Below are 369,926 nucleotides of genomic sequence, written 5' to 3'. Positions count from 1 at the left end.
AGACCAGAACGTTGATAGGCTGGGTGTGGAAGTGCAGTAATGCACGTAGCTAACCAGTACTAATTGCCCGTGCGGCTTGATCCTATAACCTTGCAGGTTAGCGTGATCAAGTGTCGTTCAAAACTCATTAAGCTTTACGTTAACATCTGACCCGTAGTGTGCGATGAACCTTCCCTAGGCTTGGCCCAGCGAAGCGTTCCCTACTACCCATGTGCTTTTATTCCGATTCGCCCGCTTGAGGCCCAAAGCCGCAAGCAGGCAAACAGTTACGCTTGACGACCATAGCAAGGTGGACCCACTCCTTCCCATCCCGAACAGGACAGTGAAACGCCTTTGCGCCGATGATAGTGCACGTCCGTGTGTGAAAGTAGGTCATCGTCAGGCTCTTATACCGAAAACCCCCATCAGCTCAAACGCTGGTGGGGGTTTTTCTATGCCCGAATGAAAGATAAAAGAAAGATAAAAAGATAAAGACCGGGATAAAGGCGCAGATCCCACTCCCGGTAATATGATCCGTAGTTACAAACTGATGGTTAGCTCTCCCAGCTTTTTCACTAACTTCATGTTTTGGCTGTAATCCACAGGGCAAGCAATGATGGACACTCCCGGTTCAGCCAATGCCGTTTGCAAAGAGGGGAGCAGATCTTTCGCCTGGCTTATCTGATAGCCTTTAGCCCCAAGGCTTTCGGCGTACTTAACAAAATCAGGATTGCCAAAGTCCACGGAGTCGTGGGCACCTTCTTCTATATCCATTTTCCACTTGATCAGACCATAGCTGCCATCCACCCAAACAAAAACCTTCAGATCGATTTTTTCTCGTACAGCCGTCTCGATTTCTTGTGAGTTCATCAGGAAGCTGCCATCGCCCATGACAGCCAGCACCTTGCGCTCAGGCTTTGCCAGAGCCGCTCCCAGTGCTCCGGGGAGTGCAAAGGACATGGTGGACAGACCGTTTGAAATCAGGCAGGTTAAAGGCTCATAGGTGGGATAAAGGCGTGCCATCCACATTTTGATGGCACCGGTGTCCGCCAGCACTATGTCTTTTTCTCCCATTGCGTCGCGGATGGCAGTGACCAAGCGTTGTGGAGTCGGTGGGAAAGAGCCGTCCTGCCTACCTTTGTCCAATTCCTCTTCAAGCAATGCTCGGATTTTGATGCTGTCACGCAAGCCCGATAGCGTTTGCTCGCCGAGCTCGGCGCTTAAGTCCTGCAATGCATAGCCAATATCTGAAACCACATTCAAGCTGACGTTGTAATGTGCGTCTACATCGGTATCGAATGTGTTGACATGAATGATTTTCTTGTCACCCTCGGGATTAACGCGGGAGGGAGCAAACTCTTGTAACTCGTAGCCTACTGACAATATCAAGTCTGCTTCATCGAAGGCGAAGTTTTCATAGTCATGGCGCATAAAACCAATGACGCCCATAGAGAGCGGACTCTTATCACTGATTGCACCTTTGGCCATGAAGCTGGTTGCGACAGGAATCTGGTGACGTTCGGCAAATTGACGCAGCACAGCCGAATGTTCGCCTCGAACCACACCGTGGCCTACCAACAGCACAGGGCACTTTGCGGCACGCAACAATTTGGCGGCCTCTTGAATACTGCTTTTTTCGGGGCGGCTTTTTGCCTGTTTAGGAATAGCCAAGGGCTTCAGGCCGGCAGGCATGATGCTGCCCTCAATGTCTTGCGGAATTGCCAAGTAGCTTGCACCAGGCCTTTCGGTTTGGGCAAAATGAAAAGCTTTGCGCACCATTTCAGGGATGGCTTGAGTGGTTGAAATGGTATCGGCCCATTTGGTTACAGGCTTGAACATGGCCACTAAATCGACAATCTGATGCGATTCTTTGTAAATTCTATCCATGCCTACCTGTGCGCTTATCGCAACCAAAGGGCTGGAGTCTGTTTGGGCATCTGCGGTGCCTAGCAAAAGGTTGATCGCCCCTGGCCCTAAGGTTGCTGTGCAGACTCCGGCTTTGCCAGTTAGGCGACCGTATATGTCCGCCATGAAGGAAGCCCCTTGTTCATGGCGCGCCAGGATAAAACGAATTTTCTTGGAGGCATGGACGGCACGGATCAGCTTGATGTTCTCCTCGCCAGGAATGCCAAACACATATTCAACATCCTCGGCTTCAAGGCATGACACAATAAATTCAGCAGCCGTCATCGGTGCAGTCCTCATGGTTAACTCCTTTCCCTGAAAAGCGGATAGCCGCGACATGCGTTAGTGTAGGTAATCTAAGGGGGGGTAATCCCCCCATTTTTAACGGTCGTTAAACGTAGAGGCTAAGCGGCCAAGGCCATTTTTTGAATTGGCGTAATGCCGCCCAAGGCCATATTTGGCCGTTCGTGATTGTAAGATTGGACGGTGTCAGGGGTAGTGAGGAACAGGCTAAAGCACAGCAGCAGGAGCTGCAGCAGGCGCGTGAGACACTCACTTTAGCCGAGTCCAGATACCGCGCAGGCGCTGAGAATCAGTTGGTGCTGCTGGATGCACAACGGGCGCTTTATGCCGCCCAGGATGCTGCCGTCCAGCGACAGGCCGGGCGATTGATTGCAGCGATAGACTTATATCGCGCACTGGGCGGAGGATGGAGCATTGCAATGCTCGAGTGACCGCAAAACCTATTTTTGCAGAAGCGCGCGAGGTGAAGGGCCGCGCGCTTAAGGACATTGCCGGGTATTAATGCGCCAACAGCACCGGCACCGTCATGGTGGAAAGCAAGGTTCTGGAGGCACCGCCCATTACCCATTCACGCATGCGGCTGTGGCCGTATGCGCCCATGACGATAAGATCGCTGCCGGTGTCGGTGGCGGCGTTCAGAATGACATTGCCCACACCGTGTTCCGCGCTGGTTTTTTCCAGGCGCTTAGGGGTGGGGTAGCCCAGGCTGGTGCAGTAGCGGCTGATGTCATCCGGGTGGATGTCGCTTTCGCCCAGGCGTTTGTGGTCGCGGTCTATTTCGAGAATGACAAGCTCTTCGCAGGCCCTTAGGAACGGGGCGGCGTCGGCAAAGGCGCGGGCGGCCTCGCGGCGTTGATCCCAACAAAACAGGATACGTCGGCCTATGGGACTGATCGTGCCGTAATTGGGCAGCATCAGTACGGGGCGACCTGCTGCCATGACGACGGCTTCGGGCAAATTGGCAATCAGCGAAGACGCGCTCACGCTGCGCTCGGCTTTGCTCATGATGAGGACGTCGCAATAGCGGGCGTGCAGGGCCAGAACGTCTTCGGGGTTGCCTTGCGGTACACGCCACTCGGCCTTGACGCCTATGACTTTGGCTGCTTCGCGCAGTTGGTTGTGAACGTCTTGACGTATGACCCCGTGTTCGTGTTGCAGGCCGCCGGAGCCATATACCGGGTAAATGCCCACGACTTCGGCCTCGTGTTTCTTTGCCAGTTGCAGGCCAATTTCAATGCGACGCTTGCCAGCGTCGTCATTGCTCAGGTGAATCCCGATTCTTTTTAACATGCTTCCCCCTTGTGGTTGATCGAACCGTACTTGATACGGCGATATTCTCGCTCACACCTTATCACGCGCGCGAGGCGGAAACCTTGATTTTTGGCAAGGAGTCGGCAAGCCTGAAAGGCTACTGAGCAGAGGGCTCTGGGGCATCGGCCAGTGCATCTCCACCCAGAGCCTGGTAAAGGGTGACTTGGTTCAGATAGCGGTTGTAGCGATTCTGGCTGACACTGATTTCGGCTTGGCGGCGTCGTTCTTGGGCATCCAGCCAAGTACGCAGGGCCACAGCCCCGGCGCGATAGCGTGCCTCGTAGATTTGCTCGGCGCGTTGGGCCGAAACCAGCGAGGCCTGCAGTTCGGTACCCTGAACGGCTAGCGAGCCACGCGCGGCCAGAGCGTTTTCGACTTCAGCCATAGCCTGATAAAGCGCCTGCCGGAAGTTGACCACGGCTTCTTCGTATTGGTTGCGAGAGATGGCGGAATCCAGACGCATCTGATTCCATTGCAAGAAAGGCAGGATCAGCCCAGCCCCCAGCGTGCCTACGGGGTTTTGCAGTACGTTGGCCAATGCCGAACTGGCACTGCCCAAAGAGCCGGTAAGCGATAAGCGTGGGTAGTAGTTGGCGCGTGTGGCGTCGCCGCTGGCAAGCGTGCTGCGCAAGCGTAATTCGGCGGCTCGTAGGTCGGGGCGACGACCTAGCAGTTCGGCGGGGACACCGGCTTGTACGCTGGGCGGTGCGGCGTCGGGCAGGCTTTCGGGAATGCTGACGTCTTGGCTGGGTGGCGTATCGGTCAGAATGGACAGCGCGGTCAAGGTTTCACTGCGTTGCCTTTGTAGGTCTGCCAGGCTGGCGCGTTGGCTGGCCAGGGTGGATTCGGCTTCGGCGACCTCCAGGCCCGAGACTGCGCCGCTGCGGTACTGGCCTTGCACGAGTTCCAGCGTGCGTTCGGCGACTTCCAGGCTGAAACGGGCAGTGGCAATGCGTTCGTTAAGCAAAGCCGCTTGCCAATACAGCTGCAAAGTGGTGCCGATAAGCGTTAGGCGCGTGGCTTGCCTGTCTTGCTCGGTCGCCAAAGCTGTCCATTCGGCGGCGTCGCTCAGGCTTTCCAGCCTGCCCCAAAGGTCGACTTCCCAACTGATGCTGGTCGAGACACTGTAAGACTCGGAGCGCGTGCCATCGCCTCGCAGATTGCGTTGGGTATTGCTACTGCCGCTGGCGCTAACGGTGGGATACAGATTGGTGTCTGCCATGCCCGCTTGGAGTTGCGCGCGCCTGACCCGCAAAGTGGCTGCAGCCAGATCGTTATTGGTTTGCAGTACGCGCTCCATCAAGCTGTTTAACGAGGTGTCGTTGAAGTTACGCCACCATTCGCCGCCGTCGTCTTGAGTTGCGGCAGGCTCGGTCGAGGCGTTTTGCCAATGCGCGGGTGTTTGAGTGTCGGGCCGTGTATAGGGCGTTTGTACAAGCGCGCCACAACCGGCCAAGAGCAGCGAGGTGCTCAGCGTGGTGAGCAGGGGCAGGGAGCGAAAGGAAGGAAAACACGTCATGACTATCAATCTCGGGCCAAGGCATCGACGGGGTCGAGCCGAGCGGCGTTGCGTGCGGGCAAGAAACCAAACACGATGCCGATTAAGGTAGAGCAAACAAAGGCCAGCACCATGGAGCTTGTGGAATACACCATCTGAAAGCCGTCAGCCCCCCCGAAGCGGGTGATCAGTTCACCTAGCGCCAGGGCCACCAAGATGCCCAGCACGCCGCCTATCAGGCAGACCAATACGGCTTCAATAAGAAACTGCGTCATGATGTCGCTTTGACGAGCTCCCACAGCCATGCGCACGCCTATCTCTCGTGTGCGTTCGGTGACCGAAACCAGCATGATGTTCATGACGCCGATGCCGCCCACCACCAGTGAAATCAAAGCAATGGCCGAGACCAGCAAGGTCATGGTGGCGGTCGTGCTTTCTACCGTCTGGCGTATGGTGTCGGTATTGATGACGAAGAAGTCTTGAATGCCGTGACGGCGAGTCAAGAGTTCAGTGACATGGGCCTCGGCCTCGGTAGTGGGCACGTCGTCGGCTACGCGAACCGTAATGCTGCGCAGAAATGATTGGCCGACAATGCGGTACATCACGGTGCTGTAGGGCAACCATACATTCAAGGAATCACTGTTGCCGAAAGCGCTTTGTACCGGTTCGGTGACACCGATAACACGGGCCGGAAAAGTGCCCAGAAAAATAACCTTGCCTATGGGATCTTCATCCTGCCCGAAAAGGGTGTCGCGCGTATTGGGATCTATGACCACATCTTGGGCCTGGCGGTCTACGGCCTCTTGGTTGAAAGCCTGGCCTTGAGCAATCTTGTAGCCGCGCACCCGGAAAAACTGGGCACCCACACCGTTGATGTTGCCGTTGGCCGATACATTGCGATAACGCAGGCTGGCACTGGTGTTGACGGTGGGGGTGACGCTGTCGACGTAGGATTGTTGCGCCAAGGCTTCGGCATCCTGGGGAATCAAGGTTTGCACGCGGCCCGAGCGCTCGTCGCCAAAGCCCCGACCCGACATAATGTCTAGCGTGTTGGTGCCCATGGAACTGATGCGTTGCAAGATTTGCTGCTGCGAACCGGTACCCAGCGCCACTACCGAGACCACTGAGGCAATGCCGATGATGATGCCCAGCATGGTCAGAAAGGTGCGCAGTCGGTGGGCGGCCATAGCCAGCAAGGCCATACGAAAGGCCTCGCTGGCCCGCCCGGCCACGGCTGCCAGCTTATTACCTTTAGGTGCGTGTAGCACCGATGCTTTTTGAGCGGGCTCTGGAGCCGACTCCTCGCGGGAGTCTTTAATGATGACGCCATCGCTGATTTCTATGATGCGATGCGCATTCTGGGCCACCGACATATCGTGCGTGACGATGATGATGGTGTGGCCTTCGGCATGCAGCTCTTTCAGAATGCTCATGACTTCCTGGCCGCTTTGCGTATCCAGGGCGCCAGTAGGCTCGTCAGCCAAAATCACGTCGCCGCCGTTCATCAGGGCGCGGGCGATACTGACGCGCTGCTGTTGGCCGCCAGACAATTGGCCCGGTCTGTAGGCCACGCGTTCTGACAGCCCCAAGCGCGTCAGCAACTGCTGGGCGCGCTCGCGCCTTGCGGCGGCGGGCGTACCGGCATATACGGCGGGTACTTCGACGTTGCCGGTGGCGTTAAGGTCGGACAGCAGGTGGTAGCGCTGAAAGATGAAGCCGAAGTGCTCGCGGCGCAGCTGGGCCAGTTCGTCGGGCTCCAAGCGGCCGGTTTCACGGCCTGCGACGCGGTAAACGCCTTTGCTTGGGCGGTCGAGGCAGCCCAGGATATTCATCAACGTGGATTTCCCCGAGCCCGATGCGCCGACTATAGCCACCATCTCGCCGGCGTTGATGGTGAGGTTGACGTCCTTCAGGACGGCGACGGTTTGCTCGCCTGCCGGGAACTCCCGATAGACACCGCGTAATTCCAACAAGGGTTCGCTCATGACGGCTTACCTCATGCGCATCATGCTGGGGCCGCTGGGCGTGCGCGGGCGGTTGGCCTGCCCTGGCGCGCCGGACGGCCCTGCGCCGGAACCGGTAACGACGCGCTCACCGGCCTCCAGGCCGGACACAATCTGGGCCATGATGTTGTTGTCTATGCCGACTTGCACGCGACGAGGCTCTATTTGTCCGTCGGCTTTCATGACGCGAACGGTGCCGTTTTTGCCGCCAGGCGCAAGACGAACAGCGGTGGAGGGCACCAGTACGGCCTCTTTGGCACTGTCGAGCACGATGTGCACTTGGGCAGTCATGGAAATACGCAGGGTGCCGTCGGGGTTGTCGACGTCAAAGCGCCCGTTGTAATAGACCGCCGAGCTGCTGCTGGTGCCGGAAGCACTGTTGGCAGAACTTTCGCTTTGGATGGATTCGGGGGCGGGTTCGACCGAGCGCAGGGTGGCGTAGTAGCGCTTGTCGGGTTCACCCAAAATGGTGAAGTACACCTGCTGGCCCGGCTTGACGCGAACAACGTCGCCTTCAGAAATCTGCGCTTTGACCGTGAGCTTGTCGAGTTGCGCCAGTTTTAGAATGGTGGGCGCCGTTTGGTTGGCGTTCAGGGTTTGGCCTTCTTGGGCGATCAAGGCTACGACAGTGCCGTCCATGGGGGCTTGAATCTGTGTGTAACCCAGGTTGACGCGTGCGGTGTCCACAGCGATCTTGGATTGTGCAATACCCGCGTCTGAGGCCTCCATCTGAGCGCGGATGGTGGCCAGCGAGGCCTCGGCTGCCTCGAAATCCTGGCGCGAGGTGGCGTCTATGGCGAGCAATTCTTTTTGGCGCTGGTAGGTCAGTTGAGCTTGTTTCAGGGCGGCGGCCTGAGCTTGGCGCTGCGCTTGGGCGGTCAGCAACTGGGCTTCCGCGTTGCGTATGGTGTTTTGCTGGGTGGTTGAATCGATTTCGGCCAACAGATCGTCTTGTTTGACGACGTCACCAAGATCTACTTTCAAGGTTTTGAGCTGGCCTGAAACCTGAGCCCCCACACTGACCAAGCGATAGGCTTCCAGCGTACCTGTGGCCAGTACCGTGCTTTCTATGTCGCCCCGCATGGCTTCGGTGGTGACCGGTGCCGGAGCCGCTTCGCTAGCGAAGAACAGCGTTTTGACGGCGAAAGCAGCACCGATGATGACTATGGCTGTCAGCAGATAGCGTAGGACACGTTTTCTTGTGGGTTTCATGCTCGGACTAGGGGCAAGGGGTAGGATGAAGCGAAAAGGAGATGCCGCCTTGCGCGAGGAAGCGCGCGGCAGGCGGCATTTTGGCAGATTCACGCCCGGCTTTGGGCCGGCGTTTCAAGGCCATAAGGCTTTAGGAGCCTTTTTTGGCGGGCTGGGCATCGGCGGGGGCTGGCTTGGGTGCGCGACGCTCTTGCAGTTTTTGACGTTGTTCAGGGGTCAAGACGGCGTGAATCTGGTTTTCTGTTTTGGCGCGCAGCAGCGTAGCTTTGGCGATGGCAGCGCCTTCGCGCTCAGCGGCAGCCTTGGCCTTGCCTTCGTCGAATTTTTCGGCGCGGCTCAGTTCACGCAGCGCTTGGCGGGCCTCGAAAACGTCTTTCATGGCTTGGCGCTGCTCAGGGGCGGCTGCGTGCCGGATTTCAAAGATTTTGTCGCGTTGAGCCGAGCTGAGGTCGAGGCCGCGCATACGCTCTATGCCGGCACCTTGCCCACGATGGCCCATGCGCTGGCCATCGTGCTTGTGTTGGCCATGAGCGCCGGGGCGACCTTGTTGAGGACCTTCGGGTTGAGCGAAGGCGGGGGCGCTGATGGCGCCGGTCGCGGCGATGATCATTGCAAGGCGGGCCAGGTGTTGGTGTGATTTTTTCATGATCGGACTCCAGTAGATTTGAGGATCACGGCCTTTATTGTTTGGGCCGATACATGCAGATTACGCTTGGAAATTGCAGTGAATGCGGCGCAATTGCGTAGAAATTATGAAGATGGCGTTATGGCTTATAGGTCCAGGCGATAACCCACACCGTAGATGGAGCGTATGGTTTCGCCTTCGCGCACCGCCTCAAGCTTGCGACGCAGATTCTTGATGTGACTATCTACCGTACGGTCGGTGACTACACGGTGGTCATCGTAAAGATGGTCCAGCAGCTGGTCGCGCGAGAAAATACGTCCGGGTGCGGCAGCCAGTGTGCGCAACAGGCGAAACTCCACCGGCGTAAGGTCAAGCTCATGGTCATCCAGCCAGGCGCGATGGGCCTCTGGGTCTATCTTCAGCGTATCTTCTTCAGTGGCGTCGGCCTGTTCGGGTTGTACTCGACGCAGAACGGCCTTGACGCGGGCAATGACCTCTCTTGGACTGAAGGGCTTGCAAATATAGTCATCGGCACCCAGCTCCAAGCCTAGTAGGCGGTCTATTTCTTCGATGCGTGCGGTAAGCATGATGATGGGGAGCCGGCTTTTCTGACGCAGCTCGCGACAGATTTCGAGGCCATCTTTGCCGGGCAACATGATGTCGAGCAAGACCAGGTCGGGCTGATAGTCGTGAATGGCGGAAACCGCGGCGGCGCCGTCATGGATGACCAGGCTTTCATAGCCGGAAGCGTGCAGATAATCGTTAAGCAAGGCAGCGATTTTGGGCTCGTCCTCGACGATGCAGATTTTGGACATGGGGGCTCCGGGAAAAGCAAAGGCGGGTTTCAGGCGGCCAGAAGAGGAAAGTGCATGAGTATGCGCACGCCACCCAAGGGCGAAGCCAGGGCCTGGATGTTTCCGCCATGAGCTTCGACTATGCGTGCGGCCAAAGCCAGGCCCAAGCCCGAGCCGCCGCTTTCACGACTGCGAGAAGGGTCGACGCGGAACATGCGCTCGAACAGTCGCGGCAACAACTCGTTCGGTACGCCGGGGGCAGAGTCTTCCACCACGATTTCGAGCTCGTTACCTTGTACGTGCAGGCGCACCCAGGTTTGTCCTTGCGGGTCGGTATAGCGCAGCGAGTTTTCCAGCAAGTTGTTGAATAGCTGGGTAAGGCGCTGCGGATCGCCGTGTATAGGCGGCGTGTGCGGACTGATCTGGGTGTGCAGAGTCAGGCCGCCAGCCGCCATGCGTTCGCGGTAGCTGGCGCACACGGCTTCAAGCAGCGTGCCGGCATCGACGCTGGTCATGCGATAGTGCATGGCGCCTACATCGGCCAGCGATAGCTCGTAAAGGTCGTCTATGAGCTTCTTTAAGGTGGCCACTTCGGTTTGCAAAGAAGAGAGTGACGCGGGGGTCAAGGCGCGTACGCCGTCTTGCATGGCTTCAAGTTCGCCCTGAAGTATGGCCAGGGGCGTGCGCAACTCGTGGGAGATGTCGGCCACCATATCGCGTCGCATGCGCTCGTTGCTTTCAAGCGTGAGCGCCAAGTGATTGAAGTCGCGTGCCAGTTGGCCCAGCTCGTCGCGTGAATTAGCGGCGACTCGGGTGGCGTAGTCGCCGCCAGCCAATCGGTGTGTGGCGCGCCCCAGACGGCGCAGCGGCGCGATAAGGCTACGGGCCAGCAGTACGCTGACGATGGCGGCAATCACAACGGAGAGGGCGCTGATCAGCCAGGTGGCCTTGAGTTGCTGAGCAGCAAAGCGCTCGTCTATGACTGAAATAGCCGATGGCCGGGGGGGGACGGCCAGCCATCCGACGACGCTACCGTCTACTTCTATGGCGTGGCGTTGGCTGCCGCGCGGAACTGAGCCCGGGCCGGGCCCCGCGTTGACAATCGTGTTGCCACGGGCGTCCAGCAAGGCATAAGAAGGCGGCACGACAGGCATGGGGTTGGGCGGGCGCTCGCCCTGGTGAGCGCCGGTGTCAGGGATGGAGCGCAGCAAGCGCCACCAACGTCTGGTCTGGTGACGTAGCTCATCCCAGTCTCCGGCCTCGCGATAGTAGTCGGCCAAAATAGCGGTGATGGCTTCGGCTCGGCGAGTTTCGCGTTCGTCCGTATAGTGCCGAAAGCCTCGTTCAAAGCTGAAACGTACCGCCATGCCCATCGCGATGGTCACGATGATGCAGGTAGCCAGAATGGCAAGAAATAGCTTGGAGGTAACGCCGAAGCGGGGTGATTCCATGAAAATGCTGGCCCGAAAATGGGGGAACGGCAAAGCGAGGCCGCAATAGCTGAAGGCTGGCGGGCAAGCCCAAGTATTTCATGTCGTCCCGATCCACGGCAATCTAATGCGCCCAAACTTCACAAAGTCTCCAAAATTGGTGTGGGACTGAACAGCAAGCGCAGCAGTGGGTTAAGGGTGTTGCATCTGGGCTGCGGCATACCAGTGCGTTAGTTGCTATTGCACGCTAAGCGCGAAGTTTTTGCTTAAAGTCAAAAAACCATTTGCAAAGTAGGGGCATCCTGAATACGTAGTGAGCAACAAGGTTTCATTCAGGAGTCATTCATGCGTATCTGTGCCGTCAAACCCCTTGCCGCCGCCGTACTGGGCGTCGGTCTTTTCGCCGCGCCATTGGCGCAAGCCCACGAGGCTGGCGATGTGCTGCTCAAAGTGGGCGTCACGCATGTAAAGCCAAAATCCAACAATGGCACGGTGGCTAACGGTACCGTCAACCTGGATGTCGGCAGCAGCACGCGCCCCAGCTTTTCCCTGACCTATATGGCCACCAAGAACGTAGGCATAGAGCTGTTGGGGGCCTTCCCGTTTCAACACAATATCGACAGCAACCTGGGACGCATCGGTAAAACCAAGCAACTGCCGCCTACCCTTAGCGTGCAATGGCATTTTCTGCCCGATGCCAAAGTTCAGCCTTACGTGGGTGTGGGTGTGAATTACACGCGCTTCTTCAGCACCAAGACGCAAGGGGCGCTGGCCGGGCAAGACTTGAAGCTGAGTGATTCCTGGGGATTGGCGGCGCAGGTGGGTGTTGATGTGCCGTTGAATAAAAACTGGCTCGTGAGCGCTGACGTGCGCTATATCAACATCGAATCCGATGTGAAGTTGAACGGTTCAAAAATCGGCAAAACCAAGATTAATCCTTGGGTGGCAACCGTGGCGGTAGGCTACCGCTTCTGATCCTGGCCGCTGGTGTTCTGGCAGGCACCAGCGACGGCTCTGGCTTCCTGTGCATGTGCTCTTCGGGGCCTTGCACAGGTTTTTTTTGTCGCCGGGCCGCTCCCAAGTCAAAAAGCGTCCCCTTGGGGGACAGCAAGCCGAAGGCGCAGCGAGGGGTTTTCTTGTGCTAGGGCTCGAAGAACCCTAGCTTGGGCGCTTACTTAACCAGTGCCCACTCACCGTCTTTAACTGTGATCAGCTCACGACCGCGCTCGTCGAAACCGCTGTGATCTTCGGGCGTCATGTTGTACACGCCTTGAGTTGCGACGAGTTCCTTGGTTTGCTCGAGCGCGTCGCGCAGGGCGGCGCGGAACTCGGGCGTACCAGGCTTGTGGCCCGATTTGGCAGCCAGGGGGATGGCTTGTTCAAGCAGCAGGCCGGCGTCGTAGACGTTGGCGCCGAAGGTGGCGGGCTTCTCGCCGTGCATTTTCTCGTAGCGCTGGATGTAGTCGGCGGCAACCTTCTTGGAAGGATGGCTGTCGTCTACTTGGTCTAGCACCAGCATCAAGCTGGCGGCGGTAATGGTGTTTTCGACTTCTTTACCACCCAGTTTCAGGAAGGCGGGCAGCGCGGCGCCGTGTGTTTGGTAAACCCTGCCCTTGTAGCCTTGCTTGACCAGCGTGGATTGCGGCAGCACGGCGGCGGCGCCCGTACCGGCAACCAGAACGGCGTCGGGTTTGGCGGCGAACACCTTGAGTGCCTGGCCGGTAACGGAGTTGTCGTTGCGCGCATAACGCTCGACGATGACGAGGTCGATACCCTTGGCTTTGGCCAGATCGCCGAAGACCTTGAGCCAGTCTTCGCCGAAAGCGTCGTTCATGCCGATGAAACCGGCGGTTTTAACGCCATTGGCCACCATGTCGTCGACCAGAGCGCTGGCGATAATGTCGGTGTTTTGCGTGGTTTTGAACACCCATTTTTTGTTGTCATCCATGGGCAAGACCACGGAAGCCGTACCCACCGGCGCCAACATGGGCGTACCGGATTCGGCCGCAAATTGAATGACGCCCATGGCGTTGGGCGAACCCGACGGGCCGATCAGCGCGTCGACTTTTTCTTCGGTAATCAGTTTCTTGAAGGTGGTGACAGACTGGCTGAGGTCGCTGGCGTCGTCGAGCGCAATGTATTGGATGTCGAGGTCGCCGGCTTTGGCGGGCAACAGCGGCACAGTGTTACGCTGGGAAATGCCGATAAGGGCGGTAGGGCCAGTGGAGGACGTCACTACCCCTACTTTGACCTGTGCAAAGGAGGGGGCGGAACCCATAGCGGCCAGCAAGGCCACAGCAAGCGAAAGTTTTTTCAAGGACATTTTTTGCTCCGATGGGTGGGAGAATAAGGGTTGCGTCAGCAATACCTTATAAGCTTAAAGCTTATGTTTCCAGCTGTATACAAGGGTAAGCCAGCATGCCTAGATGGTGATAGAACCCACGCTGGCGCCACCGCACACGAACAGATTCTGGCCGGTAACGAAGCCATTGTCGGGGTCGGCAAAAAACATGACGGCACGGGCCACGTCGTCGGCACGACCCAGGCGCTGTACAGGAATGCCCTTGGCGATATTGCGCTCGCGTTCGCTGCCGGCTTCGACCACGTCGTAGAACATATCGGTTTGAATAGGGCCAGGCGAAACGACGTTGGAGGTAATGCCTTGGGCCGCCAATTCCAGCGCCCAGGTTCGGGCCATGCCCAGCATGCCGGCCTTGGTGGCGGCATAAGCGGTGCGGGTAGGCAAGCCCAGTGCGCCTCGCGAAGACATCAACACAATACGGCCGAATTGCTTGGCTTGCATGGTGGGCAAGGCCGCTTGCACCAGGGTAATGGCTGCGCCCAAATGCAGTTGCGTCAGGCCTTGAAGGTCGGCCTGGGTGACTTCGGGCAATAGCTTGGGCCAGATCACGCCGGCGTTATGAATGACGTGGGTAATCTCGAAGCGTTTGGCGGCTTCGGCAGCGGCTTGCTCGGTGGCTTTGGCGTCCAGTAAGTCCACCTGAATATTGTGCAGGCGCTCGTGCTTCAGTTCGGGGGCGCGACGTGCCATGTTGATGACCTGATAACCAGCGTCCAGCAGGTGCTCAGCGATGGACAGGCCGATGCCGGCGCTGCCGCCGGTAACGATGGCGGTGCAAGAGGCGGGGGTAATCTGAGACATCTTCGACGGCTCCGGTCAGGGTTGGGAAGGGGTCAGCGCCAGCACACGCAGGGGGCTGCCCGAGCCACTGCGTATTTTCAATGGCGCGGAAAAAATCAGTGCGCCCTGGGCAGGCAACTGGTCAAGATTGGTCAGGCATTGCAAGCCATAGCGGTTATTGCCGTGCATGTAGTAATGGCAGGGGTAGGGTGGGTCTAGATGCTGGGCTTGGCCGGCGTCTGTACCTACCGATTCGGTCCCGAAACCATGCACATCTCGCTCTTTGATCAGCCAGGGCACCACTTCGGAATCAGGGCCGGGCGAATGAGCGCCGTCGTCTTCCATATTGAGGTAGTCAGTGGGTTTTTCACGCTTGGACCAATCGGTGCGCATCAATACCCACGAGCGTGGCGGAATGCGGCCATGCTTGGCTTCCCAAGCTTGCACAAAAGGAATAGTCAGCAAGAAATCGGGGTTGTCACGCGACTCGGCTGAGCAGTCGATAACGCAGGCCTGTGCAATGAAGGCCTCGACAGGAATGGTATCTACCGTATTGTTAGGCTGGTCTTTGCCGCTGACCCAATGTATGGGGGCGTCAAAGTGCGTGCCGGTGTGCTCGGAACACGAAAAATTGTTCCAGTACCAAGCCGGGCCGCGTTCGTCGTAGCGCGAGATTTCCTCTATACGAAAAGGCCAGGCTTGCCCAAACTCGGGGGGCAAAACAATGGTGGGAAACTCGGGAGTCAGGGTTTCGGTCAGGTCGACGATGCGAATGCGGCCTGTCAGCAGCTCGCCCATGAACTGCCCGAGGATTTGCGTGGATGTGCTCATGTGTTCTCCGGCCTAGCCTTATTGGCCCAGGGTACGTTCAAGACCTTTGGGGTTGTCGCGCAAACGTTCCATGAACTCTTTGGCAACGTCGCCCACGTAAACATCTTCGGTGCCGGCTTGCAAGGCGGCTACGACGGCCCCCGCCAGGTTTGAGGGTGTTACACGGGGTGGGGGCGTGAGCTGTTCCCACTCTTGTTCGATGGGGCCGCTGAATACATGAACCACGCGTATGCCCGAAGCCAAAAACTCGCTGCGCAGGCATTGGCTGGTAGACAGCGTGGCGGCTTGAGCAGCCGACCAGAGGCCTTGCTGCGGAAAGTTCATATGCGCGTAAATAGACAGCAGGTTGACCCAGGCCACCGCGCTGTTGACGCCGTCGGCAGTGCGGCCCGCCATGCCCGGCCCAAAATGCTGGGCCAGGCGCATCAGGCCCAGACAATGCGTTTGCAAGGCGTCCATGGCTTTGATGAGGTCGCGGTTGTACAACACGCCGCCTTCACGTTGTAAGTCGGTGGTATTGATCAGTATGTCGACTTTGCCGCCTATGGAGCGGGACAAGCGTTGCACCGAGTCGGTATCCGTGACGTCCAGCGGATGCGCCGACACGCGCTCGTCTTCGCACAGTTTGTCGAAATCCGCCTGCTTGCGCCACACGTCGGGGTCGCCCACGAAAACCATGCTGGCGCCCGCCTTGAGCAGCGCGCGTGTCATGGCCATGCCCACGGCGGTTTTGCCGTTGGTGACCAGCACGCGTCGAAACTTGGGATCGCAAGAGGTGGATCTGAGTGTCTGGTCGTCTTGCATATTCGGCGTCGGTTGGGAGGGAAGAGCGATCAGCACGGCCTGACCACTGCGATCCAGTTTCAGGGTGAGCTTGACCCGGTCTCCTTCAGCACAGTCTTCGTGCAGATGAGCCACCACGCTGGGGCCGGCGTCCATGTGCACCGTGCCGACGCGCCAAGGCAGGCGCTCGCGGAAATACAGGTCGTTGCTATGGCGCAAGGTAGTGGTGGCCAACAACTTGCCCTGCGGGTTAACGCGCTGCCACAGCAGCTTCTCGGATAGGCAGTTGCGGCAGACCTCGCGGGGGGGGTACTGAACGGCCTGGCACGACTGACAAGTCTGCAGGCGGAACTCGCCTTCGGCTGCAGCAGCCGTCAGGCCTAAAGCCTTATGGCTGCGTGCGCCGGGCGGTAAGGTGGGCCGGGTAGTGCGCGCAACAGGATTCTTGCGCTTGGGGCGGGCGAGAGGTTCGGTCATGCGTCGCTCCGGGCCAATAGGGTAGCTGCCGTGCACAAGCCACGGTCGTAGTTGATTATGCCGAAGCCACTGACCAGACCGATATTGGCATCGGCCACCTGGGTGCGTTCGGCGGTGTCGGTGAGTTGGCGCAAGGCTTCTACCAAACCTTGATGGCCGCCCGCTGCACCAGCCTGGCCGACCGACAATTGGCCGCCATTGGTATTGAAAGGTAGGGTGCCGTCTACGGTGAAGGTGTTCTCCCGCACGAAAGAAGGGCCTTCGCCCTTGGCGCACAGGCCCAAGTCTTCAAGCTGCAGCATATTGATGACGGGGTAGTCATCGTAAGCCTGCATGAAATCGACGTCTTTGGGCTCGACTCCGGCTTGGCCATAGAAGCCGTCCAGATCCATGGTCCAACCCCCTCGTACTTGTATGGGGTCTTCGCTCCAGGCGTTGTGACGTTCGATGGTGGAAAGCACGCGCGCCCAGGGCAAGCCCAGTTCGCGGGCGCGAGCTTCGCTCATGACGAGGAAGGCGTCTGCGCCTGCGCAAGGCATGACGCAGTCGAATAGATGGATGGGGTCGGTGATGACGCGCGCATCCATGTACTGTTGCAAGGAAAGCGGTTTTTTCATCAGCGCATTGGGGTTGCGCAGCGCATTGTCGCGTTGGGCGACGCACAATTTGCCAAAGTCTTCACGCGTTGCACCGGTTTGGTTCATGTAGTGGCGCGTCAACAAGGCAAAGCTGGCATTTGGGCCGCCGGCCCCGTAAGGGTAGGTGCCGTCTTGGGCGAAGCGCGAAAACTGGCTGACGGTATGGCGGAACGAGTCAACATGGTTGGTATCGCCGCCTATGCAGGCCACGATACTGGCGTCGCCCGCTTGTACCGCACGGGCGGCGCGGCGCATGGCGATGACGGCGCTGGCGCCACCCATGGGGATATGGTCCAGCCAGCGTGGGTGCACGTCCAGATGTTGTGTCAGGCCGACCGCCGTATCGGGCGCCAGCGTGAAGCTGGAAATGCACAAGCCGTCGACGTCATGTTTGTCTATGCCGGCTTGTTGGATAAGCATGGCCAGGGCACGGCCCAACCACCAATGCGCGCTGTGTATGGAGTAGCGAACATACGGCACGGTGACCGGAACGGCCACCGCTACACCCGAATAGTCGGCTCTCATACAGGGATATCCTGGCGTTTTTTCATGGAGCGGGTGTCGAAGCAGTGCTCGCTTGCCAGCAGCTGGGGCACCAGTTTCTTGAGCTCGCCGCGCTGTATTTTGTTGGTGGCAGTCAGGGGCAGGGAATCGACGAACACCACATAGCCGGGCACCTTGTAATAGGCCAGGCGTTGCAGGCCGTGCTGCACGATGTCTTGTGCCAGCGCTTGCATGTCTTGTGGCGAGGGTGGCTGTGCGCACACGATGACAGCCAAGACTTCGTCTCCGCGCACATCGTCTGGCGCCGCAGCGGCAGCCGCCGCCTTGATGGCAGGGTGTTGCAACAATACGGCTTCGACTTCGACGGCGGCGATGTTCTCGCCACTGCGACGAATGACGTTCTTCTTGCGATCAATGAATTGCAGATAGCCTTGTTCGTTGCGGCGTACGACGTCACCGGTGTGGAACCAGCCGCCTGCCCAGGCTTCATCGGTTGCAACTGGGTCTTTAAGATAGCCGGCAAAAAAGCCAAACCGAGGTTCATCGCCTTTGCGTCGTACCAGCAGTTCACCTTCTTGGCCGGGCGCGACCTCGTTATCGGCATCATCAACAATACGCACTTCGACTTCGGGCGGTTCTTTGCCAAAGCAGGCTGTGCCCACGAAACGAGGCTCTTCGTAAGCCTGAATGACCCCGCCGGAGCCGGTTTCCGTCATGGCCCAACCTTCGAGCAGCGGGAAACCAAAACGTGCTTCGAAGGTCTCGTGCAAGGTGCGGTCTATGCCGGCGCCAAAGCCGAAACGCACCTGATGGCGGGTGTCGTCGGGGCTGGCATCGGCCTTCATCAGAATAGCGGGCATGACGCCCAGGTAATGCACCACGGTAGCACGTGAGTCACGCACCGAGTCCCACCAGCTGCGGGGGTGGAAGCGGTCGAGCACTATCAGGCAGCCGCCAGTTTGGACCATGCCCATGGTGGAGCAGGCCATGGCGTTCATGTGTACCAACGGTAGGGGCGTAAGCATGCGCTCTACGCCTTCTTGCAGCTTGATGTAGCCGCCACGCGTAGCGTACCAAATGCCGCAGTACAGGAAGTATTCGTTGGGCAAGATGCAGCCCTTGGGGCGGCCCGTGGTGCCCGAGGTATACAACAAAGCGCATTCGGTATGGGTGTCGGGTTGCCGGTCAGCCAGGGGAGCCGGGCGTGCGGGCGCGGGCGGCGTGTCGCCATCGGCCATGACGGCCAAGGGGCTGTCTACCACCTTGGCAGCTTCCAGCAACATGGTGTGACGCTCGGGCAGCGCAATGGCAAGCAACATCTCGGAGTGGCCGATCAGGTATTCCAGTTCAGCGGCACGCAAATCGGCGTTGATAGGGACGACCGAGACGCCCAGTGCGTTCAATGCAAACCAATGCAAGAAGAATGCAGGACGGTTTTCCAGCAACAAACCGACGCGATGGCCGTGGCCATAGCCCGCCTGACGGTATTGCTCTACCAGCCTCTGGATGCGCTGTAAGGCATCGCCGTAAACCAGTTCACCCGCCTTGATGCCGTAAAGCTCGGCAGTTTCGGGCAAGACGCACATAAAAGGGTTATTCGGCCACTTGGTGGCCGTTTGGGAAAAGCGCTGGTAGACCGTTTGCGGTGTCATACGGGTTCCTTACATGAACAACTGGATATTGCGATGGGCAGCATCGCAGTTAAGAAGATCGACGCGTTTTTGTTTGATGCGTAGCGTACCGTCGAGCGCTTGCAACTGCAAGGTTGCCCAGCCCGCGTACAGATTCTGCTCGTCTTCGCGCGCTTCGGCGTAATGAAAGGCGGCGCGTACGACATACTGCCCATTTTGCGGCTGATGCCAAGGGTGGTCGACCTCGATCTGAGGTTGAGCCAGCAAATGATGGCTGCGGCTGCGGGGCTGCTGCGAAAAAGTGCGCTGACCCGCCAAGCGCTCTACGCGCACGCGAAGCAGAAGCTTGTCTTCGTACATGAGCGAGCCTTGCAAAATGGGGTCGGTTTGGTCGTGGGACAAAGGCATCCAATAATAGCCATCATCGCAAAACAATTCCAGCCATTGTTCAAAGCGTTGCTCGTCAAGCAGGCGTGCCTCGGCATAGACGAAATCCACCAGTTGCTGATCGGTGAAGTGGCTCATGCGAACTCCTTGTCCTGCTTTTGGGGGGTGGTCATGCTGGCAGTCAGATAGCGGCTCCAGGCGCGGTACTGGTTGCGCATCTGCCACTCGTTGGTGCCATTGGTGATTTCGTTCTTGCGCTCTTCCTCGCCAGGTTCGTACAGGCGCGCCACGTTGACCCACTCGCGACCACGCGACATCAGGCCTTGTTGGGCACGTTCATACATTTCGCAGTCGTCATGGCCGACGACGGAAGTCGGGGCGTTGATAAGGCGGTTGTACATAAGGGTGCGTTCAAGCAAGCGGTCTGGGGCGCCCACCAGGCGGAAAGTCCAGGATTCAACCAGCGTCTTGTTGGCGGCCAGCGGTTTGAAGATACGCAGCGTTTGTATGGGGCCTTTGACCATAATGTGGGGGAAGTACGTGGTGTTGTGACGCACGTCGCCCAGAATCTCTTTGGCACGCTCTTCGCCGTAAGCCTGCACCATTTGTTCCCAGTAGCCGGGTACGTCGGAATACGCCGCGTGAATGGAGTTGCTGACGCCTGTGTGACCGTGGCCGTTTTCCCACACGCGTATGCCCATGCCTTCGAAGAATTCGTAGGCCGATATAAAGGGCGCGAATTGTTCGACGGCCATGGGTTTTGGGGTGCCGGGGGGGGCTTCTTCCCAAACCTTGACTGCTGTGCCGGCCGAGGATTCGTGCGCGATCATGGGGTGGCAGGTATCGGACTGGTTGTCGACCAGCATTTTCCAGTTGCAGTTGTGCATGTAGCGCAACACGCCGCCTGTGACTTCAAGCTTGCCTTCGGGCGAGCGGTCCACCATGTTGTCCAGGGTAGAAAGCGACTCGCCGAAAAACTCTTCGAAGCTGACCCCTTGTGGATTCAGGCGAACGAAAACGAAGTCACGATAGTTCTTGACGTTTTCGACCGGCGCCATGCCGTGGCTGGCTTCGTCTGCAGCGAAGCGTTCGGGGTCGTAGCCGCGTTTAAGTGGCAAGGCCAGCAAAGAACCGTCTAGTTTGAAGTTCCAGGCGTGGTAAGGGCAGCGCAAAAAGCGTCCGGCATTGCCGCTGGCGCCGTGCACCACCATGACCCCTTTATGCGGGCAACGGTTATGAAGTACTTTGACCTCGCCGTCGGCCTGACGAATCATGAGCACCGGTTGATCGCCCACCGTGGTGGTGAAGAAGTCTCCGGTGTTGGGTACTTGGCTCGCATGGCCCACATAAACCCAGGTGTTGGCGAAAAGATGCTCCATCTCCAGTTGGAACACTTCTTCGTTGATGAAGAGGTCGCGATGGACTTCTGTAGCGCGCACCAGGTCTGCGATGGCTTGGGGGTTGTCTCGGTAGCTCATTGGCTTCCTCCGTGGTCTGGATAGTGGCGGTTCTGCGCCTGTCTAGGCCGCCGTGCGAGCACGGCGACCTAGAGACTTCAGGCCAGAGCCAGCCTGTCTTGTTGCAGCATGGCGTCTAACTGCTTGCCCTCGGCGTCGGCCAGGGCGGCGTCGCGTAATTGCCTGAGCTTTTGTGCGGCTTCGGGTTTGCCGGAAAGGTGTTGCGCCGCATCCAGGAGTTTCAGGTATTTGCTGGAACCCCTGACGTGCGTGTCGCTGTAGCCCTTGACGAGTCGGCGGCACTCAACGATTTCCACCGCCAGGTCGTGGTCTATGGGCAGGGTCTTGCGGACGAGATCCAGCCAGGCGTCCAGGCTTTTGCGTTCTATCTGATGGCGCAGCGTGCTGCGACGAAAGCGACGCATGCCCGACAAGCTGTACAGCAGCAAAAAGCCCGACAGCGTGCCGGTTTGCATGAAGCGGCCTTTGCGGCAGAACGGTTCGATCACGCGGCGCATGCCGGCCGAGTTCAATATCCATTTGCCCAGGGGTGCGGGCATGGTGCCACAGACCTCGTCGAGCTGGGGATGCATGTATTCGGTGGTGTAGATCAACTGGCCTTCTTTGACGCCGATTTCTTTTTGCACGCGGGCAAAACGTTCGCCGCGGGTTTTGAGGTCGGCCACGCGGATGACGTCGTCATAAGCCATGGCCACCGCGACATAACGGGCTGCCGCTACAGTGAGCGACCACTGTTTGTCGGCGCCGCCGTGCTGGGCTTCAAGTTGGTTCAACTCTTTCAGGGTTGCCAGGTATTGGCGTCCATAGGCGACGTCCTGAAAATCTATGGTGCGACGCAAGCCGGCAACCAGCATGGGCTGAGCAACTTCGGGGAAGTCCTGGCGTATGCTGTCCAGCAGTTTGTTGATGCTGGCATGCTTGGCCGATGTCGGGACTTCAGGCATGGGGCGGGTCAGGTCGAGCAACTCAGCCTGTTCGGGAGCGTTGTGAGCCGCTTCAAAGCCGTTGGCGAAAGCTTTCAGGCTGTTTTCTACACCCAGACCGCCACGGCGTATGGTTTCTTCGAAGTCTTCGCGCGTGAAAGGCAGCGCGCCGCTACCGGCGATGGCGCCGAACAAACTGGCGCTGATCACGCTGCCGGCTTTGTCGGCCAAAGCTTGCAGGTCGAAGCACATAAAGCGCTTGGCGCATTCGCGACCGGCTTCAATGACTTTGTTGGGGTCGCTGATGCCGTTGCCGGGAGCCGATTTTTCGCCCACGGCGTAGCTGCGGTGCGACGAGGTAATGAACACGGTGCGCTCAGGCGAAACCAGTTCGCGCTGCATGGCGCGGCCGGCTTCCATCAGCTCGGCAGAGACCACCAAGTCTACGTCGCCGGGGGTAGGCATCAAAGCCAGTGCGGGCTGGCGACCTGCGGCGGCTACGTCGGATTCGGGAAGAAGTTCGACGTAATAAATAGTGGCGCCGGTGCGCTGCGCCACGCCCGGTACGGATGTGGTTTGGGCCCACCAGTGGGCGTGCTCGGCCATATCGACCAGCCAGTCGGCCAGAACGCCGCCGCCTTGGCCGCCCATGGCGAGAATGGCGATCTTGATGGGGGTGCCAGGATGTAATTGGGTACGTTCGCTCATTGTGACGTCTCTTAGAATGCGTATTGCTTCAGGCGGCGGGTGCGGCGGGCTTGAAGGAAGTCGATAACGCGCTTGCGCACGCGTGCCTTGAACTGATCCCACTGGGTGGGGTTATGAATGACGTCGGCACGATAGAACGAAGGGCACAGCACAGCTGCGTGCGAAACTTCGCCGCAGTTACCGCAGCCCACGCAGGTGTTGTCGATGTAGGCCACGGGGTCTACCTTGAGCGGATCGCCGCTGTCGCGCACGGACAAAGAGGGGCAACCAGAGAGACGGATACAGGCGTGATCACCGGTGCAGACGTCAGCGTCAACACCAAAACGTTCTTTCACGACGCGCTTGCCGGCTTTTACGGCTTTGTTGAACTGCGGCTTGATACGACGCTGCTTGTTCAGCATGCACTCTGACTGAGCGATGATGATCTTGGGGCCTTTTTCCTTGGTGGTCAGGGCCTCTTCCAGCGTGGCCTTCATTTTGGCGACGTCGTAGGTGCGGTCCAGGGTGCGTACCCATTTTGCCCCCACACCGCGTACGGCCTTCTCGATAGGGTGTTTAGTAGAACGGAACAGGTTCTCGGCACGCGAAGACAGTACGTCTTGGCCACCGGTAGCAGCGGCGTAGTAGTTGTCGATGATGAGGATGACGCCGTCGTACTTATTGAAGACTGCGTTACCGACGCCCGAGGTCAGGCCGTTATGCCAGAAACCACCGTCGCCCATCATGGCGATAGGACGCTTGCCGGCTTCGACGTTGAAGGCGGCAGCACTGGCGCCGCCCAGGCCATAGCCCATGGTGGTGGCACCCAGGTTGAACGGCGGCAGAATCGAGAACAGGTGGCAGCCGATGTCGCACGAAATATGGTGGTCGCCCATGTCTTGCTGAACCAGCGACAGCGCGGCAAAGATGGGGCGCTCGGGACAGCCGGTACAGAAACCGGCGGGCCTGGGCGGCACGACTTTGGCCATATCGGCGGCATGGCGCTGAATCATGATGGGCTTTTCGACGACAGCCGGTGCAGGTTTCGGGCGGGAAACCTGTTCGACGTGCATGGCGGCAGTGGCGTCTACAGGAGTGGCATCAGCGATGTGTGGCAGCGCTTCGGGGCTGTGCTTTTCGAGGAAAGCCTGCAGGCCGTCGCGCGCCACGACGGTAGAGTATTCGCCGGCCAAGGGCAGCATACCTTTGCCTTCAAGAACGGTGGTGACACCGGCTTGACGCAAAATGGTATGGATGTTTTGTTCGATGTAGTTGGGCTGGCCTTCTTCCAGCATCAACACGGCTTTCTTGCCTTCGCAGAAACCTACCACCTCGGTGTCGATCACTGGATAGGTCACGTTCATGACGTACAGCGGGATGCGGCTGTTGCCGAAGTTATCGGCCAGACCCAGCAGCTGCAAGGCACGGATGACGTTGTTGTAGATGCCGCCTTGCAAAATGATGCCCAATTCTTGCAGGTCGCCCTCGAAGAACTCGTTGAGTTTCTTTTCGGTGATGAACTTGACTGCGGCGGGCCAGCGTTGCTTGACCTTCTCGTGCTCGTGCACGTAGGCGGCGGGCGGCAGAACGATACGGCTGAGGTCGCGTTTGGGGTTCTCTAGGGCCTGGGCCAGCGTGAACTCGGGGCGTTTGTTGTCTTTGGCGATGAAACGCCCGTGTACGTGACAGCCACGGATGCGCATTTGCAGAAATACAGGCGTGTTGCTGGCTTCAGAAAGCTGGAAACCGTTTTCGACGGCCTGGGTCATGCTTTCCAGGTTGGGGCGAGGGTCCAGCATCCACATTTGCGATTTCATGGCAAAGGCATGGGTACGCTCTTGCATGATGGACGAACCTTCGCCGTAGTCTTCGCCCACAATGACCAAGGCACCCCCGGTGACGCCGCCCGAGGCAAGGTTGGAAAGGGCGTCGGACGCCACGTTGGTGCCCACCGTGGATTTCCAGGTGACGGCACCGCGAATGGGGTACATGACCGATGCCGATAAGGTGGCGGCAGCAGTGGCTTCAGAGGCGCTGGCTTCGAAATGTACGCCCAGCTCTTCGAGGATTTCTTGGGCGTCGGCCAAGACGTCCATAAGGTGGGAAATAGGCGAGCCCTGATAGCCGCCGACGTAACCGACGCCGGACTGCAGGAGGGCCTTGGTGACTGCCAGGATACCTTCGCCGCGGAATTCTTCTCCTGCGCCGATGCGTAACTGCTGGACTTCTTTCTTAAAGGAACGTTCTGCCATGGTGGATCCTGAAGGGCTGTGGGCGATATAGCCAGTGTACGCCCCGGAGGGGAAAAAGAAGCGCTGCCGAACCCGAATGAGAAGGCTGCCGGTAAAATATGAAAATTCATATATTATCGAAATTCTATTGCCAGGGCCAGAGCTTGGATATCCGTGCAAACCATTACCCGGTCTGTTTATGGGTATTTGCCCCAGGTGCCCCAAGCGCATCTGCCCTTTGGCTTATCATCTAGATGCGCCGCGTATTTGGACGGCGCGATGCCCGTTTTTTGCCTGGGATTTTTCATGCAGATCGAAGAAGCGCAGCCCCGATTCGTACACCGTTACCTCGCCTCATTGCTGGCGATGGCCAGCCATCGTGTGTCCGACGAATTCCACAAAGAAGTGCGCAAGGCGGGGCTTACCGTTACCGAGTGGCGCGTTTTGGGTAGTTTGATCGAGGGGGAAGGCGAAATCGTGGGCGAGGTGGCGCGCTTGGCCGTTACCAAACAGCCTACCCTAAGCAAAGTGCTGCCCCGGCTAGAGCAAGAGGGCTTGGTCACCTTGACCACCGCCCGTACCGATAGGCGTCAGACTGTCGTGCAGATTACGCCCAAAGGCACTCGTTTAATCAGCAGCCTGTGCGATCGCGCCTTGGTGCATCAACAGCGTTTGCTGGAAAAACTCGACCCCGAGCATTCCACTCGGTTGATCGAAACGCTAAGGGCCATTATTCGCGCCTAAGGGGCAGGCGTGGGTGTTAATACACGTCGCGTCGGTAGCCGCCGCGCTTGAGCAAATCTTCGTAGCCATGTGCGCCCAGAATGTCTCTGAGCGCTTGGTCAACATCTTGGGCCATGCCTTCGCGGCTGCCGCATACGTAAAGCACTGCGCCGCGGGCGACCCAGTCTTTTAGCTGCGCAGTGGCTTCGCGCAAGGCGTGATGCACGTAGCGCTTTTCGGCTTGATCGCGAGAGAAAGCCAAATCCAGCTTTTCCAGTGTTCCTTGCGCCAGCCATTGCGTCAGGATGTCTTGCCAGAAGAAGTCGCAGGCGCGCTGGCGTTCACCGAACAATAGCCAATTCGCTTTTTGACCACGCTCATGACGGGTCTGAATCAAGGCGCGCAGCCCGGCCAAGCCGGTTCCGTTGCCAATGAAAATGGCTGGCCTGTCGTCGGTGCTGAGATGAAATTGGGCGTTACGGCGTAGATGCAACTGGAGCTCGCCGCCTAGGGCCAAGCTTTGCGTCAGCCAGTAGCTGCCCAGCCCTGGCGAGCCGTCTGCTTGCTGCTGCTGGCGTACCAGCAAGCGTAAGCGGCCTTCCGATGGGGTAGAGGCAATCGAGTAATCGCGCTGTTGCCCGCTATCGCCTATGGCAATCTGGGCAATATCTCCGGCTTCCCAAGAGGCAGACTCAGGCGCTTGGCATTCCAGCAGAAGCTCGTAGCATGGCGCGCCTTGACTGCCTGGATTAAGTTGCGAACGCTGCACCAAGCGCCATGGTGTCGCCGGAATGTCTTGCCAAGACTGGGCCTGGAAGTGCTGATTAAGATGGGTTTGCCACTGTTGTAGTGCGGCTTCGTCCAGCCGGTCGACCTGTACGGTTTCGAACAGGGGCTGGGCACCCTGGCTGCTAAGCCATTCTTGCATCTGGCGACCAAAGCCGCAGAATTGCTGATAGCTGCTGTCCCCTAAAGCCAGCATGCCGAAACGCAATGAGGTCAAGCCAGCGGTGGTTTGCCATTGCAGCGCCTGGCGATAAAAACCTTGCGCCATATCGGGAGGGTCGCCCTCACCATAAGTGCTGACCACAAATAATGCCGTGCCGAAGCGGGCCAGCGAAGCCGGCTCTAGCTCGTTGAGGGGAATGACAAGGGCTCTGGCTCCCAGCGAGGCGGCAGTACGTTCGGCCAACTCAGTGGCGGTGCCGCCCTGGCTGGCATAAATCACGGCGATGCGCTCTGGTGTTAAAGCTGCTTCACGCTCACGGCGTTGCTCGTGCCGCAGACGGGCGGGGCGCCAAACGGTAAACCAAACCAAAACAAGCCAGGCGGCGATCAGTAGCCCAGTGGTCAGCAGCGGTGTGTTCATGGAGCAAATACAAAAAAAGTAGGCGGAGCGGAATCAAGCGGGATGGGCAAGTCGCTGGAAGGAGGGTGTCCATTCCACAGCGATGTCCTCTCCGTGGCGAACCATGAATAAGGCTGCCAGGTGCTGCTTGCTTGCGTAGGCCATGCCGTTCTCCAGCCCCATGCAGAGCAGGGCAGTCGACAAGGCGTCGGCCATCATGCACTGCGAGTGCACGACGCTGACGCAAGCTAAGTTATTTTGCAAGGCCCTGCCGGTACGCGGGTCTAGCGTATGAGCATAACGCTGACCTTCTACTATGAAGAACCTGCGGTAATCGCCAGAGGTGGCAATGGAAAGGCCATCCAAGGCAATTGGCAGGCCTGCTTGTTCATGATGGGCGCCGGGGGCCTCGACCTGCAGGCGCCAGGGTTGCCCACTGGGGTTACGACCCTTTGCGCGCAACTCACCGCCAAGCTCCACCATATAGTTAGTAAGGCCGTAATCTTCCAGGGCCAGTGCCATGGCATCTACCCCATAGCCTTTGGCAATGGAAGAAAAATCCAGGCTCATGCCGCCGGGCTGCCAGACGCCACGATGCTCGGCGTTCAGGTGCAGCTGCTGCCAACCTGATCGCTGGCGGGCGTCTTCAAGTTGGCTGTCGCAAGGTAGCTGACCTGGCTGGCCATGAGGGCCAAACCCCCAAAGCGCCACCAGCTCACCTACGGTTGGGTCATAAGCGCCCTGGGTCGCTTGCGCGACCTGCTGAGCACAGGAAACAACGGTGAAGAACTCTTCGGGCACCTGATACCAGCCAGTAGGTGCTTTGTTAATGCGGCTGATCAGGCTATCGGCTTCCCAGTGGCTCATCTGGTCGATGATGTCGTCCAGCTTGGCTTGCAGTGCTTGCGTCAGCTCGGTGCTTGCCTGTCCTGGCAAGGGCTGGCCGGCCTGGGCGAGGCGGGCGTCTTGCCATGGGCCAGCCACCTGGACGGACCAGGTGGTACCCATGCTGTGCCCGGAAAGCGATAGGCCGGTCAAGTCTCTGCCTTATGAAGCTTACTGAGGCAGAACTTCGAAGGTGCCGATGTACGAAATATTGCGGCGCTTGGCTGCGGGCACCGTGGTTTTCTCGTCGCTGGTGTCGGTATGCACCCAGAACAGGCCGGCGCGCGGCCACTTGATAGAGAACTGGCCTTTTTCGTCGGTCTTGGTCGTGAATTCTTCGGCAGCGTCGCGGTAACGGATGCCGTCGGCAGCGACTTCGATTTCCAGACCAGCGGCGGGTTTGCCGTCCATTAGCAAGGTGAAGTTGGTGGTTTCACCGGCGTACAAGTCGTTGGGGTGCGGGTCGGCGAACAGTTCCAGGCCTTTACCGGTGGCTTCGACCTTGGTGGGCTTGCCCTTGGTGACGAAGGTTTCGATACGGCTGACGCTTTCGCTGACGTTCAAATCATCGGCTTTTGCGGGCACGTTTTTGGTCAAATCGGCGGCAGAGCCCATCCAGCGTTTGTTTTCGCCGTTTTCTTTCCAGCGGGCGAATACGCCGTCACGCACTAGGGCCACGCGGTAGGTGCCGTCAGCCTTCAGACGCAGGTCGAAGCTGCTGCGCAGGTCGCCACTATGCTGGTTAAGCGCTTCCACAGGCTTGCCGTCAGGGCCGGTGATGACCAGGGCGTTCAAGGGGAGTGGGCGGTGGTTGTACTGAAACTTGTCGTTGCCGGCGGCGGCATCAAAGGTGACACGGGCTTCTTCGCCGGACAGCACGGTGGCCGAAGGCTCGATCCACTGATCATGGGCTTGGGCGGCACCCGCGAAGAGGCCGGCGGCCAGCAGGGTAGGGACGAGATAGCGCTTCATCTTTGGAGCTCCTGTCTATGAAAGAGGGGTTCTGAATGATAAAAAGGGGCAATCAGGGAGCAACGATCAGTTCGATCTCGCCCAGTTCGGTCTTGCCAGTGTCTTTTGCGGTGGCTGCCTTGGCAGGCGGCCATTCCAGGGGCAGGCGTATCAGTTCACGCCCGCCTTTTTCTCGGGAGGCTTCAACAGCCAGTTCGTACTTGCCGGCAGGCAAATTGGCCAGGCGCGCATCGTCGGCGGCAATCGTCAGGGTGTGACTACCCGGCGCGCGCGTGGCGCCGGTGACGCCTTCTGCCAATTCTTCTTGGTTGCGACCGCTGACCCGCCACCATTGGCGCATGTCTTTCAGCCATTTTTTGCCTTCTGCCTTGGGCATGGCGTGGTCGTACCAGACGGCCAAGTCGCGAACCACGCTGCGATCAGCGTTTTCCAGCCAGATGGCGACATAGGGGCGGTGGTATTCGGCCACTTCCAGTCGGGGGACGCCGACTTTTACCGAAACCGATTCCGCCTGAGCGAGGGGGGCGCAGAACAGGCCGGCGAGGGTGCAGCTGAGCGAAGTGCGTAGCAAGGTCTTCTTCATGGTCAGTGTATGAACAGAATCATCAGAATAAGAGGGGCGATAAGGCCCAGACTGGCAAGCGGCCAGGTGTTCTGCCTTTGGCGCGCATGAAAAGCCAATAAAGTCAGGCCTGTCAGCGCAAAGATCAGACAGGCGATGGCAAAAACGTCTATGAACCAGCTCCAGGCCGTACCCGTGTGGCGACCTTTGTGCAGGTCGTTGAAATAAGCCACCCAGCCACGGTCGCTGCGCTCATATTCGATATCGCCGCTGGCAAGATCGATGGAGAGCCAGGCGTCGGCACCGGGCTGGGGTAGCGGCAAGTAAATTTCGTCACTGGAAAACTCGGCGTCGCGCCCACCTATGCTGATGTCCAATTCGTTTTCCAGCCATTGCCTTACTTCAAGGGGTAATTGTGCCTGTGCACTTCGGCCAGAAGGCGCTTGGGACAAAGACTCAAGCAGCGGCTCGGGCAGGTGGGCCTGACGATTCTCGATGGCCGGCGAGGCTTCTACCCAAGACGCGTTGTTAAGCGTCAGGCCCGTAATGGCGAACAGCACCATGCCCGCCAAACTTAGGGCGGCGCTGATCCAGTGCCACTGATGCAGGGTTTTGAGCCAGAGCGAGCGCCGGGCTGCGGACGACGAATTCATGCGTAAGAAACAAGGTTTGGGAAAGCTGAAACATTCTAACCTAAATGAAAATGATTGCTATGTACCGTTTAGTGGGAACGCGGCTTGCTCTGTAATAGGTGTTTCGATGGATTTCCTGCTGCCATACTGTCGAGGTAGGTATTTAGCATTGGGCCGAGATGGCACTTGAACCTTCCTCTTTTCCTTCGCAAGGAGCCCCTATGAGCGTTTCGCGAGATTTTTTGGATCGCTTGGATTTGCGCCACCCTATCGTGCAGGCGCCCATGGCGGGCACAGCCACACCGCAGTTGGCTGCTGCAGTGAGCAATGCGGGAGGGCTAGGCTCGCTGGGTTTGGGAGCCAGCACGGCGGCTCAAGCGCGTCAATTAATAGAGCAGACTCGCGCACTTACCACGGGCGCCTTTAACGTCAATGTCTTTTGCCATGCGCCAGCGCAGCGCGACCCTAGGCTCGAGGCGGCGTGGTTGGGGTACTTAGCACCCCTGTTTGCCGAAGTTGACGCCCTCCCGCCTACGGCTCTTACCGAAATCTACCCCTCTTTTCTGCAAAATGAAGAAATGTTCGAGTTGCTGCTAGAACTGCGGCCGCCGGTGGTGAGCTTTCATTTTGGCTTACCGCCCAAGACCCATATTCAGGCTTTGCGTCAAGCGGGTATTTACACCTTTGCTACGGCGACCAATGTGCAAGAGGCCTTTCGTATTGAGCAGGCCGGCGTAGATGCCATCGTGGCTCAAGGCATAGAAGCGGGTGGGCATCGCGGCGTTTTTGATCCCAAAGCGGAAGATCAACGTTTGAGTACGGCGTTGTTGTTGCGTATGTTGGCGCCCCGTAGTGGATTGCCGCTCATTGCAGCGGGCGGAATTATGGATGGCCAAACGATCCGCGCCATGCAGCATTTGGGCGCAAGCGCCGCGCAGTTGGGCACGGCCTTCGTGTTGTGCCCCGAGTCGGCGGCCGATGCCGGGTATCGAACTCATCTTAAGGGCGCAGGCGCGAGCCAAACTTGTCTTACATCGGTGTTGTCGGGCCGCCCGGCCCGTGGTCTGTTTAATCGCTATATCACTTTCTGCGAGGCGCCGGGTAGCCCCATGCCTGCCGCCTATCCCATCGCTTTCGACGCTACCAAGCAGTTGAATGCGGCCGCTGCTGCATTGGGGCGCTACGAGTTTTCCGCCCATTGGGCGGGGCAGGGCGCGCCACTGGCACGAGAAATGCCCGCGGAACAATTAATGGCTGTGCTGGTCGAAGAAATGGAAAAATAAGGACGCGTTTGCGGCAAAGGCACAGGTCTTTTCCGAGTTAAAAAATCCGCTTCTCAGGTGAACTTTTCACATTGTGGGATGTCTTACCTGGAGTGTATTAGCACTCCATCCCAGAGAGTGCTAAGATCAGGAGATCGAATATCACATTAACGACCATCACTCACAGGGCTACTGAGATGACTCCTTCTACGCAGTCGTTGGCTCTGTCCAGCCAATCGCTGGTCGCAGCCATTTCCAACCCCGGTTCGCTGGGTACTATCGAATCTTATATAGGCACGGTCAATCGTCTGCCTATGCTGACGCAGCAGCAAGAAACCGAACTCGGTGAGCGCCTGCGCGACAATGACGACCTTGAAGCCGCCCGCCAACTGGTGCTGTCGCACCTGCGTTTGGTCGTATCCGTTTCGCGTCAGTACTTGGGCTATGGCCTACCTCATGCCGACCTTATTCAAGAAGGCAACATCGGCCTCATGAAGGCGGTTAAGCGCTTTGACCCGGCGCGCGGCGTGCGTTTGGTGTCTTTCGCAGTGCACTGGATCAAGGCCGAAATTCACGAGTACGTGGTGCGCAACTGGCGCATGGTCAAGGTCGCCACTACCAAAGCGCAGCGCAAGCTGTTCTTCAACCTGCGCCGTATGCGTCCCGACGGCCAAACGCTAGACCCCGAGCAAATCGCGCATATTGCCCGCGAGCTCAACGTCAAGCCCGAAGAAGTCAGCGAAATGGAAGTCCGGCTTTCCGGACAAGAGATGGCCTTGGATCAACCCCACGATGATGCTGACACCTATGCGCCCATTCAGTATCTGGCCGACGACGGCAGCGAGCCCACCCAGGTACTAGAGCGCCGCGCTCACGATGCGCTGCAAGGCGAAGGTTTGGCCGAGGCCATAGAACAACTCGACCCACGTTCGCGGCGCATCGTTGAAGCGCGCTGGCTGCAAGACGAGGGCGGTGCCACCTTGCACGAACTGGCTGCCGAATTCGGCGTGTCAGCCGAACGCGTGCGCCAAATCGAGGCAGCCGCTTTCAAGAAAATGCGGGCTGTGCTGGCGTAAAGTTTCCAAGCAGGTGGTTGTTGCAATTATTTACACATTGGTGGCCTGGTCGTAGAACTTTCCGGCGCTGGCGCTGACTAACCTAATGAGCAACGTTGATGATATCTCTGGATGTTCATCAGTTCCATCCGCTTCTGCTTCTCCTCAATCCCCTCCCTATCGAAGCGGATGTTTTAAATGGCACCTTCAAAGGTGCCTTTTTTTTGGCTGTACTTCCCACCGCCCTTCTTGCCGCCAGGCTGCTTTCCTATCCGTATTCTCTGTTCGTGAGCAAAGTTTGATCAAAGTCAAACACTGAGCGCGGACAAATGTGGTGTGCGTCTTTTATTGCACTATTATGCATTTGTAGGTTTTTCAAATGTATTTTAATGCATGATCCAGGCGAGTGACGCCTGAGCACCCCAGTAAAGGAGAGGTCATCATGAGCGAAAACGAAGCAATCCGTGGCAACGCATTCGTCGAGGTGAACTACGACGACAAAATCCCCAATAACGTAGATCTGAACAGCGACAAGCAATTGCAGCGCGCGCTGGAAGGCTGGCAGCCGCAGTATCTTGAATGGTGGCAAGAGGCCGGCCCCGACTGTTTCCAGGATGCCGACGTGTATTTGCGTACGGCGGTAGGTGTAGACCCCAAAGGTTGGGCTGTGTTTGATCACGTCAAAATGCCCGATTACCGTTGGGGCATCTTGCTGGCGCCTAAAGAAGAAGGCCGCACCATTCCTTTTGGTCGGCATAAGGGTGAGCCCGCTTGGCAAGAAGTACCGGGCGAATACCGCTCGACCTTGCGACGCCTTCTTGTGGTGCAAGGGGATACTGAGCCCGCATCGGTCGAGCAGCAGCGCTACCTGGGTAAGACTGCGCCGTCGCTTTACGACTTGCGTAACCTTTTCCAAGTTAACGTAGAAGAGGGCCGCCATTTGTGGGCCATGGTGTATCTGCTGGTCAAATACTTTGGTCGCGATGGCCGTGACGAAGCGCAGGCTTTGCTCGAGCGTCGTTCCGCCGACCAAGACAACCCGCGTATTTTGGGGGCCTTCAACGAGCGCACGCCCGATTGGCTGTCCTTCTTCATGTTCACCTACTTCACTGATCGCGACGGCAAAATGCAACTGGCCGCCTTGGCGCAATCCGGTTTCGATCCACTTTCACGCACCTGCCGCTTCATGCTGACCGAAGAGGCGCACCATATGTTTGTGGGTGAAACCGGTGTGGGTCGTACCATTGAAGCGACGGTCAAAGCTATGAATGCTGCCGGCATCAAAGACCCCTACGATGTGCAAGCCATACGCAAGCTGGGCGTGATCGACCTGCCCACGCTGCAACGCAAGGCCAACTTCCACATGTCGGTCACGCGTGACCTGTTTGGTGCCGAGATATCCAGCAATGGTGCCGAGTTGTTCAGTGCTGGTCTGAAAGGTCGTTTCGAAGAAACGCGTATCGACGACGATCACGTACTGACGGACGACAGCTATCCCGTGACAAGTGTCAAGAATGGCGAGCTCGTAACAGAGGACGTGCCGGCCTTGTCAGCCATCAACAGCCGCTTGCTTGATGACTACATCAAGGACTGCCAGGGCGGCATCGACCGTTGGAATCGCATCATTGCTAATGCCGGTATCGATTTTGAAATCAAGCAGCCGCATAAAGGCTTCAACCGCAAGATAGGCGAGTTCGCCGGCCATCACATTACGCCCGAAGGCGAGTTGATCAGTGCTGAAGAGTTTGCCGCTCGCAAGGACGAATGGCTGTGTACCGAAGCTGACCACGACTTCATCAACTCGTTGATGAAGGCTTGCTACGAACCGGGGCAGTATGCCAGCTGGATTGCGCCGCCTCGGGTAGGTGTCAACAACAAGCCGGGCGACTTCGAATACGTGAAGATCTACGAAAGCGACGTGTCGGTCGCGTAAGAGCTGCTGGGTGTGCAAACAGGTGCTCTGATTGACCTGCCGTTGGGTTGGGAAGCCCGACGGTAGGCCAGTCCTTGGCAGGGAGGGGAGATCCTCCCTGCTTTTTTCACGATGCACTTGAGCGTGCACCTAGGGGGCTTTACATGGCCATCATCAGGCCAAGCAAGGCTTCTGTAGGAAGCGGCTGGCCGTTAACAATGATGCTGCTGCCATCGTATTGAACTTGGCTGCTAACCGTATCGCCTTCTGCTTTCAGCAAGCCAAACATCCCCATGCCTGCCAGGATCTCATCCACCTGCTGCTCAGCCAAGGCTTGTGCTTCCGGGGCCTCCATGTCTTCTGAGCCTTGCAGGTACTTGGCCAGCAAGTCTACAGCCATGGGTTTGTTAAGGTTGAGGTCGATATTGATCTGCTTCACGGCTTGGCTTGCCAGCACGGCGACAGGCATTTGCAGACTTGCAGGGGCCTGCCATTCGGAATGAACGGCGAGCGTGCTGCGGCCTTGGGGGGTCGTCCAGCTGAAATCGTCCAGTGCCAGCGTGGGGTTGGCAGCCAGCAAGTTCATGCCGGCCTGCATCAACGCATCGCTTCCAGCAAAAGCGTCATCCTCTTCGCTTTGGGCCATCAGTTGGCTGTACAGGTCGGAAAACTGCTTCATCGCCTTGCCGTCGATTTTGTCCATCTTAATGGTCAACGCTTGGCTGCCGAAATCCTGGCCGTTCAGGCTTACGCTACCGGTATTCAAATAGGCTTTGCCTTGCATGAACTGAGCATCTTCGGTGCTGCTCCCACCGTAAGCCAGTTTGTCAACGACCAGATCGAAACCCTCTTCCTCAGACACGCTAAGCTGGGCAATGCGCAACTCGGCGTCGCCGGTTTGAATGCCGAAAGCGTTTTTGGGGGAGTCAAAATCAAGCTGGCTATCTTTCAGTGAAAACTTGACCAGGCCTGAAGAGTTCGTGCGCGTAATCATGTTCAGCTCAGGCGCCCGGAAAACACCTTGGGCATGTTCTTTGTCAGCCTTGAAGGTGCCGTTCAGGTCTGCGCCTGCAAACATGAAAGACAGTTCTTCCGACGCCATTTCCAGCGGGGCAAAGCGCACATCAAACTTGGCGTTGCCACCGTAAGACAGCAGAACTTCACTGAGTAAAGGCGCTTTACCTTTGGCGAGCTCAAACCATGCTTGGCCGTCGGCGGTGTTGGCCAACTCGCTACGCACAAAAGCCAGCTGCGGTAAGAGCTGACCTTGTTTCAAGGCGGAGGCGGGGAAGGGGCCATGTTCGTAGACGTTATCGAACTCCAGACGAAGATCGGGTTCAGCCCCTTTGTCGGCAACTGTCAGGGCATATCTTGCATGGCTGCTGAAGAATCCACGCTCAAAAGAAACCTGGCTTAGGACCAGATCGCTTTCAGGGTCTAATTGAGCGAGTTGTGCGTTGGCCAGCGCAATGCGCTCAGCCGATTCAGATTCCAGTTTTGTTCCGGTGTACCAAGTGGTACCCAGCCAAACACCGGCGACAAGGACGATAGCAACCGTACCAACCACGCTTTTTTTCATAAAATTTTCCTAGGCGTAGATCAAATGAGGCGACTCGGCTGACACCAGAGTCTTCCCACACGAAAGGCGCAAAGTATAGCGTGCTTGTGTCAAAAACCAGGGGTTTTCCCTGACCATGGAGCGAATTGGTGACGCATGGTAGCCGCTGCTTACCGCAGGTCGTTCAGATCAGACTGATCCAATGGTCAATCAGCAAAGCTGCAAAAAGCAAGCCTAGGTACACGATGGAGAAGAAAAACAGCTTGCGCGCCAGAGCGTCGCTGTACTCGCGGTAGAGTTGCCAGGCCAACCATAAAAAGCGACCGCTAAGCAGGCAGGCGGCAATCAGGTAAGGAATGCCGTTCATGCGAATGACGAACGGCAGCAGGCTGGAGGCGAACAGCGCAAAGCTGTAAAGCAAAATATGCAGTCGGGTAAAAGGGCCGCCATGGGTAATGGGCAGCATGGGCAAGCCCGACTTTGCGTAATCGGTATTACGGTACAAGGCCAGTGCCCAGAAATGCGGAGGCGTCCAGATGAAGATGATCAGCACCAATAGCCAGGCTTCCGCTGGTACGGCATCGGCCACCGCCGCCCAGCCCAGCGCCGGTGGCATGGCCCCTGACAGCCCACCTATGACAATATTCTGTGGGGTGCGTGGCTTGAGCAGCACCGTGTAAATGACGGCGTAGCCCACAAAGGTGGCAAAAGTCAGCCACATGGTCAGGGGGTTGACCCAGTGGTACAGAATCAGCATGCCCAAGCCACCCAGCAGGCCCGAACCCGCCAACACCTGGGTATTGGAAATCGTGCCTTGTGCGGTGGCGCGGCGGGCGGTGCGCGCCATCTTGGCGTCGACTTCTTGTTCTATCAGGCAGTTAATGGCGAAGGCAGCCGCAGCCATCAACCAGATGCCCACCGTGGCGGCAACAACCAAGCCTAGGTCTGGCAAGCCGGGGCTGGCCAGAAACATGCCGATGACGGCACAGAACACGGCCAGCTGCGTGACGCGCGGCTTGGTCAGCACCATGTATTGGCGCCAAAGCGAAACGGAGGGGGTGGCGGAAAGACTGCTCATAGACCTATTTTAGCTTGGCCGCTACGATGCAGGCGCACCAGCAGCGTGACGCAAAATAGCGTCAGACCCGCAGCACCGCCATTATGCAAAACGGCGATCAGCAGCGGCCATTGGAAAAAGATGGTGGTGAGGCCGGTCAGAAGTTGAGCCAGCAACAGGAGCAACAACAGCGTAGCGGGGGTGCGCACGCCTTCATAGGCTCGCAGTTTCCAGCCCAACACCCCCAGATAGGCAAATATCAGGAAGGCAAAGTTGCGGTGTACCCAATGGATGGCAACCAGCGCATGCTGCGAGATAGCCTCGCCTGAGGGTAATTCCCCCAGCCCGCGGATCAGCGAAAAACCGCCGTGCATGTCCATGGTGGGCACCCACTGCCCTTGGCAGGTGGGGAAATCCATACAGGCCAAGGCGGCGTAGTTGGTGCTGACCCAACCGCCCAATGCGATTTGGACGAACAGCAAGGCCAAACCCACAGCGACCCAAGGTTGCCAACGCTTTGCCTCAGCCGGGATAGGCGCGTGCGATTTCTCGCGTGCGGCCAGCCAGGTCATCAGTGCCAGCAAGCCCATGCCGCCCAAGAGGTGTGAGGTCACGATAATAGGCATCAGCTGCATGGTGACTGTCCAGGCGCCAAAAGCACCTTGCAGGCATACGGCAAACAGCGTAAAGATGGCCAGCTTGGGGCTATGGCTCAACACCTTGCGGTGGCGCCAGGCCATGATGACGATAAAGATGATCAGCAGACCCAGCAAAGAGCCCACATAACGGTGAATCATCTCTATCCAGGCCTTGGGGAAACTGACCGGCCCAAAAGGCATGGTCTCGTAGGCCTCGCGAATATGGTGCGCCGCCCCGATGGGCGACAGCTTGCCGTAGCAACCGGGCCAATCCGGGCAGCCCAAGCCCGAGTCCGTCAGGCGCACGAAAGCGCCAAACATGATCAGGTCCAGCGTCAGGAACCAGGTAAAGAAAACCAGCTTGCGATAGCGCGCGCGTATGCGTTCCAACATAAATGGCCTAACCGATACGAGAATTGAACAGGAGCTTGCTGATGTCTTTACGCACGCGCATAGGGTCGGAGTCGGTGGAATAAGACATCATCAGATTGCCCAGGGGATCGATAATCCACATGGGCTCGCGCAAAGCTTGCTGTAAATCGGCAGGCGAGGCGTCGGGGGCGACGAAAGCCGCCAGTTTGCTCGGGTCAACTCTTACCATGACGGCGCCCTGATAGGCCTCCAAGACCTTCTCGGGGACGGGCCCATCGTCGAGCACGAACCAGACGCGACGCAGGCGGTCTACGTTTTTGCCCTGCGTGGCGTGAGAGTTACGCAAGATGAAAAGTTTGGTGGCACAGGATTCGGGGCATTCGGCTACGTCCGCAGTGGCCAACACCCATTTGCCTGCCAGGCTCTTCAAATCGAAGGGCTCGCCGTCCAGGGTTGCCAGACCCAAGGCCTCGGCAGCGGGCACGGGCCGCTGGGGTTCGATAAGTGTGCCGTAGTTGCTCGAACCTTCCGGCCTGAAAAAAGTGTCTGGCAGAAAATAAGCCAGAAACGCCAGTAGCAAAGGGGCCAAACACACGACCAGCACGCCCACCACAGGTAGAAGAGAGCGTTTGCGTGCGGGTGCTGCGGAATGAGAGGGACTTGCCACGGTGGGTCCTTGAAACGAGGTCTCTATGCAAGAGGTAAGTATGCGGGGCTTGCGGTGGATGCCGTTGGGGCATGCCGCCTGTCGTCAACTTGGCTTGGCGGCGCGGCGTGGCCTGAACCATCGCCATAACAACAGTAGGGCAGCGACGCCTGCAATAACGGCGAAACCAAACCACTGAAGGGCATAGCCGCGATTCTTGTCCGCATCCAGTGAAGGAGTCGGCCATTCGCGCTTAAGCGTATCGCCGGGCGGTGCACCGCCTGTCTGCTCTAACACGATCGGGAGCAATTTTAAGCCAGTTGCGCGTTCTAAGCGCGCGAGATCCAGATTCTGTACCAAGGGGGGCTGGGCTGCTCCCCATTCCAGTGGCAAGGCGCTGCTGTCTTGCCCGCTGCGCTGCCAGATTTCGTACAGCTGCGGTACGTGCGCACGTAGCTGCCCCGACACTTCTTGTCGTGCCGTTGAGGCCTCAGGCAAACCCGGTGTTTCCTGGCCCATGGGGCGAACCAGCCAGCCGCGCAATACCAGCACGGCTTGATCCGAACCGTCGTCCAGGCGCAGCGGCGTAGCCAACCACATGCCGGGTCGCCCGTCTTGGTTGCGATTGTCCAGCAAGACGGAATACTCATTCAGCCAATGTCCCTCGGCTATGGCGGGCCGCCATTCGCGCAGTTCATCAGTCGAGACTGCGGCTGACAGTCGCACAGGCGGCCCATGGCGCTCTGCCGCTATGGCACGCGCAATACCCTCGCGCTCTGCGGCGCGGTCCAGTTGCCAGCGCCCTAATGAAACGCACAGCACGATAAGGGCAAGCAGCAGTAGCAGCGCCAGCAGGTTACGCAGATTCAGCGACGGTGAAGCCATGTCTGCGATAATGGAAAGCGTTGTTGTCGCGAGCCCAACGGTAAGCTCTCGGCTAGGCAAAAGTGAATTTTTTTAGGGGTGTTCATGGGCTACGTGGTAATGCTGGCAATGCTGGGTATCCTGGGCAGTCTGGCTTGCGCCCTGGTGTTCCTGATGCGCGATAAGGGCAAGACCAATCGTACCGCGAATGCCTTGACCTGGCGCGTAGGGCTGTCTATAGCGCTGTTTCTATTGGTGTTGCTGGCGCACAGCCTGGGTTGGATAGAAGCCTCGGGCATACGCCCGCGCTGATATTGGCTGCATCGTTAACAAAAAGGCCGGCTGCATGAGCAGTCGGCCTTTGTTTGTGGTGCTGAGTGCGGTTTAGAACCAGTACACGAACAGGTACAAGCCCAGCCACACCACGTCTACAAAGTGCCAATACCAGGCGGCACCCTCAAAACCGAAATGATGATCGGCTGTGAAGTGGCCGCGAATCATGCGGAACATGATCACCGTGAGCATGGAGGCACCAAGAATCACGTGGAAACCGTGGAAGCCCGTGAGCATGTAGAACAGCGAGCCGAAGGCGCCGGAGTCAAAGCGCAGGTTCAGGTCGGTGTAGGCATGGTAGTACTCGTAGGCCTGACAGAACACGAACACAAAACCCAGAATAACCGTGGCCAGCAACCAGAAGATGGCCTTGTTGCGATGCGCTGCGCGCAGCGCATGGTGGGCAATGGTCAGCGTCAGGCCCGAGGTAAGCAGCAGGGCCGTGTTGATCGTGGGCAACCAGAAGGGGCCCATGGCCTCGAAGGGTTCGACTATGTTGGCAGGGCCAAAGTTGGGCCAGCTACCGGTGAACGAAGGCCACAACAGCGCCTGGTGCTCCATATTGGAAAGCAGCGGGGTAGAGATGGTGCGGATGTACCACAATGCGCCGAAGAAGGCCGCAAAGAACATGACCTCGGAGAAAATGAACCAAGCCATGCTCCAGCGATAGGCGTTGTCCACGCGTTTGCTGTTCAGGCCGCTTTCCGATTCTCGAATGGCATCGCCGAACCACCTGTACAACACGACAAACAAAGCCGCGATGCCTACCAGGAAGGCCCAGAAGCCCGCTTGATAGCCATTGAGCCAGAATGCGGCGCCCAGCAATACGGCCAGCAGAGAGACGCTGGCGCGAACAGGGTGCGCGGAATCGTGGGGCACGTAATAGTACGGTGCTTCGTTGCCGTGAGCCGAATGACTTGCGCTCATGGTGCTCTCCTACAGATGTCTTTGTTATAGATGCCGGCCGGGCCGGGCGTATTAGAAACAGCGGGACTACGAAAACCTGAATCAGCTTACCGCTTGCCCTACGAACCATTGGGCAATCAGAACCAGGCCGACAACAAACAGTACAGTGGCAAGAATAGCGGCAATGATCAGGTGCACTGGATTCAGTTGGCTGATGTCTTGCTGGTAGCCTTTGCCCTTGCGCACGCCGAAGAACCCCCACAAGACGGCTTTGAGCGTCTGGAAGAAATTCAGCTTGCGTTGAGCGAGTTCGCGGATATCGTCGGACATGGCGTAATTCTTTAGTTCAGCAATTCGCTGCCGCGCACGAATATCCAGACATAGATGGCCACTACTACGATGGCCAAAATAATGCCCATAAGACGGTTGCGGCGGCGTTGCTGAGGGGTGGTCATGGATTGGCGTTCCCGTTTATTTAACGACTGGTGGCTCTTCGAAGGTGTGGAACGGAGCGGGCGATGGCACCGTCCATTCCAGGCCTTCAGCGCCTTCCCAGGGCTTGGCGGGGGCGGGTTCGCCACGGCCCGAGTAAGCCTTGAGCACGACATACAGGAAGATCAGTTGCGACAGACCGAACCAGAATGCGCCAATCGTGGCGATTTGGTGGAAGTCGGTGAACTGCAGGGCGTAATCGGCATAACGACGCGGCATGCCGGCCAAGCCCAGGAAGTGCATGGGGAAGAACGTGATGTTGAACGAGATCAGGCTGGACCAGAAGTGGAGTTTGCCCAGGCGTTCGTCGTACATCCGGCCTGTCCATTTGGGTAGCCAGTAGTAGGCCCCGCCAAACAGCGCGAACAGCGAGCCGGCCACCAGCACGTAATGGAAGTGGGCCACTACGTAGTAGGTGTCGTGAACGGCGATGTCGATGGGGGCAACAGCCAGGATCAGGCCGGTGAAGCCGCCCACGGTGAACACGAAGATAAAGCCGATCGCGAACAGCATGGGGGTTTCAAAACTAAGCGAACCACGCCACATGGTGGCCACCCAGTTGAATATTTTCACACCGGTGGGTATGGAAATAAGCATGGTGGCGTACATGAAGTACAGCTGGCCGGTGACCGGCATGCCGGTGGCGAACATGTGGTGCGCCCACACCAGGAAGGAAAGAATGGCGATGGCGGCTGTGGCGTACACCATGGATGCGTAGCCAAACAGCGGCTTGCGCGAGAACGCAGGCACGATGGCGGACACGATGCCGAAGGCCGGCAGAATCATGATGTAGACCTCGGGGTGACCGAAGAACCAGAACACGTGCTGGTACAGGACCGGGTCGCCGCCTGCGGCTGCGTTGAAGAACGCGGTACCGAAGTGACGGTCGGTGAGCAGCATGGTAACGGCGGCGGCCAGCACGGGCATGACGGCAATCAGCAGGTAGGCGGTAATCAGCCACGTCCAGCAGAACAGCGGCATCTTCATCAGCGTCATGCCGGGGGCGCGCATGCCCAGGACGGTGACAACGATGTTGATGGCCCCCATGATGGACGACGCGCCCAGGATGTGGATGGCCAGGATGGCAAAATCCATGCCGGGACCCATTTGCTGCGACAGCGGTGCGTACAGTGTCCAGCCCGCTGCGGTGGCGCCGCCTGGCATGAAGAACGACGTTGTCAGCAGGATGGCGCCCACAGGCAGCAGCCAGAAGCTGAAGTTGTTCATGCGCGCGAACGCCATGTCGGATGCGCCGATTTGCAGCGGAATCATCCAGTTGGCGAAGCCCACGAAGGCCGGCATGATCGCACCGAACACCATGATGATGCCGTGCATGGTGGTGAACTGGTTAAACAGGTCGGGCTGGAAAAACTGCAGACCGGGCTCGAACAGCTCGGTACGCAGCAGCAGCGCCAGAGTGCCGCCTTCCAGCAGCATCATGAACGAGAAGATGAGATACATCGTCCCGATGTCTTTGTGGTTGGTGGCGAACAGCCAACGGCGCCAGCCTTTTTGTGGGCCGTGGGCGTGATCGTCGTGGCCGTGCTGGGCGGGGACGTGATCGGCAGCAATACTGCTCATGTCGGACTCCTTCCTACTGTATCGCGCCGCCGCTTCGGGCGGCTGCGATGAAAACGGTGGTATGCGTGATGGTCATGCGGTCGTTCAACGCTTGGCGCTGACGTCGGAGGGCTGTACGACGGGGTCGCTACCCTTGCCGGCGTTACTCCAGGCATTACGCGTGTAGGTGATGACAGCTGCGATCTCGGTATCGCTCATGCGATCGCGGAAAGGAGCCATGGCCGTACCCGCCACACCGTCGAGCACGATGTCGATTTGGGGATCTTTGGGGCCAAGCACGATTTTTTCGTCACCATCAAGCGCAGGGAATGTGGGCGGCATGCCCTTGCCCGAAGCCTGGTGGCAGGCCACGCAGTTGGCCGCGTAGACTTTTTCGCCACGGGCGATGAGCTCTTCGGCTGTCCATTCCTTGTTGGGGTCGTCGGCGGCGGCAGCCATGGCTTGGCGCTGCTCGGCGGCCCAGGCGTCGTAGTCTTCCTGGCTGAGAACCTCGACGACAATAGGCATGAAGGCGTGGTCTTTGCCGCAAAGCTCGGCGCACTGACCACGGTAGGTGCCGACCTTTTGAGCGCGGAACCAGATGTCGCGCAGGAAGCCGGGGATGGCGTCTTGTTTGACGCCCAGGTCGGGCACCATCCAGGAGTGGATGACGTCGGCGGAAGTGACGACGACACGGACTTTTTTGTCGACGGGGACAACCAGGGGGTTGTCGACTTCCATCAGGTAAAGGTCGGTGCGCGGTTCAGTGCCCATGATCTGGCTGTGGGGCGTAGACAGCGTAGACAAGAACTTGACGTCTTTGGCGGCACCATCAAGATATTCGTAGCCCCATTTCCATTGGTAACCCACAGCCTTGACGGTAAGGTCGGAATTGGACGTGTCTTTCATGGCCACCACCGTGCGCGTGGCGGGTAAGGCCATACCGATGACGATAAGGAAAGGAATCACTGTCCAGGCGACTTCGACGCCTAGGTGCTCATGGAACTGCGAAGCCTTGTAACCACGGGACTTGCGGTGCCGAATGATGGAATAGAACATGACGCCGAAGACGCCAACGAAAATGATGGTACAGATGATGAGCATCATCCAATGCAACCAAGCGATGTCTTGTGCGATGACAGACACCCCTTCCGGCAGGTTGAGCTGATTGACGCGTGGGCCGCCGGGCATGTTACCCACCTGTGCGGCGGCTGCGCCAGTCAGCAGCAGCGTGCTTGCTCCTAGTACCCCTCTCACCTTCTTCATGCTGACCTCGAAATACGATGCAAACCTGACTACGCTTGCAGGCTAGGTCGAGCCAAGCCGGAAAAGCGTGTGTACGACTTGCTGTGATTGGACGGCAGGCTTGGGTTGGCGGTGCGAGGACACCTCAGCCGTTGCCTGCTCATGGTTGTTTCTTCCAAATTAACTCGCGAATTATAGCCAACCTGATCTAGGCATGGTTCCTGAGCCAGGTTGATGCCTAGTGTGCCTATATGCGGCTCGTTTTACAATGCGCACATGAAACTGGAATTGGCTCATTCGCTCCGAGCGGATCTCGAAATCCGCAAAGCTCGTCTTATTCCCCGCATTCAGCAATTGCCGCCTGCGCGTGCGCGCCCGCTGGTCATTCAAGGGCGGGTCGCGGGCTGGGTGATGCCGCGTGCCGCGCAAGCCATGGCGGGTTTGGCGGGCGTTTCCATCCATTACGAATCGGTCACCTTGGCGCCGCAGGCTAAAGGCGGCGGGGTCGACGCCATGCTGGCTCAAGTTGCGCAAACGCTCCAAGACGCAGGTTGTCTGCGCAGTTGGCGCGACGAACTACTCGATGTGGTGGGCGAAGGTAGCCATCTTGGTTGCATGGAACGCGGGGCCTTCAGGCCGCTGGGTCTATTGACCCGTGCGGTACACCTGAATGCCTGGACGCCCAAGGGCGAGTTGTGGATAGCACTGCGCGCCTCGACCAAGTCCACTGACCCAGGCATGTGGGACACCCTGGCTGGGGGGCTTGCCGCCGCCGGTGAAACGCTGGAAGACTCCTTGCTGCGCGAAAGCCACGAAGAAGCAGGGCTGGAAGCCGATTTGCTGCTGCCGCGTACGCCGCTGCGCCTGGTTTCACGTTTGCATAAACGTTTACCCGAGGGTTATCAGGTAGAAGATGCTTTGGTCAGCGATTGCGTGCTGCCCGAAGGGGTAACGCCTCGTAACCTCGATGGCGAGGTAGACGCTTTCCAAACCGCCGATATGGACACTCTGTGGGAGCTCCTGAAAACCGACGCTTTCACGGTAGAGGCCGAATGGGTGATTCTAGACAGTTTGTTGCGCTAAATATAAAGGGGCGGGTCTAGTCGACACCGCAGGCGAGTATAGTATTGTTCGAAGTCTCTTCCGGCTAATTCGCTACTGATACAAGGAGCCTCCATGAATACACAGCACGGCAATCCATTTGTACTGCCCGGCTTTGGTCACGGGGTCACCGACCAGAACCCTTTGCTGGCCAGCATGGAAATGATGCGGCAAGCTTGGCAAAACGTCAGCGCGGGTGGTGGCTTATTTCAGCAGCCGATGGCAGCCAGCCCCATGACGACCGAAGAGCTCGACCGCCGCATTGCCGATATGCGGGCTGTCGAAAGCTGGCTCAGGTTGAACCTGTCCATGCTCTCCAGTTCCATTCAAGCCCTAGAAGTGCAGCGCGCTACGCTTAGCACGCTCAAGTCTTATATGGGTTTTTCCCCCGAAAGCGCCAGTGCGCCTTCGCCGCTAGACGTCGCGCTGGGCATCAAGCCCTCGGGGCAGGCCAAGATCAAGCCGGCTCGGGGTAACGACACAGCAGGCAGCGCCCCCGAAGACACCTCAAAAGACGCTGCCGCCCAAGCAGCCGAGCCTTTAACCGAGGCTGCCCAAGCTTGGTGGAACATGTTGCAGCAGCAGTTCGAGAGCCTGGCTACGGCCACAGCGGCCAGCATGCCGCCCCAGGCCAGCCCCGGTCACGACGATAAGCCAAAGGCTAAACCCGCGGCTAAGTCGACCGCCAAAAAAGCGCCGCGCAAACGCGCCGCGCCCACTAAAACGCGCTCGTCTTAGCATCGCTAACTATATGTAAGGTGGGCGGGTGCCCCGCAGGCATGGCCCTTTTCTAATTACTTTTCCGTTTTCTCTATGCTTAATATTGTTGTGTTGGCGGCCGGACAAGGCAAACGCATGCAGTCCGACCTGCCCAAGGTCTTACATCCCCTGGCGGGTAAATCCATGTTGGCTCATGTACTAGACAACGCTCGGCGTCTCTCGCCCAGCCGTATTGTTGTGGTCGTGGGCCATGGTGGCGATCAAGTGCGTCAGGCTTTTGCCGCCGAGACCGATCTTGTTTTTGTTGAGCAGGCTCAGCAGTTGGGCACCGGCCATGCCGTCGCTCAGGCTGTACCCCAGTTGCAGTCTGGCGCCGATGGCGCGGGTACTACGCTGGTGTTGTATGGCGACGTTCCCCTGGTTCAAACCGCTTCGCTGCAAAATCTGCTTCAGGCGCGTGAAAACGGTGTCAGCCTGCTAACGGAAAACCTTGCCGACCCCACAGGTTATGGTCGCATTGTGCGCGATGAGCAAGGGCGAGTGCTGCGCATCGTCGAACACAAAGATGCCTCCGAGCAAGAGCGAGCCATCCAAGAGGTCAACACCGGTATTTTGGCAGCACCCACCGCTAAGCTTATCGATTGGCTGTCCCGTCTTAGCAACGACAACGCGCAAGGCGAGTACTACCTCACCGACATCATCGGCATGGCCGTGGCCGATCAAGTCCCGGTTCAGGCTGCCCATGCTCAGGCTGCTTGGGAAACCCTGGGCGTCAACAGCCGTTTGCAGCAGGCCCAGCTTGAGCGCATCTGGCAGGGCGAGCAAGCCCGCCGCTTGCTCGAGCAAGGGGTTACCTTGGCTGACCCGGCTCGTTTTGATTTGCGCGGCACCTTGCAATGCGGGCGCGACGTTTTCATCGACGTCGGCTGCGTATTCGAGGGCGATGTCGTGCTGGCTGACGGCGTCAGCATAGGCGCGCATTGTGTCGTGCGCCAGGCCAGCATAGGCGCGGGTACGCGTATCGAGGCTTTCAGTCATGTGCAGCAGGCTGTTGTGGGGGCCGAAGCCCGCATCGGGCCGTATGCACGTCTGCGTCCAGGGGCCGATATCGGTGATAGCGCACACGTGGGTAATTTTGTCGAAATCAAACAAAGCCGCCTGGGGACAGGCAGCAAGGCCAATCACTTGGCGTATATCGGCGATGCCCAGATCGGCCAACGGGTCAATATTGGCGCGGGCACCATTACGTGCAATTACGATGGCGTCAATAAACATCGCACCGTCATCGAGGACGACGCCTTCATTGGTTCCGACACCCAATTGGTGGCTCCGGTTACCGTGGGAGAAGGTGCCACTATCGGCGCCGGCACCACGCTCACCAAAGACGCCCCCGCCGGGCAGCTTTCTTTGTCACGCGCTAAGCAAGACGTAGTCCCTGGCTGGAAGCGTCCCGTCAAAAAAGGCTAGGCATGACCCAACCGGCAGACGGCCTGCCGCTGCCGCGCCGCCATTGGGCAATGGCAGTCATGTATTTAGGCATGATTGTCGCCGTGCTCGATGGCAGCATGACCAGCGTGGCCCTGCCCACTATCGCTCACGATCTGGGAATCAGCTCAGGCAGAGTGGTGTGGGTAACAGTGGCGTATAGCCTAACCATCGTCATGACCTTGCTGCCGCTCACGGCAGCCTTAGAGCGTGTGGGTTACCAGAACATGTTTCGTGGCGGCATGGTCATCTGCATTGCTGCGGGCGTGGCATGCGCTTTGTCGTCTACGTTCCCGACGCTTATCGCCTCGCGTGTCGCACTGGGCATAGGGACTTCCATGCTCATGTGCCTGGTGGGCGGCTTACTGCGTAATATTTTCCCTACGCGCATGTTGGGCATGGGCATCAGCTTGAACGCGGTTGTGGTGGGTAGTGTTGCGGTGCTGGGACCCGTTATAGGGGCTTTCATCCTGCAAGCCGTCTCCTGGCGATGGCTGTTTATTTTGCAGGTGCCGCTCAGTGCGGTTTGCTTGTTGGGGGCTCATTATTTACCCGATGGTACGCGTGTGCGCAGGCCCTTCGATTGGTGGGCCTGCCTGCTCAGCATGGCCATGTTCGGCCTAGTCGTGTTGGGTATGGATATCGTCGCCTCTATGTTCTGGGTGGGCTTGGCATGTTTGGCGGTCGGTGCCTTGGCCGCTGTGGTATTGCTGCGCTGGTCGCGTGGGCAGGCCGCGCCACTGGTGCCGGTAGATCTACTGGCGGTCCCTTCCGTAGCGTTTGCTGTCGCAGCCTCGGCGCTTTCTTTTGCCACCCTTACCGGCGCCTTTGTCGCCATGCCTTTTTATTTTCTTGAGGTGCGTCAGTACACCTATGGGCAAGTGGGCGTGTTGATGGGCTTGTGGGCGCTGGGTACGATGTCCATGGCGCCGTTGGCGGGGTATTTGTCAGACCGGCATGGCGTAGAACTGCTTTGCGCCGTGGGCGGCGGCACCATGACCTTGGGCCTGATACTGGCCATCGTTGTGGGTGACAATGGCGGGCTTTGGCCTTACGCCTTCATCATGCTGCTGGGGGGCGCGGGTTTTGGTTTCTTTCAAACCCCCAATAATCGGGCGCTGCTGATAGGGGCGCCGCGCCAGCGCAGCGGGGCGGCAGGGGGCTTGCAAGCCGTTACCCGGGTTTTCGGGCAAAGCTTCGGCATGGCCTTGGTGGGCATCGCACTGAGTTTAAGCGATTCCAACGGCCCGGAGTGGGGCATGGCGGCTGCCATTTGTTGTGGCGCGGGTGCTTTAACCGTTAACCTCGTGCGCCTGCGCCGTTAACGGCTGCCGCGCTCGGCCTCGTTTGCGACATGCTGCTCGAAGGCTGCCAAGTGCTCAGCCCCTTGGCGCTCAAGAGAGACTTCTATGATGAGCGATGGCGAGAACCCAGTATGGTTGATGACGTTGGTTCTTCATGCAGCAAATAATGAAAAATTGTAATGATGCCAATTGATGAATCAGACTGTAAGGCGCTGAGCCGTATCAAGCTGAACGTATAGCCTTCGTCATTTGGATTTACATTTTTTTGCGTTGAGCAAATGTTTTAGGTGTTAAGGTTCTGGTGGAAAAGGCGGCGCCCCAGGCGTCGTTGCATGTAGAAACCTCCAGCACGTGATCGGCCTCATGCGGCATCAAGGCCCTTCACTACCTATATTGAACCCAAGCAACCTGAGCTTTCGGGAGCGTTCTCCTGCGCGTGCGGGTAATTGGGATACAAGGCCGATGATTGCCAAGAAGAATTTATTGCGGCGCCTTGAGCCGCTTCATCAACTGATCTGGAACCGAACCGCTGTATTGCCTGCCGCGCTTTGTCTTGCCGGCAGCCTGCTTGTTCTACCCAATGCCTGGGCCGGCGAGCCCGCACGCGACTTGGCTTCCCTGGCGTCCAGCCAGCTTGCCGTGCTCGAACCCAGCCCTCACTTGCTGGGCCTGGTGCGTCCGGCGTCGATACGGCTGACGCCCGAGCGCAAAGAGCCAGCGGTGGAAATCGACCTGGAGCACATACAAGACCTGGACTCCATTATCGATGACGCCCGCAAGCAGGCGCAGGTGGAATACCTTGCCGAGAAACTGCGCAAGTCTCCCCAGGCCGTAAAGCAGTACGTGCACTTGGCCTGGGCCGAGGCCAGCCGGCGCGACGGGTTCAGTCCGGAGCTTCTGATCGCCATCATGTACCGGGAAAGCACCTTCCAGCCCAAGGTGCAAAGCCGCTACGGCGCGCAAGGGTTGATGCAGGTGGTTCGGCGCTGGCATCGCGAAAAATTGCGAGCGTCTGAGTCGTTGTTCGATCCGGTCGTCAATGTTCGCGTGGGCGCCGACATTCTGGAAGAATATCTGGAAGCGGCGAAGGGCGACTTGACCAAGGCTTTGGCCAAATACTCGGGCAGCTCTCGCGGCTACGCAAAGAGGGTGCTCAGCGAATCGCGCCGCCTGGCTCAAATCGCCGACACGGCAGCCGCTGACGTGGTGTTGACGTCATGGCCGCTCGATGAGCCCTCGGTGGGGTTTCCCGGATAAGGTTTGCGGCAATGGCGCCCTAACCGTTAATCTCGTGCGCATGCGCCGTTAACGACTGCCGCGCTCGGGTTCGGGCAGCGGCAGCCGTGTCTCGAACTTGCTGCGGTAAACCGTAAAAAAGCTGCGTACATTGCGTACATTGCGTTGTGCGGTAAGCGCTCTATGCGCCAGTGCATGGTAGGCGGGCATGTCGGTGACCGAAGCAATCAGCACAAAATCGGGGCCACTTGAAACCCGGTAGCACTGGGTAATTTCGGTTTCTTGCGCAACATGCTGTTCGAAAGCCGCCAAGTGTTCAGCCCCTTGGCGCTCAAGAGTGACTTCTATGATGGCAGTCAGGCAGCTTCCCAGCTTTTGAGGGTCTAGGATGGCCACTTCTTTTTGAATAAAGCCTTGCTCGCGCAGCCGCTGTACGCGCCTAAGGCAGGTGGGGGCAGAGGCATGCACCCGTTCGGCCAACTGCAGATTGCTGAGACTGCTATCGGCCTGCAACTGGGCAAGTATGCGTACGTCCAACTCATCTAGGGCGGGGTGAGACATGTTGCGTGTTTTAAAAACAAAAGATAATTAAATATGAATTTAAATTTCATGTCAATGTAACAATGAAATTTAAATTCAATTGATGCGGAAAAATAAAATTTAATTTTTCTTGGTTTTGCGCACAATGAGCACATCTGGTCATTAGCTGGCCTTGTTAGATGGAGTTCATCGTATGTGTGGAATTGTCGGCGCCGTCGCGCAACGTAACATCACCCCTATTTTGCTCGAAGGCCTCAAGCGCCTGGAATACCGTGGTTATGATTCCTGCGGCGTAGCCGTGCATGCCGATGGGCGTGTGCAGCGCTCGCGCAGCACACAGCGTGTTGCCGAACTCGAACGTGAAATCCAGCAATCTGGCCTTCAAGGCTTCACGGGTATTGCTCACACGCGTTGGGCCACTCATGGGGCCCCAGCCACCCATAATGCACATCCGCATTTCTCCGGTAAAAACCCCCAAGACCCGCGTATTGCTTTGGTGCATAACGGCATTATCGAAAACCACGACGAACTGCGCGCCGAGCTGCAGCAGGCCGGTTATGTCTTCGAAAGCCAAACCGATACCGAAGTCATCGCTCACTTGGTAGATCACCTTTACGAAGACGACCTCTTCGACGCCGTGCGTCGTGCGGTGCGCCGCCTGGAAGGCGCCTACGCCATTGCCGTGTTCTGCCGCGACGAACCCCACCGTGTGGTGGGCGCACGTCACGGTTCGCCGCTGGTGGTGGGCTTGGGCGACAACGAAAACTTCCTGGCCTCCGATGCCCTGGCCTTGGCAGGCACCACCGACCAAATCATCTACCTTGAAGATGGTGACGTTGCCGATCTTCAATTGTCTCGTGTGTGGTTGGTAGACGCCCAAGGCGCACCGGTAGAGCGTGAAGTGCATACCGTGCACCTGCATAGCGCCGCCGCCGATCTGGGCCCCTACCGCCATTACATGCAAAAGGAAATCTTCGAGCAGCCTCGCGCAGTGGGCGATACCCTGCAAGACATCGAAAGCATTTCCCCCGAGCTGTTTGGCGACCAAGCCTACAAAATCTTCAACGAAATCGACCGCGTGCTGATCCTGGCTTGCGGCACCAGCTACTATGCCGGCCTTACCGCCCGCTATTGGATAGAAGCCGTCGCTCGTGTGCCCGTTAATGTAGAAATCGCCAGCGAGTACCGCTACCGCGAAAGCGTCTCCGACCCGCGCACCCTGATCGTTACGATTTCGCAGTCTGGCGAAACCGCCGATACCCTGGCCGCGCTTAAGCATGCGCGTGGCCTGGGCATGCCTCACACCCTAACCATCTGCAACGTCGCCACCAGCGCCATGGTGCGCGAATGCAAGCTGGCCTACATTACGCGTGCGGGTGTTGAAATCGGCGTGGCTTCGACCAAGGCCTTCACCACGCAATTGACGGCATTGTTCTTGCTTACCTTGGCTTTGGCCCAGGTTAAAGGCCACCTTAGCGAAGAAAAAGAAGCCGAATACCTGAAAGCCCTGCGCCACCTGCCGGTAGCCATAGGCGCAGTCTTGGCGTTGGAACCGCAAATCATGGCCTGGGCTGACCGCTTTGCCTCGAAAGAGAACGCCCTGTTCCTGGGCCGTGGCATGCATTACCCCATTGCCCTCGAAGGCGCCCTCAAGCTTAAAGAAATCAGCTATATCCACGCCGAAGCCTACCCGGCCGGCGAACTCAAGCATGGCCCGCTGGCACTGGTGACCGAACACATGCCCGTGGTGACCATCGCGCCGCGTGACGAACTGCTGGAAAAGCTGAAGTCTAATATGCAGGAAGTGCGCGCACGTGGCGGCGAGCTGTATGTGTTTGCCGACGCCGACACCCGCATCAACGGCAGCGAAGGCATGCACGTGATCCGCATGCCCGAGTACTACGGCATTCTGTCACCTATTCTGCATACGATTCCGCTGCAGTTACTGGCCTACCACACTGCTTGCGCCAGGGGTACGGATGTTGATAAGCCGCGTAACTTGGCTAAGAGTGTGACGGTAGAGTAGGGGTGTGGGGGGCCACTTTGTTTTGACGTCACTCCTCAATATTGTCATCGCCAAAGAAGAGCGTTTGCACCTCGTTTTCAATGGCGTCTAATACGGAAGAAGGAACGCGGTAAAGATACTGCTTGCGCCTGTTTAGTGAGAGTTTTCCGTCGTGGCTATGTGCCATACGGATCAGCGCGCTGAGATCTTTTCCCTGAACGTCATACCGCGCATTAATTCGGTCATATACGGCATCAAAGCGCTTTAAATAATCGGCCTCTTTAATCAAGGACGTGTCCAACGCGTAGTGTGTCATGCGCACGCCAAACTCTATTGCCTCGGTAGCGTCCCAATAACAATACGGATTGGCGCTGCCGATGAATGTGGCATCGATATGATCATCATCGAGTACAGTCACATCCCAAAGCTCCCTGATCGCCTTGGAGACGCTTTGAAGTGCAGTCAAATAGTCTGACTCATGATGTGACATGGCCACGGAGATCGGCAGAATCAAGCCCTGCTCAAGTTTGCCGGATCGACACAGGCTATGGTGAACCAGAAACCGAGATATGCGGCCATTACCGTCCATGAACGGATGGATATAAACAAAAGCGAAAGAAACCAGAAACGCTTTCACCAACGGGGCAATGGAGTCGCCTGCATTGGCAAAATCCATCAAGGCTTCCATCATCACCCGGGCTTGATCAGGCGGTGGCGGCAAATACGTTACAGAGGACGCTCGCAACCGACCGCCTTGCTGTAACCAATTCTGCTCATGACGAAAAGTGAATGCCTCTAAATAGGGATTCGTTATGGTACTTCGCTGCAACTCGGCCAGATATTCTTCAGTCAACGCGCGACCCTCATGTGCAGCATGCAATATCTGCACAAAGCGCCTGGCCTTATCTTCCGAAGGTGCCTCGTGCTCGATAGCAAACGAGCCACGCGTTTCGTCGAGATATGCCCAGCCAAGCGCGCGGTCCAAGTGTTGGATACCCCCAATGGATTGGACAAATGCATCCAGATCGGCAAACACATCTCGGGAAAGCAGTTTCTCTAGTGTGGGAGTACGACGTATAACAGGGGAAAGAACAGCGTTTCCAATGTCATTCATATTGACCCGGAACTTACTTTGTCGATTTACTGCGCCACAAATATAAGCGTCGGGATCAAAGAGATTGACGTAAGGCGCGGTAAGCGCTTTAGCACGCAGTTCCTTCCCAGTGAAACGCTCGTACAGTGTTGCGAGGACGCGTATGTATCTTCCGTTGGGTGAGGCGTCTAGACGCGCTTGAACGAGTTCTGGCGTCAATTGTCCGCATGCTGCGCCTATCACCTCAAGTTCGACCCCCTGATATTTCAGGGCGAATTCCAGATGAGTGACCGGATCCTCACTTGAAGGGGCGACCCCGGTGGGAACATGCAATACATTGCCGTGCGCACTACGTAGCCATAGCCGATTTCTTTGTTGGCCATAATAGGGGCACCCCGCATAGAAAAAATTAACGGTTACAAGATTTTATTAATTATTCGGCAAAATTCCAAGATTTTGTTAACGAGTGGGGGCTCTATCGCTGGTTTAACCCACGGTGCTGGGTGGAGTAGACGAAGCGTTAGCCCGCCCCGTGGATGTTCGCGCCACCAAATACGTAGGCAACATGAGCGGTGTGGGCATCGGACCTTTGGTATTAAGCGTGTCCAGCATCGTTTGTGCATCGCGGGTGCGGATGTCTAACGAGGGGAAATAAAATGGGTGGGGCAATTCGGGTTCAAACCTAGCACAAGCACCCGCATTAACTTGGGCTTTGGCCGCTTGAATCCGTCACCGCCCTAAATGGGGGGGTTACCCTCTGACGGAACCATAAACAAAGGCCCTATCCAGGCGGCGACCAGATCAGGCGCTAGCTCGTGTAAGCCAAAATCAGAGTGGATTGCTCTTCGAGGCTAATACCCAAGCCGCGAGAAAAATAGTTCGAGATGCTCTCGTAAGTGCGCATTAGCGAAGCGAGGCCGGCTTCTAGATATTCTGGGTGTGCCCGTATCAGACTTTCCACAACTGCCCGATCGCCGCCTGCCGCAACAAACGCTTCTATGGTTGAGGAATAACCTTGAAGCAGTTGCTCGTTGCTCGCCAGGTAATCTGCCAAAACGTCCTCATGGCTAACCCCAAGCAATAGCAGCAGCATCGCCGCTGCCCAACCGGTTCGGTCTTTGCCGGCAGTGCAGTGGAAGACACGCGGTGTGCCAGAGTCTTGCAGCAAAGAGGAGAAGAATGCGCCGTAAGCCTTACATGCGCCAGGAAGGCTTACCAAATTCTCGTAAACGGTCCCGTATAGCGCTTCCACCTTTTCTGGCGTCAGATCTTGGCTTAACTTGCGAGGCTCTTGTAGCAACTGCTGCATCATCGCTGCCAGCGAACCTGGGTCATTACTTAGCACATCAAGCCATACATTCTGCACGCCTGGCATAGGGACGTCGGGGTATTGCTCCCGCTCTGCTGCCGTACGAAAGTCGTAAATGAACCGTATGCCTAGCTCCTCAAGCCCTCGGACCATGCCCTCTGGCATCCCTGACAGCTGGCTCGACCGAAAGATACGACCTGGGGTTACTGCGGTTCCGTTGGCAGTGGGATGTCCGCCAAGATCTCTAAAGTTCGGTGGAAGCTTGTGTGTGATCATGTGTCCTACCAAGGGTGAGAGCGGTTCTACCACAGCCGCTAGATGCTTCAGGAAGGGCTCATTCTGCCGGAGAGGAAATTGGTTGCTGCGCCGAATAGGGTACGGAGGTACAGTACAGCCATGTCTGTGACGAACTGCGGGTTGGTGGGGGATTACCGATAGACTTACCGCCTTGACTTCTAAGATGTACCAGTGGTTCGGCATTGCTTGGCTCATCAGATACTACCAGCCCACGGAAGCAGCACCGAAGCTTAAGTTTGAACCGGCCGAACTTATCTACACGACGACACCTGATGGAATGGTGTTGACGCGCTGGCGTGACATCTGATCTTGACGCGAATAACGCGGGTAATGCGTGTCAGACCGAGTTTGGTTACTCAGCAATACATCGCATCCCGACAGACTTCAGTTCGAATTTTCTAATTTTTTCTTCCGTGAAAAAAACGACAGACTTTATTTCTTCATTTCAAAGTGAAGAGGAGAAATAAAGTCTGTCGCCTTGACGTGGTAGCGGCGCAAGCTCGTTTTAGTTGTTACCGCTCAATGTATGCCGTAACTGGTCATAGAGCGCACCTTCGGGAAGAAGCGTGAAAACAGTCTCCCCGTCATGACCTTCTATAGTCGAATCAGCCCCTTCAGTCCACAGTGTATAAATCGCGTCCGGTCCGGTCTCAGGATATGGTGCGTGTGCCATCATCGGTGTGTGGCCTTGATGATCTAGGGCGTTGATATCAGCGCCGACCGACACCAGCTTGCGGATCGCGTCAGGGTCACCAGTCAAGTGTAGAAGTGTTTCTCCCCTGGCATTGCGTACATTCGGGTTTGCACCATGCTCGATCATCAGGTCGATGATCTCGGCTTTCGGGTAAACAGACTGGAGAAGAAACACGGGCCAGTCATCCGGCAGGACAGCAACTGCTAGTCTGGGATCGCGCAGAAGCAAAGCACGCGCAGCAGAGACATCTGCATTCTCCAAAGCCGAGCAAAACTGATCAAGATCAGTCTCGTGAGTCATGGTGAGGTCATCTTTTTGGGGCGTGAGCGTTGTGTACCTATGGTACGCGCATCGAAGAAAACCCTAATTTTTCTTCTGTTTCATAACGCTGTTCCAGAGGAAATACATCAGGATTATGAAAATTAAGACTGCAAAGCCATTGGAAAGATAGACAAACACTATGGCATCACCAATCCGCTCACTAGCTATTAGCCAGCTGGCGACGGATAGTCCGCAAGAGAGGCCAAAAACCCAAATGAGGAAGCTTTTAAATACTTTCATGCCGAGAAAACCATTAACTAGTTGAGTGAATCGCCCACGAAATCGAGGAGGCGGCTTGGTTAAGGTAAAGCATTCATCGAGGTAGCATCAGAATGATTGCGCTGATAAATTTCGTCAGCCCGTTCTGGCGCAAACTTACTACATTACGCCATGTTGCACGATTTCCAGGACACCGTTGATGACGAGTTGCACGCCCATACACACTAGTAGAAAACCCATGATGCGCGAAATTGCGTCAATGCCATCGTGGCCCAGAAAGCGAACAAGCCGGCCGGCTGATCGTAGGCAGACATAGAACAAAGCGCCAAACAGCGCGGCAATGATGATGGGCGCTACGATCAACACCCAGTCGGCCGGATGTGGGTTCAGGCTGGATACTTTGGGCGAGGCGCTAATGATCATGGCGATCGTGCCGGGGCCAGCGGTGCCGGGTAGTGCTAGTGGAACGAACGCAATACTTGGCACCCTCTGGGACGAAGACGGTGGGGGCGCGTCGCTGGTAGTAGGCGGGTTGTTGGCGGCCGTGCTGCTGGGAAACAGCATGTTGAAGCCGATAAAGGCAACGATCATTCCGCCTGCGATACCGATGCCGGGCAGTGAAATGCCCAGTGCGTGAATAAGCCATGTGCCCAAAAAATACGTGACAAGCATGATGAGTGCGACGTAGAACGCACCTTGCCGAACTTGGCGATGCAGCTCGGGCCGAGGTATGTTTTCGCCCAGCGATAGCAGCATGGTCATGGATGTCAGTGGGTTGGCTAATGGCAGCAGCATGGCCACACCTAGGCTGATGATGTGCACTAATTGGGTGATTTGTTCGGTCATTGTTTGCTTTTCTCTATAGTAAATCCATCATTGCACAATGCTATTTCATTGCTGAGGCAAGTGGGGGCTGATCAAGGACTAGAGTTCTGGGTCGGTAGACTTTACGAACTCATAGTCTCGAGCAGCTTCAAGTATGCCCGCCTCTCATCATGCATCGGCATATCCAGAAAAGCGTTGAAAGCAGTTTGCCGTAGCCAAGTGTGGCCGGGCTCGCAACAAAATTCTCCGGCGATCACCTGAAGCGAGGTACGGAAGTGCTGGAGCGCTGCAACGACAAGTAAGCAAAGGAGCGGCTACTTATATCCTGACAAAGGTAGTTCACTAGGTAAGAACTCAAAGAATAAATTGACAGGCTGTATTTCCATACATCAAAGCCCCCTTTATTTACCCTCAAGATCCTGCACATCCCCCGCATCCTTAGGCACCACAGCCTGCTCGTCTTTAGGCACCACAGCCGGCGTCAGCACTGACGCCGTGGCGGTTTCAGAAGAATGCGTCAAGAAAGCCAGGTGGGTTTCGTAGCGTTCCAGCACGTCATCAATCACTTGTTGGCGGGTCAGGCCCATCAGGTCGTAGCCGCCCGAGCCGGTTTGGGTAAACACTTCAAGCCGGTAGTACACGTCGATTTCGCGTGACATACGGCCACTGAACATAGGCACCGGTGCTTCAACAATAGCCACTTGGTAATGAAAGGCCCGGAAACTTTCCATGGTCACACGCAGCACGGGTTCTTCAACTCCGTAATCGTCGACCATGGTGGTTTGCTCGACGTCGTAGCCTTGTTTGCGAAACTCGGCGGCCAGGTCGTTCAGCGCGGGGCGCACGGTGCGATCCAGAAACTGTGTTACCTGCCGCAGAGTGGGGAATGAGCGCAGTTGCTCAAGCCGTTGTTTCCAAGAGCGTTCTGGCACGTGACCGCCTATGGGGGCAACCGTGGGCCGACGTAAGACGCGGCCTTCTCGCTCGGCGCGTTCCATACGCAGCACCTTATAAAAAGACGCCATGATCAGATAGGCGATGATGGTGACCGGCAGGGCAAAGATAAGCGTTGCGTATTCCATAGTGGTAACGCCGCCGGCTAGCAGCATGGCTACCGTCAGTACCGCAGTTAACACCGCCCAGAATATGCGCAGCCATTTAGGCCCGTCTTGTGACGGGTCGGGTATGGAAGCCGAGAAATTGGACATCACCATGGCGCCCGAGTTGGCACTGGTCAGGTAGAACAGCAAGCCCGACAAGGTGGCCAAACCTATCAAGAACATGGCTCCCGGGAACATTTCCAGCAAGGCGTACCAGCCCCTTTCGGGGCTTTGAATAGCCAGTTCGGCAAACGTTAAATTGCCTTGCAGTACGTGAAAAAGCGCAGAGTTTCCGAACAAAGAAACGATGAAAAAATCGCACAGCACGGGGGCGGTGATGGCGGCAATGACGAACTCGCGCAGTGTGCGACCCCGCGAAATACGGGCCAGGAATACCCCTACGAATGGGCCCCAGGCCAGCCAGAACGCCCAGAAGAACAGCGTCCATCCGGCCATCCACTCGGAACCATCCGGCTCATAAGCAAAGGTCTGCAAGGTGCGGGCGGGGAAGGTGACAATGAAGCGCCCAATGTTCTCTACCAGCGCGTTCAGCAGAAAAGCGGTCTCCCCGAAAAACAGGATATAGACCATCATCGCGACCGCGCTCCACAGGTTCAGCTCAGAGATCCAGCGTATGCCGCGGTCCACGCCAGAGGTCGTGGCGCCTATGGTTAGCACTACCGCACCGATCACCAACGCTATCTGCAAAGCCAGGCCGTCTTCCAGGCCAAAGATCAACGAGAAGCCCACGCTAAGCAGCACCACCCCGCAACGCCATAGTGGAACATGGTCCAGACCACGGCATCTTGCCTGGCGTCGTAAGAGCCGCCTACCCCTGAAGGGGGATACAAATACTGCACGACAGGCCCGGTCACCGAATAGAACAGCATGTCTATGCCCACACCGGCGGCGAACAACATAGCCACCCAGGTCACCAACTTGTATTGCGGCCGAGAGTGGTCGGGGCCCAGTCGTACATCGCCTTCTTTGGAAAGCGCTACCCACACCACGAACCCTATCACCAGGGTCATGGTGACGACGTAATACCAGCCCAGATTAGAAGCGATCCAATCCACCGTGGATTTCATCGAGACACGTGCGTCCTCCGGTAAAAAAATTGCCCAGACGGAAAATAGGAGGATCACGATTGAAGAGACAATCAACACGCTCCAGCTGATGTGGGCGGTACGGTATTCAAGTAGTTCTTGCGGCCCCTTACTCAGGTCGCTGCGCGAGACCGGCGTGTTGTCTTCTTCTGGGTATTCGTGCCGCAGTGCAGTGCCGCTAAAGCGACTGCGTTCTAACGGTGAGTTCAGTCTGGCTGCTTCCGCCCCGCTATGGCTACGTTTATCAGCGTCTGGTGGTTCGTTTGTTGGGGGCTGGATAGGCACGGCAGGACTCCTTGATCAGAGCGCAGCACGCCCCGTTTTTGAAGAGGGTGTATGCGATTCTACGCTGCTGTTACAAGCGGGGATAGGCAAACTCTTACAATGTGGGCCTATCCCCAAGCCGCTTCGCGCCTAGTGTTTCAGGTGTTGTCGCCCTATGCGGGGTTAGTCGGAATTCTCTTAAGGTGCTTTTACACGTGGGTAGTTTTTTTGCAGCTAGCTCAGCTCTTGCTGTTCAGCAGATAGGCTTGAATGCGGCGGTGGGTGGGATTTATTTAATTGTTTATCTCATAACCGGTCTGGCCATACTTTTAGGCGTTTGGCTTGCGTTATGGGGAGGATGGCGATGCTTTAAAGCTAAGCAAGGCAAGCCACGTCCGCCCTTACGCCCTATAACAAGCGTGCTCGTTTTTATCGTTTTTGCCTACGTGTCTTTTGTGGCCTTAATCTACCTGCAAATCTATTACGTAGATTACAAAACCGATAAGCTGCGCCACGAAGAAACGGTACGCCGCTACACCACGCTTGCTCACAGCGCACGCTTCGGAGAGCTGGAAATCCCCGCCGGCAGCTTGATCAACCGAGGCGATCCCGAAAATTATGTGGACTTGCCACATAACGATCCCCTAATGGGTTTGACCGCCGTTCGCTTTTCGCAAGTGACCGAGGTAGCGGGCGTGCCGGCCTATGCCATGTCCGTAGAGGGAACCGGCCTGAGCCTGGAGCTGGTGCAGCCCTATCAACTGGAAAGCGATGAAGGCAGCATGTTGTGCCCCGCGGGCTATGTGCTGTTTATGCAGTATCCCGATAAGTGGATCGCTGATGAATATCGCCTAGAGCCCCCTTATGCATGGTTCAAGCCCAGCGAGTGGCAGCCGGCGTCGTGTTTTGAATCAACAACGGGCGTCATGGTGTTGCATGTGAACAAAGAGGGGATTTATTTTCCCGAAAATGGAAAGGTTTTTGAGGCCAAGAAGTAAGTGAATTTTTCTTCAAATCACCACTTCTAGCGATTCTCCTGCGCACCGGCTTAATTTCTAATGATGATTCGTGGTGGCCGCGCAAAAGCTCAGGCTGAACTCGGGCTTATCCGCGCCACATACTCTGGTAGAGAATCATCATGCGTCAACTCAAAGCACAAGCAATAGATCAAGATCTAGCCCCCTCTTTAACGAAGCGTCGGCTTCTGAAAATGGGTTTGCTGACACCCGCTCTCATGGCCTTGTCGGCCTGCGGAGGGGATGGCGACAGTGATAGCAATAGCGCTAGAGGCTCAGAGCCGCAGGCAGGTCCGTGGACGCTGGAAGGCGAGGAGTCATTGGCCGCTGACGTGAGCGATACCCCGTTTGGAGACGCCTACGACTTGAGCCTGGATCCCTTGGCGCTGGTCAATGCTCAGATTCTGGGGCTGGTTGAGTACGAAGGGTCTTATCCTATTGCGGTTGCAGCCTATACCCACGATGGCGTGCTGATAGGTCAGACGATGACGGATGCGCGGGGTTATTACACGATTTCAGGTCAGGCGCGCTCGGGTATGCGCATCGTCGCAAAAACCAGCAATGGCGATTTGTCGGCCTACGAAATCGGGCGCGAGTTCGTGGATGACGAACCGATTTATGTCAATGCCCTTACTACCTTGGTAGATCGTTTGCGCTTGGCCACCGGTTGGCGCTACTCGCAGGCCGAGGACAGATTGCAAGACTTTCTGGGGCTGGAGCGAAATACGCCCATACAAATGCCTTTAGCTGGGCACAGCGATTTCGCGCTGGATGTTTTCCATGCAAGCAGGCAACAGGCAGGCATGAGCCTGGATGCTTATATTGACGATCTGGTTGCTCAGGCATACGCCGAGCCCATGTTGTCACAAGCGGTGTCTTTTGCCTCTCCCTTGCAGTCAGGCGGCTTGGCTCTGGATCCCATGGGGGTCGTCAGTTTTTTCGGGAAAAAACTGCTCGACTTTATTAACGGCTCACTGAGTGATGAAGAGAAAGAGGAGTTCTTTGGTGGCTGGTTGGTGAAGTTTGGTGTTTTTACCACCACAGACCCTATGGAAAAGGCGATTGCTGAGCTTTCTGCACAAGTGGCCATTGTGGTTAGCGATGTGAATGCACTGCTCAAAAAACTGGATGACAAAGACTTGAATGACACGGTCGGCCCGGTTAACGACCTGATTCGCGAGTGCTATAACATCAGCAACGATATGCGGGCTTTGCAAAAGTACGAAAACTTAAAAGACTACCAATTGCGTGCAGCTCAAATTCGCGAAGCTATCGATAAAAACCTGGGTAAAACGCCCTACAACATCGCTCAACTGTTTATTGGGTTTCCGGGGCAGTTGGGTAAAGGCAATACCGTAATAGATGCCTTGAACCGGTCCATACAACGCAGTAACGCTGTGCATTTTTACGGCAAAGCATCAGAGAACTTGTTCAAGCGTTATGTCGCGTCATTACGCATGTTCCAGATGTACATCATCACTTTGAAAGTGATGCGCCTCTTGTCTTTGAAATATCTTGAAGGGCAAGCCATAGATGAAACCTATCTTCAAGAACTGTGCCAGGCCGCTATTCAGTACGACAAAGTGTTTGCTCAGATAGACGTTAAGCCCTTGCCGGATGAAATGGTGTATATAGACTTGCGCACCGACTATGCATGGTGGGCACACCCGTCGCTTGCTGATTATTATGGTACATGGCGCGGTGACGACATGCTCATGAATTCGCCTGACAAGTTTCCCGCTGCTATCAAAGCTATGGGTGATCAAGCCTGGGAAGTGCCTTTACGCGTTGATGTGGAAGAACCCTTCTTTAAAGAGTCCAAGGCGCGGGGCTTGTCATTCAAAAGCTATATCACCAGCTTCGGTGGGCCAGCCCAAGGTTTTTACGATGTGTCGGGACTGAAGAACGCACCTAAGTTCAACTTCTGGCTTGCAAATACTGTGCAAACCTACGAACCCTACATCGACACACGCCCTCCCATAATTTTTTATTACTCGCAGCGCAATTATGCGCGTCCCGCTTCTAAAGAGCGTGATTTCCGTATATCGAAGTCCAGCTACTGTGATGACAATACGAGGGAGCGACGATGCACCACTGAAGATTTTGGCAATTACGGGGGTTACAAAAATTACTTCTACCCAGTGAACAAGCATGTGATCAAGCCCGAGCAATATTATCCGTGGGTGGTTTTTGCAGAGATTAGGGAGAAGTACAAAAACTTCGATCATGACACCATCATGAAGCAGAAATAAGGCGGTGGTGCCGGGCTAGCGTTAGGGATTGGTGTCTAATCGGGACTACTATAGCTGTCTCATGGCACAGAATTGATAGGCGGGCTCTTTCTACAAAGGAGCCTGCCATTGTCTGGCCGCCATTCCATTCCCTCAACCAGCCCCAAGCCTAAATTGACCACCACATTGTTTTCCTCATTGGCCCTCTCGCCCGCTTTGCTAAGCAACCTGCAAAGTCTAGGCTTTGAGCACATGACACCCATTCAAGCGCAAAGCCTGCCGCTTATTTTGGAAGGTCGCGACTTGATTGCCCAAGCCCAAACGGGCAGCGGCAAGACAGCAGCTTTTGGCTTGGGTGTATTGCAAAAGCTGGATGTTCAGCGCGTGGCGCCGCAAGCGTTGGTCATTTGCCCCACACGAGAGCTGGCCGACCAAGTTGCGCAAGAGCTGCGTCGCCTGGCTCGCCAGATTCCCAATGTAAAAGTGCTGACCTTGTGTGGCGGGGTGGCTATTCGGCCGCAGGCAGAGTCCCTGGCCTATGGCGCCCATGTGGTTGTGGGCACGCCGGGTCGCATTCAAGACCACTTGGGCCGCGGTAGTCTGAACCTGTCGCGTCTTAACATGCTGGTGCTGGACGAGGCCGATCGCATGATAGATATGGGCTTTAACGACGACATCGTTGCTATTGCCTCGCGCTGCCCCAGTAAGCGCCAGACGCTACTGTTCTCGGCCACTTATCCTGAAAACATTCGTAAGCTCAGCGCGCGCTTTCTGCGTAGTCCTGTCGAGGTCAAGGTAGAGGCGGGTGCAGACAGCAGCCGCATCGAACAGATTTTCTACGAGATCAAGGAAGCCGAAAGGTTGGAAGCCGTTGCAAGCCTGCTTGCACATTTTCGCCCGACTTCCACGCTGGCTTTTTGCAATACCAAAAGCCGCAGTCACGATTTGGTCGAGCACTTACGAGCGCTGGGCATTAGTGCCCATGCGTTGAATGGTGACCTTGAGCAACGCGAGCGCGACGAAATACTGATTCAGTTTGCCAACCGAAGCTGCGCGGTCTTGGTTGCCACCGATGTGGCCGCCCGAGGCTTGGATATTCAAAGTCTGGATGTCGTGATCAATGTGGACGTGACCAAAGACACCGAGGTACACGTGCACCGCATAGGCCGTAGCGGGCGTGGCGAGCAAAAAGGTTTGGCTCTGAATTTGTGTTCGCCTGAAGAAATGCGTTGGGCCACCCTGGTGGAGCAATACATGGGGGCGCCCTTGAAATGGGCCGATCTTAAGGCTTTGCGCCCCAAAACCGACCGCCCCTTGCGTGCACCCATGATTACCTTGTGTATTCAGGGTGGCAAAAAAGAAAAACTGCGCCCCGGCGATATTCTGGGTGCGCTTACGGGCGATGGCGGCCTGACCTTCGAGCAAGTCGGCAAAATCAACATCACCGAGTTCAACTCTTACGTAGCGATAGACCGCCAGATCGCCAAGCAAGTTTTCTCGCGAATCTCTAATAGCAATATCAAAGGTCGCAAGTTTCGCATGCGGTATATGGAGGAGTTTTAAGCGGTAAAGTTTTGAAGCGTTTTAAGACCCCAACGCTTGCAAGGTTGCACGTCTAGACACCAGTAACCCGGTACTAGAATGGAAGTCTTTTCAATGTCCTCATACGGAGAAGAAACCATGGCTATCAAAGTAGGCGATACCTTGCCGGAAGGCACCTTGACCGAGTTTCTGGAAGTCGAACAGCAAGGCTGCAGCTTGGGCCCTAATGCGTTCAAAGTTTCCGATCTGGTCAAAGGTAAAAAGATTGCGATTTTTGCGGTGCCAGGGGCGTTTACGCCTACCTGCTCCGAACAGCATCTACCGGGTTACTTGGCGCAGCACGACGCCCTGAAAGCCAAAGGCATAGACGAAATCTGGTGCGTGGCTGTCAACGACGCCTTTGTGATGGGGGCTTGGGGGCGCGAGCTGAAAGTCAATGGTCGTGTTCGCATGATGGCGGATGGCAGTGCATTGTGGACGCGCGCCTTGGGCTTGGAATTGGACTTGGTCGAGCGCGGCTTGGGTGTGCGCTCGCAGCGTTATTCCATGGTGGTCGATAACGGCGTAGTGACGCAGCTGTATCTGGAAAACGGCGGCGGTTATTCTGTTAGTGATGCAGACACCATGCTGAAGCAGCTGTAAAGCGTTGGGGGCTGGAAGCTTAGGCCCCCACTTTCTTCAAGCCATCCACCTTGCTCTCATCGAGAGCTTGAGCGATGGCTTTAAAGGTGTCTTGCGTTATAGCTTTGCCTTTCATCACTATTGCGGCTGTGCGAACACCTGTTCCAGCGTGGCGGCATTCAGTAGGTTCAGCGACCAGACTTCCAGTTGCTGCGTCGAGGCCTGTGCCAGACGCTGCTGCACGGCGGGTGTCAGTGTGCCGAATTTGTGCTGCAGTTGGCGGGAGAGCAATGTCGCCTGGCCTTGTTGTTCACCTTTCTGGCGTTCTTGATAGAACCAAGAGCGCGGGTCTTCCTGAACTATCATCTTCACCTCCGTCAGAGTTTTTACGCGTCGTAGCTTCTTGCCCGGCATCGAGCGCGGTAGCAGCACGCGCCGCACCCAGGTCAGAATGGCGCGTTGCACGTCTAGATACTCATCGCCTTGCAGTATGCTCGCCAGGCGTTGTGTGAGTTGGGCCACGTCGTCCGGCCCCTGATTGTGTTCCAACCTGAATAGTAGCCGTGCCAGACTGTCCTGCGCCAATGCCTCATTATGCGCTTGGCGCCGCACGTCGATCAACAGATAACGCTGGCGAGCTTGGTACGGTTGTAAGGCTTGTGGTACAGGCTCGATCAGGTCGGCTATGTCCAGCGCCGCCGTCCAGGGCGGCAGGCCGGTGTACACGACGATAGGCACAACTGCCGGGAAGCGCTCGCCGCCGGCCAGTTCCCCGCTCATGCGTAGTCCTTCGTACAGCAAGCAGCGGTAGGTCAGCAGACGCAGGCCCATGTCCCAGTCTGCCTGGCTTTGGAACTCGAGAATCAACTGTAAGTATTGCGTAGACCCGTCATGACGACGTACGCGCCAGATGGAGTCGCTGCTGCGCAGTTGCAATTTAGGGGTGACGAATTCGGTTTTGACTGGGGCTAGGGTAGAGAGGTCCAGGCCGTCCACCCAGTGTCCGTTCAGAGCGCGCACCACGTCGCGTAGCAGACTACGAACAATATCGGGATTGCTGAACAGCAGCTTGTAGCCGCGGTCTGTGTTGGGCATGTAGGCATCCCATGCAACAAATGGAGGAGATGCCTACCTTATGCCTCATCGATAAAAATTACATCAGTGAGTGAATGTTTTCGTCCACCTATGGTTTTTTGCCTGCCATTACTTTTAACTATACGAGGCAATACCTTCATTTAGAATGGCTGCGTGAGGACACAACTACAGGTGCCGTGTGAGCATAGAGACCAGAGATCGTTTGATTCAGGCGGCCACCGAATTGTTTTGCCGCAAGGGCTATGCCAACACCTCTATTCGAGAAATTGCCCAGGCTGCGCAGGCCAATTCCGCACTGATCAAGTATTACTTCAGGGATAAGGAAGGCTTGTTCAAGCACGTCTTCAAAGAGGTCACCGCCCCATTGAATCAGGCGCGTCAAGAGCGTTTTGCCTTATTAAAAGAAGAGGGTGGCTTTAGCGCCGAAAGCGTGGTGCGCGCGTGGATAGAGCCCATGTTCGGAAGCGATGCGTTGGCCCCATGTACAGCAGCGTCCTCTTTGTCTTTGGGGCTGACTGCTCAGTACGGCCAATTGTCAGACCAGCTGATTACGCAAGTCTACGACGAGATTAACGAGCAGTTTCTTGGCCTGTTGCAACAGTGTTTGCCAACGGTTAGCCGAGAGGCGCTGGTATGGCGATTGTATTTTCTGGTGGGGGCGGTGCTGACCGCAACGCGCTCGCGCTCAAGCAGCATGCTGCGTCTTTCGGGCGGCAGACTGGATGGCACGGATTATCAGCAGTTGGTGGAAGAGCTGGTGGCCTTTGCCTCGGCGGGGTTTGCGGCCGAGGCTCGCTGAAAGTTGGCTGTATTTATGGCTGCACGCGACCCTTATGGTCTTTGATGGCCACATACAAGGTGGCAAACATCACGAGGGTGACCACGATAAAACCCACGACGACGGCCAGTGTCCACGAATGCGTGGCGCTGAGGGCGGTAAACATGGCTGCGGTAATAACGGCAATGCCTATCGAGCTTCCTATGCGTTGGCCGGTCTGCATGATGGCCCCCGAACTGCCGGCATAGGCCAGCGGCACGTCCATCAAAGTCAGGGTCTGGTTGGGGCTGATGACCAGGCCTTGCGCCACGCCTATGAAAGACAGGGTCAGCAACAGCCACCAAACGCTGGCGAGCCCTTGCTCGTAAAGCAGGGCAACCGCAATGCTCAAGCCCAGCCCGAGTATGGCCAGCAGCAAACCCCCAATGACGATGCGGCGACCATACTGCAGGACGCGTCGACCGGCCCAGTTGGCCGCATAGGCGGAAAGCAAAGCGGCAGGAATACCAAATAGCCCTGCTTGAAAAGCACTGCGGCCAGTGCCCATTTGTACGTATAAGGCTATCAATACCCAGACGCTGGTCATGCCAAGAAAGTACATGGTCATGATGAGCGTTCCGTTGGTAAAGCTGCGAATAGAGAAAATGCTTAAGTCCACCATGGGGCTGCCGCCTAGGCGGGCATGGCGGCGTTCCCATTTGACCCACACGTAAGCCAGTGCCAGGCCAGTCGGCAACAGTACCCAGGTAAGGGGTGTGGTGCGGGACTCCATAAAGGGAAAGAGTACAGCCAGCACGGCCAGGCCCAGTAGCAAGGCACCTACCGGGTCTAGGGAAGCCAGCAGGCCCTGATGCTTGGATGCGCCGGCTGGGTTGCGCTTTTTAGGCCAGGTGATAAGCGGTCGTGGAAACCAGAGCCAGCCTAGAACAATGGTGGCCAAGCCTACCGGTACGTTGATCAGGAAAGTAAGGCGCCAGCCCATATCGGGCCCGCCCAGTTGGATGAGCAGACCACCCAAGGCCGGCCCCACAGCAACTGAAAAGCCCACGGCTGTGCCCAAATAACCAAAAGCCCGACCGCGTTCGGCGCCTCGGAAATACTGCTGAATCATTCCTATGCCTTGCGGGCTGAGCAGGCCAGAACCTAGGCCTTGTAAAAAGCGCGCGACATTCAGCCAAGGGGCGCTGGGTGCTAGACCTGCGCCTATGGAGGCGGCGGTAAAAACGACGACGCCGGCCAGGAACAAGCCGCCGCGTCCCATGATGTCGCCTGCGCGCCCCGCACTGACGAGAATGACACCGAACGTCAAGGCATAGCCTGACAGCACCCATTGAATATTCGACTGGCTGGCGTTCAGGCCCTGCTGGATAGCGGGGAGCGCGACGTTGACAATGCTGACGCTAACCAAAGACATGAACAGTGCGGTGAGCAGTACCGTCAAGATGCGCCAGCGCGTTGGATCCGGCCAGTCGTCGGGAGCGGTTTTTTGGTTAGTGGGCAATGGCTCTACATCTGGGTTCATCGACTAGGTTCCAGCTTATGGTTTGAGCAGGCGATTTATATGGGTTGATAGCCCGATAGACCAAGCAACTGGCTCGAACGGTGGACATCTATTGTGACAGATCAGCCTGGCATACCCCCTTTCTGACCTGATGTGCGCCATAGACACCATGGTAACTTTGTCTAGGCATGTTCTAAGGGCGGCAACTAGTTTGGGTAACTCGTATTCAAGAGGCTAGACGCAAGTGGATAACGCAGTGGCAACGGTGGTGGGTGCCCACCTGAAGCAAACAGCTCGCTTGATTGTCAAGCATGGCCCGGTTCTGCTTACCGTGCTGCTTGGGGCTAAGTTGCTGGAAGACTTGCTGATGAATCTGGCCGTTGAGCTGGGCATGATTCAGCGTTTTGCGGGGCTGGTGGCCGTGATCATGCTTATCTTATTGCAACTGATCGTGTTCGTCGGCATGTTCGTTATCTTGCGTGGTCAACCCCTGCAATTTAGGCGTAAGCCTTCAGTTCCAAGTGCAGCCTCGCCGCCCGAAGGTGACACGCCTTTATTTGCCGGGGCCGTGTTGGCCGTGCTTATCCCTTTCTATGGCTACTACGCGGGCTGGGGGTTTCTTGGCAATACCTTGCGTGATTACTCTCGGGCTTTCTTGTCCGAGCAGTGGAACCGCATTGATTTTCTGAACCCGCAAGACATGGGGCCCACTGCGTTGGAAGTCGACGGCACGCTTTGGCTGTTGTTGCCCGTTGCCATCATTTGGTGGGTGCGTCGTATGGCCAAAGCTAGGTATGCTCAAACCGGCCATCAGGCTTGGCCGCTGGTGGTGGTGGCTTGCGAGGCGACGTGGGTCATCATTGCGCTGTATGTACTAAGCGGCTGGAAGCAGCAATTCGTTGCCTGGCTCGCCAGTTTGCCGTCTCCCACTAGTCTGCTCGACTGGTTCTTGCCGTCGGCTGAAGCTGCGCTTGTACAGGCCGACGTACGGCCCGTTGACTGGCCGCAGTGGCAGCTTTCGTCGTGGTTGAGCGAGCTCTTTCGCTATGCCTTGTTACCCCTGATTTGGTTCAATCTTGGCGCCATCGTATATGGGCACAACCTGAATGTGATGGCCCCACCGACAGAGCGTGTGGCGGGTCGCGTGACCCAGCGCTGGGCGGCTTTACCCAAACCCCTCACGGATTTCTTTGGGCACTTCTGGGCAGGCGTAATCAAGCGCTGGCACGCGGTGGCCAATGGCGTTCTGCTCGCTGCTTCTGCCGGGGTGTGGCTGACCGTGTCGATACTGGTTTTGTGGCGACTGGCGGATTGGGCGGGGCGGTGGCTGTGGTTAGGTATGGCTCACCTGATAGGCCCGCAAGATTTGCAGGTCTGGAACTTAGTTGTGGTCCCGCTCAACCTTTTATTCGGAATGCCGGGACAGCCACAGACGGGCGTGCTGGTGGTGATGGTTCAGTTTTGTGTGTTGGCCGCAGGCCTTAACCTCGCACTGGCCTCTCAGCGTGCCGCTAAGGTAAGCGCCTGATAGATGGCGTCAGTGGGATGGAAATCGCCTCGGGACGTGTGCCTAGGCCAGACACATGCACATGCAGCGTGTCCAGTGCTTCCACCGGTACCAAAAATAACTGATCGGCGCCTCGTGTTTCGGCTTCCTTTTGCTCAGTATGGCTATGCATATTGCATAGCCCCAAATTTTTGCCGTCGCGGGCAAGCATCTTCACAACGCCGTATACATCGCCCGTGGTCACCGGCCTCCAGATTTGGCCGTCCTCACCATGCAAAGATACGCGACAATCTTGCCAGGCTTGACTGGCGTTGGGGGCCAAGTTCAGCTGCAAACGCACGAATAGCGCAGCATAGTTAGGGCGCTGCGTGGTAATAGCGGCAGTCTGCTGCTGCACGGAAACCTGCACACCCTTCAATGCTGTGCCGTCTGGGCCGGCCGGTATGGCCTGCCATTCGCGGTTGCTAGCCAGCTCAGTGAAGCTGAACCAACCCTTAAGGGCCACGGCAGCGGCAAATAGTACGCCGGCGCAGGCCAGCCAGTAGCGTCGTTTCATGGGTTCAAGCTTTGCTCCAATGCATGTTGTTTGGGGTGGCCGTTAGGGGGCAGCAGCGCCAATTCGGTGTCCAGTACATTCAAGCCTTTGCGCGACACGAGTAAGGTGCCCCCTGCAATTTCGTCTGGCGGTAGTTCGAAAATGGCGCGCCCCTTCGTTTCTATCCCTGGATGAAACTGGCGGCTCTTGAGAGCAGAGGGCGCATCTTCCAATCTTGCTGTTTGCGCGTATCGCCTTCCACTTGGGCCTTGCCAGGCTGCGCTCAGAGACACCGACTCACGAACGTCAGAGACCTGGAAGTCGGCGAGCAGAAAAACACCCTGGGTATCCTTGGTGGTGGGCTTGCCGTAAAGCTGGTAGGCAAGCCGCTCAGCTGTCATCCAGTCTACAAAACGCACGCTAAACAGCCGGCCGTGCGCGCTTTCTCCATGCTGCACAGTCTGACGAAGCGGTTTGAACGCATCATCATAGCCCGGCGTAGAGGCCATCAAGGCAGCCAACACCACGACGCCTAAGCACAGAGGAATTAAAAGACGAATGAACCTCATGGGGCGGGTTCCGGTGTGGTCGTGAGATGTGCTAAAGCCGAATAGCCCAGCCAGTTCGAACGTCCATAAAGGTTGTCCTTGAGCTTGAACTGTTGGTGAAAGAAGGTCAGTTGCAGCGGCTCCGGGCTCGCACGAGCAGGTAGCTGCCAAATGATTTCCACCTCTTCGGGCATCCTGGGTTGCAATTGCAGCAACGGTTCATGGTCACGCAGCAGTTGTACCTGCGGTGCCTCCAGGGTGACGCCGGCATGGTTCGCCGTCACCAAGCGCGGAGGGTAGCCGAATGGAGCGGACTGGGTTTCACCCGTCATATTCAACACCTGAGCGGATAACACCAACTGAAGCCCCGTCGTGTTTTGGGAGTCGAGCGCAGGGCGCAGTTGCAGGCGGGTGGGGGTTAGTTCTACACGACCCAGGGCTAATGGGGTTCCCATACTCGTTGCCGGCAAAGTACCGGGCTCACGAGCCGCTTCAATAATTTGCCACCAGCTATACAGCACGGCAATAGTGACCCCCGACGCGGCCAAGGCGCGTCGAGCGGCTCTTCTCAATAAAGAGCGAGTCTGCTTAGCCATGCCTGAATGTCACTGCAGTTTTCATACAGGGCTTTTTAACCCCAGTCGGAAAAAAGATAATGTCCAGATGTTGCCTAGGATTTCCAAAGCGCAGACAGGTTGAAGGCAAGTGGCGTAGCATGACGCTCTTCGATGTGCCGCCCTCACGAGGCTTACCTATGACTCAACATTCCTCCAAGACTGAAGCTCAGTCCTTTGACCCTGCTACGCATTTAATCGAAACACCCATCAAATCCGAGGTGGTGTACCAAGGGAATTTTTTATCTCTTAACCGAGACGTAGCTCGGCAAGCGGATGGTCGTGAAGTCAGCTACGAGTATGTGCGACATCCTGGTGCGGTAGTGGTCATTCCGATGCTGGACGACGGCAGGGTGATAGTCGAGCGTCAGTTCCGTTATGCGGTGGGCCGAGTGATGACCGAGTTTCCCGCAGGGAAAATGAATCCCGAAGAAGAGCCTTTAGTCTGCGGTCGCCGCGAACTGTGGGAAGAAACCGGTTACACCGCCACCGAATGGGCCAAGGCGGGTGCTCTGCATCTGGCCATAGGCTATTCCAACGAAATCATTCATATCTATTTCGCCCGTGGCTTGCAAGCCGGAGAGCGCGCTTTGGACGCCGGCGAACAGTTGGACGTTCACGCGGTGGCGGTAGACGACCTTTTGCGTGCGAGCCAGGAAGGTGAACTAACCGACGCCAAAACACTGACTTGCCTGTTGTGGTTGCAGAATGTACGGCAGGGTGTGTGGAAGCTGGATTGGCAGCGGTGCTGATGCCGCATAGCATACTCAGGTCAGTCCGACGTCTTTAAAAAGGGCTAAGCCTAGTGTGGGTTTATGGCCCGCTTGCACGCGTTCGTACACCACGCGACACTTGCCACGCCAGCACCATGGTTCCCACCGCGCAAACCCAGAACATTGCACCCAGCGTGAAGCGGCCGATATTCATCGCCACCAGTGAGACACCGAGCGACTGTCCCAAGAACAGTATGCAGGCAAACAGGGTAACAGCGGTGCCGCGCCAGGCGGGAGCCATCTGGGTAGCTTGGGTCTGCAAAGTGTTGTGGAGCATGTAAAAGCCCAGGCCCCCCATCAAGCAGGCGGTGGCACCCACCCAGGGGGTGCTTGTCCAGCCCAGTAGCAAAAGGGCCAGGGTAATCAAGCTGCCGCCGGTAAGCGCCAGCCCGCGCTCGCCCAGCAAGGCTAACCAGCGCCGCGCAAAGGGACTGTATATCAAGCCGCCTACGCCATACAGCACCATGGTGGCGCCGGCGGCCGACACCGACATACCGAATTTGTCTACCAGCAGACTGGGTGTGAACGAAAACGCACCGTATACCAAGGCTCCCTCGGCCAGGGTAACGGCCAGCACCCAGCGAACTCGGGGAATACGCAGTAGTTCGGCCAGGGTCTTGACGTACTGGGTGAAGCCCGCTGCCTTAGTAGCGGGCGGTGGCGTCATGAAGGAACGGGCATTTAAGCAAAGAAAGAGCGAGCCCAATAAAAATGCGGCGCACAGGACATAGAATGCCATGCGCCAGCTCAATATTTCGGCGGCGAACCCGCCAAACCATTGGCCCAGCATCATGCCAAAGACAGAGGTGCTCAAGAGTTTGGCGAGCGCCTCTTGGCGGTGCTCGTAGGGAACATGGTCGCCTATCCAGGCCATGGACAAGGGGATGATGCCGGCTGCCGCTGCCCCCATGAGGGTGCGGGCCAGGACGAGTGTCCAGTAGGTGGGGGCTAAGGCTGTCAGTAGGGAGAGTGAGGCACACACTACTCCTGCGCCGGCCACCACGCGCAATTTGCCGGCGCGGTCGCCCAAGGGGCCGTAAAGTAGCTGGAAAACCCCGTAGGCAACGGCATACCAAGAGACCACCCTTGCGGCTTGTGCGAGGTCCACGCCGAAGGCCTGCGCCAAATTGACCAGCATGGGGTCGCAGATGCGTGTGGCAGCCATGCTGGCAAATGCCAACATGCCAATCACGGGGATCAAGCGCTTGATTTGGGTGTCCATGCTTATGAGTCAGGGGCTAAGTCGAGTCTGTTGCGGGGGCGTCGCATAAGTCCATGACTTTTTGGCGCGCAAGAAATATAACCCGAGGGCTATAGTCTGACCCTGGCAAGGCCTGCATGCAGGCCTTATGATTCCGCATGATACGTCTTTTCAAGCCAGTGCCATGACCAAGCTGTTCCTTCATAAAATCGATCTGCGACGCCTGATCTTGGTGCTGACCATCGTCAGTGCCTTAGTGTCGTTGGCCAATACTATGCAAGCCAGCTACCTGGTGCAAAGCCGTCAGCTTATCGACAGCGCTTTGGAAAGCAATGCGGCTTATGCCGCTAAATTGGCTAATAGCACCAATGATTTTATCGAGCAGGCTCAGCAACAACTGGCCTACAGTGCCGCACTATTAGGCAAGAATTTCGGTGATGAGGCAGCCTATGCCGCCGAGGTAGATCGCTTACGCCTACAGACCGACAGCTTTAATTCCGTGATGTTACTGGACAGCCGTGGAGAGGTGCTGGCCACTTCTCCCGAAAATCAAAGCATCATGGGCATGACTTTGCAAACCCCCGGCGTGCGGGCGGCAATGGAAGAAAAAAAGCCGGCAATCAGCACCCCTTACATCTCGGCTGCGGGAAATTTCATTGTTTTTATTTCCAGCCCGGTTTGGAGTCCAACGGGTAAGTATCTGGGTTTGATCGGCGGCAGTATTTACCTGCGCCAGCCCAGCATTCTGAACCGCCTATTGGCTAGCCACTATCACAAGGATGGCTCCTATGTGTACGTGGTAAGTCACGACCATCAACTTATTTATCACCCGCAGTCGGATCGCGTTGGCGATTACGTACAGGGCAATACGGTGATAGACAAGATCGCCAAGGGTCTAAACGGTAGTGAGGAAACCGTTAACAGCCGTCAAGTGCCCGTGCTGGCCGGGTATGCGGTGGTGCAAAGCACAGGTTGGGGGGTGGTGGCCCAGCGGCCTAAAGCGCAAACGCTGGCGCCGATAGAGTCTTTGATGCAGCGAGTCATTTTCAAGACCCTGCCGATCACCCTGATTTCGCTGCTGGTGATATGGTGGTGCGCCAGGCAGATCTCACGCCCCTTGCGGCTTTTGGCCAACAGCGCGCAAAGTATGGATGACACGACAACGGAAGATCGCATCCAGACCGTGAACTCCTGGTATTTTGAGGCCCAGGAACTCAAACGCATTATGTTGTTGGGGATAGGCCTGCTTAAGAATAATATTCGCAGGCTGCACGCAGACGTGCATACCGACCCGCTTACCGGCTTGGGTAATCGCCGCAGCCTAGATGCGGCGCTGACGGAATTCCAGACGGCAAATCTGCCTTTCGCTGCGGTCTCGGTAGACATTGATTTCTTCAAGAAAATCAACGATACCTACGGCCACGATGTAGGCGATCAGGTGCTGCAATCCCTCGCCAACTGCTTGAAAGAGGTCTGCCGCGCCGGCGATGTGCCGTGTCGAGTGGGTGGGGAAGAGTTCTTGATTCTGTTACCCGGCACGGATAAACACGCTGCTGCCCAGATGGCCGAACGCCTGCGCCGCCAGGTTGAAGCGGCCGATATGCCCATGGTGGGCAACATTACCGTGTCGCTGGGCGTGGCCCATTGGCCGGATGATGCCAAATCCATTGCTGCGGTTCTAAAGCTTGCCGATGACATGCTCTACCAAGCCAAACGAGGTGGCCGGAACCGCGTAGCCGTCTTTGAGTAAGCCTGCGCGTCAGTGGCTGGTGCCCGATTCCGCCTCGTGCTCAGGGTGTTTGGCCCAGCGCTGCGCTAGTACAGAGCTAACGATCAACTGCATTTGGTGAAAAATCATCAAGGGTACAACCATGGCGCCCACGGTGGATGCAGAGAACAGAATATGGGCGATAGGTACGCCGCTGGCCAGGCTTTTTTGCGAGCCACAGAAGGTCAGCGTGACGCGGTCGGCTATGCTGAAGCCCATGATGCGGCCCAGCGCAAAGATGATTCCCAGCATGATTGCCAACAATAGGGCGCAGATCAGCACCAAGCCAGCCAGATCTTTACCTGAAATGTGTTGCCATAGGCCAGCCAGTGAGGCAGCACTGAAGGCGGTATAAACCACCAGCAAGATAGAGCCTCTGTCGACAAACATGACGAGCTTGCGGTGTTTGAGGGTTGGGCCTAAACGTGTGCGCAATACATGACCAAGGATGAAGGGCAGCATCAGCTGCAACATGATGCGCCCCACGGCTTCAAGCGATGCACCGGCACCACCTGTGGGCACCACAAACCAGTTAACGAGAAATGGCGTCAGTACCACGCCCAGCAAGGTAGATGCCGATGCGCTGCATAAGGCTGCCGGCACATTGCCTTTGGCGATGGAGGTCAGGGCGATGGAAGACTGCACGGTGGCCGGCAACATGCACAGAAACAGTATGCCTACGTACAGATAGTCGGACACCAGGGGCGTCAGGGCTGGGCGGGCCACCAAACCCAGAATGGGGAAAATGACGAAGGTGCAGCTGAAAATACACAGGTGTAGGCGCCAATGCGTCAAGCCGGCAATAATGGCTTCGCGCGGCAAGCGCGCACCGTGCAGGAAAAACAGCAAAGTGATGGCAGCGGTGGTTAACCAGCCCAGGCCGGTGGCAATGACGCCGGAAGCTGGCAGTATGCTGCCAAGCACCAAGGCGCCCAGTAGGGCGAGGGTGTAATTGTCGGGGAGGTAATAAGACCGTTTCATAAGGCAGGTATTGAACGCGAGTTCGCTTCAAAATAGAAATGGATTTATTGCATAGATATATAATTTTTCCGCATTAATCAGAGCGCAGGAATTTTCATGGAATCAATTAGTCAGCAGCTTTCTTCGGGTTTGACGCTGGATGGTCGGCAAATGGTTGCCGTCATGGCCGATGGCGTCAAGATCCCCGTCCGTGTTTTCGGCCCCGAAGATGCAAAGATACGTGTGGTATGCAGCCATGGCAACGGCATGGCGGTGGATGGTTATGCTGACTTCTGGTCGCGCCTGACTGATGTCTTTCAGGTAGCGGTATTCGATTTGCGCGGCCATGGTCGCAGCGACGCAGGCCCGTACGAGCATCACAACTGGGAGTGGTTTCGACGTGACATGGGTGACGTACTGCGCGCTATTAACCGCGTGCTGGGGCGACGCACCACTGTGGGCGCTTTTCACTCTTTGTCCTCTATCGTGTCGGTCGCCTATTTGCGCGAGCGCGGTGCCGACCTAGATGCGCTGGTGCTGTACGACCCGCCTTTCATGCCGCCCGAGGGTAACCCCTATAGGCACGCACACATGGCCGAGATGTACGGTTTGGCGGCGCGTGTTGTCACTCGCCGCAGCCGCTTCAACGACCCTTCGGAGCTGGCTGCCCAGTTTGCCAAACAGTCGCATTTGTCTCGCTGGTTGCCTCAGGCCTACCAAGACATGGCACAGGCGGTTATGCGTCCTGATACCGATGGGCAGGGGTGGCGGCTTTCTTGCGCGCCTGATCGCGAGGGGCATGTCTTTGCCGCCAACGACGACTCGGCGCTGTTCGAACATGTGGGCCGAATCAGCATACCGCTGCAGCTTGTGGCGTGTGATCCTGCTGTCGAGGGCGTGCAGGTCTCGGGTGAGGCGTGTCGCTGGATGGCCGAGAACTACGGCTTACGCTATGTGTCCGTGCCAGACACCACGCATTTTCTGCAAGTCGAGAAACCTGACGTTTGCGCGCAGGTGCTGCGCGACTTCGTGAGCGACTGCGTGTGAATGTCAGCTTCCGTCAGATACGTGTGTTTCTGGCGGTAGCCCAGGAGCGCAACTTCAGTCGGGCTGGCTCCCGCATTGGCTTGTCGCAGCCGGCGGTCAGCCGGGCCGTGCACGAACTCGAAGACGAGCTGGGCATACGCCTGTTTGACCGTACCACCCGCGAGGTCGTGCTGACCGAAGCTGGGGCCATGCTGGCGCAGCGGCTGCCCCAATGGGTGGACGAGCTCGACAATATGCTGATGGAGTTGCGCAATTGGGCCGGTACGCGACGTGGCAAGGTACGGGTTGCCAGCAGTCCCACTTTGTCAGCCATGCTGATGCCGCTGTGCTTGGCCGAGTGTGCAGAACGTGAGCCCGGCATGGAGATACTGCTGCTGGACCGGGTGCAGTCCGATGTGTTGGCCAGTGTGTTGTCGGGCGAAGTGGATTTTGGCGTGGTGGTCGAACCCTGTGCTGACCGTCTTCGCGATTTGGACGGGGAAACCATACTGACGGACCCTTTCGTGGTCGTGGCCCCGCCGGCCAGCGAGGTCTTGCGTGAAGAGCGCGAGTTGCCCTGGGAGGCGCTTTCGGGGCAGGCGCTGGTCTTGCTGGATCAGGCCTCGGGTAGCCGACGCCTGATAGACGAAGCCTTGCGCCGACACGGAATAGCGCATCGGGTAGTGCAGCAGGTGGGGCATGCAACGGCAGCCTTTGAGATGATAAGAGCAGGTCTGGGTACGAGCATCATGCCAGGCTTGTCGATTCCCGAAACCGGTTTGCCGGGTCTGGAAGTTCGGCGTCTCTCACCCCCGCTGACGCGGCGCATTATGTTGGTGCACCGCAAAAATCGTGCCCCTGCGCCCCTCGCTCACTATCTGTGGGAAATCATCAAACGCTGTGCAGTCGGTATGATGGCTCGGCGTGATACCTTCTGGCGCTAAGCGGGGCGAGAAGGGGGAGGCTGGCGCAGCGCCGCCTCAGAGGCTTGTTTTTTACTAGGAGTTGTAATGTCGGTGCAGGGTGGGCAGGAAGGAACGACGGCGTCTTGGTCTGAGTTGCTATGGGGGCGCAATGGCCTACGTACTCTGGCGCTGGCAGGCGGGGTAGCTCTGCATGCAGTCAATATGTTCATTGTCGCGACCATTTTGCCTTCGGTCGTGCAAGACATAGGCGGGCTTGCTTACTACTCGTGGAATATGACCTTGTTCGTCATGGCTTCCATTTTAAGCTCGGCCCTCTCGCCCCATCTGCAGACTGCGGCTGGCCCACGCAAGGCATTTTTGCTGGCTATCGTTGTCTTTACGGTAGGCACCGTCTTGTGTGCCATGGCACCCGATATTGCCTGGATGTTGGTGGGGCGTACTTTGCAAGGGTTGGGGGGCGGCGCCTTGCTGGGCCTTAGCTATTCAAGTGTGCGCATTGTGTTTCCAGAGCGCTTATGGCCAAAAACTATGGCCTTGCTGTCTAGCATGTGGGGGGTGGCTACCCTGTTGGGGCCTGCCATTGGCGGCATATTCGCCGAGGCAGGGCTGTGGCGCTGGGCCTTCTGGTCGGTGATCCTGGTGGCGGCTGGGTTGGCTGTCGTGGTGCAAACTCAGTTAAAGCGGCAAAGCGCCTTGTCGCGACAAGCGCAGGGTGTGCCTTTTGTGCAGCTCGGCTTAATGGTGCTGGCCGTATTGGCGGTGTCCGTTGCCAGCCTTAGCCCTGTAGCGTGGAAGAATCTGTTGGGCGTTGTGGCTGGCTGCATCTTGACACTGCTTATCGCTTTTGCAGACCTGCGTGGTCGAACCCGCTTGATGCCGGAAGGGGCCTATGATCTCGCCAAAATGGGGGCGGTGTATGCCTGCATCGCACTGCTGAGCATCGTCATTACCAGCGAAGTTTTCGTTCCGTATTTTCTGCAGGTGCTGCATGGTCATGGGCCGCTGGCAGCCGGCTATCTGGCTTCGCTGATCTCGATAGGCTGGACGATAGGCACCGTCAGTAGCGCCGGCCAGACCGGGGCTGTCATTCCTATCGTGCTGCGTTTAGGCCCTGCCGTGACGGCAGTATCCATTGCTGCATTGGGGCTGTTGCTGACTGTGGATTTTCCCGGGCCTGGGGTATCGGCGACGGTGTTGGCCTTGCCTTTGTTGGGGATAGGCTTGGGCATAGGCATGTGTTGGCCTCACATGCTGACGCACATCTACAAAGTGGCGCCGGCAGGTCAAGAAAACATGGCTTCTTCGGCCATCATTACCGTGCAGCTTTACGCAGTGGCGTTTGGGTCGGCATTGGGTGGCATGATTGCCAACGCGGCGGGCTTTAGCGACCCCGGCGGTGTAGAGGGTGCAGGCCGTGCGGCGTGGGTGTTGTTGGTCTCTTTCGGTTTGCCGCCTGCGCTGGCCGCGTATTACGTCTTGTGGGTGGTCAAGGCCCGTGCCGCTACGGCGCGAGCCTGACCGAAGCCGGCAGAGGGCGGCTTAGCTGGTTTTGGGCAAGCGGAAACGCTCGGGGTCGGGGCCCCGGCGGGCCTCGCCGTCGTGCAGCGTGGCAATGTTGGCCATGTCGTCGTTATCGAGCATGAAGTCGAAGACGGCGAAGTTCTCGCGTATGCGGTGTGGGTTGACCGATTTACTGATCACCATATTGTTCAGCTGCAAGTGCCAGCGCAGAATAATCTGAGCAATGGTGCGCTGATGCTTGACCGCAATGGCTTGCAAAATGGGGTTTTCCCAAAGCTGGTCGTGGTCGGCCTGGCCATGGCCCAGGGGGCTCCACGATTCCGTGATTATCCCTTTTTCGGCGTGATATTCGCGTAATTCGGGTTGCTGGAAGCGCGGGTTCAGCTCTATCTGGTTAAGCACAGGCAGCACGCCGGTTTCGTCCAGCAAGCGCTGAATATGAGAAGTATTGAAGTTGGAGACGCCTATGGATCTGATACGGCCTTCGTCTCTAAGCTGTATCATGGCCTTCCAGGTTTCATGGTACAGCCCGATTTTTGGGGCAGGCCAATGAATCAGGTACAGATCTATGTATTCCAGCTGCAACTTGGCCATGCTGTCTTCAAACGCCTTCATGGTGGCGTCGTAGCCATGGCTGTCGTTCCACACTTTGGTGGTAACAAACAGGTCTTTGCGGTCGATGCCGCTGTCGCGCAGGCCTTGGCCTACTCCCTCTTCGTTGCCGTATATGGCAGCCGTATCGATCAGGCGATAGCCTGTTTCGATGGCGGTGCGCACAACATCGGCGACAATATCATTTTCGATCTGCCACACACCGAATCCCAGACGGGGGACGGAATGGCCATCGTGCAGTTTGAAGGTATTCATAATGTTGGACATGTTGCTCTCCGGTAAGTGTGGGCACTGTGCCATACAAAGGTGCCGGGCACCTAGGATTTTGCAAGGAGCAGACCGTGAGTATACATACTGAAGTTAAGCGTTTGACTATCCCTCAGCTGATGGCCTACAAAGGCCAGAAAAAGATCGCTTCGCTCACTTCGTATAGTGCGCCTTTTGCGCGGCTGCTTGATACCCACCTCGATATGATACTGATAGGGGATTCGACGGCAATGGTGGGCTACGCCCTACCAGATACCCTGTCTTTTACGACTGATCAGATTGCCGCCCACGTGGCAGCAGTGGTTCGCTCTACGCGGCGTGCCTGCATTCTGGCAGACATGCCTTTCGGCAGCTATCAAGGCTCGCTCGAACAGGCGTTTACCAATGCAGCCAAAATGTTGTCGGCGGGTGCGGCGGGCGTCAAGCTCGAAGGCGGGGCCGCGCTGGCACCGGTTACACAGTATCTGGTTGAACGGGGTGTTCCCGTCATGGCGCACGTCGGTTTGATGCCTCAGTACGTGAATGTGATGGGCGGCTTCAAGGCCCAAGGCATGAGCGAAGAAGCAGCCGAGCGTGTGTTTCAGGATGCCTTGGCACACGAGCGTGCGGGCGCTTTTGGTTTATTGCTGGAAGGCACGGCTGAAGGCCTCGCCCGGCGTATTACCGAAGCCGTTTCCATCCCCACCATTGGTATCGGGGCTTCTCCGCATTGTGACGGCCAAGTGCTGGTTACCGAAGACATCCTGGGCTTGTCGGGTGGCGGCATTCCGCGTTTTGCCAAGCAGTTTGGCGATGTGGCGGCGGTCATTGATCAGGCTGTGGCTGACTACGCCCGTAGTGTGCGCGACGGTAGCTTCCCCACTTTGGACCATTGCTTTGGTGTTAAGAAGTAACGGTTCCACATGACAGAAGTCGCGGTAAACGCCTTGCCAAGCTGGTTGATCGCCCTGCTGCTTGTAGCAGCGGGGCTGCTGGTGGGCTATTTGGGCAAGGCTTGGTTGGCGCGGGGGCGTTTGCAGTCCGAACGCGAGCAGCGTGACGAATCAGAACGCGAGCTGGCTCGCAGCCAGTTCGAATCGCAAGGTCTGCGCGAGCGCCTGGAAGAGGCTCGCGATGCGCTGCAGTCCCGAGAGCTTGCCTTGCAGTCGCTTAGCCAGCGTTTCAGCGCACTCGAAAAAGACCATGCTGCGCTGACGGCAACTCATACCGAAAAAATGGCGGGGCAGGCCGCCTTGCAACAGGCTTTGGAGCAAACCGGTGTACGCCTGCGTGCCGAGTTCCAGAATCTGGCCAATCAAATTCTGGAAGAAAAAGGCCGTAGCCTGGCGCAGAGCAGCCACGTGGCGCTTGACGCCATGCTGCAGCCTTTCCGCGAGCAGATTCAAGGCTTTCAGCAACGCGTTAACGAAGTGCATGCCGAATCCCTCAAGGGGCATGCCACCTTGGGGGCCGAAATCCGGCAAGTGCTAGAGATCGGTCTGAAAATGAGTGCTGAAGCCAACACACTGGCCGGCGCGCTAAAGGGTGAAAAGAAAACCCTGGGCAACTGGGGTGAGATTCAACTCGAACAAACCTTGCAGGCTGCGGGCTTGATGCCTGGCGACCATTACCAAACCCAGGTGCGGCTACGCGACGAAGCGGGGGCGGTGTTCTTGCCCGATTTCATCGTCAAGTTGCCGGACGGCAAGCATCTGGTGTTGGATAGCAAGGTGTCTTTGGTGGATTACGAGCGTGCTGTGGCTGCTTCCACCCCAGAGGCGCGGCAGGCGGCGCTGGATGCCCACGTCAAGGCCATACGCAACCATATGGTTGATCTGAGCCGTAAAGATTACACCCAGCTTATCGGGCTGAAGTCGCCGGATTTCGTGCTGATGTTTTTGCCCATAGAAGCGGCCTATATGGCGGCCTTGCAGCATCAGCCCGATCTGTTCAACCATGGTTACCAGCGTCATGTGGTCTTGGTGTCGCATACGACGCTGATGCCCATACTGAAAACCGTCGCTAATTTGTGGCGCATGGCACGTAGCAACGAACAAGCCCACAAGCTTGGCGAGCTGGCGGGCGATGTCTACAACCAGGTGGTTGTGGTGGCCGAGCATCTAAAGAAACTGGGCGACACCCTGGGAGCGGCGAGTAACCATTACAACCGTACCGTGACGGCTTTGGCGGGCAGGCAAGGCTTATATGGCAAGGCGCAGCGTTTTACGGAACTGTCTGTCAAAGCCAGCAAGAACATGCCTGAAATGACGCCGCTGGAAGTGGATTTGCACCAAGAGCGCCTTGAAGTCATACGTGACGATGCGCTCGGGCTGGATGCGCAAGCAGAGCATGAGCAAACCGCTTTCAACCCTAGCCAGCGGCCCTAAGCCATGAGTCGTCGTAGGCCGCCTTGCCCCTTACCCATGCGCGGTGGCGTGTCGGCCAGCCGGGTCTTCATGCCTCCCGGCCCTTGGCGCACGCTGTTCGAGTTTCTACGTGAACGCTTTCCACACGTGCCTGAGCATATTCTGGAAGCGCGCCTGGCACGCGGCGACATCGTGGACGGCGCAGGGATGGCGCAACGGGCGGACAAACCCTACCAAGCGCAGGGCTGGCTGTGGTATTACCGTGAAGTGCCTGACGAGGCCGCGGTTCCCTTTGAGCTCAAGGTGCTATACCGCGATGACGCCTTGATTGCGGTCGATAAGCCGCATTTTCTGGCCAGTACGCCGGGTGGGCAATACTTGCGCGAAACAGCGTTGACCCGCTTGCGAGAGCAGCTGTCTATGCCGGAAATCTCGCCCATGCATAGGCTGGATCGCGAGACCGCCGGTGTGCTGCTTTTTTGCGCAGACCCCGATAAGCGCGGCGCTTATCAAAGCTTATTTCAGTCACGCCAAGTGCAAAAAGAGTACGAGGCTTGGGCGCCGTGGCGCGCAGATCTGGCCTTACCTTTGTGTCGTCGCAGCCATCTGCTGGCGGTGCCGGGGCGATTCGTGATGCAAGAAGCGCCGGGTGAGCCCAACAGCGAAACCCACATCGAAGTGCAGGCTCGTCAGGGCGAGTGGGCGCATTACCGGCTTCGCCCCACGACGGGGCGTAAACACCAGTTGCGAGTGCATATGAATGCCTTGGGCATCACGATTTGCAATGACCGTTACTATCCTATTGATCAAGCCATGGATCTTGACGACGACTTAAGCCGTCCTTTGCAATTGTTGGCCCGCGCCATTGCGTTTCCCGATCCCTTCAGCGGCCAGATTCGACGCTTCGAAAGCGAGCTGGAGTTGCAGGGGCCGACCACCGTGTCAGCGTCTCGTTAAACGCCTTATCTCACCCAGGAGAAATCGTTGACTACTTTGTCTGAGCGTTTGGAAAGCATTAGGGCACGCATGGCCCAGGCCTGCGCCCGTGCCGGGCGCCCGGCCAGCGAAGTGAATCTGCTGCCAGTCAGTAAAACCTTTCCGGAACCCGTGTTGCGCGAAGCGGCTGCCTTGGGCTTGCATCGCTTTGCCGAGAATCGTCCGCAAGAGCTGCGCGATAAGTCGGCCTTGATGGCTGATCTGCCGTTGCAATGGGTGCTCATAGGTCAGCTGCAGACCAATAAGGTCAAAGACGTCGTGCGTCATGCTTGTGAAGTGCAGTCGCTTGACCGTCTGGCGCTGGCGCAGGCGCTGGATGCGCGCCTGCAAAAAGAAGGCTTATCCATGAGCGTGCTGATACAGGTGAAAACCTCGGACGAGCCTAGCAAAGCCGGCTTGCTGCCTGAAGACCTGCCGGACTTTATGCGGGCCTTGCAAGGCATGAGCAGCCTGCAGGTAAAGGGCTTGATGACGCTGGCAGTTCTTTCCGATGATGAGCAGGCGGTACGGGCTTGCTTTCGCAAGCTGCGCGAATGCCGGGATCGTTTGCAGCAGTCGGGTTTTGAGACGGTTTCGCGCCTATCTATGGGGATGTCCGGCGATTTCGAGATTGCCATCGAAGAGGGCGCCACCGAGGTGCGGGTGGGGTCAGCCTTGTTTGGTGGTCGGTAAGCAGGGGTAGGGAAACACATGGCTTTGAAATTTCAGTGTAGGCAAAAGCTACGGTCGCTGTTGGGCGCGTGCCTAGCCCTGGGAGCTTGGTGCGCCGGCACACCTGCGGCGACAGCCTCTACCTTGGATATCGTGCGTGAACGAGGTTATGTGCAATGCGGCGTGACCACCGGCTTTGCGGGGTTTTCCGCGCCCGATGCCCAAGGGCGATGGCAGGGTTTGGATATAGATTTTTGCCGTGCGGTGGCAGCGGCTGTGCTGGGGGATGCCGAACGCATACGGCCGGTGCCGCTTAGCTCGCAGCAGCGCTTTACCGCTTTACAGTCCGGCGAAATCGATGTGTTGGCGCGCAACACCACTGTTACGTTGACACGCGAAACCGCAACAGGGGCGCTGTACATAGGCATCATTTTTTACGACGGCCAAGGTTTCCTGACGCATAAAGAGGACGGCGTGCGCAAGGCCGAAGACCTGGATGGGGCGACCATCTGCATGCAGACCGGTACTTCAAATGAAAATACCTTGGCCGACTGGGCCCGGGCAAAAGGCATACGCTACAGGCCTGTCGTGATCGAACAGTTTGGCGAAGTGGTCAAAGCGTTTGCCGCTGGTCGTTGCGATGTGTTTTCTACCGATGCCTCGGGGTTGGCCTCCATACGCGCCTCACGCATGCAAGACCCCGACGCCTACGTGCTGTTGCCCGAGCAGATATCGCGCGAGCCTTTAGGGCCGTTCGTCAGGCAGGGGGATGATGCCTGGTTCAACGTGGTCAAATGGACGTTCCAGGCCATGCTGAACGCTGAGGATTTAGGGCTGGGGCAAGCCAATGTGCAGGCCCACCTAGACAATCCCGACCCCAATGTGCAGCGTTTTCTAGGCAAGATACCGGGTCTGGGCCGTAGCTTAGGGCTGAGCGACGACTGGGCCTATCAAATTGTGCGCCAAGTGGGTAATTACGGCGAAAGCTTCGAGCGCAATCTGGGTAAAGGCAGCCCTTTGGGCATAGAACGAGGTCTTAACGCACTCTGGCGTGATGGCGGCTTGATGTATCCCTTGCCTATGCGCTAAAGCCTTAGCTAGACAAAACACTGCGTTGCCACCTGCCGTCGGCAAGGCGTTCTATGCACCCGTCTAACTCCAATAGCGTCAGAGCGGCGTTCAGTTCGTCTGCTTCCAGCTTGCAACGGCCCAGCAAAGTGTCGATATCGACAGGGTCATACCCTAGCGCTTGCAGAATAGGGTCTTCTTCATGTTTGGGTTTTGCTTGAGTCGTTGGGATGGGTGCCTTGACGATTTTGGGTGCACCCATTTCCTCGTCGATATCTTGACCTGACTCGACCAGTTTGGCCCCTTGGCGGATTAAGGCGTGGCAGCCGCGGGACAAGGGCGAATGTATGGAGCCGGGAATGGCGAATACCTCGCGACCGATTTCGCTTGCCAATCGAGCGGTAATCAGCGAGCCGCTTTGACGCGCCGCCTCGACCACCAATACGCCCTGCGTGAGGCCGGCCACAATTCGGTTGCGCTGAGGAAACTGATAGGGCAAAGAGGGCGTGCCCAGCGGGTATTCGGTAATCAGCGCACCGTTTTCAACGATGCGGTGTGCCAGTTTCAGGTTGGCACCGGGATAAACGATGTCTATGCCGGTGGCCATGACGGCGATGGTGCCCCCGCCCGACGCCCCGGCTTGCAGGGCCCCTTCGTGAGCCGCCGCATCTATGCCGTGCGCCAAACCACTGACGACGCACCAGCCGCGTTCGGCTAAGTGGCGCGAGAAAGCACGTGCATTTTGTAGGCCGCCCGGGGTGGCATTGCGAGCGCCGACAACGGCCAAGGCCGGTTGCCGCAGACAACTTAGCTTGCCGTTCACGTACAGCAGCAGGGGTGGGTCGTGCAAAGCCAGTAAAGCCGCCGGGTAGTGCGGGTCAGCCAGCGTTAAAACATGATGGTCGGGCTTCTCCAGCCATGTCAGTGTGGCTTTGATGCGTTCCGAAACTTCGGGCGTTACGGGCTGATGCAAGGAGATGGCCGTTGTCATGGGCAGATACTTGGCCAGTGTGGCCAGCGACGATTCATAGATCAGCTGCGGCAAACCCAGGGCCGCAAGCAGCATACGCGCCTGTGCCGGGCCCAGGTCGGGCTCGAGCGTGAGCCTTAGCCAGGCGATCAGTTCGTCTTCGGAAGCGCGCAGATTATTCTCCATGGCGGCAAGTGTCGCATAGCCGGCTGCCCTTGTGTGTGGCAAGCGCGCCAGGCCTGTCACACCGGCGGTGGGGGCTTGCATTTTTCACCATTTGGCTATAATTCCTCTATGGCACTTCTTCCTATTCTTCGCTATCCCGATCCTCGCTTGTTCAAAACGGCCAAGCCCGTTCAGGTCGTGGATGACCGCATTCGTCAGTTGGTTCGTGACATGGCCGAAACCATGTACGACGCACCTGGAGTAGGGTTGGCTGCCACCCAGGTCGATGTTCACGAGCGCGTGGTGGTGATGGATATTTCTGAAGACTCCAATGAGCTTCGGGTGCTCATCAATCCAGAAATCATCTGGCGCAGCGACGAACAACAGGTTTATCAAGAAGGCTGCCTATCGGTGCCTGGCATCTACGAAGAGGTCAAGCGCGCTGATCAAGTCCGTGTGCGTGCTCTCAACGAAAACGGCGAAGCCTACGAATTCGAGGCCGATGGCCTGCTGGCCGTTTGCGTTCAGCACGAACTCGACCATCTCAACGGCAAGGTATTTGTCGAGTATCTCTCGCCGCTCAAGCAGGGCCGCATCAAGACCAAGCTGCGCAAACAAGAGCGCGAAGAGCTCAAGGTCTAAAAGCAGAACGCCTGCTTATTCGGCGGCATCAAAGGGTATCCATGAAAATCGTTTTTGCCGGCACGCCCGAGTTTGCGCGCTTGGCCATGTCGGCTATTCTCGAGGCGGGGCACGAGGTGCCTCTCGTCATGACGCAACCCGACCGCCCCTCGGGTCGAGGCTTGAAACTGACGTCCAGTGCCGTCAAGCAGGGTGCGCTTGAGGCCGGTATTCCGGTTATACAGCCCCGAGGCCTGCGCCTAGATGGCAAGTACGCCGAGGAAGCGGCTCAAGTTCGCGATGCGCTACTGGCGGTTCAGCCCGACCTGATGGTGGTTGCCGCCTATGGCTTGATTCTGCCTAAGTGGGTGTTAGAACTGCCACGTCATGGCTGCTTCAATATCCATGCCAGTTTGCTACCCCGTTGGCGGGGGGCCGCGCCTATTCAGCGCGCCATCGAAGCGGGTGATCTACAGACCGGCATATGCATCATGCAAATGGACGAAGGCCTGGATACTGGCGATGTCTTATTGCGCAGGGCCTTGCCTATTACCCCAGCGCATACGGCCGCCGGCTTGCACGATGAACTGGCGGTTTTGGGGGGGCGAGCGATCGTGCAGGCCATTGCCGAACTAGAGGCGGGCGCGCTGAAGCCTGAGCCTCAACCGGCAGAGGGTGTGACTTACGCGGCCAAGCTTGAGAAAGCCGAAGGTTTGCTGGATGTTTCCCAGCCTGCGGCGGTGTTGGCACGGCGCATACGGGCTTTTAATCCGGTGCCAGGTGCTGCTGTAACGCTGCCAGGCCTGGATCAGCCCGTTAAGGTGTGGCAAGCCGAGCAACTGCCCCGAGATGCAAGAACCGGTGCACCGGGCCAGGTGTTGTCAGTCTCGCCAGAGGGTGTGGATATTGCCACGGGAGAGGGGGTGCTGCGCCTGCTGAACCTGCAAAAAGCGGGTGGCAAGCGCTTACCCGTGGCCGACTTCGTACGCGGTTGGGATTACAAAAACAGCTTGTAAGCTGGGTTTGTCGTTTCGTTCCAGTAGGGATAGCCCAAGCCTTCAAGGAATTCCTTGAAGGCTTTTTTGTCGGTGCCGGTCGGCAACTGTATGCCCACCAGAATACGACCGTAGTCGTCGCCCTGATTGCGATAGTGAAACAGGCTGATGTTCCAGTCGGGGTTCATGGCACGTAAAAAGCGTGTCAGCGCCCCTGGACGCTCGGGAAACTCAAAGCGCAGCAGAATTTCGTCTTTAGCCAACGCAGAACGGCCCCCCACCATATAGCGCAGGTGGGTCTTGGCCATTTCGTTATCGGTCAGATCCAGGGTGTCGAACCCTTTTTTACGGAACTGGTTGGCCAGTTTCTCGGGCTCTTCGGGCGAGTTGATCTGTAGGCCCACGAACACATGGGCTTGGGCAGAATCTGAAATGCGGTAGTTAAACTCCGTGACGGCACGTTTACCGAGCGCATCGCACAGCTTAAGAAAACTGCCGCGTTGTTCGGGGATGGTCAGGGCAAACAAGGCTTCACGTGCCTCACCCACGTCGGCGCGCTCGGCTACGAATCGTAGCCTGTCGAAGTTCATATTCGCGCCGCTGGTGATGGCCACCAGGTTTTTATTCTTCCAGCTCTGCAGGGCGGCATAGCGTTTTGCGCCAGCCACTGCCAACGCGCCAGCGGGTTCTAGTACGCTGCGGGTGTCTTGGAAGACGTCTTTGATGGCGGCGCAGATGGCGTCGGTATTCACGGTGACGAAATCGTCTACGTACTGACGCACCAGTTTGAAGGTTTCAGAACCCACCAGCTTGACCGCCGTGCCGTCGGAGAACAGGCCTACATCGCTGAGTTCAAGGCGGCGCCCGGCCTTGACGCTACGCATCATGGCGTTGGAGTCTTCGGTTTGTACTCCGATGATGCGCACATCAGGCCGCAACTGCTTGACGTAGGCGGCCACGCCGGCGATCAGCCCGCCGCCGCCGATGGGCACGAAGATGGCATCGATGGTGGCGGTGTGCTGACGCAGAATCTCCATACCCACAGTGCCCTGACCGGCAATAACGTCGGGGTCATCAAAAGGGTGCACGAACGTAAGCTTTTCTTTCTTTTCGAGCATCATGGCGTGCTCGTAGGCGTCTGAATAGCTATCGCCCATGAGCACAGCTTCGCCGCCCAAGGCCTTGACCGCCTCTACCTTGACCGCAGGCGTGGTGGTGGGCATGACAATGACTGCGCGACAGCCCAGTCGTTTTGCCGCTAGCGCGACGCCCTGTGCATGGTTGCCGGCCGAGGCAGCAATGACGCCGCGTTTAAGCTCGGTAGGCGTCAGGTTGGCCATCTTGTTGTAAGCGCCCCGCAGCTTGAAGCTGAAAACTTGTTGGTAGTCTTCACGCTTGAGCAGCACAGTATTGTGAATTCGGGCTGAGAGCCGGGGAGCGGCTTCGATAGGGGTTTCGATGGCGACGTCGTAGACGCGGGAGGTGAGGATGCGTTTGAGGTAATCGGTAGCCATGGTGCGCTGAAACTGCCGGCCGGCAGGCGCGGTAGTGCGTAAAGAAAGAAACAAAGAATATCATACGGCCCGGCGTGCATATCGAGCATATGTCCGTTGTATGGAGGTGAAAAGTAATACACTTGCCGCCTATGGAAGCCTGGTTGATGTCGTCTATTAATTGGTTGCTGGTGACCTTGGCTTTGCCCAAGGTGGGCCTGAGCGCGATCTTTGTGGTCAGTCTGGTCTCCGCTACCATCTTGCCTTTGGGTTCCGAGCCGGCGGTTTTTGGCTACCTTACCCTTGCGCCGCATATGTTCTGGCCCGCAGTGCTGGTGGCAACCCTGGGCAACACCTTGGGCGGGGTCATCAGTTATTTCACGGGCATGGCCGCCGAAAAAGGCTACGAGCGCTGGCTCGAAAACCATGAGCACACCTCTATTGAAGATCGCCGTCGAAAATCGGCGGGGCGCTGGCATGGGCAAATCAGCGCGTGGTTGCGTCGCTTGGGCGCGCCGGCCTTGCTTCTTTCTTGGCTACCGGTTGTCGGCGACCCGCTGTGCGTAGTCGCGGGCTGGCTGCGTTTACCCTTCTGGCCCTCGGTTTTCTTCATGGCTGTAGGCAAGTTCCTGCGCTATGCGCTCATGACCGCTGCCTTGCTTTGGCTTTTCCCCGATGTGGCTATTAGCGGCGCCGGCGGTGCAATGCAGTAAACTTGGGGTTGTGCTTTCGGCATCCTTATCCCTGCAAAATTCATGAACGCCCCTTTATCACACCAGTTGCTGGCTGCTAAAGCAGCCGATGCGGCGGCGACGCCCCGTTTGCGCGAGATCCCATACAACTACACCTCCTTGTCCGACCGCGAGATCATCGTGCGTCTGTTGGGCGAGCAAGCGTGGCAATGGGTCTCCGAGCTGCGCGGCGAGCGCCGCACCGGGCGTTCCGCGCGCATGCTGTTCGAGGTAATGGGCGATATTTGGGTGGTGCGTCGCAATCCCTATTTGCAAGACGACCTCTTGGCCAACCCCAAGCGCTTGCAGGCCTTGGTGCAAGCCATGAGCCAGCGCTTGCGCGACATCGATCAGCGTCGCGATAGCGGCGTTGCCGAACGCGATGCCAAAGTGGCTCAGCTTTTGCAGGCAGCTCGTGGGGCGGTGGTCGATTTTGAAGCATCCTTTGCCCAAATGGGGGCGCTGCGCAAACAGGTTCAGCGCCGCCTCAATAAGGTAACTGCCGCCGACAACATCAAGTTCGATGGTCTGTCGCGCGTCTCCCATGTCACCGATGCCACTGACTGGCGGGTGGAGTACCCCTTTGTTGTGCTGACGCCCGACAACGAAGCCGAAATGGCACCGCTGGTGCGCGCCTGTATCGAGCTGGGTCTGACCATCATCCCGCGTGGGGGTGGTACGGGGTATACCGGCGGCGCTATTCCGCTGACGGCCAAGTCCGTGGTCATCAACACCGAAAAACTCGATGCCCTGGGTGTGGTTGAGCAAACTCAGTTGCCTGGCGTAGAACAGCCTGTCAGTACCGTGCTCTCCGGGGCCGGGGTCGTCACCAAGCGCGTCGCCGAGGCTGCCGAGGCTGCCGGTCGAGTGTTCGCTGTAGACCCTACCTCTGCCGAGGCTTCCTGTGTGGGGGGCAACGTCGCCATGAATGCCGGCGGCAAGAAGGCTGTTTTGTGGGGCACCGCGCTAGACAATCTGGCGTGGTGGCGCATGGTCGACCCGCAAGGAAACTGGCTGGAAGTCACCCGTATCGGCCATAACCTGGGCAAAATCCACGACGTCGAGCAGGCCGAGTTCCGCCTGGATTGGTACGACGGCGAGCAAGCTCCGGGCACAAAGCTGCTGCGCAGCGAAACGCTCACCATTGCGGGGCGGGTATTTCGCAAAGAAGGGCTGGGCAAAGACGTTACCGATAAATTCCTGGCCGGTTTGCCCGGTGTGCAAAAAGAAGGCTGCGACGGCTTGATTACCTCGGCGCGTTGGGTGCTGCATCGCATGCCGGCCCACACTCGCACCGTCTGTCTTGAATTCTTCGGCCAAGCGCGCAACGCCATTCCCTCTATTGTCGAAATCAAGCAATACCTGGATGGCCCAGGCCAAGTCCTGGGGGCTATTTTGGCGGGCCTTGAACACTTGGATGAACGCTATTTGCGCGCCGTAGGCTATAGCACCAAGAGCAAGCGCGGCGGCCTGCCCAAGATGGTGCTCATAGGCGACATCGTGGGCGATGACGATGATGCGGTGGCAAAGGCCGCCAGCGAAGTCGTGCGTCTGGCCAATACCCGTCATGGCGAAGGTTTTGTCGCCGTCAGCGCCGAGGCGCGCAAGCGTTTCTGGCTAGACCGTTCGCGCACCGCCGCCATTGCCCGCCACACCAACGCCTTCAAAATCAACGAAGACGTGGTGATTCCCTTGCCTCGCATGGGCGAATACACCGATGCTATCGAACGCATCAATATAGAACTCTCTACGCGCAACAAGCTGCGTTTGTTAGACGAGTTGGAAGCCTTCTTGAACGGCCCCACTTTGCCTTTGGGTAAAGCGGAGGACCCCGACGAAGACGGGCAACAAGCAAGCGAACAAGCTTTGCGGGCCCGCACCCTTGATGCCCTGGAAGTCCTGCTAGGTGCACGTGAGCGTTGGCAGTGGTTGCTTGGCAACCTTGATTTGCCTTTGGCCGATGCCATGACGCACTGGTCTAGCTTGGGCATGCCGGCTCTTGTTCCTGCACTGCAAGAACGCTTGGCCTCCCAGCCTCAGGCACGCGTCTTCGACGTGGTGCAAGACCACACGATTCGCGTTTCCTGGAAGGTCGAAGTCAAGGCCGAGATGGAACGCTGCTTCGGCGGTGCGGAAGGTGCGGCCATTCTTGCCGAAATCCAGGCCATACACGACAAAATCCTGCGTAGCCGGGTTTTTGTCGCGCTACACATGCACGCCGGTGACGGCAACGTGCATACCAATATTCCGGTCAACTCCGACGACTACGAGATGCTGCGCGAGGCCAACGAGGCAGTCGCCCGCATCATGCAAATTGCTCGCAACCTTGATGGCGTCATTTCGGGCGAGCACGGCATTGGTCTGACGAAATACGAGTTTCTGACCCAAGATGAGCTGCAACCCTTCCAGGATTACAAGCGGCGCGTTGACCCAGAAGGGCGCTTCAATGCCGGTAAGTTGATGCCCGGGGCCGACTTGCGCAACGCCTGGACGCCAAGCTTCAATTTGCTGGGCCATGAGTCGCTGATCATGCAGCAAAGCGAGATAGGCGCCATTTCGTCGGCCATCAAAGACTGCTTGCGCTGCGGTAAATGCAAGCCTGTCTGTGCCACGCACGTGCCGCGTGCCAACCTGCTGTATTCGCCGCGCAACAAGATACTGGCCACCTCTTTGCTGGTAGAGGCTTTTCTCTACGAAGAGCAAACACGTCGTGGCATCAGCCTGCATCATTGGTCTGAATTCGAGGACGTAGCCGACCACTGCACGGTCTGTCACAAGTGCTACAACCCCTGTCCGGTAGATATCGATTTTGGCGATGTCTCTATGGAAATGCGCGCCTTGCTGCGGCGCATGGGCAAGAAGTCATTCAACGCCGGCACGACTGCGGCCATGTTCTTCCTGAACGCCAAGGATCCGCGTGTCATTCAAGCCACGCGCAAAGCCATTGTGGACGTGGGTTACAAGGCACAGCGCCTGGCTCACGACTTGTTGGCAGCACCCGCACGCAAACAGACGGCACAACCCCCCGCTTCGGTGGGCAAGCCTGCGCTTCGCGAGCAGGTCGTGCATTTCGTAAACAAGAAAATGCCCGGCGGCCTACCCAAGCAAACCGCGCGTAAGCTGCTGGACATCGAAGACAATCAATACGTACCCATTATTCGTAACCCACGGGCCACCAGCACCGATACCGAGGCTGTGTTCTATTTCCCTGGCTGTGGTTCCGAACGTTTGTTCTCACAGGTGGGCTTGGCCACCCAGGCCATGCTGTGGCATGCCGGCGTGCAAACGGTACTGCCGCCCGGCTACCTGTGCTGCGGCTACCCCCAGCGCGGCAACGGCATGAATGACAAGGCCGAGCAGATCATCACGGATAACCGCGTGTTGTTCCATCGCATGGCCACCACGCTGAACTACCTCGATATCAAAACTGTCGTGGTCAGCTGCGGTACTTGTTACGACCAATTGGCCGGTTACGAGTTCGACAAGATCTTCCCGGGTTGCCGCTTGATCGACATCCACGAGTATTTGCTGGAAAAAGACATCACGCTGGGCGAGGTGCAAGGTACGCGCTACATGTACCACGACCCCTGTCATACGCCGATGAAGCTGCAGGACCCGATGAAAACCGTGAAGGCCCTGGTCGGCGACGGCGCCATCAAGACGGATCGCTGCTGTGGCGAATCCGGCACGCTGGCAGCATCGCGCCCGGATATTTCCACGCAGATCCGTTTCCGCAAGCAAGAGGAATTGCTGAAAAACCGCAGCCAGCTTCAGGGGGGTGGCGAGAACGGCGAGACCAAGATCCTCACCTCCTGTCCGTCCTGTCTGCAAGGGCTGTCGCGCTACGAGGGCGACACGGGCTTACAGGCCGACTACATCGTCGTCGAAATGGCCCGCCATGTGCTGGGCGAAAGCTGGATGCAGGATTACGTGAAGCAGGCCAACGATGGCGGGATAGAACGAGTGCTGGTCTAAAGGGCGCTGACTGCCGCTTTGGGCGGATCCGCTCAGACCACTTAAGGTGGGCGCTTGTGTAAGCAGCGCCCACCTTTTACCTTAAGGCTGCCGCTGCATCTTTAGGCAGGCGCCTGAACGAGAAGTACGCTAAAGCCGACATCAGGCCGGCTACCAGAAAGGCTATTTGCACATCGATACCGGCCAGTTGAGTGCCGCCGCGCCATTGCATGCTGAGCTTAAGCGTTAATGCCGCCAGGCCTACCCCAAGGCTGATGGCAAGTTGTTGGGCCATGGCTGAAAAACTGCTGGCTTGGCTCATCTGGCGATTGTCCATGTCGGCATAGGCCAAAGTGTTGATGGCGGTGAACTGCAACGAGCGCGAGATGCCGCCTATAGTCAGAGTGCCTATCATCACCCAGATAGGCGTGTGTATTTGAAAGAAGCCGCACACGGCTACCAGCGCGGCTGACAACACGGCATTCCATGCCAGTACTTGGCGGAAACCGAATCGCTTGATGATGGGCGAGGCGACGAATTTCATCAGTAAGGCCCCCACGGCGCTAGAGAACGTGATCAGGCCGGCCATGAATGGCGACATGCCGAACCCTACTTGCAGCAAGAGGGCTAGCAAGAAGGGGGATGCACCAACGGTGAAGCGACATAGGTTGCCGCCCAATACCGCTACGGCAAAGGTGGGGATGCGCAAGAGAGACAGGTCGATGATGGGGTAGGGGGTACGGCGCGCATGCCATACGTAGAGAAAGCCGCACAGCAGGCCGGTGCCCATCAGGCCCAGCACTGCGTACAGGGACATTTCGCTTTCACCCAGCGATTCGAAGCCATAAACCAGCGTTGCCAAACACACCGAGCTAAGCAAAAAACCCAGCCAATCCAGTGGATTCGAGGCTTGCGGCACGTCGACTTCCACATAACGCAGGATTGCCGCGATACCCACCACACCTACCGGCACGTTGATGAGGAAGATCCAGTGCCACGAGGCATAGGTGACGAGAAAGCCGCCCAAGGGCGGCCCAACGATAGGGCCTATGAGTGCCGGCATGGAAAGAAACGTCATGGCGCGCAACAGCTGAGGCTTAGGCGTAATACGCAGCAAAATGACGCGACCCACGGGCACCATCATGGCACCGGCCACGCCTTGCAATGTTCGAGCCGTCACCAACTGCATCAGGGTTTGAGCCAGTGCGCACAACACCGAGCTGAATGAAAACAGGGCGATAGCGGTCAGGAAAACACGTCGCGCACCGAAACGATCCGAGGCCCATCCGCTGATGGGCACGAACACCGCCAGCGCCAGCAAATAACTGGTAATGGTGATGTTCATCTGGATGGGCGTGGTTTCCAATGAGCGGGCCATTTGCGGCAACGCGGTGGCCACCACTGTGGCATCCAGCATCTGCATGAAAAGCGCGCATCCAACGATGAAGGGAATTGCTCTTATCGCCGTTTGTTGGCGCTCGGAAAGCGTGGGCGAAGCTGGGGGTGCCGTCATATCTGAATTCTAAGTTTTCTGCGGTGCTGTAAACTTGCGTCTGACTGTACACTTTTCGCCGCCTCGCCGCAGCGCGACCTGCCTGCCAAGAGCTCAGGCGATATTTTTTATGGCGTACCACCATGGCCAAGCATTACGAATCAGACGTCACCCAGTTTATCAAGCAGTTCAAACAGCAGCATCCTGATGTCGAGCAACGCCAGCGCGAAGGTCGTGCCAAGCTGTGGGACAAGCATATTGATCCCGAACTGCAAGAGCAGTTCCGCGGCGCGCGTCTTAGCCAGCGGCCTTACGTATATCAGAACGATTAAGTTGCACGCATGGCAGGGCAAGCCGTGCCGCCCGACGCCCTTCAGGCGTTAGTGCAGCCCTCGGTAGATAGTACGCCGGACGTCATTGATTCCGTGGCGCTTGCGCGTCTATACGGCGAGCCGCTGTTTGCACTGCCACAAGATCTCTACATTCCTCCCGATGCGCTTGAAGTCTTCCTGGAGACTTTCGAGGGTCCGCTGGATCTTCTGCTTTACTTGATCCGTAAGCAGAACTTCAATGTGCTCGACATCCCCATGGCCGAGGTTACGCAGCAATACCTCACCTACGTCGACCAAATACGTAATCAGAATTTAGAGTTGGCGGGCGAGTATCTGCTGATGGCCGCCATGCTGATCGAGATCAAATCGCGCATGTTGCTGCCGGTCAAAAAGACCGACACAGGTGAAGAACCTGATGATCCGCGAGCCGAGCTTGTGCGTCGTCTGCTGGAATACGAGCAAATGAAGCTGGCTGCGCAGAAGCTTAATAAGCTGCCCCAGTTGGGTCGTGATTTTCAGCGCAGTCATGCCTTTGCCGACCTTACGGTTGAGCGTATGCTGCCCGAGGTGAGCGCCGATGATCTGCGCCAAGCCTGGGCGGACATCCTCAAGCGCGCTCGCCTGAATGCCCATCATCGCATCACTCGCGAGCAGCTCTCGGTGCGTGATCACATGAGCCAAATCTTGCGCCGCTTGTCCGACGTGCGTTTCATGGAGTTCACCGAGCTATTCATGGAGCGCGTCAGCGAAGGAGAGGCCGTAGCGGTTGTGGTGGTGCATTTTCTGGCCATGCTGGAACTGGCGCGCGAATCCTTGCTTGAAATTACCCAGGCCGAACCTTACGCGCCTATCTATGTGCGCCTGTCTTATACTGCGGCAGCCTAAAATTATCCGGCAAACCCCAGGCCTTAATTCCGTACGGAGACATACGTGAAAGTCGTACACACCATCGAAGAACTGCGTGATCAACTGCGAGGCCAATTGCACGTCTCCTTTGTGCCAACCATGGGCAACTTGCATGAAGGTCACCTGTCTTTGATGAAGATGGCGCGCCAGCACGGCAGCCCCGTCGTAGCCAGTATTTTCGTTAACCGCCTTCAGTTTGGCCCCAACGAAGATTTCGACCAGTATCCGCGTACTTTGGAAGCCGACATCGAAAAGCTGGAAAAAGAGCGTGATGTCTACGTGCTGTTTGCACCTAACGAGCGCGAAATGTATCCCGAGCCGCAAAGCTTCCAGATTCAGCCGCCTGCTGATCTGGGCAGCATTCTTGAGGGGGAGTTCCGTCCCGGTTTCTTCAAGGGCGTGGCCACGGTGGTGCTCAAGCTGTTTTCCTGTGTGCAACCCCGAGTGGCCGTGTTCGGCAAAAAAGATTATCAGCAGTTGATGGTGGTGCGCAGCATGTGCCGGCAATTCCAGTTGCCTGTCAATATTCTGGCCCATGAAACGGTGCGTGACGAAGACGGCCTGGCCCTTTCTTCACGCAATCGCTATTTGTCTGCCCAAGAGCGCATAGAGGCGGCGCGGCTGCATCAGCAATTGCAAGGCCTGCGTGAGGCGGTGTTGGCGGGAGACAAGCAGATTGGGCGGCTGGAGCAACAAGCCGTGGCCGAATTGCAAAAAAACCATTGGCAGGTGGATTACCTGACTGTACGTCGCCAACGCGACTTGCTTGCGCCCGAACCCTATGAACTAGAGGCCGGAGAGCCCTTGGTGGTGTTGGCCGCCGCGCGACTGGGCAGCACCCGTCTGATAGACAATCTGGAAATCTGAGCGTTTCCGTGGACCTAGGGTTTATACCCACGGAAAAGTCATACTAGCAGCGAAGTTACTCTTTATGACAAAATAGTTCATCTCATTACAGAGGAACCGCTCATGGTTGTCGATACGTCCACTCCAGCTCAATCGTTTTCAAAACTGACGCCTCGCGAGCGCGATGTCATGCATTACGTCGCTTTGGGTAAGCCCAATAAACTGATTGCTGCCGAACTCGGGGTTTCCCAACGTACGGTCGAAGCGCATCGAGCCAGGGTGTTTCAAAAACTAAGCGTACGTAATGCGGTTGAGCTGGTGAGAACCGTCATGCAAAGCGGCGAAGCCCCGCCGCTATCGCAGCAGTATCAAGATACCGAACAGTCAGGTGCGCGTTGATCGTCCAGCTCGGCAATGGCATCGATGTCGGGCTGACGCGTAAGCTGATAGTTCAGTGTGGGGGTACGGTCTTTGAAGGTCAGCAGGCGCAAAACATTGTCATTCACGAAAACCATGCTGGCCAATGAACCTTCTTGCCCTGGCGTGCGCAAAACAATACGCCAAGGTTGGCTACCTGCTGGGTACCAGCAACCGTTATTGGCGGTCACGCCCGAGCTGCCTTGTGCATCTAAGGGCTGATAGCGGGCGCGCCAGTGCCCGTTGGGCGCCAGGGTCAACGTTACGCGCACGGCCGAACAACCAGGGCCTTCCAGGCAAGGTACGGTGCCCAGAAAAGTCTTGGGCTCACGCAAGGGGCGTATGGTTTCCGAAACCGGTGCTTCTTGCTCTGGCTTGGCGTTCATGGGGCCGAGCGGGCGGTTTTGCCCAAAACCCAGTTGTACTTGCGACGAAGCATGGCGTTGCCCTTGAGGGCCTTGCGCTTTGCCCACGGCATCGCCTAGCGTGCTTTCGCGAGGGACGCCCGATTGCGCAATGTCGCTGGGCGAAGCGCAGCCGGTGGCGATGATCGCGCCTGCAAGCAGGGCAGCAAGGCGAGTGAAAGTTCGGATGGCTGAGGTCTGCATGAGGGCGCTCCGAAAGCAGTAATTTGAAAGTGACTGGAATGTTAACAGGGCGCCGTGGGTTTGCGCGGCCAAGCTGTCTATACTGTGGCGATGAAAATGCTGGGTTGTCATGACCTGGGTGTTGCGCACATCAATTCTTACCATTACTACCATGTTGAAAATCGGACTCACCGGGGGCATAGGCTCAGGTAAAACCAAGGTCGCGGATATGCTGGCCGATTGGGGTGTTCCCATCATCGATACCGATGTCATCGCGCATCAGCTGACGGCGCCAGCCGGGGCGGCGATGCCGGCCATTCAACAGGCGTTCGGGGCTGGAGTGGTGACTGCCGACGGTGCCCTGGATCGAGCAGCCATGCGGTCTTTGGCGTTTCAAGACCCTCAGGCGCGTACTCGCCTCGAAGGTATTTTGCATCCCTTGATTGGCCAGGAAGCTATTCAGCAGGCGGCACAAACCACTGCGCCCTATGTCGTGTTTGTGGTGCCCTTGTTGGTCGAGTCCGGGCCGCGTTGGCTCGATCGAGTCGACCGAGTCTGCGTCGTGGATTGCAGCCCCGACACCCAAGTGGCCCGGGTTCAGGCCAGAAGCGGGCTGACGCTAGAGGTGATTGAGCGTATCATGTCAGTACAGGCATCCAGGCAGGCTCGGCTTGCGGCAGCAGACGATATCGTAGATAACGATGGGCATGTCGCGCTGGATACCCTGCGTGCCCAGACCCTCGCCCTTCACGAAAAGTGGCTGCGTCTGGCAGATGCCAAAACGCCCTAAGTGTCTGTTTGAATCCAGGAAAGGTTACTGGCCGCGTGATTCTCTATGAATATCCATGCAATGAGCGCGTAAGAGCCCTATTGCGGGTCGAACATCTGTTCAGCCGCATCTTCTTCTTCGTCGAAGGCGGGCAGGTTCAGCATCACCAGATTGCCGTGTCTACGCTCTTCGAGTTATTCGAAATCTGTGAACGCAGCGACCTCCGTGGCGCGGTCTTGCAAGATCTTGAACGTCAGCGCACTGCCCTGAGTGCGTTGCGGCGTATCGAAGGTGTAGACGCTTCGGCGCTAGAGGCCACCCTGGACGACATTCAACGTACCTCTAGCGCGCTTAGCGGCCAAGGTCGTATCGGCCAAGTGCTCCGCGACAGCGAATGGCTCTCAAGTTTGCGAGGGCGTTTGGCTGTTCCTGGTGGATCTTCGCCCGCCGACATGCCCTCGTATTACGCTTGGCAGATCAAGCCCAGCGAAGCTCGCTGCGACGACATCAAAACCTGGCTGGGTTCTTTCTTGCCTTTGTACGACGGCTTGGCACTCATTTTGCGTTTGTTGCGCGAATCTGCGCATGTCACCGATGTTCAAGCCGTTCAGGGCGCTTATCAAGAAATGCTGGCAGGTAAAACCTTTCAGCTGCTTCGGGTATGGGTGGCGCGTGATGCAGGGGTCTTCCCCGAAATTAGCGCAAACAAGTACGTCATTTGGGTGCGTTTCTCTCAACAAGACAACGAACTACGCCCTTTGCCGGTTGCCCGCGATATTCCCTTTCGCCTGGCGCGCTGCAATCTCTAGTTCACCTTCCTGTCATTTGCTTGAGTCGCTTGAGGCCTAAGCTGTGGCTGCCCCACTGCTTAGTGGAAAGCCGCCGGAAAATTGTTGTTGCTTCGCATTTCAGCCCCTGCTTTTGTTTGGCTCTGACGCCGGCAATCGGTGAAAATAACGGCTCTTTCGTCAGGAGCCGTCTCCATGTCCGATTTTCCTTCCTCGACTCAGCCCAGGCGTGCACCTCGGTGGCTAGGGTGGGGGCTGGTCTTGCTGGTGGTGCTTGTTGCCGCCTTTTATTTTTGGCCTTCCAGTAAGGCGCCGTCAGGCCCGTTTGGCGCTCCGGGCTTTGGCGGACCCATGGCGGTACCGGTGCGCGTGGCGCCTGTTGAAGCCGGCACGGTAGACGTGGTGTTCAAGGCCGTCGGTACGGTCGCGGCATATAACACGGTGGTGGTTCGCCCTCGGGTAGACGGGCAACTGATCGCCGTGCGCTTTCAAGATGGCCAAAAAGTCGAGCAAGACGATGTGCTGGCGGTCATAGACCCGCGCCCTTTTCAGGCGCAGTTGGACGAAGCGCTAGGTCAACAGCTTCAGAATCGTGCGCAGCTGGAAAATGCCCGCAGCGACTTGAAGCGCTACGAATTGCTTTTCAAACAAAACTCTCTGGCCAAGCAGCAGTTGGATGCACAGGTGGCTTTGCTGCGGCAATACGAGGGTAGGCAAAAAAGCGACCAGGCAGCGGTAGACCAAGCCAAATTGCAGCTGCAGTACACCGAAGTACGTGCGCCGCTAAGTGGCCGCGTGGGCTTGCGTCGGGTAGACCAAGGTAATCTGGTTAATTCTTCGAATGAGGAAGGTCTAGTCGTCATTACCCAAAATCAGCCCATCTCTGCCACCTTTTCCCTGCCTCAAAGTCAAGTATCGGTTGTGTTGTCCGAGATGCGAAACGGGCGGGAGCTCGCCGTGCATTTATATGGTGCCGACGATAGGCAGCCTCTGGCGGAAGGGGTGTTGGAGTCTGCGGATAATCAGATTGATGTCGCCACCGGTACCTTGCGCTTCAAGGCGCGTTTCAAGAACGAAGACGAAAGCCTGTTGCCCAATCAGTTTGTCAATGTTCGCTTGCTGGCCAGGCAGGGCATCGAGGCCTTGACCATTCCTGCCATCGCCATGCAGCAGGGTTCGCGTGGCAGCTTCGTGTATTTGGTCGAAGAAGGCAAGGTCAAGGTTCAGGTGGTGACACCAGGTATTAGCGACGGTGATCGCATCGCCATCGAGCAAGGTTTGCAGCCCGGGCAAAGCGTAGTGGTAGAAGGCGTGGATCGCTTGCGTGAAGGGGCCAGTGTGCAAGTGGTGTCTGAGGGCCAAGAAGCGGCTGCGCCACAAGGCCCCGCACGCCGATGAACATTTCCCGCCTGTTCATTCTGCGGCCGGTGGCCACTACGTTGGCCATGTTGGCCCTGCTGGTTTCGGGGTTCCTGGCTTACCGGATGTTGCCGGTTTCCTCCCTGCCCGAAGTGGACTTCCCGGTTATTCAGGTTACGACTCAGTATCCGGGTGCCAGCCCCGATGTCATGGCGGCATTGGTAACCTCGCCGCTGGAGCGGCAGTTTGGCCAGATGCCCGGGCTGGTGCAAATGACCTCGTCGAGTTCGGGCGGCGCGTCGCAAATTACCCTGCAGTTTGATTTGGAATTGGCCATGGACGTGGCCGAGCAAGAAGTGCAGGCGGCTATCAATGCGGCTTCGTCGCTCTTGCCCAACGATTTGCCGAGTCCGCCCCTGTACAACAAAGTCAATCCCGCCGATACGCCGGTGATCAGCTTGGCTGTCACCTCGCCGACTTTGCCTTTGCATCAGGTGCGCGATCTTATCGATGTGCGGGTGGCGCAACGGCTGTCCCAAGTAACGGGCGTGGGCTTGGTGAGTATTGCCGGTGGTCAACGCCCGGCTGTTCGCATTCAGGCCAACCCGCTGGCGCTGGCTGCTCATGGCCTGAGCATGGCCGATGTGCGCACAGCCATCAATAATGCCAACGTCAATCAGCCCAAAGGCACGCTGGACGGCACAGAAAGATCCATCACTATCGATGCGAATGACCAGCTGCAGTCGGTGCAAGATTATGAAAACATCATCCTGGCTCAGGAAAACGGGGCCATCCTGAGGCTGGGGGATGTTGCCAGTGTAGCGAGGGACGCCGAGAACGCTCGCCAGGCGGCGTGGTTAGGCCCGGAACCCGCCATTTTGCTGAATATTCAGCGCCAGCCGGGTGCCAACGTTATTGCCGTGGTAGACCGTATCAAGGCTCAGCTGCCTGCTTTGCGCCAAGCCTTACCTATAGGCGTAGACGTGGTGGTTGCAAGCGACCGTACGCAAACCATACGAGAATCGGTACGGCATGTGCAAACCGAGATGTTGCTGGCCATCTTTCTGGTCGTCTGCGTCACCTTCGTGTTTTTGCGTAGTTGGACTGCCACCTTCATCCCCAGCATAGTGGTGCCTTTGTCCCTGGTCGGCAGCTTCGGCATCATGTATTTGGCGGGTTTCAGCGTCAATAATTTGACGCTGATGGCGCTGACTATCGCCACCGGCTTCGTGGTGGACGACGCCATCGTCATGATAGAGAACATTGCGCGCCACATCGAGGAAGGCAAAACGCCTATGCGCGCTGCCTTGGATGGGGCCAAGCAGATAGGCTTTACCTTGGTGTCTTTGACCGTGTCGCTGGTTGCCGTGCTGATCCCGCTGCTGTTCATGCAGGACGTTATCGGCAGGCTCTTTAGCGAGTTCGCCATCACGTTGGCGGTGGCCATACTGTTGTCGCTGGTCATTTCCTTAACTCTCACGCCCATGATGTGCGCACGCATGTTGCGCCCCGAGGCAGAACAGAAACAGGGGCGCATGCAGCAGCGCCTGGAGAACGCAACCGAGGCGGTTCTACGTGTTTACGATCGAGGCCTGGGTTTTGTGTTGGGGCATCAGCGCCTGACGCTATGGGTGGCCGTGGCCACACTGGCACTCACCGGCCTCTTGTACCTGGCGGTGCCTAAAGGATTTTTTCCAGCGCAAGATACCGGCCTCATCCAGGCCATTAGCCAAGCGACACCCACTGTGTCGTTTCAGGCCATGGCACAGCGGCAGCAGCAAGCGGTCGAGCGTATTTTGCAAGATCCAGATGTGGATTCGGTAAGCTCCTTCATAGGGATAGATGGCACTAACGCCACCATGAACACCGGGCGTATGCAGATAGCCTTGAAGGGGCTCGGTGATCGCAGCGACAACGTGCAAACCATTATCGAACGCCTGGGGGAGGCGCTGTCTGATCTGCCTGATATACAGGTGTATATGCAGCCCGTGCAGGAACTCAGCATCGATGATCGCATCAGCCGTGCCCAGTACCAGATGACGCTGTCCGATCCCGACAGGGATGTGCTGTTGGAGTGGGTGCCGCGCTTGGTTGACGTGCTGGGCAACTTGCCGCAGCTCAGCGATGTTTCCAGCGATCAGCAGGATGGGGGCTTGCAGGCAGTCTTGGATGTAGACCGGGAGACAGCCGCCCGCCTGGGTGTCACGATGTCGGCCATAGATGACGCTCTGTATGATGCGTTTGGCCAGCGTCTGATCTCCACCATCTTCACGCAGTCCACCCAATACCGTGTGGTGCTCGAAGTGGCTCCGGATTTTCGCCGTGATCCGCAGGCATTGACTCAGGTGTATGTCAGAACGGCAGAAGGCGCGCCTGTTCCGTTGAGCAACCTGGCCACTGTTCAGGTGGGTAATACCTTGTTGTCCATAGAGCGGTTGGGGCAGTTTCCGTCTACGACGATGTCATTCAATCTGGCGCCAGGCGTAGCGCTTTCTGATGCAACGGACGCCATACGCGCCGCTTACGCAGAAATGGGGGTGCCTGGGTCGGTGGACATACGCTTTCAGGGGGCGGCGCGGGCCTTCGAGGCCTCGCTAGAGAGCACGTTGCTACTGCTGCTGGCAGCTATCGTTACCATGTACATCGTATTAGGTGTGCTGTACGAAAGCTATATTCATCCCATCACGATTCTTTCCACCTTGCCTTCGGCTGCCATAGGTGCTTTGTTGGCGTTACTGCTAACTGGCACCGCGTTAGACATGATAGGCATCATCGGCATCATCTTGCTGATAGGCATAGTCAAGAAAAACGCCATCATGATGATCGACTTTGCCCTGGAAGCCGAAAGACACCGTGGCTTGCCGCCTTTGCAGGCCATACGCGAAGCGGCTTTGCTGCGCTTTAGGCCCATCGTCATGACGACTTTCGCAGCCCTGTTCGGCGCCATTCCGCTGATGCTATCCACCGGTGCCGGCTCCGAGCTGCGCCAGCCACTGGGGTTGGTGATGGTGGGCGGTCTGCTGTTCAGTCAACTGCTCACCTTGTTCACCACGCCTGTCATCTATCTGATGTTCGACCGCCTGGCGCGCCGCTTCGCGCCATTGAAGCGGACTGATAAGGGCGCGTCATGAGGTGGTTGGGCTTGTTCATCATGCGGCCGGTAGCGACCACGCTACTGTGCCTGGCATTCGTGCTTGCCGGCTTATTGGCTTATCGCCAGTTGCCGGTGTCACCCTTGCCGCAGGTGGACTTCCCCATGATTTCCGTATCGGCCAGCATGCCGGGCGCTAGCCCGGAAACCATGGCCAGCAGCGTGGCCATGCCTTTGGAGCAGTCGCTGGGGGGAATCGCCGGCCTGGAAGAAATGTCGTCGCGTAGCACCGAAGGCAGCACGCGTGTGCAGCTGGTGTTCGAAATGGGGCGCGATATTAATGGTGCGGCACGCGATGTGCAGGCGGCCATCAACGCGGCGCGGCCTATGCTGCCTTCCAGCTTGCGAGGTACGCCCACCTACCAGAAAGTGAACCCGTCGTCTGCGCCCATCATGACTTTGGCGTTGACCTCCGAGGTTGCAACCCAGAGCATGCTGTACGACTTGGCCGACACGGTGTTGGCGCAAAAATTGGCGCAAGTGCCCGGCGTTGGCGAAGTACAGGTGGGAGGGAGTTCGCTACCTGCTGTGCGCGTCAATTTGAACCCGCATGCGCTGACCAGTGCCGGTGTGGCGCTGGATGATGTGCGCCAAGCACTGGCCAGTGCCAATACGCTCAAACCCAATGGCCTGGTAGAAAATGCCAACTATCAGTGGCAGCTGAGTGCGGGTAGCCAGTTGATGCGCGCCGAGCAGTATCGGCCCTTGATCGTCGCCTGGCGCGACGGAGCGCCCATACGCTTGCAAGACGTCGCTACGGTGGAAGACTCGGTGGAAGAGCGCTACACCATGGGTTTCTATAATCGTAAAGCTGCGGTGCTGCTAACGGTGCGCAGACAGCCTGATGCCAACATCATTGCCACTGTCGATGCCATTCGTACTCAGCTGGAATCATTCCGGGCCTTGTTGCCCGAGCATGTGGACCTATCCGTGGCGCAAGACCGTACGCCCAGCATACGTGCCACCTTGCTTGAGGCCGAGAGCACCTTGGTGATTGCAGTGCTTCTGGTCGTGGGTGTGGTGCTCTGCTTTCTGCGAAATTGGCGAGCTGCGGTGGTGGCTTGCGCTGTGGTGCCGGCTTCGCTGATCACCACTTTTGGCGTGATGTGGTGGCTGGGGTACAGCTTGAATACCCTGTCGCTGATGGCCTTGATTATTGCTACAGGCTTCGTGGTTGATGACGCCATCGTCGTGCTGGAAAACATCATGCGTCATATGGAGCGCGGTATGCCGGCGCGCCGGGCGGCATGGCGCGGGGTGCGCGAAGTGGGCTTTACGGTACTGGCCATGAGCTTATCCCTGGTAGCCGTGTTCATACCGATTATGTTCCTGGGCGACATGATAGGGCGCCTGTTCCGCGAGTTCGCCATGACCCTTTCCGCGGCCATACTGGTTTCGCTGATGTGGTCGTTGACGCTTACCCCCATGATGTGTGCGTACGTGCTTAAGCCTAGAGGCCAGGCTCGGCCACCTTCCGCATTGGAAAAACGCTTGCTGAGCTGGGGTGGCGCCATACAGCGTGGCTATGCAGTCAGTCTGGATTGGGCGCTGCGACATGGCCGGCTGATGATGCTAGCCCTTTTGCTGACGATAGGCTGCAATGTCTATCTGTATTCCGTCGTGCCCAAAGGCCTGGTCCCGCAGCAGGATACCGGCCAGTTGATCGGTTTTTTTCGTGTCGATGAGGGGGCTTCCTTCCAGAACATGTTGCCCAAGCTGGAATACTTTCGCGAGATTCTGCTGCGCGACCCGGCCGTGAGCAGTGTGGCGGGTTTCATAGGGGGGCGAAGCGGCAGCAGTTCGACGTTCATGATGATCCAGCTTAAGCCTTTCGATCAGCGAGACGTGACGGCGCAAGAGGTTGTCAATCGCTTGCGTGGGCGTTTGCAGGCCGAACCGGGCGCACGCTTAACCTTGATTCCCAGCCAAGACTTGATGACAGGGCCCATGCGTGGCTCATCTGCCTACGATTACACACTGATGAGCAGCGATATTCTTCTGCTTAAACAGTGGTTGCCACGCGTACGGCAGGCCTTGGCGGCCTTGCCCGAGTTGACGGATGTCGAGTCTGACGAAGAGTTCGGTGCACAGCAGGTGATGATGAGCGTAGACCGTGACGAGGCTGCGCGCTTGGGCGTGGACATGGCCTTGATTGCTTCGACGCTGAATAGCGCCTTTGGTCAGCGCGAGGTCTCCATCATGTATGGGCCTCTGAACCAATACCGGGTCATCATGGCGGTAGAGCCTCGTTTTGCGCGAGATGTGGCGGCATTAAAGCAAATGTATGTGGTGACGGCACAGGGCGCGCGCGTGCCATTATCTGCGTTTACCCGCTTTGAGCCTTCCGAGGCGCCGGCCAGTGTGCGGCACGAGGGCTTATTCGCCGCTGAAAACACCTCGTTCAGCCTGGCGCCTGGTGTGACCTTGGATCAGGCCATGCAAGCCATCGATGAGGCCGTTGCACGTATCAGCCTGCCCACCGACCGTATTCAGGCCGGCTTTTTGGGGGATGCGCGAAGCATGCAAAAGGCGTTGGCGCAGCAGCCTTGGTTGATACTGGGGGCGCTGGTGGCCATGTACATCGTGTTGGGCATGCTCTACGAGAGTTTCGTGCATCCCATCACCATCTTATCTACGCTGCCCTCCGCGGGTATCGGTGCAGTGTTGGCGTTGATGATGTTCAAGTACGAATTTACCTTCATTGCGCTTATCGGAGTGTTTCTGCTTATAGGTATCGTCAAGAAAAACGCCATCATGATGGTGGATTTTGCCTTGCAAGCCGAGCGGGAACGCGGGCTGAGTTCGGCCCAAGCCATTCGGCAGGCTTGCCTGGTGCGGTTGCGGCCCATTCTGATGACCACGCTGTCAGCCATATTTGGGGCCTTGCCTTTGGTGCTGGCAACGGGTGCCGGAGTCGAGCTCAGACGACCGCTGGGTATCGCCATCGTTGGCGGCCTGTTGCTCAGTCAAGTACTGACGCTGTACACCACACCGGTGCTGTACTTGTATTTGGATAGATGGCGCAAGCGCTGGTTGGCTAGACACGCGCAGCAAGACGGGCCCGTTAAGCCAGCCGAGGGTGAAGCATGAGTAAGCGAGGAATGCGCAATATGACACAAGTAAGGCTGCTTGGCCTTTTGGCTTGTCTGGTCTTGGCGGGGTGCGCGGTTGGCCCTGATTATCAACGCCCAGAGGTGGAGGTCGGCGCATCCTACCGACAGGTAGAAGGCTGGGTGCCTGCAAACAGCGTACCCACGCAGGTGCCGCAAGACTGGTGGCAATTGTTCGATGATCAGACGCTTACCGAATTGATGGGGCGGCTTGATCTAGCCAATCAAGACATTCAACGTGCTCAGGCCCAATATCGTCAGGCCTTAGCCTTGGTTTCCGGTGCTCAGGCCGAGTTCTTCCCCACCGTAGATGCCAACGCCGGTACCACCCGTTCGGGGGCGGGCGGGGCGTCTAGCAACAGTGGTGCGGCAAGCCAACACACCCTGGGTGCAAGCGTCAGTTGGGAAGTCGATGTCTGGGGGCGGGTCAGGCGTTCAGTGGAGTCGAGCGATGCGGATGCGCAAGCCAGTGCTGCGGATCTGGCTGCGGTACGGCTGAGCTTGCAGTCCACATTGGCCCAGTCTTATTTCCTCTTGCGCGCCGCAGACGCTGAGCGGCGCCTCTTGGCGCAAACGGTTGAAGCCTACGAGCGCACCTTGCAAATCACGCGTTATCGCATGGATGCGGGCTTGGTGTCATCTGCCGAGGTGGCATCAGCGCTGGCCCAGCTTGAAAATGCGCGCGTGCAATGGTTGGCGGTGGCACGCCAGCGCGCCCAGTACGAGCATGCAATCGCCGCTTTGCTGGGCCAGCCGCCGTCAGCCTTTCAGTTGCCCGAGGCTTCTACCTCCATTGCTGTGCCGAATGTGCCTGTGGCGCTGCCCTCTACACTGCTGCTGCGCCGCCCTGATGTCGTGGCGGCAGAGCGCCGTGCCGCCGCTGCCAATGCGCAAATCGGCGTGGCTCAGGCTGCTTGGTTCCCTAGCCTGACACTGAGTGCGCAAGGCGGCTATCGCAGCGGAGACTGGGCGAACTGGCTTAGCGCGCCTTTCAGCTATTGGTCGTTAGGGCCTATGTTGGCACAAGCTATCTTTGATGGCGGTGCTCGCCAAGCCAGAGTAGAGCAATCTCGTGCGGCGTTCGATGCGCAGGCAGCGGCTTATCGCCAGGCTGTGCTGAATGCCTTGCGCGAGGTCGAAGACTACTTGGTGCAAGCGCGCGGGCTAAGCGATGAGAAAGAAGTGCAGGCGCGTGCTGTGCAGGCTGCGCGAGAATCGCTGCAGCTTTTTACCAATCAGTACGAGGCCGGCATGATTGATTACCTGAGCCTGGCGCAGGTCGAGACCAATACCTTGGCAGCCGAACGTTCGGCTTTGACGTTGGCGCGGGAGCGCTTGGTCGCCAGCGTACAGCTGATCGCCGCTTTAGGTGGGGGCTGGGAAGGGCTGCCTGAGGCAGACAGCCCTGAACCTTAAAGCTGACGTATGCCGGCTATGCCATGCGCGCCATGGCTTTGCGCTGTCGCAAATGTTGCGTCGCTCTGTCCGCCTATGGCGTAAACGGGGCAGCCGGCTGTTTCAGCCAGCTGACTGAAGGCCTCCCACCCTAAAGGAGGCTTACCGGGGTGCGAAGGCGTTTCCAGTACGTGGCCTAGTACCATGAAGTCGGGCTCCAGCGATTGCGCGGCACGAAGTTGCCCGCTGTTGTGCACTGAAACCCCTAATAAACCTGGCGACTGTGCCCAGGTATGCGCCGCAGGCACGTCTGTGGAGCGTAAATGCAAGCCATCGGCCTGCTGCGCCCATTCTATGGGGTGGCGGCTGTTGACCAGGCAGCAAGCCTGATAACGACGGCACAAAGCCAGTACTTGGCAAAAGGCTTCGTACAGGCTGTCGGCAGATGGGCCCTCGGGCCAGTCGCGCTCACGGAACTGAACCATGCGCACGCCGGACGCCAAGCGCTGCTCGAGCTGAGCCAGCCCAGAGGCCAATTGTTCGGGAGAGCGCAGTTGAGTAAGCAGATAGTGGTCGGGAAGGCGCAGCCAGCGCAGCGGCGGCTCGGTTGCGGGTAACACGGGCCCCACTGTCAGGTCTTGAGTAGGGTCTACCCAGGCCAGTGCTTGGTTCTCTCGACCATGGGGTTCGCCTTCCCAAGCCGTGACTCGGCAGAAGTTAAGCTCGACGATGGTTTTTGGGTATTCGTGGATATAGGTGACCCAGCGCGTGGAGTGAGTGACTGCTATACCCAGTTCTTCGTGCAATTCGCGCGCTAAGGCTTGTAAGACGGTTTCATCCGCCTCTATCTTGCCCCCGGGAAGCTCCCACCAGCCTTCCCAAGGTTTGCCCACAGGCCTTTGGCCCAGCAAAAGCTGGCCGTCGGCCTTTAAGATAAGGCCGGCAGCGACACGTATGTACGGCTTGGCGTGCGTTGAGCCTTCAGACATGACGGGCGGCCCAGTCGCGAGCAAACTGGCGAGCTACGCGCCCGGAACGGGAGCCGCGTTCCAGCGCCCATTGCAAGGATTCGCGCCGTGACTCGGCTATGCTTTCCGGCGAGCAACCGTGCACGGTGAGCCAGTAGCGAACGATGTCCAGGTAGTCGTCTTGCTTGAACGGGTGGAAGGACAGCCAAAGACCAAAGCGCTCGGAGAGCGATATTTTTTCCTCTACCGTCTCTCCGGGGTGAATTTCGCCGTCGGGCTGATGCTTGGCAGCCAGGTTCTCGCTCATGTACTCGGGCATCAGGTGGCGGCGGTTGGATGTCGCATAAATCAGCACGTTGTCACCGCTGGTGCTGACGGACCCGTCCAGTACCGATTTGAGGGCTTTGTAGCCGGCCTCGCCTTCTTCGAAGGAAAGATCGTCGCAGAAGATGATGAAGCGTTCGCTACGGCCTTCAAGCTGCTCCACGATGTCGGCCAAGTCGGCCAGATCATCTTTGTCGACCTCTATCAGGCGTAGGCCTTGGTCGGCGTAGGCACTGAGCATGGCTTTCACAAGCGAGCTCTTACCGGTACCGCGGGCGCCGGTCATCAGGACATTATTGGCCGGCTTGCCTTCGACGAAGTGGCGTGTATTGCGGTCGAGCAAGCCTTTTTGGCGCTCGACGTGCTGCAAGTCGTCTGTCTGGATAAGCGTCGGGCGCTGAATGGCTTGCAGCCAGCCGCGCGAGGTACCCCTTTTGCGCCAACGAAATGCTTGGGCCTGCCAATCGGTAGGGGGCGGGGCGGGGGGCAGCCAGGCTTCCAGCTGCGCCAGTACGCGTTCGGCACGGACAACCAGTGTCGACAGGTCGGGATTGCTCAACATCTTCTCCGATACGTCTAAGGAAAACCACCATTATCGCTAATTTCACGCCCGATACCGGGCAGCCGGGCATGGCGATATAGGTATAATCAAGCGATTTTGCCCCGCTTGTGGAAACCAGGGGCGTAAAAAACGGATGTTCCCTTGACTCTCTCTCACCTGCTTGCCCCGATTGCGGATGACATGCGCGCCGTGGATGCCGTCATCCGAGACCGCTTGGATTCCGATGTCGTCCTTATTCGCACGATAGGCGAGCATATCGTCCAGTCAGGCGGTAAACGTATGCGTCCCGCCTTGCTGCTGCTGGTGGCGCGTGCATTGGGATACCAAGGCAACTTGCACCACTTGCTGGCTGCGGTAGTCGAATTTATCCATACCTCTACTTTGCTGCACGACGATGTAGTTGACGAGTCTGACATGCGACGTGGGCGCAGCACGGCTAACGCCTTGTTTGGCAATGCGGCCAGTGTGCTGGTGGGCGATTATCTGTATTCGCGCTCCTTCGAGATGATGGTCGAAGCCGACTCCATGCGCGTCATGCAGGTGTTGTCGCAGGCCACTACCGTTATCGCCGAGGGCGAAGTTCTGCAATTGCTTAACGTACATGACCCAGACGTTTCGCTTGAGCGCTATTTGCAGGTCGTGCGCTACAAAACCGCCAAATTGTTCGAGGCCGCCGCTCAGGTAGGTGCCATCGTGGCCGGCGCCAGCGCTGTCCACGAAGAAGCCGCCGCAGCCTACGGTCGTCACATAGGCACTGCCTTCCAGCTTATCGACGATGTGCTGGACTACAGTGGCGACGCCCAGGCCTTAGGCAAAAACGTAGGCGACGACTTGCGCGAAGGCAAGCCCACCTTGCCGCTTATTCGCGTCATGGAAGTCGGCACGCCCGAGCAGCGCGACTTGATACGCCGTGCCATAGAAACCGGCGAAGCCGATTTTGCCGCCGTGGCCCAAGCTATACAAGAAACGCAGGCTTTGGCCTACACCCGAGACGTCGCCACAAGCGAAGCCGAGCTCGCCCGCGAGGCTGCGCGCCAGCTTCCGGCCTCCGAAACCGCCGAAATTTTGCTACAATTTTGCTCTTTCGCCGTAGAGCGCGACCGCTAAAACGACGAAAAAATCAGGGCAACACGGGGTGTAGCTCAGCCTGGTAGAGTACTACGTTCGGGACGTAGGAGTCGGAGGTTCGAATCCTCTCACCCCGACCAGGATTAAAAGGGGTACATACTTGAGACATACAGTATGTACCGGTCACATGGTTAACACCTTGGGACCAAACGGATTGGGCCGGTTTCTACCCGGCAACGCTCCAAATCAAAATACCCCCAGGTCATAGTTCATAACGCCAGCACGAACTAAAAACCTTGCAAATTGAGGGCGTCCATGTATGTGGCAGGGGGGCGGTTCACAAGAACTGCCCCCTACCGATTTGGAAACTGTAATGGGCAGATTGGCCCATTGAGTTTGCGCCCGGGTCGCCCGGCTGCAAGAGGCGGTGATCTGTTCTGGCCCTGCCATGCCATGCCGATTTTTCCCAGTTTCCAGTGTAATAAGCGCCTTCCCACGTGTTTGTGGCAGCGAGCTAACGTCCTGTTTTTCTCCTATTTGGCTTGGTATGCTGAGCGCTCACCGCTATAAGCAATGAATGGGTCAGTCTCAATGAGGCACCAGATTAGAAGGCGGGCCGCTCAAGTCCGCCCGTTTCCTGTCGTATACCCGCTCACGCGCTGAGGCGTGCTCTGCGCGGGCCTCAATTGATGTCGATGGTTTTTGCAACGGTGGTGGGTATTTTCTATGCGTTTTCGCTTGTGGTGTACGGTAGGTTTAGGTCTGGCGATATTCTTGGCGGGTTGCGGCGGTAAAGGCGTGGATAAAAAGCTGGTAACCGACAGCGAGGCCGATGCGTATATCGCCCGGCACACCAGCCGAATCGCTTCTACCACGGCCGAACTGGCCCAGAATGCAGAGCGCCTGGCCAATGATGAACTTCAAATAAAAATTGCCACCGAAGAACTCGCCAAGATTACTTTCGAGCCCATTGGTTTAAAAAGAGACGACTTCTTCAGGCGCTCCGAACTTGAGTACACCGTACACAACGGCAGCAAGTATGATATTTCGTCGTTAGGCTTTGACGCCTGGCTTTTTGTCGACGACGAAGAGCGTTCTGGGCGCAAATGCCGATTTTCGGGCTATTACCAGTATCACAACGGGCTGCCTCAAGGAAAAACCCTCAAGAATATGTCTACGTCGTCGGGCTTTGATTGCCGAACCTGGGACACCCTTGAAGTAAAAAACGCCAAGAAGTTGTTCTTCAGGATCGATCTTGACCCTCAAAGCGTCAAGGATTTCGCTGAAAAAACCATCATGCCTACGCTTTCAATCCCCACGCGCAGCTCTTACGAGCAGTCTATAAAAAGATCGGAAGAGGCGATTGCGAAGGCGATGGCGGCGAAGGCGTCGCTTGTGATGGAGTGAATCGGCTTCGCTGGTGGGCGACGGCATCAATGTGCTGCACCAGATTCTCGGGCAGGCTGATATTCAGGCGTACTGCGTGGGAACGGACTTTGGATGGATCAAAAGAAGGCCAAATCTATGCGTCAATGCGTTGGTCTGGCTTTTTTGATTTTGCCTGCTGTCCTGGAAGAAACAGTTGAACGCGCCAACGTTATACTGCCTCGTCGCTAAGACCATTTGGCTTCTGAGTTAGGGTTGGCGACGAGCGTGTTCATCAAGCGAGGTAGGCTTTCTGAGCTGCCTATACGGCAGTGAAGTAATCAACAAAGCTTAATGATGGCTGCTGCTTGGCGCATGGCTTTTGAGTGATGCCACCATACGAGTTTGCCATCCTGGGCCGGTGCTCTTCCAGCGGTCCAGCACGTCGGGAGGGATACGCAGACTCACGGAAACGCTAGGCGCTGCTGACTTAGGGGCCCGCGTCGAACCAGTTTTTCGCCATGATATAGATCGGCTTCCGCAATCCAGTCTTCAGTGATTTCTGGGGCGTCGTCAGGGTCGTTCCAAGTAGGGCGAGAGCGCTTTGATTTCGCGTCCATTTGCTTTCCTCATTGAGATTAGGCACTAAGGCCCTGGCTAGATATCAAGCTGAGCCGTAGATATCCCGAGCGCCGTTGCGATTCGTTCAGCGCCTGATTTCCTTGAGCAATTCGGGGTGAGCATCCAGCAGCTTGAATAGATTGACCACGGCGGGCATCGGCCTTGCTTCGCCGCGTTCGTAGCGTCCAAACGCGTTATGCCCGCCACCAGTCAACATTGCTGCCTGGTGCTGGGTTAGTTTGAGTTTTTTACGTATCCGGGTCAGTTCCTTTTGTTCGGCCTCGCGCTGCGCAAGAACGAGCGCGTTGCTGGCTTCGGTATACCTGTCTTGGCTATCCACATCGAGGTACATTTCCCCGCATTTGTCGCAGCGCATGCCGGACAGATTGGATACAGGAGTCTCATTGTCGATGAACAGGGTTTCACCGGAAAAGGCGCTGAAGTGGTTGCTACCGCACACGCCGCAAATATGTTTCTTGGTCATGATTCACTTTTCCTTGAACTGAATGACGATACGCTCGGCAACTTCGGTAAGTTTGATATAGGCGATACGACCATTGGGGCATGTGGCGTGATACACGTCTTGCCACACCCTATGATCGTTATGCGTGGTCATGGATTTGTAGAAATCCTTCCTACCCAGACTAGCTATGACGGCCAGCATATCGCTGTCGGTTAGCCCCATTGCCCGACCGCCATTGATGGCGGTCAGCGTAAAGGCGTGGCGTCCGACTGCTGCAATTGCTGTCTGCATGACCGCGAGCGAGTAGTGGGGTTTGTTCTTTTCTATAGAGGCAATTTTAACCCTTAAAGGGTTATTTAACAACCTGCTGTATTCGGCTGTATGGCAGAAAAGCATCAGAAGGGATACGGCTTCTGTCGGGTGAGTTTGATCTTCGCGGCGGCTGTCGGCGCAGGTAAAGAAAAGGGAAAAGGGCGTGCGAACAGATGATGAGCTTGACGGCATCGACGGCGGCCCGCACAACTTTCTGAGCTGCCTATACGGCAGTGAAGACTTCAAGGCCGCATCGCGGAAAGTGCTTCCATTTCTGAGCTGCCTATACGGCAGTGAAGTTCCCACGATGTAGGTGGGCGCCAATCTTCCGTTTCTGAGCTGCCTATACGGCAGTGAAGTGAAGAGAAGCGTAATGAGCGCGCCGCATGGCTTTCTGAGCTGCCTATACGGCAGTGAAGCATCTTGCTTGCGTCGCGCATCCTCACCTTCATTTCTGAGCTGCCTATACGGCAGTGAAGAGGGTGATTACGTCATGACCTCGTTTTTCCAGTTTCTGAGCTGCCTATACGGCAGTGAAGTTTGACATGGTGCCAAACAGGTTAACCAAGTCTTTCTGAGCTGCCTATACGGCAGTGAAGGCGAGGCTCGCCGTTCTTTGTGTCGTCAAGCATTTCTGAGCTGCCTATACGGCAGTGAAGACGACCAAGGCCAAGTTATTAGCGGAGCCGCTTTTCTGAGCTGCCTATACGGCAGTGAAGGATAACCCCAATACTGCACCAACCCTTGATCCTTTCTGAGCTGCCTATACGGCAGTGAAGCTTATGAGTATTACGACCAAGAATTGCCAGCGGTTTCTGAGCTGCCTATACGGCAGTGAAGCGCCCCCGTCCTCGTCCGGTTGGCTTAGGGTTTTTCTGAGCTGCCTATACGGCAGTGAAGAATGCGTTCTGGCTTTTGCACACTGAGCGGCATTTCTGAGCTGCCTATACGGCAGTGAAGCAGGTGGCGCGGCTATTGAAACAACCGCAGCATTTCTGAGCTGCCTATACGGCAGTGAAGCCTGGGCCTGCGCGGTTACTCGTGGGATACCGTTTCTGAGCTGCCTATACGGCAGTGAAGTTTGACATCACCTAACTCCCTAGCGATTTCGTTTTCTGAGCTGCCTATACGGCAGTGAAGCAGGATCGTGCCAGCAGGCCAGCTTGGGTTGCTTTCTGAGCTGCCTATACGGCAGTGAAGGCCATTACTTGCGGGGCCGTTGCAGCGACGGCTTTCTGAGCTGCCTATACGGCAGTGAAGGATTCGCTCCCACACGGCGTCTTTTTCTTCGTTTTCTGAGCTGCCTATACGGCAGTGAAGTGACCTGGCCAGACATGTCAATCGCTCTTTTTTTTCTGAGCTGCCTATACGGCAGTGAAGTGTCAAAACCCCATGCCCGCCAGAAAGACGAATTTCTGAGCTGCCTATACGGCAGTGAAGGCTGGTCAGGGGCGATGACAAGCCCCCGCCAATTTCTGAGCTGCCTATACGGCAGTGAAGCTTAAATGTTCCTTCTGTCGCGAATACCACCGTTTCTGAGCTGCCTATACGGCAGTGAAGCGGCTGCCCGTTTACGCGTATCTCTAGCGACCTTTCTGAGCTGCCTATACGGCAGTGAAGGAAACAAACGAACTGATAATGTAATTTGCAGATTTCTGAGCTGCCTATACGGCAGTGAAGCGGCATCGACTCCGTGCCTAAAACAGGCACCTTTTCTGAGCTGCCTATACGGCAGTGAAGTGCGCTGGACGTTATTGATAACGGTACATGGGTTTCTGAGCTGCCTATACGGCAGTGAAGACGGAAGCCGAGTAGTCGGTTCCGGCGATATTTTTCTGAGCTGCCTATACGGCAGTGAAGTAGAAGCGGTAGGCGCTGGTGGGGTCACGCAATTTCTGAGCTGCCTATACGGCAGTGAAGCACTTCGTTTGATCTGGATTGGTGGGCGGATATTTCTGAGCTGCCTATACGGCAGTGAAGTCCTGCCACCTTTAGTTGATGCAGACGGACATTTTCTGAGCTGCCTATACGGCAGTGAAGTTTCGAGGTGGCGCTCGATATGGTCGGGCTTCTTTCTGAGCTGCCTATACGGCAGTGAAGGCGCGCAATCGATGGCGAAGCGGTGGGCGACTTTTCTGAGCTGCCTATACGGCAGTGAAGGTAGTCATCGACCAGCGTCTTGAACTCCCACATTTCTGAGCTGCCTATACGGCAGTGAAGAGGTTAGAAATCGCCTAGAGTCACGAGCTCTATTTCTGAGCTGCCTATACGGCAGTGAAGGGAGCAAACCCATTTCCAGAGGCCAGCCAAGGTTTCTGAGCTGCCTATACGGCAGTGAAGCATGATGGCCGCCGGTGGTTACCGTTCGGAGTTTTCTGAGCTGCCTATACGGCAGTGAAGTTAGGGTGATCACCGCAACAATCGCAAGAGCGTTTCTGAGCTGCCTATACGGCAGTGAAGAAATCGCGGCGCGTCTCCAGCCCGATGCCGGCTTTCTGAGCTGCCTATACGGCAGTGAAGGCGACCCAACACCAGAGTATGCGGACTTGTCTTTTCTGAGCTGCCTATACGGCAGTGAAGGCGCTGCCCCAATGGTTAAATTTTGCCGGAAGTTTCTGAGCTGCCTATACGGCAGTGAAGGCCGGGATCCCCGGATAACTCGACCTTTTCGATTTCTGAGCTGCCTATACGGCAGTGAAGGCGCATTCGATGCAGCGGCGAATTGGGCAACGTTTCTGAGCTGCCTATACGGCAGTGAAGGGTGGACGGCGTGACGGTCTTCAGTCGGGCCTTTTCTGAGCTGCCTATACGGCAGTGAAGCTCAGCCAGCCGCCAGCCTGCTTCATGAATGGTTTCTGAGCTGCCTATACGGCAGTGAAGCTACCGCTACGCCACGCCCTCGTATCACAAGTTTTCTGAGCTGCCTATACGGCAGTGAAGCGCCAACCTGGGCGTTGGTCAATCCTGATGCTTTTCTGAGCTGCCTATACGGCAGTGAAGCGAGTGCGTGCGCTAAACGCCGACTTGGCCAATTTCTGAGCTGCCTATACGGCAGTGAAGGCGATGCTCATCCAGATCCAACCAGCGAATACTTTCTGAGCTGCCTATACGGCAGTGAAGGTGCCGGCCTTGCCCACGCCAGCAAAGTTTCTTTTCTGAGCTGCCTATACGGCAGTGAAGGCTTAGTGGTATGCTCATTGCACTGCCGCATATTTCTGAGCTGCCTATACGGCAGTGAAGCAGACGACCCTTTCGGTGACGACTTCGGCGACTTTCTGAGCTGCCTATACGGCAGTGAAGTTCTCAACGAAAGCCGAGGCGGTGCGCTGGGCTTTCTGAGCTGCCTATACGGCAGTGAAGACGATGATTGGCGCTCATCACTAACTTGCGAGTTTCTGAGCTGCCTATACGGCAGTGAAGGCGGGGATCTAGCCGCCAATACGCACACCCCTTTTCTGAGCTGCCTATACGGCAGTGAAGCGAGCGCATCGCTTGCCATCCGTTGCTCAGCATTTCTGAGCTGCCTATACGGCAGTGAAGCAGGGCACTGCTCATTTTATTGATGTTCGTCTTTTCTGAGCTGCCTATACGGCAGTGAAGATCTCGCATGACCTATCCAGAGGTAATGCGCTGTTTCTGAGCTGCCTATACGGCAGTGAAGCGGCTTTTTGCGAAGGGCTCATACCCCCTAAATTTCTGAGCTGCCTATACGGCAGTGAAGCTTTCCTCCCATCCAGTGACCTAGTTGCTGGTTTTCTGAGCTGCCTATACGGCAGTGAAGTACCTGGCGCCCAGCTCTATGATCGCCTGTTCTTTCTGAGCTGCCTATACGGCAGTGAAGGATAAGAAAAAGAAACAGACGCTTGATGAGGGTTTCTGAGCTGCCTATACGGCAGTGAAGTCACCCAGATCGGGCGCAAGAAAGTTGCCTGATTTCTGAGCTGCCTATACGGCAGTGAAGTGCAAAAATACGCCGGAAAACGCTTTTAATACAAAGCGCTCCGGCAAAAGATGCAAAAAAACCGTTTTTTATGCTTCCATTTTAATCTATTGATTTTTAATGATTTTTTAAAAGCCCATAAAAAAGGGTCAAAACCAGGGTACGGTGGCTGTAGTGCTTAGTCCATAAGCGTTGAATCGTCCTGCTATGGCTTCTGGTTGACACGGTAAGTGTTCGACGAAGAGGCGGAAGTTTTGTCCAGTGCTAAGGCTGCGTAAAGTCAACCAAGGAAGTTTCAGGCGTTGTTCTACTGTGTCAGGGATCCGTGCGCGCGCCTCGTCTTCCGTCCAGTTATGGCGCTTGATCTGACGCCTCCTGATTCGATCGGCACTGCTTTGTGCTTGCACACGCCTTACGGTTCGATGCAGAGTGCCGTGAGGCACGATTAGTATGTCCGTTGCTTCGACATGGTCAGCCATGCCTGTTAGCCAGTTCGCCGCCATTAACTGATGCAGACGGGTGTGGCTGCCGTGTAGTCTCAGTGTATGGCCTAACCCAATTCCCTGAGGTTTGTGATGGGGAAAGCTGATGCCTACGTCACTTGCTCCCAAAGTAACCAGGGCACGGTGTAGTTTTGCGGCCAACGCATTCATTAAGACCGGTGTAGAGAACTCAGGATCAGGTCGGATACGTAAATCGATATGGTGATCCATGTCAATTTGCCTCGCCGAAGACTCCGCCACGGATCAGAACGGCCATGACGAAGTGTTTATCGTCTGGGTTAGTCGGGGCTTTGCCCTTCAGGACCCAATTATCGAGCAAAGTATAAAAATCGACTTTATCTTTGGGTTGCCGCCATGCTTTACCCTGAGTCGTTACCGAACCGTAGGGTTCCACTGCAATGGGACCTTGAGTTTCTCCCTCGGGAAACCAAGTATCAATCGTGCGCAAGGCATTACCCACTTTCTGGGAGTGCATGCCTGCTACGGTATTGACAGCGTAAAGCGTCTTGCTCTTGTCGCCCCGGCTGCGGTCAAGTATTAGTTCTTGGGAGGGGAATACTTCCTGACCTGCACCTATGCGAGCAAAGGCCGTCACCTCTAGCAAGACGTGGTCATTACCAGCTAAGCCGCTAGCGATAACTGCCCCTAACTCTTCAAGAGCAGAGTTTGGTTTTTGGAAACCGCGTAGCGATAATTGCAGTGCATCAAAGGTCCATTGTTGAACTGCTTCTCCTTCTTGCAAGCGGCTGATGTGAACCTCTATTTGTTCGGCGCCAATGCGGTTACGCCATAGAAAGCGGCCGTTGGCAAGGTTGGTGGCATAGCGTAGTGCCAACTCACCGAAGCCATATTCTTGTACGTAGCCATTTACCGTATTTTGAAGGGCTTCTTGATAGTCCGCATCATTGCATGCTGATGGCTTTCCTGTGCCTGCTAGCACGCGCAGTGTAAAGCGGACGCGCAAAGTATCGGCGTTGGAGGGCAGCGCTGCGACATCTACTGTTTGTAGGTTGGGGTTCTGAATGGCGGCATCCAGTTTGGCCGGGTCCTGATCCTTGGTTTTAAGGCGGTTGGAAATAGTGCCGCGTACGGATTTTGGGGTGATGCCAATGGCCTGCCATCCCGCGCTGTCGTTACGCTCATTCCAAGAACCACCATGGAAAAGTGCGTCTGATGGATCGAGTTTGCGTTCGAAGGCTAGTACGGAGGCAGTCTTAAGTTTGATGTTAGCTGTCATGATCAAATTCCTTTAGAAATCGTCGTTCAGTCGAAGTCGTACTGCAAATCCAATAAATCAGATAAGGGGTGGTAGTCGTTTCTGCAGCGATATAAACCTGTATCGGGATTGGAGTCGGCATACCACAGCATTTCTCGAGGGTCGTCTAGGCGATGTGGGCTAAGCCATTGACCAATCGAATACAAGCTTTCTACGAAACGAAAGGGGGTCTCCATATCGCGAGCATTATTAACGCTGCCAGCAGCGTAGAGTTCTCCGAGTGCGCCATAACCCACGGGTATCGGTACTATCCAGCCTTGGCCAGCACGGTTGTGTATCCATTCACCTTTTTCTGCTTTTGCGCTGTCGATGCCGTCAGTCTCTGAGCTAGACTTAACCTCGTAACGCCAATTAATTCGTGCGAAAGAAAGCCAGGCGTCCAGCATGGTTGTCGAGGCATCGCTTGCTTGCAGTTCTGCGAAGCGTGACTTGAGAAGGTCGTCGCGGGCGACCAATGCATAGCCTGGCAGAAGACCCATGCGCGCATGCAGGAACTGATGTTTGCGTTCGTCATCGTTGCCAGACTGATCAACGACATAAGCCGCATGGCGTCTTTTTTGGGCCTCTGTCGAAGCTAAGATGGAACCGCCCGCTATTCTCATGTTGCTTAAGATCTGTGCAATCCGAGGGACATCTTTTGCTTTTGCATCGGGCTCTGACTCCCAGTGGGGGCAATCCACGGCAAGAATTAAGCTGAGATCCATGTGAATCCGCCCCTCTTCAACAATGGCGGCGGTGCTGCCATCTTTATCGACGGGGTTACGTGTTAAGCAAAAGCTACCGACGAATCCAGAATGGGTGCTTTGCTCTTGATGGTCGTGGCACACCACGCCAACGGCTTTGAAAGATAAGTTCAAGCCTTGGGTACGGCAGCTCCGCTCCAAGGCCCACATCAGGCCCAAAAAAGCGGTAACGGACGGAAAACCATGTGTCAAAGGGCTTGAGACCGCATTAGCATTTTGAATGCGCAGATGGGGCAGAACAACCAAGAAATTGTGAGATGGGCAGCGGCTCATTCGATTTCTCCTAATCTGCGTTGTATGGGGACAGGCCAGGCTGCCTCGACGATGGCCTGCCGTGCCCAGTGTTTTGCCTCACTTTCTCCGACGGTAGTCAAACCAGATGCATATAGCTGGGCATTAAGCCAGTTGGCAAAACGCGCTGCAATTTGATCAGGCCAGACACCCCTTGCGTATTCTGCATTGAAGGCCACATCCGATTGGTTTCCTTCGGGCTCTGTGCGAGGCTTCAGTTGCGTGCGTCCAGGATCCAGCCAAAGCTGCTCATTTAAATCTAATTCGCACCCTTCTCGCGTCCATCCCGACCCCATTTGCATTTGGACAGATTCAGCGAAGACGGGCAGCTGCGCTCCTAGAGCTTGTTCCATGCCTTCGCGCTTTAACCTTGTTTCCATGGTGGGAGGGGGATCTGAAAGTAGAAAATTCGCGAGCTGCCGGATAATTGCGCGAACCTGCTTAATGCCCTTAAGTGCATCCAAAGCAGACTCGCGGTTATGCAAGTTGATCGATTGGCGGCTCTGCCAGCGAGGAGGCGGGAGGGAAGCGAGTAGATAGTTCATGCCGCCGCGCTCGCTATTGAGCTGAGAAATGTTTTGCGGCTTAGTGCCTCCAAGCTTGCGAACAATCAAATTTCGATAGTCACGATAAGCCGTGTCGTGAGCGTCGCCGTTTCGTCTGGCTTGGCGTGCCAGCTTGTTTTGCTCGCCGAAGCGCGCGTCTTGAATCTCGTCGTGAACCGCATGCGCCAAGCTGCTTGAAAATAAAGGCTGTAGTAGGTGATAGTGGTCGTTGTCTTCGGGCTTATCGCCTACCAACCAATAAATTTGTTTGGCTCTTGAGTGCGAAGCAAGCTTGGTTTCGACCCGGACTAGTCCGCAAAAGGCGGTAAGCCATTCATGAGCGATGTCAGGATCCGGGTTGAGCGCGGTCAGCAGGTCTGGGTCAGCTTGTTGCATCCAGTGCAGCAGCATGCGTCCTTCTACTTCCAGTTTTAAAAATTTGAATACATCCAGGGCAGCTGCGTTGCCGACGACATCCTCAGAGAATTTCTCGCCCAGAGAATGGCTGCCAACTTCAGCATGCAGTGGAAGCATGGTAGGAGGCACATGCAGACTGCTGCCGCGAGCATCAGGGTGCGTGGCCTTTAGCACATGAGTGACGGCCTGTATTTGGCTGACTCGGCGTGCAGCATCGGACAGCCATGCCGTGTAGTCATATTTACCCGTAATGCTGGTGTCGTCCTCCTTGCCTTTCAGCTTGGCATCGCGTCGTGCTTCTATAAAGGCTGTGATGCTGGCGCGGAAGTGCTCGGAACGTGGTGTCTCTTTATGGGGTTTACTCATGCGTTCCCTCCTTGAACTTAGGCTCATGCTTTGATGATTCGATGGACGAAAGAATTAAGGACGCTAACCAAGCGAATGGGAAGTGAATTGGCAGCGCCACAACGACATATATTTGTCCATAGTGTTGGTTGTTTTTCGATTTTTCATGTGATTTGATTGCTGCTGTAAAGCCGCTCAGTAAACGGGATTGATGGCCTAGGTCGGATAGCTGTCATTTACTGCCACGTAGCAGAATCCTTTGCATTTCCGATTTAACGTATATACAATATTTATGCGTATCACCTATGACTCAGCCAAGCGTGTCAAGACTCTTGAGGAGCGAGGGCTTGATATGCGATTGGCTGGGCAGGTATTTGTCGGTAAGCACTTTACAGCCCAGGACACCAGGTTGAACTACGGCGAACCACGCTACATTTCTATTGGTGAAGTGAGTGAGAGAGTGGTCGTGTTGGTCTGGACTCCCAGAGGTAGGGCGCGCCGCATCATCAGTATGAGGAAAGCAAATGTCCGAGAGCAAACGAAGTATGCAGAGTACCTGGACGGACTCAGATGATGCCCCCGAATTGGGGGACGAGTTTTTCCAGAGAGCAGATTTTCTGGATGGCGATAAGGTAGTACGTCGTGGCCGCCCTAAGTCGGCGGCCCCCAATGTGCTTGTGAGCCTACGCATTCCTCCCGATGTGCTCGCACGTTGGAAGGAAACCGGCCCGGGATGGCAAACTCGTATGGTGGCTTCACTCAAGAACCATGCGCCGTCGTAGTGGTGCGGGGGAGTTTGCTTGTCTTCGTTCACATTCGCCTCTGCGGTTACTTACGTTAAATACACTAAGCCTGCTACCGTTTGCTAGCTAACCCCATCCAAGGGTGATAGCGCCACCCTTGGATACTTTGGGGCACCTCTACGGTTGCGAATCGTTTGGCGCAGTCTTCTAAAGACAGCCCCAAGTGTTCCGCCTGCTCTTCTAATAAGTCCATTAAGTCAAACTTGCCCCAGGGGCTTATGGCTGGGCCGCACAGCAGTGGTAATGTATGCAGACGGTGATGGTCGCTGATGTAAATATCTTTTCCGCGCCTGCTTTTATCCGGCTCTATTCGATGCACTCGTAATTCGCCGCTGTCTTCGTCAGGCAAGAAGACTAAGGACTCTGTTTTCATTGAGTTTGCGCGAAACGGTTGCTGCTGTGGTAGTACTCCGCTTAGCGCTGCTTGTGGGTACAACCAAGCGCTCGCGGCATTCAAGTTTCGGCCTGCTTTGACCAGCTCTCGGGGCAACATGGCATCCTGCATGCGGGCATGTTCCAGGTCTGAGAGGTAACGTTGAGACTGCAGTGTGTTTTCCGCAGTCTGGATACGGGGCAGGGAGCTTATGTTGTCGTGTTCAGTGGGCCGCATCAGCTTTCCGAGACGATGCGTTAGCAAGCGGAACGGACAAGTCAACGGTGCGCCTTCTTTCTCGAACCCTGGTCGAACGAAACATGCCGGAGTTTTATCCGGGCTTCCCTTAAATGGGCGGAAGTGTTTAAGGTTGGTATCAAAGATTAAGACGTTGGGATTTTCGCTTTGTTTGGAGCGATGGCGTTGAACACGACCGGCCAATTGGATGAGGGCACGCATAGATGAGGGCTCGGCAACTGCCCAGTCGGCATCCCAGTCACGACCTACTTCGCAAACAGGGCTGGCCAACACAATGAAAATGTGGTTTTTTTCTGCATGGGAGTCTATGTGAGCGCGGATGTCAGGTAGATAAAAAACTGCCTGTGGATCTCGTCGATTTAGGGCTGTGTCGAGTTGGTGTTCGATGGCTGATCGGTACAGCATGGGAAAACGTGCGTGATACACGCATAGATGTATGCGTGTCTGCTCACTTACATCGCTTGGTATCCCTTTCTGAAACAAGCTAAGGGCTACGTCGAAGAGGGGGTCGACGTTTGCCATACGAACCAAGCCGAAACTAATGCGCTTGCCACTGATGGGGTCAGGTTCTGAGTGGTGCTCGTGTAGCCGCAAGCAGGCTTCGCGGACATGATCTGAAAAGCACGCATGTAAAATGGCTGGGTCCAGGTTTTTGCCCAGGGGCAGTGTAAGCAACTCGCCTTTACGTAGCGGTGCGGCTTTCAGCAAGTGTTTGGCCCGCTTTTCGACAAATGCTAGATGTTTACCCCGGAATGCGTTCTCATCGTTGCAGTCACTTGTATGCACCCCGTATTCATCAGCCCAGAGGCAAGGGATGGCGAGAGAGGACTGCGCCTCAGTGCATACGCGGCCACGATTTAATTGATACTGACGACGACCGGCTTGATAGGCTAAAAACATGCCTTCTACTAGAGCTGGGGGCAGGGTGGCTGACGAAAGTATCACCCGAGTACCTAACATGCCAGCCCAGTGCACCAATCGGGTTAGGGCAGGAAGGTCTTCTAACGAGTAATCATCCAGTTCGTCAAGAACCAAGTCGCTACTCATGAGCCTTAGCATGGGGGCAATCTGGCGTCCTGCTCGGAGGGACTCAGTTGCAGGCGTCAGGTGATCTACAGTGCAGACCAATATGGGCGCTGAAATGAGGCGCCGAATGTCTGGGTCATGCAGGGCGCGTGCCAGTAAAGGGTGATCGGCAGTACTGCCTTCATAGAGCACATGGCTATCTTCCTCTATCAGAGCCTGTATCGAAGCCGACCCTTGGCGCTCTGCCTGTTGCTCATAAAACTCGAATAGTGCTCGGTTGGCAGAGCCACCTACCAAGATGGCGAGCTCGTCATTGCTTAGGTGTAAGTCGTTGCGATAGCTGCGCCCTGTTTGCAGTGTTAGGGTGCGCAGCCCTAAGGCATAACTTGCCCGAAGGCCCTGCTGAGGATCGGCCAAGGCATACAGGATGCGAGCATTAGCCAGCGTTTTCCCGCACCCTGTTGAAGCCATGTTGATAATGAATGCGCCACGCTCTTGGGCTGCATGACGTAACGCTACAGCGGCATCAGCCGCTTTATCTTGCCATGAAAACCGGGGGTGACCGCTGCGCTTTCGTAAGCCACGATGGCGAGCCAAGCGCGGAAGATAGCGCTCGAAGCCTGGTAAGGCATGAGCGATGAGACTGGCGTCCCGCGCGACACCTAGTAGGTGTTCGTCTAAGCCCTGTTTAAGTTTACCGTCACGGTCTGTATTGGCAAAAAGCTGGGGCGAGGCTTCTCCTTTTACGCGCTCCGCAGCTTTGCTGGGTAAGCTGGAGTAATAATGGTCGGCCAGCATCAAGCATAGGCGTGAAAGATGCATGGCATATGGATTGCTAAGCCATGCTCTAGGATGTTCGCTTGTGCGCTCCAGCAAACGTTTGGCTAGTCGTGCTGCTTGCGCTCGCCACTTTGGTGTCGAGACAGGCAAAGCGCCCGCAGGATCCCAGTATGCTGCGATTTGTTGGGGCTCCGCTTCCTGGCGGATTTCGTTTGAGTCGTGCATCATCTGCAGCAGTGGCGCCTCAAGCCATGCTGTAACCGAGCTGCCGTAATGCTTGCCCAGCCATTCTTGGAGCCCATCTTCATTAAAGACGGGGATAACGGGTAGGCGGTGGTGACTGACGACCAACCACGCAATAGCAGATGCCACAGGCGGCAAGCCGCGAAATGGCCTGTTGTTCGACGCGTCTATACCATCTCGCTGGTAACGACCTTTTCCCAACCACAGAGCCTCATCATATGCATCAGGGTTAGACAGTCGCTTCAACCATCCCAGATCGTCATCCTGACCTACAAAAGCTAGGAATAAACGTAAGGAGACCCACTCGTGTCGATAAAGGTTACGCTCAGTGAGCTTGCCTTTTAATCGTTCCTGAAAGGCGATGCTGGCCTTACCTAGGTCGTGCATCAGCGCGGCAATAGAGGCAAGTAGTCGAATATCTTCGCCACTATGCCAGTCGTTCTCATCTTGAGAGCGCAGGATGTCGCGTGATGTGGTGTTGGTTGGTACGGCCCCCAGAGCGTTGAATTGACTGGCGTTACCGACGACCCAAAGCAGCTCACTATGGTCCAGCCCTCTTATCCAATGGCATGCCACGGCCGTATTTTTTCGAGCCGTCTTGCGCAAAAGAGTTCGAACAGTGTCGAGTCCGGCCTGGGTGATAGGGGTTTGCCAAGTGCGATCACCGCGACGTTCAGCAAACTGATCCAAAATGCGGCGCGTTTCGCTCAACGCCCTTTTGCTGCATTGGGAAACAAACATGACGTTCATGGTGCCTCCCGCCCCAGCCTATCGGCAATCATTTTGAGCGAGTCGATCATGAAGTCTAAAGACTCGCTGCGTGCTAGGTTTTCTATGCAAGCTTGGCGGAACTGCTGTTCATCGTCGCCGCGTACTGCGCTAATGAATGCTTGAGGAAGTATGGTGGCGTCTTTGACTAAGTCTGCAGCATCGAATACCAAGCCACCGCGTCTGGTTTTGCCATGCAAGACGGCAAGGCCATGAGGTAGTCCCAAAACCCAGGTAGCGGTGGCTCCTAAGCCATAGGCCAGATAGTTACCGTGATCCAGAAACCGGTTGGCTGGATCCCCGGCCTCGTTTCGCTGGCTGCGTACAAAGTCGCCATAGCCGGTGGCGCGAGCAGCAAACTTGAAAAGTTGTTTGGTAAGCCGTGCCTCCTCAGTCAGCAGATAAGTGACATCAGGAGCGTTTTCCACTCCGCGTTGGCAGGTTTCAAGTGCTTTAGTTAATAAGGAGGGATCAAAGTCAAAGCCGGATTCACGCAAAAGACGATTGTCTATCCACCTGTCTTTTATGCGGTTAAGACGGAGGCGTTGGATTTGTTTCGCGGCTTCAAGGCGTCGCGTGTCGTCGAACCAAAGTTTGACCCAGCGCTGTAGATATTCGGTTGGGCGGTACTCACTTTGGGGAGAGAACCAGGCTGCGCTGACTTCTGCTTCGTTGGCAGAGAATAAAGGGGTGCCGCCGCCCCCACAAAAGCCTACCAATACACCTGCTTTTGCGAGTTCGCGCATGGCGGCTTGAGTAATGGAGGTGCCTGTGCCCAGCAACACAGACGTAGTGTTAGCAATGGGAATATTCCAATACAGAGAGCGTTTCCCTTCATCGGTGACATATTCGACGCGACCTCCGTTGACCAACACTCGGCAATGCTCCAAGTAATACAAGTTGGCCCGTTTGGAGTGAAGGATGGTTTTTAAAGAGGAGGGACTGATGTCATCCATAGCGCACCGCTGTCCATATCAATAATGACGAAGAGTAACTTAATGTGTTTATTTTGCAATAGGAGCTTTGCCTTAAGTCAGCACATTCTTTGGCGGTGTGGAGCGCCAGGGTGGCATGGCCCACGTTTCTCTGAGGTGGCAGCAGACCCCTTTAGATAAACCACGAAGAAATAGAAGTTATGCTTGCAGGCTCGTAAGTAAGCGAAGCCATGTACAAGCTGCTTGCACACATCCACTGTCACCCATCATGACTCTCCCCAACGATTCACTCCGGCCTCTGCCCCCCACCGGCCGCTTTCGCGCCTTGGATGCCGACAAACTGCGAGGTGGCTACTACACGCCTGAAGTTTTGGCAGAATGGCTCTGTGCCTGGGCTATCCGATCTCCAAGTGAGCGGGTGTTGGAACCGAGTTGCGGTGATGGCGCTTTTTTGGCGGCTGCAGCACGGCGTCTGACCGCGTTAGGTGCACGACCAGGTGCCAAAACCCAATTGCAGGGGGTGGAGATCGTGCCGGATCAGGCTGCTTTGGCAAGCGAGCGTTTGGCGCGGGAAGGGGCAGGTTTGGGGCGCGTTCACGTGGGCGATTTCTTCGCTTGGTGGACACAAACACAGTCAGAGCAGGTCGACACGGTAGTCGGTAATCCTCCTTTTATCCGTCATCAAAGCTTTCCTGAGCCCGCGCGTGAATTCGCCATGGCGGCCATGGCCACGCTGGGTTTGAAACCCAGCCGCATGGCGAATATTTGGGTGCCTTTTGTGGCGGCATGTGTGGCCAGGTTGGCACCGGGTGGCAGGTTGGCCATGGTCTTGCCTGCCGAGCTGTTGCAGGTGGCTTATGCTGCACAACTACGCGGTTTTCTGGCCCAGAGTTTCCACCGTATCGACTTGGTGGCTTGCACCGAATTATTTTTCGAGAATGTTCAGCAAGAGGTCGTGCTGTTGCTGGCAGAGGGCAAGTCCTTGTCACCCGTGCAGGAATGCCAGGTGCGTATGCACGAAGTGCAGACCGCTGCCGAGTTGGTCGGGAAGAGGCCCGAAGCGTTAATGTTGGCTCAAGCCCCCAAACTCGTGCAGCACGATAGCGAAAAATGGCTGAAGTACTTCCTGAGCAACGCAGAAATGGGCCTGATGCGAGCGCTGCGCGAGGCCGGGGGCGTGGCTCCCTTGTCTGCCCATGCCTCGGTAGACGTTGGTGTTGTCACGGGGTTTAACGATTTCTTTGTGTTGGATAACACGGCGGTACAGGCTCATGATTTATCTGCCTGGGCCGAGCCGGTGGTATCGCGCGCGGCTCAGTTGAAGGGCGCTGTTTTTACCTCGCAAGACTGGCAAGAACTCTCTAACAAGCCGGCTCAGCGCGTGCATTTATTGCGTCTTCAGCCCGACACGCTGGTGCCTTCAGGTTCGGGTTTGCAGGCCTATTTGCAGGGGGGCGAAGTGGCAGGCATACACCGTGGGCACAAATGTTCTATCCGCAAACCTTGGTATGCCGTTCCCTATGTGTGGGCGCCCGACGTTTTTCTTTTTAGGCAGATTTACGCTTTTCCAGCTGCGGTGCTTAACGCGGCGAATGCAGCGGTGACGGATACTTTGCACAGGCTGCGTGTGCATACTGCTAAGCCCGAACAGTTGCTGCCCAGTTTCTATACCTATTTAACTGCTGCCTCGGCTGAAATAGAGGGCCGAAGTTATGGCGGCGGCGTGCTGGAGCTGGGGCCCACCGAGGCTGAACGGTTATTGATGCCGGCCAGCTTGCAAAGCGGGTTGCCTTTGAGCGAGATCGACGCCATGATCCGCAAGGGCAAACTGGACGAGATTTTGGCGGAAAACAGCCAACTTATTCTACAGGCGGGCCTGGGCTTAAGCACTGCGGAATGCCGCATGTTGCGCGGTATATGGGAGCGCATGCGCGACCGACGTATGGCGCGCCGCAAGCAGCGGCGCTCGTCTTTGTCGGGCGCTACCGCATAAGCTTGTAAGCGCCCGGAGTTAGGTCGCACAGCTTCTAATAAAGCCTGAGCTCATCCAGGTCTAAGCGGCGAACCATATCTTGCGCCAAACCGTCTGAGATTTTTCGTTGGCGCGCTAAATCGAAAAGGGCGTCGCGTGCGGCTTGCGCGGCGAGTTGCCTCAAGTGGCGTTCTTGTGCGTGTCGGCGCATGGCATCTGCTTCGGATTCCGTGTCGCTGGGGGCTTCACCCAGCGCCTCGTCCAGGCTGGTTAGAATGCGCTCGCTGAGGGCGGCATAAATCTCGCTATCCAATGCGGCACTGCCTTCGGAGAGGGTTTTTGTTTCTTTGTCCAAGATGGTTCTGGCCGCGTCGCGGGCGCTGCGCCACGCCAAATCGTGTTGTAAATGGTGCTGGGTGTTGGACGCTTTAGGTGCCCCTCGTAACAGCAGTGGCAGGCTGATGGTAGCGACTAGCAGCGACACAATAATGGTCGTTGCCGCTAGCAAGATAGCCAGCTCACGACCGGGAAAGGGCTCACCCGATGAGAGAGTGAGTGGCAGAGTCATGACGCCTGCCAGCGTGATGGCGCCGCGAACACCACCAGCCGAGAGGATAAGCAACGACCGCATGTAGGTGTTCTGGTTGGATGCGGGTTTCCGGCGGAACAACTGAGTGACCCACATGGCGGCATAGGCCCAGACAAAGCGAAACAAAGCCAGTGTCAGACAAATGACCAAAGCATAAATCGGTATCCACCAGGGGCTGTGGTGCCCAGTCTGTTCGATAATGCTGACGGCGTCCCGGAAGATATCGGGCAACTGCTCACCCAGCAGCACAAAAATAATGCCGTTAAGCGTGAATTGCAGCATTTCCCAAACGGTATGGCGGCGTACACGGGTTGTGGCGTCCTGGCGGGTAGAGAGGTCGGTGTAACCCATCACCAAGCCGGCAACCACCGCCGCCAAGATGCCTGAAGCATCCAACCATTCTGCAATGAAATAGGCGGCAAAAGGCGTGAGCAAGCTAAGCAACACTTCGGAGCCAGGCTCGTCCCCGAACCGGCGCGTAAAGGCATCGCGCAGCATAACGATGGCCAGCGCTGTGACTGCTCCTGAAGCCAAGCCGACGCTGGCCACCCAGAAAAACGACGAGACGGCTTTCGAGACGGCGAAACTGCCCGTCACGGTGGCCAAGACGGCGGCTTGAAACGCCACCAGGCCACTGGCATCGTTAAACAGCGCCTCACCTTCCAGGACGGACGCCACGCGCTCAGGGATGGGTAGTCTGCGTGCAATGCCCGAGAGCGCCACGGAGTCGGTAGGTGACACGATGGCGGCTAAAGCGAATGCAACGGGCAAGGGCATGACAGGAATCATCCAATGGATGACGTAGCCCAAGCCCAGCACAGTAATGAAAACCAAGCCGAATGCCAGTAGCACAATGGGAAGCCAGTCGCGCCGCAATGCGTCTTTGGGGAGACGCCAGCCATCCAGAAACAGCAGTGGGGGTAAAAAAAGCAGAAAAAATACTTCTGGATCCAGAGTGACGCCTTCCTGGAAAACACCGGCAATCAGGATGCCCAGGAAAATCTGCACCAAGGGCAAGGGCAGGGGTAATGGAATAAGCCGGATGAAAAAACTGCTGGCCAGAACTGCGGCCAGCATGGCTAGTGCGATGGCGACGCTTTGCACTGGTGTTCCCTTGAGTGTTGGTCGCGCCTCAAGCTGAAAAAAGCGCGAAAGTCATAAGAAATTAGCACGTATTATGTATGATGAGCTGCCTCGACGCTGCCTGCTAGGGAGTGTCCCGATCCGGTTTTTCCCTCACGAGAGGATCTGTCCCTATGCCGGCTGCCTTGTCTCATATCGAACTGGGTTCGCTGCTTGATTCATTTATCAGCCTGACAGCGGCTTTTTTATTAGGCGGCCTCATAGGGCTTGAGCGCCAGTTTCGTCTGCGTACGGCGGGTTTACGTACCAATGTGCTGGTAGCGGTGGGAGCGGCATTGTTTGTAGACACCGCCACGCGATTTCATCTGTTGCATGGCGGCTCACCCAACGCGCTTCAGGTATTGGCTTACGTTGTCTCTGGGGTGGGTTTTCTGGGCGCCGGGGTCATCATGCGCGAAGAAGGCAACGTGCGTGGCATCAACACCGCCGCCACACTGTGGGGTTCGGCTGCGGTGGGCGGAGCCGCCGGGCTGGACCTTCTGGCCGAGGCCATCATGGGCACATTGTTTGTGCTGTCGGCCAATATTTTGCTCCGGCCTGTGGTCGATCACATCAATAGACGGCCCATGAACCCGGAAGAGGTCGAAGCCACCTATACCGTACACGTGATTGCAGATGAGCAAGACAGCGCTCACGTGTTGACGCAGTTCGAAGAGGCGCTCAAAGCCTGCAAACTACCTACACGCGACAAAGAGTTGCGCGCCTTCGGTGAGGAAAAAGTAGAAATCGAGGTGCGTTTGCTGCCGGTTTCTTTGTTAAACAGCGAACTTGATGCCTTGATAGGCCGGCTACGCAGGGTGGCGGGCGTGCAGCAGGTGTTCTGGCGGGCCAGCACGTCTATTTAAGGTGTTGTTGCAAGGGTGTTCTGGCTTCAGGGAGCCTAGGCGTGGAGTATGATTGAAGATTACTTCCCCTCATAGTCTCGAAGAGGTCGCAAATGCCGCATTATCGTTCACGCACGTCCACCCATGGTCGTAACATGGCTGGGGCCCGCGCGCTTTGGCGCGCCACGGGCATGAAAGACGGGGACTTCGGCAAACCGATCATTGCGGTAGTCAACTCTTTCACCCAATTCGTACCTGGGCACGTCCATCTTAAAGATTTAGGCCAGCTGGTTGCGCGCGAAATCGAAGCCGCCGGCGGTGTCGCCAAAGAGTTCAACACCATTGCCGTGGATGATGGCATTGCCATGGGCCACGGGGGCATGCTGTATTCCTTGCCCTCGCGTGAACTCATCGCCGACTCGGTAGAGTACATGGTCAATGCGCACTGTGCCGACGCCATGGTGTGTATCTCCAACTGCGACAAAATCACCCCGGGCATGCTCATGGCTGCCATGCGGCTCAATATTCCCGCCGTTTTTGTATCGGGCGGCCCTATGGAGGCCGGCAAGGTTCTCGAGCCGGGCACGCAAAAAGTCATCAAACTGGATTTGGTCGATGCCATGATCAAGGCGGGCGACCCTACCGTTTCCGACGCCGAATCCGACGAAGTCGAGCGTAGTGCCTGTCCTACCTGTGGTTCGTGCTCAGGGATGTTCACCGCCAATTCCATGAACTGCCTTACCGAGGCGCTGGGCTTGGCCTTGCCGGGTAACGGTTCTTTGGTGGCCACGCATGCCAAACGTAAAGGCCTGTTCCAGCGCGCCGGGCGTTTGGTGGTTGATATCTGCCGTCGTTACTACGAGCAAGAAGACGCTTCGGTGCTGCCCCGTAATATCGCGACGTTCGAAGCTTTCGAAAATGCCATGACGCTCGACGTGGCTATGGGCGGCTCCACCAATACGGTTCTGCACTTGCTGGCAGCTGCGCAAGAAGCCGGTGTTGACTTCACCATGTCCGATATCGACCGCATCTCGCGCGGTGTGCCTTGCGTGTGCAAGGTAGCGCCTGCTACGCAGGACTACCATATGGAAGACGTCCACCGCGCCGGCGGCATCATGGGCATTTTGGGCGAGCTGGGTCGCGCAGGCCTGCTTAACCTGGATGTCAACAACGTACATAGCGGTACTTTAGGTAAGGCTATCGAGGCTTGGGACATCAATAGCGGCAATGCCAGCGAAGAGGTTCAAGAGTTTTATCGCGCTTCTCCAGGCGGTATTCCTACCCAAACAGCCTTCAGCCAAGATCGCCAGTACCCCTCGCTTGATATCGATCGTAAGAATGGCTGCGTGCGCTCCCGCGAACATGCTTATTCTCAAGACGGTGGTTTGGCTGTGCTGTACGGCAATCTGGCACCCAAGGGTTGCATCGTTAAAACGGCGGGTGTCGACGACAGCATTCTTACCTTTACGGGCAAGGCCAAGGTCTACGAAAGCCAGGAAGACGCCGTTGCCGGTATTTTGGGCGACGAAGTCAAAGCCGGCGACGTGGTCATCATTCGCTACGAAGGCCCCAAAGGCGGCCCGGGCATGCAAGAAATGCTGTATCCCACCTCTTATCTCAAGTCCAAAGGCTTGGGGGCTCACGCTGCCTTGCTCACCGATGGACGTTTTTCGGGTGGGTCGTCGGGTCTGGTGATTGGCCATGCTTCCCCCGAAGCCGCCGAGGGCGGCAATATTGCCTTGGTCGAAGAGGGCGACACCATCGAGATCGATATCCCCAATCGTCGTATCAACTTGGCGATCACCGACGAGCAGCTGCAAGCGCGTCGTGAGGCCATGCAGGCCAAGGGCGACAAAGCCTGGAAACCTGTAGACCGCGAGCGTGTCGTGTCGCAAGCCCTGCAGGCCTATGCCGCTATGGCTACTTCGGCCGACCGTGGCGCTGTGCGTGATATCAGCCAATTGACATCGCGCTGATCACCTATGCTTGTAGCTAAGGCAAAGCAGGGCTGGGGCGGCTTCGCCCTGCTCGTGCTCACGGTGGCATTCTGCTTTGCCGTTAGCTCGGTGCCTACGCCGTTGTATCCGCTGTATATACAGGCTTGGCAAGCACCGCCCAGCGCCATAGGCGATGTTTTTGCCATTTACATGGTGGCGGTGCTGCTGACGCTATTGTGTCTGGGGCGGGTTTCCGACACCTATGGCCGCTTGCGCGTGGTGTTGGTGGCTTTATGCTGCGTGCTTACCGGCATCGCTTTGTCGGCTTTCTCCATTAACGTCACCATGTTGCTGGTGGCGCGGGCTATTACCGGGCTGGGTAATGGCTTGCTGACGACGGCTGCCACGATTGCCCTGATTGATGCCCACCCCACAGGGGATAAACGCATCGCCTCAATCGCCATGGCCTCTGGTATTGCGGTGGGCTTTGGCTTGGGCCCCTTGCTGGGCGGGCTGGTGGCTCAAGCGGGTTTCTATCCCCTGATTACCGCTTACGTACCGGTGTTTTTGGTGATTGCCGCCTGCGCTTTTGGCGTGTGGCGTTACAGTAAAACCGTCAGGCCGGACTCAGGGTTCGTGCGGCGTCCTCTGTCCATGAGGCCCGAGCTTTCCCTGGCTGGGGGCGCGAACCGCAAGCCTTTCGTGCTGGCCTGCTTGGGTGGTTTCGCCAACTATGCAACGGGCTGTTGCTATTTTTCTTTATTGCCAGCCCTGATGTTCGGTGCATTGCCGTGGAAAGGGCCTTTGGTAATGGGGCTGGCTTTTCTACCCATGGCTTTCCTGACGCTAGCGATCCAGATATCGCAGCGCAACGTCGAGCCTTTCAAAGGCCTGGGTATAGGCTTGCTCTCGCATGTCATGGCGGCACTTTGCATGCTGATAGGCGTCTTGCCCTTTGGCACGCCACTGGCGCTTTTTGTCGGTATCGTGTTCCTTAGCATGGGGCAAAGCTATAGCTTTATGTGTAGTGCCACGATAGCCAACCTGGCATCCGACCCGGCTCGTCGCGCGGCCAATATGTCTACCTACTTCCTGAGTGCTTATTTAGGTGCCAGCGTGCCGCCTATGGTGGTTGGGCGTATGGCTGATGGCCTTGGCCTGGTTCGTGCCCTGACTTTGTATGGCAGCCTTCTTGCCATAACGGTGGCCATACTGACGTATCTGTCGTTCAGTTGGTCCAAGCGCAGGTGGCTCACCTGATCGCTGGTTCCCAGGCAAGCTTGCTTCCTCCGTATTGGTATTAACCCTCGTTTTTATGTATTGGGGGCATTATTTCCCCGGCTGTCTCAAAAATAATATTAATATCGAAAAATATACTCATCGGGAGGGGTAGAACGATGAGTTGGTAACCGGTTATACGGCAAGCTGAAACAATCCAAACAACGTACTAGGGAGCATCACCGTGCAAGCGCAAACCAATCCGCCCTCAGGGGCAAGTGGGTCTCAGGAAGTCAGTAAATATGGGTGGAAAGCCCTGGCCGGGTCAGCAGTCGGTTATGCCATGGACGGCTTCGATCTGCTTATTCTTGGCTTCATGTTGGCCGCCATTTCGGCGGATTTGGCCCTGACCAAAGGGCAGGCGGGCTCGTTAGTCACCTGGACGCTGATAGGCGCAGTGGCCGGCGGCATCATCTTTGGTTCGCTTAGCGACTACTACGGTCGCATTCGAGTGCTTACCTGGACTATTGTCCTGTTTGCTGTTTTCACCGGTCTGTGTGCATTCGCGCAAGGGTACTGGGATCTGCTGATCTATCGCACGATTGCCGGTATAGGCTTGGGCGGGGAGTTCGGCATAGGTATGGCGCTGGCTGCCGAAGCTTGGCCGGCAAAATACCGTGCTCGGGTGTCTTCGTATGTGGCGCTGGGTTGGCAAATGGGTGTGTTGGGTGCGGCATTGCTGACGCCCCTGCTCTTGCCGCACATCGGTTGGCGCGGCATGTTCTTGGTGGGCGTGATCCCGGCCTTTGTTGCTTGGTATATCCGTAACAAGCTGCACGAGCCAGAAGTCTTTGTACGCAAAGCCATGCAAAAAGGGGATAAGCTCAAATCCTTCAAGTTGCTGGTTAAGGATGCGGCTACCACCCGGGTCAGTTTGGGTATCGTGATTCTGACAGGGGTACAAAACTTCGGTTACTACGGCATCATGATCTGGATGCCCAGCTTCTTGGCCAACCAACACGGTTTCTCGCTGACCAAGTCGGCCATGTGGACGTCCGTCACCATCGTGGGCATGATGGTAGGCATATGGGTGTTCGGCCAGCTGGCCGACCGCATCGGTCGTAAGCCGTCTTTCCTGTTGTTTCAAGCGGGCGCCGTGGTCATGGTGCTCTACTACGCACAGCTGTCCGACCCTACCACCATGCTTTGGGCGGGAGCGGTCATGGGTATGTTCGTTAACGGCATGATGGGTGGCTACGGCGCCTTGATGTCCGAGGCGTATCCCACTGAAGCCCGGGCTACCGCACAGAATGTGCTGTTCAATATCGGGCGAGCCATTGGAGGCTTTGGGCCGGTGGTGGTCGGTGCCTTGGCCATGACATACTCCTTCAATACGGCCATTGCGCTGCTTGCCGCTATCTATGTGCTGGACATGCTGGCCACCTTGTTCCTGATCCCTGAACTCAAGGGTGTGGAGCTCGAGTAATGGTAAACGAAGGCTTTCAGCGTAATGCGGCTCACGTTGCTTCGCATCTTTGCGAGGTGGTCGAGCATCGTTGGGTCAATGCACGCTATAAGTATCTTCGCCTCAGCGCCCAAGTGGATCTGGTCGGGGCGACACGCCCTGGCCAGTTCTACCAGCTGCATTGCCCAGTCGATTCGGCGCACCAGCCCTTTTTGTTGCGTCCCATGAGCGTCTACGGCACGGGGCCTGCGCCTGGAACCATAGAGTTTCTTTACAACGTCACCGGCCTGGGCACGCATGCCTTGGCTCAGTTGCGCGAAGGCGCCACCATGGAGATCGTCGGGCCGCTAGGCAATACTTTCACGCTCAAGCCAGAGTTTCGCCGCATTATGGTGCTGGCGCGAGGCGTGGGTCTGGCCACCATGGCACCCCTGGTGCGTTACGCTGCCTCGCGTGGCGTGACTGTCACGGCTGTCATGTCAGCGCGCACGCCGGAGGACCTCATGCGTGACGAGTTTTTGCGCGGCGTGCCGGCGCAAGTGCACAGCGTGTACGACAGTGATGGCAGTTCGTCGGTAGAGGCGGTAGAGTCGCTGCTGCGCGCTTTGTTGGCGCAAGCGCCGCACGATGCCGTCTATACCTGTGGTTCCCATCGTTTACTGATGCTGTTGCAGCGTGTGTTGGCAGATTACCCCGAAGTCATGGGGGAAGTCGCCATGGAGCAACGCATGGCCTGTGGTATGGGCGTATGCCTGTCTTGTGTCCGCTTGTTCGACACGGCTGATCATGGCAAACAGTTCTTAAGAGTCTGTCGCGAAGGCCCTGTATTCCCTATTCGCGAAGTCGTCGGGGAGGTCGAGTTTGGCTGATCTTCAAGTCAAAGTGGGGCAACTGTCCCTACGGAATCCGGTCATGCCGGCATCGGGTTGTTTTGCCATAGAGTATGCCGAGGCGCTCGATCTTAATCAGTTGGGTGCTTTGGTCATCAAAAGCGTGTCGCCCAAATCGCGTGCAGGTAATCCCACCCCCAGAGTCGCCGAGACCTATAGCGGGATGCTCAATTCCATAGGCATCCCAAGCAAAGGGCTTGAGTATTTTCGCGAGCACGTGCTGCCTCCGTACACGCGTTTCGATACGCCTGTTGTGGTATCCATTTCGGCAGACACCGTAGACGAATTTGCCAAGGCTGTCGCGCAGATGTCTTTGCCCGACGTGGCGGTGCTTGAGGTCAATATCTCTTGTCCCAACCTGGAAGCTGACGGCATGGCTTTCGCCATGGACCCGGACACGACGTATCGCGCCATCAGTGCCGTACGCCGCGAAACCCAACATCCAGTGTGGGCAAAGCTGACTCCCAATGCGGGCAATGTGGCAAGTATTGCCAAAGCGGCCGAAGAAGCCGGGGCCGATGCGCTCGTCATGGGCAACACTATTTTGGGCATGTCCATAGACGTGCATACCCGTAAACCTAAGCTGGGTAACCTGATGGGGGGCTTGTCGGGCCCGGCGATTAAGCCGATTGCCTTGCGTATGGTGTATCAGTGTCATCGCAGCGTCGCAATACCCATTATTGGCTGCGGCGGCATCAGTAGTGCCGAAGACGTGGTGGAGTTCATGCTGGCAGGGGCCAGTGCGGTGCAGGTAGGCACGGCCTCCTTCATCGACCCCGGTGTCATGCAGAAAATCATTGCGGGTCTGGCGGTCTATTGCGAGCAGCATGGCATAGATAAAGTGGCCGACCTCACCGGCCAAGTGCTGTTAGACCCCGACCTTGCGGCGCGCTGGCAGCACTTTGCGCAGCAGGCATCCTAAGGGGGCGTACGTGAATCTCGCGTCACTTAGGCCTTTGGCCGAGAAAATCTTCGAAGACGTCCGGGCGCTTACCCACGACGGCGTGGGTGTGACCCGCGCCAGCTATGGTGAGGGTGAAAGCGCCGCTGGCGACTACCTGACCGAACTGGCACGCGCTGAGGGGCTGGAAGTCAGCGTGGACGCTGCGGCCAATCTGGTCTTTAGCCCCCCTGGTCTGGCCGAGGGCGCGCCGGTGGCCTGGGTAGGGTCGCATATCGACTCCGTGCCCCAGGGCGGTAACTTTGACGGCCTGGCAGGCGTCGTGGCCGGTTTACTGTGTTTGATTGCGCGCCAGCGGGAGGGTGTTTCCGATGCCTTGCCTACGCAAGTGTTGGCCTTCAGAGGCGAGGAAAGCGCCTGGTTTGGTAAGGCTTATATGGGTTCCGGCGCGCTTCTGGGCAAGTTGTCGGCAGCCGACCTTGATCTGCCTCACCGCGAAACGGGAAAACCACTGCGCGAATACATGACTGCAGTCGGCGCCGATGTGCAGGCCATTGCCCAGCAGCAAGTGTTATGTGATTTGTCGCGGGTCAGGGCATATTTAGAGCTGCATATCGAGCAAGGGCCGGTCATGGTGGCGCGTCAGCTGCCAGTAGCCGTGGTTTCGGGCATACGCGGCAATATCCGGCATAACCGTATTGTCTGCCTCGGGGACGCTCAGCATTCCGGCGTGGTTCCACGTTGGCTGCGGCATGACGCCATGTTTGCCGTGGCAGATCTCATCATGCGCCTAGACGAACACTGGCGGGTGTTGCTTGAGCGCGGCACCGATTTGGTCGTCACCACTGGTATCGTCCAGACTGACGCCGCCGAGCATTCCATCACCCGCATCCCTGGGCACGTGAATTTCAGCTTCGAGGCGCGTAGTAAAAGCACAGACACTCTGGAGGCTTTCTACCAATTGATGCGGGCCGAATGTAGTGCCATAGCCCGCGAGCGTGGCGTGAAATTCGAATTTGACCGGCGTTTGCTCAGTGATCCGGCCACCATGGATCCCGGCATTTGCGAGCGCTTATCCGACGCTTGCCGGCTCCAAGGAGTATCATTCGAGGTCATTCCCAGTGGCGCCGGGCACGATGCCTCTTTGTTTGCCAACGCGGGCATCCCAAGCGGGATGCTGTTCGTGCGTAACCAGCATGGTTCGCATAATCCGCATGAGGCCATGGAAATCGATGATTTCATGACAGGCGTGCAAGTTCTGAGTGACACGCTGGGAAGGCTATCATGAGGAATAAATGGAAAATAATTACCGTATAGAATCCGACTTGCTCGGAGACAGGAAAGTGCCTGTCGAAGCTTACTATGGCGTGCATACGCTACGCGCCATGGAAAATTTCCGCATTACCGGCACCACGATCGCCTCGCATCCCGAGCTGATCAAGGCCATGGCGGCGGTCAAGCAAGCAGCGGCTCGCGCCAACGCGCAACTGGGTCTGTTGCCGCAAGAAAAGTGCGACGCCATTGTTGCTGCTTGTGAAGAAATCCGCGCCGGGGCCTTGCACGATCAATTCGTGCTTGATGTGTTGCAGGGCGGGGCTGGCACCTCGACCAATATGAATGCAAACGAGGTCATCTGCAACCGCGCGCTCGAACTCATGGGCCATCAGCGCGGTGAATACCAGTATTTGCATCCCAATGAAGATGTCAACATGGCGCAAAGCACCAATGACGTCTATCCCACGGCTTTGCACGTGGCGGTCTTGATGGCGCTGGAAAACCTGATTGACGGCATGGAGCACCTGCGTGTTGCTTTCCAGGCCAAGGCGGAAGAGTTCGCCGATGTGCTCAAGATAGGTCGCACGCAATTGCAAGACGCTGTGCCCATGACCTTGGGCCAAGAGTTCGCCACATTCGCCCGTATGCTCCAAGAGGTCGTTGTACACCTGCGTACACAGCCTTTGTTGCTTACCGAAATCAACCTGGGCGGAACGGCGATAGGCACGGGCATTACCGCCCACCCCGATTACGCGGCTTTGTCCTGCGCTGCGCTGGCCGAAGTTACCGGCATGCAGCTGCACACCGCCCCCGATCTGATCGAAGCCACCCAAGACTGCGATGGTTTCGTCCAAGTGTCCGGTCTGCTGCGCCGCAGCGCAGTCAAGCTCTCCAAGATTTGCAACGATCTGCGTTTGCTTTCCAGTGGGCCGCGTGCGGGTATGGGCGAAATCAATCTGCCGCCCATGCAGGCAGGTTCTTCCATCATGCCCGGCAAGGTCAACCCCGTCATTCCCGAGGTGGTGAATCAGATCGCTTTCGAGGTCATAGGCAATGACCTGACCGTTACCTTGGCAGCCGAAGCCGGGCAGTTGCAGCTGAACGCCTTCGAGCCTGTGATGGCCGACTCGCTGTTCCGCAGCATTCGCCATCTGGCCAACGGCTGCCGCACGCTGGCCGATCTGTGTGTCAAAGGCATCACCGCCAACCACGATGTCCTGCATCGCAATGTCGAGCAATCGATTTCCTTGGCTACTGCCTTGAACCCGCTCATCGGCTACAAGGCAGCCACTGCTGTGGCGGCGGAAGCCTATGCGCGCGGCGAAACCGTGCGGGAAGTGGTATTGCGGCATGGCTTGATGAGCGAGACCGAGCTTGACGATGCCTTGCGTTATGACGCTTTGACGCAGCCGCGTATTTATGCCAAACACCATGCGCTAGCGCCTGAAGCTTGAGACCCGAAGGAGCCCCCACGTGACCCGTTCATCCATTGATCAAGCAACCGCCCGCAGCATCGCTACGGCACTGCTGGATGCGGGTTGCGTGTCCGCTCGCCGAGACGAACCCTTTCGTTTGCCCTCAGGGTGGGCCAGTCCGGTTTATATAGACTGCCGGCGTATTATTTCCTTCCCCAAGCTGCGCCGCCAAGTGGTAGATCAGGGCTTGGCGCACTTGCGTGCCGTGGGCGCGCTTGAAGGCGTTGAGGCCATTGTCGGAGGTGAAGCCAGCGGCATTGCGTTGGCTGCCTGGATGGCTGACGCGCTGGACCTGCCTTTGCATTACGTGCGCAAGAAAGCGGCGGGACAAAGCCAAATAGAAGGGGTGATGCACGCCGGCGACCGCGTGCTGCTCGTCGACGACATGATGGCAGGCGGGCAAAGCAAGCAGCGTTTTTGCCAAGCGCTAGGGGCAGCGGGTGCGCAAGTGCGTGATCTGTTCATTGTGTTCGACTACGGCACCTTCCCTACGCAGGCGCTGTTAGCGCCTTTGGGGATCAGGGTACATGCCTTGGCCAGTTGGCGTGATGTGCTTGAAGTGGCGCGCGAACGCGGCGATTTTGCCCCGGCTATTCTGAGCGAACTGGAAGTTTTCTTGAGCGACCCTGCTGCCTGGTCCCAGGCGCATGGGGGGCGGGCCCATTACGCTGCAGCGGGTTAAGTATGGCCACGGGTGGGCAAAAGTTCAAATCCTCCATCGATTATGCTGCTTTAGGTAATCGTTTGCGTGCCTACCGCGTGGGCGCAGCATTGCAAGCCGAAGAGATCGCAGCTGAACTTGGCGTTTCGCGTGCCGTGGTCTACCGCATGGAAAAGGGCGAGATCGTCAAAATAGAAACGCTGGAGCGCTTGGCCAAGTTGCTGGGCACTTCGTTGGCTTCCATACTGGGCGTCGAAGTCGAATACTATCCGAACGTATTGGGGTTATTCGAACGCATGCGCCAGCTAGAGCAGACCTCGGAGCGTATCTTTGCCCACTTCGAGCCCATTTCGCAGTTGCTGACTTCCGACGCTTATCTGCAGTCCCTGCATACCATGTTGCTTGAGGCAGTGCCGCGTCAAACCGGCGGTGTTTTCAAGCAGAAAGAAGTCGATGAGCTGATGCGCATCATTGTCGAGCGCAGAGCGTGGTTCGAAAGCAAAAGGCCGCACCTCGTCGCCTTGATAGGCTTGCAGGAACTACAGCGTTTCGTGCAGTTGGGCGTGGTGGGGCGCTTGGAGCTGCCTGATGAGATCAGGCGCGAGCGCCAGCAGTTGGCCGTACTCGAGGTAGAACGCATGGCTGACTTGATGGAAAACGAGCCGCTGAATGTTCAGATCGGCTTGATTGATGATGTCATGCCTTCGTCGACCTTCCAGTTGTTTACCAGTGGGCGGCGCAAGTTCGTTGCCGTCAGCCCGTTTCGCTTGGGAGAAATTCCCAACGTGCGTACAGGGATTGCGACGGTGACCGCTGCGCCGGAGGCATTGAAAATGTACGAGAATATGATTGCCCGCTTATGGCGCCATGCCCATAAGGGAAAAGCAGGTGCCCAGCTGTTACGTGAAATGCTCAAGCGTCACGCGGCGCCTTAACATGACCTGCTGTGCAGGCAGGGTACGATTGAAAATATGGCCGGCGTTCGGCCAGCCAGGTAGCATCGGAGTCTTCAGACCATGACGTTCAAAGCCATTACCCAACGATTTGCCCAGTCCGAATCAGGTAGCGATTCCTTCAAGCAGTTTTACAAGGAAGCCTTCGACTTGATGAAGGCGGATCCCGACAATGCGGGCCTGTATTTCGTGGTGGGCATTGCCGCTCAAACCTACGTGATCAAGTACGAAGACCAGGCTGTAGACCCTGCGTTTGCGGATAAGGCCAAAGCTGCCCTGGAAGACCTTAATAATCGCTTATTACAAGCGCTTGAACAGGGAGCAGACCAACGCTTGCGCGTATTGGGTGAAGTCGCTGTCGAATATCAGTGGCACATCGACGCTTTTTAAGCCCCCGGCCTGCCTGCGTTATCAAGCGTTAGGCAGGCGCGTAAGCGCGTAGGTGCTCGTCTCGAAACGAGTCACGCCCTGTTCAAGGAATTTAGGTTCCTTGGCCAAAATGTCGCGCTTTTCCAGCTGCTGCACCTGCATCCACGAAGGGTCGAACAGCGTGTTAACTTCGTCGCCAGATACGGCAAAAGGCGGGCCTGCGCGCTCGTGCTGTGGATAATCCACCGTAATCAACAGGCTTTTGCTGGCTGCGGGCAAAGGCCCATAGACGGCCTTGGCGTAGCGGCTGCGCATAGGCTCGGGCAGGGCGACCAAGGCGGCGCGGTCGTAACACGCGCTGCAAGAGGCAATAAGAGTGGCAGGCACCTGAAAAATGTCGGCGCAAAGTATGGATATCTGGCCGTGGCGCCACCATACCCCGTAATCGGTGAGTTCTTGGGTGGCCTGCATGCCTTGCTCGGCGAAGAACTGTTGTGCCGCCAGTGGCGAGAGTTCTACGCCCATCACTTGCAGGCCTTGTTCTGCCAACCAAATCAGGTCTAGGGCTTTGCCGCAGAGCGGCACGAGAACGGTGCTGCCAGGCGCAACACCCAGTGTAGGCCAGTGCCTGGCCAACATGGGCTCGATGCGATCTTGGTGAAAGCCGGTACGGCCCTGCTGCCAACGTTGCAGCCAGAAGTCAGCATCCATGCTGTGGGCCTATTAACGGGCTTCTTCGTTGTGGCTGACGCCGCGACGCACGACTATGGGTACGCCGCCCATTTTTTTCTTGGAAACCCACTGCGCCAACGAAGCATCCAGGTAGTCGGTGTGGCTGGGAAACCAGCGCGACAATTCGATAGCCAAACGACGTGCCTCGTTAGGATCGCCGGCCTGATCGTTCAGGTAGGCGAGAACCTCGCGCATGGAAGTCAGTACCGCTGCGTGCTCGTTGATGTGGCATTCGCGGGCGGGGAACTCGGTCTCTTCCATCCAGCGGTTTTCTTGGGAGAAGTGATGTTCGCTGTGATCAATCATTTCTTGCAGACGTTGAGGCATATCGGCATCGGTCGCCTTGAACAAGGCGTCAAGGTGGTCGACGAACTCACGATGGGTGTCGTCCATGGCGGGATAGCCTACAAGATAGGAGTCAGTCCAGCCGAAGGCGGTATCGGTAGAAGTGGAAGCATTCATGAGAAACGGTCATGCAACGATGGTGATTGGGCTTATCATAGCAAAATGGGCGCCTGGCCGAGCCGTACTTCACCCTGACAACAACAGGGCTGACAAGGACGAAATCCCTGCTATGGTTCACAATTACTCCTTTGTCGTCTGTTCTACGGGAAGCCTTATGACCCGCATCGTTCTGTTCGAAAACATCCACCCCAGCGCACGCGAAGTGTTCGAGGCTGCGGGTTTCAATGATATTGTCACTTATAAATCGGCCTTACCGCCCGATGAGCTCGCCAAGGCCTTGCAAGGCGCGCAGGCGGTGGGCATCCGTTCTCGCACCAACCTCGACGCCTCATTGCTGAAGCAGGCCGATGCCTTGCGCGTGGTGGGCTGCTTTTGCATAGGCACCAACCAGGTCGACCTCGAAACCGCCATGACCCGCGGCGTGCCGGTGTTCAACGCGCCGTTTTCCAACACCCGCTCGGTCGCCGAACTGGTGTTGGGTGAAACCATCATGCTGCTGCGTCGTATTCCCGAAAAGAACGACCGTGTGCATCATGGGCACTGGGATAAAACCGCCGAAGGCGCCTACGAGGCACGTGGCAAAACCATGGGCGTCATAGGTTACGGCAATATCGGCTCCCAAGTGGGTACGCTGGCCGAAGCCGCGGGCATGCGGGTGGTGTTCCACGACGTGGAAGCCAAGCTGCCCCTGGGTAATGCGCATGCGTGCACCACGCTTAAACAGTTGCTCGAACAGTCCGACGTCGTCACCTTGCATGTGCCCGGCGGTAGTTCCACGCGTAACATCATCAATGCCGAAACCCTGTCGTGGATGCGTCCGGGCGCCATTTTGATCAATGCTTCGCGCGGCACCGTAGTCGATATCGAGGCGTTGCGCGATGCCCTGGCATCCGGCCATCTTTCGGGCGCGGCTATCGATGTGTTCCCCACCGAGCCCAAAGGGGTAGACGAGGCTCTGCAAAGCCCGCTCATCGGCATGCGCAACGTCATTCTTACTCCCCATATCGGCGGCAGCACGCAAGAGTCCCAAGAAAACATCGGGCGCGAAGTCGCCGAGAAACTCGTGCGTTTCTTGCGTAGCGGTACGACCAAAGGGGCGGTAAATTTCCCCGAAATCTCTTACCAGGAAGCAGCTGGTTCCGCACGCATTTTGCATGTGCATCGCAACGAACCCGGCGCCATGGGTACGCTTAGCAGCCTGATGGCCCAGCATGGTCTTAATATCGTGGGCCAACAGCTGCAAACGCTGGGCAATATCGGCTATGTGATCTCCGATGTCGAAGGTCAGGTCGATGACACCGTCATGTCGGTCTTGCGTGCGCACCCCATCACAGTTCGCTGCGAACGCGTCGTTTAAGCAGGGGGCGGCTTAGCCGCCCATCCCCCTGTCATCTGCCAAGGAAGCAGATCCCCCATCATGCTAGAAGGTGTTTGTACATTGCTGAACCTGGCCCTGCACGAAAAGGCCAGGGTCAGCCATGTCCTCGTGTCCGGCCAAACGCCGGAGTGGGCGGCATGGCTGGCTGAAATCGGTTTCCTGCCCGGCGAAAGCACGCAGGTGGTGGCTTTAGGGCCATTTGGGGGCGACCCTCTGGTAGTGCGCATAGCTGACTCCACGTTTGCCCTGCGTCGCGCCGAAGCGGCGTGTGTTTACGTTGAGCGCCTTCCCTTACAACAAGAGGCGGCTGAATGAAAGAAGCCGTCATTCACGTCCATCGCGGCGGGCCTTTGGTGGCCCTGGTGGGCAACCCCAACTGCGGCAAGACCGCGCTTTTCAATCGCCTGACCGGCAGCCACCAGAAGGTGGCCAACTACGCCGGGGTCACGGTAGAGCGTAAAGAAGGGCGTTTGCTTTCGGCGGAAGGCAAAGTATTGCGCTTGCTCGACCTGCCTGGCACCTACAGTTTGAATCCCCGATCACCAGACGAACAGGTGGCGGTGGATGTCCTGATGGGGCGTGCCGTAGGCGAGAAGCGGCCTGATCTTGTGGTGTGCGTTCTAGACGCCACGAATCTTCGCCGCACGCTAAGGCTGGCATTGGCGGTCAAACGCCTGGGGCTGCCTTGTGTGGTGGCCTTGAACATGACGGACCTGGCCAAGCAGCGAGGTTTGACGATTGATGTAGAAGCTTTGTCGCGCGAGCTGGGTGTTCCGGTGGTCAGTACCATTGCCGTGCGCGGCGAAGGCGTGCAACAGCTGCGAGCGCTTCTTGACGACCCTGCCGTGTGGCAGGCGCAGCAAGCCGCGCAGCAAGCCGCTACCGATGCGGTGGGCGATCACGAGCATGTACGCGGCATTCTGCTGCGCCTGGGCTTAGACCAGGCGGTACCCAGGCTGTTCAGCGACCGCCTGGACCGTGTGGTCTTGCATCCTGTCGTTGGTCCGATCTTGCTGTTGGCGCTGTTGTTCCTGATTTTTCAGGCGGTTTTTGCCTGGGCCGAACTGCCCATGCAGTGGTTGGAGGCCGGGGCGGCTTGGCTGGGTAGCGAGGTCGAGAGCTTGCTACCGGAGGGTTGGTTGCGCAGTCTGGTGGTTGAGGGCTTGATTGCGGGCTTGGGCGGTGTGGTGGTGTTCCTGCCGCAGATCATCATTCTGTTCTTTTTCATTCTGGTGATGGAAGAGTCCGGCTACTTGCCCCGTGCGGCTTTTTTGTTGGATCGCCTTATGGGAAGCGTAGGCTTGTCAGGCCGCAGCTTCATTCCGCTGTTGTCTAGCTTTGCCTGCGCTATTCCGGGCATTATGGCGGCCCGCACCATTGCCAATCCACGCGACCGTCTGGTCACGATACTGATTGCCCCTCTCTTGACATGCTCGGCGCGTTTGCCGGTATACGCGTTGCTGATCAGCGCTTTTGTGCCGCAGCGCGAGGTCTGGGGAGGGCTTGAGCTGCAGGGTTTGGTGCTGTTTGGCCTATATCTGGCGGGCATTCTCAGCGCCATGGCTGTGGCTTTGGTGCTGAAGTATCTGACGGCCCAAGGCCAGGTGCGCACCTTGATGATGGAGCTGCCCAGCTATCACTGGCCCAATCCGGCTAGCGTGGCGGCAGGGCTGTGGCTGCGAGTAAAGATTTTCCTGCGGCGTGTTGGCGGCATTATTCTGACCATGACGGTGTTGTTGTGGTTCTTGGCCAGTTTTCCGGCGCCCCCTATAGGCGCCACCGGGCCGGCCATCGAGTACAGCCTGGCGGGCATGCTGGGGCAGGCGCTAGCCGTCATCTTCGAGCCCATAGGCTTTAACTGGCAGATCAGCATAGCGCTGGTGCCGGGTTTGGCCGCGCGCGAAGTTGCGGTCAGCGCTTTGAGTACGGTTTACGCTTTGTCGGCAGCCACCGAAGAGGCCGCTGCACAAGCTTTGATGCCGCTGATCGCGCAAGACTGGAGCCTGGCTACCGCACTCTCTTTGCTGGTTTGGTATGTGTTTGCACCCATGTGCCTAAGCACCTTGGCCACGATACGCCGGGAAACCGGCGGCTGGGCCATGGTGTGGGTCAGCGCCGGCTATCTGTTTGCCTTGGCCTATGCGGCGTCTTTTATTGTGTACCGCGTGGCCTTGGCGTTGGGGGCCGGCTAGTCTAAAAGACCATAGCCAGCCTGGCCCAACGCTTAACGTAATTTGGCAAATACGATTTCTGCCGCATCAAGAGTGGCTTCGATGACGGCGTCGTCGTGGGCAGCCGAGACAAAGCCCGCCTCGAAAGCCGAGGGCGCAAAGTAAATGCCTTGATTGAGCATGGCGTGAAAGAACTGCTTGAAGCGTTCGGTATCGGCGGCCGAAACCTCGGCGAAGCTGGTGGGAATCTGTTTGGTGAAGTACAGACCAAACATGCCCCCTACGGCGTCCGCGCAGAAGGGGATAGCTGCTGCGTGCGCACGTTCGGTAAGGCCTTCGGTCAGTTTACGGGCTTGTTGCTCAAGGTGCTCGTAAAAGCCCGGTTCAGCCAGCAGTTTCAGGGTTGCCAGCCCCGCAGCGACGGCCACGGGGTTTCCAGACAAAGTACCGGCTTGATACACCCCGCCCAGCGGTGCAATGGCATTCATGACGTCGGCGCGGCCACCAAAGGCCCCTACCGGCATACCGCCGCCTATCACTTTGGCTAGGGTGGTCAGGTCGGGTGTGACGCCCGACAAGCCCTGTACCCCTTGAGGGCCAACGCGAAAACCGGTCATGACTTCGTCGAAGATCAGCAGGGCGCCGTATTGGGTGCACAGCTCGCGCAGCCCTTCGAGAAAACCGGCAGCGGGTTTGATCAGGTTCATATTGCCCGCGATGGGCTCGATGATGACGCAGGCAATGTCTTCGCCTTGCTGGGCAAAGGCCTCTCGAACGGCTGCCAGGTCGTTGAAATCCAGAACCAAGGTGTTTTGCACGAAAGCTTCGGGGACGCCGGCCGAAGTGGGGTTGCCGAAGGTGAGCAAACCCGAGCCTGCCTTGACCAACAAGCTATCGGCATGGCCGTGGTAGCACCCTTCAAACTTGATGATCTTATTGCGACCGGTAAACCCGCGAGCCAGACGGATGGCTGTCATGGTGGCTTCCGTACCCGAGCTGACAAGACGGACTTTCTCTACTGATGGCAGGCGGGAGGCGATGACCTCGGCGATTTCAATCTCTGCTTCGGTGGGGGCGCCAAAAGACAAGCCGTTCACGGCAGCATCGCGCACGGTTTGCACTACCACCGGATGAGCATGCCCCAGAATGGCAGGGCCCCACGAGCCCACATAATCGATATAACGTACGTTGTCGGCATCCCAGACGTAGGGCCCTTTGGCGCGGGTGATAAAGCGGGGGGTGCCCCCCACCGAACGAAATGCCCGTACCGGTGAGTTGACGCCTCCGGGTATGGTTTGGCAGGCACGATCGAAAAGAACTTGATTACGAGTCATGATGGGATTCCGTATATGAAGAATGTGTGCGGGCCGGAAGGCGCGGCTGAAATCGGGGCTCAGACGGCAGGTGCGGGGCCGCTGGCTTGAGCAAAGTGGGCTTGGCAGGCGCGAGCGGCTGCCTCGATGTCGGGCGCATCGAACAGCGCGCTGATAAGGGCGACACCGTCGGCACCGGCTTCGACCACCGCAGCTGCATTGGCGGCGTTAATGCCGCCTATGGCGATAACGGCCGGCCTTGCCACGCCGGGCCACGATTGCGTCAGGCGTTTTGCCTGAGTGAGTTGATCCAGCTTGGCGCGCGCAGCGTCAGGCTTGACGGTAGACGGATAAATGGCGCCGAAAGCGACATAATCGGCGCCGGCAGCCAAGGCTTTGCGTGCAAGCTCGGGTTGGTCGTAGCAAGAACAGCCGATGATTTTTTCGTGACCCAACAAGGCTCTGGCGGCGCGAGGGTCGCCATCATCGCGACCTAGGTGCACGCCGTCAGCTTTCAGTGTCAACGCCGTATTCATGCTGTCGTTGACGATAAAGGGAATGCCCGCGTCTTTGCATAACTGAGCCAGTTGATGGCCCTGACTCATGCGTGCAGCATGGGTAGCGCCTTTGGGGCGCCATTGCAGCGCGACCATGCCGCCGCGAATAGCGGCTTGCACAGCCTGCAGCAAGCGATCGGTGTCGTCCCAGTCGGGGGTAATGCCATATAGGCCGCGAGGGAAACGCAAAGGGCGAGCCGTGATCATGTTGTGGTGCGCATAAGAATCTTGTGACCCATGCCGGGTTGAAACCAGCGCTCGCTAAGCGGCGCGGCCTGCTTCATGGCTTGTTCAACGGCGACCTGAGGTGTCAGCCCTTGGGCCAGGCCAACCGCGATGGCACAGGCGAGCGGGCTATGTGCATGGGGGCCTGGCGCAGGTTTATTGGCAGCCGGCCAATTGGCCATGGCTTGTTCCGGACCATAAAGCACATGAGCATTGTGGCCCGGGCGTAGCGGAGCGTCTAGTACCAGAGCCCAGTCGGCGCCCCCGCTGAGCAACCATCGTGCGGGGTCGTCACCTGTTTGGCGCGGCATATAGCCTTCGGATTGCCAATGCGCCAATAATCGATGTGGCACCATGACAATGTCGGCCTGCGGCACCAGCAATTCCAGGGTGGCTGCCAGGGTGTCATCGGCCTCTTGAAGGGCAGGGTGATTCGGCAAGGCTTCCAGCTGTAGCAACAAAGGCAGTTGGCTGTAGTCGGCTGCAATCTGGGCCACCATTTGCAGGGTTTCCAGTTCGCAAATAGGCCCGACCTTGATGGCTTGGACCGTCATGTCCTCGAGTAGGCAGCGAGCTTGGTCGTCTACCAGTTCGGGGGATAGCGGCTCTAGGTTTTCCATGCCCATGGTGTCCTGCACATAAATGGCAGTCGCCACGCTCAGGGGATGCGCCCCTAGGGCGGAGAGCGTCATGGCATCGGCAGGTAAATGCCCGGCTCCGCTAGGATCGAATGGGGCGAAGATAAGCAGGGACGGCGGAATGGAGTTTGACACAGCGATGCTAGCCGCGTTGGCGGCGAATAGGGGGTTGAGGTCGCCCGAAAGGGTGGTCGCAGACGTAGGGGGCTTGCGTCGGTTAAGATTGACCCCATTCTAATGGAACTATCCGGCTAATGTGGAATCGTCCCTTGCCGGTTTGCTTTGAGAGAAATAGAAACCATGCGTACCTGGATGTGTCTGATTTGTGGCTGGATGTATAACGAGGAAGATGGCGCGCCTGAGGATGGTATTGCTCCAGGCACCTCATGGGAAGATGTGCCACCAAACTGGGTCTGTCCCGAGTGTGGTGCGCGCAAAGAAGACTTCGAAATGGTCGAAGTCTGACCTGGCTTGCGGGCATATTGCCTACAAGTGCGGTTCATGCATCATCAAGGAGGTCGGTCATGGGAAAGGCAACTAACACACAGACAAACGAGCCTGTCGTCGATCTGTCGGGCCAATTTCTGCTCGCCATGCCGAGCGTCGTATCAGGCAGCCTGGCCAATACGGTTATCTATGTGTGCGAGCACAACGAACAGGGGGCGCTTGGTTTAGTGGTGAATCGGCCTACCGATCTCACCGTTGGCAACCTGTTGCAGCGCATAGACCTTGATCTCTCCCTGGAAATAGGGCCGGTACAAGACACGCCTGTGTTTTTTGGCGGTCCGGTGCAAACAGATCGCGGTTTTGTGCTGCATGCCGCATCGGGGCAGTACAGCTCCAGCATAGAACTTGGCGAACTGGCTCTCACCACTTCCCGGGATATTCTCCAAGAGGTCGCCCAAGGCAAGGGGCCCAGCCAAATGCTCGTCACGCTGGGTTACGCCGGCTGGGGGGCCGGTCAACTCGAAAGCGAGATCGCCCAGAACGCCTGGTTGAACGTGACGGCAACGCACGACATCCTCTTCGACGTCGCCCCCGAGCAGCGTTATGACGCTGCACTCGGGGCCTTGGGTATTAATGCGTCCATGCTTTCGGGCATGGCGGGGCATGCCTGAGGAAACCCTGCTGGCCTTTGACTACGGCACGCGCAAAATTGGCGTGGCGGTGGGCAATACGGTTACGCGGCAGGCGCGGCCTTTGGTCGTGCTTAAACCGGCCACTCGCGAGGCGCGATTCCAGGCCATAGAAGCCTTGTTGCATCAGTGGCAGCCCGCTCGTGTGGTGGTGGGGCTGCCCCTCACCCTTGAGGGTGAGGAGCAATATGCCTCGTTGCAAAGCCGGCGCTTTGCCAACCAGTTACATGGGCGTTTTGGCCTGGCTGTCGAGCTGGTGGATGAGCGCGGCTCTAGCATGGAGGCGCAAAATCTCCTGGGAGCCGCCCAAGGGGATGACGACGCGATGGCTGCAGCCGTTATACTGCGTCGCTATCTGGAGAAGCGCTGAACAGTAGCCGGCGCTATCATAATGGGCTGAAAATTCTTGCTGTCACGAGAACAATATTGAGCTACTTGCGCGTACTGATCAGGTTTCCGCTGATCCTACTTTGGTTGATTTCTTGTTTGCTGTCTGTGGCCACCCTATATGCCTGGGTATCCGCACCCCGGCGCAGTCGCATGAACCGTGCGTGGTCCCGGCTGCTTCTTCGGCTATGCGGGGTCAAGCTGAAGGTAACGGGACAGCCGCAGCTTACGGGCGCTGTGTTATGGGTGGCTAATCACGTATCCTGGATAGACATCTATGTGCTGGCGGGTGTGCGCGGCATCTTGTTTATCGCCAAAAGCGAGATTCGACAGTGGCCTGTCATAGGTTGGCTAGTGGCGCGTGTCGGCACGGTGTTTCTGCAGCGTGGGCAGCGCAACTCACTCAAGCAAGTGGCCGAACAAATGGCAGAGCGCTTTAGCCGCGGCGAGGCGCTGGGCCTATTTGCGGAAGGAACCACTTCCTCAGGTCTGGATGTCCTGCCTTTTCATGCCAGCCTTTTCGACCCTGCCATGCGCACCGAAGTGGATATTCAGCCAGTGGCCTTGCGGTTTTTCTACCAGGGGCGCCGTAGCGAGTTTGCGGCTTTCGTGGGCGAAGAAACCCTGGTGCAGAATCTCTGGACGCTGATGAAAGCCAAAGGTGTCGCAGTTGAGGCGGTTTTTCTGCCCGTACTGAGCGCCGACGACTACCGGGGCTGGCACCGGGGCGATGTGGCTCAGCATGTGCATGAAGCCATAGGGCAGGCGGTACGCGAGGGCGTCAGCACTGCCCCTGAAACTTATTCGCCTACCAGCCCCTGAGGGACCAGGCCAGCGGCTTCGATTTGAATGATCTTACGGTCATTCAAGCGCAGGGCAGTCAGTTGCCGCCCCCAAACGCAGCCTGTGTCCAAGCATATGGCGTCCGGCCTTACCATCAAGCCCAAAGTTGACCAATGACCAAATAATATCGTGGCCTCGCCACGTGTGGCGCGCTTTGGCACGTCGAACCATGGCAGCAGGTCCGCGTCGGGGGCAGGGGCGCCTTTCAGGGTGAAATCCATGCGGCCCTTGCGGGTGCACATACGAATGCGAGTCAGGGCGTTGACGATGATGCGCAAACGTTTATTTCGGCCCAGGTCGTCGCGCCAGCGGTTGGGCTCATTGCCATACATATTGCCTAGACGTTCGCGCCAGGCATCGGAACTGAGCGCCGCCTGGACTTCCTGGGCGCACTCCAGGGTTTGCTGCACTGTCCATTGGGGGACCACGCCCGCATGAACCATGAGGTAACCGTCAAGATGGTGGGCGAGCGGTTGTTGGCGCAGCCAAAGAATCAATTCATCGGCATCGGGGGCGTTCAGCACGTCGCAGAAGGTATCTGATTTGCCGGGTTTGCGTATGCCGGCGGCCACAGCCAGCAAATGTAGATCGTGGTTGCCCAACACCGTTACCGCACGGCTGCCAAGGTCGCGTATGCGCCTTAGTGTGCCGGCTGAGTCGGGACCGCGGTTGGTAAGGTCGCCTGCAAACCAAAGTTGAGCCTCGGGCTGAGCGGCAATTTCTGGATGGGCGAGCAAAGTGTCCAGCGCGGTGGCACATCCCTGCACATCACCAATCACCCAGACGGGAGGGGTTGCCTTCGTCATGTTGCGTTACGTTGCCAATTTTGCCCTGTCACAGAGGGCTTTCTAAGATGATGCCGGTTTTCCATAAACAGCAGCGCTGCGAGCGCCAATAAAAGCGCGACCAGATTGGGGAGCAATGCCGTCACCCAGGGCGGCCATTGCCCCAGGGTGCCGATGTTCAGTGCCAGCTGATTGATCATGAAGAAGCCCACGCCCAGCAGAATGCCGATGAAGACCTTGCCGCCTACCCCCCCTCGCCGTGTTTGCATGAAGCCTATGGGCGCGGCAATAGTGATCATGACGAACAAGGTAAAGGGATAGGCTGCCTTACGCCAGAGTGCGACGATCTGGCGTTCGGTGTGAAGCTGGTTGGCGTTCAGATACTGTATGTAGTCCAGCAGTACCGAGATGGACATGCGTTCCGGGGTCAGAATGCGTGCAATCAAACGCTCGGGGGTAAGAGACGTGGGTAGTTCACGCTGCACAACTTCTTGAATGCGGGTGACGGGCTCTTTGGAAGCTTGTCCATCGCTTAGGGCGGTGATGGCGTCGGCATCGATGAGTGTCTCCGTCACCTCTTGCAGAATCAGCTTGCCGTCTTCAAAGTAGCCCTCTTTGGCATGGGAGTGGCGCTGGAGCTCTTGCGTAGGCGAAAACTCGTAAAGCTGAATCTCGCTGACGCCTCCACTGGGACGCAACTGGGCGATATTGATAATACGATCACCACCGTGTTCGTCGTTCTCTTTGAACCAATAGCCGCTATTCAGGCGGCCACCGCCGGCGCGGCCCAGCAGTTGTAGCTTGGCCTCGCTGGATTTGATCTCGACGGCGGGCATGACGACTTCAGACAGCAGAAAAGCGCCGACCACCCAGGGAATGGTGATGATCCACAACATGGCCAGCAGTTTGAGGCCGCTGACGCCCGATACCCGCAGAATGACCAGCTCGTTGCGCTGCGCCAGGCTGGCCAGAGCCAGTACCGACCCCACCAGCAGCCCTATGGGCAGCAGCTCGTACAAGTGTGAAGGCAGTTGCAAAGCCTGCAGATAGAACAGATTGAGCAGCGAAAAGCTGTCGTTTACCTGGTCCAGGTCTTCGATAAGCGCGAAGAATGTGAACAGACCAACCAACGCCAACAATACGACGAAGCAGGAGCGATAAATTTCGCTGGCGAGATAGCGGCGGGCGGTGCGCATGAGGGATGCGGGCTCTATACCTTGAGGGGCGGGAACCGTAACTTTAACAAAAGTGCGCGTGGCAACGGGTAAGATACCTTAAGCAAGCTTTCTGCAGGCGCGAATCGCGATGAAAGAATCCCAGAATTTCCCTATGCCCAAGGTGTGGCCGACAGTCGTTCATATGCTGGAAGCCGCTGCCGCCCAATCCAGCGAGCACCTTGCCTTGGTGTGCGGCGACGAGCAACTGACCTACGGGCAGTATCGCGCGTGTGTGGCCGGCTTTGCCCACGATTTGATGCAGTGCGGCCTGGGGCAGGGCGACAGAGTCGTGCTGTTGATGGGCAACTCGCTGGATATTGCGATTGCAAGCTTTGCCGTGCAGGCGGCGGGTGCGCAAGTGGTCCCCTTGAATCCAGCCTACACCACCAGCGAATTACGGCAGGTGTTGGCCAGCGCGCGTGCTCGCGGCATTATTTACGACGAAGCAGTCACGCAGGTGGTAAGCCAGGTCGGCGCCAGTTTTGACGTGGCTTATTGCATAGGTACGGGTCCAGGGCAGCAACGCCTGACTCGCTGGCAAGACGCCACGGCGCTGCCGCTGCCGTTGCCAGACCCGAACAGTCCTTCTACCCTGCAATATACCGGGGGCACCACGGGCGTGCCCAAGGGGGTCAGCCTGACTCATCAAGCCGTCAGCATCAACGTCAGTCAGCGCGAGGCCTTGCTGCCTACTTTGCGGGGTCAAGAGAAGGTTTTGGCCATTACGCCGCTCTTTCATGTGTATGCGGTATCCATGGGCCTTTATCTGGCGGCTTATGCCCAAGGTACGCTGGTCATCATGCCCAAGTATCGGCCCGACACTGTTCTTCAGGCCATTGCGCAGCATCGCATTACTTTGATGTCAGGCAGCCCTACTATTTTCATGGGACTGATGGCTTACGAGGGCTTCGAACAGGCTGATCTCAGCTCCCTGCGACTGTGTTCGTCGGGCTCTGCGGCCTTGGCCGAAGAAACATTGACCCGCTGGCAGGCTGCCACGGGCTGCGTGGTATGCGAAGGCTACGGCCAAACCGAAGCTGGCCCCGTGCTGACGTACAACCCTTTTGCTGGGCAGCGCAAGCTGGGCTCAGTGGGGGTGGCCGTGCCGCTGACCCAGTTGCAGATCGTCGACGTAGCCACCGGCACCCAAGTGCTGCCGGTGGGCGAAGCCGGTGAAGTGCGTGCCCGAGGGCCTCAAATCATGAGCGGCTATGACGGTATGCCCGAAGAAACGGCCAAGGTGCTGCGCGATGGATGGCTGCACACGGGAGACATAGGCCGGCTCGACGATCAAGGTTATCTGACGATCTGTGATCGCAAAAAAGAAATGGCCATCGTCAGTGGCTTTAACGTCTATCCCCGAGAAATCGAAGAAGTGTTGTTCCGGCATCCCGGGGTGTCCGAGGCAGCGGTCATCGGGGTGTCCGATGCCTACCGCGGAGAAATTCTGTTGGCTTATGTGGTTGCCAAAGACAGCACACTCGATGAAGCGGCGTTGCAGGCTTACTTGGCTGAGCACTTGGTAAAGTACAAGTGGCCATCACGCGTTTTCTTTGTCACCGAGTTGCCCAAGACCAGCGTAGGGAAAATCGACAAGAACACCTTGCGGCGACGCTTGGCGTCTGATGTAGACGCGCCCGGTCAAGCCTGAACATAAAGCTCAGGGCACGGTCACCATTCTCATGCGCTGCATCAGCGTATTGGCGCGTTGACGTAAATAAGCCGTATTGCCGCCCTGGCGGTCGTAGAAGGCGGGGTTGGGCAACATGGCTGCCAGGCGGGCCGCTTGGGCTGCGCCAAGCTTGCCGGCATCGGTGCGAAAGTAATGCCGGGCTGCCGCCTGAGCACCAAATACATCTTCACCCCATTGCGCCAGGTTCAAATAAAGCTCGAGTATGCGTTCTTTGCTAAGCACGGCCTCCAGCATATAGGTAATGATCAGCTCTTGGCCCTTACGCCAGTAAGAACGCGAGTCGGAAAGAAACAGATTCTTGGCCAGTTGCTGGCTAATCGTCGAGCCGCCCCGACGTCGTTCACCACCTTGTTCGGCCTGACGCTGGTTGTACTGCCAGGCGCGCTTGATGGCTTCCCATTCGACGCCGTCATGGTTGGTGAAATTGGCGTCTTCCGAGGCGATGACGGCGCGTTTCAAGTGGGTGCTGATACGATCGTAGGGCACCCACTCATGCTTGAGTTCAGCTTGCGCATCAGCTTGGCGCAAGGTGTTTAAGCTTGCCTTCATGAATGCGCTGCTGCTGGGGTCGCGTACGGTAAGGGTGAGCACCATGACGAATAGCCCAAACTGATACAGCAGGAAGCCGATAAGTGCCAGCAGACTTGCGACGCCTACCAGCTTGCCCATAGACCAATGCCGGATAGCCATGGCGGTCAGGGCTCCTGCAGTTGGCGCCGCAGCTCGCGCAGAACAGGCTCCAGTTGCGGGGTCATGCCGTTCCAGATGGCAAAGCTGGCGGCAGCCTGGCCCACCAACATGCCCAGGCCATCCACGCAGCGGTGGGCACCAGCCTCGGCGGCTTGGCGCATGAAGGGCGTGGGCAGGGCGGCATAAAGCATGTCGTAAGCCAGCGCATCAGCGGCGTAGCGCACCCCAGGCAATTCGGGGGCTGTGTCCTGCAAGCCGCTGGAGGTGGCATTGATGACCAGATCCCATTCGCCCTCGGCTTGCAAGAGGCCACCCGCACTCATGCGCGTGGCGTAATCGGGCAATTGGCTCGAAAAGTGTGCCCTCATGGCTTGCGCACGCTCTTCCGTGCGGTTAACAATGTGCAGCCGGGCACAACCGGCGTTCAGCAGCGGGTAGACCACACCTTTCGAGGCTCCACCTGCACCTATCAACAAGATGCGGGCTCCTTCCAGTGGGGCGTTTAAGCGTTGAAGGTCGGAAAGCAGGCCCAGGCCGTCGGTATTACAGCCGTTTAACTGCCCGTCTTGTTGCCACAAGGTATTGACGGCACCGGCCAAACGCGCACGCTCGCTCAGTTTGGCTGACAGGACATAGGCTTGCTCTTTGAAGGGAACCGTAATGTTCAAGCCGCAACCGCCCGCAGCAAAGAACTGGCCGACCGTCTCAGCAAAACCGTCCAGGGGACTTAATAAAGTGCTGTATTCGAGCGCCACACCGGTTTGGGCGGCGAACATCTGATGGATAGCCGGCGAACGGCTATGCTTGATAGGGTTGCCGACGACGGCAAATTGGCGAATGCCGGGCTGAGAGCTCATGGTGCGAAGGTTTGCAGTTGGTCCCGGGTGAAATGCCACGTGCGGCTGATGGCCAGCACGTCGGTGTGTTCGGCAAGCTCAGGCGGGAAGGGAGGAAAGGGTGCCGCCAGGCGCACGATACGCTGAGCGGCTTGGTTCAGGACGACATGCTCGGAAGGCCTGTCAATTTCTATGCCCGCTAATTCGCCATTACGCTGTATATAGGCAGTCAGTTGAAGGCTACCGTATAGCTGCCCGCGTGCTTCATCTGGATAATAGCGTGTGCCCAAGGCCTCTATGCGCTTACGCCATGACTCTACGTAAGCGGCGTGTTCGGCTGCAGTGGTGGCCGGGCCGGTGAAGTGTTGCCGGGGCCTGGCGTTGTAATGGGCAATGCGCGCCTCAAGGGCGGCAATGCGGGCCTGCAGAATCTGATTTTCTTGGGCGATATCGTCTTCACCCGGCGCCTCGGATTGACGCAAGGGGTCGGGTACAAGCTGTTCGGGCGCCACGACAAGACCAGCCTGCAGTTGTGTCAGTAGGCGCTGCTGCTCTTGCTCAAGCGCTGCCTGTCGCTTGCGCAAGGCCCTCAAGATCATGTCTTGCGCAGCCAGTTCCGGCGAGTGTGGCAGTGGCGAGGTTGCCATCCCCTGGGCTTGGTCGCCACCCGCGTTCAAGTCGTATTGAGCTTGGGCCTGAGCCTTCAAGGGGGCTGTATCGGTATGCGTATTGACCAGCACAATGTCCAGTGTGCTGCGCACGGGGTTTGGTGCTTGGGCCGGTGCGCCAAAATGCAAGCTAAGCAAGGCGGCGTGTATGAGCAAGGAGGCCAGCAAGGCCCACGGCATATACCCGCGACGCCAGTTTCTGCTTTGCAGCAGGAACTGGCGTAATTGAGCGGAAGACCGTGACGACGACATGTGGCTGTCCTCGGGTTCAGGGGTGCTGGCCTTAGTCGGCCAGAACATCCAGGAAGCGGCAATGCAGCGTAAGAGCCAGCTCATCCGCATCGTTGATGGATAAACGCACGCGCTGACCTCGGTTGAGTTCGGGTACACCTACAAGCGTGACCACCATAGGTACGCAGCTTAGGCGAACCAGGTCATCACGCAAAAACTCGCCCTCGGTTTCGGTAATGCCCTGCTGGCGCAGCCAACGCAGGCACCAGTAACGCTCCATGTTGTTCTGGAACTCGCCCCAAGCAGCATACTGTGAATCGAAGGCGCCGATCAAGGCAAAAAGGTCTGCATCCTTGGGCTTGAAAGGCGCCACCAGACGAGCCGAGACACCATGCTCTGCAGCGGCCAGTATCTGACGCTGATTCACCAAGTCTACGTAACGGCGCAGGGGGGAGGTAGACCAAATGTATTGCGGCACGCCTATGGATTCGTGAGGCAGGGCGTGAGTGGACATGCGGGTACGCCCGGTTTGTTGCGAGCGATACACGCCAGGTACGCCGTGCTGATTCAGCAGCCCACCCCAGCTGCTGTTGGCCAAAATCATATACTCGGCCACTATTCTATCTAGTGGGGCGTTGCGCAGCCGCGGAACCAGGCGCACGATGCTGTCCGGATTGTCGGCGGCGCCCTCAAGCTGAAAGCTGTATTCGATGCGGTTGTTGTTTTCGGGCTTGCCGCGCATGGCATCGCGCTTGGCGGTCAAGTGCTGCGCGAAGCGCCACAGTGGGCGCAGCCAGTGTCCGTACGTCAGTGGCTGTTCAGGGTCATTCAGCGCCGCTTCGCTTGCCTCGTTCTCCAGCTCGTGCAGGCGCAAATTCTTGCGTACCGTCAAACGTTCGACACGGGTTTGCATGTCTAGGATTTCACCGGTGTCCAATCTGGCTGTCACGTATAGCGATAGAGCGGGCCGGGCTTGGCCTTCATCCAGCGAAAACAGCTGTAGCAAGGGTTCGGGCAGCATGGGTATTTTCTCGCCCGGCATGTACACAGTGGACATGCGCTGGCGCGCCAGCTCGTCCAGCTGGCTGCCGCGCGCTATGCCCAGGCCCGGCGCCGCAATATGTATGCCGATACGCGCCGTGTGTTCGTCCAGCATGACAACTGAAAGGGCGTCGTCCACTTCGGTCGTGCTGGCGTCATCCAGAGAATAGGCTTCTACGTCTGCGTCGGGAAGCGCGTCGGGGACGATGGGCGACTCGAAAGCAGGGAAGGCCGTGCCTTTTGGAAAATACTGGGCAAAGAAACGGCGCCGATGAACCGCCAAAGCATGAGGCCACGCTTGCAGGTCCAGCAGTAATTGCTCTGCGGATTTGCCTGACTGGGCGACTGCCGCGTCAAAGGCTTTCCACTCCAGCGAGTTCTTATCGGGGCGCGTCAGTAAATCGTCGGCCATGCGGCCTATGGCTTCTGGCAACTGACCCGCCAGCATTTGCTCTGTCCAGGCTTGCTGCTGCTCGGCTTGTAAGCGTTTCTTTTCGATGGCGGCCAGGGCTGCTTGCAAAATGTCGGGCGGAGCTGGGCGGTAGATGCCTTTGCCGCGCCGGTGAAAATAGGCCGGGGCGGCATGCAAGGCGTAAATCAGGGCCGTTTTTTCGACGGCACTGGGGGGGTGCCCAAAATACTCTTGGCCAAAATCGGCGACGTTGAGCTCCTCCTGCGGTGCGCACTCCCACAGAAAGGCGACATCCAAGGTCTCTGCCAATGCCTGCGCTTGTTGCAGCATCTGGCTGGGGGCGGGCGAGTCAAAAGTGAAGATAACGGCGTTCTTCTTGATTTTGCTGCGCTTGCCCGATTCGGACTCCACTTGCAGCGTGGAGTCGCTTTCGGAGAAGATCTTCTCGGCCTTGAACTGGGCGCTGTCTTCGTAGAGGACGTACATGGATGAAAAAGATAGGGAATGAAATGAGAAGGCGGGCCGCTGAAGCGGTTTGGGTTCGACGACTTATCGTGGCGGTTGCAGGATGAAATCCATAACATCGGGCAACCAGTCGGCAAAATCGCTGATGCCGTGGTCGCTGCCTTCAATAATATGCCCGTGACTGCCGGCATACCATTGACGCATGTCGCGCCAGTCAAGTACCTCGTCGCCCGTAGAGGCTAAAAGATAATAACGTTCAGGGTTTTGGGTAGGCGGTGCCGCCATGTCAGCCAGTTCGTTAACGTGTTCTGGCAGGAACTCGAAAGGCTCATCGTTATGGAAGTGGCGATGGCTGCCTACCTGCGTGGCCAGGTCGCGCGCGGCGTGCACGACCGGGTTGAGCACGACGGCGCGGCATTGCCAATGCTCCGCCAGGCAATAGGCATAGAAGCCCCCTAGCGAAGAACCAATGATAAGCAGTTCCGAAGCTGCGTCCTTTAAGTTGGTGTCGCCAAACTGCGAGCGTATCCAATCGTGGCACAGCGCTATCGCGGCGGCGGGGCTGGCGGGCAGCTGCGGGCTATACCAGTCATCATGCAGGCCGCGCTGAGCCATGGCTTGCTCTAGCAGCCTGGATTTGAACGAGGCCGGCGAAGAGCGGAAACCATGTAAATACAAGACTTTCATCGGCTGGGCTCCTGAGCGAGCCCCTCTAGCAGTTTCTCGTGAATGCCGCCAAAGCTGCCGTTGCTCATGACCAGGACGGCATCGCCAGGGCGCGCATCAGTGAGGATGGCCTCTACCAAACCGGGTATCTGATCGAAGCTTGCAGCACGGTCGCCCAGCGATGCCAAGACCTCTTCGGGGCGCCAGCCCAGCGCATGCTTGCCCTCGCGCGCACCGAAGCAATATACCTTGTCAGCCAGCGTCAAGGCTTGGGGCAGGCGTGCGGCCATCGTGCCCAACTTCATGGTGTTGGAGCGGGGTTCGATGACTGCGAGGATGCGCTGATGCGAGGCGCGCCGATGCAGGCCTTCCAGCGTGGTGGCAATGGCTGTTGGGTGGTGGGCAAAGTCATCGTATACGGCGATGTCGCGCACGGTTCCGCGCAGTTCCAGGCGGCGCCGTATGCCCGAAAAGCGTGTCAGTGCTTCGATGGCGATGCCGGGTTCGACACCCACATGATAGGCGGCTGCCAACGCGGCCAAGGCATTGGCGCGATTGTGTTGACCGCTGAGCGACCAGGCAATGACGCCGGCGACCTTGCCTTCGAACACCACCTCAAAATGGTCGGGATGGCTGTCGTAGTCGCGGGCCTGCCAAGGGGCTTGGGGGCCATCCACTTGCACCACGGGCGTCCAGCAGCCGCGAGCCAGGGCGCTGTCAAGGGCCGGCGACTCTGCGGGCCGGACTATGCAACCGGTGGCTGGGATGGTTCGAACCAAGTGATGGAATTGGGTTTCGATAGCAGCCAAGTCGGGAAAGATGTCGGCGTGGTCGTATTCAAGATTGTTCAAGATAGCCGTGCGGGGCCGGTAATGAACAAATTTGGAGCGCTTGTCGAAGAAGGCCGTGTCGTATTCGTCGGCCTCGATAACGAAGTGGCGGCTTTCTGGCCGATAACGAGCCGATACCTGCAGGCCGGGCGCCACACCGCCAATCAGAAAATTGGGCGCCAAACCGGCTTGTTCGAGTATCCAGGCCAACATGGAGCTAGTGCTGGTCTTGCCGTGTGTGCCGGCTACCGCAAGCACATGTTGCCCTTGCAAAATCTGTTCGCCTAGCCACTGGGGGCCCGACACGTAGGGTAGACCTTGGTCAAGTATGGCTTCCATCAGCGGATTGCCGCGCGTGACGATGTTGCCAATGATGAATAGGTCGGGTGAGAGGTCGAGCTGGTCGGCGTCGAACCCCTCGACGAGGTCTATCCCTTGTTCGCGCAACTGCGTGCTCATGGGCGGATACACGCCGGCGTCGCAACCCGTGACAGTATGGCCGGCAGCGCGCGCGATCAGCGCCAGCCCGCCCATGAAAGTACCGCAAATACCCAGTATGTGCAGATGCATGAATATCCTCCTGGCCGTATTGTAGTGGCTGTGCCGTGAGCCGGAAGGACGGGTGATAATCCAGGCGCCAGCGCCTGCCCTGAGGGGCGGTGTTAAAATGCCTGGCTGGTCTAGATGAATACGCTCGCCACATGTCCCAGATTTTTTTTCCTAAACGCCGGCAGTTGGTCTACGCGGGCCTTGCCGCTATAGGTGGGGCCGGCATGGTGCGCCTAGCGCATGCCGCCGACCCCGACCCACTGTTCCAAAGGCGTTTTCCCGACCCTGCCGGTGCCGAGCAAGCCATGTCCGGCTTTCTGGGCAAACCTGTTGTGGTCAATTTCTGGGCGACATGGTGCCCTCCGTGCATACACGAAATGCCCGACCTGCAGGCGCTCAGCGAAAGCCACCCGCATGTGGCTTTTGTGGGCTTGGCTGTCGATACTGCCGTCAACGTGCGTGCTTTCGCTAAAGACAAAGTTCAAGTAAGTTACCCGCTGCTGGTTGCCGGCCACGAAGGTATTGAACTGATGCGGCCCTTGGGCAACAGTAAAGGCGGTCTGCCTTTTACGGTGGTTTTCGACGCGCAGGGTCAGCTTGTCGAACGCATACTGGGGCTGGTAAAGCCCGATAGCCTCGATGCCACGTTGGCTGGCCTCAAGGTCTGAAAACTCTTAAATGCCTGTATTTTGATAGACAAACAGGGTACTTTCGCGTAAAAAGACGGTCTGGAACCTTCTTCGACTCATAATGGCGCAACACATACTTGTCCTGCACGGGCCCAACCTTAATTTGCTGGGCACCCGCGAACCGGCGGTGTACGGGCATCAAACCTTGCAAGACATAAACCAACGCCTTTTCGAACTGGCAGCGTCTCGTGGTGCCCGGTGCACTGCGTTCCAAAGCAATCACGAAGGTGAGCTTGTCGACCGCGTTCATGCGGCGCGCCAAGATAGCACCGACTTCATTCTTATTAATGCGGGTGCCTACACCCACACCAGCATTGCCTTGCGTGACGCACTGGCCGCTGTAACCATCCCTTTTGTCGAAGTGCATCTTTCCAACGTGCATCGTCGAGAGTCCTTTCGTCATCATTCCTATCTGTCTGATTTGGCAGTGGGTGTGGTGGTGGGCCTAGGGGCTTATGGCTACGAGGCCGCTTTGCAATACGCATTGCAGGCATGATCCGCTGGGCATGCATCGCTTCAACTACGGCGGCCTTCCCCTTCCAGGAATGTCGTCTCGTCATGGAAACCAATCATGGATTTGAGAAAACTTAAGACACTCATCGACTTGGTGGCCGAGTCCGGCATCACCGAGCTTGAGATCACCGAAGGTGACGGCACCGTGCGTATCGTCAAGAGCCTGCCGCCTACGCAGCCCGTGATGATGGCTCAGCCGCAAGTGCAGACTGTGGCAGCCGCACCTGCTGCTCCTGCCGCGGCTGTTCAGCCCGCCGCCCCAGCTGCTGCGCCGGTTATCCAAGGCCATCCTGTGAAGGCGCCCATGGTTGGCACCTTTTATCGCTCGCCTAATCCTGGTGCTTCGCCATTTGTCGAAGTGGGCCAAAGCGTCAAGGAAGGCGATCCGCTGTGCATCATCGAGGCCATGAAGCTGCTCAACGAAATCGAGGCAGAAAAATCCGGTGTCATCAAGGAAATTCTCGTCGAGAACGGTGAGCCCGTCGAGTATGGTCAACCCCTGTTTGTGATCGGCTAGGGCGTCAAGGCATGTTTGAAAAAGTACTTATCGCGAATCGCGGCGAAATCGCGCTGCGTGTCCAGCGCGCCTGCCGAGAGCTGGGAATCAAGACCGTCGTCGTGCACTCCGAGGCCGACCGCGACGCCAAGTACGTGCGCCTGGCCGACGAGTCGGTGTGCATTGGGCCTGCGGCCGCGCGTGACAGTTATTTGAGCATGCCCGCCCTGATCTCTGCGGCAGAGGTCACCGATGCGGAAGCTATTCACCCCGGCTACGGTTTTCTCTCCGAGAATGCCGACTTTGCCGAACGTGTGGAAAAAAGCGGCTTTGTCTTTATCGGCCCTCGCCCTGAAACCATACGGATGATGGGTGACAAGGTTAGCGCCAAGCATGCCATGATCGAAGCCGGCGTACCTGTTGTTCCGGGTTCCGAGGGCGCACTGCCCGATGACCCTGCTGTCATTATGCAGACGGCACGCAAAGTGGGTTACCCAGTGATCATCAAGGCGGCTGGTGGCGGTGGTGGACGCGGCATGCGTGTGGTGTACACCGAGGCAGCGTTGCTGAACGCCGTCTCCATGACGCGTACCGAAGCGGGCGCAGCTTTCAATAATCCCGAAGTCTACATGGAAAAATTCCTGGAGAACCCTCGTCACATCGAGATCCAGGTACTGGCTGATGGCGATCGCCACGCTGTATGGCTGGGCGAACGCGATTGCTCCATGCAGCGTCGTCACCAGAAGGTCATCGAAGAAGCGCCCGCGCCGCACATTCCGCGCCGCCTCATCGAGCGCATAGGCGAGCGTTGCGCCGAAGCTTGCCGCAAAATGGGTTATCGCGGTGCAGGTACATTCGAGTTCCTGTACGAGAACGGCGAATTCTTCTTTATTGAAATGAATACCCGTATCCAGGTCGAGCATACGGTCACCGAAATGATCACTGGCATCGACTTGGTGCAGCAGCAGATCCTGATTGCTGCGGGTGAAAAATTCTCTTTGCGTCAGCGCGACATTCAGTTCCGCGGTCACGCCATAGAGTGCCGTATCAACGCCGAAGATCCCTACAAGTTCCTGCCCAGCCCGGGGCGTATCACCAATTGGCACACGCCAGGCGGGCCCGGCGTGCGTATGGATTCCCACGTGTTTAGCGGTTATATGGTGCCGCCCAACTACGACTCCATGATCGCCAAGCTGATTACCTATGGCGATACGCGCGAGCAGGCGATTGCCCGTATGGAAATCGCCTTGTCCGAAATGGTCGTCGAAGGCATACAGACCAACATTCCGCTGCATCGCGATTTGATGGCTGACTCCCGCTTTGTCGAAGGCGGTACCAGCATCCATTATCTTGAAGAGCGTCTGGCGCAGCGCAGCGCTTAAGGCACAAACCGGCGGCGCGGCAGGGCGCCGCAAGTCTTTTTCGGAGTTGCCATGCGCGAACTCGTATTGCATTGCCCTCAGGCGCATGCTGAAGCGTTGTCCGACGCCTTGCTGCAAGCGGGGGCTTTATCCGTTTCCGTCGAGGATGCCGACGGCGATACGCAGGCCGAGCAGCCTTTATACGGTGAACCCGGGCTGGAGCCCGAGGTTCAGGCCTGGCAGCGTAACCGTGTGGTGGTGTTATTGCCAGACGGGCAAGATCCCGAGCAGTTGCTTGCCCAGGCCGACGCATTGGCAGGTTCCGGCCGCGAAGCCGATTGGCATACGCGTGAGGTACCCGATGCCGATTGGGTACGCCTGACTCAGTCCCAGTTCGGCCCCATACCCATAGGCGAGCGCATCTGGATAGTACCCAGTTGGCACCGTGAAGATCCCGAGGTGCCGGCGGGCGACAGAGCGGATGACGGCATTGTGCGCATAGAGCTTGATCCGGGGCTGGCCTTTGGCACCGGAAGTCATCCCACCACGCATCTTTGCTTGCAGTGGTTGGAAGCCTGCCTGCCGTCTGATGCGACGGTATTGGATTATGGCTGCGGCTCTGGCATTTTGGCTATTGCAGCTTCCCTGCTGGGCGCAAGTCGCACCGACGCCGTCGATATCGATGAGCAAGCTGTTCTGGCTACGGGCTTCAATGCGCAGACCAACCATGTGCATGTCAATGCCATGTTGCCTGATGCCCTGGCAGACGGCCAGTATCGTGTGGTGGTGGCGAATATTCTTTCCAGTCCGCTCAAGGTGCTGGCTCCCATGTTGGCCAACCGGGTCGCCCCAGGTGGCGATCTCGTGTTGTCGGGTGTGCTTGAAAGGCAGGCAGACGAAGTGGCACAGGCTTATGCGCCGTGGCTGACAATGCAGGTATGGCGCAGCCGCGATGGCTGGGTTTGCCTGCATGGTCGGCGCGATTGAGCCCAGCCCTGTTTGCGGAGGCCTTGCATGGAATTAATGACGTGTTGTCCCGCTTGCGGCACGACTTTCGCCGCAAGGCTTGAGCAACTGCAGCTGCGCAAAGGGTATGTGCGCTGCATAAATTGCGCCCATATTTTTGATGGCTATGAGGCTGTCGTTTCGGCGCCGGCCTCCCCGCATACACCCCCGCCGTTAACGGAAATCAAGGCAAAGCCTGTTTATGAGCCGCAGCCGGATGCCACCGTTCATCGCAAGGTAGAGACAGCGTCGCCAGAGCCGTTCGTAGGAAGCCGCGAGCCAGCTGACGACGCCAACCCGTTCGGACCCAATGTCGAACCCGGTTTACACAGGACGGATAGTGATCCTGAGCCTGGCTATACATGGGAAGAAGACGAAGCGGATGCGGCGGATTCGCCCATCTATGGTGAGTCGCGTGTGGGGGGGCGACCCGCAGTACCCGGTTTCCTGGCCGGAGACGCTCGGCCTGCCCGACGTAGCGGGTTGGCGCGTTTGGCTTGGGCGGTACTGATCCTGGCCGGCTTGCTGCTTGCTGCGGCTCAAGCCGTTTATATTTATCGCATGCAGATAGCCGTGCAATGGCCCGCACTGCGCCCTGTGTTAGAAGCAGCCTGCCAGCGGTTTCAATGCGAAGTTCCCTACGCGCGTAAGCTTAAGCTGTTGTCTGTCAGTGACTCCTCTTTGCAGCGTAAGGGGCAGAACATGGTTTTCGAGGCCCTGTTGCGCAATAGCTTAGATGGGCCTCAACAATGGCCGGTTCTTTGGTTAGAACTCACCGATGTCTCTGGGGCGGTGCTCAGCCGTCGCTACCTGCCGCCCGACGTGTATCTGGGCGCCTCGCCGCGTCCGGGCCCAGCCTTTCCTGCCGCCAGCGAGCGGCGCATTTCAGTGGTTTTGGAAATCAAGGCCGAGCATGTCAGTGGCTATCAGGTTGGCCTGTTTTTCCCGTGATCAAGTAAAAGCGAAACACCATGATGAAAAAGACTCCTACGCTGCACCAGCGGCATGACGATGCGCAAACCGGCGCTGCTTATTCCGGGGGCAACACCACGGGAAAAAATATTCTGGTATGCGGTTCGGTGGCTTTCGACACCATTGCCGTATTCGAAGGTCACTTCAAAGAGCACATTCTCGCGGAAAGCATCCAGTCGCTCAGCGTGTCTTTCTTTGTCCCTACCATGCGCAAAGAATATGGAGGTTGCGCCGGCAACATCGCCTATAACCTGAGTCTCCTGGGAGCAAGTGCCGTGCCAGTAGGCATGGTGGGCCCGGATGCCAGCGACTATATTGAATACATGCAGAGGCTGGGCATAAACACACGCCATGTTCAGGTGTTGGACGATATGTTTACGCCCCAGTGCTTTATCACGACCGACTTGGATAACAACCAGATCGCCTCCTTCCACCCTGGTGCTATGCTGCAGTCTGCACAGAATGATTGGGGCGATACCCGCGCTGCGTGGGGCATTGTCGCGCCTGACTCCAAAGATGGCATGTTTGCGCATGCGCGCCGTTTCAAAAGCCAGGGCATTCCTTTCGTATTTGACCTGGGCCAAGCCATGCCTTTGTTCGATGGCGAAGACCTTAGACAAATGCTCGAGTTGGCCGACATCGTGACGGCCAACGATTACGAGGCCAGCATCATTGTTCAACGTACTGGCCTTAGCATGACCGAGATTGCCGGTTCGTTGCGGGCGGTGGTGGTAACGCGGGGCGCCGAGGGTTCTACGCTATACGAGAACGGCACTGAAACGCATGTGCCCGCCATCAAGGCCGAACAGGTGGTAGACCCTACCGGATGCGGAGACGCCCACCGCGCGGGCTTGCTGCACGGTTTGGTGCAGGGCTGGACGCTACAGCAGTCGTGCTGCTTGGCGAATGTAATGGGGGCTTTTAAAATTGCCTCTAAGGGGCCGCAGAATCATCAGCCCTCGCGCGACCAAATTAGCGAAGCGCTTCAGCGGCATTACGGTATCAAGCTGTCGCTGGCTTGAAAGCTGGCCAGCACTGCGGCGCTACCGCTGTTGCCACCACAAGGCCCGTCGAAAGGCTTTACAGGACAAGACGTCCAAGGAGATTTACCATGCAACGCATTATTTCCCTTCCCTTCTTGCAGCGGGCCGGGCGTTTTGCCGGCTTGGCCGCCACGCTGGCAGCCTTGGCTGTAGTGTCCGGGTGCGCACGTAATTCGGCATCCAGCTCTGTTTACACCTACGGGCAGGCCCAGCAAGAACAGATAGTCCGTATCGGCACCGTTATTGCGGTGCGCCCCGTTACCATCCAGCAAGAAAAAGGCAGTGGGGTAGGCATGGTGGCCGGTGGCGCTTTGGGTGGCGTTGCAGGCAACGCCATAGGTGGCGGCACGGGGCGTGCCATTGCAACTGTGGGTGGCGTTATTTTGGGCGGCCTGCTTGGCGACACCGTCGAGAACCAAGTCAACAAAACCCAGGGCCTAGAGATCACCGTACAGCTTGATAACGGCGAGACTCGTGTGGTGGCTCAGGCGGCAGACGTCAACATTACCAACGGGCAGCGCGTGCGCCTGATCAGCGGCGGCGGCCCTACCCGCGTAGTGCCTATGTAAAACTCCTGGCGCTGTTTACAGCGCCAGGTTGTTGAAGGCCATCTGGCGCAGAATCATCATGACGATCTGCGCCACGATGATCAACACCAGCGGAGAAAAATCCAGCCCGCCAAAGTTGGGAAGTATTCGCTTGATGGGGTTCAGGAGTGGGGCTGTTAGCTGATTCAGCAACGGCATAACGGGCGCCATGGGGTTCACCCATGACAACACCGCCTGAATGATGGTGCCCCATATGACAAGATTGCATGCCCAGATCAGTACCGTGAATACGCTAAAAATTAAAAGAGCCGGTATTTGATCAATGGTGGGCAGGGCAGCTGTTAACAGCAGGCCTGTTAGCAGCACATAGATAAAGGCAGTTAACCAGGCACTAAGCAGAGTCGCCCAATCTACTTTGTTGGTCGTGGGGACCACCTTGCGTACTCCGTGTACCAACCAGTCGGTAACACGAAAGATAGCCTGCAAATATGGATTGAATGGGTGCATGCGGATGGAGTATGCCCATGCGCGTAGCAACAGAGCGGCTCCGAACACGGAGGAGACAATATCGAGCACGAAGCTCAGCACATTACTGATCATGTTGGATGCGAAAGTTTGCCGAGTTCAGGGAAAAGGGGCTGGCGGCGCTGGTGTTAGCTTGTGCCGCTAATAAGCACGTGGCTGTAATGATAGAAAGCTGCCTGGTGTGACCCAGGCAGCTTCAAATATAACACCAGCTGATAGCTTGCTTGATGACGCGTTCGGCTTAAAAGATACGTGTTTAACGAATGGCCGATGGGGCGCCCAGCATAATGCTTAAGGACGCTTGCCGGTAGGGAACGGCCATGATGCAGCAGGGTTCACTGACTGGTTTGCCGCCGATGCGGCAGCAGTGGCTTTTTCGGCTTTGGCAGCAGATTTGGCGTTGGCCTTTTTAGGCGCTGCAGCCTTTTTAGCAGCCGCTTTTTTTGCGGGAGCTTTCTTGGCGACAGTCTTTGTAGCGGCGGCTTTCTTTGCCGGTGCTGCTTTGCTTGCCGCTTTCTTGGCTGGCGCTTTGACCGCTACGGCTTTCTTTGCAGGCGCCTTTTTTGCGGCTACTTTTTTCGCTGCAACTTTTTTGACGGCGACTTTCTTTGCTGCCACTTTCTTGGCAGCGGCTTTCTTGACTACAGCCTTCTTGGCCACGGCTTTCTTTGCAGCAACTTTCTTGACAGCGACCTTCTTGGCTACGGTTTTCTTTGCAGCGACCTTCTTAACGGCAGCCTTTTTGGCTACGACTTTCTTTGCTGCAACTTTTTTAACCGCAGCTTTTTTCGCTACGACTTTCTTTGCTGCGACCTTCTTGACTGCGGCTTTCTTGGCAGGCGCTTTCTTTGCGGCTGCTTTCTTGGCCGCGGGCTTCTTCGCGGCTTTCTCGGCTGTTGCCATGGTAGGGCTCCTTGAGACTGGATCGAAGGATACGTTCACCCATTTGATATGGCCCCCACTTCGGGTGCGAGCCATCTCAAATGGCGCAGGCGTGCAAAGCATAAGCCTTGCACGCCTAGAGTCTAACTGAAGCGCCTGGTGTATCCAAGCATTATTCCCAACTCAATGCACCACCGGTTTGATATTCGATGACGCGTGTCTCGAAAAAGTTGCGCTCTTTTTTGAGGTCTATCATCTCCGCCATCCATGGGAAGGGATTTTCTTCGGCGGGGAATTGCGCTTCAAGGCCGATCTGTTGGCAACGACGATTGGCAATGAAACGAAGATAGGACTTGAACATCGTGGCATTAAGACCCAGCACGCCGCGTGGCATGGTGTCTTCAGCGTAAGCGTATTCAAGCTCTACGGCAGTTTTGAAGAGCTCTTGAATTTCTGCGCGGAAGGCAGGTGTCCACAGGTGAGGGTTCTCGAGCTTGATGGTGTTGATGAGATCGATACCGAAGTTGCAGTGCATGGACTCATCGCGAAGGATGTACATGTATTGCTCGGCGGCGCCCGTCATTTTGTTCTGTCGGCCCAGCGCAAGAATTTGCGTAAAACCAACATAGAAGAACAGGCCTTCCATGAGGCATGCGAAAACGATCAAGGACTTGAGCAGGGTTTGATCGGCTTCGGGGGTGCCGGTTTTGAAGTGGGGGTCGGCAATGGCGTCGATGAAAGGGATGAGGAACTCATCCTTGGCGCGTATGGACGGCACTTCGTGATAGGCATTGAAAATCTCGGACTCGTCGAGATCCAGGCTTTCAACGATGTACTGATAGGCGTGGGTGTGGATGGCCTCTTCGAATGCCTGACGCAGCAAGAACTGACGGCACTCTGGGGCGGTGATATGACGGTAAGTACCCAACACGATGTTGTTGGCAGCCAGGGAGTCAGCAGTAACGAAGAAGCCCAGATTGCGTTTAACGATGCGGCGCTCGTCGTCGGTAAGACCGTTAGGATCTTTCCAGAGAGCGATGTCGCGCGACATGTTCACCTCTTGCGGCATCCAGTGGTTGGCGCAAGTGGCAAGGTATTTTTCCCATGCCCATTTGTATTTGAATGGCACCAGTTGATTGACGTCGGTGGTGCCGTTGATGATGCGTTTGTCGGCGGCACGAACGCGTTGGCTGGTGCCGGGGGCGGCAGCCTCGGCGCTTGCCGTTACGCCCAGGTCGGACGTCGCGGGTTGCGGCGTGTGCGCTGGTTGAGCGCTAGCGGTGGAAGAGTCGTTCCAGTTCAGCATGATGAGTTTCCTTTAACCGTGTTTACTGGCAAGCTTCGCACTCTTCGAAGCCTTCGTCGCCTGGGCGCATGGTGCATACCGCACCGACGACTTCAGCGTCGGGTAGTGCGGGGGCTGCGGCCAAGCCGGCGGCGGCGCCTGGTACCGAAGACGATACGGCGTTCAGTTCACCACCGCGGCCGGTGGATTTCTCGGCGTTGGTTGCACCGCTTGCGCGCAGATAATAGGTGGTCTTCAGGCCGCGTACCCATGCCAGCTTGTAGATGTGGTCGAGCTTCTTGCCCGAGACGCCGGCCATGAAGATATTGAGTGATTGCGCTTGGTCTATCCACTTTTGGCGACGTGCGGCGCACTCAACTACCCAAGTGGGGTCGATTTCAAAAGCGGTGGCATAGCGCTCGCGCAGTTCGGCCGGGATGCGGTCGATGCGAGCCAGGCTGCCGTCGAAGTACTTAAGGTCGGCGACCATGACTTCGTCCCACAGGCCCAGTGCTTTGAGGTCGTGCACCAAGTCTTCGTTGACCACGGTGAACTCGCCGGACAGGTTGGACTTGACGTACAGGTTGCGGTACGTGGGTTCAATGCAAGGCGAGACGCCGATGATGTTGGAAATCGTGGCGGTGGGAGCAATGGCTACGCAGTTGGAGTTACGCATGCCGTGTTGCTGGATATGGGCGCGCAAGGCGTCCCAATCCAAGGTGGCGCTGTCGTTGGTGTCGACATAGCCGCCGCGCTGCTCGCGCAGCAGGGCCAGTGTGTCTTTGGGCAAGATGCCGCGGTCCCACAGCGAACCCTTGAAGGTGCTGTAGGCGCCACGTTCGATAGCCAGTTTGCTGGAGGCCTGGTAAGCGTAATAGCACACGGCTTCCATGGACTGGTCGGAGAACTCGACGGCTGCTTGCGATGCAAACGGCACCTTCATTTTGTACAGGCAGTCTTGGAAGCCCATGATGCCCATACCGACAGGGCGGTGGCGCATATTGGCGTTACGGGCTTTCTCGACGGCGTAGTAGTTGATGTCGATGACGTTATCCAACATGCGCATGGCGATGTTGATCGTGCGTTGAAGCTTTTCGTGATCGAGTACGAACTGGCCGGCTTCGTTGCGTTTCATGTGGGCCGACAAATTGACCGAGCCCAGGTTGCACACGGCGATCTCAGACTCGTTGGTGTTGAGTGTGATTTCGGTGCAAAGGTTGGAGCTGTGCACCACACCCACGTGCTGTTGCGGCGAGCGGATGTTGCAAGGGTCTTTGAAGGTGAGCCAAGGGTGGCCGGTTTCGAACAACATGGACAGCATCTTGCGCCACAAAGAAAGGGCGGGAATCGTCTTGAACAGCTTGATCTCGCCGGAGCGGGCTTTGGCTTCGTAGGCGAGGTAGGCTTTTTCGAATTCTTGGCCATACTTGTCGTGCAGATCGGGCACGTCGGAGGGCGAGAACAGCGTCCACTCGCCTTCTTCCATGACGCGCTTCATGAACATATCGGGTATCCAGTTGGCCGTGTTCATGTCGTGTGTACGACGGCGCTCGTCACCGGTGTTTTTACGCAGTTCGAGGAACTCTTCGATGTCGAGGTGCCAGGTTTCTAGGTAAGCGCAGACGGCGCCTTTGCGTTTGCCGCCTTGGTTGACCGCAACGGCGGTGTCGTTGACAACCTTAAGGAAGGGCACGACACCTTGGCTTTCACCGTTGGTGCCTTTAATGTGGCTGCGCAACGCGCGCACAGGCGTCCAGTCGTTGCCCAAGCCGCCGGCATACTTGGCCAGCAGTGCGTTCTCTTTGATGGCGTCGTAGATACCTTCGAGGTCGTCCGAGACGGTGGTCAGGTAGCACGAGGACAATTGCGAGTGCAGCGTGCCCGAGTTGAACAGGGTGGGAGTGGAACTCATGAAGTCGAACGAGGACAGAATCTCGTAGAACTCGATGGCGCGTGCCTCGCGTTCGGGCTCGTTCAGGGCCAGACCCATGGCGACGCGCATGAAGAAGATTTGCGGCAGTTCAATGCGACGGCCACGGACGTGCAGGAAATAGCGGTCGTACAGGGTTTGCAGGCCCAGGTAGTTGAACTGATGGTCGCGTTGCGCTTGCAAGGCTTGGCCCAGGCGCACCAAGTCGAACTGCCCCAGTTTGGCATCGAGCAGGCCGCTTTCTATGCCGAGTGCGATGAACTCGGGGAAATACTGCGCGTAGCCATCTGTCATGGCGGATTGTGCGACTTCGCGGCCCAAGACTTCCGTGCGTATGGTGTGCAGCAACAAGCCAGCCGTGACATAGCTATAAGCGGGGTCGGTTTCAACCAGGGCGCGGGCAGCCAGGATGGCGGACTTGTAAACCTCTTCGACGGGTACACCGTCGTAAAGGTTCTTGACGGTCTCTTCGAGGATGGCATCGACATCGATGATTTCACCGTGCCCGGTTGCGGCTTCGGCGATGGTCTTGCGCAGCAGCGCCATGTCTAAGGGTCGGCGTGCGCCTTTGTCGAGCACGCTGATGCCGGGTTTTTCTTGGGGGGGGCTGCTTTGGGTGTTGGCAGCGGTGTCGCGGGCGCGTTCTTGGGCGCGTTTTTCACGATACAGCACATAGGCGCGGGCAACATCGTGCTCACCTGAGCGCATCAGTGCCAGTTCTACCTGGTCTTGGATTTCTTCGATGTGAAACGTGCCACCCGAGGGGCGATGGCGCACCAAGGCATTGACGACCTGGGCTGTGAGTTGCTCGACCAGTTCGCGGATACGGGCAGACGCCGCACCCTGACCGCCGCTAACGGCGAGGAAGGCTTTGGTCATGGCAACAGCGATTTTTCCCGGTTCGAAGCTGACGACGCTGCCGTTGCGACGAATGATATGGAAGCTATGCCATTGACCGGCACCGCTGGGTTCTGTGGTGGCGTCGGATGAGGAGGGCGGCAGATTTTCCGGTAGGGAGGTCGCTGGTTGAGTCGTCTGCATGTGGGCTCCGGGGAAGATGAGGCGCACCGCCGGTAAAACGGCGCACGCTGAAGTAGGGCGATACGATGCGCTGGCCTTGTGAGCCAGTGCATGGGCGGAAAAAGGGAACGGATTATAACCACAATATATAGTGGGTTAAGCCACTATATATTGTGGTTTGTTTTTATTGGCCCACTAATTGTAGTGCCGAGGGAGGGGGGTGGCAAGTGCTGATACACATGGTTTACTTGTGCTTGCCAGCCCCCTGGCGCAGCCTGCTTGGGCAGGGCGTTTTTGTTCAGTCGAGCACGGCGCTCAAGCGCTGCATGACGGTTTCACGCCCCAGAATGGCCAGCACGGTGTCGAGGGCCGGCGTCTGTTTCTGGCCGGTGGCGGCTATCCGCAAGGGGATGCCGAGTTTGGGCATTTTGATGCCGCGTTCAGCCAAAGTGGCCTGAATCACATCGTGCAAGGCGGCGGCTGTCCAGTCGGGCAGCTTAGAGGCGTGGATGCGGAAGGAGCGCAGGGTCTCCAGGGCTTCGTCGTTGAGGTGTTCGGCCACCAAAGCAGGGTCGGCGGGCGTGTAAGGAGCGCAAAACAGCAGTGCGCCTTGGGCCAGTTGAACCAAGGTTTCGGCGCGGTCTTTAAGCAAGGCCATGACAGCGGGAAGATCGACGGCTTGAGGGTCGCCCCCGAGTTCACGAATATGCGCATCCACCAATGTGGCCAGTTCGGCGTCGGGCGTTTGCTTGATGTAGTGTGCGTTGACCCAGTTGAGTTTCTTTGGGTCCCACTGGGCAGCTGACTTGCTCAGGCTGCGTGAGTCGAACCATTGAACCAGTTGCTCCCGGGTGAAGAGCTCGTCATTGCCGTGGCTCCAGCCTAGTCTGGCCAGGTAATTGATCATGGCTTCAGGCAGGTAGCCCTGTTTGTCATATTCCATGACGCTGACGGCACCGTGGCGTTTGGAGAGTTTCTCGCCGTCGGGGCCCAGGATCATGGGCAAGTGACCATACTGCGGGAGCTCGGCGTCCAGCGCTTTCAGGATGTTGATCTGACGGGGCGTATTGTTGATGTGGTCATCGCCGCGCAAGACGTGGGTGATACGCATGTCCCAGTCATCGACTACCACGCAAAAATTATAGGTAGGCGTACCGTCGCCGCGCGCAACAATCAGGTCATCGAGTTCGCTGTTATCGAAACTGATAGGGCCTTTGATGATGTCGTCCCAGGCAGTCACGCCGGTAAGCGGATTCTTGAAGCGCAGCACGGGACGGCGGCCTTCGGGAACGGCAGGCAGGGTTTTTCCCGCTTCGGGACGCCAAGTGCCGTCATACCTGGGTTTCAGGCCGGCTGCGCGAGCACGTTCACGCATGGCTTCGACTTCTTCGGGGGTGCTGTAGCACGGATACACGGCCCCTTTGGCCAGTAATTCATCCAGAACTTCGCGGTAGCGCTCCATGCGCTGCATTTGATAGAACGGGCCTTCGTCAGGGCTGAGATTCAGCCATTGCATACCGTCCAGAATGGCTTGCACGGCTTCGGGGGTAGAGCGCTGCAGGTCGGTGTCTTCGATGCGCAGCACAAAGGTGCCGCCATGGTGGCGAGCAAAGGCCCAGGAAAACAGGGCCGTGCGAGCGCCGCCCAGATGCAGGTAACCTGTGGGTGAGGGCGCGAAGCGTGTGCGCACGATAGGGGTTGTGGACGTAGACATGGATTGTGTATAGGCTTGCAAAACGCAATGTGGCAGCTGAGCTTAAGCGGGATTAAAGCTGTGCATTGCTATGGTTATCAGTAGGCAGTGCCGCTATTTTAAGGTCAGTCATGCCGCGCCATCGTCTTTCTCCCTTATTCGAGCCCAGATCTCTGCTGGTTGTCAGTGAGCATCCGCTGCCGGCGCTGGCGGCATTGCAGCCGGGCTGGCAAGCTAAAGCCACGCAAATCTTGTTGTCTGAACAAGACACCCTGCAGCTTCCCGAGTCTTTGGCGGGGGTAGCGCCGGGCGAACGTCTGGATCTTGCCTTGGTTTGCACTCAGCCGGAGCGCCTGCCTATGGTGCTGGGCACTCTTGCCGCCGTGCGGCCCCGTGTCGTGGTGTTGTTGCACGCCGGGACCTTGCCAGAAAATCGGCAAGAGCTGGCTGCCTATTGCATGGCTTGGGCGCGCCTGCATAACAGCATGGTACTGGGCCCTAACTCCCTTGGCTTGCAAAGGCCGGGCAGCGCCTTCAATTTCAGCCGTGTCGAGCGTCTGGCCCGTAGCGGTCAGGCAGCCGTCGTCACGCATTCAGACTCTTTAATGGCGGCAGTTCTGGATTGGGCCGAAGACGTGCGGCTGGGGTTTTCCACCGTCATGTCTATGGGTGATGAAGCGCAGCTGAGTATTGCGCAGGTGCTGGATTTTCTGGCCACCGACTCCAAAACAGACAGTATCGCCTTATACATGGATCACGCGCCTGCGGCACGCGAACTGGCAAGCGCCTTGCGGGCGGCGTCTTCCGTGAAGCCTGTCGTGGTGCTGCGCACGATAGACGGGCAAGGGCGCCCCACCATGCATCAGACGGTGTTCGATGCCTTGCTTCGCCGTGCCGGGGTGGTGCGGGTGCGTTACTTCGTGCAGCTGTTTTCGGCGATCAAGGTTTTACGCTATCACCAGCGCCCCAAAGGCCCCAGCGTGGCGATATTTTCCAACGGTCGGGCGGGCGTCCGGTTGGCAGCCTCGGTGATGGCCGAGGCTTCTGCCATTGAGCACGCGCGACTGACGATGGCTACCCGGCGCGACTTGCAAGCCTTGCCAGGCATTCAGGTAGACAGCCCAGGCGATGCCGTCATCGCCGAGACGGGGCTGTCCCCAGAGGCAGCCGCCCAAGCGGTACAACTGCTGGCTCAAGACAAAGGGGTACATGGCGTGCTGGTGCTATTGGCGCCTAGTCCATTGCTGGATTTGGCGGCGGTGACCCAGGCGTTGGCCCAAGTCGTACCACGAGCGGGAAAACCTGTGATTACGTGCTTTATGGGCGAGGCGCAGGCTCGTGAGCTGCGTCGTAAGCTGGACGAAGTGGGGGCCCCTGCTTTTCGAACGCCCGAGTCTGCCGCACATGCCTTCAGCATACTGGCCGCACACGACTACAACCAACGCTTGGCATTGCAGATATTGCCTGCCGAATCCTTGGGTCACCAACCCGAGATGCGTGGCGTACGGGCCATGTTGGCTCATTTGCGAGAGCAAGGCCGCCGAGAGCTGGGGCTGGACGACTGTCGTCACCTACTGACATTTTTTCATTTTCCTTGGCGCTATTTCGGTGCTGTCGCCGACGGTCTGGATATGTCTATTCGCATCATGCGCGATGATCGTCTGGGGCCCTATCTTTGGTTCGGCGGGCAGGGTTATGCGGTTCAGCCGGGTGACTCCGCCATAGAGCTGCCGCCGCTGAACCACGAATTGGCGCGCCGCCTGATTCAGCGCAGCCCGCTTTGGCATGAAGTGTTGGCGACTGAGCTATCCGTTGATGCCCTGGAACAATTGCTGGATGTCCTGATCTGTCTTTCCGATCTGGCCTGCGAGGTGCCGGCACTGGAAAGCTTCAGCCTGGATCTGCGCTTGGCCGACGGCAACCATATGGGCTTGGGGCGTATAAAGGCCAGCCTTTTGGCGCCCGAAGACATGCAGGCCGCTTGGGACGGCCCAGGCTACCGTCACATGGCCATTCATCCTTATCCACGCGAGCTGGTGCAGCCGGCAAAACTACGTGATGGTACGCGCTGGGTGATGCGGCCCATACGCCCTGAGGATGCGCAGAAGTTGCAGGGTTTCGTGCGCAGCCTGTCGGACGAGTCGCGCTATATGCGGTTCATCTATCTGCTCCGTGAACTGACCCCCAGCATGCTGGCGCGCTATAGCCGTATCGATTACGACCGCGAGCTGGCCTTGGTGGCAACCGTGCAGGTGCCTAATCCAGCCCATCGAGGTTTTCCCGAAGAACAGATCGTGGGACTTGCGCACTACTTCTTGCAGCGCGACAGGCGCGGGGCGGAGTTTGCGCTGGTGGTGCATGACGAATGGCAGCGCCATGGCTTGGGTTCGCAACTTATGCGCGGCATGATAGAGGCGGCGAAGCGCCAAGGCCTGGACTATCTTGAGGGCCAGGTCTTGGACAGCAATTACGCCATGCGCAAGTTGCTGGTGCGCTTGGGGTTTCAAGACCTGCCTTACGAGGACGACGCCACTCTGCGGCGACTATGGTTGGCGCTCGATAAATTGTAAATACTGCGTGCTAACATTGGCGGCGCTGTTCCGTTCCTCATAATCAAGACGTAAGGCTTATGTTCAGATGGCTGGCTGGCAAAGGGGCAAAGGCACGCGCGGTCGAGCGTGTATTGGCCGATATTGCGCCTCAGGCCTGGCAGCTTGCCATACAGCGCTTGCCCTTTCTGGCTGCCCTGACACCCGCCGAAATACAGGCGTTGCAGCATAGGGCGGCGTGGCTGCTTGCCAGCAAAACTTTTACCGGCGTGCAGGGCTTCGAAGTCACTGAGGACGTTGCGCTTTCCATCGCCTTGCAGGCGGCTTTACCCATACTGGAACTAGACGTTCGGCTTTACGAAGGCTGGACTGAGATCATCGTGTATCCCGGTGAGTTTCTGATTCGACGTCAGCAGGTCGAGGAGAGCGGTGTGGTTCACGATTATCTTGAGCAGGCCAGCGGCGAGTCCTGGGAAGGTGGGCCAGTGGTCTTGTCTTGGGAGGCTGTGGACGCAGCCGACACCAGTTCCATGAATGTGGTGATCCACGAGTTCGCCCACAAGCTGGACTTGCAGGCCGAAGGCCCCGAGGGCGTACCTAATCTGTATGGTAGCGGGATTACGTCGCGGACCTGGCAACACACCCTGGAAGCCGCTCTGGAGAACTTCGATGCTTGGCTGTCCGCAATCGAAGACAGTATTCCCGCCGATATTGACCCTGAGTCTGAACAAGCTGCGCCGTGGTTCGACGAGTTGCCCTTGGACCCTTACGCTGCCAGCAATGAGGCGGAGTTTTTTGCTGTCAGTTCCGAATCGTTTTTCATTGATCCTGCCCCTTTGGCCAAGCATTACCCCGCTTGGTATATCTTGCTGGCGCGTTATTACCGGCAAGATCCGCTTGAACGGCTACACCGCGTAATTCCAGTGACTGATAGGTCTGAGCATGCGTGAACGTTGGTGGATTCTTGCCGTGGTTTCAAGCGCCTTGCTGCTCATCGTCATAGACATGACGGTGTTGTATACGGCCTTGCCTAGGCTGACTCACGATCTGCATGCCACGGCTTCCGAAAAGCTATGGATCATCAATGCCTATGGTTTGGTGGTGTCGGGCTTGCTTCTGGGGGCTGGCGCGCTGGGAGACCGGCTCGGTCATAAGCGTCTTTTTTGCTGGGGCTTGGTGGTGTTCGGATGCGCGTCTCTATTTGCTGCGTTTTCGCCTTCCGCTTCCACATTGATCGGAGCCAGGGCCTTGTTGGCCATAGGGGCGGCAATGATGATGCCCTCCACCCTGTCTATCATCAGATTGGTGTTTGAGGATGATGGTGAGCGGGCTTTGGCCATTGGAATTTGGGCTGCGGTGGCCTCGGGCGGAGCCGCCTTGGGGCCTATTGTCGGCGGGCTGTTGCTTGAGTATTTCTGGTGGGGCTCGGTGTTTCTGATCAACGTGCCCATTGTGGTCGTGGCCTGGCTGTTGGCATGGCGCTTGATACCGTCATTACCTGGCGATTTGTCGAGACGCTGGGATTGGAAAGGCTCCTTGCTGGTAATGATAGGCCTGATAGGGTTGGCGCATGGCATCAAGTCTTTGGCACAGCCCAGCCCGTCTTTGGTGTCGGTCTTGTTGGCCCTTGGGGTGGGTGTAGCCTGCCTGGCCTGGTTTGTGCGTGCGCAGCGACGTCAAGCAGACCCCATGCTCGACTTATCCCTGTTCCGCATGCCGCTGTTCAATTGTGCGGTCATCGCTGCATTGGTTGCGGCTGCCGGCCTGGTGGGCATGGAGCTCATGTTTACACAGCGTTTGCAGTTGGTGCTGGATTATTCGCCCTTGCAAGCCGCGATGTACTTGCTGCCTTTGCCTCTGGCTTCATTTGTTTCCGGCCCTCTTGCCGGCCGGCTCTTGCCCGCGGTAGGGGGGTTGCGTTTGTTGGTGTGGGCGCAGTTGATCTGTGCGGCGGGTTTGGGCGGCTACATCTGGAGCCTGGGATTACCGGTGTGGGTTCAGCAAGTGTGGCTATTGGTGTTGGGGGCTGGATTGGGGGCAACCATGACAGCCGCTTCCCACAGCATCATGATGGGCGCCCCGCCTGAGCGAGCAGGGGTGGCGGCATCGGTTGAAGAGGTCTCTTACGAATTGGGGGGCGCCATCGGCATTACTTTGTTCGGTACCGTGGCGTCGGCGCTATACAGCTTAACGCTGCGCTTGCCCCAAGGCGTCCCCGAGTCCGTGCAGGTACGTGACAGTCTGGATGAAGCGCTGGCCGTGGCCGAGAGCCTTCCCGCCGAGTTGGCCGCTGTTGTGCTTGAACAGGCTAGGCTGGCGTTTGACAATGGCTATTTCGCGACCTTGGCCATGTCCGTCCTGATGTATTTATTGGCGGGCGCTTATGCCTGGTACAGGTATAAGGGTTTGAGCCGGCTTTCAGCGGGGGAGCTGGGGAAAAACCGTTAAAATGGGTTGTTGCATAGAATACGTATATATTTAGAGGGCTCTGCAAGATGCCATGTCCGGTTTCATGTGGGTGCCAGGCAAACTGTTGGATGAGGGGTGTATGACAGACGATCAGCTACAAGAGACCACTGGCGGCGACCTGAACCTGCGCAAGTTGGCGCATGTTATGTATGGTTTGTTTGCTTTGGGCCTGATTTCCGGCGGCCTGTTTGGTTTGGCTGTATTGGCCGCAATTGTGTTGGCCTACATGAAACGAGCCGATGCCGCGGGTACCGTGTATGCCCGCCACTTCGATTGGCTCATCATGACTTTCTGGTGGGGGCTGTTGTGGGGGGGCTTAAGCGCTCTGGCCACCTATATCTTCATAGGTTGGCTAACCGGCTTGGTGGTGCTTGTGTGGCTGTTGTATCGCATTGCACGTGGCTGGCTGGCGCTTTTCGAAGGCCGTACGCCTTCACCTATCCAAGACTGACACCAACAGGGTAGCTTTTAAGCTGCCCTACGCAGATGTCACCACAAACAAAAAACGCTGGTATTTGCACCAGCGTTTTTTTGTATGTGGCATTTAGCCTTAGCTAAGATGCTGGCTGACGAGTTTGGTCAGTTCGAACATGGAAACCTGATCTTTGCCGAACAGCGGACGCAGCTTGTCGTCAGCGTTGATATTGCGGCGGTTTGCAGGATCTTGCAGGTCGTGGGCCTTGATGTATTCCCAGATTTTCTTAGTGACTTCGGTGCGTGGGAGCGGATCGGCACCAATTACGGCTGCCAGCGTGGCGCTGGGCTTAAGGGGTTTCATGAACGCCGCGTTGGGTTTACGTGCGGGCTTGGCTGCAGTTGCCATTTGGTTGAGCTCCATTCAGTTAAGTCGTAAACCGGAGCATAACTTGAGATATCGACAAAGACCAAGCGGTTTTTCCCTATGAGACGCTGCCCCTGGCCAGAGGTTGGGTTGCCGGGACGCGGTAATATGCGTTATCTGGGTGCGTTCGGCAGCAAGCAAGGAAGCGCTGCCGTGTGTGCCGAATTTTTTTATATGGTTTGCGCATCGTATGAACACTTCCCCTACTTCGCTGACTATCCGCCGGCCCGATGACTGGCATTTGCACTTGCGTGACGGCGATATGCTGGCGGCTGTCGTGGCCGACACGGCCCGGCAGTTCGGGCGCGCTATCATCATGCCCAACCTTAAACCGCCGGTCACCGACACGGCTCAGGCCGGCGCCTATCGTGAACGCATCCTGACGGCGCTGTACCAAGCGGGTTTACCCGAGGGCTCTTTTGAGCCGCTCATGACGCTGTATCTCACCGACAATACTGCGCCCGATGAAATCAAGCGGGCGCGTGAGTCTGGTTTTGTCCATGGTGTGAAGCTATACCCAGCCGGCGCCACCACCAATTCCGACGCGGGTGTCACAGATCTGTTGCGCCATTGCGGAGCCGTGCTTGAGGCCATGCAAAGGCACGACATGCCTTTGCTGGTACATGGAGAGGTCACAGACCCCGCTATCGACGTGTTCGATCGCGAGGCCGTCTTCATCGAGCGTGTCATGCAACCGCTGCGCCAGGCCTATCCAGCGCTGAAAGTGGTTTTCGAACACCTGACCACCAAAGATGGCGTCGATTATGTGATGCAGGCCGAAGGGCCTGTCGCGGCAACGATTACGGCGCATCACCTGTTGTACAACCGCAATGCCCTTTTTCAGGGCGGCTTGCGTCCGCACTGGTATTGTTTGCCTGTGCTCAAGCGCGAGGTCCATCGCCTTGCCTTGGTAGAGGCTGCCACCAGCGGAAATAGCCGGTTTTTTCTGGGGACCGACAGCGCGCCGCACGTAAAAGGCCTTAAAGAGCATGCCTGTGGTTGCGCAGGCTGTTACACGGCTTTGCACGCCATGCAGCTTTATGCCGCAGCCTTCGAGGCCGCGGGGGCTCTGCATAAGCTAGAGGCATTCGCCAGCCTGAATGGGCCGGCGTTCTATGGTCTACCTGCCAACGAAGCTACCCTGACACTGGAAAAAAGCGGCTTCGATATACCCGAAACACTGTTTCTGCCCGATGGCACGCAGGTCGTTCCTTTGGCGGCAGGCGAATCCCTGGCTTGGCGTGTGGCCGAGCAAGGGGGGGCGTTAAGCGCCTGGCCGCTTCGCTTCCAGCGTCTCCCAACGCTCAAATAGGGCCTGCATGCGGGTTTCAAGTTCGGCCAGCTGCATGTTGATGCGCTCAACCTCTTGAGGGTTGTCGCGGTAAAGACTGCCGTCCGCCAGGCGATTGCTTAAGGCGGCCTGCTCTTCTTCGACGGCTGTGATGCGAGCCGGCAACTCGTCTAGCTCTTTGGCTTCCCAGGGGGCCAGGCGATTTTGCTTGGGTGCAGTGGGCTTGGCCTGGGCTGGGGCCGCTTTCTCGGGGGCTGCCTGAGCGGGTGAGAGGGACGAGTTTGGTGCAGCACTCGGGCGCTGGGCCAACCAGTCCACATAACCCCCCACATATTCCCGCCAGTTGCCTTCGCTTTCCCATGCCAGCGTCTGGGTTACGACATTATCGAGAAAGGCGCGATCGTGGCTGACCAGAATGACTGTGCCGGTGTATTCCTGCAGCAGCGACTCCAGGAGCTCCAGGGTTTCAATATCCAGATCGTTGGTGGGCTCGTCCAGCACTAAAACGTTGGCGGGGCGGGCAAACAGGCGTGCCAGTTGCAAGCGGGCGCGTTCACCGCCCGACAGGCTGCGAACCGGAGAATGTGCGCGGGCAGGTGGAAACAGAAAATCTTCGAGATAGCGCATGATGTGCTTGCGCTGACCGCCGATTTCGACCCATTCGCTGCCCGGGCTGATGGTGTCGGCGACAGTGGCCTCGTCATCGAGTTGCGCGCGCATTTGATCGAAGTACGCTACCGCTAGATTGGTGCCCAGGCGAACTTCACCGGCATCAGGCTTGAGCTGGCCCAGCAAAATACGGATCAGCGTGGTTTTGCCCACACCATTGGGGCCAATCAGGCCGATGCGGTCACCCCGCTGTAGCAGAAAATCAAGCTCGCGCACGATAACGCGGTCGCTGAAGGCATGGCTGACGCCCTTGAGTTCGGCGACCAGCTTGCCCGAGCGTTGCCCTTCGGAAAGCGCAAGGTTGACGTTGCCTTGCGTATCCAGCCTGGCTTGACGCTCGCGACGGAGCTGCTCCAGCCTTCTGACGCGGCCTTCGTTACGGGTACGCCGGGCTTCTATGCCTTTGCGTATCCAGACTTCCTCTTGGGCCAGCAGTTTGTCAAAGCGGTCGTTCTGCTGTTGTTCTGCGGCCAGCCATTCTGCCTTGCGTTGTTGCCAGGCACTGAAGTTGCCGGGAAAGCTGTGCAGTTGACCACGGTCAAGCTCGACAATGCGCGTGGTGACAGAGTCAAGGAATTGCCGGTCGTGGGTAATAAGCAGCAAGCTGCAGCGTATGGTTTGCAGCTTGCGCTCCAGCCACTGTATGGCGTCCAGGTCTAAATGGTTGGTGGGCTCATCCAGCAAAAGCAGGTCGGGCTCGTCAGCCAAGGCTTGCGCCAGTGCCACGCGCTTGCGCGTGCCCCCGGAAAGCCCTGCAATCTTGGATTGGCCGTCTAGGCCTAGTTCGTCGAGCAGGGCTTGAACGCGGGCGGGGCGCGCCCAATCTTCGGCTTGTTCGGCGCCTTGGCACAACCAATCAAATATCGTTTGGTCGCCGTCCATTTCTGGCTCTTGCTCTACGGTGGAGACTCGCAAGCCGCCTAAGCGCATGACTTCGCCATCGTCGGGCTGCACGCGCCCATCCAGTATCTTAAGTAGCGACGACTTGCCAGTGCCGTTGCGACCGATCAGCCCTATGCGTTCACCGGTGCGTATAGACAGATCGGCATCGTCCAACAGAGGGTTGTGGCCGTACGCCAGATGGACGTGGCTAAGAGAAATGAGGATGGATGACATCGCAGCGCAAGAAGTAAAGCGGTTGTAAACACGCCATTGTCGCAGGTTGCGGACGAAGTCGGGCGGATCAGGGCTTGTGTCCGTTACAATGGCCGGGCAGGACAAGCTGGGCAGTCGCGGCGAACGTGTTTTCGTCGAGGAAGGTCCGGACTCCACAGGGCGGGATAGCGGCTAACAGCCGCCCGGCGCGGGCTTGCCCGTACCGAGGAATAGGGCCACAGAGACGAGACTGCAACGCGGGTGCGCTTGGCGCACACTGGCACGGCCACTTCCGTGCGGCGCGTGTTGCTTGCAGCACGCAGCGTAGCAGGGTGAAACGCGGTAACCTCTATCCGGAGCAACATCAAATAGGCATGCGCAAGCCCTTGGGCTTACAGGGCGGCCCGCCCAAGCATGCGGGTAGATGGCTAGAGCGCGCCAGCAATGACGCGCCCAGAGGAATGATTGCCCGCCGGGCTTGCCCGGCGTACAGAATCCGGCCTATAGGTTTGTCCTGCCTTTGTATTATTGCCGTCGTGCGTCAAACGGGTTGCTACTCATGCAAGACAAAAGGCTAAGTAGATTTTCCGCGCTGCTGGCCTTGACCTTAACGCTGCTTTGCGCTGCCATTCCAGCGCAAGGGGCAGACCCCGACCCCGAAGGCAGCAGCGGGCGCACAGAGAAATCACTGGTTCAGGCGCAGCGCTTTCTGATGGCGGCGGCTCACCCGCTTGCCACCCAAGCCGGCTACGATGTGTTGCGCAAAGGCGGCGACGCTATGGATGCCGCTATTGCCGCTCAGCTCATGCTCAACTTGGTCGAGCCTCAGTCTTCAGGCCTGGGGGGCGGCGCATTCATTCTTTACTACGATCAGTCGGAAGACCGGCTACACAGCTACGACGGTCGTGAGAGTGCGCCTGCTGGGGCGGCACCCGATGGGTTTCTGAAGGACGGCAAGCCCTTGACTTACGGGCAGGCAGTCAACAGTGGTTTGGCGGTCGGCGTGCCCGGCTTGGCGCGTGTTCTAGAAATGGCCCATCGCGCCCATGGCGTGTTGCCATGGGCCGAACTCTTTGAGCCTGCCATTGGTCGGGCTGAGTCCGGTTTTGCCGTCACACCGCGCTTGCACCTTTCCATCGAGGGGAACCGGTCCGGCTTGGCGGCCCACGCCGCTGCAGCTGATTACTTTCTCGACGAACAGGGTCGTGCATGGCCTGTAGGTCATATTTTGAAGAACCCCGCGTTTGCCGCCAGCCTACGTGCACTGGCGGCTGGGGGAGCAGACGCCTTGTACGAAGGGGAGATCGCCGAATCCATTGTCCGGGCTGTGCGTACGCATGAGCGCCCAGGCAGCCTAAGCATGGAGGACTTGGCAGCGTATCGCGCCATAGAGCGCGAGCCTATATGTGGCCCTTATCGCGAATACCGCGTATGTGGCATGGCGCCGCCCGGCGGCGGCTTGGCGGTGCAGCAGTTGCTGGGCATTCTGGAGCATTTTCCCATGTCCCAATATCCACCCTTGAGCGTAGACGCTGTACATTATTTTGCCGAAGCAGGTCGTTTGGCTTACGCGGATCGTGACTACTATCTTGCAGACCCTGCCTTTGTTCACGTGCCAACCCAAGCTTTGATGGACCCGGTCTATCTTAGGGCGCGCGCCGCGCTGATACAGCCTGAGCTAAGTTTGGGAGTTGCCGAGCCGGGTAAGCCGTTAAAGAGTGGGCCCGATTGGGGGCGGGGTCAGGAGTCTGTCCAACCCTCCACCAGTCATCTGGTGGCAGTGGATGACCAAGGGAATGTGGTCACCATGACCACCAGCATAGAGGCGGCCTTTGGCAGCAAGATCTTCGTGCGTGGTTTTTTATTGAACAATGAGCTGACGGATTTTTCCCGCGTGCCTCGTGACGCACAGGGAAAATGGGTGGCCAATCGTGTTGAGCCCGGCAAGCGGCCGCGCAGCGCCATGTCGCCCACCATGGTCTTTCGCCACGATCAGCCTGTCGTGGCGCTTGGCGCACCGGGTGGTACCGCTATCGTCAATTTCGTGGCTCAGGCGCTGGTCGGCGTGCTGGACTGGGGCTTGGACATACAGCAAGCAATTGCTTTGCCGCATTTCGGCAGTCGTAATGCTTGCACCGAACTGGAAGCCGGTACGGTGTTGGGAAGCTTGGCCCAGCCATTGCGTGAGCGGGGTCATGAGATATGCGTGCACGAGCTGCCTAGTGGCTTGCATGGCGTCATGCTTACCCCACAGGGCTTGCAAGGGGGCGCGGACCCCCGCCGAGAGGGGCTTGCCCTGGGTGATTAAGGGTGGCCAAGAGCGCGCTGAAACAGGGGTGGCCGGAATGGCTACGTTATTATCGGGTAGCTGCGGTGGCATTTTCTACCTTCGACAAGCTTGCAGCACAGCCCTTTTCTAAGCGCGCAGGGCCTATTTCGGCAACGCAATATGGACTACAACTGGAACTGGAAGATTTTTTTCGAGCCTTCCCCGGACGGCTCCGGCACCTATTTGTACACCTTGATTCGAGGCTTGTACTGGACGCTGGGGGTGTCTGTGGCCGCGTGGTGGCTCGCGCTGGCGCTTGGCGTCGTCGTGGGTGTGTTGCGTGTGGGCGGTGGCCCCTGGATGGCGCGCGTATGCGCCGGCTATGTTGAGCTTTTTCGCAATATTCCTCTGCTGGTGCAGATGTTTCTTTGGTATTTTGTTTTTCCCGAGGTGACGCCGGCTGCTTTGGGGGATGCCATCAAGTCCATGGATCCCCTCTGGAGCACCTTCTGGACCGCAGTCGTTTGCTTGGGCCTTTTTACTTCTGCTCGCATCGCCGAACAGGTGCGCACGGGTATTCAGTCCATCCCCGTCGGCTTGCATATGGCAGCGACGGCCTTGGGTTTGACGCGGTGGCAGGCATACCGCCATGTGTTGCTGCCTATTGCCGGGCGCATCACTTTGCCCCCATTAACCTCTGAAGCTTTAAACCTCATCAAGAACTCGTCCATCGCCTTCACCATAGGCCTGATGGAGATCACCGGCGCGGCGCGTGCCATGCAGGAGTTCTCGTTCCAGATATTCGAGTCGTTTGCTGCCGCCACTGTGTTGTATCTACTGATCAATCTCGTTGTGGTGTTGCTGATGCGCTATCTGGAAAAGCGTTTCAGTGTGCCGGGCTACTTGGGCACGGCCAGGTAAAGGGCGAAGATGTTCACTTTTGATTGGGAAATCATCTTTCGCACGGCGCCCTACTTGTTCGCGCAGGGCTTGGTGTTTACCTTGAAGCTGACGGTGCTGGCCACTTTGGGTGCCGTGGTGCTGGGTACTCTGCTGGCGCTGACGCGGCTATCGTCCCATCGCATGCTTGCCAGCGTGGCTGCTAGCTACGTCAATTTGATGCGGGCCTTGCCGCTTATTCTCATCATATTTTGGTTTTATTTCTTGGTGCCTTATATCGTGGGCTGGCTGATGCAAGCCGGAAGGCCCATTGCCGTAGGGGGATTTACCTCGGCGCTTATCACCTTCATCTTGTTCGAAGCGGCCTATTTCTGCGAGATCATGCGTGCCGGCATTCAGTCCATTCCCAGGGGGCAGGCCGATGCGGCTTATGCCTTGGGCTTAAGCTATCGCCAAGTGATGGCCCGCGTCGTGCTTCCGCAGGCTTTTCGTAATATGACGCCGCTGCTCTTGATGCAAATGATTGTGCTGTTCCAAGACACCTCGCTGGTGTATGTGCTGTCCCTGACGGATTTTCTCGGGGCCGCCAGCAACGTGGCTCAGCGCGATGGCCGTCTTGTCGAGATGTTCGTGTTCGCGGCGCTCGTCTATTTCTTGATTTCCTACACGGCATCTCGCCTGGTCAAGCGGATAGAGCGCCGCATGGCCGTGGCGCGCTGAGACAAAGGAGGATACTCGTGATCGAATTCAAACACGTCAGTAAATGGTATGGCGCATTCCAAGTGCTCACCGATTGCAGCACTACCATCCAGAAGGGCGAGGTTGTTGTCGTGTGTGGGCCCTCGGGCTCAGGCAAATCCACACTGATCAAAACAGCCAACGCCTTGGAGCCTTTTCAAGAAGGTGAAATCTGGATCGACGGTGTTTCTGTGGGGGCTAAGGGTACAGACCTGCCCAAGCTGCGCTCACGCATAGGCATGGTGTTTCAGCATTTCGAGCTTTTTCCTCATCTGTCCGTCATGCAGAACCTGACATTGGCCCAAGTAAAAGTCTTGGGGCGCTCGCAGGCCGAAGCGGCTGAGCGTGCTCGTGCCTTGCTCGAGCGTGTGGGTTTAAGCGAACACATAGAAAAATTCCCGGGGCAACTATCGGGCGGGCAGCAGCAACGTGTGGCCATAGCGCGCGCCTTGGCCATGGACCCCATCGCCATGCTGTTCGATGAGCCAACCTCGGCACTGGACCCGGAAATGGTCAATGAGGTGCTGGACGTGATGGTCGATTTGGCCAAAGAGGGCATGACCATGATGGTCGTCACCCACGAAATGGGGTTTGCTCGCAAAGTGGCCGACCGCGTCATTTTCATGGATGCGGGCCAGATCGTCGAAGATTGCACCCAAAGCGAGTTCTTCGAGAACCCTGAGCAGCGCTCCGACCGGGCCAAGCAGTTTCTCTCCAAAATTTTGTCACACTAGCGGCTGCTCTCGGTCCGCTTCTTCCTTCGTAATGCGCTTTTTGCGGGTGCTGATGCACGCGCAAGGCGTACTTGTGCCTTCGTGTGGCTTTCAGCCGCAGAATGTTAGGGAATGAAAAAGAAGCTTCCCGATAGGGCGAAGGGTAGTGAATAAACCGCTTTTAGTTCCTCTGCCAATTACTTGATTTCAATATGAATTTTTAAAATTGAGTTTTTGGCAAGTGCGCTAAGTGCTTGTTGTCATTGAAAAAATCGGCCAACGTCGCTTGACCGGCGTCGCGCCATGCCTTAGAGTGGAGAAAAGTAGGATTTAGTGCAAAAAAGTGGGGTGAAAGTTCGTGTTTCAGGGAAGCAGTGCGTTGACGCTAGATGCCAAAGGGAGGGTTTCTGTACCCACCCGGCATCGTGACGTCCTCGTTTCCCAGGTGGCCGGGCGTTTAACCCTTACACGTAGCCCCGAAGGTTGTTTGCTTGTGTATCCACGCACGGTGTGGGAACAAAAACGCGAGCAGATTGCGGCCTTTCCGATGTCGGCACGCCCCTTGCAGCGTTTGCTGCTGGGCAATGCCCAAGATGTCGAGATGGACGGCTCAGGCCGAATATTGGTGGCGCCTGAGCTGCGGCAAGCGGCGGGGCTGACGCGCGAAGTCATGTTGCTGGGTATGGGTAGTCATTTCGAATTGTGGGATGCCGCAGAGTTGGCTCGGCGCGAGGCCGAGGACTTGGCAACCATGGTGACGTCTGACACTTTGAATCAGTTTTCCTTCTGAGGCCGGTCCATGGAACCCCAACATCGACCCGTGCTGCTCGAGGCGACGGTAAACGGGCTGATTGACGCGCAATTCGATAAGGCGGGTCGTTCGTCGGGCGCGGGCTTGACGAAGGCGGCTCAAACGGATGGTGTCTATATAGATGGCACGTTTGGGCGTGGTGGCCATTCTCGCTTGTTGCTCTCGCAATTGGGGCCGGATGCGCGCCTGATCGTATTCGACAAGGACCCCGAAGCGATTGCCGTGGCGCAGGACCTGCAGGCTGAAGATGCGCGTGTGCAATTTGTGCACGATGGGTTTTCCAGCATGGTTCAAGCCCTGGCGGAAAAAGGTATCGAGCAGGTTGATGGCGTCATGCTGGATCTCGGGGTGTCATCCCCGCAGCTCGATGAAGCACAACGTGGTTTTTCATTCATGCGCGAAGGTCCTTTGGATATGCGCATGGATACCAGCCGCGGTATGACGGCAGCGCAGTGGTTAGCGCAAGCCGATGTTGAACAGATCAGGGAGGTCATAGCGAATTATGGCGAAGAACGGTTTGCTTTCCAGATTGCAAAGGCGATTGTTGCTCGCCGCGAACCCCAGCCGCTGCGCACAACGCGGGAACTTGCCGAGCTCGTCGCCGGTGTCGTCCGCACGCGCGAGAAAGGTCAGCATCCGGCAACCCGTACCTTTCAGGCTTTACGGATTCACATCAATCAAGAAATCGAAGAGCTCGCGCGTGGCCTCGAGGCAGCGCTAACACTGCTCGCGCCGGGGGGGCGGCTGTCGGTGATCAGTTTCCATTCTCTTGAAGATCGCATGGTCAAGCAATGCATCGCAGCAGCGCGTCGTCGCGATGCGACGCAGTCGCGCCTGCCTATCCTAGAGAAAGATCTTCCCCAGCCTATCTTGCAGCCCTTGGCCCGCGTGTTGCCAGACGCCGAAGAAGTGGCGGGCAACCCACGTGCGCGTTCTGCTGTATTGCGGGTGGCTGAGCGCACGCTTGAGCCCATGCCCGAGCAGGGGCCCAGCGCCTTCCTACCGGCCTACGAACCTCCTGGGCAAGCAGCGCGGCAGCGCCGGAGGGCGGGCTGATGGGGCGTTTAAGCATGGTACTGGCTGTTCTGCTGATGTTGTCTGCCATTTCCTTGGTCACGGCGCGGTTTCAGTCGCGCCAGCTGTTCGTGGCGACTGAGGTTCTCTCAGCGAAAGAGCGTGATCTGGAGACCGATTGGCGCCGCTTGCAATTAGAACGGGCTGAGCTTGCGCGCAATGCGCGTACCGACACGATTGCACGAAAAGAACTGGGCATGACTTCTGTCGGCCCTGACCGCATCATCTATATGGAAGATGCCAGCATGGCGCAAGGGGGCACTCAATGAAGCGTGTCCGCTTTCACTCTACCCCCGCGCTGAACAATGTGCAGATGCCCATGTGGCGCGGGCGTTTGGTGGTCGTGCTGTTGTTCTTGGGTTTTCTTACCCTGGCTGGCAAGGCCTTGTACCTCCAGGGTATGTCCAAAGACTTCTTGCAGCGTCAGGGTGAAAGGCGCTACGAGCGCACGTTGGTGCTGCCGGCTACGCGTGGCAAGATACTAGACCGTAGTGGCGTTGTGTTGGCGTCCAGCGTGCCTGCGCGAGCTATCTGGGCCATACCCGATGACGCCAAAGCTATTCCAGAAGCCGAAATGGCGAAGCTGGCCGGTTTGCTGGAGCTTCCGCTTAAAGACCTCAAGGCGAGGCTGGCCGTAGAAGATAAAAACTTTGTTTATCTCAAGCGGCAGGTGGCTGTCGAACTGGCCGATGAAATCAAAACCCTCAAGTTGCCGGGTATTCATCAGCAAAGCGAAGAGCGCCGCTTCTATCCAGAGGGGGGTGTAACCGCCCACGTGCTGGGTTTTACCAATATAGAAGACAAGGGTCTGGAAGGCGTTGAACTGACCTTTGATTCAGCTTTGTCCGGGCAACCGGGCAGTCGACGCGTCATCAAAGACCGTTTGGGTCGTGTGGTCGAGGACGTGCGCGCCGTCGTGCCTCCCGTAGACGGTCAAGATCTGCATTTGTCCATCGATGCGGGCTTGCAGTTCGCGACCTATTCCGCGATTGCCAAGGCCATGGAGGACAACAAGGCCAGTGCGGCGGCTGCGGTGGTTCTTGATGTGCGAACGGGCGAGATTCTGGCGCTGGCCAACTTGCCCACTTACGATTCGAACGACCGTGATGCCCGCAAGGGCGGCGCACTGCGCAATCGCGTCATTACAGATACTTTCGAACCTGGCTCTATCATGAAGCCGTTCACTGTTGCGTTGGCGCTGGATCTTAAACGGATTACCTCGCGCACTATTTTCGAGACAGGTAACGGTCAGTACCGCTATCAAGGTTCGACCATTTCCGATGTTTCCCGCAATGGGCCTCTGGATGTGGCGGGCGTGTTGCGTCGCTCCAGCAATATCGGCATGACGATGATTTCCGAACGCCTGAGCTCTCAGGAAATGTGGAATAAGTTTACCGAGTTGGGTTTTGGCCGTGCGCCCCAGACCAGTTTCCCCGGCGTGGCTTCCGGACGCTTGCGTCCTTGGGAGCGTTGGCGTCCCATAGAGCGGGCCACGATGGCCTATGGCTATGGTCTATCTGTTTCGTTGCTGCAGATGGCCCAGGCTTACAGCGTTTTTGCTCGCGACGGCGATATGGTTTCGCTGTCGCTGTTGCGTCGCGAAGGTAAAGCCACTTCCGTGCAGGTATATACCCCCGAAGTCGCTGCCGCTGTACGTGCCATGCTCGAAGCCGCCGCTGGGCCCGACGGCGCCAAGTTGGCGCAGGTGCAAGGCTATCGGGTGGCTGGTAAAAGCGGAACAGCGCGCAAGATCGTCAATGGCCAGTACAGCAAGAATCGTTACCGCAGCTCTTTTGTAGGCTTTGCCCCTGTTTCCGACCCCCGCATCGTCGTGGCGATCAGCATAGACGAGCCCACGGCAGGGGCTTACTACGGCGGCAGGGTCGCGGCGCCTGTCTTTGCTGAAATTGTCGGCAGCAGTTTGCGTCGCCTGGGCGTGCAGCCCGATGCCGGTATTGATGAGTTAATGGCGTCAGGCCCGCAAATGGAGGTACGCCGATGAAGGCGCACGAAGTACTCGATTGGCTCAAAGAGCGGGTGTCCGCTTCGGCCCATTTGCATCTAGACTCCCGCCGCCTATCTGCGGGCGATGTGTTTTTCGCGTGCCCGGGAAAATCGGGAGACGGACGCCAACACGTGGATGAGGCCTTGGCGCAAGGCGCGGCTGCTATCGTGTTGCAAGCTCAGCCGGGTGAGCCGGTCCCGCAGACCAATGGTGTGCCTCTCCTGAGCGTGCCGGACTTGAGCGAGTTGCTGGGTGAAATAGCGCATTGCTGGTATGGCATGCCTTCCGAGGCCATGACGGTGGTGGCAACGACGGGCACAAACGGCAAGACCTCGGTTTCACAGTGGATAGCGACTGCATTGCGTCATGACGGCGTGCCTAGCGGCGCCATTGGCACCCTTGGGATGGTCATGCCTGATGGTTCGGCGCTGCCCGGCCTTTTGACCACGCCCGATGTGTTGAGTTTGCATCGTCAGTTGGCTGCGCTGCGTGCCGCGGGTGCGCAAGTCGTGGCCATAGAAGCGTCATCCATAGGCATAGAGCAAGGCCGGCTGGACGGCGTACGCATAGAAGTCGCTGCATTCACCAATCTGACGCACGACCACCTCGACTATCACGGCACCTTGGAAGCTTACCAAGATGCCAAGTTTCGCCTGTTTACGCGGCCCGAAATTCGCCGTGCCGTCATCAACGTGGATGACGCCGCAGGGCGTGCGCTGATCGAAATCCTGAATCCGGCTCATGTCTTCACTTATTCCTTGGTGGAAGGCTCGACTGCGGATTTCCGGGCCGGTGACTTGCACACCGGGGCTCGCGGCCTGGTTTTCAATTTGCTGACAGGGGCGGGAACGGCACAGATCGTCACGCGTGTCGTGGGCCGGCATAATATTTCCAACATGCTGTTGGTTGCCGCAGTACTGTCCAGTCTGGGCTGGTCTACGCAGCGTACCGCCCGAGTGCTGGGCGAGCTAAGGCCTGTGGCTGGGCGTCTGCAAACCGTGGCGTGGCCAGGTGCGCGTGAGCAAGCACCCTTGGTCGTCGTCGACTATGCACATACCCCCGACGCGCTAGAGCGTGCGCTGGAGGCCCTGCGCGAAACCGCCGCCAGTCGCCAAGGCCGCTTGTGGTGCGTATTCGGATGCGGTGGCGACCGGGATCGCGGCAAGCGCCCCATGATGGGCCGTATTGCCGCACAAGGCGCCGACCACGCCTTATTGACTTCAGATAACCCGCGCAGCGAGAACCCCGAGCAGATCCTGCAGGATATCGAGATTGGCATGATGGGCCGACGCTATCAGGTTGAGGCCGACCGTGCATTGGCGATATTGGCTGCCGTGTGGCGGGCAGAGTCGCGTGACGTGGTATTGATTGCGGGTAAGGGGCACGAAACCTACCAGGAAATCAACGGCCAACGCCAGCCCTTTGATGATAGGGTATGGGCCGAGCTGGCCTTGGCACTGCGTGACGGCGTCACCTTGGAAACCGACACCCGTCGCATTCAGACTGATCAGCTGTTTCTGGCTTTGCGCGGCGAGCGCTTCGATGGTCATGACTATTTAGAGACGGCGCAGGCCGCTGGTGCGGGCGCCGCAATCGTCGAGCGTGTGCGCCCAGAGGCCAAGCTGCGGCAACTGGAGGTGGGTGACACGCGGGCGGCGCTGGGTAAGCTGGGCCAGGCTTGGCGTGCGCGCTTTGATCTGCCGGTCATCGCCGTCACGGGTAGCAATGGCAAGACTACGACCAAAGAGATGATTGCCTCTATTTTGCGTGCCTGGCAGGGTGAAGAGGCCGTGCTATGGACGCGAGGTAATCTGAATAATGAACTGGGCGTTCCCCTGACCCTGCTGCGTTTGAGTGCAGAGCATCGCGCCGCTGTGGTCGAGTTGGGCATGAATCACCCCGGCGAGATCAAAGTGCTGGCAAGCATGGCTCAGCCTACCGTGGCGCTGGTTAACAATGCGCAGCGCGAGCATCAAGAGTTCATGCTGTCGGTGCAGGCTGTGGCTCAAGAAAACGGCAGCGTATTTGCCTTCTTGGATAAAGAAGGCGTGGCGGTGCATCCGGGCGACGATGAGTTCTTTTCGCTATGGGAAGATCTGAGCCGCCATTGCCGCAGGCTGGGTTTTGGCCTCGCGGTGGAGCGGGGTGTGCACGCAAGTGATATCCGTCAGCTGGCGCAGGGTTCCGTGTTCACCTTGCATCTTCCGGATGGTGAGCAGGGTGTGGTGCAGTTGCAGGTGCCCGGTATACACAACGTTAACAACGCCTTGGCGGCTGCTGCATGCGCTTACGCCGTCGGCGTGCCGGCCCATCTCATCTGCGCCGGTCTAGAAAACTTCACCTCTGTCAGCGGGCGTATGCAAGTACACAGCCTGCCTTCGGGTCAAACGCTGATTGACGACACTTACAACGCCAATCCAGATTCCGTGCTGGCAGCTATCGACGTGTTGGCCCAGGTGGCGGGGCGCAAAGTGTTGGTGTTGGGTGATATGGGCGAAGTGGGCGAACAGGGCCCGCTCATGCATGCCGAGGTCGGCAGCTACGCCCGAAAGAAAGGATTGGATGTTTTATTGACTTTCGGCCCATCGGCCGAATTGGCAGCCCAGGCTTTTGGGGAGGCCGCCGAGGCCTTCCAGGACATGGAGCTGCTGATCGATCGTCTGGCGCGAGAGCGCGAGGCACATATATTGGTAAAGGGATCGCGCAGCATGAGGATGGAGCGTGCGGTGCAAGCCATGATGGCGGCACCCGAACAAAACGCGGAAGGGGGGCACCATGTTGCTTGAACTGGCTCGCTGGCTCTCGGATCATCATATCCGTGCCTTCGGTGTTTTGGAGTACATCACCTTGCGTGCGGTGCTGGCCTGCGCCACAGCCTTGATCATAGGTTTGGTGGCAGGTCCAGCCGTCATCCGCAAACTTACCGAGCTGAAAATCGGCCAAGCGGTGCGCGCTTACGGCCCACAATCCCATCTGCAAAAAAACGGCACGCCTACCATGGGCGGGGCGCTGATCTTGGTGTCCATAGGTATCAGCACCTTGCTGTGGGCCGATTGGACCAACCGTTTTGTCTGGGTGGTGTTGCTGGTGACTTTCGGGTTTGGCTGGATAGGCTGGGCGGATGATTACAAGAAAGTCGTGCACCGTGACCCCGAGGGCATGTCCTCGCGTCGCAAGTTTGCCTACCAAACCATTATTGGCGTCATCGCCTCCATCTACCTGACCTTTGCGGTGTCGGCCCCGGCTAATGCCGAGCTTTGGCCATTGTTTCGCGATTGGGTGCTTAGCGGCTTTACCATGCCCTTGCCTCAACGTGCCGACCTGATCGTGCCGTTTTTCAAAAGCGTCAGCTACCCCTTGGGGGTATTCGGGTTTGCCGCCCTGACCTGGATGGTCATTGTGGGCTCCAGCAATGCGGTCAACTTGACTGATGGTCTGGATGGTCTGGCCATCATGCCCACGGTCATGGTGGGCAGTGCCTTGGGTATTTTTGCCTACGTAGTGGGCCGAGTCGATTACTCAAAATACCTTCTGTTTCCCTATATACCGGGCGCTTCCGAGGTGATGGTGCTGTGTGCGGCCATAGCGGGCGCGGGCTTGGCCTTTCTGTGGTTCAACGCCTATCCGGCCCAGGTCTTCATGGGAGACGTGGGGGCGTTGGCTTTGGGCGGAGCGCTGGGCACCATTGCGGTCATCGTACGTCAAGAGATCGTGCTGTTCATCATGGGCGGCGTATTCGTGGCAGAGACGCTCTCGGTCATGATGCAGGTGGCCTATTTCAAATACACCAAGAAGCGTTACGGTGAAGGAAGACGAATTCTGCGCATGGCGCCGCTGCATCACCACTTCGAGGTGGGCGGTTGGAAGGAAACCCAAGTTGTTGTGCGGTTTTGGATCATCAGCATGATGCTGGTTCTGATTGGTCTGGCGACCCTGAAATTACGATGACTGCCTATCGCTTCCCCTCCTTCGAAACTGGCGCCTTGACACTCATAGTAGGTCTGGGAGAAACCGGTGTGGCTGCCGCGCTATGGTGCGCGCAGCAGGGCGAGCGCTTGCGGGTGCTGGACACTCGCGAGCAGCCTGGCGGCTTGGCTGCATTGACCGAAAAGCTACAAACGGCGGGGCAGCAGGCCGAGTTTTTGTTGGGGGTCGAGCACTTTGGCGAAGCCGCTCTTGAAGGGGTGCAGCGCCTAGTTCTCAGCCCGGGTTTATCCCCGCTGGCTGAGCCTGTGCGCACCTTGCTAAGCCTGGCTGAAGCGCGCGGCATTGCCGTGCAAGGGGAGATCGAGCTTTTCGCACTGGCCTTGCGCGATCTGCGCGAGCAAGGCTATCAACCCAAGGTGTTGGCAGTGACCGGCACCAACGGCAAGACCACCGTGACATCCATGGTGCGAGCCCTGGTCGAAGCCTCGGCTGCCACGGCGATGGCCGCAGGCAATATCAGCCCGGCAGCCCTGGCCGCGCTTAGCCGTGCGCTTGAGCAAGAACAATTGCCGCAAGTCTGGGTGCTGGAATTGTCCAGCTTCCAGCTGCACACTACGCATTCCCTGGCGCTGGATGCCGCTGTCGTTTTGAACGTCACACAAGATCATCTGGACTGGCATGGTGATATGTCTGCCTACGCAGCGGCCAAACAGCAGCTGTTGACGATGGCGCAGGTGGCAGTGCTGAATCGCGACGACGCCTGGTGCCGCGAGATGGTCGCCGACTTGTGCGCAGCCAATGTGCGCAGTTTCGGGCAAGGTTTGCCCGAGCTAGAGGGTGATCTGGGGCTTGAAGACGACCATGGTTTGACTTGGCTAAGTGCGGCTGAGGCGCTCGATATGGACGCGCCGCGCCCAGCGCCGCGACGTCGTCGCAAAGGTGCTGAACCCGAGGCCGAACTACGGCAAGCTGGGCGAGTCACGCGCATGATGCCTTCGGACGCCTTATTCGTGCGAGGGCGCCACAATGCCTTGAACGCCTTGGCCGCCCTGGCTTTAGGCAAGGCTATTGGCCTGACTTGGGGCGATATGTTGCGCGCGCTGCGTAGTTACGAGGGCGAACCTCACCGCACCCGTTTCGTGCGGGTGATCAATGATGTCACGTTTGTTGATGACAGCAAGGCAACAAACGTCGGCGCCACGCAAGCCGCCCTGGATGGCTTGGATCACAAAGTGGTGCTCATCGCCGGTGGCGTGGGCAAAGGCCAGGACTTCTCTCCCCTGGCGCCTTTGGTGATGCAACATGCGCGGGCGGTGGTGTTAATGGGGCGTGATCAAGACGCCCTGGCCGCCGTTTTGCAGACAGAGACTTTGACCGTCGTACGGGTGGCGTCTATGGAAGAGGCCGTGCGGCAGTCCTTTGCCTTGGCCCAGCCGGGTGATGCGGTACTGCTGTCGCCTGCTTGCGCCAGTTTGGACATGTTCCGTGACTACGCTCATCGCGGTCAGGTGTTTGCCGACGCCGTGCATGAGCTTGCTCTGGAAAGAGGAGAGGTTGCATGAGCCTGTTCACCGACCTGACTTCCAGCGTCAATGCCGTACGTCCAGGGCGTACGAGCATGCCCAGCTTTGACATGGGCATAGTCATTGCTGTGACGACGCTGGTGTTGTTCGGCTTGCTCATGGTGTATTCAGCTTCCATAGCGTTGGCCGACGGCCCGCGTTACGAAAGCTATGGGCGCTACTACTTTGTGTTGCGCCATGGCGTGTTTGTTCTGATTGGTGTGATCAGTCTGGCTTTCGTGCTGGGTGTGCCCATGCAGGTGTGGCACAAGCTGGCAGTTCCGCTTTTCTTGCTTAGCGTATTGCTGCTGATCGTTGTGCTGATACCTGGTTTGGGACGAGAGGTGAACGGCGCCCGGCGCTGGCTGCCCTTGGGCATCATCAATTTCCAGCCTTCAGAGCTGATGAAGGTTTCCATGCTGTTGTTTGCGTCGGCCTATACCGTGCGCAAGCAAGAGCATCTGCAGAAGTTTTTCCGGGGTTTCATGCCCATGGCTTGCGCGCTGGGCTTGGTGGGTGTGCTATTGCTGATGGAGCCCGACTTGGGCGCTTTCATCGTTATTGTGGCTATCGCAGTGGGGATACTGTTCATAGGCGGGATAAACGGCAAGCTGTTTTCCAGCCTCATGGCGGTGTTGATAGGCAGTTTCATGCTGCTGATCTGGCTTTCTCCCTGGCGGCGTGAACGCATCTTTGCTTATCTTGATCCCTGGAATCCCGATAACGCCTACGGTAGCGCTTACCAGCTCTCTCACTCATTGATTGCTTTGGGTCGTGGAGAGTGGTTTGGGGTGGGCTTGGGGGCCAGCGTCGAGAAACTGCATTATTTGCCCGAAGCGCACACCGACTTTATTGTCGCCGTCATCGGAGAAGAGTTGGGCTTTGTCGGCGTCTTGGCACTGCTCATGCTGTTTGGCTTCATTATCAGCCGGGCCTTCGAAATCGGTCGTCAAGCGATCGCCATGGACCGCATCTTCAATGGCTTGGTGGCCCAGGGCGTGGCCATGTGGCTGGGTGTGCAAACCTTCATCAATATTGGTGTCTGCGTAGGTCTGCTGCCCACCAAAGGCTTGACCTTGCCCTTGGTGAGTTATGGCGGTTCAGGCATCGTGATGAACCTGGTGGCGATTGCTTTGCTGCTGCGTGTCGATTTTGAGAACCGCAACATGATGCGAGGGCGACGGACATGAAAACGCAGCGCACCTTGATGATAGCGGCGGGGGGAACCGGCGGTCACATCATGCCTGGCTTGGCAGTGGCTGAAGAAATGCGCGCACGCGGTTGGAACGTCGTCTGGTTGGGGCATCCCGAACGTATGGAAGGCAAACTGGTACCAGCGCATGGAATAGACATATTGCCTTTGCGTTTTGCCGGCGTGCGCGGCAAGGGTGCCGTCTCTTTGTTGAAGCTGCCTTTCTCTTTGTCGAGTGCCTTGAGCCAGGCCTCCGTCGCCTTTCGTCAAGCCCAACCGGATGTGGTGTTGGGCATGGGCGGCTATGTTGCGTTCCCCGCCGGGCTGATGGCCAAGATCAAGCGGGTGCCCCTCGTCATTCACGAGCAGAATGCCGTGGCGGGATCAGCCAATCGCTGGCTGGCGAAGATGGCTCAGAAAGTTTTGGTGGGCTTTCCTGGCGCATTGCCCGGTGCTTTGGTTGTCGGCAACCCCGTACGACCGGCGGTTTTGCAATTGGGTCAGGCACAAGAGCGCTACGCCGCGCGTACCGGGCCGCTGCGTTTGCTGGTTCTGGGCGGCAGCCTAGGGGCACAGCCTTTAAACCGTGTCGTACCCGAAGCCTTGGCGCAATTGCCGCCGGCTCTGCGGCCTGCGGTGGTGCATCAAACCGGTGCGCAGCATTTGCAAGCCGTACAGGCAGATTACCAACGTCTGGGCGTGCAAGCCGCCTGCCATGAGTTTATTGAGGACGTGCCTTACGAGCTTGCGCAGGCTGATTTGCTGGTTTGCCGTGCCGGCGCCATGACCGTGGCCGAGGTGGCCGCGGCAGGCGTCGCCGCATTATTCGTGCCCTTGCCGCACGCTATAGACGATCACCAGCGCGCCAATGCGCGCTACCTGACTGACTGCCAGGGCGGCTGGCTGCAGGACCAGAAAGAGTTGACGCCGCAATGGCTGGCCGAATGGCTGGCAGTGCGCACGCGGGCTGAATTGTCCAGTGTGGCGCAGCATGCGCATCAGCATGCCAGCCCGCAGGCTACGCAACATATCGCCGACGCATGTGAACAAGTCGCGCGAGGAACCCTATGAAACATCGTATCCAAAGCATCCATTTTGTAGGCATAGGCGGATCCGGCATGAGCGGCATTGCCGAAGTGCTGCTTAACCTAGGCTACACCATCAGTGGCTCCGATTTGCAAGAGTCGGCAGCGACGCGCCGCCTGGAAGGTCTGGGCGCGCGCATTGCTATAGGCCATGAGGCGGCGAACGTGCGTAACGCCGGGGCCATCGTCACTTCCACTGCCGTCGCAGCCGATAATCCCGAAGTCATTGCTGCCCGTGCCGCAGGCGTGCCGGTGGTGCCTCGGGCACTGATGTTGGCCGAACTGATGCGTCTGAAGCGCGGTATCGCTGTGGCCGGTACACATGGCAAGACCACCACTACCAGCCTGATTGCCAGCGTCCTGGCGGCTGGCGGCCTGGATCCTACCTTCGTCATAGGCGGGAAACTGACGGCGGCTGACGCCAATGCCCGCTTGGGTCAGGGCGAATACATCGTTGTCGAGGCCGACGAGTCTGACGCTTCATTTCTGAATTTGCTACCGGTGATGGCGGTCATCACCAATATCGACGTTGACCATATGGACACCTATGGTCATGACGTCAAGCGTCTGAAAGCCGCTTTTATCGAGTTCATTCATCGTCTGCCTTTCTATGGCAGCGCCGTTGTGTGTCTGGAAGACGCCAACGTACGCGAGATCCTGCCCCTTATTTCGCGCCCCATTACTTCCTATGGCTTTGAAGAAACGGCCGCGGTCAGGGCTGTAAACGTAAGGGCCCAGGGCCCACGCATGTGTTTCGACGTCTTGCGGCGTACGTCAGAGGGTGATTTACCGCCTTTATCTATCTGCCTGAATCTGCCTGGGCGCCATAACGTTCTGAATGCCTTGGCGGCTGTTGCGGTGGCAACCGAGGTGGGGGTCCCTGATGAGGCCATCGCCCAGTCCTTGGAGGCTTTCAATGGAGTGGGGCGACGCTTCACCTTGGTCGGCGATTTTGACGTCGCCCCGGAAAAAGGCGCGGGTCGATTCACTCTGGTGGATGACTATGGGCACCATCCGGCAGAAATGCGGGCTACCTTGGCCGCCGCGCGAGGCGCTTGGCCTGAGCGTCGCATCGTGCTGGCTTTCCAACCTCATCGCTATACGCGCACGCGTGATTGCTTCGAGGATTTTGTGGATGTCCTCGGAAACGCCGATGCGGTGTTGTTGACCGAGGTCTTTCCCGCTGGAGAGGCGCCTTTGGTCGCTGCTGATGGCCGAGCCTTGACGCGCGCGGTGCGCGTGGCAGGCAAGGTAGAACCGGTCTTTGTAGAGAACGTGTCTGACCTGCCTTCGGCAATTCGTAATATTGCCCAAGATGGCGACGTTGTCGTCGTCATGGGGGCCGGCTCTATTAGCAAGGTAGCCGGGCAGTTGGGAGAAAGCGCATGAAATTGAAGTATGGGCGCGTTGGCATACTGTACGGTGGCCGCTCGGCAGAACGAGAAGTGTCACTGATGTCAGGGCAGGGGGTTTATCAAGCCTTAAGCGAAGCCGGGCTGGATGTGCACCTGTTCGATACCGGCGAGCGTCCTTTGCAAGACTTGTTTTCCGCCGGGTTCGATAGGGTGTTCATCGTTTTGCATGGTCGCTATGGCGAAGACGGCACGGTGCAGGGTCTGCTGGAAATGATGGGGCTCCCCTATACCGGCAGCGGTCCGCTGGCCTCCAGTTTGGCGATGGACAAGATCATGACCAAGAAGGTCTGGCTGCAAGCCGGCTTGCCCACGCCTGCCTATGTTGCCCTTGAGAGTGAAGCTGAATTGGCGGGACTGACCCAAGCCCTGGGTTTGCCGCTGATCGTCAAACCGCCTCATGAAGGATCAACGCTGGGGCTCACCAAGGTGGTAGAGGCCGGGCAGTTGCCGGCTGCCTATCGCCTGGCTGGGCGCTATGAGCCCGTCGTGCTCGCCGAGCAATTCATTCGTGGCCGTGAACTGACGGTGCCCGTGCTGGGCAAAGGTGCTGGCGCGCACGCCTTACCCATCGTCGAGATCATCGCCCCGCAAGGCAATTACGACTACGAAAACAAGTATTTCTCGGACGAAACCCGCTACATATGCCCGGCTGAGTTGGACGAGGGGGTGGCAGCGCGCGTGCGTCAATTGGCAGAGCAGGCTTATCGCGCTCTGGGTTGCGAGGGTTGGGGCAGGGCTGATTTCATCCTCGACGAGCAAGGACAGCCTTGGTTGCTGGAAATGAATACCTCTCCCGGCATGACCTCCCATTCCTTGGTACCCATGAGCGCACGTGGCGCGGGCTTGTCCTATACCGAACTGTGTTTGGCCATTCTTGACGGCGCCGCTTGCAAAGTGCGGCGTCATGAGATCTGATCCGGAGCCATTGTCATGTTTTCCGACCCCCGCCTAACCAACTTCCTTGCGAACATGCTGGCTGTGCTGGCCGTGTGCGCTTTGGTCGTTGCCGCGGTGTGGTGGGTGGTGCAACGTCCTTACTTTACGTTGACGCACATACAGATTGAGCCTGTGCAAGCAGAAACATTGAACTATGTTTCTCCCACAACGGTGCGTGCGACGATTGCCGGCAGAGAACTGGGCAACTTCTTTTCCACTGATCTGGACAGCGTGCGGCAGTTGTTCGAAACCGTTCCTTGGGTTCGTCAGGTGCAGGTGCGGCGAATATGGCCCAACACGCTACACGTGCAAATCGAAGAGCATCAGCCTCTGGCCTTGTGGAATGAAGACCAGATGATCAATACCTGGGGCGAGGCGTTCCGCGCCAACCAGGGTGAGCTTGCTGATGACGCCCAATTGCCGCATTTCTTTGGACCCGAAAACTCCGAACGGCTGGTCGTGCAACGTTACGCTGAACTGGCGCGCTGGTTCGCTCCCTTGAGTTTCAGGGTAAGCGAGGTGTCGTTGAGTCCTCGTTATGCCTGGTCCGTGGAGCTTGCTGATGGCATGCGTCTGAACTTGGGGCGCGACCCAGCGGCGGATGTGGCAGACCCGCATGGCCGATCAGGGGCACTGCCTTTCGCCACGCGTATTCAACGCTTTGTACAGAGCTGGCCCACCTTGGCGGGTCGTCTGGATGGTCGCGCTGTCAGCAGTGCCGATTTACGTTATGCCAATGGCTTCGCGGTGACCTTGGCTCCTGTCTCTACTTCTACCAACAGATAAAACATCATGACCCGAGATATCAAGGATTTGATCGTTGCGCTCGATATCGGCACCAGCAAAGTAGTGGCCGTGGTGGCCGAGAGCCTGCCGGAAGGGCGCTTCGAAGTGATCGGGCTGGGACAGCACGAATCGCAGGGCATGCGCAAAGGCGTCGTGGTCAACATCGAGGCCACGGTCAACTCCATCCAGCGCGCGCTGGAAGAGGCTGAGTTGATGGCAGACTGCAAAATCCGCGAAGTTTACACAGGCATCGCGGGTAGCCATATCGCCAGCTTCAACTCTAGCGGCATGGTGGCAGTCAAGGATAAGGAAGTGACGGCTGGCGATGTGGCGCGGGTGATCGAAACGGCCAAGGCCGTCAATATCCCCACCGATCAACAAGTGCTCCATGTGCTGACGCAGGAGTTCATCGTTGACTCTCAAGAGGATATACGTGAGCCCATAGGCATGAGTGGTTTGCGCCTGGAAGTGCGCGTGCACATCGTTACCGGTGCCGTCAGCGCGGTGCAGAACATCATTAAATGCGTGCGTCGTTGCGGGCTTGAGGTGCAAGACCTCATTCTGCAGCCGCTGGCCTCCAGTCAAGCCTGCCTGACTGCCGACGAGAAAGAGTTGGGCGTGGTGCTGGTGGATATCGGAGGCGGTACGACGGATGTCGCCATCTACACGGGCGGCGCCATACGCCATACGGCGGTCGTCCCTATCGCGGGTGACCAAGTGACCAGCGACATCGCTGCGATGCTGCGTACACCTACGCCGGATGCTGAAGAGATCAAGTTGCGCCACGGTATTGCCAAGCAAGTGCTGGTTGGCGCAGACGAATACATCGAGGTGCCTGGCTTGGGCGACCGCCCCAACCGGCATGTTAAACGCCAGGCTTTGGGGGCGGTGATAGAACCCCGTGTCGAAGAGTTGTTTACCTTCGTGCAGCAGATTGTGCGCGAATCCGGCTATGAAGACCTGCTCTCGTCAGGCGTTGTTCTGACAGGTGGAACCTCGATGATGCCGGGCATCGTCGAACTGGCCGAGGATGTGTTCCTCAAGCCGGTGCGAGTCGCTGTCCCGGCGTATGAAGGCAGTTTGGCCGATGTGATGCGTAATCCACGCTTCTCAACGGTGATGGGCTTGTTGACCGAAGCGCGCTTGCAAAAGGCGCGCGGTCGCAAGGTGGCGCAACAGACAGGCAGTGTGAAAAGCCTGCTGGCACGCATGAAGGAATGGTTCATGAATTAAAACCTTCGTGCCTTCCAGGACGGGCGGGGTGACTCGTCCTGCTGGGGAGGTTTCAAGCGGAAGGCGAACCGTGTTGGCGTTCCGCTTGAGATGTCCCCGGAAAAATTGCAGTAACGGGAGATCCAATATTTTTGGTTTTATGGTTAATGAGAGGGAGTCAAAGATGATGAAATTCGAGATGCTAGACACCAACTCCAACGGCACCGTGATCAAGGTGGTGGGCGTTGGCGGTGCGGGCGGCAATGCCGTTTCGCACATGATTCGTTCGGGTATTCAGGGCGTGGAGTTCATTTGCGCTAACACCGATAGCCAAGCGCTGGCCAGCAGCGAAGCGCCTGTACAGATTCGCCTGGGTCGTACGGGTCTGGGCGCTGGCGCCAAGCCCGAGCAAGGTCGCGCTGCCGCAGAAACCGCACGCGAGGAAATCCGTGCTGCGCTCAACGGCGCCAACATGGTTTTCATCACGGCAGGCATGGGCGGCGGTACGGGTACCGGTGCCAGCCCCGTCGTGGCTGAAGTGGCCAAAGAGCTGGGCATTCTGACTGTAGGCGTGGTGACCAAACCCTTCTCTTTTGAAGGTAGCAAGCGCCTGCGCATGGCAGAAGAAGGGATTTCCGAGTTGGGCAAACACGTGCATTCGCTTATCGTGGTGCTCAACGAGAACCTTTACGACCTGATGGACGACGACGCCACCCAGGAAGACTGCTTCAAGGCCGCAGATGATGTTTTGCACAATGCTTGCTCGGGTATTGCTGAGATCATCAATGTCGAAGGCAACGTTAACGTTGACTTCGAAGACGTCAAAACCATCATGAGCGAGCAAGGCCAAGCCATGATGGGCACAGCCGTCGCCGCCGGCGCTGACCGCGCCCGTGTGGCTGCTGAACAAGCCATCGCTTGCCCGCTGCTCGAAGGCGTGGACTTGCATGGTGCGCGCGGTATGTTGGTGAACATCACTTCCAGCCGCACGCTGAAAATGCGTGAAACGCGCGAGATCATGGACACCATCCGTGGTTTTGCCGCAGAAGACGCTACCGTTATTTACGGTACGGCTTACGACGAAGCCATGGGCGACAATCTGCGTGTAACGGTGGTGGCAACGGGCCTGGGCCGTGCCAATGCGCGTCCTCAGCTGGTTCCCCAGTCAGCCGAGCAGCTGCGTACAGGCACGGACAACATGCCTGCGATGGTAGGCGGCCACGACTTCAGCCACGCCGATGTGCCGGCCGTTATCCGCAACCCCCGCGGTCAGGCTTCTGCACAAGTGCGCGCCCTGGAAACAGCGGGCATGGATCACTTCGATATCCCGGCTTTCCTGCGTAAGCAGGCTGACTGAACCTGGTGCTCTGGAAGCGCTGTATGGGGGCTTCCAGGGAACTAAATCAGTTGTTTCGACTCTCTCTAGAAGGCAGCGGCGTAAGCCGCCGCCTTCTGCCCGGGCTGCAGCGCCGCCGGCCATATCGGGTTACAATGATTGTCGCGGCGCACAATTTTGAGGCGCCCTGTCTTACCTATTTATCATGCTACGTCAACGCACCATTCAACGCGTCATCAGCACCAAAGGCGTTGGGCTGCACTCCGGCAAGCGAGTCGAACTCACGCTTAGGCCAGCCGAGCCCAATACGGGGATAGTTTTTCACCGTATCGATCTGCCCGAGGTTGTCGATCTTCCCGCCCAGGCTTTTGGGGTGGGCGATACGCGCATGGCTTCTGTGTTGCAAAAGGGCAATGTACGCGTTTCCACTGTCGAACACCTGATGTCGGCACTGGCTGGGCTGGGTATAGACAATCTGCACATAGACCTTACTGCCGAAGAAGTGCCCATCATGGATGGCAGCGCCGGCACTTTTGTCTACCTGCTGCGTTCGGCCGGTCTGCAAGAGCAGCCCGTGGCCAAAAAATTTCTGCGCGTACTCAAACCTATCGAAGTGCGCGAAGGTGAAGGCGACAACCTTAAATGGGCGCGTCTTGAACCCTACGACGGTTTCGCTCTGTCGTTTTCCATCGATTTTCAGCATCCGGCTATCAAGTCCACGGCGAGTTTCGCCGAAGTCGACTTTGGCACAGATTCCTACACCAAGGCTATTGCCAGAGCGCGTACCTTCGGTTTCGTCAGCGAAGTCGAGGCCTTGCGCGCCGCCGGCCTGGCGCGTGGCGGTAGTCTGGATAACGCCATTGTGATGGACGAATACCGCGTATTGAACAGCGACGGCCTTCGTTACGACGACGAATTCGTCAAACACAAAATCCTTGATGCCATTGGCGACCTTTACCTCATAGGTAAGCCGCTGGTGGCTCGTTATGTGGCCTGCAAGTCAGGGCATGCGCTTAACAATAAGTTGGCGCGCACCCTGCTGGACACTCAAGACGCCTGGGAAATCGTTACCTACGACTCTCCGGCGCAAGCGCCCAAGGCTTTCACCACCGACTGGCAACTGGTCTGAGTCCTGATCGGTTTAGCTGGGGGTGTTGCCGTGCCGCTCAAGCAAGCGGCTAATGGCATCGGCCAACGGGCCTTCGGGTAATTGTTCGCGCAACACCGAGAACGCAAGCAGACCAGGCTGACCCAGTGGGTTGGCCTGCTTGCCGGGGCGCGGAATTGTCTCGCTGCGCGAGATATCAGCTTGTATCTTGACGATAATTTCGTTAAGGTTCCATCCGCTGGCGGCCAAACCGGCAAGGATGCGAGGCGTAAATTGCCGCAAGCGCGAGGCATGGGCAGCCCCCGGAACCACCAGGGTTAATTGCTGTCTGTCCAGTTTGGCCACGTGGCATGTCTTCCCTAAAGCGGGGGGCATCAGGCACCGCGCGGCTTTTTCCATGGCCAGCATTTGATTTGCTGTGGCCAGAACATTGGCGCCGTGGGCATCGTGCCCCAGCCAGTCTATGGCCGTACGACCGACCGCAGGAGCGGTTTGACGGTGGCGGGTGTTGGTCACAGCAGTCTCAATATTGGAACAAAAAGTGAGAGTCTTCATAACGAAAGCCCACATCTCGGATTCTACCGCCAAAGGGTGGCATATGTCCGTGGTGCTGACTTTGTCGGCTGCTGCCTTGTGCCTATCGGCCATGGCAGGGGCCTGGGTGCAAGCGCGGCATACGGCCTTCCAGCCCAGCGTCGCTACGGTAGCTTCCGTCTCGACACCCGATCCTAGCTATATGCCCGGCCACGTAGGCATGTTGGCCTCCAAAATGGGAGACCTGCAGGCCCGCATGATAGAGCTTGAAACCCTTAGCGAACGCATTGCGGGCGCAGCGGGCCTCGATACCCTGGAACCCGATTTTGAAGGTTTTGCCGATATGGGGGCAATGGGTATGGCGCCAGCGTCGCTGTCCACTTTATGGAGCCCAGGCGATACCTGGCCCTCTGATCCCGTAGCAGGCATGGGCGATTGGCTTGACGTTTTGCGCATGCGCGTCAGCAAACGCAAAGAATGGTTTTCGCTAGTGGACTCTGCTTTGGCGCGTCGTGCCGGTATGGCCCTGACCGTGCCCACCCACATGCCTATCGCAGGCATGGACCCTGGCTCCCCTTTTGGTTGGCGCCGTCACCCTATTCTGGGGCACAAAATACTGCACGAAGGAGTGGATTTTGCTGCGCCTTATGGTACGCCCATTCACGCGGCAGCGGCTGGCGTGGTGGCCGATACGGGCTATAAGTCCGGTTACGGGCTCACAGTCGACGTGCGGCACGGCGACGGTCTTGTCACTCGCTATGCGCACGCCTCCAAGCTTCTGGTCAAGGCGGGTGATCTCGTCGAAAAAGGCCAGCAGATCGCCAAGGTGGGGGCAACCGGGCGCGTCACTGGCGCCCATCTGCATTTCGAAGTGCGGGTTCAAGGCAGGGCCTTGGACCCCATGCTCTTCCTGGAGAAACAGCAGCCTGCGCAAGCGTTGGTCGCTGCATCTGCTGGGCCTACTATCGAAGTAGCCAAGGTGCGTTAAACTGCCTCGTTTGATGTTTTGGCTGATTTGCTGCTTCCACCCACCTGGGAATGGATCGCGGGCCCTTCCGGTGAAGAGTTCGTACCGATCCCGCGCTGAATAAATAGAATGGTTTCTCTGCTCAAAAAACTTCTCGGCAGTCGTAATGACCGCATTCTCAAGCAGTACCGCAAACAGGTTGCGCGCATCAATGCCCTTGAGCCGGCGATGCAGGCGCTTACCGACGAACAGCTGACGGCCAAGACTACAGAGTTTCGACAGCGGCTGTCCAAGGGTGCCTCGCTGGATGAACTCTTGCCTGAAGCTTTCGCTGTCGTGCGAGAGGCCAGCAAGCGTGTGTTTGGCATGCGGCACTTCGATGTACAGATGCTGGGGGCCATAGCCCTGCATAACGGCAAAATTGCCGAGATGCGCACGGGCGAGGGCAAGACCCTGATGGCCACGCTGGCTGTCTACCTGAATGCCCTGGCAGGCAAAGGCGTTCACGTTGTTACCGTCAACGACTATCTTGCCCGCCGCGATGCCGACTGGATGGGCCGCCTTTATGGTTTCCTGGGCATGAGTGCCGGTGTGGTGGTTCCGCAGCAGCAACAAGAAGAAAAACTCGCTGCCTACCAAGCCGACATCACCTATGGCACCAACAACGAATTCGGTTTCGATTACCTGCGCGACAACATGGAATATCGCGCACAGGACCGTCGCCAGCGCCAGCTGTCATTTGCCATAGTCGACGAGGTCGACTCCATCCTCATCGACGAGGCGCGCACGCCGCTGATCATCTCCGGCCAAGCCGAAGACCACACCGAGCTGTACGTGAGCATGAACCAAGTGGCACCCATGCTGACACGCATGGAAAGCGAGCCCAAACCTCAAGAACCCGAGCCCGAGGGCGATTTCTGGGTTGACGAGAAAGGCCAGCAGGTTCACCTCTCCGAAGCGGGGATGATCAGGGCCGAACAGGTGTTGGCTTCCCAAGGTTTGTTGCCCGAAGGCGAGTCCCTTTACGATCCGCGCCATATTTCGCTTATACACCACCTGATGGTGGCATTGCGTGCGCACAACCTCTTTCATCGCGATCAGCAGTATGTGGTGCAAGATGGCGAAGTCGTCATCGTTGACGAGTTCACCGGTCGTCTGATGTCCGGGCGTCGTTGGTCCGACGGCCTGCATCAGGCGGTCGAAGCCAAAGAAGGCGTGACCATTCAGCACGAAAACCAGACCTTGGCGTCCATCACCTTCCAGAATTACTTCCGCATGTACGAGAAGCTGGCAGGGATGACGGGTACGGCCGATACCGAAGCCTACGAGTTCCAAGAAATTTATGGCCTGGAAACCGTCCTGATCCCCACCAACCGGCCGATGGCGCGTCAAGATCAAAACGATCAGGTCTTCAAAACCGACGCCGAAAAATACAATGCCATTCTTGCTGACATCAAGGATTGCCACGAGCGGGGTCAACCCGTATTGGTGGGTACCACCAGTATCGAGAACTCCGAACGGCTTTCCGAGGCGCTCAACAAAGCGGGTTTCCCTCACAACGTACTCAATGCCAAGCAACACGCCCGCGAGGCTGAAATCGTTGCGGAAGCCGGTAAGCCAGGTCGCATTACCATCGCCACCAATATGGCGGGCCGGGGTACCGATATTGTTCTGGGCGGCAGCATAGAAAAGCAGATCGACCTGATCCGCGCTGATGCTTCCCTCACGGCTGAGCAGCAGGCTGAACGCATCGCGCAAGTGCGCACCGAGTGGCAGCCAATCAACGAGGCCGTCAAGCAGGCGGGCGGGCTGCGTATCATTGGTACCGAGCGCCATGAGTCCCGCCGTATCGATAACCAGCTGCGTGGCCGCGCAGGGCGTCAAGGCGACCCGGGCTCCTCGCGTTTTTATCTGTCTCTCGAAGACCAACTGATGCGCATCTTTGCGGGCGACCGTGTACGCGCCATCATGGAGCGCCTGCGTTTGCCCGAAGGCGAGCCCATCGAGGCGCGCATGGTGACACGCTCCATCGAGTCCGCTCAGCGTAAGGTCGAAGCACGTAACTTCGATATGCGCAAACAGCTGCTGCAGTATGACGACGTTTCCAACGATCAGCGCAAGGTGCTGTACGGGCAACGTAACGAAGTGCTTGAGTCGGCTGATGTCTCTGAAACCATACGCAATCTGCTCAATGCCGCGCTTGCCGACGTAATGCGCACCTACGTGCCCGAACAAAGCATGGAAGAGCAGTGGGACTTGGCAGGTTTGCAGGCCATTCTGGAATCCGATTGGCGTTTGGTGCTGCCGCTGGTAGAAATGCTCGAAAACGAGCCCAACCTTAGCGACGAAGATCTGCTCGAACGCATCCAGGCCGAAGGCAAGCGCATCTACGAAGCGAAAGTCGCCTTGGTCGGTCAAGAAAACTGGGCGCCGTTCGAACGTTCAGTGCTCTTGCAGGCGATCGACACCAATTGGCGTGGTCACTTGTCAGCGCTTGACCACTTGCGTCAAGGCATTCATCTGCGCGGTTATGCCCAGAAAGACCCCAAGCAGGAATACAAGCGCGAAGCCTTCGAGCTCTTCTCGTCCATGCTTGACCGCATCCGCGACGACGTCATCAAAGTGATGCTCACCGTCCAGATCCAATCGCCTGAGCAAGCAGCAGAACCCATTCCAGCCGAGCTTGAGAACGTGTCCTTCCATCACGCCGATTACGACGATGCGCTCAGTGGTGCCGATCCTGGCATCCCCGAGCAACCGGCGGGTGATGACTTGCCACGAGTCGGGCGTAACGACGCTTGCCCATGTGGTAGCGGTAAAAAGTACAAGCATTGCCACGGCAAGCTTGCCTGAAGTATATCCAGAGAGCCGGTTTACCGGCTCTTTTTTATGGCTGCTCCACCGGATTGCATTGGCGTGCAACGCGGTTCAATGCCATGGTGGCAAGGGGCTCAATGTTGGAGGCTGCCCGTGTACGACTTTTTATCGTTCTGGAATGTCATCGCATTTGCGCTGATGCGCGGTACGAGTGAATCGCCCCACGCTTTGGTTCTGGCCGGTCAGTGGCTGGCAGAGTTGCCTGCCTATGTGGCCGGTGTGCTGGTGCTGGCATATATCATCCGGAAACGCGACTACAGCTGCATGGTGGCAGTGGCAGCCGCTTGCGTGGCGTCCCGGTTTGTCAAAGACTCGATAAGCGACTTTGCTTTCCATGCCCGACCATTTGACGCGGGCTGGGGCCCTTCTTTAATAGAACATGCCAGCAGTCATTCCATGCCCAGCAGCCACGCCACCTTTGTCTGGTTGTTGGCGGTGGTATGCGGGCTGCGCGGACAATGGCGTCTAAGTTTCGCGGTTTTCTTGTTGGGGTGCGTGTTGGCCTGGGCCAGGGTGTTTGTAGGCGTACATTGGCCTATAGACATGGTGGGCGCCGCGTTGTCTGCCCTGGCTTGCGGGCTTTTCGGGCATGGCGTGCAGCAAATGTGCACGCGCCTGTATGGTAAAGCGGAGCTGGCATGGGGCTATCGCCCCAAATAAGCTTTCTTCCCAGGGTACTCCCTTGTGTTTGGAGCCTGCAGATTGGGGCTTAGGGTTACCCCGTTAGCTATAAAAATGTATGAGTAAGGGTCGATAGATTGTATTAGACGCATGATGCTGATGAATGCTCCAATTCATGCAAGGCCGAGCGCCCCTGGAAGGGCGTAGCGGAACCTTCATGACGATGAGAACAAGGAGCGGACAGATGAAATTATTCAAGCGGATTTCCGTGGCGCTTGCCTTAGCGCTGGCGACCTCGGGCGTGGCGGTGGTGCAGGCGCAACCCTCACTGCAAGGCAAGAAGCTGGCATACCTGACCTTGCCGACCAGCAATCCCTTCCTGGCCAAACTGGCTTCGACCGTGCAGGCCGAGGCCCAGGCGCTGGGCATGTCGGTGACGGTGCTGTCCAGCCCGTATGACGCGGCCTTGCAAAGCCAGCAGGTCAGCGATGCCATCGCGCAAGGCTACGACGCGCTGTTGATCACGGCAGCAAGCGAACGCGGGATTCTGCCGGCCCTGATGACGGCCAAGCAGATGAAGGTGCCGGTATTTCTCATCAACTCCCCGGTGGCGGACGGAAACGAAGCCTTGTACGAGTCCTTCATCGGCGAGAATCACACCGAACTGGGACAGGCGGCGGGCGAAGCCCTGGCCAAGGCCCTGGAAGGGCGTGACAAGCCCAAGGTGGCGCTGATCACGGGTTCGCTGGCCGAAGGGGTTGCGCCGCGCCGGCTGGCCGGCTTCAAGGAGGCCCTGGCCCGCCATCCGCAGATCGAGGTCGTGGCGACCGAGGATGCGAAGTGGGATACGGCAGCCAGTGAACGCATCGCCGGACAGTTGTACGCGCGCTTCTCGGCGCAGGGCGGGCTGGACGCCATTTACGGCATGGCCGACAACGTCGCGCATGGCGCTATTCTGGCTGCCAAGACGGCGGGGGTGGCGCTGGGGACGGCGCCCGGTCAGGTCATCGTGGTCAGTTCGAACTGCATGAAGTTCGGCGTTGACCATATCCGCCAGGGTGAGCAGTACAGCACGGCTACGCAGATGCCTACCCGCACGGGCAAGGCGGCGGTGGACACCGTGGCGGCCCATTTCAGCGGCAAGCCCGTGCCCAAGCACAATTATCTCGAGGTGGCGGTCATCACTCGGGACAACCTGGACGACTACGCGGCGCCTTGCACCTTCTGAGTACGGGCATGATGAAGACGGCAATCATCGAGGCCAAGGGGCTGGCGAAGTCCTTTGGCCCCATCCGTGTGCTGGATGCGCTGGATTTTTCAGTAAACCCAGGCGAGGTGCGCGCCTTGTGCGGAGAAAACGGCGCGGGCAAGAGCACGCTGGTCAAGATCCTTACCGGTCTGTATCAGCCCGATGCGGGAGAGATCCGTATCGCCGGCCAAAGCACGGTTCTGAACGGAACGCAGGACGCCCAGGCGATTGGAGTCGCCTTCGTCTCGCAGGAGCTGAGCATCGTGCCGCAGCTGTCCGTGCTGGACAACCTCTGGCTGGGGCATCGCGAGGTGCCGTTGCTGCATCGCCGCGCCGCGCTCAGGCGGCAGGCACGGGAGGTTCTGGATACGGTGGGCCTGAACGATCTAGATCTGGACGTACTGGCTGGCGCGTTGTCGCTAGGGCAGAGGCAACTGCTGGAGATTGCGCGCATGCTGACGCGCAAGGCCAGGGTGCTGATCCTGGATGAACCCACGGCGACGCTCAGCGACAACGAGATCGAGCAAGTGTTCGGCGCCTTGCGCCAGTTGAAGGCGGCCGGCCACGCCATCATCTTCATCACGCACAGGCTGGCGGAGGTCTTCGAGATCTGCGATACGGTGACGGTGCTGCGCAACGGCCGGGAAGTAGGCACTTTCGAGGTCGGCGAGGTCGATAGGGACGCATTGGTGCGAATGATGCTGGGGCGCGAGCTGGGGCAGATGTACCCGCCCGCCGCAGCCCAGGGAAAGCGCGCCGCTATGCAGGTACGGGATCTGCGCGTGCCCGGCGCAGTGCATGGCTTGTCCTTTACCGTCATGCAGGGGCAGGTCGTCTGCCTGGCCGGACAGATAGGTTCGGGCGCCACCGAGGCCTTGCGCGCCCTGGCGGGGCTGGTGTACGACGCTACCGGCGAAGTAAGAGTGCAGGAACAGGTGGTACCCCTGGGGGCGGTAAGCCGGGCACTGGCGGCCAATATCCGGTTCGTCTCCGAAGACCGCGCGGCGGAAGGCGTATTCCTGAGCCTGCCGGTGCAGACCAATCTGCTGGCCACCCAGTTGGAAACCGTCAGCCGCTTCGGTATCGTCTCGTCGGCGGCCATGCGCGAGCAAGCGCTGCGCCGTTGTGGGGAAGTGGCTCTGGACGTGCGGCGCCTGGCCACGACGGCAGGTGATCTGAGCGGAGGCAATCAGCAGAAGATTGCCGTGGGGCGGTCTATCACGGCACAGCGACGGGGGGTGCTGCTGATGAGCGAGCCGACGCGCGGCGTTGATGTGGGCGCTCGCGCCGATATCTATGCCTTGATGCGCCAGCTATGTGCGCAGGGCTACGGCATCGTCATGATGTCCACCGATATTGAAGAGGTCGTCGGCATGGCGGATAGCGTCGTGACTTTGTACCGAGGCCGACAGGTCGGACAGTACGACGGCGCTGGAATCAGCGCGGCCAGGGTGCTGGCAGACATTACTCATGTCGAGGAGGTAGCGGCATGAGTCCGTCTTCGCGTGTTTTGCCCGCCCAGGTTGCGCGGCCCGGCCTGCGCTCACGCCGTCTGATGCACAGCCTGCCCGCATGGGCGGGGGGGCTGTTGTTGGCGGCGGCGATGGCGACGCCGGGCTTTTTCAGCGTACCGAATCTGGTGGCTCTGGCGGGCACGCTGTCGCTGATCGGCTGCGTGGCCGTCGGTATGACCTTCATCACGATGTCGGGCAACGTCATGTCGTTCGCGCTGGGAGCGACCTGCGCGGCGACGTCGATGATCACGGCCCATTACTCGGCGCTGGGCATGGGGGCGGCGTTGTCGGCGGGCTTGTCCTTCGCGGTGCTCTATTCGGCCTTGCAGGGTTGGCTGATAGGCGTGTTTCGCGCCAATTCGCTGATCGTCAGCATTGCTGCCTTGACTCTGCTGGGCGGCGTCGCCCAGTACCTGAGCCAGGGCCAGAGTCTTTACGCGGCGGGAGATACGCTGGTGTTCTTCAGGCAGCGAGTGGGCGGTGTGCCGGTGTCGCTGTTCGTGTTGCTGCTCGTTGCCGCATGCAGCCACTGGGCACTGCGCCGTACGCGCTTCGGCCATCAGGTGGTGTTGATCGGCTCCAATGCCGACGCGGCGGCGGTGGCCGGGCTGCCGGTCGTGCGCTGCCTGGCGGCCAGCTACGGCGTCGCTGGATTGTGCGCCGGCGTGGCGGGGGTGCTGGTGGCCGCACGCTTCGGTTCGGGCACGATGGAGTACGGCATAGGCCTAGACTACAGCGCGATCTCGGCGGTGCTGGTGGGCGGCACCGCGATCGGCGGCGGCAGCGGCTCGGTGCTGCGCACCTTGATCGGCGGTCTGGTCATCGCCGTGCTCCAGAGCCTGTTGCTGCTGCATGGTCTGGATACCCAATACCAATATCTGCTGATTGGCATCATCGTACTGCTGGCCATCGTCATTCAGTACAAGGGGGCGAAATGAAGCATCCATGGTTCTCTCGGCTGCACAATCGGGCCACGCGGCCTTACTGCCTGCTGGTCGCCGTCGTCCTGGCGTTTGCGCTGCTCGTCGGCATCGAAGGCTTCTTTTCGGCCCGCACGCTGTACAGCGTTCTCCAGCACTTTGCGACGGTAGGGCTGGTGGCGCTGGGCCTGGGACTGACGATGATCATGCGGGAGTTCGATCTGTCGGTTGCGGGCATGGTAGGTCTGGGTGGCTGCGTTGCCGTGTTGTGCAGCGGCGAGTCGGTATGGCTGGGTGTGGCTGCGGCCATGTTGGTCGGCGCGCTGGGCGGGGTGCTGCAGGCCCAGTTGATCAACCGCCTGGGGCTGAGCTCCGTCGCGGTCAGCCTCGGCGGCCTGCTGACCTGGATGGGGCTGGCTTATGTGCTGACGGGCAACAAGACGATTCCGTTCGAGCACATGGACGTCGCCATGGCCATGAACGCGCCCTTGCTGGGGGTGTTCTCGCTGCGCTCGTTGACGGTTCTGGTGCTGTTCGTCCTGGCTGCCTGCTGGATGGCCGTCACGCGCTCCGGCCGCGATCTGGTCGCGGCCGGCGGCAACCGCAAGGCGGCTCTGGTGGCCGGCGTCAATCCGGCTCGTCTGATGACGGGGGTGTTCGCCGCGTCGGGGCTGCTGGCGGCACTGACGGGGGCCTTGCTCAGTTATGGCCTGTCGTCGGCGACGCCTTCCGGCGGCTCGGCGGACATACTGGTCGCTGCGATCGTGGCGGCGATACTTGGCGGCGTATCCCTGTCCGGCGGCGTTGGCCGCCCCCTGGGGATAGCCGCGGGAGTGCTGGTTCTGTGCGTGCTGAGAACGGGGCTGACCGCCCTGGGGGCAGCACCTTTCGTCCACGACGTGGTGACGGGACTCGTCCTGTTGATCGTGGCGATCATAGATGGCGCGCATCTGCGTATGCGCATGTATCAGTTGCGGCAAGCCATGCCTTGGCGGTCCGCTTTGAACTCGGGAGATAGCTTGTGAAAAGCGATCAGGTAGTGACGGATGAAGAATTTTTCCGCCAACGGGGGTTTGGTCAAATCATGGGTTTCGGCCAACGGCCAGCCCTGGTGATCGTGGACATCATCCGGGCGTTCACGGATCCCGATATGCCTCTGGGATCCAATCTGGATGCAGAGGTGGCGGCGACCAATCAGTTGATAGACGCCTGCCGCCGCAACGGCGTGCCACTGTTCTTCACGACGACAGCGTATGACGATGCCGGGTTGAAGGATGGCGGTGTCTGGGTGCTCAAGCAGAAGGGGGCGGCTACGCTGCGCAGCGGCACGCCGGCGGTGGAGCTGGATCTGCGCCTTCATCATGAGGCCGGCGACGCTCTGATCGTGAAGAAGTACGCCTCGTGTTTCTTCGGCACGGATCTTTTGTCCCGGCTGGTGGCACACGGCTGCGATACGGTGCTGATCACCGGCTGCACGACCAGTGGCTGCGTGCGGGGCACGGCGGTGGACGCCGTGCAGAACGGCTTTCGTCCCATCGTGGTGCGCGATGCTGTCAATGACCGCTCCAAGGCCGCCCATGAACAAAGCCTGTTCGATCTGCAAGCCAAGTATTGCGACGTCGTCGGTACGCAGGAAGTGCTGGAGTACCTGGACGGCCTGCAAGGTGGCCAGACCCGCCCGCAGCATTGAACCAATATCAATCAGGAGGAGACCTCATGCAAGAACCCAATCGATTCGATTACTCGCCGATTGTCGGACGCCCCAGACTGACTTTGCCGGACGGCGCCCGCGTGGCGGTATGGGTCATACCCAACGTCGAGCATTTTCTGTTCGACCGGCCCTCCACTTCCATTACGGCAGTGACGACGGGGCTGGTGCCGGACGTGCTGAATTACTCATGGCGCGACTATGGCCCGCGCGTGGGCTTCTGGCGCATGCTGGATGTCATGAACAAGCATGGCATACGCGGCACAGCCGCGCTGAATTCGGATGTCTGCGGCTTTTATCCGCAGCTGATACAGGCTGGCAATGAGTCCGGCTGGGAGTGGATGGCGCATGGCCGCAACAACTCCCAGATGGTCACACGCATGGAGGAGGAAGAGGAGCGTGAGCTGATCCGGCACGTCATCGACACCATCCATCAGGCCAGCGGCACACGACCGCGCGGGTGGCTGAGCCCGGCGCTGAGCGAAACGGTCAATACGCCGGATCTGCTGGCCGAGGCGGGTATCGAGTATACGGCGAACTGGGTCAACGATGAACAGCCCTATCCGATGAAGGTAAAGCAAGGTACCTTGACTTCCCTGCCGTACGCGATAGAGATCAACGACATCCCCGCCTTCCTCGACCTGAAGCAAAGCGGCGAACAGTTCGCCAAGATGATCTGCGACACCTTTGATGTGCTGCACGAGGACGCACAGCACGGCGCGCGCGTTATGGCGATCTCCATTCATCCTTTCCTGATCGGTCATCCTCATCGCAGCAAACCCTTCGACCGAGCGTTGCAGTACATCAGGGACAAGGGCGATGTCTGGTTCGCCACCGGTTCGGAAATACTGGACTGGTACCAGGCCCAGCGCGTTTGAGAATTCAAGTGCAACAGAGGAGCAGTCATGTGTGATAAGAGCCATGGGGACATTGCGCAGATCGTTGCCGATAGCGGCGCGGTAGGCGCGGACCTTTTGATTGCGGAGCAGGTTACCGAACTGGTGACGGCCAACCATATCCTGTATGCCCAGGGAGTGGTGGACGCCTTCGGCCACGTCAGCGTGCGCCACGCGACACGCGGGGATTGTTTCCTCATGGCGCGCAATATGGCGCCGGGTCTGGTGACCGAACAGGACATCATCGCCTTCGACCTGGACTGCCGGCCCATGAATGCCGACGGACGCTCAGTCTATCTCGAACGCTTCATCCACGGCGAGATATACAAGGCACGCCCCGAGGTGATGGCCGTGGTTCATAGTCATTCTCCCTCTGTGGTGCCGTTCGGCGTCATCAAGCAGTCGCCTTTCCGGGCAGTCTGCCATATGGCGGCCTTCGTCGGCGTGCAGCCGCCGATATTCGACATACGGGATGTGGCGGGCGACGGCACGGATTTGCTGATTACCGATCAGGCGCTTGGAGCCGCACTGGCCGGGACGCTGGGGACCAATGCGGTTGTGCTGATGCGCGGACATGGTTCCACGGCAGTGGGGGATTCCCTTAGGCACGCAGTGTTTCGGGCCGTATATACTGAAATCAATGCCCGTACGCAGGCGCAGGCTAGCCAACTGGGAGAAATCATTTTCCTATCTGAGGCCGAGACGCGTGCCGCCGCCCTGTCGACCGAAGGGCAGTCGGACAGGGCATGGAACCTGTGGAAACGAACGGCGCAGTCTGTGCATCTGTCCCTGTTGCAGCAAGCGCTACTGACTGAGCAATGACATCAGCCGTAGTGCGGGAAGGAGAACCGGAACGCCGCATCTGTCACGGGCGTATCGTGTCTCCCGAGGTAAGAATGAGAACGGCGGCGATAACCTTGCGCCAGTTGCGCTATTTTTCCAAGATCATAGAAACGGGCAGTATCACGCGGGCGGCTGAGCAACTCCACATAGCCCAACCCGCTCTCAGCCTGAACATGCGGCAACTCGAGGCCGCCTTCCACGTTGCTCTGCTGCAGCGCCATCCGCGCGGTGTTGGGCCGACGCCAGCGGGTGAGTTGCTGTACGGGCGCATCAGCGCCATACTGGGTCTGCTGGAGCAAACCTATCTGGATGTGTCCAGTCTGGGGCAGGCGGCGACGCGCTATCTGTCGCTGGGGCTACCGCCCAGCTTGGTGCTGCTGGTCGGCACTGAGGCCATTGTTTCGGCCTCGCAGCAGTTGCCGGGCTTCTCGTTTTCACTGCGCGAGGATCCCAGCTTCGCTCTGGTCGACGCGGTGGAGAGCCGTGAACTGGATGTCGCCTTTGCCTATAGCGTGGCGGAAAGCTCAAACGTGCGCGCTATTCCCGTCATGAGCGAAGAGTTGCTGCTGGTCACTCATGCCGACCAGGCGCCGCCTGGCGAGGTTGTTACGCTGGAGCAGGCCGTGGCGTGCACGATGGCGTTCGGCAGCAAGCGCGACGTCGGCAGGCTGACGCTGGAGCAGGCGGCCAACGAGCGCGGGCTGGTCGTCGACATTGCCTACGAAATGCGTTCCATCTCGGGCATACGGGAAATCATCCTGAAAGGCATGGCGGCATCCATCATGCCTTATGGGGCGGTGGAACGCGAGGTTGCCAACGGGACATTGGCAGTTAAGCGCATCGTCGAGCCCGTCCTGATGCAGACCATGAGTATCGTTCGCCCTGTCAAAGGTGCGGAGCTTCCGTCTGAGGTTGAAGCCTTAGTGGCGGATTATTTGATGGCACTGGTTGACCTGATTGTTGCTAAACAGGGTGGTCTAGCAGCCCTTCTTAAAAAGGGGAATAAGGACTAAGGTGCGCGCCTATATACCACCTCCCCTAGCCAAGAGTCCTTGTCGCGCATTGAGCAAAGCTAAGTGTTACAACAGAAAAAGCGTAGCCAGCCCCAAGAAAATAAAGAACCCCAGCGAGTCCGTAAAAAAGGTCAGCAACACCGAAGAGCCCATTGCAGGGTCTTTGCCAACGCGGTCGCGGATGAGCGGGATCAAGACGCCTACGGCGGCGCCTATGAGCATATTGCCGATCATGGCGGCCATCATGACAAAAGCAATAGACCAAGAATCGGAGATAAAACGAGCATAGGCCGCTGCGACCAGACTACCAAACAGGCCTACCAACAAGGTGATGAAGAGTTCACGCTTGACCAACTGCCAGAGATTGCTGCTGTTCACGCGACCGACCGCCAGGGCCCGTATCACCAGGGTCATGGTTTGGTTGCCTGAATTCCCCCCTATGCCCGCGACGATGGACATCAGAAAAGCCAGTACGACGATGTGACTGACTGTGCCTTCGAAGCGCGACGCAACGAAAGCCGCGATGGAAGCGGTGCACAGATTGACCAGCAACCAGGGCGCGCGGTTGCGTAGGGCACTGAGCGTGGGAGCAAAGATGTCCTCTTCCTGCAAACCAGCTCGCGATAAGGCTTGCTCTTGCGAGTCCTCTTGAATGACGTCTACCACCTCGGCGATAGTGACGCGGCCTATGAGTCGGTTTTTGTCGTCTGTGACGGGGGCGGACACCAGGTCGTATCGTTCGAAAGCACCCGCCGCGTCCGCGTCGGAGTCAAGAGGATTCAATGACAGATAGTCGGTGGTCATTACCTCCGAGACCTGTTTTTCAGGGTCACTGACCAGCAGCGTAGCCAAGGCCAGGATGCCGCGCAGGCGGTCCTCGCGATCCACCACGAAAATCTGGTCGGTATGATCGGGCAGTTCTTGCAAGCGGCGCAGGTAACGCAACACCACCTCTAGCGTGACGTCCTCGCGCACCCTTACCATCTCGAAGTCCATGATGGCGCCCACCGTGTCTTCGGGATAGCCCATGGCTTCGATAAGCTGTGCGCGTTCGGCTTCTGTGAGCCCCTTTTGTACCTCGGCTACGACAGCGGGAGGAAGATCGGGCACCAGAAAGGCCAACTCGTCGGTGTCCATGGTGCCGGTGGCGGCCACCAGGTCTTGGTGGTCCATGGAACGTATCAGCGACTCTCGAGCCCAGTCTTCGACTTCCAGCAACACGTCTGCATCGAAACGTGCATCGACCAACTGCCATACCAGTTTGCGTTCGCGCTCGGGGAGCGACTCTAGAATGAAGGCAATATCGGCAGGATGCAGGTCGTTGATCAGCGACTGAATCTCAGTGGCGTGCTGCCGCTGCAGGATGTCTTCCAGCAGTGTGGATTTGGCGTCTTCTTCGTATTGACGATGGGCCAGCGCTTCGACGACTTCTTGGCGTTTCAGGATGGACTGCAGCTTTTGCAGGGCGAGTTGAGCGTCCTCCGGATCGAGCCGGCGCGGAATGGTGATGACTTGGGCTTCCGGCTGGACTGGAGTATCCGACATACGCAGGCCTTGGTTCGTGTAGGGCAGGGAAGGACAAGCAGCGTAGAGCCGCCGAGAAGGGCCAAAAACGGCCCCAGCATTTTAGCGTGACATTGGCTCTGGCTGGCCGTCAGTGTGAGCGTAGCAGCAGTAAAAACTTGAAAAAATGCTGCAGCGTGGTCAGGTGGGCGTAGCGCCGAGGGAATTATCCGGGTTGCGCAGCCAGCTGAGCCAGCTTGCGCGTGGCCAGCGTGACCCAATAGCTGGCCCCCATGGGAAGCAAGTCGTCGTTGAAATCGTAGCTACTGTTATGCAGCATGCATGGCCCCATACCGTGTCCGGGCAGGCGATGGTCGCCGTCGCCGTTACCTATCCAGATATAGCTGCCTGGTTTCTCGCGCAGCATGAAGGCGAAGTCCTCGGCGCCCATGGAGGGCGGCAGAGTTCGCAGCACTTGCTCGTCACCGACGAGATCGCGCAGAACCTCGGCGCTGAAAGCTGCTTCGGCGGGGTCGTTGACTGTGGGTGGGTAGCTGCGGGTAAAGCTGAACTGCACGGTGCACTGCATGCCCTGAGCGATTTGTTCGCACAGCGCTTGCATGCGGCTTTCAACGAAGTCTATGTTGGCGTCGGACAGCGTGCGTACGGTGCCGCGCAAGCGGGCCTCGTCGGGGATGACGTTGTCGGCAGAGCCGGCATGGAACTGCGTGATACTAAGCACTACGGCCTGGACGGGGTCGATTTGGCGAGCAACTATGGTTTGCAGTGATTGTGCAAGTTGCACGCCCGCCATAATAGGGTCTACGCCCAGATGAGGCATGGCGGCATGTGCGCCTTTGCCGCGAACGATGATCTCGAAGGTGTTGCTGGAGGCCATGACGGCGCCGTCATGGACGGCAAAAGTGCCCACAGGCAAGCCCGGCCAGTTATGCATGCCGTAAACCGTATCCATGGGAAACAGCCGGAACAGGCCGTCGTCTATCATCTGCTGGGCGCCCTTGAAGCCCTCTTCGGCGGGCTGGAAGATGGCGTAGACGGTGCCGTCGAAATCGCGATGCGCAGCCAAGTGGCGCGCGGCCAATAGCAGCATGGCTGTGTGGCCATCGTGCCCACAGGCATGCATAATGCCTTCGTGCTTGCTGGCATGAGCAAAAGTATTGGCCTCTTGCATGGGCAGGGCGTCCATGTCGGCGCGCAGGCCGACGGCTTTACCGTTGCGGCTGCGCCCATGGATAATGCCGACTACCCCGGTTTTCCCCAGGCCGCGATGCACTTCCACGCCCCAACTTTGCAAAGCCTGGGCGACAACCTCGGCGCTACGGTTTTCTTCGTAAGCCAGCTCGGGGTGGGCATGTAGGTCGCGGCGTATGGCAGCGATGTCTTCGGTCCATTCCAGAAGGGGCTCAATCAGTTGCATGCTTATCTCGTTTGCGGCGGGGTCATCCAGTACAAGCGTATCATCAAATCAGCTGGCTGTGCGGCATAGGCGCCCGTCAACGCAGATGCGGGGTGATGAGAGCCAGCAGTTCGTCAGCGACTTGAGGGTTGCCAGCGTAGAGCTCGCCTTTAATGGGCCAGGAGTGCTGTTGACGCATATCGGCTGCGACACCGCCGGCTTCTTGAACCAGCAGTGTGCCTGCGGCAACGTCCCAGGGGGCCAAGCCCATTTCCCAGTAGCCGTCGAATCGACCGCAAGCTACCCATGCAAGGTCGAGGGCAGCGGCGCCCATGCGCCGAATGCCGCGCGTGCGCCGCATGGCGGCGTTGAGCATGGGTTGATATTGGTCGGCGAATGAGAAATCGCGAAAGGGAAAACCGGTAGCCAGTACCGCTTTAGAGAGCGATGGCGTGGCAGAGCAATGAATGCGATGCTCGTTGAGCCATGCACCTACGCCGTACATAGCGGTGAAAAGCTCTTCACGGCAGGGGTCGTAGACAATCGCCAGTACGGGCGTCTCTTGTGCGAAAGGGGGCTGGCCCGCCAGTTGTGAGCCAGGCTGGGCGATCAAGCCTATCGACACGGCGTAGTGCGGAATGCCATGCAGAAAATTGGTGGTGCCGTCGAGCGGGTCTATATACCAAGTGGCCTGCCCGCCTACGGGGTGCTTGCCGCTTTCTTCGGCAATGATGTCGAATTGCGGGGTGCCGGCTTGCAACACTTCGACGATGCTTTGCTCGGCCTCGCGGTCGGCTTGCGAGACCAGATCGTTCAGGGCTTTTTCGTCTATGACGAGGGCGTCGCGTTGTTGGTGGGCATAGGTTTGAAGGATGGCCGCGCCCGCGCGGGCGGCCGAAATGGCACAATTCAGGTATTCGCTTAGATGTAGTGGTGAAGGGAGCATGACGAAGGCAGACTATGGGCGGCAGAGGTTGGCGTGGATGGCGCAAGCCATGCGTGTTGGCATGTCGGGCGATCGTAGCTGGCAGGTGAAAGCCCGAAATGAGTAGTCTATACGAGCCCTTGGTACCTGCTCGCCTAGTGTATGACGCTACCGGCACGCCCTACAGTGAACAGTATCACGATGTTTACCATGCTCGCCAGGGGGCGATAGCGCAAGCTCGCCACGTGTTTCTGCAAGGTAACGGCTTGCCCCAAAGGTGGCAAGGGCAGCAGGCTTTCACCATATGCGAAACAGGGTTTGGTTTAGGCCGAAATTTTTTGACCTTGTGGCAGGCTTGGCGTGATGATCCCCAGCGTAGTGCACGATTGCATGTGCTGGCCTTCGAGGCGCACCCGTTTGCGCAAGCTGATCTGGCGGCAGCCAATGCCCAGTTGCCCGAGGCCATACAGCCACTGGCGCACCAGCTCAGCCAGGCATGGCCGCTGCTCTTGCCCGGCGTCCACAGACTGGAATTCGATGCGGGGGCGGTGACGCTCACCCTGTATTTTGGCCGTATCGAACGCATGGCTACCCAGGCACAGGCTAGGGTGGATGCCTTCTTCCTCGATGGCTTCTCGCCACGTTTGAATCCTCAAATGTGGAGCCCCACCGTATTCGGCCAAATGGTGCGTATGTCCAGACCGGGGGCGACGGCGGCAACGTGGTGTACAGCTGGCCCGGTGCGGCGCGACTTGCGCAATGCGGGCTTTCTCGTGTCACAAGCGCCGAGTTTGTGCGGCAAGCGGGAAATGACTGTGGCGACGCTACGCCCAAACTTGGGCCGTCAGGGGCCTATGGCGCCGGCGCGCAAGGTGCTGGTGATTGGAGCGGGCCCAGCAGGTGCGGGTGTTGCGCGCAGCTTGGCCAATCGGGGGGTAGACGTCACCGTGGCCGATCCTGTGCTCGAGCGGGGGCTAGGCGCGGCCCATCAGGGGCATAAGGCAGTTGCCGTTACGCCTTTGCTGTCTCAAGACGACGACACGCGTGCGCGTTTGGTCAGAGCAGGGGTGCTGCGCGCGCTGCACAGATGGCAAGTATTGGACGAAGACGCTCGACCATGGCGCTGCGGCTCATTCGTGATGCCTCAAGACCCGATTCAAGCCCAGCGCTTGCAGCAGGCCCTGCAGCGCCAAGCTTTGCCTGAGGAGTGGGCGTCTTGGCAGTCTCCGGAGCAGATAGCCGACCGATTGGGGCAATTACCGCGGCACGCGGGGCTTTGGTTTGGCAGTGGCCAGCTCGTCAGGCCTGAGCCCTTGTTGCAGGCGTTGCTGAGCCACCCGCGCATCCGTTGCGTACCCAGCACCATTCAGGAGATCTCGTCGCAAGAGGGGCAGTGGTATGCGAAGGGCCTGGAAGAAGATGCTGTCTTTGACCAACTTGTGCTGGCCAATGCGGGGCATGCCCGCAATTTGTTGGGTGAGTGGGCGCAAGCCTACCCCAAGTTAATGCAAGGTCGCTCAGTGGGCGGGCAGGTAAGTTATTACGCGCAAGCCCAAGGTTTACCGGTAGCCCAGGCCATCACGGCTTCAGAGGGCTACTGGTTGCCGCCCGTGCAAGGTTGGCTGACGGCTGGCAGCACGTATTGGCCTGATCCCGCAAGGGTTGGGGTTTGCGCTGAAGGCCACGCAGAAATACAATCCAAGCTTAATTTGTTTCTTGATGTAAATACCAATCAGCCTTATTGGCAGCCTCTTGCAGGGTGGGCCGGGCTGCGGGCAGTTGTGGCCGGGCGCCTGCCGGTCATAGGTGAAATACCCGCCGCAAAAGGGCTGTGGGCGGCATGTGCCTTTGGTTCCAGGGGTTTTACCTGGGCCGCATTGGCAGGCGATGTCATCGCCGCCGCCATGCTTGGCGAGCCACAATTGCTTGAGCGCGATTTGCTTGCGGCAGTCCGCCCTCGCTGAGTGGCTTATGATTTACCGTTGCGCGATTTTATTTTGTCGCGTAAATCCGTCAAAATAGCGTCTTTTGTATGCTGTTTAGCTTTTGCCAAGGATTGCGCTGTGCCGCCCAAGTCTGATCTTGCCCACGTGTTGCAACTTGACGTCCTCCGTTTAGTCGAGAATCGGCCTGCCCATGTGCGACTGGCCGTCGCCCAGACGGATGATCTGGGGATCCGAATAGAGGCGTCTGCGCCCGGTGTGTTCCGCTTGCGTTGCGGGCCTAACCAGGCGCTCTCTGGAGAACCCCCTTCAGGGCGGGCCGCTGCGCGTGCAGACCTTCTGCTGGCTCGCCACGAGGCCGTGGGTGAATTCCAGACGGAAGCTTTGCCTGGTGATGAGGGTTGGAGCCTAGAGCAGGGCGATGTCCGCCTAGAGGTGCGTAGTCAACCCTTTTCTCTGCGTTTGACCCGGGGCGAGCAAGTGTTGCTGCAGTCGGCTGATCAGGCAGTGTTGGCTTGTACCACCCAAGAAAATAACCCCGGCTGGCAAGTCAACTGGTTGCTAGACGATGAAGACGGCTTGTACGGCTTGGGTGAAACCGGTGGCGACCTTGATCGACGTGGCGAGTACTTAAGCAGCGACGATGGCCGTGCCCTGCCTTTAATCTGGAGCGTGCGCGGATGGGGTTTGTATGTCAATACATTGTCCGACGTCAGCCATGACCTGGCTCACGATGACGACACCACTTATACCCAGTACATAGACGGCGCCGTCCTGGATGTCTATATCTTTGCCGGCGAACCTGTCGAAATTCTGAACCAGTACACTGCCCTGACGGGGCGTGCTGGTCAGCCCACTTTATGGCCCATGGGCGTGTGGGTAGATCAAGCCCACGGTCAAAGCCTGGATCAGCTGCACGAAGTCGTCAGCGGCTTGCGTAAAAACGAATATGCTTTCGATGCCGTACGCTTGGCTGCGCCTGCGTGCTACGGCTTTCAAGATGACAAGCCCGCGTTCGAGTGGGATGCCCAGCGCATACCCGATGCACGAGCCATGCTGGATCGCTTCGCTGCCTTGCAGGTTCAGGTCGCTGCGCCCAGCGCACCCGTGGTACGAACAGGAACCAGCCTGTTCGAAGAATGGGAAGACCGCGGTTGGCTGTTGTGTCGTGATGACGGCGACGTTCTCGTGCTGGAAGGCGACGAGCGTTCAGGTGGTCAACCGTATGCCTTGCTCGACCTTACCCACAAAGACGCTTATAGACTCTGGAGCGAACGTCAGTACCAGTTGATCGAGGATGGCTTGGGAGCGCCGGTCTGCGACGCCACCTTCGCGATTCCCGATGATGTGACGGCCCGCGGCGGCGAAAGTGGCGCGGTGTTGCGCGCGGTCTATCCTGCGCTGGCTCGCCAAGCTTTGTTTGACGCGGTGGCCGGGCACAAGACGCCTCAAGAAGGCGTCATGCTCAGTACCGATTTGTTCCCAGCGGTGCAACGCTTTGCGTGGCAGTTGGGGCCAGACGTGCAAAACGACTGGGCCGGCTTTGAATACTCTTTGCGTACCGCTCTGGCGCTTGGCCATGCAGGGGTACCTGTGCAGATGCACACTCTGGGCAGCGCTGATGCGCCCACCGAGGGCATGAGCGCCGAGCTGTATTTACGGTGGCTGGCGGCCTGCGTATTTTCCGGCAACTTCAGCTTCCAGGCCATACCGGCCTTGCTGCCGCAAGCGTTCGATACGCAAACCCAGGCTTTGGTGCGCCATTGGCTAGAGTGGCGTTATCGCTTGGTGCCTTATGTGCTGGGCATTATCGAAGACGCCGTGCGCACCGGCTTGCCCGTGCAGCGTTCCATGGCCATGTGCTTTCCTGACGACCCCATGGCCCAGGCGTGGGACACGCAGTATCTGTTTGGGCCTGCCTTGCTTGTGGCCCCGGTATTGCAGGCAGGTAATGAGCAGCGCATATATCTGCCCAAGGGTGACGCCTGGTGGGATCTTTCCACGGGCCGTCGTTACGAAGGCGGCACGATCTTGACCATGCAAGTGGGGCTGGAAACCATCCCCGTATTCGGGCGTGAAGGCCATATGCTGTGCCTTGGGCCGGCTACTCAGCACACGGGCGAATTCAACTCGGCTCGTTTGCTCGAAGAGGTCTGGATGTTCGGAATGCCCGAACATAGCCCCGTAGTCATGCGCAATAAAATCCGCGTCATGCAGATGCAGGGCTCCAGTTACATCAAAGGTCTGGAAGGCTTGAAGATACTGCCTTCCGAAGGCCTTGAGGTGAAACGGCGTGGGGCCGAGGTTCGCATTTCCCGTATACGCTGAACCTGCCTAGGGGCGGCCCGGCGTGCTGGGCCGCACGCCGCTTTGTGCTATTTTGCATGGCATGGATAACGAACTCATAGACTTGATGCGTACGGTGGCCACGCGCTTTCATGCGCGTATGCGCGAACACGTAGCGGCCAGCGATGCAGGGTTGACCGGGTTTCAGGCCCGCCTGCTCAATCTTATAGGCCGTAACGAAGGCGTTTCTCCCCTTGAACTCAGCGTTTTTATCGAGCGCGACAAAGCGCAAGTGACTCGCGCCGTTAACGAGCTCGAAGCGCTGGGCGTCGTGACGCGCACCCCCAGCCCCATCGATAAGCGTGCCAAATGCTTGATGCTCACCCCGTCTGGGCACAAGACGCATGAGCATCTTAAAGGCCTGAGAGAGCAACTGGCTGCTGAAACCCTAAGTGATTTCAATGACGATGAAAAGCAAGCTTTGCGGCTTAGCCTTCAGCGGATGGCGGCGGCTTTGCAGTCGGACAGACCCGAAACCGGCCCCGATGCTACCGAGCTTTATAGTTGACTTTATCAACTAATTTGGCTAAGATGGCGCTTTGCCGTCGAGAAGCCATATGGAAAATAAAGCCCGAAGAAAACTGCTGATGCTTAGGTTGTTGATCCAAACTTGCATCGCCTTGCTGCTCAGTTTGGTCATGACCCTCATCAACTATGGCTTTTCCGGCCCATTCGCTCAAAACTGGGCCAAGGGTTTTGTGGTTGCCTTCCTGATTATTCCCGTCGCCTTAAGGCTGATCCCTTTTGTTGCCAAAGGGGCACGTAAAGTATTGGGCGACCGCTCTGTGCTATTACTTCGCTGCACGGTAGCCGTTTGCGTGGCCATCATGATGGAAGGCTTGATTGCACTGGTAGTGACCTTGGCACAACAAGGTATGGCGGTCGGTTGGGTTGCCATGTGGGGCGGTGTGTTCTTGAAGGCGCTACCGGTGGGCCTGTTGATAGGCTTCACCATGACTTTCATTGTTCAGCCACGTATGCAAAAGCTGGCGATGGCGGCGCGCTGATGCGGGCTTAAGAGTCAATCCGTGGTCTGGCGGCTATGGTTCGCGGGCCTCATCATCCCACTTTCTCAGCAGGGCCAGTTTCTCGCCTATCTTGATTTCCAGGCCGCGCGGCACCGGTTGATACCAGCCGGGCTCGGCCATGTCGTCGGGAAGGTAGGTTTCGCCCGCGGCATAGGCATTGGGTTCATCGTGGGCATAGCGGTATTCATGCCCATAGCCGAGTTCTTTCATGAGTTTGGTGGGTGCATTGCGCAAATGCACAGGCACCTCACGACTCTTGTCCTTTTTGATGAAAGAACGTGCTTGGTTATAGGCGTTGTAACCCGCGTTGCTCTTGGCTGCGACAGATAAATAGATCACTGCCTGCCCTAAAGCTAATTCGCCCTCGGGGCTACCCAAGCGTTCATACGTGAGAGCGGCGTCGTTAGCGATCTGCATGGCCCTGGGGTCGGCTAAACCTATGTCCTCCCAAGCCATGCGCACAATGCGTCGTGCCAAATAGCGCGGGTCGGCGCCGCCGTCCAGCATGCGTGTCAGCCAGTACAGCGCAGCGTCAGGGTGTGAACCCCGCACCGATTTATGCAGGGCGGAAATCTGGTCATAGAAGTTATCCCCGCCCTTGTCAAAGCGCCGGCTGTTCAGCGTCAGGGCGTTTTGCAAGAATTCGGCTGTGATGGCGGTGATGTCTGAAGCCTTGGCTGCCGTGCTGGTTTGTTCCAGTAGGTTCAAGAACCTTCTGGCGTCGCCATCCGCGTAGCCGATAAGGGTATCGATTGCCAGTTCATCAAATTGAAGGTGGCCCAGCGCTATCTCTTGGGCGCGCGCCAGCAGCAGCTTCAGCTCTTGGTCGGTGAGCGACTGCAGAACATACACCTGCGCGCGCGACAGCAGCGCTGAGTTCACCTCGAATGAGGGGTTTTCGGTGGTGGCACCTATGAAGGTCACCAGGCCGCTTTCCGCGTAGGGTAACAGCGCGTCTTGCTGAGACTTGTTGAAGCGGTGGATTTCGTCCACAAACAACAAGGTATGTTTACCCATGGCCAAGTTCTGCTGCGCTTGCTCCATGGCGGCGCGAATGTCTTTTACCCCTGAAAACACCGCGGAGAGGGCAATGAACTCGCACTTGAAGGCCGTGGCAGTGAGGCGGGCCAAAGTGGTTTTGCCTACGCCCGGGGGGCCCCAGAAAATCATGGAATGCGGTTTGCCTGACTGAAAAGCCAGCCTAAGGGGCTTACCCTCGCCAAGCAAATGCGATTGACCTATGACTTCGTCCAGGGTTTTTGGGCGTAGCGCTTCCGCCAAAGGGGCAAGGGGTTCTTGGGCAAAGAGATCTGGCATGTTCCTACCGCAGTTGCACGATGTCCGCGTCTGCTGGCACTTGCAGGGTGAACTGCGAGTCGTCCAGGCTAGGGTTCAGCGTCATGCCGCCCAATTCGATGTAAGTGGTTTTGTCGAAGGCATCGCGCAACAACAGACGGACGGGCTGCTGCTTACGCAGACCAATATCAAGATACTGAAAGCCGGCATCGGCTTGACGCGGTGTGGCGCGTAACCACTGAAGACCATCGTCGTCGGGCAAGGCGGCCAGGGTAAAAGCGTCTTCTAGGCGCCCTGAACCAAACAGAATGGCAGCGGGTGAGGAGCCTAGCGAGGTGTTGGCCGGGCGCTCAGTTACCTGTGCGAGATCGGGGTCGTATTGCCTGACGGTGGTGCCATCCGAAACAATGAGCTGTTCGTGCGGGTGTGTGGTTTCCCAGCGAAACTTGCCGGGGCGCTGGAAGGCGAAGCGACCTTCTTGGGGCGCGCGATCAGCGGACTTCTGGTGGAACTCTCCGGAGGCGGCGCTGACGTTCTCGATGAAGTGCCGCAATTGCGCCGCTGCGTCTTGAGCATAAGCGGCGATAGGCGCCAGCCACAGCAAGCTTGCCAGGTAGAGCGTTGGCTTAATCCGCATGGGCGTCTCCGGCGGGAACAAGAATTTCACGGTTGCCATTGGGCTGCATAGCCGACACCATGCCGGCCTGTTCCATTTGTTCCAGCAGCCTGGCGGCACGGTTATAGCCTATGCGCAAATGGCGTTGCACAGACGAAATAGAGGCACGGCGGTTTTTAAGCACCACTTGCACGGCCTGGTCGTAGAGCGGGTCGGACTCGTTATCGGTGAAGCCTGTGACGCTACCCACGCCGTCCCCGGTTTCGCCTTCCAGGGCGCCTTCAAGCAGGCCGTCAACGTAGTTAGGTTCGCCTTGGGCTTTAAGGTACTCGGCTACCCTGTGCACTTCGTCATCGTGTACGAAGGCACCGTGGACGCGGGTGGGCAAGCCGGAGCCGGGCGGCATGTAAAGCATATCGCCTTGGCCAAGCAGGCTTTCAGCACCCATTTGGTCAAGAATGGTGCGTGAATCTATCTTGGACGACACCTGAAAGGCAATACGTGTAGGAATATTGGCCTTGATGAGGCCGGTGATGACGTCCACGCTGGGGCGCTGAGTCGCCAGAATAAGGTGTATGCCGGCTGCCCGCGCTTTTTGCGCCAAGCGTGCAATCAGCTCTTCTATCTTTTTACCCACGACCATCATCAGGTCGGCGAGCTCATCAATGATGACGACGATGGTGGGCAGGACATCTAAGGGCTCGGGTGCGTCGGGCGTCAGCGAGAATGGGTTGGGAATAGGCTCTTCGCGCTTTTGTGCGTCGCGTATCTTGCTGTTGTAGCCGGCCAAATTGCGCACGCCCATTTTGCTCATCAAACGATAGCGTTTTTCCATCTCGCCCACGCACCAGTTAAGCGCGTTGGAGGCTTGCCGCATATCGGTAACCACCGGGGCGAGCAAGTGGGGGATGCCTTCGTAGATGCTCATTTCCAGCATCTTGGGGTCGATCAATATCAGGCGGGTTTGGGCGGGGTCGGCTTTGTATAACAAAGAAAGGATCATGGCGTTGATCCCCACCGACTTGCCTGAACCCGTAGTGCCCGCGACCAGCAAGTGGGGCATCTTGGCCAGATCGGCCACGACCGGGTGCCCGGCGATGTCTTTGCCCAAAGCCATGGTGAGCGAGGAGGCCGCTGCGTGATAGGTTTGCGAGCCGATGATCTCGGAGAGCTTCACCATTTGGCGCTTGGGGTTGGGCAGTTCCAGCCCCATCAGGTTTTTGCCAGGGATGGTTTCGACTACGCGTATGCTGACCAAGCTAAGCGCCCGAGCCAGGTCTTTGGCCAGGTTGACGATCTGGCTGCCTTTGACACCGGTGGCGGGTTCGATCTCGTAGCGCGTAATGACAGGGCCGGCCTGGGCTGCGACGACTGTTACCTTGACGCCGAAATCAGAGAGCTTTTTTTCGATGAGGCGCGAGGTGAATTCTATGGTCTCGGGAGAAACGGTTTCGACCTGTTCAGTGACTGGGTCTAGTAAGCCCAGCGGTGGCAGTTCGCCTGAGCCTATAGGCATGACCGGCGGGGTAAACAGCGTTTGCTGTTTTTCCTTTTCGACGCGCGCGGACTTGGGAACGCTAATGACTGCGGGCTCTATGCGCACGGGCCTATCGTGAACCAGTTGCTCTTGCTTGGCGACTACGATCTCTTCGCGCTGGGCTTTTTTAACCTGACCGACGCGGCGGTCTTCACGCGCAGCCTTGAATTGCAGCAGGCGACGCACAGTGACTTCGACTGCGCGGCCCAAGCGCTCGGCAGCGTTTAACCAGGAAAAGCCAAAGAAAAGGCTGGCGCCAACCGCTACGAAAGCCAATAGCAATAAGGTGCTGCCTGCCGCTCCGATAGCGGTTTGCAGCAAGCTTGCCAGCAATTTGCCTAGTTCGCCGCCGGGGCCGCCGGGCAGTGGATGGGTAAGGCTGCCTGTCTGCATGGCGGCCAAGCCTAGGGCGCCCAAAAATAAAATGGTAAAACCGACGGCGGTTTCCCATCGCACGCGCGGCAGTACTTCTGTGTTTTGAGAAGGCCGTAATACCTGTGTAAGGCGGACAAAACCTACGCTGACGCGCTGCACCAGCAATACCACCCAAAGCCACGATGTATAGCCAAAAAGCAAGAGCAGCAAGTCGGCGACATGAGCACCGATGGTGCCGCCGCCATTTTGGATGGAAGCCTGCTGTGAGGCATGAAGCCAGCCTGGGTCGTCGGGTGACCAGGTGGCCAGCACCAAAGCCAGCCACAGGGCCAAGGCAGCAAATAGAATCCAGCGCGCCTCTTTTACGAGGCCGGAAAGCCTGGTTTGCAGGGGAGACGGGCCATTGCGCACATTGCGCGATGAGCGGGAGGAAGCAGCAGGTAGTCTAGCCATGGAGTCATTATAATTGGCTGGCCCTATTTACAGGATTTTACGATATGTCTACTGCAAAACACGCCAAGGTCCTCATTCTCGGGTCAGGGCCCGCTGGTTACACGGCTGCGGTTTATGCCGCTCGCGCCAACCTTTCACCGGTATTGGTAACGGGCCTCGAGCAAGGGGGGCAATTGATGACCACTACTGACGTGGACAACTGGCCTGCCGACGCCCAAGGCGTGCAGGGGCCCGACCTCATGCAGCGCTTTCAGGCGCATGCCGAGCGTTTCGAGACTGAATTGGTCTACGACCACATCGCCAAAGTGGATGTTTCTCAGCGCCCCTTCACACTGACCGGTGATATGGGTGCTGTCTATACCTGCGACACGCTCATTATCGCCACGGGGGCGTCGGCTCAGTATCTGGGCCTGCCTTCCGAGCAGTCCTTCATGGGGCGCGGCGTGTCTGGCTGCGCCACCTGCGACGGTTTCTTTTACAAAAACCAAGATGTCGTCGTTGTGGGCGGTGGCAACACGGCAGTCGAAGAAGCGCTATACCTGTCCAATATCTGCGCAACCGTCACCTTGGTGCATCGCCGCGATAAATTCCGCGCCGAGCCGATTCTGGTCGACAAATTGATGGATAAGGTCAATAACGGCAATATGAAGCTCAAGCTGTTTTCCGAGCTGCAAGAGGTCCTGGGCGACGCAAGTGGCGTTACCGGCGTTCGTTTGCTCAATAAGCAAAGCGGTGAAACCGAAGACCTGGCCGTCACGGGTGCCTTCATCGCTATCGGCCATAAGCCCAATACCAGCCTGTTCGAAGGCCAACTGGAAATGAAAAACGGCTACATCATCACCCGTGCCGGGCGCGAAGGCTTCGCCACCATGACTTCGGTACCCGGCGTTTTTGCTGCGGGCGATGTCCAGGACGATATCTATCGTCAGGCCATTACCAGCGCGGCAACGGGTTGCATGGCGGCTTTGGATGCGCAAAGGTGGCTGGAGAATGGCGGCCAATAAGCCCGGCCTGGCCGATCTGAAGCGTCTGCACAAGGCTGATCAGGCGCGTCGTCTACAAGAGGCCGAGCGGCGCAAAGCCCAGGCAGCCAAGGCCGAGCCGGCTTTGGCGCCAGACGATGCCTTATTGTTTCGGCGAGCGGTGGGTGGCGTACAGCCGCTTAAGGCCAAGGCGGCTCGCTCGGCGCAGGCAGGCTTTAGCCCATTGCCCGCCGAGCTTGTCGCAGCACGCCGCACCCGAGCGATGGGCCAAGAAGCACCGGGCCTGCTGCTGGCCACCCAAACCGCGTCTGCCGCAGTCTTGCAGGCAGACGACACGGTGTTTTTGCGAGCGGGTCATGGGCCTAATGTTTTGCGCGACTTGCGTAAAGCGCGATGGCCCGTGCAGGCCAGCCTCGATTTGCACGGCTGTACCCTGGAGGATGCCCGGCAGCGCTTAGAGGGTTTTTTGGCTGATTGCCTGGATTACGGTGCCCGTTGCGTACGTGTGGTACACGGCATGGGTTACGGCTCGCCCGATGGTGTGGGTGTGCTGGGGCCGCAAGTCCGGCGCTGGCTGGCTAACTGGGAAGCCGTGCAGGCCTACACCGTATGTGGCCCAGCCGACGGAGGGCATGGCGCCTTGCGTGTGCTGTTGCGTGCCCGTCAGGTGGCATCGCCCACTTGATGCGCTGCGCGGTGCAGATGCGTCAGCACGTTGCGCAGCAGAGGTGAGGGCACGGTGTCACTGCGCAGAATGGCGCCTATCGTTAAAGGGTAGCCGCGTTCTGCGATGGGTACGACTGATATATAGGGCAGAGCCATGGGGTGGCTGGCAATCTGTGAGGGCATCAAGCCCACATAATCGCCGGTGGCCACTAGCGACAGCAGGGCCAAGGTGGAATTGACGACGGCGCCCACGGGTGGCGTCTTCAAACCATGGGACTCGAATAGCAACCTGGCGTAGCCCGAATTGCTGTGGGCCCCGGTAAACACCCAGCGCGCCTCTTGCAGATCGGCCAGCGTTCGGGCTTGCAGCCACCGACTACCCGTGCGTGCTGTGGGCACCATGGTGGTCTGGATCAGGGGTTCGATAACGAACTCGCCGGGCGGCAGTTCGTCGGGAATGCCCCCGACGGTGATATCGACTTCCCGGGTACGCAGACGCTGCAACTGCGCCACATAGAGCTCTTCGCTGACGCGTAGGCGTACTTCCGGATAGGCCTGGCCAAACGTGCGCAGAAGTTCGGGTATCAACAGCATCACTGCCACGGGGACAGCGCTGATGTGCAGGTCGCCCACCATCTGACCATTCATTTGATGGATTTCATCCACCGCTTGACCTAATTCTCGCGTCGCTTTCAAGGCATGTTCGTACAAGACCCTGCCTTGAGCGGTGGCCTGTACGCCGCGTGAGGTGCGGTGCAGCAAGGTCGTGCCCAACTCTAGCTCAAGCTCGCGAATCATTTTGGTAAGGGCTGGCTGTGAGGTGCCTATGCGCCGTGCGGCCCCGCGCAATGAGCCTTCCTCTATGGCTGCCATCAAGGTCTGCAAGGTGGCCAGTTTCATCTGGGGCTCCGGGTTGGCGTAATAGGGCGCGGGAAGGCGGCATACGACAAATTTGACAGCCAGGTTTATGTGCCTGCATTTTGCCGTTGCTTTGGCCGAATGATAACCAAAGGTTATCGCGGTGCCAAACTCAACATCTGGGCGAGGGTGGGATGGCGCGGAATAATAGGGCCAACAGCAATCTTATGTTACGTATTTTTGCCGCGAAGGTTGCCAAGACTACACAACAGGAGTTCTTTCATGGCCAGGATTATTGGAGCCATTGCTGCTTCCCATACCCCCACCATTGGTTTTGCTGTAGATGGCGATAAGCGTCAGTCCCCGGCCTGGGCGCCCATTTTTGAAGCTTTCGAGCCCGTGCAGCAATGGCTGGAGCAGCGCAAACCAGATGTACTGTTTTTGATCTTCAACGATCACATCACTTCATTCTTCTTTGATCATTATTCGGCGTTTGCACTGGGCGTGGGCGAAAGCTATGGCGTGGCCGACGAAGGTGGCGGGCCACGCGATCTGCCTGCTGTTCCAGGGCATGCGGCCTTGGCGCGCCATATTGGTCAATCGCTGATGAGCGAAGAGTTCGATATGTCGTTCTTCCAGGGAAAATCGCTGGATCATGGCTGTTTTTCGCCGTTGTCCATGATGAACCCACCCAAGCCCGACTGGACCATACCCATTGTGCCTCTGCAGGTGGGTGTCTTGCAGTTTCCTATTCCTACCGCGAGGCGTTGCTACAAACTGGGTCAAGCCCTGCGTCGAGCCATTGAAAGCTACCCTGAAGATCTCAAGGTCGCTATTGTGGCGACGGGAGGCCTATCGCATCAGGTTCATGGTGAAAGGGCAGGGTTCAACAACGTGCCGTGGGATCAGCAGTTTCTGGATCTCATTGAAAAAGACCCCGAGTATCTTGCGAGCCTGACGCAGGCGGAATATGCCGAGTTGGGCGGTCTGGAAGGGGCTGAAATCATTATGTGGCTGGTGATGCGTGGTGCCTTGTCAGCCAATGTGCGCAAAGTCCATCAAAGCTACTGTCTGCCTTCCATGACAGGAATCGCTACAGCCATCTACGAGAACGAGGCGGTTCAAACGCCCCTGCCCAGCACCATAGAGCGCCATCGTCGACTGATGGCCTTGCAGCTTGAAGGGGCAGAGCGCTTGGCCGGAACTTACCCCTTTGGCCTAGAGCGTAGTGTGCGGGCTTATCGCATCAACCACTTCTTGCACAATCTTATCGACCCAGTGTTCCGTGCCGCCTTCCTGGCCGACGAAGAAACCGCGTTCCGCACGGCAAACCTGACAGAAGAAGAAAGCGCGCTGATCCGTAATCGTGATTGGCGCGGCATGATTCATTACGGCGTTATTTTCTTTATGTTAGAGAAACTTGGCGCTGTGGTGGGGGTCTCGAATTTGCATATTTATGCTGCCATGCGGGGCCAAGCTTTGGACGAATTTTTGCAGACCCGTAATGCCCCGGATGCCCTCTATTCGGTGGCTGGCAAAGAGGCCGGCAAGCAGACGTGGGATAATTGAACGTTTTTCTGCTGAATTTGCGCTGAATCCCGGCGTCGGTTTGGCAGGATTTTTGCGGATTACCAATACCCGTTTTTCATAGCCGCTATAACATCGCGGCCTGTATCAGGAGTCGCTTCATGAAAGTATTTTCCAAGGTTTCGCTGGCGGCGCTGGCTGCGGCCACGTTTTCCTCAGCTGCAGTTCAAGCCGATCCCGTCATTCTGAAAGTCGCTCACCAGCTGCCTTCGGTCTCGGCGGTACACAACACGGTTATCGTGCCTTGGTGCGAAAAAATCGAGGCCGAGTCGCAAGGCGGGCTGAAGTGCCAGATTTATCCGGCGCTGCAATTGGGCGGTACTTCCGCTCAGCTTTTCAATCAAGCCCGCGACGGTGTGGCTGATGTGGTCTGGACTTTGCCTGGCTATACGCCGGGGCGTTTTCCTGTCTCCGAAGTTTTCGAGCTGCCGTTCATCACCACCGAGCATGAACCTTCTTCCCGTGCGCTGTGGGACTTCGTCAACAAGAACGCCATGGACGAGTTCAAGGGCGTCAAGCCTCTTGCCGTGTGGATCAACGGTGCCAACCTGCTGCACATGCGCGACAAGAAAATCGAAACCCTGGATGACCTGCGCGGCGTGAAAGTACGTGCACCTTCGCGGCTGGGTAACAAGATTCTGTCGGCGTTGGGCGCTACGCCTGTGGGCATGCCCGTGCCGCAAATGGCCGAAAGCCTTTCCAAGGGCGTCATCGATGGGGCCCTGGTTCCATGGGAAGTCATTCCAGCCACCAAAGCGCACGAGTTGACGCGCTATAGCGTCAACACCGCCAGCGACACCTCCATGACGACAGCCACTCACGTGTTCGTCATGAACCAGCGCAAATACAATAGCTTGTCGCCTGAACTCAAGAAGGTCATCGACGACAACTCCGGCCCTGAGACCTCTGCATGGGCAAGTCGGCAGTTCCGTGCGGCTGATGCCGTGGGCTTGAAAGCAGCACTGGATAACGGCAACGAAGTCTACGAGATCACCCCCGAAGAAACCCAAGTGTGGGTAACGGCTGCTCAGCCTGTCATTGACGAGTGGGTCAAAGACATCTCTGCCAAGGGCAAAGATGGTGCCGGCTTGTTGCAAGAAGCACGAAATCTGGTTCAGCAGTACACTGAAGAAAGTAAAAAGTAAGCTGCATTTGTCCAAAACCTAGCCCCCGGGGTCCTCCCTTCGGGGCTTTTTGCCGCTTGATCGTCCTAGGCAAGCCCTTTGCCAACAAGGCTCAAGACGGCGCTTTGCACAGCCCATGTGCAAGGCATTTTTCTTAGTACAAGGAATCGACATGTCCGAACCCTTACCCGGGCCACACCTAGTGGCCAAAAGCCCGTTGGGCCGGCTCATTGAATGGGCCTGCGCAGCGATGGCCATACTCGGGAGCGCGCTGTTCCTGACTGAGGCGGTCATGTCCGTCGTCAGTGTTGCGGGTCGCAGCGTGCTTTCCAAACCGGTGCTGGGCGATTACGAACTGGTGCAACTGGCCTCGGCGATGGGTATCGTCATGTGTCTGCCCTATTGCCAACTCAAGCGTGGCCACGTCTTTGTGGACTTCTTCACTTTGTGGGCGCCCACCCGATTGAAAAAACTGTTCGATGCACTGGCTTGTCTCGTGCTGGCCGGCATCGCTTTCTTGCTGGCTTGGCGGTGCTGGCTGGGCTTGGTCGACATGCGTGAGTATGAAGAGAGCTCAATGGTGTTGGGCTTGCCTATCTGGTGGGGCTACATACCCATGACGCCAGCTTTCATCTTATTGGGCATCACTTGCCTGATGACTATGGTTCAAGATCTGCGCGCTAGCGCCACGGAGGTCGCGCAATGAGCGGCACGACTATCGGTATCATCATCGGCTTGCTGATGTTGGTTTTTTTGGCCATACGCATGCATATCGGTATGGCCATGTTTGTTGCAGGTGCTTTAGGCTACTGGTGGATTTCGGGCCTAGATCCTTTGCTTGCCCACCTTAAGCATGCGCCTTACAGTCGCTTCTCGGTCTACGACCTCTCTGTGGTACCTTTGTTTCTTCTGATGGGGCAGTTCGCCACCCACGGGGGGCTGTCGCAGGCCTTGTTCCGCGCAGGCAGTGCGTTCCTGGGGCATAGGCGAGGCGGTATGGCCATGGCGGGTATTGCCTCTTGCGCAGGCTTTGGCGCAATCTGCGGGTCCTCGTTGGCAACCGCGGCAACCATGTCGCATGTGGTGCTGCCCGAACTCAAACGATATCAATACAAACCTAGTCTGGCCGGCGCCTCGCTGGCAGTGGGTGGCACCTTGGGCATGTTGATCCCACCTTCCGTGCCTCTGGTTATCTATGCCATTCTTGCCGAGCAAAATATTGCCAAAGTGTTTGTGGCGGCCTTCATCCCTTCCGTTCTGGCGGTGATCGGCTACATGCTGGTTGTGGCCTTGATTTGTTGGCGTGACCCCTCGGCTAGCGGTCCGGCTTTGCCTCGTGCTTCCTGGGCCGCGCGTCTACGTACCTTGGGCGCCACCTGGCCTGTGCTACTGATTTTTACGGTGGTGTTGGGCGGTATTTATGGCGGTGTCTTTACGCCTACCGAAGCTGCTGCAGTGGGCGCGGTTGCCACGGGTATAGCCGCTTGGCGCTCGGGAGGTTTGCGTAATGGCGGTTTGATGCGCAGCGTGCTGGGCACGGCTACCGGTACCGGCATGATGTTCCTGATTCTGCTGGGCGCTGACATGCTCAACGCGTTCTTGGCGGTCAGCCAAGTGCCGGTAGAGTTTGCCACCTGGGTTCAAAGCCTGGGGATGGATCCCTTTGCCGTGTTGGTGGCCATTATCGTCATCTATATATTGCTGGGTTGCATCATGGATAGCTTGTCCATGATTCTGCTGACGATACCTATTTTCCTGCCTCTTATCTTGGGTATGGATTTCTGGGGGCTGTCGCAAGACGAAAAAGCCATCTGGTTTGGCGTGTTGGCGCTGGTTGTGATGGAGATAGGCTTGATTACGCCGCCTGTGGGTATGAATGTGTTCATCATCCACAGCATGTCCAAAGATATTTCCCCAGGAACTATCTTCCGTGGGGTGGTGCCGTTCTTGATGTCGGACGTCGTGCGAATTGCGCTGTTGGTGATTTTCCCCGTGATTTCTTTGGGCTTGTTGCGCTGGTTGGGTTAAGCCTGCCTTAGGTACAAAAAACAAACGCCGGTGCATGCACCGGCGTTTGTTTTTTTGTTGTGATTATTGCACTGCTATTTATATAGGCCCTCTGTGGCCATTGCCCATTTTCTGGGCTTTTGTCTCCTCACCAACATGAATAGCATTGTGCCTGACTCAACAGCATTTGACACCTAGGGAATGCACCGATTTTTAGCGTATATAAGATACAAAATGCGCTATCTTATAGTATATAGGATACAAAACACATTAAGGCAGGCCTTTGTTTTTCAAGGAGTCGCCTAAAGCGCGTATGACTTGAATCAGGCGTGTAGCACCCGGCGAAGCGTGTTCTTGAGGGCGCCTCAGGACGCCTATGGTGCGCTGGGTGTCTGGTAAATCCATGGGCAGCAAGCTAAGCATGCCGTTGCGCAATTCATGCTGAAACAAATGCCGTGAGGCGGCGGTGATCATGTCGCTGCCTAAGAGCAGGCCACGTATCAAAGATAAGTCGCTGGATTCGACCGTTACGTTCAAGGGCGGAGCTTGCATAGCGGCCAAAGACGACATCAGAACATCACGTGTAGGGGTGCGGCGCGGGGGTAGTACCCAATCTGCGTTGGCAAGGTTATGGATGGCGCCAGAGGCTTGTTGCAAGGGGTGACCGCTGCGCGCTATGACGACCAGTTTGTCGTGAAAGAGATCTTCTTGTACGAGATCGCCGTAATGCTCGCCGGTAGGCAAAGCACCCATGATGAAATCAATGTCGCCGCACCACAGCGCGTGTGTAAGGGTTTCGAAAGGCCCTTCTACGGTGGTAAAGCGCAGTGCGGGGTGATCGGTGTGCAGCGTAGCAATAGCGGTGGGCAAGATGTAAGGCCTGCCAAAGGGGAGTGCCCCTATGGTGATGTCGCCTTTCAGAACACCATCGCGCGCTGCGATTTCGGCGCGTGCCAACCGTAGCTGATACAAGGCGCGTTTAATGTGAGCCAACAGCAACTCGCCTGCTGCGGTAAGAGCTATGGGTGAAACGGAGCGGTCGAACAGTTTCAGATTGCAGCTGTCTTCCAGATCACGCAAGGCCAGACTGACAGCGGGCTGGGTGATGTCCAGTTGTTGGGCGACCGCGCTCATGTGGCGATAGCGCGAGAAGGCCACCAAGATGGCGAGGCGCCGCTCGTTCAGGGCCAGAGAAAAGATGGGGGCGTTGTGGCGGGGGGCGATGCCGCCTTGCTCATACAAAGCCTGGCGTGCGGTTTCCATTTCGTCCAGTGCGTGCTGGACGCGCCCCTGCAGTACTTTGCCGTTGTCCGTCAAAAGTATGCCGCGACTGGTGCGCTCGAACAGACGCGTCTCTAGGGACTCCTCCAACTGCTGAATGGCGCGCTGCACGGCAGACTGCGCACGGCGCAGTTCGGTGGAGGCTTTGGACATGCTGCCCAATTGAGCCACGCTGTGGAACACGCGCAGATAGCGTGTAGGAGGAAGGGTGGGAGGGCCCACAAGGTCGTTCATTTGAGCATAAGGCTTTTCGGTGGCGGTAGAAGCTTATTCGGTCACCACGCTATGCAAGCTGATGACACAATTTCCGAAAGAGTCGGCATCGCTTGGATGCCGTTGATTATCAGGAGACGAGTCATGCTCATTTCACACGATGTGGTAGCGCCGAATGTGCTGATGCCTAATATCGATCTAGAACGCATCATGCAGCATTTGCAGGAAACAGGCAAAAGAACGTTTCAACTTTGGTTGAACGAGCATTCGCTGGCGTTTATCGCGCGCGGTCGAGAATACCGCAGCGAGTTTCACCTGAACCCCAGCTATGAAATTCAGTATTCGCTTAAAGGCGATCTCAATCTTCATTACCGCACGCCCGAAGGCAAAGAAAAAGTGGCCTTCGTGCCCCAAGGCTCTTGCCTGTACCAGCCTCCATTGGTGCCGCACTCGCCCCGCTTTGGTGCCGACTCTTATCAGTTGGTGATAGAGCGCGTACGCGTGCCGGGTGAGATCGATCGCTTCCACTGGTTCTGTCCCGCTTGCGATCATTTTCTTCACGAAGAGCAATACACCGTGGACGATTACAAGGCTGATCCGGTCTCGCGTGCTTACGGCAATTTTTATGGGTCAGAGCAGGCGCGTACCTGCAAGCAGTGCGGGACTGTCATGCCCGTACCTCAGGAATGGGCGCTTAACGTCATATGAGTGCCGTACATTCTCTGCCGTCCCTACCGGCGGCGCGTAGTGCCTTGCTGGTCATCGATATGCAGAACGACTTCTGCGCTCAAGGTGGCTATATGCAACGCGAGCGCAATTACAAAGTCGGCTTTGCACAGGCTGTCGCGGACAACATCGAGCGTTTGCTGAGCACGGCGCGCGAGGTGGGCATGACTGTCGTGTGGATACATTCCATCTACGACTTCAAGTACCTGACTGCGGCGCACATTGCCAAGCGAGAAACAGAAGGGTGCTGCCTGGAAGGTAGCTGGGGCGCTCAAGCCTTTCAGGTCGAGCCGCAAGGCGACGAAATGGTTATACATAAGCATCACTTCAGCGGCTTTCATGGCACCACACTGGATACCTACCTCAGAGCCAGAGGTATCCAGAATCTTGTTTTCACGGGCGTTGCCACCAATGTGTGTGTCGACTCCACGCTTAGGCAGGGTTTTTTCCTTGATTACCGCATCGTCCTGGTAGAAGACTGCGTAGGCAGCAACAGTCAGGAGGGTCACCGTGGAACCCTGGCAACGGTACGCAACAACATAGGCGTGGTTACCACCTCCGAGTCATTGATGCGGCATTTGCGGCAGTCGGAGGACACATGAGCGTCGTTCTAGGCGTTTTATTCAATGGCTTGGCCTCGGCGATGATTCTGTATGTCATTGCCATTGGTATGTCACTGACCATGGGCATGATGCGATTCGTCAATCTTGCGCATGGCTCCTTTGCTATGGCCGGCGGCTATGGCTTGGTGTGGTTCGGCGAACAGCTAGGACTGCCCTTCTGGGTGGCCATAGTGCTCTCCGTGCTCGTGGTTACGCTGGGCAGCTTAATACTTGAACGTTTGCTGTACCGCAAGTTGTATGGCGCCAGCGAGCTCGAGCAGGTGCTGTTCAGCATAGGCGTGATCTTTGTGGCAGCCGCGTGTGCCCGCTACCTTTTCGGGCCTTCCCCTCAGAACGTGACGGTGCCGGCTGGCTTGCGCGACACCTTGGCACTGGGCGAATTTACGGTGTCCAGTTACCGCACCATGTTGGTGGTGGCGGGTGCTTTGTTGTTTGCATCCATGTGCCTGCTTCTAGAGAAAACCTCGTTGGGCGCGCGTCTGCGAGCTGCGGTCGACAATCGACGCATGGCGGAAACACTGGGCATACGCACCGAGGTGCTGTTCACGCTGACCTTCTGCTTGGGTAGCGCACTGGCGGCACTTGGCGGAGCCCTGGGAGCCGAAGTTTTGCCCATACGGCCTTCCTACGCTTTTGATCAGCTCAATTACGTGCTGATTGTGGTTGCCGTGGGTGGCTTGGGCACCTTGTACGGGCCCTTTGTCGCTGCCTTGCTACTAGGTATTGCCGATACGGCTTGCAAATACTGGTTCCCCGAGCTTGGGGCGTTCTTCATCTTCGCCGCGATGGTTGCATTGCTGCTGTGGCGTCCGAACGGTATTTTTTCGCGGATATGAATATGGAACTTGCAACGAACGTTTCGCAGTTCGGCTCGCTGGTCCGACGCCATCGTTTCCGGCTGATAGAAGCGCTGCCTTGGGTGGCGATTGTGGCGGTTTACCTGTTGTTCCCCACCAGTCTGGCCTTGGGTACACAGGTGCTGATCATGATTCTGTTTGCCTTGTCGCTTGATCTGCTGTTGGGCTATGCCGGCATTACCAGCTTGGGGCATGCCGCCTTCTTTGGTTTGGGTGCCTATGTTGCCGGCATTCTGACCGTCCACGGTGTGGCGGATCCTCTGCTGGGCTTGCTGATCTCGGCATTGGCATGTGCGTTTTTCGGCCTGATCACGGGTAGTGTGATTTTGCGTACGCATGGCCTGCCGCTTCTGATGCTTACTTTAGGCATTTTGCTGATGTGTGCCGAGGCCGCCAACCGGGCGGTTTCTATCACCGGCGGAGCCGACGGTCTGCAAGGCATGGTGGTGGGGCCGTTGTTGGGTTTTCTTGAGTTCGACATGCGGTCTCGAGTGGCTTATTGCTATTCAGCCGTGGTGTTGGCTGTGGTTTTCGTTTTCGTACGTACCTTGGTGCATGCCCCGTTCGGTCGGATGCTGGTGGGAATACAGCTGAACAGCCTGCGCATGAGTGCGGTCGGCACGCCGGTGCGCCGACGTTTGATCATCGTCTATGCCATCGCCGGAGCGATCGCTGGGATTGCAGGCGCCCTGAATGCCCAGACCAACGAGTTTGTCGGCCCGACTGTCTTGTCGCTGGAACTCTCGGCGGGGGTGTTGACCATGCTGATCTTCGGCGGGGTCGGGCGACTTTACGGGGCTTTCGTTGGCGCAGCTTTCTACATGGTGCTGCACGACTACCTGGCGCGTGCTGAGCCAGCCTATTGGTACCTATGGCTGGGCGTACTTTTGATTGTGGTCGTTTTATACGGTAAGGGCGGCATTCTAGGTTGGTGCGATAGGCTGTATTCGGCCTGCTTCGATCGATCAGTGCGACGCCAGACTCCGGCCAATACGAAGGAGCACGGCGCATGAGCGGCTTGGCTTTGGAAACACGGGGGCTGTGCAAGCGCTTTGGTGCCTTGGCAGTGACCGAGAACGTCAACTTTCGCCTTGAGCGGGGGGCGCGTCATGCGCTGATAGGGCCAAACGGGGCGGGTAAAACCACATTCGTCAACCTGGTAAGTGGGCGCTTGGCACCCACCGCAGGCCAGGTCTTGCTGCATGGCCAAGACATCACTCGACTACCCGAGTATCAACGCGTCAAGTTGGGGCTGGTGCGCACGTTTCAGATCAATGCCCTGTTCACCACTATGTCTGCTCTAGAGAGCGTGGCCTTGGCGGTGTGCGAACGCAAGGGCTTGGCCTTGGGGATGCTCAAACCGCTGGGGCGTTACGCCGATGTGCTCGAAAGGTCTTACGCCACGCTGGTGCAGTTGGGTATAGGCGATTGTGCAGAGCGCCAAGTGGCTGAGTTGAGCTATGGGCAACAGCGCCTGATAGAGATAGCGATAGCGCTAAGTCTGGAGCCAACCGTGCTGCTGCTGGATGAACCCGCCGCAGGGGTTCCCAGCAGTGAGAGCGGCATCATTCTGGATGCCTTGGGCAAACTCGATAGTGACATCTCCATCATGATCATCGAGCATGACATGGATTTGGTGTTTCGCTTTGCGCGGCACATTACCGTGCTTGACCAGGGCCGTGTTGTGGCAGAAGGCACGCCTAAAGACATATCGGATAACGAGATGGTGCGCGCAATCTATTTTGGTGAAGGGAGCAGGGTGGCCCATGACTGAGTTTCTGAATTTGCAGCACGTCACATCAGGCTACGGAGAGACCGTCATATTGGATGACGTGTCGCTGCAGATAGCAAAAGGTGAGTGTGTAGCCCTCATCGGGCGCAATGGCATGGGTAAGACCACCTTGCTCTCGACCTTGATGGGGCATGTGCCTTGTCGTGCAGGCACGATTACCTTGGGTTCTCAAGACGTCACCCATTGGGCGCCTTGGCGTCGGTCGCGGGCACGCTTGGGCCTGGTACCACAAGAGCGAGAGATCTTTCCCTCCCTTACCGTCGAAGAGAATCTGACGGTTGCTCGCCGTGCGGACGGATTCACGCTGGAACAGGTTTACGAATGGTTTCCGCGTTTGGCGCAACGACGCGGCAACAAAGGCAACCAGTTGTCAGGGGGGGAGCAGCAAATGCTGGCCATTGCCCGGGCCATGATGGGGGGGCCTGAATTGCTGCTGCTGGACGAACCTCTGGAAGGCTTGGCCCCTGTCATCGTAGACATCGTCATGCAGGCCTTGGCGCGTATACGCGAAGCACAAGGTTTAACCATGATTCTGGTTGAGCAGCAGGTGATGGCGGCGCTGGCGTTTGCACCGCGTGCAGTGGTGCTGGTGCGCGGGCGCATCGTATATGACGGCCCTAGCGAGGCTTTACGGGAAGATCGCGCCACGTTGGATCGCCTGATAGGCGTACATAGTTGAGGTAGGCAGCGCGCCGACTTTCGTGGCGTGCACGTATTCTTTTAAAAAGGTGGAGACAATGAAAAAATTATTATTGGCTTTAAGCTTGAATCTTGCCATGGGTGTGGCGTCTGCGGATACGGTCAAGGTGGGGCTGATCGCGCCATTTAGCGGCCCGTCTGCGGAATACGGCGAACAGTTTCGCCGTGGCATGCATCTTTATCTTGATCAGATTGGTGGCAAGGTGGGGGATGTCACTGTGCAAATCATAGACAGAGACGAAGAGGGCGGCGCGGCGAGGGTCAAGCAGGTGGCGCAAGAGCTTATTTTGCAAGACGAAGTGCAGTTCTTGGCGGGGTTGGAAAAAACCCCGGACGCCTTGGCGCTGGCCCCCTTGATCAACAAGTCTAAAACGCCTACTGTCATTCTGAATGCAGCCACGGGCGTCATACCGCGTAAATCCCCTTACTTTGCGCGGGTTTCGTTCACGCAGTTTCAAGGAGCGGCAACCTTGGGTGAGTGGGCAGCCAAGAACGGCATTTCCACGGTTTACACCGCAGTCACCGACTACGCGCCGGGAAATGATTCGCGCGAGGCATTCAAGACTACTTTCACAAAAGGCGGGGGCAAGATCGTAGGCGAAACACAAATGCCTATTGCCACCACAGACTTCGCGCCCTATCTGCAGAAGATCAAAGACACCAAGCCTGATGCGGTATTCATGTTCACTCCCTATGGCGCGGCGGGTGTGTCCTTCATCAAAACTTTCTTTCAAATGGGCCTGGGCGAAGCCGGCATCAAGTTGTTGGCCACCGGCGAAACCAACGAGGCCGACCTGCCCGCCATTGGCAATGTGGCCGAGGGCACGGTCACCGCTTTCCATTACTCGCCGCTTCAAGACAATGCGGTGAATCGCCGCTTTGTAGACGACTACCGCAAAAAGTATGGTGAACGTGCGGTTCCTAATTTTGCTACGGTGGCCGGCTACGATGGCATGCACGCCATTGCCGACGTCGTGAGTCAATTAGGCGCCAATATCGATGGCGACAAAGCGATGGAAATCCTGCGCAACTGGAAGGCAGACAGCCCGCGTGGTGCTATTTTTATCGATCCCGAAGAGCGCGACATCATCCAAGATATCGCTATTCGCCGCGTCCAGAAGATGCCTGACGGCAGCTTGGCCAACGTAGAGTTCGAACGAGTCGAGCAAGTGAAAGATCTTTGGAAGGTAATGAATCCACAGTAAAGCTTTAGCTTGCCCATGCGCCTGCTGCGTTACTAAGTGCAGCGGGTGCTGGGCGCATCGGCTCATCAAGCGGGTTCGTCCGAACGGAACCAGCCCGTCAGCGACCATCGTGCGCTAGAGCAGGGCAGCACCGCGTGGGGGATGAGGTCGCTACGAAACAGCATCAGCCGCCCCATGCGCGGCGCAATGCGGACTTGTTCGGTGTCAGGCGATTCTGGGTGGTAAATGCACAGTTCGCCGCCGTCTCCCTGCTGCCAATCGGGATTCAAATACAGTACCAAAGAAATTTTGCGGGCAGAACTGGCAACGTGCTGATCGACGTGCCTGGTGTAGCCTGCACCTGAACCGTAACGGGCGAAGTGGCATTCCAGCCACCTTAGACCAATAAAAAATTCGCGATTCAGCAAACCTTGAGTGCGTACCGCCCAATCATGAAAAGCCGTAATATCGGCTTGTACATCGTGTGCCTGCAGCCAGCATATGCTGTCGCCGCGTATGTCGGTGTCTTGGCGTTTGGCCAGTGTGGGCCCAACGGTAGCGGTGCGAAACAAGCCGCTTTCCCAGCGCCGCTGTGCCTCTTGACGCAAACCTTGTGCTAATGCCGCCGGCAGTATGTCGTCTGACATCGACCAACCTTGGGTTTCCAGATCTTGTAAAAGGCTATCGTGTATAGGCAATTTACAAGACGCCGGCTGTGCTTGTGATTGCAACCGTTGATACAACGGTAAAGCGGCGGGGTAACATCAAATAAGCCAGTGTGCGCTAGCACAAAAAATCGGGTGAAAAATTTTACCTGATTTTGCGCGCCACACAAAGAAAAAGCGCAACCGGCAAGGGTTGCGCTGATTCATGGCTAGGCGGTGCTAAAGGCGTAAATGCTTAAAAATTTACAAGTTGGAAAAGCCGGCAAGCTTTAGCTGCGGGTTTCGCCTGTACACTTTAAAAGCGTTTATGGTGGGGTGGCCGGGGCTCGAACCCGGGACCAACGGATTAAAAGTCCGGTGCTCTACCAACTGAGCTACCACCCCCCAACCGCGAAGTCCGCTATTGTGGACCTTTCTTTATCCTTTGTCAAGCGCGCCTCGGTCGCTTGCCTGAAATGGCAGATGGGCAGGGTAAAATCGGTTTTCCTTTGTTTATTCGTTTACTGGCTGGATCCCTTACATGTTAGACCCCAATCTGTTGCGTAAAGAGCTGGATGTCGTCGTTCAGGCCTTGGCCCGTCGCGGCGTGGCATTCGATGCAGAGCGTTTCAATGCGCTGGAGACTCGGCGCAAGGCCGTGCAGATCGAGACCGAGACCCTGCAGGCCCGCCGTAATGCGGTGGCCAAGCTGGTGGGGCAACTGAAGTCCAAGGGCGAGGACGCCACCGAAGCCATGGCCGAGGCGCAGGCCATACCCGCACGTCTTAAAGAGCTCGAAGCCGAGTTGTCCGATATTCAAGTTCAGCTTTCAGATTGGCTGATGACGGTGCCTAATCTGCCGCACGCCAGCGTGCCCGATGGCGAAGATGAAAGCGCTAACGTAGAAGTGCGCCGTTGGGTGCCTGTGGCGCTAGACGACCAAGGCTTGCCACAGCCGTTCACGTTTGAGCCCAAAGACCACGTCACGATTGGCGAAGGTCTGGGACTGGATTTTGAGTCGGCGCGTCGCTTGACCGGGGCTCGCTTCATGATGCTGCGTGGCGGTCTGGCGCGTTTGCATCGGGCCTTGGCTCAGTTCATGCTCGACGTGCAAACCGGTGAACACGGTTACCAAGAGTGCTACACCCCCTATATCGTTAATGCGGCCACCTTGCTTGGCACCGGCCAGCTTCCCAAGTTTAAAGACGATATGTTCTGGGTGACCAAGGGTGGTCAAGAGGGTGAGGGCGCCGAGCAAGAAGGCGAAGCTGACGACCTCTATCTGATTTCCACCTCCGAGATCACCCTGACCGGGGCTTACCGCGACACCATCGTTGCCGAGGCAGAGCTGCCCTTCAAGCTGACGGCCCATACGCCTTGCTTCCGCTCCGAAGCGGGCAGCGGCGGGCGAGACACGCGCGGCATTATCCGTCAGCACCAGTTCGACAAAGTTGAAATGGTGCAGCTTGTACACCCCTCGCAGTCTTACCAGGCGCTTGAAGAGATGGCCGGTCATGCCGAGGCTGTATTGCAAAAGCTGGGGCTGTCCTATCGCGTGGTGGCGCTGTGCGCGGGCGATATGGGCTTTGGTGCCGCTAAAACCTACGACCTGGAAGTCTGGTTGCCTGCGCAGCATGCCTGGCGCGAGATTTCCTCGGTATCGAACTGCGAAGCCTTCCAGGCGCGTCGCATGCAGGCACGCTATCGCCCCGAAAAAGGCAAACCCGAGTATCTGCACACCTTGAATGGTTCTGGGTTGGCAGTGGGGCGGGCGCTGGTAGCCATTCTTGAAAACTATCAACAAGAGGACGGTAGTGTCGTCATTCCCGAGGTGCTGCGTCCTTACATGGGCGGCCAAGAGCGTTTGACCCCCTAGTGCGCGGCGCAGGCGCAGGCCTGCGCGGCATGCAGTCTTCATTCTTTTACCGGAGGATTGATAATGGTTATGACAGGTTCGCAATGCCGCGCTGCACGCGCACTGATTGAGTGGTCCCGGGATCAGCTCTCGGCAGAGTCCGGGGTTGCTGTGCAAGAAATCTCGGATTTCGAGTCGGGCCGGGTGTTTCCTAATGAAGAGTCCTGCCAGAGCATTCGGCGTGCGCTCGAAGAGGCCGGCGCCGTATTTCTTGAAGAAGGTGCAGAGGGCGGGGTAGGGGTGCGACTTAAATACAGTCGCCGAGAAGTGCGCGCCTTGAATAAGTGGGAAGGCGAGGGCGGGCAAGCGGCTGATGACGATGTTTATCCAGCCTAGGGCTTAATTAATGTATGGGGGCGACTGAAGCCCGGTCGCCCAAGCCCGTACTGGCGAAAAACCGCTTTTTAAAAAAAATTGACGAGTGACTTGCACACACAAAAAAAATAGTGCATAATTTCAATTCTTTGCTAGACACCACTTGCAAACGAAGCAGAAATGCTACGAAACGGGGGTATAGCTCAGCTGGGAGAGCGCTTGCATGGCATGCAAGAGGTCAGCGGTTCGATCCCGCTTACCTCCACCAGTGATCTAGTAAAGAGTAGTACCCGCATACACGGTTCCAGACGTTTTAATTCAAACCGAATACAAAACGCTAAAAATCTGGTAAAATATGCAGCTTGTTTTGTACTGTCCCCTTCGTCTAGAGGCCTAGGACACCACCCTTTCACGGTGGGTACAGGGGTTCGAATCCCCTAGGGGACGCCAGTTATCTGGCTTAGTAGTGCCGCTGCGGAGCGGTAGTTCAGTTGGTTAGAATACCGGCCTGTCACGCCGGGGGTCGCGGGTTCGAGTCCCGTCCGCTCCGCCAAAGAATTCAAAAAAACGCTTGTCGAAAGATGAGCGTTTTTTTTCGTCCCCTTTTGGGGTTTGCAGGAAGTACTCCCGACATTTCCTATACCGACAAGCCCGCGCCTTCAATGGTAAATAAACGGCCCTGTTCGTTGTAGCCCACGGCACCGCCCACATCTCACAGGGTTTTCATGTCCTGGGCGGATGCTTACGTCAAATCATCCGAATCGACTACCTCATTCGAGCCAGTTTTCGACGGCCAGGCCGCTTATGCGTTCAAACTCCCTGGTGTTCGCCGTCACCAAAGTCATACCCAGTGCGTAGGCGTGGGCCGCGATCAGCAAGTCGTTTGCACCGATAGGCTTTCCTGTCGCCTCCAGTTCGGCGCGGATACCACCGTACTTGGTGTCAACCGGAATATCCAAGGCGATGATGGGAATGACCTCCAGTACGCTTTCCACACGGGCCAGCAGCTTCGCGGAGCCCTTCTTCGCGCAGCCATAGCGCAATTCCGCCGCAACGATGATGCTGGTGCAGATTTTCTGAGGACCGACACGCTCGATATGTCGAGCAGCTGCGCAGTCAGGGTCGCTCATCAAGGCACTGATAATGTTGGTGTCCAGAAGATAGCCGCTCACAGAACTTCCTCCGGTGCTGGGGGAGCATCGGAGATGTCGGGAAACCTGTCTTGAGGGGCAAGGGGTTCGCTCTTCCTCCATTGGTCCAGTAGCGCCACAATGTCTCGAGGCTTAGTCACAGGCTCAATGATGAGGCGCGCGCCTTCACGACGGATGAGGACCCTATCACCCGGCATTTCAAATTCAGCGGGAATCCTGACTGCCTGGCTGCGATTGTTCCGAAATAGCTTGGCCTCACGCGGCTTGGAATTGGTAGTAGAGATAGTCATGGCAATACCTCGATATGTATATGCCAAATTGTATATGCCAACAGTACGAAAGAGAAGGTCCGCCAGATTCCGCCCGATCTGCTGCGCCACCACTACGTCAAGCAACGGGTGATCGTATCTCGCTGTAAGAAGAACGCCAGCTCGGTTCAGTTCGATACCATCATTGTTGACAAAATAATTCGACCTTTTACGTTGATGCCTACGAGGGGTTGCACATCCAAATCGTCTCGAAAAACTTTGGAATAAAAGTCCGCAAAATCGCATGAAATCGACATGTTTTTAACGTTTTTTGGAATACGATTTGGCTGGAAACCCGCGCCAGGCATGGCTTTCCGACATAGAGAACGTCTGTCCGAAATTCGTACACGTTTTTCGGATAATGGAGCTAGGACGTATGAGGGCCAGAGTGACGTTTGTAAGGCGCCATGGACAAGTAGGCAAGTAAAGACCGCGACAGGCTTTTGGGCGTGACCCAACCCCGCGTAAAGCAGCGAGCTACTGATGCAGAAGCCAGCGAGCATGGCTACAGTTCATAAGAATATGAATGTTTGTCATCCACCATTTCATTCGAAGCCTTTGGCGGCAAGCTGCTGAATCGGCGGCAGAAGAGTGCGCTACGAGGCGGGAGAGTGTAAGCATCCTATGTCGGGTTATTACCAGTGGATACTTCAACCTTCAACTTTTATGCTGTTCGCTATGTTCGCGGATGGTAATTGTGCAGGTCTGCCGTTATCCCGCTTGTCGTTTTTATCCGTCTATGCGTCATAAGGGAACAAAAATGAAGCACACACGTCGCAATTTTCTGCAGCTCAGCGCCGGGGCTGCGGGCCTAACCATGTTTGGTCTGCCTACGGCCTTTGCACAGACCACGGATAATCTGGTGGTTGCCTACAGCATAGGCGTACCCAGCTGGGATCCCACCACAGGCCCTTCGGCGGTCAACCCCAAGCTTCAAGCCATCTATCTCTCGGTGTTTGATCGCTACATCAATCAAGAGGCCGATCTCAGCTTTACGCCCGGCTTGCTGACCAAGTGGGGTTTCTCCGACGATAAAAGCAAAATACACATGACCGTGCGCGAAGGTGTCAAATGGCATGACGGTACGCCGCTCACGCCTGAAGACGTTGTATGGTCGCTAGAACGTGCAGCCGACCCCAAATCGGGCAACCCCGGCCAATTCGTGTGGGGCAAGTTCGGCAATTACAAAATTGATGGCAACGAAATTACCGGCGACGTACTCGAGTACGAACCCACGGTATTCAAGTGGATGGCTTTCCTGACGGGTTATGTGTTGCCCAAAGCGTATTTCGAGAAAGTCGGGCCCGAGGGTTTTGAAAAAGCCCCTATCGGTAGCGGCCCCTACAAGATCGACGCTTACCAACAGGGCGCCTATGTGCGCTTGGTGGCCAATAAAGACTACTGGGGTGAAAAGCCCGCCTACGAAACCGTCACGATCAAGTTCGTCACCGATGCTGCCAGCCGGGTCGCCGAGGTAGAGTCCGGTAGCTCGCACGTCACCTTCGAAATCCCCTACGAGGAATTCGACCGTCTCAAGCAAAAGGCAGGCCTTAAGGGCGAAGCCTTCCCTGTGGCCGACGTGGGCATGATCTTCCTGAACGACGTCGGGCCCATGCTAGACAAAAATGTTCGTTTGGCCGCTCATCACGCCATCGACAAAAAACTCATCATCGATCGTTTGCTGCGTGGCTATGGTGTGCCGCTCTCTACGCTCGAAACCCCCGAATACGAAGCCTACGACGCCAATCTGCAGTTTCCGTACGACCCGGAAAAAGCCAAAGAGTTGCTGGCGGCTTCGGGCTATTCCACCGAGAAACCGGTGAAATTCACCATCCAAACCACACGCGGCCTCAAGCCCAAGGATTACGAAATGATCCAGGCCATTGTGGGTATGTGGCGCCGGGTGGGCATAGAGGCCAATATTGAAATCTACGAGATTGCCAAGCATTTCGAGCTGCGAGCCGCCGATCAGCTGGCGCCCGCCGCCTTCTATAACTGGGGCAATGCCATTGGTGACCCTACCACCTCTACAGGCCATGCCATGTTCGGCCCATCGCCGCACTCGGTCTGGGATTCCCAAGACCTCATAGACAAGATGATCCCTCTGTGGGGCGAGAAAGACGAGGCCAAGCGTATCCAGGGCTGGAAAGACGTGGATGCCTACATCATGGAGCAAGGCTATGTGATTCCGCTGGTGCAGTATGTGCTGCCGGTGGTGCATAGCGATAAGGTGACGGTCAAACCTGTGGCGCACGGCGACGTGGTGCCGGCCGACATGAAGCCAGCCAAGTAAAGCGTCAAGGCGCGGCTTCGCATACCGTTTCACTCGCAAGGCGGCTCAGGAAGTCCCGGGGGGCGAGCTGCCCCCCTTTTGAACTCCTCCTGTCCGCCTTTTTATTTGTTTCACCATGCTGAAAACTTTGTTGATACGGTTGATTTCCATGGCGGTCACGCTAGTGGGGGTCGCTATTGTGGTGTTCGTGTTGATACGCGTAGCACCCGGAAACCCGATTGCGATGATGCTGCCGCCCGGGGCCAGCCCACAAGACATCGCCAATCTGACCGCCTTGTACGGGTTGGATAAATCCCTTTTTGAACAGTTTTTGATTTGGGCCGGCGGTGTGTTGCAGGGGGATTTCGGTACGTCCATCACCCTTAAGCAATCGGTGTCCTCGTTGGTGTTGAGCCGTTTGCCCGCTACCCTTGAGCTCTCCCTACTGGCCTTGCTGATCGCGCTTGCCATAGGCGGCTTCACTGCTGTGTTGGGCGCGCGCGAAAGAGGTAAAAGCGTTGAAAGCGGCGTCGACCTTTTCAACAGCGCAGCGCTGTCTATCCCCGATTTTCTGTGGGGGCTGCTGTTAATCCTGTTGTTTGGCGTGTTGTGGCCTTTGCTGCATATCTCAGGCCGCGTGTCGCCGCAGTTGAATCTGCCTTTCAGTACGAATTTCTACCTGATCGAATCCATTTTCCGCTTGCGCTTCGATCTGTTGAAAGACTTGCTGTCTCATATGTTGATGCCTGCGCTGGCCCTGGCCTTGCCCTTGGCTGCCGTGATTTCGCAGTTGCTCAAGCAAGGTCTTAAAGACGTGCTGCAACTGGACTACACCTTGTTGGCACGCGTCAAAGGCTTTACCGAAACCCAGGTCATCTTGCGCGAGGCCATGCGTAATGCCGCTTTGCCTACCCTGACCCTGATCGGCGTGCAATTTACTTTTCTGATTGGCGGCACCGTTATCATCGAACGTCTGTTCGCCTACGAGGGCTTGGGAAATATGGCGATTGATGCTGTTATCAACCGCGACCTGCCTTTGATCCAAGGCATCGTCCTGATGTTCGCCTGCATCTTCATTCTGGTGAACCTTGCCGTAGATATTGCTTATACCTTTTTGAATCCGAGGCTGCGCCATGGCTGATGCTGCACTGACCGCCGTGACACAGCCTCGTGCTCGTGTACGCAAACCCAACCCCAGGCTGTGGTTGTCCTTAACGTGGATACTGATCGTGGTTGTGGCCGCGGTAGGCGCCCAGTGGTTGGCGCCGCATAACCCGCTAGAGCAAGACTTGTTGCTCGAACGCCTGCCGCCGCTGGGTTTCAGCGGCTCCGAGGCAAGCTATATTCTGGGTACTGACAGCCTGGGCCGCGACGTGCTTTCACGCCTGATCTATGGCGCCCGCATCGCCTTGGCGGTGGCGCTTGCCGCCTCTTTCGCTGCCTGCCTGACGGGGTCGTTGCTGGGGCTGGCGGCCGGTTATTTCGGCGGTTGGACGGATCGCATTGTTTCGCGATTCATCGATATCTGGATGTCTTTCCCGCCAGTGCTCTTCGCGGTGTTGCTGGTTGCCGTTTTGGGTACGGGCTTGGGTTCAGTCATCTTGGCCATTGCCATTATTGATTGGACGCGTTTCGCCCGTGTCGTGCGTGCTGAAACCATGGTGCAGTCGCGCATGGATTACGTGTATTCGGCACGCATAGGTGGGGCGACACGCCTGCGTATTCTGGCGGCTGAAGTGCTTCCTAATGTATTGCCAACCATTGCAGCCCTGCTGGCGCTCGAAATGGGGGTTGCCGTCATCGTCGAAGCCATTCTCAGCTTCGTTAACCTGTCCATTTCCTCTGACTCGCCGACCTGGGGCAGCATGATCGCAGAAGGCCGAGCCACACTGCACTTCGCCTGGTGGGTGCTGGTATTTCCTCTTGTTGTCCTGTTCCTGACCGTACTGTCTTTCAGTCAGTTGGGCCAAGGCCTCAAGGATCAATTTGATCCCCTGAGCCGGTAAGCGCCATGACAGTTCCTACGCTAGAAATTCAATCGCTCACTCTCGGCCTGAAGGGCGGCGCGCGGCTTTTGCGCGATGTCAGCTTAAGCGTCAAACCCGGTGAAGTCCACGCTCTCGTGGGCGAAAGTGGTGCCGGTAAGTCCATGATAGGCAAGGCAGTGCTGGGGGTGCTTCCGCCCAGCGTGCAAACCCTTTCGGGCAGCATTAATCTGCAAGGCAATCAACTCGATGCGCTGTCGCCCGCCGCACGTCGCCAGGCGGTTGCATCGGTGGCGTCCCTCATACCCCAAGACCCACTGACGGCGCTGAACCCTTCTCGGCGCATCGGCCCGCAGATCACAGATAGATTGATCAAGCGTCTGGGTTGGAAGGCCGATGATGCTCGGCGTCGTGCTCTGGAGTTGCTTGATCGCGTGCGCATACGTGACCCACAGCGTGTGATGGCCTCGTACCCGCACGAGTTGTCGGGCGGCATGCGCCAACGTGTGCTGATAGCCGCAGCGTTTGCGCCACGGCCCAAGCTGATCGTAGCCGACGAGCCCACCACAGCCTTGGATGTCACGGTGCAAAAGCAGATACTGGCCTTGATCCGAGAGTTGCAACAACAAGAACAGACCGCCGTGTTGTTTGTGACCCATGATATGGGCGTAGTGGCGAAGATTAGCCAGCGTGTGTCGGTGCTCTTTGCCGGCAAGGTGATGGAGTCCAGCGATACCGCCGATATCTTCAGCCATCCTAAACATCCTTATACGCAGGCGCTTATTATGGCGACGCCGCGCTACACCCACCCCGACGAAGCATTACGCCCTGTACCTGCGGAATTGATCGCGCAGCTTCAGCGCGAAATTGCCGCCGATGATCGCGGAGCTGCCCATGTCCGTTGAACCTCTCATCCGAGTCCGCGATCTTCAGCTGTCGCTACCCGATATGGCGCGCAAGCCTTTGTTTGGGCCCGCCCCGCGCATAGAGATTCTGAAGGGCTTGAGTTTCGACTTGCCGCGCGGCGCTATTACCGGCATCGTCGGTGAAAGCGGTTCCGGCAAGACGACGGCTGGTCGTGCCTTGGTGCGCCTGCTGCAGCCCACAGGCGGCAGCATTACTTTTAAAGGCCAGGACATCACTCACTTAAGCGAGCCGTCGCTTAAGCCTCTGCGGCGTGATCTGCAGATGATTTTCCAAGACCCCATGTCGTCTCTTAATCCACGCCATACCATAGGGCGCATCATTGCCAACCCCATGGAGCGCTATGGTGTGCCCAATGCCAAGAAACGGGCTCTGGAAACACTTGAGCGTGTGGGCCTGCCGGCATCCTTTGCCGGGCGTTTTCCGCACGAGCTTTCCGGCGGTCAGCGGCAGCGTGTAGGCATCGCCCGTGCGGTGGCGTTAGATCCCGCCTTTATTCTTGCTGATGAAATCGTTTCCGGCCTTGATGTGTCGTCGCAGGCGCAGGTCTTGACCCTGCTGCAGCAACTTGCCCAAGATATGAACCTGACCATCGCTTTCATCAGTCATGATCTGTCTGTGATACGCAATGTTTGCTCGCAGGTCATTGTGCTTAACCAGGGCCTTATCGCCGAAGCCGGCCCTTGTAGGCAAGTATTCGATGCACCCCAAAGCCCTATTACGCAGACCTTGATCGATGCGATTCCTTTGCCGGAGATCGATGAAAGCTGGTTTGATACCGTTCAGGTATAAATGGACCCGAAACTGCCGAGGTGCCATGACCTCGGCAGCGTGTTCGTAGCCCTTGTAGCCCTTAGTTGCTAAGCGGCTTTAACGTCGTTTGTGGCCCTGTAGAGCTTGCCAAAAGCGCAAACAGCTGGCTCTTGAAATGTATGCCCAAGCGTTCGAAAGCCCGATTGCGATAGGTGATGACGGTAGCGCGGCTAAGGCCTAGTTCGCCTGCGATGCCATCGTAAGTCATGCCGGACAGAATGCGTTCGCAGATATCAAGCTCGCGTTCGGTCAAGGTGGGGTTGATCCGGAAAAGGGTTTCGCGCTTGGCATTGTGCGTGGTGGCCTGTGCTTCACGTGGCAACTGAATATGGCGCTCTACGCCTGCCAAGAGCAGCGGCGCCAGCTTGCGAAAGTAGCCGATGTGCCGTTCGGTGTAGCCCGAGTGCTCGTTGTGTGCATATAAATTCATGCTGGTGACTGAGCCATCCGACTCTTTGCGCGCCAGCGATAAACGTTCGCGCACATGATTGCGGCGGTACACCAGCTCGCGATGCAAGGGGTTCCAGAAATCTTCTATGGTGCTGTGCAGCAGCGACGGGCGCTCGCGACGGACGTTGTCGAAGGAGCGGTCGGTTTGATACAGACCTTGCTGTAGGTAGGCTTCGAAGCAGTCTCGCGTGACGTCGGGCCGTTTGAAACTATGCGAATACAGCAGCTTGGGCGGTTTGTCTTGCCAAATGCGATATAGGGAGCAAGAGCCGGCAGGAAAGTAGCCGTTGATCTGGCCCAGGATTGCATCGCTGAAGGAAGCCTGGCCCAGGTGGTTGAACATATCTGCGGCAAGGTCGCGCTCGGCCAAGGCCGGCTCGGGGGTAAGCTCCCATTGTCTCATTCAAGTCTCCTGTTCTCGTGTCCTTCATTTTGAGGACATCCATCTATGCCAGTCGTTGCTACGATCTGGGCTTAGGAACATAACCTCGGTAGGCGCTCCATGCCTCTCGATTATAAAGACCAGGAGACTCTTATGAAACGGTTGCTGACCGCATGGCGCGGTTGCGTCTTGTCCGCCGGACTATTTGCCATGGCATTGCCCATAGGGGCGCGTGCCGACCTGAATGTGGGTGTCATTCTTTCGTTGACGGGGCCGGGTGCTTCCTTGGGCCTGCCCGAGCAGAATGCGGTGCAACTGTGGCCCCAGACCTTAGCCGGCGAGAAAGTAAACGTGACCTTGCTGAACGATGCCACCGACGTAACGCAGGCCTCGCGGGCGGCTTCCAAGCTGGTGTCAGAGAACAACGTCGATGTCATCATAGGCTCTAGCCTGACGCCGCCTAGCCTGGCCATTACCGAAGTGGCTGCGCAACAAGGGACGCCGGTTATTTCCTTGGGTGGCGGCAGTGCCATCGTGTTGCCTCAGGATGGTCATCGCAAGTGGGCCTTCAAAGTGAGTGCCCCAGAGAAATACGCTGTCGAGCCCATACTGCGTCACATGAAGGACAATGGCGTGACGTCCGTGGGGGCTATTGCCATCACCACAGCTTATGGCGAAGGTTATGTGCAGACCCTGCAGCAGCTGGCGCCCGAATTCGGCATAGAGATCGCCGGCGTTGAGCGTTACAACCAAACCGACCAAAGCGTCACCGCCCAGATCAGCAAGCTGGCGCAGAAGAAACCTGGCGCAATTTTCATCATCAGTGCCGGCACACCCGGTGCGCTGCCACAGATCGAGCTGAACAAGCGAGGCTACAAAGGCCTGGTCTATCAGACGCAAGGCGTGGCTAATAACGACTACCTGCGAGTCGGCGGTAAAGACATAGAAGGGGCATACATTGCTTTCTCGCCCTTGATGGTGGCCGCGCAACTGGATGAGTCCAACCCTATTCGTGCGCGAGCCCTGGATTTCATCAAGCTGTACGAAGATAAATTTGGCGAAGGTTCAGCCGGCATCTTTGCCGCATCGGCCTGGGACGCCATGCTGATACTAGAGCATGCTTTGCCTGAGGCGCTGAAAGTCGCCAAACCAGGAACCCCCGAGTTCCGTAAAGCCTTGCGCGATGCCATAGAGAACAGCCGTGACGTGACCACTTCTACCGCTGTCTACAACTTCAGCGAGCAAGACCACAACGGGGTGGACGAACGCTCTCAGGTGCTGGCTCGCATCGAGCAAGGCAAGTGGGTGTACGTGAAATAACAGGGAAAAAATCCCGACAAGCGAAGGGTGAAGGCATATGGGTGTGGCCGGTAATCAGGCATATTGGGAAGGGCAGCCGGAAGGGGTAACGCTGCTGGATACGACGATAGGCGATATGTTCGACGCGTCGGTGCTGGCAGAGGGCGACAGGGAGGCGGTAGTCTACGATTACCCCGAGCTGAACCTTGAGCTCAGGCTCAGTTATCGGCAATTGCACGAGGTGGTGCAGCAGCTGGCCAAGGGAGTGATGGCCTTGGGCGTGCAGGCAGGCGACAAAGTCGCCGTGCTGGCGCCCAACTTGCCCCAATGGTTGTTTCTTGAGGTGGCGCTGGCCAAGATCGGGGCGGTGCTGGTTACCGTCAACACCGGCTATAAGCAGGCCGAGCTGGCTTACCTGCTGAAAAATGGCGACATCAAAGTCCTGTTTACGGTCGAGTCCTACCGAAACAATTCCTTCCTGGAGGCACTCTACGGCATAGTGCCCGAACTGGGGCAGTGCCTTGATCCCGTGGCGCAGCCTTTGCAAAGCGCGGCTCTGCCGCACTTGCGGCAGGTGGTGATTCTGGGTGAGGTGGATAAGCCCGGCTGCTTGCGTTACCAGCGTGTGTTGGAACTGGGCGCAGACGTCACGGACGCACAGCTGGCGCAACGTCAGGCCACAGTGCAGCCTCATGATGTGGCGCAAATCCAGTACACCAGCGGCACCACCGGCCACCCTAAAGGCGTCATGCTGTCGCACCACAGCACCCTGAATAACGCCATGCTGACGTCTTTGCGCTTGCCCTTCGGCGAGGCCGAACGCTTCTTGTGCAGCATGCCGCTTTTTCATACGGCGGGTTGTGTGGTCAATGTGCTCAGCACCTTGCTGAACCGGGGCACGCTGATCATGGCGGTGTGGTTCGATGCCCGCAAGATGCTAGAGCTGATTCATGCCGAGCGTCCCACCATTATCAATATGGTGCCCACCATGTTGATCGCCATGCTTAACGACGAGGGCTTCCAGCAAGGTCGCTACGACACCCGCAGCATCAAGAAAATGCTAACCGGCGGCACCTCGATACCCATCGTGCTTATCGAAGAAGTGGCGCGCAAGATAGGCGGCAACCCCACCATCGTGTTGGGGCTGACGGAGACCAGCCCCATTGTTTGCGAAACCTTGGCTGACGACAGCTTTGAAAGAAAGTCGTCTACGGTGGGCAAGCCTTTGCCGCATACCAGCGTGCGTATTGTCGATACCGAGACCGGTCGCGTGGCGGGCTTTGGCGAAGCCGGCGAGATTCAGGTCAAGGGTTATTTGCTGATGAAAGGCTATTACAAGATGCCTGACAAGACGGCGATGGCCATGGATGCCGATGGCTGGTTCCGTACCGGCGATCTGGGCAGCATGGATGCTGAAGGTTATGTGCGCGTCATCGGTCGCGTCAAAGACATGATCATCCGCGGTGGCGAGAATATCTATCCCGTCGAAATAGAGGAGTTTCTTCTGCGCCATGAGCACGTTGAAGAAGCGGCGGTAGTGGGTGTGCCCGACGACTATATGGGTGAGGAAGCCGTGGCGCTGGTACGCCGTGCGGTCGATTCCAACTTGGATGAAGACGCTTTGCGCACTTATTGCCGAGAGGGCATCAGTCGCTACAAAGTGCCCAAGTACTATCTGTTTGTAGAGTCCTTTCCCTTGACCCCAAGCGGCAAATTCAAAAAAAATGAACTGCGCCGCATTGCCGCCGAACAATTAGGGCTGATTATCCCGGAATGACAGCCGGGCGCCTTCCCGGATAACGTGTATGAAATCGTCCAATGCTGTAAATGAACTGCCCCCTTTGCTGTATGACAAGAGGGGGCAGCTTGCCGTCATTACCTTCAACCGTCCCCAAGCCCTGAATGCGCTAACGCCCGAGATGGTGTGCCGTATGACGGACGCCTTGCTTGATGCGCAGAGCGATCCCGAGGTCCGTGTCCTCGTGCTGACCGGTGCGGGAGGCCGGGCTTTTTGCGCAGGCGGGGATCTGGGCAAAATGATTCCTCTTTTGTCTGGCGAGCGCCCGCCTCAAGATGCTTGGGATCACCGCGTGCTGGAGGATGCCGACGTGATGCCGGTTTCTTCTTTGTGCGATGCGCGCTTGCGCAAACCCATCATCGCCGCCATTCATGGCATATGTGTGGCGGCGGGGGCCGAGCTGCTGCTGGGTTGCGACTTGCGCATTGTGTCGTCAGACGCCCGATTTGCCTGGCCAGAGGTTAAACGAGGCCTGATGCCGTTTGCGGGTTCGGTGTGGCGCTTGCCACGTCAGGTGCCGCATAGCCAGGCGATGGCATTGTTGTTAACGGGGGAAACCATAAATGCCCAACAGGCGCTGGCCATGGGTCTGGTCAACGAGGTGGTGGATAGCGACGAGGTTCTGCCGCGTGCACTGGCCTTGGCAGAGCTCATAGCCGGTAACGCGCCTTTAGCCGTGATGGAAATCAAGCAGGCCATGGCGGCTTGCGAAGGCGTGTCGCAAGAAGAGGCAAGAAAGATTGAAAAAAACAGTTATCGCCGTATCATGGAGACTGAGGATGCGCGAGAGGGGCCTCGGGCATTCATTGAAAAAAGAATGCCTCGCTACCAAGGAAAATAAAACATGATCGCTTTGCAAGGCAAAGTCGCTGTAGTAACGGGTGGCGGTAGCGGTCTGGGCCTGGAGGCCTCCAAAGCCCTGGCAGCCGCCGGGGCCGCCGTGGTGGTCAACGACGTTAACGAACAAGCTGCCGACCACGCGGTGGAATCCATACGCGCGGCGGGCGGCCAGGCGGTAGCCGAGGTCGTTGCCATCGGTTCCACGCAGGCCGCACAGCGCTGTGTCGACAAAGCGATGGCGGCTTTCGGCAGGCTGGACATCATGTGTACCAATGCCGGTATTTTGCGCGACCGCGTGCTGTGGAACATGACGGATGAGGACTTCGACAGCGTCATAGAAACCCATTTGCGCGGCACCTTCACCTGCGCCCGGGCCGCTGTAAAGGCCTTTCGCGAACAAAACCAGGGTGGGCGTTTGATTCTGGTTTCTTCGTTGGCCGGGCAACGCGGTAACTTCGGCCAAACCAACTATGCTGCAGCCAAGGCCGGCATCGCCGCCATGGCGCGAACCTGGGCGATGGAGTGCGCCCGCGCCAACATTACTGTCAATGCCATTCTTCCCATGGCTATTACGCCCATGGTCGAAACCATTCCCGCCATGCAGCCCTTTGTGCAAGCCGCTCGCGAAGGCCGCCCATTACCGCCCGAGGTGCGTATGGGCATGGGTATGGGTTCACCGTCCGACGTTGCGCCTTTATTTGTCTTCCTGGCCTCAGATCAGGCGTCGGGCATTACCGGGCAGTGCGTGGGGCTGGGGGGCGACAAACTGGCTCTTTGGTCCCATCCGCAAGAAATACGCCAAGCGTATATGCAGGGGGGCTGGTCAGCCGAAAGCATTGCACAATTGTGGCCATACTCTGTGGGCACCGAGCTTGAGTCTTTTGGCGTAGCTCAGCCCGAACAAGGAAAACGAGAATGAAAGCCGGGCTGATGCAAGCAGGAAACACCTGGGAAGTTTGGCGCCAGGGTTATGGCCTGTTAACGCATCGGCCCGAAACCGTCACACGAGTACGCGAGCTGGTCACATCCCTGACCAGCGCGGGTCTGCTGAATGACGAACAACAGGCCTACGCCTGGCTACAGGCGGCAGATCGACTGTGCAGCGCTGCCATGTGGGTGGTCGTGCACATGAGCTACGCCCAACGGGTAAACCTGTCGGGCCTGCCTTTGCAGGCGCACGACTTCAAGCCCAATCCCGAGGGGCATACCGGAGGCGCGCTGAACATGGTTCCCGCCTTCGTCGGCTATTTGCTGGCCAATGTGCTGTCAGGGCGCACGCGCAGCTGGCTGATGGCGCAAGGGCATTCAGTTGCGGCAATCGAGGCTGTCAATGCGCTTACCGGTGATGTCTCGCCTGCCCAGAAGGGGCGCTACGACCGTTCCGAGCAAGGCTTAAGCCGTCTGGCAGCCGACTTCTATTCCTATGCCATGGATGCTCAAGGACGCCCAGGCGTGCCCTTGGGTAGCCATGCCGGTCCCAACACGGCGGGTGCGGTCTCCGAAGGGGGCTATCTGGGCTTTGCGTCTTTGCTGTATCCGCATATGCCGCTGCCCGGCGAAAGCCTGGTGGCTTTCCTCAGTGACGGCGCTTTTGAAGAGCAGCGTGGTTCCGATTGGGCGCCGCGCTGGTGGCGAGCCCAAGATAGCGGCCTTATCGTGCCGCTTATGGTGCTAAACGGCAGGCGCATAGAAGAGCGCACACAAATCATGCAAGACGGAGGCGCCCCTTGGCTGGCCGACCATTTGCGCCACAATGGTTTTGACCCTGTCACCGTAGATGGCCGCGACCCTGCGGCCATTGCTTGGGGCATTGTCAGCGCAGAGGCGAAGCTGCAGGCTTTTGCCCAGCAAGCCAATCCGCGCTATCCGGCGGCTATCCCCTATGTCATAGCCGAAACGGTAAAGGGTTATGGGTTTCCTGGTGCCGGTAAAAATCCCGCCCATAATCTGCCTTTGCCCGGCAACCCACACACCGATATACGGGCACGAGAACTGTTTAACGCTGGCGCTCAGGCGCTTTACGTTCCGCAAAGCGAGCTGGAGACCGCCTTGCAGACCTTGTCCGTGCACGGCGCTCAGCAGCGGCAACCCGAAAGCCGGCACGCTCTGGCTCACAGGCAGCCTGAAGCGCCTGTGCTACCCATGCCGGAGTGGGCGGCTGCGGGCGCGCCACCTGCCTCGGCCATGCAAGCGGTAGATCACTGGTTCGTTCAACTGGCCCAAGCCAACCCTCATTTGCGCATACGGGTGGGGAATCCCGACGAACTGGCCAGCAACCAAATGGGGCAGTCCTTGCAGGTGCTCAAGCATAGGGTCAATGAGCCCGAAGCCGGTGTGCCCGAGTCTGTACATGGCGCGGTGATTACCGCCTTGAACGAAGAGGCGGTGGCGGCAGCCGCCCTGGGTAACAAAGGCGGCCTTAATCTCATCGTCAGCTATGAGGCGTTTGCCGTCAAAATGCTGGGTATTCTGCGTCAGGAAATCATCTTTACGCGCCACCAGAAAGACACAAATCAGGCGCCTGGATGGTTAACCGTGCCACTGATTGCGACTTCGCACACCTGGGAGAACGCCAAGAATGAGCAATCCCACCAAGACCCGACCATTGCCGAGACGCTGCTGGCCGAAATGTCCGATGTCTCCAGAGTGCTGTTTCCGGTAGACGGCAACAGTGCTGTGGCGGCGCTGCGCCACTTGTATGCGCAGCGGGGTCAGGTGGCTTGCCTGGTCATTGCTAAAAGGCCTATGCCTCAGTGTCTTGACGCAGATGCCGCGCGTGCGCTTGCCAAGCAAGGGGTATGCCATGTGGCCGATGTGCCTACGCAGGCTCACCTGCAGTTGATCGCCATCGGTGCGTATCAGCTGCAACAAGCGCTAAAGGCACGGCGCCGACTTGCCTTGCATGGCGTGCGGGCGTGTGTAACCTTGGTTCAAGAGCCGGGGCGCTTAAGGGCTCCGCGTGACGCCACAGAGCGGGCGTTCGTACTGGACGATGCTACGCTGGGCAGTTGGTTTCCTGCGGGTGTGCCGCGAGTTGTACTCAGCCATACCCGACCCGAGCCTATGCTGGGTATTTTGCGGCGGCTGGATGAAGGCCCTGGCCGCATGGTGGTGTTGGGTTATATCAACCAAGGCGGCACGCTGAACATAGACGGAATGTTGTTCGCCAACCGCTGTACCTGGGGGCATGCGGTGCAGGCGGCGGCACAACTGCTGCAACCCGGCACCACACCTGACTGGCTGACCGATGCCGAACTTGCGGCGCTCGAGGGGCGGGGTGATCCTCGCGCTATCCTGGAGGCTACAAACTAAGGAGCGCACATCATGCTGGAATTTTGCTCATTGGGTGGAGCCGGTACCGTTACCGGGTCCAAGCATGTATTAACCAGCGAAGGGCGCAGACTGATGGTGGACTGCGGCCTGTTCCAAGGCTTGAAAAATCTGCGTGAGCAGAACTGGGAGAGTCTGCCGCTAAGCACAAGCAGCATTGATGCCGTCGTGCTGACGCATGGCCACCTTGATCACTGCGGCTATTTGCCGCGCTTGGCCAAAGATGGGTTCAAAGGCCCGGTTTTCATGACCGGTGCCACGCGTGAAGTGTCCGAACTCATTTTGAAAGACAGCGGTTTTCTGCAGGAGAAAGACGCCCAGTACGCCAATCGCCATGGTTTCTCCAAACATCAGCCGGCCCTGCCGCTGTACACCGTGCAAGACGTCGAGCGTGTGCTGGAGCAGTTCAAAGTTGCGCCTTGGCACACTGCCACCGCCTTGCCTGGCGGAGCCACTTTGACTTATCGAAGTGCGGGCCATATTTTGGGGGCGGCTACGGCGCAAGTGGATTGGGCCGGGCGTCGAGTGGTGTTTTCGGGCGATCTGGGGCGCTATGGCGATGCGATGATGCACGACCCCGAACCGGTTCACGGCGCCGATTATGTCGTCATCGAGTCTACCTACGGCAACCGGCTGCACGACCATACTGATCCCGTGGAAGTGCTGGGTTCTATTATTGAGCGTACGGTGCGCCGAGGCGGAACTGTGGTCATTCCTGCGTTTGCCGTAGGCCGTGTGCAGGCCTTGCTCTGCTATTTATGGCGCTTGCGTCAGGCGGGGCGCCTGACGAATGTGCCTATTTACGTTGACAGCCCCATGGCATCCAGTGCCACCAAGCTTTTGTGTCGATTCAATAATGATCACAAGCTTAGCCCAGAGCAATGCCAGGCTGTCTGCGACGTGGCGAGTTACACGCCAGATGTCGAAGCCTCCAAAGCCTTGTCCGCCAACCGCTACCCCAAGGTCATCGTCTCGGCCAGCGGCATGGCGACGGGCGGAAGGGTATTGCACCACCTGGTGGCGTTCGCACAAGACCACAAGAATACTGTGCTGTTCTCTGGCTATCAGGCGGCGGGGACACGTGGGCGCGCCATGTTGCAAGGCGAGAAAGAAATCCGCATTTTCGGCTATTGGATGCCAGTGCGTGCCGAGGTGGCCGAGCTGTCCATGTTGTCGGCGCATGCCGATGCCGGTGAACTGATGCGCTGGTTAGGTGGTTTCAAGCGTGCGCCGCGCCAGGTTTTTATCGTACATGGCGAACCCGAGGCATCCGAAGCCATGCGCGTGCGTATAGGTCGAGAGCTGGGCTGGAATGCAGTAGTGCCTCGCCAGGGACAAACTTTTACGCTGTAAGAATTATGAGCTCAGCAGCAGAATCTGCCGAAGTACTGGAAGCGCCCGACGCAGCGCCTAAGCTGAAGGCCATGCGATTGCGCCTGCACGCCCAACACCAATCCATAGTCGTTATGCGTACCGACTGTCATGTGTGCCGGGCTGAAGGACTTTCGCAGCGCTCGCAAGTCTTGGTTCGTGTGCGAGGACGGGAAGTGCAGGCTTTGCTTTATCAACTGGATGATGGGCTTCCCCCCGATACCGTTGCGTTGTCGGAAGAGGCTTGGCGCAGGCTAGCGGCGCAAGAAGGCGACGAGGTGCAGGTCACGCACCCGCTGATTATCGAGTCTCTGGCGAATGTGCGGCGACGCATTTATGGCCACCGATTGGATGATGACGCGATGTTGTCCATCGTCAAAGATGTGGCGGCGGGGCGCTACAGTGAAGTACAGCTGGCTGCCTTTTTGACGGCGAGTGCCGCCTTGCCCTTGGACGAATCTGAAACTCTGGCCTTGACCAAGGCAATGGTGGCAGTGGGCGAACGCTTGGTATGGAGCGCGCCCATCGTGCTGGATAAGCATTGCATAGGGGGGCTGCCTGGCAATCGAACCACGCCTATCGTGGTGGCCATCGTTGCGGCGCACGGCCTGATCATGCCCAAGACTTCATCACGAGCCATTACCTCGCCGGCAGGCACGGCTGACACCATGGAGACCATCGCTCCCGTCACTCTGAGTATGGCGGATATGCGCCGCGTCGTGGGCGAGGTCGGCGCTTGCATTGCCTGGGGCGGTGCCGTGCAACTAAGCCCGGCGGATGAGGTTTTCGTCCGTATCGAACGCGAGCTGGATATAGACACGGAAGGTCAGTTGATCGCTTCGGTCCTGTCCAAGAAAGTGGCCGCCGGTGCAACGCATGTGGTTATCGATATTCCCGTTGGCCCCACCGCCAAGGTGCGCAGTGCCGAGGCCGCCGCGCATTTGTCTCAGCGCCTGACCCGTGTGGGGGCGCAGATGGGCTTGACGATCATTTGCTTGCAAACCGATGGTGCCCAGCCGGTAGGGCGAGGCATAGGCCCAGCGCTTGAAGCCCGTGATGTGCTGGCTGTGTTGCAGGGAGATGAGAGCGCTCCCCAGGATCTGGCTCAGCGCGCCTCCCGTTTGGCGGGTGTGGCGCTGGAAATGGGGGGCGTGGCGACGGAAGGCCAGGGCTATGCTTTGGCATGGGAAACCTTGCAGAACGGTCGCGCCTGGCAGAAATTTCAGCAGATCGTTCAGGCCCAGGGCGGTATGCGCGAGCTACCTCTTGCCCCTCATCTTCATTCCCTGGAAGCGCCGCGTGCCGGGCGTGTGGTGTATATAGACAATCGGCGGCTGGCGCGCCTGGCCAAGCTGGCCGGTGCTCCCGAAAGCAAGGCGGCGGGGCTGCTCATGCACGTGCGTCTGGGAGACGAAGTCGCCCGCCATCAGTCTTTACTGACGATTCATGCGCAAAGCGCGGGTGAGTTGTCGTATGCGCTTGCTTACTGGCAAGGCGAAGCAGACATCATCAAAGTCATCTAGCTTCCCGGTATTGTCGCTGCCCCAAAGAGGCTGACTTTACAAGCGTTTACGTGTGGCCAGATCGTGACCCACCAGCTCGAAGCCCAATTGCTTGTACTGACGCCAGCGCTGGCGTGCCGCAGCAGTGTCGGTTTCGCTGGTGGAAACGATTTCAAGCACGCGCTGGTATTGCCGGGCCATGGGTGGGCAATCGTCGTCCAGGTTCAATAGCCATGCCTGGGGCTTGCCCGCTTGTTCAGGGCTCAGGGCCTGCGACGTGAGCACAATGGGCGTTTGCTCCGCCTTGGTGTCGTCGGCCATGACATGGGGAATGAACGCGGTAGGCTCATAACCCCATAGCTGTAAGTCGAAAGCGCTTAAAGCCTGAGCCTGCGTGCAATACACGACGACTTGGTTGCCGGCGGAGTAATGTCGCGCAAGCACTTCGCAAGCGGCGCGCCAACGGTCTGGCGCGCCAAAAGCGAAGTCTACCCGTGTGGGGGCGTTAGGCATGGTTAAGCAGATACTGAACCAGTAGCGGAACAGGACGGCCCGAGGCGCCCTTGTCTTTGCCGCTGCGCCAGGCGGTACCGGCGATGTCCAAGTGGGCCCAACGGTACTTGCCCGTGTAGCGCGACAGAAAGCAAGCAGCCGTTACCGAACCGGCGGGAGGGCCGCCAATATTGGCCATGTCGGCGAAGTTGGTGCGCAGTTGTTCTTGGTAGGCGTCTTCCAGGGGCAAACGCCAGGCCGTGTCATTGGCCTGCTTGCCTGCTGCCAGCAATTGCGCCGCGAGTTCGTCGTCTTTGGTGAACAGGCCGGTATTGACGTGGCCCAGGGCCACTACGCAAGCACCGGTAAGGGTGGCGATGTCAATGACGGTATCGGGTTTGAAGCGTTCGACATAGGTCAGTGCGTCGCACAGCACCAAGCGGCCCTCTGCGTCGGTGTTCAGGATTTCTATGGTTTGGCCCGACATGCTGGTAACAACGTCGCCAGGCTTGTTGGCGCGCCCGCTGGGCAAGTTCTCGCAAGAGGCGACCACGCCGATGACCTCGCGATCAAACGCCAATTCGGCTACGGCTTGCATAGTGCCCAAGACGCTTGCGGCACCACACATGTCGTACTTCATTTCGTCCATGCCGGCTGCCGGTTTCAGGGAAATGCCGCCTGCGTCGAAAGTGAGCCCTTTGCCAACCAGCACAATGGGAGCTTTTTTGCTTTTCGTGGAAGGCGTGTGACGTAATACGATGAAGGCCGGGGGCTCGTACGAGCCTTTGGCGACCGACAGAAAGGCACCCATTTTGAGGGCTTCGAGCTGCTTGGGGCCCAGCACCTGAATACCCAGGCTTTTATGGCTGCGCGCCAGTTTGCGCGCCGTATCGGCCAGATAGGTGGGCGTGCAGATATTGCCTGGAAGGTCGCCCAGCGTACGAGCCAACTGCATGCCATTGGCAACAGCGTGGCCTTGAGCCAAACCCTTTTGGGCCTGGGCGCTTTGGCCACGGGTGATGCCGCCCAGCGCCAACTTCTTGAGTTTGGGGCGAGTATCGGCATCCGCTTTACTTAAAGTGGCGTCGTAGTGATAGGTGGCCTGGCCGGCGGCGACAGCCAATGCGCGAGCGCGATCAGCCAAGCTGGTCTGGCCGCATTCAAGGGCGGCTAGCGTGGAAACCCCTTCGGTTATGCGTGCCTGCACGCAATAGCGAGCAAAGGCTTGCTCGGCCATGGCATGGGTTTGGGCTTGGTACTCGGCTTGTTTACCCAAGCCTATCAGCACAACTCGGCGAGCGCTGACACCAGGCAAGTCGCGCAGCACAAGGTGGCTACCGGGCTTGGCCTGGAATTCCGACTTGAGAACTTCGCGCAAAGCGCCGTTGGCGGCGCGGTCGAGCATGTCGGCAACAGGACTGAGTTCGCCGTCCGAGAATATACCTACCGCCAATGCGGCTGTCTTGATCTGATGCACCGAGGCAGAGGTCTGTGTGCTAAATTCCATACGGATTCCTTAAGGGTCCCTAGAAGTCTAATCTTGCATATTGTCGCATGTCATTATTCAAGCGCTCGGTCACTTCCGAGATCATGAGCCATGGCGGCGTGGTGGTTTCCACGCTGCTTATCGTTTGGCTTAGTGTGTTGTTGGTGCGCCTCTTGGGCGACGCCGCTCAAGGCGATATCGGTGCCGATGTCGTCCTTGGCTTGGCTACGTTTTCCAGCATCACCGCTTTGCCTGTCATTCTATCCGTCTCGCTATTCATTGCGGTGCTTACTACGGTAACGCGCAGCTATCGCGAGTCGGAAATGGTTGTGTGGTTCGCCAGTGGCTTATCTCTTAAAAGCTGGATGAACCCGGTCTTGCGCTGCGCCGTACCTTTGGCGCTGCTCATTGCGTTCTTGACGCTGTTTGCGTCTCCGTGGGCATATGGGCAAATAGAGGAGTACCGCGAACGCTTTCAGCAGCGTTCCGATATTTCCAAAGTCAGTGTGGGCCAGTTCATCGAAACCGAAGGCGGAAACCGTGTGTTCTTTGCTGAGGCCCCTCAGCAGGCCGGCGACGAGCTGGGGCATATCGTCGCGCGCGTGCTTGATAACGAATGGCTAAGCGTAATCACGGCCGAGCGTGCTTACGTGCAGACTGAAGACAATGGCGACCGTTTTCTGGTTTTGGGCGAAGGGCATCGCTACGACCTTAAGCCAGGTACGCCCGAGTTTCGCCTGTTCGATTTCGAAAAGTATGGCGTGCGCCTGGAAAGCAAAGATGCTTTGTCGCCCACGGCCATGCGCGAAGTCGTAGAGCGACGCATCAAAGCACGGCCTACCGAGCAGCTGATGCGTGATGAAACCGACGACGCGCGCTCGCAAATCATGTGGCGTTTGGCCATGCCTTTGGCCGCGCTGAATCTGGCTTTGTTGGCTATCCCCTTGGGGGCGGTCAACCCCAGGCTGGGGCGCTCGGGTGATTTGCTCATTGCCGGCTTGGTTGGTCTTCTGTACATGAACCTCATCAATCTCTCTCGAGGTTGGATACGTGGGGGGCAGCTTGATTTCGGTATAGGCGTCTGGCTGGTGCATGCCATTTTCGCTGCGCTTATGGCCTACATGATGTGGCGGAAACTACGCGTCAAGGCGCCTAAGCCCGCCGGCAAGTAAGTCTTGGCAGGTAAAGCTGGGGGACGCAGCACTCGCGTCATTTGCGCATATGTTTATAATTTATAATAATTTATAAATAGTTCTTTATAACTTACAATAGTTAGAAAGAGCGCTTAAGCGAGTCGCTTGCAAGTCGTCTGTAGATTCGGTTTTGCCCTGCGGTTCAGGCAAATTTACGGATCACGACAACGTGGCAAGGCTGTGGCTGGGTGCTTTCCCAAAGTGCAGCCAGAGAGCCCAATATGAATTTGCAGCAGTTCCGTTTTGTACGGGAAACAATACGCCGTAATTACAACCTGACGGATGCCGCAAGGGCGCTTTACACCTCTCAACCGGGTGTGTCTAAAGCCATCATCGAGCTCGAAGACGAATTAGGCATAAAAATTTTCGAGCGTCACGGCAAGCGTATCAAAGGTTTGACCAAGCCTGGGGCAGCGGTGGCCCAAGTCATAGACCGCATCATGCGCGAAGTCGACAACCTCAAAAAAGTCAGTGCCGAGTTTGCTCAGCGCGACGAGGGCGGCGTGGTGATAGGCTGCACGCACGCTCAGGCACGATATATTTTGCCCAAGGTGATTCCCGCCTTTCGCAAGCAGTTTCCGAAAGTCCGGGTTTCACTGGCTGAAGGCAACCCGCCCACCTTGGCGCAAATGGTTCTGCACGAGCAAGCCGACTTGGCGCTTGCTACCGAGACCATAGGTGCCACCCCAGGCCTGATCGCCTTGCCGGTATATTCTTGGCAGCACGTTATTGTGATCAGGCCCGACCATCCTTTGGCGGAACTCACCTCCAGCCAAGCTCGAGAGCTTTCGTTGGAGCAGTTGGCCCAGTATCCGCTCATTACCTACGACCCGCAGTTCTCGGGGCGCCGCCGTATCGACGAAATTTTCGAGCAGGCAGGCATTCAGCCGGATATCGTTCTAGAGGCCATTGACGCCGACATCATCAAGACCTATGTAGACGTTGGCCTGGGTGTTGGCATCATTGCCGGCATGGCCTTTGACCCCCGTCGAGACAAAGGCTTGGTGGGCTTGTCTGTGGGGCACTTGTTCGGCACCCACGTCACCAACGTGGCCATTAAGTCGGGCGTTTTTCTGCGCGACTACGTATTCATTTTATTGGAAATGCTATCGGCTGAACTCACACGCGATGTGGTGCAGGACGCATTGGATCAGGCACTTACGCCAAACTGACAGTTTGGACCATGTCTGCTAGGTCGGGCAGGGAGAAAAATAACATAAATAAGAATTGTTCCTATTGACTTTATTAATAGTAATGATTATCGTTATTCCACATCATTTGTGGAGACCTCCATGTCCGAACCTGTCAAAGCCGTAATCGTTGGTGCCGATCGTCTAGGAAACATTCCAGACCTGCTAAAAGGCCACAACATCACCATCAAACATCACATCAGCGGTCGCGATCCCGCCCATCAGAAGAAAACTCTGCAATTGCCGTCCGGCACAGAGCTCCTCATTTTGCTCACTGATTTTTTAGGCCACAACGTCATGAAGACCTTTCGTGCTGCTGCACAACGGTCAGGTATCAAGGTATTGGCTTGTAGGCGTTCCGTCTGCTGCATGAAGCAGGCGTTGGCCCAAGGGGGCTATTGCGAAGCTTGCCCGGTTGCGGCAAACAAACCCAAAGAGATAGCGTTGCGATATGCCGCTTAACGAGGCAGACACAGGTTATTAGGGCGTGTCGCACCAAGATGTTCGACACGGGGTAATACCCAAAGCAAAGAAGGCGCTTACAAGAAGCGCCTTCTTTTTTGTAATGGAATTTGTCTAGCGACTGAGGCTGGCAGTTTGCAGGGCGTCTATATCGAGGCGGCGAGCGCCGTTATAGCGTTTTTGCCAATAGTTGGTATTCATGTTTTCGATGCGAACCACGGCCCCGCTGCGTGGGGCATGGACGAACTGCTGGTCGCCTAGATAGATGCCCACATGGGAAAAACGGCTGCCCAGGGTATTGAAGAAGACCAGGTCGCCTTTCTTGAGTTCGGCGCGCTCAACGGCTTTGCCTAGTCGAGCGATATCGCGTGAGCGGCGAGGCAGTTTCAGGCCCAAGGAGTGTTCAGCGGCATAGGTTATCAAGCCACTGCAGTCAAAGCCGGTATTGGGTTCGTCGCCGCCATATTTGTACTTGACGCCTAGGTGATCCAGGGCGGCATTGGCCAGAATCTTGTTGGGCGAGACGGGAATGGAGGCAGGATAGGTGTCGTTGGCGTAACGATTGCTGAACTCTTTACTGGCCAGGTAGGCCCCAAGAGGGTCGGCTTGCGTACGGGAAAGGTAAGAGTCGCGGATGAGGCGTGAGGGCTGTGCGTGCTGTTCGGGCTGAGTGGCGGCACAACCGACTAAGGTCAGGGCACTTAATGCGGTTAGGCAAGAGCTCAACAGACGGCGGGCACGGGCTTTGCTTAAAGAGGAGGCGCAAGCGGGGCTCGGCGGCAGCGATGTGGCAGATTGCTGTGGCGGCATAAATAATGACAGGTTTTTTCGCGAAATTCGCCCGATTTTAACGAATAGACGAGGGCTGGTAAAGGGTTGATACATACGTAACAGCACCCGGCGTGAAATTTCCGTTGTGGGGGGATGAATAGTACTAAACGGAATACGGCGATGTCTGATTGGGCGGCTGGAGTAGGCAAATTTCGCGCATACAATGGCCGCTACCTTGCACACTCGATTTGGAACAGGGCAATGTCCGAAAGCCATGACGCCGCGCGTACAGATGGGTTGCTAAGTCGGGCCCTGCGACCGGGGGTCACCCGTCGCGAGCTGTGGGCCTGGGCCATGTACGACTTTGCCAATTCCGGCTACACCACCGTCGTATTGACCGCGGTGTTCAACACCTATTTCGTCAGTGTGATTGCCGGGGGCCAAGCCTGGGCCACTTTGGTTTTGACTGCAGCGTTATCGGTGTCCTACCTCAGTGCGATGCTGACTTTACCGACACTGGGTGCGCGGGCCGATGCCCGGGCCGGCAAACGTCGCTTACTGTTTACCAGCACCCTGGGCTGCGTATTGCTTACAGCATTGTTGGCCATCGTTGAGCCCGGTCAAGTGTGGTTGGCCTTGGTCTTATTGGCAGCTTCCAACTATTGTTACTGCGTGGGCGAAGCTAGCGTTGCGGCCTTTTTGCCAGAGCTGGCTCGTCCCGAAGCGATGGGCCGCGTCTCTGGATGGGGATGGGGGTGGGGGTATTTTGGAGGCATGCTGGCCTTGGGCGTGGCGCTTTTCATCGTCGCGCAGCAGTCGGCGCGTGGTGTCGAAGCCGCGGCTTACGTCCCCCTTGCCATGCTGACCACGGCAGCCATTTTTGCGCTGGCAGCCGTACCCTCTTTTTTATGGTTGCGCGAACGCAGTCCGGCTACGCGCCGGGATACGCAGCCATGGCTGCGCAGGCTGCGGGCGGCCTGGCAAGAAACCGGCCAATATTTTCCTGATTTTCAGCTGCTGCTGATTTGCGCGGCTTGTTACCATGCGGGAATTGCCGTGGTGGTCACGCTGGCTGCGGTATACGCCAATCAGGTGATGGGCTTTTCGATGGCGCAAACCATGCTGATGGTGTTTACCGTCAATATTGCGGCTGCAGTGGGGGCTTTGTTGTTCGGTTTCCTGCAAGATCGAGTGGGCCACCGACCGGCTTTGTCGTATACGCTGCTGGGCTGGATGATCATGGTGGTGGTGGCTTACCTGGCCGTCACTGATTGGGTTTTTTGGCTGGCCGCCACTTTGGCTGGGCTGTGCATGGGTACCAGCCAAAGCGCGGGTCGCGCCATGGCGGGCGCCCTGGCCCCGGCAAATCGCTTGGCAGAATTCTTTGCCTTGTGGGCTTTTGCCGTCCAACTGGCCAGCGTGGTGGGCCCCCTATGCTACGGTGGCGTCACTTGGCTAACCTCGGGCAACCAGAGGCTGGCCTTGCTGGTAACCGGGCTGTTTTTTCTGGCCGGCTGGCTGGTGCTGCGCAAAGTCGATTTTGCGCGGGGTAGACAGGCAGCGATTTCGAATGCGGTTTGAAAGTGCAAAATAAACTATCGTTGATCATTGACGAGCGAAATAATGGAGGAAGTAGATGTCCAACGGAGTCATACAGTCAGTCTTGACCGAAAAGCGTGTGTTCCCGCCGTTTCCCGGCTTGGTAGAGAACGCCAATCTGTCAGGTATGCAGGCCTACGAAGCGCTGTGCGAGCAAGCGCGGCGTGATCCCGATGCGTTCTGGGGGCAGCAGGCCCGCGAGCTGCTGGTGTGGTCCAAGCCCTTCACGCAAGTATTGGATGCCTCGCAAGCACCGACTTATCGCTGGTTTCCCGACGGAGAGCTAAACCTTTCGGTCAATTGCCTGGATAAACATCTTGGTACGCCTACCGCTGACAAAACCGCCATAGTGTTCGAAGCCGACGATGGCCAAGTGACCCGTGTCAGCTATCGTGAACTTCATGCAAGAGTTTGTGTTTTTGCCAATGGTCTGGCCTCGTTGGGTTGCAAAAAAGGCGACCGGGTCATCATCTACCTGCCCATGTCCATCGAGGCTATCGTCGCGATGCAGGCATGTGTGCGCCTTGGGGTCACGCATTCCGTGGTGTTCGGTGGTTTCTCTTCCAAGAGCCTGAACGAACGCATCGTTGACGTGGGTGCCTCGTTGGTGATTACCGCGGACGGGCAGTGTCGCGGCGGGCGCAAGCTTCCGCTTAAGCCGGCCGTCGATGACGCGTTGGCCATGGGCGGTTGCGACGCCGTGCGTAAAGTGGTGGTTTATCAGCGCACGGGTGGCGAAGTCGCCTGGAACGAAGGGCGCGATGTCTGGCTTCACGACTTGCTGGCCGGTCAAAGTGATCAGTGCGAGCCCGTGCCCGTCGAGGCAGAGCACCCCTCTTTCATTTTGTACACCTCGGGTTCCACCGGTAAACCCAAGGGTGTGCAGCATGCGTCGGCAGGTTTCCTGCTCTGGGCGCTGATGACGACGCGGTGGACTTTCGATATCAAACCTGACGATGTCTTTTGGTGCACGGCCGATGTGGGTTGGATTACCGGCCATAGCTATATCGTCTATGGGCCTTTGGCGGCTGGGGCGACACAGGTGGTGTTCGAGGGCGTGCCTACCTATCCCAATGCGGGTCGTTTCTGGGAAATGATCCAACGCCATCACGTGTCGGTGTTCTACACCGCCCCTACGGCCATACGCTCATTGATCAAGGCTGCTGAAAGCACGCCCGATGTGCACCCGCGCCATTACACATTGGATTCGCTGCGCATCATCGGTTCAGTGGGCGAGCCCATCAACCCTGAAGCCTGGATGTGGTACTACACCCAAGTGGGGCGTGAGCGCTGCGCCGTGGTGGACACCTGGTGGCAAACCGAGACAGGCGGGCACATGCTGACGCCCTTGCCGGGCGTGACGCCAATGAAGCCGGGCTCTTGCGCCATGCCTCTGCCCGGTATAGAGGCGGCGGTGGTCGACGAGCACGGCAAAGAGCTGGAAGCGGGCCACGGCGGTTTGCTGGTCATCAAACGCCCTTGGCCGGGCATGATACGCAATGTCTGGGGCGACCCCGAGCGTTTCCGCAAAAGCTATTTTCCCGAAGAGTTGGGCGGCGTTTACTTGGCGGGCGACAGCGCGCAAAAAGACGCCGACGGTTACTTCTGGATCATGGGGCGTGTCGACGACGTGCTCAACGTCTCCGGTCATAGGTTAGGAACCATGGAGGTTGAGTCTGCCTTGGTGGCGCACCCCTTGGTGGCCGAGGCAGCAGTGGTGGGGCGCCCTGACGACACCACTGGCGAGGCAGTGGTCGCGTTTGTCGTGCTCAAGCGCGATGTGCCCGAGGGTGCGGAAGCCGTCGAACTGGGCAAGCAGTTACGAGACTGGATAGCCAAGGAAATCGGCCCTATCGCCAAGCCTCGGGATATCCGCTTTGGCGAGAATCTGCCCAAGACGCGTTCCGGCAAGATCATGCGGCGCTTATTGCGTACGGTGGCCAAGGGTGAGTCCGTGACGCAGGATGTTTCCACGCTGGAGAACCCCGCCATTCTGGATCAGCTCTCCAAGTCGGTTTAAGCAAGGCCGGTATCCGGACGCAAAAAAAGCCGAGAGTGAATCAGGTTCACTCTCGGCTTTTTTAGTGCCGGTAGCCAAGCCGGCAATTTTGACTACATACCGTTGTAGACCGGGCCTTCGCCGCCTTGCGGGGCTACCCACACGATATTCTGGGTGGGGTCTTTGATGTCACAGGTCTTACAGTGCACGCAGTTCTGGGCATTGATCTGCAGCTGGTCGTCGCCGGTATCCGTTTTGGTGAACTCGTAAACGCCTGCTGGACAGTAGCGCGATTCCGGGCCGCCGTACTTGGCCAGATTGACGCTGACAGGAATGGAAGCGTCTTTGAGCGTGAGGTGTACGGGTTGATCTTCTTCGTGGTTGGTGTTGGAAATGAACACCGAACTGAGTTTGTCGAAGCTGATCTTGCCATCGGGCTTGGGGTAATCGATGCGTGCGCATTCGGCAGCGGGTTGCAAGCTGGCGTAATCGGGTTTGTCATTACGCAAGGACCAAGGCATCTTGCCCTTCAACAACAGTTGCTCGACACCCGTCATCAGGGTGCCAACCGTACGGCCCTTCTTGAACCATTGCTTGAAATTGCGAGCTTTATTCAGCTCTTCGTGCAACCAGGAACGCTCGAAAGCCTTGGAATAGGCATTCAGTTCGTCGCTGCGGCGGTCGGCGGCGACGGCGTCGAAGATGGCTTCGGCAGCCAGGGCGCCGGATTTGATGGCAGCGTGGCTGCCTTTGATACGCGAAGCGTTCAGGAAGCCTGCTTCGCAGCCCACCATAACGCCGCCGGGAAACTCAAACTTGGGCAAGGCCATCAGGCCGCCTGCGGTCAAGGCGCGTGCACCGTAGGCCAAGCGCCGGCCACCTTCGAAGGTGGGGCGAATCGCCGGATGGGTCTTGTAACGCTGGAATTCGTCGAAGGGTGACAACCAGGGATTGGCGTAATCCAGGCCCACCACCAGCCCGACGGCGACCAGATTGTCTTTCAGGTGATAAAGGAAGGAGCCGCCGTAGGTGTCGGAATCCAGAGGCCAGCCCGCCGTGTGAACGACCAGACCTGGGCGAGATTGCGCCGGGTCGACTTCCCAGAGTTCTTTCAGGCCTATGGCGTAGCTTTGTGCATTGCGGCCCTGGTCGAGCTTGAAGCGTTCGATAAGCTGGCGCCCCAGTTGGCCGCGAGCGCCTTCGGCAAAGACGGTGTAGCGGGCGTGCAGTTCCATGCCGGGCTGATAGTGACCCGTGTGGCTGCCGTCGCGTGCCACGCCCATGTCGCCGGTGGCAACACCGCGCACAGCGCCTTGGTCGTCGTACAGGATTTCGACGGCGGCAAAACCGGGGAAAAGATCGACCTCGAGGGCTTCGGCTTGTTCGCCCATCCAGCGCACCACATTGCCCAAACGAACGACGTAATTGCCTTCGTTATGAAAACAGGCCGGCAGCATCCAGTTTGGGGTGGTACGAGCGCCTTTGGCTGTCAGGAACATGAAACGGTCTTCGGTGACCGGGGTGTCCAGGGGGGCGCCTTTTTCTTTCCAGTCGGGGATCAGTTCGGTAAGGGCTTGAGGGTCCATGACTGCGCCGGAAAGGATATGGGCACCGATTTCGGCGCCTTTTTCCAGCACACAGACGCTGATGTCCTGCCCGCGTTCTTTGGCGAGTTGTTTGAGGCGGATGGCGGTCGCCAGGCCACCGGGGCCCGCTCCGACGACGACAACGTCGTACTCCATGGATTCGCGCTCGGCCATAGCTTGCTCTCTCCTGAGGATCGTATTGGTTTTTGCCGTTTGCCCGATGGCATAGGCCACATTTCCCAGATTGTACTGTAGTCGCTGCTACATGGTTTAAGTCTTCTATAAGAGTTGCGGCCTTGCGCTATGAGCTTATGCGTAAAGCGGATGACAGGCATGCCGGATAACGATAGTCGTTGTAGGGCGGAAAACGCTAAAGTGTGTGATGGAAGGCGGGTGTGAGCAGCCGTTATACTTTTGCACAAGCATTTTCAGGCAAGCAAGAGGCATTTGTGATGCAAGAAGTCGGTCAGGCGGCTGTGCCGCAAGCGGGTGGGGTGTTTCAGATCGTATTGCCAGTGCGTTGGGGCGATCTCGACGCCCTCAACCATGTCAATAACACCGTGTATATGCGGTATATCGATGAAGCCCGTGCGCAGCTCTATGCGCTGGCCGGTATACCGGTGCCGGGCGACAGGGCTTCATTGTTGGTGCATATGGAATCCGACTTCCTGAAGCCTATGACTTATCCCGCGACGGCTGTGGTTAGCTTGGTGTTTAAACGCCTGGGGCGCAGCAGCATGGCCTTCGATTTCATTATTGATACCCAAGAAGCGCCGGGTGAAGTTTACGTGCGGGGTGCAAACATTATCGTATGCACCGATGTACACACGGGGCAGGCGGTGCCTTGGTCCGAAGACGAGCTAAGGCGTTTTGCCACATGCTTCGTGCTTACCGAAACGGCGTCTCAAGAATAAATGCAGCTTCCGGCCGGGCGGAATTGCCTGGGGCAGAGTTTGAATCAAAACTGGTGAAAACAGTCAATTTTCAGGATGGAGAGACATGGATAAAGTGTATGCCAATGCGCACGCTGCCTTGCAGGGTATCGTCGCAGACGGGATGACCATCGCCGTGGGAGGCTTTGGCCTGTGTGGAATTCCAGAAGCCCTGATCGCGGGTTTGCGTGACTCGGGTGTTAAGCAACTGACCTGCATCAGCAACAACGCCGGGGTCGATGGTTTTGGCCTGGGTCAACTGCTGGAAACCCGACAGATTAAAAAAATGATTTCGTCCTACGTGGGCGAAAACAAGGAATTCGAGCGTCAGTATCTGTCCGGAGAGCTTGAGCTGGAGTTCACGCCCCAGGGCACGCTGGCCGAGAAATTGCGGGCAGGAGGGGCGGGCATTCCTGCGTTCTTTACGCGCACCGGGGTGGGCACGATTGTCGCCGACGGTAAAGAAATCCGCGAATTCAACGGCGAGCAGTACGTCATGGAACACGCTCTGCTACCCGATGTGTCGCTGGTCAAGGCGCACGTGGCGGATCGCAGTGGCAATCTGATCTTCAACAAGACAGCGCGCAACTTCAACCCCAATGTCGCCATGGCCGGCAAACTGACGGTGGTCGAAGTCGAGAAAGTGGTCGAAACAGGAGAACTGGACCCAGACTCCATCCACTTGCCGGGTATTTATGTACACCGCATTGTGGTTAATGCCAGCCCCGAGAAACGCATAGAGCAGCGCACTGTGCGCAGCGCCTGAAGGAGAACCGACATGCCATGGAATCGTGATGAAATGGCCGCACGTGCGGCGCGCGAGCTGCAGGACGGCTTTTATGTGAACTTGGGCATAGGCTTGCCCACCTTGGTGGCCAACCACGTGCCTGACGGCATGGAAGTCTGGCTGCAGTCCGAGAATGGTTTGCTGGGCATAGGCCCGTTCCCCACCGAAAGCGAGATCGACCCCGACTTGATCAATGCGGGAAAGCAGACTGTCACGACTTTGCCGGGGTCTTCTTTCTTTTCGTCGGCGGATTCGTTCGCGATGATTCGTGCGGGCAAAATCAACCTGGCTATTCTGGGGGCCATGCAGGTGTCCGAAAACGGAGACCTGGCCAATTGGATGATTCCCGGCAAGATGATCAAGGGCATGGGCGGCGCCATGGACCTAGTGGCCGGTGTCAAGCGAGTCGTCGTGCTGATGGAGCATGTGGCCCGCAAAAAAGATGGCACCGAAGAAGCCAAGCTGTTGCCAGCGTGCACCTTGCCGCTAACCGGCGTGGGGGTGGTGAATTTGATCATTACCGATTTGTGCGTCATGGAAGTCGGCGAGCAAGGCCTCAAACTGATTGAATTGGCGCCCGGCGTCACGGTTGACGAGGTCAAGGCCAAGACACCCGCCAAACTGGACGTTTCCGCACTGGTCTAATATGCAACACGATACCGTCTACGCCGCCCGCATTGCGGCCTTGCAGTCCCTCATGACCGCTCAAGGCTTGTCGGCATGTGTGGTGCTGTCTTCCGATCCGCATTTGTCGGAATATCTACCCGAGCATTGGCAGGCACGAGCCTGGTTCTCGGGCTTCACCGGGTCGGCCGGCACCTTGGTCGTTACACAAACACAAGCGGGCTTGTGGACGGATAGTCGCTATTGGGAGCAGGCCGAGCACGATCTGGCGGGCACCGGCATTCTGTTGATGCGCGCGGGGGCGGCAGAGGTGCCCGCGCCGTCGGCTTGGCTGGCGCAAAACCTGGCTGCCGGGGCAAGGGTGGCGGTGGATGGCATGACCATCAGTGTCGATGCTGCAGCTGCGTGGGGCGAAACCCTGAAGGCCGCCGGCTTGGTTTGGGTCACCGACCTGGATCTTGCCGGGCAGGTTTGGGCTGAACGGCCCGCCTTGCCGGCTGCGCCGGTTTACGAGCACCTCATGCCTTACGCATGCCGCAGCCGTACGGAAAAACTGGCAGCGGTGCGGGCAGTGATGCAGAGCAAGGGCGTACAGTGGCACTGGGTGTCCACCTTGGACGACATTGCCTGGCTGCTGAACCTGCGCGGTGCCGATGTCTCTTACAACCCGGTGTTTTTGTCCCATCTGTTGGTGGGGCCCAACGAAGCGTGTTTGTTCGTGGCCGAGGGCAAAGTGGATAGCGCCTTGGCCGAACGCCTGGCGCAAGACGGCGTCCGTTTGTTGCCCTACGAACAGGCTTTATCGGCTTTGCGTGCCCTGTCAGCCCAGGAGGCGGTGCTGGTGGACCCGGCCCGTGTGACTGCGGGGGTGCTAGCAGGGGTAAAAGCCAAGCTGGTGCATGCGCCTAATCCCACCCAGTTGCAAAAGGCGTGCAAAACAGAAGCCGAGTTGCAGCACGTGCGTGCCGCGATGGAACAAGATGGCGCCGCATTATGCGAGTTCTTCGCCTGGTTCGAGTCTGCACTGGGCCGCGAACCCATAACGGAGTTGACGGTAGATGAGCAAATCACGGCAGCCCGTGCGCGTCGTGAGCATTTTGTCAGCCCCAGCTTTTCTACCATAGCGGCGTTCAACGCCAATGGCGCCATGCCGCATTATCAGGCTAGCCCTGATTCCTATTCGCTTATCGACTCCGACGGGCTGCTGTTGATCGATTCGGGTGGGCAGTATCTGGGGGGCACGACAGACATCACGCGCGTCGTGCCGGTTGGCAACATTACCCAAGCGCACCAAGAGGATTTCACCCTTGTACTTAAAGGCATGATTGCGCTTTCGCGCGCGGTTTTCCCCACAGGTACGCCCGGGCCCATGCTAGACGCCTTGGCGCGCCAACCTTTATGGCAAGCGGGCCTGGAGTTCGGGCATGGCACCGGTCATGGGGTCGGGTACTTCCTGAATGTGCACGAGGGTCCTCAGTCCATTTCCTATCGTTCGCCGGTGCGGCCCGAGTCTGCTATGCGCCCGGGTATGATTACCTCCAACGAGCCAGGCCTGTACCGTCCGGGGCGCTGGGGCATACGCATAGAAAACCTGGTGGCCTGCGTACCGGCCCAGCAAACCGAGTTCGGTCAGTTTCTGCGTTTCGAAACCCTGACGCTATGTCCCATAGACACGCGTTGCATAGACCGCACGCTGCTTGATGCCGGCGAACGTGCGTGGTTGAACGATTACCACACGCTGGTGCGAGAGCGTTTGGCACCTTGGGTGACCGGGCCGGCCTTGGCTTGGCTACAGGAAAGAACGCAAGCCATCTAAGTAAGAACAGCAGTAAGCTCGTGCCAGGCTTGAAGCAGGTGCCTACGCCTCGGCTATAATTCCAATTTCCCACTCCCGCCCGGTCAAGCCGGGCGTCATCGCGATGATCAAATACGTATTTGTCACGGGTGGGGTAGTGTCCTCGCTGGGCAAGGGCATTGCTGCTGCTTCTTTGGGCGCCATTCTCGAGTCGCGTGGCCTTCGGGTTACGTTGCTTAAACTGGATCCCTACATCAACCTCGACCCGGGCACCATGAGCCCGTTCCAGCACGGTGAAGTGTTCGTCACCGAGGACGGTGCTGAAACCGATCTCGACCTCGGCCACTACGAGCGTTTTATCTCTGCGCGCATGCGCAAGCTCAATAACTTCACCACCGGCCAGATCTACGAATCGGTGCTGCGCAAAGAGCGTCGTGGCGACTATCTGGGCAAGACGGTGCAGGTCATTCCGCACATCACCAACGAAATCCAATCGTTCATCGAACGTGGCGCCCAAGCTGCCTGGGACGGCCAGGCCGATGTGGCCATTGTCGAGATCGGCGGTACGGTTGGCGATATCGAGTCCTTGCCTTTCCTTGAGGCAGCTCGCCAAATGAGCCTGCGCCTGGGGCGTAATCAGGCGGCTTTCGTGCACCTCACCTTGGTGCCTTTTATTGCCTCTGCCGGCGAACTCAAGACCAAGCCCACGCAGCACTCGGTACAAAAACTGCGCGAAATCGGCATTTATCCCAATGCTTTGTTGTGCCGTGCCGATCGGCCCATCCCCGACGACGAGCGCGCCAAGATATCCCTGTTCTCCAACGTACCGCTGGATGCCGTGATATCGGTCTGGGATTCAGACTCCATCTACAAGATACCGGCCATGCTGCATAAGCAAGGTTTAGACAACCTGGTGTGCGATGCGCTGGGCTTGACTCCGCCCCCGGCCGATCTTAGTGTGTGGGACAAGCTGGTCGACTCTCTCGAACACCCCAGCCGTGAAGTGCGCATTGGCATGGTGGGTAAATATGTCGACCTGACCGAGTCGTATAAATCTTTGTCCGAGGCCTTGGTGCATGCAGGCATACACACCCGTTCGCGCGTCATCATCGAATACATAGACTCCGAAAGCCTTGAAACCGAAGGTACAGACAGCCTGGCTCACCTTGACGCCATTTTGGTGCCAGGCGGCTTCGGCAAGCGCGGTACCGAGGGCAAGATAGCCGCCATTCGCTATGCTCGCGAAAACGGTGTGCCCTACCTGGGTATCTGCCTGGGCATGCAGTTGGCCGTTATCGAATTCGCCCGCCATGTGGCAGGCCTCGAAGACGCCAACAGTACCGAGTTCAACCTTGGTACGCCGCACCCTGTGGTCGCGCTGATCAACGAGTGGCAAGACCGCGAAGGCCAGATCGAGCGTCGTGATGCCTCTTCCGACCTGGGCGGCACCATGCGTAAAGGGGCGCAGCGTTGCCCTGTGAAGGCGGGTACCCGCGCCTACCAGGTGTATGGTGCAGAAGTCTACGAACGTCATCGTCACCGCTACGAAGTCAACAACGTATACGTACCCAAGCTTGAAGAAGCCGGTTTGGTGATCAGTGCGCGTACGCCCACCGAACAGCTTCCCGAAATCATGGAGCTTCCCGACCATCCCTGGTTTATGGGAGTGCAGTTCCACCCCGAGTTCACCTCCACGCCGCGCAACGGGCATCCCCTGTTCACCCAGTTTATCCGGGCGGCACTGGAGCACCAACTCAAGCGCGGTTAAGGGCCAACAACCATGAACATCGGAAACTTCCAAGTCGGGCTCGAGCATCCCTTTTTCCTCATAGCCGGCCCTTGCGTTATTGAATCGCGCGAACTGGCTTTCGAGACGGCGGGGCGCCTGTGCGAAATCACATCCGCCCTGGGGGTGCCGTTCGTTTATAAAAGCTCTTTCGACAAAGCCAACCGCAGCTCGGGCGAGTCATTTCGCGGCCCAGGTATGGAACAAGGCTTGCAAATACTGGCCGACGTACGTGCGCATTTTGGGGTCCCGGTGCTCACTGACGTCCATACCGAAGACCAGGTCAAGGCAGTGGCAGATGTGGTCGACGTCTTGCAGACGCCGGCCTTCCTATGCCGCCAAACCGACTTTATCCGTGCGTGCGCAGCTACGCTTAAACCCGTCAACATCAAGAAAGGCCAGTTTCTGGCTCCGCACGATATGCTGCAGGTAGCGCGCAAGGCGCGCGCCGCAGCTATCGAAGCCGGCGGAGACGGCAGCAATATCTTGGTGTGTGAACGCGGCGCCTCTTTTGGTTACAACAATTTGGTGTCCGATATGCGTTCCCTGGCTATCATGCGCGAAACTGATTGTCCGGTCGTTTTTGATGCCACACACTCGGTGCAGCTGCCGGGCGGGCAAGGTAGCAGTTCCGGTGGCCAGCGCGAGTTTGTGCCTGTGTTGGCGCGTGCGGCGGTAGCGGTGGGTATTTCAGGTCTGTTCATGGAAACCCACCCCGATCCCGAGCATGCCATGTCCGACGGCCCTAATGCGGTGCCGCTGGATCAGATCCAGGCTTTGCTGGCGTCACTGGTGCAAATAGACCGGGTGGTCAAGCAACAGGCCTTGTTCGAATAAGCACTGCGGCCAAGGCCTGTTGGCCTTGGCAAAGTACAATCGGGCATCAGGCTACTATTCACCGCCTGCTTTTCAAAGCGGGCAAGATTTTTACTATCCAATCAGGCGTATCCATCTACCATGAGTGCAATTGTTGACATCATCGGGCGCGAAATCCTCGACTCGCGCGGCAACCCCACCGTCGAATGTGACGTTCTGCTCGAATCCGGTGCCATGGGCCGTGCGGCCGTGCCGTCCGGCGCTTCCACCGGCTCGCGTGAAGCCATAGAATTGCGTGATGGCGACAAGTCGCGCTATTTGGGTAAAGGCGTGTTGCGTGCAGTCGAGAACTTGAACACCGAGATCTCCGAAGCGCTCATGGGCCTGGACGCGCAAGAGCAAACCTTTATCGATCGCACTTTGATCGAGTTGGACGGCACCGAGAACAAAGAACGCCTGGGCGCCAATGCCATGTTGGCGGCCAGTATGGCGGTTGCGCGTGCGGCGGCTGAAGACTCCGGTCTTTCGCTGTATCGCTATTTTGGCGGCAGCGGCCCCATGCAGATGCCGGTACCCATGATGAACGTCATCAATGGTGGGGCACACGCCAACAATTCGCTCGATTTGCAAGAGTTCATGATTATGCCGGTGGGGGCGTCCAGCTTCCGCGAAGCCCTGCGTATGGGCGCCGAAATCTTCCATGCGCTCAAGAAAATCATCGATGGCCAGGGCATGTCCACGGCGGTGGGCGACGAGGGCGGCTTTGCGCCTAACGTGGCCAACCACGAAGCGGCTATCCAGTTGATTCTGCAGGCTATTAGCGACGCAGGTTACGAAGCCGGTTCGCAGATTGCCTTGGCCCTGGATTGCGCCAGCACCGAGTTCTATCGCGATGGCAAATACCATCTGCAGGGCGAAGGCGGCATTGCTTTGTCCTCCCAGGATTTCTCCAACCTGCTGGCTACCTGGTGCGACAAATACCCCATTATCTCCATCGAAGACGGCATGGCCGAAAACGATTGGGAAGGTTGGGAGATTCTGACGAAGCAGTTGGGCAAGAAAGTGCAGTTGGTGGGCGACGATCTTTTCGTCACCAACACCAAGATCCTCAAGCAGGGCATAGATCGCAACATTGCGAACTCCATCCTTATCAAGATCAACCAGATCGGCACCCTGACCGAGACCTTCGCTGCCATCGAGATGGCCAAGCGTGCCGGCTATACCGCCGTTGTGTCGCATCGTTCGGGTGAAACCGAAGACGCCACCATTGCCGATATTGCCGTGGCTACCAATGCCATGCAGATCAAGACGGGTTCGCTCTCGCGCTCCGACCGTATGGCCAAGTACAACCAGTTGCTGCGCATCGAAGAAGAGTTGGCCGAAGTTGCGTCCTATCCTGGTCGCGCTGCTTTCTATAACTTGCGTTAATCACGGAGCACGGGCCAGAATCCTGCTATGAGACTGCTGCTGATCGCTCTGGCCTTGCTGACAGCCGCCATCCAATACCCCTTATGGTGGGGCAAGGGTGGCTGGCTGCGCGTACACGAGTTACGCAAGCAAATCACCGAACAGCACGAGGTCAATGCGGCGCTCACGGCGCGTAATAATGCGCTGGCCGCCGAAGTTCAGGATCTTAAGTCAGGCACCCAGGCTGTCGAAGAGCGCGCCCGTGGCGAGCTTGGCCTGATACGCGAGGGCGAAGTCTTCGTGCAACTGCTGGCGCCTAACGAGGCCAGGCCGCAAACGCCGCGTCGTGCGGCGCCGGCCACCAATACTCCACGGCCCAATACCCCACGACCGGCGCAACGTTAGTCTGCGCAACACAAGGCAATCCCACACAGATCTTCCATTATCGGCGCATCCTCAGCACCGCCTGGTGCTGGGGCTATTCCCGTGCTGGGCAGTTGCCCAGCGCCAGGCGCATCGCTGATGCCTGGGCCAATGTCTGTATTGCCCCCGCTTGTATTCGAGCCCGCCCCCGGACTTGGCTGGCCGCCACTATCGTGGTGACAGCCTGGGCAAGCCTGGCCCATATCCGCCAGCTTGGGGCCTGTCATGTCGTAGGTGATTTTTCCCGACGCTAGACTGGGCCAGCGTACCGGGTGGCTTTGCATGGTCTGGCTGATTTTTCGGCTTAAGGGCAAGTAGCCCTGGCTTAAGATGCGCGCCGCGTAGTTTGCCGAGCCCCCAGGCAATAATCGCAATAACTGGCGGGTGAGAGGAAGCAAAGGGCGATGAGGATAGATGAGTGCCAGCGTAAGGGTGTTGGCTTCGTAAATGGTTTGTGCTGAGCCGGGACCTCGGCCTTCAGGCCAGCCACGAGCCAAATATCTTCTGTGTTGCAGATCTTGATAATCGTTGTCTATGCGCCGTAGATGATGCGCTGCGGATAAAAGGGATAGCGTTGCAGGCGTGCCGACCGAGGCACCGGCGAAGGGTTCAGGCGGGTCGAATTCGTTGAACGCTGCAAGATGCGGGCTTAGAACAGCCATGTGCCAAGCTGGGGCCCCTAGCTGAACTTGAACGGCTTCCAGGTGTTGATGCAGACGTTGTTGTGCCGAGGCCGCCGGTGTAAATAGTGGAAGCAAGGCATTTTCGAAGCTTTCGGCAATCTGGCCAGGGTGGCCATGGTTGACGGCGCCTGTGCGTGCGGCTTGTTGCAAGGCCAGGCTCAGCACTTGGCGTACCGCCATCCAGTGTGCGATTTCGACGGTGCCCAGCCCGATAGCAAGCAGCAGCACAGCGGCCAAGCCGAATTCGGCCAGGCCGCTACCTTTTTGTTTGAACCGGAAAGAAGAAAGGTAGACGCCCATACCGAACAGTATGGGCGGGGACGAGGGGCCCGTCGATTGTGGGAACTACTGCGGACTAGACGAGGAAGGAGGGGTGTCTTGAGCGTCGAGAAAGAGCTGGGTACAGTCTATGGCATCGAAGCGATAAGGCTTGCCGCAGAAATTGCACGATACGTCTATTTGCTGACGCTCGGTAAGCAGATCTTCGAGCTCATGTTTGCCCAGCATGCGCAGCATATTGGCTACGCGGTCGCGTGTACAAGGGCACCACCAGCGTACCCCTTGAGGTTCGAAGGCAGTCAGTGACTCGTTCCAGTATAGGCGGTGCAGCAAAGCCTGTGCATCCAACTGGCGTAGCTCGTCTGGGGTAAGGGTAGACGTCAGGGCGAGCAGATGATCCCAATCGTCTTGGTCCACGGTATCGTCCAACTGGGCATGACCGCCCTCGCGCGGCAGGCGTTGCAGTAACAAGCCGGCGCAACGCTGCCCGTCGGCGGCCAGCCACAGACGCGTATCCAGCTGTTCGGAATGGTGCATATAAGCTTGCAGCACTTCGGCTACGGTATCGCCTTCCAGGGGCACTATGCCTTGGTAGGTGCTCATATTGCTATCAGAACGGCGAGGATCAAGAATGACCGAGAAGCGCCCTTGATTCTGGGCGTTCATAAGCTGCTGAAGATTACCGTCTTCGGGGATAGGCTGACCTTCGCGCAAAGTGGCGGTAGCGCGAATATTGAGTTCGCTGTCGCATTCGACCACGATAAGCGCAACAGGGCCATCACCTTGTAATTGAAGGATAAGCGAGCCCTCGAACTTGATGTTGGAGGTGAGCAATACGGCGGCGCTAACCAGTTCGCCCAGCAGATTGCGCACGCATTCGGGATAGTGCTGATGTGCAAGACCGGTTTGCCAGGATTGCTCTAGGCTGACGATCTGTATGCGTGTGCTGCGATCGGCGGATAGAAGCTTTTGTAGAAAGTCGCTCATCGAAAACAGGGAAATGCGTAAAAAAGGAAAAAAGTGGCGTCAGTTCAGGCGCTTAAGGCGGCTGCGAAACTCTTGGCCGCGGTCAACATAGCTTTGTGTGTTGCGATGCAGGTCGGCGATCTCTTCTTGGGTGAGTTCGCGTACGATTTTGCCGATGCCGATAACCAAAGAGTTGTCGGGTATTTCGCGGCCTTCGGGTACGATGGCGCCGGCACCAATGAGGCAGTTTCGACCAATACGCGCGCGATTGAGCACGATGGCTTGCATGCCTATCAGTGCGCCATCTCCTATGGTACAGCCATGTAGCATGGCTTGGTGGCCTATGGTGACGTTTTCACCGATCAACAGGGGGGTGCCGGGGTCGACGTGCAAAACGCTGCCCTCTTGGACGTTGCTGTTACGCCCTATATGGATGATGTCGTTGTCGGCGCGAATACTGACGTTGCTCCAGACGCTGGCGCCAGCTTCGAGGGTGACACGGCCTATGATGTCGGCGCTGTCAAAAATGAAAGTGTCGGGGTGGATGGCGGGGCGGTGGCCGTCATACTCATACAGCGCCATACGGGGCTCCTGAGGGAATCACAAGCTGTGATTATCCCCCAGAAACAGGAAGGGCGTCGACGAGCCAGATGTCGCCTTGCTTGTCTATATAAGCCCCAAGACCGGTATGCAGCCAATCGCCTTCCGGCTCGACCCATGTGCCGTCGGGCTTCCAGGTGCCAAGATGGCGGGCGGGGTCGGAGTGCCCCTGAATGTCGTAACGGTTCAGGACGAGCTCACCGGGAGCGCCGGCAGGGCTGGGGTGGCCTTGGGAATCTAGCACGGTTGCCAAATGGCCTGGGTAAGGGCGACCTATGCTGCCCGCTTGGCTTGGCCATTTTTCGTGAGCCTGACCGATGACTGCAACGGCTTGGGGAAGACTGAACAGGACATCAGGCTGCACACCCAGTTCACGTTGGCACCATTCCAGCAAAGAAGTGTTGGCGGTAGGAGGCGCTTGTAGCGCAATGGCGCGCAAAGCCAGGCGGGGGCGGGTGTCTTGTGCTTGAAGGGTGGCTTGCAGTCGCAGCAAGGTTTGGATGTCGACAAGCAGATTGCTGACGCGGTAGCGCTCGAGAATCTCGTAGCAATGCTGCCCTAAGTTGGGGGCCAAGCTTGTAATACATGGCCGGCCAAAATAAAGCGCGGGCAATACGCCACCCAATAAACCTTCGGTGCTGCACCAGTCCAGGCTGGTGTAAAGGGAATCACCGGCTTGAGGGAACCAGCTTTGGGCGCAGACGAACCCTGGTAAGGCACCGATTAGCGCTTGATGGCTGAATAGCTGGCCCACGTGCTTATCCGCGATATCGAATAGCAGCAGGGCGGGGGCGTCAGCCCGGGTGAGGCGAGGTTTGAATGTGGTGGGTTGGCGTGCCAGCAGGGTGCGCCAGGGGATGATGTCGTCGTGGGTAAAGCCCAAGCCGACGACTTGGATGAGCTCGGGGCATTGCGCTTGCGATTGCAGAAGTTCTGGGCCGGAAGAAGCATCGACCAAGGCTGTTCGGGCTTTGGCATCGCGCACGCAGCGTATGCGACGGGCGGCGCTCATGCGGGTGGAAAGCGGTACGGCAACGGCGCCTACATCGAGTACGGCGCTTAGAGCGGCAAGAAATTGTGCCGGCTGTGCCATGGCTACGACCACGCGGTCGCCGGGCTGAACCCCCATGCGCAACAGCCCATTGGCTAGCTGGTGTGCCATGTCGGATAGCTGCTGGTAAGACCAGCTGACACCCTGTCCGAACTCGTCTTCCACGTGCAAGGCTATACGCCGCCCTTCGTGGGAATTCTCGGCCCAGCGGTGTATACACGCTTGTGCGATGTTCATCTGGGACGGCACGAGCCACTGATAGGATGCATACAGGGCTGCGTATTGGTCGGTCATTGTGTAGGCGGTCTTCAACAAGGTGCAAGGGAAGATGCTGGCTCAACCAGCCTACAAGCATGAACGACAAGCGGCTTCTGTGCAATCCCCCCACTTGTATCCAAGCGTTTGCCTAGGGTTTATCCGGGGTTTTACGTTTGCTGGGTGTTACCACCAGGCGTGTGCCTAACACGCGATCATGTAAAAACCGTTGGTCGCGGTCGAACCACGTCCAGATAAAGATGGAAAAGGGTGTCAGGACGATCAGCAGGTCTAGCGCACCTAAGCCGGTGGACCAGGAAAGTGCTTTGATGAGCAGGCCTGCCAGCAGTGGTACGGGCCATAGCAATAAGTAGCGTAATACCAGTCTGCGTGGCCGAGGCACTTGGCCGTTGTTTTCCACCAGCCTCAGATTCCAGGTTTTCATGGGTAAGGTTTGGCCACTGTATCGCCAGCTCATGACGAAATAGACGCCTATCGCCAAAAACACCACGAGTTGTCGGGCCGGGCGCAGCGTCATGCCGCTGCGACTTTGCGTGAGCGTGTCAAAAAGATAGCTGGCCAGATAGACCACGGCGAAAAGCAGAACGCCTTCATACATCATGCTGGAGAAACGGCGCCAACGCGTGGCATCGGGCATGGCTGAAGCGTCGTAAGGCTTAGGGTCGGTCATGGCGGCAAGGTAGGAAGGGCAATATCAGCCCGCTATTATCCCCGATAAGCGTATAGCCGCTGTCGGGGCCAGCATGACAAAGCCGCCCTGAGGGGCGGCTTGCGATGATGACATCAGACGTGTTGCTGCCTGGAATGCCCTTACCGTCAATAAAGGTGACGGTGAACTGCTGCGGTCAGACTTAGATCGCGTGTTTGGCTTCGCGCGTAACGACAGCGTCAGCCTTGGCGGATTTGCGGCCTTGCGACAACTTGACGAACAGATTCTTCAGCGAGGTGCCGGGCTTGAAGCGAGCCTGTTCTTCCATGGCTTGTTGCATCAATTGGCGCTCGAGTTCGTCGGTCAGGTGGATTTCGCTATTCAGGTTGATCATGATGGCCTCTCTACATGATGTATTGATCGTTTCGATCAGGGATAACCCTATTATAGGGTTATCCCTAGGAACATGCAAGCCATATGTTGCGCTGCACTAACACTTAGGCTAGACAGCGTCGTTCATCAACCTTCGTAGCGTTCTGTCACCATATCAAAGCTGAAAAGACGGCAATCCAGTGCGCCGTTATATAGAGGGTGCCGCCTTTTCGGTTGCAGACGCATTCTTTGGGGCAGTTGCAAATCGTTGGAGATAGCATTGACATGCCAACCGCTAAAGTGCCGCTTCAGGTGGCTGGCCCATCGCGACCAAAGCTCTGGGTCGTCTGTAGGCAAACGCTCGCCGTAAGGCGGGTTGGTGACGATCCAGCCCGACTCCGCTGGGGGGAGGGCTTCGCAGGCATCGCCCACACGGAATTGGATCTGACCGCTGCCCAGGCCCGCCCGGCTGGCATTGGCTCGGGCGGCAGCCACGCTGTCGGGGTTCAGCTCAATACCGAGCAGGGGGGCGGTGAGTGCGTTTTGGCGCGCTTGGCTGCGCATTTGGTCTTTGTAGGCATACCAAGCTTGCCGGTCGTGGTGACGCAGGCGCTCGAATGCGAAGGGGCGCATGATGCCGGGCGGCATACCCATGGCTTTCCAGGCGGCTTCTATGAGTATGGTGCCGCTGCCGCAGAAAGGGTCCATCAGGGCTTGATCGGTTTCCCAGCCAGATAATGCCAGCATGCCGGCTGCCAGGTTTTCGCGTATGGGGGCTTCGCCCTTGTCTAGGCGCCAGCCCCGTTTGAACAGGGATTCGCCCGAAGTATCCAGGTAAAGCGTGGCGCTGTGTTCGTCCAGAAAAAGATGAACGCGGGCGTCAGGACGCACGGTATCGATATCTGGGCGTGCGCCTTCCCGCTCACGCAGGCGGTCGCAAATGCCGTCTTTGGCGCGCAGATTGCAATACTGCAGGCTTTTCATGGGGCTGCGCACCGCCGAGGTGTCTACCCGCAGGCTGTGTTCAGGACCAAACCAGCGCTCCCAGGGCGTGGCCCGCGCCAGTTCGAGAATATCGTCTTCGGTTTGTACTGGTGCGCTGGAAAGTTTGACCAGCACGCGCGTTGCCAACCGAGAGAATAAATTGATGCGTTGAATGCCATGCCAATCTGCGCTCAGATGGCATCCGGCCCGTCCGGCCTGCGCTTCGAAACCCAGCGCTTGCAGTTCTTCGGCAAGCGCTGCTTCCAGGCCTTGAGGGCAGGGCGTGAACACCTGAAATACGGTTTCGTAACCGAGAATCTGGCGGGTAGCGGGACGAGCACGGCGCTCTGGCGGTGTGCGGGCAGAGTCAGGCCGATTGGCATAAGCGTGACGTGGCGATGCGTCGCGAGCGCGCTCGAACTGCCCGGTGCGGGCAGGGCGCGTGGGGGCATCGGTACGCGAGCTGGCGGAGCGTTCTGTGCGATCGCCGCGATCTTGTTGACGTGCGGGGCGATCGGAACGTTCTGTTCGTTCGCCGCGTGCAGCACGTTCTGGACGTCCCGGCTGCTCGGCTCGCGCCTTGCGCTCGATGCGGGGTTGCTGGCCGCGACCTTCGGTGGGCGTTGGAGCGGCACTGGTGGGGGAGGCCGCTTTGTTGGCTTCCTGCCCTTGTTGCCGTGCCATCTGCTCTACACGACGTGCGCGTGAGCCCGATCGGTTGCGCGCAGTGGTGGCCTCGTCGTCTTTACTGACGGGGCGAGCCTTGAGCGTGAGGGTGGCGCCGGTTTTTTTTTCGTCGGACATGATCAGAGGGCTTAGAAAGGTCGAATGACGACCAGAATGAGGACAATCAGCAGCAGTATTACCGGGATTTCATTGAACCAGCGGTAAAAGCGGGCGCTACGAGTATTGCGATGTTCGGCGAAGCTGTGCAGCATACGACCACAGCAAAAATGGTACAGCACCAGTAACAGCACTACAGCCAGCTTGGCATGCATCCAGCCTTGCCCACGCCCCAGTCCGTAATGCAACCATAAGGTCAGCCCCAGCACAATGGCGGGAACCGCCAAGATGGTCATGAATCGGTACAGCCTACGAGCCATACCCACCAGGTGGGTATATGTCTCGGGCGGTACTGCCTGTGCCAGGTTGACGTACAGGCGCGGCAAATAAAATAGGCCTGCAAACCACGAGATCACGAACAGCAGGTGGAAAGTCTTGATCCAAAGCATGGTGGTCTTACCTGTCGGAATAACGAAACCCGGGCCCTTGCGAACCGGCCCTGATGGGTCAGCCGCGCAGTTGGCCGTCGCCTGTCAGCACCCACTTATAAGTGGTAAGGCCTTCCAGACCCACCGGCCCGCGTGCATGCAGACGATTGGTGGAAATGCCGATCTCGGCACCCAAGCCGTATTCGAAACCGTCGGCAAAGCAAGTGGGTAAATTGATATAAACCGAGCTGGAGTCTACTTCGCGCTGGAAGCGTGTGGCCTTGGCCAGGTTTTCGGTCACGATGGATTCGGTATGTCCCGAGCTCCAGCGATGGATGTGTTCGATGGCGCTGTCCATGTCGTCTACGATACGAACGGCAAGTATAGGTGCCAAATACTCGGTTTCCCAGTCGGCCTCGGTGGCGGGCTTCATGTCGGCCACCAAGGCCTGGGCACGCTCGCAGCCACGCAGTTCGACGCCGTGAGCGATGAGGCGTTGGGCCAGGGCGGGCAAAAAGGCGGCGGCGATGTTCTGGTGTACCAGCAGCGTTTCCATGGTGCCGCAAATGCCGTACCGATAAGTCTTGGCATTGAAGGCGATATTGTTGGCTTTATCCAGATCGGCAAATTCGTCGACATAGACGTGGCAGTTGCCATCCAGGTGCTTCAGCAATGGCACTTTGGCCTCGGCGGCCAGGCGTGCAATCAGGTTTTTGCCCCCGCGCGGAATAATGACGTCTATATAGTCTGTTAGCGTGACCAGTTCGCCCACCAGCGCGCGATCGGTGGTGCCTGCTACCTGAATGGCATGGCTGGGTAAGCCCGCCGCCTCGAGACCGGCTTGAATGACCTGAGCCAAGGCTTGGTTGGAATGAAAGGCCTCGCTGCCGCCGCGCAAGATAGCGGCATTGCCGGATTTGAGGCAGAGGGCAGCCGCATCTATGGTGACGTTGGGGCGCGACTCGTAAATAATGCCGATGACGCCCAAAGGAACGCGCATTTGCCCCACGCGCATGCCGTTGGGACGCAGCGTAGAGCCCGATTGGCTGCCGACGGGATCGGGCATGGCGGCGATCTGACGCAGGCCTGCCATCATGGTTTCCAGAGCCTTGTCGGACAGTTTCAAACGCTCGACCAGGGCAGAGTCCAGACCGTTATTTCGGGCGGCTTCGAGGTCTTTGGCGTTGGCGGCTTGCAGCGCTTCGCGGTTCTCTTGTATGAGGTCGGCCATGGCCAACAACGCGCGCGACTTGAGCGCGTCGGGGGCGCTCATGAGTATGCGAGAGGCTTGGCGAGCTTGGCGACCCAGCTTCAGGGCTGCTTCAGCGGCTGTCGAGTTGGCGGAGGCGGCGGTGGACATGGCGGTTCCTGGTAACTGCTTGAATGAAACTATCGGGAGGGGCGTGGCGAGCGACGGGCCGAGCAGACCACTGCTATGCGGGCGACCAGCCGGGTTAGTTCTTCCCAGGCGTCGTTCAGGCGACCGGTGGTGGGCAGCCCTTTGATCAAGCGGTCGATATCGTGAGCATGCAGTAAGGCGGTTGACCACAAACCCGCAGGAGCTTTACCTACGGCTTGCCTGAGTAAAGCTTCGCGTGGGCCAAATACACGCAATTGACGCAGCAGCGCAGCGATGTCGCCGCGCTTGGCTTGGGCATGGGCCAATTGCGCGAGCGCACGGAGTTCCTCGGTAACCGCCCATAATACCAGAGGCAATGCCTCGCCCTCGGCGCGTAGGCCGTCCAATACCGTCAGCGCCCTGCGGGCCTGCCCGTCTAGCATGGCTTGGCGCAGTGTGTTGACGTCGTATCGCGCGACGTCCAGTACGGCTTGCTCGACTTGCTCGTGGGTGAGGGCCCCTTCGGCATACAGCAAGCCTAGTTTCATGATTTCTTGATGGGCGGCGAGCAAATTGCCTTCGACCTTGTCGGCCATCCACTCCAAGCTATCGCGCCCCAGGGTTTGTTTCTGGCGGGCCAGACGTTGGCCTATCCATTCGGGCAGTGCGGCGCGCTCTATGGTGGGGATCTCGACCAAGCTGGCGATGTTCAGCAAGGCGGCGCACCATTTACTGGTGCGCGTGGCTTTGTCCAGCCGGGGTAGCGTCAGCACGACACGGGTATGCGCTATGGCACCGCTTTCAAGTAAAGAGGCCAGTTGTACCAGCGTGTCGCCTCCGGTTCGGCCGGGCTTGCCGCTGGGCAGTTTCAAATCAAGCAGCGTCTGATCGCCAAAGAGCGAGATGTTCTGGGTGGCCGCCAGCACTGCGCTCCAGTCACTGCGTGCATCAAGCATCAGGCTGGTGCGTTGGCTGAAACCGGCGGCACTGGCGGCGCTACGTAAACTATCGGCCGCTTCGGTCAATAGCAGAGGCTCGTCGCCTGACAGCACATATAGCGGATCAAGCGAAGCTGGCTGAGCGGCAAGCTGCCGGTTCAGGTCGGATAAGGAGAGGCGGCGCCCCATGGCAGCCTCCTTAGCGGTACACAGGGACGCCGTATCGCGTGGGCGTGGGCAAGGTGCTGCTTGGGGATTCTTCCAGCTTGGGCTGGCGTATCAGCGGTTCGACGACCGCGGCAGGCTCTTCGGCTTGATACTTGAGGTAGGCGTCGATCACCTGCGGCGATGTCAACCTGCGCACGATGCGGTCAGCCATGCCCCGACGCATATCAAAGAAGAGGTTGCTGATTTCGCCTTGTTTGGCAGCCAGGGCAGAGGAGTCGTAAGGCACTTCGCGGCGCGACTCCAGGGTGGTCGGTGGCAGCAGCATATTGCCTTTGGCATCGGTCAGCTGGAAGCTGTAAATCAGGGTGAGCTCGTACTCTTCGACCAAGCCATCAGGCCCGATGGCGATCTCGCGCATGTCCTCGCGCATGCTTAGTTGCGTAAGTACGGCCTGAGCGTCTTTTGGGGTTTCGGTGAAACGAAGGTTGGGCGAGGCGGCCAGCACGACACGGCGCAAATGCATGCCAAAGGCATCGTTGTCAGAGATGTTGGTGTAGAGCGTGTCGAAGGGCAGTGGTGTGGTGCCTTTGAGATGAAAACCGCAGGCGGCCAGGGTAAGCGCCAAGAGTGCAGACACCAGCCCCAGCGCAAACCGCTGCATGCCTTGCGAGTGGGAAGCGAACCAGGGCAGGTGGAGATGCATATGCTTAGCCTACGACGTTAACGAGTTTGCCGGGAACGACAATGACACGCTTGGGTGTGCGACCTTCGAGGAAGCGGACGGCGGCTTCGTGCGAGGCGGCTGCTTGCTCGATGGCGGCCTTGTCGGCCTGTGCGGAGACGGTGAGTGTGCCGCGCAGTTTGCCATTCACTTGCAGCATGAACTCGATCTCGTCGGTTTCCAGGGCGCGTTCATCCACCTGGGGCCAAGGGGCGTCGAGCAAGTCGCCGAATTTGTCGGCATACCCAAGATTACGCCAGAGTGTCCAGGTGATGTGCGGAACGACGGGGTACAACACCCGCAGCAAGATGCTGAGTGCTTCGGCCAACGCCTGGCGTGCGGGCTCGGTATCGGTAGTGGCTGAGTCAAGCGTATTAAGCATCTTCATGCACGCGGAGACCACGGTGTTGTACTGCATGCGCTGGTAGTCGTAATCGGCCTGGCGCAAGATGGTGTGGGTTTCGCGCCGTAGCGTTTTTGCGGCGGCATCTGCTTGCGACCAATCGGCTTGGCCGGCAAGCGCTTGTGTCACGGTGTCGTGATGCTTATGGCTGAACGACCACAAACGACGCAGGAAACGATGGGCGCCGTCGACGCCTGAGTCAGACCATTCCAGGGTTTGCTCGGGCGGGCTGGCGAACATGACGAACAGGCGGGCCGTATCTGCACCCATGGTGTCGATGAGCGATTGCGGGTCTACCCCATTGTTTTTGGACTTCGACATGGTGCCGATGCCGCCGTAGTCGACGGGAGAACCGTCGCTGCGCAGACGCGCGCTTACGATGGCGCCTTTTTCATCATGTACGTTTTCGACTTCTTCGGGCCAGAAATACTCTATGCCGCCCTTGCTGTTGCGCCGTGAGTAAATATGGTTAAGCACCATGCCTTGGCACAGCAAGCGAGTGAAAGGCTCATCAAACTTGACCAGCCCCAGGTCTCGCATGACTTTTGTCCAGAAGCGAGCGTAAAGCAAGTGCATGACAGCGTGCTCGATGCCTCCGATGTACTGATCCATGGGCATCCAGTAGTCGTTGCGAGCATCGACCATGGCGTCTTGGTTGTCGGCACCGGTGTAGCGCATGAAATACCAGGACGAATCCACGAAGGTATCCATGGTGTCGGTTTCACGGCGGGCATCGGCACCGCACTTGGGGCATTGGCAGCGCAAGAAGGCTTCGTGTTTGGCCAAGGGGTTGCCGCTGCCATCAGGAATCAGATCGTCGGGCAACACCACCGGCAGATCTTTTTCGGGGACAGGAACGGGACCGCAGCTTTGGCAATGAATGATGGGGATAGGTGTGCCCCAGTAGCGCTGGCGCGAGACGCCCCAGTCGCGCAGGCGCCACGTGACTTGCTTGGCACCCAGACCCATGGCTACGAGGTCGGTGGCAATGGCATCCACGGCGGCGTGGTGCGCCAGACCGTCGTACTTGCCGGAGTTGACGGTGGCGCCTTGCTGCTTGTCGCCATACCAGTCTTGCCAGGCAGCGTCATCGTAGGTTTTGCCTTCGACGCCTATGACCTGCTTGATGGGCAACTGGTATTTTTTGGCAAAGGCAAAGTCGCGTTCGTCGTGGGCGGGAACCCCCATAACGGCGCCGTCGCCGTAGCTCATGAGCACATAATTGCCCACCCAGACTTCAACTTCTTCGCCCGTGAGGGGGTGACGCACCTTCAGACCCGTGGGCAGACCTTCTTTGTCGCGTGCCGCCATGTCGGCTTCGGAGGTGCCGCCCAGCTTGCACTGTTCGATAAAGGCTTGCAGCGCGGGGTTGCTTTGCGCTGCGTGGGTCGCCAAGGGGTGTTCGGGGGCAACCGCACAGAACGTGACCCCCATGATGGTGTCGGCACGCGTGGTAAAGACGTACAGACGGCCATCTTGTATCAGCTGATTCTGTGCGTCGCGGATATCGTGTGTAAAGGCAAAGCGCACGCCCTCGCTCTTGCCTATCCAGTTTTCTTGCATCAGGCGCACGCGCTCGGGCCAGCCTTCAAGCCCGTTTTGCACGTGGCTGAGCAGCTCTTCGGCGTAGTCTGTGATGCGCAGGTAATACCCTGGGATTTCACGTTTTTCGACCAGGGCACCAGAGCGCCAACCGCGACCGTCTACGACCTGTTCGTTGGCAAGCACGGTGTTGTCGACAGGATCCCAGTTAACCAGCTGGGTCTTGCGATAGGCGATGCCTTTTTCCAGCATTTTCAGGAACAACCATTGGTTCCATTTGTAATACTTGGGATCGCAAGCGCAGATTTCGCGTGACCAGTCTATGGCCAAGCCCATCGCCTGCATCTGCTTTTTCATGTAGGCGATGTTGTCGTATGTCCATTTGGCGGGCGGCACCTTGGACTTGATGGCGGCGTTCTCGGCAGGCATGCCGAAAGCATCCCAGCCCATGGGCATGAGCACGTTGTAGCCCCGCATGCGCAACTGGCGCGTCATCATGTCGTTGATGGTGTAGTTGCGCACGTGGCCCATATGCAGCTTACCGCTGGGGTAGGGCAGCATGGAGCAGGCGTAGAACTTGGGCTTGGGGCTGCCGTCGGCGCCGGCGGCGTTTTCGGTGACACGATAAACGTCGCGCGTCTGCCAGTCTTGTCTGGCGGCGGATTCTACGTCGACGGGTTGGTAGCGTTCCAGCATGGGTCGGGATCAAGAGTGAGTCATGAACCCGACATTATAGATGCGCTTAGCGTACCCGCAGCGTGCGCGTGGCGCGCAGCCGTGTATCTTCGCCTTCGGTGATGCGAGCGGTGACCAGACGAGCCCGCATGCCATTGGGCAGAGGCACCTGACCCCGGACAAAACCATAATGGCCCACCGTGAACGGGATAGGGTCCAGATTGATGGTGGCTACGCGGCCATTTGGATAGACGCCTTCGACGACCAGCGTCATCTTGCCATTGAACTCGGGTTTGTCGGCCGAATCCTGCATGATCAGCAACTGATAGTCGAGATTGCCCTCGACGTTGCGGAACGTGGCCGAAGAAATGCCGGGCGAGGTGCCGCGAGGATCAGCCGGAATGCTGTCGATCAACGCTGTGATGTTGGCCTGTTGCTCGGCAACGCGGGCGCGGGCGGTATCCAGTTCGGCCTTAAAGCGCGAGGCATTGCTTTGCGCTTCTTGTTGGCCATGTGAAAACTGATCCAACTGGGCTTGTAGACGCTGTTTCTCGATGTTGGCCGCGTTCAGGTCGTGGTGCAGCTGCTGGGATTCCTCGGCCGTCAAACGTGGTGGTCCGTAGCTGGACTGCAAGAACAACACGCCTCCGGCCCCAAGTGCGATACCAGTCAAAATCAGCATCAGCCAGCGCGGTACGCCGCGCCGACGACGCGTGGCGCCATAGGCAGAGTGTTGGAAGACGACGGGCTTCCGGGAGGAAAATAAAGCCATCTTGGGTTTCCTGTGGTCTATCGTCAGAATGTATGTAGAGAGGATGCCTGAGCTTGTAGCCTGGCATCCAAGTCGGCCAGGCGCGCAGGGGTGCCGATATCCATCCAAGCGCCATGGTAGTGAACGCCGGCTACTTGACCTTGCTGCATAGCCTTACGCAGAAGCGGCGCCAAAGGGGCGGGTTGATCGGCGCGCACGCCAGCAAACAGTGCTGGATGATACACGCCTATGCCTGTAAACGTTAGATGTGTCTGGGGACGGAATGTTACGGTTTGCCGGGCGCGGGGGTCGTGCACGCGCCCGTTTGGATCTAGCAGGAAGTCGCCTTGGGGATGGTGCGCAGGATTGTCGGTCAGCAGGAGGCAAGCCAGGTCGCGCTTGGGACTTAGGCCATGCGCCAGCGCTCGCGCCTGCTGTGGCTGCCAGTCGCACCAAACGTCGCCGTTAATCACCAAGAAGGGGGATTCGCCCAGCAGGGGTAAGGCATGGGCGATGCCACCCGCGGTTTCAAGCGCGGTGCTTTCCGCCGAATAATGCAGACGGACACCGTACTGGCGCCCATCCCCCAGCGCTTGTTCCAGTTTATGGCCCAGCCACGCGTGGTTGATGACGATGTCGTGAAAACCGGCACGCGACAAACGCAGAATATGCCAGAGTATCAGTGGCCGCCCGCCCGCCCGCAGCAAAGGTTTGGGTAGAGCGTTGGTCAGGGGGCGCATGCGCTCGCCGCGCCCCGCCGCCAGTATCATGGCTCGCATCAGAAAGTGAAGCCCGTAATGGTCTGACGCGACTCCAGGCGATCAAGCAAACGCAGGAGTGGGAGAAAACGGTCGTAGCGCACCGCAACTTGGCGCACATAGGCGCTGACACGCGGTATGTGATCCAGGTATTGCTGCTTGCCATCGCGGTGCCAGAGTCGGGCAAAGACACCCAGAATGCGCAGGTTGCGTTGCAGTGACATCTGCTCGTAAGACTGGTGCAAGTCGGCGAAATCCTCTGGCACGGGCAGCCCTGCCTTGCGTGCGGCTTCCCAGTAACGAATCGCCCAGTCCAACTGCATGGGCTCTTCCCAGGTGGTGCGTGCATCCATCACCAAAGAAGCCAAGTCGTAGGTAATAGGGCCTAACAAAGCGTCTTGATAGTCGATGATGCCGGGATTCGAGCCATGTTCCGGCCGTTGGCAGTACATCAGGTTGGGTGAATGGAAGTCGCGATGCACGAAGACGGTAGGCTGCGCAGCGGCCTCGCGCGCCAATTCTGCAAAAATAGAGGCAAGCATGTCTGATTCGCTGGCCGTCAAGGTGGCTTGGCAATGCTTTTGCGCATACCATTGCGGGAAGAGCTCTAGCTCTTGCAGTAATTTGGCTTCGGTGTAAGAAGGCAGTCCTCGGGTGCCGGCCTGCTGCATACGCACCAAAGCCTGAATGGCGTCGCGGTACATAAGCTGCAGCGTATGATCCGGTAGATCGTGGCGCGAGACCGTGTCATAGTAGGTGGCTGGGCCCAGATCGGTCAGCAGCAACAGGCCTTGATCCAGGTCGGTAGCCAAGGCTTCGGGCACGTTCAGACCGGCGCTTTGCAGTAGGCGGCTCACATGCAAGAAGGGCCGGCAGTCTTCCTGGGGGGGCGGGGCGTCCATAACGATCCGAGTATTGCCATGGCTGTTAACGCGAAAATAGCGGCGGAAACTGGCATCGCTGGAAGCAGGGCGCAGGCTGGTGATGTCAATCCCCAGATGGGCTGGCAAGCTGGAAAGCCATTGCTGGACAATGGGCAGGCGGGTATCGGAAGGCGGATTCAAGAGGGGCTACCGTAAGCGGAACGTGCGGCGCAGAGGCGTTCGCACCAGGTTAAAGCAAGTTGGCGCCGCGCAAACGGCGTCCTTATTTATAATACCGGGTCGCGGGTCGTTCCGGCATGGCTCGTGTGGCGACCGGGTGTTTGTTTATTGGGGCATTTTGCGCGTGCATTGGTTTAAGTGGGCTACGTTTTCTCTGTTGGGGGCTGTCGCTGCGGCTGCATCGGCCCAATCCCGGCTGCCCGCGCCTCCTGCGCCCGAGCTGATCATCTCTCCGCAACTGCGTCCACACGAAGTTCAAGAGTCCGATATGCCGGTGTTTTCGGTTGCCGATGATGTGCGTACCGACGAAGACGGCAAGCTGATTCTGACCGGTAAGGCCGAGGTTCGGCGTATCGATTCAGTCGTCAAGGGCGACCGCATCGACTATCAACGCGATACCGGCCAAGTCGATGTGCAGGGCAGTGGCTTGATCATGCGCGACGGCACCATCGTCAATAGCAGTTCGTTCAGTTACAACATGGATGGTGAAACCGGCGAAATCACGGCGCCGACATTCATTTTGGGCGAGGGCGGAGGCTCGGGCCGAGCCGAGTTTGGCGAGATTTTCAGTCGCGACCACATGCGCCTGACGGAAGCCTTTTATGTGGCCTGCCCGTGTCCTGAGCCTGCCTGGCATATCACCTCGCCGCGCGTGGATTTCTACATAGACAAAAACGAAGGCGTGGCTCGCAATGGCGTGCTGTTCTTCAAGGGCGTACCCATCTTGGCTTCGCCCTACTTGTCTTTTCCTTTGCGCAAAGAACGCAAGTCGGGCTTTTTGCTACCTACCTATGGCGGTTCCAGTAATAGCGGGCTCGAACTGTCAGTGCCCTATTACTTCAACCTGGCCCCCAATTACGATCTTACGCTGACCCCACGTTTCATGGCCAAGCGCGGCGTGCAGTTGGGCACCGAGTTTCGCTACTTGGGTAGCGACTACGAAGGTCAGCTTACGGGCACCTACTTGAACAAAGATCGTCGTGCCGACACCGATAGGTGGATGTACAGGTGGCAGCATAATCACAATTTGGGCAATGGGTTTTACTCGGCTATCGATCTGCATCGCGTCTCTGACGACGATTATTACCGCGACTTCACCTCTTTGGGCCTTAACGAGGCCTCGATAGATTCCATTCCCAGCATGGCCACGCTGGGTTGGTCGGGCTCCAAGTATTGGCAGGCGCACGTTCAAACGCTAACTTACCAAACGCTGCAAGACCGAACCGCCCAATACTCCCGTTTGCCGCAATACGACAAACTGCCCGAGCTTTATGTGCGCGGGGCGCGTTACAACTGGGGCGGTTTCGACCTCACGTCTGATAATTACGCCACGCAGTTCAAGATGCCCAAGTATAGGGATCCTTTCCATCCCTATCCCTACAACCCCAGCCTTTTCCCCAGGCAGTCCTACGACGGCCAGCGGGTCAGTTCTTACAACAGTATTGCCTACCCCATTATTCGTGCAGGCTGGTACATGGTGCCCAAGGCGGCCATGCACCTTAGCCAATATCACACTGATTGGCATGGATTTGCATTGGGGGCAGACGGCTACAACGGGCGTTTGCCGGGCACGCCCCGTACGCAGTCCCGGGCCTTGCCGCTGCTGTCGCTCGATACCGGCATGACTTTCGAGCGGCCTACCTCGCTCTTTGGCAATGCCGCGATTCAAACACTAGAGCCCAGGTTGTACTACTTGTATGTACCGTATCGCGATCAGGCGTCCATTCCCATTTACGACACCAGCATCGCCTCGTTCAACTTTGCGCAGGCCTTCGAAGAAAACCTGTTCAGTGGTGGGTGGGATCGCATTGCCAATGCCAACCAACTGACTTTGGGCCTGACCTCGCGCTGGCTAGACGAAAGCACGGGGGCCGAGCGTTTGTCCCTCTCGGTGGCGCAGCGCCTGTATTTTGAAAATCAGAAAGTCACGATGCCGGGTGCCAAGCCGCGTACGAGCACCAAGTCGGATTATCTGCTGGGCGTCAACGCGGCCCTGACGGATAAACTGGACTTGCGCTTTGATGCTCAAGTGAACCCCGAATCTCGTGAACGCAACCGCATGAGTGCGGGCGTGAGGTGGCAGCCCAAGCGCCTGGCGCTGTTGGCCCTGAACTACCGCTACGAGCGTGACCCTGCACAGTTGGTCGATCCCAGTGTGGTCAATGCCATCAACTACATAGACAACAGCAAAGAGCAAATGTCGCTGTCGGGACAATGGCCTTTGAGTTCCAAGATTTTCGCCGTGGGCAGGGTAGATTATTCCCTGCAAGAAAAACGCTCTACCCAGCTGGTGCTGGGCTTCGAATACAAAGGCGATTGCTGCTGGGTGGCCCGCACGGTTTACCAGCGCTACGCCGTCTCCGAGCAAACCACCAATACGGCGGTTTTCTTCCAACTTGAATTGCTAGGGTTGGGTTCGCTGGGTACGGACCCATTGGGCATGCTGTCCAAGGCCATCAACGGATATCAGTCCGTGACGCCGCCCATCCCCGAAACAACCACCTACGAGAGGTATGAATGATGTCCTTCGACCACGTCATGCGCCGGACGCTGAGCGCAACGGTATGCCTGCTGCTTGCGGGCACCACGTGGGCGCAGACGGCAGGCAAGCAGGCAGCCCCCCAGGCGGCTGCGCAACCGGCCGCACAGCCCTCGCAGTTCGTCGATGGCATTGCCGCAATCGTCAACAAGCAGGTCATCACGCTGCGCCAGCTCGAGCAGGAAACCAACAAGGCGACGGCTCAGCTTGCCCGTCAAAACATCCCCGCTCCCGAGGGTGACATCCTGCGCAAACAGGTATTGCAGCGCATGATCATTGACACGCTGCTGGATCAAGAGGCCGAGCGTTTGAACATCAAGGTCAATGATGCGCAGGTCGAGTCAGCCGTCTTGTCGATTGCCAGGCGCAATAATCTGACGCCCGATCAACTGCGAGCCGAGATCAACAAAAGCGGTGCGCAGTGGGAAGACTATCTTGGCGATCTCAAGCTCGAGATCCGCAACGATCAGTTGCGTCACCGCGTCGTCGAAAATCAGATCATGGTTTCAGACGCAGAGGTCGACTCTTTCCTCAAAAACCAGCATCGTGGCAATCGCTTGAGTGCGCTGGGCGGAGCCGGGCAGCAAGCGCCCGAGCCCCTTATGCTGGGGCTCTCGCAAATTCTGGTGGCAGTGCCGGAAGGCGCTTCGGCCTCGCAAGTCGCGCAATTGCGCGCCAAAGCTGAAAGCCTGCTGCAGCGCCTGAATACGGGCGCCGATTTTGCCGCGCTGGCGGCGTCAGCCTCGGATGGTCCCGAAGCGCTAAAAGGGGGCGAGATGGGGATGCGTCCCGTTGACGGCTGGCCGGACCTCTTCATCGAAGCGGTGCGTCAGGTGCCCGAAGGGGGCGTCAGTGGCTTGATCCAAAGCGGTAACGGCTTTCACATCATCAAGGTTGTCAGCCGCGCCGATAGCTCTCCTCCGGTGGCAGTGGCCAACCAGACGGCAGAGCAGGGCGCAAACGCCGCCCCGACCGGCCCGGTCATGGTGACCCAAACACGGGCGCGACACATCTTGATTAAGGCCTCTCCAGCCATGACGGAAGAACGCGCCGTGCAGCGTCTCGAGCAATTGCGTCAGCGTATAGAAATGGGCGAGTCTTTCGACGATCTGGCACGCCGCTATTCGGAAGACGCTTCCGCGCCGCAAGGCGGGGATCTGGGTTGGGCCACACCGGGTGACATGGTGCCTCAGTTCGAGCAAGCCATGGACGCCTTGCAGCCTGGCCAACTCAGCCCAGTTGTGCAGTCTCCTTTTGGCTGGCACCTGATCAAGGTGGAAGAGCGGCGCACCAAAGACATGGAAGACGAATACCGTCGTATGCAGGCGCGTCAGCAGTTGTTCCAACGTCGCGCAGAGCCCGCATTCGAAGAATGGCTGGGGCAGTTGCACGGCCAGGCTTTTATCGATAACCGCCTGGAGCCTCAGTCGCGGCGCCGCGCACGCTGAGCGGGGGGAACACATGCCCGCCGCGCATCAGGCGCGCAAGCGCTTCGGCCAGCACTTCTTGGTCGATGAAGCCATCATCTACGGTATCGTAAAAGCGATCTCGCCCAAGTCGGGCGAGGTCGTGGTTGAAATCGGGCCAGGCTTGTCTGCGCTTACCCAGCCTTTGCTTGACCGCTTACCCCATCTGAACGTGGTCGAGATAGACCGCGATCTCGCAGCACGCCTGCGCAAGCGCCACACGCCCGAGCGTCTGCATGTTGTCGAAGCCGACGCCCTGACGGTCGACTTCAGCCAGTTCGGCGAGGGGGTGCGCGTTGTAGGCAATCTGCCCTATAACATTTCCAGCCCCTTGTTATTCCATTTGATGCAGTACGCCGATTGCATCCGCGATCAGCATTTCATGCTTCAACGCGAGGTCATTGATCGCATGGTGGCCGAGCCAGGTTCGGCAGACTATGGCCGTTTATCCGTGATGTTGCAGGCTCGTTATTGGATGGACAAACTGTTCGACGTGCCGCCAGAGGCTTTCGACCCCCCACCCAAAGTGGTGTCGGCGGTGGTGCGTATGGAACCTTTAAAGGGCGATTATCCCAGGGCAAAAAATGCGGCTGTGTTTTCACAACTGGTTGCCCGGGCTTTTGCGCAACGGCGCAAGATGCTGCGCCGCGCTTTAGGGGACTGGGCTGCCTTGCTAGACTGGGAGGCTGCGGCGGTAGAGCCTACGGCGCGCGCCGAGACCTTGAGCGTAGGGCAATATATAGCGTTGGCCGATCAGTTGCATGCCGCCGGCATCAAAGGCTGACGACTAGGTCAGCCTGGTCAAGGCTGGGGCAAAGGCGGCATGCTTTAGCCCCTTGCGCTTGTTATCCAAAAAACCAATAACACACGCCAATAGAGGCCAACACGCCAACGATGTCTGCGGTCAGGGCGCAACTGACCGCATGGCGTGTGCGTTGAATGCTGACGGCCCCGAAATAAACCGCCAATACGTAGAAAGTGGTTTCGGTACTGCCTTGAACGGTGGCGGCCAACAGCGCAGGGAAGCTGTCCACGCCAAAGTGCTGCATGGTTTCTATCATCATCGCGCGTGCCGCACTGCCCGAAAACGGCTTGACCAAGGCGGTTGGCAAGGCATCGACAAAACGCGCGTCAAGGCCGGCGGTTTGCACCAGCCAGCGTATGCCTTCCAAGGCCACATCCAGTGCCCCAGAGGCGCGCAGGGCGCCGATAGCGCACAACATCGCCACCAGGTAAGGCAGCAATTGGCGACCTATGTCAAAACCTTCTTTGGCGCCCTCGACAAATGCGTCGTAGACCGGCACCTTCTTGATAGCGCCCACCAGAAGAAAGACGACGATGATGCCGAATAGAACGATGTTGCCCAGCACCGATGAGAGTGCGCTGATGGCAGCTGCGGATAGCGTGGCCAGTAAAGCCATGAAACTGCCCAGCGCTAGAATCAAGCCCCCCACCCAAGCCAATACTACCGGGTCGAATATGCGCAGGCGCTGTACGGTAGCCACAAGTAAAAGCGCGAATAGCGAGGAAATGGAGGTGGCCAGCAATATAGGCAGGAACACCAAGGTGGGGTCGGGAGCCCCTTGTTGGGCCCGGTACATGAAGATGGTAACGGGCAGTAAGGTCAGCGATGAAGCATTGAGCACCAGAAAGAGAATCTGGGCGTTGGTGGCCGTGCCGGGGCTGGGGTTCAGGGACTGTAAAGCGCGCATGGCGCGCAGCCCTATGGGCGTAGCGGCGTTGTCCAGGCCCAGCCCGTTGGCGGCGAAATTGAGGGTGATGAGCCCAATGGCTTCATGCCCGGCGGGCACCTCGGGCATCAAGCGGCGAAACAGTGGCGCAAGCAGGCGGGACAGATGCTGAATCAGACCCGCCTGTTCGGCAATGCGCAGAAAACCTAGCCATAAGGTTAGGGTGCCGAACAGCAGCAGCATGATCTCGACCGAGAGCTTGGCCATGTCGAACAGGCTAAGAACAATACGAGAAAAAACGGCTGTGTCGTGCAGAAAGACAAGCTGAACAAGCCCCGACAAGGCAGCAACAAGGAAGAAGGCCAGCCAGAGGATGTTGAGCATGGATGGAAGCGCTTAGTCTTTATGAGTGTCGGATTGAATCAGCTCTACCTTATAGCCGTCTGGGTCTTCAACAAAGGCGATGACGGTCTGGCCGTGCTTCATGGGGCCGGCTTCGCGCACGACGCGCCCGCCTTTTTCTTTGATCAGACGACAGGCTTCGTAGGCGTCTTGGACTTCGATTGCAATATGGCCGTAGGCAGTGCCCAGTTCGTAATGCTCGGTGTCCCAGTTATGGGTGAGTTCCAGCACGGTACCTTCGCTTTCTTCCACATAGCCCAGAAAAGCCAGGGTAAAGCGCCCATCCGGATAGTCTTTGCGACGCAAGACGCGCATACCCAGCACCTGGGTATAGAAGTCGAGGGATCGCTCTAGGTTACCGACACGCAGCATGGTGTGCAGCAGTCTCATGGCAGTGTTCTCCGTGAAAAGTCATGTGCCAGGATTGTAGTCCCTGAGCCGTGCCGCTTACAGCAGAGGCAAGGTGGCGGGATGATGATTGCGCAAGGTTTGGCGCGCGCTTTCGAAGCCAGGCATCAGGCGGCCGACTTCTTGCCAGAAGGCGGGCCCATGGTTCATATGCCGCAAATGGGCGACTTCGTGCGCGATGACGTAATCGATGATGACTGGCTCGAAGTGAATCAGGCGCCAGTTAAGCATGATGTTGCCCTCGCTATTGCAAGAGCCCCACCGGGTATTGGCGGAAGATAGACGCCAGCGCTGCATGACGGCGCCGCTACGCTGCAAGAAGTGTTGCAGGCGTTCATCAAACTGGCGTTTGGCCATGTTTTGTAGCCATGCATGAACGGTGTCACGAACCCGGGATGAATCGGCGTCGGCAGGCAGGGCCAAATGCAGTACCTGCCCCGCCTGAGGCTTGGCGGGCTCGCCTTCAAAGATGTGGCCGTGGCCGCTGTGACCCAGACGCAAAGTGATGAATTGGCCCATATACGGCACACGTCCGCCTTCACGCCATTGCGTTTCGGCCATGGCCAATTGCTGTTGGCGACGGTGCCGTTGGCGCATTTTGTCGAGCAGCCATCGCGCTTTTTCCCGCACCGCGCCATCCACCTGAGCCAGTGTTACCCACTTGGGCGCCGTGACGACGATGCCGTCATCGCCAACGGTCAACCCGATACTGGTGCGCCGGGATCGACGCAAGACGAAGCCTATGGGTTGGGTGGGCGTATCGACTTCACGCCAGCGCGCGCCGGGCGCTAACTGCGCGGGGCAGGCGATGGGTATGGGCGCCTCATTGGTGTGAGTTGCCGGGGCTATTGCAGGCGGTGGGGCCGCTGGAGGGGCTGGCGGGGTATCAAATAGTGCCAGCTGCTCGGTAGAGTTTGAGGTCATGGCGTGACGCAGCCGCTCGTCAATTTGACTCCAGGCGCTGCATTTCCTGTTCTATCCAGGCGCGCGCCTCTTGATTGATGGCGTCGGCAGACTTGCCTTCGGTTTGAATCAAAGGGCCGACAGAAACGGTGATCAGGCCCGGCTTCTTGATAAAAGCATTGCGCGGCCAGACTGAGCCGGCGTTGTGGGCGATGGGAATGACGGGGGCGCCGGTACGTTCTGCCAGCTTGGCTCCGCCTGCTTTGAAACGGCCCATCTTGCCCGGAGGAACCCGGGTGCCTTCAGGGAACAGCGTGGGCCATCGTCCTTCTTCCAGACGTTGACGGCCTATGCGCACGATTTGCTCGAAAGCGTCTTTACCCTTGCTGCGGTTGATGGGAATCATGCGCAAGGTGGCCAAGCCCCAGCCGAAGAAGGGAATGTAATGCAGTTCCTTTTTATAAACGAAGCAGGCTTCGCGTGGCAGGTGGGCCGGAAGAAACAAGGTTTCCCAGGCTGATTGATGCTTGGCCAATACGATGCCGCGGCCGTTGGGGAAGTTCTCGCTGCCTATGACTTGCCAGCGTATGCCCACGATGACGCGAGCGCCCCAGATAGCCAACCTGGCCCATCCGGTGGTCAGGCGATAGCGCTGTCTTTGGGGTAGAGGAGACCAGAGCAGACTGAGAACCGCATACGGGATGACGGTAATGGCTAGAAAGAGTGCATAAAGCAGGGAGCGGATAAACGCCATGGTCAGCTTCCCAGCCAGCATTCAACGACATCGGCCAAGGTGGCAGCGACCTGAGTGCCTGGCGGCAAAGTATGAGCCTGCTGCGTTTTCTGGCCGTTTCCGGTGAGCACCAGCCAAGGTTGGCATCCGGCGGCGGCGGCGGCCTCCAGGTCGCGCAAGGAGTCCCCTACAACCGGAACCTGCGAGAGGTCGACATCGAAACGATAGGCGATTTCATGCAGCATGCCTGGTTTGGGCTTGCGGCAGTCGCAGCCGTCGTCAGGGCCATGAGGGCATAAAAAGATGGCGTCGACATGGCCACCCAAGGGCAGAAGCTCTTGGCGCATCTTGGCGTGTATGGCGTTCAAGGTTTCAATACTGAACAGGCCGCGCGCCAGCCCCGACTGGTTGGTAGCCAGCACCACGCGCCAGCCCGCCTGGCTGAGGCGGGCGATGGCTTCCAGGCTGCCAGGCAAGGCTACCCATTCGTCGGGACTCTTGACGAAGGCAGGGCTGTCATAGTTGATGACGCCGTCGCGGTCGAGAATAACCAGCTTCACGCGGCCAGCCTTGAAATGTCGGCCACCTGGTTCATCAAGGTGTGCAGGCGGGCCAGCAAGGCCAGACGGTTGGCGCGTACAGCGGGGTCCTCAGCCATGACCATGACATCGTTGAAGAAATTATCGACAGCCTGGCGCGCATTGGCGAGTGTAGCCAGGCTGGCCGCGAAGTCGCCACGCTGCAATTGCGCGGCGGCTTCGGGTGCCAGCGCCTGTACGGCTTGAGCCAGCGCCTGTTCGGCGGGCTCTTGCAAACGAGCCACATCCACCTCACCCAAGGCCTCATCGGTTTTCTTGAGCAGATTGCTGATGCGCTTGTTGGCTGCGGCCAAGCTGGCGGATTCTGGTTGCTGAGCAAAGGCTTCGCAAGCCAGGATACGTGCACGTACTTCGTGCAGTGCAGGGCGCAAGGCCAGAACGGCATCCACGCTTTGCCTATCGTGGTGGGCATTGAGCTGATTACGATAGCGTTCGAAGATGAAATCGCGCACTTCGTTCAGGGTGGTTGCAGGCAATACGCCGGCTTCGAAGGTGTCGGCTGCGGCTTGCAAGAGCGCTTCCAGCGTCAGTCTGGCATCGTCGGGTACTGGCAGATAGCCCCCGGCAGCCAGCTGCTCAAAGGCGCTGATCAGACCCAGTGCTGCGCGTCGCAAAGCGTAAGGGTCGCGCTCGCCTGTTGGAGCCAAACCTATGCCCCAGATACCCATCAGCGTTTCAGCGCGCTCGGCCATGAACAGGATGGCGCCGATCAGTGTCTCAGCGTTTACGGCTTCGTCCAGACGAATGCGGTACTGATCCTTCAGGGCACGCACTACCTCGGGGGCTTCACCGTCGGCTTGGGCGTAGTAGGCGCCCATGATGCCCTGAAGTTCGGGGAACTCGGCAACCATGCCAGTGTTCAGGTCGGCCTTGGCCAGCTGTGCGGCGCGTTCGGCCAGGGCGACATCGGCTTGCAGACGCTCGGCAAGGAAACGCGCCACCTGGCTGATGCGTTCAGCGCGTACCAATTGCGAACCCAGTTTGTTGTGGTAAACGCTTTCGGCCAGTGCGGGAATACGCTCGGCCAGTGTTTGCTTGCGGTCGGTCTCGAAGAAGAATTGGGCGTCGGCCAAACGTGGGCGCACCACCCGCTCGTTACCCTCGATGATGTGATGCGGGTCGGCAACCTGCATATTGCTGACGATAAGGAAACGGTGCGTCAACTTGCCGTCAGTGGGGTTGAATAGGGGGAAGTATTTCTGATTCAGACGCATCGTCAGGATCAGGCATTCGGGCGGCACGCTAAGAAAGCCCTGGTCGAACTGACCTACGTAAACCACGGGCCATTCAACCAGTGCGGTGACTTCGTCCAGCAGTGCTTGAACCTCGGGGTCGTCGCCTATGGTGGCTTGCAACTGTGCGGCGTGCTGAGCCAGTTGACCCGCAATGTTCTCGCGGCGTTGTGCAAACGAGGGAATCACTTTGCCTGCCTGGCTTAACTGATCCACGTACTCATCGGTTTGCTTCAGGCTGATGACTTCGGGCGCCAGAAAACGGTGGCCTTGGGTGAGGCGGTCGGCTTGCAGGCCCAGTGCCTGCACGGGTACGACTTGATCGCCCCACAGCGCGAGCAGGCGATGGGCGGGACGCACGAATTTAACGGTTGTGCTGCCGTCGGCCAGTTGATACTGCATGACCTTTGGGATAGGCATCTTGGCGATGGCTTCATCCAAGGCCAGTTGCAGACCCTCGGCCAACGCGATGCCGGGCGCTACGCCGTTGGCGTACAGGTATTCTTGCTTGCCGTCTGATTCGCGCGCCAGGTCGGCTACAGTCAGATGCTCCCATCCTTTGCTTGCCAGTTTCTTTTGCAAGGCTGGCGTGGCGTTTCCGTCGGCATCCAGGCCGACTTTCACCGGCATGAGTTTCTCGGAGTAGCTTTGCTCGGGGGCTTGGTCGCGGACGACTGTCAGCAGTACAGCCAAGCGCCGGGGCGTGGCGTAGTCTTCGCAGGCACAGTCGTCAGCAAGCAAGTGTTGAGCAGCCAGCGTGTCGCGTACTTGGTGGGCAAAAGCCTGGCCCAGGCGGTTAAGCGCTTTGGGTGGCAGTTCTTCGGTCAGCAGTTCGACCAGCAGGGGGCGAGTGTTGCTCATTACACGCCCTCCGTGCGGCGCAGCATGGGGAATCCCAGTTTTTCGCGGGAATCGAAATAAGCTTGGGCAACGGCGCGCGATAACTTGCGGATGCGGCCTATGTAAGCCGCGCGCTCGGTAACGCTGATGGCGCCGCGCGCATCTAGCATGTTGAAGGTGTGGGCGGCTTTCAGAGTGGCCTCGTAGGCGGGAAGCGCCAGCGGGACATCGATCAGGCGAGTGGCCTCTGCTTCGTAATCGTTGAAATGCGCAAACAACATGGTGGTCGAGGCATGCTCGAAGTTGTAGGTGGATTGCTCCACCTCGTTTTGATGGAAGACGTCGCGGTACAGCACCTTGCTGCCGTCGTCGCGTAGGGTCCAGACCAGGTCGTAGACGCTTTCAACGCCTTGCAGATACATGGCCAGGCGTTCAAGACCGTAGGTGATTTCGCCCATGACCGGATGGCAATCCAGGCCGCCGACTTGCTGAAAGTAAGTGAACTGCGTGACTTCCATGCCGTTGAGCCAGACTTCCCAGCCCAGTCCCCAGGCGCCCAGGGTGGGGTTTTCCCAGTCGTCCTCGACAAAGCGGATGTCATGTTGCTGAGGATCTATGCCCAAGGCTTGCAAGGAAGCAATGTACAGATCGAGAATCTCGGGAGGCGCGGGTTTGAGCACGACCTGGAATTGGTAGTAGTGCTGAAGCCGGTTGGGATTGTTGCCGTAGCGCCCGTCTTTGGGGCGGCGCGAGGGCTGCACGTAGGCGGCACGCCAGGGCTCGGGCCCGATGGCGCGCAGGAATGTGGCGGTGTGCGAGGTGCCCGCGCCCACTTCCATGTCGTAGGGCTGCAGCAGGGCACAACCGTGCTTGTCCCAGTACTGTTGCAGGGTCAGAATAATTTGCTGGAAAGTAAGCATGCGCGAAAAAAAGAAAGGCCTGAAGTCGCAAAATCCCTTGATTTTAGCGTGGTTTGCAGTCTCGCCGGCTGCGGGGCTATCCGGGCGGGTCGCGCACCCTGGGCAAGCGTGATCTGGCATCAGCGTAGTTGTTTTATAGTTTAATGGTTCATATTTCTACTAAATCCTGGATATTTCCGGAGGCATCGATGTCCGAACTGGTCAAGACCGAACTCAACGATGGCGTTTTGCTCATCACCATCAACCGTCCCGAGGCTCGCAACGCCATCAATTACGAGACTGCGCACGCCATGGCTGACATATTTGTGCGTATGGACGAAGACGACGACGTGGTGTTGGGAATTCTTACGGGGGCGGGTGGCACGTTCTCGGCAGGCATGGACCTCAAGGCATTTGCCGCGACGGGGCAGCGTCCGCTGGTTGAAGGGCGTGGGCTGGGTGGCCTGTGCGAAAAGCAACCACGTAAGCCATTGATTGCTGCCGTCGAGGGTTATGCCTTGGCAGGTGGCTGCGAGCTGGCTTTGGCTTGCGACATGATTGTTGCCGCCAACAACGCCAATTTTGGTCTTCCCGAAACCAAGCGTGGCTTGATCCCCAGTTCGGGCGGCATGTTGCGTTTGCCTTATCGCATTCCTTATCACGTGGCCATGGAAGTCATTTTGACGGGTGATATGTTCAGTGCCGAGCGCGCCTACCAGTTTGGTATGGTCAATCGTCTGGTTGAACCGGGCAAGGCTGTTGAAGGTGCCCTGGAACTGGGGCGCGCTATTGCCCAGAATGGGCCCATGGCGGTGCAGGCAGCCAAAGAAATCGTCAAGCTGTCGCGCGATTGGCGTCAAGACGAAATGTTCGAGCTGCAACGTCCTCGCGTGACCAAGGTTTTCACTTCGGCTGACGCCAAGGAAGGCGCTACCGCTTTTGCCGAGAAGCGTAAGCCTGTCTGGCAAGGTAAGTAATATGCGGTAACGGCCTGTCTTGAGCAGGCCGGCATGCTGCGCTAAGCTGTTCCTGGCCGGCAAGGCGTTTTAAAGAAAAGCCACCCATGTCTGCGGTGGCTTTTCTGTTTGCTTTTCCACCTTTACCCAAGGAGGGCAGCAATATGCGCGCACCGTTTTTTACTGTGATGACGCCCACTTTCAATCGCGCTCATACCCTGGGCCGCGTATTTGAATCTTTATTGGCGCAAACGGGCGTCGACTTTGAGTGGCTGGTGGTCGATGACGGTTCAACGGACAACACGGCGCAGGAGGTGGCACAGTGGCAACAGCATGCGCCTTTTCCCGTGCGCTATGTGTGGCAGCCCAATCGTCATAAAAAAGCAGCTTTCAATCATGGCGTTCGGGAAGCCCGAGGCAGTTGGCTGGTAGCCTTGGATAGCGACGATGCCTTGGAGGCGGATGCCTTGGCGCAGATGCAGGCTGTCATCGCGTCTTTGCCTACCGAGCGGCAGGCAGTGTTTTTTGCGGTCACGGGCTTGTGTGCCCGGCCTGATGGTCGCATTGTGGGCGATCTATTTCCCAAAGACGGCATGGACGCCAGCGTGCTGGACATGGTGTTCCGTTACCGTGTGGCCGGCGAGAAATTCGGTTGCATGCGCACCGAGGTGTTGCGTCGTTTTCCTTTTCCTGAAGATGTCCCCGGTTTTGTACCCGAGAGCTTGGTATGGCGTGCCATTGCTCGCGCCGGCTATCTTAGCCGCCACGTGAATCAGGTGTTCCGCGTTTATCACGATAGCGGTGATTCGCTGTCCCGCCAGGGGGTGGACGGCGGGCGCCATGCCTTGGGACTGTGGTTGCTGGCGCAAGATACGCTCTGCCACTGCATGCCTTGGTTTAGGTACTGGCCCAAAGCTTTCTTGCTGGCGGCAGCGCGGTACACAAGATTTGGCATGCATCTACGACACGACGGGCAAGCCCTGCCCGAAATGCCGCCGCTAAGTGGGCAGGCACGGGTGTTGTGCGCCCTCATGTGGCCCGTGGGCGCCGCCCTGTATTGGCGAGATCGACGGCAAAAGGGTGGGCCGGCGGGCGCTTGATATAAGCAATGGCCGGCGCGGTTCAGCTTTTGCGGGTGTCGTCCGAGTCTTCGCCATCCTCGTCGTCTTCGTCCTCGTCCGCCCATTCCGGTAGCGTATCGTTCAAGGCAAAGGGTAGCAGCGCAGCCAGGTCGTCGCTCCAGCCGATTTCTTCGCCTTCGCCGTCTAGCTTGATGAAGCGCGCGCCTTCCATTTCGGTAAGCTGTATGGCCCACAGGTACTGGCAGTGATAAGAGGCGCCGTCTTCCAGTTCCAGCCCCCCTTTTTGTCCCACCAAACGACCGTCGGCGCCGCCCACTTGAACCGTCGCCATGTCCTGCTCATCGTCACCTTCTTCCAGGGGTACGGCAAACACCACCCACTCGAAGCCGCTTTCAGTGGCATCAATGATTTCGGCCAGCACGGGCTTGCCCAAGTAGGCGCTGAGTGCGTCGGCTGTGCGACCTATCAGGTCGGACTCCTCTTGGTTGAATACCAAAGGAGCGGAAGGGGAGGTAGACATGAGTAAACTCGCGGCAAGAAATTTCTGACATTGTAGGCTGCTGTTGGCGCTTGAGGCACGCGCCGTACCGCGTTTTCAGCCGGTGCCTGTCCGAGTGGCCTACAATCGGGTTTTGATTGTTTTCCCCTATGGAAGGGTTATGGCTCAGTACGTTTATACGATGAACCGCGTGGGCAAAATCGTGCCCCCCAAACGCCAGATTCTGCGTGACATTTCCCTGTCGTTCTTTCCTGGCGCCAAAATTGGCGTGCTGGGCCTGAACGGCGCGGGCAAATCAACACTGCTGCGCATCATGGCGGGTGTCGATAAAGACATTGAAGGCGAAGCCGTGCCCATGCCTGGGCTCAAGATCGGTTATCTGCCTCAAGAGCCCCAGCTCGATCCCGAACACACTGTCAAGCAGTCCGTCGAAGCTGGGCTGGGCGAAGTATTCGAGGCGCGTAAACGACTGGACGAGGTTTATGCTGCCTATGCCGAGCCTGATGCCGACTTCGATGCCTTGGCTGCAGAGCAGGCCGAACTGGAAGCCGTCATCGAGGCGGCGGCTTCCAGCGGCTCCGACGACATTGCTCACCAGATGGAAATCGCCGCCGACGCGCTGCGTTTGCCGCCCTGGGATGCCGTAGTAGGCAATTTGTCGGGCGGCGAGAAGCGCCGTGTGGCACTGTGCCGCCTGCTGCTGTCCAAACCCGACATGCTGTTACTGGATGAGCCCACCAACCACCTGGATGCCGAAAGCGTAGAGTGGCTGGAACTCTTCTTGCAGAAATTCCCGGGTACCGTCGTCGCCGTGACCCATGATCGTTATTTCCTGGATAACGCCGCAGAATGGATACTCGAACTGGATCGGGGGCATGGTATTCCCTGGAAGGGCAATTACAGCTCATGGCTGGAGCAAAAAGAAGCTCGCCTCAAGCAAGAAGAAGCCTCCGAGTCGGCACGCCAGAAAACCATCAAGAAAGAACTTGAATGGGTGCGTCAGAATCCCAAGGCTCGCCAGGCTAAATCCAAGGCGCGTATTGCCCGTTTCGAAGAGCTCAGCTCGCACGAATACCAGAAACGCAACGAGACATCGGAAATCTTCATTCCGGTGGCCGAGCGCCTGGGTAACGAAGCTATTGAATTCAAGGGTGTCAGCAAGGGTTACGGCGACCGGCTGCTCATTGACGATATCAGCTTCCGTATTCCGCCGGGCGCCATCGTCGGCATCATAGGCCCCAACGGCGCAGGTAAATCCACGCTGTTTCGCATGATTGCCGGTAAAGAGCAGCCCGATAGCGGTGAAGTCGCTATCGGCCAAACGGTCAGGCTGGCTTATGTCGACCAGTCTCGTGAAGCCTTGCCCGACGAAAAAACCGTGTTCGAGGCCTTGTCCGATGGGGCCGACCTGATCACCGTTGGCAAGTTTGAAATGGCTGCACGCGCCTATCTGGGTCGTTTCAACTTCAAAGGGGGTGACCAGAACAAACGGGTAGGGCAGTTGTCGGGCGGCGAGCGCGGGCGCTTCCACTTGGCCAAAACCCTGATCACGGGCGGCAACGTATTGCTGCTGGACGAACCCTCCAACGATCTGGACGTCGAAACCTTGCGTGCCCTGGAAGACGCCTTGCTGGAGTTTGCGGGTACGGTGCTGGTCATCAGCCACGATCGTTGGTTCTTGGATCGCATCGCCACTCACATTTTGGCATTCGAGGGCGACTCCCAAGTGGTATTCTTCGACGGCAACTACCAAGAGTATGAAGCCGACAAGAAATTGCGTTTAGGCGAAGAAGGCGCCAAACCTCGACGCATACGCTACAAGGCTTTGAAGTAACCGCCACCCTAAGATGGTCTGTCCGGTTCGATAGCGGGCTGCGCGGTATTCTAGGAAACTTCCAAATGCCGTCAAAACGTACCTTCGCTATCGTACTGGCAGCCGTTGGGGTGCTGTACGCCGCCCTTATGGGCGGCTGTGCTTTGCCGCCCCTGGACGGTCGCGAGGCTTCCTCGGCACTCAGCCAGCAAGAGGCCCGGGCGACTGCGCTAGGCAAAGCCATTAGCCCGCTGGCTGACACCCATGCGGGCCTGTCGGGCATCCATCCACTGGCCGATGCCCGTGATGCTTTTGCTGCTCGCATGTCTTTAGTGCGTGCCGCCGAGCGCACCCTGGATGTGCAGTACTACATTTGGCGTGCCGACATGACGGGCACCTTGCTGCTTGAAGCCCTTTACGAGGCGGCAGACAGGGGTGTACGGGTGCGTTTGCTGTTGGATGACAACGGCATCGCCGGCCTGGACGATGAGCTTGCAGCGCTGGATGCGCATGCCAATATTCAGGTCAGGCTCTTCAATCCTTTTTTACTGCGTTGGCCCAAGATGCTGGGCTATTTCACCGATTTTTCGCGCCTGAACCGGCGTATGCACAACAAGTCTCTGACAGCCGACAACCAGGTCACCATTATTGGCGGCCGCAATATTGGTGACGAATATTTCGGCGCCAGTGACGTCATCATCGTGCACTCTGGCTATGCCAAGCGGCGTGAGGACTTGCTGCGAGGGGGCGTGCAGCTATACGAGATGCGTAGTGCGGCATCAACGCCACAGCCTCAGGGGTCGCGCTTGCTCGGCAGCTCGGGTTCCAGCTTGCACGCCAAGACTTTCGCGGTAGATGGCGAGCGTGTGTTTGTAGGCTCGTTTAACTTCGATCCGCGCTCTGCCAAACTCAACACCGAACTCGGCTTCGTGATCGATAGCCCCGCGCTGGCCCGGCAAGTGACACGGATTTTTAGCCAAGATGTTCCGCGGATGGCCTATCGTTTGGGCTTGGATGAAGACGGAGAAATTTACTGGCTGCTTCACAAAGACGGTCAAGAACAACGCTTTGATGTAGAGCCTGGTACCAACTGGTGGCAGCGAGCCACCATCAAGTTTCTTCAGCTCTTGCCCATAGACCCGCTTTTATAATGCTTAGGCGAGTATCAGGCAGGAGCGGGTGGCATACCCGACAAGCTGCGTGTTACAAAGTGTCGGAAACACAAGCAATTTGACCCGCACTCCCGTCATGGAACCAGTACATTGAAACTATGCCTAATCAGACATGGCCGAGCTGCGGGGCCCGGCAAATTTTCCACGGAGGTGTCATCATGAAGACAAGAACCTGGACCAAACCTTTGGCTCTTTGTGTATTGGCGGTAGCCATGGCGGGCTGCTCCAGCTGGGACAGCATGAGCAGTCGTCAAAAAGGGGCTGTTACCGGCGCCGGTATAGGGGGCGTTGCGGGGGCCGTTGTTACCAATGGTGGCGTACTGGGCACAATAGGTGGTGCCGCTGTGGGTGGCGTCATAGGCGACCAAATCGGTAAAAACAGATAGTTTCTGCCCGTTTAAAACATCAAGCGCCGCACCCAGTATTGTGGGTAGCGGCGCTTTTTGCTGCTTGAATGCCTAGACGCCTGTTTAGGACTGAGCCGGCTGGCCTGGCTGAGGCATTTCTATTTTTACTTCCAGGATCTCTAGTTCTTCTTGACGATCAAGATTCACTTGGATGTCTTCGGGGTTGATTTTGACATAGCGCGAGATAACTTCCACCAGTTCTTTGCGAAGCTGGGGAAGGTAATCTGGGCTGGTGCCACTTCCGCGTTCGTTGATCAGGATAAGTTGCAGTCGCTCTTTGGCCACCGAGGCCGAGGTCTTCTTTTGCCCCAGCAGAAAAGATAGAAAAGACATAGATTACTTGCCTCCGAAAAGGCGCTTGAACAGCCCCGGTTTCTCGTAGTCGACAAAGCGTAATGGGCGCTCTTCACCCAGGTAACGGGCTACGACGTCTTGGTAGGCCTGAGAAACGTCAGTGTCGCGCAGATGGATGGCCGGTACCCCTTGGTTAGAGGCCTGCAAGACGTTCTCGGACTCAGGAATGACGCCGATCAGTTTGATGCGCAGGATGTCTTCGACGTCGCTAAGCGACAGCATTTCGCCGTCCAGGACACGCTTGGGGCTGTAACGCGTAAGTAGCAGGAACTCTTTGATGGGTTCTGAGCTGTGAATGGCGCGATGCGATTTGGACGACAGAATGCCCAGGATGCGGTCGGAGTCGCGTACCGAAGAGACTTCGGGGTTGGTGACTACGATGGCGTCATCGGCAAAGAAAGAGGCCATCAGTGCGCCGGTTTCGATGCCGGCGGGCGAATCGCACACGATGTATTCGAAGCCCATGCCTTTAAGGTCGTTCAGCACCTTTTCGACGCCTTCCATGGTGAGGGCGTCTTTATCGCGCGTTTGCGAGGCGGGCAGAATGTACAGGTTCTCGAGTTGCTTGTCGCGGATGAGAGCCTGGTTCAGGGTGGCATCACCCTGGATGACGTTGACGAAATCGTACACGACACGGCGTTCGCAACCCATGATGAGGTCGAGATTGCGCAGGCCGACGTCAAAATCGATGACTACCGTCTTGTGGCCACGCATGGCGAGGCCTGAGGAAAAGCTGGCGCTGGTGGTGGTTTTACCCACACCGCCCTTGCCGGATGTCACCACAACTATACGCGTCATGACGTAAAAATCCTTGTATGCAGATAAACCACGTAATCGTAATGCAAAAAACCGCTTAAGTGCGGTTCGCCAGGTTGCCAAACTGGCACGCTTGGCAACAAATCTTTAATGTCAGCTTTTGTCACCCAAAGGCGTAATGCGCAAGGTTTCGCTTTCTAGTTGCACGACGCAGGGCTTGCGATGCAAGGCGGGTTCCAGCTGGTTGTCTAGTACGCGATACACGCCGGCCACGGCCACCAGCTCGGGGTTGAACTCGGTGGAGAAGATGCGTGCGCTGGTGTCGCCGCGCGCGCCTGCCATGGCCTTTCCGCGCAGTGGCCCGTAAACATGGATGTTGCCATCTGCAATGACTTCAGCACCTTGGCCCACCACACCGATGACGATAAGGTCGGTATGCCTGGCGTACAGGCGCTGGCCAGACCGTAATTGACGATTGACCACCATGGCGGCGGGCGCAATCGCAGGGGAATCGGTTTGAGCCGCTTGCGGTTCAGCTGCTTGGGCACTTGCGACGGCACTGACCGCAGGCACTTCGGATTCCGGTGCAGGTGTACTGGCCGGGCGAGCGGGTGGGCTGGACAAATCAACGGCGGCCAGACCTTGGGCTTGGGCAGCCGTTAGATTGTCGCCCTGGGCCACTATGCCTATAGGGTGCAAGCCATGGCCGCGCAAGGCCTGGAGCAGGCTGGACCAGTCTACCAACTCATCCAGTTGTGAGGCATCGACCACGATGGGTTCGCCTTCGAAGAAGCTGCCCGCATCTTGCATGCGTTGATCCAGGGCGCTGAAAAGCGCTTGACTGTCCGCGCTGTGCAGGACCACGCGTACGGCATATAAAGCGGCGCTTTTGAAATCGAGGGCGGGTTTTGTTGGGGAGGCTTGACTCACGGTTTGTGTCCTATGCCTTGGTCCAAGAGTCACGCAAGGTGGCGCTACGGTTGAAAACCGGGTGCTCGGGCGTGGAATCTACGCGGTCGGCCACGAAGTAGCCCAGGCGCTCGAATTGCCAATGAGACTCGGGCTGGACAGGGGCGCCGGGTTCGAGCCAGGCCTGAACGGTGCGGAACGAGTCGGGATTGATGTAGTCGAGGAAGTTTTTGTCGCCGGCGTCGGGCTGAGCGTCGAGGAAGAGGCGATCGTACAGCCTGACTTCGGCACGCACGCCATGAGCGGCACTGACCCAAGTAATGTTGCCTTTGACCTTGACACTGTCTGCACCCGGCGTACCGCTTTTGGTGTCAGGCAGGTATTCGGCATGTACTTCGATGACGTTGCCGTCGGCGTCTTTGACGCAACCCGTACATCGCACAACGTACGCGTATTTGAGCCGCACGGTATTGCCCGGGAACAAACGGAAATATTTCTTTGGCGGTTCTTCGCGGAAGTCGTCGCGCTCTATCCAGAGTTCGCGACTGAACAGAAAATGGCGCTCGCCCACGGTTGGCTCATGGGGGTTGCGAGGCGCTTGGCAAGGTTCGCTGTGGTCTTCAGGGTAGTTGGTGATGACGAGCTTGATCGGGTCGAGTACGGCGACACGACGCTCAGCCTTGGCGTCGAGGTCGTCGCGCAAGGCTTGCTCAAGCAAGCTGTAATCAATGCGCGAATCCGATTTGGAAACCCCTTGACGGTCGCAGAACAGGCGAATGGAAGCCGGCGTGTAGCCACGACGGCGCAGACCCACCAGAGTGGGCATGCGCGGGTCATCCCAGCCTGCCACATGGCCGCCGGCCACCAGTTCGCGCAACTTGCGCTTGCTGGTAACGATATAGCTAAGGTTCAGCCGTGCGAACTCGTATTGGTTCGGCAAAGGCCGCAACAGCAGGCCTTGCTCTGCCAAGCGTTCGAGCACCCAGTCGTAGAATGGCCGCTGGTCTTCGAATTCAAGCGTGCAAAAGCTATGCGTGATGCCTTCGAGGGCGTCTTCGAGGGGGTGCGCGAAGGTGTACATGGGGTAAATACACCACTGCGTACCTGTGCGGTGATGAGCCGCGTGACGTATGCGGTACAAGATAGGGTCGCGCAGATTGATATTGGGCGAAGCCATATCTATTTTGGCGCGCAACACCATGCTGCCGTCGGGGTGTTTGCCATCGCGCATTTCTTCCAGCAAGGCTGCGGATTCAGCAGCCGGACGGTCGCGCCAGGGCGAATTTGTGCCTTTTTCGGTTAGCGTACCGCGCATGGCGCGGATTTCGTCGGGCGATTGTTCGTCGACGTAGGCGTGGCCCATGCTGATCAGCGCATGAGCGAATTCGTACATGTATCCGAAATAGTCGCTGGCGTAATAAAGATTTTCTTCTGTTTGGAAGCGCCAGTCGAATCCCAGCCAGTGCACCATATCTATGATGCTCTCGACGTATTCGGTTTCTTCTTTTTCGGGGTTGGTGTCATCGAAGCGCAAATGGCAGGCGCCTTGATAATCTATAGCCAGACCGAAATTCAGGCAAATGCTTTTGGCATGACCCAGATGAAGATAACCGTTGGGCTCCGGCGGAAACCGCGTGCGTATGCGTGCGGGGTCGGGTTGGCCCGCCTGCTGCACGTGGGCGGGGCCAGGTCTGCCGGCCCAGCGCTTCTGGGCGTGGCGGCCCTTGGCCAGGTCATTCTCGATGAGGGTGCGCAGGAAATGTTTGGGCGGCGTAGTCGGGACGTCGGTCATGGAAAAGTGCTAAACGAAAAACAAGAGCGGCGGCAAAGATAGCATTTTGCCATGTCCGCAAACATTTGCCCCGGCTAGCGACACAGTGGGGCAGCTGGCTCTACACTACGGCTCATTATGACAAATCTCCCGACTTGGCTGGCACAGCTGCAATTCTTCACAGGCCTGGGCTTTTTACTGGTGTTTTTGCTCATCGAGCTGGCACTGGCGTGGGTATTGTTTGCCTTCAAGCTTGCCTCACACTTTGCCGGCCGGCCGGAATGGGTGGCGGCTTACCGGTTCTGGGTGCGCGTGTTTGCGCTTTCAAGTGTTTTGGTGCTGGCGGGCATCGTGCCCGTGATCCTGCAGTTTGGCAGTCAGTGGCCAGGGCTCATGGACAAGGCTGATGTGGTGGTGGGCCCGCTTTTGCTGCTGATGATGGTGATAGGGGTCATTTTTCGTTCTTGTTTTTTAGGGGCCATGCTTTTTGGCCAAAACAAGCTGTCGCCTTGGGTACACACCTGCATGGTGCTCATGACTGCACTCGGTATTACTGTTACCGCCTGGCTGGGATGCGTGCTGTTGGGCTGGTTTCTGCACCCTGTCGGGGGCGAATGGGTCAATGGCAGATACCTTGTGCAGTCCTGGCCCACACTGTTGCGCAATACCCAGGCAGCTTGGCTTTTTGGTTTGTTGCTGGCCATGGCCGCCCTTACCGCAGGCGGCCTCATGTTGGGGGTCGTTGCGCGGCAAAGTCTGCGGCATCCTGTGCAGATCGGCGAACTGACCGGGCTGCGAACGGGGCTGGTTCTGGGCACCGCTGGTTGGCTGTTAGCAGTAGGGCTCCTGGCGGGTTACGCGATGGCGTCGGCTTCCCAACTACCGGCTCGGGCAGCGGCCATCATGGGCTACTGGAAAAACAACACGCCTGCCGAATGGGTGGTTTTTGCCTGGCCTGATGCAAACACTCAAGACAATCACGCCGCCTGGCGCGTGAAAGGCGGTGAAGATTGGCTGGCTCGCGACGAAAAGGGCGTGCTGGTAGGGCTGGAACGCCATTCCGGCATGGCGCCACCGGTTGCCTTGGTATTCTGGTCGGCTCGGCTCACACTGCTCATTGTGCTGGTTATGGGGGCCTTAATCAGCTTGGCATGGTGGCAGCTGTATAAACGAAAGGCCGATCTTCAGGCCGTGCCTGTTCGCTGGCGACGAACCTGGGCGTATGCCGCGTATTTGGGCGGCACTGCCGCCTTGACGGGCTTGGCGTGTTTGCTGGCGGGGCAAATGCCTTATGCGGTACAGGGCAAGGTGACGCTCACCGAGGTGGCCGTGCCGCATAGCCTGTTTGAAGTGGGTTTTGGTTTGTTGCTGTATTGCCTGGTCTACGGTGTGCTGGCGGCTGGTTTTGTGCGCTTATTGCGACACATTGCCTTCTATGGCGTGGTGCCGGTGACCAGACATCGGGGGCGCGCATGATAAATACCTTGGTGAGCTTGCTAGGCATCAGTGCGCACGATCCGGCTTTCTGGATGCCCTTGGTTTTCTTTGCTTTGCTGTACACGCTGCTGCTGGCGTGTATTGTTCTAGACGGTTTCGATATAGGCGTGGGGTGTCTGGCCTTGTTTGCGTCCACGCCCTATCGCAATCGCATGCTGAGCCTGCTGGCGCCGTGGCGTGACGCCAATGGTTATTGGCTGTTGCTGTGCTTGGTGGTGTTCCTGGCAGCCTTCCCTCTGGCCTGGCGTAGCGTGTTGGGTCAGTTGTATGCCCCTTTATGCTTGTTGGGGGCCGGCATTGCCTTGCGTATGGCGGCTTTCGAACTGCGCTTACGCGCCCCTTTAAGCGAACAGCCCTTTTGGGCCCGCCTTTTCGGGGTGGGTTCCTGCATGGCTGCCTTGGCTTATGGTTGGCTGTTGGCCTATAGCGTTTTGCCCACACATTCCGGAGGGGGCTTCGCTATTTTTGTGGTGTTCGTTACTTTTTGCGGCTTTGCTTCTTTTTGCTTGTTGGGTGCCTGCTGGTTGGTGATGCGTCAGCCCGGCCGTTTAAGAGTCAGTGCCGCGCTGTGGGGGCGGCTGGCGGTGCGATGGGCGGCGGCAGGTGCTGTGGCGGTATCCGCAGCCTTGGCATTGGGTAATCCTGGCGTTCTGCTTAAATGGGGGGGCGATGTGCCCTGGCCCATGGTGTTGGGCCTATGGGGGCTGCTGCTCTTATGTTTCATCACACTAGAGCTCACCCTGAGACGCTTGTCTTATCGCCGCACGGCTCCTGCATGGTTGCCTTTCACACTGGTGCTGGCTGTTTGCCTGGCTGTGTTGGGGGGGATAGGCTATAGCTTCTTTCCCTATCTGGTGCTGGATGACCTGACCCTCTGGGATGCGTCTCCCATGCCTGACGTAGCACCTTTCATGTTGTCTGCGCTGATTGTGGCTTCACCCGTCATCATCGTGTTCAATCTGTGGGTGTACTGGCGCATGTTTGGCGAATCCCGCCCACCCGAGCCGCCGCCGTTCAAGTCTGTGCGTTAAGCCCTGGGCTGCCGGTAAGCGGAAGCCAGACTTTCACGGATAAGCCCCCGGTGGCGGCCTGATCCAAGGTCAGACCGCCGCCATGCGCCTTGGCAATGGCTTCGCAGAGCGCCAAGCCTAAACCGACGGAACCCGTTTGTGTGCGCGCGTCGTCCAGCCTGGAAAACGGGCGCAGCGCCTCTTCACGGCGCGTGGCGCTGATGCCTGGGCCGTGATCGGTAATATCGATTACCGCCCGGTCGGCTTCCTGGGTCAGGCTGACCAGCACCGGTGGTGCGCCGTGATTCAAGGCGTTGGTGATGAGGTTGTCCAGCAGGCGTCCCAGCGCCCCCGGATCGACTGCCAAGGTCAGAGCGTGTGAAGTTTGGTCGTGCCAATGCACCTCACGGCCCACACTTTCCCAGGCGCTGACTTGTTCTTCCAGCCAAACGTTCAAGGGCAATTGGGTATAACGGTAGGTGGCGGGGTCGGTGCCGCGCACGAAGCCTATAAACTGATTGACCATGCGCTGCATTTCTTGGGTGTCACTGCGCAAACCGTCTTTCAAGGCAGAGTCATCCATCATTTCTATGCGCAGCCACATACGTGAAAGAGGGCCTTTCAAGTCGTGGGGCAGCCCCGCCAGCAAGGTGCGGCGCACAGCATCGGATTCGGTCAAGGCGTCGAGCATGGCATTGAAACGCTGGCCCAAAGCTTGGGTTTCGCTGGGCCCAGAAGGCGTGACGCGCTGAGGTTTTCCCGCTGCCAACTGGTCGGCGGCGCGTGTCAAACGGGTAAGGGGACGGGTAATGTGCCACGAAAAAGCAGCCGCCAAAAGCAAGACTAGGCCGGTGCCCGCCAGCCACGCAGCGATCAGGGGGGTGGCTACGGGCGGAGCCAGGCTCTCTAGAGGGATAACCAGCCATTCCCGCGTTTGCGGGCCCGAAGGGTCGGCGCTCAGGTTGGGGGGCAGAGAAATCACCAGGCGATGCAGAGGCCCTCGAGACAGACCCACGCGGGTATTGCCATCCAGGCGGGCGTTGATATCTTGAACCAGGTCCCAGAGTTCACGGCGTAGGCCTTCGGGGGGCTCTTTTTTGCGCATGCTGTGCGCGCCGCCTTGGCCGGGCTGCCGCTCGAGCTCAGTTTGAGCCGGGAGCGTACGCGAAGAGATATACCATTCGTTCTGGGAAGCCTGGCGTATGAACTCGGCGCGGCGGTAGGCGGGTATTTCGACCAAGGCGGCCTGCAAGGTGCGAATGGTGGTGGTGGTCACGTCGACCACCACTGTTTTGGTGAACTGATGCCGGTAATGGGCGACAGTAGCCAAAGTGCCGGCCTGCACCACCAAGATAGTGCCCAGTACCAGCAGGATCAACTGGGTGCGCAGCGAGCGCGGTAATAAGCGCTTGATCAAGGTGAGAACCGGTAGCCTACACCCCAAACGGTTTGTATCCATCTGGGCTGTTTCGGGTCATCTTCAATGGCGCGGCGCAAACGCAGGACGGCGATGTCAATGGCGCGGTCATTGCGTTCGCCGTGCTCGTCATCTCGTGCCAAGGCTAGCAGGCGTTCGCGTGAGAGCGGTTTGCCCGGATTGGCAACCAGCGCCTCAAGAAGATTGATCTCACCACCGGTCAGTTTGATGTTTACACCGGCCCGCGCCAGTTGGCGGGTAATGGGGTCGAAGGTGAAAGGGCCAAAATGTACGGGCTGTTGGCGCAGCAGCGCTGACGCGCCCTTTTTACGCCTTAACACGGCTTCTATGCGGGCCAAGAGCTCACGGGGGTCGAAAGGCTTGCCCAAATAGTCGTCGGCGCCGGCTTGCAGGCCGGTGATTTTGTCGCCTGTTTCGTCACGTCCGGTTAACACAACGATGGGAATGTCTTCGCCCATGTCACGCAAACGGCGACAGGCATCCACGCCGTCGCCATCGGGCAGCATACGGTCGAGCACGATCAGTTGCGGGTGATAGCGCTGGATGCGAGATTCCAGGTCACTGGCATCGGGAGCCAGTAGCGTGTCGTAACCGTGACGGTTGAGGTAGTCGGCCAATAGCTGGCGCAGGGCCGGGTCATCGTCTACGACCAGCACCTTGGTAAGCGAGGTTTCCATGGGGTGCAGTTTGATCTAGTCGGGGATTCGAGGCAAGCAGGGGCGTAATGGGCTGAAATGGTTGGGCCGCAAGGCGCGCGCCCAAGGGCTACAATGCCTGCACCTTTTCTTACCCCTCCGTGCCGGCCCGCATAGGTCGGCGCCGTGTTTTGCGCGCATGCCATCTACCCTGAGTTCCTTCCTGCCCGAAGCCCAGACCCTGCTACAGCAGATTTTTGGCTACGACGAGTTCCGGGGGTTCCAGGCGGACGTGATTGAACAGGTCGTCCAGGGCGGAGACGCCCTGGTGTTGATGCCCACGGGCGGTGGAAAATCGCTGTGCTATCAGCTACCCGCCCTGATCCGTGAGGGTACCGGCGTGGTGGTGTCGCCATTGATTGCTCTGATGCAGGATCAGGTAGACGCCTTGCGCGAGCTTGGCGTCAAAGCCGCCTTTCTGAACTCTACCCAGGACTGGCGTACGGCTCGTGATGTAGAGGACGCTTTTGTCGCGGGGCAGCTGGATTTGCTTTACGTGGCCCCCGAGCGGCTTTTGACTGATCGTTGCCTGAATCTGTTGCAGCAGGGCCGGGTGGCATTGTTTGCTATCGACGAAGCCCATTGTGTGTCGCAGTGGGGGCATGACTTTCGGCCTGAGTATCTGGGCCTTTCGATGTTGGCCGAACGTTGGCCCGATGTACCGCGCATCGCCCTGACGGCGACTGCCACGGCGCAGACCCGTGACGAGATAGCCCAGCGATTGGCGCTGGAGCAATGTCGGCACTTTGTCGCCAGCTTTGACCGACCCAATATTCTTTACCGTATCGTTGAAAAACAAGAGGTCAAACGCCAGCTGCTTGATTTCATCCGCACCGAGCACGAGGGTGATTGCGGCATTGTTTATTGCGCTTCGCGTGCGCGCTGCGAAGATCTGGCGGCTTATTTAAGTAATCATGGCATTCAAGCCTTGCCCTACCACGCCGGCTTAAGCACGCAACTCCGGGCAGAGAACCAATCTCGTTTTCTACGCGAAGATGGCGTGGTGATGGTGGCAACTATTGCCTTTGGGATGGGCATAGATAAGCCCGATGTACGTTTTGTGGCGCACGTTGACTTGCCCAAGTCCATAGAGGGCTACTATCAGGAAACCGGTCGGGCCGGTCGTGACGGCTTGCCCTCGACGGCCTGGATGGCCTATGGCTTGCAAGACGTGGCGCAGCACCGCCGCATGATAGATGAGTCGCAGGGAGATGAGCGGTTTCGGCGTCGGCAGGTAGCGCAACTGGACGCCATGCTGAGCCTGTGCGAAACCGTCGCTTGCCGCCGCCAGCACCTGTTGGAATATTTTGACCAGCCTATCGAGCCTTGCGGTCATTGTGATAATTGCCTCAGCCCGCCTGAATCCTGGGATGGCACTGAGGCAGCCCAGAAAGTGCTTTCCGCTGTTTATCGGCTTTGGCGAGAGCGAGGGCAGCGCTTTGGTGCCGGGCATATTATCGACATCTTGCGTGGCAAGCTGACCGACAGGGTGCAGCAGCACGACCATCAAAGCCTTAGCGTGTTCAATATCGGTACCGACTTGTCCGACCAGGCCTGGCGTGGCGTTTTGCGTCAGCTGTTGGCCCGAGGGTTATTGACGGTTGATCACGAAGGCTATGGCACACTGGTGCTGACCGAAGAAAGCCGTGCGGTGCTTAAAGGTGAAGTGGTTTTGCGCTTACGTCGTGCGGCGCCTTCTGCCAAACGTGCGGCTACGCGAAGTCGTGGGCGGACCCCCGCTGCTGTCGTGCAAGACCTTCCCGAAGACGTACAGGCACGCTTTGAGGCCCTGAAGGCATGGCGTGCGGCGACGGCACGTAGTCACAGCGTGCCGGCTTACGTTATTTTTCACGATACCACTTTGCGAGACGTGGCGCTGCGATGCCCACGCAACCTGGAAGAGTTGGCCGGCATTACCGGCATAGGGGCTCGTAAGCGTGAAGCGTATGGCCAAGAGTTGCTGGCTTGCGTAGCAGAGTTCTAATCTTAACGCAGAGCTTGGCCGTGCTCGTCTGAACCTATTTGCTCTTGCAAATCAGGGTGTGCGCGGTGGTTCAGGTGGCTCCAGTACATAAAAGCCAGCATCAGGAAAGCCACCAGCAAGCCAAAGATAATAATGATGATGTTGATGGGGAGTTGCAGCCAAAGCAGCAGGCTGTACATGCCCAGCATCAGCAGGATATTCAGTTGCTCGTTGAAGTTTTGCACGGCAATAGAGTGTCCAGCGGACAGCAAGACATGCCCGCGATGCTGAAGCAAGGCATTCATGGGAACCACGAAAAAGCCGGATAAAGCGCCCACGAAGAACAGCAGCGCATATACCGACCATGTGCTGTGCACCACAGGCATCAGCAGCACGGCCAAGCCCATGACGACACCCAAGGGCAGCACGCACAGTGCTCTGCGCAAGGGGACAAGGCCGGCCAGAATGGAGCCGAAAATGGTGCCAAAAGCGGCTACGCCCATCAGGATAGAGGCCTGGTCTAGCCGGTAACCCAAATGCTGGGCACCCCATTCGATTACGATGAATTGCAAGGTGGCTCCGGCACCCCAGAACAAGGTGGTGACGGCCAGCGAAATTTGCCCGAGTTTGTCGCGCCACAGTATGCACACATAGTTGGAGAACTCGCGAACCAGCTTGCCTGGATGCTTGTGCTGCGCCGGATAGCGCATGCCTGTAGCCGGAATCAGCAGGTTACAAGCGGCGGCCAGGCAATAAATGATAGCGATCAGCACAATGGCGGCTTCGGCGCGCGTGCTGGCCAGGGCCGCCAGCCAGGGCTGGGACAGTAGGGCGCTGGAAACCGTCGGGCTGATCAGCACCCCACCCAGAACCGTACCCACAATAATAGAAAGCACCGTCAGGCCTTCTATCCAGCTATTGCCTTTGACCAATAACGCGGGGGGCAGCATTTCGGTAATGATGCCGTACTTGGCAGGGGAATAAGCGGCAGCACCTATGCCAACCAAGGTATAGGCGACGAACACCAAAAATAGTTGGGTGCCTGTGTCTAGGCCGAATAAGCCGTGGCTGAACATCAGTAAGCAGCCGAACAGTTTGACGCCATTGGTGGCGAACATGACCTTCCCTTTGGGGAAGGAGTCTGCGATGGCACCCACGAAGGCGGCCAACACCACATAAGCCAAAGCAAACCACCACTTCATCATGGGTGCCATCCAGTCCGGACCGTGTAGATCCATGATCAAGGCGATGGCTGCGATGAGCAAGGCGTTGTCTGCCAAAGAAGACAGCCCTTGCGCGGCCATGACGAGGTAAAAGCCTTTTTTCACGCGGGTTCCTGTTGTCGGAGAGGAAAAAGCAAAAAGGTGTAGCGTGTCTCAGACATGGAAAACCAGGGAATCGATGGCGGACGCTGGAGCGGCATGCATGCTTGTAATCAAACGTATGACACGTAAAAGAGCATGAAAGTATAGCGTCCTGAAGCAAACCTGAGGGACGAGGGCGAGGAAAAGGGTGGCTGAGAGCGGAGCGGTAGCCCCTTAGGGGGGCTGTTAGTTTGCGCTGATCAGCCTGTCTTGAGTGGCGTAGTAAGACGTTGCTGCGTTGCGCAGGTTGTAGTGCACCGCCTGCTCGACCAATTGAGGGTCTTTCTTTAAAAAAGCCTCGAGAAGCTGATGGCTGGATGACAGGGACCAAGAGCGGAACTCGGGGTCGCTTAGGGTGGCCAGGCGAACAGCCTCTACGTGGTCTGCCAAGCGTGTAATCATGGCGGCCAAATGAGGGTTGGGCACCATGCCTATCCAGGTTTGACGGAACATGGTTTGGGCAGCCATATAGGCCACCGCATCGTTTTGATCATGTGCAAGCTGCGAAGACTCGACGGCTTTTTTCATGTGGGCCAAGCCTGCCACAGAAGCTTTCTCGCAAGCACTGCAGGCCGCGGCAGGTTCCAGCAGTAGGCGCACCTCGAACATCTGGGCAATATCGGTAGGCGTGAACTGCCTTAGGCGGAAACCCCGAGATGTGCCCTCGAGAAGGCCTTCACTCTTAAGTTGAAGCAAGGCTTCGCGCACAGGCATACGCGATACAGCCAAGGCGGCCGCTATTTCGTGGTCGACGAGCCGGTCTGTCAGGGTGATGGTGCCGCTGCGCATGCGCTGGCGCAGATGTTCGTACACCTGTTCGCGAATCTTCAGTTTCTGTGTCGGTTTGGTGGTTTTGCTCACGGCGAGATCATTGAGAGGCGGGGGCGGGCAGGGCGTGGATATGGAACTCGCAATGAGCGTGGCCCTGTGCTGAGCAACAGGTTTCTTGCACCGAAGCCGGCTGACCTAGCGCGAGTTCACCCACGGTTTGCAGGATACCAGCGATGGGATGGCAGACGGGACAGTCGCTAGCCCCGAACCCTGCGGCGAATGGGCTGTTGTGCACCTTCAGGTGAATTTCGTGCGCTTGTGCATCGCGAGAGAACGACCAGACCCCCCAACCCAGTTCAGCAGAATAGGCCGTCATGGTGTTCAAGAGCGCTGAGACGTCGCCCTGCAAAGACTGGAAATAAGCGCGGGTAGAAGCGCCGCCGCCTTGGTTGGCGGATCGAGCCAATGCCGCGAATGCTTGTTGCCTTGCTTCGGGAGGGAGTTCTCGGAATGCGCCCATCAAGACGTCGGTGCGCATGAGCAAGTAGCGACGATCGGCATCCATGATTTGTCCATGAGAGGTTTGCCATTGGAGGCGATCGCGTAAGGTTTCGGCCATTTTCTCTCTCTCTTGGGTTAAAGAAGTTTATATTTCTTCCATAACGATAACATGTTGATTCATAAAATTTAAAGTTTAGGGAAATCCATTATTTTTACATTTATGTTCAAACAGTATACTTTTTGTGGGTGCCGGGAAGATGTTCCACCGCTCCCTCCAGTCACGTAAACAAAAAGGAGTTCTCCATGAATACTTGGTGTACGAGGGTGGTCCGCAAGCTGCTGGGTGCTGCGGCAGTGGCGGTCTTTATGGCAGGGGGCGCGCATGCGGCGCCCACCGAACTGAAAATCGCCTATCCCGTTGATCTCCCATCTTGGGACCCTACCGCGGTGACTTTCCCTGCAGGGCAGTCTTTGTTCAAGGCGGTCTTCGATTCCCCCACTTTCATGGATGACAAGCTGGTTGCTACCCCGCGCCAGATTGAATCTTGGAAATGGTTGGACGACACCGGCACCAAACTCGAACTGAACCTGCGCAAGGATATTTTCTTCCACGACGGCAGCCCTTTGACGGCAGAAGACCTCAAGTTCACTTTCGAGCGTGCCTCTAAAAACAAGGCCATTGCGCTGAACGGCATGATGCCCACCGTCACCGGCATAGAGGTCGTCAGCCCGCATCAGGCCGTCATGACGTTTTCCAAACCCACACCTACTGCAATCAAGAGCCTCGCCTTTCTGACTTCCTACATTTTGCCCAAGGCCTATATCGAAAAAGTGGGTGAAGAAGCCTTCTTGAAGCAGCCCATAGGCGCCGGCCCCTACCGGCTCACCGGTTATCAGCGGGGGTCGCGCATTACGTTAGAGGCTTTCGACAAATATTGGGGCGGCAAACCTGCCATTGATAAGGTCGTCTTCGAGATCGTCCCTGATTCCTCGGCCCGAGTGGCGGCGGTAGAGTCGGGCAGAGTGGATGTCTCCGTACAAATTCCCGTGCGCGAAGTGGCTCGTCTGCAGAAATCGCCCAACCTGGAAGCCAAGACTTACCCCTACAGCGAGATGTTCATCCTGCAGATGCCTAGCTATGTGGAGACCTTCCAGAACGAACACCTGCGCCGAGCCATGCAGTTGGCCATAGATAAACAGGGCATATCGCGCGCGTTCTACAACAATGTGGCTCAGCCATTGTCGGTGCTGGCCACCAAGGGTTCGGCTGCCGATGTGCCCGATTTCAGTATTCCCTTTGACCGAGAGCAAGCCATTGCCGAGTTGGCCAAGGCCGGTTACAGCAAAGACAAACCCGTGAAAATGCGCTTGCTGTCTACCAACAATACTTTCCCTTCCGACTACGACATGGCACGAGCCATTGCGCAGATGTGGAGCCAGATCGGCATTGAAACCACAGTCGAAGAAATCACCATGGCCAAGTATCTCGAGCTCAGCCATTCCTCAAAGCTTGATGGTGTCATGTTGTATGTGTGGGCGAATGCCACTGGCGACCCCGACTTGGGTGTAGGGCGCATCCTTGATCCGCGCTTGCGCTTCTCTACCTGGAAAGATCCTGCTTTGGCAAACGAGTTAGACGCCTTGAGCACCGAAATGGATGAGCAAAAACGGCTAGCCAGCTACCACGAGATCATGAAGCGCGCGTCTGATAATGCCTGGAGCCTGCCAGTTTTGCAGTCGATTTCCACCATCGCACACAAAAAGGGACTGAACCTGCCCACCTATCAGACAGGCTATATCCTGCCGCAGGACTACAGCTGGAAATGAAACCATGCTAAGTCTGATAATAAGGAAGATCTGGGTGGTGTTGATCACGGCGTTGCTGTTGTCGGTGATCGTGTTCATCCTGCTCAGGCTGATCCCTTCCGACCCCCTGGGAATGATGCTGCCGCCCTCGGCCACTCATGAAGATGCCGAGGTGCTGCGTCAGGCGCTGGGCATGGACGGCTCTATTGCAAAACAGTATGGCGTGTGGTTGCAGAATGCCGTCCAGGGCGATCTGGGCCGGTCTATTTTCTTTCGCGAACCGGTGACGGCCCTGATAAAGACTGCGCTGCCGGCCACGCTAGAGCTTGCCATGGTCAGTCTAGTGATGGCGCTGCTCATTGCTATCCCCGGTGGCGTCATCCTGTACAAGTTTGAAGGGCGCAAGCTTGAAATCCCTGCAGACTTTCTGCTGGTGGTGCTGCTGTCCGTGCCTTCATTCTTGTGGGGCATCATCCTCATCGTCGTGCTGGGGGTCACGTTCCCGATATTGCCCTTCATGGGGCAATTGGATCCTTCGTTCAGCGTGCCCAGGGTTACGGGCTTTCTGCTGATTGACACGCTGCTTGCAGGCCAATGGGCGGCGTGGTGGGACGCTTTACGGCATCTGCTATTACCGGCTTTCGCACTGGCGTTGTCGTTCAGTCCCATCATTGCCCGGGTGTTACGTTCCAGTTTAATAGAGATAGCGACCGAGCCCTACGTTAACGTGGCGCGGCTACGCGGCGTCTCCGAGCGCCGCATTCTGTGGGGGCACATGTTCAAAAATGCGGCATTGCCCACCCTGACCTTGTTGGGTGTGCAGTTTGGCTTTCTCTTTGGCGGCACCTTGCTGATTGAAGTCATCTTTTCATTCCCTGGTTTGGGCAATCTGATGGTGCAGGCCATCAAGAACTTCGACTTACCCCTGATACAAGGTGTGGCCTTGGTGTTCTGTTTGCTTGTGCTTGGGGTGAATTTCTGTGTGGACGGTCTGTACACGGCCTTGAACCCCAAGCTGAGGCAAGCATGACAACAAAGACGGATTCAGGCCCCAGCCGGCGCGGTCGTCTGCGACGTGCCGTGGGGCATCCCAAGGTGGCGATAGGCGGCGTCATGGTGCTGTGCTTTGTTTTTGTGGCGATCTTCGCCCCATGGCTGGCCCCCAACAACCCTAACGCACAAGACTTGATGGCGACCTTGCTGCCGCCCGTCTGGGACGCAGGGGGTATGGCGCAGTTTCCTTTGGGCACCGACTCGCTCGGGCGATGTGTGCTGTCGCGCCTGATCTACGGCAGCCGTATTGCCTTGTTGGTGGCGGTACTTGCCGCCACAGGAGCCATGGTTTTTGGTTCCGTTTTAGCCGTGCTGGCCGGTTATCTGCGTGGGCGCTTCGATACCACCATGGGTTTCCTGGTCGGTCTCTGGCTGTCGGTGCCGCCGGTCGTGTTCTCCATGTTGTTGATGGTGGGCTTGGGCACGGGCGTGCGCAATGTGATTCTGGCTGTTGTGCTGGTCGACTGGACGCGCTTTTACCGAGTGGTCAGAGCAGAAGTATTGGTGGCGCGCGAGCGGGAATACGTGCAGGCGGCGCGTTTGCTGGGGTTCTCTCACTGGCGCACCATGACGCGCGAAATCTTGCCTGGCGTGTTGCCGCTGATTCTGACTTTGTTCAGTCTGCAAATGGGTGTGGCCATCATTGTTGAAGCCATACTCAGTTTCGTGGGCTTGTCCGTACCCTCAGATGTCGTCGCCTGGGGCGTCATGCTGGCCGACGGTCGCGACCAGATCTACCAGGCCGGGTGGACTTTGCTGGCACCCATAGGCGGCATCATTTTTGCTGTGCTGGCGTTCAACCTGCTTAGCGATGGTCTGCGTGCCACGCTTGATCCCCGCCTTCAAAAAAGGAGCTGAGATGACGCATCCTGTCCTGCAGTTTTCGGGTGTCCAGGTGGTTGCGCACGTGGGCAAGCAAGAGGTCGCGCTGCTGCGGCAGGTGGACTTCGCGGTAGGCAAGGGCCGTACTTTGGGTTTGGTGGGCGAATCGGGTGCCGGTAAAAGCATGATAGGCCGCGTCGTGGCCGGCTTGCTGCCGTCCAATCTGCGTTTCGCTGCCGGCGAGGTTCTGTTCCAGGGCGAACGTCTTACTAGCGCTGCCGCCCGAGGCTATCTAGGCAAACGCATTGCTTTTATTCCGCAAGAACCCTTGTCGGCGTTGAACCCCGTGCTGACCATAGGCCAGCAGATGCTTGAACATCTTAAGCGGGTAGGCGTAGTGCGTGCCGAGCGCAATCAGTATGCGCAGGCGCGGCTGGCTGAAGTCGGCTTGCCCGAGCCTGCGCAGATACTGAGCCGCTATCCCCACCAGCTATCCGGTGGCCAATGCCAACGTGTATTGATCGCCATGGCTTTCTCCGGTGATCCTGAGCTCATCATTGCCGATGAGCCCACGACAGCGCTTGATGTCGTCACGCAGGTTCAGATCATCCATCTGTTGCGGCACATTCAGCAAAAATATGAAACCGCAGTCATTCTTATTACGCATGATTTGCGTATGGCCGCACATGTCTGCGATGACGTGGCCGTGCTGTACGCCGGAGACGTGGTCGAGACAGGCCCCGCTCGTTTAGTGTTAGAGCAGCCGCGCCACCCATATTCGTGGGCGCTCAAGCAGGCGACCCCATCGTTGCACGGTAATCTGCATGAGCTACCGGTGCTTCCCGATCTGATGCCCGGCTTACGCGATATGGTCGAGCTGCGGGGTTGCCGGTTTGCCCCGCGCTGTTCCACACGCAATGTTGAATGCGAATCCCATGTGCACCCCCTTGAGGCGGTAGGCGAGGGGCATTACATACGTTGTGCCTCGGCCTGTCGTATACAAGAAAATGTGCAGACCGAAGTCCTGCCGCAGCGTTCGAGCACGGGTGTTTCGGGGGCCAGCGCTTTGCTGGAATTGCACCAGGCAAGTATGCGCTACACGATTAGGCGGGCGGACGGAAAAAAAGCTTACTTCGACGCGCTTAAACCCTTGGATCTGTCCATTCGACCCGGTGAGCTGGTGGGTGTAGTGGGCGAAAGCGGGAGTGGTAAAAGCACCTTGGCGCGTATCATGGCCGGCTTGGTTCAACCTACGGGCGGCGAAGTACGGGTGAGCGGTATTGCCCGTCAGAGGGCTTCGACTCAGCAGCTTGAGCACATGCGTCAAACTGTGCAGATGGTGTTTCAAGACCCCGATTCAGCTTTGAACCCCCGACGTACCGTAGAAAGCCTGATGACCCAAGTCCTAGAGGTTCAGGCCAGCATCACGGCCAAAGCGCGCCGGGAACAGGCCCTGCGTCTGGTGGGACAGGTCGGTATGGCGCCTGACGCCTTGCAGCGCTTTTCTTCACAGCTTTCAGGTGGGCAAAAGCAGCGGGTCAACATCGCACGGGCCCTGTGTGCTGCGCCGCAATTGCTGATTGCTGACGAGATTGTGTCGGGTCTGGACGTGTCGGTTCAAGCCCTCATCATGAATTTGCTTTTGCGCCTGAACCGCGAGCTGGGCATTGCGGTGGTGCTGATTTCGCACGATCTGTCGGTGATTCGCTATTTATGTCAGCGCGTCTTGGTGATGTATAGGGGCAGCGTGGTCGAGCAGGGCGAAACCGACACGGTGTTCAGCAATCCGCAGCACCCCTACACCCGCGTCTTGCTCTCCAGCGTACCGCCTGATGATGCCCGTGCCAATTGGCCCCCGGCGCAAGGCAGTCTGGAAGCACAGATGGCGCTGGCTGAATCGGAACGATAGGAGAACAGACATGAGTAAGAATGACGTGGGCTATCGCTCGGATCCCCAAGCCTTGCAAGGCTTGGTTGAGGCCACGCAAGTGCACCGAGACGTATATATCAGCGAGGAAATTTTTCAGCTTGAGCGTGAAAGGCTGTTCGCCCGCTCATGGCTGTATGTGGGGCATGCCAGCCAGGTACCCGAAACAGGTGATTACATCACTGTAGACCTGGTAGGCACCCCTGTCATCATGATTCGACATGCCGATGGTGGCGTGCGTGTACTCATCAACCGCTGCGCACATAAGGGCGCACGCTTACTGAGCGAGCCTAGCGGCAAGGTGCCGCGCTTGTTGCGTTGCCCCTACCATGCTTGGAGCTTTGATTTTGATGGGCGCTTGCGAGGGGTGTCTTTGAAAGCAGGCTACGAAGGCACGGGTTTTGAGCACAGCGTCGCGGCGCAAGGGCTTTCCCAGCCAGGTGGAGTTGCCGAATACCGCGGCTTTGTGTTTGCGCGTCTTAGTCAAGAAGGCGCTGATTTTCATGGTTTTTTTGGTCCGGCCTTGAAGGCGCTGGACAATATGGCCGACCGTTCACCCGTGGGCGAGTTGCAGGTTGCTGGTGGCTGCGTGCGCGCCGAGATTCATTGCAACTGGAAGATGTATATAGAAAATATCAACGATTCGGTGCATCCCATTTCCACCCATGAGTCGGCTTCCGGCACGGCGGGGAAAATCAGCCAAGAGTTCTCCGACGCCAATCCGGCGGCGCTAGAGCAACTGCTGCCTTTTGGTGCGGGTTACGACTTCTATTCCAAAATGGGCGCACGCACCTTGCCCAATGGCCACAGCATTCTGGGCACTGAGTTCAGCATTCACTCGGCTTACTCAGATATTCCCAACTATCAGCAACAACTCGAACAGGCACATGGACCCGAGCGTGCGGGGGAGATCTTGTCGTTCTCGCCTCAGAACGTGGTGTTTTATCCTTCCATGGCTTCTAAGGGTTCGCCTCAAATCATTCGCGTGCTGCGTCCTGTTAGCGCCAATCTGACGCGTTTGGAAGTCTGGTCCTTTCAGCCTAAAGGAGCGCCCGAGGTGCTGCTCAAGCGTGGGCTTATGTATAGCCGACTGGTGTTTTCGCCCATGAGTGTCGTGGGTCACGACGACGTGCATTTGTTTGAAAGCCAGCAAAGCTCCTTGGCCAGCGCCGGCAATCCATGGGTAAACCTGCAACGCCAGTTCACCCTCGCCGAATTAGATCAAGAAGACAACAGCTTGGCCGATGGCAATAGCGAGGCGCTTATGCGTAATCAGTTCAGGGCCTGGCAAGCGTTGATGCAGCCCGATACGAAGGAGTCATCATGACGCAAGAAAACCTGCAACAAGCGCTAGTGGATTTCGTCTATCACGAAAATCTTTTGCTAGACGAGCAGCGCTACCCTGAGTGGTACGAATTGTTCGCTGAAGATGGCGTGTATTGGGTGCCCTTGCACGAGCAACAGACAGAAAAAGAGCTGCATGCCTCGATTGCGCTCGAAGATCGTATGTTGCTGAAGTTGCGTATTGATAGAATGCAGCACGCTCATGCGCATTCCCTGCATCCCCGTGTGCGCGGTTTGCATGTCGTGCAGCAGCCCCGGGTCTTGCCGGATATGGCCAACGGTTTGGCCGCTGTGTCTTGCCAATTGATGTACATAGAGCGCCAGGCAGACAAGCAAGTGCTGCTTGGGGCTTCGGTACGTTATGGTTTGCGGCGTGTTGAGGGCGCTTTGCGCATAGTTGAAAAGCGCATAGTGCTATTGGGTTGCGACAGCTATCTTCCGGCTATACAGCTTTTCATATGACGATACTGACGAATGACGACTACACCAGCCTGAAGGCTGAAACACTGGATGCCGCCATGGTCTACCGCTTGGTCTCGGGCGTAGTGGTGCCGCGGCCTATCGCCTGGATCAGCACGCGTAGCGAACAAGGTGTCGTCAACGTCGCACCGTTCAGCTCGTTCAACTATGTGTCGCAGTCTCCGCCCATGCTGGCGGTCAATATCAGCATCGAGCAAGACAATCGCTTGAAAGACACGGCGCGCAACATAGAGCAAACCCAGAGTTTCGTCGTCAATATTCCGTCGATTTCGCTGGTGGAGACCGTGCACGAAAGCAGTGCGGCCTATCCTCCCGAAGCGGGCGAAGCGGCGGCCTTGGGCATTCCGTTGCTGCCTGGTTTGCAGGTGCCGGTGCCGCGCATTGCCTGGGCAAAAGCGCAAATGGAATGTGTGCTGCGTCATCGTCTACCGCTGGGCACGGGCATGAATGTGCTCTATATAGGCGAAGTCGTTGCCTTTCACCTGGCGCACGACATATTTGACGGGCGGCGCGTCAACAGTTTGGCGCTGCAACCGCTGGCACGCCTGGGCGGTCCTTTTTACGCCACTTTGGGCGAGCTCATCCAGTGCGAACCTCCGACGCCGCGCGACGTTCACAATTCCTGATATTTGTAAGGCATTGAAGGCCGGGCGGAGCCTGCCGTTGCGTTATCATAAGAGGATTCCTTCCTGCGGGGCCTTCGCCTGCCCATGTCCGCCGTTTTGTCCGTTTTATTGTGCGCCTGACTCAAATCAAATTAGCCGGGTTCAAGTCGTTTGTGGAACCGACGGCCATTCCTACGCCCAGCCAATTGGTGGGGGTGGTGGGGCCTAACGGATGCGGAAAGTCCAATATCATTGACGCCGTGCGCTGGGTGCTGGGCGAAACCCGGGCCTCAGAGCTGCGTGGCGAATCCATGCAGGACGTCATTTTCAATGGCTCCGGCAACCGCAAGCCGGCGGCCCGCGCTTCAGTCGAATTGGTGTTCGATAATTCCGAAGGGCGCGCAGCGGGGCAATGGAGCACCTATGCCGAAATCGCGGTCCGCCGGGTGCTCACCCGAGACGGCACCAGCAGCTATTTCGTCAATAATCAGCAGGTGCGCCGCCGCGACATCCACGACATTTTCCTGGGTACCGGCCTGGGCGCGCGCGGCTACGCCATTATTGGCCAGGGCATGATCAACCGCCTCATCGAGGCGCGTCCCGAAGAGCTCCGTGTTTATCTCGAAGAAGCCGCAGGCGTTTCGCGTTACAAAGAACGGCGCCGGGAAACCGAAAACCGCATTGCCGATACGCGCGAGAACCTGACTCGTGTTGAAGATATCTTGCGCGAATTGGGCAGTCAGCTAGAAAAACTCGAGACGCAGGCCGAGGTCGCCATGCGTTACCGGGGGCTGCAAGAAGACGGCGAACGCAAACAGCATGCGTTGTGGCTGCTGAAGGAGCGCCAGGCTCACCAAGATCAGAAAGAAAAATTCTTGGCCATTGAGCAAGCCCAGACCGAACTCGAAGGCTCAACCGCCGATTTGCGCCACTGCGAGGCCGAACTCGAGTCTCGTCGTCAGGCGCATTATGCGGCTGGCGATGCCGTGCACGCGGCTCAGGGCAAAGTGTTCGAGTCAGGGGCGCTGGTTAGCCGTCTCGAGGCGGAAATCCGCCATGTGGTTGACTCACGCAACCGTTTGCAAAGTCGGCGTAGCCAGTTGCAAGCCCAGATAGAAGAATGGCAGGCGCAGCAGGCGCATTGCCAAGACCAAATCGAACAAGCCGCGCAAGAGGCTGAAGAGCTCGAAGCGCGCCTTGAGCAAGAGCAAGCCGGCGTCGAGTCTGCCGCTCAAGCGTTGCCCGACCTGGATGCTCAAGTGCGTGCGGCTGGGGCGTCGCGTGAAGAAATGCGCAGCGTGCTGGCGCGTGTCGAGCAGAATCTGGCCTTGGTGGCCCAGGCTCAGCGTGATGCCGACCGCCAGCTGAATCAATTGGCTCAGCGGCGCGAGCGTCTTGAGCAAGAACTGCGCGAGCTGGATGCGCCCGACCCAGCCGCTCTCGAGCATTTGGCCGGCGAGCAGGCCATGCAGCAAGAGCAGCTCGAAGAAGCGCAAGGGCAATTGGCCGAGCTCGAAGACCGTCTGCCTGGCTTAGACGCTACCCGAGCGCAGGCCCATGCCAAATCTCGCGAAGAAACCGATGCGCAGGCGCGCATCGAGGCACGCTTGTCGGCATTGATCAAACTTCAACAAGACGTGCAAAAGCAAGGCGCCTTACAGCCCTGGCTGGAACAACAGGGGCTAAGCTCCTTGTCGCGGCTCTGGCAAAAGCTGCACGTCGAGCCAGGCTGGGAAACCGCCTTCGAGGCCGTACTGCGCGAACGCATGACGGCGCTCGAAATCCGACAGCTCGAGCACGCCCGTGCCTTCGTCAACGATCCGCCCCCGGCCAGGCTGGCGTTCTATCAGCCGGCCATCGCCAAAGCGCCCGCTACCAGGCTCGCCGGCTTTACCGCACTGGCTGAAAAACTGCGCATCACAGACCCCGATCTGCGCTCCGTGCTAGACGACTGGACGGCGCACGCTTTCGTGGCCTCCGACCTGCCTAGCGCCTTGGCTAGCCGTGCCCAGTTGCCGCCCGGCGGCGTGTATGTGCTTCAACAAGGGCATCTGGTAGATGAACACGGTGTCCGGTTCTATGCGCCAGACTCCGAGCAAGCCGGGATGTTGGCGCGCCAGCAAGAAATCGAGAATCTGCAACGCGAGCTCAAGGCGCGCCAGCTCATGGCGGATCAAGCCGTGTCCGAGGTGGCGCGTGCCGAAGCCCTTTGGCAACAGGTCTCACAGGCTGTGGGGCCCGCGCGTATGCGGGTCTCCGAGCTTACGCGCCGCCTGCACGATATTCAGTTAGAGCATTCCCGTTTGCAACAGCAAGCTAGGCAGTCCGGCGAGCGTGCGCAGCGTATTCACGACGAATTAGCGGAGATCAAAGGCCAGGGCGAAGAGTTTGCTGCCAGTCGTGATGAAGCGGAAGCGCGATTCGAAACCCTGGATCTCGAACTGGCCGAGCACCAGACGCGTTACGCCGATGCGCAGATGTCTGGCGAAGATTTGGCCGAACAAGCTGAACAAGCGCGCCAAGCCCTGCGCAATATTGAGCGCCAGGTGCAGGAAACGCAATTTGCCATTCGAGCCCTGCATACCCGCACGGGCGATCTGCAACGCAATCAGCAACTGGCTGCCGAGCAAGTCCAGCGTGCCCAGGACGAACTTGAAGGGTTGCAGGGCGAGCTATTCGAGCTGGACGCCACGGCAGCCCAGACAGGCCTGCAAGACGCGCTCGAACAACGGGCTCAGAGCGAAGAAATCCTGACGCAAGCACGTATAGAACAAGACAACCTTGCCGCCTCACTGCGTGCAGCCGACGAGCGGCGGCTCGAGCTTGAGCGCTCGCTCGAACCTCGGCGCCAGCGCATCATGCAGTTGCAACTGCAAGAACAAGCAGCGCGACTGGCAGTCGAGCAATATGCCGAGCAACTGGATGCCCATCAGGTAGACCGCGAGGCCTTGTCCCAGATGCTTGAGCAGCAGCCTGAGGAGTGGTTGCGCGTCAACTGGCTGCAATCCGAGGTTCAAAGAATTTCACGTCAGATCGATGGCTTGGGCCCGGTGAACCTGGCAGCTCTGGAAGAATTGAATACCGCACGTGAGCGCAAAGGCTTCCTTGACGCGCAGCATGACGACTTGATGAGCGCCATCGAGACCCTTGAGGCTGCAATTCGCAAGATAGACAAAGAAACGCGTGAGTTGTTGCAAGAGACCTTTGATATTGTGAATGGACATTTCGGCGAGCTTTTCCCCAAACTGTTTGGTGGGGGCGAGGCCAGGCTGATGATGACGGGCGACGAGATACTGGATGCGGGTGTGCAGGTGATGGCGCAGCCGCCTGGCAAGCGCAACAGTACTATCTATCTGCTCTCGGGGGGCGAGAAAGCCCTTACCGCCACGGCACTGGTGTTTGCGCTCTTCAAGCTCAACCCCGCGCCATTCTGCCTGCTCGACGAAGTCGATGCGCCACTGGACGACGCGAATACCGAACGGTATGCCAATCTGGTCAGCAGCATGAGCGATCAGACACAATTTTTATTCATTTCACACAACAAAATTGCCATGCAAATGGCGCGCCAGCTTGTCGGGGTTACCATGCAAGAACAGGGCGTGTCGCGCATAGTGGCGGTGGATATTGAGTCCGCCCTGCAATTGGCAGAAATTTGACTCGACCATGACAATACGTTTTTCCAAACCCGATGGGGCGGACAATGAGTGATTTGCAAATAGCACTGGTAGCAGCAGGCGTCATCCTGATTGCATTGGTGGTGGCGTTCAACTGGTGGCAAGACAGGCGAGCCCGTAGGCGCATGCAAGCCCATTTCCCCGAGGGCGAGCACGACCCTTTGCTCGGTGCTGCGGGCGCGCCGTCGGTAGGGCGGCGCGAGCCGGGTATGGTGGCGGCGAACGAAGACGCCGAGGAGGCAGATCCGACTTGTGAAGCGGTCATTGATGTCAGTTTTGCCAACCCTGTCCCCGGTCCTCAGCTGCGCGACGCTTTGCAGGGCTTGACGCAATCCGTAGGTAAGCCTGTGCGGGTGCTGGTCATGCGCGATTCGGGTTCGCATACCAGCCAGCTACGTGCTGACGAGTCTTATGGGTCATTGCACTTGACCGTACTGTTGGCCAACCGCCAAGGTCCGTTGACCGATATCGGTTGGTCGCACCTATGGTCGGCTGCCCAAAGATTGGCGCAAAGCTTTGACGGCACGGTGGAAGGCCCCGAGCAAGAGGCCGTACTCAGTCAGGCGAACCAACTAGATGCCTTGTGTGCCGAGGTCGATGCGCAAGTGGTGTTGGGCATCAAGCCTGCCATGTCGCGCCCTCTGGATGAAGTGGAGCCCATAGTCAGGGAAACCGGTTTCGTCATGTATGGCGACCAGTTGGCGTGGATGTCCGATACCGGCTTACCTAGATTTACCTTGTCCTTGGTGCCAAATGCCGAACAGCGCATAGAGCGCTTGGATCTGATTCTGGATGTGCCCAACTGCCAGATCGATGAGCAGGCTTTCAGCCGCATGGCGGGGGTGGGGCGTGATCTGGCTTCGCGCCTGAACGCTCAGTTGTTGGATGAGCAAGGTAATCCTGTCATGCCGCAGGCCGACGCAGCGATAGATCAGCAGGTGCTGGGCATGAGCCAGTCGCTGACGCGTGTTGGCTTCGTGGCCGGTGACACACGTACCTTGCGCTTGTTTTCCTGATTCATGATGAGCGACTCGCCAGAATACGAACGCATACTAGCCCTCAGAAGCACCATCGAAGCGCACAATCGGCGCTATTACGTAGATGATGCGCCGACCATCTCGGATGCGCAATACGATGCCTTGCTGCGCGAGCTTGAGGCGCTGGAAGACAAGTATCCACAGTGGTTGTCGCCGGATTCGCCCACGCAGCGTGTAGGCGCGACGCCGGCGGCTTCGTTTGCCAGTGTCAGCCATTCCATTCCCATGTTGTCGCTGGCCAATGCTTTCGATGCAGAAGAGATTCATGCATTTGACAAGCGTGTCAGTGACACTTTGCTTGCAGCCGGCTTGTTGACGCCGGGCGGACAAGTTGAATACACGGGCGAATACAAATTCGATGGCACCGCCATCAGTTTGCGCTACGAGCAAGGGCGTTTGGTGCAAGCCGCCACGCGCGGCGATGGTCAAGTCGGTGAAGACGTCACGCACAACGTTCGCACCATGCGTTCTATTCCACTGTCTTTAGGGGCCGAGTGCCCGCAAGTACTGGAAGTGCGTGGCGAGGTGCTTATGTACCGCGCTGATTTCGAGGCCTTGAACCAGGCTCAGCAGGGGCGTCGCGAAAAAATATTCGTCAACCCTCGTAATGCCGCGGCGGGCAGCCTGCGTCAGCTTGACCCCCGCATTACCGCTCAGCGCCCGCTGCGTTTCATGGCCTATGGCTGGGGTGAATGGCAGGGGAAGGCTGTGCCCCCTACGCAAATGGGTGTGCTGGATGCGCTCATGCAAATGGGTTTGCCGGTTAATACCGACAGGCGTGTTGTACGAGGCGCTCAAGGTCTATTGGATTTTTACTTGGCGGCTCAGGCCAAACGTAACGCGCTGCCCTTTGACATTGACGGAGTGGTGTTCAAGGTCAATGCGCTACAGGCGCAGCAAGTGCTGGGTTTTGTGGCCCGTGCACCGCGTTTTGCCATTGCGCACAAATTCCCGGCCCAAGAAGAAATGACGCGCCTGCTGGACATAGAAGTGCAGGTAGGGCGTACCGGTGCCATTACGCCAGTGGCGCGTCTTAAACCCGTATTCGTGGGCGGCGTAACGGTTACAAATGCCACGCTGCACAACGAAGATGAAATCAAGCGTAAGGACGTTCGCATAGGTGATACCGTCATCGTGCGCCGCGCAGGCGACGTCATACCCGAAGTCGTGGGTGCCGTCACCGAGTTGCGCGGCCCCGATACGCAGGCATTCGTCATGCCTACGCGATGCCCGATTTGCGATTCCGCCATCGTGCGCCTTGAGGGCGAAGCGATCTCGCGTTGCACTGGGGGCTTGTATTGCTCGGCTCAGCGTAAGCAAAGCCTGTTGCACGCCGCGGGCCGTAAGGCGCTGGATATCGAAGGTCTGGGCGAGAAACTGGTAGAGCAGCTGGTCGATAGCGGGCGCATCACCTCGCTGGCGGACTTGTTCACCTTGCGTGTTGAAGAGCTGCTTAACTATGAGCGCATGGGCCGCAAATCAGCGGAAAATTTGATCGCCGCACTCGATGAGGCTCGCCGTCCCAAGCTTGGGCGGCTGTTGTTTGCTTTGGGGATACGTCATGTGGGTGAGACTACCGCGCGCGATTTGGCGCGTTGTCTGGGCTCTATGCAGGCTGTGATGCAAGCCGATGAAGCAAGCTTGCTGACGATACCCGATGTGGGGCCGGTAGTGGCGGATTCCGTGGCGCGTTTCTTTGCAGAGCCGCACAACCGCGAGATCGTAGCCAAATTACTGGCTGCCGGAGTCGAACCACAAGCCGAGGCTGCGCCTCAGGGTGGGCAGGCCTTGGCCGGCAAAACCTTTGTGCTGACAGGCACTTTGCCTACGCTCACCCGTGACGAAGCCACCCGGCGTATTCTTGCTGTCGGCGGCAAGGTCAGCGGCTCGGTGTCGGGTAAAACGGCTTATGTGGTTGCCGGCGAAGAGGCCGGTAGCAAGCTGGTAAAGGCTCAACAGCTGGGCGTGCCCATTCTGGACGAGGAAGGACTGCTAGCCTTACTGGCTTAACCCCGGACTCAAGCCGGCTTTGTCGTGTTGTTCCAGGGCATATGCATCAGCAGGCGGGCCATCCCGCACAAACCAGACACACCGGCAAAAATCAAACCGGCACCGACTGCCCCTGACAGGGCGTGGAACCATGGCGAGACGGTGGCACCCAGCACTGCTCCTAATAAGACCAGTGTGCCCGCCGCAATCTGTACCTGCCGTTGCAGCTCCATAGGCTGGGAAGCATCTTTTACTACTGGCAGCCCAGCTTGCTTCCAGGCATCCAGCCCACCTTCCAGCACATAAGCGTCGCAAGCCGCGCAAGCGCTGAGCGTAGTGGCATTAAGCTGTGTGCGATTGCCTGAGCGGCAATGGAAAATGACGCCTGCCGCGACATTAAGTGGCGATGCCTTTTTCAGATTCTCCATGGAAACGTTGCGGGCGACAGCAATGTGTTCCCTAGCATGTTCGTCCGCCGCTCGGATGTCGATCAGGACGGCGCCTTGATCAAGTAGTTCGTGGGCGGCTTGAGCAGAGATGGGTTTCAAAGACATGAGGATAGGACTCCAGGTGGTCGGTCTCAAGGGCAGAAAATGGTTTTGAGCGTGGCAATGAGCGTCTTCACGTCAGGGTTATCGATCCGGTAATGCAAGGTTTGGGCTTCTCGGCGAAACGTGATCAAACCTTCCTCGCGCATTTTGGCCAGATGCTGAGAGAGTGCGGATTGGCTGAGGGGAACATATTCGTGCAAAGTTCCCACTGTCATTTCGCCGTGTTCGATAAGTAAACACAGCACCAGCAAGCGATGCTCATTGCCAACGGCTCGCAGCATGGCAGCCGCCTTGACGGCGCCTTCCTGTATGAACAGCTGATCTTGCATAGTCATCATTTGTTATTTCGTATTATTCTAATTTAGCACTTTCTTATATAAAAAGAAAGATTGGCCTTTATGCTCGAAGAAGGGTGTCTTCTTCACCAATTGGGATAGGCACCCAAGTACCCAGCCACCATGGCGCTGTGTGCGCTATGCGGGATTGAAGTCATGAGGAAATAAAAAAACCCGGCTGCTTTGCAAGAAAGCCTGCCGGGTTTGGGTCTTTCAGGTGGCGCCATGAGTCGGCGCCGCCATGTTTGTTACTTACTTGATCGTGGCCGATTTCATCAGGTCGTCGCGCATTTTTGCCAGGCTTTGCTGGCGCAGCATGTCTTCGATCTGAGGGCGCACGGAGTCGAGTGCGGGGAACTGCAAGGCGCGTGTGTCTTCGACTTCGATGACGTGCCAGCCAAATTGGCTTTGCACAGGCTCTTGCGTCATTTCGCCTTTTTTCAGCTTTTCGGCGGCTGCAGCGAATTCGGGCACGTAATTGGTGACCGGACCCCAGCCCAGGTCGCCGCCATTTTGGCCGCTACCGGGGTCGATGGAGCTTTTTTTGGCTGCCGCTTCGAAAGTGGTTTTCTTGCCCTTGATGTCGGCGATCAGTTTCTTGGCTTCAGCTTCGTCTTTGACCAGAATGTGACGTAGCTTGTATTCTTGACGGTCGGCTTGTGCGCCTTTGATTTCGTCGTAACGGGCTTGAACCTGGGCGTCGGTGACGGGGTTCTTTTCGAGGTAGTCTGACATCAGGGCATGGGCCAGAATGCTTTGGCGGGCCAGTTCAAGCTCTTGGCGCACATCGGCTTTTTTATCCAGGCCGGCTTTTTCGGCCGCCTGAACAAAAACTGCGCCGTTGATCATTTCTTGCTTGACGCGCTCGCGCAGTTCGGGGGTGTCGGCTTCACCACGCTCGACGAGCAAGGCGACAAGTTCATCAAATTGTTTTTGCGGGATAGCCTTGCCGTTGACCGTTGCGAGGTTCTGGGCGTAAACAGGTGCGGCCATCGCAATTGCGAGAGTCAGCGTTGCGAGTCGTTTCATGTGTTGCCTTTGTTGGAACTTGGCTTGGCGTCTATGGCCAGCGCATGGATGGGATGGGGGATGAGATCTTGGACCAAATCATACACGAGGCGATGGCGGGCCAAGGGCAGTTTGCCATTGAATTGCGCACAGGAAATGCGCACTCGAAAATGGCTTGCGCCAGTCTGTGCGCCGGCATGGCCGGCATGCATATGAGACTCGTCGATGATCTCTAGGGTGTCGGGCTGTAACGCAGCCAGTCGCGCGCGAAGCAGCTCAGCGCGGTCTTGTGCGGACATGGATTCAGGGCTCCTTGGAAGAGGAAGAAGCGTCAGGGGATTCGTGAGCAATATGGCGACCCAGCCAGACAGACTGAGCCAGTATGAACACGATCATCAACGCCATCAGGCCGAACACCTTGAAGTTGACCCATTGTGAGTCGGTGAATTGGCCGGAAAAGGCGACATAAAGATTCAGTGCGCCGGACACGAAAAAGAACAATGCCCAGGCAAGATTGAGCCGCGTCCAGACCGGGTCGGGCAAAGTAATCTGTTTGCCCATGACGCCTTGAATGACGTTGCGGCCAAACAGCCATTTACCCAGTAGCAGCGCCAAACCAAACAGCCAATACAGTACGGTGGGCTTCCATTTGATGAAGGTATCGTCGTGGAAGAACAGCGTGGCGCCGCCAAACACAAGGATGATGCCCAAGTTGACCCAATGCATGGGTTCTATGGTTGAGCGCTTGATCTTAAGCCAGGCAATCTGGCCCACGCCGGCAACCATGGCGACAGCGGTAGCGGTGAAAATATCCGCGTAGCGAAACGCCAGGAAAAACAGAATCAGGGGGAAGAGATCGAAAAGCAGCTTTTTCATTCTTGGGGTTCGAACGTCATGGACGCGGAGTTGATGCAAAAGCGCAGGCCGGTCGGCGCGGGGCCGTCGGGGAAAACGTGACCCAGATGGCCGCCGCATTGACGGCACATGACTTCAGTGCGCACCATGCCATGACTGTGATCGGTTTCTTCTATCAGTCGCTCGGGGTCTATGGGTGCAAAGTAACTGGGCCAGCCGCAACCTGCGTCGAACTTGGTGTCAGAGTGGAACAGCGGCGTGTTACAGCCTGCGCAGCGGTACAAACCCAGCTGAGTGGTTTGCCAATAAGCTCCCGAGAATGGGCGCTCGGTGCCTTTCTGACGCAGTACATGGAAAGACATGGGTGACAGCTGAGCTTGCCATTCAGCTTCGGTTTTGCGGACTTTCGGAAAAGACATAGCGGCAAATTCGGAATGCGTGGGTTGAGCACATGCTTTTAGGTCGGCACGCCCGCAAGCCTAAATACGCGGGTTTACAGGAAGTGCGCCAACGCTTCGAGCGTGGGAGACTATGTTAATCGACTTTCTTGCCGAGCGTTGGTTCCGCAAACCCGTCAGAAACCATACTTGTCACCTGAATGAGGTAAGGGCGCCGATGTTACAGAGAAATACAGGGAATCCCCTAAGAGGCGTTTCATTTTGAATTGGGCCATAATGCGCAGCTAAATTAGATTTAATTTCGAATGTTAGTGTGGCAACCGGTTTGGTACCGATCGTCGGTTCCAACGGATTTTTATAAAATTCCAACCCCCGGTTGCCTTGTTTCTTGTTCTCGTGGCATTGCGGGTGCGCTCCTTCTTTTCAAGACAGGATGTAGTTAGATGGACTCAACCATAATATTCATATTGCTCCAGGACGGTATCCTGAATGGCGCGGTGTATGCTTTGCTGGGCTTGGCCCTGGTGATGGTATACCTTGTTACCCGCGTCATCTTTATCCCACAGGGCGAATTCGTCGCCTATGGCGCGCTGACGCTGGCCTTTTTGGTCAACGGCCACGTGCCAGGTACGGTGAAGCTGCTGCTCATAATAGGGGCGCTCACTTTTCTCGTCGAACTCTTTTCCATTATTCGTTCCGGCGAATGGGGCAGATTGTTCAAGGCGGCCATCTGGAATCTTGGCTTGCCTATCGTCTTGTACCTCGTTGCGCCTTACGTCGTGGGCGCCGACAAGCCCCTGTGGCTTAGCGTGCTGTTCTCGCTGGCGCTGGTCATCCCGCTGGGCCCCATGCTGTATCGCCTGGTGTATCAGCCTATTGCCGAAGCCAGCATCTTGGTTCTGCTCATTATTTCGGTGGCCGTGCACTTCACGCTGCTGGGACTGGGCTTGGTATTCTTTGGTGCGGAAGGCTGGCGTACCCCCGCCTTCATGGATGGCCAGATCGAAATCGGTTCGATCAGCTGGTCTGCCCAGACGCTCTTTGTGCTACTGACATGCGTCGTGCTCATCGGGGTGTTATGGGTGTTCTTCGGTAAAACACTGTATGGGCGCGCTCTGCGAGCGACCGCAGTCAACCGCCGCGGTGCCCGCCTGGTTGGTATCAGTACCAATATGTCCGGCAGTCTTACGTTTACCTTGGCCGCTGCCATTGGGGCTTTGTCCGGCATGCTCATCGCGCCGGTTACCACCATTTACTACGACACCGGCTTTCTCATCGGCCTGAAAGGGTTCGTGGCGGCCATTATTGGTGGTCTAGCCAGTTATCCCCTCACGGCGGTGGGCGCCTTGTTCGTCGGCATCCTGGAAGCCTTCTCCTCGTTCTGGGCCAGCGCCTACAAAGAGGTCATCGTATTCACCCTGATCATCCCCGTCCTGCTGTGGCGTTCGTTCGGCACGACGCACGTCGACGAGGAGTAACATCATGAATCTGAACCGCATCATTCTCGTCGTATTTATTTTGGCGTTGGGGGTACTGCCCCAACTCGCATCCACCCCCGAGTTCTGGATTACCCAGCTCAATTACGTGGGCTTGGCAGCATTGGTCGTGTTGGGCCTGGTGCTTCTCACGGGTGTTGGCGGCCTTACCTCTTTCGGCCAAGCCGCGTTCGTCGGTATAGGGGCCTACACCACAGCCTATCTCACGACGGCTGCGGGCTGGTCTCCCTGGTTTGCCTTGGTGGCTGGTTTGCTGATCACCTTTGCCGTGGCTTTCGTCCTTGGGGCCATCACCTTGCGTTTGTCCGGGCACTATTTGCCGCTGGGTACTATCGCATGGTGCTTGTCGCTGTACTACTTGTTCGGCAACCTTAGCTTCTTGGGGCAATACGACGGTATTGCCGGCATCCAGCCCATCAGCTTCTTGGGTTTGTCTTTGCTCGATGGCCGCGACATCTTCTACCTGATCTGGGTTTTTGTCTTCCTGTCCATGTGGGCTACGCGCAACCTGCTCGACTCCCGTCCCGGGCGTGCCATTCGCGCACTCAAAAACGGCAAGGGCATGGCCGAATCTTTCGGCGTGAACATGGCTTCTTACAAAGTCATTATCTTCGTCTACTCGGCCTTGCTGGCTTGCGTGTCGGGTTGGTTGTATGCGCATATGCAGCGTGCCGTCAGCCCCAGCCCCTTTGGCCTGAACTACGGTATTGAATACTTGTTCATGGCGGTCGTGGGTGGGGGTAGCAGTGTGTGGGGTGCCATCATGGGCTCCAGCCTTATTCTGCTGCTCAAAGACCAGATCCAGAACGTGTTGCCCAAGCTCATCAATACCACCGCCAACTTCGAGCTGGTCGTCTTCGGTATTTTGATGATTCTGGTGCTGCAATATGCTCGCGACGGCATTTGGCCCATTATTTCTGGGTGGTGGGCTTCCATCACTGGTCAAGGCGAAGCCAAGCGCAGGCGCGGTCCTCCCCCTGTAGTCGAAGCCTTGCCCCAACGCTCCCGTCCGCAAGCGGGTACCTTGGTACTCGATGTCGAATCGGCACGTAAGCAGTTTGGCGGCTTGGTGGCGGTCAACGATATCAGCTTCAAGCTCAAGGCAGGCGAAATCGTCGGTTTGATCGGGCCTAATGGCGCAGGTAAAAGCACGACTTTCAACCTCATCACCGGCGTGTTGCCTGTCACCAGTGGCACTGTTACCTTCCTGGGTCAGCGCCTCGAAAAACTGCCCTCGCGTGAGATCGCCAAGCTGGGCGTAGGTCGTACCTTCCAGCACGTGCAGTTGCTGCCCACCATGACGGTTCTCGAAAACGTCGCCTTGGGTGCCCACCTGCGCAGTGGTGTAGGCGTACTCCAGGCCGCTCTGCACATCGAACGCAAAGACGAGGCACGCTTGCTGCACGAGGCAGCCAAGCAGTTGCATCGTGTCGGTTTGGGCGACTACCTCTACGAGCAAGCCGGTAATCTGGCATTGGGCCAACAGCGTATTCTTGAAATTGCTCGCGCTTTGGCGGCCGACCCTGTCCTGCTGCTGCTTGACGAGCCTGCCGCCGGTCTGCGCTACAAAGAAAAGCAAGAGCTCGCAAAAGTGCTTGGTCAGCTTCGTAGCGAAGGCATGAGCATTCTGCTCGTAGAGCATGATATGGACTTTGTCATGAACCTCACCGACCATTTGGTTGTCATGGATTTCGGCACCAAGATCGCCGAGGGCACGCCGGACGTCGTGCAGGCCAACCCGGCTGTGCTCGAGGCCTATTTGGGCGGCATTGATGATGATCTTGAATTGGAAGGCGCGGAAGGGACTCCCGCCACGGCAGGAGGTGTGGCATGAACGCAGCAAGCCAATCGGCGCAAGCCGTACTGAAGGTAGATAATCTTTCCACGCAATACGGCAAGGTCAACGCGCTGGTAGGGGCCAACATCACGGTCCCGGCGGGCAGTATCGTTACTGTCATCGGCGGTAACGGTGCCGGCAAATCCACCTTGCTCAACTCCCTGATGGGCTCATTGCCCACAGTGGGCCACAGTTCGGGCTCGGTGCAGTATCTGGGCCAGCAGGTTGAATCCTGGCAGGTCGAGCGGCGGGTTGCAGCGGGCATGTGCCTGGTGCCCGAAACCCGCGAGCTCTTCGGCAGTATGTCAGTCGAAGACAATCTGCTGCTGGGTGGCTTCCGTATGTATCGTGCAGGCAAGGCCGGCTGGAAAGAAAAAATGGACGAGGTTTTCGAGCTGTTCCCGCGCTTACGCGAACGGCGTTGGCAGCAAGCGGGTACGCTGTCGGGAGGCGAGCGCCAGATGCTGGCTGTAGGCCGAGCCCTGATGGCCCAGCCTAAGCTTTTGATGCTGGATGAGCCCAGCTTGGGCTTGGCGCCCCGTATCGTGCGCGAGATCTTCTACATCATTGGCCGTTTGCGCAGCACGGGTGTTTCCATTCTGCTGGTAGAGCAGAACGCGCGCGCCGCCTTGCAGGTAGCCGACTACGGTTATGTGCTTGAAACCGGCGAAGTGGTGCTCGAAGGGCCGGCCAAAGAACTCGCGGGCAACCCACGGGTGATCGAAAGCTATCTTGGTCTGGGTAAAAAAGCGACCGAAGAAGCCTGAGTTCGGGCGCCAGCCGTTTCAGGGCAGGTAAGCAAAATGGGGCAGCCCTTAAGGGGATGCCCCATTTTTTTCGGTACCAAGCAGCCGCTAGGCAAGCCTGGCTAAATGCCCGTTAAGGTAAAGAGCCTTCGCTTGAAAACAACTGCCCTTCGCTAAGGGCATAGCATTGGTCAACCAAGCGTTCTACATAAGCTTGGGTGCGTTCTAACAGCACCAGGGTGTAGCGTTGCGCTTTGAGCTGTGAAATAGCCTGGGACAGCAACCCCAAGTTATCCGGCCCCAGATGCTCGGAGATTTTATTCAGCATGATCAGGTTGACCCCGGTGCGCAGAATGCGCCCCAGCGCCAGTAGATGCCGTTGCTCGGCTGCCAAGCTTGCGCTGGAGTGGTCTTTTACTTCGTGTAAAGTAGGAAAAAGCTCGTAGATTTCGGCCAGCGAGAGCCCGCCACCCAGGCAGGTGCCTTGTTCTGACGGCATGAGAAGGTTTTCTTCGCAAGACAGGCTGGGGAGCACGTCGGGGAAGGGGTGGCTATAACCCAAACCCAGGGCGTAGATGCGCTCCATGGGTAGGTGAATGGCCTCGGTGCCGTGAATGCGCATAGAGCCTTCTCGACGGTCTGCCAAGCCCAGAATCGCGCCGATAAGCGCGCTGCGGTGGAAGTCGTCGTGGCATAGCAATGAAACGGCCTGGCCTGGCGCCACGCTGAGATTAAGCCCCTTTAGGGCGGGTAGCGCGCCGTGCCAACTATGCAGATCGGCAAGCTCTAGGGCGGGGATGGCTGATGTCATATACGCAAGATAAGACCGGTGATACAGCCAGGCAGCTGAGCTTGCCTATGCGCTTACCGTGGAACGCATTTCATCAGTATGACAGCCCTTGGCGACTCTGGGCATGAGGGTTGTCACGCACCCTGAGCTTCAAAGCGTTCAGGCGCGTGTTTTGTCTGGGTACTCGCAAAGGTCGGCGATGCCGCACTGCGGGCATTTAGGTTTGCGTGCCACGCAGATATATCGACCATGCAGAATCAGCCAGTGGTGTGCATCCAGCAGGTATTCCTTGGGAATGGTCTTTTCCAGTTTGCGCTCAACCTCGAGTACGGTTTTTCCGGTTGCCAGGCGTGTGCGGTTGGCCACCCGGAAAATATGGGTGTCGACAGCGATGGTGGGTTGACCGAAGGCCGTGTTCAACACCACATTTGCCGTTTTGCGACCGACGCCGGGTAAGGCTTCCAGCGCGGCACGATCTTGGGGCACTTCGCCGCCATGTTCGCGCAGTAATATCTCGCAGGTTTGTATGGCGTGTTTGGCCTTGGTTTTGTAAAGGCCTATGGTACGAATGGCCTGGGTCAGGCCTTCCAACCCCATGTCTAGCAGGCCTTGCGCGGTGCCATGCTCGGGGAAAAAACGTGCAGTGGCCAGGTTTACCGATTTATCCGTAGCCTGAGCCGAGAGCAATACGGCAATGAGCAATTGAAAGGGGGTGTCGTAGACGAGTTCCGTCGTGGGCTTAGGATTCGCTGCCTTCAGGCGGGCGAAGATTTCCTTTCTTTTCTGAGCATTCATGGGTGTTTGGTGGCTTGCCGACGGGCGCGAGCGCGGGCCAAGACATCAGCAATGATGGCTTGTTTGCCCTGATCGTCCAGCTGGGCGGCTTGGCTAAGGCTGGCTTTATTGGCTAGGTTGCGTGCGGCCAAGCTGGCTTGTTCGTCATGTCGGCTTGATACGCGAGCCTGGCGTTGTTGATAACGCTGGCGCGCCTGCTGCGCCAGCGTGGGGGTCCAGTCAAACCTAGCCGCTTGCATGTCTATGCAGTCTACGGGACAGGGTGGCACGCATAGCTCGCAACCTGTGCATAATTCGGCCACGACGGTGTGCATCTGCTTATTGGCGCCTACGATGGCGTCTACGGGGCAGGCCTGTATGCACAGCGTACAGCCTATGCAGTGGGCTTCGTCTATGACAGCCAAGCTCAGTTCCTGATGGGGGCCGCACTCCGGGTCGAGCTCTAGCTCGGGGCGGTTCAGCAGGGCGGCCAAGGCCTGAATGCCAGCCGTGCCGCCCGGCGGACAGCGGTTGATGTCTGCCCGTCCTGCTGCCATATCCTCGGCATAGGGGCGGCATCCCTCGTAACCGCAGCGCGTACATTGGGTTTGCGGCAGTAGGGCGTCTATGCGCTCAACGAGTGTGAGAGGGGCAGCGTTCGTCATTGATCAATACATAACGCCCGCCCGGTAATGGGGCGGGCGGTGTGGGGTTTGCAACAGCAAGCTCAGTCGTGTTGGCGAATGAAATCGCCTATGCGCGGACAGATGTTCTCGCGCCAGCGACGGCCCGAGAAAATACCGTAGTGGCCGCAGTTGAGCGCGGTCAGGTGTTGGCGCTTGGCGGGTGGAATGCTGGTGCACAGTTTATGGGCGGCCTTGGTTTGTCCTTGGCCGGAAATGTCATCCAGTTCGCCTTCGATGGTAAACAGGACGACATTCGTGATGGCGCTGGGGTCTACCAACTCGCCGTCGATTTCCCAACGCCCGGTAGGCAGCAGATGTTCTTGGAACACCACGCGTATGGTGTCCAAGTAGAACTCGGCGGGCATATCCAGCACGGCATTGTATTCGTCGTAAAAGCGCCTATGAGCCTCGGCATCGCCGTCATCGCCCTTGAGCAGGTCAAGGTAATAGTCGTAATGCGATTGCAGATGACGATCGGGGTTCATGGCCACAAAGCCCGCGTGCTGCAGGAAGCCCGGGTATACGCTGCGACCTTCTCCGGGGTAGCGCACCGGCACACGATGGATCAGTGTGTTTTCGAACCAGCTGAACGGTTTGGTGATGGCCAGCTTATTGACTTCAGTGGGCGACTCACGCGTGTCGATGGGGCCGCCCATCATCGTCATGCTGCGCGGCAAACAGGGGTCGTTCTGTGCAGCCATTAAAGAAATGGCGGCCAGTACCGGCACCGTCGGCTGACAGACCGAAATGACGTGAACCTGTGGACCGAGCAGGCGAATGAACTCTTGTACGTAACGAACGTAGTCGTTCAGGTGGAAAGGCCCATGCCTGAGCGGTACCTGCCTGGCATCTACCCAATCAGTAACGTAGACATTGTGATTGGGCAATAGCGCACGCACGGTGTCTCGCAACAGGGTGGCGTGATGGCCGGAAAGCGGGGCTACCAGCAGTACGGTTGGGTCGGCTGCACGAGCAGCCGGCACGCTGCGCTTGAAGTGCACCAAATTACAGAAGGGTTTGGCCAGCTCGGTAACGGTATGCACGTTTACGCTTTTGCCATCGACTTCGGTGCTGTCCAGGCCCCAGGCCGGCTTTTCGTAGTCTTTGCCAAGGCGGTGCAATAAGTCGTAGGTGGCAGCCATTTGGCGCGACACCGGCGTGTAAGCCAGCGGGCTGTAAGGGTGCGAAAACAGTTTGGAACCCGTGTCGGAGAAGGCCGTGAAGGGGTTCAGAAACGTCCGTTGAAGCTCATGGAAGTCGTACAGCATCAAAATCACCCTGGGTTTTTGTTGTCCTTGTTTTAATCATAAAGCATGTTCAGCTTGCGGCGGTGCTTTGTATCATCAGGGAACGCAAAGTGGCTACCAGTAGTTCTCTACCGCCAAAGTGCCGGTGTTGCCACGGCGCCCTGCGGCAAAACCTCGGGCCTGCAATAGGGCGCGGGCCTGTGTCACCATCTCGGGGTTGCCGCACAACATGACCTTGGATTGAGCGGGATCCAAGGGGCAATCGGCCAATTGTTCCAACTGCCCGTCTTCTATCAGTTGCGTCAGACGCGCCGAGGGCATGCCGGGCAGTGTTTCGCGCGTAGGAATAGGCAGATAGCTTAGGCGTGCGCTGGGAGAAGAATGCACCGAGGAAGGTGGGCCTTGCAGGCTCCAGGCTTGCAGCGATTCGCCATAAGCCAGTTCTTCGCGATGGCGCACGCCATGCACGACTATGATACGGTCGAAATTTTCCCAAACGTGGCTATCTTGCAACATAGACAGATACGCTGACAACCCTGTTCCTGTGGACAATAGCCACAGATTGCCGCCCGGAGCAAAGCGGTCTAGCGTAAGGAAGCCGACTGGGGTTTTATCTATGTAGAGCGTGTCGCCAGGCTGAAGCTTTGCCAGCAGCGGGCTGAACTGGCCATCAGGGACGACGATGGAGTAGAACTCCAGGCCCTCTTGCCGGGGGCCGTTCACCATGGAATAAGCTCGCCACAAAGTGGGAGGGCCGTCTGGGTCGGTAGCGGCGGGCAGCCCCAGCCGGGCAAACTGCCCGGCGGTGAACTGGTAAGCGGGGTCGCGCGTGGTGCTCAGTGAGAGCAGCTTGCCCGGAACCCAGAAGTGAACGCGAGTAACGGTTTGAGGGGTGTAAACAGACTCGGTCGTCATGCCCTTTCCAAATATTGCAGCTTGCCTGGCTTGCCGTTCCAGTCGTCGGCGTCGGGTAAAGAATCTTTGGCCCGGCTGATTTCCTTGAATACGGGGGTCAGCTCGGCATTAAGCTCGATAAAGCTGACTTGGTCTTCAGGAACGTCTTCTTCGGCAAAAATGGCATTTGCCGGGCATTCGGCTACGCACACGGCACAGTCAATGCATTCATCCGGGTCGATGACCAAGAAGTTGGGGCCCTCGCGGAAACAGTCTACGGGGCACACGTCGACGCAGTCGGTGAACTTGCATTTGATACAGTTTTCGGTAACAACGTGGGTCATGCCTGTAGAACTCCGGTATATCTTAGGAACGCAGCCAGCAGGTAAAGGGGGGTAGGGACGTAAGAAACCAGGCCGGCATCCTGTGGATGAAGGCGCAACCCTGCTGGCAAGACTAGGGGTGAAAACTGGGATTTTAGCCAATTCCTGCAATAAAGCCCGAGTAGCCCTGATAAGCTCATGGAAGCGAGCGTAAGTGCGCGTGCACGCGCACAAGCGGCGTGCTATGGTTTGCGCTGTGTCGAACAGTGCCTTAATCGCCGCCGTCGCGCGGGCGTCATCATGATCATCACGTCTTTGCTGGATACCGATCTTTATAAATTTTCGATGATGCAGGTCGTCTTGCATCATTTTCCCGCCGCACAGGTCGAGTACCGCTACAAGTGCCGTACGCCGGGGGTCAATCTGCAGCCCTACCTGGACGAGATACGCGCCGAAATCCACGCCTTGTGTCAGCTGAAGTTCACCGAACCCGAGCTCGACTACCTGCGAGGCCTGCGCTTTATCAAGAGCGACTTCGTCGACTTCCTGGGGCTGTTTCACATGCCCGAAAAGTGCATACAGGTGGCGCCAGGGGCCGATCCCGGCGAAATAGACATTCAGGTCAAAGGGCCGTGGCTGCACACTATCCTGTTTGAAATTCCCGTTCTGGCCATCGTCAACGAGGTCTATTTCCGTAATACCTGCACTGAACCCGCTTGGGAAGAAGGTAGGCAGCGCTTGCAGTCCAAAATGCAATTGGTGCTCGACGACCCTGAGCTTGCCGATTTTCGCGTGGCCGAATATGGCACCAGGCGGCGCTTTTCCAAGCAATGGCATGCCGAAGTCGTTGCCACCATGAAATCGGAGATGGGTAAACATTTTGCCGGCACCAGCAATGTGATGTTTGCCATGCAGCATGGGGTAACGCCTTTGGGCACCATGGGCCACGAGTATCTGCAGGCCTGCCAAGCGCTGGGCCCGCGCTTACGAGACTCCCAGGTATTCGCGCTTGAAGTCTGGGCCAAAGAATACCGGGGTGACTTGGGTATCGCGCTATCTGATGTGTATGGCATGGATGCTTTCCTGCGCGATTTCGACATGTATTTTTGCAAACTCTTTGACGGCGCCCGTCACGACTCCGGCGATCCCTTTGTATGGGGTGAACGCCTGCTGGCGCACTATGCCGCCAACCGAACCGACCCACGCACCAAAACCTTGGTGTTTTCCGATGGTTTGAATATTCCCCGCGCCATCGAGTTGGCCAAGCGGTTTGCCGGGCGTTGCAAAGTTTCTTTCGGCATAGGCACCAACCTAACCAACGACTTGGGTCATGAACCCTTGCAGATAGTCATGAAGATGGTGCGTTGTAATGGGCAACCGGTTGCCAAGGTGTCTGACGCACCCGAAAAGACCATGTGCGACGACCCCGCCTACCTGGCCTATTTGCGCCAAGTGTTTCAATTGCCTCCCGCCTAAGGCGGGCCCCCTTTTTTTCATCTACAAACATCTTTATTGGAGCAGTCATGAGTGAACTGAAACGTGTGGGCGTGGGCGCGCGGATGTCCGAGGCAGTGGTGCACAATGGGGTCGCCTATCTGGCCGGCCAAGTTACCGACGATACGTCGCTGGATGTCGAGGGGCAGACGGCGCGTGTTTTGGCCATTATCGACCGCATTCTGGCCGACGTGGGTAGCGATAAAACACGCATCTTGTCTGCACAGGTGTTTCTGCCCGAGATTGCCGATTTTGCCGCCATGAATCGTGCCTGGGACGCTTGGGTACCCCAAGGGCAGACGCCTGCACGCGCCACCATCGAGGCACGTCTGGCTGCCCCCGAGTACAAAGTAGAAATTCTGGTGTTGGCTGCGCTGAACTGAAGCCACTGTTTTCATTAAAGTACCAGCAAGGCGGCCAGCGTGCCGCCTGTTTCTTTGCAGCGTGTCAAGTCATTGGGCGCAACGGTCTTGGGTGCCAGAATCGCTGCCCGGGTCTGGGCGCCGTTGCGGATGATCAAAGGCGGGGCGACCGAACGTAGGCGCCAACCCGTGCAGATGCGTTCAAGCTGGCGCGCGGCCCCCTCGCCATCGGTGCCTGCGGCAATTATCACGGCGTAAGGCTTGCCGTTGCAGGCGTCCAGTACGTCGTAGTAGCAGCGGTCCAGGCAGTCTTTCATTTCACCGCTAAGCGCCCCAAGATTCTCGGGGGCGCAAAACAAGTAAGCATCGGCTTGCAGCAGGTCTTGGGCCTGGGTATCGCGAGCAGCCAAAATGCTGACTTCGGCGCTGTCATCGGCTTGCAGCGCAGCCAATGCTTCGCAAGCACCCGTGTAAGCCGCCCGCGCCATTTGGCTGGCGGCGCCGGTGCGCGAATGCCAGACGATAATAAGCTTTTTACCCGAGGGAATGGACATGGCTGAGGCTTTGCTGCTGAAGCTGTGACGCTGGTAGTATAGGAAGCTTTCCGGCAGTGCGGCCAGGCTGGGTCTGCCACCACGGCACGCACTATCGAACAAAACGGCTCTGGATTTGTCAGTGCATCATGCCCACAAGTGTCCCGCCCGTCTCGCTTACAGAGACTCCCGATGTGTTTGGCCCCCAATGGCTGGAACAGGTTTCCATAGATCTCGACCCTGACGGGCGCGAGCTCTTGGCGCGTGCAGCCCAGTGGGCTAGCCGACATCTGCCGGGCGAGCAGGCCAGTACGGGCGAACCTTTGGCCACGCATTGTGCCGGCGCCGTGAATATTCTGACGGCGCTGGGCGCTGATGCCGCCACCCGTGCCAGTGCTTTGCTGTGCACCGTTTCGGCACCCGGCGACAATGATTCCAGCAGCACCGAGGCGCTGCACGCTGCCTTCGGTGGTGAAATCGTCGAGCTTGTGCAGGGTGCCAGGGCTTTGTTGCGCCTGAGTCATGTTTCAGCCAAGCCGCAGGCAGGCGGGCAGGCACCCGCCAATCAAAAAGAGATGCGTCGCAAGATGCTGCTGGCCATGGCAGCCGATTTGCGTATTGTGTTGCTGCGCTTGGCGTCGCGATTGCAGTCGCTGCGGTGGTTTGCCGCGTCGCGCGAACCCTGCCCGCCGTTCTACGCGCAGGAAACCATGGAGCTCTACACGCCCTTGGCCAATCGGCTGGGGATCTGGCAGCTTAAGTGGGAAATGGAAGATCTGGCTTTCCGCTTCCTGCAGCCCGACATCTACAAAGATATTGCCCGCCAGCTGGAAGACAGGCGCCAAGAGCGCGAAGCCCTGATTGCCAGCATGGTTGAACAATTGCAGCAAGCCTTGCTCAAGGCAGGCGTGCGCGCCAAGGTCTCGGGTCGTCCCAAACACATCTACAGCATCTGGAACAAGATGCGCAATAAAAACCTGGCCTTTGGTCAGCTATACGATTTGCGCGCCATGCGTGTCATTGTCGATGACGAACGCGCCTGCTATGCGGCGCTGGCGCTGGCTCACGCGCTGTGGACGCCGGTGGCTGACGAGTTCGACGACTATATCTCGCGTCCCAAGCCCAATGGTTATCGGTCTTTGCACACGGTGGTTGCCGATGCGCAGGGGCGAACCTTTGAGATTCAAATCCGTACGCAAGAAATGCATGTTTACGCCGAATACGGCTTGGCTGCACACTGGCGCTATAAAGAAGCAGGGCCTCAGGGCGGTACGCAGCAGGCCGGCAGTGGCTACGACAAAAAAATCGCCTGGATGCGGCGTTTACTGGCTTGGGAGAAAGAAGACGATGCGGCGCCTGGCGCCGTGCCCGAGACACCGCCACCTTCGACTAAACAGGCGGCTGAGCGTATCTATGTGATGACGCCACAAGCCCGGGTCATTGAGCTGCCGGCCCAGGCGACGCCTGTTGATTTCGCCTACGCTTTACATACCGACCTGGGGCATCGCTGCCGAGGGGCAAAAGTGGATGGCAGCATGGTGCCTTTATCCACGCCGCTCAAAACCGGCCAGACGGTAGAGGTCATCGCGGCCAAGGCGGGCGGCCCGTCGCGCGACTGGCTCAATCCACAGCTGGGTTACTTGGCCAGTCAGCGTTCGCGCGCCAAGGTGCGCGCCTGGTTCAATGCCATAGAGTTGCAGGCGCGCATTTCCCAAGGCCAGGATCTGGTCGAGAAAGAGCTGCAGCGTCTGGGCAAGACTGCCATCAACCTGGAACACCTGGCGCAACAATTGGGCTTCGCCAAGGCCGACGATCTATACGTTGCCGTCGCCAAGGACGAGTTCAGCCTGCGACAAGTCGATGCCGTTCTTAATGCGGCAACCCAAGCGGCCACTACCGATGCAGAGCCCACCTTCGTGCATAGGGTGGTCAAAGCCACGCAGCCCGACCGCGGTGGGGTCTTGGTAATGGGCGTCGACGCACTGATGACGCAACTGGCCCGGTGCTGCCGCCCAGCGCCACCTGATTCCGTGGCAGGGTTTGTCACACGTGGGCGCGGCGTTTCCGTACACCGGCAAGACTGCCCGGCTTATCGCGCCCTTATCGAGAAAACCCCAGAGCGCGCCATCTCGGTAGAGTGGGGAGACACCACGGATGCTGTTTACCCGGTAGACATCACCATCCATGCTCAGCAAAGTCATGATTTGCTGCGTGACCTGTCTGAAGTCTTCAGCCGTCTGCGTTTGAACGTCATCAGCGTTAACACGCAAAGCCGTGCTTCGCTGGCTCATATGGTCTTTACCGTAGAGGCACGAGGGGGCGAACAGATTGCCAAGGCCTTGGCTGCGCTCAACGAGCTTGAGGGCGTGACGGCTGAGCGGCGCTAAGGGGCGCGCAAACCCCCCGCTTTAACGCACGCTGCTAAAATGAAGAATTCCCCTGAAAAGACGGTGTTTTTCTGCCCGTCTTGCCTTCAACCGAGAGTAACGCCTTGAAACCCTACAGTTTGCCCGACGAACGGGGGCATTTTGGACCCTATGGTGGCTCGTTTGTGTCCGAGACGCTGGTGCACGCGCTTAACGAGTTGCGCGCTGCCTACAGCAAGTACCGCGAAGACCCTGAATTCCAGCGTGAGTACGCTTACGAGCTCAAGCACTTTGTGGGTCGGCCCAGCCCTATCTATCACGCGCGTCGATGGTCCGAAAAACTGGGCGGGGCGCAAATCTGGTTCAAGCGCGAAGATCTCAATCACACCGGTGCTCACAAAATCAATAACTGCATAGGTCAGGCCTTGTTGGCCAGACGCATGGGCAAGCCGCGCGT

The 369,926-nt window shown here is 57.8% G+C and carries 331 protein-coding genes, 5 tRNA genes, 2 rRNA genes, 1 other RNA gene and 1 CRISPR repeat array (1 of these 340 only partly in view); of the genes, 191 read left to right on the top strand and 148 right to left on the bottom strand.

Annotated features, from left to right (window positions below; all coding sequences use genetic code 11):
- Window positions 1-84, top strand: a 23S ribosomal RNA gene (locus H0484_RS03305); the annotation flags it as partial.
- A 187-nt stretch (window positions 85-271) separates the two neighbouring features.
- A 5S ribosomal RNA gene (gene rrf, locus H0484_RS03300) occupies window positions 272-384 on the top strand.
- Between the two features lie 135 nt (window positions 385-519).
- On the opposite strand, the gene H0484_RS03295 is transcribed toward rrf, so the two are convergent.
- Entirely contained in the window at window positions 520-2,169 is a 1,650-nt protein-coding gene (locus tag H0484_RS03295) for an acetolactate synthase large subunit (protein WP_226953000.1), read from the bottom strand.
- 182 nt (window positions 2,170-2,351) lie between these two features.
- On the opposite strand from H0484_RS03295, the gene H0484_RS03290 reads away from it, so the two are divergent.
- Window positions 2,352-2,618, top strand: coding sequence for a TolC family protein (locus tag H0484_RS03290; RefSeq protein ID WP_315859895.1), 267 nt, complete (start codon window positions 2,352-2,354; stop codon window positions 2,616-2,618).
- 67 nt (window positions 2,619-2,685) lie between these two features.
- On the opposite strand, the gene H0484_RS03285 is transcribed toward H0484_RS03290, so the two are convergent.
- From H0484_RS03285 to H0484_RS03255, 7 genes are all read right to left on the bottom strand, one after another.
- Window positions 2,686-3,477, bottom strand: a complete 792-nt coding sequence (locus tag H0484_RS03285) for a universal stress protein (RefSeq protein ID WP_226952999.1) — start codon at window positions 3,475-3,477, stop codon at window positions 2,686-2,688.
- A gap of 118 nt (window positions 3,478-3,595) precedes the next feature.
- On the bottom strand, window positions 3,596-5,017 hold the full coding sequence (locus tag H0484_RS03280) for an efflux transporter outer membrane subunit (protein ID WP_226952998.1): 1,422 nt from the start codon (window positions 5,015-5,017) through the stop codon (window positions 3,596-3,598).
- A gap of 5 nt (window positions 5,018-5,022) precedes the next feature.
- Window positions 5,023-6,981, bottom strand: a complete 1,959-nt coding sequence (locus tag H0484_RS03275) for a MacB family efflux pump subunit (RefSeq protein WP_226952997.1) — start codon at window positions 6,979-6,981, stop codon at window positions 5,023-5,025.
- Window positions 6,982-6,987: 6 nt separating this feature from the next.
- Entirely contained in the window at window positions 6,988-8,211 is a 1,224-nt protein-coding gene (locus H0484_RS03270) for an efflux RND transporter periplasmic adaptor subunit (protein ID WP_226952996.1), read from the bottom strand.
- Window positions 8,212-8,341: 130 nt separating this feature from the next.
- On the bottom strand, window positions 8,342-8,857 hold the full coding sequence (locus H0484_RS03265) for a Spy/CpxP family protein refolding chaperone (RefSeq protein ID WP_226952995.1): 516 nt from the start codon (window positions 8,855-8,857) through the stop codon (window positions 8,342-8,344).
- A gap of 125 nt (window positions 8,858-8,982) precedes the next feature.
- Window positions 8,983-9,651, bottom strand: a complete 669-nt coding sequence (locus H0484_RS03260; protein WP_226952994.1) for a response regulator — start codon at window positions 9,649-9,651, stop codon at window positions 8,983-8,985.
- 29 nt (window positions 9,652-9,680) lie between these two features.
- Entirely contained in the window at window positions 9,681-11,081 is a 1,401-nt protein-coding gene (locus H0484_RS03255) for an ATP-binding protein (RefSeq protein WP_226952993.1), read from the bottom strand.
- A gap of 324 nt (window positions 11,082-11,405) precedes the next feature.
- Here H0484_RS03255 and H0484_RS03250 point away from each other — a divergent pair, with 324 nt between their 5' ends.
- Window positions 11,406-12,035 carry an OmpW/AlkL family protein gene (locus tag H0484_RS03250; protein WP_226952992.1) on the top strand — a complete coding sequence of 210 codons (630 nt, stop codon included), beginning with the start codon at window positions 11,406-11,408 and terminating at the stop codon, window positions 12,033-12,035.
- 196 nt (window positions 12,036-12,231) lie between these two features.
- On the opposite strand, the gene H0484_RS03245 is transcribed toward H0484_RS03250, so the two are convergent.
- From H0484_RS03245 to H0484_RS03200, 10 genes are all read right to left on the bottom strand, one after another.
- Window positions 12,232-13,383, bottom strand: a complete 1,152-nt coding sequence (locus tag H0484_RS03245; RefSeq protein WP_226952991.1) for an ABC transporter substrate-binding protein — start codon at window positions 13,381-13,383, stop codon at window positions 12,232-12,234.
- Between the two features lie 99 nt (window positions 13,384-13,482).
- Entirely contained in the window at window positions 13,483-14,223 is a 741-nt protein-coding gene (locus H0484_RS03240) for an SDR family NAD(P)-dependent oxidoreductase (protein WP_226952990.1), read from the bottom strand.
- Window positions 14,224-14,238: 15 nt separating this feature from the next.
- Window positions 14,239-15,033, bottom strand: coding sequence for a cyclase family protein (locus H0484_RS03235; RefSeq protein WP_226952989.1), 795 nt, complete (start codon window positions 15,031-15,033; stop codon window positions 14,239-14,241).
- 18 nt (window positions 15,034-15,051) lie between these two features.
- The gene (locus tag H0484_RS03230; RefSeq protein ID WP_226952988.1) at window positions 15,052-16,293 is read right to left on the bottom strand and encodes an SDR family NAD(P)-dependent oxidoreductase; all 1,242 of its coding nucleotides are present in this window, start codon (window positions 16,291-16,293) and stop codon (window positions 15,052-15,054) included.
- Entirely contained in the window at window positions 16,290-17,456 is a 1,167-nt protein-coding gene (locus H0484_RS03225) for a thiolase family protein (RefSeq protein ID WP_226952987.1), read from the bottom strand. The genes H0484_RS03230 and H0484_RS03225 overlap by 4 nt, the downstream gene beginning before the upstream one ends.
- Window positions 17,453-19,087, bottom strand: coding sequence for an AMP-binding protein (locus H0484_RS03220; protein ID WP_226952986.1), 1,635 nt, complete (start codon window positions 19,085-19,087; stop codon window positions 17,453-17,455). The genes H0484_RS03225 and H0484_RS03220 overlap by 4 nt, the downstream gene beginning before the upstream one ends.
- A 9-nt stretch (window positions 19,088-19,096) precedes the next feature.
- Window positions 19,097-19,591 carry an aromatic-ring-hydroxylating dioxygenase subunit beta gene (locus H0484_RS03215; RefSeq protein WP_226952985.1) on the bottom strand — a complete coding sequence of 165 codons (495 nt, stop codon included), beginning with the start codon at window positions 19,589-19,591 and terminating at the stop codon, window positions 19,097-19,099.
- Window positions 19,588-20,931 (bottom strand): aromatic ring-hydroxylating dioxygenase subunit alpha, encoded by a 1,344-nt coding sequence (locus tag H0484_RS03210; protein ID WP_226952984.1) that lies wholly within the window; start codon window positions 20,929-20,931, stop codon window positions 19,588-19,590. Before H0484_RS03210 ends, H0484_RS03215 begins: the two co-directional genes overlap by 4 nt.
- A gap of 77 nt (window positions 20,932-21,008) precedes the next feature.
- Complete coding sequence (locus tag H0484_RS03205) at window positions 21,009-22,562, bottom strand: indolepyruvate oxidoreductase subunit beta family protein (RefSeq protein WP_226952983.1); 1,554 nt, start codon at window positions 22,560-22,562, stop codon at window positions 21,009-21,011.
- 11 nt (window positions 22,563-22,573) lie between these two features.
- The gene (locus H0484_RS03200; RefSeq protein ID WP_226952982.1) at window positions 22,574-24,793 is read right to left on the bottom strand and encodes an indolepyruvate ferredoxin oxidoreductase subunit alpha; all 2,220 of its coding nucleotides are present in this window, start codon (window positions 24,791-24,793) and stop codon (window positions 22,574-22,576) included.
- Window positions 24,794-25,078: 285 nt separating this feature from the next.
- Here H0484_RS03200 and H0484_RS03195 point away from each other — a divergent pair, with 285 nt between their 5' ends.
- The gene (locus H0484_RS03195; protein ID WP_226952981.1) at window positions 25,079-25,516 is read left to right on the top strand and encodes a MarR family winged helix-turn-helix transcriptional regulator; all 438 of its coding nucleotides are present in this window, start codon (window positions 25,079-25,081) and stop codon (window positions 25,514-25,516) included.
- Between the two features lie 16 nt (window positions 25,517-25,532).
- On the opposite strand, the gene H0484_RS03190 is transcribed toward H0484_RS03195, so the two are convergent.
- The 5 genes from H0484_RS03190 to H0484_RS03170 are packed head-to-tail and all read right to left on the bottom strand — an operon-like array spanning window position 25,533 to window position 29,915.
- Window positions 25,533-26,864, bottom strand: coding sequence for a sulfite reductase subunit alpha (locus tag H0484_RS03190; protein WP_226952980.1), 1,332 nt, complete (start codon window positions 26,862-26,864; stop codon window positions 25,533-25,535).
- Between the two features lie 33 nt (window positions 26,865-26,897).
- A complete protein-coding gene (locus H0484_RS03185) occupies window positions 26,898-27,851 on the bottom strand; it encodes an FAD:protein FMN transferase (RefSeq protein ID WP_226952979.1) in 954 nt (317 codons plus the stop codon).
- A gap of 48 nt (window positions 27,852-27,899) precedes the next feature.
- On the bottom strand, window positions 27,900-28,700 hold the full coding sequence (locus H0484_RS03180; protein WP_226952978.1) for a DUF4198 domain-containing protein: 801 nt from the start codon (window positions 28,698-28,700) through the stop codon (window positions 27,900-27,902).
- 52 nt (window positions 28,701-28,752) lie between these two features.
- Window positions 28,753-29,283 (bottom strand): DUF2271 domain-containing protein, encoded by a 531-nt coding sequence (locus H0484_RS03175; RefSeq protein WP_226952977.1) that lies wholly within the window; start codon window positions 29,281-29,283, stop codon window positions 28,753-28,755.
- Between the two features lie 2 nt (window positions 29,284-29,285).
- Window positions 29,286-29,915: a PepSY-associated TM helix domain-containing protein gene (locus H0484_RS03170; protein ID WP_226952976.1), complete on the bottom strand. Its 630-nt coding sequence runs from the start codon at window positions 29,913-29,915 to the stop codon at window positions 29,286-29,288.
- A 200-nt stretch (window positions 29,916-30,115) separates the two neighbouring features.
- On the opposite strand from H0484_RS03170, the gene H0484_RS03165 reads away from it, so the two are divergent.
- The 4 genes from H0484_RS03165 to boxB all read left to right on the top strand — a co-directional run bounded on the left by H0484_RS03165 (window position 30,116) and on the right by boxB (window position 34,144).
- Window positions 30,116-31,177, top strand: a complete 1,062-nt coding sequence (locus H0484_RS03165) for an NAD(P)H-dependent flavin oxidoreductase (RefSeq protein ID WP_226952975.1) — start codon at window positions 30,116-30,118, stop codon at window positions 31,175-31,177.
- A gap of 176 nt (window positions 31,178-31,353) precedes the next feature.
- The gene (rpoH, locus tag H0484_RS03160) at window positions 31,354-32,232 is read left to right on the top strand and encodes an RNA polymerase sigma factor RpoH (protein ID WP_226952974.1); all 879 of its coding nucleotides are present in this window, start codon (window positions 31,354-31,356) and stop codon (window positions 32,230-32,232) included.
- Between the two features lie 98 nt (window positions 32,233-32,330).
- Window positions 32,331-32,513 carry a hypothetical protein gene (locus tag H0484_RS03155; RefSeq protein ID WP_226952973.1) on the top strand — a complete coding sequence of 61 codons (183 nt, stop codon included), beginning with the start codon at window positions 32,331-32,333 and terminating at the stop codon, window positions 32,511-32,513.
- A gap of 140 nt (window positions 32,514-32,653) precedes the next feature.
- Window positions 32,654-34,144 (top strand): benzoyl-CoA 2,3-epoxidase subunit BoxB, encoded by a 1,491-nt coding sequence (gene boxB / locus H0484_RS03150; protein ID WP_226952972.1) that lies wholly within the window; start codon window positions 32,654-32,656, stop codon window positions 34,142-34,144.
- A 139-nt stretch (window positions 34,145-34,283) separates the two neighbouring features.
- On the opposite strand, the gene H0484_RS03145 is transcribed toward boxB, so the two are convergent.
- The 5 genes from H0484_RS03145 to H0484_RS03125 form a co-directional block, all read right to left on the bottom strand.
- The gene (locus H0484_RS03145; protein WP_226952971.1) at window positions 34,284-35,702 is read right to left on the bottom strand and encodes a YdgA family protein; all 1,419 of its coding nucleotides are present in this window, start codon (window positions 35,700-35,702) and stop codon (window positions 34,284-34,286) included.
- A gap of 163 nt (window positions 35,703-35,865) precedes the next feature.
- The gene (cyoE, locus tag H0484_RS03140; protein WP_226952970.1) at window positions 35,866-36,759 is read right to left on the bottom strand and encodes a heme o synthase; all 894 of its coding nucleotides are present in this window, start codon (window positions 36,757-36,759) and stop codon (window positions 35,866-35,868) included.
- Window positions 36,756-37,766 (bottom strand): COX15/CtaA family protein, encoded by a 1,011-nt coding sequence (locus tag H0484_RS03135; RefSeq protein ID WP_226953025.1) that lies wholly within the window; start codon window positions 37,764-37,766, stop codon window positions 36,756-36,758. Before H0484_RS03135 ends, cyoE begins: the two co-directional genes overlap by 4 nt.
- Before the next feature lie 10 nt (window positions 37,767-37,776).
- A complete protein-coding gene (locus H0484_RS03130; RefSeq protein ID WP_226952969.1) occupies window positions 37,777-38,415 on the bottom strand; it encodes an SCO family protein in 639 nt (212 codons plus the stop codon).
- An 84-nt stretch (window positions 38,416-38,499) separates the two neighbouring features.
- Window positions 38,500-39,279: an SURF1 family protein gene (locus tag H0484_RS03125; RefSeq protein WP_226952968.1), complete on the bottom strand. Its 780-nt coding sequence runs from the start codon at window positions 39,277-39,279 to the stop codon at window positions 38,500-38,502.
- An 84-nt stretch (window positions 39,280-39,363) separates the two neighbouring features.
- Between H0484_RS03125 and H0484_RS03120 the strand changes: the two genes are divergently transcribed.
- Window positions 39,364-39,570, top strand: a complete 207-nt coding sequence (locus H0484_RS03120; protein WP_226952967.1) for a twin transmembrane helix small protein — start codon at window positions 39,364-39,366, stop codon at window positions 39,568-39,570.
- A 72-nt stretch (window positions 39,571-39,642) separates the two neighbouring features.
- Here H0484_RS03120 and H0484_RS03115 read toward each other — a convergent pair whose 3' ends face one another.
- From H0484_RS03115 to coxB, 5 genes are all read right to left on the bottom strand, one after another.
- A complete protein-coding gene (locus H0484_RS03115) occupies window positions 39,643-40,518 on the bottom strand; it encodes a cytochrome c oxidase subunit 3 (protein WP_226952966.1) in 876 nt (291 codons plus the stop codon).
- Window positions 40,519-40,599: 81 nt separating this feature from the next.
- Window positions 40,600-40,827: a DUF2970 domain-containing protein gene (locus H0484_RS03110; protein WP_226952965.1), complete on the bottom strand. Its 228-nt coding sequence runs from the start codon at window positions 40,825-40,827 to the stop codon at window positions 40,600-40,602.
- Between the two features lie 11 nt (window positions 40,828-40,838).
- Complete coding sequence (locus H0484_RS03105) at window positions 40,839-40,952, bottom strand: cytochrome oxidase small assembly protein (protein WP_226952964.1); 114 nt, start codon at window positions 40,950-40,952, stop codon at window positions 40,839-40,841.
- A 16-nt stretch (window positions 40,953-40,968) separates the two neighbouring features.
- Window positions 40,969-42,570, bottom strand: a complete 1,602-nt coding sequence (gene ctaD / locus H0484_RS03100; protein WP_226952963.1) for a cytochrome c oxidase subunit I — start codon at window positions 42,568-42,570, stop codon at window positions 40,969-40,971.
- Window positions 42,571-42,654: 84 nt separating this feature from the next.
- Window positions 42,655-43,815, bottom strand: a complete 1,161-nt coding sequence (gene coxB / locus H0484_RS03095) for a cytochrome c oxidase subunit II (protein WP_226952962.1) — start codon at window positions 43,813-43,815, stop codon at window positions 42,655-42,657.
- Between the two features lie 255 nt (window positions 43,816-44,070).
- Here coxB and H0484_RS03090 point away from each other — a divergent pair, with 255 nt between their 5' ends.
- The 5 genes from H0484_RS03090 to H0484_RS03070 all read left to right on the top strand — a co-directional run bounded on the left by H0484_RS03090 (window position 44,071) and on the right by H0484_RS03070 (window position 49,661).
- A complete protein-coding gene (locus tag H0484_RS03090) occupies window positions 44,071-44,877 on the top strand; it encodes an NUDIX hydrolase (RefSeq protein ID WP_226952961.1) in 807 nt (268 codons plus the stop codon).
- Between the two features lie 93 nt (window positions 44,878-44,970).
- Window positions 44,971-45,633 (top strand): PhaM family polyhydroxyalkanoate granule multifunctional regulatory protein, encoded by a 663-nt coding sequence (locus H0484_RS03085; RefSeq protein WP_226952960.1) that lies wholly within the window; start codon window positions 44,971-44,973, stop codon window positions 45,631-45,633.
- Between the two features lie 75 nt (window positions 45,634-45,708).
- Window positions 45,709-47,082 (top strand): bifunctional UDP-N-acetylglucosamine diphosphorylase/glucosamine-1-phosphate N-acetyltransferase GlmU, encoded by a 1,374-nt coding sequence (gene glmU / locus H0484_RS03080; RefSeq protein WP_226952959.1) that lies wholly within the window; start codon window positions 45,709-45,711, stop codon window positions 47,080-47,082.
- A 2-nt stretch (window positions 47,083-47,084) separates the two neighbouring features.
- Window positions 47,085-48,425 carry an MFS transporter gene (locus H0484_RS03075; RefSeq protein WP_226952958.1) on the top strand — a complete coding sequence of 447 codons (1,341 nt, stop codon included), beginning with the start codon at window positions 47,085-47,087 and terminating at the stop codon, window positions 48,423-48,425.
- A gap of 441 nt (window positions 48,426-48,866) precedes the next feature.
- Window positions 48,867-49,661: a lytic transglycosylase domain-containing protein gene (locus H0484_RS03070; RefSeq protein ID WP_226952957.1), complete on the top strand. Its 795-nt coding sequence runs from the start codon at window positions 48,867-48,869 to the stop codon at window positions 49,659-49,661.
- Between the two features lie 48 nt (window positions 49,662-49,709).
- Here H0484_RS03070 and H0484_RS03065 read toward each other — a convergent pair whose 3' ends face one another.
- Window positions 49,710-50,201, bottom strand: a complete 492-nt coding sequence (locus H0484_RS03065) for an Lrp/AsnC family transcriptional regulator (RefSeq protein ID WP_226952956.1) — start codon at window positions 50,199-50,201, stop codon at window positions 49,710-49,712.
- 172 nt (window positions 50,202-50,373) lie between these two features.
- Between H0484_RS03065 and glmS the strand changes: the two genes are divergently transcribed.
- Complete coding sequence (gene glmS, locus H0484_RS03060; RefSeq protein WP_226952955.1) at window positions 50,374-52,206, top strand: glutamine--fructose-6-phosphate transaminase (isomerizing); 1,833 nt, start codon at window positions 50,374-50,376, stop codon at window positions 52,204-52,206.
- 28 nt (window positions 52,207-52,234) lie between these two features.
- On the opposite strand, the gene H0484_RS03055 is transcribed toward glmS, so the two are convergent.
- Together H0484_RS03055 and H0484_RS03050 are read right to left on the bottom strand one after the other, a co-directional pair.
- On the bottom strand, window positions 52,235-53,611 hold the full coding sequence (locus H0484_RS03055) for a Fic family protein (RefSeq protein WP_226952954.1): 1,377 nt from the start codon (window positions 53,609-53,611) through the stop codon (window positions 52,235-52,237).
- A 475-nt stretch (window positions 53,612-54,086) separates the two neighbouring features.
- A complete protein-coding gene (locus tag H0484_RS03050) occupies window positions 54,087-54,863 on the bottom strand; it encodes a tyrosine-protein phosphatase (RefSeq protein ID WP_226952953.1) in 777 nt (258 codons plus the stop codon).
- A 172-nt stretch (window positions 54,864-55,035) separates the two neighbouring features.
- Between H0484_RS03050 and H0484_RS03045 the strand changes: the two genes are divergently transcribed.
- The gene (locus tag H0484_RS03045; RefSeq protein ID WP_226952952.1) at window positions 55,036-55,191 is read left to right on the top strand and encodes a hypothetical protein; all 156 of its coding nucleotides are present in this window, start codon (window positions 55,036-55,038) and stop codon (window positions 55,189-55,191) included.
- Window positions 55,192-55,389: 198 nt separating this feature from the next.
- Here H0484_RS03045 and H0484_RS03040 read toward each other — a convergent pair whose 3' ends face one another.
- The 4 genes from H0484_RS03040 to H0484_RS03025 all read right to left on the bottom strand — a co-directional run bounded on the left by H0484_RS03040 (window position 55,390) and on the right by H0484_RS03025 (window position 59,434).
- The gene (locus tag H0484_RS03040) at window positions 55,390-55,878 is read right to left on the bottom strand and encodes an ankyrin repeat domain-containing protein (protein WP_226952951.1); all 489 of its coding nucleotides are present in this window, start codon (window positions 55,876-55,878) and stop codon (window positions 55,390-55,392) included.
- A gap of 399 nt (window positions 55,879-56,277) precedes the next feature.
- On the bottom strand, window positions 56,278-56,964 hold the full coding sequence (locus H0484_RS03035; RefSeq protein WP_226952950.1) for a MarC family NAAT transporter: 687 nt from the start codon (window positions 56,962-56,964) through the stop codon (window positions 56,278-56,280).
- 380 nt (window positions 56,965-57,344) lie between these two features.
- A complete protein-coding gene (locus H0484_RS03030; RefSeq protein ID WP_315859893.1) occupies window positions 57,345-58,793 on the bottom strand; it encodes a BCCT family transporter in 1,449 nt (482 codons plus the stop codon).
- A complete protein-coding gene (locus H0484_RS03025) occupies window positions 58,778-59,434 on the bottom strand; it encodes a BCCT family transporter (RefSeq protein ID WP_226952949.1) in 657 nt (218 codons plus the stop codon). Before H0484_RS03025 ends, H0484_RS03030 begins: the two co-directional genes overlap by 16 nt.
- A 398-nt stretch (window positions 59,435-59,832) precedes the next feature.
- Between H0484_RS03025 and H0484_RS03020 the strand changes: the two genes are divergently transcribed.
- From H0484_RS03020 to H0484_RS03005, 4 genes are all read left to right on the top strand, one after another.
- The gene (locus H0484_RS03020) at window positions 59,833-60,411 is read left to right on the top strand and encodes a hypothetical protein (RefSeq protein ID WP_226952948.1); all 579 of its coding nucleotides are present in this window, start codon (window positions 59,833-59,835) and stop codon (window positions 60,409-60,411) included.
- A 140-nt stretch (window positions 60,412-60,551) separates the two neighbouring features.
- Window positions 60,552-62,681 (top strand): hypothetical protein, encoded by a 2,130-nt coding sequence (locus H0484_RS03015; protein ID WP_226952947.1) that lies wholly within the window; start codon window positions 60,552-60,554, stop codon window positions 62,679-62,681.
- A 153-nt stretch (window positions 62,682-62,834) separates the two neighbouring features.
- The gene (gene dbpA / locus H0484_RS03010) at window positions 62,835-64,223 is read left to right on the top strand and encodes an ATP-dependent RNA helicase DbpA (protein WP_226953023.1); all 1,389 of its coding nucleotides are present in this window, start codon (window positions 62,835-62,837) and stop codon (window positions 64,221-64,223) included.
- Between the two features lie 117 nt (window positions 64,224-64,340).
- Window positions 64,341-64,844, top strand: a complete 504-nt coding sequence (locus H0484_RS03005) for a peroxiredoxin (protein WP_226952946.1) — start codon at window positions 64,341-64,343, stop codon at window positions 64,842-64,844.
- 117 nt (window positions 64,845-64,961) lie between these two features.
- On the opposite strand, the gene H0484_RS03000 is transcribed toward H0484_RS03005, so the two are convergent.
- Window positions 64,962-65,918 carry an Rpn family recombination-promoting nuclease/putative transposase gene (locus tag H0484_RS03000; protein ID WP_226952945.1) on the bottom strand — a complete coding sequence of 319 codons (957 nt, stop codon included), beginning with the start codon at window positions 65,916-65,918 and terminating at the stop codon, window positions 64,962-64,964.
- Between the two features lie 178 nt (window positions 65,919-66,096).
- Between H0484_RS03000 and H0484_RS02995 the strand changes: the two genes are divergently transcribed.
- Window positions 66,097-66,717 carry a TetR/AcrR family transcriptional regulator gene (locus H0484_RS02995; protein WP_226952944.1) on the top strand — a complete coding sequence of 207 codons (621 nt, stop codon included), beginning with the start codon at window positions 66,097-66,099 and terminating at the stop codon, window positions 66,715-66,717.
- 13 nt (window positions 66,718-66,730) lie between these two features.
- On the opposite strand, the gene H0484_RS02990 is transcribed toward H0484_RS02995, so the two are convergent.
- The gene (locus H0484_RS02990; RefSeq protein WP_226952943.1) at window positions 66,731-68,218 is read right to left on the bottom strand and encodes an MFS transporter; all 1,488 of its coding nucleotides are present in this window, start codon (window positions 68,216-68,218) and stop codon (window positions 66,731-66,733) included.
- A gap of 223 nt (window positions 68,219-68,441) precedes the next feature.
- On the opposite strand from H0484_RS02990, the gene H0484_RS02985 reads away from it, so the two are divergent.
- The gene (locus tag H0484_RS02985) at window positions 68,442-69,725 is read left to right on the top strand and encodes a hypothetical protein (protein ID WP_226952942.1); all 1,284 of its coding nucleotides are present in this window, start codon (window positions 68,442-68,444) and stop codon (window positions 69,723-69,725) included.
- Here H0484_RS02985 and H0484_RS02980 read toward each other — a convergent pair.
- Genes H0484_RS02980 through H0484_RS02970 form a run of 3 tightly spaced genes read right to left on the bottom strand, consistent with a single transcriptional unit; the run spans window position 69,709 to window position 71,383 of the window.
- Entirely contained in the window at window positions 69,709-70,260 is a 552-nt protein-coding gene (locus tag H0484_RS02980) for a hypothetical protein (protein WP_226952941.1), read from the bottom strand. The two genes, H0484_RS02985 and H0484_RS02980, sit on opposite strands and share 17 nt — an antisense overlap.
- Window positions 70,257-70,808 (bottom strand): hypothetical protein, encoded by a 552-nt coding sequence (locus H0484_RS02975; RefSeq protein ID WP_226952940.1) that lies wholly within the window; start codon window positions 70,806-70,808, stop codon window positions 70,257-70,259. The genes H0484_RS02980 and H0484_RS02975 overlap by 4 nt, the downstream gene beginning before the upstream one ends.
- Window positions 70,805-71,383: a hypothetical protein gene (locus tag H0484_RS02970; RefSeq protein ID WP_226952939.1), complete on the bottom strand. Its 579-nt coding sequence runs from the start codon at window positions 71,381-71,383 to the stop codon at window positions 70,805-70,807. The genes H0484_RS02975 and H0484_RS02970 overlap by 4 nt, the downstream gene beginning before the upstream one ends.
- Window positions 71,384-71,541: 158 nt before the next feature.
- On the opposite strand from H0484_RS02970, the gene H0484_RS02965 reads away from it, so the two are divergent.
- Window positions 71,542-72,153 carry an NUDIX domain-containing protein gene (locus H0484_RS02965; protein ID WP_226952938.1) on the top strand — a complete coding sequence of 204 codons (612 nt, stop codon included), beginning with the start codon at window positions 71,542-71,544 and terminating at the stop codon, window positions 72,151-72,153.
- A gap of 61 nt (window positions 72,154-72,214) precedes the next feature.
- Here the strand turns inward: H0484_RS02965 and H0484_RS02960 are convergent, their stop codons facing one another.
- Window positions 72,215-73,396 carry an MFS transporter gene (locus tag H0484_RS02960; protein ID WP_226952937.1) on the bottom strand — a complete coding sequence of 394 codons (1,182 nt, stop codon included), beginning with the start codon at window positions 73,394-73,396 and terminating at the stop codon, window positions 72,215-72,217.
- Window positions 73,397-73,559: 163 nt separating this feature from the next.
- Here H0484_RS02960 and H0484_RS02955 point away from each other — a divergent pair, with 163 nt between their 5' ends.
- Window positions 73,560-75,125 (top strand): sensor domain-containing diguanylate cyclase, encoded by a 1,566-nt coding sequence (locus H0484_RS02955; RefSeq protein ID WP_226952936.1) that lies wholly within the window; start codon window positions 73,560-73,562, stop codon window positions 75,123-75,125.
- Window positions 75,126-75,134: 9 nt separating this feature from the next.
- On the opposite strand, the gene H0484_RS02950 is transcribed toward H0484_RS02955, so the two are convergent.
- Entirely contained in the window at window positions 75,135-76,124 is a 990-nt protein-coding gene (locus H0484_RS02950) for a bile acid:sodium symporter family protein (protein WP_226952935.1), read from the bottom strand.
- A 96-nt stretch (window positions 76,125-76,220) separates the two neighbouring features.
- Here H0484_RS02950 and H0484_RS02945 point away from each other — a divergent pair, with 96 nt between their 5' ends.
- The 3 genes from H0484_RS02945 to H0484_RS02935 all read left to right on the top strand — a co-directional run bounded on the left by H0484_RS02945 (window position 76,221) and on the right by H0484_RS02935 (window position 79,573).
- Window positions 76,221-77,150 (top strand): alpha/beta fold hydrolase, encoded by a 930-nt coding sequence (locus H0484_RS02945; RefSeq protein WP_226952934.1) that lies wholly within the window; start codon window positions 76,221-76,223, stop codon window positions 77,148-77,150.
- Window positions 77,147-78,073, top strand: coding sequence for a LysR family transcriptional regulator (locus H0484_RS02940; RefSeq protein ID WP_226952933.1), 927 nt, complete (start codon window positions 77,147-77,149; stop codon window positions 78,071-78,073). Before H0484_RS02945 ends, H0484_RS02940 begins: the two co-directional genes overlap by 4 nt.
- Before the next feature lie 66 nt (window positions 78,074-78,139).
- Window positions 78,140-79,573, top strand: a complete 1,434-nt coding sequence (locus tag H0484_RS02935) for an MFS transporter (RefSeq protein WP_226952932.1) — start codon at window positions 78,140-78,142, stop codon at window positions 79,571-79,573.
- Between the two features lie 21 nt (window positions 79,574-79,594).
- Here H0484_RS02935 and H0484_RS02930 read toward each other — a convergent pair whose 3' ends face one another.
- Window positions 79,595-80,455 carry an aldo/keto reductase gene (locus tag H0484_RS02930; RefSeq protein ID WP_226952931.1) on the bottom strand — a complete coding sequence of 287 codons (861 nt, stop codon included), beginning with the start codon at window positions 80,453-80,455 and terminating at the stop codon, window positions 79,595-79,597.
- Between the two features lie 74 nt (window positions 80,456-80,529).
- On the opposite strand from H0484_RS02930, the gene panB reads away from it, so the two are divergent.
- From panB to H0484_RS02905, 5 genes are read left to right on the top strand one after another with little or no spacing between them, the layout of a single operon-like run.
- Window positions 80,530-81,348 carry a 3-methyl-2-oxobutanoate hydroxymethyltransferase gene (gene panB / locus H0484_RS02925; protein WP_226952930.1) on the top strand — a complete coding sequence of 273 codons (819 nt, stop codon included), beginning with the start codon at window positions 80,530-80,532 and terminating at the stop codon, window positions 81,346-81,348.
- Between the two features lie 9 nt (window positions 81,349-81,357).
- Complete coding sequence (rmuC, locus tag H0484_RS02920; protein WP_226952929.1) at window positions 81,358-82,821, top strand: DNA recombination protein RmuC; 1,464 nt, start codon at window positions 81,358-81,360, stop codon at window positions 82,819-82,821.
- Between the two features lie 3 nt (window positions 82,822-82,824).
- Window positions 82,825-83,757, top strand: coding sequence for a pseudouridine synthase (locus H0484_RS02915; RefSeq protein WP_226952928.1), 933 nt, complete (start codon window positions 82,825-82,827; stop codon window positions 83,755-83,757).
- A 27-nt stretch (window positions 83,758-83,784) separates the two neighbouring features.
- Complete coding sequence (locus H0484_RS02910; protein WP_226952927.1) at window positions 83,785-84,468, top strand: YggS family pyridoxal phosphate-dependent enzyme; 684 nt, start codon at window positions 83,785-83,787, stop codon at window positions 84,466-84,468.
- Between the two features lie 18 nt (window positions 84,469-84,486).
- Entirely contained in the window at window positions 84,487-85,536 is a 1,050-nt protein-coding gene (locus H0484_RS02905) for an amino acid ABC transporter substrate-binding protein (RefSeq protein WP_226952926.1), read from the top strand.
- 4 nt (window positions 85,537-85,540) lie between these two features.
- Here the strand turns inward: H0484_RS02905 and dprA are convergent, their stop codons facing one another.
- Entirely contained in the window at window positions 85,541-86,671 is a 1,131-nt protein-coding gene (gene dprA, locus H0484_RS02900; RefSeq protein WP_226953022.1) for a DNA-processing protein DprA, read from the bottom strand.
- Window positions 86,672-86,779: 108 nt separating this feature from the next.
- On the opposite strand from dprA, the gene def reads away from it, so the two are divergent.
- Together def and fmt are read left to right on the top strand one after the other, a co-directional pair.
- Window positions 86,780-87,292 (top strand): peptide deformylase, encoded by a 513-nt coding sequence (def, locus tag H0484_RS02895; RefSeq protein WP_226952925.1) that lies wholly within the window; start codon window positions 86,780-86,782, stop codon window positions 87,290-87,292.
- A gap of 41 nt (window positions 87,293-87,333) precedes the next feature.
- Window positions 87,334-88,287, top strand: coding sequence for a methionyl-tRNA formyltransferase (fmt, locus tag H0484_RS02890; RefSeq protein WP_226952924.1), 954 nt, complete (start codon window positions 87,334-87,336; stop codon window positions 88,285-88,287).
- On the opposite strand, the gene ilvA is transcribed toward fmt, so the two are convergent.
- A complete protein-coding gene (gene ilvA, locus H0484_RS02885; RefSeq protein ID WP_226952923.1) occupies window positions 88,269-89,780 on the bottom strand; it encodes a threonine ammonia-lyase, biosynthetic in 1,512 nt (503 codons plus the stop codon). The genes fmt and ilvA overlap by 19 nt on opposite strands.
- A 131-nt stretch (window positions 89,781-89,911) precedes the next feature.
- On the opposite strand from ilvA, the gene H0484_RS02880 reads away from it, so the two are divergent.
- Window positions 89,912-90,472: a YqaA family protein gene (locus H0484_RS02880; RefSeq protein WP_226952922.1), complete on the top strand. Its 561-nt coding sequence runs from the start codon at window positions 89,912-89,914 to the stop codon at window positions 90,470-90,472.
- Window positions 90,473-90,514: 42 nt separating this feature from the next.
- On the top strand, window positions 90,515-94,465 hold the full coding sequence (locus H0484_RS02875) for a DUF3683 domain-containing protein (RefSeq protein ID WP_226952921.1): 3,951 nt from the start codon (window positions 90,515-90,517) through the stop codon (window positions 94,463-94,465).
- Window positions 94,466-94,541: 76 nt separating this feature from the next.
- Here H0484_RS02875 and H0484_RS02870 read toward each other — a convergent pair whose 3' ends face one another.
- On the bottom strand, window positions 94,542-95,957 hold the full coding sequence (locus H0484_RS02870) for a DHA2 family efflux MFS transporter permease subunit (RefSeq protein WP_226952920.1): 1,416 nt from the start codon (window positions 95,955-95,957) through the stop codon (window positions 94,542-94,544).
- A 122-nt stretch (window positions 95,958-96,079) separates the two neighbouring features.
- Here H0484_RS02870 and H0484_RS02865 point away from each other — a divergent pair, with 122 nt between their 5' ends.
- The 4 genes from H0484_RS02865 (at window position 96,080) to H0484_RS02850 (ending at window position 98,419) form a co-directional block, all read left to right on the top strand.
- Complete coding sequence (locus H0484_RS02865) at window positions 96,080-96,268, top strand: DUF3460 family protein (RefSeq protein WP_226952919.1); 189 nt, start codon at window positions 96,080-96,082, stop codon at window positions 96,266-96,268.
- A gap of 9 nt (window positions 96,269-96,277) precedes the next feature.
- Complete coding sequence (locus tag H0484_RS02860) at window positions 96,278-97,153, top strand: segregation and condensation protein A (RefSeq protein WP_226952918.1); 876 nt, start codon at window positions 96,278-96,280, stop codon at window positions 97,151-97,153.
- A gap of 45 nt (window positions 97,154-97,198) precedes the next feature.
- The gene (gene panC / locus H0484_RS02855; protein ID WP_226952917.1) at window positions 97,199-98,041 is read left to right on the top strand and encodes a pantoate--beta-alanine ligase; all 843 of its coding nucleotides are present in this window, start codon (window positions 97,199-97,201) and stop codon (window positions 98,039-98,041) included.
- A gap of 102 nt (window positions 98,042-98,143) precedes the next feature.
- Window positions 98,144-98,419, top strand: a complete 276-nt coding sequence (locus tag H0484_RS02850) for a response regulator transcription factor (RefSeq protein WP_226952916.1) — start codon at window positions 98,144-98,146, stop codon at window positions 98,417-98,419.
- Here H0484_RS02850 and H0484_RS02845 read toward each other — a convergent pair.
- The gene (locus tag H0484_RS02845) at window positions 98,389-99,045 is read right to left on the bottom strand and encodes a hypothetical protein (RefSeq protein ID WP_226952915.1); all 657 of its coding nucleotides are present in this window, start codon (window positions 99,043-99,045) and stop codon (window positions 98,389-98,391) included. The two genes, H0484_RS02850 and H0484_RS02845, sit on opposite strands and share 31 nt — an antisense overlap.
- Before the next feature lie 151 nt (window positions 99,046-99,196).
- On the opposite strand from H0484_RS02845, the gene coaE reads away from it, so the two are divergent.
- From coaE to H0484_RS02815, 6 genes are all read left to right on the top strand, one after another.
- Window positions 99,197-99,814 (top strand): dephospho-CoA kinase, encoded by a 618-nt coding sequence (coaE, locus tag H0484_RS02840; RefSeq protein WP_226952914.1) that lies wholly within the window; start codon window positions 99,197-99,199, stop codon window positions 99,812-99,814.
- 35 nt (window positions 99,815-99,849) lie between these two features.
- Window positions 99,850-100,602 carry a cell division protein ZapD gene (gene zapD, locus H0484_RS02835; protein ID WP_226952913.1) on the top strand — a complete coding sequence of 251 codons (753 nt, stop codon included), beginning with the start codon at window positions 99,850-99,852 and terminating at the stop codon, window positions 100,600-100,602.
- A 174-nt stretch (window positions 100,603-100,776) separates the two neighbouring features.
- Entirely contained in the window at window positions 100,777-101,979 is a 1,203-nt protein-coding gene (locus tag H0484_RS02830; protein ID WP_226952912.1) for an efflux RND transporter periplasmic adaptor subunit, read from the top strand.
- The gene (locus H0484_RS02825) at window positions 101,976-105,071 is read left to right on the top strand and encodes a multidrug efflux RND transporter permease subunit (RefSeq protein ID WP_226952911.1); all 3,096 of its coding nucleotides are present in this window, start codon (window positions 101,976-101,978) and stop codon (window positions 105,069-105,071) included. The genes H0484_RS02830 and H0484_RS02825 overlap by 4 nt, the downstream gene beginning before the upstream one ends.
- Window positions 105,068-108,181: an efflux RND transporter permease subunit gene (locus tag H0484_RS02820; protein ID WP_226952910.1), complete on the top strand. Its 3,114-nt coding sequence runs from the start codon at window positions 105,068-105,070 to the stop codon at window positions 108,179-108,181. The genes H0484_RS02825 and H0484_RS02820 overlap by 4 nt, the downstream gene beginning before the upstream one ends.
- A gap of 20 nt (window positions 108,182-108,201) precedes the next feature.
- The gene (locus H0484_RS02815) at window positions 108,202-109,617 is read left to right on the top strand and encodes an efflux transporter outer membrane subunit (protein ID WP_226952909.1); all 1,416 of its coding nucleotides are present in this window, start codon (window positions 108,202-108,204) and stop codon (window positions 109,615-109,617) included.
- Here H0484_RS02815 and H0484_RS02810 read toward each other — a convergent pair.
- Window positions 109,614-110,585, bottom strand: coding sequence for a Nudix family hydrolase (locus H0484_RS02810; RefSeq protein WP_226952908.1), 972 nt, complete (start codon window positions 110,583-110,585; stop codon window positions 109,614-109,616). The genes H0484_RS02815 and H0484_RS02810 overlap by 4 nt on opposite strands.
- Window positions 110,578-111,450 carry an ATP-binding protein gene (locus H0484_RS02805; protein ID WP_390624806.1) on the bottom strand — a complete coding sequence of 291 codons (873 nt, stop codon included), beginning with the start codon at window positions 111,448-111,450 and terminating at the stop codon, window positions 110,578-110,580. The genes H0484_RS02810 and H0484_RS02805 overlap by 8 nt, the downstream gene beginning before the upstream one ends.
- Before the next feature lie 180 nt (window positions 111,451-111,630).
- On the opposite strand from H0484_RS02805, the gene H0484_RS02800 reads away from it, so the two are divergent.
- From H0484_RS02800 to H0484_RS02790, 3 genes are all read left to right on the top strand, one after another.
- Complete coding sequence (locus tag H0484_RS02800; RefSeq protein WP_390624810.1) at window positions 111,631-112,557, top strand: polyprenyl synthetase family protein; 927 nt, start codon at window positions 111,631-111,633, stop codon at window positions 112,555-112,557.
- Window positions 112,558-112,581: 24 nt separating this feature from the next.
- Window positions 112,582-112,658, top strand: a tRNA-Pro gene (locus H0484_RS02795).
- 586 nt (window positions 112,659-113,244) lie between these two features.
- On the top strand, window positions 113,245-113,925 hold the full coding sequence (locus H0484_RS02790) for a hypothetical protein (RefSeq protein ID WP_226952905.1): 681 nt from the start codon (window positions 113,245-113,247) through the stop codon (window positions 113,923-113,925).
- Window positions 113,926-114,234: 309 nt separating this feature from the next.
- Here H0484_RS02790 and H0484_RS02785 read toward each other — a convergent pair whose 3' ends face one another.
- The 8 genes from H0484_RS02785 to csy1 form a co-directional block, all read right to left on the bottom strand.
- Window positions 114,235-114,351: a BrnA antitoxin family protein gene (locus tag H0484_RS02785; protein ID WP_315859891.1), complete on the bottom strand. Its 117-nt coding sequence runs from the start codon at window positions 114,349-114,351 to the stop codon at window positions 114,235-114,237.
- Window positions 114,348-114,503 carry a hypothetical protein gene (locus tag H0484_RS02780; RefSeq protein WP_226952904.1) on the bottom strand — a complete coding sequence of 52 codons (156 nt, stop codon included), beginning with the start codon at window positions 114,501-114,503 and terminating at the stop codon, window positions 114,348-114,350. The genes H0484_RS02785 and H0484_RS02780 overlap by 4 nt, the downstream gene beginning before the upstream one ends.
- Window positions 114,504-114,589: 86 nt before the next feature.
- Window positions 114,590-114,988: a type II toxin-antitoxin system MqsA family antitoxin gene (locus tag H0484_RS02775; protein WP_226952903.1), complete on the bottom strand. Its 399-nt coding sequence runs from the start codon at window positions 114,986-114,988 to the stop codon at window positions 114,590-114,592.
- A gap of 3 nt (window positions 114,989-114,991) precedes the next feature.
- Window positions 114,992-115,330, bottom strand: a complete 339-nt coding sequence (locus tag H0484_RS02770) for a type II toxin-antitoxin system MqsR family toxin (protein ID WP_226953020.1) — start codon at window positions 115,328-115,330, stop codon at window positions 114,992-114,994.
- Between the two features lie 160 nt (window positions 115,331-115,490).
- Window positions 115,491-119,240: direct repeats of the CRISPR family, unit length 28 nt; unit sequence TTTCTGAGCTGCCTATACGGCAGTGAAG.
- 128 nt (window positions 119,241-119,368) lie between these two features.
- A complete protein-coding gene (gene cas6f, locus H0484_RS02765) occupies window positions 119,369-119,932 on the bottom strand; it encodes a type I-F CRISPR-associated endoribonuclease Cas6/Csy4 (RefSeq protein WP_226952902.1) in 564 nt (187 codons plus the stop codon).
- Between the two features lies 1 nt (window position 119,933).
- The gene (gene csy3 / locus H0484_RS02760; RefSeq protein ID WP_226952901.1) at window positions 119,934-120,959 is read right to left on the bottom strand and encodes a type I-F CRISPR-associated protein Csy3; all 1,026 of its coding nucleotides are present in this window, start codon (window positions 120,957-120,959) and stop codon (window positions 119,934-119,936) included.
- 26 nt (window positions 120,960-120,985) lie between these two features.
- Window positions 120,986-122,014, bottom strand: a complete 1,029-nt coding sequence (gene csy2, locus H0484_RS02755) for a type I-F CRISPR-associated protein Csy2 (protein ID WP_226952900.1) — start codon at window positions 122,012-122,014, stop codon at window positions 120,986-120,988.
- On the bottom strand, window positions 122,011-123,387 hold the full coding sequence (csy1, locus tag H0484_RS02750; protein ID WP_226952899.1) for a type I-F CRISPR-associated protein Csy1: 1,377 nt from the start codon (window positions 123,385-123,387) through the stop codon (window positions 122,011-122,013). The genes csy2 and csy1 overlap by 4 nt, the downstream gene beginning before the upstream one ends.
- A gap of 244 nt (window positions 123,388-123,631) precedes the next feature.
- On the opposite strand from csy1, the gene H0484_RS02745 reads away from it, so the two are divergent.
- Window positions 123,632-123,913 carry a BrnT family toxin gene (locus H0484_RS02745; RefSeq protein WP_226952898.1) on the top strand — a complete coding sequence of 94 codons (282 nt, stop codon included), beginning with the start codon at window positions 123,632-123,634 and terminating at the stop codon, window positions 123,911-123,913.
- Window positions 123,864-124,121 (top strand): BrnA antitoxin family protein, encoded by a 258-nt coding sequence (locus H0484_RS02740; protein WP_226952897.1) that lies wholly within the window; start codon window positions 123,864-123,866, stop codon window positions 124,119-124,121. The genes H0484_RS02745 and H0484_RS02740 overlap by 50 nt, the downstream gene beginning before the upstream one ends.
- A gap of 73 nt (window positions 124,122-124,194) precedes the next feature.
- Here H0484_RS02740 and cas3f read toward each other — a convergent pair whose 3' ends face one another.
- Together cas3f and cas1f are read right to left on the bottom strand one after the other, a co-directional pair.
- Window positions 124,195-127,572 (bottom strand): type I-F CRISPR-associated helicase Cas3f, encoded by a 3,378-nt coding sequence (gene cas3f, locus H0484_RS02735; RefSeq protein WP_226952896.1) that lies wholly within the window; start codon window positions 127,570-127,572, stop codon window positions 124,195-124,197.
- Complete coding sequence (cas1f, locus tag H0484_RS02730; RefSeq protein WP_226952895.1) at window positions 127,569-128,546, bottom strand: type I-F CRISPR-associated endonuclease Cas1f; 978 nt, start codon at window positions 128,544-128,546, stop codon at window positions 127,569-127,571. The genes cas3f and cas1f overlap by 4 nt, the downstream gene beginning before the upstream one ends.
- A 247-nt stretch (window positions 128,547-128,793) precedes the next feature.
- Here cas1f and H0484_RS02725 point away from each other — a divergent pair, with 247 nt between their 5' ends.
- Window positions 128,794-130,518, top strand: coding sequence for an N-6 DNA methylase (locus H0484_RS02725; RefSeq protein ID WP_226952894.1), 1,725 nt, complete (start codon window positions 128,794-128,796; stop codon window positions 130,516-130,518).
- Between the two features lie 34 nt (window positions 130,519-130,552).
- On the opposite strand, the gene H0484_RS02720 is transcribed toward H0484_RS02725, so the two are convergent.
- Window positions 130,553-132,163 (bottom strand): Na+/H+ antiporter, encoded by a 1,611-nt coding sequence (locus H0484_RS02720; RefSeq protein ID WP_226952893.1) that lies wholly within the window; start codon window positions 132,161-132,163, stop codon window positions 130,553-130,555.
- A gap of 179 nt (window positions 132,164-132,342) precedes the next feature.
- Between H0484_RS02720 and H0484_RS02715 the strand changes: the two genes are divergently transcribed.
- From H0484_RS02715 to H0484_RS02665, 11 genes are all read left to right on the top strand, one after another.
- A complete protein-coding gene (locus H0484_RS02715; RefSeq protein WP_226952892.1) occupies window positions 132,343-133,074 on the top strand; it encodes an MgtC/SapB family protein in 732 nt (243 codons plus the stop codon).
- A 92-nt stretch (window positions 133,075-133,166) separates the two neighbouring features.
- Window positions 133,167-135,029, top strand: a complete 1,863-nt coding sequence (ilvD, locus tag H0484_RS02710; protein ID WP_226952891.1) for a dihydroxy-acid dehydratase — start codon at window positions 133,167-133,169, stop codon at window positions 135,027-135,029.
- Between the two features lie 6 nt (window positions 135,030-135,035).
- Window positions 135,036-136,250 (top strand): MFS transporter, encoded by a 1,215-nt coding sequence (locus H0484_RS02705; RefSeq protein ID WP_226952890.1) that lies wholly within the window; start codon window positions 135,036-135,038, stop codon window positions 136,248-136,250.
- Between the two features lie 301 nt (window positions 136,251-136,551).
- Window positions 136,552-137,694, top strand: coding sequence for an MFS transporter (locus H0484_RS02700; RefSeq protein ID WP_226953019.1), 1,143 nt, complete (start codon window positions 136,552-136,554; stop codon window positions 137,692-137,694).
- The gene (locus H0484_RS02695) at window positions 137,694-138,542 is read left to right on the top strand and encodes a dihydroorotate dehydrogenase electron transfer subunit (RefSeq protein ID WP_226952889.1); all 849 of its coding nucleotides are present in this window, start codon (window positions 137,694-137,696) and stop codon (window positions 138,540-138,542) included. The genes H0484_RS02700 and H0484_RS02695 overlap by 1 nt, the downstream gene beginning before the upstream one ends.
- Entirely contained in the window at window positions 138,535-139,485 is a 951-nt protein-coding gene (locus tag H0484_RS02690; RefSeq protein ID WP_226952888.1) for a dihydroorotate dehydrogenase, read from the top strand. The genes H0484_RS02695 and H0484_RS02690 overlap by 8 nt, the downstream gene beginning before the upstream one ends.
- Window positions 139,486-139,495: 10 nt before the next feature.
- Window positions 139,496-140,752: a hydantoinase/carbamoylase family amidase gene (locus tag H0484_RS02685; RefSeq protein WP_226952887.1), complete on the top strand. Its 1,257-nt coding sequence runs from the start codon at window positions 139,496-139,498 to the stop codon at window positions 140,750-140,752.
- A 7-nt stretch (window positions 140,753-140,759) separates the two neighbouring features.
- Window positions 140,760-142,193: an aspartate ammonia-lyase gene (aspA, locus tag H0484_RS02680; protein ID WP_226952886.1), complete on the top strand. Its 1,434-nt coding sequence runs from the start codon at window positions 140,760-140,762 to the stop codon at window positions 142,191-142,193.
- Window positions 142,194-142,212: 19 nt separating this feature from the next.
- Entirely contained in the window at window positions 142,213-142,896 is a 684-nt protein-coding gene (locus H0484_RS02675) for an orotate phosphoribosyltransferase (protein ID WP_226952885.1), read from the top strand.
- A 2-nt stretch (window positions 142,897-142,898) separates the two neighbouring features.
- A complete protein-coding gene (locus H0484_RS02670; RefSeq protein ID WP_226952884.1) occupies window positions 142,899-143,810 on the top strand; it encodes a helix-turn-helix domain-containing protein in 912 nt (303 codons plus the stop codon).
- 81 nt (window positions 143,811-143,891) lie between these two features.
- The gene (locus H0484_RS02665) at window positions 143,892-144,218 is read left to right on the top strand and encodes a hypothetical protein (protein WP_226952883.1); all 327 of its coding nucleotides are present in this window, start codon (window positions 143,892-143,894) and stop codon (window positions 144,216-144,218) included.
- Window positions 144,219-144,239: 21 nt separating this feature from the next.
- On the opposite strand, the gene H0484_RS02660 is transcribed toward H0484_RS02665, so the two are convergent.
- Both H0484_RS02660 and H0484_RS02655 read right to left on the bottom strand, forming a co-directional pair.
- Window positions 144,240-144,908, bottom strand: coding sequence for a thiopurine S-methyltransferase (locus H0484_RS02660; protein ID WP_226952882.1), 669 nt, complete (start codon window positions 144,906-144,908; stop codon window positions 144,240-144,242).
- 12 nt (window positions 144,909-144,920) lie between these two features.
- On the bottom strand, window positions 144,921-145,391 hold the full coding sequence (locus tag H0484_RS02655; protein WP_226952881.1) for a hemerythrin domain-containing protein: 471 nt from the start codon (window positions 145,389-145,391) through the stop codon (window positions 144,921-144,923).
- A 157-nt stretch (window positions 145,392-145,548) separates the two neighbouring features.
- Between H0484_RS02655 and serA the strand changes: the two genes are divergently transcribed.
- From serA to feoB, 3 genes are read left to right on the top strand one after another with little or no spacing between them, the layout of a single operon-like run.
- Window positions 145,549-146,751, top strand: a complete 1,203-nt coding sequence (gene serA / locus H0484_RS02650) for a phosphoglycerate dehydrogenase (RefSeq protein WP_226952880.1) — start codon at window positions 145,549-145,551, stop codon at window positions 146,749-146,751.
- A gap of 60 nt (window positions 146,752-146,811) precedes the next feature.
- Window positions 146,812-147,087 carry a FeoA family protein gene (locus tag H0484_RS02645; protein WP_226952879.1) on the top strand — a complete coding sequence of 92 codons (276 nt, stop codon included), beginning with the start codon at window positions 146,812-146,814 and terminating at the stop codon, window positions 147,085-147,087.
- Window positions 147,084-148,964 (top strand): ferrous iron transporter B, encoded by a 1,881-nt coding sequence (gene feoB, locus H0484_RS02640; protein ID WP_226952878.1) that lies wholly within the window; start codon window positions 147,084-147,086, stop codon window positions 148,962-148,964. The genes H0484_RS02645 and feoB overlap by 4 nt, the downstream gene beginning before the upstream one ends.
- Window positions 148,965-148,996: 32 nt before the next feature.
- Here feoB and hemL read toward each other — a convergent pair whose 3' ends face one another.
- Genes hemL through H0484_RS02625 form a run of 3 tightly spaced genes read right to left on the bottom strand, consistent with a single transcriptional unit; the run spans window position 148,997 to window position 151,730 of the window.
- On the bottom strand, window positions 148,997-150,277 hold the full coding sequence (gene hemL, locus H0484_RS02635) for a glutamate-1-semialdehyde 2,1-aminomutase (RefSeq protein ID WP_226952877.1): 1,281 nt from the start codon (window positions 150,275-150,277) through the stop codon (window positions 148,997-148,999).
- Between the two features lie 59 nt (window positions 150,278-150,336).
- Window positions 150,337-151,020: a thiamine phosphate synthase gene (thiE, locus tag H0484_RS02630; RefSeq protein ID WP_226952876.1), complete on the bottom strand. Its 684-nt coding sequence runs from the start codon at window positions 151,018-151,020 to the stop codon at window positions 150,337-150,339.
- Window positions 151,017-151,730 (bottom strand): bifunctional hydroxymethylpyrimidine kinase/phosphomethylpyrimidine kinase, encoded by a 714-nt coding sequence (locus H0484_RS02625; RefSeq protein ID WP_390624805.1) that lies wholly within the window; start codon window positions 151,728-151,730, stop codon window positions 151,017-151,019. Before H0484_RS02625 ends, thiE begins: the two co-directional genes overlap by 4 nt.
- A gap of 246 nt (window positions 151,731-151,976) precedes the next feature.
- On the opposite strand from H0484_RS02625, the gene H0484_RS02620 reads away from it, so the two are divergent.
- The 4 genes from H0484_RS02620 to H0484_RS02605 all read left to right on the top strand — a co-directional run bounded on the left by H0484_RS02620 (window position 151,977) and on the right by H0484_RS02605 (window position 154,021).
- Entirely contained in the window at window positions 151,977-152,141 is a 165-nt protein-coding gene (locus H0484_RS02620; RefSeq protein ID WP_226952874.1) for a rubredoxin, read from the top strand.
- 59 nt (window positions 152,142-152,200) lie between these two features.
- Window positions 152,201-152,794 (top strand): YqgE/AlgH family protein, encoded by a 594-nt coding sequence (locus H0484_RS02615; protein ID WP_226952873.1) that lies wholly within the window; start codon window positions 152,201-152,203, stop codon window positions 152,792-152,794.
- Window positions 152,787-153,182 (top strand): Holliday junction resolvase RuvX, encoded by a 396-nt coding sequence (gene ruvX, locus H0484_RS02610; RefSeq protein ID WP_226952872.1) that lies wholly within the window; start codon window positions 152,787-152,789, stop codon window positions 153,180-153,182. The genes H0484_RS02615 and ruvX overlap by 8 nt, the downstream gene beginning before the upstream one ends.
- Window positions 153,183-153,352: 170 nt before the next feature.
- On the top strand, window positions 153,353-154,021 hold the full coding sequence (locus tag H0484_RS02605; RefSeq protein ID WP_226952871.1) for a lysophospholipid acyltransferase family protein: 669 nt from the start codon (window positions 153,353-153,355) through the stop codon (window positions 154,019-154,021).
- On the opposite strand, the gene H0484_RS02600 is transcribed toward H0484_RS02605, so the two are convergent.
- Together H0484_RS02600 and lptG are read right to left on the bottom strand one after the other, a co-directional pair.
- Window positions 154,000-154,848: a symmetrical bis(5'-nucleosyl)-tetraphosphatase gene (locus tag H0484_RS02600; protein ID WP_226952870.1), complete on the bottom strand. Its 849-nt coding sequence runs from the start codon at window positions 154,846-154,848 to the stop codon at window positions 154,000-154,002. The two genes, H0484_RS02605 and H0484_RS02600, sit on opposite strands and share 22 nt — an antisense overlap.
- Window positions 154,845-156,023: an LPS export ABC transporter permease LptG gene (gene lptG, locus H0484_RS02595; protein ID WP_226952869.1), complete on the bottom strand. Its 1,179-nt coding sequence runs from the start codon at window positions 156,021-156,023 to the stop codon at window positions 154,845-154,847. Before lptG ends, H0484_RS02600 begins: the two co-directional genes overlap by 4 nt.
- A gap of 109 nt (window positions 156,024-156,132) precedes the next feature.
- On the opposite strand from lptG, the gene H0484_RS02590 reads away from it, so the two are divergent.
- Window positions 156,133-157,695 carry a long-chain-fatty-acid--CoA ligase gene (locus H0484_RS02590; protein WP_226952868.1) on the top strand — a complete coding sequence of 521 codons (1,563 nt, stop codon included), beginning with the start codon at window positions 156,133-156,135 and terminating at the stop codon, window positions 157,693-157,695.
- Window positions 157,696-157,704: 9 nt separating this feature from the next.
- Here H0484_RS02590 and mtgA read toward each other — a convergent pair whose 3' ends face one another.
- The 6 genes from mtgA to mpl all read right to left on the bottom strand — a co-directional run bounded on the left by mtgA (window position 157,705) and on the right by mpl (window position 164,146).
- A complete protein-coding gene (gene mtgA / locus H0484_RS02585; protein WP_226953018.1) occupies window positions 157,705-158,406 on the bottom strand; it encodes a monofunctional biosynthetic peptidoglycan transglycosylase in 702 nt (233 codons plus the stop codon).
- A gap of 26 nt (window positions 158,407-158,432) precedes the next feature.
- The gene (gene aroE, locus H0484_RS02580; protein WP_226952867.1) at window positions 158,433-159,284 is read right to left on the bottom strand and encodes a shikimate dehydrogenase; all 852 of its coding nucleotides are present in this window, start codon (window positions 159,282-159,284) and stop codon (window positions 158,433-158,435) included.
- Entirely contained in the window at window positions 159,281-160,183 is a 903-nt protein-coding gene (locus H0484_RS02575; protein ID WP_226952866.1) for an energy transducer TonB, read from the bottom strand. Before H0484_RS02575 ends, aroE begins: the two co-directional genes overlap by 4 nt.
- Window positions 160,184-160,214: 31 nt before the next feature.
- Window positions 160,215-162,101: a ribonuclease catalytic domain-containing protein gene (locus H0484_RS02570; protein WP_226952865.1), complete on the bottom strand. Its 1,887-nt coding sequence runs from the start codon at window positions 162,099-162,101 to the stop codon at window positions 160,215-160,217.
- A gap of 63 nt (window positions 162,102-162,164) precedes the next feature.
- Window positions 162,165-162,767 (bottom strand): YqiA/YcfP family alpha/beta fold hydrolase, encoded by a 603-nt coding sequence (locus tag H0484_RS02565; protein ID WP_226952864.1) that lies wholly within the window; start codon window positions 162,765-162,767, stop codon window positions 162,165-162,167.
- On the bottom strand, window positions 162,764-164,146 hold the full coding sequence (gene mpl / locus H0484_RS02560; protein WP_226952863.1) for a UDP-N-acetylmuramate:L-alanyl-gamma-D-glutamyl-meso-diaminopimelate ligase: 1,383 nt from the start codon (window positions 164,144-164,146) through the stop codon (window positions 162,764-162,766). The genes H0484_RS02565 and mpl overlap by 4 nt, the downstream gene beginning before the upstream one ends.
- Before the next feature lie 131 nt (window positions 164,147-164,277).
- Here mpl and H0484_RS02555 point away from each other — a divergent pair, with 131 nt between their 5' ends.
- The 8 genes from H0484_RS02555 to H0484_RS02520 all read left to right on the top strand — a co-directional run bounded on the left by H0484_RS02555 (window position 164,278) and on the right by H0484_RS02520 (window position 170,773).
- Window positions 164,278-164,793 carry a TlpA family protein disulfide reductase gene (locus H0484_RS02555; RefSeq protein ID WP_226952862.1) on the top strand — a complete coding sequence of 172 codons (516 nt, stop codon included), beginning with the start codon at window positions 164,278-164,280 and terminating at the stop codon, window positions 164,791-164,793.
- Window positions 164,794-164,875: 82 nt separating this feature from the next.
- Window positions 164,876-165,310 (top strand): type II 3-dehydroquinate dehydratase, encoded by a 435-nt coding sequence (aroQ, locus tag H0484_RS02550; RefSeq protein ID WP_226952861.1) that lies wholly within the window; start codon window positions 164,876-164,878, stop codon window positions 165,308-165,310.
- A 75-nt stretch (window positions 165,311-165,385) separates the two neighbouring features.
- A complete protein-coding gene (accB, locus tag H0484_RS02545) occupies window positions 165,386-165,844 on the top strand; it encodes an acetyl-CoA carboxylase biotin carboxyl carrier protein (protein ID WP_226952860.1) in 459 nt (152 codons plus the stop codon).
- A gap of 11 nt (window positions 165,845-165,855) precedes the next feature.
- The gene (accC, locus tag H0484_RS02540; RefSeq protein ID WP_226952859.1) at window positions 165,856-167,205 is read left to right on the top strand and encodes an acetyl-CoA carboxylase biotin carboxylase subunit; all 1,350 of its coding nucleotides are present in this window, start codon (window positions 165,856-165,858) and stop codon (window positions 167,203-167,205) included.
- 51 nt (window positions 167,206-167,256) lie between these two features.
- The gene (gene prmA, locus H0484_RS02535; RefSeq protein ID WP_226952858.1) at window positions 167,257-168,171 is read left to right on the top strand and encodes a 50S ribosomal protein L11 methyltransferase; all 915 of its coding nucleotides are present in this window, start codon (window positions 167,257-167,259) and stop codon (window positions 168,169-168,171) included.
- A 27-nt stretch (window positions 168,172-168,198) separates the two neighbouring features.
- Window positions 168,199-169,140 carry a zinc-ribbon and DUF3426 domain-containing protein gene (locus H0484_RS02530; protein ID WP_226952857.1) on the top strand — a complete coding sequence of 314 codons (942 nt, stop codon included), beginning with the start codon at window positions 168,199-168,201 and terminating at the stop codon, window positions 169,138-169,140.
- 20 nt (window positions 169,141-169,160) lie between these two features.
- Window positions 169,161-170,183, top strand: coding sequence for a carbohydrate kinase family protein (locus H0484_RS02525; RefSeq protein WP_226952856.1), 1,023 nt, complete (start codon window positions 169,161-169,163; stop codon window positions 170,181-170,183).
- An 89-nt stretch (window positions 170,184-170,272) separates the two neighbouring features.
- Entirely contained in the window at window positions 170,273-170,773 is a 501-nt protein-coding gene (locus H0484_RS02520) for an outer membrane lipoprotein (protein ID WP_226952855.1), read from the top strand.
- Between the two features lie 15 nt (window positions 170,774-170,788).
- Here the strand turns inward: H0484_RS02520 and H0484_RS02515 are convergent, their stop codons facing one another.
- From H0484_RS02515 to gltX, 5 genes are all read right to left on the bottom strand, one after another.
- The gene (locus H0484_RS02515; RefSeq protein ID WP_226952854.1) at window positions 170,789-171,352 is read right to left on the bottom strand and encodes a YggT family protein; all 564 of its coding nucleotides are present in this window, start codon (window positions 171,350-171,352) and stop codon (window positions 170,789-170,791) included.
- Between the two features lie 216 nt (window positions 171,353-171,568).
- Window positions 171,569-172,180 carry a histone H1-like DNA-binding protein gene (locus H0484_RS02510; protein ID WP_226952853.1) on the bottom strand — a complete coding sequence of 204 codons (612 nt, stop codon included), beginning with the start codon at window positions 172,178-172,180 and terminating at the stop codon, window positions 171,569-171,571.
- A gap of 151 nt (window positions 172,181-172,331) precedes the next feature.
- Entirely contained in the window at window positions 172,332-173,465 is a 1,134-nt protein-coding gene (locus H0484_RS02505) for a ribonucleotide-diphosphate reductase subunit beta (RefSeq protein WP_226952852.1), read from the bottom strand.
- A 22-nt stretch (window positions 173,466-173,487) separates the two neighbouring features.
- Window positions 173,488-176,415, bottom strand: coding sequence for a ribonucleoside-diphosphate reductase subunit alpha (locus tag H0484_RS02500; RefSeq protein ID WP_226952851.1), 2,928 nt, complete (start codon window positions 176,413-176,415; stop codon window positions 173,488-173,490).
- A gap of 277 nt (window positions 176,416-176,692) precedes the next feature.
- Window positions 176,693-178,108 (bottom strand): glutamate--tRNA ligase, encoded by a 1,416-nt coding sequence (gene gltX, locus H0484_RS02495; RefSeq protein WP_226952850.1) that lies wholly within the window; start codon window positions 178,106-178,108, stop codon window positions 176,693-176,695.
- Window positions 178,109-178,218: 110 nt separating this feature from the next.
- Between gltX and H0484_RS02490 the strand changes: the two genes are divergently transcribed.
- The 4 genes from H0484_RS02490 (at window position 178,219) to H0484_RS02475 (ending at window position 183,556) form a co-directional block, all read left to right on the top strand.
- Window positions 178,219-180,657 carry a bifunctional acetate--CoA ligase family protein/GNAT family N-acetyltransferase gene (locus H0484_RS02490; protein ID WP_226952849.1) on the top strand — a complete coding sequence of 813 codons (2,439 nt, stop codon included), beginning with the start codon at window positions 178,219-178,221 and terminating at the stop codon, window positions 180,655-180,657.
- A gap of 59 nt (window positions 180,658-180,716) precedes the next feature.
- Window positions 180,717-181,586 (top strand): M90 family metallopeptidase, encoded by an 870-nt coding sequence (locus H0484_RS02485; protein WP_226952848.1) that lies wholly within the window; start codon window positions 180,717-180,719, stop codon window positions 181,584-181,586.
- A complete protein-coding gene (locus H0484_RS02480; RefSeq protein WP_315859887.1) occupies window positions 181,579-183,084 on the top strand; it encodes an MFS transporter in 1,506 nt (501 codons plus the stop codon). Before H0484_RS02485 ends, H0484_RS02480 begins: the two co-directional genes overlap by 8 nt.
- Window positions 183,085-183,184: 100 nt before the next feature.
- Window positions 183,185-183,556: a DUF4870 family protein gene (locus H0484_RS02475; RefSeq protein WP_226953016.1), complete on the top strand. Its 372-nt coding sequence runs from the start codon at window positions 183,185-183,187 to the stop codon at window positions 183,554-183,556.
- Between the two features lie 99 nt (window positions 183,557-183,655).
- Here the strand turns inward: H0484_RS02475 and H0484_RS02470 are convergent, their stop codons facing one another.
- Window positions 183,656-183,928: an SWIB/MDM2 domain-containing protein gene (locus H0484_RS02470; protein ID WP_226952847.1), complete on the bottom strand. Its 273-nt coding sequence runs from the start codon at window positions 183,926-183,928 to the stop codon at window positions 183,656-183,658.
- A gap of 208 nt (window positions 183,929-184,136) precedes the next feature.
- Between H0484_RS02470 and pyrC the strand changes: the two genes are divergently transcribed.
- The gene (pyrC, locus tag H0484_RS02465; RefSeq protein WP_226952846.1) at window positions 184,137-185,258 is read left to right on the top strand and encodes a dihydroorotase; all 1,122 of its coding nucleotides are present in this window, start codon (window positions 184,137-184,139) and stop codon (window positions 185,256-185,258) included.
- On the opposite strand, the gene H0484_RS02460 is transcribed toward pyrC, so the two are convergent.
- Complete coding sequence (locus H0484_RS02460; RefSeq protein WP_226952845.1) at window positions 185,211-187,022, bottom strand: ATP-binding cassette domain-containing protein; 1,812 nt, start codon at window positions 187,020-187,022, stop codon at window positions 185,211-185,213. The two genes, pyrC and H0484_RS02460, sit on opposite strands and share 48 nt — an antisense overlap.
- Before the next feature lie 98 nt (window positions 187,023-187,120).
- Between H0484_RS02460 and rnpB the strand changes: the two genes are divergently transcribed.
- From rnpB to lpxC, 20 genes are all read left to right on the top strand, one after another.
- An RNA gene (rnpB, locus tag H0484_RS02455) (RNase P RNA component class A) lies at window positions 187,121-187,521 on the top strand.
- Between the two features lie 39 nt (window positions 187,522-187,560).
- Window positions 187,561-189,309: a gamma-glutamyltransferase gene (ggt, locus tag H0484_RS02450; protein WP_226952844.1), complete on the top strand. Its 1,749-nt coding sequence runs from the start codon at window positions 187,561-187,563 to the stop codon at window positions 189,307-189,309.
- A gap of 141 nt (window positions 189,310-189,450) precedes the next feature.
- Window positions 189,451-190,191, top strand: a complete 741-nt coding sequence (locus H0484_RS02445; RefSeq protein ID WP_226953015.1) for an amino acid ABC transporter permease — start codon at window positions 189,451-189,453, stop codon at window positions 190,189-190,191.
- 9 nt (window positions 190,192-190,200) lie between these two features.
- Window positions 190,201-190,890 (top strand): amino acid ABC transporter permease, encoded by a 690-nt coding sequence (locus H0484_RS02440; protein WP_226952843.1) that lies wholly within the window; start codon window positions 190,201-190,203, stop codon window positions 190,888-190,890.
- Window positions 190,891-190,907: 17 nt separating this feature from the next.
- Complete coding sequence (locus H0484_RS02435) at window positions 190,908-191,642, top strand: amino acid ABC transporter ATP-binding protein (protein WP_226952842.1); 735 nt, start codon at window positions 190,908-190,910, stop codon at window positions 191,640-191,642.
- A 337-nt stretch (window positions 191,643-191,979) separates the two neighbouring features.
- A complete protein-coding gene (gene mraZ, locus H0484_RS02430) occupies window positions 191,980-192,411 on the top strand; it encodes a division/cell wall cluster transcriptional repressor MraZ (protein ID WP_226952841.1) in 432 nt (143 codons plus the stop codon).
- A gap of 9 nt (window positions 192,412-192,420) precedes the next feature.
- Window positions 192,421-193,488, top strand: coding sequence for a 16S rRNA (cytosine(1402)-N(4))-methyltransferase RsmH (gene rsmH, locus H0484_RS02425; RefSeq protein WP_226952840.1), 1,068 nt, complete (start codon window positions 192,421-192,423; stop codon window positions 193,486-193,488).
- Window positions 193,488-193,775 carry a cell division protein FtsL gene (gene ftsL, locus H0484_RS02420; RefSeq protein ID WP_226952839.1) on the top strand — a complete coding sequence of 96 codons (288 nt, stop codon included), beginning with the start codon at window positions 193,488-193,490 and terminating at the stop codon, window positions 193,773-193,775. Before rsmH ends, ftsL begins: the two co-directional genes overlap by 1 nt.
- On the top strand, window positions 193,772-195,508 hold the full coding sequence (locus tag H0484_RS02415) for a peptidoglycan D,D-transpeptidase FtsI family protein (protein ID WP_226952838.1): 1,737 nt from the start codon (window positions 193,772-193,774) through the stop codon (window positions 195,506-195,508). The genes ftsL and H0484_RS02415 overlap by 4 nt, the downstream gene beginning before the upstream one ends.
- Window positions 195,505-198,297, top strand: a complete 2,793-nt coding sequence (murF, locus tag H0484_RS02410) for a bifunctional UDP-N-acetylmuramoyl-L-alanyl-D-glutamate--2,6-diaminopimelate ligase MurE/UDP-N-acetylmuramoyl-tripeptide--D-alanyl-D-alanine ligase MurF (RefSeq protein WP_226952837.1) — start codon at window positions 195,505-195,507, stop codon at window positions 198,295-198,297. The genes H0484_RS02415 and murF overlap by 4 nt, the downstream gene beginning before the upstream one ends.
- Window positions 198,287-199,459, top strand: a complete 1,173-nt coding sequence (mraY, locus tag H0484_RS02405) for a phospho-N-acetylmuramoyl-pentapeptide-transferase (RefSeq protein ID WP_226952836.1) — start codon at window positions 198,287-198,289, stop codon at window positions 199,457-199,459. The genes murF and mraY overlap by 11 nt, the downstream gene beginning before the upstream one ends.
- On the top strand, window positions 199,456-201,000 hold the full coding sequence (gene murD, locus H0484_RS02400; protein WP_226952835.1) for a UDP-N-acetylmuramoyl-L-alanine--D-glutamate ligase: 1,545 nt from the start codon (window positions 199,456-199,458) through the stop codon (window positions 200,998-201,000). The genes mraY and murD overlap by 4 nt, the downstream gene beginning before the upstream one ends.
- On the top strand, window positions 200,997-202,190 hold the full coding sequence (gene ftsW, locus H0484_RS02395; RefSeq protein WP_226952834.1) for a putative lipid II flippase FtsW: 1,194 nt from the start codon (window positions 200,997-200,999) through the stop codon (window positions 202,188-202,190). Before murD ends, ftsW begins: the two co-directional genes overlap by 4 nt.
- Window positions 202,187-203,263, top strand: a complete 1,077-nt coding sequence (gene murG, locus H0484_RS02390) for an undecaprenyldiphospho-muramoylpentapeptide beta-N-acetylglucosaminyltransferase (RefSeq protein ID WP_226952833.1) — start codon at window positions 202,187-202,189, stop codon at window positions 203,261-203,263. The genes ftsW and murG overlap by 4 nt, the downstream gene beginning before the upstream one ends.
- On the top strand, window positions 203,260-204,666 hold the full coding sequence (gene murC, locus H0484_RS02385) for a UDP-N-acetylmuramate--L-alanine ligase (RefSeq protein WP_226952832.1): 1,407 nt from the start codon (window positions 203,260-203,262) through the stop codon (window positions 204,664-204,666). The genes murG and murC overlap by 4 nt, the downstream gene beginning before the upstream one ends.
- Window positions 204,663-205,607 (top strand): D-alanine--D-alanine ligase, encoded by a 945-nt coding sequence (locus H0484_RS02380; RefSeq protein ID WP_226952831.1) that lies wholly within the window; start codon window positions 204,663-204,665, stop codon window positions 205,605-205,607. Before murC ends, H0484_RS02380 begins: the two co-directional genes overlap by 4 nt.
- Window positions 205,608-205,622: 15 nt before the next feature.
- Window positions 205,623-206,414, top strand: coding sequence for a cell division protein FtsQ/DivIB (locus H0484_RS02375; RefSeq protein WP_226952830.1), 792 nt, complete (start codon window positions 205,623-205,625; stop codon window positions 206,412-206,414).
- Between the two features lie 6 nt (window positions 206,415-206,420).
- A complete protein-coding gene (gene ftsA / locus H0484_RS02370; protein WP_226952829.1) occupies window positions 206,421-207,647 on the top strand; it encodes a cell division protein FtsA in 1,227 nt (408 codons plus the stop codon).
- A gap of 163 nt (window positions 207,648-207,810) precedes the next feature.
- On the top strand, window positions 207,811-208,983 hold the full coding sequence (ftsZ, locus tag H0484_RS02365; protein ID WP_226952828.1) for a cell division protein FtsZ: 1,173 nt from the start codon (window positions 207,811-207,813) through the stop codon (window positions 208,981-208,983).
- 184 nt (window positions 208,984-209,167) lie between these two features.
- A complete protein-coding gene (lpxC, locus tag H0484_RS02360; RefSeq protein ID WP_226952827.1) occupies window positions 209,168-210,091 on the top strand; it encodes a UDP-3-O-acyl-N-acetylglucosamine deacetylase in 924 nt (307 codons plus the stop codon).
- A 12-nt stretch (window positions 210,092-210,103) separates the two neighbouring features.
- Here lpxC and H0484_RS02355 read toward each other — a convergent pair whose 3' ends face one another.
- Window positions 210,104-210,625 carry a DciA family protein gene (locus tag H0484_RS02355; RefSeq protein WP_226952826.1) on the bottom strand — a complete coding sequence of 174 codons (522 nt, stop codon included), beginning with the start codon at window positions 210,623-210,625 and terminating at the stop codon, window positions 210,104-210,106.
- A 43-nt stretch (window positions 210,626-210,668) separates the two neighbouring features.
- On the opposite strand from H0484_RS02355, the gene H0484_RS02350 reads away from it, so the two are divergent.
- From H0484_RS02350 to H0484_RS02300, 11 genes are all read left to right on the top strand, one after another.
- The gene (locus tag H0484_RS02350; RefSeq protein WP_226952825.1) at window positions 210,669-211,592 is read left to right on the top strand and encodes a M23 family metallopeptidase; all 924 of its coding nucleotides are present in this window, start codon (window positions 210,669-210,671) and stop codon (window positions 211,590-211,592) included.
- A gap of 108 nt (window positions 211,593-211,700) precedes the next feature.
- Window positions 211,701-214,424, top strand: coding sequence for a preprotein translocase subunit SecA (gene secA, locus H0484_RS02345; RefSeq protein WP_226952824.1), 2,724 nt, complete (start codon window positions 211,701-211,703; stop codon window positions 214,422-214,424).
- A gap of 117 nt (window positions 214,425-214,541) precedes the next feature.
- A complete protein-coding gene (locus tag H0484_RS02340) occupies window positions 214,542-215,108 on the top strand; it encodes a phosphatase PAP2 family protein (protein WP_226952823.1) in 567 nt (188 codons plus the stop codon).
- A gap of 205 nt (window positions 215,109-215,313) precedes the next feature.
- A complete protein-coding gene (locus tag H0484_RS02335; protein ID WP_226952822.1) occupies window positions 215,314-216,297 on the top strand; it encodes a sugar ABC transporter substrate-binding protein in 984 nt (327 codons plus the stop codon).
- Between the two features lie 8 nt (window positions 216,298-216,305).
- Entirely contained in the window at window positions 216,306-217,811 is a 1,506-nt protein-coding gene (locus H0484_RS02330; protein WP_226952821.1) for a sugar ABC transporter ATP-binding protein, read from the top strand.
- The gene (locus H0484_RS02325; RefSeq protein ID WP_226952820.1) at window positions 217,808-218,770 is read left to right on the top strand and encodes an ABC transporter permease; all 963 of its coding nucleotides are present in this window, start codon (window positions 217,808-217,810) and stop codon (window positions 218,768-218,770) included. The genes H0484_RS02330 and H0484_RS02325 overlap by 4 nt, the downstream gene beginning before the upstream one ends.
- Complete coding sequence (locus tag H0484_RS02320) at window positions 218,767-219,777, top strand: ABC transporter permease (protein ID WP_226952819.1); 1,011 nt, start codon at window positions 218,767-218,769, stop codon at window positions 219,775-219,777. Before H0484_RS02325 ends, H0484_RS02320 begins: the two co-directional genes overlap by 4 nt.
- Entirely contained in the window at window positions 219,774-220,442 is a 669-nt protein-coding gene (locus H0484_RS02315; RefSeq protein ID WP_226952818.1) for an isochorismatase family protein, read from the top strand. The genes H0484_RS02320 and H0484_RS02315 overlap by 4 nt, the downstream gene beginning before the upstream one ends.
- Window positions 220,443-220,468: 26 nt before the next feature.
- Complete coding sequence (locus H0484_RS02310) at window positions 220,469-221,338, top strand: polysaccharide deacetylase family protein (protein WP_226952817.1); 870 nt, start codon at window positions 220,469-220,471, stop codon at window positions 221,336-221,338.
- Between the two features lie 27 nt (window positions 221,339-221,365).
- The gene (locus tag H0484_RS02305; protein ID WP_226952816.1) at window positions 221,366-222,178 is read left to right on the top strand and encodes a class II aldolase/adducin family protein; all 813 of its coding nucleotides are present in this window, start codon (window positions 221,366-221,368) and stop codon (window positions 222,176-222,178) included.
- Window positions 222,175-223,212 carry a LysR family transcriptional regulator gene (locus H0484_RS02300; protein WP_226952815.1) on the top strand — a complete coding sequence of 346 codons (1,038 nt, stop codon included), beginning with the start codon at window positions 222,175-222,177 and terminating at the stop codon, window positions 223,210-223,212. The genes H0484_RS02305 and H0484_RS02300 overlap by 4 nt, the downstream gene beginning before the upstream one ends.
- Window positions 223,213-223,278: 66 nt before the next feature.
- On the opposite strand, the gene mgtE is transcribed toward H0484_RS02300, so the two are convergent.
- From mgtE to H0484_RS02285, 3 genes are all read right to left on the bottom strand, one after another.
- Complete coding sequence (gene mgtE, locus H0484_RS02295) at window positions 223,279-224,757, bottom strand: magnesium transporter (protein WP_226952814.1); 1,479 nt, start codon at window positions 224,755-224,757, stop codon at window positions 223,279-223,281.
- A gap of 184 nt (window positions 224,758-224,941) precedes the next feature.
- On the bottom strand, window positions 224,942-226,153 hold the full coding sequence (locus H0484_RS02290; protein WP_226952813.1) for a M20 aminoacylase family protein: 1,212 nt from the start codon (window positions 226,151-226,153) through the stop codon (window positions 224,942-224,944).
- A 76-nt stretch (window positions 226,154-226,229) separates the two neighbouring features.
- Window positions 226,230-227,078: an inositol monophosphatase family protein gene (locus H0484_RS02285; RefSeq protein ID WP_226952812.1), complete on the bottom strand. Its 849-nt coding sequence runs from the start codon at window positions 227,076-227,078 to the stop codon at window positions 226,230-226,232.
- Between the two features lie 98 nt (window positions 227,079-227,176).
- On the opposite strand from H0484_RS02285, the gene mnmD reads away from it, so the two are divergent.
- The 4 genes from mnmD to H0484_RS02265 all read left to right on the top strand — a co-directional run bounded on the left by mnmD (window position 227,177) and on the right by H0484_RS02265 (window position 232,353).
- The gene (mnmD, locus tag H0484_RS02280; RefSeq protein WP_226952811.1) at window positions 227,177-229,021 is read left to right on the top strand and encodes a tRNA (5-methylaminomethyl-2-thiouridine)(34)-methyltransferase MnmD; all 1,845 of its coding nucleotides are present in this window, start codon (window positions 227,177-227,179) and stop codon (window positions 229,019-229,021) included.
- Window positions 229,022-229,120: 99 nt separating this feature from the next.
- Entirely contained in the window at window positions 229,121-231,328 is a 2,208-nt protein-coding gene (locus H0484_RS02275; protein ID WP_226952810.1) for a glycoside hydrolase family 31 protein, read from the top strand.
- A 61-nt stretch (window positions 231,329-231,389) separates the two neighbouring features.
- Window positions 231,390-231,854 (top strand): MarR family winged helix-turn-helix transcriptional regulator, encoded by a 465-nt coding sequence (locus tag H0484_RS02270; protein WP_226952809.1) that lies wholly within the window; start codon window positions 231,390-231,392, stop codon window positions 231,852-231,854.
- A gap of 79 nt (window positions 231,855-231,933) precedes the next feature.
- Window positions 231,934-232,353 carry a DUF2798 domain-containing protein gene (locus H0484_RS02265; RefSeq protein ID WP_226952808.1) on the top strand — a complete coding sequence of 140 codons (420 nt, stop codon included), beginning with the start codon at window positions 231,934-231,936 and terminating at the stop codon, window positions 232,351-232,353.
- 33 nt (window positions 232,354-232,386) lie between these two features.
- Here H0484_RS02265 and H0484_RS02260 read toward each other — a convergent pair whose 3' ends face one another.
- The 3 genes from H0484_RS02260 to H0484_RS02250 are packed head-to-tail and all read right to left on the bottom strand — an operon-like array spanning window position 232,387 to window position 236,651.
- Window positions 232,387-233,691 (bottom strand): replication-associated recombination protein A, encoded by a 1,305-nt coding sequence (locus H0484_RS02260; protein ID WP_226952807.1) that lies wholly within the window; start codon window positions 233,689-233,691, stop codon window positions 232,387-232,389.
- Between the two features lie 4 nt (window positions 233,692-233,695).
- Window positions 233,696-234,307 carry an outer membrane lipoprotein chaperone LolA gene (gene lolA, locus H0484_RS02255; protein ID WP_226952806.1) on the bottom strand — a complete coding sequence of 204 codons (612 nt, stop codon included), beginning with the start codon at window positions 234,305-234,307 and terminating at the stop codon, window positions 233,696-233,698.
- Window positions 234,297-236,651: a DNA translocase FtsK gene (locus H0484_RS02250; protein ID WP_226952805.1), complete on the bottom strand. Its 2,355-nt coding sequence runs from the start codon at window positions 236,649-236,651 to the stop codon at window positions 234,297-234,299. The genes lolA and H0484_RS02250 overlap by 11 nt, the downstream gene beginning before the upstream one ends.
- Window positions 236,652-236,695: 44 nt before the next feature.
- Here H0484_RS02250 and trxB point away from each other — a divergent pair, with 44 nt between their 5' ends.
- Together trxB and H0484_RS02240 are read left to right on the top strand one after the other, a co-directional pair.
- Entirely contained in the window at window positions 236,696-237,655 is a 960-nt protein-coding gene (gene trxB, locus H0484_RS02245; RefSeq protein ID WP_226952804.1) for a thioredoxin-disulfide reductase, read from the top strand.
- A complete protein-coding gene (locus H0484_RS02240) occupies window positions 237,642-238,319 on the top strand; it encodes a Smr/MutS family protein (RefSeq protein WP_226952803.1) in 678 nt (225 codons plus the stop codon). Before trxB ends, H0484_RS02240 begins: the two co-directional genes overlap by 14 nt.
- On the opposite strand, the gene H0484_RS02235 is transcribed toward H0484_RS02240, so the two are convergent.
- Window positions 238,298-239,200 (bottom strand): LysR family transcriptional regulator, encoded by a 903-nt coding sequence (locus H0484_RS02235; RefSeq protein WP_226952802.1) that lies wholly within the window; start codon window positions 239,198-239,200, stop codon window positions 238,298-238,300. The genes H0484_RS02240 and H0484_RS02235 overlap by 22 nt on opposite strands.
- Window positions 239,201-239,440: 240 nt before the next feature.
- Here H0484_RS02235 and H0484_RS02230 point away from each other — a divergent pair, with 240 nt between their 5' ends.
- The 4 genes from H0484_RS02230 to H0484_RS02215 all read left to right on the top strand — a co-directional run bounded on the left by H0484_RS02230 (window position 239,441) and on the right by H0484_RS02215 (window position 243,897).
- A complete protein-coding gene (locus tag H0484_RS02230) occupies window positions 239,441-240,727 on the top strand; it encodes a gallate dioxygenase (protein WP_226952801.1) in 1,287 nt (428 codons plus the stop codon).
- A gap of 119 nt (window positions 240,728-240,846) precedes the next feature.
- Entirely contained in the window at window positions 240,847-241,890 is a 1,044-nt protein-coding gene (locus H0484_RS02225) for a TRAP transporter substrate-binding protein (RefSeq protein ID WP_226952800.1), read from the top strand.
- A gap of 151 nt (window positions 241,891-242,041) precedes the next feature.
- A complete protein-coding gene (locus H0484_RS02220; RefSeq protein ID WP_226952799.1) occupies window positions 242,042-242,575 on the top strand; it encodes a TRAP transporter small permease in 534 nt (177 codons plus the stop codon).
- Window positions 242,572-243,897 (top strand): TRAP transporter large permease, encoded by a 1,326-nt coding sequence (locus H0484_RS02215; RefSeq protein WP_226952798.1) that lies wholly within the window; start codon window positions 242,572-242,574, stop codon window positions 243,895-243,897. Before H0484_RS02220 ends, H0484_RS02215 begins: the two co-directional genes overlap by 4 nt.
- Before the next feature lie 249 nt (window positions 243,898-244,146).
- On the opposite strand, the gene H0484_RS02210 is transcribed toward H0484_RS02215, so the two are convergent.
- The gene (locus H0484_RS02210; RefSeq protein WP_226952797.1) at window positions 244,147-245,391 is read right to left on the bottom strand and encodes a LysR family transcriptional regulator; all 1,245 of its coding nucleotides are present in this window, start codon (window positions 245,389-245,391) and stop codon (window positions 244,147-244,149) included.
- Between the two features lie 123 nt (window positions 245,392-245,514).
- Here H0484_RS02210 and H0484_RS02205 point away from each other — a divergent pair, with 123 nt between their 5' ends.
- From H0484_RS02205 to H0484_RS02175, 7 genes are read left to right on the top strand one after another with little or no spacing between them, the layout of a single operon-like run.
- Entirely contained in the window at window positions 245,515-246,078 is a 564-nt protein-coding gene (locus H0484_RS02205) for a 3-hydroxyanthranilate 3,4-dioxygenase (protein ID WP_226952796.1), read from the top strand.
- Window positions 246,075-246,698, top strand: coding sequence for a cysteine hydrolase family protein (locus tag H0484_RS02200; RefSeq protein ID WP_226952795.1), 624 nt, complete (start codon window positions 246,075-246,077; stop codon window positions 246,696-246,698). The genes H0484_RS02205 and H0484_RS02200 overlap by 4 nt, the downstream gene beginning before the upstream one ends.
- The gene (locus H0484_RS02195) at window positions 246,695-247,555 is read left to right on the top strand and encodes a branched-chain amino acid ABC transporter permease (RefSeq protein ID WP_226952794.1); all 861 of its coding nucleotides are present in this window, start codon (window positions 246,695-246,697) and stop codon (window positions 247,553-247,555) included. The genes H0484_RS02200 and H0484_RS02195 overlap by 4 nt, the downstream gene beginning before the upstream one ends.
- A gap of 2 nt (window positions 247,556-247,557) precedes the next feature.
- Complete coding sequence (locus H0484_RS02190; RefSeq protein ID WP_226952793.1) at window positions 247,558-248,589, top strand: branched-chain amino acid ABC transporter permease; 1,032 nt, start codon at window positions 247,558-247,560, stop codon at window positions 248,587-248,589.
- Entirely contained in the window at window positions 248,586-249,350 is a 765-nt protein-coding gene (locus H0484_RS02185) for an ABC transporter ATP-binding protein (RefSeq protein ID WP_226952792.1), read from the top strand. The genes H0484_RS02190 and H0484_RS02185 overlap by 4 nt, the downstream gene beginning before the upstream one ends.
- The gene (locus H0484_RS02180; protein ID WP_226952791.1) at window positions 249,343-250,047 is read left to right on the top strand and encodes an ABC transporter ATP-binding protein; all 705 of its coding nucleotides are present in this window, start codon (window positions 249,343-249,345) and stop codon (window positions 250,045-250,047) included. The genes H0484_RS02185 and H0484_RS02180 overlap by 8 nt, the downstream gene beginning before the upstream one ends.
- A 58-nt stretch (window positions 250,048-250,105) precedes the next feature.
- Window positions 250,106-251,272, top strand: a complete 1,167-nt coding sequence (locus tag H0484_RS02175; RefSeq protein WP_226952790.1) for an ABC transporter substrate-binding protein — start codon at window positions 250,106-250,108, stop codon at window positions 251,270-251,272.
- Window positions 251,273-251,337: 65 nt separating this feature from the next.
- On the opposite strand, the gene H0484_RS02170 is transcribed toward H0484_RS02175, so the two are convergent.
- Together H0484_RS02170 and H0484_RS02165 are read right to left on the bottom strand one after the other, a co-directional pair.
- Window positions 251,338-251,898, bottom strand: a complete 561-nt coding sequence (locus H0484_RS02170; protein ID WP_226952789.1) for a 2OG-Fe(II) oxygenase — start codon at window positions 251,896-251,898, stop codon at window positions 251,338-251,340.
- A gap of 326 nt (window positions 251,899-252,224) precedes the next feature.
- Window positions 252,225-252,300: transfer RNA gene (locus H0484_RS02165), tRNA-Lys, on the bottom strand.
- A 136-nt stretch (window positions 252,301-252,436) separates the two neighbouring features.
- On the opposite strand from H0484_RS02165, the gene serS reads away from it, so the two are divergent.
- From serS to H0484_RS02140, 5 genes are all read left to right on the top strand, one after another.
- The gene (gene serS / locus H0484_RS02160) at window positions 252,437-253,771 is read left to right on the top strand and encodes a serine--tRNA ligase (RefSeq protein WP_226952788.1); all 1,335 of its coding nucleotides are present in this window, start codon (window positions 252,437-252,439) and stop codon (window positions 253,769-253,771) included.
- Window positions 253,772-253,840: 69 nt separating this feature from the next.
- On the top strand, window positions 253,841-254,146 hold the full coding sequence (locus H0484_RS02155) for a helix-turn-helix domain-containing protein (protein WP_226952787.1): 306 nt from the start codon (window positions 253,841-253,843) through the stop codon (window positions 254,144-254,146).
- 171 nt (window positions 254,147-254,317) lie between these two features.
- Window positions 254,318-254,393: transfer RNA gene (locus H0484_RS02150), tRNA-Ala, on the top strand.
- A 106-nt stretch (window positions 254,394-254,499) separates the two neighbouring features.
- Window positions 254,500-254,575 (top strand) — tRNA-Glu (locus H0484_RS02145).
- 26 nt (window positions 254,576-254,601) lie between these two features.
- Window positions 254,602-254,678 (top strand) — tRNA-Asp (locus H0484_RS02140).
- A gap of 217 nt (window positions 254,679-254,895) precedes the next feature.
- On the opposite strand, the gene H0484_RS02135 is transcribed toward H0484_RS02140, so the two are convergent.
- Window positions 254,896-255,297, bottom strand: coding sequence for a type II toxin-antitoxin system VapC family toxin (locus H0484_RS02135; protein WP_226952786.1), 402 nt, complete (start codon window positions 255,295-255,297; stop codon window positions 254,896-254,898).
- A complete protein-coding gene (locus tag H0484_RS02130) occupies window positions 255,294-255,566 on the bottom strand; it encodes an antitoxin (RefSeq protein ID WP_226952785.1) in 273 nt (90 codons plus the stop codon). Before H0484_RS02130 ends, H0484_RS02135 begins: the two co-directional genes overlap by 4 nt.
- 778 nt (window positions 255,567-256,344) lie before the next feature.
- On the opposite strand from H0484_RS02130, the gene H0484_RS02125 reads away from it, so the two are divergent.
- From H0484_RS02125 to H0484_RS02105, 5 genes are all read left to right on the top strand, one after another.
- Window positions 256,345-257,877 (top strand): ABC transporter substrate-binding protein, encoded by a 1,533-nt coding sequence (locus H0484_RS02125; protein WP_226952784.1) that lies wholly within the window; start codon window positions 256,345-256,347, stop codon window positions 257,875-257,877.
- Window positions 257,878-257,992: 115 nt separating this feature from the next.
- Window positions 257,993-258,997: an ABC transporter permease gene (locus H0484_RS02120; protein ID WP_226952783.1), complete on the top strand. Its 1,005-nt coding sequence runs from the start codon at window positions 257,993-257,995 to the stop codon at window positions 258,995-258,997.
- The gene (locus H0484_RS02115; RefSeq protein ID WP_226952782.1) at window positions 258,990-259,862 is read left to right on the top strand and encodes an ABC transporter permease; all 873 of its coding nucleotides are present in this window, start codon (window positions 258,990-258,992) and stop codon (window positions 259,860-259,862) included. The genes H0484_RS02120 and H0484_RS02115 overlap by 8 nt, the downstream gene beginning before the upstream one ends.
- A 5-nt stretch (window positions 259,863-259,867) precedes the next feature.
- Window positions 259,868-260,746: an ABC transporter ATP-binding protein gene (locus H0484_RS02110; RefSeq protein WP_226952781.1), complete on the top strand. Its 879-nt coding sequence runs from the start codon at window positions 259,868-259,870 to the stop codon at window positions 260,744-260,746.
- Window positions 260,736-261,557 (top strand): ABC transporter ATP-binding protein, encoded by an 822-nt coding sequence (locus H0484_RS02105; RefSeq protein ID WP_226952780.1) that lies wholly within the window; start codon window positions 260,736-260,738, stop codon window positions 261,555-261,557. Before H0484_RS02110 ends, H0484_RS02105 begins: the two co-directional genes overlap by 11 nt.
- Window positions 261,558-261,618: 61 nt before the next feature.
- Here the strand turns inward: H0484_RS02105 and H0484_RS02100 are convergent, their stop codons facing one another.
- Window positions 261,619-262,431 carry a helix-turn-helix transcriptional regulator gene (locus H0484_RS02100; RefSeq protein ID WP_226952779.1) on the bottom strand — a complete coding sequence of 271 codons (813 nt, stop codon included), beginning with the start codon at window positions 262,429-262,431 and terminating at the stop codon, window positions 261,619-261,621.
- Window positions 262,432-262,563: 132 nt separating this feature from the next.
- Between H0484_RS02100 and H0484_RS02095 the strand changes: the two genes are divergently transcribed.
- The 7 genes from H0484_RS02095 to H0484_RS02065 are packed head-to-tail and all read left to right on the top strand — an operon-like array spanning window position 262,564 to window position 272,571.
- Window positions 262,564-263,730 carry an ABC transporter substrate-binding protein gene (locus tag H0484_RS02095; RefSeq protein ID WP_226952778.1) on the top strand — a complete coding sequence of 389 codons (1,167 nt, stop codon included), beginning with the start codon at window positions 262,564-262,566 and terminating at the stop codon, window positions 263,728-263,730.
- A 37-nt stretch (window positions 263,731-263,767) separates the two neighbouring features.
- Complete coding sequence (locus tag H0484_RS02090; RefSeq protein WP_226952777.1) at window positions 263,768-265,486, top strand: AMP-binding protein; 1,719 nt, start codon at window positions 263,768-263,770, stop codon at window positions 265,484-265,486.
- 28 nt (window positions 265,487-265,514) lie between these two features.
- Entirely contained in the window at window positions 265,515-266,348 is an 834-nt protein-coding gene (locus H0484_RS02085; RefSeq protein WP_226952776.1) for an enoyl-CoA hydratase/isomerase family protein, read from the top strand.
- A 3-nt stretch (window positions 266,349-266,351) separates the two neighbouring features.
- Window positions 266,352-267,266: an SDR family NAD(P)-dependent oxidoreductase gene (locus tag H0484_RS02080; RefSeq protein WP_226952775.1), complete on the top strand. Its 915-nt coding sequence runs from the start codon at window positions 266,352-266,354 to the stop codon at window positions 267,264-267,266.
- On the top strand, window positions 267,263-269,659 hold the full coding sequence (locus H0484_RS02075) for a phosphoketolase family protein (protein WP_226952774.1): 2,397 nt from the start codon (window positions 267,263-267,265) through the stop codon (window positions 269,657-269,659). The genes H0484_RS02080 and H0484_RS02075 overlap by 4 nt, the downstream gene beginning before the upstream one ends.
- A 12-nt stretch (window positions 269,660-269,671) precedes the next feature.
- On the top strand, window positions 269,672-271,030 hold the full coding sequence (locus H0484_RS02070; protein WP_226952773.1) for an MBL fold metallo-hydrolase RNA specificity domain-containing protein: 1,359 nt from the start codon (window positions 269,672-269,674) through the stop codon (window positions 271,028-271,030).
- Between the two features lie 5 nt (window positions 271,031-271,035).
- Window positions 271,036-272,571, top strand: a complete 1,536-nt coding sequence (locus H0484_RS02065) for a thymidine phosphorylase family protein (RefSeq protein WP_226952772.1) — start codon at window positions 271,036-271,038, stop codon at window positions 272,569-272,571.
- 36 nt (window positions 272,572-272,607) lie between these two features.
- On the opposite strand, the gene H0484_RS02060 is transcribed toward H0484_RS02065, so the two are convergent.
- Both H0484_RS02060 and H0484_RS02055 read right to left on the bottom strand, forming a co-directional pair.
- Window positions 272,608-273,063, bottom strand: a complete 456-nt coding sequence (locus H0484_RS02060) for a DNA polymerase III subunit chi (RefSeq protein WP_226952771.1) — start codon at window positions 273,061-273,063, stop codon at window positions 272,608-272,610.
- On the bottom strand, window positions 273,056-274,549 hold the full coding sequence (locus tag H0484_RS02055) for a leucyl aminopeptidase (RefSeq protein ID WP_226952770.1): 1,494 nt from the start codon (window positions 274,547-274,549) through the stop codon (window positions 273,056-273,058). The genes H0484_RS02060 and H0484_RS02055 overlap by 8 nt, the downstream gene beginning before the upstream one ends.
- Window positions 274,550-274,596: 47 nt before the next feature.
- Between H0484_RS02055 and lptF the strand changes: the two genes are divergently transcribed.
- The 3 genes from lptF to H0484_RS02040 all read left to right on the top strand — a co-directional run bounded on the left by lptF (window position 274,597) and on the right by H0484_RS02040 (window position 277,373).
- On the top strand, window positions 274,597-275,700 hold the full coding sequence (lptF, locus tag H0484_RS02050) for an LPS export ABC transporter permease LptF (protein WP_226952769.1): 1,104 nt from the start codon (window positions 274,597-274,599) through the stop codon (window positions 275,698-275,700).
- Between the two features lie 242 nt (window positions 275,701-275,942).
- Window positions 275,943-276,893, top strand: coding sequence for a CysB family HTH-type transcriptional regulator (locus H0484_RS02045; protein WP_226952768.1), 951 nt, complete (start codon window positions 275,943-275,945; stop codon window positions 276,891-276,893).
- Window positions 276,894-277,013: 120 nt separating this feature from the next.
- On the top strand, window positions 277,014-277,373 hold the full coding sequence (locus tag H0484_RS02040) for a DUF2325 domain-containing protein (protein ID WP_226952767.1): 360 nt from the start codon (window positions 277,014-277,016) through the stop codon (window positions 277,371-277,373).
- A 114-nt stretch (window positions 277,374-277,487) separates the two neighbouring features.
- Here the strand turns inward: H0484_RS02040 and H0484_RS02035 are convergent, their stop codons facing one another.
- A complete protein-coding gene (locus H0484_RS02035) occupies window positions 277,488-278,099 on the bottom strand; it encodes a C40 family peptidase (protein WP_226952766.1) in 612 nt (203 codons plus the stop codon).
- Window positions 278,100-278,405: 306 nt separating this feature from the next.
- Between H0484_RS02035 and H0484_RS02030 the strand changes: the two genes are divergently transcribed.
- Both H0484_RS02030 and acs read left to right on the top strand, forming a co-directional pair.
- Entirely contained in the window at window positions 278,406-279,725 is a 1,320-nt protein-coding gene (locus H0484_RS02030) for an MFS transporter (protein ID WP_226952765.1), read from the top strand.
- Window positions 279,726-279,780: 55 nt separating this feature from the next.
- Window positions 279,781-281,763 (top strand): acetate--CoA ligase, encoded by a 1,983-nt coding sequence (gene acs, locus H0484_RS02025; RefSeq protein ID WP_226952764.1) that lies wholly within the window; start codon window positions 279,781-279,783, stop codon window positions 281,761-281,763.
- Window positions 281,764-281,855: 92 nt separating this feature from the next.
- Here acs and H0484_RS02020 read toward each other — a convergent pair whose 3' ends face one another.
- On the bottom strand, window positions 281,856-283,502 hold the full coding sequence (locus H0484_RS02020; RefSeq protein ID WP_226952763.1) for an electron transfer flavoprotein-ubiquinone oxidoreductase: 1,647 nt from the start codon (window positions 283,500-283,502) through the stop codon (window positions 281,856-281,858).
- 221 nt (window positions 283,503-283,723) lie between these two features.
- On the opposite strand from H0484_RS02020, the gene H0484_RS02015 reads away from it, so the two are divergent.
- The 8 genes from H0484_RS02015 to ftsB all read left to right on the top strand — a co-directional run bounded on the left by H0484_RS02015 (window position 283,724) and on the right by ftsB (window position 291,880).
- Window positions 283,724-284,242, top strand: coding sequence for an acyl-CoA thioesterase (locus tag H0484_RS02015; protein WP_226952762.1), 519 nt, complete (start codon window positions 283,724-283,726; stop codon window positions 284,240-284,242).
- An 85-nt stretch (window positions 284,243-284,327) separates the two neighbouring features.
- The gene (locus tag H0484_RS02010) at window positions 284,328-285,026 is read left to right on the top strand and encodes a CoA transferase subunit A (RefSeq protein ID WP_226952761.1); all 699 of its coding nucleotides are present in this window, start codon (window positions 284,328-284,330) and stop codon (window positions 285,024-285,026) included.
- A gap of 12 nt (window positions 285,027-285,038) precedes the next feature.
- A complete protein-coding gene (locus H0484_RS02005; protein ID WP_226952760.1) occupies window positions 285,039-285,692 on the top strand; it encodes a 3-oxoacid CoA-transferase subunit B in 654 nt (217 codons plus the stop codon).
- Between the two features lies 1 nt (window position 285,693).
- Window positions 285,694-287,487 carry an aminopeptidase P family protein gene (locus H0484_RS02000; RefSeq protein ID WP_226952759.1) on the top strand — a complete coding sequence of 598 codons (1,794 nt, stop codon included), beginning with the start codon at window positions 285,694-285,696 and terminating at the stop codon, window positions 287,485-287,487.
- Between the two features lie 103 nt (window positions 287,488-287,590).
- Window positions 287,591-289,234: a CTP synthase gene (locus tag H0484_RS01995; protein ID WP_226952758.1), complete on the top strand. Its 1,644-nt coding sequence runs from the start codon at window positions 287,591-287,593 to the stop codon at window positions 289,232-289,234.
- A 12-nt stretch (window positions 289,235-289,246) separates the two neighbouring features.
- A complete protein-coding gene (gene kdsA, locus H0484_RS01990; RefSeq protein ID WP_226952757.1) occupies window positions 289,247-290,089 on the top strand; it encodes a 3-deoxy-8-phosphooctulonate synthase in 843 nt (280 codons plus the stop codon).
- A gap of 120 nt (window positions 290,090-290,209) precedes the next feature.
- Window positions 290,210-291,496: a phosphopyruvate hydratase gene (gene eno / locus H0484_RS01985; protein WP_226952756.1), complete on the top strand. Its 1,287-nt coding sequence runs from the start codon at window positions 290,210-290,212 to the stop codon at window positions 291,494-291,496.
- A gap of 27 nt (window positions 291,497-291,523) precedes the next feature.
- Window positions 291,524-291,880 carry a cell division protein FtsB gene (ftsB, locus tag H0484_RS01980; RefSeq protein ID WP_226952755.1) on the top strand — a complete coding sequence of 119 codons (357 nt, stop codon included), beginning with the start codon at window positions 291,524-291,526 and terminating at the stop codon, window positions 291,878-291,880.
- On the opposite strand, the gene H0484_RS01975 is transcribed toward ftsB, so the two are convergent.
- The 15 genes from H0484_RS01975 to H0484_RS01905 form a co-directional block, all read right to left on the bottom strand.
- The gene (locus H0484_RS01975; RefSeq protein WP_226952754.1) at window positions 291,877-292,881 is read right to left on the bottom strand and encodes a TadE/TadG family type IV pilus assembly protein; all 1,005 of its coding nucleotides are present in this window, start codon (window positions 292,879-292,881) and stop codon (window positions 291,877-291,879) included. The genes ftsB and H0484_RS01975 overlap by 4 nt on opposite strands.
- A 45-nt stretch (window positions 292,882-292,926) precedes the next feature.
- Window positions 292,927-293,847 carry an Hsp33 family molecular chaperone HslO gene (gene hslO, locus H0484_RS01970; RefSeq protein WP_226952753.1) on the bottom strand — a complete coding sequence of 307 codons (921 nt, stop codon included), beginning with the start codon at window positions 293,845-293,847 and terminating at the stop codon, window positions 292,927-292,929.
- A gap of 39 nt (window positions 293,848-293,886) precedes the next feature.
- Window positions 293,887-294,408 (bottom strand): gamma carbonic anhydrase family protein, encoded by a 522-nt coding sequence (locus tag H0484_RS01965; RefSeq protein ID WP_226952752.1) that lies wholly within the window; start codon window positions 294,406-294,408, stop codon window positions 293,887-293,889.
- 31 nt (window positions 294,409-294,439) lie between these two features.
- On the bottom strand, window positions 294,440-295,792 hold the full coding sequence (locus H0484_RS01960; RefSeq protein ID WP_226952751.1) for an AMP-binding protein: 1,353 nt from the start codon (window positions 295,790-295,792) through the stop codon (window positions 294,440-294,442).
- A 91-nt stretch (window positions 295,793-295,883) separates the two neighbouring features.
- Window positions 295,884-296,423 (bottom strand): RDD family protein, encoded by a 540-nt coding sequence (locus H0484_RS01955; RefSeq protein WP_226952750.1) that lies wholly within the window; start codon window positions 296,421-296,423, stop codon window positions 295,884-295,886.
- A gap of 181 nt (window positions 296,424-296,604) precedes the next feature.
- On the bottom strand, window positions 296,605-296,796 hold the full coding sequence (locus tag H0484_RS01950) for a hypothetical protein (RefSeq protein ID WP_226952749.1): 192 nt from the start codon (window positions 296,794-296,796) through the stop codon (window positions 296,605-296,607).
- A gap of 125 nt (window positions 296,797-296,921) precedes the next feature.
- Window positions 296,922-298,562 carry a THUMP domain-containing protein gene (locus tag H0484_RS01945; protein ID WP_226952748.1) on the bottom strand — a complete coding sequence of 547 codons (1,641 nt, stop codon included), beginning with the start codon at window positions 298,560-298,562 and terminating at the stop codon, window positions 296,922-296,924.
- Between the two features lie 11 nt (window positions 298,563-298,573).
- Window positions 298,574-298,990 carry a CopD family protein gene (locus H0484_RS01940; RefSeq protein WP_226952747.1) on the bottom strand — a complete coding sequence of 139 codons (417 nt, stop codon included), beginning with the start codon at window positions 298,988-298,990 and terminating at the stop codon, window positions 298,574-298,576.
- Between the two features lie 58 nt (window positions 298,991-299,048).
- Window positions 299,049-300,329: a glutamate-5-semialdehyde dehydrogenase gene (locus tag H0484_RS01935; RefSeq protein WP_226952746.1), complete on the bottom strand. Its 1,281-nt coding sequence runs from the start codon at window positions 300,327-300,329 to the stop codon at window positions 299,049-299,051.
- 29 nt (window positions 300,330-300,358) lie between these two features.
- A complete protein-coding gene (gene holA / locus H0484_RS01930; RefSeq protein WP_226952745.1) occupies window positions 300,359-301,435 on the bottom strand; it encodes a DNA polymerase III subunit delta in 1,077 nt (358 codons plus the stop codon).
- A gap of 10 nt (window positions 301,436-301,445) precedes the next feature.
- Window positions 301,446-302,117: an LPS-assembly lipoprotein LptE gene (locus tag H0484_RS01925; RefSeq protein ID WP_226952744.1), complete on the bottom strand. Its 672-nt coding sequence runs from the start codon at window positions 302,115-302,117 to the stop codon at window positions 301,446-301,448.
- 4 nt (window positions 302,118-302,121) lie between these two features.
- Complete coding sequence (leuS, locus tag H0484_RS01920) at window positions 302,122-304,776, bottom strand: leucine--tRNA ligase (protein WP_226952743.1); 2,655 nt, start codon at window positions 304,774-304,776, stop codon at window positions 302,122-302,124.
- 46 nt (window positions 304,777-304,822) lie between these two features.
- The gene (locus H0484_RS01915) at window positions 304,823-305,527 is read right to left on the bottom strand and encodes a hypothetical protein (protein WP_226952742.1); all 705 of its coding nucleotides are present in this window, start codon (window positions 305,525-305,527) and stop codon (window positions 304,823-304,825) included.
- A gap of 23 nt (window positions 305,528-305,550) precedes the next feature.
- Complete coding sequence (murU, locus tag H0484_RS01910) at window positions 305,551-306,285, bottom strand: N-acetylmuramate alpha-1-phosphate uridylyltransferase MurU (RefSeq protein WP_226952741.1); 735 nt, start codon at window positions 306,283-306,285, stop codon at window positions 305,551-305,553.
- Window positions 306,285-307,328: an aminoglycoside phosphotransferase family protein gene (locus H0484_RS01905; protein ID WP_226952740.1), complete on the bottom strand. Its 1,044-nt coding sequence runs from the start codon at window positions 307,326-307,328 to the stop codon at window positions 306,285-306,287. Before H0484_RS01905 ends, murU begins: the two co-directional genes overlap by 1 nt.
- Before the next feature lie 154 nt (window positions 307,329-307,482).
- Between H0484_RS01905 and H0484_RS01900 the strand changes: the two genes are divergently transcribed.
- From H0484_RS01900 to rsmA, 3 genes are read left to right on the top strand one after another with little or no spacing between them, the layout of a single operon-like run.
- On the top strand, window positions 307,483-309,888 hold the full coding sequence (locus tag H0484_RS01900; protein ID WP_390624809.1) for an LPS-assembly protein LptD: 2,406 nt from the start codon (window positions 307,483-307,485) through the stop codon (window positions 309,886-309,888).
- Window positions 309,885-311,354: a peptidylprolyl isomerase gene (locus H0484_RS01895; protein ID WP_226952739.1), complete on the top strand. Its 1,470-nt coding sequence runs from the start codon at window positions 309,885-309,887 to the stop codon at window positions 311,352-311,354. Before H0484_RS01900 ends, H0484_RS01895 begins: the two co-directional genes overlap by 4 nt.
- A 13-nt stretch (window positions 311,355-311,367) precedes the next feature.
- Window positions 311,368-312,156, top strand: coding sequence for a 16S rRNA (adenine(1518)-N(6)/adenine(1519)-N(6))-dimethyltransferase RsmA (gene rsmA, locus H0484_RS01890; RefSeq protein WP_226952738.1), 789 nt, complete (start codon window positions 311,368-311,370; stop codon window positions 312,154-312,156).
- Between the two features lie 61 nt (window positions 312,157-312,217).
- Here the strand turns inward: rsmA and H0484_RS01885 are convergent, their stop codons facing one another.
- Genes H0484_RS01885 through glyQ form a run of 7 tightly spaced genes read right to left on the bottom strand, consistent with a single transcriptional unit; the run spans window position 312,218 to window position 319,100 of the window.
- The gene (locus tag H0484_RS01885; RefSeq protein WP_226952737.1) at window positions 312,218-313,447 is read right to left on the bottom strand and encodes a nucleoside recognition domain-containing protein; all 1,230 of its coding nucleotides are present in this window, start codon (window positions 313,445-313,447) and stop codon (window positions 312,218-312,220) included.
- A gap of 12 nt (window positions 313,448-313,459) precedes the next feature.
- Window positions 313,460-313,855: a lactoylglutathione lyase gene (gene gloA / locus H0484_RS01880; protein WP_226952736.1), complete on the bottom strand. Its 396-nt coding sequence runs from the start codon at window positions 313,853-313,855 to the stop codon at window positions 313,460-313,462.
- Window positions 313,856-313,912: 57 nt separating this feature from the next.
- Window positions 313,913-314,797 (bottom strand): M48 family metallopeptidase, encoded by an 885-nt coding sequence (locus H0484_RS01875; protein WP_226952735.1) that lies wholly within the window; start codon window positions 314,795-314,797, stop codon window positions 313,913-313,915.
- Between the two features lie 19 nt (window positions 314,798-314,816).
- Window positions 314,817-315,530 (bottom strand): lysophospholipid acyltransferase family protein, encoded by a 714-nt coding sequence (locus tag H0484_RS01870; protein WP_226952734.1) that lies wholly within the window; start codon window positions 315,528-315,530, stop codon window positions 314,817-314,819.
- Window positions 315,531-315,532: 2 nt separating this feature from the next.
- On the bottom strand, window positions 315,533-316,069 hold the full coding sequence (gene gmhB, locus H0484_RS01865) for a D-glycero-beta-D-manno-heptose 1,7-bisphosphate 7-phosphatase (RefSeq protein WP_226952733.1): 537 nt from the start codon (window positions 316,067-316,069) through the stop codon (window positions 315,533-315,535).
- Complete coding sequence (glyS, locus tag H0484_RS01860; RefSeq protein ID WP_226952732.1) at window positions 316,066-318,201, bottom strand: glycine--tRNA ligase subunit beta; 2,136 nt, start codon at window positions 318,199-318,201, stop codon at window positions 316,066-316,068. The genes gmhB and glyS overlap by 4 nt, the downstream gene beginning before the upstream one ends.
- A complete protein-coding gene (glyQ, locus tag H0484_RS01855) occupies window positions 318,201-319,100 on the bottom strand; it encodes a glycine--tRNA ligase subunit alpha (protein WP_226952731.1) in 900 nt (299 codons plus the stop codon). Before glyQ ends, glyS begins: the two co-directional genes overlap by 1 nt.
- A 188-nt stretch (window positions 319,101-319,288) precedes the next feature.
- Between glyQ and H0484_RS01850 the strand changes: the two genes are divergently transcribed.
- On the top strand, window positions 319,289-320,056 hold the full coding sequence (locus H0484_RS01850) for a crotonase/enoyl-CoA hydratase family protein (RefSeq protein ID WP_226952730.1): 768 nt from the start codon (window positions 319,289-319,291) through the stop codon (window positions 320,054-320,056).
- Window positions 320,057-320,199: 143 nt separating this feature from the next.
- The gene (locus H0484_RS01845) at window positions 320,200-321,135 is read left to right on the top strand and encodes a glycosyltransferase family 2 protein (protein ID WP_226953013.1); all 936 of its coding nucleotides are present in this window, start codon (window positions 320,200-320,202) and stop codon (window positions 321,133-321,135) included.
- Between the two features lie 22 nt (window positions 321,136-321,157).
- Here the strand turns inward: H0484_RS01845 and H0484_RS01840 are convergent, their stop codons facing one another.
- Window positions 321,158-321,637, bottom strand: coding sequence for a hypothetical protein (locus H0484_RS01840; protein WP_226952729.1), 480 nt, complete (start codon window positions 321,635-321,637; stop codon window positions 321,158-321,160).
- A 139-nt stretch (window positions 321,638-321,776) separates the two neighbouring features.
- Between H0484_RS01840 and ettA the strand changes: the two genes are divergently transcribed.
- The 3 genes from ettA to H0484_RS01825 all read left to right on the top strand — a co-directional run bounded on the left by ettA (window position 321,777) and on the right by H0484_RS01825 (window position 324,987).
- Window positions 321,777-323,450: an energy-dependent translational throttle protein EttA gene (ettA, locus tag H0484_RS01835; RefSeq protein WP_226952728.1), complete on the top strand. Its 1,674-nt coding sequence runs from the start codon at window positions 321,777-321,779 to the stop codon at window positions 323,448-323,450.
- A gap of 65 nt (window positions 323,451-323,515) precedes the next feature.
- Complete coding sequence (locus tag H0484_RS01830; protein WP_226952727.1) at window positions 323,516-324,580, top strand: phospholipase D family protein; 1,065 nt, start codon at window positions 323,516-323,518, stop codon at window positions 324,578-324,580.
- Window positions 324,581-324,759: 179 nt separating this feature from the next.
- Window positions 324,760-324,987: a glycine zipper 2TM domain-containing protein gene (locus tag H0484_RS01825; protein ID WP_226952726.1), complete on the top strand. Its 228-nt coding sequence runs from the start codon at window positions 324,760-324,762 to the stop codon at window positions 324,985-324,987.
- An 84-nt stretch (window positions 324,988-325,071) separates the two neighbouring features.
- Here H0484_RS01825 and minE read toward each other — a convergent pair whose 3' ends face one another.
- The 4 genes from minE to H0484_RS01805 all read right to left on the bottom strand — a co-directional run bounded on the left by minE (window position 325,072) and on the right by H0484_RS01805 (window position 328,819).
- Window positions 325,072-325,341, bottom strand: a complete 270-nt coding sequence (gene minE / locus H0484_RS01820; RefSeq protein WP_226952725.1) for a cell division topological specificity factor MinE — start codon at window positions 325,339-325,341, stop codon at window positions 325,072-325,074.
- A 3-nt stretch (window positions 325,342-325,344) separates the two neighbouring features.
- Window positions 325,345-326,160 carry a septum site-determining protein MinD gene (minD, locus tag H0484_RS01815; protein ID WP_226952724.1) on the bottom strand — a complete coding sequence of 272 codons (816 nt, stop codon included), beginning with the start codon at window positions 326,158-326,160 and terminating at the stop codon, window positions 325,345-325,347.
- 111 nt (window positions 326,161-326,271) lie between these two features.
- On the bottom strand, window positions 326,272-327,048 hold the full coding sequence (minC, locus tag H0484_RS01810) for a septum site-determining protein MinC (protein ID WP_226952723.1): 777 nt from the start codon (window positions 327,046-327,048) through the stop codon (window positions 326,272-326,274).
- Window positions 327,049-327,058: 10 nt separating this feature from the next.
- Entirely contained in the window at window positions 327,059-328,819 is a 1,761-nt protein-coding gene (locus H0484_RS01805) for a glutamine--tRNA ligase/YqeY domain fusion protein (protein ID WP_226952722.1), read from the bottom strand.
- A gap of 117 nt (window positions 328,820-328,936) precedes the next feature.
- Here H0484_RS01805 and H0484_RS01800 point away from each other — a divergent pair, with 117 nt between their 5' ends.
- Window positions 328,937-330,274 carry a cytochrome ubiquinol oxidase subunit I gene (locus H0484_RS01800; protein ID WP_226952721.1) on the top strand — a complete coding sequence of 446 codons (1,338 nt, stop codon included), beginning with the start codon at window positions 328,937-328,939 and terminating at the stop codon, window positions 330,272-330,274.
- Window positions 330,271-331,326, top strand: coding sequence for a cytochrome d ubiquinol oxidase subunit II (locus H0484_RS01795; RefSeq protein WP_226952720.1), 1,056 nt, complete (start codon window positions 330,271-330,273; stop codon window positions 331,324-331,326). Before H0484_RS01800 ends, H0484_RS01795 begins: the two co-directional genes overlap by 4 nt.
- Here H0484_RS01795 and H0484_RS01790 read toward each other — a convergent pair.
- A complete protein-coding gene (locus H0484_RS01790; RefSeq protein WP_226952719.1) occupies window positions 331,310-332,764 on the bottom strand; it encodes an ATP-binding protein in 1,455 nt (484 codons plus the stop codon). The two genes, H0484_RS01795 and H0484_RS01790, sit on opposite strands and share 17 nt — an antisense overlap.
- On the bottom strand, window positions 332,719-333,420 hold the full coding sequence (locus H0484_RS01785; RefSeq protein WP_226952718.1) for a response regulator: 702 nt from the start codon (window positions 333,418-333,420) through the stop codon (window positions 332,719-332,721). Before H0484_RS01785 ends, H0484_RS01790 begins: the two co-directional genes overlap by 46 nt.
- Window positions 333,421-333,577: 157 nt before the next feature.
- On the opposite strand from H0484_RS01785, the gene recQ reads away from it, so the two are divergent.
- Window positions 333,578-335,422, top strand: coding sequence for a DNA helicase RecQ (gene recQ, locus H0484_RS01780; RefSeq protein ID WP_226952717.1), 1,845 nt, complete (start codon window positions 333,578-333,580; stop codon window positions 335,420-335,422).
- 2 nt (window positions 335,423-335,424) lie between these two features.
- Here the strand turns inward: recQ and lplT are convergent, their stop codons facing one another.
- The 3 genes from lplT to H0484_RS01765 form a co-directional block, all read right to left on the bottom strand.
- Complete coding sequence (gene lplT / locus H0484_RS01775; protein ID WP_226952716.1) at window positions 335,425-336,729, bottom strand: lysophospholipid transporter LplT; 1,305 nt, start codon at window positions 336,727-336,729, stop codon at window positions 335,425-335,427.
- Between the two features lie 222 nt (window positions 336,730-336,951).
- Window positions 336,952-337,626 carry a GntR family transcriptional regulator gene (locus tag H0484_RS01770; RefSeq protein WP_226952715.1) on the bottom strand — a complete coding sequence of 225 codons (675 nt, stop codon included), beginning with the start codon at window positions 337,624-337,626 and terminating at the stop codon, window positions 336,952-336,954.
- A gap of 7 nt (window positions 337,627-337,633) precedes the next feature.
- Complete coding sequence (locus H0484_RS01765) at window positions 337,634-338,101, bottom strand: V4R domain-containing protein (protein ID WP_226952714.1); 468 nt, start codon at window positions 338,099-338,101, stop codon at window positions 337,634-337,636.
- A gap of 239 nt (window positions 338,102-338,340) precedes the next feature.
- Here H0484_RS01765 and H0484_RS01760 point away from each other — a divergent pair, with 239 nt between their 5' ends.
- The 10 genes from H0484_RS01760 to ligA all read left to right on the top strand — a co-directional run bounded on the left by H0484_RS01760 (window position 338,341) and on the right by ligA (window position 352,795).
- Complete coding sequence (locus tag H0484_RS01760; protein WP_226952713.1) at window positions 338,341-339,864, top strand: ABC transporter substrate-binding protein; 1,524 nt, start codon at window positions 338,341-338,343, stop codon at window positions 339,862-339,864.
- Window positions 339,865-339,868: 4 nt separating this feature from the next.
- The gene (locus tag H0484_RS01755) at window positions 339,869-340,873 is read left to right on the top strand and encodes an ABC transporter permease (protein WP_226952712.1); all 1,005 of its coding nucleotides are present in this window, start codon (window positions 339,869-339,871) and stop codon (window positions 340,871-340,873) included.
- Complete coding sequence (locus H0484_RS01750) at window positions 340,870-341,754, top strand: ABC transporter permease (protein WP_226952711.1); 885 nt, start codon at window positions 340,870-340,872, stop codon at window positions 341,752-341,754. The genes H0484_RS01755 and H0484_RS01750 overlap by 4 nt, the downstream gene beginning before the upstream one ends.
- A gap of 1 nt (window position 341,755) precedes the next feature.
- The gene (locus H0484_RS01745; protein WP_226952710.1) at window positions 341,756-343,627 is read left to right on the top strand and encodes a dipeptide ABC transporter ATP-binding protein; all 1,872 of its coding nucleotides are present in this window, start codon (window positions 341,756-341,758) and stop codon (window positions 343,625-343,627) included.
- Window positions 343,628-343,637: 10 nt separating this feature from the next.
- Window positions 343,638-344,972, top strand: a complete 1,335-nt coding sequence (locus tag H0484_RS01740; protein WP_226952709.1) for an aromatic ring-hydroxylating oxygenase subunit alpha — start codon at window positions 343,638-343,640, stop codon at window positions 344,970-344,972.
- Window positions 344,969-345,451 carry an aromatic-ring-hydroxylating dioxygenase subunit beta gene (locus H0484_RS01735; RefSeq protein WP_226952708.1) on the top strand — a complete coding sequence of 161 codons (483 nt, stop codon included), beginning with the start codon at window positions 344,969-344,971 and terminating at the stop codon, window positions 345,449-345,451. Before H0484_RS01740 ends, H0484_RS01735 begins: the two co-directional genes overlap by 4 nt.
- On the top strand, window positions 345,448-346,095 hold the full coding sequence (locus H0484_RS01730) for a flavin reductase family protein (protein ID WP_226952707.1): 648 nt from the start codon (window positions 345,448-345,450) through the stop codon (window positions 346,093-346,095). Before H0484_RS01735 ends, H0484_RS01730 begins: the two co-directional genes overlap by 4 nt.
- Window positions 346,096-346,205: 110 nt before the next feature.
- Window positions 346,206-349,730 (top strand): chromosome segregation protein SMC, encoded by a 3,525-nt coding sequence (smc, locus tag H0484_RS01725; RefSeq protein ID WP_226952706.1) that lies wholly within the window; start codon window positions 346,206-346,208, stop codon window positions 349,728-349,730.
- Window positions 349,731-349,774: 44 nt separating this feature from the next.
- Window positions 349,775-350,764, top strand: a complete 990-nt coding sequence (locus tag H0484_RS01720; RefSeq protein ID WP_226952705.1) for a cell division protein ZipA C-terminal FtsZ-binding domain-containing protein — start codon at window positions 349,775-349,777, stop codon at window positions 350,762-350,764.
- A gap of 3 nt (window positions 350,765-350,767) precedes the next feature.
- Window positions 350,768-352,795, top strand: coding sequence for an NAD-dependent DNA ligase LigA (gene ligA / locus H0484_RS01715; RefSeq protein ID WP_226952704.1), 2,028 nt, complete (start codon window positions 350,768-350,770; stop codon window positions 352,793-352,795).
- An 8-nt stretch (window positions 352,796-352,803) separates the two neighbouring features.
- On the opposite strand, the gene H0484_RS01710 is transcribed toward ligA, so the two are convergent.
- From H0484_RS01710 to msrB, 6 genes are all read right to left on the bottom strand, one after another.
- A complete protein-coding gene (locus H0484_RS01710) occupies window positions 352,804-353,328 on the bottom strand; it encodes a rhodanese family protein (protein WP_226952703.1) in 525 nt (174 codons plus the stop codon).
- A gap of 26 nt (window positions 353,329-353,354) precedes the next feature.
- Window positions 353,355-353,663: an ArsR/SmtB family transcription factor gene (locus H0484_RS01705; protein ID WP_390624804.1), complete on the bottom strand. Its 309-nt coding sequence runs from the start codon at window positions 353,661-353,663 to the stop codon at window positions 353,355-353,357.
- Window positions 353,664-353,912: 249 nt separating this feature from the next.
- The gene (locus H0484_RS01700) at window positions 353,913-354,689 is read right to left on the bottom strand and encodes a peptidylprolyl isomerase (RefSeq protein WP_226952702.1); all 777 of its coding nucleotides are present in this window, start codon (window positions 354,687-354,689) and stop codon (window positions 353,913-353,915) included.
- Entirely contained in the window at window positions 354,686-354,967 is a 282-nt protein-coding gene (locus H0484_RS01695; protein ID WP_226952701.1) for a BolA family protein, read from the bottom strand. The genes H0484_RS01700 and H0484_RS01695 overlap by 4 nt, the downstream gene beginning before the upstream one ends.
- Before the next feature lie 4 nt (window positions 354,968-354,971).
- Window positions 354,972-355,544, bottom strand: a complete 573-nt coding sequence (locus H0484_RS01690; protein ID WP_226952700.1) for a septation protein A — start codon at window positions 355,542-355,544, stop codon at window positions 354,972-354,974.
- On the bottom strand, window positions 355,541-355,942 hold the full coding sequence (msrB, locus tag H0484_RS01685; protein ID WP_226952699.1) for a peptide-methionine (R)-S-oxide reductase MsrB: 402 nt from the start codon (window positions 355,940-355,942) through the stop codon (window positions 355,541-355,543). Before msrB ends, H0484_RS01690 begins: the two co-directional genes overlap by 4 nt.
- A gap of 422 nt (window positions 355,943-356,364) precedes the next feature.
- Here msrB and H0484_RS01680 point away from each other — a divergent pair, with 422 nt between their 5' ends.
- Genes H0484_RS01680 through H0484_RS01670 form a run of 3 tightly spaced genes read left to right on the top strand, consistent with a single transcriptional unit; the run spans window position 356,365 to window position 360,021 of the window.
- On the top strand, window positions 356,365-357,399 hold the full coding sequence (locus tag H0484_RS01680) for a branched-chain amino acid ABC transporter permease (protein ID WP_226952698.1): 1,035 nt from the start codon (window positions 356,365-356,367) through the stop codon (window positions 357,397-357,399).
- A gap of 10 nt (window positions 357,400-357,409) precedes the next feature.
- Complete coding sequence (locus tag H0484_RS01675) at window positions 357,410-359,251, top strand: branched-chain amino acid ABC transporter ATP-binding protein/permease (RefSeq protein WP_226953011.1); 1,842 nt, start codon at window positions 357,410-357,412, stop codon at window positions 359,249-359,251.
- Complete coding sequence (locus H0484_RS01670) at window positions 359,248-360,021, top strand: ABC transporter ATP-binding protein (protein ID WP_226952697.1); 774 nt, start codon at window positions 359,248-359,250, stop codon at window positions 360,019-360,021. Before H0484_RS01675 ends, H0484_RS01670 begins: the two co-directional genes overlap by 4 nt.
- 112 nt (window positions 360,022-360,133) lie before the next feature.
- Here H0484_RS01670 and H0484_RS01665 read toward each other — a convergent pair whose 3' ends face one another.
- The 6 genes from H0484_RS01665 to fdxA form a co-directional block, all read right to left on the bottom strand.
- Window positions 360,134-360,811 carry an ABC transporter ATP-binding protein gene (locus H0484_RS01665; RefSeq protein ID WP_226952696.1) on the bottom strand — a complete coding sequence of 226 codons (678 nt, stop codon included), beginning with the start codon at window positions 360,809-360,811 and terminating at the stop codon, window positions 360,134-360,136.
- A 138-nt stretch (window positions 360,812-360,949) separates the two neighbouring features.
- Window positions 360,950-361,585, bottom strand: coding sequence for an endonuclease III (gene nth / locus H0484_RS01660; RefSeq protein ID WP_226952695.1), 636 nt, complete (start codon window positions 361,583-361,585; stop codon window positions 360,950-360,952).
- Window positions 361,582-362,229 carry an electron transport complex subunit RsxB gene (gene rsxB, locus H0484_RS01655; RefSeq protein WP_226952694.1) on the bottom strand — a complete coding sequence of 216 codons (648 nt, stop codon included), beginning with the start codon at window positions 362,227-362,229 and terminating at the stop codon, window positions 361,582-361,584. The genes nth and rsxB overlap by 4 nt, the downstream gene beginning before the upstream one ends.
- Window positions 362,230-362,291: 62 nt before the next feature.
- Window positions 362,292-363,518 (bottom strand): polyhydroxyalkanoate depolymerase, encoded by a 1,227-nt coding sequence (locus H0484_RS01650; RefSeq protein ID WP_226952693.1) that lies wholly within the window; start codon window positions 363,516-363,518, stop codon window positions 362,292-362,294.
- A gap of 93 nt (window positions 363,519-363,611) precedes the next feature.
- Window positions 363,612-364,412, bottom strand: a complete 801-nt coding sequence (locus H0484_RS01645; RefSeq protein ID WP_226952692.1) for a ferredoxin--NADP reductase — start codon at window positions 364,410-364,412, stop codon at window positions 363,612-363,614.
- Window positions 364,409-364,735 (bottom strand): ferredoxin FdxA, encoded by a 327-nt coding sequence (gene fdxA / locus H0484_RS01640; RefSeq protein ID WP_226952691.1) that lies wholly within the window; start codon window positions 364,733-364,735, stop codon window positions 364,409-364,411. The genes H0484_RS01645 and fdxA overlap by 4 nt, the downstream gene beginning before the upstream one ends.
- Before the next feature lie 279 nt (window positions 364,736-365,014).
- Between fdxA and pncB the strand changes: the two genes are divergently transcribed.
- Together pncB and H0484_RS01630 are read left to right on the top strand one after the other, a co-directional pair.
- Window positions 365,015-366,190 carry a nicotinate phosphoribosyltransferase gene (pncB, locus tag H0484_RS01635; RefSeq protein ID WP_226953010.1) on the top strand — a complete coding sequence of 392 codons (1,176 nt, stop codon included), beginning with the start codon at window positions 365,015-365,017 and terminating at the stop codon, window positions 366,188-366,190.
- A gap of 47 nt (window positions 366,191-366,237) precedes the next feature.
- Window positions 366,238-366,591 (top strand): RidA family protein, encoded by a 354-nt coding sequence (locus tag H0484_RS01630; RefSeq protein WP_226952690.1) that lies wholly within the window; start codon window positions 366,238-366,240, stop codon window positions 366,589-366,591.
- Window positions 366,592-366,605: 14 nt separating this feature from the next.
- On the opposite strand, the gene H0484_RS01625 is transcribed toward H0484_RS01630, so the two are convergent.
- A complete protein-coding gene (locus tag H0484_RS01625; RefSeq protein WP_226952689.1) occupies window positions 366,606-367,124 on the bottom strand; it encodes a flavodoxin family protein in 519 nt (172 codons plus the stop codon).
- 128 nt (window positions 367,125-367,252) lie between these two features.
- On the opposite strand from H0484_RS01625, the gene H0484_RS01620 reads away from it, so the two are divergent.
- Together H0484_RS01620 and trpB are read left to right on the top strand one after the other, a co-directional pair.
- Entirely contained in the window at window positions 367,253-369,490 is a 2,238-nt protein-coding gene (locus H0484_RS01620) for a RelA/SpoT family protein (protein WP_226952688.1), read from the top strand.
- Between the two features lie 104 nt (window positions 369,491-369,594).
- Window positions 369,595-369,926 carry the beginning of a tryptophan synthase subunit beta gene (gene trpB / locus H0484_RS01615; protein ID WP_226952687.1) on the top strand. It continues 868 nt past the right edge of the window, so the window shows 332 of its 1,200 coding nt (coding positions 1-332); its start codon is at window positions 369,595-369,597; the stop codon falls past the right edge of the window.

Source organism: Mesopusillimonas faecipullorum (assembly GCF_020539505.1).
Lineage (GTDB): Bacteria > Pseudomonadota > Gammaproteobacteria > Burkholderiales > Burkholderiaceae_B > Mesopusillimonas > Mesopusillimonas faecipullorum.
This window is presented reverse-complemented; position numbering and strand designations above follow the sequence as displayed.

Excerpts from the sequence above, each read along its gene's own strand:
- H0484_RS02290 (WP_226952813.1), bottom strand. The coding sequence starts at position 226,153 with ATGCAACTGATTGAGCCCCTTCTGGAATGGACCGAAGACATCGCTGCC.
- H0484_RS01745 (WP_226952710.1), top strand. The coding sequence starts at position 341,756 with ATGACGCATCCTGTCCTGCAGTTTTCGGGTGTCCAGGTGGTTGCGCAC.
- H0484_RS02310 (WP_226952817.1), top strand. The coding sequence starts at position 220,469 with ATGCAAGAACCCAATCGATTCGATTACTCGCCGATTGTCGGACGCCCC.
- H0484_RS02930 (WP_226952931.1), bottom strand. The coding sequence starts at position 80,455 with ATGTCCAACATTATGAATACCTTCAAACTGCACGATGGCCATTCCGTC.
- H0484_RS02220 (WP_226952799.1), top strand. The coding sequence starts at position 242,042 with ATGTCCGAACCCTTACCCGGGCCACACCTAGTGGCCAAAAGCCCGTTG.
- H0484_RS01805 (WP_226952722.1), bottom strand. The coding sequence starts at position 328,819 with ATGACCGACGTCCCGACTACGCCGCCCAAACATTTCCTGCGCACCCTC.
- H0484_RS02185 (WP_226952792.1), top strand. The coding sequence starts at position 248,586 with ATGAGCGGCTTGGCTTTGGAAACACGGGGGCTGTGCAAGCGCTTTGGT.
- ettA (WP_226952728.1), top strand. The coding sequence starts at position 321,777 with ATGGCTCAGTACGTTTATACGATGAACCGCGTGGGCAAAATCGTGCCC.
- H0484_RS02320 (WP_226952819.1), top strand. The coding sequence starts at position 218,767 with ATGAAGCATCCATGGTTCTCTCGGCTGCACAATCGGGCCACGCGGCCT.
- H0484_RS03185 (WP_226952979.1), bottom strand. The coding sequence starts at position 27,851 with ATGGGTACCACCTGGTCCGTCCAGGTGGCTGGCCCATGGCAAGACGCC.
- eno (WP_226952756.1), top strand. The coding sequence starts at position 290,210 with ATGAGTGCAATTGTTGACATCATCGGGCGCGAAATCCTCGACTCGCGC.
- H0484_RS02300 (WP_226952815.1), top strand. The coding sequence starts at position 222,175 with ATGACATCAGCCGTAGTGCGGGAAGGAGAACCGGAACGCCGCATCTGT.
- H0484_RS02095 (WP_226952778.1), top strand. The coding sequence starts at position 262,564 with ATGAAACGGTTGCTGACCGCATGGCGCGGTTGCGTCTTGTCCGCCGGA.
- fmt (WP_226952924.1), top strand. The coding sequence starts at position 87,334 with ATGAAAATCGTTTTTGCCGGCACGCCCGAGTTTGCGCGCTTGGCCATG.
- H0484_RS02100 (WP_226952779.1), bottom strand. The coding sequence starts at position 262,431 with ATGAGACAATGGGAGCTTACCCCCGAGCCGGCCTTGGCCGAGCGCGAC.
- H0484_RS02725 (WP_226952894.1), top strand. The coding sequence starts at position 128,794 with ATGACTCTCCCCAACGATTCACTCCGGCCTCTGCCCCCCACCGGCCGC.
- H0484_RS03210 (WP_226952984.1), bottom strand. The coding sequence starts at position 20,931 with ATGAGCTACCGAGACAACCCCCAAGCCATCGCAGACCTGGTGCGCGCT.
- mnmD (WP_226952811.1), top strand. The coding sequence starts at position 227,177 with ATGAGTAGTCTATACGAGCCCTTGGTACCTGCTCGCCTAGTGTATGAC.
- kdsA (WP_226952757.1), top strand. The coding sequence starts at position 289,247 with ATGAACATCGGAAACTTCCAAGTCGGGCTCGAGCATCCCTTTTTCCTC.
- H0484_RS02865 (WP_226952919.1), top strand. The coding sequence starts at position 96,080 with ATGGCCAAGCATTACGAATCAGACGTCACCCAGTTTATCAAGCAGTTC.
- H0484_RS03175 (WP_226952977.1), bottom strand. The coding sequence starts at position 29,283 with ATGAAGAAGACCTTGCTACGCACTTCGCTCAGCTGCACCCTCGCCGGC.
- H0484_RS02250 (WP_226952805.1), bottom strand. The coding sequence starts at position 236,651 with ATGGCTAGACTACCTGCTGCTTCCTCCCGCTCATCGCGCAATGTGCGC.
- H0484_RS02115 (WP_226952782.1), top strand. The coding sequence starts at position 258,990 with ATGGCTGATGCTGCACTGACCGCCGTGACACAGCCTCGTGCTCGTGTA.
- H0484_RS03195 (WP_226952981.1), top strand. The coding sequence starts at position 25,079 with ATGCAGATCGAAGAAGCGCAGCCCCGATTCGTACACCGTTACCTCGCC.
- glmS (WP_226952955.1), top strand. The coding sequence starts at position 50,374 with ATGTGTGGAATTGTCGGCGCCGTCGCGCAACGTAACATCACCCCTATT.
- H0484_RS03205 (WP_226952983.1), bottom strand. The coding sequence starts at position 22,562 with ATGAGCGAACGTACCCAATTACATCCTGGCACCCCCATCAAGATCGCC.
- serA (WP_226952880.1), top strand. The coding sequence starts at position 145,549 with ATGACCCGCATCGTTCTGTTCGAAAACATCCACCCCAGCGCACGCGAA.
- H0484_RS03035 (WP_226952950.1), bottom strand. The coding sequence starts at position 56,964 with ATGACCGAACAAATCACCCAATTAGTGCACATCATCAGCCTAGGTGTG.
- H0484_RS01680 (WP_226952698.1), top strand. The coding sequence starts at position 356,365 with ATGGACTCAACCATAATATTCATATTGCTCCAGGACGGTATCCTGAAT.
- H0484_RS02205 (WP_226952796.1), top strand. The coding sequence starts at position 245,515 with ATGCTCATTTCACACGATGTGGTAGCGCCGAATGTGCTGATGCCTAAT.
- H0484_RS02305 (WP_226952816.1), top strand. The coding sequence starts at position 221,366 with ATGTGTGATAAGAGCCATGGGGACATTGCGCAGATCGTTGCCGATAGC.
- accB (WP_226952860.1), top strand. The coding sequence starts at position 165,386 with ATGGATTTGAGAAAACTTAAGACACTCATCGACTTGGTGGCCGAGTCC.
- H0484_RS02355 (WP_226952826.1), bottom strand. The coding sequence starts at position 210,625 with ATGAAGACTCTCACTTTTTGTTCCAATATTGAGACTGCTGTGACCAAC.
- trxB (WP_226952804.1), top strand. The coding sequence starts at position 236,696 with ATGTCTACTGCAAAACACGCCAAGGTCCTCATTCTCGGGTCAGGGCCC.
- H0484_RS02810 (WP_226952908.1), bottom strand. The coding sequence starts at position 110,585 with ATGTCTGAAGGCTCAACGCACGCCAAGCCGTACATACGTGTCGCTGCC.
- H0484_RS02375 (WP_226952830.1), top strand. The coding sequence starts at position 205,623 with ATGTTTTCCGACCCCCGCCTAACCAACTTCCTTGCGAACATGCTGGCT.
- H0484_RS02215 (WP_226952798.1), top strand. The coding sequence starts at position 242,572 with ATGAGCGGCACGACTATCGGTATCATCATCGGCTTGCTGATGTTGGTT.
- ligA (WP_226952704.1), top strand. The coding sequence starts at position 350,768 with ATGATGAGCGACTCGCCAGAATACGAACGCATACTAGCCCTCAGAAGC.
- H0484_RS02525 (WP_226952856.1), top strand. The coding sequence starts at position 169,161 with ATGATGAAAAAGACTCCTACGCTGCACCAGCGGCATGACGATGCGCAA.
- H0484_RS03275 (WP_226952997.1), bottom strand. The coding sequence starts at position 6,981 with ATGAGCGAACCCTTGTTGGAATTACGCGGTGTCTATCGGGAGTTCCCG.
- hemL (WP_226952877.1), bottom strand. The coding sequence starts at position 150,277 with ATGACTCGTAATCAAGTTCTTTTCGATCGTGCCTGCCAAACCATACCC.
- lptF (WP_226952769.1), top strand. The coding sequence starts at position 274,597 with ATGTCATTATTCAAGCGCTCGGTCACTTCCGAGATCATGAGCCATGGC.
- H0484_RS02110 (WP_226952781.1), top strand. The coding sequence starts at position 259,868 with ATGACAGTTCCTACGCTAGAAATTCAATCGCTCACTCTCGGCCTGAAG.
- H0484_RS01740 (WP_226952709.1), top strand. The coding sequence starts at position 343,638 with ATGAGTAAGAATGACGTGGGCTATCGCTCGGATCCCCAAGCCTTGCAA.
- H0484_RS03295 (WP_226953000.1), bottom strand. The coding sequence starts at position 2,169 with ATGACGGCTGCTGAATTTATTGTGTCATGCCTTGAAGCCGAGGATGTT.
- H0484_RS02325 (WP_226952820.1), top strand. The coding sequence starts at position 217,808 with ATGAGTCCGTCTTCGCGTGTTTTGCCCGCCCAGGTTGCGCGGCCCGGC.
- hslO (WP_226952753.1), bottom strand. The coding sequence starts at position 293,847 with ATGAGCGACTTTCTACAAAAGCTTCTATCCGCCGATCGCAGCACACGC.
- H0484_RS02715 (WP_226952892.1), top strand. The coding sequence starts at position 132,343 with ATGCCGGCTGCCTTGTCTCATATCGAACTGGGTTCGCTGCTTGATTCA.
- H0484_RS02980 (WP_226952941.1), bottom strand. The coding sequence starts at position 70,260 with ATGAAACGACGCTACTGGCTGGCCTGCGCCGGCGTACTATTTGCCGCT.
- H0484_RS01695 (WP_226952701.1), bottom strand. The coding sequence starts at position 354,967 with ATGTCCGCACAAGACCGCGCTGAGCTGCTTCGCGCGCGACTGGCTGCG.
- H0484_RS02520 (WP_226952855.1), top strand. The coding sequence starts at position 170,273 with ATGCAACGCATTATTTCCCTTCCCTTCTTGCAGCGGGCCGGGCGTTTT.
- aspA (WP_226952886.1), top strand. The coding sequence starts at position 140,760 with ATGGAAAATAATTACCGTATAGAATCCGACTTGCTCGGAGACAGGAAA.
- mtgA (WP_226953018.1), bottom strand. The coding sequence starts at position 158,406 with ATGGGCAAGCTGGTAGGCGTCGCAAGTCTGCTGGCACTTATCGGCTTC.
- H0484_RS01670 (WP_226952697.1), top strand. The coding sequence starts at position 359,248 with ATGAACGCAGCAAGCCAATCGGCGCAAGCCGTACTGAAGGTAGATAAT.
- holA (WP_226952745.1), bottom strand. The coding sequence starts at position 301,435 with ATGGGGCGCCGCCTCTCCTTATCCGACCTGAACCGGCAGCTTGCCGCT.
- H0484_RS02805 (WP_390624806.1), bottom strand. The coding sequence starts at position 111,450 with ATGTTGAGCAATCCCGACCTGTCGACACTGGTTGTCCGTGCCGAACGC.
- H0484_RS03260 (WP_226952994.1), bottom strand. The coding sequence starts at position 9,651 with ATGTCCAAAATCTGCATCGTCGAGGACGAGCCCAAAATCGCTGCCTTG.
- H0484_RS02655 (WP_226952881.1), bottom strand. The coding sequence starts at position 145,391 with ATGAATGCTTCCACTTCTACCGATACCGCCTTCGGCTGGACTGACTCC.
- pyrC (WP_226952846.1), top strand. The coding sequence starts at position 184,137 with ATGAACACTTCCCCTACTTCGCTGACTATCCGCCGGCCCGATGACTGG.
- H0484_RS01645 (WP_226952692.1), bottom strand. The coding sequence starts at position 364,412 with ATGACGACCGAGTCTGTTTACACCCCTCAAACCGTTACTCGCGTTCAC.
- H0484_RS02190 (WP_226952793.1), top strand. The coding sequence starts at position 247,558 with ATGGAACTTGCAACGAACGTTTCGCAGTTCGGCTCGCTGGTCCGACGC.
- H0484_RS03115 (WP_226952966.1), bottom strand. The coding sequence starts at position 40,518 with ATGAGCGCAAGTCATTCGGCTCACGGCAACGAAGCACCGTACTATTAC.
- aroQ (WP_226952861.1), top strand. The coding sequence starts at position 164,876 with ATGGCGCAACACATACTTGTCCTGCACGGGCCCAACCTTAATTTGCTG.
- lpxC (WP_226952827.1), top strand. The coding sequence starts at position 209,168 with ATGCTACGTCAACGCACCATTCAACGCGTCATCAGCACCAAAGGCGTT.
- ctaD (WP_226952963.1), bottom strand. The coding sequence starts at position 42,570 with ATGAGCAGTATTGCTGCCGATCACGTCCCCGCCCAGCACGGCCACGAC.
- H0484_RS03270 (WP_226952996.1), bottom strand. The coding sequence starts at position 8,211 with ATGAAACCCACAAGAAAACGTGTCCTACGCTATCTGCTGACAGCCATA.
- H0484_RS01955 (WP_226952750.1), bottom strand. The coding sequence starts at position 296,423 with ATGACCGACCCTAAGCCTTACGACGCTTCAGCCATGCCCGATGCCACG.
- H0484_RS01830 (WP_226952727.1), top strand. The coding sequence starts at position 323,516 with ATGCCGTCAAAACGTACCTTCGCTATCGTACTGGCAGCCGTTGGGGTG.
- H0484_RS02030 (WP_226952765.1), top strand. The coding sequence starts at position 278,406 with ATGTCCGAAAGCCATGACGCCGCGCGTACAGATGGGTTGCTAAGTCGG.
- H0484_RS03200 (WP_226952982.1), bottom strand. The coding sequence starts at position 24,793 with ATGGCAGAACGTTCCTTTAAGAAAGAAGTCCAGCAGTTACGCATCGGC.
- fdxA (WP_226952691.1), bottom strand. The coding sequence starts at position 364,735 with ATGACCCACGTTGTTACCGAAAACTGTATCAAATGCAAGTTCACCGAC.
- H0484_RS02790 (WP_226952905.1), top strand. The coding sequence starts at position 113,245 with ATGCGTTTTCGCTTGTGGTGTACGGTAGGTTTAGGTCTGGCGATATTC.
- H0484_RS03285 (WP_226952999.1), bottom strand. The coding sequence starts at position 3,477 with ATGTTAAAAAGAATCGGGATTCACCTGAGCAATGACGACGCTGGCAAG.
- H0484_RS02285 (WP_226952812.1), bottom strand. The coding sequence starts at position 227,078 with ATGCTCCCTTCACCACTACATCTAAGCGAATACCTGAATTGTGCCATT.
- murD (WP_226952835.1), top strand. The coding sequence starts at position 199,456 with ATGACTGCCTATCGCTTCCCCTCCTTCGAAACTGGCGCCTTGACACTC.
- H0484_RS01975 (WP_226952754.1), bottom strand. The coding sequence starts at position 292,881 with ATGGGCGTCTACCTTTCTTCTTTCCGGTTCAAACAAAAAGGTAGCGGC.
- H0484_RS01760 (WP_226952713.1), top strand. The coding sequence starts at position 338,341 with ATGAATACTTGGTGTACGAGGGTGGTCCGCAAGCTGCTGGGTGCTGCG.
- H0484_RS02070 (WP_226952773.1), top strand. The coding sequence starts at position 269,672 with ATGCTGGAATTTTGCTCATTGGGTGGAGCCGGTACCGTTACCGGGTCC.
- H0484_RS02415 (WP_226952838.1), top strand. The coding sequence starts at position 193,772 with ATGAAGCGTGTCCGCTTTCACTCTACCCCCGCGCTGAACAATGTGCAG.
- secA (WP_226952824.1), top strand. The coding sequence starts at position 211,701 with ATGGTTTCTCTGCTCAAAAAACTTCTCGGCAGTCGTAATGACCGCATT.
- ftsZ (WP_226952828.1), top strand. The coding sequence starts at position 207,811 with ATGATGAAATTCGAGATGCTAGACACCAACTCCAACGGCACCGTGATC.
- H0484_RS02125 (WP_226952784.1), top strand. The coding sequence starts at position 256,345 with ATGAAGCACACACGTCGCAATTTTCTGCAGCTCAGCGCCGGGGCTGCG.
- H0484_RS02240 (WP_226952803.1), top strand. The coding sequence starts at position 237,642 with ATGGCGGCCAATAAGCCCGGCCTGGCCGATCTGAAGCGTCTGCACAAG.
- H0484_RS03225 (WP_226952987.1), bottom strand. The coding sequence starts at position 17,456 with ATGAGAGCCGACTATTCGGGTGTAGCGGTGGCCGTTCCGGTCACCGTG.
- H0484_RS01710 (WP_226952703.1), bottom strand. The coding sequence starts at position 353,328 with ATGTCTTTGAAACCCATCTCTGCTCAAGCCGCCCACGAACTACTTGAT.
- csy2 (WP_226952900.1), bottom strand. The coding sequence starts at position 122,014 with ATGAGCCGCTGCCCATCTCACAATTTCTTGGTTGTTCTGCCCCATCTG.
- H0484_RS02225 (WP_226952800.1), top strand. The coding sequence starts at position 240,847 with ATGAAAGTATTTTCCAAGGTTTCGCTGGCGGCGCTGGCTGCGGCCACG.
- prmA (WP_226952858.1), top strand. The coding sequence starts at position 167,257 with ATGCGCGAACTCGTATTGCATTGCCCTCAGGCGCATGCTGAAGCGTTG.
- H0484_RS01700 (WP_226952702.1), bottom strand. The coding sequence starts at position 354,689 with ATGAAACGACTCGCAACGCTGACTCTCGCAATTGCGATGGCCGCACCT.
- H0484_RS03105 (WP_226952964.1), bottom strand. The coding sequence starts at position 40,952 with ATGACCACCCCTCAGCAACGCCGCCGCAACCGTCTTATGGGCATTATT.
- H0484_RS03180 (WP_226952978.1), bottom strand. The coding sequence starts at position 28,700 with ATGAAGCGCTATCTCGTCCCTACCCTGCTGGCCGCCGGCCTCTTCGCG.
- H0484_RS02505 (WP_226952852.1), bottom strand. The coding sequence starts at position 173,465 with ATGCTGAACTGGAACGACTCTTCCACCGCTAGCGCTCAACCAGCGCAC.
- H0484_RS02780 (WP_226952904.1), bottom strand. The coding sequence starts at position 114,503 with ATGGACGCGAAATCAAAGCGCTCTCGCCCTACTTGGAACGACCCTGAC.
- cas3f (WP_226952896.1), bottom strand. The coding sequence starts at position 127,572 with ATGAACGTCATGTTTGTTTCCCAATGCAGCAAAAGGGCGTTGAGCGAA.
- H0484_RS01790 (WP_226952719.1), bottom strand. The coding sequence starts at position 332,764 with ATGGATACAAACCGTTTGGGGTGTAGGCTACCGGTTCTCACCTTGATC.
- H0484_RS02870 (WP_226952920.1), bottom strand. The coding sequence starts at position 95,957 with ATGACGGCACCCCCAGCTTCGCCCACGCTTTCCGAGCGCCAACAAACG.
- H0484_RS02830 (WP_226952912.1), top strand. The coding sequence starts at position 100,777 with ATGTCCGATTTTCCTTCCTCGACTCAGCCCAGGCGTGCACCTCGGTGG.
- def (WP_226952925.1), top strand. The coding sequence starts at position 86,780 with ATGGCACTTCTTCCTATTCTTCGCTATCCCGATCCTCGCTTGTTCAAA.
- H0484_RS02020 (WP_226952763.1), bottom strand. The coding sequence starts at position 283,502 with ATGGCCGAGCGCGAATCCATGGAGTACGACGTTGTCGTCGTCGGAGCG.
- H0484_RS02705 (WP_226952890.1), top strand. The coding sequence starts at position 135,036 with ATGCTTGTAGCTAAGGCAAAGCAGGGCTGGGGCGGCTTCGCCCTGCTC.
- H0484_RS01755 (WP_226952712.1), top strand. The coding sequence starts at position 339,869 with ATGCTAAGTCTGATAATAAGGAAGATCTGGGTGGTGTTGATCACGGCG.
- H0484_RS01690 (WP_226952700.1), bottom strand. The coding sequence starts at position 355,544 with ATGAAAAAGCTGCTTTTCGATCTCTTCCCCCTGATTCTGTTTTTCCTG.
- H0484_RS01650 (WP_226952693.1), bottom strand. The coding sequence starts at position 363,518 with ATGCTGTACGACTTCCATGAGCTTCAACGGACGTTTCTGAACCCCTTC.
- H0484_RS02195 (WP_226952794.1), top strand. The coding sequence starts at position 246,695 with ATGAGCGTCGTTCTAGGCGTTTTATTCAATGGCTTGGCCTCGGCGATG.
- H0484_RS02590 (WP_226952868.1), top strand. The coding sequence starts at position 156,133 with ATGAAAGAATCCCAGAATTTCCCTATGCCCAAGGTGTGGCCGACAGTC.
- H0484_RS01625 (WP_226952689.1), bottom strand. The coding sequence starts at position 367,124 with ATGTCCATTCCCTCGGGTAAAAAGCTTATTATCGTCTGGCATTCGCGC.
- H0484_RS01720 (WP_226952705.1), top strand. The coding sequence starts at position 349,775 with ATGAGTGATTTGCAAATAGCACTGGTAGCAGCAGGCGTCATCCTGATT.
- H0484_RS03250 (WP_226952992.1), top strand. The coding sequence starts at position 11,406 with ATGCGTATCTGTGCCGTCAAACCCCTTGCCGCCGCCGTACTGGGCGTC.
- H0484_RS02080 (WP_226952775.1), top strand. The coding sequence starts at position 266,352 with ATGATCGCTTTGCAAGGCAAAGTCGCTGTAGTAACGGGTGGCGGTAGC.
- murG (WP_226952833.1), top strand. The coding sequence starts at position 202,187 with ATGAAAACGCAGCGCACCTTGATGATAGCGGCGGGGGGAACCGGCGGT.
- H0484_RS02055 (WP_226952770.1), bottom strand. The coding sequence starts at position 274,549 with ATGGAATTTAGCACACAGACCTCTGCCTCGGTGCATCAGATCAAGACA.
- rsmH (WP_226952840.1), top strand. The coding sequence starts at position 192,421 with ATGGAACCCCAACATCGACCCGTGCTGCTCGAGGCGACGGTAAACGGG.
- H0484_RS02350 (WP_226952825.1), top strand. The coding sequence starts at position 210,669 with ATGTCCGTGGTGCTGACTTTGTCGGCTGCTGCCTTGTGCCTATCGGCC.
- H0484_RS03090 (WP_226952961.1), top strand. The coding sequence starts at position 44,071 with ATGAAACTGGAATTGGCTCATTCGCTCCGAGCGGATCTCGAAATCCGC.
- H0484_RS02075 (WP_226952774.1), top strand. The coding sequence starts at position 267,263 with ATGAAAGCCGGGCTGATGCAAGCAGGAAACACCTGGGAAGTTTGGCGC.
- ilvA (WP_226952923.1), bottom strand. The coding sequence starts at position 89,780 with ATGGCTACCGATTACCTCAAACGCATCCTCACCTCCCGCGTCTACGAC.
- glmU (WP_226952959.1), top strand. The coding sequence starts at position 45,709 with ATGCTTAATATTGTTGTGTTGGCGGCCGGACAAGGCAAACGCATGCAG.
- H0484_RS02800 (WP_390624810.1), top strand. The coding sequence starts at position 111,631 with ATGCGCGCCGTGGATGCCGTCATCCGAGACCGCTTGGATTCCGATGTC.
- H0484_RS03230 (WP_226952988.1), bottom strand. The coding sequence starts at position 16,293 with ATGACCGAACCTCTCGCCCGCCCCAAGCGCAAGAATCCTGTTGCGCGC.
- H0484_RS02720 (WP_226952893.1), bottom strand. The coding sequence starts at position 132,163 with ATGCTGGCCGCAGTTCTGGCCAGCAGTTTTTTCATCCGGCTTATTCCA.
- H0484_RS03015 (WP_226952947.1), top strand. The coding sequence starts at position 60,552 with ATGCGTCAACTCAAAGCACAAGCAATAGATCAAGATCTAGCCCCCTCT.
- H0484_RS03125 (WP_226952968.1), bottom strand. The coding sequence starts at position 39,279 with ATGGCTTCACCGTCGCTGAATCTGCGTAACCTGCTGGCGCTGCTACTG.
- cas1f (WP_226952895.1), bottom strand. The coding sequence starts at position 128,546 with ATGGATGACATCAGTCCCTCCTCTTTAAAAACCATCCTTCACTCCAAA.
- H0484_RS02990 (WP_226952943.1), bottom strand. The coding sequence starts at position 68,218 with ATGAACCCAGATGTAGAGCCATTGCCCACTAACCAAAAAACCGCTCCC.
- gloA (WP_226952736.1), bottom strand. The coding sequence starts at position 313,855 with ATGAGACTGCTGCACACCATGCTGCGTGTCGGTAACCTAGAGCGATCC.
- ilvD (WP_226952891.1), top strand. The coding sequence starts at position 133,167 with ATGCCGCATTATCGTTCACGCACGTCCACCCATGGTCGTAACATGGCT.
- ftsB (WP_226952755.1), top strand. The coding sequence starts at position 291,524 with ATGAGACTGCTGCTGATCGCTCTGGCCTTGCTGACAGCCGCCATCCAA.
- rmuC (WP_226952929.1), top strand. The coding sequence starts at position 81,358 with ATGACAGAAGTCGCGGTAAACGCCTTGCCAAGCTGGTTGATCGCCCTG.
- H0484_RS02695 (WP_226952889.1), top strand. The coding sequence starts at position 137,694 with ATGGTAAACGAAGGCTTTCAGCGTAATGCGGCTCACGTTGCTTCGCAT.
- H0484_RS01895 (WP_226952739.1), top strand. The coding sequence starts at position 309,885 with ATGATGTCCTTCGACCACGTCATGCGCCGGACGCTGAGCGCAACGGTA.
- murC (WP_226952832.1), top strand. The coding sequence starts at position 203,260 with ATGAAACATCGTATCCAAAGCATCCATTTTGTAGGCATAGGCGGATCC.
- H0484_RS02230 (WP_226952801.1), top strand. The coding sequence starts at position 239,441 with ATGGCCAGGATTATTGGAGCCATTGCTGCTTCCCATACCCCCACCATT.
- H0484_RS02945 (WP_226952934.1), top strand. The coding sequence starts at position 76,221 with ATGGAATCAATTAGTCAGCAGCTTTCTTCGGGTTTGACGCTGGATGGT.
- H0484_RS02625 (WP_390624805.1), bottom strand. The coding sequence starts at position 151,730 with ATGACGCTCTCCGCCCTAGGGGCGCATCCCCTGAGCGTGGCGACTGCC.
- H0484_RS01730 (WP_226952707.1), top strand. The coding sequence starts at position 345,448 with ATGACGATACTGACGAATGACGACTACACCAGCCTGAAGGCTGAAACA.
- H0484_RS02155 (WP_226952787.1), top strand. The coding sequence starts at position 253,841 with ATGACAGGTTCGCAATGCCGCGCTGCACGCGCACTGATTGAGTGGTCC.
- H0484_RS02935 (WP_226952932.1), top strand. The coding sequence starts at position 78,140 with ATGTCGGTGCAGGGTGGGCAGGAAGGAACGACGGCGTCTTGGTCTGAG.
- H0484_RS02270 (WP_226952809.1), top strand. The coding sequence starts at position 231,390 with ATGGATAACGAACTCATAGACTTGATGCGTACGGTGGCCACGCGCTTT.
- H0484_RS02175 (WP_226952790.1), top strand. The coding sequence starts at position 250,106 with ATGAAAAAATTATTATTGGCTTTAAGCTTGAATCTTGCCATGGGTGTG.
- H0484_RS02235 (WP_226952802.1), bottom strand. The coding sequence starts at position 239,200 with ATGAAACTGGCCACCTTGCAGACCTTGATGGCAGCCATAGAGGAAGGC.
- H0484_RS02265 (WP_226952808.1), top strand. The coding sequence starts at position 231,934 with ATGCTTAGGTTGTTGATCCAAACTTGCATCGCCTTGCTGCTCAGTTTG.
- minD (WP_226952724.1), bottom strand. The coding sequence starts at position 326,160 with ATGACGCGTATAGTTGTGGTGACATCCGGCAAGGGCGGTGTGGGTAAA.
- murF (WP_226952837.1), top strand. The coding sequence starts at position 195,505 with ATGAAGGCGCACGAAGTACTCGATTGGCTCAAAGAGCGGGTGTCCGCT.
- H0484_RS02040 (WP_226952767.1), top strand. The coding sequence starts at position 277,014 with ATGTCCGAACCTGTCAAAGCCGTAATCGTTGGTGCCGATCGTCTAGGA.
- H0484_RS02905 (WP_226952926.1), top strand. The coding sequence starts at position 84,487 with ATGGCTTTGAAATTTCAGTGTAGGCAAAAGCTACGGTCGCTGTTGGGC.
- H0484_RS02815 (WP_226952909.1), top strand. The coding sequence starts at position 108,202 with ATGACACAAGTAAGGCTGCTTGGCCTTTTGGCTTGTCTGGTCTTGGCG.
- H0484_RS02010 (WP_226952761.1), top strand. The coding sequence starts at position 284,328 with ATGGATAAAGTGTATGCCAATGCGCACGCTGCCTTGCAGGGTATCGTC.
- mpl (WP_226952863.1), bottom strand. The coding sequence starts at position 164,146 with ATGCATCTGCACATACTGGGTATTTGCGGTACTTTCATGGGCGGGCTG.
- H0484_RS03070 (WP_226952957.1), top strand. The coding sequence starts at position 48,867 with ATGATTGCCAAGAAGAATTTATTGCGGCGCCTTGAGCCGCTTCATCAA.
- H0484_RS01630 (WP_226952690.1), top strand. The coding sequence starts at position 366,238 with ATGAGTGAACTGAAACGTGTGGGCGTGGGCGCGCGGATGTCCGAGGCA.
- H0484_RS02060 (WP_226952771.1), bottom strand. The coding sequence starts at position 273,063 with ATGCCTAACGCCCCCACACGGGTAGACTTCGCTTTTGGCGCGCCAGAC.
- H0484_RS02440 (WP_226952843.1), top strand. The coding sequence starts at position 190,201 with ATGTTCACTTTTGATTGGGAAATCATCTTTCGCACGGCGCCCTACTTG.
- H0484_RS02045 (WP_226952768.1), top strand. The coding sequence starts at position 275,943 with ATGAATTTGCAGCAGTTCCGTTTTGTACGGGAAACAATACGCCGTAAT.
- H0484_RS03155 (WP_226952973.1), top strand. The coding sequence starts at position 32,331 with ATGATATCTCTGGATGTTCATCAGTTCCATCCGCTTCTGCTTCTCCTC.
- H0484_RS01665 (WP_226952696.1), bottom strand. The coding sequence starts at position 360,811 with ATGACATCAGCCATCCCCGCCCTAGAGCTTGCCGATCTGCATAGTTGG.
- H0484_RS02575 (WP_226952866.1), bottom strand. The coding sequence starts at position 160,183 with ATGTCGTCGTCACGGTCTTCCGCTCAATTACGCCAGTTCCTGCTGCAA.
- H0484_RS02820 (WP_226952910.1), top strand. The coding sequence starts at position 105,068 with ATGAGGTGGTTGGGCTTGTTCATCATGCGGCCGGTAGCGACCACGCTA.
- ftsW (WP_226952834.1), top strand. The coding sequence starts at position 200,997 with ATGAGCCTGTTCACCGACCTGACTTCCAGCGTCAATGCCGTACGTCCA.
- thiE (WP_226952876.1), bottom strand. The coding sequence starts at position 151,020 with ATGATCACGGCTCGCCCTTTGCGTTTCCCTCGCGGCCTATATGGCATT.
- H0484_RS03005 (WP_226952946.1), top strand. The coding sequence starts at position 64,341 with ATGGCTATCAAAGTAGGCGATACCTTGCCGGAAGGCACCTTGACCGAG.
- H0484_RS02670 (WP_226952884.1), top strand. The coding sequence starts at position 142,899 with ATGGCCACGGGTGGGCAAAAGTTCAAATCCTCCATCGATTATGCTGCT.
- H0484_RS03145 (WP_226952971.1), bottom strand. The coding sequence starts at position 35,702 with ATGAAAAAAAGCGTGGTTGGTACGGTTGCTATCGTCCTTGTCGCCGGT.
- H0484_RS02500 (WP_226952851.1), bottom strand. The coding sequence starts at position 176,415 with ATGCAGACGACTCAACCAGCGACCTCCCTACCGGAAAATCTGCCGCCC.
- H0484_RS02200 (WP_226952795.1), top strand. The coding sequence starts at position 246,075 with ATGAGTGCCGTACATTCTCTGCCGTCCCTACCGGCGGCGCGTAGTGCC.
- nth (WP_226952695.1), bottom strand. The coding sequence starts at position 361,585 with ATGAATGCTCAGAAAAGAAAGGAAATCTTCGCCCGCCTGAAGGCAGCG.
- H0484_RS01765 (WP_226952714.1), bottom strand. The coding sequence starts at position 338,101 with ATGGATGCCGATCGTCGCTACTTGCTCATGCGCACCGACGTCTTGATG.
- H0484_RS01840 (WP_226952729.1), bottom strand. The coding sequence starts at position 321,637 with ATGTCTACCTCCCCTTCCGCTCCTTTGGTATTCAACCAAGAGGAGTCC.
- H0484_RS03110 (WP_226952965.1), bottom strand. The coding sequence starts at position 40,827 with ATGTCCGACGATATCCGCGAACTCGCTCAACGCAAGCTGAATTTCTTC.
- H0484_RS02880 (WP_226952922.1), top strand. The coding sequence starts at position 89,912 with ATGGAAGCCTGGTTGATGTCGTCTATTAATTGGTTGCTGGTGACCTTG.
- H0484_RS01950 (WP_226952749.1), bottom strand. The coding sequence starts at position 296,796 with ATGATCAACCTGAATAGCGAAATCCACCTGACCGACGAACTCGAGCGC.
- ggt (WP_226952844.1), top strand. The coding sequence starts at position 187,561 with ATGCAAGACAAAAGGCTAAGTAGATTTTCCGCGCTGCTGGCCTTGACC.
- H0484_RS02605 (WP_226952871.1), top strand. The coding sequence starts at position 153,353 with ATGAACCGTGCGTGGTCCCGGCTGCTTCTTCGGCTATGCGGGGTCAAG.
- H0484_RS02120 (WP_226952783.1), top strand. The coding sequence starts at position 257,993 with ATGCTGAAAACTTTGTTGATACGGTTGATTTCCATGGCGGTCACGCTA.
- H0484_RS02555 (WP_226952862.1), top strand. The coding sequence starts at position 164,278 with ATGTCCCAGATTTTTTTTCCTAAACGCCGGCAGTTGGTCTACGCGGGC.
- H0484_RS01800 (WP_226952721.1), top strand. The coding sequence starts at position 328,937 with ATGACAAATCTCCCGACTTGGCTGGCACAGCTGCAATTCTTCACAGGC.
- lptG (WP_226952869.1), bottom strand. The coding sequence starts at position 156,023 with ATGCGCACCGCCCGCCGCTATCTCGCCAGCGAAATTTATCGCTCCTGC.
- H0484_RS03120 (WP_226952967.1), top strand. The coding sequence starts at position 39,364 with ATGGGCTACGTGGTAATGCTGGCAATGCTGGGTATCCTGGGCAGTCTG.
- H0484_RS01915 (WP_226952742.1), bottom strand. The coding sequence starts at position 305,527 with ATGGCTTTATTTTCCTCCCGGAAGCCCGTCGTCTTCCAACACTCTGCC.
- H0484_RS02085 (WP_226952776.1), top strand. The coding sequence starts at position 265,515 with ATGAAATCGTCCAATGCTGTAAATGAACTGCCCCCTTTGCTGTATGAC.
- mgtE (WP_226952814.1), bottom strand. The coding sequence starts at position 224,757 with ATGTCGGATACTCCAGTCCAGCCGGAAGCCCAAGTCATCACCATTCCG.
- H0484_RS02915 (WP_226952928.1), top strand. The coding sequence starts at position 82,825 with ATGAGTCGTCGTAGGCCGCCTTGCCCCTTACCCATGCGCGGTGGCGTG.
- H0484_RS01875 (WP_226952735.1), bottom strand. The coding sequence starts at position 314,797 with ATGACCTCAAACTCTACCGAGCAGCTGGCACTATTTGATACCCCGCCA.
- H0484_RS02570 (WP_226952865.1), bottom strand. The coding sequence starts at position 162,101 with ATGTACGTCCTCTACGAAGACAGCGCCCAGTTCAAGGCCGAGAAGATC.
- H0484_RS02515 (WP_226952854.1), bottom strand. The coding sequence starts at position 171,352 with ATGATCAGTAATGTGCTGAGCTTCGTGCTCGATATTGTCTCCTCCGTG.
- rpoH (WP_226952974.1), top strand. The coding sequence starts at position 31,354 with ATGACTCCTTCTACGCAGTCGTTGGCTCTGTCCAGCCAATCGCTGGTC.
- H0484_RS02965 (WP_226952938.1), top strand. The coding sequence starts at position 71,542 with ATGACTCAACATTCCTCCAAGACTGAAGCTCAGTCCTTTGACCCTGCT.
- H0484_RS03000 (WP_226952945.1), bottom strand. The coding sequence starts at position 65,918 with ATGCCCAACACAGACCGCGGCTACAAGCTGCTGTTCAGCAATCCCGAT.
- H0484_RS01945 (WP_226952748.1), bottom strand. The coding sequence starts at position 298,562 with ATGTCCGACGAAAAAAAAACCGGCGCCACCCTCACGCTCAAGGCTCGC.
- ftsA (WP_226952829.1), top strand. The coding sequence starts at position 206,421 with ATGACCCGAGATATCAAGGATTTGATCGTTGCGCTCGATATCGGCACC.
- H0484_RS02490 (WP_226952849.1), top strand. The coding sequence starts at position 178,219 with ATGCCGCGCCATCGTCTTTCTCCCTTATTCGAGCCCAGATCTCTGCTG.
- H0484_RS02775 (WP_226952903.1), bottom strand. The coding sequence starts at position 114,988 with ATGACCAAGAAACATATTTGCGGCGTGTGCGGTAGCAACCACTTCAGC.
- coxB (WP_226952962.1), bottom strand. The coding sequence starts at position 43,815 with ATGAAGAAGGTGAGAGGGGTACTAGGAGCAAGCACGCTGCTGCTGACT.
- H0484_RS02105 (WP_226952780.1), top strand. The coding sequence starts at position 260,736 with ATGTCCGTTGAACCTCTCATCCGAGTCCGCGATCTTCAGCTGTCGCTA.
- H0484_RS01995 (WP_226952758.1), top strand. The coding sequence starts at position 287,591 with ATGATCAAATACGTATTTGTCACGGGTGGGGTAGTGTCCTCGCTGGGC.
- H0484_RS02665 (WP_226952883.1), top strand. The coding sequence starts at position 143,892 with ATGACGTTCAAAGCCATTACCCAACGATTTGCCCAGTCCGAATCAGGT.
- H0484_RS01845 (WP_226953013.1), top strand. The coding sequence starts at position 320,200 with ATGCGCGCACCGTTTTTTACTGTGATGACGCCCACTTTCAATCGCGCT.
- H0484_RS02600 (WP_226952870.1), bottom strand. The coding sequence starts at position 154,848 with ATGACGAAGGCAACCCCTCCCGTCTGGGTGATTGGTGATGTGCAGGGA.
- H0484_RS02660 (WP_226952882.1), bottom strand. The coding sequence starts at position 144,908 with ATGGATGCTGACTTCTGGCTGCAACGTTGGCAGCAGGGCCGTACCGGC.
- H0484_RS01850 (WP_226952730.1), top strand. The coding sequence starts at position 319,289 with ATGTCCGAACTGGTCAAGACCGAACTCAACGATGGCGTTTTGCTCATC.
- murU (WP_226952741.1), bottom strand. The coding sequence starts at position 306,285 with ATGCGAGCCATGATACTGGCGGCGGGGCGCGGCGAGCGCATGCGCCCC.
- dprA (WP_226953022.1), bottom strand. The coding sequence starts at position 86,671 with ATGGAGAATAATCTGCGCGCTTCCGAAGACGAACTGATCGCCTGGCTA.
- lolA (WP_226952806.1), bottom strand. The coding sequence starts at position 234,307 with ATGCGGATTAAGCCAACGCTCTACCTGGCAAGCTTGCTGTGGCTGGCG.
- H0484_RS02475 (WP_226953016.1), top strand. The coding sequence starts at position 183,185 with ATGACAGACGATCAGCTACAAGAGACCACTGGCGGCGACCTGAACCTG.
- H0484_RS02000 (WP_226952759.1), top strand. The coding sequence starts at position 285,694 with ATGCAACACGATACCGTCTACGCCGCCCGCATTGCGGCCTTGCAGTCC.
- H0484_RS01825 (WP_226952726.1), top strand. The coding sequence starts at position 324,760 with ATGAAGACAAGAACCTGGACCAAACCTTTGGCTCTTTGTGTATTGGCG.
- H0484_RS02065 (WP_226952772.1), top strand. The coding sequence starts at position 271,036 with ATGAGCTCAGCAGCAGAATCTGCCGAAGTACTGGAAGCGCCCGACGCA.
- H0484_RS03085 (WP_226952960.1), top strand. The coding sequence starts at position 44,971 with ATGAATACACAGCACGGCAATCCATTTGTACTGCCCGGCTTTGGTCAC.
- H0484_RS01870 (WP_226952734.1), bottom strand. The coding sequence starts at position 315,530 with ATGGCGTTTATCCGCTCCCTGCTTTATGCACTCTTTCTAGCCATTACC.
- ftsL (WP_226952839.1), top strand. The coding sequence starts at position 193,488 with ATGGGGCGTTTAAGCATGGTACTGGCTGTTCTGCTGATGTTGTCTGCC.
- H0484_RS03255 (WP_226952993.1), bottom strand. The coding sequence starts at position 11,081 with ATGGAATCACCCCGCTTCGGCGTTACCTCCAAGCTATTTCTTGCCATT.
- H0484_RS02130 (WP_226952785.1), bottom strand. The coding sequence starts at position 255,566 with ATGACTATCTCTACTACCAATTCCAAGCCGCGTGAGGCCAAGCTATTT.
- ruvX (WP_226952872.1), top strand. The coding sequence starts at position 152,787 with ATGCCTGAGGAAACCCTGCTGGCCTTTGACTACGGCACGCGCAAAATT.
- H0484_RS03050 (WP_226952953.1), bottom strand. The coding sequence starts at position 54,863 with ATGATCACACACAAGCTTCCACCGAACTTTAGAGATCTTGGCGGACAT.
- H0484_RS02825 (WP_226952911.1), top strand. The coding sequence starts at position 101,976 with ATGAACATTTCCCGCCTGTTCATTCTGCGGCCGGTGGCCACTACGTTG.
- H0484_RS01935 (WP_226952746.1), bottom strand. The coding sequence starts at position 300,329 with ATGTCCACCGCCGCCTCCGCCAACTCGACAGCCGCTGAAGCAGCCCTG.
- H0484_RS03170 (WP_226952976.1), bottom strand. The coding sequence starts at position 29,915 with ATGAATTCGTCGTCCGCAGCCCGGCGCTCGCTCTGGCTCAAAACCCTG.
- H0484_RS01940 (WP_226952747.1), bottom strand. The coding sequence starts at position 298,990 with ATGCTTTGGATCAAGACTTTCCACCTGCTGTTCGTGATCTCGTGGTTT.
- H0484_RS03190 (WP_226952980.1), bottom strand. The coding sequence starts at position 26,864 with ATGAACACACCGCTGCTGACCACTGGGCTACTGATCGCCGCCTGGCTT.
- H0484_RS02510 (WP_226952853.1), bottom strand. The coding sequence starts at position 172,180 with ATGGCAACAGCCGAGAAAGCCGCGAAGAAGCCCGCGGCCAAGAAAGCA.
- H0484_RS02445 (WP_226953015.1), top strand. The coding sequence starts at position 189,451 with ATGGACTACAACTGGAACTGGAAGATTTTTTTCGAGCCTTCCCCGGAC.
- H0484_RS02620 (WP_226952874.1), top strand. The coding sequence starts at position 151,977 with ATGCGTACCTGGATGTGTCTGATTTGTGGCTGGATGTATAACGAGGAA.
- H0484_RS02485 (WP_226952848.1), top strand. The coding sequence starts at position 180,717 with ATGTTCAGATGGCTGGCTGGCAAAGGGGCAAAGGCACGCGCGGTCGAG.
- H0484_RS02860 (WP_226952918.1), top strand. The coding sequence starts at position 96,278 with ATGGCAGGGCAAGCCGTGCCGCCCGACGCCCTTCAGGCGTTAGTGCAG.
- H0484_RS02740 (WP_226952897.1), top strand. The coding sequence starts at position 123,864 with ATGTCCGAGAGCAAACGAAGTATGCAGAGTACCTGGACGGACTCAGAT.
- H0484_RS02260 (WP_226952807.1), bottom strand. The coding sequence starts at position 233,691 with ATGCCAGATCTCTTTGCCCAAGAACCCCTTGCCCCTTTGGCGGAAGCG.
- cas6f (WP_226952902.1), bottom strand. The coding sequence starts at position 119,932 with ATGGATCACCATATCGATTTACGTATCCGACCTGATCCTGAGTTCTCT.
- H0484_RS03075 (WP_226952958.1), top strand. The coding sequence starts at position 47,085 with ATGACCCAACCGGCAGACGGCCTGCCGCTGCCGCGCCGCCATTGGGCA.
- H0484_RS02335 (WP_226952822.1), top strand. The coding sequence starts at position 215,314 with ATGAAATTATTCAAGCGGATTTCCGTGGCGCTTGCCTTAGCGCTGGCG.
- H0484_RS02090 (WP_226952777.1), top strand. The coding sequence starts at position 263,768 with ATGGGTGTGGCCGGTAATCAGGCATATTGGGAAGGGCAGCCGGAAGGG.
- H0484_RS02845 (WP_226952915.1), bottom strand. The coding sequence starts at position 99,045 with ATGCAGACCTCAGCCATCCGAACTTTCACTCGCCTTGCTGCCCTGCTT.
- feoB (WP_226952878.1), top strand. The coding sequence starts at position 147,084 with ATGAAAGAAGCCGTCATTCACGTCCATCGCGGCGGGCCTTTGGTGGCC.
- msrB (WP_226952699.1), bottom strand. The coding sequence starts at position 355,942 with ATGTCTTTTCCGAAAGTCCGCAAAACCGAAGCTGAATGGCAAGCTCAG.
- H0484_RS01795 (WP_226952720.1), top strand. The coding sequence starts at position 330,271 with ATGATAAATACCTTGGTGAGCTTGCTAGGCATCAGTGCGCACGATCCG.
- pncB (WP_226953010.1), top strand. The coding sequence starts at position 365,015 with ATGATCATCACGTCTTTGCTGGATACCGATCTTTATAAATTTTCGATG.
- H0484_RS02005 (WP_226952760.1), top strand. The coding sequence starts at position 285,039 with ATGCCATGGAATCGTGATGAAATGGCCGCACGTGCGGCGCGCGAGCTG.
- csy1 (WP_226952899.1), bottom strand. The coding sequence starts at position 123,387 with ATGAGCCTAAGTTCAAGGAGGGAACGCATGAGTAAACCCCATAAAGAG.
- H0484_RS01785 (WP_226952718.1), bottom strand. The coding sequence starts at position 333,420 with ATGGAAACCTCGCTTACCAAGGTGCTGGTCGTAGACGATGACCCGGCC.
- H0484_RS01925 (WP_226952744.1), bottom strand. The coding sequence starts at position 302,117 with ATGCATCTCCACCTGCCCTGGTTCGCTTCCCACTCGCAAGGCATGCAG.
- H0484_RS02530 (WP_226952857.1), top strand. The coding sequence starts at position 168,199 with ATGGAATTAATGACGTGTTGTCCCGCTTGCGGCACGACTTTCGCCGCA.
- H0484_RS02850 (WP_226952916.1), top strand. The coding sequence starts at position 98,144 with ATGGTTGTCGATACGTCCACTCCAGCTCAATCGTTTTCAAAACTGACG.
- H0484_RS02330 (WP_226952821.1), top strand. The coding sequence starts at position 216,306 with ATGATGAAGACGGCAATCATCGAGGCCAAGGGGCTGGCGAAGTCCTTT.
- H0484_RS02470 (WP_226952847.1), bottom strand. The coding sequence starts at position 183,928 with ATGGCAACTGCAGCCAAGCCCGCACGTAAACCCAACGCGGCGTTCATG.
- glyS (WP_226952732.1), bottom strand. The coding sequence starts at position 318,201 with ATGAGCAACACTCGCCCCCTGCTGGTCGAACTGCTGACCGAAGAACTG.
- cyoE (WP_226952970.1), bottom strand. The coding sequence starts at position 36,759 with ATGAGCAGTCTTTCCGCCACCCCCTCCGTTTCGCTTTGGCGCCAATAC.
- H0484_RS02645 (WP_226952879.1), top strand. The coding sequence starts at position 146,812 with ATGCTAGAAGGTGTTTGTACATTGCTGAACCTGGCCCTGCACGAAAAG.
- H0484_RS03215 (WP_226952985.1), bottom strand. The coding sequence starts at position 19,591 with ATGAGCCACTTCACCGATCAGCAACTGGTGGATTTCGTCTATGCCGAG.
- H0484_RS03245 (WP_226952991.1), bottom strand. The coding sequence starts at position 13,383 with ATGTCCTTGAAAAAACTTTCGCTTGCTGTGGCCTTGCTGGCCGCTATG.
- boxB (WP_226952972.1), top strand. The coding sequence starts at position 32,654 with ATGAGCGAAAACGAAGCAATCCGTGGCAACGCATTCGTCGAGGTGAAC.
- H0484_RS01620 (WP_226952688.1), top strand. The coding sequence starts at position 367,253 with ATGCCCACAAGTGTCCCGCCCGTCTCGCTTACAGAGACTCCCGATGTG.
- H0484_RS02875 (WP_226952921.1), top strand. The coding sequence starts at position 90,515 with ATGAACGCCCCTTTATCACACCAGTTGCTGGCTGCTAAAGCAGCCGAT.
- rsxB (WP_226952694.1), bottom strand. The coding sequence starts at position 362,229 with ATGACGAACGCTGCCCCTCTCACACTCGTTGAGCGCATAGACGCCCTA.
- H0484_RS01965 (WP_226952752.1), bottom strand. The coding sequence starts at position 294,408 with ATGGCGCTGTATGAGTATGACGGCCACCGCCCCGCCATCCACCCCGAC.
- H0484_RS02970 (WP_226952939.1), bottom strand. The coding sequence starts at position 71,383 with ATGGCTAAGCAGACTCGCTCTTTATTGAGAAGAGCCGCTCGACGCGCC.
- H0484_RS03265 (WP_226952995.1), bottom strand. The coding sequence starts at position 8,857 with ATGAAAAAATCACACCAACACCTGGCCCGCCTTGCAATGATCATCGCC.
- H0484_RS01885 (WP_226952737.1), bottom strand. The coding sequence starts at position 313,447 with ATGCTCAACATCCTCTGGCTGGCCTTCTTCCTTGTTGCTGCCTTGTCG.
- H0484_RS02210 (WP_226952797.1), bottom strand. The coding sequence starts at position 245,391 with ATGAACGACCTTGTGGGCCCTCCCACCCTTCCTCCTACACGCTATCTG.
- serS (WP_226952788.1), top strand. The coding sequence starts at position 252,437 with ATGTTAGACCCCAATCTGTTGCGTAAAGAGCTGGATGTCGTCGTTCAG.
- H0484_RS03065 (WP_226952956.1), bottom strand. The coding sequence starts at position 50,201 with ATGTCTCACCCCGCCCTAGATGAGTTGGACGTACGCATACTTGCCCAG.
- recQ (WP_226952717.1), top strand. The coding sequence starts at position 333,578 with ATGCCATCTACCCTGAGTTCCTTCCTGCCCGAAGCCCAGACCCTGCTA.
- H0484_RS02565 (WP_226952864.1), bottom strand. The coding sequence starts at position 162,767 with ATGAAAGTCTTGTATTTACATGGTTTCCGCTCTTCGCCGGCCTCGTTC.
- rsmA (WP_226952738.1), top strand. The coding sequence starts at position 311,368 with ATGCCCGCCGCGCATCAGGCGCGCAAGCGCTTCGGCCAGCACTTCTTG.
- H0484_RS03280 (WP_226952998.1), bottom strand. The coding sequence starts at position 5,017 with ATGACGTGTTTTCCTTCCTTTCGCTCCCTGCCCCTGCTCACCACGCTG.
- H0484_RS01705 (WP_390624804.1), bottom strand. The coding sequence starts at position 353,663 with ATGATGACTATGCAAGATCAGCTGTTCATACAGGAAGGCGCCGTCAAG.
- H0484_RS02480 (WP_315859887.1), top strand. The coding sequence starts at position 181,579 with ATGCGTGAACGTTGGTGGATTCTTGCCGTGGTTTCAAGCGCCTTGCTG.
- H0484_RS02700 (WP_226953019.1), top strand. The coding sequence starts at position 136,552 with ATGGACGGCTTCGATCTGCTTATTCTTGGCTTCATGTTGGCCGCCATT.
- H0484_RS02170 (WP_226952789.1), bottom strand. The coding sequence starts at position 251,898 with ATGTCAGACGACATACTGCCGGCGGCATTAGCACAAGGTTTGCGTCAA.
- glyQ (WP_226952731.1), bottom strand. The coding sequence starts at position 319,100 with ATGCTTACTTTCCAGCAAATTATTCTGACCCTGCAACAGTACTGGGAC.
- H0484_RS02615 (WP_226952873.1), top strand. The coding sequence starts at position 152,201 with ATGGGAAAGGCAACTAACACACAGACAAACGAGCCTGTCGTCGATCTG.
- H0484_RS01735 (WP_226952708.1), top strand. The coding sequence starts at position 344,969 with ATGACGCAAGAAAACCTGCAACAAGCGCTAGTGGATTTCGTCTATCAC.
- H0484_RS02975 (WP_226952940.1), bottom strand. The coding sequence starts at position 70,808 with ATGAGGTTCATTCGTCTTTTAATTCCTCTGTGCTTAGGCGTCGTGGTG.
- H0484_RS03235 (WP_226952989.1), bottom strand. The coding sequence starts at position 15,033 with ATGAGCACATCCACGCAAATCCTCGGGCAGTTCATGGGCGAGCTGCTG.
- H0484_RS02950 (WP_226952935.1), bottom strand. The coding sequence starts at position 76,124 with ATGAAACGGTCTTATTACCTCCCCGACAATTACACCCTCGCCCTACTG.
- H0484_RS02955 (WP_226952936.1), top strand. The coding sequence starts at position 73,560 with ATGACCAAGCTGTTCCTTCATAAAATCGATCTGCGACGCCTGATCTTG.
- H0484_RS03165 (WP_226952975.1), top strand. The coding sequence starts at position 30,116 with ATGAGCGTTTCGCGAGATTTTTTGGATCGCTTGGATTTGCGCCACCCT.
- gltX (WP_226952850.1), bottom strand. The coding sequence starts at position 178,108 with ATGTCTACGTCCACAACCCCTATCGTGCGCACACGCTTCGCGCCCTCA.
- accC (WP_226952859.1), top strand. The coding sequence starts at position 165,856 with ATGTTTGAAAAAGTACTTATCGCGAATCGCGGCGAAATCGCGCTGCGT.
- H0484_RS02380 (WP_226952831.1), top strand. The coding sequence starts at position 204,663 with ATGAAATTGAAGTATGGGCGCGTTGGCATACTGTACGGTGGCCGCTCG.
- acs (WP_226952764.1), top strand. The coding sequence starts at position 279,781 with ATGTCCAACGGAGTCATACAGTCAGTCTTGACCGAAAAGCGTGTGTTC.
- csy3 (WP_226952901.1), bottom strand. The coding sequence starts at position 120,959 with ATGACAGCTAACATCAAACTTAAGACTGCCTCCGTACTAGCCTTCGAA.
- H0484_RS02960 (WP_226952937.1), bottom strand. The coding sequence starts at position 73,396 with ATGGACACCCAAATCAAGCGCTTGATCCCCGTGATTGGCATGTTGGCA.
- H0484_RS02460 (WP_226952845.1), bottom strand. The coding sequence starts at position 187,022 with ATGTCATCCATCCTCATTTCTCTTAGCCACGTCCATCTGGCGTACGGC.
- mraY (WP_226952836.1), top strand. The coding sequence starts at position 198,287 with ATGTTGCTTGAACTGGCTCGCTGGCTCTCGGATCATCATATCCGTGCC.
- coaE (WP_226952914.1), top strand. The coding sequence starts at position 99,197 with ATGTTGAAAATCGGACTCACCGGGGGCATAGGCTCAGGTAAAACCAAG.
- leuS (WP_226952743.1), bottom strand. The coding sequence starts at position 304,776 with ATGCTGGAACGCTACCAACCCGTCGACGTAGAATCCGCCGCCAGACAA.
- H0484_RS03040 (WP_226952951.1), bottom strand. The coding sequence starts at position 55,878 with ATGACTCACGAGACTGATCTTGATCAGTTTTGCTCGGCTTTGGAGAAT.
- H0484_RS03240 (WP_226952990.1), bottom strand. The coding sequence starts at position 14,223 with ATGTCTCAGATTACCCCCGCCTCTTGCACCGCCATCGTTACCGGCGGC.
- H0484_RS01750 (WP_226952711.1), top strand. The coding sequence starts at position 340,870 with ATGACAACAAAGACGGATTCAGGCCCCAGCCGGCGCGGTCGTCTGCGA.
- H0484_RS02745 (WP_226952898.1), top strand. The coding sequence starts at position 123,632 with ATGCGTATCACCTATGACTCAGCCAAGCGTGTCAAGACTCTTGAGGAG.
- aroE (WP_226952867.1), bottom strand. The coding sequence starts at position 159,284 with ATGAGCTCTCAGCCCGGCATTCGCCAATTTGCCGTCGTCGGCAACCCT.
- minE (WP_226952725.1), bottom strand. The coding sequence starts at position 325,341 with ATGTCTTTTCTATCTTTTCTGCTGGGGCAAAAGAAGACCTCGGCCTCG.
- H0484_RS02180 (WP_226952791.1), top strand. The coding sequence starts at position 249,343 with ATGACTGAGTTTCTGAATTTGCAGCACGTCACATCAGGCTACGGAGAG.
- H0484_RS03220 (WP_226952986.1), bottom strand. The coding sequence starts at position 19,087 with ATGACACCGCAAACGGTCTACCAGCGCTTTTCCCAAACGGCCACCAAG.